Origin of the sequence: Pseudomonas sp. FR229a (assembly GCF_030209115.1) — a bacterium.
In the GTDB taxonomy this organism is placed as follows: Bacteria; Pseudomonadota; Gammaproteobacteria; order Pseudomonadales; family Pseudomonadaceae; genus Aquipseudomonas; species Aquipseudomonas moraviensis_A.
On the sequence record NZ_JARVSP010000006.1, the window covers coordinates 1 to 333151 of the forward strand.

301 protein-coding genes, 4 tRNA genes, 1 rRNA gene and 5 pseudogenes are annotated in these 333151 nt (G+C 60.2%); 144 read left to right on the plus strand and 167 right to left on the minus strand.

The annotated features are described in order from the left end of the window. Positions 1-363 precede the first annotated feature (363 nt). Entirely contained in the window at positions 364-1656 is a 1293-nt protein-coding gene (locus QRN33_RS04460) for an MFS transporter (protein ID WP_016775219.1), read from the plus strand. A 13-nt stretch (positions 1657-1669) separates the two neighbouring features. After that, entirely contained in the window at positions 1670-2440 is a 771-nt protein-coding gene (locus QRN33_RS04465) for a substrate-binding domain-containing protein (RefSeq protein WP_285407363.1), read from the plus strand. Here the strand turns inward: QRN33_RS04465 and QRN33_RS04470 are convergent. After that, entirely contained in the window at positions 2430-3344 is a 915-nt protein-coding gene (locus tag QRN33_RS04470; RefSeq protein ID WP_064363592.1) for a LysR family transcriptional regulator, read from the minus strand. The genes QRN33_RS04465 and QRN33_RS04470 overlap by 11 nt on opposite strands. A gap of 251 nt (positions 3345-3595) precedes the next feature. Here QRN33_RS04470 and QRN33_RS04475 point away from each other — a divergent pair, with 251 nt between their 5' ends. After that, positions 3596-5404: a monovalent cation:proton antiporter-2 (CPA2) family protein gene (locus QRN33_RS04475; RefSeq protein WP_064363593.1), complete on the plus strand. Its 1809-nt coding sequence runs from the start codon at positions 3596-3598 to the stop codon at positions 5402-5404. 115 nt (positions 5405-5519) lie between these two features. On the opposite strand, the gene hcnC is transcribed toward QRN33_RS04475, so the two are convergent. From hcnC to QRN33_RS04505, 6 genes are all read right to left on the minus strand, one after another. Then, a complete protein-coding gene (hcnC, locus tag QRN33_RS04480) occupies positions 5520-6779 on the minus strand; it encodes a cyanide-forming glycine dehydrogenase subunit HcnC (protein WP_285407364.1) in 1260 nt (419 codons plus the stop codon). Next, positions 6772-8181, minus strand: a complete 1410-nt coding sequence (gene hcnB, locus QRN33_RS04485; RefSeq protein WP_285407366.1) for a cyanide-forming glycine dehydrogenase subunit HcnB — start codon at positions 8179-8181, stop codon at positions 6772-6774. Before hcnB ends, hcnC begins: the two co-directional genes overlap by 8 nt. After that, entirely contained in the window at positions 8178-8492 is a 315-nt protein-coding gene (locus QRN33_RS04490; protein WP_042609268.1) for a (2Fe-2S)-binding protein, read from the minus strand. The genes hcnB and QRN33_RS04490 overlap by 4 nt, the downstream gene beginning before the upstream one ends. 238 nt (positions 8493-8730) lie before the next feature. Then, complete coding sequence (locus QRN33_RS04495; RefSeq protein ID WP_042609267.1) at positions 8731-9270, minus strand: hypothetical protein; 540 nt, start codon at positions 9268-9270, stop codon at positions 8731-8733. 220 nt (positions 9271-9490) lie between these two features. After that, positions 9491-10420 carry a hypothetical protein gene (locus tag QRN33_RS04500; protein ID WP_016775227.1) on the minus strand — a complete coding sequence of 310 codons (930 nt, stop codon included), beginning with the start codon at positions 10418-10420 and terminating at the stop codon, positions 9491-9493. 189 nt (positions 10421-10609) lie between these two features. Beyond that, positions 10610-10912 carry a YdcA family protein gene (locus QRN33_RS04505; protein ID WP_064363598.1) on the minus strand — a complete coding sequence of 101 codons (303 nt, stop codon included), beginning with the start codon at positions 10910-10912 and terminating at the stop codon, positions 10610-10612. Positions 10913-11110: 198 nt separating this feature from the next. Between QRN33_RS04505 and QRN33_RS04510 the strand changes: the two genes are divergently transcribed. Beyond that, positions 11111-11794, plus strand: coding sequence for a response regulator transcription factor (locus QRN33_RS04510; protein WP_083352472.1), 684 nt, complete (start codon positions 11111-11113; stop codon positions 11792-11794). Further along, positions 11772-13166 (plus strand): sensor histidine kinase, encoded by a 1395-nt coding sequence (locus QRN33_RS04515; RefSeq protein ID WP_285407373.1) that lies wholly within the window; start codon positions 11772-11774, stop codon positions 13164-13166. The genes QRN33_RS04510 and QRN33_RS04515 overlap by 23 nt, the downstream gene beginning before the upstream one ends. A 128-nt stretch (positions 13167-13294) precedes the next feature. Here the strand turns inward: QRN33_RS04515 and QRN33_RS04520 are convergent, their stop codons facing one another. The 4 genes from QRN33_RS04520 to QRN33_RS04535 all read right to left on the minus strand — a co-directional run bounded on the left by QRN33_RS04520 (position 13295) and on the right by QRN33_RS04535 (position 16025). Beyond that, positions 13295-13708 carry an SRPBCC family protein gene (locus QRN33_RS04520; RefSeq protein ID WP_285407374.1) on the minus strand — a complete coding sequence of 138 codons (414 nt, stop codon included), beginning with the start codon at positions 13706-13708 and terminating at the stop codon, positions 13295-13297. A 21-nt stretch (positions 13709-13729) separates the two neighbouring features. Continuing rightward, positions 13730-14527, minus strand: coding sequence for an SDR family NAD(P)-dependent oxidoreductase (locus QRN33_RS04525; RefSeq protein ID WP_285407376.1), 798 nt, complete (start codon positions 14525-14527; stop codon positions 13730-13732). 352 nt (positions 14528-14879) lie between these two features. Then, the gene (locus tag QRN33_RS04530; RefSeq protein ID WP_285407378.1) at positions 14880-15548 is read right to left on the minus strand and encodes an HAD-IA family hydrolase; all 669 of its coding nucleotides are present in this window, start codon (positions 15546-15548) and stop codon (positions 14880-14882) included. Positions 15549-15605: 57 nt separating this feature from the next. Next, the gene (locus QRN33_RS04535) at positions 15606-16025 is read right to left on the minus strand and encodes a response regulator (RefSeq protein ID WP_042609260.1); all 420 of its coding nucleotides are present in this window, start codon (positions 16023-16025) and stop codon (positions 15606-15608) included. 200 nt (positions 16026-16225) lie between these two features. On the opposite strand from QRN33_RS04535, the gene QRN33_RS04540 reads away from it, so the two are divergent. Beyond that, a complete protein-coding gene (locus QRN33_RS04540; protein WP_285407381.1) occupies positions 16226-17167 on the plus strand; it encodes a class I SAM-dependent methyltransferase in 942 nt (313 codons plus the stop codon). A 116-nt stretch (positions 17168-17283) separates the two neighbouring features. Here the strand turns inward: QRN33_RS04540 and QRN33_RS04545 are convergent, their stop codons facing one another. Then, positions 17284-17907 (minus strand): TetR/AcrR family transcriptional regulator, encoded by a 624-nt coding sequence (locus tag QRN33_RS04545; RefSeq protein WP_285407383.1) that lies wholly within the window; start codon positions 17905-17907, stop codon positions 17284-17286. Positions 17908-18067: 160 nt separating this feature from the next. Between QRN33_RS04545 and QRN33_RS04550 the strand changes: the two genes are divergently transcribed. Continuing rightward, on the plus strand, positions 18068-18508 hold the full coding sequence (locus QRN33_RS04550) for a hotdog fold domain-containing protein (RefSeq protein ID WP_042609257.1): 441 nt from the start codon (positions 18068-18070) through the stop codon (positions 18506-18508). Between the two features lie 63 nt (positions 18509-18571). Here QRN33_RS04550 and QRN33_RS04555 read toward each other — a convergent pair whose 3' ends face one another. Further along, positions 18572-19258, minus strand: a complete 687-nt coding sequence (locus QRN33_RS04555; protein ID WP_285407385.1) for a GNAT family N-acetyltransferase — start codon at positions 19256-19258, stop codon at positions 18572-18574. A gap of 152 nt (positions 19259-19410) precedes the next feature. Here QRN33_RS04555 and QRN33_RS04560 point away from each other — a divergent pair, with 152 nt between their 5' ends. Beyond that, complete coding sequence (locus QRN33_RS04560; RefSeq protein ID WP_083354302.1) at positions 19411-19896, plus strand: DUF3592 domain-containing protein; 486 nt, start codon at positions 19411-19413, stop codon at positions 19894-19896. 4 nt (positions 19897-19900) lie between these two features. Here QRN33_RS04560 and QRN33_RS04565 read toward each other — a convergent pair whose 3' ends face one another. Further along, entirely contained in the window at positions 19901-20458 is a 558-nt protein-coding gene (locus QRN33_RS04565; protein WP_285407388.1) for a YceI family protein, read from the minus strand. 74 nt (positions 20459-20532) lie between these two features. Continuing rightward, complete coding sequence (locus QRN33_RS04570) at positions 20533-21891, minus strand: MATE family efflux transporter (protein WP_064363607.1); 1359 nt, start codon at positions 21889-21891, stop codon at positions 20533-20535. Between the two features lie 198 nt (positions 21892-22089). On the opposite strand from QRN33_RS04570, the gene QRN33_RS04575 reads away from it, so the two are divergent. Further along, the gene (locus tag QRN33_RS04575; protein ID WP_285407390.1) at positions 22090-22659 is read left to right on the plus strand and encodes a chorismate mutase; all 570 of its coding nucleotides are present in this window, start codon (positions 22090-22092) and stop codon (positions 22657-22659) included. Between the two features lie 124 nt (positions 22660-22783). Continuing rightward, positions 22784-23263, plus strand: coding sequence for a phage infection protein (locus tag QRN33_RS04580; RefSeq protein WP_083352467.1), 480 nt, complete (start codon positions 22784-22786; stop codon positions 23261-23263). A 74-nt stretch (positions 23264-23337) separates the two neighbouring features. On the opposite strand, the gene QRN33_RS04585 is transcribed toward QRN33_RS04580, so the two are convergent. Beyond that, positions 23338-23673, minus strand: a complete 336-nt coding sequence (locus QRN33_RS04585; protein WP_042609250.1) for a hypothetical protein — start codon at positions 23671-23673, stop codon at positions 23338-23340. A gap of 176 nt (positions 23674-23849) precedes the next feature. On the opposite strand from QRN33_RS04585, the gene QRN33_RS04590 reads away from it, so the two are divergent. After that, on the plus strand, positions 23850-25505 hold the full coding sequence (locus QRN33_RS04590; protein ID WP_285407393.1) for a sensor domain-containing diguanylate cyclase: 1656 nt from the start codon (positions 23850-23852) through the stop codon (positions 25503-25505). Between the two features lie 533 nt (positions 25506-26038). Here QRN33_RS04590 and QRN33_RS04595 read toward each other — a convergent pair. Beyond that, on the minus strand, positions 26039-26416 hold the full coding sequence (locus tag QRN33_RS04595; RefSeq protein ID WP_285407395.1) for a c-type cytochrome: 378 nt from the start codon (positions 26414-26416) through the stop codon (positions 26039-26041). A 40-nt stretch (positions 26417-26456) separates the two neighbouring features. Continuing rightward, entirely contained in the window at positions 26457-27788 is a 1332-nt protein-coding gene (locus QRN33_RS04600; protein WP_285407397.1) for an aminotransferase-like domain-containing protein, read from the minus strand. An 89-nt stretch (positions 27789-27877) separates the two neighbouring features. Between QRN33_RS04600 and QRN33_RS04605 the strand changes: the two genes are divergently transcribed. Beyond that, entirely contained in the window at positions 27878-28771 is an 894-nt protein-coding gene (locus QRN33_RS04605) for a DMT family transporter (protein ID WP_285407398.1), read from the plus strand. A gap of 3 nt (positions 28772-28774) precedes the next feature. Here QRN33_RS04605 and QRN33_RS04610 read toward each other — a convergent pair whose 3' ends face one another. Further along, positions 28775-29590, minus strand: coding sequence for an AraC family transcriptional regulator (locus QRN33_RS04610; protein WP_042609245.1), 816 nt, complete (start codon positions 29588-29590; stop codon positions 28775-28777). 130 nt (positions 29591-29720) lie between these two features. Here QRN33_RS04610 and QRN33_RS04615 point away from each other — a divergent pair, with 130 nt between their 5' ends. Together QRN33_RS04615 and QRN33_RS04620 are read left to right on the plus strand one after the other, a co-directional pair. Further along, the gene (locus QRN33_RS04615; RefSeq protein ID WP_064363615.1) at positions 29721-30239 is read left to right on the plus strand and encodes a carboxymuconolactone decarboxylase family protein; all 519 of its coding nucleotides are present in this window, start codon (positions 29721-29723) and stop codon (positions 30237-30239) included. 185 nt (positions 30240-30424) lie between these two features. After that, positions 30425-32647, plus strand: a complete 2223-nt coding sequence (locus tag QRN33_RS04620) for a response regulator (protein ID WP_285407399.1) — start codon at positions 30425-30427, stop codon at positions 32645-32647. Here the strand turns inward: QRN33_RS04620 and QRN33_RS04625 are convergent. Continuing rightward, complete coding sequence (locus QRN33_RS04625) at positions 32615-34060, minus strand: SulP family inorganic anion transporter (protein ID WP_285407400.1); 1446 nt, start codon at positions 34058-34060, stop codon at positions 32615-32617. The two genes, QRN33_RS04620 and QRN33_RS04625, sit on opposite strands and share 33 nt — an antisense overlap. A gap of 159 nt (positions 34061-34219) precedes the next feature. Between QRN33_RS04625 and QRN33_RS04630 the strand changes: the two genes are divergently transcribed. Beyond that, positions 34220-34534, plus strand: a complete 315-nt coding sequence (locus tag QRN33_RS04630; RefSeq protein ID WP_285407401.1) for a DUF7693 family protein — start codon at positions 34220-34222, stop codon at positions 34532-34534. A gap of 154 nt (positions 34535-34688) precedes the next feature. Here QRN33_RS04630 and QRN33_RS04635 read toward each other — a convergent pair whose 3' ends face one another. Continuing rightward, the gene (locus QRN33_RS04635) at positions 34689-35222 is read right to left on the minus strand and encodes a cysteine hydrolase family protein (protein WP_042609240.1); all 534 of its coding nucleotides are present in this window, start codon (positions 35220-35222) and stop codon (positions 34689-34691) included. A 65-nt stretch (positions 35223-35287) separates the two neighbouring features. Next, positions 35288-37015: a gamma-glutamyltransferase gene (ggt, locus tag QRN33_RS04640; RefSeq protein ID WP_042609239.1), complete on the minus strand. Its 1728-nt coding sequence runs from the start codon at positions 37013-37015 to the stop codon at positions 35288-35290. Between the two features lie 150 nt (positions 37016-37165). Here ggt and QRN33_RS04645 point away from each other — a divergent pair, with 150 nt between their 5' ends. Further along, positions 37166-37681, plus strand: a complete 516-nt coding sequence (locus QRN33_RS04645) for a methylated-DNA--[protein]-cysteine S-methyltransferase (RefSeq protein ID WP_285407402.1) — start codon at positions 37166-37168, stop codon at positions 37679-37681. Between the two features lie 75 nt (positions 37682-37756). Here QRN33_RS04645 and QRN33_RS04650 read toward each other — a convergent pair whose 3' ends face one another. The 3 genes from QRN33_RS04650 to QRN33_RS04660 all read right to left on the minus strand — a co-directional run bounded on the left by QRN33_RS04650 (position 37757) and on the right by QRN33_RS04660 (position 39738). Further along, a complete protein-coding gene (locus QRN33_RS04650; protein WP_285407403.1) occupies positions 37757-38344 on the minus strand; it encodes an NUDIX domain-containing protein in 588 nt (195 codons plus the stop codon). 99 nt (positions 38345-38443) lie between these two features. Continuing rightward, positions 38444-39079, minus strand: coding sequence for a lytic polysaccharide monooxygenase auxiliary activity family 9 protein (locus QRN33_RS04655; protein WP_227972598.1), 636 nt, complete (start codon positions 39077-39079; stop codon positions 38444-38446). 221 nt (positions 39080-39300) lie between these two features. Further along, complete coding sequence (locus QRN33_RS04660) at positions 39301-39738, minus strand: hemerythrin domain-containing protein (RefSeq protein WP_285407404.1); 438 nt, start codon at positions 39736-39738, stop codon at positions 39301-39303. A gap of 151 nt (positions 39739-39889) precedes the next feature. On the opposite strand from QRN33_RS04660, the gene QRN33_RS04665 reads away from it, so the two are divergent. Further along, positions 39890-40315 (plus strand): GNAT family N-acetyltransferase, encoded by a 426-nt coding sequence (locus QRN33_RS04665; protein ID WP_064363626.1) that lies wholly within the window; start codon positions 39890-39892, stop codon positions 40313-40315. A gap of 103 nt (positions 40316-40418) precedes the next feature. Here the strand turns inward: QRN33_RS04665 and QRN33_RS04670 are convergent, their stop codons facing one another. After that, positions 40419-40769: a hypothetical protein gene (locus QRN33_RS04670; RefSeq protein ID WP_042609233.1), complete on the minus strand. Its 351-nt coding sequence runs from the start codon at positions 40767-40769 to the stop codon at positions 40419-40421. Positions 40770-40901: 132 nt separating this feature from the next. On the opposite strand from QRN33_RS04670, the gene QRN33_RS04675 reads away from it, so the two are divergent. The 7 genes from QRN33_RS04675 to QRN33_RS04705 all read left to right on the plus strand — a co-directional run bounded on the left by QRN33_RS04675 (position 40902) and on the right by QRN33_RS04705 (position 44863). Continuing rightward, on the plus strand, positions 40902-41231 hold the full coding sequence (locus tag QRN33_RS04675) for a DUF6388 family protein (protein ID WP_042609232.1): 330 nt from the start codon (positions 40902-40904) through the stop codon (positions 41229-41231). Positions 41232-41395: 164 nt separating this feature from the next. Next, on the plus strand, positions 41396-41788 hold the full coding sequence (tusD, locus tag QRN33_RS04680; RefSeq protein WP_083354301.1) for a sulfurtransferase complex subunit TusD: 393 nt from the start codon (positions 41396-41398) through the stop codon (positions 41786-41788). A gap of 2 nt (positions 41789-41790) precedes the next feature. Beyond that, the gene (gene tusC, locus QRN33_RS04685) at positions 41791-42147 is read left to right on the plus strand and encodes a sulfurtransferase complex subunit TusC (protein ID WP_042609231.1); all 357 of its coding nucleotides are present in this window, start codon (positions 41791-41793) and stop codon (positions 42145-42147) included. Further along, positions 42147-42440, plus strand: a complete 294-nt coding sequence (gene tusB / locus QRN33_RS04690; protein ID WP_227972601.1) for a sulfurtransferase complex subunit TusB — start codon at positions 42147-42149, stop codon at positions 42438-42440. The genes tusC and tusB overlap by 1 nt, the downstream gene beginning before the upstream one ends. Beyond that, positions 42437-42772: a TusE/DsrC/DsvC family sulfur relay protein gene (locus QRN33_RS04695; protein ID WP_285407411.1), complete on the plus strand. Its 336-nt coding sequence runs from the start codon at positions 42437-42439 to the stop codon at positions 42770-42772. The genes tusB and QRN33_RS04695 overlap by 4 nt, the downstream gene beginning before the upstream one ends. Beyond that, positions 42769-43770: a glycosyl transferase family protein gene (locus QRN33_RS04700; protein ID WP_285407413.1), complete on the plus strand. Its 1002-nt coding sequence runs from the start codon at positions 42769-42771 to the stop codon at positions 43768-43770. The genes QRN33_RS04695 and QRN33_RS04700 overlap by 4 nt, the downstream gene beginning before the upstream one ends. Before the next feature lie 91 nt (positions 43771-43861). Beyond that, positions 43862-44863: a glutathione S-transferase family protein gene (locus QRN33_RS04705; RefSeq protein WP_285407415.1), complete on the plus strand. Its 1002-nt coding sequence runs from the start codon at positions 43862-43864 to the stop codon at positions 44861-44863. A 94-nt stretch (positions 44864-44957) separates the two neighbouring features. Here the strand turns inward: QRN33_RS04705 and cysG are convergent, their stop codons facing one another. The 6 genes from cysG to ftsK form a co-directional block, all read right to left on the minus strand. Then, positions 44958-46352, minus strand: coding sequence for a siroheme synthase CysG (gene cysG / locus QRN33_RS04710; RefSeq protein WP_285407417.1), 1395 nt, complete (start codon positions 46350-46352; stop codon positions 44958-44960). After that, a complete protein-coding gene (serS, locus tag QRN33_RS04715; protein ID WP_065616030.1) occupies positions 46353-47633 on the minus strand; it encodes a serine--tRNA ligase in 1281 nt (426 codons plus the stop codon). It abuts the gene before it with no gap. Positions 47634-47648: 15 nt separating this feature from the next. After that, positions 47649-48023 (minus strand): fluoride efflux transporter CrcB, encoded by a 375-nt coding sequence (crcB, locus tag QRN33_RS04720; RefSeq protein ID WP_285407420.1) that lies wholly within the window; start codon positions 48021-48023, stop codon positions 47649-47651. After that, positions 48023-49345: a replication-associated recombination protein A gene (locus tag QRN33_RS04725; protein ID WP_042609225.1), complete on the minus strand. Its 1323-nt coding sequence runs from the start codon at positions 49343-49345 to the stop codon at positions 48023-48025. Before QRN33_RS04725 ends, crcB begins: the two co-directional genes overlap by 1 nt. Before the next feature lie 148 nt (positions 49346-49493). Next, positions 49494-50114, minus strand: coding sequence for an outer membrane lipoprotein periplasmic chaperone LolA (lolA, locus tag QRN33_RS04730; RefSeq protein ID WP_042609224.1), 621 nt, complete (start codon positions 50112-50114; stop codon positions 49494-49496). A gap of 65 nt (positions 50115-50179) precedes the next feature. Next, the gene (gene ftsK, locus QRN33_RS04735; RefSeq protein WP_065616029.1) at positions 50180-52588 is read right to left on the minus strand and encodes a DNA translocase FtsK; all 2409 of its coding nucleotides are present in this window, start codon (positions 52586-52588) and stop codon (positions 50180-50182) included. A gap of 522 nt (positions 52589-53110) precedes the next feature. Between ftsK and aat the strand changes: the two genes are divergently transcribed. From aat to infA, 3 genes are all read left to right on the plus strand, one after another. After that, on the plus strand, positions 53111-53791 hold the full coding sequence (aat, locus tag QRN33_RS04740) for a leucyl/phenylalanyl-tRNA--protein transferase (RefSeq protein WP_042609222.1): 681 nt from the start codon (positions 53111-53113) through the stop codon (positions 53789-53791). A 58-nt stretch (positions 53792-53849) separates the two neighbouring features. Next, the gene (locus QRN33_RS04745) at positions 53850-54557 is read left to right on the plus strand and encodes an arginyltransferase (RefSeq protein WP_042609221.1); all 708 of its coding nucleotides are present in this window, start codon (positions 53850-53852) and stop codon (positions 54555-54557) included. 112 nt (positions 54558-54669) lie between these two features. Then, the gene (infA, locus tag QRN33_RS04750) at positions 54670-54888 is read left to right on the plus strand and encodes a translation initiation factor IF-1 (RefSeq protein WP_002553999.1); all 219 of its coding nucleotides are present in this window, start codon (positions 54670-54672) and stop codon (positions 54886-54888) included. A 1040-nt stretch (positions 54889-55928) separates the two neighbouring features. On the opposite strand, the gene clpA is transcribed toward infA, so the two are convergent. Next, positions 55929-58199, minus strand: coding sequence for an ATP-dependent Clp protease ATP-binding subunit ClpA (gene clpA / locus QRN33_RS04755; RefSeq protein ID WP_016775266.1), 2271 nt, complete (start codon positions 58197-58199; stop codon positions 55929-55931). Between the two features lie 30 nt (positions 58200-58229). Further along, positions 58230-58613 carry an ATP-dependent Clp protease adapter ClpS gene (gene clpS / locus QRN33_RS04760; protein WP_011334948.1) on the minus strand — a complete coding sequence of 128 codons (384 nt, stop codon included), beginning with the start codon at positions 58611-58613 and terminating at the stop codon, positions 58230-58232. A 224-nt stretch (positions 58614-58837) separates the two neighbouring features. On the opposite strand from clpS, the gene QRN33_RS04765 reads away from it, so the two are divergent. Next, complete coding sequence (locus QRN33_RS04765) at positions 58838-59149, plus strand: cold shock domain-containing protein (protein WP_065616027.1); 312 nt, start codon at positions 58838-58840, stop codon at positions 59147-59149. An 82-nt stretch (positions 59150-59231) separates the two neighbouring features. Here the strand turns inward: QRN33_RS04765 and icd are convergent, their stop codons facing one another. Further along, positions 59232-60488, minus strand: a complete 1257-nt coding sequence (gene icd, locus QRN33_RS04770; RefSeq protein WP_285407426.1) for an NADP-dependent isocitrate dehydrogenase — start codon at positions 60486-60488, stop codon at positions 59232-59234. A 481-nt stretch (positions 60489-60969) separates the two neighbouring features. On the opposite strand from icd, the gene QRN33_RS04775 reads away from it, so the two are divergent. The 22 genes from QRN33_RS04775 (at position 60970) to nuoN (ending at position 87200) form a co-directional block, all read left to right on the plus strand. Continuing rightward, positions 60970-63195 (plus strand): NADP-dependent isocitrate dehydrogenase, encoded by a 2226-nt coding sequence (locus QRN33_RS04775; RefSeq protein WP_285407428.1) that lies wholly within the window; start codon positions 60970-60972, stop codon positions 63193-63195. 197 nt (positions 63196-63392) lie between these two features. Then, a complete protein-coding gene (locus QRN33_RS04780) occupies positions 63393-63839 on the plus strand; it encodes an NUDIX hydrolase (protein ID WP_064363635.1) in 447 nt (148 codons plus the stop codon). A gap of 59 nt (positions 63840-63898) precedes the next feature. Continuing rightward, a complete protein-coding gene (gene mnmA / locus QRN33_RS04785; RefSeq protein WP_285407431.1) occupies positions 63899-65023 on the plus strand; it encodes a tRNA 2-thiouridine(34) synthase MnmA in 1125 nt (374 codons plus the stop codon). Then, positions 65020-65643, plus strand: a complete 624-nt coding sequence (gene hflD, locus QRN33_RS04790; protein ID WP_280037299.1) for a high frequency lysogenization protein HflD — start codon at positions 65020-65022, stop codon at positions 65641-65643. The genes mnmA and hflD overlap by 4 nt, the downstream gene beginning before the upstream one ends. A gap of 126 nt (positions 65644-65769) precedes the next feature. Continuing rightward, positions 65770-67140: an adenylosuccinate lyase gene (purB, locus tag QRN33_RS04795; RefSeq protein WP_285407432.1), complete on the plus strand. Its 1371-nt coding sequence runs from the start codon at positions 65770-65772 to the stop codon at positions 67138-67140. An 86-nt stretch (positions 67141-67226) separates the two neighbouring features. Then, positions 67227-68396 (plus strand): ribosomal protein uL16 3-hydroxylase, encoded by a 1170-nt coding sequence (locus QRN33_RS04800; protein WP_016775274.1) that lies wholly within the window; start codon positions 67227-67229, stop codon positions 68394-68396. Further along, positions 68389-68814 carry a GNAT family N-acetyltransferase gene (locus QRN33_RS04805; protein ID WP_016775275.1) on the plus strand — a complete coding sequence of 142 codons (426 nt, stop codon included), beginning with the start codon at positions 68389-68391 and terminating at the stop codon, positions 68812-68814. Before QRN33_RS04800 ends, QRN33_RS04805 begins: the two co-directional genes overlap by 8 nt. A gap of 249 nt (positions 68815-69063) precedes the next feature. Then, on the plus strand, positions 69064-69825 hold the full coding sequence (locus QRN33_RS04810; protein WP_042609214.1) for a secretin N-terminal domain-containing protein: 762 nt from the start codon (positions 69064-69066) through the stop codon (positions 69823-69825). 474 nt (positions 69826-70299) lie between these two features. Continuing rightward, a complete protein-coding gene (gene aceA / locus QRN33_RS04815) occupies positions 70300-71625 on the plus strand; it encodes an isocitrate lyase (protein WP_003223815.1) in 1326 nt (441 codons plus the stop codon). A gap of 640 nt (positions 71626-72265) precedes the next feature. Next, positions 72266-72679, plus strand: coding sequence for an NADH-quinone oxidoreductase subunit A (locus QRN33_RS04820; protein WP_003223812.1), 414 nt, complete (start codon positions 72266-72268; stop codon positions 72677-72679). A 10-nt stretch (positions 72680-72689) separates the two neighbouring features. Further along, positions 72690-73364, plus strand: coding sequence for a NuoB/complex I 20 kDa subunit family protein (locus tag QRN33_RS04825; protein ID WP_016775278.1), 675 nt, complete (start codon positions 72690-72692; stop codon positions 73362-73364). Between the two features lie 69 nt (positions 73365-73433). Then, complete coding sequence (gene nuoC, locus QRN33_RS04830; protein ID WP_042609213.1) at positions 73434-75218, plus strand: NADH-quinone oxidoreductase subunit C/D; 1785 nt, start codon at positions 73434-73436, stop codon at positions 75216-75218. A gap of 2 nt (positions 75219-75220) precedes the next feature. Next, positions 75221-75718: an NADH-quinone oxidoreductase subunit NuoE gene (gene nuoE, locus QRN33_RS04835; protein ID WP_003223804.1), complete on the plus strand. Its 498-nt coding sequence runs from the start codon at positions 75221-75223 to the stop codon at positions 75716-75718. Then, entirely contained in the window at positions 75715-77070 is a 1356-nt protein-coding gene (gene nuoF, locus QRN33_RS04840) for an NADH-quinone oxidoreductase subunit NuoF (RefSeq protein ID WP_064363636.1), read from the plus strand. Before nuoE ends, nuoF begins: the two co-directional genes overlap by 4 nt. 136 nt (positions 77071-77206) lie before the next feature. Beyond that, positions 77207-79921 carry an NADH-quinone oxidoreductase subunit NuoG gene (nuoG, locus tag QRN33_RS04845; RefSeq protein ID WP_285407433.1) on the plus strand — a complete coding sequence of 905 codons (2715 nt, stop codon included), beginning with the start codon at positions 77207-77209 and terminating at the stop codon, positions 79919-79921. Continuing rightward, the gene (gene nuoH, locus QRN33_RS04850) at positions 79918-80925 is read left to right on the plus strand and encodes an NADH-quinone oxidoreductase subunit NuoH (protein ID WP_039763316.1); all 1008 of its coding nucleotides are present in this window, start codon (positions 79918-79920) and stop codon (positions 80923-80925) included. The genes nuoG and nuoH overlap by 4 nt, the downstream gene beginning before the upstream one ends. An 11-nt stretch (positions 80926-80936) precedes the next feature. After that, positions 80937-81485 carry an NADH-quinone oxidoreductase subunit NuoI gene (gene nuoI / locus QRN33_RS04855; RefSeq protein WP_016775283.1) on the plus strand — a complete coding sequence of 183 codons (549 nt, stop codon included), beginning with the start codon at positions 80937-80939 and terminating at the stop codon, positions 81483-81485. 9 nt (positions 81486-81494) lie between these two features. Next, positions 81495-81995: an NADH-quinone oxidoreductase subunit J gene (gene nuoJ, locus QRN33_RS04860; RefSeq protein ID WP_007951462.1), complete on the plus strand. Its 501-nt coding sequence runs from the start codon at positions 81495-81497 to the stop codon at positions 81993-81995. Positions 81996-81998: 3 nt separating this feature from the next. After that, on the plus strand, positions 81999-82307 hold the full coding sequence (gene nuoK / locus QRN33_RS04865; RefSeq protein ID WP_003180046.1) for an NADH-quinone oxidoreductase subunit NuoK: 309 nt from the start codon (positions 81999-82001) through the stop codon (positions 82305-82307). Continuing rightward, the gene (gene nuoL / locus QRN33_RS04870) at positions 82304-84157 is read left to right on the plus strand and encodes an NADH-quinone oxidoreductase subunit L (protein WP_285407434.1); all 1854 of its coding nucleotides are present in this window, start codon (positions 82304-82306) and stop codon (positions 84155-84157) included. The genes nuoK and nuoL overlap by 4 nt, the downstream gene beginning before the upstream one ends. A gap of 39 nt (positions 84158-84196) precedes the next feature. Then, complete coding sequence (gene nuoM / locus QRN33_RS04875) at positions 84197-85729, plus strand: NADH-quinone oxidoreductase subunit M (protein WP_042609209.1); 1533 nt, start codon at positions 84197-84199, stop codon at positions 85727-85729. A 7-nt stretch (positions 85730-85736) separates the two neighbouring features. Beyond that, positions 85737-87200, plus strand: a complete 1464-nt coding sequence (gene nuoN, locus QRN33_RS04880; protein WP_024013420.1) for an NADH-quinone oxidoreductase subunit NuoN — start codon at positions 85737-85739, stop codon at positions 87198-87200. Positions 87201-87500: 300 nt separating this feature from the next. Here the strand turns inward: nuoN and QRN33_RS04885 are convergent, their stop codons facing one another. Genes QRN33_RS04885 through QRN33_RS04910 form a run of 6 tightly spaced genes read right to left on the minus strand, consistent with a single transcriptional unit; the run spans position 87501 to position 93453 of the window. Beyond that, positions 87501-89243, minus strand: coding sequence for an ABC transporter substrate-binding protein (locus QRN33_RS04885; RefSeq protein ID WP_042609208.1), 1743 nt, complete (start codon positions 89241-89243; stop codon positions 87501-87503). Positions 89244-89290: 47 nt separating this feature from the next. Next, a complete protein-coding gene (locus QRN33_RS04890; RefSeq protein ID WP_038861868.1) occupies positions 89291-89563 on the minus strand; it encodes a DUF2160 domain-containing protein in 273 nt (90 codons plus the stop codon). 10 nt (positions 89564-89573) lie between these two features. Continuing rightward, positions 89574-90374, minus strand: a complete 801-nt coding sequence (locus QRN33_RS04895) for a carbohydrate ABC transporter permease (protein WP_024013421.1) — start codon at positions 90372-90374, stop codon at positions 89574-89576. A 9-nt stretch (positions 90375-90383) separates the two neighbouring features. Continuing rightward, complete coding sequence (locus QRN33_RS04900; RefSeq protein ID WP_007961995.1) at positions 90384-91250, minus strand: carbohydrate ABC transporter permease; 867 nt, start codon at positions 91248-91250, stop codon at positions 90384-90386. Continuing rightward, positions 91247-92359: an ABC transporter ATP-binding protein gene (locus QRN33_RS04905; protein ID WP_016775290.1), complete on the minus strand. Its 1113-nt coding sequence runs from the start codon at positions 92357-92359 to the stop codon at positions 91247-91249. The genes QRN33_RS04900 and QRN33_RS04905 overlap by 4 nt, the downstream gene beginning before the upstream one ends. After that, positions 92359-93453 (minus strand): ABC transporter ATP-binding protein, encoded by a 1095-nt coding sequence (locus QRN33_RS04910; protein ID WP_016775291.1) that lies wholly within the window; start codon positions 93451-93453, stop codon positions 92359-92361. The genes QRN33_RS04905 and QRN33_RS04910 overlap by 1 nt, the downstream gene beginning before the upstream one ends. Positions 93454-93817: 364 nt before the next feature. On the opposite strand from QRN33_RS04910, the gene QRN33_RS04915 reads away from it, so the two are divergent. Continuing rightward, positions 93818-95656 carry a sigma-54-dependent Fis family transcriptional regulator gene (locus QRN33_RS04915; protein WP_285407435.1) on the plus strand — a complete coding sequence of 613 codons (1839 nt, stop codon included), beginning with the start codon at positions 93818-93820 and terminating at the stop codon, positions 95654-95656. Positions 95657-95860: 204 nt separating this feature from the next. On the opposite strand, the gene cysS is transcribed toward QRN33_RS04915, so the two are convergent. Both cysS and QRN33_RS04925 read right to left on the minus strand, forming a co-directional pair. Then, positions 95861-97243 (minus strand): cysteine--tRNA ligase, encoded by a 1383-nt coding sequence (gene cysS, locus QRN33_RS04920; protein ID WP_285407436.1) that lies wholly within the window; start codon positions 97241-97243, stop codon positions 95861-95863. An 18-nt stretch (positions 97244-97261) separates the two neighbouring features. Continuing rightward, on the minus strand, positions 97262-98959 hold the full coding sequence (locus QRN33_RS04925) for a glutamine--tRNA ligase/YqeY domain fusion protein (RefSeq protein ID WP_252873049.1): 1698 nt from the start codon (positions 98957-98959) through the stop codon (positions 97262-97264). 251 nt (positions 98960-99210) lie between these two features. On the opposite strand from QRN33_RS04925, the gene QRN33_RS04930 reads away from it, so the two are divergent. Together QRN33_RS04930 and lpxH are read left to right on the plus strand one after the other, a co-directional pair. Beyond that, positions 99211-99717 (plus strand): peptidylprolyl isomerase, encoded by a 507-nt coding sequence (locus QRN33_RS04930; RefSeq protein WP_064363699.1) that lies wholly within the window; start codon positions 99211-99213, stop codon positions 99715-99717. Then, complete coding sequence (lpxH, locus tag QRN33_RS04935; protein WP_227972616.1) at positions 99714-100460, plus strand: UDP-2,3-diacylglucosamine diphosphatase; 747 nt, start codon at positions 99714-99716, stop codon at positions 100458-100460. Before QRN33_RS04930 ends, lpxH begins: the two co-directional genes overlap by 4 nt. A gap of 186 nt (positions 100461-100646) precedes the next feature. Here lpxH and QRN33_RS04940 read toward each other — a convergent pair whose 3' ends face one another. The 7 genes from QRN33_RS04940 to QRN33_RS04970 all read right to left on the minus strand — a co-directional run bounded on the left by QRN33_RS04940 (position 100647) and on the right by QRN33_RS04970 (position 111893). Further along, positions 100647-102176 (minus strand): DHA2 family efflux MFS transporter permease subunit, encoded by a 1530-nt coding sequence (locus QRN33_RS04940; RefSeq protein ID WP_042609202.1) that lies wholly within the window; start codon positions 102174-102176, stop codon positions 100647-100649. A gap of 139 nt (positions 102177-102315) precedes the next feature. Continuing rightward, on the minus strand, positions 102316-103518 hold the full coding sequence (locus tag QRN33_RS04945; protein WP_042609201.1) for an HlyD family secretion protein: 1203 nt from the start codon (positions 103516-103518) through the stop codon (positions 102316-102318). Between the two features lie 15 nt (positions 103519-103533). After that, positions 103534-105003 (minus strand): efflux transporter outer membrane subunit, encoded by a 1470-nt coding sequence (locus QRN33_RS04950; protein WP_285407437.1) that lies wholly within the window; start codon positions 105001-105003, stop codon positions 103534-103536. Then, positions 104993-105475, minus strand: coding sequence for a MarR family winged helix-turn-helix transcriptional regulator (locus QRN33_RS04955; RefSeq protein ID WP_042609199.1), 483 nt, complete (start codon positions 105473-105475; stop codon positions 104993-104995). The genes QRN33_RS04950 and QRN33_RS04955 overlap by 11 nt, the downstream gene beginning before the upstream one ends. A 302-nt stretch (positions 105476-105777) precedes the next feature. Next, on the minus strand, positions 105778-109452 hold the full coding sequence (locus tag QRN33_RS04960; RefSeq protein WP_285407438.1) for a translocation/assembly module TamB domain-containing protein: 3675 nt from the start codon (positions 109450-109452) through the stop codon (positions 105778-105780). Beyond that, entirely contained in the window at positions 109449-111176 is a 1728-nt protein-coding gene (locus QRN33_RS04965; protein ID WP_042609197.1) for an autotransporter assembly complex protein TamA, read from the minus strand. The genes QRN33_RS04960 and QRN33_RS04965 overlap by 4 nt, the downstream gene beginning before the upstream one ends. 66 nt (positions 111177-111242) lie before the next feature. Beyond that, entirely contained in the window at positions 111243-111893 is a 651-nt protein-coding gene (locus tag QRN33_RS04970) for a GNAT family N-acetyltransferase (RefSeq protein WP_042609196.1), read from the minus strand. A 297-nt stretch (positions 111894-112190) separates the two neighbouring features. Here QRN33_RS04970 and xthA point away from each other — a divergent pair, with 297 nt between their 5' ends. Then, positions 112191-113003 (plus strand): exodeoxyribonuclease III, encoded by an 813-nt coding sequence (gene xthA, locus QRN33_RS04975; RefSeq protein ID WP_252873054.1) that lies wholly within the window; start codon positions 112191-112193, stop codon positions 113001-113003. 190 nt (positions 113004-113193) lie between these two features. Beyond that, complete coding sequence (locus QRN33_RS04980) at positions 113194-114528, plus strand: substrate-binding domain-containing protein (RefSeq protein ID WP_285407439.1); 1335 nt, start codon at positions 113194-113196, stop codon at positions 114526-114528. A gap of 121 nt (positions 114529-114649) precedes the next feature. Here QRN33_RS04980 and QRN33_RS04985 read toward each other — a convergent pair whose 3' ends face one another. After that, the gene (locus tag QRN33_RS04985; RefSeq protein ID WP_042609193.1) at positions 114650-115879 is read right to left on the minus strand and encodes an acyl-CoA dehydrogenase; all 1230 of its coding nucleotides are present in this window, start codon (positions 115877-115879) and stop codon (positions 114650-114652) included. 171 nt (positions 115880-116050) lie between these two features. On the opposite strand from QRN33_RS04985, the gene QRN33_RS04990 reads away from it, so the two are divergent. The 3 genes from QRN33_RS04990 (at position 116051) to QRN33_RS05000 (ending at position 118576) form a co-directional block, all read left to right on the plus strand. Beyond that, complete coding sequence (locus QRN33_RS04990) at positions 116051-116986, plus strand: LysR family transcriptional regulator (RefSeq protein WP_064363647.1); 936 nt, start codon at positions 116051-116053, stop codon at positions 116984-116986. A gap of 150 nt (positions 116987-117136) precedes the next feature. Next, positions 117137-117532, plus strand: coding sequence for a MerR family transcriptional regulator (locus tag QRN33_RS04995; RefSeq protein ID WP_042609191.1), 396 nt, complete (start codon positions 117137-117139; stop codon positions 117530-117532). Positions 117533-117676: 144 nt separating this feature from the next. Next, complete coding sequence (locus tag QRN33_RS05000; protein ID WP_285407440.1) at positions 117677-118576, plus strand: hydroxymethylglutaryl-CoA lyase; 900 nt, start codon at positions 117677-117679, stop codon at positions 118574-118576. A gap of 653 nt (positions 118577-119229) precedes the next feature. Here QRN33_RS05000 and QRN33_RS05005 read toward each other — a convergent pair. Next, a complete protein-coding gene (locus QRN33_RS05005) occupies positions 119230-120927 on the minus strand; it encodes an AMP-binding protein (RefSeq protein ID WP_285407441.1) in 1698 nt (565 codons plus the stop codon). A gap of 291 nt (positions 120928-121218) precedes the next feature. Between QRN33_RS05005 and QRN33_RS05010 the strand changes: the two genes are divergently transcribed. The 4 genes from QRN33_RS05010 (at position 121219) to QRN33_RS05025 (ending at position 126868) form a co-directional block, all read left to right on the plus strand. Further along, a complete protein-coding gene (locus QRN33_RS05010; RefSeq protein WP_016775311.1) occupies positions 121219-122382 on the plus strand; it encodes an isovaleryl-CoA dehydrogenase in 1164 nt (387 codons plus the stop codon). Positions 122383-122488: 106 nt separating this feature from the next. Then, complete coding sequence (locus tag QRN33_RS05015; protein ID WP_064363650.1) at positions 122489-124093, plus strand: carboxyl transferase domain-containing protein; 1605 nt, start codon at positions 122489-122491, stop codon at positions 124091-124093. A 13-nt stretch (positions 124094-124106) separates the two neighbouring features. Next, complete coding sequence (locus QRN33_RS05020; protein ID WP_042609186.1) at positions 124107-124919, plus strand: gamma-carboxygeranoyl-CoA hydratase; 813 nt, start codon at positions 124107-124109, stop codon at positions 124917-124919. After that, positions 124919-126868, plus strand: coding sequence for an acetyl/propionyl/methylcrotonyl-CoA carboxylase subunit alpha (locus QRN33_RS05025; RefSeq protein ID WP_285407442.1), 1950 nt, complete (start codon positions 124919-124921; stop codon positions 126866-126868). The genes QRN33_RS05020 and QRN33_RS05025 overlap by 1 nt, the downstream gene beginning before the upstream one ends. A gap of 42 nt (positions 126869-126910) precedes the next feature. Here the strand turns inward: QRN33_RS05025 and QRN33_RS05030 are convergent, their stop codons facing one another. Continuing rightward, complete coding sequence (locus QRN33_RS05030) at positions 126911-127567, minus strand: LexA family protein (RefSeq protein ID WP_285407443.1); 657 nt, start codon at positions 127565-127567, stop codon at positions 126911-126913. A 130-nt stretch (positions 127568-127697) separates the two neighbouring features. On the opposite strand from QRN33_RS05030, the gene QRN33_RS05035 reads away from it, so the two are divergent. Beyond that, a complete protein-coding gene (locus QRN33_RS05035; RefSeq protein WP_065616958.1) occupies positions 127698-128096 on the plus strand; it encodes a DUF6124 family protein in 399 nt (132 codons plus the stop codon). 104 nt (positions 128097-128200) lie between these two features. Here QRN33_RS05035 and QRN33_RS05040 read toward each other — a convergent pair whose 3' ends face one another. Further along, positions 128201-128491 (minus strand): hypothetical protein, encoded by a 291-nt coding sequence (locus tag QRN33_RS05040; RefSeq protein WP_227972625.1) that lies wholly within the window; start codon positions 128489-128491, stop codon positions 128201-128203. A 24-nt stretch (positions 128492-128515) separates the two neighbouring features. On the opposite strand from QRN33_RS05040, the gene QRN33_RS05045 reads away from it, so the two are divergent. Further along, the gene (locus tag QRN33_RS05045; RefSeq protein WP_285407444.1) at positions 128516-129667 is read left to right on the plus strand and encodes a M14 family metallopeptidase; all 1152 of its coding nucleotides are present in this window, start codon (positions 128516-128518) and stop codon (positions 129665-129667) included. 57 nt (positions 129668-129724) lie between these two features. On the opposite strand, the gene QRN33_RS05050 is transcribed toward QRN33_RS05045, so the two are convergent. Both QRN33_RS05050 and QRN33_RS05055 read right to left on the minus strand, forming a co-directional pair. Continuing rightward, a complete protein-coding gene (locus tag QRN33_RS05050) occupies positions 129725-130270 on the minus strand; it encodes a cytochrome b (RefSeq protein WP_042609182.1) in 546 nt (181 codons plus the stop codon). Then, positions 130267-131373: a catalase family peroxidase gene (locus tag QRN33_RS05055; protein ID WP_285407445.1), complete on the minus strand. Its 1107-nt coding sequence runs from the start codon at positions 131371-131373 to the stop codon at positions 130267-130269. The genes QRN33_RS05050 and QRN33_RS05055 overlap by 4 nt, the downstream gene beginning before the upstream one ends. A gap of 156 nt (positions 131374-131529) precedes the next feature. Here QRN33_RS05055 and QRN33_RS05060 point away from each other — a divergent pair, with 156 nt between their 5' ends. The 4 genes from QRN33_RS05060 to QRN33_RS05075 all read left to right on the plus strand — a co-directional run bounded on the left by QRN33_RS05060 (position 131530) and on the right by QRN33_RS05075 (position 135655). Next, positions 131530-132036, plus strand: coding sequence for an RNA polymerase sigma factor (locus QRN33_RS05060; protein ID WP_016775320.1), 507 nt, complete (start codon positions 131530-131532; stop codon positions 132034-132036). Beyond that, the gene (locus QRN33_RS05065; RefSeq protein WP_042609180.1) at positions 132033-132788 is read left to right on the plus strand and encodes an anti-sigma factor family protein; all 756 of its coding nucleotides are present in this window, start codon (positions 132033-132035) and stop codon (positions 132786-132788) included. The genes QRN33_RS05060 and QRN33_RS05065 overlap by 4 nt, the downstream gene beginning before the upstream one ends. A gap of 208 nt (positions 132789-132996) precedes the next feature. Further along, on the plus strand, positions 132997-134127 hold the full coding sequence (gene zapE / locus QRN33_RS05070; RefSeq protein ID WP_285407446.1) for a cell division protein ZapE: 1131 nt from the start codon (positions 132997-132999) through the stop codon (positions 134125-134127). 214 nt (positions 134128-134341) lie between these two features. Then, positions 134342-135655: a leucine-rich repeat-containing protein kinase family protein gene (locus QRN33_RS05075; RefSeq protein WP_285407447.1), complete on the plus strand. Its 1314-nt coding sequence runs from the start codon at positions 134342-134344 to the stop codon at positions 135653-135655. 126 nt (positions 135656-135781) lie between these two features. Here the strand turns inward: QRN33_RS05075 and QRN33_RS05080 are convergent, their stop codons facing one another. Then, on the minus strand, positions 135782-136486 hold the full coding sequence (locus tag QRN33_RS05080; protein ID WP_064363658.1) for a YebC/PmpR family DNA-binding transcriptional regulator: 705 nt from the start codon (positions 136484-136486) through the stop codon (positions 135782-135784). A 221-nt stretch (positions 136487-136707) separates the two neighbouring features. On the opposite strand from QRN33_RS05080, the gene QRN33_RS05085 reads away from it, so the two are divergent. Next, complete coding sequence (locus QRN33_RS05085; protein WP_285407448.1) at positions 136708-138102, plus strand: type VI secretion system Vgr family protein; 1395 nt, start codon at positions 136708-136710, stop codon at positions 138100-138102. 102 nt (positions 138103-138204) lie between these two features. Here the strand turns inward: QRN33_RS05085 and QRN33_RS05090 are convergent, their stop codons facing one another. Next, the gene (locus tag QRN33_RS05090; RefSeq protein WP_285407449.1) at positions 138205-139065 is read right to left on the minus strand and encodes a LysR substrate-binding domain-containing protein; all 861 of its coding nucleotides are present in this window, start codon (positions 139063-139065) and stop codon (positions 138205-138207) included. Between the two features lie 111 nt (positions 139066-139176). On the opposite strand from QRN33_RS05090, the gene QRN33_RS05095 reads away from it, so the two are divergent. Both QRN33_RS05095 and phnX read left to right on the plus strand, forming a co-directional pair. Next, entirely contained in the window at positions 139177-140313 is a 1137-nt protein-coding gene (locus QRN33_RS05095; RefSeq protein WP_285407450.1) for a 2-aminoethylphosphonate--pyruvate transaminase, read from the plus strand. Between the two features lie 114 nt (positions 140314-140427). Continuing rightward, entirely contained in the window at positions 140428-141255 is an 828-nt protein-coding gene (phnX, locus tag QRN33_RS05100) for a phosphonoacetaldehyde hydrolase (protein ID WP_042609174.1), read from the plus strand. Positions 141256-141344: 89 nt separating this feature from the next. Here the strand turns inward: phnX and QRN33_RS05105 are convergent, their stop codons facing one another. The 3 genes from QRN33_RS05105 to QRN33_RS05115 form a co-directional block, all read right to left on the minus strand. Then, complete coding sequence (locus QRN33_RS05105) at positions 141345-141686, minus strand: hypothetical protein (protein WP_064363662.1); 342 nt, start codon at positions 141684-141686, stop codon at positions 141345-141347. A gap of 666 nt (positions 141687-142352) precedes the next feature. Then, positions 142353-143279, minus strand: coding sequence for a 1-aminocyclopropane-1-carboxylate deaminase/D-cysteine desulfhydrase (locus QRN33_RS05110; protein ID WP_285407451.1), 927 nt, complete (start codon positions 143277-143279; stop codon positions 142353-142355). A gap of 125 nt (positions 143280-143404) precedes the next feature. Continuing rightward, on the minus strand, positions 143405-145444 hold the full coding sequence (locus tag QRN33_RS05115; protein ID WP_285407452.1) for an NADPH-dependent 2,4-dienoyl-CoA reductase: 2040 nt from the start codon (positions 145442-145444) through the stop codon (positions 143405-143407). A 207-nt stretch (positions 145445-145651) separates the two neighbouring features. On the opposite strand from QRN33_RS05115, the gene QRN33_RS05120 reads away from it, so the two are divergent. Together QRN33_RS05120 and QRN33_RS05125 are read left to right on the plus strand one after the other, a co-directional pair. Further along, on the plus strand, positions 145652-146782 hold the full coding sequence (locus QRN33_RS05120; RefSeq protein ID WP_042609170.1) for a nitrilase-related carbon-nitrogen hydrolase: 1131 nt from the start codon (positions 145652-145654) through the stop codon (positions 146780-146782). A gap of 3 nt (positions 146783-146785) precedes the next feature. Beyond that, positions 146786-147826 (plus strand): AraC family transcriptional regulator, encoded by a 1041-nt coding sequence (locus QRN33_RS05125; protein ID WP_042609169.1) that lies wholly within the window; start codon positions 146786-146788, stop codon positions 147824-147826. A 383-nt stretch (positions 147827-148209) separates the two neighbouring features. Here the strand turns inward: QRN33_RS05125 and QRN33_RS05130 are convergent, their stop codons facing one another. The 11 genes from QRN33_RS05130 to QRN33_RS05180 all read right to left on the minus strand — a co-directional run bounded on the left by QRN33_RS05130 (position 148210) and on the right by QRN33_RS05180 (position 158853). Beyond that, positions 148210-149076, minus strand: a complete 867-nt coding sequence (locus tag QRN33_RS05130; protein WP_252873067.1) for a DUF2242 domain-containing protein — start codon at positions 149074-149076, stop codon at positions 148210-148212. A 383-nt stretch (positions 149077-149459) separates the two neighbouring features. Continuing rightward, a complete protein-coding gene (locus tag QRN33_RS05135; RefSeq protein WP_123419209.1) occupies positions 149460-151331 on the minus strand; it encodes a SurA N-terminal domain-containing protein in 1872 nt (623 codons plus the stop codon). A 227-nt stretch (positions 151332-151558) separates the two neighbouring features. Further along, entirely contained in the window at positions 151559-151831 is a 273-nt protein-coding gene (locus tag QRN33_RS05140; protein WP_003183171.1) for an HU family DNA-binding protein, read from the minus strand. A gap of 149 nt (positions 151832-151980) precedes the next feature. Continuing rightward, entirely contained in the window at positions 151981-154377 is a 2397-nt protein-coding gene (gene lon / locus QRN33_RS05145; protein ID WP_016775334.1) for an endopeptidase La, read from the minus strand. A 163-nt stretch (positions 154378-154540) separates the two neighbouring features. Further along, a complete protein-coding gene (gene clpX, locus QRN33_RS05150) occupies positions 154541-155824 on the minus strand; it encodes an ATP-dependent Clp protease ATP-binding subunit ClpX (protein WP_007951558.1) in 1284 nt (427 codons plus the stop codon). A gap of 112 nt (positions 155825-155936) precedes the next feature. Further along, positions 155937-156572 (minus strand): ATP-dependent Clp endopeptidase proteolytic subunit ClpP, encoded by a 636-nt coding sequence (gene clpP, locus QRN33_RS05155; protein WP_016775336.1) that lies wholly within the window; start codon positions 156570-156572, stop codon positions 155937-155939. Between the two features lie 92 nt (positions 156573-156664). Next, positions 156665-157975 carry a trigger factor gene (gene tig / locus QRN33_RS05160; RefSeq protein WP_042609166.1) on the minus strand — a complete coding sequence of 437 codons (1311 nt, stop codon included), beginning with the start codon at positions 157973-157975 and terminating at the stop codon, positions 156665-156667. Positions 157976-158373: 398 nt separating this feature from the next. Continuing rightward, positions 158374-158449, minus strand: a tRNA-His gene (locus QRN33_RS05165). A 77-nt stretch (positions 158450-158526) separates the two neighbouring features. Then, positions 158527-158611: transfer RNA gene (locus tag QRN33_RS05170), tRNA-Leu, on the minus strand. A 57-nt stretch (positions 158612-158668) separates the two neighbouring features. Further along, positions 158669-158744 (minus strand) — tRNA-His (locus QRN33_RS05175). A 32-nt stretch (positions 158745-158776) separates the two neighbouring features. After that, positions 158777-158853 (minus strand) — tRNA-Arg (locus tag QRN33_RS05180). Between the two features lie 275 nt (positions 158854-159128). Between QRN33_RS05180 and folD the strand changes: the two genes are divergently transcribed. Beyond that, positions 159129-159983, plus strand: coding sequence for a bifunctional methylenetetrahydrofolate dehydrogenase/methenyltetrahydrofolate cyclohydrolase FolD (folD, locus tag QRN33_RS05185; protein ID WP_016775338.1), 855 nt, complete (start codon positions 159129-159131; stop codon positions 159981-159983). Positions 159984-160213: 230 nt separating this feature from the next. Continuing rightward, positions 160214-161152: a D-alanyl-D-alanine endopeptidase gene (pbpG, locus tag QRN33_RS05190; RefSeq protein WP_042609165.1), complete on the plus strand. Its 939-nt coding sequence runs from the start codon at positions 160214-160216 to the stop codon at positions 161150-161152. Positions 161153-161209: 57 nt separating this feature from the next. On the opposite strand, the gene QRN33_RS05195 is transcribed toward pbpG, so the two are convergent. From QRN33_RS05195 to QRN33_RS05205, 3 genes are all read right to left on the minus strand, one after another. Continuing rightward, on the minus strand, positions 161210-161416 hold the full coding sequence (locus QRN33_RS05195; protein ID WP_042609164.1) for a hypothetical protein: 207 nt from the start codon (positions 161414-161416) through the stop codon (positions 161210-161212). Positions 161417-161428: 12 nt separating this feature from the next. Further along, entirely contained in the window at positions 161429-161635 is a 207-nt protein-coding gene (locus QRN33_RS05200) for a DUF6021 family protein (RefSeq protein ID WP_042609163.1), read from the minus strand. A 90-nt stretch (positions 161636-161725) separates the two neighbouring features. Next, positions 161726-162451 carry a C39 family peptidase gene (locus tag QRN33_RS05205; protein WP_281923914.1) on the minus strand — a complete coding sequence of 242 codons (726 nt, stop codon included), beginning with the start codon at positions 162449-162451 and terminating at the stop codon, positions 161726-161728. 181 nt (positions 162452-162632) lie between these two features. Here QRN33_RS05205 and QRN33_RS05210 point away from each other — a divergent pair, with 181 nt between their 5' ends. Continuing rightward, complete coding sequence (locus tag QRN33_RS05210) at positions 162633-162800, plus strand: hypothetical protein (RefSeq protein WP_165839200.1); 168 nt, start codon at positions 162633-162635, stop codon at positions 162798-162800. A 243-nt stretch (positions 162801-163043) separates the two neighbouring features. On the opposite strand, the gene QRN33_RS05215 is transcribed toward QRN33_RS05210, so the two are convergent. Both QRN33_RS05215 and QRN33_RS05220 read right to left on the minus strand, forming a co-directional pair. Continuing rightward, entirely contained in the window at positions 163044-163793 is a 750-nt protein-coding gene (locus QRN33_RS05215) for a TerC family protein (RefSeq protein ID WP_123419205.1), read from the minus strand. A 29-nt stretch (positions 163794-163822) separates the two neighbouring features. Continuing rightward, positions 163823-164065, minus strand: a complete 243-nt coding sequence (locus tag QRN33_RS05220; protein WP_065615992.1) for a hypothetical protein — start codon at positions 164063-164065, stop codon at positions 163823-163825. 133 nt (positions 164066-164198) lie between these two features. Here QRN33_RS05220 and nhaR point away from each other — a divergent pair, with 133 nt between their 5' ends. Further along, positions 164199-165098, plus strand: a complete 900-nt coding sequence (gene nhaR / locus QRN33_RS05225; RefSeq protein WP_042609159.1) for a transcriptional activator NhaR — start codon at positions 164199-164201, stop codon at positions 165096-165098. Here the strand turns inward: nhaR and QRN33_RS05230 are convergent. Continuing rightward, complete coding sequence (locus QRN33_RS05230) at positions 165093-166250, minus strand: MFS transporter (protein ID WP_285407453.1); 1158 nt, start codon at positions 166248-166250, stop codon at positions 165093-165095. The genes nhaR and QRN33_RS05230 overlap by 6 nt on opposite strands. Positions 166251-166556: 306 nt before the next feature. On the opposite strand from QRN33_RS05230, the gene sstT reads away from it, so the two are divergent. Next, positions 166557-167789 (plus strand): serine/threonine transporter SstT, encoded by a 1233-nt coding sequence (gene sstT / locus QRN33_RS05235; RefSeq protein WP_285407454.1) that lies wholly within the window; start codon positions 166557-166559, stop codon positions 167787-167789. 255 nt (positions 167790-168044) lie between these two features. Here the strand turns inward: sstT and QRN33_RS05240 are convergent, their stop codons facing one another. Next, positions 168045-168554, minus strand: coding sequence for a DUF1993 domain-containing protein (locus QRN33_RS05240; RefSeq protein WP_281923911.1), 510 nt, complete (start codon positions 168552-168554; stop codon positions 168045-168047). 125 nt (positions 168555-168679) lie between these two features. On the opposite strand from QRN33_RS05240, the gene QRN33_RS05245 reads away from it, so the two are divergent. After that, positions 168680-169324, plus strand: coding sequence for a YceH family protein (locus tag QRN33_RS05245; RefSeq protein WP_042609156.1), 645 nt, complete (start codon positions 168680-168682; stop codon positions 169322-169324). Positions 169325-169453: 129 nt separating this feature from the next. Here QRN33_RS05245 and QRN33_RS05250 read toward each other — a convergent pair whose 3' ends face one another. Continuing rightward, on the minus strand, positions 169454-169972 hold the full coding sequence (locus QRN33_RS05250; protein ID WP_285407455.1) for a cupin domain-containing protein: 519 nt from the start codon (positions 169970-169972) through the stop codon (positions 169454-169456). A 178-nt stretch (positions 169973-170150) separates the two neighbouring features. Further along, positions 170151-170969 (minus strand): shikimate 5-dehydrogenase, encoded by an 819-nt coding sequence (locus QRN33_RS05255; protein ID WP_285407456.1) that lies wholly within the window; start codon positions 170967-170969, stop codon positions 170151-170153. A gap of 243 nt (positions 170970-171212) precedes the next feature. Between QRN33_RS05255 and QRN33_RS05260 the strand changes: the two genes are divergently transcribed. From QRN33_RS05260 to QRN33_RS05270, 3 genes are all read left to right on the plus strand, one after another. Next, a complete protein-coding gene (locus QRN33_RS05260) occupies positions 171213-171593 on the plus strand; it encodes a hypothetical protein (RefSeq protein WP_024013471.1) in 381 nt (126 codons plus the stop codon). A gap of 231 nt (positions 171594-171824) precedes the next feature. Continuing rightward, on the plus strand, positions 171825-172019 hold the full coding sequence (locus tag QRN33_RS05265) for a hypothetical protein (RefSeq protein ID WP_285407457.1): 195 nt from the start codon (positions 171825-171827) through the stop codon (positions 172017-172019). A gap of 103 nt (positions 172020-172122) precedes the next feature. Further along, complete coding sequence (locus QRN33_RS05270) at positions 172123-172305, plus strand: hypothetical protein (protein WP_042609153.1); 183 nt, start codon at positions 172123-172125, stop codon at positions 172303-172305. On the opposite strand, the gene QRN33_RS05275 is transcribed toward QRN33_RS05270, so the two are convergent. Further along, positions 172302-173363: an AI-2E family transporter gene (locus QRN33_RS05275; RefSeq protein ID WP_039763392.1), complete on the minus strand. Its 1062-nt coding sequence runs from the start codon at positions 173361-173363 to the stop codon at positions 172302-172304. The genes QRN33_RS05270 and QRN33_RS05275 overlap by 4 nt on opposite strands. A gap of 156 nt (positions 173364-173519) precedes the next feature. On the opposite strand from QRN33_RS05275, the pseudogene QRN33_RS05280 reads away from it, so the two are divergent. Further along, positions 173520-173606, plus strand: a pseudogene (locus QRN33_RS05280) (hypothetical protein); the annotation flags it as partial. Further along, positions 173594-173824, plus strand: a pseudogene (locus QRN33_RS05285) (U32 family peptidase C-terminal domain-containing protein); the annotation flags it as partial. The pseudogenes QRN33_RS05280 and QRN33_RS05285, both read left to right, overlap by 13 nt. A gap of 127 nt (positions 173825-173951) precedes the next feature. Here QRN33_RS05285 and QRN33_RS05290 read toward each other — a convergent pair. Together QRN33_RS05290 and QRN33_RS05295 are read right to left on the minus strand one after the other, a co-directional pair. Further along, on the minus strand, positions 173952-174182 hold the full coding sequence (locus QRN33_RS05290) for a hypothetical protein (RefSeq protein ID WP_116659028.1): 231 nt from the start codon (positions 174180-174182) through the stop codon (positions 173952-173954). A 91-nt stretch (positions 174183-174273) separates the two neighbouring features. Beyond that, positions 174274-174987, minus strand: a complete 714-nt coding sequence (locus QRN33_RS05295; RefSeq protein WP_042609150.1) for a FadR/GntR family transcriptional regulator — start codon at positions 174985-174987, stop codon at positions 174274-174276. Between the two features lie 355 nt (positions 174988-175342). Here QRN33_RS05295 and QRN33_RS05300 point away from each other — a divergent pair, with 355 nt between their 5' ends. Both QRN33_RS05300 and gudD read left to right on the plus strand, forming a co-directional pair. Further along, a complete protein-coding gene (locus QRN33_RS05300) occupies positions 175343-176689 on the plus strand; it encodes an MFS transporter (RefSeq protein ID WP_042609149.1) in 1347 nt (448 codons plus the stop codon). A gap of 25 nt (positions 176690-176714) precedes the next feature. Further along, positions 176715-178058 (plus strand): glucarate dehydratase, encoded by a 1344-nt coding sequence (gene gudD, locus QRN33_RS05305; protein WP_042609148.1) that lies wholly within the window; start codon positions 176715-176717, stop codon positions 178056-178058. A gap of 128 nt (positions 178059-178186) precedes the next feature. Here the strand turns inward: gudD and QRN33_RS05310 are convergent, their stop codons facing one another. After that, positions 178187-179059 (minus strand): LysR family transcriptional regulator, encoded by an 873-nt coding sequence (locus QRN33_RS05310; RefSeq protein ID WP_285407458.1) that lies wholly within the window; start codon positions 179057-179059, stop codon positions 178187-178189. 160 nt (positions 179060-179219) lie between these two features. On the opposite strand from QRN33_RS05310, the gene ampC reads away from it, so the two are divergent. After that, entirely contained in the window at positions 179220-180386 is a 1167-nt protein-coding gene (gene ampC / locus QRN33_RS05315; RefSeq protein WP_285407459.1) for a class C beta-lactamase, read from the plus strand. Between the two features lie 248 nt (positions 180387-180634). On the opposite strand, the gene QRN33_RS05320 is transcribed toward ampC, so the two are convergent. Further along, positions 180635-181207 carry a DUF4174 domain-containing protein gene (locus QRN33_RS05320; protein ID WP_285407460.1) on the minus strand — a complete coding sequence of 191 codons (573 nt, stop codon included), beginning with the start codon at positions 181205-181207 and terminating at the stop codon, positions 180635-180637. Positions 181208-181415: 208 nt separating this feature from the next. Here QRN33_RS05320 and QRN33_RS05325 point away from each other — a divergent pair, with 208 nt between their 5' ends. Further along, a complete protein-coding gene (locus tag QRN33_RS05325; RefSeq protein ID WP_042609142.1) occupies positions 181416-181880 on the plus strand; it encodes a GNAT family N-acetyltransferase in 465 nt (154 codons plus the stop codon). A gap of 57 nt (positions 181881-181937) precedes the next feature. Here QRN33_RS05325 and QRN33_RS05330 read toward each other — a convergent pair whose 3' ends face one another. Continuing rightward, positions 181938-182723: a sulfite exporter TauE/SafE family protein gene (locus QRN33_RS05330; RefSeq protein WP_123419196.1), complete on the minus strand. Its 786-nt coding sequence runs from the start codon at positions 182721-182723 to the stop codon at positions 181938-181940. Positions 182724-182961: 238 nt separating this feature from the next. After that, positions 182962-183711, minus strand: a complete 750-nt coding sequence (locus tag QRN33_RS05335) for a hypothetical protein (protein WP_042609140.1) — start codon at positions 183709-183711, stop codon at positions 182962-182964. Positions 183712-184046: 335 nt separating this feature from the next. Between QRN33_RS05335 and QRN33_RS05340 the strand changes: the two genes are divergently transcribed. The 3 genes from QRN33_RS05340 to QRN33_RS05350 all read left to right on the plus strand — a co-directional run bounded on the left by QRN33_RS05340 (position 184047) and on the right by QRN33_RS05350 (position 186671). After that, a complete protein-coding gene (locus QRN33_RS05340; RefSeq protein ID WP_285407461.1) occupies positions 184047-185195 on the plus strand; it encodes an aldose epimerase family protein in 1149 nt (382 codons plus the stop codon). 159 nt (positions 185196-185354) lie between these two features. After that, positions 185355-186176, plus strand: a complete 822-nt coding sequence (locus tag QRN33_RS05345; protein WP_285407462.1) for an aldo/keto reductase — start codon at positions 185355-185357, stop codon at positions 186174-186176. A 24-nt stretch (positions 186177-186200) separates the two neighbouring features. Beyond that, positions 186201-186671 carry a DUF1810 domain-containing protein gene (locus QRN33_RS05350; protein WP_285407463.1) on the plus strand — a complete coding sequence of 157 codons (471 nt, stop codon included), beginning with the start codon at positions 186201-186203 and terminating at the stop codon, positions 186669-186671. Here QRN33_RS05350 and QRN33_RS05355 read toward each other — a convergent pair. Next, the gene (locus QRN33_RS05355; RefSeq protein ID WP_285407464.1) at positions 186636-188996 is read right to left on the minus strand and encodes a DNA polymerase II; all 2361 of its coding nucleotides are present in this window, start codon (positions 188994-188996) and stop codon (positions 186636-186638) included. The genes QRN33_RS05350 and QRN33_RS05355 overlap by 36 nt on opposite strands. Before the next feature lie 198 nt (positions 188997-189194). Here QRN33_RS05355 and QRN33_RS05360 point away from each other — a divergent pair, with 198 nt between their 5' ends. Continuing rightward, entirely contained in the window at positions 189195-189635 is a 441-nt protein-coding gene (locus QRN33_RS05360; protein ID WP_016775372.1) for a CBS domain-containing protein, read from the plus strand. A 118-nt stretch (positions 189636-189753) separates the two neighbouring features. Here the strand turns inward: QRN33_RS05360 and QRN33_RS05365 are convergent, their stop codons facing one another. Continuing rightward, positions 189754-190383, minus strand: a complete 630-nt coding sequence (locus tag QRN33_RS05365; protein ID WP_285407465.1) for a glutathione S-transferase N-terminal domain-containing protein — start codon at positions 190381-190383, stop codon at positions 189754-189756. A 289-nt stretch (positions 190384-190672) separates the two neighbouring features. Between QRN33_RS05365 and QRN33_RS05370 the strand changes: the two genes are divergently transcribed. From QRN33_RS05370 to QRN33_RS05385, 4 genes are all read left to right on the plus strand, one after another. Beyond that, positions 190673-191194: a DUF3455 domain-containing protein gene (locus QRN33_RS05370; protein ID WP_042609126.1), complete on the plus strand. Its 522-nt coding sequence runs from the start codon at positions 190673-190675 to the stop codon at positions 191192-191194. A gap of 158 nt (positions 191195-191352) precedes the next feature. Next, positions 191353-191880 carry a sigma-70 family RNA polymerase sigma factor gene (locus QRN33_RS05375; RefSeq protein ID WP_285407466.1) on the plus strand — a complete coding sequence of 176 codons (528 nt, stop codon included), beginning with the start codon at positions 191353-191355 and terminating at the stop codon, positions 191878-191880. Then, positions 191877-192569 carry an anti-sigma factor gene (locus QRN33_RS05380; protein ID WP_252873085.1) on the plus strand — a complete coding sequence of 231 codons (693 nt, stop codon included), beginning with the start codon at positions 191877-191879 and terminating at the stop codon, positions 192567-192569. Before QRN33_RS05375 ends, QRN33_RS05380 begins: the two co-directional genes overlap by 4 nt. A gap of 200 nt (positions 192570-192769) precedes the next feature. Continuing rightward, entirely contained in the window at positions 192770-193132 is a 363-nt protein-coding gene (locus QRN33_RS05385; RefSeq protein ID WP_285407467.1) for a hypothetical protein, read from the plus strand. Between the two features lie 70 nt (positions 193133-193202). Here the strand turns inward: QRN33_RS05385 and QRN33_RS05390 are convergent, their stop codons facing one another. Continuing rightward, positions 193203-194294, minus strand: a complete 1092-nt coding sequence (locus QRN33_RS05390; protein ID WP_227972654.1) for a DUF1615 domain-containing protein — start codon at positions 194292-194294, stop codon at positions 193203-193205. 332 nt (positions 194295-194626) lie between these two features. Here QRN33_RS05390 and QRN33_RS05395 point away from each other — a divergent pair, with 332 nt between their 5' ends. Together QRN33_RS05395 and QRN33_RS05400 are read left to right on the plus strand one after the other, a co-directional pair. Continuing rightward, entirely contained in the window at positions 194627-196831 is a 2205-nt protein-coding gene (locus QRN33_RS05395) for a TonB-dependent receptor (protein WP_285407468.1), read from the plus strand. Between the two features lie 289 nt (positions 196832-197120). After that, a complete protein-coding gene (locus QRN33_RS05400) occupies positions 197121-198650 on the plus strand; it encodes an FAD-dependent oxidoreductase (protein ID WP_285407469.1) in 1530 nt (509 codons plus the stop codon). A gap of 124 nt (positions 198651-198774) precedes the next feature. Here QRN33_RS05400 and hemB read toward each other — a convergent pair whose 3' ends face one another. Next, complete coding sequence (hemB, locus tag QRN33_RS05405) at positions 198775-199749, minus strand: porphobilinogen synthase (RefSeq protein ID WP_042609118.1); 975 nt, start codon at positions 199747-199749, stop codon at positions 198775-198777. A 248-nt stretch (positions 199750-199997) separates the two neighbouring features. Next, complete coding sequence (locus QRN33_RS05410; protein ID WP_042609117.1) at positions 199998-200696, minus strand: glutathione binding-like protein; 699 nt, start codon at positions 200694-200696, stop codon at positions 199998-200000. A gap of 283 nt (positions 200697-200979) precedes the next feature. Between QRN33_RS05410 and QRN33_RS05415 the strand changes: the two genes are divergently transcribed. Further along, positions 200980-201654 carry a hypothetical protein gene (locus QRN33_RS05415; protein WP_039763430.1) on the plus strand — a complete coding sequence of 225 codons (675 nt, stop codon included), beginning with the start codon at positions 200980-200982 and terminating at the stop codon, positions 201652-201654. A 110-nt stretch (positions 201655-201764) separates the two neighbouring features. On the opposite strand, the gene mnmH is transcribed toward QRN33_RS05415, so the two are convergent. The 5 genes from mnmH to QRN33_RS05440 all read right to left on the minus strand — a co-directional run bounded on the left by mnmH (position 201765) and on the right by QRN33_RS05440 (position 206243). Beyond that, positions 201765-202871: a tRNA 2-selenouridine(34) synthase MnmH gene (mnmH, locus tag QRN33_RS05420; protein ID WP_065615968.1), complete on the minus strand. Its 1107-nt coding sequence runs from the start codon at positions 202869-202871 to the stop codon at positions 201765-201767. Continuing rightward, a complete protein-coding gene (gene selD, locus QRN33_RS05425) occupies positions 202871-203905 on the minus strand; it encodes a selenide, water dikinase SelD (RefSeq protein ID WP_285407471.1) in 1035 nt (344 codons plus the stop codon). The genes mnmH and selD overlap by 1 nt, the downstream gene beginning before the upstream one ends. A 198-nt stretch (positions 203906-204103) precedes the next feature. Next, positions 204104-205060: a quinone oxidoreductase family protein gene (locus QRN33_RS05430; protein ID WP_285407473.1), complete on the minus strand. Its 957-nt coding sequence runs from the start codon at positions 205058-205060 to the stop codon at positions 204104-204106. A gap of 29 nt (positions 205061-205089) precedes the next feature. Continuing rightward, positions 205090-205263 carry a DUF1427 family protein gene (locus QRN33_RS05435; RefSeq protein ID WP_080902507.1) on the minus strand — a complete coding sequence of 58 codons (174 nt, stop codon included), beginning with the start codon at positions 205261-205263 and terminating at the stop codon, positions 205090-205092. 212 nt (positions 205264-205475) lie between these two features. Further along, entirely contained in the window at positions 205476-206243 is a 768-nt protein-coding gene (locus tag QRN33_RS05440) for an AraC family transcriptional regulator (protein ID WP_065615963.1), read from the minus strand. A 146-nt stretch (positions 206244-206389) separates the two neighbouring features. Here QRN33_RS05440 and QRN33_RS05445 point away from each other — a divergent pair, with 146 nt between their 5' ends. Together QRN33_RS05445 and QRN33_RS05450 are read left to right on the plus strand one after the other, a co-directional pair. After that, entirely contained in the window at positions 206390-206617 is a 228-nt protein-coding gene (locus tag QRN33_RS05445) for a DUF6555 family protein (RefSeq protein ID WP_016775403.1), read from the plus strand. Positions 206618-206665: 48 nt separating this feature from the next. Continuing rightward, complete coding sequence (locus QRN33_RS05450) at positions 206666-206938, plus strand: hypothetical protein (protein ID WP_227972662.1); 273 nt, start codon at positions 206666-206668, stop codon at positions 206936-206938. 22 nt (positions 206939-206960) lie between these two features. Here QRN33_RS05450 and QRN33_RS05455 read toward each other — a convergent pair whose 3' ends face one another. The 3 genes from QRN33_RS05455 to QRN33_RS05465 form a co-directional block, all read right to left on the minus strand. Continuing rightward, positions 206961-207128, minus strand: coding sequence for a metallothionein (locus QRN33_RS05455; RefSeq protein WP_080902506.1), 168 nt, complete (start codon positions 207126-207128; stop codon positions 206961-206963). Between the two features lie 717 nt (positions 207129-207845). Further along, a complete protein-coding gene (locus tag QRN33_RS05460) occupies positions 207846-208298 on the minus strand; it encodes a DMT family transporter (protein WP_285407479.1) in 453 nt (150 codons plus the stop codon). A 3-nt stretch (positions 208299-208301) separates the two neighbouring features. Beyond that, positions 208302-208787 carry a DMT family transporter gene (locus QRN33_RS05465; protein ID WP_065615962.1) on the minus strand — a complete coding sequence of 162 codons (486 nt, stop codon included), beginning with the start codon at positions 208785-208787 and terminating at the stop codon, positions 208302-208304. A gap of 113 nt (positions 208788-208900) precedes the next feature. On the opposite strand from QRN33_RS05465, the gene QRN33_RS05470 reads away from it, so the two are divergent. After that, a complete protein-coding gene (locus QRN33_RS05470) occupies positions 208901-209836 on the plus strand; it encodes a LysR family transcriptional regulator (protein ID WP_064361383.1) in 936 nt (311 codons plus the stop codon). Positions 209837-210081: 245 nt separating this feature from the next. Here QRN33_RS05470 and ctpM read toward each other — a convergent pair whose 3' ends face one another. Together ctpM and QRN33_RS05480 are read right to left on the minus strand one after the other, a co-directional pair. Beyond that, positions 210082-211764: a methyl-accepting chemotaxis protein CtpM gene (gene ctpM, locus QRN33_RS05475; RefSeq protein WP_042609108.1), complete on the minus strand. Its 1683-nt coding sequence runs from the start codon at positions 211762-211764 to the stop codon at positions 210082-210084. Positions 211765-211965: 201 nt separating this feature from the next. Beyond that, positions 211966-213282 carry a Na+/H+ antiporter family protein gene (locus QRN33_RS05480; RefSeq protein ID WP_064361384.1) on the minus strand — a complete coding sequence of 439 codons (1317 nt, stop codon included), beginning with the start codon at positions 213280-213282 and terminating at the stop codon, positions 211966-211968. A gap of 1481 nt (positions 213283-214763) precedes the next feature. Between QRN33_RS05480 and QRN33_RS26675 the strand changes: the two are divergent. Further along, positions 214764-214910 (plus strand): annotated as a pseudogene (locus QRN33_RS26675) (HAMP domain-containing protein); the annotation flags it as partial. A 102-nt stretch (positions 214911-215012) separates the two neighbouring features. Next, entirely contained in the window at positions 215013-215768 is a 756-nt protein-coding gene (locus QRN33_RS26680) for a methyl-accepting chemotaxis protein (RefSeq protein ID WP_371699990.1), read from the plus strand. Between the two features lie 248 nt (positions 215769-216016). Here QRN33_RS26680 and QRN33_RS05490 read toward each other — a convergent pair whose 3' ends face one another. Genes QRN33_RS05490 through QRN33_RS05505 form a run of 4 tightly spaced genes read right to left on the minus strand, consistent with a single transcriptional unit; the run spans position 216017 to position 218618 of the window. Beyond that, positions 216017-217330 (minus strand): sensor histidine kinase, encoded by a 1314-nt coding sequence (locus QRN33_RS05490; RefSeq protein WP_042609105.1) that lies wholly within the window; start codon positions 217328-217330, stop codon positions 216017-216019. After that, positions 217327-217995, minus strand: a complete 669-nt coding sequence (locus tag QRN33_RS05495; RefSeq protein WP_042609104.1) for a response regulator transcription factor — start codon at positions 217993-217995, stop codon at positions 217327-217329. The genes QRN33_RS05490 and QRN33_RS05495 overlap by 4 nt, the downstream gene beginning before the upstream one ends. A gap of 3 nt (positions 217996-217998) precedes the next feature. After that, complete coding sequence (locus QRN33_RS05500) at positions 217999-218310, minus strand: PepSY domain-containing protein (protein WP_016775413.1); 312 nt, start codon at positions 218308-218310, stop codon at positions 217999-218001. Next, entirely contained in the window at positions 218310-218618 is a 309-nt protein-coding gene (locus tag QRN33_RS05505) for a PepSY domain-containing protein (RefSeq protein WP_285407488.1), read from the minus strand. The genes QRN33_RS05500 and QRN33_RS05505 overlap by 1 nt, the downstream gene beginning before the upstream one ends. Before the next feature lie 263 nt (positions 218619-218881). Between QRN33_RS05505 and QRN33_RS05510 the strand changes: the two genes are divergently transcribed. The 3 genes and pseudogenes from QRN33_RS05510 to QRN33_RS05520 all read left to right on the plus strand — a co-directional run bounded on the left by QRN33_RS05510 (position 218882) and on the right by QRN33_RS05520 (position 221411). Next, positions 218882-219961, plus strand: coding sequence for a patatin-like phospholipase family protein (locus tag QRN33_RS05510; RefSeq protein ID WP_042609101.1), 1080 nt, complete (start codon positions 218882-218884; stop codon positions 219959-219961). Between the two features lie 85 nt (positions 219962-220046). After that, entirely contained in the window at positions 220047-220403 is a 357-nt protein-coding gene (gene queD, locus QRN33_RS05515; RefSeq protein ID WP_042609100.1) for a 6-carboxytetrahydropterin synthase QueD, read from the plus strand. A gap of 196 nt (positions 220404-220599) precedes the next feature. Further along, a pseudogene (locus QRN33_RS05520) lies at positions 220600-221411 on the plus strand (alpha/beta fold hydrolase). On the opposite strand, the gene QRN33_RS05525 reads toward QRN33_RS05520, so the two are convergent. After that, positions 221301-221600, minus strand: a complete 300-nt coding sequence (locus tag QRN33_RS05525; protein ID WP_285407583.1) for a molybdopterin-binding domain-containing protein — start codon at positions 221598-221600, stop codon at positions 221301-221303. The pseudogene QRN33_RS05520 and the gene QRN33_RS05525 overlap by 111 nt on opposite strands. 48 nt (positions 221601-221648) lie before the next feature. On the opposite strand from QRN33_RS05525, the gene codB reads away from it, so the two are divergent. Together codB and codA are read left to right on the plus strand one after the other, a co-directional pair. Further along, positions 221649-222920 (plus strand): cytosine permease, encoded by a 1272-nt coding sequence (gene codB / locus QRN33_RS05530; RefSeq protein WP_285407492.1) that lies wholly within the window; start codon positions 221649-221651, stop codon positions 222918-222920. A gap of 14 nt (positions 222921-222934) precedes the next feature. Next, positions 222935-224170 (plus strand): cytosine deaminase, encoded by a 1236-nt coding sequence (codA, locus tag QRN33_RS05535; RefSeq protein WP_071172997.1) that lies wholly within the window; start codon positions 222935-222937, stop codon positions 224168-224170. Between the two features lie 155 nt (positions 224171-224325). On the opposite strand, the gene QRN33_RS05540 is transcribed toward codA, so the two are convergent. Further along, positions 224326-225306, minus strand: coding sequence for a diaminopimelate epimerase (locus QRN33_RS05540; protein ID WP_285407496.1), 981 nt, complete (start codon positions 225304-225306; stop codon positions 224326-224328). A 242-nt stretch (positions 225307-225548) separates the two neighbouring features. On the opposite strand from QRN33_RS05540, the gene QRN33_RS05545 reads away from it, so the two are divergent. Continuing rightward, entirely contained in the window at positions 225549-226700 is a 1152-nt protein-coding gene (locus QRN33_RS05545) for an MFS transporter (RefSeq protein WP_042609095.1), read from the plus strand. Between the two features lie 86 nt (positions 226701-226786). Here QRN33_RS05545 and QRN33_RS05550 read toward each other — a convergent pair whose 3' ends face one another. From QRN33_RS05550 to QRN33_RS05565, 4 genes are all read right to left on the minus strand, one after another. Then, the gene (locus QRN33_RS05550) at positions 226787-229213 is read right to left on the minus strand and encodes a TonB-dependent siderophore receptor (RefSeq protein WP_285407499.1); all 2427 of its coding nucleotides are present in this window, start codon (positions 229211-229213) and stop codon (positions 226787-226789) included. Positions 229214-229311: 98 nt separating this feature from the next. Continuing rightward, a complete protein-coding gene (locus QRN33_RS05555) occupies positions 229312-230295 on the minus strand; it encodes a FecR family protein (RefSeq protein WP_285407501.1) in 984 nt (327 codons plus the stop codon). Positions 230296-230335: 40 nt separating this feature from the next. Further along, the gene (locus QRN33_RS05560; RefSeq protein ID WP_042609092.1) at positions 230336-230827 is read right to left on the minus strand and encodes a sigma-70 family RNA polymerase sigma factor; all 492 of its coding nucleotides are present in this window, start codon (positions 230825-230827) and stop codon (positions 230336-230338) included. A gap of 51 nt (positions 230828-230878) precedes the next feature. Next, positions 230879-232021, minus strand: a complete 1143-nt coding sequence (locus QRN33_RS05565; protein WP_285407504.1) for an MFS transporter — start codon at positions 232019-232021, stop codon at positions 230879-230881. Between the two features lie 97 nt (positions 232022-232118). Between QRN33_RS05565 and QRN33_RS05570 the strand changes: the two genes are divergently transcribed. From QRN33_RS05570 to QRN33_RS05580, 3 genes are all read left to right on the plus strand, one after another. Then, positions 232119-232883 carry an AraC family transcriptional regulator gene (locus tag QRN33_RS05570; protein WP_285407506.1) on the plus strand — a complete coding sequence of 255 codons (765 nt, stop codon included), beginning with the start codon at positions 232119-232121 and terminating at the stop codon, positions 232881-232883. A 97-nt stretch (positions 232884-232980) separates the two neighbouring features. After that, on the plus strand, positions 232981-234090 hold the full coding sequence (locus tag QRN33_RS05575; protein WP_227972676.1) for an HlyD family secretion protein: 1110 nt from the start codon (positions 232981-232983) through the stop codon (positions 234088-234090). Further along, entirely contained in the window at positions 234087-235679 is a 1593-nt protein-coding gene (locus tag QRN33_RS05580) for a DHA2 family efflux MFS transporter permease subunit (protein WP_064361397.1), read from the plus strand. The genes QRN33_RS05575 and QRN33_RS05580 overlap by 4 nt, the downstream gene beginning before the upstream one ends. Positions 235680-235795: 116 nt before the next feature. On the opposite strand, the gene QRN33_RS05585 is transcribed toward QRN33_RS05580, so the two are convergent. Then, complete coding sequence (locus QRN33_RS05585) at positions 235796-236236, minus strand: carboxymuconolactone decarboxylase family protein (RefSeq protein WP_042609087.1); 441 nt, start codon at positions 236234-236236, stop codon at positions 235796-235798. A gap of 189 nt (positions 236237-236425) precedes the next feature. On the opposite strand from QRN33_RS05585, the gene QRN33_RS05590 reads away from it, so the two are divergent. Further along, positions 236426-236758 carry a hypothetical protein gene (locus QRN33_RS05590; RefSeq protein ID WP_042609086.1) on the plus strand — a complete coding sequence of 111 codons (333 nt, stop codon included), beginning with the start codon at positions 236426-236428 and terminating at the stop codon, positions 236756-236758. A 159-nt stretch (positions 236759-236917) separates the two neighbouring features. On the opposite strand, the gene QRN33_RS05595 is transcribed toward QRN33_RS05590, so the two are convergent. The 3 genes from QRN33_RS05595 to QRN33_RS05605 all read right to left on the minus strand — a co-directional run bounded on the left by QRN33_RS05595 (position 236918) and on the right by QRN33_RS05605 (position 240153). Further along, the gene (locus tag QRN33_RS05595) at positions 236918-238486 is read right to left on the minus strand and encodes a sensor domain-containing diguanylate cyclase (protein ID WP_227972678.1); all 1569 of its coding nucleotides are present in this window, start codon (positions 238484-238486) and stop codon (positions 236918-236920) included. A gap of 174 nt (positions 238487-238660) precedes the next feature. Further along, complete coding sequence (locus QRN33_RS05600; RefSeq protein WP_285407511.1) at positions 238661-239434, minus strand: aldolase; 774 nt, start codon at positions 239432-239434, stop codon at positions 238661-238663. Between the two features lie 11 nt (positions 239435-239445). Further along, the gene (locus QRN33_RS05605) at positions 239446-240153 is read right to left on the minus strand and encodes a haloacid dehalogenase type II (RefSeq protein WP_285407513.1); all 708 of its coding nucleotides are present in this window, start codon (positions 240151-240153) and stop codon (positions 239446-239448) included. A gap of 109 nt (positions 240154-240262) precedes the next feature. On the opposite strand from QRN33_RS05605, the gene QRN33_RS05610 reads away from it, so the two are divergent. Then, positions 240263-241120 carry a LysR substrate-binding domain-containing protein gene (locus tag QRN33_RS05610; protein WP_285407515.1) on the plus strand — a complete coding sequence of 286 codons (858 nt, stop codon included), beginning with the start codon at positions 240263-240265 and terminating at the stop codon, positions 241118-241120. 13 nt (positions 241121-241133) lie between these two features. Here QRN33_RS05610 and QRN33_RS05615 read toward each other — a convergent pair whose 3' ends face one another. From QRN33_RS05615 to QRN33_RS05630, 4 genes and pseudogenes are all read right to left on the minus strand, one after another. Beyond that, positions 241134-241655, minus strand: coding sequence for a hypothetical protein (locus QRN33_RS05615; protein ID WP_285407517.1), 522 nt, complete (start codon positions 241653-241655; stop codon positions 241134-241136). Continuing rightward, positions 241655-242383, minus strand: coding sequence for an alpha/beta fold hydrolase (locus QRN33_RS05620; protein ID WP_285407519.1), 729 nt, complete (start codon positions 242381-242383; stop codon positions 241655-241657). The genes QRN33_RS05615 and QRN33_RS05620 overlap by 1 nt, the downstream gene beginning before the upstream one ends. Before the next feature lie 4 nt (positions 242384-242387). Then, positions 242388-242915, minus strand: a pseudogene (locus QRN33_RS05625) (PAAR domain-containing protein). Between the two features lie 104 nt (positions 242916-243019). Next, positions 243020-243688: a ribonuclease T2 family protein gene (locus tag QRN33_RS05630; protein ID WP_285407521.1), complete on the minus strand. Its 669-nt coding sequence runs from the start codon at positions 243686-243688 to the stop codon at positions 243020-243022. Positions 243689-243852: 164 nt separating this feature from the next. On the opposite strand from QRN33_RS05630, the gene QRN33_RS05635 reads away from it, so the two are divergent. Both QRN33_RS05635 and QRN33_RS05640 read left to right on the plus strand, forming a co-directional pair. Then, entirely contained in the window at positions 243853-244323 is a 471-nt protein-coding gene (locus QRN33_RS05635; protein WP_042609078.1) for a hypothetical protein, read from the plus strand. Positions 244324-244423: 100 nt separating this feature from the next. Beyond that, a complete protein-coding gene (locus QRN33_RS05640) occupies positions 244424-245212 on the plus strand; it encodes a transporter substrate-binding domain-containing protein (protein WP_285407524.1) in 789 nt (262 codons plus the stop codon). 93 nt (positions 245213-245305) lie between these two features. Here the strand turns inward: QRN33_RS05640 and QRN33_RS05645 are convergent, their stop codons facing one another. Continuing rightward, positions 245306-245668, minus strand: a complete 363-nt coding sequence (locus QRN33_RS05645) for a DUF6124 family protein (protein WP_064361403.1) — start codon at positions 245666-245668, stop codon at positions 245306-245308. Positions 245669-246199: 531 nt separating this feature from the next. On the opposite strand from QRN33_RS05645, the gene dusA reads away from it, so the two are divergent. Next, positions 246200-247186 (plus strand): tRNA dihydrouridine(20/20a) synthase DusA, encoded by a 987-nt coding sequence (gene dusA, locus QRN33_RS05650; protein WP_285407527.1) that lies wholly within the window; start codon positions 246200-246202, stop codon positions 247184-247186. A 48-nt stretch (positions 247187-247234) separates the two neighbouring features. Here dusA and QRN33_RS05655 read toward each other — a convergent pair whose 3' ends face one another. Then, a complete protein-coding gene (locus QRN33_RS05655) occupies positions 247235-248068 on the minus strand; it encodes an undecaprenyl-diphosphate phosphatase (protein ID WP_042609074.1) in 834 nt (277 codons plus the stop codon). A 572-nt stretch (positions 248069-248640) separates the two neighbouring features. Between QRN33_RS05655 and QRN33_RS05660 the strand changes: the two genes are divergently transcribed. The 3 genes from QRN33_RS05660 (at position 248641) to QRN33_RS05670 (ending at position 252104) form a co-directional block, all read left to right on the plus strand. Continuing rightward, a complete protein-coding gene (locus QRN33_RS05660) occupies positions 248641-249381 on the plus strand; it encodes a winged helix-turn-helix domain-containing protein (RefSeq protein WP_042609073.1) in 741 nt (246 codons plus the stop codon). 277 nt (positions 249382-249658) lie between these two features. Further along, complete coding sequence (locus tag QRN33_RS05665; protein WP_042609072.1) at positions 249659-250318, plus strand: winged helix-turn-helix domain-containing protein; 660 nt, start codon at positions 249659-249661, stop codon at positions 250316-250318. A gap of 391 nt (positions 250319-250709) precedes the next feature. Then, positions 250710-252104, plus strand: coding sequence for an undecaprenyl-phosphate glucose phosphotransferase (locus tag QRN33_RS05670; RefSeq protein WP_042609071.1), 1395 nt, complete (start codon positions 250710-250712; stop codon positions 252102-252104). Between the two features lie 532 nt (positions 252105-252636). Here QRN33_RS05670 and QRN33_RS05675 read toward each other — a convergent pair. The 6 genes from QRN33_RS05675 to galE all read right to left on the minus strand — a co-directional run bounded on the left by QRN33_RS05675 (position 252637) and on the right by galE (position 258840). After that, positions 252637-254715: a YjbH domain-containing protein gene (locus QRN33_RS05675; RefSeq protein ID WP_042609070.1), complete on the minus strand. Its 2079-nt coding sequence runs from the start codon at positions 254713-254715 to the stop codon at positions 252637-252639. Then, positions 254712-255473 carry a capsule biosynthesis GfcC family protein gene (locus tag QRN33_RS05680; RefSeq protein ID WP_285407533.1) on the minus strand — a complete coding sequence of 254 codons (762 nt, stop codon included), beginning with the start codon at positions 255471-255473 and terminating at the stop codon, positions 254712-254714. Before QRN33_RS05680 ends, QRN33_RS05675 begins: the two co-directional genes overlap by 4 nt. Beyond that, positions 255470-256135 carry a YjbF family lipoprotein gene (locus QRN33_RS05685; RefSeq protein ID WP_285407535.1) on the minus strand — a complete coding sequence of 222 codons (666 nt, stop codon included), beginning with the start codon at positions 256133-256135 and terminating at the stop codon, positions 255470-255472. Before QRN33_RS05685 ends, QRN33_RS05680 begins: the two co-directional genes overlap by 4 nt. A gap of 12 nt (positions 256136-256147) precedes the next feature. Next, the gene (locus tag QRN33_RS05690; protein ID WP_172667912.1) at positions 256148-257263 is read right to left on the minus strand and encodes a polysaccharide biosynthesis/export family protein; all 1116 of its coding nucleotides are present in this window, start codon (positions 257261-257263) and stop codon (positions 256148-256150) included. A 91-nt stretch (positions 257264-257354) separates the two neighbouring features. Then, entirely contained in the window at positions 257355-257591 is a 237-nt protein-coding gene (locus QRN33_RS05695) for a hypothetical protein (RefSeq protein WP_016775457.1), read from the minus strand. A gap of 232 nt (positions 257592-257823) precedes the next feature. Continuing rightward, positions 257824-258840 carry a UDP-glucose 4-epimerase GalE gene (gene galE, locus QRN33_RS05700; RefSeq protein ID WP_285407540.1) on the minus strand — a complete coding sequence of 339 codons (1017 nt, stop codon included), beginning with the start codon at positions 258838-258840 and terminating at the stop codon, positions 257824-257826. A gap of 386 nt (positions 258841-259226) precedes the next feature. Between galE and galU the strand changes: the two genes are divergently transcribed. Together galU and QRN33_RS05710 are read left to right on the plus strand one after the other, a co-directional pair. Next, the gene (gene galU / locus QRN33_RS05705) at positions 259227-260060 is read left to right on the plus strand and encodes a UTP--glucose-1-phosphate uridylyltransferase GalU (RefSeq protein WP_024013613.1); all 834 of its coding nucleotides are present in this window, start codon (positions 259227-259229) and stop codon (positions 260058-260060) included. 33 nt (positions 260061-260093) lie between these two features. Then, positions 260094-260507, plus strand: coding sequence for a mannose-1-phosphate guanylyltransferase (locus QRN33_RS05710; protein ID WP_285407543.1), 414 nt, complete (start codon positions 260094-260096; stop codon positions 260505-260507). Between the two features lie 115 nt (positions 260508-260622). Here the strand turns inward: QRN33_RS05710 and QRN33_RS05715 are convergent, their stop codons facing one another. From QRN33_RS05715 to QRN33_RS05750, 8 genes are all read right to left on the minus strand, one after another. Further along, on the minus strand, positions 260623-261756 hold the full coding sequence (locus QRN33_RS05715; RefSeq protein ID WP_285407545.1) for an SGNH/GDSL hydrolase family protein: 1134 nt from the start codon (positions 261754-261756) through the stop codon (positions 260623-260625). Positions 261757-261933: 177 nt separating this feature from the next. Then, entirely contained in the window at positions 261934-262983 is a 1050-nt protein-coding gene (locus QRN33_RS05720; protein WP_252874835.1) for an acyltransferase family protein, read from the minus strand. 12 nt (positions 262984-262995) lie between these two features. Continuing rightward, complete coding sequence (locus QRN33_RS05725; RefSeq protein ID WP_024013616.1) at positions 262996-264099, minus strand: hypothetical protein; 1104 nt, start codon at positions 264097-264099, stop codon at positions 262996-262998. Further along, the gene (locus QRN33_RS05730; protein WP_285407549.1) at positions 264090-265322 is read right to left on the minus strand and encodes an MATE family efflux transporter; all 1233 of its coding nucleotides are present in this window, start codon (positions 265320-265322) and stop codon (positions 264090-264092) included. Before QRN33_RS05730 ends, QRN33_RS05725 begins: the two co-directional genes overlap by 10 nt. After that, a complete protein-coding gene (locus QRN33_RS05735) occupies positions 265319-266431 on the minus strand; it encodes a polysaccharide pyruvyl transferase family protein (RefSeq protein ID WP_042609060.1) in 1113 nt (370 codons plus the stop codon). Before QRN33_RS05735 ends, QRN33_RS05730 begins: the two co-directional genes overlap by 4 nt. Positions 266432-266446: 15 nt before the next feature. Next, positions 266447-267529 (minus strand): glycosyltransferase, encoded by a 1083-nt coding sequence (locus tag QRN33_RS05740; protein ID WP_285407553.1) that lies wholly within the window; start codon positions 267527-267529, stop codon positions 266447-266449. Positions 267530-267569: 40 nt separating this feature from the next. Further along, positions 267570-269792: a polysaccharide biosynthesis tyrosine autokinase gene (locus tag QRN33_RS05745; RefSeq protein WP_064361420.1), complete on the minus strand. Its 2223-nt coding sequence runs from the start codon at positions 269790-269792 to the stop codon at positions 267570-267572. A gap of 39 nt (positions 269793-269831) precedes the next feature. Beyond that, a complete protein-coding gene (locus QRN33_RS05750) occupies positions 269832-270272 on the minus strand; it encodes a low molecular weight protein-tyrosine-phosphatase (protein WP_016775466.1) in 441 nt (146 codons plus the stop codon). Positions 270273-270561: 289 nt separating this feature from the next. Between QRN33_RS05750 and QRN33_RS05755 the strand changes: the two genes are divergently transcribed. Further along, positions 270562-271518 (plus strand): cellulase family glycosylhydrolase, encoded by a 957-nt coding sequence (locus QRN33_RS05755; RefSeq protein ID WP_042609057.1) that lies wholly within the window; start codon positions 270562-270564, stop codon positions 271516-271518. Positions 271519-271720: 202 nt separating this feature from the next. Beyond that, positions 271721-272647, plus strand: coding sequence for a transaldolase (gene tal, locus QRN33_RS05760; RefSeq protein ID WP_041477315.1), 927 nt, complete (start codon positions 271721-271723; stop codon positions 272645-272647). A 121-nt stretch (positions 272648-272768) separates the two neighbouring features. On the opposite strand, the gene rssC is transcribed toward tal, so the two are convergent. The 3 genes from rssC to QRN33_RS05775 all read right to left on the minus strand — a co-directional run bounded on the left by rssC (position 272769) and on the right by QRN33_RS05775 (position 275465). Next, complete coding sequence (gene rssC / locus QRN33_RS05765) at positions 272769-273251, minus strand: anti-sigma factor antagonist RssC (protein ID WP_003226553.1); 483 nt, start codon at positions 273249-273251, stop codon at positions 272769-272771. Continuing rightward, a complete protein-coding gene (rssB, locus tag QRN33_RS05770; RefSeq protein ID WP_064361422.1) occupies positions 273248-274432 on the minus strand; it encodes a two-component system response regulator RssB in 1185 nt (394 codons plus the stop codon). Before rssB ends, rssC begins: the two co-directional genes overlap by 4 nt. A gap of 343 nt (positions 274433-274775) precedes the next feature. Next, positions 274776-275465, minus strand: coding sequence for an MlaA family lipoprotein (locus QRN33_RS05775; protein ID WP_042609055.1), 690 nt, complete (start codon positions 275463-275465; stop codon positions 274776-274778). 198 nt (positions 275466-275663) lie between these two features. On the opposite strand from QRN33_RS05775, the gene pcrP reads away from it, so the two are divergent. Then, positions 275664-276284, plus strand: coding sequence for an HAD superfamily inactivated hydrolase PcrP (gene pcrP / locus QRN33_RS05780; RefSeq protein WP_285407557.1), 621 nt, complete (start codon positions 275664-275666; stop codon positions 276282-276284). A gap of 108 nt (positions 276285-276392) precedes the next feature. Next, positions 276393-276656 carry a DUF4404 family protein gene (locus QRN33_RS05785; protein ID WP_042609053.1) on the plus strand — a complete coding sequence of 88 codons (264 nt, stop codon included), beginning with the start codon at positions 276393-276395 and terminating at the stop codon, positions 276654-276656. A gap of 165 nt (positions 276657-276821) precedes the next feature. Here QRN33_RS05785 and queF read toward each other — a convergent pair whose 3' ends face one another. Then, positions 276822-277652 (minus strand): NADPH-dependent 7-cyano-7-deazaguanine reductase QueF, encoded by an 831-nt coding sequence (queF, locus tag QRN33_RS05790; protein ID WP_083352315.1) that lies wholly within the window; start codon positions 277650-277652, stop codon positions 276822-276824. Positions 277653-277713: 61 nt separating this feature from the next. Beyond that, positions 277714-278247 (minus strand): copper-resistant cuproprotein CopI, encoded by a 534-nt coding sequence (gene copI, locus QRN33_RS05795; protein ID WP_116657881.1) that lies wholly within the window; start codon positions 278245-278247, stop codon positions 277714-277716. Between the two features lie 165 nt (positions 278248-278412). Between copI and QRN33_RS05800 the strand changes: the two genes are divergently transcribed. Further along, positions 278413-279093, plus strand: coding sequence for a heavy metal response regulator transcription factor (locus QRN33_RS05800; RefSeq protein ID WP_042609050.1), 681 nt, complete (start codon positions 278413-278415; stop codon positions 279091-279093). Continuing rightward, positions 279093-280442 (plus strand): heavy metal sensor histidine kinase, encoded by a 1350-nt coding sequence (locus QRN33_RS05805; protein WP_285407560.1) that lies wholly within the window; start codon positions 279093-279095, stop codon positions 280440-280442. Before QRN33_RS05800 ends, QRN33_RS05805 begins: the two co-directional genes overlap by 1 nt. A gap of 98 nt (positions 280443-280540) precedes the next feature. Here the strand turns inward: QRN33_RS05805 and QRN33_RS05810 are convergent, their stop codons facing one another. From QRN33_RS05810 to QRN33_RS05820, 3 genes are all read right to left on the minus strand, one after another. Continuing rightward, positions 280541-281785 (minus strand): lipoprotein-releasing ABC transporter permease subunit, encoded by a 1245-nt coding sequence (locus QRN33_RS05810; RefSeq protein WP_064361429.1) that lies wholly within the window; start codon positions 281783-281785, stop codon positions 280541-280543. A 63-nt stretch (positions 281786-281848) separates the two neighbouring features. Continuing rightward, positions 281849-282547 carry a lipoprotein-releasing ABC transporter ATP-binding protein LolD gene (gene lolD / locus QRN33_RS05815; RefSeq protein ID WP_024013628.1) on the minus strand — a complete coding sequence of 233 codons (699 nt, stop codon included), beginning with the start codon at positions 282545-282547 and terminating at the stop codon, positions 281849-281851. Beyond that, the gene (locus QRN33_RS05820) at positions 282540-283790 is read right to left on the minus strand and encodes a lipoprotein-releasing ABC transporter permease subunit (RefSeq protein ID WP_024013629.1); all 1251 of its coding nucleotides are present in this window, start codon (positions 283788-283790) and stop codon (positions 282540-282542) included. Before QRN33_RS05820 ends, lolD begins: the two co-directional genes overlap by 8 nt. Before the next feature lie 94 nt (positions 283791-283884). Here QRN33_RS05820 and QRN33_RS05825 point away from each other — a divergent pair, with 94 nt between their 5' ends. Next, positions 283885-284466, plus strand: coding sequence for a PilZ domain-containing protein (locus tag QRN33_RS05825; RefSeq protein ID WP_042609045.1), 582 nt, complete (start codon positions 283885-283887; stop codon positions 284464-284466). A gap of 14 nt (positions 284467-284480) precedes the next feature. Beyond that, positions 284481-285203 carry a glycerophosphodiester phosphodiesterase gene (locus QRN33_RS05830; protein ID WP_007910500.1) on the plus strand — a complete coding sequence of 241 codons (723 nt, stop codon included), beginning with the start codon at positions 284481-284483 and terminating at the stop codon, positions 285201-285203. 42 nt (positions 285204-285245) lie between these two features. On the opposite strand, the gene sthA is transcribed toward QRN33_RS05830, so the two are convergent. Further along, positions 285246-286640, minus strand: coding sequence for a Si-specific NAD(P)(+) transhydrogenase (gene sthA, locus QRN33_RS05835; RefSeq protein ID WP_016775479.1), 1395 nt, complete (start codon positions 286638-286640; stop codon positions 285246-285248). A gap of 201 nt (positions 286641-286841) precedes the next feature. Next, the gene (locus QRN33_RS05840; RefSeq protein WP_285407581.1) at positions 286842-287888 is read right to left on the minus strand and encodes an FAD:protein FMN transferase; all 1047 of its coding nucleotides are present in this window, start codon (positions 287886-287888) and stop codon (positions 286842-286844) included. A 75-nt stretch (positions 287889-287963) separates the two neighbouring features. Between QRN33_RS05840 and QRN33_RS05845 the strand changes: the two genes are divergently transcribed. Next, positions 287964-289262, plus strand: coding sequence for an MFS transporter (locus QRN33_RS05845; RefSeq protein ID WP_285407565.1), 1299 nt, complete (start codon positions 287964-287966; stop codon positions 289260-289262). Positions 289263-289431: 169 nt separating this feature from the next. Here QRN33_RS05845 and QRN33_RS05850 read toward each other — a convergent pair whose 3' ends face one another. Next, complete coding sequence (locus QRN33_RS05850; protein ID WP_285407567.1) at positions 289432-290895, minus strand: glyceraldehyde-3-phosphate dehydrogenase; 1464 nt, start codon at positions 290893-290895, stop codon at positions 289432-289434. Between the two features lie 354 nt (positions 290896-291249). Here QRN33_RS05850 and mfd point away from each other — a divergent pair, with 354 nt between their 5' ends. The 3 genes from mfd to QRN33_RS05865 are packed head-to-tail and all read left to right on the plus strand — an operon-like array spanning position 291250 to position 297993. Beyond that, positions 291250-294699, plus strand: coding sequence for a transcription-repair coupling factor (mfd, locus tag QRN33_RS05855; RefSeq protein WP_024013632.1), 3450 nt, complete (start codon positions 291250-291252; stop codon positions 294697-294699). A 10-nt stretch (positions 294700-294709) separates the two neighbouring features. Next, positions 294710-295291, plus strand: coding sequence for a CsiV family protein (locus QRN33_RS05860; RefSeq protein WP_042609042.1), 582 nt, complete (start codon positions 294710-294712; stop codon positions 295289-295291). An 11-nt stretch (positions 295292-295302) separates the two neighbouring features. After that, positions 295303-297993, plus strand: a complete 2691-nt coding sequence (locus QRN33_RS05865) for a DEAD/DEAH box helicase (RefSeq protein WP_285407570.1) — start codon at positions 295303-295305, stop codon at positions 297991-297993. A gap of 126 nt (positions 297994-298119) precedes the next feature. On the opposite strand, the gene QRN33_RS05870 is transcribed toward QRN33_RS05865, so the two are convergent. The 4 genes from QRN33_RS05870 to QRN33_RS05885 all read right to left on the minus strand — a co-directional run bounded on the left by QRN33_RS05870 (position 298120) and on the right by QRN33_RS05885 (position 304049). After that, positions 298120-301413: a DEAD/DEAH box helicase gene (locus QRN33_RS05870; RefSeq protein WP_285407571.1), complete on the minus strand. Its 3294-nt coding sequence runs from the start codon at positions 301411-301413 to the stop codon at positions 298120-298122. Positions 301414-301422: 9 nt separating this feature from the next. Further along, entirely contained in the window at positions 301423-302160 is a 738-nt protein-coding gene (locus QRN33_RS05875) for an S-methyl-5'-thioinosine phosphorylase (protein WP_285407573.1), read from the minus strand. A gap of 12 nt (positions 302161-302172) precedes the next feature. Then, positions 302173-303183: a beta-N-acetylhexosaminidase gene (gene nagZ, locus QRN33_RS05880; protein ID WP_285407574.1), complete on the minus strand. Its 1011-nt coding sequence runs from the start codon at positions 303181-303183 to the stop codon at positions 302173-302175. A 158-nt stretch (positions 303184-303341) separates the two neighbouring features. Further along, complete coding sequence (locus QRN33_RS05885; protein ID WP_042609037.1) at positions 303342-304049, minus strand: TetR/AcrR family transcriptional regulator; 708 nt, start codon at positions 304047-304049, stop codon at positions 303342-303344. A 229-nt stretch (positions 304050-304278) separates the two neighbouring features. Between QRN33_RS05885 and lexA the strand changes: the two genes are divergently transcribed. Then, positions 304279-304887, plus strand: a complete 609-nt coding sequence (gene lexA, locus QRN33_RS05890; RefSeq protein ID WP_016775490.1) for a transcriptional repressor LexA — start codon at positions 304279-304281, stop codon at positions 304885-304887. Between the two features lie 10 nt (positions 304888-304897). Next, positions 304898-305371 (plus strand): SOS-induced cell division inhibitor SulA, encoded by a 474-nt coding sequence (gene sulA, locus QRN33_RS05895; RefSeq protein WP_064365362.1) that lies wholly within the window; start codon positions 304898-304900, stop codon positions 305369-305371. A 97-nt stretch (positions 305372-305468) separates the two neighbouring features. Here sulA and QRN33_RS05900 read toward each other — a convergent pair whose 3' ends face one another. The 7 genes from QRN33_RS05900 to QRN33_RS05930 all read right to left on the minus strand — a co-directional run bounded on the left by QRN33_RS05900 (position 305469) and on the right by QRN33_RS05930 (position 313871). Beyond that, positions 305469-305702 carry a hypothetical protein gene (locus QRN33_RS05900; protein ID WP_003226592.1) on the minus strand — a complete coding sequence of 78 codons (234 nt, stop codon included), beginning with the start codon at positions 305700-305702 and terminating at the stop codon, positions 305469-305471. Positions 305703-305808: 106 nt separating this feature from the next. Continuing rightward, positions 305809-306333: a DUF6586 family protein gene (locus QRN33_RS05905; RefSeq protein ID WP_123419114.1), complete on the minus strand. Its 525-nt coding sequence runs from the start codon at positions 306331-306333 to the stop codon at positions 305809-305811. Positions 306334-306477: 144 nt separating this feature from the next. After that, a complete protein-coding gene (gene topA, locus QRN33_RS05910; protein ID WP_285407576.1) occupies positions 306478-309111 on the minus strand; it encodes a type I DNA topoisomerase in 2634 nt (877 codons plus the stop codon). A gap of 114 nt (positions 309112-309225) precedes the next feature. Next, entirely contained in the window at positions 309226-309462 is a 237-nt protein-coding gene (locus tag QRN33_RS05915; protein WP_123419112.1) for a DUF1653 domain-containing protein, read from the minus strand. Positions 309463-309555: 93 nt separating this feature from the next. After that, positions 309556-310731: an acetyl-CoA C-acyltransferase FadA gene (gene fadA, locus QRN33_RS05920; RefSeq protein WP_016775495.1), complete on the minus strand. Its 1176-nt coding sequence runs from the start codon at positions 310729-310731 to the stop codon at positions 309556-309558. Positions 310732-310760: 29 nt separating this feature from the next. After that, positions 310761-312908, minus strand: coding sequence for a fatty acid oxidation complex subunit alpha FadB (fadB, locus tag QRN33_RS05925; RefSeq protein WP_090284755.1), 2148 nt, complete (start codon positions 312906-312908; stop codon positions 310761-310763). 525 nt (positions 312909-313433) lie between these two features. After that, entirely contained in the window at positions 313434-313871 is a 438-nt protein-coding gene (locus QRN33_RS05930) for a hypothetical protein (protein WP_227972736.1), read from the minus strand. A 103-nt stretch (positions 313872-313974) separates the two neighbouring features. Between QRN33_RS05930 and QRN33_RS05935 the strand changes: the two genes are divergently transcribed. Then, on the plus strand, positions 313975-314412 hold the full coding sequence (locus QRN33_RS05935; protein ID WP_042609030.1) for a universal stress protein: 438 nt from the start codon (positions 313975-313977) through the stop codon (positions 314410-314412). Between the two features lie 190 nt (positions 314413-314602). On the opposite strand, the gene QRN33_RS05940 is transcribed toward QRN33_RS05935, so the two are convergent. Continuing rightward, positions 314603-316525 carry an ATP-binding cassette domain-containing protein gene (locus QRN33_RS05940; protein WP_083352302.1) on the minus strand — a complete coding sequence of 641 codons (1923 nt, stop codon included), beginning with the start codon at positions 316523-316525 and terminating at the stop codon, positions 314603-314605. A gap of 214 nt (positions 316526-316739) precedes the next feature. Here QRN33_RS05940 and QRN33_RS05945 point away from each other — a divergent pair, with 214 nt between their 5' ends. Continuing rightward, entirely contained in the window at positions 316740-318668 is a 1929-nt protein-coding gene (locus QRN33_RS05945) for a transglycosylase SLT domain-containing protein (protein ID WP_064365368.1), read from the plus strand. A gap of 119 nt (positions 318669-318787) precedes the next feature. Here the strand turns inward: QRN33_RS05945 and QRN33_RS05950 are convergent, their stop codons facing one another. After that, positions 318788-320566: an ABC transporter transmembrane domain-containing protein gene (locus tag QRN33_RS05950; RefSeq protein ID WP_285407577.1), complete on the minus strand. Its 1779-nt coding sequence runs from the start codon at positions 320564-320566 to the stop codon at positions 318788-318790. A 258-nt stretch (positions 320567-320824) separates the two neighbouring features. Between QRN33_RS05950 and QRN33_RS05955 the strand changes: the two genes are divergently transcribed. Then, positions 320825-321004 carry a PA1571 family protein gene (locus QRN33_RS05955; RefSeq protein WP_042609025.1) on the plus strand — a complete coding sequence of 60 codons (180 nt, stop codon included), beginning with the start codon at positions 320825-320827 and terminating at the stop codon, positions 321002-321004. 168 nt (positions 321005-321172) lie between these two features. Here QRN33_RS05955 and pdxB read toward each other — a convergent pair whose 3' ends face one another. Beyond that, entirely contained in the window at positions 321173-322312 is a 1140-nt protein-coding gene (pdxB, locus tag QRN33_RS05960; RefSeq protein ID WP_285407578.1) for a 4-phosphoerythronate dehydrogenase PdxB, read from the minus strand. 160 nt (positions 322313-322472) lie between these two features. Here pdxB and QRN33_RS05965 point away from each other — a divergent pair, with 160 nt between their 5' ends. Further along, positions 322473-323882: an MATE family efflux transporter gene (locus tag QRN33_RS05965; protein WP_285407579.1), complete on the plus strand. Its 1410-nt coding sequence runs from the start codon at positions 322473-322475 to the stop codon at positions 323880-323882. A gap of 47 nt (positions 323883-323929) precedes the next feature. Here QRN33_RS05965 and tusA read toward each other — a convergent pair whose 3' ends face one another. Next, positions 323930-324178: a sulfurtransferase TusA gene (gene tusA, locus QRN33_RS05970; RefSeq protein WP_116658586.1), complete on the minus strand. Its 249-nt coding sequence runs from the start codon at positions 324176-324178 to the stop codon at positions 323930-323932. A 162-nt stretch (positions 324179-324340) separates the two neighbouring features. Further along, entirely contained in the window at positions 324341-325414 is a 1074-nt protein-coding gene (gene rlmM, locus QRN33_RS05975) for a 23S rRNA (cytidine(2498)-2'-O)-methyltransferase RlmM (protein ID WP_064365372.1), read from the minus strand. A 222-nt stretch (positions 325415-325636) separates the two neighbouring features. Here rlmM and acnA point away from each other — a divergent pair, with 222 nt between their 5' ends. Beyond that, positions 325637-328378, plus strand: coding sequence for an aconitate hydratase AcnA (gene acnA, locus QRN33_RS05980; RefSeq protein ID WP_252873129.1), 2742 nt, complete (start codon positions 325637-325639; stop codon positions 328376-328378). Between the two features lie 315 nt (positions 328379-328693). Here acnA and QRN33_RS05985 read toward each other — a convergent pair whose 3' ends face one another. Then, a complete protein-coding gene (locus QRN33_RS05985) occupies positions 328694-329182 on the minus strand; it encodes an SRPBCC family protein (protein ID WP_042609019.1) in 489 nt (162 codons plus the stop codon). Positions 329183-329357: 175 nt separating this feature from the next. Between QRN33_RS05985 and QRN33_RS05990 the strand changes: the two genes are divergently transcribed. Both QRN33_RS05990 and QRN33_RS05995 read left to right on the plus strand, forming a co-directional pair. Next, a complete protein-coding gene (locus QRN33_RS05990; protein WP_285407582.1) occupies positions 329358-330278 on the plus strand; it encodes an ADP-ribosylglycohydrolase family protein in 921 nt (306 codons plus the stop codon). 42 nt (positions 330279-330320) lie between these two features. Beyond that, positions 330321-330725, plus strand: a complete 405-nt coding sequence (locus tag QRN33_RS05995; protein ID WP_285407580.1) for a lysozyme inhibitor LprI family protein — start codon at positions 330321-330323, stop codon at positions 330723-330725. Between the two features lie 42 nt (positions 330726-330767). On the opposite strand, the gene mrdA is transcribed toward QRN33_RS05995, so the two are convergent. Both mrdA and rrf read right to left on the minus strand, forming a co-directional pair. Further along, on the minus strand, positions 330768-332660 hold the full coding sequence (gene mrdA / locus QRN33_RS06000) for a penicillin-binding protein 2 (RefSeq protein WP_065615868.1): 1893 nt from the start codon (positions 332658-332660) through the stop codon (positions 330768-330770). 192 nt (positions 332661-332852) lie between these two features. Beyond that, positions 332853-332968 (minus strand): 5S ribosomal RNA (rrf, locus tag QRN33_RS06005). Positions 332969-333151: the final 183 nt, after the last annotated feature.

Consider the following 333151-nt stretch of genomic DNA (forward strand, 5'->3'; position numbering starts at 1 on the left):
AACCCGAGCCTGCGAGGGCCGAACGCAGGAGCAAGCCTTTTGGGTTACCTTTTTGCTGGGCCGGCACTCCGGCGTTTGAAAAAGGTGACCCGCCGTAAGGGCGGAACCCTAAGCCGCCGTTACCGCAGCAACGGATATGTACCCGGTCGACCTGCAAAAATCACCGCCTGACCAGACGCCTTCGCGAGCAGGCTCGCTCCCACATTGACAGCGCTCCACGTAACGGATTGATCCGCAACACGCATCAATCCATGCCAACAATGCAATTAACAGATTGTTACATCTGCGCCACCATCCACCTCAATAAAAACCGTGCGCCGCTTCTCCGTAGCGCACGTCATAAAAGCGGTGGAGTACTTTTCTATGACAGCCTCAATCCCTACCAACGGCTCGCGGGCCGGTGCCATCTTCCGGGTGACCTCGGGCAACTTCCTCGAACAGTTCGATTTCTTTCTGTTCGGCTTCTACGCCACGCAGATCGCGGCGGTGTTCTTCCCGGCGAGCAGCGAGTTCGCCTCCCTGATGATGACTTTCGCGGTGTTTGGCGCAGGCTTCCTGATGCGCCCGCTGGGCGCCATCGTGCTCGGTGCGTACATCGATGATGTCGGTCGGCGCAAAGGTCTGATCGTCACCCTGTCGATCATGGCCAGCGGCACGATATTGATCGTGCTGGTGCCCGGATACGAAACCATAGGCTTGTTCGCACCGGCGCTGGTGCTGATCGGCCGGCTGCTCCAAGGCTTCTCCGCCGGTGCGGAACTGGGGGGTGTTTCGGTGTATCTGTCCGAGATCGCCACGCCGGGCCGCAAGGGCTTTTTCACCGCTTGGCAGTCGGCCAGTCAACAAGTGGCGATCATCGTGGCGGCTGCGCTGGGCTACGGTCTGAACCAGTGGATGGAGCCACAAGCAGTGGCTGCCTGGGGCTGGCGCATTCCGTTTTTCGTCGGTTGCATGATTGTTCCGTTCATCTTCTTCCTGCGCCGCAACCTGGCGGAAACCGAAGAGTTCGCCGCGCGCAAACATCGTCCGAGCATGCGCGAAGTATTCCGCACCCTGGGTCAGAACTGGGGCGTGGTGCTTGGCGGGATGTTGATGGTCGCGCTGACCACCACCGCGTTCTACCTGATCACCGTGTACGCGCCGACCTTCGGTAAAACCGTGCTGCACCTGAGCACTTCCGACGCGCTGCTGGTGACGTTGCTGGTGGGTGTGTCGAACTTCTTCTGGCTGCCGATTGGCGGCGCGTTGTCGGACCGCATCGGCCGTCGCCCGGTACTGATCGGCATGGCCCTGCTGGCCCTGGCCACGACTTATCCGGCGCTGTCGTTCCTGGTGCAGGCGCCGAGCTTCACCAACATGCTGCTGTCGTTGTTGTGGCTGTCGTTCATCTACGGTCTGTACAACGGCGCGATGATTCCGGCGCTGACCGAAATCATGCCGGTGGAAGTGCGCGTCGCCGGTTTCTCGTTGGCCTACAGCTTGGCCACGGCGATCTTCGGCGGCTTCACCCCGGCGATGTCGACCTTCCTGATCCAGTACACCGGCGACAAAGCCGCGCCGGGTTACTGGATGAGCATCGGTGCCCTGTGCGCACTGTGCGCCACGCTTTATCTGTACCGCCGTGCCGGTGGTCGTCTGCAACCTGTCGCGGCCTGAGGAAAAACTCGCCATGAAAAAACTCTTTACTGTCACCGCCCTGCTCGCCGGTCTCGCCTTCAACGTCGCGGCCCAGGCCGAAGAACTCAGCGTGATGACCTCCGGTGGTTTCACTGCCGCCTACAAGATCCTCGGGCCGAAATTCGCCGCTGCGACTGGCAACACCCTGACCACCAGCCTCGGCCCGTCGATGGGCAAGGCACCGGAAGCGATCCCCAATCGTCTGGCGCGCGGTGAGCACGCCGACGTGGTGATCATGGTCGGTTACGCCCTTGATGAACTGATCAAACAGGGCAAGGTCGACCCGGCGTCCCGCGTTGAACTGGCGGATTCGCGGATCGGTATGGTGGTGCGTGAAGGTGCAGCGAAACCGGACATCAGCAGCGTCGATGGCCTGAAGAAAACACTGCTCGAGGCGCAATCGGTGGCGTACTCCGACAGCGCCAGCGGCGTGTATATCGAGCAGCAGTTGTTCAAGAAACTCGGTATCGAAGATCAGCTGAAACCGAAAGCCAAGATGATCGCCAAGATCCCGGTCGGTTCGGTGGTTGCCACGGGCGACTATCAATTGGGCTTCCAGCAGGTCAGCGAATTGCTGCCGGTACCGGGCGTGAGCTTCGTCGCGAAGATTCCGGAATCGGTGCAGTCGGTGACGCGTTTTGCCGCGGGCATTCCGGTCAAGGCCGAGCATCCGGAAGAGGCCAAAGCCCTGCTCGCCTACCTCGCTGCACCGGCCGCTCAGGCTGACGTGCAGGCCACCGGACTGGATTCGGTCAAGCGCTGATCGTTGGCGGCTGGACGCGCATCTCGACGACCAGCCGCTCCAGTTCCAATGCCGCCGGGGTCAACGTGCGATCCCGGCGCTTGATGATGCCGACACTGCGCATCACTTGCGGCTCGGTCAGCGGCACCCGCGTCAGGATCGGATGGTCCGGCCCGGGCATCGCCATCAACGGCACCGCCGCCACGCCCAAACCCGCCTCCACCAGGCCGATCATCGTCGTCACGTGCCGCGTCTCGCAGATGCTCTGACGCTGCGGCACCACCCCGCCCAAGGCCTGATCAAGCAGAAAGCGATTGCCCGAGGTCTTGTCCAGCGCGATGTAATCCTGCTGATAGAACTCGTCCCAGCTGACGCTGCTGCGCCCGGCCAGCGGATGATCGCGGCGACAGGCGACGACATAGCACTCCTGCACAAGCGGTTCGAACTCGACTTTGGCATCCTGCGTGCCGAGAAAACTCAAACCGAAATCCGCCTCGCCATTGACCACCGCACTCAACACATCATGCGCGCTGGAATCGAGGACTTTGACTTTGATCCGTGGAAACTGCTGGTGATAGCGCGCGACCACGCGCGGCATGAAGTAGTACGCCGCCGATGGCACACAGGCGACGGTGACATGCCCCAAACGGGTCGAGGCGACTTCGCTGATGCCGAGCAAGGCGATGTCGAGATCATCCAGCAACCGCTCGACGCTAGGCATGAAACCGCGTCCGGCCTGGGTCAGGCTGACCTTGCGCGTGGTGCGCTCGAACAGTTTCACGCCGAGGGCGTCTTCGAGCTTTTCGATGCGCCGACTCAGCGCCGGCTGCGACAGGCGCACGGTGTCGGCAGCCTTGCGAAAACTGCCCTGCTCGACCACCGCGCGAAAGGCTTGCAGGTCGTTGAGGTCGAAGTTGATGGCCATGGCGTTTCCGGAAATTGATGCGCAGGGGTTATGAATGTAACCAGTTGATGCAAATTATTACAGCGACACCGGAAATCCAGTGTAGGAGTGAGCCTGCTCGCGATAGCGGTTTGTCAGTCACGGATGATGTCGACTGTTCCACCGCGATCGCGAGCAGGCTCACTCCTACAAGGGATCTTTGGTGGATCTGAAATCCGGTCAACCCTTATCCTTGCCACCCCCCGCCGTACCCGTAGTCAGGAGTCGTTCCAATGCCCCATGAAGGCAATCTGTTGCAAGCCGCTGTCGTGTTTCTGTTCGCGGCGGTGCTCACCGTGCCTTTGGCCAAACGTCTGCAACTGGGCGCTGTGCTCGGTTATCTGTTTGCCGGGGTGATCATCGGCCCGTCAGTGCTGGGCCTGATCGGTAATCCGCAAAGCGTGGCGCATATTTCCGAGCTGGGCGTGGTGTTGCTGCTGTTCATCATCGGCCTGGAGCTGTCGCCGCGACGCTTGTGGGTGATGCGCAAATCGGTGTTCGGCGTTGGCCTGGCGCAGGTGCTGCTGACCGCGTCGGTGATCGGCGGGCTGGCGCTGTCGGTGTTCGGTCAGCCGCTGAACAGCGCGATTGTGCTGGGCCTCGGTCTGGCGCTGTCTTCTACTGCTTTTGGCCTGCAAAGCCTCGCCGAACGCAAGGAACTGACCAGTCCCCACGGGCGTCTGGCGTTTGCCATTCTGCTGTTCCAGGACATCGCCGCGATTCCGTTGATTGCGCTGGTGCCGATGCTCGCTGGCGTCGATCACCACACCAGCACCGCCGACGATATCCGCCACAGCCTGCAGGTGCTCGGCGGCATTGCTGTGGTGGTGATCGGTGGGCGTTATCTGCTGCGTCCGGTGTTCCGCGTGGTGGCGAAAACCGGCCTGCCGGAAGTGTCCACCGCCACCGCGTTGCTGGTGGTGATCGGCACGGCGTGGCTGATGGATCTGGTCGGTGTGTCGATGGCGCTGGGGGCGTTTCTCGCCGGTCTTCTGCTGGCGGATTCGGAATATCGCCATGAGCTGGAAGCGCAGATCGAACCGTTCAAAGGCCTGCTGCTCGGGCTGTTCTTCATCAGCGTCGGCATGGGCGCCAATCTCAGCCTGTTGTTGAGCGCGCCGATCACCGTGTTGGGCCTTACCCTGCTGCTGATCGGGCTGAAATTGCCGCTGCTGTTTGTCGTCGGGCGTCTGGCCGGCGGGCTGAACAAGATCAGCGCAATTCGCCTCGGTATCGTTCTGGCTGCCGGCGGTGAGTTTGCGTTTGTGGTGTTCAAGATCGGTCGCGATCAGGGCCTGTTCGAGCCGCGTCTGTACGACCTGCTGGTGCTGACCATCACCCTGTCGATGGCGCTGACGCCATTGCTGCTGTTGATCTGCGCGCGGCTGGTCAGCCCGAAAGTGCAGCCGGTGGAAGTGCCGGAAAAATTCCGCGAGATCGACACCGAAGCGCCGCGCGTGGTGATTGCCGGCATGGGCCGGATGGGCCAGATCGTGGCGCGGATTCTGCGAGCGCAGAACATCAAGTTCGTCGCGCTGGACACCTCGGTAGAAACCATCGAACTGTCGCGCAGCTTCGGCGGTGTGCCGGTGTTCTACGGCGACCCGATGCGCCCGGAAATTCTCCACGCGGCGAAGGTTGGCGAGGCGGAATATTTTGTCATCGCCACGGATGATCCGGAGACCAACATCAAGACTGCCGAGGTGGTGCACAAGCTGTATCCGCACATGAAAATCATTGCCCGCGCGCGTAACCGCCAGCACGTGCATCGCTTGATCGATGTGGGCGCGGAGGCGATTCGTGAGACCTACTATTCGAGTCTGGAAATGAGCCGTCGCACATTGGTCGGCCTCGGTCTGACGCAAGCCCAGGCCGATGCGCGGATCAAGCGTTTCAAGCATCACGACGAACAGGTGCTGGAGGCGCAGCACGCCGTTTACGACGACGCCGCCAAAGTCCTGCAGACCGCCCAGGAAGCCCGGGCGGAACTGGCCAAACTGTTCGAATCGGATCAGCTCGAAGAAGAATCCCGCAACACCTGAGCCCTGCACAAAACCTGTAGGAGTGAGCCTGCTCGCGATGGCGATATGTCAGTCGACTTATTCATTACTGACACACTGCTATCGCGAGCAGGCTCGCTCCTACAGGGGATCGGTGTCAGGCCAGTTCTAATTCCAGTGTCGGTTTGACCGGTACCACTTCAAACCGATCCGCGAGAAACGGCGTGATATCCAGCGGCAGCGGCTCGTCATTCACCAGTTTGTCCAGCAACACCCCGGTGATCGCTGACGTCAGAATCCCCGTGCGGAAGTGTCCGCAGGCATTCAGATACCCCTCGACCCCACGCATCGGCCCGAGGATTGGCAGCTCATCCGGCGACCCCGGACGCAGTCCTGCCCAGGTGCGCTTGAGGTTGACGTCCGCCAGCTCCGGCAGGCAGCGCACCGCGCCCTGCACCAGCCCGGCAATCTCCGGGAAGGTGGTGGTGACGTCGAAGCCTTTGTCTTCGGTGGTGCTGCCGATGAGGATTTCGCCATTGTCCTTTTGCGCCACGTAGCAATCGCTGGTGGTCAGACAGCCGTTGAGGATTTTCGGCATTCGCTCGGTCAGTAGAATCTGGCCTTTCACCGGTTTCACCGGAATACGAATCCCCGTCGCCCACTCACTCAGATCCGCCGCCCAGGCGCCGGCGGCGTTGATCAGCGTCTTGCAATGAAACACCCCCGCCTCCGCCGTCTGCACACCCGTGACGCGAGTACCGTGATGCAGCACGCCGGTGACGTTGGTGTTGACGAAGAGGTCGACGCCATTCTGCCGCGCGCCTTCCATATAGGCATCGGCGAGGCGGAACGGGCTGACCTGATGGTCGCAGAGAAACTCCAGCGCCCCGCGCGCCTCATGGCTGACGCTCGGCTCCGCCGCGCGCAACGCCGCTTGATCGAGCCAGCGCACCTGATCGGCCAGATGCGGAATGCACCCGACGATGTGCTCGGCATAGAGCCGGTCTTCGTCGTCATAGATCACGAACTTCAACCCGGTCTTTTCGAACTTGCAATCCATGCCGTGGTTGTCTTTCAGCTCGCGATGCAGCGCCGGGTAAAGAGCGTTGGACTGCAAGGCAAAATCGAAAAAGGATTCCGGCAAGATATGCGGGGTACTGGCGTCTACCGCCACCGCTGCGCCCTGGGTTGCGCGCTTGCGATTGGCCGACATCATGCGAAAGAAGATCACCCCGCAACCGAGGCCGACCGACTCGCCAATCGCCCACAAACCGCCAGCCGAAGCGCGGGTCGCATTGCCGGGGCGCTTGGCGTCGATCAGCGCAACTTTCAGATCTTTGCGCTTGGACAATTGGTAGGCGCAGGACGCGCCGATCACGCCGCCACCGGCAATGACCACGTCGTAGAACTTACTCATGGCAAGCGCCCTCCTTGCCGAGGGACTGGAACGCGGAAAACGGTACCGGATCAATCGGGAAACGCGGCCGCAGCCAGCCGACATCCTGACGTCCGGTGGCCTGACGCAGGCGATCACTGCAATAGCCGACGCACATCCGCCCCTGACAATCGCCCATGCTCACGCGGGTGCGCATTTTCAGGCTGGCGATGTCTTGCACGCCCTGCTCCAGCGCCAGGTCGATGTCAGCGCGGGTCGCGTGTTCGCAGCGGCAAATCACCGTGTCGGCCGCAGGCAGAGCAATCTGACCGACGCCGCGCTCGGTGTAGCGATCCACCGCCGCACGAAAGCGCACGATGGCTCTGAGTTTGCTCGCGAAGCGATCGCGGCGCACGCGGGCCAGTTCGGCGTCGAGCACGCCGCGTTGCAGCAGGATGGAAGTGGCGGCGATCCTGCCGGCCAGCATCGCCGCTTCACCACCACGGATCCCGCCCATGTCGCCGGCCAGATGCACATGCGCCACGTTGCTTTGTTGCCAGTCATTCGCGTGGGCACGCAGGTAGCCGTCGTCGCTGAAACCATGATCGAGGCCCATCTGCTGGCTCAATTGCGTGCGCGGGATAAAACCGTAACCGACCGCCAGCGTCTGCGCTTCGAAGCGTTCGACCCGCGACAGATCCGCCTCCCAGGTCGCCGAATACGGCGCGACGCTGACGCTTTTCAACTCGCCTTCACCGTGGGCTTCCACCACACCCCAGCCGTAGTGCATCGCAATGCCGTGCAATTTCAGATAAGCGAGCATGCTCAAGCCGTCGAGGAACAGTTGCGGCTTGTTCAGCAGCGCCAGACTCTCCCGGGCGATCTTGCCGAACGCACAAGCCTCGTACACCCCGGCGACGCGCACGCCGGAGGCATGCAATTGCGTCGCGACCAAGGGCAGCAGCGGCCCGGTGCCAGCGATGATCACCGGCCCTTGCGGCTTGACCACGCCACTCTTGATCTGCAATTGCAGACCGCCAAGCAGGATCACTCCCGGCAACGTCCAGCCGGGAAACGGCACGCTGCGTTCGTGACAACCGGCAGCCAGCAGCAGCTGCGGATAAGCGATCTCGTGCAGCTGTTCATCGCCGTCAAGCACCACCATTGCGCGAGTGCCTTCGGCGCCTACCACACGATGGTTGAGGCGCACATCGATCAGCCCCGACTGCTGCTGAAATTCACCGTGCAGTTTGTCCAGCGCTTCCGAGTAACGCGGCCCGAGATAATCCAGTTGCACGCCATCGCGCAACGGCCCGCGATACACCACCCCACCGAGGCGCGAGGCCTCTTCGAGCAAGGTGCAGCGCACCCCATGACGCGCCAGCTCGATGGCCGCCGCCATCCCCGCCGGCCCGCCGCCAACAATCAACGGTTGCAGGCTCATACGACCTCCTGCGCGACGACGCGGTTGACCTGGGTTTCAACCAGCATGCCGTCACGCACCACGGTCTGACAGGCGCGGCGCTTGTGGCGACCGTTGATTTTCACCAGACAGCACTGGCACACGCCCATGCCGCAATAGGCGCCGCTGATCTGATCGTGATCGTTGCGTGCGATCTGACGCACGCCGAGGGACTGGATGACGCTGAGGACGGTTTCGCCGATAGCGGCGCTGACCGCTTGGCCATTGATGTGCACGGTCATGTCCGCCTGCACCAAGGGCTGGATATCGAAGGTTCTTTCTAGGCAGTTCATTACGGTGTTCGTCCGTGAAGATTCGGTTGAGGTTGTGTCAGCTCCTTGCTGCACTACGCCTCGTCGACGCTTTTATTGCTGTGTTTTCAACGTCGACGCGGCTACTTCGTCAGCGCAACAAGGTGCGCGACAAGCACTGTAGCTCATACCTCAGCAAAGGCCTGGGTCATTTACGGTAGGTGATATCGCCAGGCGAAATACTGATCCAGGCCAATGAAATTGGCGGGACGGGCAACGATCAATTGGAGAAGACGAACTGGCCTTTGATTTTCTTTGCGCCGAAGAAACCAAGGTCGGGGAACAGCAGGTTTTTCAGCCAGGCCACGTAGAAAATCATCGCCAGGGTGATTGCCACGCCGATCACCGTACCGGTCGGGTCATCCCCGTATTCCTTGAACATGCGCGGAACCTGGCTGATCGAGAGCACCACGTACACCGTGTAAGCATGAGCCGCGTTGCGATAAAAACCCCAGGCAAAGAGCAAAGGCACGCCACCGGCGAACAAACCAAGTCCGATGGCAAAACCGGTACTGATGGTCAGCCCGAGGAGATAGCCACCCACCAGACCGATCAGGGCCTGAACGTAAGTCAGTCCGAGGAGGATCTTGATCTTGCCGGCGTGGCGTTCGAGCAGATCCGGATCCGGGCGCGAACCGATCAGATAGGCCAGCGCCTTGTCTTTCAGCGCTCCACCGGAGAAGGCCTTGAAAGTTTCGGTTTTCGAGCGCCCGGCATCGAGCATTTCGGCGACCTGGCGTTTGATTTCCTTCTTGTCCAACTGACTCATCCTTAAAGTGAAAAAGCGGAACGCCCGCTTTGCGCGGGGATTTTCGCTTTTGGCCCCGCAGAAAGCAAAAAGCCGCTTTCACCCGAAGATGAAAGCGGCAGAGGCATCCTGCCTCAGAGGGATCAGTGTACGAACAGGGCGATCAGGATGATGATCGGGATCGGTACGCCGAGGAAGAACAGCAGTAATGAGCGCATGGTGACTCTCCTTTTTAACGAACCGGAGTGGTAGTGGTGTAGGTGTCGACTTCAACGTACTCGACCGCATCGCGACGACGACCGCCGAAAGTGGCTGCGAGGCTGGCGAAGAACGCACCGGCCAGCAGCGCTACGAACATCCACAGCGAGGTGTAGGCAGCGACTTTCGCGGCGGTGTCAGCTGCTTGCTGAGCTTTCAGTTTCGCGTCAGCGATGGCTTTCTGCGTGTTGGCGTAGATCTCGTCGACACGACGCTCGGCATCGGCCTGGCTCAGGTTGGTACGTTGCGACACCAGTTGTGCGAGGTAGGTGCGATCCTCGGCGCTGAGCTGACCGTTGGCCAGGCTCTGGGCGAAGATGCGGGTCACGGTGCCGCGGGCGGCGTCGTCGCTGACGGCAGCAGGACGATCATCGCGGAACAGACTGTCGACGAAGTAGCCGTACTGATCGCTGTCAGTGTTGGCAGCAGCCGAGCCGGCGGCCTGGCTCATCGCACCGGCAGCACCGCCGACTACATTGGCACCGGCCTGCACACCACCGCTGACGACGCTGCTCACCGAACCGACAACCAGCACAGCCGTGACCAGCGTAGCGACGCACCAGGCGAGGAAGCCGTGGGCGGTGTCGCGGAAGTAGACTTCGTCACCGTGCATGTTGGCCCACTTCACGCGCAGACGGCCGGCAATATAGCCGCCCATGCCGGAGGCAATGATCTGCGTTACCGCCAGCCAGACAATCGTCGAAATGCCCAGGCCTTTGGCGCTGACGCCCTCTCCGGCCCACGGTGATACAGCCGAAAAGCCCAGGCCGAAGCCGAGCAGTACCAGAATCATCGACAGTGCTGCGGCAGCCGCTGCACCCGCGAAGATCGCGCCCCAGGACACGCCTGAGACACTGCTCGACTCTTCCACGGCAGGATAATAGCCATCAGGGGATCTGTTCATTGTTGTGCTGCTCCAGGCATGAAAAATGGTGTTACAACTCGTCAAGTGAGGAATTGCAGTGACCGTGCCAGTTACAACATCTAAATAAACCCTTGTTTTTCAATGCTTTATAAAAGATGAACTTCTGAGGACGTTGCAAATTGCAACACCTGCCGAAATACAGCGGGTTTTATGCATTGGCTTGGTCGATCATTTTCGCTTGTAGCTCTTTTTCCCGCTGGGCGTCAGGCAATACACCCCACCACGGGGTCCTGTGCAAAATGAGCTGGTTCCGCAGGCGCAGCCATCGTCGCTTTGCAGGAAGTTTTGCGGTCGCGCCTCCTGGCGCTCGCCAAACATTGCCGCGCAGCTCTTCTTCGAACCGCTGATGGAGCCGTCATTGCACAGAAACAGATCGCCGTCGCAACGGTCAATCCCGCCTTTTTTGCCGGAACAAGGGGTATTGGCCGCCTGAACGAGAATGCTGGTAAACAGCAGCAAGAGCAGGACCATTGGTTTCCAGCCACGGCGAATCAATTTAGTCACAGCCCTACTCCTGTTAGATTTATGGCCAGATGATATCAATCTTCCGACAACCAAGGATCCCGACCCGGCGAATGGCAGCGACAACATGAAAGTTAATTTAAAGCGTCACGGTAATTTCTTGGCAAAATGCTGCCATTCCGTTTGAACCGATCAGCAGGCCTGCCTATGACTCGTATCTTGACCATCGAAGACGACGCCGTGACCGCGCGGGAAATCGTCGCCGAACTGAGCAGCCACGGGCTGGACGTCGACTGGGTCGACAATGGCCGCGAAGGCCTCGACCGCGCCGTCAGCGGCAACTATGACCTGATAACCCTCGATCGCATGTTGCCCGAGCTCGATGGCCTGGCGATTGTCACCACGTTGCGTACCATGGGCGTGGTGACGCCGATTCTGATGATCAGCGCCCTCTCCGATGTCGATGAGCGCGTGCGCGGCTTGCGCGCGGGTGGCGATGACTACCTGACCAAGCCGTTCGCCACCGATGAAATGGCCGCGCGGGTCGAAGTGTTGCTGCGCCGGCAGAACAGTGTTGCCACCCAGGCCACCACGCTAAAAGTCGCCGACCTCGAACTCGACCTGATCAGCCACGAAGCCCGCCGCGCCGAGCAAGTGCTGACGCTGCTGCCGACCGAATACAAACTGCTGGAGTTTCTGATGCGCAACAGCGGCCAGATTCTTTCGCGAATGATGATCTTCGAGGAGGTCTGGGGCTATCACTTCGATCCGGGCACCAACCTGATCGACGTGCACATCGGCCGTCTGCGCAAGAAGATCGACGCTGCGGGCCATGTTCCGCTGATCCGCACGGTACGGGGCTCGGGCTATGTCATTGCCGAACCCGTCTGACGGCTGGCGCTCCTCCAGCAGTCGCTTGCTGGCGCTGTACAGCACGCTGTTCGTGGCCTGGAGCGCGATCCTCATGGGGGTCATGTACTACGAGGTGTCCGGCTACCTCGACAAGCTCGCCAAACACTCGTTGATGCAACGTCAGCACCTGTTCTCGCACTTTCGCGGCGAGCAGCTGGAAGACGCCCTCGCCGCCAGCATGACCTTCGACATTCGCGGCATCGACGCCTACGGTCTGTTCGACGCCCAGGGCAATTACCTGGGCGGTGCGCTGCAACAAATCCCCGAAGGACTGCCGCTGGACGGCAAGATCCACATGCTCGCCGAGTGCGCCGATTCCGACGACCCGACCCTGCCAAGCGACAGCTGCGACGCGGTGGCCACACAAACCCGTGACGGGCGCTGGCTGGTGTTGCTGCGCGACAATGGCTCGTTGTTTGCGGTCACCCGGATCATTCTGCACGCGTTGTTCTGGGGCGTGTCACTGACGATCCTGCCGGGCATCGCTGGCTGGCATCTGCTGCGGCGCCGGCCGTTGCAGCGCATTCGGGCGATTCAGAACAGCGCCCAGGCGATCGTTGCCGGTGACCTGACGCACCGTTTGCCGCTGTCCAATCGCCGCGACGAACTGGACATGCTCGCCGCCATCGTCAACGCCATGCTCGAGCGCATCGAGCGCTTGATGAACGAGGTCAAAGGCGTCTGCGACAACATCGCCCACGATTTGCGCACCCCGCTGACCCGCTTGCGCGCGCAGTTGTATCGCATGCAGCAACAGGCCGGCGAAGGCTCGCAGGAAGCGGCGCAACTGGATCTGGTACTGGCTGAAGCGGATACGCTGATGGCGCGGTTTCGTGGTCTGTTGCGGATTTCCGAACTGGAAGATCGCCAGCGTCGTTCCGGCTTTGTCGAGCTTGATCCGGTGCAACTGCTGGAAGAGTTGCACGAGTTCTACCTGCCGCTGGCCGAGGAAGGCGATCTGCGTTTCCAGTTGAACATGCCGGAGACGCTGCCGCCGCTCAATGGCGACCGGGCGTTGTTGTTCGAAGCGCTGGCGAATCTGCTGAGCAACTCGATCAAATTCACCCCGCCCGGCGGCACGGTGATGCTGCGTGGGGTCAATGCGAACGGGCAGACGCGGATCGAGGTGCATGATTCAGGGCCGGGGATTCCCGAGGCTGAACGTGGGGCGGTGTTTCAGCGGTTCTATCGCACTGAAGGTGGCCAGCCGCAAAGTGGTTTTGGCCTCGGACTGTCGATCGTCGCGGCGATTGTCAGCCTGCACGGCTTCAGTCTTGAGGTCGGCGGCAGTGATCTGGGTGGGGCGAAACTGGTGCTGGATTGCCGGCAGAGTTTGATTGAAAACTCCTGATTCCGAACTTGAAACGCACCCCCCCTGTAGGAGTGAGCCTGCTCGCGATTGCGGTGTGTCAGTCAACATAGGTATCGACTGGGACGACGCTATCGCGAGCAGGCTCACTCCTACAGGGGGTTGCGGTGTCATCTGGTTGGGTAATTGGCCCGCAGGGCATCGAGCCCGCCCTGATAGATGCCGTTGAACAACGCCACCACTTCTTCATCGCTCACGCCGACCGCGTTGAAGCGCCCCGACCACGTCACCCGCGCCCCCTGCCCTTGGGCTTCAACCCTGATCGTCGCCAGGTAATCACTGGCCGGGAACGGCGCCTGTTCGATCGAATAGCTGTACGTTCGAGCGGCGTTATCGAAGGTCTGCAGACGTTCGACCACCACGCCGCCGTCAGCGGTCTTCAGGGTGCGTACGCGCCCGCCTTCGCTCAGTTCGCTGTTGGTGATCAATGGCAGCCAGTCCGGCAGCGTGTTGAAGCCGCCGATCAATTGCCAGACCTGATCGGCCGAGACCGGGATGTCGATGGTTGCGGATGCTGTTGGCATAAAACCTCTCTTTTGAAAAATTCAGATAGTCAGGCTGTCGACCACACCGCCATCGACGCGCAACGCGGCGCCAGTGGTGGCCGAGGACAGCGGCGAAGCGATGTAAGTCACCAGATGCGCCACCTCCGACACATCCGCCACGCGCTGGATGATCGAGGTCGGACGCGCCTTGCGCACAAAGGCGTCGGCTTCGTCACGCAGGTCGCGCCCGGACTCGGCGGCCGCGTCCTTGAGCATGTCCTGCAGGCCATCGGTAAAGGTCGGCCCCGGCAGGATCGCATTGACCGTGACTCCGGTGCCAGCCAGACGTTTGGCCAGGCCGTGGGACACTGCGAGGTTGGCACTTTTGGTCACGCCGTAATTGAGCATGTCCGCCGGCGTCGCCACGCCGGATTCCGATGACAGGAAGATCACCCGGCCCCAACCCTGCTCGACCATCGCCGGCACGTAATGCCGCGCCAGGCGCACGCCGGAAATCACGTTGACCTCGTAGAAGCGCGTCCACTCGCTGTCGGGCGTTTCGAAGAAATCGACGTCGTTGAAGATGCCGAGGTTGTTCACCAGAATGTCAGCGCGCGGCTCAGCGGCGAAGAGTTTTTCCGCGCCCTCGGCGGTGCCCAGATCAGCGGTCAAACTGCGCAGCTGCGCGCCCGGCACGGCTTGGCGAATACTCGCCAGCGCCTGCTCGACCTTGGCCGTGTCGCGACCGATCACCACCACCGTGGCCCCGGCTTCGGCCAGCGACTGGCTGATGCCCAGACCGATGCCGGCGGTACTGCCGCTGACGATGGCCAGTTTTCCACTCAGATCAATCTTCATGCGTTTACCTCATTGGCAAGGGGTTTCACCGCGCTCGACTTTGGCGACGATTTCAGAAGCATGGATCAGCGTAGTTGCGATATTGCCGGCATGATTGAGCTGCCGACCGGTGACGGGGATGTTGCCTGGTTCGAGAATTTTCTGCGCCTGGCAGAACGCAGCCCCTCACCCTAGCCCTCTCCCGGGGGAGAGGGAACCGACCGAGTTGTGCTGAATTTGCCGTCGACCTGAAAGACCATAGCGATTATGGATTCAGAGAAGACCTTTCACGTCGGCGTATTACCTGAATATCCCCCGGTCAGTCCCCTCTCCCTCCGGGAGAGGGTTAGGGTGAGGGGCTTTTCAGAAAAGATCAGATTTCGGTCAGGCGAAGCAAACCCTCGCTGTCGACCCTGACGCCGATCGCATCGTAACTGGCCAACGTAGCGTGAGCCGTTTCAATCGGATGCTGATGCGTAGTGGTGATGACCATCAACGCCGCGCCCGCTGCTTCCGCAGCCTGAATACCAACCGTCGCGTCTTCAAAAATCAGACAGTCAGCCGGCTCGACCCCCAGCTTTTTCGCCGCCAGCAGATACCCCGACGGATCAGGCTTGCCGGCCTTCACATCTTCAGCCGTGATCATCACTGCCGGCTCCGGAATCCCCGCCGCCGCCATCCGGCGCAGAGCCAGATCCCGCGGCGCCGACGTCACCATCGCCCAGCGATCTTTCGGCAGACCATTGAGAAACGCCGCTGCCGCAGGAATTTCGACAATGCCTTCAACATCTTCGATTTCCGCAGCGGTAATGAACGCCGCCTGTTGCTCGGCATCCACGCCCGGCAGATTGAGGCGGGTGATCGTGTCGATCGCCCGCGCGCCATGGATGGTCGGCAAAAACGTCTCGACCTCCACGCCATGGCGCACCGCCCACGCTGACCAGATGCGCTCGGCGGCGGCGATGGAGTTAAGGACGGTGCCGTCCATGTCGAACAGAAACGCAGCGAATGCGCGATCAAAAACCGATGCTTGTGCAGACAAAAGAGCAAATCCTCTGACAGATGGCCGGGGCAGACAGGCCCGGCAATGTAGCACTTGTCAATGCAGCTGCGGATGCGGAGCCTTGGATTTGAACGCACTTTCCACACAGTCGAGCAACTGACCGATCGCCCACGGTTTCTTGATGAACGCCACCGAATGCTTGACCCCGGAGGTCTCCGGCGTTTCATAGCCGGACATGACCATCACCGGCTTTTCCGGCCAGCGATCGCCGACCAGATTCGCCAGGTCGGCGCCGTTAAGCTTGCCGGGCATGGTGATGTCGGTCAGCAATAGTGCGACGTTCGCCGCGTGTTCTTCCAGATACAGTGAGGCGGCGTCGGCGCTGGTTTGCGGTTCGACCTTGAACCCTTCCTCCTGGAGAATTTCGCAGAGAAACTCCAGAATCAACGGATCGTCCTCGACAACCAGAATCAACCCGCCAGGAAGGTGCGCGCTCGACGTAGATGTAGGGCACATGAACAGCACTCCCCCGAATTACATTTTTTGAATAGCGGTTTTGAATCCGCTGCTTATCTGGTATGAGCAGCGCGTGTTGTAGAAATTCATTTTTGATACAGCAGATTTCTCCAAGGTGTTGTTTTTCGAAGTGCAGCGGCCGTCTGCAACCCTCATTTGTGGTTAAAATGCCGGCCCTTTGAAAGGCCGAACCGTAATCCATGAACCCTGAAGCCCTCGCCACCCTCCACGCCCATTTGCTGCCCGCGCTGGCAGCGGCACCCAGCGAAACCCGCCGTTTGTTTCATGGCCGCGGGCGCTGCTGGCCGGAGCTGGAACAGCTGACCGTGGACTGGTTGCATGGCGTGGTGCTGGTGTCGCTGTTCAAGGAGCCAGTGCCTGATCAATTGCAACATCTGAGGGATTCACTGTTGCAACTTGCCGCCTCACGCGAATGGCAGCAGTCCGGCGCGCGAACCCTGCTGATCCAGCATCGTTACCTGCCGCAAAGCACAGCGGAATGGCTGATCGGCGAGGAAATCGAGGAAATGACCATCGTCGAGGGTGGCTTGCAGTACCGCGTCGATCTGGGCCGCAAGCAAAACACCGGTCTGTTTCTCGACATGCGTTACGGCCGCAACTGGGTGCGCGAACAAGCGGCGGGCAAGCGGGTATTGAACCTGTTCGCTTACACCTGCGGCTTTTCCGTAGCAGCGATCGAGGGCGGCGCCAGTCATGTGGTCAATCTCGACATGTCCCGCGCGGCCCTGAGCCGTGGTCGCGACAATCATCGGCTGAACGGCCACGACCTGAGCAAAGTCAGCTTCCTCGGTCACGACCTGTTCAAGTCCTGGGGCAAGGTGATCAACAGCGGCCCGTACGATCTGGTGATCATCGACCCGCCGTCGTTCCAGAAAGGCAGTTTTCTGCTGACCAAGGACTATCAACGTGTGCTGCGCCGCTTGCCGGAACTGTTGACCGCGCAAGGCACGGTGCTGGCGTGCATGAACGATCCGTCGTTCGGTTCGGACTTTCTGATTGACGGCGTAACCCAGGAAGCGCCAAGCCTGCGCTTCGAACAACGACTGGAAAATCCGCCGGAGTTTCCCGATATCGACCCAGAAAGTGGCCTGAAAGCCCTGGTCTTCCAGCGCATCAGCTGACACAACAGCAATCCCCTGTAGGAGTGAGCCTGCTCGCGATAGCGGTGTGTCAGTCAGCAAATGGTTAACTGACACACCGCTATCGCGAGCAGGCTCACTCCTACAGGGGGAGGTGCTCAGCAGACCTCAGCGCGAATCGACCGCCATGCCGCCTGCGCAAGCATTTCGCGATAGTCCGTCGGGCTGCCTTTCACCCGCCCTGCCAGCCAGGCCCGGCAGTAACTGTCCGCCTGCCCGATGATCAGCGATGGCAGCAGTTCGGCAGGCAATTCCTGAAGCTCGGCAGCGCGACCCGGTTCGGCCAACCACTGGCGCAAGCGCAGATTGCGCGTCTTGTTGCGCTCGGCCAGTTCGTCCTTGAACGGGCCTTTGGTTACGGCGAAGCGTGCGTGGTACTGGAATCGTGCCCACTGCGGCTGTTGCTCGACCCAGTCGACATAGCTGAATACCAGCGCCTGCACGCCTTCTTCGGTGGTATTGGCCGCGTCCAGATACGCGTCCCGCAAACGCCCTTGATCCTCCAGCGCAGTGAAAAAAAGCGCCGCGACCAGCCCTTCCTTGTTGCCGAAATGGTGATAGATCGCGCCAACGCTGGTGTCGCATTCGGCGCGAATCATCTCGATGGTGGTCGCCTCGATCCCCTGTTCATTGAACAGGCTCAGGGCCTTGCGAAAGATATCGCGTTTGAGTTCGGCGCGGCGGCCGGGGTAGCTGCGTTCGAGTAGATCGGCGGTGTCCATGCTGCTTGTGGTCCGAGAACAAATTTTGAATAAGGCGTTGAGTGCCCGCGAATAAATCGCGCCTAGGTTGACAGATTTGCCGCGAACAGAATACCGTTCCGTTACAGAACATTATTCTGTAACGGAACATCATTCTGTAAAACCCTAAACGAGGCTTTCCATGAGTCAATCTCTCAGCATGTTCAACAGTGTCGGCCCTGATGCATTCAGCAAAATGGCCTGCCAATTCGCTCCGTACTTCAGCAGCATCAATCCGCTGATCTCCGAGCTGCGTCCGAATGCCGCCACGGTGCAGGTGCCGTTTCGCAAGGAAATCACCAATCACCTCGGCACGGTGCATGCGATCGCCATGTGCAATGCGGCGGAACTGGCCGGCGGAATGATGACCGACGTATCCATCCCGGCCGGCGCGCGCTGGATTCCCAAAGGCATGACCGTGGAATACCTGGCCAAGGCGAAAACCGACGTCACCGCCGTGGCCAGTGCTGAAGGCGTGGATTGGCAAAGCGATGGCGACAAGGTGGTCAACGTCGACATTCACGATACCGAAGGCAAGAAAGTCTTCACCGCGCGCATCACCATGAACGTCAAGCTCGGTTGAGATTGCAGCACAAAAAAGCCCTTGCTGCGGAGTGCGCGGCAAGGGCTGTTTATTGGCGGTGGATCAGTGCAGGGCCAGGCGCTGGCGGACAAATTCTTCTACGTGGCGACTGGTCTGATCCAGATGCCGGTCGCGTTGTTTTTCCGCATCGAGCATCGCGCGCTTGCCGTTCTTCTGCAGCAGGTAGGTGTGAATCTGCTGCACTTCCAGCGAACGGTAGATGGGCGTGGTGTCGATAAAGCCGCGCAAGCCATTGCTTCGATAATGCCGCGTGCTCATCAGCACCTGCGTCTCGCGCTGGCCGATCACTTCAAACCCCAGCGCCTCGAAGTACGGCACCTTGCCGATGCTGCAGGCCAGCTCCGCATGCGGATAGCGCCCGACCATGTGCGCGAGCATCGCCCGCGCCACCCCCTGACGCCGATGCCCCTCCCGCACCGCCATATAAGCGACGCTACACGCCTCCCAATCGCCCTGCACCGGCAGACAGATGAGAAACCCGATGACCTGCTCCGGATCCTCATCGTCAGTGGCCACCAGCAACTCCACCTCGGTACCCTTCTGGCCATTCAAGGCTTCGAGGTACAGATGCACCTCGTAACCGACCGCGTACTGATAAACGTTGTACAGCAGATTGCTCGGGCCGAGGCCCACCGCGCTGATGTCGGTGAGGTAGTCGACGACCATTTGCAGGATCTGGCTGTTGACGCTTTCGGGGCATGGGGAGGTGTAGTGGGTGATGCGTGGCATGAGCAAACTCCGGCGGTAAAAAACGTTGCCGATGATCAGAGCCGTCGACGAACCGCGACATCATACCGTGACAGGATCGGTCGCCGTTTAAAGATCCGGTGCCGAAGGCCGATGTAACGATCACCCTTCATTTCACCACCAAGGATCGGGCCATGTATTACCCGCGCGAAGCCGCAAAAGATCATCTTTACAACCGCATCGTCATGCTCACCGTCGCCTGCTGCGTGGTCTTGTTATTGGCCGGCATGGCGCGCCATCAGGGCATTCTGTATGCGCTGCTGAATTTCAACGGCGCGCAAACCGACGGCACTGTCACGCAGTTGGAAGCGATCATGATGAACAAGAACGGCAAGATCATTCACTATCGCTACGCCGACGAACACGGCCAGCTTCATGAAGGTGATTTCGTCGACGAACGCTACGCCGAACACACCCAGTACGAACTCAACGGCCCGATTGCCCTATTGGTCTCGCCATGGATGCCGGAAAAAAGCGCCATCGCCACCCAGCTGCAAAGCTACCGCGCAGGTTTTTACATCATGACCGGCGGTGTGATCCTCGCCCTGCTGTTCCTGCTGATTTCCGGTCGGACGTTCTGGCAGATTCAGGCGATGAAGGAACAAGACCGGTACTACTGAACGGTCACTGTTGCGGCGCCACTACTCTGAATCTGATGTTGATGTCCCTGGACACCACGCTGTCCGCCCACTCCCCCGCTCCGAGGCCGAACTCGTCGCGATTGAGCACCAGCTCGCCGTCGAAAATACCGATGGCGTTGTCCGGTTTCAGCTCAACCGGAACTTCGACCTCGCGAGTGATTCCCTTGAGCGTGAGCTGACCGGCGATCTGGTAACGGTGCTCGGCCACCTGAGTGAAACGGCTGGATTCGAACACCGCAAGCGGGAATTTCTCGGTGTCGAACCAGGCCGGTTTAACCAGCTCGGTATTGGCGTCTTCGCTTCCGGCGTCGATGCTGCTGAGGTCGATATGCAATATGGTGCGGGCGGTGGCGAGGTTGTCGGTGTCGAAATCCAGCATCGCCTCGAACCTGCCGAAGGTGCCGTACATCCGCGAGCCCATCTGCTGGTAGGTGAAGCTGATCTGGCTGGCGCTGGTGTTGACGCGCGTATATTGGGCAGCCTGCGCGCCGGCCGTGGCACCGAGCCAGAACGCGGCAACCAGCAGCAATCGCATCGACATGGAGTTCTCCGGGCGTCGCGCGCCGTCCAGGGCCTTGGTTGACTTAAGCAAACAACCGCCCGTTGTGCCAGCCCCTATATCAACCGCTCGATCTTCTGATGCTTCCAGACCAGTCGGTAATACAGCGTCTGTAAAACAAGCATCCCCAGGTAGGCAACCGGAAACGCCATCCAGACACCCTGCAAACCGAACTGCCCGTCCAGCCAGTACGCCGCCGGCAGTTGCACGCCGACCACGCAGATAATCGAAATGAACACTGGCACCAATACCGTGCCGCTGGCGCGCATGATGCCGCCGATGATCGCCTGGAAACCGAATACCAGAAGGCTCCAGAGCATGATGTGCAACAGGTGCTCGGCCATGGCCCGGGTCGAGTCTTCGGTGAGGAACAGGCCCAGCAACCAGTGCGAAAGCAGATAGCCCAGCACAATCAGGCCGCCGGTCAGGCACACGTTGATCAACAACCCGGTGCGCAGGATTGGGCTCATACGCTGCAGATGTCCCGCGCCGATCGCCTGGGCGCCGAGAATCGATGCGGTGATCGCAATCGACAGCGCCGGGAATTGCACGTAATTGACGATCTGCGTCACCGCGCCGTAGGCCGCTGTCGCTTGCGAGCCATGCTGATTGACCAATGCCAGGATTACCAGCTCCGACAACGACAGCACGATCATCTGCACTCCGGTCGGCAGGCCGATGCGCAAGACCTTGCCAAGGATCACCCGGTCCAGGCGCAGCGCTGCAAAGAATTCTCGGTCCGGCGCCAGCGGATGGCCGTTGCGGATCAGCCGCCATGCCAGCCAGGCCATCGCCGCCAGATTGCCAGCCAGCCCGGCATAGGCTGCGCTCTGGATGCCCAGTGGCGGCAAACCAAGCCAGCCGCGAATCAGCGCCGGCGTCAGCGCCAGCCCCACCGCGGTTGAGACGATCAGTGCGAGCAGTGGCGACAACGTATCGCTGACCCCGCGCAGCAATTGGGTGAACAGCACGAATACCAACAGTGACGGCAAAATCCACAGCATGACGTGGGCATAGTCCACCGCATCGTCGAGCACATCCGCCGGCGTGCCCAGCCCCGTCAGTGCCTGTCGCGCAAATACGCTGCCCAGCACTGCCGCGACCAGGCCGATCAACACTCCCAACAGCAACGTCGCTCCGGCAATCGCTTTGACCAGATGCGTTTCACGCGCGCCCCACGCCTGGCCGATCAGCACGCCCGCGCCAGCGCCGAGGCCGATGACCAGGGCAATGAAAAAGAACACAACGGGGAACATCCCGGACACTGCCGCCAGCGCTTGAGTGCCGAGCATCTGGCCAATGTAGATACTGTTGACCGTGCCGGACATCGACTGCAGAAAATTCGACAGCACCATCGGTGCGAGAAACAGCAGATAGGTTTGCCAGAGGGGCTTGGCGAAGGTGGCGCTTTGCATTGAATGGAGGTCCATCTCGACGGCGGCAGGCCTGATTGACGATAGCTTCGGTGAGTTGTGTGCAGCGTGCAATCAACATTTCCAATCGGTGTTGATCGCCTGTTTTGCATTTGTGTAAATGCCGGAGACCGCTTTGTGTCAGTGTGCGGCTGTGGTAAATCACGGTTCTTCCGACAGGTACTTATTGAGGCTCGGCTCATGCGTAAGGTTGCAAATTTTCTGGTCACTACCCTCCTCGCGTTGTTCGCCGCGTGTACTCAGGCCGCCGCACCTGCAGCGGCACCCGACTCGTTGAAACCTTTACTCGCCACCCTGAACGAACGCTTGAACATCGGTGATCTGGTTGCACTGACCAAGTGGGACAGCGGCAAACCGATTCAGGACAGCCCGCGTGAGGCGCAAGTCATCGCCAACGCCCGAACGCTGGCCGCCGAACACAAACTGGACCCGGACGATGTCGCGCAGCTGATCGCCGCACAGATGGAAGCGAACAAACTGGTGCAGTACGGTCTGCTCGCGCAATGGCAGGCGGCAGGTGCGGCACCGGACACTCCGCGCCCGGACCTGGCGAAACAGATACGCCCGCGCCTGGATGAACTGCAAAAGAGTCTGTTAAGGCAGTACGCCGGGTTCGCGCCCTATCGGCAGGATCCGAATTGCCCGTCATGGCTGGCCAATGCCCGCAGCGGTCTGGCCGCCGACGCGTTGCATGACCTGGCGCTGATCCGTGCCAGCGGCGAGTTGTGCATACGGACCAAAACGCTCTGAGTCGCGAGTCAGAGCAAACATCATCGGCGTCGATGTTCACCATCACGTCAATGAAGTTCTCATAAAAACTGCGCGGCGTAACATCGGCTCCAGACAAACAAACAACTTCCTGGAGCACACGATCATGAAACGCCAAATCCTTCTCGGCATCGCTTTCTCGGTTTTCGCAGTCAATACTTTTGCCGCAACGCCCGTGCACACTCTGGTCGCTGAAGGCGGCTCGGACAAGCTGATCGAAAGCCGCTTGGCTGAGGGTGGTTCCGATCGTCTGATCGAACGCCGCGTTGCCGAAGGTGGCTCTGATCGTCTGATCGAACGCCGCGTTGCCGAAGGTGGCTCGGATCGTCTGATCGAACGCCGCGTTGCCGAAGGTGGCTCGGATCGTCTGATCGAACGCCGCGTTGCCGAAGGTGGCTCGGATCGTCTGATCGAGCGCCGCGTGGCCGAAGGTGGCTCGGATCGTCTGATCGAGCGCCGCGTGGCCGAAGGTGGGTCTGATCGTCTGATCGAACGCCGCGTGGCCGAAGGTGGGTCTGATCGTCTGATCGAACGCCGCGTTGCCGAGGGTGGTTCTGATCGTCTGATCGAGCGCCGCGTGGCATGAATCAATTGCACTACTGCAGCATCCATGAAAAAGCCCGGCCTGATCAGCCGGGCTTTTTTGCACTCAGCCGTCGCTTATTGCGCGGTTTTCAGCTTGACCACGTCGCCGGAAATCGTGGTGGTGTAGCCGGTCAGAACCCAGGCCCAGAACCAGTTTTCCTGAACCTGCGTATTGATCATTGCATCGCCGCCCTTGGCTTTGATGGCCGCGTCTTGCGCGCGTACGAAGCGGCTGTTCTGGCGGATCGGGATGACGCCAAACAGCAGCAGACCGGTGGCCGACGCTTCGCTGTGGCCAACCACGGTGTACTGGTTGCTGTCGTAATGTGAGGTTTTCATCGGGGCGCCGGTGCAACCTGCCAGAACCACACCGAACAGTGCGGCGGCGACTACTTTGCTGAGGTATTTCACAGTAAAACTCCATGGGGGAACGCCCGGGATCCATCTCTCGGACGGCGCGCACTTTAACGCAAATGCTGGCTCATTAGCATCAGGCATCTTGCATTTCTATGAACCCGTTCGCTGGCCGGGCGTCGGGGATGTCGCATACCATGGCGCCACTTCAATAAAGACAGACACCCGCCTCCATGTTCAAAGCCAGTCTGCGTAGCCATCTCACTCTCTGGTTCGGCGGTTTGTCCCTGCTGACGCTGCTGAGTGTGGGTTTTTATGTCGGTCACATCGCCACTGAACAAATGAAACAGGCCAGCGGCAACGCCTTGCTGAACACGGCACGGTCGGCGGCGACGTTATTGGGAGAGCAACTGCGCGAACGGCAGTTGGAGGTTTACCTGCTCAGCCGCGCCCCGCATCTGGAGCGTGGCGATCTGGACAATCCAGCCATCCTCAAATCGATGCAACTGCGCACCCAGGCGCGCGCTGAATATGCGTGGATGGGCGTCACCGATGCCGAGGGCAATGTCCGTCAAGCGGTAAATGATCTGCTGGTCGGCCAATCGGTGCAAAAACGTCCGTGGTTCCAGATCGGCTTGCGCCGGCAATACACCGGTGATCCCCACGAAGCGGTGTTACTGGCGAAGTTGTTGCCGGGCCTGCCCAATGGCGAGCCGCTGCGCTTTATCGACTTCGCCGCGCCGATCCATAATGCCGAAGGTCAGGTGATTGGTGTACTGGGCGCGCATGCGCACTGGAGCTGGGTGACGCGCATCGTCGATTCGGCGGCGTTTTCCTATAAAAATTCGGCGCCGGATGTCGAGGCACTGATCGTCGACCACGATGGCAAGGTGCTTTACCCCGAAGCGCTGATGGGCCAGCAACTGGCGACCAGAGGTTCGGTAACGCCAGGCTGGACGGCGGCCAACGGTTACCTGACCAGTATGGTCACCGTGCCGACACCATCGGGTACGGCGCTGTCGTGGTCGATCGCCATCCGTCAGCCCTTGGAGACGGCCCTGCAACCGGCGCGAACGCTGCTATATGAATTGCTGATACTCGGCGTATTCGCCGCCATCGTTTTCGGGCTGGTGGCTTATTACCTCGCGCTGTACCTGAGCCGCCCGATCGAACAACTCGCACGCTCGGCGAAACAGGTGCAGAACAACCAGACCGGCGCACACTTCCAACTGCAGCATCCAGTGCTGGAAATCGCCCAGCTCGGCCAGTCCATCGATGCGATGACCCAATCGCTGCTCGGCAAGGAACGCGAGCTGCAGGAAGCCAACGCTTCTCTGGAAGCTACCGTGGCGCAACGCACCGCCGCGCTCACCGAAGCCAACGCCGAGCTGCTGAGCCTGGCAACACACGACGGCCTGACCGGCGTTTACAACCGCCGCCGGTTTGACGAAAAAATCACTGAGTACTCATTGCTGTCGCGACGCACCGGGCGTCCGTATGCCCTGCTGCTGATCGATGCCGACCACTTCAAACGCATCAATGACAGCCACGGCCACGCGGTGGGTGATGAGGTCCTGCAACAACTGGCGACATTGATTCAGAACAGCGTGCGCAGCACCGATTTCGTCGCGCGTTACGGTGGAGAAGAGTTCGCCGTACTGCTACCGGAAGTCGCGCAACCCGACACCCCGGAAGTCGTCGCCGAGAAAATTCGTACGGCAGTGGCCGAAGCGGACTTTCCCGGCGTCGGCAGCGTGACCGTGAGTATCGGTCTCGGCCTGGCAGATCCGGCAGACAACAACCACACGGCCCTGATCAAACGTGCCGATCAGCAGCTGTACCAGGCGAAGGCTGCGGGGCGTAATCAGGTGGCGTTTCACGTCCACTGACATTGGCGTATATCAACCAGAGACAGGCCTGCCCGCAGGCCTGTCTCTGGCAAGCCAGCTCCCACAGGGATGGTACAACCGGAGATAGTGGTCGACTGGAGAACCGCTTTCGCGAGCAGGCTCGCTCCCACAGAAAGCAAGGGCAAGATCAAAAGATCGCAGCCTTCGGCAGCTCCTACGGTGATCGCGCCCACCATGAGGTCGAGTGTCAGCTCGCCTGCTCTTGATCTTGATCCACGGGCGACGTCGGAAGGCTGAGTGGAGGGATTGATCCGGGCGTGGGAGCGCAGCGACCGTTCGACGCAGTCGAACACAGCGGAAGGAGGTGCAGCGAAGCAAACCGGAGCCGCTGCGCCCGGATCGATCCCGCAGCGAAGGAACCCCGAGCTTGCGAGGGGCCGAACGCAGGAGCAAGCCTTTTGGGTTACCTTTTCGGCGTCTGGAAAAGGTGACCCGCCGTAAGGGCGGAACCCTAAGCAGCCGTTACCGCAGCAATGGATATGTACCCAATCAGATGGTAAACCATCGCCCGACTAGGGCTCAGCACTGAACCTCTGCAAATAAGCCAGCAGATTCTCCAGCTTCTCCTCATCACTCAGCCCCCAGAAAATCATCCGCGTGCCCGGCACCACGCCTTTCGGGTCTTCGAGATACGCCTTCAGCGTCGCCCGATCCCAGGTAATCCCCGAATTTTTCATCGCATCGGAATAAACATAATTGGCCGAAGTCCCGGCCGCCCGGCCAATGATGCCGTTGAGCTGCGGGCCAAACCCCGGCCGTGCCGACTCGCCGACCTGATGACAACCGCCGCACAGGCGCGGGAAGATCTTCGCCCCGGCTTCAGGGTCGCTCTCAGCCTGGACGCTGGTACTGAAGATCAAAACGAGAAACAGTGTTGTGGTGAATTTCATTGAACAGTCCAAACCCGGCTTTTCATGGCGTGAGCGCAGTTTACAGATAAGCGCCGACGATCGTTCTGACGGTGGTCAACGCCTGACGCAACACGTCCATGTTGACCGAACCCAGCGCCAGACGAATCGCATGGGGCGTATTGGTCGACAGGGAAAACGGCTCGGCGGTGGTGACGGAAACCTGGTGTTGCATCAACTCGACCACGACCTGATCGGCGCGCACGTCTTCGGGCAACGGCAGCCACAGAAAATACGAAGCCGGATGAGCGATATAGCGCAGCCCTTTCAGCACCTCGGCCGCCAAGGCCTGACGCGCCATCGCATCGTGACGTTTTTGCTGTTCAAGCACCGTGACCGTCCCGTCATCGAGCCAGCCGCAGGCAATGGCGGTCATCACCCCGGGCGTGTTCCACGTCGTCGCGCGAATGATCCTCTCCAGCGCCGGCACTTGCGGCAAAGGCGCCGCAATAAAGCCGACCCGCAAACCAGTGGCGATGTTTTTCGACAGACCCGAGACGTAAAACGTCCGTTCCGGCGCCAGGTCGATCAAGGTTCGCGGCGGGCTCTCGACCAGAAACGCGTAGGCCGCGTCTTCTATCAGCGTCAGATCATGCCGACGGGCAATCGCGACCAATTGCTCGCGCTGTTCCAGCGGCATGACCCCGCCCAGCGGATTGTGCAGCGTCGGCATGCTGTACACGGCACGCACCGCCCGCTCGCGGCAGAGTTTGTCCAGCGCCTGAAGATCCGGGCCATGTTCCGTCATCGGGATCGCCAGCACTTCCAGATACAACGCGTCGGCCAGCGCCTTGAATCCCGAATAGGTCAGCGCATCGGCGGCGATCACATCGCCGGGTTTGAGCAGTGCCATCAGCGTCACCGCCAGGCCTTGCTGAGCGCCGTTGACGATCAGCACTTGCCCGGCATCGACCGTCACGCCGCGTGTCGATAAATGCCGCGCCACCGAGGCGCGTTCGTGGGCACGCCCGGCGTGGGGCTGATAACGCAGCAGTGCTTCGAGATCACCGGACAACGCCAGTTGGCGCAACGCCGTGCGCAACAGCTCGGCCTGACCGGGCAACGCTGGGTAGTTGAAATTCAGGTCGATCATGCCGATCGCCACGTCTTTCTGATCGATACCCTGCCCCGGCGCCAGCGAGGTTTCACGGACGAAAGTGCCGCGCCCGGCTTCGCCACTGACCAGCCCCATCGCCTCGAGCTCGGCGTACACCCGTGAGGCGGTGACCAGCGCCAGTCCTTCCTGCGCGGCCAGTTGCCGATGGGTCGGCAATCGCGTGCCCGGCGCCAATCGTCCACCACGAATGTCCGCCGCGTAACGGTCAACCAGCGCTTTGTAACGAGACTTGGGCATGTCGGCTGTATCCATGACAATTTTTTGATTGTTCTGATTCTCAGCCCTAGGATCGCAGCGACACAAGCCACTTCTCGAGCGCGACCGCCATGAGCACTACTTCGACCGCAACCAACCCGACGCTGGAAAAAACCGGTGGCTGGAGCAACGGTTTTATCGGCGTGCTGATCTTCAGCGGGTCGCTGCCGGCCACACGTCTGGCGGTGCTGGAGTTCGACCCGGTGTTCTTGACCGTGGTGCGAGCAGCGATTGCCGGTGTGTTGGCTGTGGGGCTTTTGTTGTTGTTCAAACAGCGGCGACCGGCGCGTCATCAGTGGCTGTCACTGTTGATTGTGGCGCTGGGCGTGGTGTTGGGTTTTCCGCTATTGACCGCGTTGGCGTTGCAGCACGTAACGTCAGCGCATTCGATCGTCTTTGTAGGATTGCTACCGCTGGCCACCGCGATGTTTGGCGTGTTGCGCGGCGGTGAGCGGCCACGACCGGTGTTCTGGATCTTCTCGATCCTGGGCAGTGCGCTGGTGGTAGGCTTCGCCGTGTCCCAAGGCTTGAGCGCGTCGCCGACTGGGGACCTGCTGATGCTTGCGGCGATTCTGGCCTGCGGGCTCGGTTACGCCGAAGGCGCGAAACTCTCACGCAGCCTTGGCGGCTGGCAGGTGATCTGCTGGGCGCTGGTGGTGTCGTTACCACCGATGGTGCTGCTGAGCCTGTGGCTGGCGCCCGCCTCTTTCGCCAACATCAGTGTGTCGGCGTGGATGTGTCTGGGTTACGTATCGCTGTTCAGCATGCTGATCGGCTTCGTGTTCTGGTATCGCGGTCTGGCCCAGGGTGGGATCGCAGCGGTCGGGCAGTTGCAATTGCTGCAGCCGTTTTTTGGTTTGGCACTGGCGGCGACGTTGCTGCATGAGCAAGTCAGCGTGGGCATGCTCGGCGTCACGCTTGGGGTGATTCTCTGTGTGGCCGGGGCAAAGAGATTTGCCAGATAGTGTTCAGTGTTCGGCTTTCCATTGCCGAGGACTGAGTCCGGTCTTGCGCCGAAACGCCCGGGCCAGCGCCGACGGACTTTCATATCCCACCTCCTCGGCTATCAGTGCAATCGGCCGGCCTTCGCGCAGGCGTTTTTGCGCAAGACTGACGCGCCAGCTCAACAGGTAATCGGCCGGCGTTTGCCCGACCACGCGGCGAAACTGCTCGGCAAAACCGGCGCGGGACTGGTTCGCGGCTGCGGCCAGATCGGCGACGCTCCACGGCTTGTGCGGTTGCTCATGGATCAGGTTCAGAGCGCGGGATAAACGCGGGTCAGCCAGCCCGGCCATCATGCCCGGCTGCTGATCACGACTGCCGATGAGATGGCGCAGCAGCAGAATCACCAGCAATTCGAACAGGCGATCCATCACCGCGACGCGCCCGCAATGCCCTTCGAAAGCTTCGTTGAACAGCCAGTCGAGGGTGCTGCGCAGTTCGGGAATATCGGTGAGCTTCAACACCAGATAGTCGGGTAATGCGGCGGCCAGGGCATTGCCCGAGCCACCGTCGAAGGTCAGCGAAGCACAGACAATCTGGCTGGCCATGGCCTCGTCGGCAAACATCCGGTGGGTGAACGGCCGGGGAAAGAAAATCAGCGACGGTTGGTCAAGACGGATTTCCCGCTCATTGCCCGGCTTGAGCAGCAACGCCCCCGCTTGCAGAACATGCACGTGGCCGACCGGTTCGCCTTCGTGAACGCTGACGCCGCAAAATGCGCCGCTGTGAAAGGTGCCGGCGTTCACGCCGAAGTGACTGAGTAACGTAGAAAGGCGATCCACGGCTGACTCCCGAAGGCATATCTGGACGATCTGCCGCATATCCTCGACGATTTGCCGCCAAAGCGCTATCGGCAATCCCTAAGATCTCTCCATCGCCGCTGCACTTCGCCGCGCAATCTGGAGAATCACCATGAGCCGCATCCCTGCAATCAGCCTCGACACCGCCACCGACGCCGTCCGTCCTGCACTGGAAGGCGTGAAGAAAAAAATCGGTTTCCTGCCCAACGTCTTCACCACCCTCGCCCAGGCACCGGTTGCACTCGACACCTACCTGCAAGCCTCGGCGATCCTCGGCAAGACCTCACTCAGCGCCCAAGAGAAAGAAGCGATTTATCTCGCCACTTCGCAGGTCAACGGCTGCGACTACTGCCTGTCCGCACACACCGTGTTCGCCGGCAAGGCCGGGCTGTCGACACAGGACATCGTCGCGGCACGTCACGGCGAACTGAATGCCTACGCCGCCCTCGCCCGCCAGTTGACTGAAACCCGTGGCCACTTGAGCGACGCACAATTGGCCGCTGCCCGCGCCGCCGGTATCGATGACCGCAAGATCATCGAAGTGATTGCTCTGGTAGCCGTGCAGACGCTGACCAATTACCTGAACAACACTGCGCTGACCGACATTGACTTCCCGGCCGTCGAGGCCTGAGCAGTCGCTCACGAACTGAAGAAAAATCCGCTGGCGAAAAGATGCTCTTTTCGCCAGCGCTGTTTTTTGCTGCCATGATGTATGTCAGAAAATTCGTAGCGCAAACAGTGTCTGGTGCGCTGAAACCAAACACCCTGCGCGCAGGTCTTTGTTCTCTGACAAATGCCCGGGAAGACACGAACCCCATGACAGACTGGTTGCAAGACAACGGCGAGATGGCGGGGCAGATCCGCCGTCACGACTGGGCAAAAACGCCCCTCGGCCCGTTGGAACACTGGCCCGATGTGCTCAAGACCACCGTCTCGCTCAGTCTTGCCTCACATTTTCCTCAGGCGATCGTCTGGGGCCCGCAGCTGATCACCCTGTATAACGACGCCTTCGTGCCGATTCTCGGCGACAAGCCACAGGCGTTGGCACGGCCTTTCAGCGACATCTGGAAAGAAGCCTGGCATGAGATCAGACCGATCGCCGAGGCGGCATTTGCCGGCCACGCCACCTATATCGAAAACTTTGCCCTCAACATCGAGCGCGGCAGCGGGCCGGAGCAGGCGTTCTTCACCTTCTGCTACAGCCCGATTCGTGACTCGCTGGGCAATGTCGTGGGCATGCTCGACACGGTCACCGAGACCACCCAAACCGTCTATCTCAATCAACGCCTGGCAGTACTCGACGCCATCGGCGACGCGGTGACCAATGCCACCGATGCGCAAGCAATCCTGGCGGCGAGCACGCGGCTGATGGTCGAGCAATTGCAATTGTCCAACTGCGCCTACGCCGACATGGATGCCGACGAGGATGGCTTCACCATTCGCGGCGACTATGCCGCGCCGGGCTCGCCGAGCATCGTAGGTCACTACCGCTTGCGCGATTTCGGTGAGAAGGCTGTCCGTCTGCTGCGCGCCGGAGAACCGCTGGTCATCCATGACAACCGCAGCGAATTGCCGCCCGAAGAATCGGCGACCTTTCAGGCCATCGGCATCACCGCAACGATTTGTGTACCACTGATCAAGCAGGGCCGCCTGACTGCGCTGATGGCCGTCCACGACAAGGTACCGCGCGTCTGGTCGCGCTTTGAGCAGGCCTTGATGAGCGAAGTGACCGAACGGTGTTGGGCGCACATCGAGCGGGTGCGCGCCGACGCCAATGTGCGCGAAGGTCTGTTGGCCCTGGCTGAACTCAATGCGACGCTGGAGCAACGGGTCGAAGAACGCAGCCTGCGCCTGGCCCAGGCGGAATCGGCGCTACGCCAGTCGCAAAAGCTCGAAGCCATCGGTCAATTGACCGGCGGCGTGGCCCATGACTTCAACAATCTGCTGACCATCATTCGTTCGTCAGTGGACTTTCTGCGTCAGCCCAACCTGCCGGAGGAGCGCCGTCAGCGCTATATGCGCGCGGTGTCCGACACGGTCGAGCGTGCCTCCAAACTGACCAGCCAGTTGCTCGCTTTCGCCCGGCGCCAGCCGCTCAACCCGCAAGTGGTCGATGCCGGGGAGCGTCTGGCCAACATCGGCGATATGCTCGAATCTGTAACCGGCGCGCAGATTCATGTGTGCGTCGAACGCCCCGCTCATCCCTGCTACATCCGCGTCGATCTCAGTCAGTTCGAAACCGCGTTGATCAATATTGCGCTTAACGCGCGCGACGCCATGAACGGCCAGGGCGAACTGAAACTGCGCCTGGAATGCCACAAACCACTGCCGTCGATTCGCGGCCATGCCGGTTCCAGCAGCCACTTCGTGTCGATCGCCCTCGCCGACACCGGTGCCGGTATCGACGCGCACACCCTCGAACACATCTTCGAACCGTTCTTCACCACCAAGCCTGTCGGCAAAGGCACGGGGCTGGGACTGTCGCAAGTATTCGGCTTCGCCAAGCAGTCAGGGGGCAACGTCGACGTCTCCAGCGTGCTCGGCCAAGGCACCGAGTTCACCTTGTATTTGCCGCAAGTGCCAGCGAACGAGGCTGAAGTGGACGACTCCGAGGACGATGGCGAGGTGCAGCCGGCCTGCGAAAAGCGCCGGGTGCTGGTGGTGGAGGACAACCTGGACGTCGGCCGTTTCGCCAATCAGATCCTCCAGGACCTGGGCTATGAAACTGCGTGGGCGACCAACGCCGAAGAAGCCCTGCAACTGGCGGGCAGCGATGCCATGGCGTTCGATGCAGTGTTTTCCGACGTGGTCATGCCGGGTATTACCGGCGTCGCATTGGCTAAAGAGCTGCGCCAGCGCCGTCCGGATCTGCCGGTGATTCTGACTTCCGGTTACAGCGAAGAACTGGCGCGCAGTGGTTATGAAGGTTTCGAATTTCTTGCCAAACCCTACTCCGCTGAACAGGTCTCGCGGATTCTCGGCAAGACCTGGGCAATGCCCGCGACGTCAGTCGTGAGCGACGCCAGCGCGCTTGAGTAATTTCTTGCAGCGTTCCGACAGATGAAACACCTGTAGCTGCTTGCCGGCCTTGGCGTAGCGTTCCCGCAGGGTTTTCAACGCGGCAATCGCCGAGTAATCGACAAAGCTCAAATGCCGGCAGTCGAGAGTGACTTTGGCCGGATCGTTGGCCGGATCGAACTGGTTGAGAAACGGCGTGGTCGAGGCAAAGAACAGCGTGCCGTGCAGGCGATAGAGTTTGCTGCCATCGGCCTCCAGATGTTCATCGGCGTACAGTTCGCGCGCCTGCTGCCAGGCAAAGTTGAGCGCGGCGATGATGATCCCGCAGAGCACCGCCGTCGCCAGGTCGGTAAACACAGTGATAGTGGTCACGGCGATGATCACCAGCACATCGTGCAGCGGCACCTTGTTGATCACCCGCAACGACGCCCAGGCAAAGGTCTGTTGCGACACCACGAACATCACCCCCACCAGTGCTGCCAGCGGAATGCGCTCGATCAGCGGCGACAGAAACAGAATGAACAACAGAATCAACACACCCGCGACCACGCCGGACAAGCGCCCGCGGCCGCCGGAGCTGAGGTTGATCACGGTCTGACCGATCATCGCGCAACCGCCCATGCCGCCGAACGCGCCGGACACCATGTTCGCCGCGCCAAGCGCCACGCACTCGCGATCCGGGTAGCCACGAGTCTCGGTGATTTCGTCGGTCAGGTTCAGCGTCAGCAAGGTTTCCAGCAGGCCGACCATCGCCATCAGGATCGCGTACGGGGCAATGATGCGCAGGGTTTCGAAATTCCATGCGATGTCCGGCAAAGCGAAGTTCGGCAGACCTCCGGCGATGTGCGCCATGTCACCGAGGGTGCGGGTCGGCAGGCCGAACAGGTAGACCAGCAGACCAACGCCAAGAATCGCCACCAGTGCTGGCGGCACCGCTTTGGTCAGGCGCGGCAGGATATAAACGATGGCTATGGTCAGCAGCACCAGCCCGGTCATCAGGTACAACGGCGTACCGCTGAGCCAGTGCTCGCCGCTTTTGAAATGCTCCAGTTGCGCCAGGGCAATGATGATCGCCAGGCCATTGACGAAACCGAGCATCACCGGATGCGGCACCATGCGCACCAGTTTGCCCAGGCGCAACAGCCCGAACGCCATCATGATCAGCCCGCCGAGCAGCACCGTCGCCAACAGATACTGCACGCCCTGTTGCACCACCAGCGCGACGATCACCACCGCCATCGACCCCGCCGCGCCGGAGACCATGCCCGGTCGGCCGCCGAACAACGCCGTCAGCGTGCAGATAATGAAGGCCCCGTACAGGCCCATCAGCGGGTTGAGGTGCGCCACCAGCGCGAAGGCAATGCATTCGGGCAACAGGGCAAACGAGGTGGTGAGTCCGGCCAGGACATCGGCGCGCAGACGAATCGGTTTCATGGCTTACCTGACTGAGCGGCCGTCGGGCACGGCCGCCGTTTTCGCGAAAAAAGAGGGAGGCGAATGTTACGGAATTGTTCGGCCGTGGGCCAGTGGAACGCTGACATGGGTTGGCTCGGGCTTTATCCTTGCAGCCTTGTTCAACGATTGAGTCGCGCCATGTCAGCGTTTTTGTCCGCCCGGGATGTGTATCAGCGTCTGCGCGATGCTGCGCTGGGTGTGCTTGCGTTCGAAGTCTGCGAGGTGATTTCCGAATCCGGGCTGATTGCCGTGGATATCGAGGGCTGGCGTTTGCTGCTGGATTTCACCGAGGGACACTTGCATCACTGTGAATCCGCTCGCACCTGCGCCGGGGACGAAGCGACGCTGAACACATGGCAGCGTTATGGCACTGACCCGGTGAGTCTGCTCAGCACGTGGGAACTGGCGCAAATCGAGCGTTTGCTGCGTGAGGCGAATCGCGTCCGGGCTTAGTGCATCATCTCCAACCGTGGGGTTCGCTGATGTGGAGACCGACCTAATCCCTGTAGGAGTGAGCCTGCTCGCGATAGCGCTTTGTCAGTCACTGCTGTTGCGACTGATACACCTCTATCGCGAGCAGGCTCACTCCTACAGGGGGGCGTGTGTATCAGAAGGTGATGTCGGCTGCGGGTTTGACGTCGATTCGCGCTACGGAGCTGGTGAGCTGGGCGAAGTCCTTGTTGTGTTGGGCAATGATGTCGTCGGCGCTCATGGTGCCGTTGTCGACTGTCGAATGCGCGTCTCCCGCAACCACGATGTCGTAGCCCAGCGTATGCGCGCTGCGCACCGTGGCGTTGACGCAGTAGTCGGTTTGCAGGCCGCAGATGATCAGCCGCTCGAAATCTTCGCTGGGCAGCAGCTTGCCGAGGTCGGTCTGATAGAAAGAATCCCCGGTGGTTTTGCGTACACGCAGGTCTTGCGGTGATGTCTCCAGCCCTTCGGCCAGTTGCCAACCTTCGGCTTGGTAAGCCAACGGGCTGTCCTTCTCCTCGTGTTGAATCAGCACTACCGGAACGCCGGCGTCCCGGGCGCGCTGGCTCAGATCATTGATCGTGGCGATCACGCGGTCGATCTCAAAACACTGATACTCACCAGCACACAGCGCCTGCTGGACGTCGATGATCAGTAATGCGGTGGTCATGTCGAGCCTTCCTTGATCAGTCCTTGAAAATGGGGCGGACTTGAGCCCGCCCCTTTTTACTCCGCTCAGTAACCCAATGACAAGCCGGTATTGCGCCGTGGATCATTGGCGCCGTAAAAGCGGTTCTTGCCAACCGGTTTGCCATCCAGCGACGGCGCGCCAACCAGAATCGCGGCGATATGGTTGGGATCCTGCGGGCCGGCAAACTTGTGGCCCCAGCTTTCAAGGATCTTTCGCGTATCCGGGCTGGCTGCGAAGTCTTCGAGGTTGGTTTCTTCCGGCATCCACTGCTGATGGAAGCGCGGCGCGTCGACTGCTTCCTGCAGGCCCATGCCGTAGTCGATGACGTTGAGCATGGTCAGCAAGGTCGCAGTAATGATCCGGCTGCCGCCCGGCGTGCCAACCACCATGACCACTTTGCCGTCCTTGGTGACGATGGTCGGACTCATCGACGACAGCGGCGCCTTGCCCGGGGCAATGGCATTGGCTTCGCCCTGGACCAGCCCGTACATGTTCGGCACGCCGACCTTGGAGGTGAAGTCGTCCATTTCGTCGTTGAGGATCACCCCGGTCTTGCTCGCCATCACGCCCGCACCGAACCAGTCATTGAGGGTGTAAGTGACCGAGACAGCATTGCCCCACTTGTCGACGATCGAATAGTGCGTGGTATTGCTGCCTTCATGGGGCGCTACACCGGGCTTGAGTTCAGCCGATACGCCGGCCTTTTGCGGCTGGATGGCGTTGCGCAGTTTGGTCGCATAGTTCTTGTCCAGCAGGTGCTCGATCGGATTCTTCACGAAATCCGGATCGCCGAGGTAGCTGTTGCGATCGACGTACGCGTGGCGCATAGCTTCGATCTGGTAGTGCATGCCCTGAGCCGAATGGAAGCCCAGATCCTTCATCGGATAGCCTTCGAGGATGTTCATGATCTGGCAGATCACCACCCCGCCGGAGCTTGGCGGCGGCGCCGAGACGACGTGGTAACCGCGATAATCACACTCCACCGGGGCCAGTTCGCGAGTCTTGTACTTGTCCAGATCAGCCTGGGTGATGATGCCCGTGTTGGCCTGGCTGGAGGTGACGATGGCATCGGCGACCCAGCCTTTGTAGAAGCCGTCGGCGCCCTTGTCGGAAATCGTCCGCAGGGTTTTCGCCAGATCCTTTTGCACCAGTTTCTGCCCGACCTGCATCGGCTCGCCGTTGCTGAGGAAAATCGAGCCGGAATCGCGCATGTCCTTCTTGAACACGTCCGTCGCGTATTCGAGCAGTTCGACATCGCCCTGCTGCAGTTCAAAACCGTCTTCGGCCAGCTTGATCGCCGGGGCGATCATCTCCTTGCGCTGTTTGGTCCCGTATTTGCTCAGGGCCAGCTCCATGCCCGACACCGTGCCCGGTACGCCCACCGCCAAGTGACCGCGAGTACTCAGGTCCGGAATGACGTTACCTTCCTTGTCCAGATACATGTTCGCTGTCGCTGCCAGCGGAGCTTTCTCACGGAAATCGAGAAAGGTCTTGCGCCCGTCCGCCAGTTGAATGGTCATGAACCCGCCACCGCCAAGGTTGCCCGCAGCCGGGTAGACCACCGCCAGTGCATAGCCCACGGCCACTGCCGCATCCACGGCATTGCCGCCGTTTTTCAACACATCGACGCCAACGTGGGTCGCCAGATGTTGCGCGGTGACGACCATGCCGTTTTCCGCCGCAACCGGCGCCACCGATGCCGCGTGAGCCATGAGACAGCTGAGCGCCAGGGAAGTCGCAATGAGCGATCTGGCCAAAGGTTCGTACTTCATGAGTCGATCTCTTTTTTGTTTTTGGGGACTGCGCGAAACGCAGGGCAACGCTTCAGGAGCAACAAGCAGTATGGTCGGCTTTGCGTATTGCGCCTCCCCGTTCAGCCAGTATGCTGACCGCGTTATCGCCCCCGCTCCGGAGTCGCCGTCATGCCTTATACGTTCATCACCCTGCCCTCGCCGGTCGGCGCATTGAAGCTGGTCGCGAACGGCAGTCGACTCGCGGCCATCCTCTGGGAAAACGACAAACCGAACCGGGTGCGGCTTGGGCCGCTGAGTGAAGCGCCGGACAATCCGATCCTCATGCTGACCGCTCGGCAACTCGATGAATACTTTGCCGGCATACGAAATTGCTTCGATCTGGAGCTGGAATTTGTCGGCAGTGAATTCCAGAAAAAAGTCTGGGCGGCACTGCTGACCATTCCCTTCGGCGAGACGCGCACCTACAGCCAGATTGCTGCACAGATTGGTCATCCGGCAGCGGTTCGAGCGGTCGGCGCCGCCAACGGGCGCAATCCGATTTCCATTGTTGCGCCGTGTCATCGGGTGATCGGCGCTTCGGGGAAACTGACTGGCTTCGCCGGTGGGCTTGACGCTAAAGAGCGCTTGCTGACGCTTGAGGGTGGCCAGTGGGCGCAGATCGGTAAAACCGGCGATCTGTTTTAGCCATTCAAGAAAGATCAGAAGATCGCAGCCTTCGGCGGCTCCTACATCAAAATGCGTTGAAGGCTGCGATGTTCATCAAGCGAACAGGTTGTTCATCGCTGCGTACTGCAACAACATGATGGTCTTGGCATCGCAGATGTCGCCGCGCTGGAATGCCGCCAGCGCCTCATCGAACCCCCACTCGAGCACTTCCAGTTCTTCGGTTTCTTCTTCCAGGCCGCCACCGTCGCTGACTTTGGACGCCGCGTCGTATTCGGCGATAAAGAAGTGCAGCTTCTCGGTCACCGAGCCGGGGCTCATATACGCTTCGAACACCTTCTTCACTTCATGCACGCGGTAACCGGTTTCCTCCTCGGCTTCGTCACGAATGCGTTGCTCGGGCGCGGCACCTTCGAGCAAACCCGCCGCCACCTCGATCAGCAAACCGTCATGGCCATTGACGAACACCGGCAAGCGGAACTGGCGGGTCAATATCACCGTGCGCTTTTCGCGGTTGAACAGCAGAATCGCCGCGCCGTTGCCCCGGTCGTAAACCTCGCGAGTCTGACGTTGCCACTCACCGTTGTTGCGGTGGTAATCGAAGGTGATTTTCTTCAGCAGATACCAGTCGTGGGACAACACTTGAGTGTCGACGATGTTGACCCGTTCGGCTGTGTTGGACATCGCGTCTGATCCTGTCTTCATGTGTGAGCTGCCATGGTCGGACAATTGCGCCAACAACAAAAGCCCGGCAGCGCTACCGGGCTCGCTCAGCGTCCGCTGTTACTGGAAGTCGACGTCGAAGGCCTGATAGAAGGCGTTGCCGGTGTTGGCGACGATCCACATCAGCACAATGACGTGATGGCCCCTCTTGTTCGCCGGCAGCTTCACTTCATGATCGACCTTCGCCTTCAACTCACCGGCATGACTGTAATAAGGCACCTGCGGGTAGAAGTCTTCGAAGAAAGGCTGTGCTTCCAGTTGTGCACGCGTGATCCGTTGCTGAGGATCCCAGCCTTCCCGGGTGATCAACCAGCGATAACCACGGGTGGTGTGCGGCGCGGTGTAGGTCCAACTGACCTTGAGGATCTGGCCCGGATCGACATTGAGCAGCGGCCAGTTGAAGGAACGACCGAGCTTCTTGCTCATTTCGTCACTGGTGTAGTTCACACAATCGCGGGCATCGGTCTTGCCGCCGCTGAGAATGTAGCCGTCGGCTGGCGGCGCGACGCTGGCAGAGTCGGTTTCGAAAGGCGAAGGAAACGGTCCGGCCTCAATTGCCGGGAAGTTCTTGCCGCCTTCCATTTCATTGACCTGCCAGCCGCCGAGCAAGCCAAGGTCAATGGCGACAGCACCGCGACTGGCGGGTGAGATGACGCGACCGTGCTTCAGTTCGGTTTGTGGGATTGCCTGATTCATGTTTTTCACTCCGTTGATTTGAGAACTCTCCTTCCCGAGGAGAGGCCTTCAAGCTAACGGAGACGGTTTTTTTGTCCATTGGCGCTTTTGTCGCAGCGTGATCATGCAAAACGCAAAAAACCCGTAAACACTGGATGGATAACCAGTTATCGACGAAGCATCGCACTCAACGTGTGGCTGAACGCCTACACGCTGAGTTGACGAAATCGCCCTTGGGCGATTCAAGACAGTTGCGCCTGGTACTCCTTTTCGTACTGTCCGGCGAGTTGCGTTTTCTGTTTATCGTCGAGCAGCTTGCCGGCCATCTGGAAGAATTTGTGCTCTTCTTCCTTGAGGTGGTGATGGACCTTGTCGGAAAGCTTCTTCGCCGTGGCCAGCCACGCTGGGCTGGACATCTCGGTCTCGTCGAGTTCTTCCATCATCTCGTCCATTTCATGGTGCTCGGAGATGGCGTGGCGGCTCAGATCAACGCCTTCGTCGATTGCCATCAGCGGGATGTAGAAGTGCCGTTCTTCGGCGGTTTCATGGGCTTGCAGTTCTGCTTTGAGCTGGTTGTAGGCCTCGACCCGCTCAGGGCTGTCGCCGCTTGTCGCGATCAGCGCCTTGGCGTAAGCGCGCTGGCGCTCGTGGCTTTCGCGCAGGGCTTCAAAAATATTCACGGGATTTCCTCATCAATCGCGCTCAGGGAAAGGCGCGATGAAGCCTAGACCGCAGCGCTGGTTTGACGGTTCCGCTGGTTTGATCGAAGGGCTTGGAGACGCCTGCACGGACGCGGTAGGCTGGACGCTCCATTACACAAGGAAGTCATGCATGAATTTGCGTATCGAGTTGACGCAGAATCCTACCGAGGAACAGCGCCAGGCCATTCTTCAACCGCTGATTGAATACAACGACGCGAAAACCGGCATATCGAAAACAGAGCCGTTCGCCTTGATGGTCAAAGATGAGCATGGCGCGATACTGGGCGGTTTATACGGGCGAGTGACTTTGCGCTGGATGTTCATCGATCTCCTGTCAGTACCGGAACAAGGGCGAGGACAGGGGATTGGCTCCCAATTGATGGCTCAGGCACAAGCATTGGCCGAAGAGAAGAATTGCTACGGAATCTGGCTCGACACCTTCGACTTTCAGGCGCCGGAGTTTTACCAGAAACTGGGCTTCAGCCAGTTCGGTGAGATCGTTGACTATCCACCGGGACACAAGCGGCATTTCTTTCAGAAGCGCCTGATTGACTGATTGCGCCGTCGTCTTCGCGAGCAAGCTCGCTCCCACATTGGCATACATTTCAACTTGTGGGAGCGAGCCTGCTCGCGAAAGCGCCAGCCGCCTCGATACCCAATCAGAGGCAGGTCGCCATCGCCGCCATCCGCCGCATCGCGACAAAATCATCCTGCTGCGCGTAGTAGTTGAGGGTCGTACCGGAGGCTTCGGTGATCACATCGACGAACGACTCCGCCGAGCGGGTGTAGACCGTCGTGCCGCCGGACTTGCGCGGTTCCAGATAGGCCGCCGCGTCGACGCCGAATACCGCTTCGTCCTGCCAGGCGAATTGCACGCACTGGGCGACGTCTTTCTCCGGCTTGTCCGAGGTCAGGACCTTGTCAGGGCTCTTGGTACGAGCGTCGTTCATCACCGAACCGGCGCACCCGGCCAACAGGGCCGCCGCCAGCGCTACCATCAGCATTCGCATTGCATTCGCTCATCGAGAAAAAAGCGGACTGTAGCACTGCGAGGCGGCAAATCGTTCTGCTTTACTGTTTTTATGCGCGACATGCGCGAGCAACTGCGCCACCCTACGTCTTCAGCCACACAAGGAAATTACATGGCGCCTAGCGACCAGCGACATGAACACGCTCTGAAATTGTTTCTCGAAGCACGACCCGAACTGCGTGAAACCCTCGACCATCTCAACCCGCTGCTGGCTCAGGCGAAGGGCGAAACCCAGGCGCAGTATCGCGAAGAACGCCTGCATGAGGCGTTTGAAGAAGAGGCGGAAAGACAGGGGTTGTTCGCCTGGGAACTGACGTTGCAGTTGACCGCTGCTTCCCCGGAGGACTATCAGGCACAACGGCTCGAGGTGCATCGCGAGGTGGCGGAAATGGCGGGGTTGGACTGGATCGAGTATTGCGATCTTTACGGCATTACCCCGTAATCGATGTAGGAGCTGCCGAAGGCTGCGATCTTTTGATCTTTAAGAGCAAAATCAAAAGATCGCAGCCTTCGGCAGCTCCTACGCAGACATCGCGGACAACCCAGATTTCGCGGCACGACTGATAAAGCTTTATCATGGCCGCAGTTTCGCTGATCGAGTCCATCATGAAGTTCGCCATTGCGCTGTTTTCCGCCGCCCATGCGCCCTCCTCGCGCCGTGCCCTGCTGTTTGCCCAGGCCGCGCTCGCCGGCGGGCACGAGATTGTCCGGCTGTTTTTCTATCAGGACGGCGTGTTCAACGCCTCCGATGCAGTAGTGACGCCACAGGATGAACTGGACTTGCCCAAGCAATGGCGCGCCTTCATCAACGATAAGCAACTCGATGGCGTGGTTTGCATCGCCGCCGCGCTACGCCGTGGTGTATTGAACGAAGAAGAAGCCAAGCGTTACCAGCGTGATGCGATTTCGCTCAGCGCGCCGTGGGAATTGTCCGGTCTTGGTCAGTTGCACGACGCCGTGCAGGACGCTGACCGTCTCGTCTGTTTCGGAGGCGCGTGAACATGGCCAAATCGCTGTTGATCATCAGTCGCCAATCGCCCTGGTCCGGCCCCGGCGCGCGGGAAGCGCTGGACATAGTGCTGGCCGGGGGCGCCTTCGATCTGCCGATCGGCCTGCTGTTTCTCGATGACGGCGTGCTGCAACTGGCCGCCGGGCAGAACGCCAAGGCCCTGCAGCAGAAAGACCTCAGCGCCAACCTGCAGGCGTTGCCGATGTTTGGTGTCGAGGAGCTGTTCTATTGCGCAGAAAGCGCCCACGCGCGCGGTCTTGGCCAACTGTCGCTGGACGAAGCGCAGCCGCTTGCCACCGATCAAATCACCGCCCTTATTGACCGTTACGACCAGGTGATCACCCTCTGATGTCGACTTTGCATGTGTTGTCTCATTCCCCGTTCGGCGACGACCGCCTGACCAGTTGCCTGCGCCTGCTCGGCAGCGCCGATGCGGTTTTGCTGTCCGGTGATGCGGTGTATGCCCTGCGACCGGATACTGTGCCGTTCTCTGCCCTGCAAGCACGGCCAGTCAATCTGTTTGTATTGGTTGAGGACGCTCAGGCCCGTGCGATCGAGGTTCCGGATTGGGCTGAAGCCATCGATTATCCGGCCTTCGTCGAGCTGTCGGTCCGTCACGCCAAGGTCAACAGCTGGCTATGAATTCGATGACCGTCGGCGCCCGCGCCATCGAACTGGACAAAGACGGCTTTCTCGTCGACCTCAGCGACTGGTCGGCCGAAGTCGCCAGCGCCCTTGCCGCCGCCGAGGACATCGAGTTGACCCCCGAACACTGGGAAGTCCTCGAACTGCTGCGCAGCTTCTACGCCGAATTCCAGCTGTCCCCGGCCACGCGGCCGCTGATCAAGTACACCGCGTTGAAGCTCGGCGCGGACAAAGGCAACAGTCTGCACTTGAATCGACTGTTCACAGGCACCCCTGCCAAACTCGCCGCGAAGCTGGCGGGCCTGCCCAAACCGACGAATTGCCTATGACCGACTTTCCAGCATTGACCCTCGAAACGCCTACCGAGCATCCGTTCGCGCAATTCGTACGGATTCTCGGCAAAGGCAAACGCGGCGCCCGCGACCTGACGCGTGAGGAAGCCCGCGAGGCGATGGGCATGGTGCTTGACGATCAGGTTGAAGATACGCAACTCGGCGCCTTCCTGATGTTGCTGCGGCACAAGGAAGAAAGCGCCGAGGAAATGGCCGGTTTCACCGAGGCGCTGCGCCAACGCTTGCAGGCGCCGGCAATGAATGTCGATCTGGACTGGCCGACCTACGCCGGCAAAAAACGCCATCTGCCGTGGTATCTGCTCGCGGCCAAATGCCTGGCGCAAAACGGAGTACGCATTTTCATGCATGGCGGCGGCGCGCACACGGCCGGGCGTCTGTACAGCGAACAACTGCTGGGCGAACTGAACATTCCCCTGTGCCGCAACTGGCAGCAGGTCGGAACGGCACTGGACAACGGCGGCCTGGCCTTTATGCCGCTGGTGGACTGGGCGCCTCAGTTGCAGAAGATGATCGACCTGCGCAACACCCTCGGCCTGCGTTCACCGATCCACTCGCTGGCGCGGATTCTCAATCCGCTGGGCGCGCGTTGTGGCCTGCAAAGCATTTTCCATCCGGGCTACCAGGCGGTGCATCGCGATGCCAGCGGTTTGCTTGGCGATACGGTGATCGTGGTCAAGGGCGACGGCGGTGAAATCGAGATCAACCCCGACGCGACCAGCCATCTCTACGGCACAACCAGCGGTCAGAGCTGGGACGAAGAATGGCCACAGTTGTCAGCGCAACGCCACGTCAAACCCGCCTCGCTGGACATCGAACACTTGAAAGCCGTGTGGCGTGGCGACGTGGTCGACAGTTACCCGCAAATGGCCTTGATTGCGACCATGGCCCTCGCCCTGCGCGGCCTTGGTCAAAATCGTGAACAGGCGTTCATCACCGCCGAGCAGTATTGGGCAGCACGCAACACATCGATCTAACCGATCATTAGCGCCCGATCTTTGCGCTTTTTGTTCGAACTCATCGGAATAGACTCGACTCCAACGCATATTGGTTTTGGGAGTCTTGATCATGGGTTTACTCGTCGACGGCCACTGGCAGGACAAGTGGTACGAAAGCAGCAAGGACGGCGCATTCCAGCGCGAGCAAGCGCAACGACGCAACTGGGTAACCAGCGACGGCCAGCCCGGCCCCAGCGGCGAAGGCGGTTTCGCGGCCGAAGCCGGGCGCTACCACCTCTACGTTTCCCTTGCCTGCCCTTGGGCGCATCGCACGCTGATCCTGCGCAAACTCAAAGGGCTGGAAAGCCTGATCGACGTTTCGGTCGTCAGCTGGCTGATGCTGGAAAACGGCTGGACCTTTGACAAGGCGCTCGGCTCGACCGGTGACAAGCTTGATGGCTTCGAATTCATGCATCAGCGCTATACCGCTGACACGCCTGACTACACCGGGCGTGTTACGGTGCCAGTGCTGTGGGACAAGAAACTCAAGCGCATCGTCAGCAATGAATCAGCGGAAATCATCCGCATGTTCAACAGCGCGTTCAACGATCTCACCGGCAACGGTCTGGACTTTTACCCAGAGCCGCTACGCAACGAGATCGATGCACTGAACGAACGGATCTATCCAGCGGTGAACAACGGTGTCTACCGCGCCGGTTTTGCCACGTCGCAGCAGGCCTACGAACAGGCATTCGATGAAGTATTTGCCGAGCTGGATCATCTTGAGCAACTGCTGGGTGCCAATCGCTACCTGAGCGGGGAATACCTGACCGAAGCCGATGTGCGTCTGTTCACCACGATGATTCGCTTTGACGCGGTGTATCACGGCCACTTCAAGTGCAACCTGCGGCGGATTGCCGATTACCCGAACCTGTCGAACTGGCTGCGTGAGATGTATCAGTGGCCGGGGATTGCCGAAACGGTAGATTTTCAGCACATCAAGCATCACTACTACGGCAGTCACAAGACGATTAACCCGACGGGCGTTGTACCGAAGGGGCCGGCGCAGGATTTCAGCATGGCGCATGATCGGGCGCGGTTGATTGGGAAAGGGGTTTGGCGCAGGGGCTAACCACAAAAGCAAAAGATCGCAGCCTTCGGCAGCTCCTACATGAGAATGCGTTCCCTGTAGGAGCTGCCGAAGGCTGCGATCTTTTTGCTTTGACTCAGATTTGCGCCTGCGCCCCTTCGAACCACGCCAGTTTCTCGCGCAGTTGCACCACTTCACCGACGATTACCAATGTCGGCGCATGCACTTCATGCTCCGCCACCAATCGCGGCAAGTCGGCCAGCGTGCCGGTAAAGACCCGCTGATTGATCGTGGTGCCCTGCTGAATCAACGCCGCCGGAGTTTCAGCTGCGCGGCCGTGTCTGATCAACTGCTCGCAGATGACCGGCAACCCCACCAGGCCCATGTAGAACACCAGCGTCTGCGCCGGGGCCACCAGGTCAGCCCATGGCAGATCGGTGGAACCATCCTTCAAGTGCCCAGTGACAAACCGCACGGACTGCGCGTGGTCGCGATGGGTCAGCGGAATCCCCGCGTAGGCCGCGCAACCGCTGGCCGCCGTGATCCCGGGTACCACCTGGAACGGGATGCCGTGAGCGGCGAGTTCTTCAATCTCCTCACCACCGCGGCCGAAGATAAACGGATCGCCGCCCTTCAACCGCACCACGCGCTTGCCGGCCTTGGCCAAATCGACCAGTTGCTGGTTGATCTGGTCCTGCGGCACCGCATGTTCGGAACGACGCTTGCCGACATACACCCGCTCGGCATCGCGACGGCACAATTCCAGAATCGCCGGTGCCACCAGACGATCGTAGAGCACCACGTCGGCTTGCTGCATCAGACGCAGTGCGCGAAAGGTCAACAGATCCGGATCACCCGGGCCGGCACCGACCAGATAAACCTCGCCAGTGGTGACCATTGGCTCGCCATCCACCTTCGCCTGCAACAGACGCTCGGCTTCAGCGCCCTGCCCGGCCAGTTGCCGATCGGCGATCGGGCCCTGGAACACGTCTTCCCAGAAGCCACGACGCTGCTGCACATCCGGAAACAGGTTTTTCACCTGATGGCGGAAACGTGCAGCCAGCCCAGCCAACTGACCGTAAGTGGAGGGAATCCAGGTTTCAATCTTGGCGCGGATCAGACGCGCCAGTACCGGCGCATCGCCGCCGCTGGAGACGGCGATGATCAACGGCGAGCGATCGACGATCGCCGGGAAGATCACGCTGCACAGGGCAGGCGCATCGACCACGTTGACCGGCACGCAACGCCGATGCGCATCGGTGGAGACTTGCGCATTCAGCGTTTCGTCGTCGGTGGCGGCAATGATCAGCCCGCAACCGTCCAGATCCGTCTCGACGTAGCCGCGCAACAGGCATTCACCGCCGCTGCCAGCGACCAGTTCGGCCAGTTGCGTTTCGATTTCAGGTGCGACCACCCGCAGCAGCGCACCGGCATCGGCCAGCAGGCGGGATTTGCGCAAGGCTATTTCCCCCCCACCGACAACCAACACACGCCTGCCGCGCAGGTTGTGAAACAGCGGCAGATATTTCATTTAGCCGATGACCTCAAGGCCACCCATGTACGGCTTGAGCACGTCCGGCACACGGATGGAACCGTCGGCCTGCTGATAGTTTTCCAGCACGGCAACCAGGGTACGACCGACCGCCAGCCCGGAACCGTTCAAGGTGTGCACCAGCTCAGGCTTGCCGGTTTCCGGGTTACGGAAACGCGCCTGCATGCGACGCGCCTGGAAGTCGCCGCAGTTGGAGCACGAAGAGATTTCGCGGTATTTGTCCTGGCTCGGAATCCACACTTCCAGATCGTAGGTCTTGACCGCGCTGAAACCCATGTCGCCGGTGCACAGTGCCAGGGTGCGGTAAGGCAGGCCGAGCAGTTGCAAGACTTTTTCGGCGTTGGCGGTCAGGCCTTCCAGCGCCTCCATCGATTGCGACGGCTCAACGATCTGGACCATCTCGACCTTGTCGAACTGGTGCTGGCGAATCATCCCGCGAGTGTCGCGACCCGACGCGCCGGCTTCGCTACGGAAGCAAGGGGTATGGGCGACGAACTTGATCGGCAGTGACTTCGAATCGACGATTTCGCCGGCAACGATGTTGGTCAGCGATACCTCGGCAGTCGGGATCAGGTACAGATCGGCTTCGCCTTCACGGGCGATCTTGAACAGGTCTTCTTCGAACTTCGGCAGTTGACCGGTGCCTTGCAGTGCCGGTGCCTGGACCAGATAAGGCGTGTAGGCCTCTTCGTAGCCATGCTCGTTGACGTGCAGGTTGATCATGAACTGTGCCAGCGCGCGATGCAGACGCGCGATCGGGCCACGCAACAAGGCGAAACGAGCGCCAGACAGCTTGGCAGCGGTTTCGAAGTCCAGCCAGCCGAACTTTTCGCCGAGAGCGACGTGATCTTTCACTTCGAAATCGAATTGGGTTGGCGTGCCCCAGCGGCGCACTTCGACGTTGTCGTCTTCGTCCTTGCCGACCGGCACCGACTCGTGCGGCAGGTTCGGGATACCGAGCAGGATCGAATCGAGTTCGGTCTGGATCGCGTCCAGCTCGACCTTGCCAGCGCTCAGTTCGCCCGCCATGCGCTCGACGTCCGCCATCAGCGGCGCGATGTCTTCGCCACGCTGCTTGGCCTGCCCGATGGATTTGGAACGCGCGTTACGCTCAGCCTGCAGTGCTTCGGTGCGGGTCTGGACGGTCTTGCGCTGTTCTTCCAGCGCTTCGATGCGCGCGGTGTCCAGGGCAAAGCCACGGGAAGCCAGGCGGTCCGCTACGTCCTGAAGGTTGCTACGTAACAGTTTGGAATCGAGCATGTCGGTTTCTCGTTATCAAAGTTTGGTCAGGGACAGGCCAGCCCATGTTGCGAGCAGCCCGCCGAATACGCTCAGTGCCGCATAGCCGAGGGCCAGCAACACTTGCCCGCTTTCCAGCAGGCGCACCGTATCCAGTGAAAAGGATGAAAAAGTCGTCAGCCCCCCGAGGAAGCCGACCATCAACCCGGCACGCACCTCGATCGGCACTTCCGGGCGTATCAAAAACAGGCCGTACAACACGCCAATCAACAGGCAGCCCACGATATTAACGGCCAGCGTCGCGGTATAGAAGTGCCGCGGCCAATTGGCGTTGACCCAAGTGCCGGTGGCGAAGCGCAACAATGTGCCAGCGATGCCGCCGACCGACACTGCGATGATCAATGGGACCACTACTTTCTCCGCTGCCGAGGGCTCAGACGATCGAGTTGAGCGAGGTGATTGAGCTTCTCGCCGATCTTCAACTCCAGGCCACGGGGCACTGGCTGATAGAACGGAATCGGCTCGAGTTCTTCCGGGAAATAGTCTTCGCCGGCGGCATAAGCGTCCGGCTCATCGTGGGCATAGCGGTACTCGTCGCCATAACCCAACTGCTTCATCAGCTTGGTTGGAGCATTGCGCAGGTGCAGCGGCACTTCCAGGGAGCCGTTTTCGGCCGCTGCGCGCAGGGCGGTCTTGAAACCCATGTACACCGCATTGCTTTTCGGTGCGCAGGCCAGATAGGTGATGGCCTGGGCCACTGCCAATTCGCCTTCCGGGCTGCCAAGACGCTCCTGCACCTCCCATGCCGCCAGGCACAGGCTCAGCGCACGCGGGTCGGCATTGCCAATGTCTTCGCTGGCCATGCGCACCACGCGCCGCGCCAGATACAGCGGATCGCAACCGCCGTCGATCATCCGCGCAAACCAGTACAGCGCGCCGTCGGGATTGGAGCCGCGCACCGATTTGTGCAGCGCCGATATCTGGTCGTAAAACGCTTCGCCACCCTTGTCGAAACGCCGACGGGTGTCGCCGAGCAGGCTTTGCAGCAACTCGGTGCCGATCTCGCTGTTGTCTTCGGCCAGATCGGAGGCGTTCTCCAGCAGATTGAGCAGACGCCGGCCATCGCCATCGGCGGCGGACAGCAGCATCTGAAAACCTTCATCGCTCAGCGTCAGGTTGCGCTTGCCCAACCCGCGCTCTTCGGTCAGTGCGCGGTGCACCAGCTTGCGCAACGCCGCTTCGTCGAGGCTTTTCAGCACATAGACCCGGGCACGCGACAACAATGCGTTGTTCAGTTCGAACGAAGGGTTTTCGGTGGTGGCGCCGATGAAGATCAGCGTGCCGTCTTCAACGTACGGCAGAAAGGCGTCCTGCTGCGACTTGTTGAAGCGGTGCACTTCGTCGACAAACAGGATCGTGCGCTTGCCGTACTGGCCGGCCTGCTGCTTGGCGATTTCAACCGCCTGACGGATCTCCTTGACCCCGGCGAGTACCGCCGAGACGGTTTCGAAGTGCGCATCGGAGACTTCTGCGAGCAACCGCGCCAGGGTGGTCTTACCCACGCCCGGTGGGCCCCAGAAGATCATCGAATGCAGCGCGCCCTGCTCCAGCGCCTCACGCAGAGGCTTGCCGCGAGCGAGCACGTGTTCCTGACCGACGTACTCATCCAGATTGGCCGCACGCAGACGCGCGGCCAAGGGTTGGGCAATCGGTGCACTGCGAAACAGATCCATCACGTAGCGTTGAAACCTCTATTAATCAATGGCCGGTCATTGCCCCTGTGGGAGCGAGCCTGCTCGCGAATGCGATGGCTCATTCAACATTGAAGGTGACTGATACACCGCTTTCGCGAGCAGGCTCGCTCCCACACAGGCTTCCCGTTTATTCCTGGATGACGTCAGCACCCTTGGGAATGTCGAATTTGAATTTGGATGCCGGCACCGCTTCGTTGGCCTTGACCCCGGTAAACAGGATATTGGTGCGCTGGCCGACGCTGTCGATCAGTTGCATGTCATTGAGCAGACCGTTGCGGAACGACAGGCGCAGATTGTCGAACAGGGTGTCCTTGGTCTTCGGCTTGAGGGTGAAGTCGATCACACCGCCCGCCTCTTTCGCGCTGATATCGAAGCTCTGGCTGATCTTCGAGACATCACCGGACAGCAGCAGCGCCGGGGTCTGGGTCAGACGCTCGTCGAGCTTCTTGATGGTTGCCTGTTCCAGGTCCGGGTCCCACAGGGTGACTTTCTTGCCATCGGAGACCATGGTCTGCTCGGCCGGCGCGTTGGTGTGCCAGTAGAACAGGCCCGGACGCTGCAGCGTCATGTTGCCGGTGGTTTCCTGCAACTGCGTACCGCCGCCGTCGAGGGTCAACTGGGAAAAATTTGCCGACAGGGTTTTCGATGTTTCCAGCAATTGAGTCAGGCGCGCCACGTCCTTTTCATCGGCGTGGGCCGTGAGCGTGGTCAGCGCCAGTACTGGCAACAGCATGCGGATAAGGCGCATTGGAGTCCTCTTGAATACGTGGGAAAGCGGGCGGCGCGTCATTGCGTCGCCCGAGTCATTGCGTTTCAGTCGCGTACCGGGCCCGGGGCCAGGACTTCACGCGAACCGTTGGTGTTCATTGACGTGACGACACCGGCCATTTCCATCGCCTCGATCATCCGCGCGGCGCGGTTGTAGCCGATCTTCAGCTTGCGCTGAACAGCGGAAATCGACGCGCGACGGCTTTCGAGGACGAACTGCACCGCTTCGTCATACAGCGCGTCGGCTTCCGGATCATCACCGTCGCCACCACCGCTACTGCCTTCAAAGCCGCTGCCCGCCTCTTCGACACCGTTGAGGATGTCGTCGTTGTATTCCGGCGCGCCGCGCAGTTTCCACGCCTCGACCACACGGTGAACCTCATCGTCGGAGACGAACGCGCCGTGCACCCGGATCGGCAAACTGGTACCCGGCGGCATGTAGAGCATGTCACCGTGACCCAGCAGTTGCTCGGCGCCACCCTGGTCGATGATGGTCCGCGAGTCGATCTTGCTCGACACCTGGAACGCCATGCGAGTCGGGATGTTGGCCTTGATCAGACCGGTGATCACGTCCACCGAAGGGCGCTGGGTTGCGAGGATCAAGTGGATGCCCGCCGCACGCGCCTTCTGCGCGATACGCGCGATCAGTTCTTCAACCTTCTTGCCGACGATCATCATCATGTCGGCAAATTCGTCGACCACCACGACAATGGTCGGCAGTTTCTGCAGCAGCGGCGCTTCGTCGTGAATGCTTTCACGCTTGTACAGCGGATCACTCAACGGCTCGCCGGCATCCTGGGCTTCCTTGACCTTGGCGTTGAAGCCGGACAGGTTACGCACGCCCATCTTCGCCATCAGCTTGTAGCGCCGCTCCATCTCGGCAACGCTCCAGCGCAAGGCGTTGGCGGCGTCCTTCATGTCGGTCACCACCGGGCACAACAAATGCGGAATGCCTTCGTAGATCGACAGCTCGAGCATTTTCGGGTCGATCATGATGAGCTTGGCGTCGTCCGGGCCGGACTTGAACAGGATCGACAGGATCATCGCGTTCACGCCCACGGACTTACCGGAACCGGTGGTACCCGCCACCAGCAGGTGGGGCATCTTCGCCAGGTCAGTGATGACCGGCTTGCCGCCGATATCGTGACCGAGCGCCAGGGTGACCGGCGATTTGAAATTGTCGTACTCGGGCGTCGACAGCACTTCGGAGAAGCGCACGATCTGACGGTCTTCGTTGGGAATTTCGATACCGACGGTGGTCTTGCCCGGAATCACCTCGACCACCCGCACACTGGTCACCGCCAGGGAGCGTGCAAGGTCTTTCGCCAGGTTGGCGATGCGGCTGACTTTTACCCCAGCGGCAGGCTGGATCTCGTAACGGGTAATCACCGGGCCCGGATGAATCGAATCCACCGTGACTTCGACACCGAATTCCTTGAGCTTGATTTCCAGCAAGTGGCCGACGGCTGCCAGCGACTCAGGCGAATAATTGAGTTGTTTCTTTTCCGCAGGATCAAGAATCGAGATCGGCGGCAAGGTGCCTTCCACCGCGCTGTCGACGAACAACGGCGCCTGTTTCTCTTTCTGCACGCGCTTGCTCGGCTCTGGCGCCTTGGCCGGTGCCGGCGAGATGACCGGAGGCACCTGCTTCTCGCGATCGGACATGTGCTTGCTCAGCGCTTGCTCGCGCTCGATCAGGCGCTCCTTGACCTTGGCCTGCTCACGCTTGTCGGTGACAGTGGGTGCGACCACATCATGTACGCGGTCATCGACCTCACGCAGTTGCGCCACCAGTTGCTTGCGCTCGGTGCGCGCCGACCACCAGCGGTTGAGCGCGCCCTGGAACAGTTCGAACAGATCAAGGGTGATCTTGCCGGTGACATCCATCACCTTGAACCACGACAGGTCGGTAAACACGGTCAGGCCGAAGAGGAACAGAGCGATGAACAGCAGCGTACTGCCCTGAATGTTCAGCGCATTCTTCGCCAGATCGCCAAGGCTTTCGCCCAAGGCCCCGCCAGCGCCAGCCGGCAGACCGGTCGCGGCATGGAAATGAATGTGCGCCAGCGCAGCACCGGAAAGCACCAGGAACACCAGACCGATCAGGCGCCAGGAGAACAGCCAGCCGCTCCACTGCCACGGTTCGTGGCGTTGACGGAAGATCTGGTACGCCTTGACCGCCAGCAGCAGCGGAAAGATATAGGCGAAGTAACCGAGCACCATGAACAGGATATCGGCGCTGTACGAGCCTGCCGGGCCGCCGAAGTTCTGCACGTCGTCGATCTTGCTGTTATGACTCCAGCCCGGATCGTCCTTGCCGTAAGTCAGCAAAGCCATCATCAGGAACAGGCACAAGGCGCCAATGGCGATCAATGCACCTTCCTTGAGCCGGTAGTGCAGCTGTTGGCGCCAGAGCGGAACGACTGTTTTGGGTGCTTCGGTGGTCTTCTTCAAAACGCTTCTTTTCCTGCGCCCGAGGCGCGTCCATCTATTGAATGACGATAAAAAACTGCCCGATCCAGGCAGGTAAAAAGGTGAAAAGCTCAACTGAGACTACTTTTAACACTGTGCCACTGGTTTTATAAACACAGCCATAAACACTCCGCACAGCGAAAAGCCCGTCACAACCCGGCATTGTACGGGTTTGTGCGCCCGACGCCATGCTTGAGCGCTCAGCCTTGAGCATAGCCAAACGCATGGGAATCGCGTTGCAATTGGAGCATGCATTGTCTTGCGTGACAAAGGCTTATGAGCTGTATTTGATGAACGTAGCGAGGCTGGTCAGATATGGCGGACAGAAATGCTAAGCAGGCATCGATACGGTGACGCTTACGACCACGGGCGACACATCAAGTTGCAGCTCGACAGTCATCGCACCCCACATCTGTGCAGGACATCGGCGCCGTTTCGCGGCAAACTCTTTCGCGGGGCTGCGCGCCCTCCTGATCGCCCTCCCCTTCTGCAAGCCTGGATGCCATGCTGACTTGGTTACAACGTAATTCCCTGACCTTTCCGCCCCTGGAAAAAGCCATGCGCGAGCCAAACGGACTGCTCGCCGCCGGTGGCGATCTCTCCGCTGACCGGCTGATCCAGGCCTATCGTCACGGCTGTTTTCCCTGGTTCTCCGAGGGCCAACCGATTCTCTGGTGGTCGCCGGATCCGCGCACCGTGCTGTTTCCCGACGAACTGCACATCTCGCGCAGTCTCGGCAAGTTGCTGCGCAAGCAACGCTATCAAGTGACCTTCGATCAGGATTTCGCCGCCGTCATCCAGGCCTGCGCTGCGCCCCGTGATTACGCCGATGGCACCTGGATCACTGAAGCCATGCAGGATGCCTACGTCGAACTGCATCGGCGCGGTTTCGCCCATTCGGTTGAAGTCCGGGACGATGGACAACTGGTTGGCGGCCTGTATGGCCTGGCGATGGGTCGATTGTTTTTTGGCGAGTCGATGTTCAGCCGCGCCGACAACGCTTCCAAGTACGGCTTCGCCACCCTGGTGCAGCATTTGAAAGCCGCCGGCTTTGTCCTGATCGACTGCCAGATGCCGACCGATCACCTTCACAGCCTCGGTGCACGGTCGATTCCGCGCAGGGAATTCGCCGACTATCTGCAGCGTCATCTCGATCAACCGAATTCGGCGACCTGGGTTTGCTGAGCGACTTTTGCGCAGGTGGCTTACACTTAATCCACCAGCTTATCCCGAGGGTTGATTCATGACCGAGTTGGCGCGTTTGAAGTTCTATGCCACTCAGCCCCACTCTTGCAGTTATCTGCCCGAGGAGCAGGCCACGACGCTGTTTCTCGACCCGAGTCAGCCCATGGATGTGCACGTCTACGCAGATCTGTCGGAAATGGGCTTTCGTCGCAGCGGCGATCACCTGTACCGGCCGCATTGCCAGAATTGCAATGCGTGCGTGCCTGCGCGCATTCCTTCGGCCCAGTTCATTGCCAACCGCCAGCAAAAGCGAATCTACAAACGCAACGCCGATTTGCAAGTGCAGCCAGTCAAACCGCAGTTCAGTGAAGAATACTTCGACCTGTACCAGCGCTACATCGAACAGCGTCATGCCGACGGCGACATGTACCCGCCGAGCCGTGATCAGTTCTCGACGTTCCTGGTACGTGATCTGCCCTTCTCGCGCTTCTACGAGTTCCGACTCGACGGACGGCTGCTCGCGGTGGCGGTCACCGACCTGCTGCCAAACGGTCTGTCGGCGGTGTACACCTTCTACGAACCGAACGAAGAACGGCGCAGCCTCGGTCGTTACGCGATCCTCTGGCAAATCGCCGAGAGCCAGCGCTTGGGCCTTGAGGCGGTGTACCTGGGTTACTGGATCAAGAACTGCAAAAAGATGAACTACAAGACGCAATATCGGCCCATTGAATTGCTGATCAATCAGCGCTGGGTCGTCCTGAACTAAACCCACGGCCTAAACCCCTTGGCGTAAACCCCATTTTTCGGGCACAATGCACGCCGCTTTTGCCTGGCGCAGTTGCACCGGGCCATTCATTGGATACCGAGGGCTTTACTGCATGTCGAAAGAAGACAGCTTCGAAATGGAAGGCACTGTCGTCGACACCCTGCCCAACACCATGTTTCGTGTGGAGTTGGAAAATGGGCACGTCGTAACCGCGCATATTTCCGGCAAGATGCGCAAGAACTACATTCGTATTCTTACCGGTGACAAAGTGCGCGTCGAGCTGACGCCCTATGATTTGAGCAAAGGGCGGATCACTTACCGCGCTCGTTAATCAAGTCAATACAGAACGCCCGGGTTATGCCGGGCGTTTTTGTATCTGCGCTTTATTGGTTTGTGTGTCTATCCATTTTTTCGGGTGCGGCCGCTGGCGGTTTCGCTCTTACAGCGAGTCACTTTTCCAAACGCCAAAAAGGTAACCCAAAAGGCTTTGCCCCAGCGTACGGCACTTCGCTGAGGCTCAGTGTTCCCTCGCTACGGTGTCCATCCCGGGGCATCGCCTACGGTTTGCTTCGCTGCACCTCCTTCCGCTGTGTACGACTGCGTCGTGTGGTCGCTGCGCTCCCACGCCCGGATCGATCCCGTAACGAAGCCTGCCAAAGGGGCAAAAGATCAAAAGCCGGATCAAGAGCCCCTCACCCTAGCCCTCTCCCAGAGGGAGAGGGGACTGACCGCGGTGGCTGGGCGGGCTACGCCACCTTGCGATACCGAGTCGAATGGAAATATGCAGAAGATCAAAAGCCCCTCACCCTAGCCCTCTCCCGGAGGGAGAGGGGACTGACCGCGGTGTTTAGGCGAGGTACGCCGACGTGAGATACCGAGTTGAATGCAGGTTTTGAACACCACACAAATCGGCCCCCTCTCCCTCGGGAGAGGGCTGGGGTGAGGGGCGAATCCAACGCAGATCCAAAGCAGACCACACGCTTTTCACCACTCAACAATGAGCGTTAGCTCGAGTGCTTTTGATCTTGATCCACGGGCGACGTCGGAAGGCTGAGTGGAGGGATTGATCCGGGAGTGGGAGCGCAGCGACCGTTTGGCGCAGCCAAACACAGCGAGAGGAGGTGCAGCGAAGCAAACCGTAGGCGCTGCGCCCGGATCGATCCCGCAGCGAAGGAACCCCGAGCCCCAGCGAGCGGGCCGCACGTAGGAGCAAGCCTTTTTGGTTACTTTTTCGGCGCCTGGAAAAAGTGACCCGCCGTAAGGGCGGAACCGTAATCAGCAACACCCGCAGCAACGGATATACACCCAAACCTCAAAAACACCAGACAACAAAAAGGCGCCCGAAGGCGCCTTTCAATTTACATCAAGCCGTCAGGCCATCTCAGCCGTGGTCTCGAAGTCAAACGTCAACTCCCCGTCCTTGATGTCGATGTGCACCACACCGCCATGCTCGGCCAGTTCGCCAAACAGAATCTCCTCCGCCAACGGACGCTTGATCTTGTCCTGAATCAGACGCGCCATCGGACGTGCGCCCATTGCCGAATCGTAACCACCGGCCGCCAGCCAGCTGCGCGCCGCATCGGTAACCTCGAGCAACACGCGCTTGTCTTCCAGCTGCGCCTGCAGTTCGGTGAGGAACTTGTCCACCACGCTTTTGATGACCTCATGGCTGAGGCGACCAAACTGGATAATGGTGTCCAGACGGTTACGGAATTCCGGTGTAAAGCTCTTCTTGATCACTTCCATCGCATCGGACGAGTGATCCTGATGGGTGAAACCGATCGAAGCCCGCGCGGCCGTTTCGGCACCGGCGTTGGTGGTCATGATCACGATCACGTTGCGGAAGTCCGCCTTGCGCCCGTTGTTATCGGTCAGCGTGCCGTGGTCCATGACCTGCAACAGCAGGTTGAAGACTTCCGGATGCGCCTTCTCGATTTCATCGAGCAGCAATACGCAGTGCGGCTGCTTGGTAATCGCCTCGGTCAACAGACCGCCCTGATCGAATCCGACATAGCCTGGAGGTGCACCGATCAGACGCGATACGGTGTGACGCTCCATGTACTCGGACATGTCGAAGCGAACCAGTTCGATCCCCAACGCCTTGGCCAGTTGCCGCGCAGCCTCGGTTTTACCGACACCGGTAGGTCCTGCGAACAGGAACGAACCGACTGGCTTGTCAGGCGACTTGAGCCCGGCGCGGGACAGCTTGATCGCGGTCGACAGCGAGTCGATCGCCGCGTCCTGGCCAAACACGGTCAGCTTCAGGTCACGCTCCAGATTACGCAGCAGCTCCTTGTCGGAACTGGTGACGTGCTTAGGCGGAATCCGCGCGATCTTCGCAACGATGTCTTCGACCTGCGGCACTTCGATTCGCTTGACGCGCATCTCCACCGGTTGCAGACGCTGATAGGCGCCCGCCTCGTCGATCACGTCGATGGCCTTGTCCGGCATGTGCCGGTCATTGATGTAGCGCGACGCCAGTTCGGCAGCGGCACGCAACGACTCGTCGCTGTACTCGATGTTGTGATGCTGCTCGAAACGCCCTTTCAGGCCACGCAGGATACCGATGGTGTCTTCCACCGACGGCTCGACGACATCGACCTTCTGGAAACGACGCGCCAAGGCACGGTCCTTCTCGAAGATGCCGCGAAATTCCTGAAACGTAGTCGAACCGATGCAGCGAATGTCGCCAGACGACAGCAGCGGCTTGAGCAGGTTGGACGCATCCATCACGCCACCGGAGGCAGCACCCGCACCAATGATGGTGTGGATCTCGTCGATGAACAGGATCGCCTGCGGACGTTTCTTCAGCTCATTGAGCAACGCCTTGAAGCGCTTCTCGAAATCACCGCGATACTTGGTGCCCGCGAGCAGAGCGCCAAGATCGAGGGAATAAACAACCGCATTGGCCAGCAAATCCGGCACCTGGTTGTCGACGATGCGCTTGGCCAGACCTTCGGCAATCGCGGTTTTACCCACGCCTGCTTCGCCGACCAGCAGCGGGTTGTTCTTGCGCCGGCGCGCGAGAATCTGCGCGACACGCTCGACTTCCGATTCGCGGCCGACCAACGGATCGATGCGACCCTGGCGCGCGAGTTCGTTGAGGTTGCTGGCATAAGCATCCAGAGGATTGCCTGAAGAAGAAGACTCACCGCCCTCGTCGTCCTGCATATCTTGTTCACCTTCAGAGTGATCGCCGTGCCCCGGTACTTTGGAAATGCCGTGGGCGATGTAGTTGACGACATCGATGCGCGCAACGCTCTGCTGTTTCAGCAGGAACACTGCCTGACTCTCTTGCTCACTGAAGATGGCGACCAGCACGTTGGCGCCGGTCACTTCGCGTTTGCCCGAGCTCTGTACGTGAAAAACAGCACGCTGCAGGACACGCTGGAAGCCCAGGGTTGGCTGGGTCTCACGATCCTCGTCATGCACGGGGATCAATGGCGTGGTGGAGTCGATGAACTCCTGCAGATCATGCTTGAGTTTGTCGAGGTTTGCGCCGCAGGCACGCAAAACGGTGGCGGCAGCCTCATTATCCAATAGGGCCAGCAGGAGATGTTCGACGGTCATGAACTCATGACGCTTCGAACGAGCCTCCTTGAAGGCTAGATTGAGGGTGACTTCGAGCTCGCGGTTTAACATAGCTTCACCTCATACCCAAGTGGTCGGCGATTAACCGTCCTTCTCGATTTCACAGAGTAGCGGATGCTGGCTTTCCCTGGCGTACTGGTTGACCTGCATGGCCTTTGTCTCGGCGATGTCGCGGGTAAACACTCCACATACTGCCCGGCCTTCTGTATGGACGGCCAGCATGACCTTGGTCGCCAGCTCGCGATTCAGGTTAAAAAACACCTCGAGCACTTCGACGACGAAATCCATCGGTGTGTAGTCATCGTTGAACAAAACCACCTTGTACATCGGCGGCGCCTGTAACGCGGGCTTTGCTTCCTGAACAGCAACGCCTGCCGAATCGTCGTCGTGCTCCTGTGGAAGATCCTTTTGGAGAAGCGGGCGATCCTGATTGAATGTTAGTCGAATCTGGCTGATTGCATGCATGGAAAAAAAGGTTCGTCAGTTGTGCGAATACAGTGGTGGGGGCGGTTGCACACGTTTTCAACTACGACTGCCCGGTCACCTTGACTATCGGGAAAACGGTGTTACAACCAATAGAGCCCACAGTGGGTAAAAAAGATCCGCGGAGTCAATTCTTTTATCGAATTCGATTGCGGATGTCGTGGATGATACTCCAGCGATGGAGTCTGTTGCAGAGGGATTTGAGCATGGCTGTCGGCAAGGTGAAATGGTTCAACAATGCCAAGGGATTCGGCTTTATCAATACCGACTCCCGGGAAGGCCGCGATGAGGATGGCAAGGACATTGATTTCTTCGCCCACTACTCGGCCATCCTGATGGACGGGTACAAGACGCTGAAAGCGGGCCAGACGGTGAAATTCGAGATCGTGCAAGGTCCGAAGGGACTGCATGCGGTAGCCATTGAGTCCGTAATCACCGAACCATCCACCGCTTCTGAAAGTGCCGCTGTCGGCGCAGCTGCCGCTGCCGCTGCCGCAACTGCCAAAGCGATGAGCTGACTGATTCCTGCCTGAATACGCTGAGAAAAAAACCGCCTGACTCAACCCATCGAGTCAGGCGGTTTTCATGTGCCTGTAACTTTTACATATGCGAAATCAACGCATCCCCGAACCCCGAAGACGAAACCAGCTTGGCGCCATCCATCAAACGCTCGAAATCATAAGTAACAGTCTTCGCGCCGATCGCACCGTTGGTGCCCTTGATGATCAGGTCCGCCGCTTCAGTCCAGCCCATGTGACGCAACATCATCTCGGCCGAGAGAATCAGCGAGCCCGGGTTGACCTGGTCCTTGCCGGCATATTTCGGCGCGGTACCGTGGGTCGCTTCGAACATCGCCACGGTGTCGGACAGGTTGGCGCCCGGCGCGATGCCGATACCGCCCACTTCCGCCGCCAGGGCATCTGACAGGTAATCACCGTTGAGGTTGAGAGTGGCGATCACATCGTACTCGGCCGGGCGCAGCAGGATCTGCTGGAGCATGGCGTCGGCGATGGCGTCCTTGACCAAAACGTTCTTGCCGGTTTTCGGGTTCTTGAACTGCATCCACGGGCCGCCATCGAGCAGGGTCGCGCCGAACTCTTCGGCCGCCACCTCGTAGGCCCATTCCTTGAAGGCACCTTCGGTGAACTTCATGATGTTGCCTTTGTGCACGATGGTCAGCGAGTCGCGGTCATTGTCGACCACGTATTGCAGGGCCTTGCGCGCCAGGCGCCTGGTGCCTTCGCGGGATACAGGCTTGACGCCGATGCCGCAGTTTTCGTCGAAACGGATCTTGGTAACGCCCATTTCTTCTTTAAGGAATTTGATTACCTTGGTGGCTTCCGGCGAACCGGCCTTCCACTCGATGCCGGCATAAATGTCTTCGGAGTTCTCGCGGAAGATGGTCATGTCGACATCGCCGGGCTTTTTCACCGGGCTTGGCACGCCTTCGAACCAGCGCACCGGGCGCAGGCAGACGTACAGGTCGAGTTGCTGACGCAGGGCCACGTTCAGTGAGCGGATGCCGCCACCGACCGGGGTGGTCAGCGGGCCTTTGATGGAGACTACGTAGTCCTTGACGGCGTCGAGGGTTTCCTGCGGCAGCCAGGTGTCCTGATCGTAAACCTGGGTGGCTTTTTCGCCAGCGTAGACTTCCATCCAGGAAATCTTGCGCTTGCCGCCATAGGCCTTTTCAACAGCAGCATCGACAACCTTGATCATCACCGGACTGATGTCGACACCAATACCGTCACCTTCGATGAAGGGGATGATCGGGTTATCAGGAACATTGAGAGAATGGTCTGCATTGACGGTGATTTTGTCGCCGACGGCTGGAACCTGAATCTTCTTGTAACCCATGCTGAACTCCATTGTTTGGATTGAACATCTGGCTTGCTTCGAGCGTAACCCAGTTGAATCAACACGCAAACCCTATGTTCCGCCACCCCGCACATCTCGTTTCGTACAAGCCTGAAAGCAAAGGGAAAAGCGCCAAACTCCAGCATTCGTAACGAGTCTTTGCCCGGTGCCGCCCTGCGACCTTTAGACCAATGGACGAGAATCGTTGCATATGAACCATCGGCAGATTGCCAGCTACCTATGTATAATGCCGCCCGCTGACCACAGGGTCACGACGGCTGGCCTCTCTAGCACGAGACTTTCCGCCTGATTGGTCGGGTTGTTACCGCAGCCTGACTGCTTGACGCTCTACTGATGCACCCAACATCACCGCGAAGAATCTCGACATTCGGTTCATGGATGACTTTGAACGAACGCGCTTACCCGGCGCCCCTCGAGTTTCTGCGCACGCTTTAGCAAAGAAGAGAGAGTTAATCCGAATATGCCCACCCGCTCGAAGATCATCTATACCTTCACCGACGAAGCTCCTGCCCTCGCCACCTATTCCCTGCTGCCGATCATCGAGGCTTACACCGCCTCGGCCGATATCGCCGTGGAAACCCGCGATATCTCTCTTGCAGCGCGCATCCTGGCAAGCTTCCCCGAGCAACTGGGCGACAAAGCCGTAGCCGACCACCTCGCCGAACTGGGCGACCTGGCCGTTACGCCTGAAGCCAACATCATCAAGCTGCCGAACATCAGTGCATCGGTGCCACAGCTGCAAGCCGCGATCAAAGAATTGCAGGCACAGGGCTACAACCTGCCGGATTACCCGGAAACCGTGATCAGCGACGCCGACAAAGACGCCAAGGCGCGCTACGACAAGGTCAAGGGCAGCGCCGTGAACCCGGTTCTGCGTGAAGGCAACTCCGACCGCCGCGCTCCGCTGTCGGTGAAGAACTACGCGCGCAAGCACCCGCACAAAATGGGCGCCTGGGCCAAGGACTCCAAGTCTCACGTCGCTCACATGAGCACCGGCGATTTCTACGGCAGCGAAAAAGCTGTCCTGATCGACGCCGCTGACGCAGTGAAGATCGAGCTGGTCGCCAAGGACGGTAGCGCTACCGTTCTGAAAGAAAAAACCACCGTTCAGGCTGGCGAGATCCTCGATTGCGCCGTGATGAGCAAAAGCGCTCTGCGCGCGTTCATCGCTGCCGAGATCGAAAGCGCCAAGGCTCAGGGCGTACTGCTCTCGGTGCACTTGAAAGCAACCATGATGAAGGTTTCCGACCCGATCATGTTCGGCCAGATCGTTGCCGAGTTCTATAAAGACGCACTGACCAAGCACGCTGACGTGCTGAACCAGATCGGCTTCAACCTGAACAACGGCATCGGCGATCTGTACGCGCGCATCAAGGCCCTGCCGGCCGAGCAGCAAGCGCAGATCGAAGCGGATATCGCCGCGGTCTACGCCGTTCGTCCATCGCTGGCGATGGTCAACTCCGACAAAGGCATCACCAACCTGCACGTGCCGAGCGACGTCATCGTCGACGCCTCGATGCCGGCGATGATCCGTGACTCCGGCAAGATGTGGGGCACCGACGGTCAGCTGCACGACACCAAGGCTGTGATCCCGGATCGTTGCTACGCGACCATCTACCAGGCCGTGATCGAAGACTGCAAAGCCAATGGCGCTTTCGATCCGACCACTATGGGCAGCGTGCCAAACGTTGGCCTGATGGCGAAGAAAGCCGAAGAGTACGGCTCCCACGACAAGACCTTCCAGATCAAGGCTGACGGCGTCGTTCGCGTCACCGACAGCAAAGGCAAGCTGCTGATGGAGCAGGCTGTCGAAGCCGGCGACATCTTCCGCATGTGCCAGACCAAGGACGCGCCGATCCAGGACTGGGTCAAACTGGCCGTCAACCGTGCTCGCGCGAGCAGCACGCCGGCGATCTTCTGGCTCGACCCAATGCGCGCTCACGACGGCGTAGTGATCGAGAAAGTTCAGGCTTACCTGAAGGATCACGACACCACTGGTCTGGACATCCAGATCATGGCGCCGGTCGACGCAATGAAGTACACCCTGCAGCGCACCCGCGAAGGCAAGGACACCATTTCGGTGACCGGCAACGTACTGCGCGACTACCTGACCGACCTGTTCCCGATCATGGAACTGGGCACCAGCGCCAAGATGCTGTCGATCGTGCCGCTGATGAACGGCGGTGGTCTGTTCGAAACCGGCGCTGGCGGCTCGGCTCCGAAGCACGTGCAGCAACTGGTTGAAGAAAACTTCCTGCGCTGGGATTCGCTGGGTGAGTTCCTCGCCCTCGCCGCTTCCCTTGAGCACTTGGGCGTGAACTACAACAACCCGAAAGCGCTGGTGCTGTCGAAAACCCTCGACCAGGCCACTGGCCAGTTCCTCGACAACAACAAGTCGCCATCGCGCAAAGTCGGCAACATCGACAACCGCGGCAGCCACTTCTACCTGGCGATGTACTGGGCTCAGGCCCTGGCCGCCCAGACTGAAGACGCTGCACTGCAAGCGCAGTTCGCGACTCTGGCCAAAACCCTGACCGAGAACGAAGCGACCATCGTTGCCGAGCTCAACGCCGTTCAGGGCAAGCCAGTCGACATCGGCGGTTACTACCACGCCGACGCAGAGCTGATCAGCAAGGCCATGCGCCCAAGCGAAACCTTCAACAAAGCGATCGCTGCGCTGGTTTAAGGTTGTAATGCGGTAAACAGACCCCGGCCTTGTGCCGGGGTTTGTGTTTCCGAACACAACACAAATCCCCTGTAGGAGTGAGCCTGCTCGCGATAGCGGTATACCATTCAACATTGATGGTGACTGACCCGACGCTATCGCGAGCAGGCTCACTCCTACAGGTGATTGGGTTTCAACCAATAGATTGAGGATGACTTATGGAATGGCTCCCCCACATCACCGTCGCCACCATCGTCGAGGACAATGGCCGCTTTCTGATGGTCGAAGAACACAAAGGCGGCCGTAACGTGCTCAACCAGCCCGCCGGCCATCTCGATCCGGATGAAACCCTGATCGACGCGGCCATTCGCGAAACCCTCGAAGAAACCGGCTGGGACGTCGAACCCACTGGGGTGATCGGCATTTATCTGTACACCGCACCGAGCAACGGCGTGACTTACCAGCGCGTGTGCTTCAGCGCCAAAGCCGTGCAGCACCACCCGGATTACCAGCTTGACGACGGGATCATCGGCGCCAAGTGGCTGACCCGCGACGAATTAATCGCCCAGCGCGACAACTGGCGCAGCGAGCTGATCATCCGTTGCATCGACGATTATCTGGCCGGCCATCACTTCAGCCTCGAGCTGATCCGCCCTTCTCTTTAGCCTTGCGGCCGCGAGCCTGATAGAATCGCGCCCTTTTCCAAGACACTCATTGAATCCCTATGCGTGATCCAGCCCCTTCTGACACATCCAAGAAGCGCGTCATTGTCGGCATGTCCGGCGGCGTGGACTCTTCCGTTTCCGCCCTTCTGCTGATCGAGCAGGGTTATGAAGTGGAAGGCCTGTTCATGAAGAACTGGGAAGAAGACGACGGAACGGAATACTGCACCGCCATGGACGACCTGGCGGATGCGCAGGCTGTCTGCGACAGGATCGGCATCAAGTTGCACACCGCCAACTTCGCTGCCGAGTACTGGGACAACGTGTTCGAGCACTTCCTCGCCGAATACAAGGCCGGGCGCACGCCGAACCCGGACATCCTGTGTAACCGCGAGATCAAGTTCAAAGCGTTCCTCGACTACGCAATGATGCTCGGCGCCGACCTGATCGCCACCGGCCACTACGTGCGCCGCCGCGACATCGACGGTCGCACCGAGCTGCTCAAGGGGCTCGATCCGAACAAGGATCAGAGCTACTTCCTGCACGCCGTCGGCGGCGAACAGATTGCCAAGACCCTGTTCCCGGTCGGCGAACTGGAAAAGCCTGAAGTCCGCGCGATTGCCGAGAAATACGAACTGGCCACCGCCAAGAAGAAGGATTCCACCGGGATCTGCTTCATCGGCGAGCGGCGCTTCAGCGATTTCCTCAAGCAATACCTGCCGGCGCAACCGGGCGAGATCAAAACCACCGAAGGCGATGTCATCGGCCGTCATCACGGCTTGATGTACCACACCATCGGCCAGCGTCAGGGTCTGGGCATCGGCGGCTTGAAAGATGCCGGCGACGAGCCGTGGTACGTGCTGCGCAAGGACCTGGAGACCAATGAGCTGATCGTCGGTCAGGGCAACAACCATCCGTGGCTGTTCTCCAGCGCCCTGCTCGCTTCGGAAATCTATTGGGTCAACCCGATCGACCTGAGCCAGCCGCTGCGCCTGACGGCGAAAGTGCGTTATCGCCAGAGCGATCAGGCCTGCACCCTGGAAAAAACCGCCAGCGGCTACCGCGCCGTGTTCGACGAGCCGCAGCGCGCGGTGACGCCGGGCCAATCGGTGGTGTTCTATGACGGTGAGATCTGCCTCGGCGGCGGCGTGATCGAAGTGGCCGAGCCGTGGAGCGGCCAGGCATGAACCCGACTCAGGAGCAACTGACGGCGCTGGGCGGCGTGTTTCTCGCCGCCGTGCTGGTGGACCGTATCGCCAAGACCGGCCAGACCAACGAGGCCGGCCTGAGCTGTATGCTCGGCAGCCTGTTGGTGCGGGATCCGAAAGATACGCTGGACGTGTACGGTGGCGATGACATCAATCTGCGCGAGGGTTACCGCGCGCTGATCGGCGCTTTGGAGCGCGATCCGAGCACCTTGCAGCGCGAGCCGCTGCGCTACGCCCTGTCGATGCTCGGTCTGGAGCGACAACTGGCCAAGCGTGACGACATGCTCGAGACGATCGCCAAGCGCCTGCCGCAGATTCAGTCGCAGGTCGAGCATTTTGGCCCGGCTCATGAAAACGTCGTCGCCGCTTGCGGTGCGTTGTATCAGGACACGTTGAGCACCCTGCGTCAGCGCATTCAGGTGCACGGCGACATGCGCAACCTGCAGCAGCCGAGCAACGCCTCGAAGATCCGCGCCCTGCTCCTCGCCGGTATCCGCTCGGCGCGCCTGTGGCGACAGCTCGGCGGTCATCGCTGGCAGTTGGTGATCAGCCGCCGCAAGTTGCTCAAAGAGCTTTATCCGTTGATGCGCAGCGAATAAACGCCGCGTCATGAAGGCTTTGTAGTCTGTAACGCGTAATACGCCGGTCAGTTGGCGACGGACCGGCGGATTTTTTCATGTATGATACGCGCCCCATTTCGTTGCCCGACTGTCCGAGAACACCCCATGCAGCTCTCTTCGCTCACTGCGGTTTCCCCTGTTGACGGCCGCTACGCCGGCAAAACCCAGGCCCTGCGCCCGATTTTCAGCGAGTACGGCCTGATCCGTGCCCGCGTTCTGGTTGAAGTGCGCTGGCTCCAGCGCCTGGCCGCCCACGCTGGCATCCCTGAAGTGCCGGCCTTCTCCGCCGAGGCCAACGCCGTTCTCAACGAACTGGCGGAAAACTTCTCGCTGGAGCACGCCGAGCGCGTCAAAGAGATCGAGCGCACCACCAACCACGACGTCAAAGCGATCGAATATCTGCTCAAGGAGCAGGCGGCCAAGCTGCCGGAGCTGGCCAAGGTCAGCGAGTTCATCCACTTTGCCTGCACCAGCGAAGACATCAACAACCTGTCCCACGCGCTGATGCTGCGCGAAGGCCGTGACGACGTGATGCTGCCGCTGATGCGCCAGACCGCCAACGCCATCCGCGAACTGGCGATCCGTTTCGCCGACGTGCCGATGCTGTCGCGCACCCACGGCCAGCCCGCTTCGCCGACCACTCTGGGCAAAGAACTGGCCAACGTGGTTTACCGTCTCGAGCGGCAGATCGCGCAGGTCGCTGCCGTGCCGCTGCTGGGCAAGATCAACGGCGCCGTCGGCAACTACAACGCACACCTTTCGGCCTACCCGCAGATCGACTGGGAAGCCAACGCCCGCGCCTTCATCGAAGACGAGCTGGGCCTGGGCTTCAACCCGTACACCACGCAGATCGAACCGCACGACTACATCGCCGAGCTGTTCGACGCGATCGCGCGCTTCAATACCATCCTGATCGACTTCGACCGTGACATCTGGGGCTACATCTCCCTGGGTTATTTCAAGCAGCGCACCATCGCTGGCGAAATCGGTTCGTCGACCATGCCGCACAAGGTCAACCCGATCGACTTCGAAAACTCCGAAGGCAATCTGGGTATCGCCAACGCACTGTTCCAGCATCTGGCGAGCAAACTGCCGATCTCCCGCTGGCAGCGCGACCTGACCGACTCCACCGTCCTGCGCAACCTCGGTGTCGGCTTCGCCCACAGCGTGATCGCTTACGAAGCCAGCCTCAAAGGCATCAGCAAGCTGGAGCTCAACGAGCAGAAGATTGCTGTTGATCTCGACGCTTGCTGGGAAGTATTGGCCGAGCCGATCCAGACCGTGATGCGTCGCTACAACATCGAAAACCCGTACGAAAAGCTGAAAGAACTGACCCGCGGCAAGGGCATCAGCCCTGAAGCGCTGCAGACTTTCATCGATGGCCTGGACATGCCAGCCGAAGCCAAAGCCGAGCTCAAGCAACTGACCCCGGCCAACTACATCGGCAACGCAGTGGCACAAGCCAAACGCATCTGATCGACCGTTTGCCCCGTTTGAGACGCCCGGCCGCGCCGGGCGTTTTTATTCCCGTCTGAAAAGTGCTTTTTTTCAATAGGTTACATATGAATTCCGATATTCCTCTTCAACTTCTGGGCGGCCTCACTGCACGCGAGTTCCTGCGTGACTACTGGCAGAAAAAACCGCTGCTGATCCGTCAGGCGATTCCTGATTTCGAAAGCCCGATCGACGCCGACGAATTGGCCGGTCTGGCCCTGGAAGAAGAAGTCGAATCGCGCCTGGTGATCGAACATGGCGAGCGCCCATGGGAACTGCGCCGCGGCCCGTTCGCTGAAGACGAATTCAGCAAACTGCCGGAAAAAGAGTGGACCCTGCTGGTGCAAGCAGTCGACCAATTCGTGCCGGAAGTCAGCGAGCTGCTCGAGAACTTTCGCTTCCTGCCGAGCTGGCGCGTCGACGATGTGATGATCAGCTTTGCCGCCCCGGGTGGCAGCGTCGGTCCGCACTTCGACAACTACGACGTATTCCTGCTGCAGGGCCACGGCAAGCGCAACTGGAAAATCGGCCAGATGTGCGATTCCGAGAGCCCGCTGCTGCAACACGCCGACCTGCGCATCCTCGCCGAATTCCACGAGACCGAAGAGTGGGTGCTGGAGCCGGGGGACATGCTGTACCTGCCGCCGCGTCTGGCCCATTGCGGTGTCGCAGTCGACAACTGCATGACCTACTCGGTCGGCTTCCGCGCCCCAAGCGCCGCTGAAGTGCTGACCCACTTCACCGACTTCCTCAGCCAGTTCCTGACCGACGAAGAGCGCTACACCGATGCCGACGCCAAGCCGGCGGTCGATCCGCACCAGATTCAACATGATGCGCTGGATCGCCTGAAAAGCCTGCTTGCCGAGCACATGAGCGACGAGCGTCTGCTGCTGACCTGGTTCGGCCAGTACATGACTGAGCCGCGCTACCCGGAGCTGGTTGTTGGCCCGGAGGACGTCGAAGAAGAAGACTTCCTCGCCGCCCTCCAGGACGGCGCCGTGCTGATCCGCAACCCGAGCGCGCGCCTGGCCTGGTCGGAAGTCGACGACGATCTGCTGCTGTTCGCCAGCGGCCAGAGCCGTTATCTGCCGGGCAAGCTGCGCGAGCTGCTGAAGCTGATCTGCGCCGCTGACGCCCTGCACGCCGATAACCTCGGCGAGTGGCTGAGCGATGAAGACGGTCGCAGCCTGCTCTGCGAACTGGTCAAGCAAGGGAGCCTGGGGTTCGCTGATGAATAAAATTCGCGTTCGTGTCGCAGACTGGCAGAAGGATATCGCCGAGATCCGGCGCATTCGTGAAACGGTGTTCATCGCCGAACAATCGGTGCCACCCGAGCTTGAGTGGGACGCGGATGACGCGACCGCTGTGCATTTTCTGGCATTTGAAGGCGACTTCCCCATCGGTACGGCCCGCTTGCTGCCTGACGGGCACATCGGCCGCGTCTCGGTGCTGAAAGACTGGCGCGGGATGAAGGTCGGTGACGCGCTGATGCAGGCGGTCATCGCCGAGGCCGAAGCGCGCGGCTTGAAGCAACAGAAGCTCAGCGCTCAGGTGCAAGCCACGGCGTTCTATGAACGCCTGGGCTTCAGCCTGGTCAGCGAGGAGTTTCTCGAGGCCGGGATACCGCATGTCGACATGGTTCGGCATTCGGCCTGAGCAGCACTGATCAAACCCTGTGGCGAGGGAGCTTGCTCCCGCCGGGCTGCGCAGCAGACCCTGCTTTGGATTTCAACAGCAGGGCCGCTTCGCGCCCCAGCGGGAGCAAGCTCCCTCGCCACAACATCATCTCCTGACGCCCCGCCATTCAACACTGCCGGGGCGTTTTGCTGTCTACGATTCAACTTGCCCCACCCCGGGCCGACAAACTGGCAATATCAAGCCTTTTCGAACGCGGAGATAACGGACATGTCCCTACGCACCCTGCTCACCACCCTGCTGCTCGGCTGCAGTTTTTCGGTGCTGGCAGCCACAGAAATCGTCCCTCTCAAATACCACACCAGCGCCGACATGCTGCCGGTGGCGCAGGACTTCATCGGCCAGGACGGTCAGGTCAGCGCTTACGGCAACCAACTGATCGTCAAGGCCGAGCCGGGCAAGATTCAAGAACTGAAGGATTTGCTCGCACAACTCGACACCGCGCCCAAGCGCTTGCTGATCACCGTCGACACCAACGAAAACAATGGCCGTGGCGACGAAGGTTATTCAGTCAACGGCGCCCAGCCGAACCAGACCCGGATCATCAGTCGCAGCACCACCAGCCGCAACGGCGGCGTCCAGCAAGTGCAGACCAGTGAAGGCACTCCGGCGCTGATCCAGGTCGGCCAGAGTGTGCCGATCACCAACACCCAGAGCGATTCCTACGGCGGTTACAGCAGCGAGACTCAATACCGCAACGTCACCCAGGGTTTCTACGTCACCGCCAGCGTCACCGGCGAGACCGTTCATCTGGCGATCAGTACCAACCGTGACCGCATGAGCCAGGAACGTCCCGATGTAGTGAACGTTCAGAGTACCGACACAACCGTCACCGGACGCCTCGGTGAGTGGATCACCCTCGCCGGCGTCAACAGCCAGACTCAGGCCGACAAACAGGGCCTGACCCGCAGCTACTCGACTCAAGGTCGCGATGACATGACCCTGCGGGTCAAAGTCGACGCACTGGACTAAAGCACCGAAAACTGACTGATTAGTCGTATCAGACTAAAGATGTAGTGCTTTAAAAAAAGCACTACAAAACGTTTGACGACGCGAAAAAGCGAGGGCATGATGGCCTCGCTCCCGCTAATCAGAGGCCCTGGCAAGGGCCTTCGAAGCGCCGTTCGCACCTACCCCGCGAACCGTTTCGTGTCTGTACCGCCCACAAGGTGTGTTTGACGAGGTTGCCGACTGGAACGAAGTTGTCCCGAGGGACGGAAGCGTATTTAGGTAACCCGGCTTCACGCTGTTGTCCGTATGAAGGCCCACGACGCCCGCATGCGCCCCGCAGTCCGCCACTACCTGCTCACTTCCCCTCGAGCCCATCGTTCATCCCGTCGCCTACCCCGCCGAATCCGACTTGACCACCAGGCTTCTGGTCAGCGAGCGCAGGAATTTTCCACCGCAGAACAACTTTTCATAAAAGACGCGACGAGGTTTATCTCCATGGCACTGACACGCGAACAGCAAATTGCAGCCCTCGAAAAAGACTGGGCCGAGAACCCGCGCTGGAAAGGCGTGACTCGCACTTACTCCGCTGCTGACGTGGTCCGTCTGCGTGGCTCGGTTCAGCCTGAGCACACCTTCGCGAAGATGGGCGCCGAGAAGCTGTGGAACCTGGTGACCCAAGGTGCCAAGCCGTCCTTCCGTCCAGAGAAAGATTTCGTCAACTGCATGGGCGCCTTGACCGGCGGCCAGGCTGTTCAGCAGGTTAAAGCCGGTATCCAGGCGATCTACTTGTCCGGCTGGCAGGTGGCTGCGGACAACAACTCCGCCGAATCGATGTACCCGGACCAGTCGCTGTACCCGGTTGACTCGGTGCCAACCGTGGTCAAGCGCATCAACAACTCGTTCCGTCGTGCCGACCAGATCCAGTGGAAAGCCGGCAAGAACCCGGGCGATGAAGGCTACATCGACTACTTCGCGCCAATCGTGGCAGACGCTGAAGCCGGTTTCGGCGGCGTACTCAACGCTTACGAACTGATGAAGAGCATGATCGAAGCGGGCGCCGCCGGCGTTCACTTCGAAGACCAACTGGCTTCGGTGAAGAAATGCGGGCACATGGGCGGCAAGGTTCTGGTGCCAACCCAGGAAGCCGTACAGAAGCTGACCGCTGCCCGTCTGGCCGCTGACGTTGCCGGTACGCCGACCATCATTCTGGCCCGCACCGACGCCAACGCGGCTGACCTGCTGACCTCCGACTGCGACCCGTACGATCAGCCATTCGTGACCGGCGAGCGTACTCAGGAAGGTTTCTATAAGGTACGTGCCGGTCTGGATCAAGCGATCGCCCGTGGCCTGGCTTACGCGCCGTACGCCGACCTGATCTGGTGCGAAACCGCCAAGCCGGACCTGGAAGAAGCCCGTCGCTTTGCTGAAGCGATCAAGAAGGAGTACCCGGATCAGTTGCTGTCGTACAACTGCTCGCCTTCCTTCAACTGGAAGAAGAACCTGGACGACGCCACCATCGCCAAATTCCAGCGCGAACTGTCCGCCATGGGCTACAAGCACCAGTTCATCACCCTGGCCGGCATTCACAACATGTGGCACAGCATGTTCAACCTGGCGCACGACTACGCCCGCAACGACATGACGGCCTACGTGAAGCTGCAAGAGCAGGAATTCGCTGACGCCGCCAAAGGCTACACCTTTGTGGCGCACCAGCAGGAAGTGGGCACCGGCTACTTCGACGACATGACCACCGTGATCCAGGGCGGCTCGTCCTCGGTGACCGCGCTGACCGGCTCGACCGAAGAAGAACAGTTCCACTGATAGCGCTTCGCTGAGCAAACGGCCTTTGCGGATCGAACAAAAGCTAACCGCAGAGCCGCAAGATTGACGCCCCGACTGGATCGGGGCGTTTTTTTTGCTTTCGATTTGATGGACACCACGACCCCCTGTGGGAGCGAGCTTGCTCGCGATAGCGGTTTATCAGTTAACTCATGTGCTGGCTGACAGACCGCCATCGCGAGCAGGCTCACTCCTACAGGGGATCTGTGGCGTGGGCGTGAAACATTGATCTGAAGCGGTACAAGCGTCAGAAATTTCCGCTAAAACCGTAGGCTTCGCTACTTGCAGTAACGCGCAAGTAAGACAACTTCCCAACCACTCACTCGTTAAACAGTTACAAAACCACTGCAAACGATATCAATTATCATTCAGCAGCAACTATGTTCGTTACAAACCCTACAAAACATAATTGATGGAAACCCGGCTAATGCCCGCAACGCATGGGCCGCAGGGCTGTGAGCAAGCGCTATGTCCTTAATCCGGTAAATAATTTCGCCTTTGGAATTTTACTTGCCGGGTGTTTAGCCATAAAATCAGCCCGATTGATTGCTGCGACATATCGTCACTGCCTTATTTCTTTATCAAGCTCAGAGACCTTTGCTCTCTGTTAAGGATTACCAGCATGCCCGAAGCGACAGGACTCATGGCCCACAACTGGGGCTTTGCCATTTTCCTTCTGGGTGTCGTCGGCCTGTGTGCCTTCATGCTTGGCGTCTCCAGCCTCCTCGGGTCAAAAGCCTGGGGTCGCAGCAAAAACGAACCGTTCGAGTCGGGCATGCTACCTACCGGTGGCGCCCGCTTGCGGCTCTCAGCCAAATTCTATCTGGTCGCGATGCTCTTCGTGATCTTCGATATCGAAGCCCTCTTTCTCTTTGCATGGTCTGTGTCCGTCCGCGAAAGCGGCTGGACCGGATTCGTCGAAGCTCTCGTTTTCATAGCAATTCTGTTGGCAGGTCTTGTCTACCTGTTCCGAGTGGGCGCCCTTGACTGGGCTCCGGAAGCTCGTCGCAAGCGGCAGGCGAAGCTGAAACAATGAGGCTTTGGCAATGCAATACAATCTCACCAGGATCGACCCCGATGCTCCTAACGAGCAGTATCCGATTGGCCAGCGGGAAACCGTTGCCGATCCGTTAGAAGATCAAGTCCACAAAAACATTTTCATGGGCAAGCTGGAAGACGTGCTGAGTGGCGCGGTCAACTGGGGACGTAAGAACTCCCTGTGGCCGTACAACTTCGGCCTGTCGTGCTGCTACGTGGAAATGACCACCGCCTTCACGGCGCCCCACGACATCGCGCGCTTTGGCGCCGAAGTGATCAGGGCCTCGCCGCGTCAGGCCGACTTCATGGTTATCGCCGGTACCTGCTTCATCAAGATGGCGCCGATCATTCAGCGTCTCTACGAGCAAATGCTCGAACCGAAATGGGTCATCTCCATGGGTTCGTGCGCCAACTCCGGCGGCATGTACGACATCTACTCCGTGGTTCAAGGCGTAGACAAGTTCCTGCCCGTGGACGTCTACGTACCTGGCTGCCCGCCCCGTCCGGAAGCATTTCTGCAAGGCTTGATGCTGTTGCAGGAATCGATTGGACAGGAGCGTCGTCCGCTTTCCTGGGTCGTTGGTGATCAAGGCGTGTATCGCGCCGACATGCCATCGCAGAAGGAACAGCGCCGCGAACAGCGAATCGCAGTCACCAATCTGCGCAGCCCTGACGAAGTCTGATCCAGTTCTGTTCCAAGTAACGAGAAGCTGGCTTCATTCTTTACGTTGACCGAAAGCGAAAAAATAACCATGACTACAGGCAGTGCTCTGTACATCCCGCCTTACAAGGCAGACGACCAGGATGTGGTCGTCGAACTGAACAACCGTTTTGGCGCCGAAGCGTTTACCGCGCAGGCAACCCGCACCGGCATGCCGGTGCTGTGGGTGGCCCGCGCCAGACTGGTTGAAGTCCTGACTTTCCTGCGCAACCTGCCCAAGCCGTACGTCATGCTCTATGACCTGCACGGCGTGGACGAGCGCCTGCGCACCAAGCGTCAAGGGCTGCCGACCGGCGCCGATTTCACCGTGTTCTATCACCTCATGTCGCTGGAGCGTAATAGTGACGTGATGATCAAGGTGGCCTTGTCCGAAGGCGACCTCAGCATGCCTTCCGTCACCAGCATCTGGCCGAACGCCAACTGGTACGAGCGCGAAGTCTGGGACATGTTCGGCATCGACTTCAAAGGCCACCCGCACCTGTCGCGCATCATGATGCCGCCGACCTGGGAAGGTCACCCGCTGCGCAAGGACTTCCCGGCGCGCGCCACCGAATTCGATCCGTACAGCCTCAACCTCGCCAAGCAGCAGCTTGAAGAGGAAGCCGCGCGTTTCCGTCCCGAAGACTGGGGCATGAAGCGTTCCGGTGCCAACGAGGACTACATGTTCCTCAACCTCGGCCCGAACCACCCTTCCGCGCACGGTGCGTTCCGCATCATTCTGCAGCTGGACGGCGAAGAGATCGTCGACTGCGTCCCGGACATCGGTTACCACCACCGTGGCGCCGAGAAGATGGGCGAACGTCAGTCCTGGCACAGCTACATTCCGTACACCGACCGCATCGACTACCTCGGCGGCGTGATGAACAACCTGCCGTACGTGCTCTCGGTCGAGAAACTCGCCGGCATCAAGGTGCCGCAGAAGGTCGACGTCATCCGCATCATGATGGCCGAATTCTTCCGTATCACCAGTCACCTGCTGTTCCTTGGCACCTACATCCAGGACGTCGGCGCCATGACGCCGGTGTTCTTCACTTTCACCGACCGCCAGAAGGCGTACACGGTGATCGAGGCGATCACCGGTTTCCGTCTGCACCCGGCCTGGTACCGCATCGGTGGCGTCGCACACGACCTGCCGCGCGGCTGGGAAAAACTGGTCAAGGATTTCGTCGAGTGGATGCCCAAGCGCCTGGACGAATACACCAAGGCCGCCCTGCAGAACAGCATCCTCAAGGGCCGTACCGTCGGCGTCGCTGCCTACAACACCAAAGAGGCCCTGGAATGGGGCGTCACCGGTGCCGGCCTGCGTTCGACCGGTTGCGATTTCGACCTGCGCAAGGCGCGTCCGTATTCGGGCTACGAGAACTTCGAATTCGAAGTGCCGCTGGCCGTCAACGGCGATGCCTACGACCGCTGCATGGTTCGCGTCGAAGAGATGCGCCAGAGCATCAAGATCATCGATCAATGCATGCGCAACATGCCGGAAGGCCCGTACAAGGCGGATCACCCGCTGACCACGCCGCCACCGAAAGAGCGCACGCTGCAGCACATCGAAACCCTGATCACGCACTTCCTCCAGGTTTCGTGGGGCCCGGTCATGCCGGCCAACGAATCCTTCCAGATGATCGAAGCGACCAAGGGCATCAACAGTTATTACCTGACGAGCGACGGCGGCACCATGAGCTACCGTACCCGGATCCGTACTCCGAGCTTCCCGCACCTGCAGCAGATCCCTTCGGTGATCAAAGGCAGCATGGTCGCGGACTTGATTGCGTACCTGGGTAGTATCGACTTCGTTATGGCCGACGTGGACCGCTAAGCATGAACAGCACGCTTATCCAGACAGACCGTTTCACCTTGAGTGAAACCGAGCGCTCGGCCATCGAGCACGAGCTGCATCACTACGAAGACCCGCGCGCGGCGTCGATCGAAGCCCTGAAGATCGTTCAGAAGGAACGCGGCTGGGTGCCGGACGGCGCCCTGTACGCGATTGGCGAGATCCTCGGCATCCCGGCCAGCGACGTTGAAGGCGTGGCGACGTTCTACAGCCAGATCTTCCGTCAGCCGGTCGGCCGCCACATCATTCGCGTCTGCGACAGCATGGTCTGCTACATCGGCGGCCACGAGTCGGTGGTCAGCGAAATCCAGAACAATCTGGGCATCGGCCTGGGTCAGACCACCGCCGACGGTCGTTTCACCCTGCTGCCTGTCTGCTGCCTCGGCAACTGCGACAAGGCACCGGCGCTGATGATCGACGACGACACCTTTGGCGACGTGCAGCCTGCTGGCGTGGCCAAACTGCTCGAGGGCTACGTATGACCCTGACATCTTTCGGTCCTGCCAACCGCATTCAGCGGTCGGCCGAGACGCATCCCCTGACCTGGCGTCTGCGCGATGACGGCGAAGCCGTGTGGCTCGACGAGTACCAGGCCAAGAACGGTTACGCTGCCGCGCGCAAAGCCTTCGCCGACATGGATCAGGACGCCATCGTCCAGACCGTGAAAGACGCCGGCCTCAAGGGTCGCGGCGGTGCCGGCTTCCCCACTGGCGTGAAGTGGGGCCTGATGCCCAAGGACGAATCCATCAACATCCGCTACCTGCTGTGCAACGCGGATGAAATGGAGCCGAACACCTGGAAAGACCGCATGCTGATGGAGCAACTGCCCCATCTGCTGATCGAAGGCATGCTGATCAGTGCCCGCGCACTGAAAACCTACCGTGGCTACATCTTCCTGCGCGGCGAATACACCACCGCCGCCAAGCACCTCAACCGTGCCGTGGAAGAAGCCAAGGCGGCCGGCCTGCTGGGCAAGAACATTCTGGGCAGCGGTTTCGATTTCGAACTGTTCGTCCACACTGGCGCCGGGCGTTACATCTGCGGTGAAGAAACCGCCTTGATCAACTCCCTCGAAGGCCGCCGTGCCAACCCGCGCTCCAAGCCGCCCTTCCCTGCCGCCGTCGGTGTGTGGGGCAAGCCGACCTGCGTGAACAACGTCGAAACCCTGTGCAACGTGCCGGCGATCATTGCCGACGGCGTTGACTGGTACAAATCGTTGGCCCGCGAAGGCTCCGAAGACATGGGCACCAAGCTCATGGGCTTCTCCGGCAAGGTCAAGAATCCGGGCCTGTGGGAACTGCCATTCGGCGTCACCGGTCGCGAGCTGTTCGAAGACTACGCCGGCGGCATGCGCGACGGCTTCAAGCTCAAGGCCTGGCAGCCGGGGGGCGCCGGTACCGGTTTCCTCCTGCCGGAGCACCTCGACGCACAAATGTACGCCGGCGGCATCGCCAAGGTTGGCACCCGGATGGGTACCGGCCTGGCGATGGCGGTGGACGACAGCGTCAACATGGTCTCGCTGCTGCGCAACATGGAGCAGTTCTTCGCCCGTGAATCCTGCGGTTTCTGCACCCCGTGCCGCGATGGTCTGCCATGGAGCGTCAAGCTGCTGATGGCCATCGAACAAGGCAAGGGCCAGCCAGGCGACATCGAGACCCTGCTGGGTCTGGTCGGTTTCCTTGGCCCGGGCAAAACCTTCTGTGCTCACGCACCGGGTGCCGTGGAGCCGCTGGGCAGCGCCATCAAATACTTCCGTCCAGAGTTCGAAGCCGGTATCGCGCCTGTCAGCGCCGCCGTCCCGCCTCTGGCAAGGCCGATCGTAGTCGGCGCGTAAACGCTTAAGAAGGCGAAGGGTCCGTGCCCTTCGCCTTTCGTCCGATGACGCCCTTCGGGGCTGTTTGGATTCGGACGCATAACAAGATTCCATTAGCCACGCCCGCTGACACCGGGCCAACGAAGACCTTTGAACCATGGCCACTATCCACGTAGACGGCAAAGCGCTCGAAGTCGACGGGGCAGACAACCTGTTACAGGCATGTCTGTCGCTGGGCCTCGACATTCCATATTTCTGCTGGCACCCCGCGCTTGGTAGCGTCGGGGCCTGCCGCCAGTGCGCGGTCAAGCAGTACACCGACGAGAACGACACCCGTGGTCGCATCGTCATGTCCTGCATGACCCCAGCCACCGACAACACCTGGATCTCCATCGACGATGAAGAATCCAAGGCGTTCCGCGCCAGCGTTGTCGAATGGCTGATGACCAACCACCCGCACGACTGCCCGGTGTGCGAGGAAGGCGGTCACTGCCACCTGCAAGACATGACAGTGATGACCGGCCACAACGAGCGCCGCTATCGCTTCAGCAAGCGCACCCACCAGAACCAGCAACTGGGCCCGTTCATTTCCCACGAAATGAACCGCTGCATCGCTTGCTACCGCTGCGTGCGTTTCTACAAGGACTATGCCGGCGGCACCGACCTCGGCGTGTTCGGCGCCCACGACAACGTGTACTTCGGTCGCGTTGAAGACGGCACCCTCGAGAGCGAATTCTCCGGCAACCTCACCGAGGTCTGCCCGACCGGTGTGTTCACCGACAAGACTCACTCCGAGCGCTACAACCGCAAGTGGGACATGCAGTTCGCGCCGAGCATCTGCCACGGCTGCTCGAGCGGTTGCAACATCTCCCCGGGCGAGCGTTACGGTGAACTGCGTCGTATCGAAAACCGCTTCAACGGTTCGGTGAACCAGTACTTCCTCTGCGACCGTGGCCGTTTCGGCTACGGCTACGTCAACCGTACCGACCGTCCACGTCAGCCGCTGCTGGCCGATGGCACCAAGCTCAGCCTCGACGCGGCGCTGGATAAAGCCGCCGACCTGCTGCGCGGGCGCAACATCGTCGGTATCGGTTCGCCGCGTGCCAGCCTCGAAAGCAACTACGCGTTGCGCGAACTGGTCGGCGCCGAGCACTTCTACTCGGGTATCGAAGCCTCCGAGCTGGAGCGCATCCGTCTGGTCCTGCAGGTGCTGAACGACAGCCCGCTGCCTGTGCCGAACATGCGCGACATCGAAGACCACGACGCGATCTTCGTCCTCGGCGAAGACCTGACCCAGACCGCTGCGCGCATGGCGCTGGCCCTGCGTCAGTCGGTCAAGGGCAAGGCTGAAGACATGGCCGAAGCCATGCGCGTCCAGCCTTGGCTCGACGCGGCGGTGAAGAACATCGGCCAGCACGCGCTGAACCCGCTGTTCATCGCCAGCCTGGCGGAAACCAAGCTCGATGACGTCGCTGAAGAATGCGTACACGCCGCTCCGGATGACCTGGCACGCATCGGTTTCGCCGTGGCTCACGCGCTGGATGCCAGTGCTCCGGCCGTCGAAGGCCTGGACGCTGAAGCCCTGGAACTGGCGCAGCGCATCGCCGACGCCCTGCTCGCCGCCAAGCGCCCGCTGATCATCGCCGGTACTTCGCTGGGTTCCAAAGCCTTGATCGAAGCCGCCGCGAACATCGCCAAGGCCCTGAAGCTGCGCGAGAAGAACGGTTCGATCAGCCTGATCGTGCCGGAAGCCAACAGCCTCGGTCTGGCCATGCTCGGTGGCGAATCGGTCGACGCCGCGCTGCAAGCGGTCATCGATGGCAAGGCGGACGCGATCGTCGTGCTGGAAAACGATCTGTACACCCGCACTGCCAACGCCAAGGTCGATGCTGCACTGAACGCCGCTAAAGTGGTGATCGTCGCTGACCATCAGAAAACCGCCACCACTGATCGCGCGCACCTGGTTCTGCCAGCGGCAAGCTTCGCCGAGGGCGACGGTACGCTGGTCAGCCAGGAAGGTCGCGCCCAGCGCTTCTTCCAGGTTTTCGATCCGCAGTACATGGACGCAAGCATTCTGGTTCACGAAGGCTGGCGCTGGCTGCACGCCCTGCGCTCGACCCTGCTGAACCAGTCGATCGACTGGACGCAACTCGACCACGTCACCGCGGCCGTGGCTTCGAGCACCGCACAGCTGGCGCGCATCGTAGATGCTGCACCGTCGGCTGCGTTCCGCATCAAGGGTCTGAAACTGGCGCGTGAGCCGCTGCGTTATTCCGGTCGCACCGCGATGCGCGCCGACATCAGCGTTCACGAACCGCGCACCCCGCAAGACCAGGACACCGCGTTCGCCTTCTCCATGGAAGGTTACTCGGGCTCTGCCGAACCGCGTCAGCAGGTGCCATTCGCATGGTCGCCGGGCTGGAACTCGCCACAAGCGTGGAACAAGTTCCAGGACGAAGTCGGTGGTCACCTGCGCGCTGGCGATCCGGGCACACGCCTGATCGAAAGCACTGGCGACTCGCTGAACTGGTTCGCCGCTGCGCCGCGTGCCTTCAACCCGGCGCCGGGTACCTGGCAAGCCGTGCCGTTCTTCCACCTGTTCGGCAGCGAAGAGAACTCGTCGAAAGCCGCCCCGGTGCAAGAACGCATTCCGGCGCCATATGTGGCTCTGGCGAAATCCGAAGCCGACCGCCTCGGTGTCAACGACGGTGCTCTGCTGAGCCTGAACGTGGCCGGCCAGACCCTGCGTCTGCCGCTGCGAATCAATGAAGAACTGGGCGCCGGTCTGGTGGCATTGCCTGCGGGCATCGCCGGCATTCCACCGGCATTCGCCGGCGTGTCCGTCGACGGTCTGCAGGAGGCAGCGCAATGACCTGGTTCACCCCTGAAGTGATCGATGTGATCCTGACGGTCATCAAAGCCATCGTGATCCTGCTGGCCGTGGTGGTCGCGGGCGCCTTGCTCAGCTTTGTCGAACGTCGCCTGCTGGGCTGGTGGCAGGACCGTTACGGTCCGAACCGCGTTGGCCCGTTCGGCATGTTCCAGATCGCCGCCGACATGCTGAAGATGTTCTTCAAGGAAGACTGGACCCCGCCGTTTGCCGATAAGGTGATTTTCACCCTGGCGCCGGTGGTGGCCATGTCCGCCCTGCTGATCGCCTTCGCGATCATCCCGATCACCCCGACCTGGGGCGTGGCGGATCTGAACATCGGCCTGCTGTTCTTCTTCGCCATGGCCGGTCTGTCGGTGTACGCCGTGCTGTTCGCCGGCTGGTCGAGCAACAACAAGTTCGCCCTGCTCGGCAGCTTGCGTGCCTCGGCGCAGACCGTGTCCTACGAAGTGTTCATGGGCCTGGCCCTGATGGGCATCGTGGTCCAGGTCGGCTCGTTCAACATGCGCGACATCGTCGAGTACCAGGCGCAGAACCTGTGGTTCATCATTCCGCAGTTCTTCGGCTTCTGTACCTTCTTCATCGCTGGCGTCGCCGTGACTCACCGTCACCCGTTCGACCAGCCGGAAGCAGAACAGGAACTGGCCGACGGTTACCACATTGAATACGCCGGTATGAAATGGGGCATGTTCTTCGTCGGTGAATACATCGGCATCATCCTGATCTCGGCGCTGCTGGTCACCCTGTTCTTCGGTGGCTGGCACGGTCCGTTCGGCATCCTGCCGCAACTGTCCTTCGTCTGGTTCGCACTGAAGACCGCGTTCTTCATCATGCTGTTCATCCTGCTGCGCGCTTCCATCCCGCGTCCGCGTTATGACCAGGTGATGGATTTCAGCTGGAAATTCTGCCTGCCACTGACCCTGATCAATTTGCTGGTGACCGCTGCGGTTGTGTTGTTGAACACGCCTGCGGTTGCGGTTCAGTGAGGATTTGACCCATGTTCAAATATATTGGCGACATCGTTAAGGGTACCGGTACCCAGTTGCGCAGCCTGGTCATGGTCTTCGGCCATGGCTTTCGCAAGCGCGACACCCTGCAATACCCCGAGGAGCAGGTCTACCTGCCGCCGCGTTACCGTGGCCGCATCGTCCTGACCCGCGACCCCGATGGCGAAGAACGCTGCGTAGCCTGCAACCTGTGCGCCGTGGCCTGCCCGGTGGGTTGCATCTCGCTGCAGAAAGCTGAAACCGAAGACGGTCGCTGGTACCCGGACTTCTTCCGGATCAACTTCTCGCGCTGCATTTTCTGCGGTCTCTGCGAGGAAGCCTGCCCGACCACCGCGATCCAGTTGACCCCGGATTTCGAGATGGCCGAGTTCAAACGTCAGGACCTGGTGTACGAGAAAGAAGATCTGCTGATCTCCGGCCCCGGCAAAAACCCTGATTACAACTTCTATCGTGTTGCAGGTATGGCAATCGCTGGCAAGCCGAAAGGCGCTGCGCAGAACGAAGCCGAACCGATCAACGTGAAGAGCTTGCTGCCTTAAGGAAGAACGATGGAATTCGCTTTCTATTTCGCATCGGGTATTGCTGTGGTGTCCACGCTGCGTGTGGTCACCAACACCAATCCCGTGCACGCCCTGCTCTACCTGATCATCTCGTTGATCGCCGTGGCCATGACCTTCTTCGCCCTCGGTGCGCCGTTCGCCGGTGTGCTGGAAGTGATCGCCTACGCCGGCGCCATCATGGTGCTGTTCGTGTTCGTGGTGATGATGCTCAACCTCGGCCCGGCCTCGGTGCAGCAGGAACGCACCTGGCTCAAGCCCGGCATCTGGGCAGGACCGGTGATTCTCGCCGCGCTGCTGCTGGCCGAACTGCTGTATGTGCTGTTCGCTCACCAGAGCGGCCAGGCCATCGGCCACACCACCGTAGACGCGAAAGCCGTGGGCATCAGCCTGTTCGGCCCGTACCTGCTGGTGGTCGAACTCGCCTCGATGCTGCTGCTCGCCGCAGCCGTCACGGCGTTCCATTTGGGCCGTAACGAGGCGAAGGAGTAAGACATGCCTGCTATCCCTCTCGAGCATGGACTGGCGGTTGCCGGCATCCTGTTCTGCCTTGGTCTGGTCGGCCTGATGGTCCGCCGCAACATTTTGTTCGTGTTGATGAGTCTGGAAGTGATGATGAACGCCTCTGCCCTGGCCTTCATCGTTGCGGGCGCCCGCTGGGCGCAGCCGGATGGACAGATCATGTTCATCCTGGTGATCAGCCTTGCAGCGGCGGAGGCCAGTATTGGCCTGGCGATCCTGCTGCAACTGTATCGCCGCTTCCACACGCTCGATATCGACGCTGCCAGTGAGATGCGCGGATGAACCTGATCTTTCTTACTTTCGTATTCCCTCTGATCGGTTTCCTGCTCCTGTCGTTCTCCCGTGGACGCTGGTCGGAAAACCTCTCGGCGCTGATCGGCGTGGGTTCCATTGGCTTGTCGGCGATTGTCGCTGCCTACGTCATCTGGCAGTTCAACGTCGCACCACCGGAAGGCGGTCACTACACCCTGGTGCTGTGGCAGTGGATGGTGGTGGAAGGCTTCAAGCCTGACTTCGCCCTCTACGTCGACGGCCTGTCGATCACCATGCTCGGCGTGGTGGTGGGCGTCGGTTTCCTGATCCACCTGTTCGCGTCCTGGTACATGCGCGGTGAAGCGGGCTACTCGCGCTTCTTCTCGTACACCAACCTGTTTATCGCCAGCATGCTGTTCCTGGTGCTCGGCGATAACCTGTTGTTCCTGTACTTCGGCTGGGAAGGCGTGGGCCTGTGCTCGTACCTGTTGATCGGTTTCTACTACAGCAATCGCAACAACGGTAACGCCGCACTCAAGGCTTTCATCGTCACCCGCATCGGCGACGTGTTCATGGCCATCGGCCTGTTCATCCTGTTCCAGCAAGTGGGCACGTTGAACATTCAGGAACTGCTGGTGCTGGCACCGCAGAAATTCCAGGTCGGCGACTTCTGGATCACCCTGGCAACGCTGATGCTGCTGGGTGGTGCGGTCGGTAAATCGGCGCAACTGCCGCTGCAAACCTGGCTGGCGGACGCGATGGCCGGTCCTACTCCGGTTTCGGCACTGATCCACGCCGCAACCATGGTGACCGCCGGTGTCTACCTGATCGCCCGTACTCACGGCCTGTTCACCCTGGCGCCGGAAATCCTGCACCTGGTGGGCATCGTCGGTGGCGTGACTCTGGTTCTCGCAGGCTTCGCCGCGCTGGTACAAACCGACATCAAACGTATCCTCGCCTACTCGACCATGAGCCAGATCGGCTACATGTTCCTGGCGCTGGGCGTGGGTGCATGGGATGGCGCGATTTTCCACCTGATGACCCACGCCTTCTTCAAGGCCCTGCTGTTCCTGGCTTCCGGTGCGGTGATCGTTGCCTGCCACCACGAGCAGAACATCTTCAAGATGGGCGGTCTGTGGAAGAAACTGCCACTGGCCTACGCCAGCTTCATCGTCGGTGGTGCTGCGCTGGCCGCTCTGCCACTGGTCACCGCGGGCTTCTACTCCAAGGACGAAATTCTTTGGGAAGCGTTTGCCAGCGGTAACCACGGTCTGCTCTACGCAGGTCTGGTCGGTGCGTTCATGACTTCGCTGTACACCTTCCGCCTGATCTTCATCACGTTCCACGGTGAAGCCAAGACCGAAGCCCACGCCGGTCACGGTATCGCTCACTGGCTGCCGCTGTCGGTGCTGATCGTGTTGTCGACTTTCGTCGGCGCCATGATCGTGCCACCGCTGCACGGCGTTCTGCCAGAAAGCGTTGGCCATGCCGGCGGCGAAGCCAAGCACAGTCTGGAAATCGCCTCGGGCGCCATCGCCTTGGCCGGTATCCTGCTGGCAGCGCTGCTGTTCCTCGGCAAGCGTCGCTTCGTCACGGCGATCGCCAACAGCGGCATCGGCCGTTTCCTTTCGGCCTGGTGGTTCGCTGCCTGGGGCTTCGACTGGATCTACGACAAACTGTTCGTCAAGCCGTACCTTGCGATCAGCCATGTACTGCGCAAAGACCCGCTCGACCAGACCATCGGTCTGATCCCGCGTATGGCCAAGGGTGGTCACACCGCCCTGAGCCGCACCGAGACCGGTCAACTGCGTTGGTACGCTGCTTCGATGGCTGCGGGTGCCGTGCTGGTGATCGGCGCCATCGTGCTGGTAGCGGTCTGATATGAACCTTGCGAATTTGCGAAAGGAAACGAGCCCGTCATGATTCTGCCTTGGCTAATCCTGATCCCCTTCATCGGCGGCCTGCTGTGCTGGATGGCTGAGCGCTTCGGCGCCACCCTCCCGCGCTGGATTGCGCTGTTGACCATGACCCTGGAACTCGCACTCGGCCTCTGGCTGTGGGCCCACGGTGACTATTCATTCGCACCGGCGCCGGGCGCCGATCCGACCTGGGCGCTTGAGTTCAAGCATGTCTGGATCCAGCGTTTCGGCATCAACGTGCACCTGGCCCTCGACGGCCTGTCGCTGTTGATGATCCTGCTGACCGGTCTGCTGGGTATCCTCTCGGTGCTCTGCTCGTGGAAAGAGATTCAACGTCACGTTGGCTTCTTCCACCTGAACCTGATGTGGATCCTGGGCGGTGTCGTCGGCGTGTTCCTCGCCCTCGACCTGTTCATGTTCTTCTTCTTCTGGGAAATGATGCTGGTGCCGATGTACTTCCTCATCGCGCTCTGGGGTCACAGTTCTTCGGACGGCAAGAAAACCCGGATCTACGCGGCGACCAAGTTCTTCATCTTCACTCAGGCTTCCGGCCTGATCATGCTGGTGGCGATCCTCGGTCTGGTGCTGGTCAACTTCAACAACACTGGCGTGATTACCTTCAACTACGCCGACCTGTTGAAAACCAAGATGTCGATGACCACCGAGTACATCCTTATGCTCGGCTTCTTCATCGCCTTCGCGGTCAAGCTGCCAGTGGTTCCGTTCCACTCCTGGCTGCCTGACGCTCACGCCCAGGCGCCGACTGCCGGTTCCGTCGACCTCGCCGGTATCCTGCTGAAAACCGCGGCCTACGGCCTGCTGCGTTTCGCCCTGCCGCTGTTCCCGAACGCTTCGGCCGAGTTTGCGCCGATCGCCATGACCCTGGGTCTGATCGGGATCTTCTACGGCGCGTTCCTCGCGTTCGCCCAAACCGACATCAAGCGTCTGATCGCCTTCTCTTCCGTTTCCCACATGGGCTTCGTGTTGATCGGCATCTACTCCGGCAGCCAACTGGCGCTGCAAGGTGCAGTGATCCAGATGCTCGCGCACGGTCTGTCGGCAGCGGCACTGTTTATCCTCAGCGGTCAGTTGTATGAGCGTCTGCACACTCGGGACATGCGTGAGATGGGTGGCCTGTGGTCGCGCATCGCCTACCTGCCGGCCATCAGCCTGTTCTTCGCTGCGGCGTCGCTGGGCTTGCCGGGTACCGGTAACTTTGTCGGCGAGTTCCTGATCCTGATCGGTTCCTTCGCCAGCGCTCCATGGGTCACGGCGATTGCCACGTCCGGTCTGGTGTTCGGTTCGGTCTACTCGCTGATCATGATCCACCGTGCCTACTTCGGCCCGTCGAAATCCGACGCGGTGCTGCATGGCATGGACGCGCGCGAACTGATCATGGTGCTCGGTCTGGCGGTGCTGCTGATTTACCTCGGCGTCTACCCGCAACCGTTCCTCGACACCTCTGCCGCCACCATGCATGGCGTGCAGCAGTGGCTCGGCACCGCCTTCTCTCAACTCGCTTCGGCCCGGTAAGAGCGCTATGGAATTCACGATTCAACACTTTATTGCGCTTGCGCCACTGTTGATCACCAGCCTCACCATTATCGTGGTGATGCTGGCAATCGCCTGGCGCCGCAACCACTCGCAGACCTTCCTGATTTCGGTGGCGGGTCTGAACCTGGCCCTGCTGTCGATCCTGCCGGCCCTGAAAGTCGCGCCTCTGGCCGTGACCCCATTGCTGCAGATCGATGCCTTCGCCTGCCTGTACATGGCGATGATCCTGGTTGCCACCCTCGCCTGCGTCACCCTCGCCCACGCCTACCTCGGTGATGGCGGTTCGGGTTACCCGGGCAATCGCGAAGAACTGTACCTGCTGATCCTGATGGCCGCCGCCGGTGGTCTGGTCCTGGTCAGCGCGCAACATCTGGCCGGTTTGTTCATCGGTCTGGAATTGCTCTCGGTACCGGTCTACGGTCTGGTGGCTTACGCCTTCTTCAACAAGCGTTCGCTGGAAGCCGGCATCAAGTACATGGTGCTGTCGGCCGCCGGTTCCGCGTTCCTGCTGTTCGGTATGGCGCTGCTGTACGCCGACGCCGGTTCGCTGAGCTTCGTCGGCATCGGTCAGGCCCTGGCCGCGACCGGTCTGCCTAGCCCGCTGGCGCAACTGGGCCTGGGCATGATGCTGATAGGTCTGGCGTTCAAGCTGTCGCTGGTTCCGTTCCACTTGTGGACGCCGGACGTTTACGAAGGTGCTCCGGCGCCGGTAGCCGCGTTCCTCGCGACCGCTTCGAAGGTTGCCGTGTTCGCGGTGATGGTGCGTCTGTTCCAGCTCTCCCCTGCCGCCAGCAGTGGCGTGCTGAGCGATGTGCTCAGCGTGATCGCAGTTGCCTCGATCCTGTTCGGTAACCTGCTGGCCCTGACCCAGAGCAACCTCAAGCGTCTGCTCGGTTATTCGTCCATCGCGCACTTCGGCTACCTGCTGATCGCACTGGTGGCGAGCAAGGGTCTGGCGGTGGAAGCCATCGGCGTGTACCTGGTCACCTATGTGATCACCAGCCTCGGCGCGTTCGGCGTGATCACTCTGATGTCCTCGCCGTACAACGGCCGCGACGCTGACGCGCTGTACGAGTACCGCGGCCTGTTCTGGCGCCGTCCGTACCTGACCGCCGTGCTGACTGTGATGATGCTGTCCCTGGCCGGTATTCCGCTGACCGCTGGCTTCATCGGCAAGTTCTACATCATCGCCAGCGGCGTCGAAACGCGTCAGTGGTGGCTGGTCGGCGCACTGGTGCTGGGCAGCGCCATCGGCGTCTTCTACTACCTGCGCGTGATGGTCACCCTGTACCTGATCGAGCCAAACCTGCGTCGCCACGACGCCCAGCTGCACTGGGAACAGAAGGCAGGTGGCGTGATGCTGCTGGCCATCGCCCTGGTCGCGTTCTTCCTGGGTGTGTATCCGCAGCCGTTGCTGGTGCTGGTACAACAGGCGGGTCTGGCGGGCTGATTGCCTGGCGGGTCTGGCTACACATGAAAACGGCACCTTCGGGTGCCGTTTTTTGTTTGTACCCGGGTGCATCGCAAACCCTTGTAGAAGTGGGCCTGCTCGCGATGGTGTCATGTCAGTTGAAAATCCGCCGTCTGACCCAGCGCTTTCGCGAGCAGGCTCGCTCCCACATTGGATCAGGCTACTCAAGATCGGTGGCACCAAAAATCCCTGTGGGAGCGAGCCTGCTCGCGAAAGCGGCAGATCAGGCAGCAAAAAAACGGCACCTTCCGGTGCCGTTCGCCTTTCACACTTCCACTATCACTTACGCGCATCCGCCCACGATTTCAGCAGTTCGCTATAGCTCACGGTTTCACCCTTCGGCTTCTCGTTCGCCAGTTTCGGTTTCGGTGCGCCCGGCTGGTCGAACCAGTATTGCGCGTCGCGCTCCGGGTTCATCTTCGGCGCGCAAGTGGCCTGGGCCTTGGAGCGTTCGAGACGGGTCATGATCGCGTCCTGATCCTTGGCCAAACCATCAAGCGCCTGTTGCGGGGTCTTCTCGCCGCTGGCGGCTTCGGCGATGTGGCTCCACCACAGTTGCGCCAGACGCGGATAGTCCGGCACGTTGGTGCCGGTCGGGGTCCATTGGACGCGGGCCGGGCTGCGGTAGAACTCGACCAGACCACCGAGTTTCGGCGCCAGATCGGTCATCGCTTGCGAATTGATGTCCGACTCGCGAATCGGCGTCAGGCCGACGATGGTTTTCTTCAGCGACACGGTTTTCGAGGTGACGAACTGCGCGTACAGCCAGGCCGCCAGTTTCTGTTTCTCAGGCGTGGACTTCATGAATGTCCACGAGCCCACGTCCTGATAGCCGAGCTTCATGCCCTCCTCCCAATACGGCCCGCGTGGCGATGGCGCCATGCGCCATTTCGGCGTGCCGTCGGCGTTGACCACCGGCAGGCCCGGTTTGGTCATGTCGGCGGTGAACGCGGTGTACCAGAAAATCTGCTGGGCGATGTTGCCCTGCGACGGCACCGGACCGGACTCGGAGAAAGTCATGCCGGCCGCTTCCGGTGGCGCGTATTTCTTCAGCCAGTCGACGTATTTGGTGGTGGCGAACACCGCCGCCGGGCCGTTGGTGTCGCCGCCACGGGTAACGCTGGAGCCGACCGGGTGGCAATCTTCGACGCGGATGCCCCACTCGTCCACCGGCAAGCCATTGGGGATGCCCTTGTCGCCGCCACCGGCCATGGAGAACCAGGCATCGGTGAAGCGCCAGCCCAGCGACGGGTCTTTCTTGCCGTAATCCATGTGGCCGTAGACGCGTTTGCCGTCGATTTCCTTGACGTCTTCGCTGAAGAATTTGGCGATGTCTTCATAGGCCGACCAGTTCACCGGCACACCCAGCTCGTAACCGTACTTTTCCTTGAACTTGGCTTTCAGGTCTGCACGTTCGAACCAGTCGGCACGGAACCAGTACAGGTTGGCGAATTGCTGGTCAGGCAATTGATAGATCTTGCCGTCCGGCGCGGTGGTGAACGAGATGCCGATGAAGTCCTTGATATCGAGGGTCGGCGAGGTGAAGTTCTTGCCCTCGTTGGCCATCAGGTCGGTGATCGATTCGGTCTTGCCGTAGCGAAAGTGCGTACCGATCAGGTCGGAGTCGTTGACCCAGCCGTCATAGATGTTCTTGTCCGACTGCATCACCGTCTGCATTTTCTCGACCACGTCGCCTTCCTGCAGCAGGTCGTGGGTGAGCTTGATCCCGGTGATTTCGCTGAAGGCCTTGGCCAGTACCTTGGACTCGTATTCGTGGGTGGTCAGGGTCTCGGAAACGACCTTGATGTCCATGCCGCGAAACGGCTCGGCCGCCTTGATGAACCACTTCAATTCTTCGAGCTGCTGTTCGGCCGTCAGGGTCGAGGGCTTGAACTCGCTGCCGATCCATTTTTTCGCCGCATCTTCATAGGCGTCGGCCCAGGCAGATGCGCTCAAACCGCTGAGTGCCAGCATGGCTGCCAATGAAATGCTATGTCGCAGCTTATTGTTTTTATCGAACATAGAGACCTCCTGTTTAAGTTGTGGAGCCGCGTTGCCGAACGATTCGACTAGCCCCAACGCATCACAGCCAACAGCCACACCAGGGACAACGCGGACGCCACCCAGATGCTCCAGTCGGTGACGCCGATTACCAGCAAGTGCAGGTAGGCGCTGCCGAGAAGACCGATAAACAAGCGATCGCCACGGGTGGTGGCAATCGGCAGAAACCCGCGCCGCAGAATGCTCGGCGAGCGCAATTCCCAGGTGGTCATGCCCACCAGAATCAGACCGATGCCGATGAAGAACGCGGCGGTCGGTGTCGTCCAGCTCATCCATTCCATCATCTGTTCCTCAGACTCGACCGAGGGCAAAGCCCTTGGCCACGTGGTTGCGCACAAACCAGATCACCAGCATGCCCGGGAGGATGGTCAACACCCCCGCCGCTGCCAGCACGCCCCAATCGATCCCCGACGCCGACACCGTGCGCGTCATCACCGCGGCAATCGGCTTGGCGTTGACCGAGGTCAGCGTGCGCGCCAGCAGCAGTTCGACCCAGGAAAACATGAAGCAAAAAAACGCCGTGACACCGATGCCGGAACCGATCAACGGGATGAAAATCTTCACGAAGAACTTCGGGAAACTGTAGCCGTCGATGTAGGCCGTTTCGTCGATCTCCTTGGGCACCCCGGACATGAAGCCTTCAAGAATCCACACCGCCAGCGGCACGTTGAACAAGCAGTGCGCCAAGGCCACAGCGATATGCGTGTCGAACAGGCCGATCGACGAATACAACTGGAAAAACGGCAGCAAGAACACCGCCGGCGGCGCCATGCGATTGGTCAGCAGCCAGAAGAACAGATGCTTGTCACCGAGGAAACGATAGCGTGAAAACGCGTAAGCCGCCGGTAGCGCCACACTCAGGGAAATCACCGTGTTGAGGCTGACGTAATACAGCGAGTTCAAATAGCCGGTGTACCAGCTCGGATCGGTGAAGATCACCTTGTAGTTCGCCAGCGTGAAATCCTGTGGGAAAAGCGTCAGGCCGCCGAGGATTTCGGTGTTGCTCTTGAACGACATGTTCAGCAACCAGTAGATCGGCACCAGCAGGAACAGGATGTACACCAGCAACGGAATAAGCTTTTTCTTGCTCATGGCCGGGCCTCAGCGGTTGGCGTCGGAGTGCGTCATGGCGGTGTAGAACAGCCAGGACACCAACAGGATGATCAGGAAGTACACCAGCGAAAACGCCGCTGCCGGACCGAGGTCGAATTGCCCTACGGCCATCTGCGTCAAGGTCTGACTCAAGAAAGTCGTGGCATTACCCGGCCCGCCGCCGGTGAGCACGAACGGCTCGGTGTAGATCATGAAACTGTCCATGAAGCGCAGCATCACCGCGATCAGCAGCACGCTTTTCAGCTTGGGCAACTGAATATGGCGGAACACCGCCCAGGCCGAGGCGCGATCGATGCGCGCGGCCTGGTAATACACGTCGGGAATCGCCCGCAACCCGGAGAAACACAGCAGCGCGACCAGCGAAGTCCAGTGCCAGACGTCCATCACCAGCACGGTCACCCAGGCGTCCATGGTGTTGGCCGCGTAGTTGTAGCTGATGCCCAGCGCATTGAGGCTGGAACCGAGCAGGCCAATGTCGGCGCGCCCGAAGATCTGCCAGATGGTGCCGACCACGTTCCACGGAATCAGTAGCGGAATCGCCAGAATGATCAGCACCACCGAGGACCAGCGGCCCTTGGTCGGCATGGTCAGGGCGACGGCGATGCCCAGCGGGATCTCGATCAACAGTACGCAGGCCGAATAGATGAACTGGCGCAGCAGCGAATCATGCAGACGCGGGTCGAGCAGCACTTGCTTGTACCAGTCGGCGCCGACGAAGTAGCGGCTGGACTGGTCGAAGATGTCCTGCACGGAGTAGTTGACCACGGTCATCATCGGGATCACCGCACTGAACGCCACCAGCAGGAACACCGGCAGCACCAGCCACCAGGCTTTATTGTTCTGCACCTTGTTCATGGCTGCGCCTCCTCGTCACTGACTTCCAGGAGAAATTCATCGGCATAGACCATCAGCCACTGCGCCGGGAAACTGATGTACGCCGTACCCTGCGGCACCGGTTTGTCTTCGGCCAGACGTACCTTCAACGGTGCGCCGTCGAGGTTGAGGGTCATGATCTTGTAGGTGCCGAGGTCTTCGACGTGTACGACTTTTGCCTGCATTGCGTCGTCAAACGGCTCATCCCACACATGAATGAACTCGGGACGGATGCCGACCTTGAGATTTTTCCACTGGCCGTGCTCGATATGGCGCTGCAAGGCGTCGGACAACGGCAGGTGCGTCGAGGCGAAACCGACGCCGCCGGGCTGCGGCTGCACCTCGATCAGATTCATCCCCGGGCTGCCGATGAAATAGCCGACAAAGGTGTGGCTCGGCCGCTCGAACAATTCCCGTGGCGTACCGAACTGGACGATCTGGCCGCCGTACATCACCGCGATCTTGTCGGCGAACGTCGAGGCTTCCAGTTGATCGTGGGTGACGTAGACCATGGTGATGTTGAACTGCTCGTGGATCTGCTTGAGCTTGCGCCGCAGTTTCCACTTCAGGTGCGGGTCGATCACCGTCAGCGGCTCGTCGAAGAGGATTGCCGAAACGTCGTCGCGCACCAGCCCACGGCCCATGGAGACTTTCTGCTTTTCGTCGGCGGTGAGGTTGCGCGCTTTCTTGCTCAGCAGATTCTGCAGGTCGAGCACCTCGGCAATTTCCTGCACCTTGCTGTGCACTTTCGCCTCGGCCATGCCCTGATTTCGCAGGGGGAAAGCAAGGTTATCGAACACGGTCATGGTGTCGTAGACCACCGGGAACTGGAAAACCTGAGCGATGTTGCGCTTCTCCGGGGTCAGGTCGTTGACCGCTTTGCCGTCAAACAACACATGGCCCTGGGAGGGGCTGAGCAGGCCGGAAATGATGTTGAGCAAAGTCGACTTGCCGCAACCGGACGGGCCGAGCAAAGCATAAGCGCCGCCCTGCTCCCAGACGTGATCCATCTCGCGGATCGCATAATCCTCCGCGCCGCTGGGGGTTTTGCTGTAGCTGTGAGCGAGGTGCTGCAAACGGATTTCGGCCATCAGGCAACCCTCGCGACACGCCGGCCCGGTGCTTGCACCAGACGGCCCTGCGCATCGAAAACGAACAGTTTGTGGGTCGGGATATAGATGCGGATCGGCGCATCGACGTCGTATTCATGAACGCCCGGCAAGTGCAGCACCAGCAGGAAATGCTCGTTGCGCACGTGCAGGAAGGTTTCCGAACCGCTGATCTCGGCGACCTCGACGGTCACCGCCAGTTCGAGATCGTCATCGTTGCTCGGCACCAGCGAGATATGGCTGGGGCGCACGCCAAAACGGAATTCGCCCTCGCCCACCGGCCGCAGATCGACGTTCAGCGGAAAGTGGACGAAGTTGGCAAAACTGACTTCGTTGCCGGCAATGCGCCCCGGCATCAGGTTGATCGGCGGCTCGGAGAACAATTCAGCGGCGAGCACCGATTGCGGCTGGTGATAGACCTCGGTCGACGGCCCGCTCTGGATCACCCGGCCTTCGTGCAGGATGGTGGTGGTGCCGCCGAGGGCCAGTGCTTCGTTGGGCTCAGTGGTAGCGTAGATGGCGATGGTGTGGCGGGCCTTGAACAGCTCGCGCATTTCCTGACGCAGCTCTTCGCGCAGCTTGTAGTCGAGGTTGACCAGTGGCTCGTCGAAGAGGATCAGTTCGGCATCCTTGACCAGTGCGCGGGCCATGGCCGTGCGCTGTTGCTGTCCGCCGGAGAGTTCCAGCGGGTAGCGCTGCAGGAACTTCTCGATGCGCAGCATGCGTGCGGTTTCCTGCACCTTGCTGTGGATGATTTCTTTGGAAATGCCGGCCTGACGCAGTGGCGAGGCGATGTTCTCGAACACCGTCATGGTCGGGTAATTGATGAACTGCTGATAGACCATCGACACGTTGCGCAAACGCACCGGACGCTGGGTGACGTCGACGCCGTTCATCAACACGCGGCCGCTGTCGGGCTTGTCGAGGCCGGCCATCAGGCGCATGAGACTGGTCTTGCCGGACAGGGTGCGCCCGAGCAGAACGTTGAAGGATCCGGGTTCGAATTTCAGGCACGCATCGTCGATCCAGATCTGGCCCTCGACGGTGCGGCTGACGTGCTCCAGGGTGAGTGACATGGCTCGGCCTTTGTTATTTTTGAAGTCAAGCGACCGGAGCAACAGAGCGACATTCGTGCCAGAAATGGCAAGTGTCTGATTTGCCGTGAAAATCGCTGATTACCCGAGGAAATGGCGTTCACAGCTGAACACTTTTGAACAGTCGGGGTGATTGACAATGAACAATAGTGAACAACACTCTATGCACTGTTCACACCCATGTAGGAGCTGCCGAAGGCTGCGATCTTTTGACTTTGATTTTCAAGATCAAGATCAAGATCAAGATCAAGATCAAGATCAAAAGATCGCAGCCTTCGGCAGCTCCTACGGGGGAAGGTGAACCCCATAACAATAATAAAATCGCTGCACTCAGAGGCTCGCCCCCATGGCCGCACCTGCTTCGCCGCTGTCCCACGACGCGATCGTCCAGACCTCCTGGCAACGTTGCCGCGCGTTCGGCCTCGACCACCAGAGCACCCCCGCCTTCGATCAATTGCCCGCCGCCGGCATTGCGCAGTTGCTCGACAGTCATCATTCGCTGGTGCAGACCACGCACCAGGAAGTCCTGCCCTACTACGAAAACATCCTCAGCAATTCCAACTGCCTGATCATGCTGGCCGACAACCAGGGCCAGGTGCTGACCTCGTGGGGCACGCAGCGCTTTATCGAACCGACTCTCGCCCGGGGTTTTCAGGCCGGGGCGAGCTGGATGGAGCGCAGCAGCGGCACCAATGCGATCGGCACCGCACTGGCCTGTGAGCAGGCAGTGCACATCGAACACGATGAACATTTTCTCAAGGCCAACCGTTTCATGACCGGTTCCGCTGCGCCGATTTTCGACGCCGAGCGCAAGGTCATCGCCGTGCTCGATGTGTCCAGCGACAGCTACCTGCCGCCCTCCCACACCCTGGGCATGGTCAAGATGATGAGCCAGACGGTGGAGAACCGGCTGATCCTCAACCTGTTCCATGGCCAGCACTTTCAGCTCACCTTCAACACCGGCTTGAACAACCTCGACAGCCAATGGGCCGGGTTGCTGATTTTCGATGAGAGCGGCCAGGTGCTCTCGGCCAATCGCCGCGCCGACAATCTGCTTGGTGTGCGTCTGTCACGGGTCAGCGTCGAGAGCCTGTTCAAGGTGTCGCTGCTGGAGTTGATCAATCAGCCCGAGGGGATGCCGTTTGCTTTGCAGACTTCCGGGCGCAACCGTTTTCAATGTTTGTTGAAACGGCCGAAACAAGCGCCGGTGCAAGCGCGGGTGTTTGTCGCCGAGGACCAGCCTGCGCCAGCCAGTGTAATCAGCCTCAATACTCTGCATTTCGGCGACAGCCGCGTGGAAAAAGCCGTGCGTCAGGCCGAGCGTTTGCTGGAAAAAGATATTCCGCTGCTGATCCATGGCGAAACTGGCGTCGGCAAGGAGGTCTTTGTCAATGCCCTGCATCAGGCCAGCTCGCGGAGTAGACAGGCGTTCATCGCGGTGAACTGCGCAGCCATCCCCGCCGAACTGGTGGAGTCGGAATTGTTCGGCTACGAGAAAGGCGCTTTCACCGGCGCCAATCAGAAAGGCAGCATCGGCCTGATCCGCAGGGCAGACAAAGGCACGCTGTTTCTCGACGAGATCGGCGATATGCCGCTGCCGACCCAAGCGCGCTTGTTGCGGGTGTTGCAGGAACGTTGCGTGCAACCGGTGGGCAGCAGCGAGTTGTTCGCGGTTGATCTGCGAATTATCTCCGCGACCAATCGATCGTTGCGCGAGCAGGTGCAACTGGGCCGCTTTCGCGAGGATTTGTACTACCGCATCGGCGGTCTGACCCTGGAGCTGCCGCCGTTACGCGAGCGCAGTGACAAGCAGGCGCTGTTCAAACGGCTGTGGGAGCAGCATCGCGAGCCTACGCAATGGGCGGGGTTGAGCCCGGAGGTGTTGGAGCTGTTCGAGAAGCATCCGTGGCCGGGAAATCTGCGTCAGGTCAGCAGCGTGATGCAGGTGGCGCTGGCCATGGCCGAGGAACAACCGGTGCGGCCGGAGCATTTGCCGGATGATTTTTTTGTCGATCTGGAGATGGAGCCGGTGGAGACGGCGCCGCCGCTGGGGCTGGATTTGAATGATGTCGAGGCGTTGAATCGCGAGTTGAAAGCGGCCGGGGGGAATATTTCGCACCTGGCGCGGCGGTTAGGGGTGAGTCGGAATACGCTTTACAAGCGGTTGCGGCAGATTGGCAACTGAGTACACCCCTTCCCCTCACCCCAGCCCTCTCCCCGAGGAGAGGGGGCCGATTGGGGGATATTCGAGAGATACGCCGACCTGATCTGGCTTCACCGAATCCATAATCGACCCGATCGTTCAGGTCGGCGTATAGCGAAAGACACGTCGGTCAGTCCCCTCTCCCTCCGGGAGAGGGTTAGGGTGAGGGGCTTTTTGGCCTCTTGCTCAGTCAGCCAGACGCCAGGACGTCCCGCCCTTGCCGTCTTCCAGCACCACACCCATCGCCGTGAGCTGATCACGGATACGATCGGACTCAGCCCAATCCTTCCCCGCACGTGCCGCCAGACGCGCGGCAATCAGTGCGTCCACTTCAGCCGCATCGACACGCCCCTCAGCGCCCGCCTGCAGGAAGTCATCGGACTCCAACTGCAACACACCCAAAACGCTGGCCAGCTCTTTCAGACGTGCCGCCAGACCCGCCGCCGCAGCGAGATCGCTCTCACGCAAACGGTTGATCTCGCGCACCATTTCGAACAGCACGGCGCAGGCCTCGGGGGTGCCGAAGTCGTCGTTCATCACCGTGGTGAAACGCTCGACGAACGCTTCGCCACCGGCCGGCGCCACGGACGGCAGACCTTTCAATGCGTGGTAGAAACGCTCGAGTGCGCCCTTGGCGTCCTTGAGGTTGTCTTCCGAGTAGTTGATCGCGCTGCGGTAGTGGCTCGACACCAGCAGGTAACGCACGACTTCCGGGTGGTACTTGTCGAGCACGTCGCGGATGGTGAAGAAGTTGTTCAGGGACTTGGACATCTTCTCGCCATTGATACGGATCATCCCGCAATGCATCCACGCGTTGGCGTAGGTCTTGCCGGTGGCCGCTTCGCTCTGGGCGATTTCGTTTTCGTGGTGCGGGAACTCCAGGTCGCTGCCGCCGCCATGAATGTCGAAAGTCTCACCGAGGCAGCAGGTCGACATCACCGAGCACTCGATGTGCCAGCCCGGACGTCCGGCGCCCCATGGCGATTCCCAGCTCGGCTCGCCCGGTTTGGCGGCTTTCCACAGGACGAAATCGAGCGGGTCTTCCTTCGACTCGTCGACTTCGATGCGTGCGCCGATGCGCAGGTCTTCGATCTTCTTGCGCGACAGCTTGCCGTAGCCCATGAATTTGGCGACGCGGTAGTACACGTCGCCGTTGCCCGGGGCGTAAGCGTAGCCCTTGTCGATCAGGGTCTGGATCATCGCGTGCATGCCGGCGATGTGATCGGTGGCGCGCGGTTCCATGTCCGGCTTCTGGATATTCAGGCGCGCTTCGTCTTCGTGCATCGCGGCGATCATGCGCTCGGTCAGCGCTTCGAACGATTCACCGTTCTCGCGGGCGCGATTGATGATCTTGTCGTCGATGTCGGTGATGTTGCGCACGTAGGTCAGGTCATAACCGCTGAAGCGCAACCAGCGCGTCACCAGGTCGAACGCGACCATGCTGCGGCCGTGGCCGAGGTGGCAGTAGTCGTACACGGTCATCCCGCAGACGTACATGCGCACCTTGTTGCCATCCAGCGGCTTGAAGACTTCTTTGCTCTTGGTGAGCGTGTTGTAGATCGTTAGCACGTTAGTTCCTTGACTCACTCACTGGCCCCACGAATCACGCAGGGTCACGGTACGGTTGAATACCGGCTGACCGGGTTTCGAGTCCTTGAGATCCGCGACGAAGTAGCCTTCGCGTTCGAACTGGAAACGGTCTTCCGGCTGTGCGTTGCCGAGCGATGGCTCGGCGCGACAACCGGTCAGCACTTGCAGCGAGTCAGGGTTGATGTTGTCGAGGAAGCTGGCGCTGTCTTCGGCCTTTTCCGGGTTCGGCGAACGGAACAGGCGATCGTACAGACGTACTTCGCACTCGACGCTGGCGGCGGCCGGCACCCAGTGGATCACGCCTTTGACCTTGCGCCCTTCCGGGTTCTTGCCGAGGGTGTCCGGGTCGTACGAGCAACGCAGTTCGACGATATTGCCGTCGGCGTCCTTGATCGCTTCGTCGGCACGGATCACGTAGCTGCCGCGCAGACGCACTTCACCGGCCGGTTCCAGGCGCTTGTAGCCCTTCGGCGGCTCTTCCATGAAGTCTTCGCGGTCGATGTAGATTTCCCGGGCGAACGGCAGCGCGCGCACGCCCATGTCTTCTTTCGGGTGGCGTGGCAGTTCGAGGTTTTCGACCTGGCCTTCCGGGTAGTTGGTGATGACCACTTTCAGCGGACGCAGCACGCACATCGCGCGCGGTGCGCTGTGGTCGAGGTCGTCGCGGATGCTGAATTCAAGCATGCCGAAGTCGACCACGCCGTCGGAACGGTTGGTGCCGATCATTTCGCAGAAGTTGCGGATCGATTTCGGCGTGTAGCCACGGCGGCGGAAGCCCGACAGCGTGGACATGCGCGGATCGTCCCAGCCATTGACGTGCTTCTCGTCAACCAGTTGCTTGAGCTTGCGCTTGCTGGTGATCGTGTAGTTGAGGTTCAGGCGGCTGAACTCGTACTGGCGCGGGTTCGCCGGCACCGGCAGGTTCTCCAGGAACCACTCGTACAGCGGACGATGGCTTTCGAACTCGAGGGTGCAGATCGAATGGGTGATGCCTTCGATGGCGTCCGACTGGCCGTGGGTGAAGTCGTAGTTCGGGTAGATGCACCACTTGTCACCGGTCTGGTGGTGATGAGCGTGGCGGATGCGATACATGATCGGGTCGCGCAGGTTCATGTTCGGCGAAGCCATGTCGATCTTCGCGCGCAGCACGCGGGCGCCGTCGGCGAACTCACCGGCCTTCATGCGCGCGAACAGGTCGAGGTTCTCTTCCACGGTGCGGTCGCGGAACGGGCTGTTCTTGCCCGGCTCGGTCAGGCTGCCACGGTATTCCTTGGCCTGCTCCGGGGTCAGGTCGTCGACGTAGGCCTTGCCCGCCTTGATCAGCTCGACGGCCCAGTCGTGCAACTGGTCAAAATACTGCGAGGCGTAGCGCACTTCACCGGACCATTCGAAGCCCAGCCATTTGACGTCGCTTTCGATCGCGTCGATGTATTCCTGATCTTCCTTGGCCGGGTTGGTGTCGTCGAAACGCAGGTGCGTGACGCCGCCGAACTCCTGGGCCAGACCGAAGTTGACGCAGATCGACTTGGCGTGGCCGATGTGCAGGTAGCCGTTGGGCTCCGGTGGGAAGCGAGTCACGATCTGGGTGTGCTTGCCCGAGTCCAGGTCTGCCTGGATGATCGGCCGCAGGAAGTTGACCGGCACGGCAGGGCCGGACTTGGCATTCGAGGTAGGGTCGACAGTGGGCTTGCTCATAGGATCCTTGACGTACAGGTGCGCGGCCGCAAAGAGGGGCCAGACAAAACAAAGCCGCTATCATAGCCGATGCTGTCAAGGGCCTGACAGAGCAGGCCCGATAAAGGCATGCATTTAATCGCCGGGAAATGAAAAACCGCCTCGAAATTCGCGCCTGTCACGCTAAACTGCGCACCTTGGCCGAAGCAGGCTGAAACGGTTGTGGGGCTGAAGGTCCCAGAACCACGAATTCCCTATGAAGAGTAATGACCATGACTCAAGTCAAACTGACCACCAACCATGGCGAGATCGTCATCGAACTGAACGCTGAAAAGGCGCCGATCACCGTTGCCAACTTCATCGAGTACGTGAAGGCCGGTCACTACGAAAACACTGTTTTCCACCGCGTCATCGGTAACTTCATGATCCAGGGCGGCGGTTTCGAGCCTGGCATGAAAGAAAAGAAAGACAAGCGCCCAAGCATCCAGAACGAAGCGGACAACGGTCTTTCCAACGACAAATACACCGTCGCCATGGCCCGCACCATGGAGCCGCATTCGGCTTCGGCACAGTTCTTCATCAACGTCGCCGACAACACATTCCTCAACCACAGCGGCAAGAACGTGCAGGGCTGGGGCTACGCGGTATTCGGTAAAGTCACCCAGGGCACCGACGTTGTCGACAAGATCAAAGGCGTGTCGACCACTTCCAAGGCCGGCCACCAGGACGTACCCGCAGAAGACGTGATCATCGAGAAAGCCGAGATCATCGCAGCGTGATACTGCTGATTTCAGACTTGCATCTGGAAGAGGAGCGCCCGGACATTACCCGGGCGTTTCTGGATTTGCTCGCCGGACGCGCCCGCACTGCGAGTGCGTTGTACATCCTCGGCGACTTCTTCGAGGCGTGGATTGGCGACGACGCCATGACGCCCTTTCAGCGTTCCATCTGCCAGGCCCTGCGCGATTTGAGCGACAGCGGTACGGCGATCTTTCTCATGCACGGCAATCGCGACTTCATGCTCGGCAAGGCCTTCTGCAAACAGGCCGGCTGCACATTGCTGAAGGATCCGAGTGTCGTGCAGTTCTACGGCGAGCCGGTGCTGCTGATGCACGGCGACAGCCTGTGCACCCGCGACGTCGGCTACATGAAGCTGCGCCGCTACCTGCGCAACCCGATCACCCTGTTCATCCTCCGTCACCTGCCGCTGCGCAGCCGCCACAAACTGGCGCGCAAGCTGCGCAGCGAGAGTAAGGCGCAGACGCGGATGAAGGCCAATGACATTGTCGATGTCACGCCTGAGGAAATTCCGCGGATCATGCAGGAATATGGCGTGAAAACCCTGATTCACGGCCACACCCACCGTCCGGCGATTCACAAGCTGCAGCTCGGTGAACAGGCGGCGAAGCGGATTGTGCTGGGGGATTGGGATCGTCAGGGTTGGGCGTTGCAGGTGGATGAGAGCGGGTACGCATTGGCCCCGTTCGACTTCGCCCCGCCACTGGCTTTGCCGCACGGCTGAAGATCGCTACCCCCTCACCCCAGCCCTCTCCCCCAGGGGGGCGAGGGGGAAAGGGAGCCGATCTTCATGCTATTCAAACCTGAGTTCGACTGAAGTCTGGCACGTCGATGTATATCGAACATCCACCGCGGCCAGTCCCCTCTCCCTCCGGGAGAGGGTTAGGGTGAGGGGCTTTTGATCCTGATCTTAGTGCCCCGAAGCGGCCGGCCCGGCTTTGGCGGCAAACGGCGGTTTCGCCAGCCAGACGATCAGAATCAACCCCATGAATCCCCACCCCAGCAGCGTGAAGTAATCCACGGTCGACAACATGTACGCCTGACTCGTGAGGATCTGGTCCATCTGCGCATACGCCGACTGACTCGCCCCGCCCAGCGCGTTCAACGTCTCGCGCGTCGCCGGCTCGAAGGTGCTGATGCTTTCGCTCATATAGGCATGATGCTGATCGGCCCGGCGAATCCAGATCCAGGTGGTCAGCGACGCCGCGAAGCTGCCGCCCAGTGTCCGCAAAAACGTCGCCAGGCCAGCGCCATCGGCAATCTGGCTCGGCGGCAAGTCCGACATCAGAATGCTCAGGGTCGGCATGAAGAACAGCGCCACGCCGATGCCCATGAACAACTGCACCAGCGCGATATGCTGGAAGTCCACCTCATTGGTGAATCCTGCGCGCATAAAGCAGCTCAAGCCAATCGCCAGAAATGCCAGCCCGGCCAGCAAACGCAGGTCGAACTTGTTCGCGTACTTGCCGACAAACGGCGACAGCAGCACCGGCAGAATACCGATCGGCGCAACGGCCAGACCGGCCCAGGTTGCGGTGTAGCCCATTTGCGTCTGCAGCCACTGCGGCAGGATCAGATTGATCCCGAAGAAACCGGCGTAACCCAAGACCAGCACCAGCGTGCCGATGCGGAAGTTGCGATAGGCAAACAGGCGCAGGTTGACCACCGGGTGGCGGTCGGTCATTTCCCAGATCACGAACACCGCCAGCGCCACTACGGAAATCGCCGCGCCGACAATGATGAAGTTCGACTCGAACCAGTCCAGATCATTGCCTTTGTCGAGGATCACCTGCAATGCGCCGACGCCAATGATCAAGGTGATCAGGCCGACGTAATCCATCGGTTGGCGACTGGTGACCACCGGCCGTTTCGCCAGTTGCGAACGCACCACCATCACCGCAAAGATGCCGATCGGCACGTTGATGAAGAAGATCCACGGCCAGCTGTAACTGTCGGTGATCCAGCCACCGAGAATCGGGCCGGCAATCGGCGCGACCACCGTGACCATCGCCAGCAAGGCCAGGGCCATCCCGCGTTTTGCCGGCGGATAGACCGCGATCAACAGCGTCTGCGTCATCGGATACAGCGGCCCGGCGACCAGGCCTTGCAGCACACGAAAGCCGATCAGCTCGGGCATCGAAGTCGAGATACCGCAGAGAAACGACGCCAGCACAAACAGCATCGTCGCCCACAGAAACAGCTTCACCTCGCCGAAGCGGCGGCTCAGCCAACCGGTCAGCGGCAACGCGATCGCGTTGCTCACGGCGAACGAAGTGATCACCCAGGTGCCCTGCTCCGAGCTCACCCCGAGGTTGCCGGAAATCGTCGGCAACGCCACGTTGGCGATGGTCGTGTCGAGCACTTGCATGAACGTCGCCAGCGACAGGCCGATGGTGCTGAGCAACAGGCTGGGCGGCGTGAAAGAAGCGTTATTGCTCATTGTGAATCCTATGGAACCTAATGGACACCACACCCCTGTAGGAGTGAGCCTGCTCGCGATGGCGGTATAACAGTCGACATCATCGGTGACTGACACACCGCTATCGCGAGCAGGCTCACTCCTACAAGGTCCGTGCAGATCAGCGCTGCGCGGTCTTGCCTGCTGCTGCGCTGTTGTCGTGAATCAACTGGGCAATCATCGCGTCCGCTTCAGCCAGTTGGCGCTCGTAGACATTAGTGCTGAACGAGGCTTTTTGCGGCGGTTGCTGGGCCAGCACCGGGCCGCTCTGGTCGTGCAGATTCACTTCGACATTGGTCGACAGACCGACACGCAGCGGGTGTTTGGCCAGCTCTTCGGCATTGATGTGAATCCGCACCGGCACGCGCTGGACGATCTTGATCCAGTTACCGGTGGCGTTCTGCGCCGGCAGCAAGGCAAACGCGCTGCCGGTACCAGCGCCGAGGCTGTCGACGGTGCCGCTGTATTTCACGTCGCTGCCGTAAATGTCAGCCTCGATATCCACTGGCTGGCCGATGCGCATGTCACGCAGTTGGGTTTCCTTGAAGTTGGCATCGATCCACAGCTGATCCAGCGGAATCACCGCCATCAACGCGGTGCCCGGCTGCACGCGCTGACCGAGTTGCACGGTGCGCTTGGCGACATAACCGGTGACCGGCGCGATCAGAGTGCTGCGCGCATTGGTCAGGTAGGCCTGACGCAGATCGGCAGCCGCCGACATCACGTCCGGGTGCGACGAAACCACGGTGTCGTCGACCAGTGCGCTAGTGGTTTTCAGTTGCTGTTTGGCGTTGGCCAGTGCGTTCTGCGCCGAGGTCAGGTCGTCGCGGGCGTGGGACAGTTCTTCCTGGGAAATCGCCCCGCCCTGGGCGAGATTTTTGCGGCGGTTGTAGTTGTCCTGGGCTTTCTGCACTTCGGCCTGCTGCGCGTTGACCTGGGCTTTCATGCCGTCGACGTTGCTGTACAAACCGCGCACCTGACGCACGGTGCGCGCCAGTTTGGCCTTGGCACTTTGCAGGCCGACTTCGGCATCGTTGGGGTCGAAGTTGACCAGCACCTGGCCTTCGTGGACCAGATCACCGTCGTCGGCGCCGATGCTGACCACGGTGCCGGTGACCAGCGGCGTGATCTCCACCACGTTGCCGTTGACGTAGGCATCGTCGGTGCTTTCGTTAAAGCGCCCAATGAATTCGTGATAGGCCCAGACGCCGGCAATGGCGAGCAGGACGACCACGGCGAGGGCCAGCAGCATCACCTTGCGTTTGCGCGGGTTGCCGGTGTCCGGGGTGTTGTCTGGAGCTTGGGTGTTTTCGGCAGTGGCCATGACAAATACCTTGAATTAGTAGTGCGACGAGGCTGGGCTGGCGTTGGCTGCGTTCAGGTTTTCACCCTGAAAGCCGCCGCCCAGCGCTTGCATCAGTTGAATCGACAGGTCGATCTGCTCGGCATTGAGGGTCGCCAGCTGACGCTGGGCCTGGAGCAATTGCTGCTCGATGCTGAGCACGTCCAGGTAGTTGCCGATGCCGGAACCGTAACGCTGGACGACCGTGTTGTAAGAATCCTGGGCAATGTCGGTAGCGTGCTGCTGCGCGCCGATCTGCCGGCCGATATCACGCAACTGGTTGATGGTGTCGCCGACATCGCCGAGCGCTTTGACCAGGCTCTTGTTGTATTGCGCCACCGCCAGATCGTAATCGGCGTCGCGCGCATCGAGGCTGGCGCGCAGGCGTCCGCCATCGAAAATGGGCAGCGATACGGTCGGCGCAATGCTGAAGAAGCGGCTGGCGGAACCGAACATCGCATCACCCAGCAATGACTCCGCCCCGGCCGAAGCCGACAGGTTGAGGTTGGGATAGAAGCGGGTTTTCGCCGCGTCGATATCTTTGCTCGCCGCTTCGACACGCCAGCGCGCCGCGACCAGATCCGGGCGGCGGCCGAGCAGTTCCGCCGGCAACACCGACGGCACCGCCACGGCACTGGCTTGCAGGACTTTCGGTCGGGCGATCTCGTTGCCGCGATCGGGGCCTTTGCCGAGCAATACCGCCAAGGCGATTTTCGCGCTGTTCAGGCGTTTTTCCGCGTCGATCAAGCTGGCCTGGGAACTGGCTTCCAGACTCTGGGTTTGCTGGAACTGGTACTGGCTGTCGATCCCCGAACTCAAGCGGCGCTGACTGAGGTCGAGCATTTGCCGGGTGCGCTTGAGGTCCTCGCTGGCGAGGTCGTAAACGATGTGCGCCTGACCGAGATCGCTATACGCACGGGCGACGTCAGCGGCGAGGGTCAGCTGGGCGGCCTGACGGTCGACTTCAGCAGCGCGCGCCTCACCGAGTGCGGCTTCCCAGGCATCGCGCTGACCGCCCCACAAATCGAAGTTGTAATTGAAGCCGGCGCTGACATTGCGCACCGTCGCATAGGCACCGCCCTGCCCTCGCGGATCCTGATCCCGGGCCAGACGCGAACGGCTGATGCCGGCGCTGGCGTCGAGGGTCGGATAGCGTTCGGCATCGGCGGCATACGCGGCGGCACTGGCCTGATGGGCGCGGGCTTCGGCGATCTGCATGTCCGGGCTGTCGCGCAGGGCTTCGCGGATCAGACCATCGAGCTGCGGATCGCCGAGGCTGCTCCACCAGTCGCTTTTCGGCCATGCCGCCGGTGACAGGGTCACGCCTTGCAGAGACTGCGCTGTCTTCAACTGTGCCGCGTCGAGGCGCTGGCCTTCGGTGTCGAGGCCGCTGTAGTTGGCGCAACCGGCGAGGATCATCGCCGACAGCAGCAGCGTCAGGCTGCTGCGCATGATGTTAGCGTTCATTGTGTTCACCCAAACGCTGGACGGTGATCGGGTCACCGGCGGCCAGGAGGATTTTCTTGAGGATGTATTCGAGGGTCTTCAGCTCGTCGCGGGAGATCGCGCCGGCCAGTTCATTCATCGCATCGGCACCGATGTGCGGCAGGCGATCGGCCAGTTGCTGGCCCTGCTCGGTCAGCTTCAGCTGCACCTGACGCCGGTCACCTTCGCTGCGCTGACGAAGCAGAAAAGCCTTCTGCTCGAGACGATCGAGCATGCGCGTCATCGAACCGCTATCGAGCGACAGATGCCGGCACAGCTCGGCCGGGGTGTCGACGCCGAACTGGGCCATGATGATCAACACCTTGAACTGCGCGGCGGTGATGCCGTGGGGTTCCATGTGGGTGTCGATGATCCGGTCCTTGAGCAACGCGGCCCGGCCGAGCAACAGGCCGAGGTGGCAGTGTTTGAATTCTTCCGGAGTGAAATGCTTCATATGTCGACCTGATGACTGCCTAGGCAGTGAATGTATGTCGAGATGTTACTGCTTAGGCAGCGAATGTCAACGCAATAGTTAGGGGGCTTGGTAATTAGTTACGTTTTAGCGATGCAGAGGCGCTGGAATGCATTCCCCTGTAGGAGCGAGCCTGCTCGCGATGGCGTCCTTTCATCCACCATCAATGGCGCGGCTGATGGCCTCATCGCGAGCAGGCTCACTCCTACAGGGGAACGCATTCCAACTGTGGGAGCGAGCCTGCTCGCGAAGGGTGCGACTCGGTTGAAATGAGCAGATGCGCTCTAGAAATCCCGCTTGTAGAAAATATCCAGCGAACTCGCCACGCCGCTCGCCGCTTCGACGTAGACCTTCTTGCTCAGCTTGTAGCGCAAGGCGATAGTGCTGGCCGGTTCGAAGACGCCGACGCCGTAGCGCAGGCTGAGTTTTTCGGAAATGTTGCCGCTGGCGACGACGCTGGTGTCGTTGCCGCTGCCCTGGGTGTCGAGCTGGAAATCCTCGATGCCCAGATCCTTGGCCAGCCCACTGGTGACCCCGGCGCTGCCCATCAGACCGAGGCCCAGTGCGGCTTGGGCGAGCATGTTGTTGTCTTCGCCGCTGGTGCTCAGCGGACGGCCCAGCACCAGATACGACAGCGCCTGTTCCTGACTCATCGCCGGTTCGGAAAAGATCTGCGTGGTCGGCTGTTCGGCGCTGCCGCTCAGGCGAATGCCGGCGATGACGTCGTCGGTCTGACGGATCGCTTCGATGTCCAGATACGGCTGGTCGATGGGGCCGGCGAACAACAGACGCGCACGCCGTACCGTGAGGCGCTGGCCATAGGCACGATAGCGGCCGTCGTTGAGCCAGAGTTCGCCACGGGTGTCCATGTTGTCGCCAATGTGCACCTGGCCTTGCAGATTGGCGGTCAGGCCGAAACCGGCGAAGCTCAGTTTGTCCTGGCCGACGATCACGTCGATGTCCATTTTCATCGCGATTGGCGGTTTGCCCTCCTCGGTCTGCGCGCCAACGATGATGGTGTCGTCGGAGACTTTCACCGTTGATGGTGGTAGCTCGCGCACGGTGATTTCGCCTTTGGGCACCAGCACCTTGCCCGCAACTTTCAGCTCATCGCCGGCCATGGAAATCTTCAGATCCGGGGCCATTTCGAGTTTGGCGTAGGGTTCGACGCTGACGGGCAATTGCGTGCCCTTGAGCGCCAGATCGACCACCAGCGCCTGACCCCAGGCGACGTTGCCGTTGAGGCTGCCCCGGCCGGTCTTGCCGCTGTTCCAGCCGCCGTCCAGACGCACCGATTCGCCGGCAATCGCCGCGGTCAGTTGCAGGTTCTGCAGCTCCATCGGCAGTTCAGCGCCGGACACTTCGCCGTCGCTGAGCTGCACGGTGCCATTGACCAGCGGCGCGAGCAGGCCACCGGAGAGCGTGCCGCTGCCGTTGAGCCGGCCGGTGAGTTTTTCCACCATCGGCACAAACGGCCGCGCCACCGACAAATCGAGCCCGGAGAGGCGGAACGAGCCACTCAGCGGTTTGTTTTTCGGCAGCGGATTGAGCTGCGCCTGCACCATCAACTCACCAAGTTTGCCGCCGACGAAGTTGAGCTCGGTGTCGACGCGCTTGGGCGTGAGTTTGCTGCTGAGCTTGAGCGTCTGGTAGGGAAAATCCAGCCACTGATCCTTGTCGCGCACGCGCAGGGTGCCGCCGCTGGCATCGATACTGACCACGCCGTTCGGGCCGCTGGCCGGCAGGTCCAGTTGCAGATCGGCATTGAGCCGGCCCTGCCAGGCGAAGTCCCTGGGCAGCCATTGCGCGAGGCTTTCGATCGGGAATTGCTTGAGGTGATAGCGCAGCTTCGGCTCGGGCATCAGGCGCTGGTCTTCACCACACAGGCTCGCATTGCCGGACAGCCAGCAATGCGCGCCGAAATTGATCTGGCCGTCCGCCAGGCGCTCCAGTCGCGCCGGGTTTTGCAGTTTCCAGTCCTGGCCACCGGCCTGAATATCGCCGCTGGCCAAGCGACCGCGCCAGTTGCCCTTGTCCAGATTGCCGTCCAGTCCCAGCGCCAGTTTCAGCTTGGGTCCGAGCAGATCGAGGCTGAGTTTCTGACTCTTGCTGTCGCCCTGAGCACTGGCGGTCAGGGTGCCCAGCGAGGTGTCGCCGGTCTGAATGCCGCTGCCTTTGAGATTGATTTTCGCTCGTTGCGCACTGTCGAGGGTGGCGTCGAGGTTGAGGCTTTGCAGGCGATTATCCTGAAAGGCCAGTTGCGAACCTTGCAGATCGAGCTTGCCCTGTGGCGCCTTCAGCGTGCCAGCGACGTTGACCTGACCGTTGACCTGCCCGCGCAATTGCGGCCATAGCTGCGCGAGACGCGGCAGCTTGATATCGATCTGCCCGCCGAGCTTGTCCTGCAGGCTGCCCTTGCCGCTGATGCTGTTATCGCCGAGGCGGATTTGCAGGGCATTGAGGTTCCACCGCTCGCCCGCGCCGTCAGCCTTGGCTTGCAGAATCGCCGGTTGGCCGCGCAGTTTGCCTTTGAGATCGAGGTCGGCGCTGAGGCTCAGTCGCTCATTTTTCATCTCGCCTTTGCTCTTCAACGGCCCGGCCAGGGTGCCCGGCAGTTCCGCGACCCAGTACGCCGGGTTGAGCGCCGACAGATCCAGCGCGGTATCCCAGGCGATGCCGTCGGCGAAGCGCACATTGACGTGCCCTTCGGCCCTGCCCTGCCCGGCCTGCATGACCAGTTGCGGCAAGGCGATCTGTTCGAGGCTGCCGCTGAACGGACTGCTCAGGGTGAACGCCCCGGCCGGGCCATCCAGCGCAGCGTCGAAGTTGCCGAGGTACTGACCGTCGGTGTAGGACACTTCGCCGGTGAAGGTACGCAAGGCGACTTGTGGCTCGTCGATTTCTGGATAGAGGCGATGCCACGGGAAGTCTTGCCAGTTGATGTTGGCCTGGGCGCTGAGGCCTTTGCTCCAGTCGACATTGCCGGTGAGCTTGAGGCTTTGCTTGTCGTTGGCGTTGAGATCGAGCCCGGCGATTTGCGCGCCGCTGGCGTCGACCTTGCCTTTGAGCAGCAACGCCACCGGCGATTTTTCCGCGGGCAGCGTGGCGTTGCCGAGCAGTTGATAACCGTTTTTCAGGTCGCCTTCGCCGGTCAATACCAACTGGTTGAATTGCAGGGTGTCCGGCAGATCGGCGCTCGGTTTGAACGCGTCGCTGGTGATGCGCAACCTGGCCGGGAGGTTTTCCGCCAGCGCTTGCAGCTCGCCGCTCAACTGGCCGTCGAGGTAGCCACGGCTGTCGGCGTGCAGGTTGAGGGTTTTCAGCAGATCGCCGTCGATTTTCAGCGCCAGGGTCCACGGTTCGCTGCCGGGCGCGGGCAAGGTCAGATCGCCCTGAATGTTCAACGGCCAGTTACCGCTCGGTTGCAGCAGGCCGGACAGGTTCAGGCTGAGTTCGTCACGCTGCAATTTCACACTGTCGATCTGCAGACCCTGAGCGGTCCAGTGCGCCGCCAGTTGCAAGCCCTTGAGCTGTTCGCTGCCGTTGAACAACAGACTGCCGACCTCGACGTCTCCCAGTTCAATGGCCAGCGGCAATTGCAGATCGGGCAGTTTGATCGGGCCGCTCTCGGTGGTTTCTTCGCTCGGCGGGAATTGCAGAATCACCTGATCGGCCTTGAGCTGATCGATGCACAAGGTCATGCGCGTCAGGCACAGCGGCGACCAGGCAAAGATCGCCCTGTTCAGCTCGACGCGGCTTGTGTCCTGCTGCCACACCAAATGATCGGCGCTCCATTGGCCACCGAGGCGACCCTGGAAATTCTCCACGCTCAAACCCGGTACCAGGCCCAGCGCCCAGCGGCTGCCCGCCTGCGTACCGAGCAGCGCGGCGAGGCTCAAGACGATCAACAAAACCAGCGCCAACAGCGTCAGCGCCGTAATTTTCACACCACGCTTCACAGCTCAGGCCCCATGGAAAAGTGCAGCCGGATGCCGCCGTCGTCGTCCAGCGCATGAGCGAGGTCGAGGCGGATCGGCCCGACCGGCGAGACCCAGCGCACACCTACGCCGACCCCGGTCTTGAGGTCGGGCAGTTCGAGTTTGTTGAAAGAGTTGCCTTGGTCGACGAAGGTCGCGACCCGCCATTTCTCAGCGATCGAATATTGATATTCGACGCTGCCGGCAATCATGTAGCGGCCACCGATGCGGTCGCCGTCGGAGTTTTTCGGCGACAGGCTCTGGTAGTCGTAACCGCGCACGCTCTGATCGCCACCGGCAAAGAAACGCAGCGACGGCGGGATCGAGTTGTAGCCATTGGTGGCGCTGCCGCCAACCTGCACGCGGCCGAGCAAGCGGTGCCTGTCGAACACCGTGGTCAGGCCTTTGACCTGCGCGGTGCCATATAAAAGGTTGTTGTCCGAACCAAGGCCTTCCTTCGCCACTTTGCTTTCGAAGCTCAGGCGGTAGCCGTTGCGCGGGTCGATGCGGTTGTCGCTTTTGAGGTAGGAATAACTGATGCCGGGCATGAGCAACGTGCTCAGGCCGGAGTCGTCGCCGAGTTCGTATTCTTCACGTTGCCATTTCAGCGAGATCACCCGCTGCCAGCCGCTTGGCAACTTGCTGTGCCATTCCGGGCCGAAGGTCAGCAGTTTGCTCAGGGTGTCGGAGCCTTCGATGTCTTCGAACTGATAGCCGCCGGCCCAGCGCAGTTTGTCGGTCAATGGCGGGTCGAGCGGGATGTCATAGAACAGCCCGACGTTCTGCCGGGGCGCCGAGAGTTCGGCCTCCCAGCCATAACTGTCGCCCTGGGGATTGACCCAGTGACGCGTCCAGTTGGCCTTGATGCGTGGCCCGACGTCGGTCGAGTAACCGAGACCCAGGCCCATGGTGCGCGGCTTGCGCGTGTCGAGTTTGACCTCGACCGGAATCACCTGATTCTTCGCCGCCGTCGGTGCGGCGTCGACGCGTACGCCTTCGAAATAGCCGCTCGATTGCAGATCGCGGTTGAGTTCGGCGATCAGTTCCGAATCGTAGGGCTCGCCTGCCTTGAACGGCACCATGCGTTGCAGCAGGTCTTCGTCGAACGGCGTATCGCCCTCGAAACTGACTTTGCCCAGCGCATAACGCGGGCCGCTGTCATAGATCAATTCGATATCGGCGACACCCGCGCGCGGATCGACCATGAGCTTCTGGCGGGTGAAATGGCCGCTGAAGTAACCGAAGCGCGAGGCCTGATTCTGGATGACCCGTTTGGCGTCTTCGTAGCGGCCATGGTTGAGTACCGCGCCGGACTTGAGCAGGTCGCTTTTCGGTACGCGAAAGGATTTCAGCGAGGCCGCCGGGCCGTCGACGCGCACGGTGACATTGCGCAGGCGAATCGGCTCGCCGGGATCGATGTTCAGCACCAGACGCGGTTTCTCCCCGCCCTTGACGTCGCTGTCGATCTGCGGCTGGTAGTAGCCCAGCGCCTGAGCGGCTTTGCGCGCCTGCTCTTCGGCACCGCGACTGAAGCGCAGCAAGGCTTCTTCGTCGCGATCGCCGAGGCTGCCGATATAGCCTTCTATATTGGCCTTGAGTTCATCGTTGGACGGCTTGATCCGTACATCCAATTCACTTTGCGCCAGCGCCGCGCAGCTGGATAACAGCATCAGCACGCCGCTGGTAAATCTTCGTGGAAACTTCATAGGCGCGGATGCTATCACGGGCTCGGGAGCCTGATAGAACAGGTAATTTGTGAAGAAGTTCGATCATTATCCCGTGGCTGTTTGTAACACCTGCGGATTGGCGTGGAAAAATACGTGTTCACGCACTGGTCCGACGGCAACCTCGCCGATCTCCTGATAACCCTGCCTTTTATAGAATTCCAGGTAGCGCGGGTTGCCGGTGTCGAGCACCACCCCTTGCGAGGTTTCATCGACCGCGCACCAGTTGTGCACGGCAGTGAGCAGCTGTTCGCCGTAGTGCTTGCCCTGAAACTGCGGATGCACGCCGAGCAGCGGCAGCATGTGCACGGAGTCGCCAGGCACGCACGCGGCGACGGCATCGTGATATTCCAGATAACGCCGGGTGCAGCGAAACCCGGTGCTGAGCACCATACGCAAGCGCCATGCCCAGCTTTCCGTCACCCCCAGACGCCTTTGCGGCGGCGCAATCAGGGCGATGCCGATCAGGCGATCATTGACCAACAGGCCGATCGCCGGCAGGTCCTGGAGAAAATGCTGTTTGACCAGCTCACGCACCGTGGCCCGCACCCGTTGTTCGTAGCCGGGACGCTCGGCTTCGAACAGGTAGCCGAAGGTCGGCTCGTGGCGATAGGCCTGATACAGCAGAGAGCGGGCCTCGCGCGAATAGCCGCGGTCGAGCATGTGGATGGCGGCGCTGGCGAACTGGGTTTCAGGCATGGCAATGATTCTCCCCGGGGCGCGCTCGGAGGCTGGCGCGCTTGTTGGTACGAACCTTTTGACGGTGGCGTGGTTCCCTCACAGGTTAGACCAGCCCTGGATCTTCATCGAATGTGAGGGCGCTATCGCGAGCAGGCTCACTCCTACAGGGGAACGCATTCCAAAATGCAGGAGTGAGCCTGCTCGCGATAGCGTCATCACTAACAACATAAATCCCACAGGCCAAAATGATTTCTCCCACACTGGCCCATCTCCCCCATGTCAGCTAGCATCGCCCTTTTGCCAGGACTGCCGACCATGAAGATCGTTTCCTTCAACATCAACGGACTGCGTGCCCGTCCGCATCAGCTGGCAGCGCTGATCGAAAAACATCAGCCCGACGTGATCGGCCTGCAGGAAACCAAGGTTCACGACGACCAGTTCCCCCTTGAAGAGATCCGCGCCCTCGGCTATCACGTGCATTTTCATGGCCAGAAAGGTCATTACGGTGTCGCCCTGCTTTCGCGCAACGAGCCGATCGCCATTCATAAAGGCTTCGCCACCGACGAAGAAGATGCGCAGCGGCGCTTTATCTGGGGCACTTTCGCCGATGCCAACGGCGTGCCGGTGACAATCATGAACGGCTATTTCCCACAGGGTGAAAGCCGCGACCACCCGACCAAATTCCCTGCCAAGCAGCGTTTCTACAGTGATTTGCAAGCACTGCTGGAGAGCCAGTTCCACAACGAGCAGCCACTGGTGGTGATGGGCGATGTGAACATTTCCCCGGAAGACTGCGACATCGGCATCGGCCCGGACAACATGAAGCGCTGGCTGAAAACCGGCAAATGCAGCTTCCTGCCGGAAGAGCGCGAGTGGATGGCGCGCCTGAAAAACTGGGGCCTGACTGACAGCTATCGTCACCTCAATCCCGACGTGAGCGACATGTTCAGCTGGTTCGATTACCGCAGCCGTGGCTTTGAAGACGAGCCCAAACGCGGCCTGCGCATTGACGTGATTCTGGCTTCCCATGGTTTGCTGCCACGGGTCAAGGATGCCGGTGTGGACTACGAACTGCGCGGTATGGAAAAGCCCTCGGACCATGCGCCGATCTGGCTTGAACTGGCCTGATTCCGGACTCAACACATTTCCCCTGTAGGAGTGAGCCTGCTCGCGATAGCGGTGGATCAGTCGACATAAATGTTGACCAGTAAATAGCTATCGCGAGCAGGCTCACTCCTACAGGGGATCAGTGTCATCTGAAAGTCATCTTTCTGACTTAATCTCCCCGGCAATCCCCTTGGCTTGATTCGGTGCCGGCATGACCCTGCGTGTTCTCTGCGTTTTCCTGTTGAGTGGCTGGCTGTCGATCTACGCCGCCGTCCTGCCGATCCCCGAAAACGGCCCGGCGCTGCGCATTCAGGGTTCCAACACTATCGGCGCCGAGCTCGGCCCGGCGTTGGTCGAAGGCCTGTTGCAGGAACAAGGCCTGCTGAAAATCCATCGTGAAACCCCGGATACCGCCAACGAACAGCGCATCGTCGGCCAGACTGCGCAGGGGCAACGCGTGGTCATCGAAGTCGCCGCCCACGGTTCCCGCACCGGCTTCACCGCGCTGAAAAACACCAGCGCCGATCTCGCCGCTTCTTCCCGGGAGATCAAGGACAGCGAGCTGCTCGCCCTGCAAACCCTCGGCGATCTGAAAAGCCCGGCGGCCGAGCAAGTCATTGCCATCGACGGCTTGGCCATCATCCTCAACCCGGCCAATCCGCTACAGCAGTTGGATACCGAACAACTGGCGCGGATTTTTGCCGGCGAAGTGAAAACCTGGGAAGACCTCGGTGGCCGTGGCGGCGCCATACATCTATATGCGCGGGATGATCAGTCGGGGACCTACGACACATTCAAGGAACTGGTCCTGAGTCGGCGTGGGAAAAGTCTCAGCAGCGCAGCGAAACGTTTCGAATCCAGCGAGCAGTTGTCTGATGCGGTCAGCGCCGATCCGCAGGGTATCGGCTTCATCGGCTTGCCTTACGTACGTCAGGCCAAAGCCGTGGCAATCACCGATGGTGCGTCGCAAGCGATGTTGCCGCTGAACAGTCTGATCGCCACCGAAGATTATCCGCTGTCGCGGCGCCTGTTCTTTTATCTGCCGCCGGACACCCGCAATCCTTGGGCGCAGGCCCTGGCCACGTTCGCGCAGAGCCCACAGGGTCAGGCAATCGTCGCCGCCAGCGGTTTTGTCAGCCAGACCGTGCAGGCCATGAGCGTGGCGCCGAATGCGCTGATGCCCGAGGGTTACCAATCCCTCAGCCGACATGCCCAGCGTCTGACAGTGAATTTCCGGTTTGCCGAGGGCAGCGCCGGCCTGGACAACAAGGCGCGGCAGGATCTGGCGCGAGTGCTCGACTATATAAAGCGCAATGGCAAGACCGAGCGCGCGGTGACCCTGGTGGGTTTTGGTGACCTCAAGGATGACCCGGCCCGGGCAGACCTGCTGTCGAAGCTGCGGGCGATGGCGGTGCGCCGCGAGCTGGTCAGGAACGGCGTGGTCATGCGCGAAGTGCGCGGCTTCGGCGCGCTGATGCCGGTGGCGACCAACAATGCGGATGAAGGAAGGATCAAGAATCGGCGGGTTGAGGTTTGGGTGTATTGACCCTGATGTTGATGTGCTGAATGTTCAGGCCCTTTCGCGAGCAGGCTCGCTCCCACATTGTATCTGTGGCGGTCACAAATCCTGTGGGAGCGAGCCTGCTCGCGAATTAGGCGACTCGGTATTACTGGCCGCTACGCAACATCTCCTTCGGCACATATTTGCCGATCTCGAACTTGCCGATCGCCGCGCGGTGCACTTCGTCGGGGCCGTCGGCCAGGCGCAAGGTGCGTTGCATGGCGTACATATAAGCCAGCGGGAAGTCGTTCGACACCCCGGCGCCGCCGTGCATCTGGATCGCCCGGTCGATCACCCGCAAGGCGACGTTCGGCGCCACAACCTTGATCTGCGCGATCTCGCTCTTCGCCACCTTGTTACCGACAGTGTCCATCATGTACGCCGCTTTCAACGTCAGCAGGCGGGCCATGTCGATTTCCATCCGCGAGTCGGCGATCTTGTCGATATTGCCGCCCAGGCGCGCCAGCGGTTTGCCGAACGCGGTGCGGCTCACCGAGCGTTTGCACATCAGTTCCAGTGCCCGCTCAGCCATGCCGATCGAGCGCATGCAGTGGTGAATGCGTCCTGGGCCAAGGCGGCCCTGGGCGATTTCGAAGCCGCGTCCTTCACCGAGCAGGACGTTTTCGTACGGCACCCGCACGTTATCGAACAGCACTTCGGCGTGGCCGTGCGGCGCATCGTCGTAACCGAACACCGGCAGCGGCCGGACGATCTTCACCCCAGGGGTGTCGACCGGCACGAGGATCATCGAGTGCTGGGCGTGACGCGGCGCGTCGGGGTTGCTCAGACCCATGAAGATCAGAATCTTGCAGCGTGGATCGCAGGCGCCGGAGGTCCACCATTTCTTGCCGTTGATTACCCACTGATCGCCATCGCGCACGGCGCTGGCGGCCATGTTGGTCGCATCGGAGGACGCCACGTCAGGTTCGGTCATGGCGAACGCCGAACGGATCTCGCCGCGCAGTAGCGGTTCGAGCCAGCGCTGTTTCTGTTCTTCATTGGCGTAACGCACCAGCACTTCCATGTTGCCGGTATCCGGCGCCGAGCAGTTGAACGGCTCCGGCCCCAGCAGGGAACGGCCCATGATTTCCGCCAGCGGCGCGTATTCGAGGTTGCTCAGGCCGGCACCCAGTTCGGACTCGGGCAGAAACAGATTCCACAGCCCTTCCGCCTTGGCCTTGGCCTTGAGCTCTTCCATGATCGCGGTCGGCTGCCAGCGATCGCCCTCGGCGACCTGGCGCTCGAACACCGCTTCGGCCGGGTAAACGTAAGTGTCCATGAACGCAGTCACGCGCTCACGCAGTTCTTGCACCTTGGGCGAATAAGCGAAATCCATGGGTAGTTACCTTCTCGGGCAGAGGTTGTTCAAGTCATGCAATCGATGCTAGAACAGCACTGATAATTTACCTAGCCTATTCTCGGCGTGTATAAACATTCATCACCGATATATGATCGGCTGATCCTGAGCCCCAAAACACTTGCACTTAATAACAAGAGAAGCCGCGTTATGAACCTGAGCAAGGTCGACCTCAACCTTTTCATCGTCTTCGACGCGATCTACACCGAAGCCAACCTGACCCGCGCCGGGCAGATTGTCGGCATCACCCAACCGGCGGTGTCCAACGCCCTGGCCCGGCTGCGCGAGACCTTCAACGACCCGCTCTTCGTGCGTACTGCCCAAGGCATGGTGCCAACGCCGATGGCGCAGAACATCATCGGCCCGGTGCGTAATGCCCTGTCGCTGCTGCGTGTGTCGGTGCAGGAAAGCCGCATCTTCAACCCGGCGCAGGCAGTCAAGACTTATCGCATCAGCATGACCGACCTCACGGAAGCAATCATTTTGCCGCCGTTGTTCCAGCGTCTGCGCCGCCTGGCGCCGACGGTGATCATCGAAAGCTTTCTGTCGAAACGCCGGGAAACCACCAAGGAACTGGCGGCCGGGCGCCTGGATTTCGCCGTGGATGCGCCGCTCAATACCGACCCGCAGGTGCGCCACGTCAAGCTGATGGACGACCGTTACGTCTGCGCCATGCGCAAGGGCCATCCGATGGCAGGGAAGGAAAAACTCAGCCTTGATGATTATCTGTCGCTGACCCACATCCATATCTCCAGCCGCCGCAGCGGTCTGGGTTATGTCGATCTGGCGCTGGGCAAAATGGGCATCCAGCGCAAGATCGCCCTGCGCTCGCAGCACTATTTGATGGCCTCGCAGGTGATGCAGCAGACCGACATGGTCATGACCGTGCCGGAACGCTTCGCCCGTCGTCATGACTTGCAGGCGTTCAATTTGCCGGTGAATGATGTGCCGTCGGTGGAAACGCATTTGTACTGGCACGAAAGCACCGACCAGGACCCGGCCAACCGATGGATGCGTGAGCAGATGATCGAGTTGTGCCAGCAGGTGACGGCGCAGGAGAAGAAGCTGGATAAGCAGGCGGTTTGAGGCAAATCAGAAGATCGCAGCCTTCGGCAGCTCCTACATTTGGAATGCATTCCCCTGTAGGAGCTGCCGAAGGCTGCGATCTTTTTCTTGCTTGACGTAAACGTAAACCACCGATTAGCTTAGCGCCATGCCCCTTTTCCGAGCGCTTTCATGAGCAGTCAGACCTACAGCATTTCCGACCTCGCCCGCGAGCTGGACATCACCACCCGGGCGATCCGCTTTTATGAAGAGCAAGGCCTGCTCAGCCCCGAGCGTCGTGGCCAGGAACGCATTTACTCACCACGGGACAAGGTCACGCTGAAGCTGATCCTGCGCGGCAAGCGCATCGGCTTTTCCCTCGCCGAATGCCGCGAGCTGATCGAGCTCTACGACCCGTCCAGCGGTAACACCCGACAGCTCAATAGCATGCTGGCGAAAATCAGCGAACGCCGCGAACAGCTCGAGCAGCAGTTGCTGGATATCGAACAGATGAAACTCGAGCTTGATACCGCCGAAGAACGCTGCGTGCAGGCGCTGGAGCAGACGCTCAAAAGCCAGGCGGTCTAGCAAACACTACATCCCCCCTGTAGGAGTGAGCCTGCTCGCGATAGCGGTGTATCAGAAAAAAATATGGCGACTGACACTCCGCTATCGCGAGCAGGCTCACTCCTACAAGGGATCTCCACGAATTCAAAAGAGCAGGTCCCGCCCATGTCCCTCCCCTCCCAAGTACGCCTGATCGAAGTCGGCCCGCGCGATGGCCTGCAGAACGAAGCCCAACCGATCAGCGTGGCTGACAAGGTGCAACTGGTCGATGCACTGAGCGCCGCCGGGCTCGGCTATATCGAAGTCGGCAGTTTCGTTTCGCCCAAGTGGGTGCCGCAGATGGCCGGTTCCGCCGAGGTGTTCGCGCAGATTCAACGCAAGCCCGGCGTGACCTATGGCGCGCTGGCGCCGAATCTGCGCGGTTTTGAAGACGCGATTGCCGCCGGAGTCAAGGAAGTTGCGGTGTTCGCTGCGGCCTCCGAGGCGTTCTCGCAGCGCAATATCAATTGTTCGATCAGCGAGAGCCTGGCGCGCTTTGCGCCGATCATGGAGGCGGCGAAACAACACGGCGTTACCGTGCGCGGTTACGTTTCCTGTGTGCTGGGTTGTCCGTATGAAGGCACGGTCGCGCCGGAGCAAGTGGCAATGGTCGCCCTTGAGCTGTACGCGATGGGCTGCTACGAAGTGTCGCTGGGCGACACCATCGGCACCGGTACGGCGGGCGCGACCCGGCGCCTGTTCGAGGTGGTCTCGGCGCAGGTGCCACGGGACAAACTGGCCGGACATTTCCATGACACCTATGGGCAGGCCATGGCCAATATCTACGCCAGCCTGCTCGAAGGCATTGCGGTGTTCGACAGCTCTATCGCCGGCCTCGGCGGCTGCCCGTACGCCAAAGGCGCAAGCGGTAACGTCGCCACCGAAGACGTGGTGTACCTGCTCAACGGCTTGGGCATCGAGACCGGTATCGACCTGGACGCCTTGATCGCCGCGGGCCAGCAGATCAGCGCAGTGCTCGGCCGTCCGACCGGTTCGCGGGTGGCGAAGGCACGCAGCGCCCAGTGAGGTGTTACCGCTGGGTCAGTGATGTGGGCAAAAGCGAGTAACACGGAAACAAATTGTCTGGCTTTGCCCAGGGCTGAAAACCTATGAAAATCGTAACCCGTTGATCTACAACTCTTTTAAAAAGTTGGCACGACACCTGCTATCTCTATCGCATAACAAGAATAAAAAGCCGCAAACCAATAAAAACAAGACGAAACGACTCTGACATAACAAGAACAACACGGCAGAGACGCAGCTAACAGATTTTTTTGGAGAAGGTGTGCTTTTCAGGGTGCTCTCAGGAGTGACCCGCAACCGGGCAGAGAACAATAAAACTACCTTCAGGTAGCTCCCGAATCGGTTGGATCGTTTGACGAGAAAGCAGATCAGCGCTCAAAAAAATACGTTTGCTCTTGACCCCGGATGGGGGTCGCCAAAAGCTGTACAGGGCCACGGTTGCCAAAAACAACAACAGACCGACCCTCAATAATAAAAAGAGCACGCAACGACAAATTAAAGGGGAGCCTCGGCTCCCCTTTGTGCTTTCTGCAATTCCTGAATTCACCCGATCCCCTGTAGGATTGAGCCTGCTCGCGATAGCGTCATATCAGCCGATGCAAATATTGACTGATACACCGCTATCGCGAGCAGGCTCACTCCTACAGGGATTTGTGTCAGGCGTTATTGATGCGCAGCTCTTCGATACTGATCTCACGCATCCTGAATTTCTGGATCTTCCCCGTCACTGTCATCGGAAACGCGTCGACGAACTTGAAGTAACGCGGTGTCTTGAAGTGCGCAATCCGCGCTTTGCACCAGGTTTGCAGCTCCAGTTCAGAGGCGCTGTGGCCGGGGTGGAATTTGATCCAGGCGACGATCTCTTCACCGTAGCGCGGGCACGGAATGCCGATCACCTGCACATCCGCTACCGCCGGATGGGTGAAGAAGAATTCTTCCAGCTCTCGGGGATAAACGTTCTCGCCGCCACGAATGATCATGTCTTTGTTACGCCCGGAGATGTTGACGTAACCCTCCTCGTTCATGCTCGCCAGGTCGCCCGTGTGCATCCACCCCGCCTCATCGATGGCCTCGGCCGTGGCCTGCGGGTTATTCCAATAGCCGAGCATCACGCTGTAACCGCGGGTGCACAATTCACCGATGGTGCCGCGTGGCACGACGTTGCCTGCGTCGTCGATAATCTTGCTTTCCAGCTGTGGCTGAGTGCGCCCGACCGTGGTGACGCGCAGCTCAAGCTCGTCGGCCGGCCCGGTCTGCAACGACACCGGGCTGGTTTCGGTCATGCCGTAGGCGATCTGCACTTCGCTCATGTGCATTTCGCTGATCACTCGACGCATGACCTCGATCGGACAGGTCGCTCCGGCCATGATCCCCGTGCGCAGGCTCGTCAGGTCGAAAGCCTGCCGCTGCGGCTGATCGAGCATGGCGATGAACATGGTCGGCACACCGTACAGCGCCGTGGCTTTTTCTTCGGCCACCGCTTGCAGAGTCACCGCCGGATCAAAAGCGTCGCTGGGGTAAATCATCGTACTGCCATGGGTGACGCAGCCGAGGTTGCCCATGACCATGCCGAAGCAGTGATACAGCGGCACCGGAATCACCAGACGATCGGCAGACGTCAGGCCGAGGCTTTCGCCGACCATGTAGCCGTTGTTGAGAATGTTGTAGTGACTGAGGGTTGCGCCCTTGGGAAAACCGGTGGTGCCAGAGGTGTACTGGATGTTCACCGGTTGATCGAAATGCAGGCTGGCGCTGCGCTCGGCCAGTTGATCAGGCGAGACGCTGGCAGCCAGCTCGCTGAGCTGCGACCACGGCAGAAAGCCAGCTGGCGGGTTTGCATCGAGGCTGATCACGCCGCGCAAATCCGGCAGACGTTCGCTGCGCAGTTGACCGATGGCGTGCTCGGCCAGCTCGGGCGCCAGGCCTTGGAGCATTTCATGGTAATTCGAGGTTTTGAACGCGCCCGCGCAGACCAGCCACTGACAGCCGGATTGCTTGAGCACGTATTCGAGTTCCGAGCTGCGATAGGCGGGATTGATGTTGACCAGGATCACTCCGATCTTCGCCGTGGCGAATTGGGTGACGCACCACTGCGCACAGTTCGGCGCCCAGATGCCGAGGCGATCACCGGTCTGCAAACCCAATGCGAGCAAAGCTCTGGCCTGCTCATCCACGGCGTCGGCCAGTTGTCGCCAGGAGTAACGCAACTGCTGATGGCACACCACCAGCGCCTCGCCATCCGGGTATTGCGCGACCGTCTGATCGAAGCGCTGACCGATGGTCAGCGCCAGCAGGGCCTGATCCTGAGAACCACGGGTGTAGCTGCGCGGCGGGTTTGCAGTGGGGTGATCCATGACGAGCCCTATTGTCTTTATTTATGGGTAACGACGACCCTGTAGGAGTGAGCCTGCTCGCGATAGAGTCGTGTCAGCAAACGCAAATATTGACTGACACACTGCCATCGCGAGCAGGCTCACTCCTACAGAAAGCTCTGCGTTTTCTATCCTGAACTGTCCTTACTCTCGCGCAAGTTGACGCTTACGTAAAGCTGATTGACAGCCGAACTCGGGAAGCTTTACGTTAACGTAAAGCTGAGCGCCGATCTGACGTGCACTCCACCCGATAAAAAAGCCAAAAGGTGACCCATGAGCTATCCATCCCTGAACTTCGCCCTCGGTGAAACCATCGACATGCTGCGCGATCAGGTGCAGTCCTTCGTCGCCGATCAGATCGCCCCGCGTGCCGCGCAGATCGATCACGACAACCTGTTCCCGGCCGATATGTGGCGCAAATTCGGTGACATGGGTCTGCTCGGCATCACCGTGCCGGAAGAGTACGGCGGCGCGGGCCTGGGTTATCTGGCGCACGTGGTGGCGATGGAAGAAATCAGCCGTGGCTCGGCGTCGGTGGCGTTGTCATACGGCGCGCACTCCAACCTCTGCGTCAACCAGATCAACCGCAACGGCAACCACGAACAGAAGAGCAAATACCTGCCGAAACTGATCAGCGGCGAGCACGTCGGCGCCCTCGCCATGAGCGAGCCCAATGCCGGTTCCGATGTGGTCTCGATGAAGCTGCGTGCCGACAAACGCGGCGACCGCTTCGTCCTCAACGGCAGCAAGACCTGGATCACCAACGGCCCTGACGCCAACACCTACGTGATCTACGCCAAGACCGATCTGGAAAAAGGCCCGCACGGCATTACTGCGTTCATCGTCGAGCGTGACTGGAAAGGCTTCAGCCGCAGCAACAAGTTCGACAAGCTGGGCATGCGCGGCTCCAATACCTGCGAGCTGTTCTTCGATGACGTCGAAGTGCCGGAAGAGAACATCCTCGGCGTGCTCAACGGTGGCGTGAAGGTGCTGATGAGCGGCCTCGATTACGAACGCGTGGTGCTCTCGGGCGGCCCGACCGGGATCATGCAGTCGTGCATGGACCTGATCGTGCCGTACATCCACGACCGCAAGCAGTTCGGCCAGAGCATCGGCGAATTCCAGCTGATCCAGGGCAAAGTCGCCGACATGTACACCCAACTCAACGCCAGCCGCGCCTATCTGTACGCGGTTGCGCAGGCCTGTGAGCGCGGCGAAACCACGCGCAAGGATGCCGCTGGAGTGATTCTCTACACCGCCGAACGCGCCACACAAATGGCCCTCGATGCCATCCAGATTCTTGGCGGCAACGGCTACATCAACGAATTCCCCGCCGGCCGCCTGCTGCGCGACGCCAAGCTCTACGAAATCGGCGCCGGCACCAGCGAAATCCGCCGCATGCTGATCGGTCGCGAACTGTTCAACGAGACGAAATGAATTTCGTCAGTTGCAAGCCGCAAGCCACAAGCTGCAAGAGATCCACGCTCTTGCCCAACCTGCAGCTTGCCGCTTGTAGCTAGAAGCTGCTTACGGAGTAAGCCCCATGATCCTGCACACTCAGCTCAACCCGCGCTCCGCGGAGTTCGCCGTCAACAGCGCGGCGATGCTCAAACAGGTCGACGCGCTGCACACCCTGCTCGCTCAAGTGGCCCAGGGTGGCGGTGCCAAAGCCCAGGAACGCCACACCTCGCGCGGTAAATTGCTGCCGCGTGAACGCATCAATCGCCTGCTCGATCCGGGCTCGCCGTTTCTGGAAATCAGCCAACTGGCCGCTCACGCCGTGTATGGCGAAGACGTCCCCGCCGCCGGGGTGATTGCCGGGATCGGTCGCGTCGAAGGCGTGGAATGCATGATCGTCGCCAACGATGCGACGGTGAAAGGCGGTTCGTATTACCCGCTCACGGTGAAGAAACACCTGCGTGCACAGACCATCGCCCAGCAGAATCGCCTGCCGTGCATTTATCTGGTGGACTCGGGTGGCGCCAACCTGCCGCGTCAGGACGAAGTGTTTCCGGATCGCGAGCACTTCGGACGGATCTTTTTCAATCAGGCCAACATGAGCGCCATGGGCATCCCGCAGATCGCCGTGGTCATGGGCTCGTGCACCGCTGGCGGCGCATATGTGCCAGCGATGGCGGACGAAGCGATCATGGTGCGCAACCAGGCGACGATCTTTCTCGCCGGCCCGCCGCTGGTGAAAGCTGCAACCGGTGAAGTGGTCAGCGCCGAGGATCTGGGCGGTGCCGATGTGCATTGCAAGACTTCCGGCGTGGCCGACCATTACGCCGAGAACGACGAACACGCCCTCGCCCTCGCCCGCCGCAGCGTCGCCAACCTCAACTGGCGCAAGCTCGGCGAGGTGCAGCAACGCACGCCGATTGCGCCGCTGTACGCCAGCGACGAGTTGTACGGCGTGGTCCCGGCTGACGCCAAGCAGCCATTCGATGTGCGCGAAGTAATCGCGCGACTGGTCGATGGCTCGGTGTTCGATGAATTCAAGGCGCTGTTCGGCACCACGCTGGTTTGCGGTTTCGCTCACTTGCACGGCTACCCGATCGCAATCCTGGCGAACAACGGCATTCTCTTCGCCGAAGCCGCGCAAAAAGGCGCGCACTTCATCGAACTGGCCTGCCAACGCGGTATTCCACTGCTGTTTCTGCAGAACATCACCGGCTTCATGGTCGGACAGAAATACGAAGCCGGCGGCATTGCCAAGCACGGCGCGAAGCTGGTTACCGCAGTGGCCTGCGCCAAGGTGCCGAAATTCACCGTGATCATCGGCGGCAGCTTCGGGGCCGGCAACTACGGCATGTGCGGTCGCGCTTACGACCCACGTTTTTTGTGGATGTGGCCGAACGCGCGGATCGGCGTGATGGGCGCCGAACAGGCCGCCGGCGTGCTGGTGCAGGTCAAACGCGAACAGGCCGAACGCAGCGGTCAGGCGTTCAGCGCCGAGCAGGAGGCCGAGATCAAGCAGCCGATTCTCGACCAGTACGAAGAGCAGGGTCACCCCTACTACTCCAGCGCGCGGTTGTGGGACGACGGCGTCATCGACCCGGCGCAGACCCGCGATGTGCTGGCCCTGGCCTTGTCCGCGTCGCTGAACGCGCCAATCGAACCGAGCCGCTTCGGCGTGTTCCGGATGTGATGGGGAGAACCTGATGAGCGACTTCAATACCCTCGAACTGCAAACCGACCCGCGCGGCTTCGCGACGCTGTGGCTCAACCGCGCCGAGAAAAACAACGCCTTCAACGCCGAGATGATCCGCGAACTGATCCTCGCCCTCGACAAGGTGGCCAGCGATTCGAGCCTGCGTTTTCTGCTGTTGCGCGGGCGCGGCAAGCACTTCAGTGCCGGCGCCGACCTGGCCTGGATGCAGCAGTCGGCGGAGCTCGATTACCACACCAACCTCGACGACGCCCGCGAACTGGCCGAGCTGATGTACAACCTCGCCAAATTGAAAATCCCCACCCTCGCCGTGGTTCAGGGCGCGGCGTTCGGTGGCGCGCTGGGCCTGATCAGTTGCTGCGACATGGCGATTGGCGCCGATGATGCGCAGTTCTGCCTGTCGGAAGTGCGCATCGGCCTGGCGCCGGCGGTGATCAGCCCGTTTGTAGTGCAGGCGATCGGTGAGCGAGCGGCGCGGCGTTACGCGCTGACCGCCGAGCGCTTCGGCGGACAGCGGGCGCGGGAGATCGGCTTGTTGTCGGAAAGCTGTCCTGCCGCTGAACTGGAGCAGCAGGTCGAGCAGTGGATCGACAATCTGTTGCTCAACAGCCCCGCCGCCATGCGTGCCAGCAAGGACTTGCTGCGTGAAGTCGGCAACGGCGCGCTGACCCCGGCCCTGCGCCGCTACACGGAAAATGCCATCGCGCGGATTCGCGTCAGCGCCGAAGGCCAGGAAGGCTTGCGCGCCTTTCTGCAAAAACGCCCGCCGAGCTGGCAAGCCGCATCCACCAAGGAGTCGCGTTGATGAGCGCACCTGTGATTACCACCCTATTGGTGGCCAACCGCGGCGAAATCGCCTGCCGGGTCATGCGCACCGCCAAGGCCTTGGGCCTGACTACCGTCGCTGTGCACAGCGCCACCGACCGCGATGCGCGGCACAGCCGTGAAGCCGATATCCGCGTCGATCTGGGCGGCAGCAAGGCCGCTGACAGTTATCTGCAAATCGACAAATTGATCGCTGCTGCCAAGGCCAGCGGCGCCGAGGCGATTCATCCCGGCTACGGCTTTCTCTCGGAAAACGCCGGATTCGCCCGCGCCATCGAAGCTGCCGGCCTGATCTTTCTCGGCCCGCCTGCCTCTGCCATCGATGCGATGGGCAGTAAATCCGCCGCCAAAGCGCTGATGGAAAAGGCCGGCGTGCCTTTGGTGCCGGGCTATCACGGCGAGGCGCAGGACCTCGACACCTTCCGTGAAGCCTGCGAACGCATCGGTTATCCGGTGCTGCTCAAGGCCACGGCCGGTGGCGGCGGTAAAGGCATGAAAGTCGTGGAGGACGTCAGCCAATTGGCCGAAGCCCTCGCCTCCGCTCAGCGGGAAGCGCAGTCCTCGTTCGGCGACTCGCGGATGCTGGTAGAGAAGTATCTACTGAAGCCGCGTCATGTGGAGATTCAGGTGTTCGCCGACCAGCACGGCAACTGCCTGTATCTCAATGAGCGCGATTGCTCGATCCAGCGGCGGCATCAGAAAGTCGTCGAAGAAGCCCCGGCGCCGGGCCTGACGCCGGAATTGCGCCGGGCCATGGGCGAAGCGGCGGTGCGTTCGGCACAGGCAATCGGTTATGTCGGCGCTGGCACCGTGGAGTTTCTGCTGGATGCGCGCGGCGAGTTTTTCTTCATGGAAATGAACACGCGCCTGCAGGTCGAGCACCCGGTGACCGAAGCGATCACCGGGCTCGATCTGGTCGCCTGGCAGATTCGCGTCGCCCGGGGTGAAGCGCTGCCGATGACCCAGGCGCAGATGCCGCTCAACGGTCATGCGATTGAAGTGCGCTTGTATGCCGAGGATCCGGCGAATGATTTTCTGCCGGCCACCGGGCGTCTGGATCTGTACCGCGAATCGGCACAGGGTCCGGGGCGGCGAGTGGACAGCGGGGTCGAGGAAGGTGACGAGATTTCGCCGTTCTACGACCCGATGCTCGGCAAACTGATTGCCTGGGGTGAAGATCGCGAACAGGCGCGCCTGCGTCTGCTGAGCATGCTCGATGAGTTTGCGATTGGCGGACTGAAGACCAACATCAACTTTCTGCGCCGGATCATCGCGCATCCGGCGTTTGCCGCGGCAGAACTGGATACCGGGTTCATTCCGCGTTATCAGGAGCAGTTGCTGCCAGCGCCAGGTACGTTGAGCGATGAGTTCTGGCAAGCGGCGGCGCAGGCTTTCGCGCAGAGTCTGCCAGCACGTAAGCGGACGGATGATCCCGCCTCGCCGTGGTCTTGCGGCAGTGGTTTGCGGGCAGGCTTGCCGGCGGAGATCACTTTGCATTTAAGTTGCGAGGGACAGGATCGTGCGCTGACATTGGCAGCTGCGGCCCACGCCAGACTGTTGGGCGAAGCGCTGGTTGTCGAGCATGACGGCGTGCGCCGCACGTTGCGGGCAATTCGTCAGGGCGATTCGTTGTATCTGCAGTGGGAGGGAGAGCTGCGACGCATCGAGGCCCATGATCCGATCAGTGCCGTTGAGGCCAGCCACAGCCACCAGGGCGGTCTGACCGCGCCCATGAACGGCAGCATCGTGCGCGTGCTGGTCGAGGTCGGGCAAGCGGTCGAGGCCGGGGCGCAACTGGTGGTGCTCGAAGCCATGAAGATGGAACACAGCATTCGTGCGCCACAGGCGGGCGTGGTCAAAGCGCTGTATTGCCAGGAAGGCGATATGGTCAGCGAAGGCAGCGCTTTGGTTGAACTGGAACAAGTGTGAAATTGCAGGATCGATCCGGGCCTTGAGCGAGGATCGATCCGGTCAGAAACGCGCCGTCGCCTGAACCACCACGCCGACAATCCGGCATTCATCGGTGAACAGCGCTTTCGGCCAGGTCGGATTGAGCGGCACCAGGTAACGCTGGCCGGCCTGTTCGTCGAGTTTGCGGAAAATCGCTTCTTCGCTGTCCGGCCACTGGGCAATCACCAGTTTTCCAGGCACCGCCTCCAACTCCGGGTCGACCAGAATCAGCATGCCCTCGGCAATGCTCTGACCGCTGGGCGCGGTCATCGAATCCCCCGTCACGGTCAGCCAGAACGCCGCACCGCGAGCGTGGTAATCGGTAAGTTCGAAGCGCTGCTTCGCCGATGCGCCGGCGTAGCTCGCCGAATCGTCGCGCACCTCACAGGGCGCGTGCCAGTCACGAACCGGGTAGCGGAAGTACGGGTTGTACTTCTGCGCCAGCGGCATTTCATCCTCCGGCGTCGGCTGCGGTTCGCGGATCACCAGAACGACTTCGAGGAAATCCAGTCCCAGCGCTTTGAGCACACGGTTCATTTCGGTAACACCGGGTTCGCGACGCTTGTTCAGCCAATGACCGATCCCGCCCTGGGACATGCCGACGCGCTCTCCGAGCTCTGTTTGAGTGACTTTGAGTTCACTCATCTTGGCCTTGACCAACTCAATCCATTTATCCATGTGCCGCACCTTACGCGGACGTCTTCGACCGGCAAAACACATATTGTAGTATTTAAATTCTGGTCACAAATACAGGCGGTACTATCCTAGGTAAACGGACTTTCAATCGAACATGGAGTGCCTTCTCATGATGAACATCAGCAGCAAAGACCTGCCCGATCTGCAAATCGACACCAGCTTCACTTCGCCCCAAGGCACCGCCGCCGCACAACGCGCGCTGGACTACTACTTGAAACCGGCAATTTCAGAACCTGAGACTGAAGAACGGTTCTTCGATGTCAAAGGCCATCTCAGCGGCGAGGAAGCGCTGGTGCATGCCTCGGACCTGTTGCGATGCGCAGCCGCCACGGCCTTCAAGGCCGCAGAAAACCTGCAGGGCACGAATCGCGACCTGGCCTTCTCGGTGGTGCACATGGTGGATATGGCGCGGGCGATGGTCGATCACTCGATCGACAACGATGAAGTCATAGCAAACAAGGTACGGACGGACAGGAAAGAATTTTCCCATCGCGCAGATAAAAACATTTGACTTGCAAATGATAATGATTATTATTGCAAGCAGCTGGTCGCGAGATCAGTCGATGGACCAGAGACCTTAGGTCGGTCTTCTGGACTATCTCCTCATCAGGCTAATCACGGTTTTTGACCCGGCTTTTTGCCGGGTCTTTTTTTGCCCGTTTTTCGGGCTTGTGTCTTCAGGCTAATGAAGTCTTTGGGTGTTGCAAATTCGATGGCGCGGATAATATCAAAAGAATATTGATTGGCAAGCCGAGCCCGGCCACATTGGCCGAAACTAACGGCAATCAGCACTTGAGAATCAATCGCATAGCCTCTAAGCTGCTGGCGCGTCACGGAGGACGCCCCCGCCAGCACCCTGCAATTCCCCTCGGTTTCACCCCAGCCTGCGTGTAAAGTACCGGTCATAAAAATCCTGCTCAGGAAGCGACTATGACCGTGGCCAAATCTTCGTTCGACATCAGCGCCAATTTTGACAGCGGCAACATCCAAGTCATCGACATCAGCAACCCTCTCAATCCGGTTCTGGCGATCCGCCCGGACACCCGCAGCCCTCATTTTCAGTGGTTCCACTTCAAGGCCAGCGGCCTGCACGTTCATCAGGAACACTGGTTTCGCCTGGTCAACGCCAGTCAATCGACCTACAGCAAAGGCTGGCCGGGCTATCAAGCGGTGGCGTCGTATGATCACGTCAACTGGTTCCGCATTCCCACCAGCTTCGAAGGCGACAGCCTGCGCTTCTGCCTCGAAGCCGAACAGACCCACGCCTGGTTCGCCTACTTCGAACCCTACAGCCGCGGCCGCCACGATTGGTTGATCGAGCAGGCGCTGAGCAAGGCTGGCACCGAATTGCTGGCGACCGGCAAAAGCGTCGAAGGCCGCGACATTCAGCTGCTGCGCAAGGGCAGCGGCGCCGAAGGCCAGCGCAATATCTGGATCATCGCCCAGCAGCATCCGGGCGAACACATGGCTGAATGGTTCATGGAAGGCGTGATCGAGCGTCTGGAACGACAGGACGATCCGGTACTGAACAAACTGCTGGCCGGCGCCGATCTGTATCTGGTGCCGAACATGAACCCGGACGGCGCCTTCCACGGGCACCTGCGCACCAACGCCATGGGCCAGGATTTGAACCGCGCCTGGCAGAACGCCAGTCCGGACATCAGCCCGGAAGTGCTATTCGTTCAGCAGCAGATGGAAAAGTACGGCGTCGATGCGTTTATCGACGTACACGGCGACGAAACCATCCCCCACGTCTTCACCGCCGGCTGCGAAGGCAACCCTGGCTTTACGCCGCGCATCGAAAAGCTGGAAGAGCATTTTCGCAGCCATTTGAAGCACACCACCAAAGACTTCCAGACCACCTACGGCTACACCCGCGACGAACCGGGCCAGGCCAACATGACATTGGCCTGCAACAGTGTCGGACAGAAATATGACTGCCTGTCGCAGACTCTGGAGATGCCGTTCAAGGACCACGACGACCACCCGGACAAGATCACCGGCTGGTCGGGCAAGCGTTCGAAGCAATTGGGCAAGGACGTGCTGACCACTCTCGCCGACATGGTCGATATCCTGCGCTGATCCCCGGCGTCAGAAACAAAAGATCGCAGCCCGCCTGCGATCTTTTGCTTTGCCGACTCAGCCGCGATCGCGCCCGTGCAACATGCTGTCGAGCACTTCGTCACGACGCACCCAGCCATGAAACAGCGCCGCCGCCAAGTGCAGCAGCACCGTCAGAAACAGCAGATACGCCAGATAGCCATGGGACTTGCGCAACAGCGCGAACAGTTGCGCATCCGCCGGCACAATCGACGGCAGATGCAGCGACGCCGTGAGCATCACTGGCTCGCCCGATGCACTGATCATCGCCCAGCCGAGCAGCGGCAGCACCAGCATCAACGCGTACAGCAAGACGTGGGAAGCCCTGGCTGCCAGCACCTGCCAGCCCGGCAGATCATCCGGCAACGGCGGTTGACGTGTGGTGAAGCGCACCACCAGGCGCACAATAACTAGCGCCAGAATCGCGATGCCCAGCGGCTTGTGCAGATGAATCAGCCATTCATGGCGAGACGACACCGAAGTGACCATGCCCGCGCCGATAAACAGCATGGCGATGATCATCAGCGCCATCAGCCAATGGAGCAAACGCGCCAGCAATACGAAATGAGTCGGGTGCTTGCTCATGGGCGAGCCTCCTGTCTGGCGGCGGGCAATTGGCTGACTTCGCTGGTGCGACGCAGGTAGGAATCGGCGTAACCGGCCGAGCGCGCGGCGAGCAATGGGTCTTCCGAACCTTGAATCCCGGCTGGCAGCACCAGCGGGTCGTAGTTGATATCGCGGCACTCGCCACTCAGCTGCGGCTGGGTTTTCTCCAGCACCAAAGTCCCGGCGTTCAGTACTTTGCGATCTGTGGGCCAGGACTTGCTGGCATCGTTGACCGGGTCGTCAGCGTTGGCCAGGGTGATGTTCAGCTGGAAGCGCAAGGGTGCGGCGGCCAGGCGCTGCACCAGATCCTTCTCAAGAAAATCCGCGCCTTCAGGGGCGATTGCCCCCGCCGCGTCCTGCGCCAGCGGCGTCATGCTCCAGCGCACCGCCTGTTTCTTGCCGTTGCCATCGACCAGATAGAACGCATTGATGCTGTTATAGGTTTCGGTGGCGTAGCTGGCCGAGGGCTTGGCGGTCTTCACCCAAGTCAAGAACGGCACGGCTTCCGGATGTGCGGCGAAGAACGCCGGTACCTTGGTCGGGTCAGGCTTGCCGGTGGCCGGATCCGGCGACTGCGCTTGCTGCAATTGATAGAACGCCTCGGGGGTGCCGATCGGGAACACCGGCATGCTGTTCATGCCGGTGCGCCACTGCTGGCCGTCCGCCTGAGTGAAACGCAGCGCCAGGCTGCGGATCGGCACGGCGCTGTCCGGCGCATAGGGATTGCCGGCGGGCAAGGCAAAGCGCCCCACCACCGGCGTCTGCGGCAGGTTGAACACCTGCGCAGTGGAGTACGCCCGCGCCTCACCGCTGCTCTCGAAATGGCCAATCACGCAGACACCTTTGGCGTGGTTGCGACGAAAACCGGGATGCACGCCGTTGTTCTTTTCCAGCACATCGACCAACGCCTTTGGCGTCAGGCGCTGTGGGTCAAGGTTGCCGTGCACGTAGGCAAACGCCCCGGCCACGGCGGCGACAATCACGGCAATGCCGCCCAGACGGAAAACCAGGCTCGCAGCGCTCAGTGGCTGGCGCGGCGGCCTGCCGGGCGGTGCAGCGTTGGGTGATGAGCGATCAACCATGAATATCTCCAGGCCATCGGCCACAAGTGGAAAGAGTCAGCAAGACGCACCCCGTCAGGGTTTATTCCACGGCGCCGTATTTATTTTTGCGCACGGGGAATAACCTGCGCTGACGGGCGTCTTCCTAGTCCACAGCGTAGCGACCAGCAGAAATTCATGAGCGAATTCGACGAACAGTTGAGAGAAATCATTCCCAGATTGCGCCGCTTCGCCGTGTCGTTGACGCGCAACAGCAGCAGCGCTGACGATCTGGTCCAGGCCAGCCTCGAGCGGGCGCTGTCGGCGTGGGGCGAAAAACGCGCCGAAGGCGACTTGCGCGCCTGGCTGTTTGCGATCCTCTATCGGCAATTTCTCGATGCCCACCGTCGCTCGCGGCGCTATGCGCGCATGCTCGAATTCTTCACCGGTCGCGACGATGCCGAGCCGTCGGTGGAACGCACGGTGATCGCCCAATCGACCCTGCAAGCCTTCGAACGCCTGCCCACCGAACAACGCGCCCTGCTGCTGATGGTGTCGGTGGAGGGCCTGTCCTATAAAGAGGTCGCCGAGATCCTCGGCGCCCCGATCGGCACCGTGATGTCGCGCCTGTCCCGCGCCCGCCAGGCCTTGCGCCAACTCAGCGACGGCGAAATCAGCAGCCCTTCCCTGCGGATACTCAAATGATCAGCCTCCCTCCCAATGAGCGTGACTTGCACGCCTACGTCGATCACCAGCTCAGCGACGCCGACCGGCGCATGCTGGAAACATGGCTGGCCAGCCACCCTGAAGAAGCGGCGCAGGTTCGTGCCTGGCAACGCGATGCCCAGCAGTTGCGCGCGGCGCTCAGTGGTGCGTTGCAGCAGCCGAGCAATCCGGCGCTGGATCCGACGATGATTCGCCAGCGTCGCCGCGAGCAGTCACGTGGTCATCTGGCCCGCGCAGCGGTGTTGCTGATTGCCGTGAGCATTGGCGGTTTCAGTGGCTGGCAGGCACGGGAAATGACCCTGGTGCGTCCTGCGCAATTGCCGATGACCGACGCGTTGCAAGCCTACCGCCTGATTGCCCAGCAAGGCGTGCTGCCCGCCGATTACAAGGTCGACAGCGGCGGCGACATGCAGCGTTGGCTCGACCGTTACTTCAGCGGCGCCGGGCGCTTGCCCGATCTCAGGGCGGCCGGGTTCGAGCCGGTCAGCGGGCGCTTGCTCAGCACCGATGAGGGCCCGGCGGCGATGGTGATGTATGAGGATGGCAGCGGCCACAAGGTGAGTTTCTACCTGCGTCCGCCGGGGCCGAAAAACACTCTGCTGCCGCGCGGTTCGCGCAGCGATGGCGATCTGCAGGCCGATTACTGGTCGGGGCCCGGCTACAACTATGCAGTGGTCAGCCCGACGGACTCGCCAGCGGCGCAATTGCTCAAGCAATCACCACCTTTCTGAAATCCGCCCCCTGTAGGAGCTGACGAGTGCAACGAGGCTGCGATCTGTTGGCGGCAACCCAAGATCAAAAGATCGCAGCCTCGTTGCACTCGTCAGCTCCTACATTCGGAACCGTGCATATTTCATGGAGCCAACGCTGGAGGTCTGGTTACACTTGGACCACCGCGCTCCCGCTGGAGCCGGCCAATCCATCAGGAGCCTGTGCCGCGTGCCCGCAAGAACGCCGAAACGATCACGACTGAGCCAACGCTGGCCGTTGCTGCGCCGCCTGTTCGGCAAAGGCCTGCCCGCCAGCGCCGGGCACGATGCCAATGCCGCGATCATCCGCGATTACTTTCGCGACAAGGCCCACAGTCAGGGCTACACCCTCAGCCGCAGTCAGCAGCACGTCATTGATTGCATGGCGCAACAGGCCAGCGTGCTGTTGGGCGACAGCGGACTCACCCCACCCAGTCTGTATCTGTACGGCGCGGTCGGGCGCGGCAAGAGCTGGCTGCTCGACGGCTTCTTCCAGGCACTGCCGATCACCCGTAAACGCCGCCTGCATTTCCATCAGTTCTTCGCCCGACTGCATGACGGCATGTTCCGTCATCGCCAGCAGGAGGACGCGCTGGAAATCACCCTGGACGAGCTGCTGGAAGATTGTCAGGCGCTGTGTTTCGACGAGTTTCACGTGCATGACATCGGCGATGCGATGCTCATCACGCGCCTGTTCAAGGCGCTGTTCAAACGGCGGATCATGCTGTTGGTCACGTCCAACTATGCGCCGGAGGGCCTGCTGCCCAATCCGCTGTATCACGCACGCTTCAAACCGGTGATCGAGCTGATCAACACGCGCATGCAGGTGATGGAAGTCGGCGGCGCCCACGATTACCGCACGCTCAACCGCCAGCACACGCATCAGGTGTTTACCCAGGGGCATTACGTGTGGTCGGCGACGTCAGAGCAGCGCCAGGCCTTGAGCCTGCCGCCAGCCGATGCGCCTGCCATAGCGCTCGAGGTCGGCAAGCGCCAGCTTCAGGCGCGATCGTGCGAGGGCCGGCGCGTCGCTTTCACCTTCAATGACCTGTGCGAACAACCGACGGCAGTCATGGATTATCTGCAGCTCTGCCAGCGTTTCGACCAGTGGATCATCGATGACCTGCCACTGCTCGGGGACTGTCCGATCGCCGTGCAACAGCGCTTCATCAATCTGATCGACGTGCTTTACGATCAGGACAAACACCTGACCCTGCTCGGCCAACTGCCGCTGGGCCAGAGCCTGGAAGGCCACGCCATCGACCTGGCGCGCACGCGCAGCCGATTGGGGCAATTACAGGAAATCCACGAATCTGACTGACACCCGGCCCCCTGTAGGAGTGAGCCTGCTCGCGATAGCGCTCTTTCAGATGCTGATGATGTGACTGACAACCCGTCTTCGCGAGCAGGCTCACTCCTACAATGACCGGGTGTGATTCCAGCATCCTGCCCCGTTCAACATCCGCTTTACCGCTATCATGTCGCCCATCCTCAGCGCCCCCGCGTCGCTCCACCGATCAATAGCGAAACCAAACATGCATACTCTTGCTCAACTGCGCGCCGGCGAGCTGTCTGGCATTACCCGCCTCGATCTGTCTTGCGGACTCACCGAATTCCCCCGGGAAATTTTCCAACTGGCCGACACGCTGGAAGTGCTCAACCTCAGCGGCAATGCCTTGAGCAACCTGCCCGACGACCTGCACCGCCTGACACGCCTGCGCGTACTGTTCTGCTCCGACAACCAGTTCGGCGAACTGCCGACCTGCCTCGGCCAGTGCGCGGCGCTGACGATGGTCGGCTTCAAGGCCAATCGCATCGTCGATGTCCCCGGTGCCGCCCTGCCGCCGCAGCTGCGCTGGCTGATCCTCACCGATAACCGCATCGCAAGCCTGCCGAGCGAACTCGGTGAACGGCCCGCCCTGCAGAAACTGATGCTCGCCGGCAATCGCCTGCAATCGCTGCCGGAATCCCTGCGTCACTGCCATCGGCTGGAATTGATCCGCATCGCCGCCAACCAACTCGACGAGCTGCCACAGTGGCTGCTGACCTTGCCGAGCCTGACCTGGCTGGCCTACGCCGGCAATCCGCTGGAAACCGAAGCCGATGCCGCTGCCCTTGAGGCCACGCCGCTGATCGACTGGTCGGCGCTGCGCCTTGAGCAACAATTGGGCGAAGGCGCTTCCGGGGTGATTTCCCGGGCGATCTGGCAGCGCGACGATGGCACGACGCAGGCGGTTGCGGTGAAGTTGTACAAAGGCGAGATGACCAGCGACGGCTCGCCGTTGCACGAGATGAATGCCTGCATCACCGCAGGCTTGCACCCCAACCTGATCCGCGTCGAGGGGCGCATCAGCGGCCATCCCGATCAGCAGCAGGGATTGGTGATGCAGTTGGTTGATCCGAGCTTCCGCAATCTGGCGGGTTTGCCGAGCCTGGCCTCATGCTCTCGGGACGTCTATGCCGAAGATTGCCGGTTCTCGGCCGACGTGGCCCTGCGCATCGCCAAGGGCATCGCTTCGGCGGCGGAGCATCTGCATCGACAAGGCATCACCCACGGCGACCTCTACGGTCACAACATTCTGTTGAACTCTCAGGGTGATTGTCTGCTGGGGGATTTTGGCGCGGCGTCGTTTCATGCCACCGCCGATGACGCACAGACACGCGCGTTGCAGCGGCTGGAAGTGCGTGCATTCGGTGTGTTGCTCGGGGAGCTGCTGGAGCGTGTCGACTCGGGGTTGAGTACAGAGCGGCGCTTGGCATTGGAAGCGCTGGAGCGGCGCTGCTGTCAGGCGGATGTCTTGGGACGCCCGGCATTCAGCGAAGTGATAGAACTTCTGCAAGATCACTGACGGAGACGAACACTGTGGCGAGGGAGCTTGCTCCCGCTGGATGGCGAAGCCGTCCCGAAAAAGCGACGACTGCTGCGCAGCCGAGCGGGAGCAAGCTCCCTCGCCACAGGTCAATACAGCAGCAGATCAGCCAGCCAGGCCGACAAACATGTCCTGCACATCATCATGGTTGTCGAGACCTTCAAGGAACGCTTCGACTTCAGCCATCTGCTCGTCGCTCAACCCGCCGACCGGGTTCTTCGGCTGGTAGCCGAGCTTGGCCGACAGCACAGTGAAGCCTTGTTCCGGCAGGGCTTTCTGCACGGCATCAAGATCAGTCGGGTCGGTGAGGAACAGCGTCGCGCCCTCTTCACCCGGCTCGAAATCCTGGGCGCCGGCTTCAATCGCAGCCATTTCCGGATCGGCGTCGGGGCTATCCGGTGCGGCTTCGATCATGCCGACGTGGTTGAACATCCATGCCACCGAACCGGAAGCGCCCAACTGGCCCTTGCGGAACGCCACGCGGATTTCCGCGACGGTGCGGTTGATGTTGTCGGTCACGCATTCAACGATCAGCGGCACCTGATGCGGGGCAAAGCCTTCGTAGGTGACGCGATGGTATTGCACGGTTTCACCCAGCAGACCGGCGCCTTTCTTGATCGCGCGATCGAGGGTTTCTTTTGGCATCGAGGCTTTCTTCGCCTGTTCGACCACCAGACGCAGGTGTGCGTTGGTGGCGGTATCGGCGCCGTTGCGCGCAGCAATGGTGATTTCCTTCACCAGTTTGCCGAAGATTTTTCCTTTGGCGTTGGCTGCCGCTTCTTTGTGTTTAACCTTCCACTGTGCGCCCATTACTCACTCTCTTGATCTGTGGCGCCGAGACATCTATTGGCCGACGCGTGGCGGCAAGTTTATACGGCCTAAAGTCGGCAATCGACCAAAAAAACCGCTGACGGAATCGACATCTTCACCAAAGCGTGTAGGGGAATTCTGAAAAGCGCCTTTGACATGACCATTCAGCCCGACGGTTTCGTACCCTTGATTCCCCGTATCGCCTGACAGGGCTTGCTCGAATGCTCAATGACAAGGAAAGTCCGTTCACCCTTACCCTGACCGACAGTGGATTGCGCCTGCCGGTGGTGCGTTTTCGCGGCGAGGAAGCGCTGAACCAGCCCTACCGTTTCGACATCGAACTGCTCGGCCTGGCCCCGGCCATCGCTCCGGGATCCTTCCTGCACAGGCCAGCCTTTTTGCGGCTGAGTGAACAGCAGGGCTTCCACGGCACAATCTCCAGTGCCAGTTGCGAGCATCGCGGCACGCATCGGGTCGGCTATCGGCTGATTCTGGTGCCGTATCTGCAACAACTGGCGCAAGCGCAGCAACGACGCGTGTTCACCCACCTCAGCGCGCCGCAGATCATTCAACAACTACTCGAAGAACACGCCCTGCCAGCGCACAGCTACCGCATGGAAATGACCGTGGGCCACTACCCGGCCCGGGCGTTTTGCATTCAGTACGAAGAAACTGATCTGGCGCTGCTGCAACGGCTCTGCGAAGAAGAAGGCATCCACTATCACTTCGAACACGGGCCGGACGGACACGTCGTGGTGTTCGCCGACGACAGCCTGGGCCTGCCGCAGGAACCGGTCGAAATCCCCTTCAATGCCGAAGACCAACCGCCATCGCCCTGCGTCAGCGTTCTCTACCAACAGCATCGTGCGGCACCGGTGCCAATGCTGCATGCGGTGCGCAATCGCGGCCAGCCAGCCTGCAACGGCGAAGCGGCGAACGAAGTTTCCCCGCCGCTGCCGGTGCCAGCGCGCTCACTGGAGCGCCTGCACGCCGAACAACGCAGTCGTCGTCATCTGCAGCGACAACGCTGCCAACTGCGCTCCATTCACGGGCGCAGTGATTGCTGCTCTCTGCTCAGTGGCCGTTTGCTGCTGGTCGCAGATCACCCGATCAGTCATTTCAATGAACAGTGGTTGATCAGTGCCGTACGCCACCATGGGCAACACCCATCGATCCTTGATCCGGCGCCAAACGCTCATCGCTATCACAACGACTTTACCGCTCAGCCCTGGTCGAACGATTTTCGTCCGCCACTCAAACAGCCGCGTCCGAATGTGGCCGGTTATCACGTGGCGCGGGTGGCGGGTGCACCGGGGCAGCCTGCGCAAGTGGACGAAAACGGCTGTCTCGCCGTGACCTTGTGGCCCGCAGACCATCAGCCCGGCAATGACAGTGCCGCCCTCTGGCTGCCGATCGCCATGAGCCGGCTGAACGGCCCCGTCGCCGTCGATGAACTGCCAGGTGCCGGCAGCGAAGTATGGGTCAGCTTTCTCGACAGCGATCCGGACCGACCGATCCTGTGCCTCGGTCACGCCCGCCAGCCACCGGCCCGGGAGTCGGAGCCCGCGCGTGACAGCCTGCTGCTCGACTGGCTGATCAACCGCGCCGAACACTAGAGCAAAGTCAAAGATCGCGGCCTTCGGCAGCTCCCACATTCATTGCGCCAAGCGCAGCACTCATGTGGGAGCAAGCCTGCTCGCGAAGGAGTCACCTCGGTTTCAGTCGGGCGCCAGATCAAAAAAGGCCTGGATCAAGCGCAACTCACGTCGTCGCTCCATGCAGCCAAGCAGGTGTCGATTGACCAGCCCTTCCCCGGCAATGGGGATCGCCACCACGCGCGGGTCGTGGCTGACCTCCACCGATGACACCACACCGACTCCCAACTGCGCCGCGACCGCTTCGGTCACCGCCTCGCGACTGTCCAATTCCAGCAACACTCGGGGATTGATCGACGCCTGCGCACACGCCTGATCGAACGTGCGGCGGGTGATCGAACTCGGCTCGCGCAAAACCATGATCACCTGATCCAGCTCCTTGAGTTTCACTTCCCCCGCGCGGGCTGCCCATTGATGCGCTGCCGGCACCAGCGCGCAGATCCGTGACTCGCTCAGTGCTTGCAGATGCAGGCCTTTGCGCGGCTCGACCTCGGTCAGCACTGCAACGTCGGCGTGCTCCGACAACAGCGCCGCCAGGGTTTCCTGGGCATTGCCCAGACGCAGGTTCACGGTGATCCCCGGGTAGCGCGCGCGCAGGCTCGCCAACATCGGCATGACCAGGTGCGGCCCGTCCGCCGCCACCTCCAGACGCCCCGTCAGCAGCTGCCGATTGGCTTCGAGCAGTGTCTGCGCTTCTTCTGCCAGGCCAAACATGGCCCGGGTAATGGCTGCCAGTCTGGTGCCCTCCTCGGTCAGCTCCACCCGTCGCGCGGTGCGCCGCAACAAGGTGATCTGGTAGTGCTCCTCCAGCGCCTTGATGTGCCCGGTGACTGCCGGCTGGCTGATGAACAACCGCGCAGCAGCGCGGGTGAAGCTGCCTTCGCGGGCCACTGCATCGAAGGCGCGCAGCTGGAACAGGTTCATGAATAACTCTCACTGATGACTGGCATAACAACAAACAATTTGATTGATGAAGCGGCGAATTGCAACGTACGCCCCATAACTTCATCCCAGCGTTTTCCCGAGGACACACGAATGAGCACCGCCGCACCGATTCTTCTCACTCCCGGGCCGTTGACCACTTCGGCCCGCACCCGTCAGGCCATGATGGTCGACTGGGGTTCGTGGGATGATCGCTTCAACCAGTTGACCGCCAGCCTCTGCGAGCAATTGCTGGGCATACTCAACGGCGCCGCCAGTCATCATTGCGTGCCGTTACAGGGCAGCGGCACGTTTGCCGTCGAAGCGGCGATCGGCACGCTGGTGCCGCGCGATGGACAAGTACTGGTGCTGATCAACGGCGCCTACGGCAAGCGTCTGGCGAAGATCTGCGAAGTGCTCGGCCGCTCGTTCAGCACCTTCGAAACCGCCGAAGACGAACCGACCACCGCTGCCGACGTCGACCGACTGCTGCGCGCCGACGCCAACATCACTCACGTAGCGCTGATTCACTGCGAAACCAGTACCGGCATTCTCAATCCGCTGGCGGAAATCGCTGAGGTCGTTGCGCGACACGGCAAACGTCTGATCATCGACGCCATGAGTTCCTTCGGCGCGTTGCCCGTGGATGCGCAGAAAGTGCCGTTCGATGCACTGATCGCCGCCTCTGGCAAATGCCTGGAAGGCGTACCGGGGATGGGCTTTGTCATTGCCCGCAAAGAATCTCTGGCCGCCGCCGCTGGCAACTCGCACTCGCTGGCGATGGACCTGTACGACCAGCACGTCTACATGATGAAAACCGGCCAATGGCGCTTCACCCCGCCGACCCACGTGGTCGCCGCGCTGCACGAAGCCTTGTTGCAATACAGCGAAGAAGGCGGCCTGCCGGCGCGGCATGCGCGCTATGCAGCCAACTGTCAGGCGCTGATGGCAGAGATGAACAAAATCGGTTTGCGCAGCTTTCTGCCAGCGGCAGTTCAGGCGCCGATCATCGTCACTTTCCATGCGCCGAAGGACCCGCGTTATCGCTTCAAGGACTTCTACGAACGGGTCAAGGCCAAGGGTTACATCCTCTACCCCGGCAAGCTGACCCAGGTCGACACCTTCCGCGTCGGCTGCATCGGCCACGTCACCCCGGACGACATGCGCCAAGCGGTGGCAGCCGTGGCTGAAGTGCTGCGGGAAATGGAAGTGCTCGACATAAATCCCACCACAAATCCCCTGCAGGAGTGAGCCTGCTCGCGATGAGGCCCTGTCAGTCGACGAAGATGTTGAATGATCAACCGCTATCGCGAGCAGGCTCCCTCCTGCATTTGAATCGTATTGCCAAATCAGGAATTGATTGCCATGAACTACACCAATCCAACCAGCCTGCAAGCCGCGATTCTCGACTGGGCCGGCACCGTGGTCGATTTCGGCTCGTTTGCGCCGACGCAGATTTTCGTCGAAGCCTTCGCCGAGTTCGACGTGCGGGTGTCGATCGAAGAAGCCCGCGGGCCAATGGGCATGGGCAAGTGGGACCACATCCGCACCCTGTGCGACCAGCCGCAGGTGGCCGAGCGTTATCGCAAGGTGTTCGGCCGCACGCCGACCGATGACGACGTCACCGCCATCTACAACCGCTTCATGCCGCTGCAGATCGAGAAGATCGCCGAGCACTCGGCACTGATTCCCGGCGCGCTGGACACCATCGCCCAACTGCGCGAGCAAGGGATCAGGATCGGTTCCTGCTCCGGCTACCCGAAAGCGGTCATGGATAAAGTCGTCGAACTGGCCGCCAGCAACGGCTATGTCGCCGACCACGTCGTCGCCACCGACGAAGTACCAAACGGTCGCCCATGGCCGGCGCAAGCGTTGGCCAACGTGATCGCCCTGGGCATCGACGATGTGGCAGCCTGCGTGAAGATCGACGACACCGTGCCGGGCATTCTCGAAGGTCGCCGGGCCGGCATGTGGACGGTTGCGCTGATTTGCTCGGGCAACGCGCTGGGTCTGGACTACGAGGCTTTCCGCGCGCTGGGTAGCGACGAACTGACCAGCGAACGCACGCGCATTCATGCACTGTTCGAAAGCTCGCGCCCGCATTACATGATCGACACCATCAGTGATTTGCCGCAAGTGATTGCCGACATCAACAAGCGTCTGGCCAATGGTGAGATGCCGCAAAACGCCTGACGCTGAAAAACCAGAACACCGCTGATCAATAACGATCAGCGGTGTTTTTTTTGCGCGGTCCTGGAATCAGGCCAGTGCCAGGTAATTACTTACGCCGACACCAGATTGCTCTCTGCGTCGTATGCAAGGCCATCGGGATGTTTAACACTACCGTCCGGCAGCTGTTCAGTTCCATCTTCCCAGACAATACGGCCATCAGGATATTCAACAGTGTTATCCGGCCAGACGATACGCCCGTCCGGATACTCTACACGGCCGTCCTCATATTGAATGATGCCGTCGGGACGTTTGATGGATGTGTTATCGACATCCACCACGCTACCATCCGATAGTGTGGTGGAACCATCAGCATTGACGGTCGCGCCGATAGTTTGAATCAGCGTTATCAGGGCCACCGGATCAACATTAACATTGATGGTCGGCCATGGCATTGGCGGCCGCTTGTTGTCGACGGGCGTGGTCGGCGCTACTGGCTTGGTTGCCACTGGCTTGGGTGGCGCTGCGGGCCTGGTCGGTGCAACCGGTTTAGTTGGCGCAGGTTTGGGTGGCGCTACAGGTTTGCTCGGTGCAACCGGTTTGGTTGGCACAGGCTTGCTCGGTGCAACTGGTTTGGTTGGTGCAGGTTTGCTCGGTGCTACCGGTTTGGTTGGCGCAGGTTTGCTCGGTGCCGGTGGTTTGGCTGGCACAACCGGCCTGGTCGGTACGACTGGTTTTGGCGCAGTGGTAGAGGGGCGAGGCTTCGGGGTCGGACTTTTCATATTCATACTCAAATTAAAAAATAGACATTAAATCTTTAACAATCAACTAAAGACTCGACCAGACAATAATCAACCAAAACCAACTATTCAAACCAAAACAAAACACAAGATATAAACAACATAAAGTTACGCCAGATATAAAAACATATAACAGGTTACTTCCAACTAACTGGCAAATTAAAACCGGGTAGCACGCAGTTATCCTGACTGCAAAACATCTCACCTTGCAGGCATAAATATTCCGGCGGATTCACAGTTAACTGAGTAGCGTAAGGACGGTGTTCGATGAGGTGGTGCGCAATAACACTTGCTGCAAAGAATGCCCAAGCGCGGCGAGCTTCACGGCGTCGCGGCAATCCCGCGCCGCCCTTGCAGGCCACCGGTGTGGACGAAAATCAGACGAGTACCGGCGGCGAATCCGCCCGACTCGACATGCCGCTTGAGCGCCAGCACGGCCTTGCCGGTGTACAGCGGTTCCAAGGGAATGCCGGTCGCCTGCTCGATCTGTTCGATGAAGTTCAGCAACGCCTCATCAACCTTGGCGAAGCCGCCACGGCTGGCATCGATCAGCCGATAGTCCGCCGCAGGCCCGTTGGCGTGCGCAAGAATCGATTCGATATTCGGCGCCACGCCGTGATCATCCGGCACCGCCAGCGCGCCATACACTGAGCGCTTGCCTTTCTCGGCGATTGCCAGCCCGGCCAGTGTCGTGCCCGTGCCACAGGCCAGCCACCAGGCGTCGAAATCATTCCATCCCAGCCTGGGCAATTGTTCATCGACCTGCTGCCTGATCGCCGCGCACCCCAACGCACCGGCCAGTCCGCCACCGCCCTCGGGCACCGCCTGCAACGTTGGATACCGAGTCTGCCAAGGCGTCCAGAATCCCGGCTCGTGCCGGGCGCGGTAGCCGGCGTAACCCAGCCAGTGCAACTGCATGCCGAACGCTTGCAGATCCTCCACCGTCGGCGTGTCCTGCGGGTGCCCACGCAGCAGCCCTACAGTTTTGAATCCCAGCCGCCTGCCCGCCGCCGCCAGCGCGTGCAAGTGATTGGAATGCGCACCGCCGAGGCTGATGATGCCGTCGGCACCGGCGCGCTCGGCGGCTTTGAGGTGTTCGGCGAGTTTGAACCACTTGTTGCCACTGATCAGCGGGTCGATCTGATCGAGGCGCAGGATCGCGACTTCGATGCCGGCGCTTGCCAGCCAGTTCAGATGGAGGGGTTCGAGGGGAGCTTGGGGTAGCCAATTGGCGGGAGGCAGAAGCATGGGCACAGCACAATCTGGAAAAGACGACATATTAGTAGGAGCTGCCGCAGGCTGCGATCTCTTGATCTTGCTTTCGAACACAAGATCAACAGATCGCAGCCTGCGGCAGCTCCTACAAAATGTGTTTACAGCTCAGCGGCCAGGCGCGAACCCTGATTGATCGCCCGCTTGGCATCCAGCTCCGCCGCCACATCCGCGCCACCGATCAAGTGCACATTCTGTCCGGCTTCGACCAGGCCATCGTGCAACTCACGCAACGGATCCTGCCCGGCGCAGATCACGATGTTGTCCACCGCCAGCAATTGCGGCTCGCCGGTTTCGCCGATGCGGATATGCAAGCCCTGGTCATCGATGCTCAGGTACTCAACGCTGTTGAGCATCTGTACCTGTTTGTTCTTCAGACCGGTGCGATGAATCCAGCCAGTGGTTTTGCCCAGACCGTCGCCGACCTTGGTTTTCTTGCGCTGCAACAGGAACACCTCACGGGCCGGCGCATGGGGTGCCGCTTTGATCCCCGCCACCCCACCACGGGCTTGCAGTTGCGTGTCGATGCCCCACTCTTTCCAGAATGCCGCGCGATCAAGACTGGTGGCCACGCCTTGATGGACGAGGAATTCCGACACGTCAAAACCGATCCCGCCCGCACCGATCACCGCGACCCGCTTGCCGACCGGCTTGCGCTCGAGGATTACGTCCAGATAACTCAGTACCTTGGCGTTCTCGACACCCGGAATCGCTGGCACGCGCGGGGCAATACCGGTGGCGAGAATGATTTCGTCGTAGCCACCTTCAACCAGTTTCGTCACGTCGACGCGGGTGTTCAGGCACACCTCGACATTCGTGGTCTGCAACTTGCGCTTGAAATAGCGCAGGGTCTCGAAAAACTCTTCCTTGCCCGGCACGCGCTTGGCGATGTTGAACTGGCCACCGATCTCACTGGCCGAATCGAACAGCGTTACCTGATGACCGCGCTCGGCGGCCACGGTGGCGGCGGACAACCCGGCAGGGCCGGCACCGACCACGGCGATTTTCTTGATCTGCTGCACCGGCAGGTAATTGAGTTCGGTCTCGTGGCAGGCGCGCGGGTTGACCAGGCAACTGGTGAGCTTGCCGCCAAAGGTGTGGTCCAGGCACGCCTGGTTGCAGCCGATGCAGGTGTTGATTTCGTCGGCGCGGCCTTCGGCAGCCTTGTTGACGAACTCCGGGTCGGCGAGGAACGGCCGCGCCATCGAGACCATATCGGCATCGCCTTCAGCAAGAATCTGCTCGGCGATTTCCGGGGTATTGATGCGGTTGGTGGTAATCAGCGGAATGCTCACAGAGCCGCGCAACTTGGCCGTGACTTTGCTGAATGCCGCGCGCGGGACTTTGGTGGCGATGGTCGGAATCCGCGCTTCGTGCCAGCCGATGCCAGTGTTGATGATGGTCGCACCGGCCTGCTCGATGGCCTTGGCCAAGGTGACGATCTCGTCCCAGGTGCTGCCGCCCTCGACCAGATCGAGCATCGACAGACGGAAAATAATGATGAAGTTCGGTCCCACCGCTTCGCGCACACGGCGGACGATTTCCACCGGCAGGCGCATGCGGTTTTCGTAGCTGCCACCCCAGCGGTCGGTGCGGTGGTTGGTGTGGGCGGCGAGGAACTGGTTAATGAAATAACCTTCCGACCCCATTATCTCGACGCCGTCGTATTCGGCGGACTGCGCCAGCACCGAACAGGTGACGAAATCGCTGATCTGCTTCTCGATGCCCGCCTCGTCCAGCTCCTTGGGCTTGAACGGGTTGATCGGCGCCTGGATTGCGCTCGGCGCTACCTGCTTCGGGCTGTAGGCATAACGGCCGGCGTGGAGAATCTGCATGCAGATCTTGCCGCCGGCCTCATGCACGGCGCGGGTGACGATGCGGTGCTTGAGCGCCTCTTCTTCGCTGGTCAGTTTCGCCGCGCCAGAGTACACGCCGCCTTCATCATTCGGGCCGATGCCGCCCGTGACCATCAGGCCGACGCCGCCCCGGGCACGTTCGGCGAAGTACGCCGCCATGCGTTCGAAGCCACCCGGTTTTTCTTCCAGGCCAGTGTGCATCGAGCCCATCAAGGTGCGGTTGCGCAGCGTGGTGAATCCCAGGTCCAGCGGGGCCAGCAGATGCGGGTAATGAGCGGCGGTCATCGGTAACTCCACAACGAGCGATCACGGAAAGTTGCGGGAGCTCTGCGTCCCCCGTCAGTCATGTTCGACAGACTAAGAGGCGCACCGCTGTCACTCAATGACCGTAACTGACAAGTTATTGATCCAAATGCGCAGCGCCCCTTGGCAATCCGGGCCATGGGCCCTAACCTAGGCGCCACACTCTGTACCCGGCTGTTGTTGGTTTTCATGCGCAAACTTCTGTATCTGTTTTTCTCCATGGCCCTCGTTGCCGCTTTGACCACCTACGCCATGTGGGCGGCGGACCGGCCGGCGGGGCATTACCTGTCGGATCTGCGCATCAAGCTTGCTGTCGATCAGGGCACACCCGCCGATCGTGGCAACCTCCTGGGCATTCAGCCCGAACTGTTTCCCACCGATTATCAAAGCTCCGCACGCCTGCACCGCAAGCTCGCGGCTTATCTTCAGCAAGCCCGCGATCAAGGCTTGCTCAATGAGAAAACCGTGGTGGTCTTGCCCGAGCATGTCGGCACCTGGCTGATGATCAGCGGCGAGAAAGACGAGCTGTACCAGGCACCGACCCTGGCTGAGGCGATGAACTGGCTGGCGGCGAGCAATCCGTTGCTGTTCGCCCGCGCCTGGCTGAGTGCAAAGGGCGAGCAACGTCTGGACGACGCGCACCTGCGGATGAAATCGAAGGCCATGGCCAAGGATTATCAGGCGCTGTTCGGGGGCCTGGCCAAGGAGTTTCAGGTCACACTGGTGGCCGGCTCCATCGTGCTGCCGGAGCCAAGCATTCGCGACGGTCAGCTCAAGCCCGGTAGCGGCGCCCTGTTCAACAGCAGCGTGGTCTTCGGCCGCGACGGCGTGCCGCTGGGCCAGCCGCAACGGCAGATGCACCCGATCTTCGATCAGCAAGGCGTGATCAAGGCCGAGGACAAACACGCCATCCAGGTCGTCGACACACCGGCCGGACGCTTGGGCATCCTGATCGGCAGTGACAGCTGGTATCCCGCCAACTACCGCACCCTCGATGAACAAGGCGCGCAACTGGTGGCCGTACCAGCGCAGGTCATTGGCCAGGGTGCCTGGGACAAACCGTGGCGGGGCTACAAAGGTTCGAGCACGCCAGGGTCGGTCAGCCTCAAGCCCGGCGACCTCAGTGAAGGCCAGGCCTGGCATCGACTGACCCTCACCGCACAACCGCCGAGCAGCCGCGCGATTGCCGGCGTCAGTGTGTTCATGCGCGGGCAGTTCTGGGACAAGCCGAGCACCGGCAGGAGCTTTCTCAGCAGCAACGGCCAGCAGTTCGCCGATAGCGAAACCCGTGGCGCGCGTTTGCTGAACGTCTGGCTGTAAATCATGAAGCCGCAGCCGATGCGTCTCGGGGATCTGTCGGTAGGCTTCGTGCACAGCCTGGCTGATGCCGTGCGCAGCCACGACGCCGACCCGCTGCCGTTATTGGAGCAATACGGCCTCGATGCTGCGCGACTGGCCGAGGCAGGAGCGCGTTTATCAATCCCGCGCTACATGCGCCTTGGCCATGCCGCCATCCAGCTGACGGGCGACCCGGCCCTGGGCCTGCGCATGGGCCGGATGATTCGCTTGAATCAGGCAGGTCTGGCCGGCATCACCGCCGCGCAGGCGCCCACCGTACGCGAAGCGGCCCGCTGCCTGACCCGCTTTGAACCGCTTTACGGTTCCAATTACCGCGGCCAATCCAGTTTCCATGAAGACGCCAATGGCGCCTGGCTGCGTTTCTACTCGATCAGCCCGTACAACGCCTATAACCGCTTCGTGGTCGATTCGATCCTCGCCGGCTGGCTGCACCAATTGTCGGGGCTTTGCGGCCAATCGTTGCGCGCCGAAAGGATCGAAATCGAGTTCGAAGCGCCGGACTACCGCGACGCGTACACCGTGCTCGGCGACTGCCCGATCCAGTTCAGCGCCGAACGCAATCAATTGCGCCTGAGCTTGAGCAGCCTCGCCCTGCGCAACCCCGAGCATTGTCCGAGCACCTGGCGACATCTACTGCAACTGTGTGAGCGGGAACTGGAGCAATTGACCCGCACCCGCAGCCTGCGCGAGCGCATCACCCAATTGCTCGGACCGCTGCTCAATGGCGGCCGCGAACCGGATCTTGAAGAAGTCGCCGCACGCCTGAAACTGCCCACCTGGACCCTGCGCCGCAAGCTTGCCGAAGAAGGCACGCAGTTCCGCGCAATCCTCAACGACACACGCCGCGACCTGGCGATGACCTATATCCGCGACACCGAACTGGCGTTCGGCGAAATCGCCTACCTACTGGGCTTCGCCTCAGCCGAAGCTTTCCAGCGCGCATTCAAACGCTGGAGCGGCCAGACGCCCGGCGAATCCCGACGCAATTATCGCTCGGGAGCCTGAAGCTCAGAGCTCCGTTGCATCGTCAGCCGGCTCTGGTTGATCCAGCTCAAAGGCCTGGTATTCGAGCAGTTCTTCCTGATACTCATCCATCGTATAAATCCCCCAAACCGCTCGCTGTGAAAATGGCTGATCAATCGACCTGTGCCCCGAGCATAAAGTGCCCGTGTGAAGGAAAAGTGAAACGCGACCTTCATGAATAAAACGTAGCAGGTGGTTGGAGATTTATCGCGGCGATGGTGTGGCAGCTATGTAACGAGATCTTAAGCCAACCCAAAACAATGTAGGAGTGAGCCTGCTCGCGATAGCGGTGTATCAGTCATTGATGAAGTGACTGATAAACCGTCATCGCGAGCAGGCTCACTCCTACAGTTTGAAACGCGGGGTTATTGGCCCGACGCAGGCATCGCCGGGATCGGCTCGGACGGCGGTGGAATATCCGGGTTGGTCGGTGGCGTGATGGTTTCGCTGGCCGGCGCAGGCTCTTGCGCGGGCGCCGGTGCAGGCGTGATCGGCGTCGACTCAGCTGGCGGCACCACTGGCTCGGAGCTCACTGGCGCGGTTTCAACCGGGGCCGGAGCCGGTTCCGCAGCTGGCGCAGGCGCAGGCGCCGGTTCCGCTGCAGGTGCTGGCACCAATGGCGCAGCAGCGGGTGCAGGCGTCACCTTGGGCTCTGGCACGCCGAGATCGGTTTTCGGTTTTTCTTCGATGTGCGCAGCCTTCTTCGCGTCGGCGGGGAGGAATTGCTCCACCAGGGTGAAGAAACGCTCGTAGAACTTCTGCGCAGTGACCGTCTCGCTGGCGACCTTGACCATCGAGTCGTCTGAAGAACCGATCGGCATCGATACCGAGCCCAACACGCCAACACCGAGGCTGGCCGAGTTGTTGGTCTTCTTCAGCGCGTAACGGTCCTGCAGGGCGTTGGCGAACACCGTAGCGTGATGCCCGGCGCTGCCGTCTTCGGCACAGACCACGTTGAAGCTGATCTCCAGGTGCGTCTCGCCGGTCTGCTGGAAACTCTTGTGACCGCTGACCAGCTTCGGATCACTGCTGGTAATGATGTAGCCCTGACTGAGCAACGCACGCCGCGCCGCTTCGCAACTGGCGGTATCGGTCACCGGGTAATTGCGCGAAAAGGTGCCGGAGTCATCGAAGTTCTCATGCTCATAGATCGGCTTGTCCTTCGAACAACCGGCCACCGCAGTCAACAAAAGCGCCAGCCCGACAACACGCATGGGAGTGGAAATCAACATTGAACATCCTGAGGGAAAACAGTCCGGGGCGTATTGTGCAACAGATCGCCGCCCCATGGCGCATGGAATAGTGTCAAGAATCGGTTACAACTCTACCGGTCATGGCCGCAAGGAAAAAGCCGCGCCGACAAATGATCTGCCAGCGCGCGCAATCCGCCGTGGCCCGGTGACTCGGCGGCCACAATATCCACAACTGCCGCGCATGCCGGGGACAGTGTACATCTGAAGAAACAGGTCGGCCGCCAAGCCGCCTTCGCGAGCAGGCTCGCTCCCACAGAACCAACCCCCCGAGCGCACGACCGGCCCAAAACCCGCCAGGCCCAAAAACGAAAAAGCCCCGACCAACCAGGCCGGGGCTTCCTCAATCCACCTCAGTCAAAAGATCAGAACCGCTCGATCTTCGCCTCAGCTTCCAACTGCTTGCGATAAGCCGCAAAGTCCTGCTGCCCCTCGCGGGAAGCGAGGAAGCGACGATATTGCGCCTTCTCCTCATCCGTCGGCGCAGCCGCTTCATTGACGCCATTCAGACGCACGATCATCAGACTACCGTCCGGCAACGTAACGCTGGTGAACGTCGGCTTGTCCTTGGCAGTCGGCTTCGGCATCCGGAACAACGCCTGCAGCACAGCCGGATCAACCCCTTCCTGACCACGGGTGGCCGCTTCAGTGGTTTTCCAGTTCTGACCGTCAACCGCCTTGTCCAGCGGCGCCTTGCCGTCACGCAGATCAGCAATCAGCTTCTCGGCACGGGTCTTGGCCTCGGCACTGGCGTGCTCCTTGGTCAACTGAGTGCGGATCGCCGCGCTCACGCTTTCCAGGGGCAGTTGCGCAGGCTTCAGATGTTCCTTCGCACGCAGCACGATCACCGTTTCCGGGTCCAGTTCGATGGCGGTGCTGTTGGCACCTTCATCAATCACTTCCGGGCTGAACGCGGCAGTTACCACGGCACGGTTGGCCGCAACACCTTCGCCACCTTCACGGCCAAACGGCTTGGAGGTGTGTACGGTCAGTTTCAGGTCCGCTGCTGGCTGGGCCAGGTCAGAGGCTTCGAACGCCGAGTCTTCCAGCTGCTTGGTCGCCTCAACGAAACGCTGCTCGACCTGAGCGGCTTTCAGCTCGCGGGTCAGCTTGTCTTTCAAGCTAGCGAGGGTCGGCACTTCAGGCGCTTCCACGCCCAGCAGCTTGATCAGGTGGAAACCGAAATCAGTACGGATCGGCTCCGACACCTGGTCTTTCGACAAGGAGTACAGGGCTTTTTCGAAAGCCGGGTCATAAACGCCAGGACCGGCATAACCGAGGTCACCACCATTGTTGGCAGAACCCGGATCCTGCGAGAACTCCTTGGCCAGCGCTTCGAACTTCTCGCCCTTGGCCAGACGCGCCTGGACTTCCTCGATCTTCGCTTTGGCCTGCGCTTCGGTAGTCTTGTCGTTCACTTCAATGAGGATGTGAGCGGCACGACGCTGTTCCGACAGGTTGGCGATTTCTTTCTGATACGCCGCCTCAAGGTCTTCATCCTTGACCGCGACCTGATCGAAGAACGACGACTTCTTCAGCTCGACGTAATCGATGATCACCTGATCCGGCGTCATGAATTCCTTGGCGTGCTCGTCGTAGTATGCCTTGACCTCGTCGTCGGTCAGCTTGACCGCAGCCGGGTCGGCCTTGACGTTCAGAGTAGCGAAATCGCGGGTCTGTTTTTCCAGACGGGCGAATGCCAGTACTTCGGCGTCGGTGACGAAACCGCTGCCGGCAACGCCTGCGCGCAACTGGCCGATCAGCATTTCCTGAGCCAGCATCTGGCGGAACTGCATGCGGCTGTAACCCAGTTGGCGGATTACCTGGTCGAAACGCTCGGAGCTGAACTTGCCATCGACCTGGAATTCAGGCGTCTGCAGGATCACCTGATCCAGCGCGGCTTCGGAGAAAGAGAACTTCGCCTGTTCGGCGCCTTGCAGCAGCAGCTTGCGGTCGATCAGGCCTTTGAGAGCCGATTCGCGCAGCATTTTTTCGTCGAGCAAGGAAGCATCGAAGTCCTTGCCCAGCTGTTGCATCAGCTGACGGCGTTGCATGTCAACGGCCTGGCTCAGCTCGTTCTGGCTGATTTCGTCACCGTTGACCTTGGCCGCCTCGTTCTTGTGAGTCGTGGCCTGGAAAATGGCGTCGAAACCGGTCAGGGCCATCAGTGCAACGATGACCCCGATAATGGTCTTGGCAATCCAGCCTTGTGAATTGTCCCTGATATTCTGCAGCATGCGTCCCCCAGAAACGGTTGAACTTCAATTTAGGCAACCGTGGAGCGTGGGTAGAATCCGGATAGAAGAAAGGCGCATCCGAGGATGCGCCTTCTCGTAACTGGCGGAGCGGACAGGGCTCGAACCCTCGATCCCGGCGTTACAGGTGCCTGTTCCAGCCACCTGCTCTACCGCTCCGCTGCCAAGTCAGGCTTGACCCCGACCCGGATGGGTAAAAACCTGAAAACTCAGTTAACAGCTTCTTTCAGTGCTTTACCGGCTTTGAAACCTGGCTTCTTGGCAGCCGGGATTTCCAGAGTCTTGCCGGTTTGCGGGTTGCGACCGGTACGAGCCGGACGGTCAGTCACGGAGAAAGTACCGAAACCAACCAGAACAACGGAGTCGCCAGCCTTCAGAGCGCCAGTGACGGATTCGATTACAGCGTCCAGCGCACGGCCAGCAGCAGCTTTCGGGATATCAGCGGATGCAGCGATAGCATCAATCAGTTCCGACTTGTTCACTCTAAGTCCCCTTATATCTATTTTGAGATGTTTCTAAGTTTTTTGGTGAAAGCAAAAACGAGTGCTGAATGGCCTACAGACACTTAAGAGCCGCTTTATAACAAGGGCTCTAAAAAGCTGTCAAGGAAAGCCCCCCAGGCTAAAACGTATTAATGCGTGCTAATTCTTTCCTTGGCATCAGACTCGCGTTTTTCGTCCTTGGCAACTATCTCTGGAGCCACATCCGGCAAGGGCTCCGGCGCGTATTGCAGCGCAATTTGCAGGACCTCGTCAATCCATTTAACCGGTTTGATCTGCAGATCCTGCTTGATATTGTCAGGAATCTCCTTCAGATCGCGGACGTTTTCTTCCGGAATAATCACAATCTTGATTCCGCCGCGATGCGCCGCCAGCAGTTTTTCTTTCAGGCCGCCAATCGCCAGCACCTGACCACGCAAGGTGATCTCACCGGTCATGGCGACGTCGGCGCGCACCGGAATACCGGTCAATGCCGAGACCAGCGCCGTGCACATACCGACGCCAGCGCTAGGACCGTCTTTCGGCGTCGCCCCTTCCGGCATGTGAATGTGGGTGTCGCGCTTCTCGTGGAAGTCCAGTGGAATGCCCAGGCTCTTGGCGCGGCTGCGGACCACGGTCTGCGCGGCAGTGATCGATTCGACCATTACATCACCGAGCGAACCGGTCTTGATCAGCTGGCCTTTGCCCGGAATCACAGCAGCTTCGATCGTCAGCAATTCGCCGCCAACCTGAGTCCATGCCAGGCCAGTCACCTGTCCCACCTGATCCTGTTGCTCGGCCAGACCGTAGCGGAATTTACGCACGCCCAGGAAATGCTCAAGCAGATCAGCTGTCACTTTTACCGAGAAACGTTTTTCCAGCGCATGCTCTTTGACCGCCTTGCGGCAGACCTTGGCAATCTGCCGCTCAAGGCCACGCACGCCCGCTTCACGAGTGTAATAACGGATGATGTCGCGGATCGCTTCCTCGTCGAACTCCAGCTCGCCCTTCTTCAGACCATTGGCGGCGATCTGTTTTGGCGACAGGTATTTCACGGCGATGTTGATCTTCTCGTCTTCGGTGTAACCCGGCAGACGGATGACTTCCATCCGGTCCAGCAACGCTGGCGGGATGTTCATCGAGTTCGAGGTGCACAGGAACATCACATCGGACAGGTCGTAGTCGACTTCCAGATAGTGATCGTTGAAGTTGTGGTTTTGCTCGGGATCAAGCACTTCCAGCAACGCAGACGCCGGGTCGCCACGCATGTCGCTGCCCATCTTGTCGATTTCATCGAGCAGGAACAGCGGGTTACGAACGCCCACTTTTGTCATTTTTTGAATCAATCTTCCCGGCATCGAACCGATGTAGGTCCGGCGATGGCCACGAATTTCCGCTTCATCGCGAACACCGCCCAGGGCCATGCGCACGAATTTGCGATTGGTGGCGTGGGCGATCGACTCCGCCAGCGAGGTTTTACCCACACCTGGAGGACCGACCAGGCACAACACCGGGCCACGGATTTTCTTCACGCGCTTTTGCACGGCGAGGTATTCAAGGATGCGTTCCTTGACCTCTTCAAGACCGTAGTGATCGGCGTCGAGAATGTCTTCAGCACGGGCCAGATCGAGGCGTACCTTGCTCTGCGCCTTCCACGGCACCTGCACCAGCCAGTCGATGTACGAGCGCACCACGGTGGCTTCAGCCGACATCGGCGACATTTGCTTGAGCTTGTTCAGCTCGGCGGTGGCTTTGGCCAGTGCGTCTTTCGGCAGGCCGGCAGCATCGATGCGCTTTTTCAGTTCTTCGATTTCGTTGTGGCCTTCGTCACCATCGCCGAGCTCTTTCTGAATGGCCTTCATCTGCTCATTCAGGTAGTACTCGCGCTGGCTGCGCTCCATTTGCTTTTTGACGCGACCGCGAATGCGTTTCTCAACCTGCAGCAGGTCGATTTCGGCGTCCAGCAGCGCCAGCACGTGCTCGACACGGGCCGACAGATCGATGATCTCGAGGATTTCCTGCTTCTGCTCGATTTTCAGCGCCATGTGCGCGGCCATGGTGTCGACCAGGCGACCCGGCTCATCGATGCTGTTGAGGGATGACAGGACTTCAGCCGGGACCTTCTTGCCCAGCTGCACATATTGTTCGAACTGCGACAGCAACGTGCGCACGAAGACTTCCGACTCGCGCTCGGCGGCATCGACTTCTTCGATCAAAGAGACTTCGGCGCGGCAGTGGCCATCGACTTCGCTGAAGCGTTCGACGGTACCACGCTGCTCGCCTTCGACCAGAACCTTGACCGTGCCATCAGGCAGCTTCAGCAGCTGCAGCACGGTAGCAATCGTACCTACGCGATAGAGAGCGTCTTCACCGGGATCATCGTCAGCCGGGTTTCGCTGGGCCAGCAGCAGAATCTGCTTGTCACCCGTCATCGCAGCCTCGAGGGCTTCGATGGATTTCTCGCGCCCCACGAACAGCGGGATAACCATGTGCGGATAAACCACGACATCACGCAATGGCAGGAGAGGCAATTCGATGGTTGTCTTCATGATTTCGCCTCTACGGCGGCCATATGGCCGTAATCAGATGGAATTGAGCTTGAAACCAAGATGGGGGCTGCCTCGAAAAAAAACAAGCGTAAAGCGGAGGTAAAAAACGACTTAAAAAAAAAGAGGCCCGAAGGCCCCTTCTTTGTTGCGGCGCGGTGGACGCTTACGCGTCCGGCGCTGCCTTGGCCGCCGGCTCACTGTTTTCGTAGATATACAGTGGCTTGGACTTGCCTTCGATCACGCTTTCATCGATCACGACTTTGCTCACCTCGGACTGCGAGGGGATCTCATACATCGTGTCGAGCAGCACACCTTCGAGAATCGAACGCAGGCCACGAGCACCGGTTTTACGTTCCAGGGCACGCTTGGCGACCGATTTCAGCGCGTCGGAACGGAATTCCAGGTCCACGCCTTCCATCTCGAACAGCTTGGCATACTGTTTGGTCAGAGCATTTTTCGGCTCGGTGAGGATCTGCATCAGCGCAGCCTCGTCGAGCTCGTCCAGTGTCGCCAGGACCGGCAGACGACCGACGAACTCCGGGATCAGACCGAACTTGACCAGATCGTCAGGCTCGACTTCACGCAGGGATTCACCGACTTTCTTGCCTTCTTCCTTGCTGCGCACTTCGGCGTTGAAGCCGATGCCGCCTTTGGTGGAACGGTTCTGAATGACCTTTTCCAGGCCTGAGAACGCACCACCGCAGATGAACAGGATGTTACGGGTGTCGACCTGCAGGAACTCCTGCTGCGGATGCTTGCGGCCACCTTGCGGCGGTACCGAGGCGACCGTGCCTTCGATCAACTTGAGCAAGGCTTGCTGCACGCCTTCACCGGAAACATCACGGGTGATCGACGGGTTGTCGGACTTGCGGGAAATCTTGTCGATTTCGTCGATGTAGACAATACCCATCTGGGCTTTCTCTACGTCGTAATCGCACTTCTGCAGCAGCTTCTGAATGATGTTCTCGACATCTTCACCCACGTAACCGGCCTCGGTGAGGGTGGTTGCGTCGGCGATGGTGAACGGAACGTTCAGCAAGCGCGCCAGCGTTTCGGCCAGCAGGGTTTTACCAGAGCCTGTCGGGCCGATCAGCAGGATGTTGCTCTTGCCGAGTTCGACGTCGTCAGCCTTTTTGTCACGCTGGTTCAGGCGCTTGTAGTGGTTGTACACCGCTACGGCCAAAACCTTTTTCGCACGCTCCTGACCAATGACGTACTGGTCAAGGATGCCGCTGATTTCTTTAGGCGAAGGCAATTTATGCGCGCTGCTTTCGGCCTGTGCTTCCTGCACCTCCTCGCGGATGATGTCATTGCACAGGTCGACGCACTCGTCGCAGATAAAGACCGAGGGGCCGGCAATCAATTTGCGCACTTCATGCTGGCTTTTGCCACAGAAGGAGCAATAGAGCAGCTTGCCGTTGTCCTCGCCGTTGCGGGTGTCAGTCATTCGTTCGATCCAAATCCGATAGGCTTGCAACACAAGATGAAGGCTATTGCGGGCTTTTTCAAGCCCGCCGCTGATCGGACATGCCGATCAGGCCTGTTTTGCGCTGCTTATATTAAGCTGGACGCTGGTTGATCACTTCATCGATCAGGCCGTATTCCTTCGCAGCTTCGGCACTCATGAAGTTGTCGCGATTGGTGTCGCGCTCGATTTCTTCCAGAGTACGGCCGCTGTGCTTGGCCATCAGCATGTTCAGACGCTCGCGGATGAAGAGGATTTCCTTGGCGTGGATTTCGATGTCCGACGCCTGGCCCTGGAAACCACCCAGTGGCTGGTGAATCATCACGCGCGAGTTCGGCAGGCAGAAACGCTTGCCCGGAGCACCTGCGGTGAGCAGGAATGCGCCCATGCTGCAGGCCTGACCGATGCAGGTGGTCGATACGTTCGGCTTGATGAACTGCATGGTGTCGTAGATCGACATGCCTGCAGTCACCGAACCGCCCGGCGAGTTGATGTACAGATGGATGTCCTTGTCCGGGTTTTCCGCTTCAAGGAACAGCAGTTGCGCACAGATCAGGTTGGCCATGTAGTCCTCTACCGGGCCCACCAGAAAGATCACTCGCTCCTTGAGCAGGCGCGAGTAGATGTCGTAGGCGCGTTCGCCACGAGCGGACTGCTCGACAACCATCGGGACCAGGCCGCCGGCGGCCTGGATATCAGAGTTCTGCTGAATATAAGAATTACGGAACATGCTCTGCAGTCGCTCCCAAATAGTTATGTCTTGAATACGCATAAGCCAGCTCGAGAGCTGGCTTATGGTGTGCACTTCTAACGCAAAATCAATCAGTCGGCTGCTGGAGCTTCTACCGGCTTGACTGCTTCTTCGTAGGAGACCGATTTGTCGGTCACACTAGCTTTCTGCAGAACAGTATCCACAACTTGTTCTTCCAGCACAACCGAACGCACTTCGTTCAGTTGCTGCTCGTTTTTGTAGTACCACGACACGACCTGCTCTGGCTCCTGGTAAGCGGAAGCCATTTCCTGAATCATTTCGCGAACGCGAGCTTCGTCAGGCTTCAGATCGAACTGCTTGACCACTTCAGCGACGATCAGGCCCAGCACGACGCGACGCTTGGCTTGCTCTTCGAACAGCTCGGCCGGCAGTTGGTCTGGCTTGATGTTGCCACCGAACTGCTGAACAGCCTGCACGCGCAGACGGTCAACTTCGTTGGACAGCAGGGCCTTTGGCACTTCGATCGGGTTGGTGGCCAGCAGACCGTCCATGACCTGATTCTTGACCTTGGACTTGATCGCCTGACGCAGTTCACGCTCCATGTTCTTGCGAACTTCGGTGCGGAAACCGTCGATGCCGCTTTCCTTGATGCCGAATTGAGCGAAGAACTCTTCGTTCAGCTCAGGCAGCTTAGGCTCGGACACAGTGTTGACGGTCACGGTGAACTCGGCCGCTTTGCCAGCGAGGTCGAGGTTCTGATAGTCCTCAGGGAAGGTCAGGTTCAGAACGCGCTCTTCACCAGCTTTAGCGCCGACCAGGCCTTCTTCGAAGCCCGGGATCATGCGGCCGGAACCCAGTACCAGCTGAGTGCCCTTGGCGGAACCGCCAGCGAACACTTCGCCGTCGACCTTGCCAACGAAATCGATGTTCAACTGATCTTCGTTCTGGGCGGCACGATCGGCCACTTCAAAACGGGTGTTCTGCTTGCGCAGGATGTCCAGCATCTTGTCCAGGTCAGCGTCAGCCACTTCAGCGCTCAGGCGCTCAACGGTGATGCCTTCGAAACCGGCAACGGTGAACTCAGGGAACACTTCGAATACGGCCACGTATTCCAGGTCCTTGCCCGCTTCGAGGGATTTTGGCTCGATCGAAGGCGAACCGGCTGGGTTCAGCTTCTGCTCGACCACAGCTTCGTAGAACGAAGACTGGATCACGTCGCCTACCGCTTCCTGGCGCGCGTCAGCACCGAAACGGCGCTTGATTTCGCTCATTGGCACTTTGCCTGGACGGAAGCCAGCAATTTTGGCCTTTTGGGCAGTCTGCTGCAGACGCTTGTTGACCTGAGTCTCGATGCGCTCTGCCGGCACGGTGACGCTCATGCGGCGCTCGAGAGCAGTAGTATTTTCAACAGAAACTTGCATGGATATTCCTCGTTGCACAGACGTTAGCCGGCCGTTTCCGACCCCAGAATCAAGGGCATGCATTCTAGTGGGTCAAACTCAAGAAGTCACCCTACTGGAAACGGGTAAAAAAACAGCAGGCAATTTATAGGGAGCGCCGCACGAATGCCGCGCACTCCACAGGCGAATACAAGCGATCACTTCAGGGCTCTGCATCAACCCTTCTATATAGAAGGACAATCAATTGGCCCTGACAGCTATACCGGCAATGACCGGAACAGCGAGCAGCTCAGCCCCATCGGAACCTGTAAATTCGATGAAGTGCCCTGCCCTGCGACCTGAATCCGGCCATAACCGGATTTCAGAACCACTAAAACAAAAAAGGCGCCAGACTGTTAAATCTGGCGCCTTTCGAAATATGGGGTGGACGATGGGGATCGAACCCACGACAACGGGAGTCACAATCCCGTGCTCTACCAACTGAGCTACGCCCACCATATTGCGTAACAAAAAAGCCAAACAACTTCTTTGTCGAAACCTCATCAGGCCCGAAGCACAAATGAAGCTTTATTTGGTGCGGATGAAGAGACTCGAACTCTTACGCCTCGCGGCGCTGGAACCTAAATCCAGTGTGTCTACCAATTCCACCACATCCGCGGATGAAGCTTTTAAAGCAAAGGCGCCAGACCGTTAAATCTGGCGCCTTTCGAAATATGGGGTGGACGATGGGGATCGAACCCACGACAACGGGAGTCACAATCCCGTGCTCTACCAACTGAGCTACGCCCACCATATCGCGTTACTTGTGCCAAAGCTGCCTAATGGCGCACCCGGCAGGACTCGAACCTGCGACCATCCGCTTAGAAGGCGGATGCTCTATCCAGCTGAGCTACGGGCGCCTTGTTAATCTGTACTCTTAAAGGACTACAAACTAAGTGCTTTCCAGTGTCGCAGAACCTTGATTCCGCTTCACCTTCTTAACCAGTGCTAGGCTGTGCCCGACAAGTGCGACGAATAGTATAGAGGGCTCCAAAGGTCGTCAAATCCTTTTTGAAAAAAATTCATTTAATTAAAGGAGTTAGCGGAATTTGCTGACCAAGCGCCTTTGCCCTCACCGCTCGACATGCGAGAATGCGTTCTCATTTTTTCCCCTCTCGATGGTTAATCACGCGCAATGACTGCACAACTAATCGACGGCAAATCGATCGCCGCCAGCCTGCGCCAGCAGATCGCCCAACGAGTTGCCGAGCGTCGCCAGCAAGGCCTGCGCACCCCCGGCCTCGCGGTGATCCTGGTCGGCAGCGATCCTGCCTCTCAGGTTTATGTCTCGCACAAGCGTAAAGACTGTGAAGAGGTTGGCTTCCTCTCTCAAGCCTACGACCTGCCCTCCGACACCACTCAGGACGCCCTGACCGACCTGATCGATCGTCTCAATGACGACCCGGCCATCGACGGCGTTCTCTTGCAACTGCCTCTGCCCGAGCACCTCGATGCGTCCAAATTGCTGGAGCGCATCCGCCCGGACAAAGACGTCGACGGTTTCCACCCATACAACGTCGGTCGTCTGGCTCAGCGCATTCCGCTGCTGCGCCCGTGCACCCCGAAAGGCATCATGACCCTGCTCGAAAGCACCGGTGCTGACCTTTACGGAATGGACGCCGTGGTCGTCGGCGCCTCCAATATTGTCGGTCGCCCGATGGCCATGGAACTGCTGCTGGCCGGCTGCACCGTCACCGTGACCCATCGCTTCACCAAGGATCTGGCCGGTCACGTCGGCCGAGCCGATCTGGTGGTCGTTGCCGCCGGCAAGCCGGGCCTGGTCAAGGGCGAGTGGATCAAGGAAGGCGCGATCGTGATCGACGTCGGCATCAACCGTCAGGACGACGGCAAGCTGGTCGGTGACGTCGTCTACGAAACTGCCCTGCCCCGCGCCGGCTGGATCACCCCGGTACCGGGCGGCGTCGGCCCGATGACCCGCGCCTGCCTGCTGGAAAACACCCTGTACGCGGCAGAAACCCTGCACGTCTGAGCGGTTTTTTCCACCGTACCGGAACCCCGCCTTGTGCGGGGTTTTTCATGCCTGAGAAAAAACTTCAACCGTTCGCCGGAAACCGCTCTTTTTACAGGCCTTTTCACGAGATTTTCAGGTCTCTCAAACAACCATCGACAGTTCTTCAGCCATACTCCTAAAATGCGCCGGTTTTAAGAAATAACCCGTTACAAACTAACGGAATATCCAACCCTTATGAGTTCGCCCGCGTGAAAATTCGTCTCTCGATTCTGAGCCTGTTTTTTGCTGTCACAGGCACATTCATCACGCCAACAATCAACGCTGCGGAAACCACCGCTGTCCCGCGCGACGCTTCGACCCTGAAGATCGCGTCCGGCAGCGCCCTGCTCATGGATATGCAGACCAATAAAGTCATTTATTCCAGCAACCCTGACGTGATCGTGCCGATCGCCTCTGTCAGCAAGCTGATGACCGGCCTGGTGGTGGTAGAAGCTCGACAGAACATGGACGAATGGATCGATGTCGATATCAGGAACACGCCGGAAATGAAGGGTGTGTTCTCCCGGGTCAAACTCAAAAGTGAGCTGCCGCGCCGCGAGATGCTGCTGATCGCGTTGATGTCTTCGGAAAACCGTGCTGCCGCCAGCCTTGCGCATCACTACCCGGGCGGCTATGCAGCTTTTATTGCGGCGATGAACGCCAAGGCCAAGGCGCTGGGCATGACCAGCACACACTTCGTCGAGCCGACCGGCCTGTCGGAACGCAACGTCTCCACCGCCCGCGACCTGAGCAAATTGCTGGTGGCTGCGCACAAGCAGCCGTTACTCGTGCAGTTGACCACCACCAAGGAAAAAACCGTGGCGTTCCGCAAGCCCAACTACACCCTGGGCTTTCGCAATACCGATCATCTGGTCAACAAGGCCGATTGGGACATCAAGATCACCAAGACCGGCTTCACCAATCCGGCCGGCCATTGCCTGGTGCTGGTGACGAAGATGGGCAATCGCCCGGTCGCCCTGGTAATTCTCGATGCATTTGGCAAGTACACGCATTTTGCCGATGCCAGCCGTATCCGCAGTTGGGTGGAAACCGGGCGCAGCGCGAATGTTCCTGCGGTAGCCCAGCAATACAAGGCCGACAAAAACCTCAAGAGTCGTCAGAGTGGCGTGGTCGAAGCGGCAAAGTAGATCCCGCGAACATGAAAAAGCCCCGAGTCTTCGGGGCTTTTTTTCGTTGCTGCTTTTTCAGTCGTTGGGCAGCGGCATCTTGTCGTCATCGGGGATGCCATCGCCCGAGCTCGGCTCTGGCGAAACGTCGGGCGTCAGCACATTGGGCCGCGCCAGTGGATCGCGCATCGGACTGCCCGGATCCAGCACCGGATCAACGTCTGGCTCTGGCGTGGTCGGGACGCTGTCAGGTTTGTGATCGTCGAAGCTTGAATCGGTACTCATACGCACCTCGCATCAAGGTTTCAGATCGGCCATCGGATCGTAGGGCTTGGCCGGTTTCTTCGGATCTTCACCAGGCTCGACATCCAGCGGCGCCTTGGCCGGACCGACCGGATCGACTTGCGGATCGTCAAGGTCCGGCGAATCCGGATCGAATCCCAGATCATCACCCGAGGAGTGATCGGACGAATGCGGGCCTTTCGGGGTTGAGGAATCTGCCATGTTGCCTCCTTGATTCACCCGCGAAGCACGGGTACTGATCTTCAGAGGCCTGCCGGGCGCAGTCGTGCCCGGCAGATGACGAACGGAGCCTTACTGCGCCGCCAGAGCTTTTCTCGCTTGCGCCGCGGCATTTTCTTCACCAGCCTGCGCCAGCTCATCGGCGGCTTTCAACCAACGGGCACGGTCTACAGCGGCGGGGATCTGCGACGGCTTCTGGATCAGAATCGCCCAGCCACCGGATTTGTCGAACGCCGACTCGAAGCTGTCAAAATCCATCAATTGCCGACGATTCATGCCAGCGCGCAACAGCACCTTCTGCTTATTGCGGTCGTAGCCGGAGAGGATCGCGTAACGCGGTTCAGCCCAAAAGGCCGAACCCTCGCTGAAGCGCACCATCACCGGATAACCTGCCGCAACCTGAGTCAACAAGGCTGGCAGCTTGCTGTCTAGCGGATAGACCACCAGGCCATATTCGCGGGCGAGGTTCTGCATGTTTTGCTGCAGCTTGTCTTCAGCGCCCGGCAAGCTCAGCGGTTTTTCCAGAAGTCCCGGAGTGATCACGATGCCTTGTTGCGACAGCAGACTGGCCAGCACCTGTGGCCCGCTCTGATTGGCTTCGCCGCGATAAAAAGTGCCGCTGAGCTCAACCCGCTCGGGCAAGCGCTTGACTTCCGGCACCACATTGCCTGCGCATCCGCTCAGCGCCGCCACGCAGGCGCCGATAAGCAACGCCCCACGCATTCGAGAAAATACCTGCACCATCTTCACTCTCTTCACAGACGCCGGACATCGTGTTCCCGCAACGCCAGCGATCATAGAGCCGCACCTGCTCGCGGTATAGCCTTAAACCGCAGACACCGCGATTACATAGAGCAAAGTGATTGGTCACTAACGACCTTTGGTCAATAGCTTGAAACACCCCATTGACTAGACTGTCACTGAAATAGAGCGAATTGCGAAAAGCGAGCGCCCGACGCAGGGCGAAGAGGAGGCACCAATGAGCCTGACCATGACCATCGTGATGTTGATAGCCGGCTGGCTGGCCGTGGCGACTGCCATGTTGTGGGGCGTGTTGCGGATTTCCCGGCGGCATCATCATCCGGTGCAGACGCCAACGGTTGAGAAGACAGAAAAGCATTCCGTACGGCACGTTGCTGCGCACTGAAGATTGAAAGCCCCTCACCCTAGCCCTCTCCCGGAGGGAGAGGGAACTGACCGGGTTGTTCTTTTGAATGACGCCGACCTGAATCATCTAGCCGAACTCAGGATTTGCAGAGCCCCTCACCCCAGCCCTCTCCCTCGGGAGAGGGCTGGGGTGAGGGGCTGGCTCTCAAACACACCGCCAATATCAAAGCGAAAAAAAACCGCCTGGACTCAACCAGCCCAAGCGGTTTTTTGTTGTCAGCCATTACGCCTGCTGAGCAACCTTCTTCTGCTTCGCCCGGCGCGACATCATGTTCAACACCTCGATACCGGCCGAGAACGCCATGGCCGCATACACATAACCTTTCGGTACATGGGCGCCGAAGCCTTCGGCGATCAGCGTCATGCCGATCATGATCAGGAAGCCCAGCGCCAGCATGACCACGGTCGGGTTGTCGTTGATGAACTTGGCCAGCGGATCAGCCGCGAGCAGCATCACCAGTACCGACACCACCACCGCGATGATCATGATCGGAAGGTGTTCGGTCATGCCGACAGCGGTAATGATGCTGTCGATCGAGAACACCATATCCAGCATGAGGATCTGGCCGATGGCCGCGGCGAAGCCCAGGGTCACGGTCGACGTCGCGCTCTTTGGATCTTCCGGCGCCGGGTCCATGCTGTGATGGATCTCGGTCGTGGCTTTCCAGACCAGGAACAGGCCACCGGCGATGAGGATCATGTCCTTCCAGGAGAACGCATGGCCGAGGATTTCGATCACCGGCTCGGTCAACTGAACGATGAAGGCGATGGTGCTCAACAGTGCCAGACGCAGGATCAGGGCCATGCCGATACCGATACGGCGCGCCTTTTGCCGGTGCTGCTCGGGCAATTTGTTGGTGAGGATCGAGATAAAGATCAGGTTATCGATGCCGAGCACGATTTCCATCACCACCAATGTGGCCAAAGCAACCCAGGCGGTCGGGCTGGCGGCGAGTTCTAACAGATATTCCATGGGTCAGTCCTGACTCTGTGTAAGACGGTTCAGATGGTCTTGGAGGAAGATTCGGATTCTTCCGCTTGTTTTTCCGGTGTTTCTTTTTTCTGGATCAAGCCACCGGTGGCATCGCTGAGCGCTTGCTCGGCGGCCTTGTGGGTGTCGTCGATCGCTTGCTTGGCGGTCTCGGCCGCAGCGCCCATCAATTGCTGCGCGCTTTTTTCCGCCTGATCACAACCGGCCAGAACCAGTAAAGACGCAAACATCACTGCGGGAAATGTGTATTTCATAAGGTTCCCTTCGAATGAACAGACAGGCGCACACACCGGCCGTCGATGGCTGGGCATTCTAGGGAGATGAACAGTTCAGGAAAATTCGTATTTTTAGCGGCTATACTTCGGTTTTCACGAAGTGGCGATCGATATGCTCAATTACCGACAACTGCATTACTTCTGGGTCGTGGCTAAAACCGGCAGCATTGTCCGCGCCTGCGAGCAGCTCAATCTGACGCCGCAGACCATCAGCGGGCAGATTTCCCTGCTCGAACAAACCTATAACGTGGAACTGTTTCGTCGCGTTGGCCGGCAGCTGGAGCTCACCGAAGCCGGACGCCAGGCCCTGCCCTACGCCGAGCAGATGTTTCAGTTGGGCGGCGAGCTGGAGCTGATGCTGCGCGCGCAACCCAACGAGCAGCAGATCCTGTTCCGGGTCGGCGTCGCCGATGTGGTGCCAAAATCCATTGTCTATCGCCTGATCGCACCGACCATGGAGCTGAGCGAGCCGCTGCGCATCACCTGTCGCGAGGACAAACTCGAACGCCTGCTCGCGGATCTGGCCATTCAACGTCTGGATCTGGTGATTTCCGACAGCCCGATGCCCTCGCATCTGGACATCAAGGGCTACAGCCAGAAGCTCGGTGAATGCGGTATCAGTTTTTTCGCCACCGCCGAACTCGCCGCACAGTATGGCCAGGACTTCCCGCGCAGCCTGCACGGCGCGCCGCTGTTGATTCCCGGGGCCGAAACCGTGGTGCGCAGCCGCTTGCAGCGCTGGTTCGCCGAACAGCAGATCCAGCCGCAGATTGTCGGCGAGTTCGATGACAGTGCTTTGATGCAGGCCTTCGGCCAATCCGGCAGCGGGATCTTTATCGGCCCGAGCGTGATTGCCGAGGAAGTGAAGCGTCAGTACGGCGTCGAACTGATTGGCCAGACCGACGCGGTGAGCGAGTCGTTCTACGCCATTTCGGTGGAGCGCAAGGTCAAGCACCCTGGCATCGTTGCGATTACCGAGGGTGCCCGACGCGAGCTGTTTACCGGATTATGAAGCGCAGGCTTCACGCGGCTTCAGCGTCATCAGCACCATGGCGAGGAACACCGACAGCAGGATGAAGCCGGCAGCGGCGAAGCCGAGAAAGCCCAGACCGGCGCTGTCGATCACGCGGCCGCCGACCATCGCGCCCAGGCCGATGCCGAGGTTGGCCCCGGCGATGTTCAGCGACGCGGCAAATGCAGGCGCTTGCGGCGCGGCTTTCATCAGGCGCACATGGCTGACCAGGAACAGCGCCGCCTGGGTTACGCCCCAGATGCCCATCGCCACTGCCAGGCCAACGGGCGAATGAATGTTCGGCACCAGCGAGACCATGCCAGCGATCATGAACGCGCAGAACAACACCGACGCTCCCAGCGGATGCCGATCCACCGCACGCCCACCGAGCGAGTTACCAACCAGCCCGACCGCGCCAAAGGCCATCAGGCACCAGCCGACTACGGTGCCGTTGAACCCGGCAAGGCGCTCGAGGATGTCGGCGAGGTAGGTGTAGGCGGTAAACATGCCGCTGAACACCAGAATCGACAACACGATATGGCCGATCATCAACGGACTGCGCAGGATCTTGAATTGCGAACGGAAGCTGACCTGATGCTGGTGCAGACTGGTTTTAGGCAGGTAGACAAACAGCAGCAAGGCTTTGGCAAACGCGATCAGCGCGAGAATGCCGAATGCGCTGCGCCAGCCGAACGCGTCGGAAATCAGCGTGCCGACCGGAATGCCGAACACCGTGGCGCAGACAATACCGAAGCCGATCTTGGCAATCGCCCGACCGGCGAAATCCGGGCCGACGATGTCCACCGCCGTCTCGCTGGCCAGCGCCCAGAACACCGGCAAGCCCAGCGCCGGAATCAAGCGCGCGATGGCCATCACCCAGATGTTCGGCGCCAAAGCTGCAACTGTGTTGGCCAGGCCGAACATGATCAGGATGCTGATGAACAGTTTGCGCCGTTCGAAACGGGCGAAATAAGCGGTCAGGAACGGGCCGAACAGCGCCACGGTAAAGGCGAACAACGTCACCAACAGCCCGGCTTGCGGGATGGTGACTTCGAGGTCTCGGGCTATCGCCGGCAGCAGGCCGACAATGACGAATTCCGTGGTCAGCACCGTGAACCCGGCGGCGGACAACAGAAGAATAGGCAACAGCATGCGCAACTCCAGCAAAACGACGACGCCAGCGATGACCCGGAGGCCCGCTGGCAGAACTAGAAAATGAGGATGGCGAATCTTAACAGACTGTGTCTGCACTGAGTTGCCCAAAACTGCCGATCTGCCCGGTTGATGCGGTGGCAGATCGTCACAGGCTGAAGGTTGGCGCCTGCGCTGTGATAAAGTCCGCGCCCTGAAAATCGTACAGCTGATCAACGTGCCGTTTGGCGGCGTTGATGTCACTTCGACAGGCGTTTCGTGACTGCCCACGACGCTTCGCACCCTATAAAAAACAGAGATGCCGTCATGACCGCTTCATCCCCTTCTCTTTTGCAACGCCTGAAAAACCTCAGTCTGGTCAGCCAGATTGTCATCGGCCTGATCGCCGGCATCGCCTTGGCTCTGTTCGCCCCGGAAGCGGCGAAGTCCACCGCGTTCATCGGCAAAGTGTTTGTCTCGGCGTTGAAAGCCGTGGCGCCGATTCTGGTGTTCGTACTGGTGATGGCGTCGATCGCCAACCACAAGCATGGCCAGGAAACCCACATCCGGCCGATCCTGTTCCTCTACCTGCTGGGCACGTTCGCCGCAGCGGTGGTGGCCGTGGTGGTCAGCATGAGCTTCCCGTCGAGCCTGGTACTGTCCACGGACAACGTTACGGTCACCGCGCCCGGCGGCATCACCGAGGTCCTGCAAAGCCTGTTGCTGAGTGTTGTCGACAACCCGGTCAGCGCGCTGATGAATGCCAACTTCATCGGCATTCTCGCCTGGGCGATCGGCATGGGCATCGCCATTCGCCACGCCGGCGATACCACCCGCGAAGTGCTCGATGATCTGTCCAACGGCGTGACCCTGATCGTGCGCGTAGTTATTCGCTTCGCGCCGCTGGGCATCTTTGGCCTGGTGGCGTCGACGCTGGCCACTTCCGGTTTCGGCGCGCTGCTCGGCTATGCGCACCTGCTGGCCGTGCTGCTGGGCTGCATGCTGTTCGTTGCGCTGGTGATGAACCCGCTGATCGTGTTCTGGAAGCTGCGCCGCAACCCGTACCCGCTGACCCTGATGTGCCTGCGCGAAAGCGGCATCACCGCATTTTTCACCCGCAGCTCGGCGGCGAACATTCCGGTCAATCTGGAGTTGAGCAAGCGCCTGGGCCTGCACGAAGACACCTACTCGGTATCGATCCCGCTCGGCGCCACCATCAACATGGCCGGCGCGGCAATCACCATCACCGTGCTGACCCTGGCGGCCGTGCACACCCTGGGCATCACCGTGGACATCCCGACCGCGATCCTGCTCAGCGTCGTCGCAGCGATCTGCGCCTGTGGCGCTTCGGGTGTGGCCGGTGGTTCGCTGCTGCTGATTCCGCTGGCGTGCAGCCTGTTCGGCATCCCGAGCGAGATCGCCATGCAGGTCGTGGCGGTAGGCTTCATTATTGGCGTGCTGCAGGATTCGGCGGAAACCGCGCTCAACTCGTCGACCGATGTGCTGTTTACCGCAGCGGCTTGCCTCGGTGAGGAAGAGAAGGCTAAGCGCACGGCGTAATTTCTCGCGCAACGAAAAGCCCGCCTTGGTGTGAACCTTGGCGGGCTTTTTTGTGGCTGGGAATCCCCCCTCACCCCAGCCCTCTCCCGGTGGGAGAGGGAGCCTACCGAGGGGTCTGGCGCTATACGTCGACCTGAACGATCCAGTCGATTATGGATTCACTGCAAATCTCTCAAGGCGGCGCAACTTTGCAATATCCCCCGGTCAGTCCCCTCTCCCTCCGGGAGAGGGTTAGGGTGAGGGGCTCTTGCAGGCTTAGAACGCGCCCATGTAGTCGCGCTTGCCCACTTCAACGCCGTTATGACGCAGCAGCGCATAAGTGGTGGTGACGTGGAAGAAGAACTGCGGCAAGCCGTAAGTCAGCAGATACGCCTGACCACTGAAGCGCTTCTCTTTCGGCGTGCCCGGACGGGTCACGATTTCGATGCCTTCCTTGCCGTCGATCTGCTCTGGCTTGATCTCGCCGATGAAGGCCAGAACCTTGGCAATCAGCGCTTGCAGGTCGGCGAAGGTGGTTTCGGTGTCGTCGTACTTCGGCAATTCGACCTCAGCCAGACGCGCCGACACGCCTTTGGCGAAATCCACAGCGATCTGCACCTGACGCACCAGCGGGAACATGTCCGGGTACAACCGCGCTTGCAGGAAGACGCTCTGGTCGATGTTTTTCGCGCTGGCGTGGGCTTCAGCCTTTTTCAGCACATCGCTCAGGGCGTTGAGCATTTGTTGAAAAACCGGGACGGATGCGGCGTACAGTGAAATGGTCATGGCAATCTCATGTGATGGCTGGGTAATACGTGGTGGCGATTATAGCCATGCTTGATGACCGCACGGCTTGCCTTTTGTTTGGCAAGGATTAGGCTAGGCGGCTTCGACTGCAGAGGGAACGCGCGATGAGCAACGAACAAGAATCCACCGCCGAACAGCCACGGCTCAATGCCACGGAAATCCGCATCCTCGGTGCGCTGATCGAAAAGCAGGCCACCAGCCCGGAAACCTATCCGCTGACCCTCAACGCGCTGGTGCTGGCCTGCAATCAGAAGACCAGCCGCGAACCGGTGATGAACCTCAATCAGGGTCAGGTTGGTCAGAGCCTGCGGGCGCTGGAAGGTCGCGGCTTCACCAGACTGGTCATGGGCAGCCGCGCCGACCGCTGGGAGCACAAGGTCGACAAGGCGCTGGAACTGGTGCCGGCACAGGTGATTCTGACGGGTTTGATGTTTCTGCGCGGTCCGCAGACCGTCAATGAACTGCTGACCCGCAGCGGGCGCATGCATGAGTTTGAAGATAGCGAACAGGTCGTGCATCAGCTTGAGCGATTGATCGCTCGTGGACTGGCGGTGTTGATTCCGCGTCAGTCCGGGCAGCGCGAGGATCGCTACACCCATGCGCTGGGCGATCCGGCGGATATCGAGGCGATATTAGCGGCGCGGCACAATCCCGGGGAGCGTTCGAGCGGTGGCGTTTCGCTGGAGCGCATCGAAGAACTGGAAGCGCGGATTGCAGCGCTGGAAGAACGCCTGGCCCGTCTCGAATAACCTTGGGATCCCCGTGTAGGAGTGAGCCCGCTCGCGATAGCGGTGTGTCAGTCACAGCGGATTTGACCGACACACCGCTATCGCGAGCAGGCTCACTCCTACAAGAGACATCAGCGCATGTCAGATTTTTTATTCCCCATCCCAATAATCCACCCCATCCGCCTGCCGCGCGACTGCGACAAATCCCGAGGCATTGCCCTCGGCATCCACCGCGAAGTTATCCATCACCGCGTACTTGTTCGAATCCGGATACTCGCAAATCTCAGGCTGCTGCTGAGTGCTCACCGCCAGATAACGCAGTTCGCCCGCGCCGGTATTGATGATCTGATGGGCGTTCTCCGGCCCGCCCGCTGGGCAGCCGATCACATCACCGGCGCGGATCGGAAAACGCTCGCCTCCCAACCGCACCTCGCCCTCCCCGGCCACCACGTAGAACATTTCTTCGTTGACACGATGGCTGTGGAACGGACTGCCGCGCATGCCCGGCGGCAGCGCATACAGGCGATAACCGAGTTTCTGCGCACCCAGTTGCTGACCGATGCGCGCGATGCGCTGCTGATAACGCCCGGCGGTTTCGCCTTCGGGGGCGAGGGCTTCGGGCAGGGGCTCGAGTTCGACCTCGTTGAGGTTGAGGATGGGCGGATGCATGGGTGGCCTCGGTTATGGTTTTTGTGGTGGGCGAGTGTTGTTTCTGAAGTGTAGGGGTCTCATGTGAATCCGTGGCGAGGCTATCGCGAGCAGGCTCACTCCTACAGATTGAACGCATTCCAACTGTAGGAGTGAGCCTGCTCGCGATGAGGCCAGACCAGCCCACTACAAAAATCACTCAGCTACGGGCAAATTCCACCGCCGCCGCAAACTGCGCCTCATTCGGCCGCACCCCGGTGTACAGCACGAACTGCTCCAGCGCCTGGATCGCAATCACTTCCAGCCCGGTGATCACCCGCTTGCCTTCGGCCCGCGCCCGCACGATCAGCGGCGTTTCCGAAGGGATCGCCACTACATCGAACACGGTCTCGGCCGCCTGGATCACCTCAGGCTCGAACGCCAGTAGCCCCGCCTCCGGTCCGCCATCCATGCCCACCGGCGTGACGTTGATCAGCATCTGCGGGCGCTCGTCACCCAACTCGGCCTGCCAGCGATAACCCAGCGAATCTGCCAAAGCACGTCCGGCCCGCTCGTTGCGGGCGACGATCAAACCGTTACTGTAGCCGCCATCGCGCAGGGCGCTGGCCACCGCTTTGGCCATGCCGCCGCTGCCGCGCAGGGCGAAGGTCGAATCTTTCGGCACCGCGTGGCTTTCCAGCAACTGCGCGACGGCGATGTAATCGGTGTTATAGGCCTTGAGGTGGCCGTCGGTGTTGACGATGGTATTGATCGACTGGATCGCCGCTGCCGAGGCATCCAGCTCATCGACCAGGGCAATGCAGGCTTCCTTGAACGGCATCGACACGCCGCAGCCGCGAATACCCAGTGCCCGGATGCCACCGACTGCGCCGGTCAGGTCCTGGCTGCTGAATGCCTTGTAGTAGAAATTCAGGCCCAACTGTTCATACAAATGGTTGTGAAAACGCAGACCGAAATTCCCCGGCCGCCCGGACAGGGACATGCACAATTGGGTGTCTTTGTTCGGGTTCATCTGCATGAAACTTCTCCTTCAAACGCACTTTCGGATGGACGGGATTGGCCAGCCCACCGGGTTCTGAATCATCATTGCGGCTTGTTCGAGGCGCCGCGCTGCCGAGTAAAAAAGCCGCTACAGACCTTACACAAAATTTACCCAGCGGCTGTGCTGAATTTCGCAAATTTGCTGTCTTAGCTGTATCCCCGCGACAACTGTGGGCCTGGTTCAGGCCCAGCCGCCGGGTCGAAGAACCGAGGACTTATCATGATTCGTAAACTTCCCATCATGGCTTTGTTGATTGGCGCACTCGCCGTCACCGGTCAGGCTGAAGCGGGTGGTGGCCATGGCTGGCAGGGCCCTGCAGTGTTTGGCGCGATCGTCGGCTCGGCCATCATCGGCTCGGCACTGATCAACCAGGATCGGCCGGTGTACGTGCAGCAACAGCCGGTTTATGTTCAGCCGCAACCGGTCTACGTGCAGCAACCGCCGCCACCGGTCTACTACCAACCGGCACCGGTGTATGTGCAGCAACCGGTTTACGTGCAGCCGGCCCCCGTTTACTACGGCCCGCCTCGCGGTTATTACGGTCGGCCGCATGGCTACTATGGCGGCCCGCATGGTTACTACGGCGGTCCACGCTGGTAAGCGCAACACAGAGCCCCGCTTTCGAGCGGGGCTTTTTTATGACCGCTGGTCGGCGAAGGTCCGAAAAAATCTCGCCGAGGTCGTTGTGAGGACAGTTCGAGCAGCTAAAGTCGGCATGATGGAATCGACCGCTGGCTGTTTTTTTCATCAAATGGTCACCGTTTTGTCATGACGGAACCGCAATCTGAATCCGTCCGTAAACAACTGATCGATAACAACAAGGACGACTGTATGCCCACACAAAATCCGCACCGCATCGTCGGTTTGTGCACCTCGAGCAAGGTCTACAGCGCGCTCACCGAGCTCAAGCATCTGGAAGGCCATCGGTGCGCCAAGCTGCTGTCCCTGCTCGCCGAAAACCTCGTGCACAAGGGCCTGCTCAATGAACGCGAAGTCATTCACATGCTCGATCAGGTGGTCGAATGACGCCAGACCTCACTGGCATCAATGACCACTATCGAAAGCGTTGATTGTCCGTCGCGCCGGCAAATCCCTAAGGTAGCCCCATCAGTTTGATGGAGGTTTTCCCATGGCTCAGGTTCAAATCATGTCGGTGATCGGCAGCGCAGTTCCCGCTTCGCTGCGCGCGTCGGGCTTGCTCGCCTGCTGGTATCTGGTGCGCGATGGCGAGCCAATCAGCGGCCCGCTCACTTCTTTGCCGGCGGCGCAGGCCTTGTCGCAACAGGTCACCAGCACCGCGTTGCATGCCTAAGGCAGTTGCACTTTGGGCTTGGTCTCGACGAACAGCGCCCAGCTCGACAGGAATAGCGCGGCGATCAGCGGGCCGATCACGAAGCCGTTGAGGCCGAACACCGCAAGCCCGCCAAGGGTGGAAACCAGAATCAGGTAGTCGGGCATTTTCGTGTCCTTGCCCACCAGAATCGGGCGCAGCACGTTGTCGACCAGGCCGATCACGAAGACGCCGAACAAGCCCAGCACCACGCCCTGCCAGATCATGCCGCTGAGCAGGAAGTACACCGCCACCGGCGCCCAGACAATCCCCGCGCCCACCGCAGGCAACAGCGATAGAAACGCCATCAGCACCGCCCAGAGCAACGCGCTGGGAATGTCGAGAAACCAGAAAATCAGCCCGCCCAGCGCACCCTGGGTCACGGCCACGACCACGTTGCCCTTGACTGTCGCACGCACCACGCGGTTGAACTTCAGTTGCAGGCGGCGCTTGTGGTTTTCCTCCAGCGGCACCGCCGTGCGCATCTTGCGCGCCAGCTCGGGGCCGTCACGCAGAAAGAAAAACAGCAGATACAGCATGATGAAAAAGCTCACCACGAATTCAAAGGTGCCCTGGCCGAAACTGAACGCCTGGGTCGCCAGCACCTGACTGCCCTGCATCGCCGTCTTGACGATCTTCTCCCGCAGGCTGTCGAGTTCGCCCATGCCAAAGCGATCGAGCAAATGCTGAAAGTACGGCGGCAGGCTGTGCTTGAACTGCGCCAGATACGCGGCGATGTCCAGCTCACCGCTTTCGATGTTCTTGTAGACCGTCGCCCCTTCCTGCACCAGCAAAATGCTGACGATGATCACTGGCAGAATCGCGATCACCAGACACAGGCTCAACGTGCACAGCGAGGTCACGTTGCGTGGCCAGCCGAATTTCAGCTGCACCTTGCGCTGCACTGGCGCAAACAGAATGCCGAGGATGACAGCCCAGAACACCGCGCCGTAAAACGGCAGCAGAATCCAGATAAAAGCTACCGTGACCAGCACCAGCAGCACCGTCAGGGATTTGAATTGCAGACTCTTTTCGTTCATATCCGGTCCATGTCAATCAGGCGTCACGCACGCCCGCCCCACTTAGTCAGCCGCCGCGCGCGCGAGTGCCATGTTTATTCATGGAGCATAGATCCAGATCAATAAACCCTCGCGACAGCTGCCCTACCCTGCGCGGCTTTTGCGACCGACACCCAAATGCCAACCCTCATTGCCCCCGAGCTGCTTGCCACCGCTGGCACCCTGAAAAACATGCGTTACGCCTTCGCCTACGGCGCCGATGCTTGGCCGAGATGAAGGTGAAGAATCGGTCTGTCATGGGCGATCATCTGGAACTGATGACGCGCAAGGGCAATTTTCATTTTGATCTGCATGAGTTGCGCAGCGTCAGCGGGGCAGCGATCGAGGGGGCGCCGGGGGATGGGCATACGGTGTATGTGCCGGTACCGGATGGAGCGGATTTGCGCTTTGGGTTGTTGATGCGGGATTTGATCCCGGTTTAATTGCGAGGCGCGCCTCGGCAGTAGCTGCCGAAGGCTGCGATCTTTTGATTGTGATCGCTCCCACTCTCCAGCGTGGGAGCGAGCCTGCTCGCGAAGCGGCCGACACATTCAACGAAAAATCCAGGCTTCAGCGCATATCATCCGACAACGGCGTCGGCTCATCCGCAGGCGGCACATCGTCGTCATCCGGCGGATCCTTCCAGTCATCCGGCCGGTCGCCATCGCTCAGTGGATCGCGCCCCGGATGCATGCCCGGCGGTGCGTCGTGATCGCTCAGGGTCGGCTCGTCGGTGCCGGATACGGGGCGGGTCTGGTCGGTGGGCGCCATGCCACCGGGAACAAGCGAGTCATCAGCCATGCTGCACCTCACAATACTGGCCCGGATTATCCGGGGCGTATAAGTTGGAAGCGCGGCCATCGACGGCGTGCGATAGATCAGACCAGCGGCATCAATCCTGGGCAATAAAGCGATCACGACTGTTGGTCAAGTGCAGCCACATGGCGGCACGGGCGGCATCGGCGTCCTGACGCTTGATCGCATTCAGAATCGCCTCGTGCTCCAGATTCGCCAAATGCCCGAGCTTGCTCAGATCCGCCGCGCCGCGTTCGGCGGCATTCAGACGATTGCGCGGGATCATCGCGCTGCCCAGGTGCTGCATGATCTCGCTGAAGCAGGCGTTGCCGGTGGCCTCGGCGATCAACAGATGAAAACGCCGATCGGCCTCCACGCAACTGTCGTTGTTGGCCAGCAGCCGCTGATAGTCATCCAGCGCCTGACGCATCTGCAGCAACTGCTGCTCACTGCGTCGCTGTGCCGCCAGCGCCGCGGCTTGCGTTTCAAGGCCCATGCGCAATTCGAGAATGCTGCGCACACCCAGCGCCGTGTCGACATTCAGGCGCAGGCCCTGCTCCGCCGCGCGCTCGATCACGAACGTGCCGATGCCGTGGCGCGTCTCGACCAGGCCCGAGGCCTGCAACTTGGAAATCGCCTCGCGCACCACCGTGCGGCTGACGCCGTGCTCCTGGACGATGGAATTCTCCGACGGCAGTTTGTCACCGGGCGACATCTGTCCGAGCAGGATGCTCTGGGTGAGTTTTTCCACCAGGTCATGAGCGAGGTTGTGCGTGCGTTTGCGCGCAGGCGCGTCGAGGTCTTCTTGCATGGTCGGTTCCGGTGATCGGGGCTTGCCGATCGTAGCACCGCGGGATGACGGTTGAGATGGATTCTAGCGCTGTATGCCACGACTACTTGTATGACAACATCAGAGACGTCGAAATTCGCTGTGTTAATCCTCCGGTGTTACCGATATGCCTGAAGCAAGCAAGCCACTACGCACATCTCGCTATAACCCCCGCAAATATTGGGATTAACCCGATTTTTTCATAAGAAACTCTATGTTCAGACGAATTTAATCACCCCTCCCCACTTGTAGGACAAAAAAACACAGTTGTATGATGTCTATCAACAACGCACCACCAGTCCTACCCGCATAAAAATAATCAGTGGGAGAAAAACAAGTGAAAACCTCCGTCTCGGGGATGCAGGAAAGCGTTGATCCAACGCTCGCCTCGGCCATCTCGAAAGTCAAACGCCACGTCCTGCCGCTCTTCGTGATCATGTTCATCGTCAATTACATTGACCGGGTGAACATCGGTTTCGTCCGCACCCACATGGAAACCGATCTGGGCATTGGCGCTGCCGCCTACGGCTTCGGCGCCGGGCTGTTCTTCATCGGCTACGCGCTGTTCGAAGTGCCGTCCAACATGCTCCTGCAAAAAGTCGGCGCGCGCATCTGGCTGACCCGCATCATGTTCACCTGGGGCATCGTCGCGGCCTGCATGGCCTTCATCCAGAACGAAACCCACTTCTATATCCTGCGTTTCCTGCTCGGTGTCGCCGAGGCCGGGTTCTTTCCCGGGGTGATTTATTACTTCACCCGTTGGCTGCCAGGCGTCGAGCGCGGCAAGGCGATCGCGATCTTCCTCAGCGGCTCGGCGGTGGCCTCGCTGATCTCCGGTCCGCTGTCCGGTCTGCTTCTGCAGATCAACGGGCTGGGCATGCACGGCTGGCAGTGGATGTACTTCATCGAGGGGATGTTCTCGGTGTGCCTGTGCGTTTTTGTCTGGTTCTGGCTGGATGCCAAACCCCACGATGCGAAATGGCTGAGCCGCGCCGAACAGGATGCGCTGGTCAGCGCCATCGACGACGAGCAAAAGGCCCGCGAAGCCGCGACGCCGATCCGGCCGTCGCTGGGCAAACTGCTCAAGGACCGGCAGATCATTCTGTTCTGCCTGATCTACTTCTTCATTCAGTTGACCATTTATGCGGCGACCTTCTGGCTGCCAAGCATCATCAAGAAGATGGGCGAACTCAGCGACGTGCAGGTCGGCCTGTTCAACTCGATTCCATGGTTGCTGTCGATCGTCGGCATGTACGCCTTTGCCTCGCTGTCGGCGAAGTGGAAACACCAGCAAGCGTGGGTGGCTACGGCGCTGTTGATCGCCGCAGCGGGGATGTTCATGTCCACCACTGGCGGGCCGATCTTTGCTTTCGTCGCGATCTGCTTTGCGGCGCTGGGCTTCAAATCCGCCTCGTCGCTGTTCTGGCCGATTCCCCAGGCCTACCTGGACGCACGCATCGCGGCGGCGGTGATCGCACTGATCAACTCGGTGGGCAACCTCGGCGGTTTCGTCGCGCCGACCACCTTCGGCCTGCTGGAACAACACACCGGCTCGATTCAGGGCGGCCTTTATGGTCTGGCCGCGACCTCGATCATCGCCGCAATCATCGTCTTCGCTGCGCGCACTACGCCGAAACCCGCCGCTGAAAAAGCGCTGGCCGACGCCGCGCCGAAACACGCCTGACTTCGTCTCGACAAGGAAAACAACAATGACTGTTCATGACACCGCCAAAGCTCCGATCATCACCGAGATGCAGGTCATTCCGGTGGCCGGTCACGACGGCATGCTGCTCAACCTGAGCGGCGCCCACGGGCCGTTTTTCACCCGCAACATCGTTATTCTCAAGGACAACGCCGGCCACACTGGCGTCGGCGAAGTGCCCGGTGGCGAGCGCATTCGCCAGACCTTGGAGGACGCGCGCAATCTGGTGGTCGGCAGCCCGATCGGCACCTACCAGAAAATCCTCAACCAGGTGCGCAAGACTTTCGCCGACCGCGATGCCGGCGGCCGTGGCCTGCAGACGTTCGACCTGCGCATCACCATTCACGCGGTCACCGGCCTGGAAGCCGCCCTCCTCGACCTGCTCGGCCAACATCTGGATGTGCCGGTGGCGGCGCTGCTCGGCGAAGGTCAGCAACGCGATGAAGTGAAGATGCTCGGTTATCTGTTCTACGTCGGCGATCAGCACGAAACCGATCTGGCCTATCGCAGCGAACCGGACGCCGACAACGACTGGTTCCGTGTGCGTCACGAAAAAGCCATGAGCGCCGAAGCGGTGGTGCGTCTGGCCGAGGCGGCGCACGCCAGGTACGGTTTCAAGGATTTCAAACTCAAGGGCGGTGTGCTCAGTGGCGATGCCGAGATCGAAGCGGTGACGGCACTGGCCGAGCGCTTCCCTGACGCGCGGATTACCCTCGACCCGAACGGCGCCTGGTCGCTGAAAGAAGCGATTCGTCTGTGCCGCGATCAGCATCACGTACTCGCCTACGCCGAAGACCCGTGCGGTGCGGAAAACGGTTATTCCGGTCGCGAAGTCATGGCCGAATTCCGCCGCGCCACCGGGCTGAAAACCGCGACCAACATGATCGCCACCGACTGGCGCGAAATGGGTCATGCAATTCAGTTGCAGTCGGTGGACATTCCGCTGGCCGACCCACACTTCTGGACCATGCAGGGTTCGGTTCGTGTGGCGCAGATGTGCCACGAGTGGGGCCTGACCTGGGGCTCGCATTCCAACAACCACTTCGATATTTCCCTGGCGATGTTCACCCACGTCGCCGCCGCTGCACCGGGCGACATCACCGCCATCGACACTCACTGGATCTGGCAGGACGGCCAACGCCTGACCAAGGCACCGCTGCAGATTGTCGATGGTCTCGTGCAGGTGCCGAAAAAACCGGGGCTGGGCGTGGAACTGGACATGGATCAAGTGGCCAAGGCCCACGAACTGTACAAAGGCATGGGCCTCGGCGCGCGCGATGACAGCGTCGCGATGCAGTTTCTGATTCCGGGGTGGAAATTCGATAACAAGCGGCCGTGTCTGGTGCGGTAAACCTGATCTCCCATCCACCACGGTCCCTGTAGGAGTGAGCCTGCTCGCGATAGCGGTGCGTCAGTCAAAATTGATATCAACTGACACACCGCTATCGCGAGCAGGCTCACTCCTACAAGGGATCTGCATTAACCAGAAATTTGCAGTAACCACTCCCTGAACGCTTTCATCGCCACCGTTTCCGCTCGCGACTGCAACCGCGTCAGCCAATAACTGCCGGTGGTGATCTCGATCGCAAACGGCTGGCAGATCGCATCCGCCGCCAGTTGCCGGGCGAACATGAGCGGAGGTGCCAACGCCACCCCGCCGCCCTGCAATGCCGCCTCCATCATGGCCAGCGACGAATCGAACACGATGCTTTGCGGTGGCGCGGCCTGGGTCGCCAGACCCGCCGCGTGAAACCATTCCGGCCATTCATCGGTGCGGTAGGAACGCAGCAAGGTCTGCTGCAACAGGTCCGCCGGCGAATGCAATTGACGGGCAATCTCCGGCACACACAGCACCGACAACGGCGCATCGAGCAAGCGTGTTGCCTCGATGCCATGCCACGCGCCGGCGCCGAAACGAATCGCGTAATCCAGCCCCTCCGCCGCAACATCCACCCGGTTGTTATGAGTCGAGAGGCGTAAGTCGATCAGCGGATATTTCGCCCGAAAGTCCGCCAGCCTCGGCAGCAGCCAGCCCACGGCAAACGTGCCCACCGCGCCGACCGTCAGCATGTCGCGATACTGGCCACCGGCCAAGCGCTCGAGCATCTGCGCAATATGATCGAATGAGGTAGTGAGCACCGGCAGCAAGGTCTCGCCTTCACTGGTCAGCATCAGTCCACGGGGCAGACGCTTGAACAGGGTCAGATTGAGTTGCGCTTCCAGGCTTTTGACTTGATGGCTTACGGCAGCTTGCGTCACGCAGAGCTCGACGGCAGCGCGGGTGAAACTCAAGTGGCGTGCCGAGGCTTCAAACGCGCGCAGAGCGTTGAGCGGCAGTTGTGGTCGAATCATGCGCTGTCCAGAATTTTTCTAATGGCTCGTGCGAGTTTTCATCGTTTGTCGAGGGCCGGCGAAGTGCCTAAATTAACCGCGCTGATCAGCCGCCCGATGAAAAAATCACCCGCAGTGTAGCGGGATACAACAAACGACACTCATGGAGAGTGATTCACTCATGTGTTCCTTCAAACCGAGCAAGGCCTTTTCCTACAGCGCTTTCGCCCTGTTCTTCGGCAGCGTTGCCTGCCATGCCGCCACGCCGAGCGATGCGCAATTGCAGGTACTGGTCGCCCAAGCCGTGACCCCGGTGATGCAACAAAACAACATCCCGGGGCTGACCGTGGCGATCACCCTGAACGGCCAAGCGCATTACTTTAACTACGGCATCGCCGACAAGGACGGAGGGCAAAAGGTCACTGAAAAGACTCTGTTCGAAGTCGGCTCGGTGAGTAAAACCTTCACCGCCACCCTCGCCGGTTACGCCCAGGCCACAGGCAAACTTGACCTGTCGAGCAAGGCCAGCCAACTCTGGCCGGAGCTCAAGGGCAGCGCCTTCGACAACATCAGCGTGCTGCAACTGGGCACCTACAGTGCTGGCGGTCTGCCGTTGCAATTTCCTGCTGAGGCGGATTCTTCCGACAAGATGCTCGGCTATTACCAACAGTGGAAACCGCAGTTTCCCGCCGGCAGCCATCGCCTGTATTCCAACCCGAGTCTCGGCCTGTTCGGCTACCTGACCGCGAAAAGCCTCGGCCAGCCGTTCGACCAGGCAATGACGCAAACCCTGCTGCCGAAACTCGGCCTGCGACACACCTTCCTCAGCGTGCCGCCAGCGCAGTCGAAGCTTTACGCCCAAGGCTACGACAACGCCGACCAACCGGTGCGCGTCAGCCCCGGCGCCCTCGACGCTGAAGCCTACGGCATCAAAACCAGCGCCGCCGACCTGCTGCGCTACGTCCAGGCACAGCTGAAACCGGCCAACCTCGCGCCCGATCTGCACACAGCCATCGCCAACACACACCTCGGTTATTACCGCGTCGGCGACATGACCCAAGGCCTCGGCTGGGAGCGCTACGCCTACCCGATCAGCCTGGAAAAACTGCAAAACGGCAACTCGACGCCCATGGCCATGGAGCCGCACACAGTCGAGTGGCTGAACCCGCCGCAAGCTGAACCGGCCAACGTGCTGTTCAACAAGACCGGTTCGACGCGGGGCTTTGGCGCGTACGTGGCGTTCGTGCCGTCGCGGGATATGGGTATCGTGATTCTGGCCAACAAGAATTACCCGAATGCCGAACGGGTGAAGATTGCGCATACGGTTTTCGCGGCGCTGGCGGATTAAGAGCAAAAGATCGTCCGATCGCGGCCCGAGCCTTCGGCAGCTCCTACGGGATCGGGTTTTCACCCGGTGAATGTTGGAGCTGTCGCAGGCTGCGATCTTTTGCGGTGGATCAGTCACCTCTCAGCGCTCGAAAAACCGCTATCGCGAGCAGGCTCGCTCCCACACTTGGTTTGCGCACCTCACAAAAATTTGTGGGAGCTGGTTTGCCAGCTCCCACAGGGATTCTGCTTCAGTCAGTCAACGCGCATTCAATCATCCGGCATCTGCGGCGGCTTGCTCGGTTTCGCCGATTTGCTCGGCTTGGCGCCCTTCGCGCCTTTGGCCGGTTCCGGCTCGGTGGCGGCGGGTGTTTGCGCAGCGGCGGCGGCAGCGGCGGCTTCTTTTTCGGCCATGGGCATGGCGTCGATGGTTTCGAAGATTTTCGCCAGGCTCAACGCCTTGGCTTCGTCACCCGAGGCGGAGAGCTTGGTTTCGCCGTCCTTGCCCACCAAGAACACTTTCGGATACGCCCCGGCACCCAGCTTCAGCGAGCGCAGCAGCGCCATGGTGTCCTGCTGGCCCATGTCCTTGCCGTCGAGCTGGCCGGACATGTTGAGGATGGTGTAGACCTTGATGTTGCGGTCGCTGACGCCCTTTTTGTTGGCGGGGTCTTCCAGTGACTTTTTCAGGCTCAGCCATACCGGGTCGACGGTGCTTTGCGCAATCACGATCAGCGGGCGGGCGCGGCCCACGTCCCCGGCCAGGGGTGAATCGCTGTCGGCGGCGAACAAGGGGCCGGCGATCGCCAGCAAGAATGTCAGGGTCAGGGGCCTGATGAGCATGCGCATCTCCTTTTGATATCCACGCACTACTGATTGCGCATCGTAGCGATTGTTCCGGCGGCGTCTGGCAAAAAGGCATTGCCCTGTCAGAAGCTTAGGTCAGGGCGCGCTTTGCGCAACATGGCAGACGTGATCACGCTGTCGATTTGCTTACCGGCCAACGGCGCACTACGGTGGCTGCTCTGCCAATGAAATGGAGTTCACCCGCATGCACATCGACTATCTGTGCAATCACCCCGAATTTATCGAAGAACTGGCCACACTCAACTTCAAGGAATGGGGTGATTTCGCGCCTGGCGACAGCCTGGAGGCCCGCATCGAGTTGATGCGCTCTGCGTGTGGCAAGGGCGAGATCCCCAGCGTGGTGGTGGCTTTGGAAGGCGCGGAGCTGCTCGGCGGTGCTTTGCTGATCGACAGCGATCTTGACCTGCGGCCGGAATTGACGCCGTGGCTGGCCGGGGTCTACGTCAAAGCCGGACACCGCGGCAAAGGCGTGGCTTCGCAACTGGTCAATCGAGTGGTTGCAGAAGCAGCGGCGCTGAGCGTACCTGAGCTATATCTCTACACCGACACTTCGCAGTCGCTGTATGCGCGACTGGGCTGGCAGGTAGTCGAGGAGCTGGTTTACGAAGAACTGCCGGTAACGGTGATGAAGTTCGTCATCCAACGCTGACCCCTGTGGCGAGGGAGCTTGCTCCCTCGCCACAGCTTTGTAGGGCGCTCAGCAGGATCAGAACGCCAACTTATACCCAATCAACACCAGCATCGTCGCCAGGCACGGGCGCAGGACTTCGTCGGAGATGCGGCCGGTCAGGTGGCTGCCGAGCCAGATGCCTGGCAGCGAGCCCACCAGCAAGAAACCCAGCACACCCCAATCCATATTGCCCATGCTCGCGTGGCCGAGGCCGGCGACGAGGGTCAGGGGTACGGCGTGGGCGATTTCGGTGCCGACCAGACGGCGGGTTGGCAGCAACGGGTAGAGGATGAAGAGCGCGACGGTGCCCAGTGCGCCGGCGCCGATCGAGGTCAGGGCAACCATCGTGCCGAGGATCAGCCCGGTGATCACGGTCATCACGTTGAGCCGCGAACCGCTAGGGTTGTAGTTGCCACCCGCGCGTTTGTGGGCGAATTCGAGCAAGCGTTTCTTGAAAAAGATTGCCAGCGCCGTGGCGAAGAGGACGAAGCCCAGCGCCTGTTTGATGATGGCGTTCATCGCTTCCGGCGCGGTGTGCAGAGTGCTGAGGAACCACAGCGTCATGGCCACGGCGGGCACACTGCCCAGGGTCAGCCAGCCGGTGATGGCCCAATCGATGTTGTTGTTTTTCCTGTGAACGAGGACGCCGCTGGATTTGGTGATCGCCGCATACAACAGGTCGGTGCCCACCGCGGTTGCCGGGTTGATGCCGAACCACAGGAGAATCGGCGTCATCAACGAACCGCCGCCGACACCGGTCATGCCGACGATAAACCCCACCACCAGCCCGGCAATCACCAGGCCGAAATTTGCCAATTCCATTCAAACGTCCAGAAAACGACAGGAAAAATCTGGCCCGCAGCATAGCGATTTTTCATATAACCACATATATCGATGCGGTCTATGGTTATGCCATATTGAATTTACCCGGGATTAAAATTGTAGGAGTGAGCCTGCTCGCGATAGCGGAGTGCCTGTCGACTCATCAAAATCTGAAAGACGGCTATCGCGAGCAGGCTCACTCCTACAGGGATCTCTGCACTAGCCGAAACCGTGGGGCTCACTGCACCGGCAGGAAATTCAGAAACAACAGACTCTGCGCGTAATTCAAACCAATCCTGCGATAGCGCTCATCGAGCATCTGCGTGAGCAGATCCAGGCGCGCGACGATTTTGCTGAATTCGGTGGCGAAGCTGAGGTTGCTGCCCTCCTCCGAAATTTCATTGGAGAACAGCAATGGCTGGCCTTCCTTGTTCTGCCGTTGCGAGAGGATCCACATGGCTTTTTCGATATTACGTGCAGCGTTGTGGACGAAGGTCGGGTTGATCGCGTCGGTCATGTAGAACTCGGTGCGATTGCCGTGGGCGGTGACCAGCATGCTGCCGATCGCATAGATGAACGCGCCGACGCGGTCGCCGAGGAATTCCGGGCTCATCGCATAGCTCAGCGCCGCCAAATCCTTGCGCCCGCCGAGCACGGGCAGCGGCTGCTGTTGCTCAACGGCGAGGCGCACCTGTTTCACGGCGGTGTTGATGTTGAGGAAGCCGGATTTGCGCAACTCTTCCGGGTTGCGCAGGTAGAGCTTGCCCATCAGCCGATAGAGGCTGTCGAGGTTGTCGCGCATCGCCAGGGTGGCCATACGGTCGACGCTGGTCTGCAGGAATTCCTGCGGCTGCCCTTCACGCATCTGGTTGAAGAACCCATTGCCGTTCTGGTGGCTGCAGCCGCTGAGCAACAGCGAGACCAGGCAGGCCAGCAGCAGGCACGGGCGGCGGTGAGCGGCGGTGATCAGGGCAAAAACACTCGGCATGAAATCTCGGACAGGCACATTCCTGTGCGGCGGGAGTCACCGCATCCTGGCCATGCATAGAGCCGCCGATTGCGAAAAAGTGCAGTGCCCGGGCAGTTAGCCGACCTTCGGCGCTTTGCGACCTATCAATTAGTCGGACTTTATATTTGCCAATAAGCGTAAATCCGCTATAAATCTCCTATCCCCACCCAAATAGCATGACTAGTCACATGTAGGAGCTGCCGAAGGCTGCGATCTTTTGATCTTGCTTCTAAAAAATCAAAATCAAAAAAGATCGCAGCCTTCGGCAGCTCCTACGGTCAATACGAAAACAACAACAAAAAGGAAGGTCAACCATGCTTCAATCCCGTCACCTGCTCTCCGGCCTCGGACTGTCCCTGATGATCGCTACCCTTTCCGCCAACGCGGCGGGCCTGACCGCCGAACACAAAGCCTTCGGCAAGACCAATGACGGCACGCCCGTCGAACAGTACATCCTGCGCAACAGCCACGGCATGCAAGCCACTGTCATCACTTACGGCGCGACCCTGCAAGCGCTGAAAGTTGCCGACAAGCACGGCAAGTTCGACGACGTGGTGCTGGGTTTCGATGATGTGCAGGGCTACCAGAAAGGCACCGCGTACTTCGGCGCGACCATTGGCCGCTTCGGCAATCGCCTCGCCGAGGGTGCTTTCGAACTCGACGGTAAACGCTACCAAGTGCCGCAGAACGACAAGTCCAATGCCTTGCATGGCGGCCCCGAAGGTTTCGACAAGAAAGTCTGGAAGGCCGAAGAGACCAAGGACAAGGATTCGGTTGGCGTGACCCTGACCTACCTGTCGGCCGACGGTGAAATGGGCTTCCCTGGCAACCTGACCACCGAAGTCACCTATCGCCTGACCGACAACAACGAGCTGCGCATCGACTACAAGGCCAGCACCGACAAGCCAACCGTGCTCAACCTGACCAACCACAGCTACTTCAACCTGGCCGGCGCAGGCAATGGCGACATTCTCAAGCAGGTCGCGACCATCCACTCCAGCCATTACACGCCGGTCACCGCGAAACTGATCCCCACCGGGGAACTGGCGCCAGTCGCCGGTACCCCGATGGACTTCAGCAAACCGACGGCGATCGGCACGCATATCAAGGCTGATCATCCGCAACTGAAATTTGCCGAGCCGAAACAGGGTGGTTTCGATTTCAACTGGGCGCTGGACACCAAGGGCGATGTCAGCAAAGTCGCCACCGAAGTCAGCGACCCACAATCCGGGCGTGTCCTGCAACTGTTCACCACCGAGCCGGGCGTGCAGTTCTACACCAGCAACTTCCTCGACGGCACGGTCAAGGGCAAGGGCGGCAAGGTCTATCCGCACTGGGGCGCGTTTACCCTCGAGACCCAGCACTACCCGGATTCGCCGAACCAGCCGGACTTCCCGAGCACGCGGCTTGATCCGGGGCAGACTTATGCCCACAGCGTGGTCCTGAAGTTCACCGCCAAGTAAAAGCTGGAAGATCAAAAGATCGCAGCGTTCCGCAGCTCCTACAGAAAAACACATCCCCCTGTAGGAGCTGCGGAACACTGCGATCTTTTTTGCTTGTGGAACCCCGACGCTATTCTGCTGCCCACTAAAGATATCGACTCTTTAAGCCAGGAGGTTTGAATGCGTACCCTTGAGTTGGCCGGCGTACAGGTTCCCGTGATTGGCCAGGGCACTTGGCGCATGGGCGAGGATCGCTCGGCGCACACCCGTGAAGTCGCGGCGCTGCGCACCGGCATCGAGCTGGGCATGACCCTGATCGACACTGCAGAGATGTACGCCGAGGGCGGTGCCGAAACCGTCGTCGGCGAGGCCATTGCCGGTCAGCGCGACAAGATTTTCCTGGTCAGCAAGGTCTATCCGCACAACGCCAGCCGCCAAGGCATCCCGCAAGCCTGCGAGCGCAGCCTGCGTCGGCTCGGCACCGACTACATCGATCTGTATCTGCTGCACTGGCGCGGTCAATACCCGCTCGAGGAAACCGTCGAAGCCTTCGAACGCCTGCGCGAGGAAGGCAAGATCGGCCGCTGGGGCGTGTCGAATTTCGATGTCGACGACCTCGAAGAACTGTCCAGTTCGGCCTGCGCCACCAATCAAGTGCTGTACAACCTCGAAGAACGCGGCATCGAATTCGATCTGCTGCCGTGGTGCCAGCATCAGCGCCTGCCGCTGATGGCTTACTGTCCGATCGGCCAGGGCGGCGCGATGCTCACCGAGCCGGTTCTGCAAGACATTGCCAGTCGTCACAACGCCACCCCGGCGCAGGTTTCGCTGGCGTGGATCCTGCGCCAGGATGGCGTGATTGCGATTCCCAAGGCTGTGCGCCCGGAACATGTGCAACTCAATGCCGAGGCGGCGCAGCTGCAATTGGACGCCGGGGATCTGGCGGCGCTGGACGAGGTATTCCCGGCGCCACAACGCAAGCAGCGGCTGGCCATGGTTTGAGCCGCCGACTGCGAGGGCTTCGCGATGAGAAGCACAGATCTGCACGACCCTTTTGATCTGCAACGTTTTGTCCAGGCACAGGACCCGGTGTTCGAACGCGTTCAACGCGAACTCGAAGAGGGCCGCAAGCGCAGCCACTGGATGTGGTTTGTCTTCCCGCAGTTCGCCGGGTTGGGCGGCAGCGAAATGGCCCGGCGTTTTGCCATTGGTTCAGCCGATGAGGCCCAGGCTTATCTGGCCCACGAACTGCTTGGCGCGCGATTGCGCACCTGCACGCAGTTGGTACTCAACGTGCCGCAGCGCTCGATTGCAGAGATTTTCGGTCATCCCGATGACTTGAAGTTTCATTCTTCGATGACCCTGTTCGCCCAGTTCAGCGCCGAGGAAAGCCTGTTCAATCAGGCGCTGGAGCGCTATTTCCACGGCATTCTCGATGAGTGGACACTGCAACTGCTCGACTCAAAAAAGGCCCAGTTGCCCACCGATCAGGGTTGAGAAGTCGTCGTCGACAAACGGCAGGATTGCATCCGCCACCGGTTGCAGCTGGCGGGTGATGTAGTGATCGTAATCGATGGCGGCGCGGCGTACCTCCAAAGGCTCCGGGCCGGCCAGCGTGATGACATAGCTGATCCAGCCGCCGTTCTGATACTGCCTTGGCCGACCCTGCTCGGCGTTGTACTCGTCGGCCAGCCGTGCCGCACGGACATGCGGCGGCACGTTGCGTTCGTAATCGTCGAGCGTGCGACGCAGACGCTTGCGATACACCAGCCGATCATCGAACTCTCCGGCGAGGGTCTTGCGCACGTAGTCGCGCACGTAATCCTGATACGGCTTGCGCTGGAAAATCCGCTCATACAGTTCCTGCTGAAATTGTCGGGCCAGCAGTGACCAGTCGGTACGCACGGTCTCCAGGCCCTTGTAGACCATTTCCTCGCTGCCATCGCTACGGGTGACCAGACCGGCATAGCGCTTCTTGCTGCCCTCCTCCGCACCGCGAATGGTCGGCATCAGGAAACGCTTGTAGTGAATCTCGAACTGCAACTCCAGCGCGCTTTCCAGCCCGTATTCGTCGCGCACATGGGCGCGCCACCAATCGTTGACGTGCTTGACCAGCGCATGACCGATCTGCGCGGCTTCTTCCTGGCCATGCAGCCGGCGCAGCCAGACGAAGGTTGAATCGGTGTCGCCGTATATCACCGCGTGGCCTTGTTCCTCGATCAACTGGCGAGTGCGCAGCATGATTTCGTGGCCGCGCAAGGTGATCGACGAGGCCAGTCGGGTATCGAAAAAACGGCAGCCGCTGGAGCCAAGCACGCCGTAGAAGGCGTTCATGATGATCTTCAACGCCTGGGACAGCGGCGCGTTGTGCTCGCGCTTGGCGGTCTCACGCCCTTCAGCCACCCGCGCCACGATAGCCGGCAGGCAATGCCGGGTACGTGAGAAACGGGCGCCACGGAAACCCGGCACCGAGTCAGCGTCGTCGGGATGTTGCAGTCCCTCGATCAATCCCACCGGGTCGATCAGAAACGTGCGAATGATCGACGGGTACAGGCTTTTGTAATCGAGCACCAGCACCGACTCGTACAACCCCGGCCGCGAATCCATGACAAACCCGCCGGGGCTGGCCTGCGGCGGGTTAGTGCCGAGGTTCGGCGCAACAAAGCCCTGGCGATGCATCAACGGCATGTACAAATGGGTGAACGCGGCGACCGAACCGCCGCTGCGGTCGGCCGGCAGTCCGGTAACGCTGGCGCGCTCGAGCAAAAACGTCAGCAGTTCGGTCTTGGCGAAGATCCGCGTGACCAGCTCGCAGTCCTTTAGGTTGTATTTGGCCAGCGCCGGTTTGTCTTCGGCGAACATGCGGTTGATCTCGTCCATGCGCTGGTACGGATTGTTGATCGCCTTGCCTTCGCCGAGCAGGGTCTGCGCAACATTTTCCAGGCTGAACGACGGAAAGCTCCAGGTCGCCGACCGCAACGACTCGATGCCATCGATGATCAGCCGCCCCGCTGCCGAGGCGAAGTAGTGATTGCGGCTGCCGTGCTCGCGCCACTGCATTTCTTCGCCGCCACGGCCGATTTTCAGCGGCACGCCGAGACGCCGGGCGTGTTCGTGAAGGATGCGCAGATCGAACTGCACAACGTTCCAGCCGATGATTGCGTCGGGGTCGTGGCGGGCGAACCAGTCGTTGAGTTTTTTCAGGATCACCGCGCGCGAGTCGCAGTACTCCAGATCGAAATCGACAATGCTGGCGTCGCCGTTCGGCGCGCCGAGCATGTACACCTGGCGCTCGCCGCAGCCTTCCAGGGCAATCGAATACAGCTCGCCATTTTCCGTGGTTTCGATGTCGAGTGAGACCAGGCGCAGTTTCGGCCGGTAGCCGGGGTCGGGTTTCAGCTGGGCGTTGAGCAGCACGCCCTCTGCATCCGGGGTGCCGCCGAACAGCACCGGCGCGGTGATGAAGCGCTCCATCAGATAGCGTTCCGGCGGGCGCACGTCGGCTTCAAAAACATCGACGCCGGCGCGGTTCAGCGCGGTTTCCAGGCGCATCAACTGGCCGTGTTGCTGGCAATACAGACCGAGTACCGGACGATGCTGAAAATCCTGCAGGGCGAGCGGGCGCAGTTCGACATTGTTTTCATCGTGCAGCAGACGCTCGGCCGCTTCACGCTGGGCGGCGGGAATGAACGCTATCGACGGCTGATGCGCCAGGCGCACACGGCGTGGCCCGGCGTCGGTCGCCAGCCAGAACTCGACTTCGGTGCCGGCCGGCGTATCGCGCCAATGCCGGGTCAGGACGAAGCCCTGCTGTAAATCCACCACTGCGACCTCGAAAAATCAGACTGACCGGCATTCTACGCGGCATTGCCACGCCTGGCCCTGGCAAAAAATACCGCGGATCTGCGGAAAAACCCGGCGAATGGCGTTTTTTGCACGCTAACTGCCGCATTGCCACCTTGCTCTGCGCGGCTGCGTCTACGATGCTTGATGAACAACGACAACACCTGAGTAACCGCCATGAAGACCGTCGCCCAACTGCTCAAGCTCAAAGATCAGAAAAATCAGGAAGTGCATCAGATCAAACCCGATCACATGGTGCTCGAAGCGCTGATGAAGATGGCCGAGAAAAACGTCGGCGCCTTGCTGGTGGTCGAAGACGACAAAGTGGTCGGCATCATCAGCGAGCGCGACTATGCCCGCAAACTGGTGCTGCACGGCCGCTCCTCGGTGGGCACGCCGGTGCGCGACATCATGGTCAAGGACGTGATCACCGTGGACACCCGGCAAACCGTCGACACCTGCCTGGGCATCATGTCGGACAAACGCCTGCGCCACCTGCCGGTGGTCGAGGACGGCCAGTTGATTGGTCTGCTGTCGATCGGCGACCTGGTCAAAGAAGCGATTGCCGAACAGGCTGAATTGATCAAACAGCTCGAGCAATACATTCGCGGCGAATGAGCCCACCGCCGTGCCGTTGTGGGAGCGAGCCTGCTCGCGAATGCGCTGGGTCGGTCGAAACATCTTTGGCTGACACACCGTTTTCGCGAGCAGGCTCGCTCCCACAAGGGGTTATTTGTCAGCCTTGAGAGGGCCAATGCCGCTCGAACACCGGTGCCAGCACCGGGTGTCGGTCAATCCTTTGCAACCACGCATAAAACCCCGGGCGGGTCTGGCGCAGATGTTCGCGGCTGCCAGCCCAGCGGCTCACCACTGCCGCCAGCACATCCAGTGCCCCGGGGGTTTCATCGTCCAGATACAGCTCGCCGGAAAACTGATCGGCAAATACCTCCCAACTGAAGTGCAGGCGCTGGCGCGTGCCAGCGATCAGGTTCTGCCGTGCGTTCTCGTCGGGCGTCATCAACCAGCGCTCGGGGTAATCGATGATGCCCACCGCCGCGTAGCAATTGCCGACGATATAGGCGAGGCCGCGAATCGCCTGATCGCGATCAGCCGCCTCGCTCGGCAGCAGGCCGGACTTGGGAAACGTCAGGCCCAGGTGGATCAGGATCGCCGCACTTTCAGTCATGGCGCTGCCGTCCGGCAGTTGCAGGGTCGGGATCTGCTTCAGCGGATTGAGTTTGCCCAGCGCTTCAGCGGCTTCGGCGCTGGCTTCGGTATCAATGAATCGATAGGCGATCTGGCACAACTCCAATGCCGCCTCGATGGCGGCCGCGCCGGAATTCTTGTGCCCGTAGAGCTGGTACATGTCCGTTTCCCCCGATTAGGCCTTTGCACAGGGTAGATGGCTGTGGCTCGGGTGTAAAAGTCTCCGACGTAACCCCCTGTAGGAGTGAGCCTGCTCGCGATGGCGTCGTGTCAGCAAAACTTATATAGCAGGCATACCGCTATCGCGAGCAGGCTCACTCCTACAGGGTTGTGGCGAGTCATCAAAAATATTCTCCCGGCACTGCATCCAATCGCCTCCGCCACGGGTAGTCCTTGTAACAGCGCACTTTTGTGCTGTCAGTGCTCTACCCTTTTCGGAGAATCATCGGATGAACATCACCCAGCTGATTGGCTTCACCGGTTTGCTCGCTTTCACCGCCAGCACGTTTGCCCAGAGCAGTTACCCCGACGCGATCAAAGTGCCGGACGGGCACAGGATTGCCCTGGAAACCACCGGGGTTGGCGAGATCACCTACGAATGCCGCGACAAGCCCAATATGGCCGGGCAGACCGAGTGGACTTTTGTCGGGCCGAAAGCGGTGCTCAATGATCGCAGCGGCAAACAGGTCGGCACCTACTTCGGCCCACCGGCGACCTGGCAAGCGAAAGACGGATCGAAAGTCACCGGCACGCAACTGGCCGTGGCACCGTCGAGCCCGGGCAACCTGCCCTATCAACTGGTCAAGGCCAACCCGGCCGAGGGCAAAGGCGCGATGACCGGGGTCAGCTACATCCAGCGTGTTGCGCTCAAGGGCGGCGTGGCGCCGGGCAGTGAGTGCACCATGGCGAACAAGGGCAAGCAGGAAATGGTGAAGTACCAGGCGGATTATATTTTCTGGGCGGCGAACTGATATCTCGATCCCAGCACAAATCCCTGTAGGAGTGAGCCTGCTCGCGATAGCGGTATGTCAGTGAACGATCTGCCGGCTGACACAGCGCTATCGCGAGCAGGCTCACTCCTACAAGTGGGACTGTGTGATTCTGGAGAATGTGAGCTAGATTGCACGCCATGCCTTTAGCCGAATCCGTTTTCGATTACGAAGCCCGCCTCGCTGCCTGTGCCCGGGGCGAGCGGGCGGCCTTGCGCGATTTGTATGTGCAGGAAGGCCCGCGTCTGCTCGGTGTGGCCAAGCGGCTGGTGCGCGATACGGCGCTGGCAGAGGACATCGTGCATGAGGCGTTCATCAAGATCTGGAATGGTGCTTCCGGGTTCGACCCGGCGCGCGGTTCGGCGCGGGGCTGGATGTTCAGCGTGACCCGGCATCTGGCCTTGAATCAGCTGCGCAGGCAAAGTCGGGAAACGCCCTTCAGCGAAGAACATGAGGCAACGGCGCCTGATGAGTTGGCCGATGTTCACTCGGCGCGCATCCATCGCTGCCTCGAGCAACTGGAACCGCAGCGGCGCAGCTGTATCCTCCACGCCTACGTCGACGGTTACAGCCATGCGCAGATTTCCGCACGCCTCGACACGCCGCTGGGCACGGTCAAAGCGTGGATCAAGCGCAGCCTCAATGCTTTGCGGGAGTGCATGGGATGATCGGCGAATCAGCGCAGGACCGGGATGAACTGGCCGGCGAATACGTGCTCGGCACGCTGTCGTTCGAGCAGCGCATCGAGGTGCAACGGCGTTTGCCCGACGAACCCGAATTGCGGGCCGCCGTGGATGCCTGGGAACGGCGGCTGCTGGAGCTGACCGATCTGGCCGAGCCACAGCAACCCTCGGCGCAGCTGTGGCCTCGCATCGAACGCAGTCTCGAACGACTGACGGTTAGCAAACCGCTGACTTCGTGGTGGAACCTGCTGCCGCTGTGGCGCGGTCTGAGCGCCGCCGGTCTGGCGGCGACATTGATTCTCGGCACGCTTCTGCTGACCCAGACTGCGCCGAAACCGAGTTATCTGGTGGTGCTGGTGGCGCCGCAGGACAAGGCGCCGGGTTGGGTGATTCAGGCGAGCGATTCCCGGGAGATCCAGTTGATTCCGCTGGGCGTGGTCGAGGTGCCGGCGGACAAGGCGCTGGAGTTCTGGACCAAGGCTGACGGCTGGTCGGGGCCGGTTTCCCTGGGGCTGGTCAAACCGGGGCAGGCTTTGTCGGTGCCGCTGGACAAATTGCCGCCACTGCAGCCCAACCAACTGTTCGAGCTTACGCTGGAAGGCGCGAGCGGCTCGCCGATCGGCAAACCGACGGGGCCGATTCAAGCGATCGGGCGTGCGGTCAAAGTCTTGTAGTGTGCCCTGTAGGAGCTGCCGAAGGCTGCGATCTTTTGATTTTTCTTAGAATCAAGATCAAAAGATCGCAGCCTTCGGCAGCTCCTACATCAATCATCATCGACGTCGATGTTCACCATCACGGCAATGAAGTTCTCATAAAAAATTCCGGGCGTAACATCGGCTCCATACCAACCAACAACACCCCGGAGCACACCATCATGAAACGCCAGACCCTTCTCAGCATCGCTTTCTCGGTTTTCGCAGTTAACGCTTTTGCCGCCACCCCGGCGCACACCATGATCGCCGAAGGCGGCTCGGACAAACTGATCGAAAGCCGTCTGGCCGAAGGCGGTTCGGATCGTCTGATCGAACGTCGCGTTGCTGAAGGTGGCGCTGATCGCCTGATCGAACGTCGTGTTGCCGAAGGTGGCTCGGATCGTCTGATCGAACGCCGTGTTGCCGAAGGTGGCTCGGATCGTCTGATCGAACGTCGCGTTGCTGAAGGTGGTTCGGATCGTCTGATCGAACGCCGTGTTGCCGAAGGTGGCTCGGATCGTCTGATCGAACGCCGTGTTGCCTGATGCATGACTGCAAGCGCAACACCGCAGAGAAACCCGGCTCCCGCAGCCGGGTTTTTTATGTCTGCGTGTTTTATCCGGCCTTGGCCATGCAGCGTTTGTAGCGCTCATCCACGCGTTTGGCGAACCAGGCTGTGGTGAGTTTGCGGGTGATCTTCGGGCTCTGCAGCACGATCCCCGGCAATAGCGCACGCGGTAATGCCTTGCCTTCGGCTCGCTCCGCCAGTTCGAACACGCGCTGATAGAGTTTGGTCTCTTCGAATTCCAGGGTTTTGCCCTTCTCCAGTTGATCGCGAATCGTCGGGTTGCGCATGCCCAGCGACTTGCCGAGGGTGCGTACCGCCAGTTCGGTGCTGCCGGGCATGATCGAATCGTAGCGGATCAGGTCGCCGTCCAGGGTCAGCGGAATGCCGGACGCGCGACTGACCGCGTTCTGAAACGCAGCATTGCGGCTGGCGTACCAGCCGGCGTTGAAATCGGCGAAGCGATACAGCGGCTCGCGATAATTCACCGGATAGCCGAGCAAATGGGCGATGCCGAAGTACATGCCACCGCGCCGGCTGAACACTTCACGGCGAATCGTGCCGTCCACCGGATACGGGTAATCCTTGGCGTGCTCTTCAGCGAATTCGATGCTGACCTGCATCGGCCCGCCGGTGTGCACCGGGTTGAAGCCGCCGAACAGGGTGCGCCCCATCGGTACCATGCCGATGAAGTCATCGAAAATCGCGCTCAGCTCCTTTTCACTGCGCGCCGCATTCAGGCGTTCGCTGTAGGTCTTGCCATTGGGCGAGCGCACTTGCAGAGCGCCGCTGACCAACAAGCTGGGGATATGCACCTTGGCGGCGCGGCGATCGATCTCGTCGCGGGCAATCTTGCCCAGACCGGGCACCGTCGGATCGGCCTGGAAAGTGGATTCCTGTTCCGCCACGGCCAGTACCGAACAGAGATTTTGCGTGGTGGTATTGATGCCCTGCGCGGCGAACGCGGCGTAGATGTCCGTGGCCCAGCCTTGGCGATCAGCGGTTTTCGCCGGCAGCAAGCGGACGATTTCCGCTTTCACTTCGGCCGGCGGGCGCGGTGCCGGTTCGTTGCTGCGCTGGCTGGCGCAACCGGCGAGCAGTAGCAAGGCGCTGAGTGTGGCGAGTAATCTTGAGGGGTGCATCGTTGCTCCTTCCAGTCCGGTGTGCCGCGTTCCCCCTGCAAGCCCACAAATCCTCTGGCGAGGGAGCTTGCTCCCGCTGGGCTGCGGAGCGGCCCCGAATCCTGCCATCCGCGTCAACCAGAAACAACCGGGAGTCCAGGATTGCGACGGCTGCGCCGCCGAGCGGGAGCAAGCTCCCTCGCCACAATGTGCAGCTCTTACGGGGCTGATGACAAACTGATTGCAAAACGTTACTGCGAAACCCTATCATTTGCGCCTGGAGTCGCATTAGCGCAAGGAGTTCCGCGCCGCCCTTATTTTATTCATTGGCCGCTCGCCTCCAGGTATCCGACATGCCCGCTTCAGCTCGACTCGGCGCTCCGTTCCGCCCGACTTTGCTTGCCCTGCTATGTTCCCTGACCGTTACCGCCCACGCCGCTGAAGACAACAGCAAAGAGCTCGTGCTCGACGACGTCAACATCAACGCCCAGGCCCCAACCCCCAACGCCCTGCCCCCGGTCTACGCTGGCGGTCAGGTTGCACGCGGCGGCCAGTTGGGCGTGCTGGGCAATCAGGACATGATGGACGTGCCGTTCAGCGCGGCGTCCTACACCGAGCAACTGATCCAGGACCAGCAGGCGGAAAACGTCGCCGATGTGCTGCTCAACGATTCCTCGGTGCGCCAGGCCTCGGGCTTCTCCAACCAGGCGCAGGTCTTCATGATTCGCGGCCTGCCGCTCAATGGCGATGATATTTCCTATAACGGCCTGTACGGCGTCTTGCCCCGGCAGATCATTTCCACCGATGCACTGGAACGCGTGGAAGTGTTCAAAGGCCCCAATGCCTTCATCAACGGCGTAACCCCGACCGGTTCCGGCATCGGCGGCGGCGTCAACCTGCAACCAAAACGCGCCGGCGATGTGCCGCTGCGCCGTTACACCACCGACATCAACAGCGAAGGCCGCATCGGTCATCACTTCGATATCGGCCAGCGCTTCGGTGAAGACAATCGCTTCGGCGCACGGGTCAACCTGTCCCAGCGCGAAGGCGACACCGGCATCGATCACGAGAACCAGCGCTCGAAACTGTTCGCCATCGGTCTGGATTATCGCGGCGATGCGCTGCGGCTTTCCGGCGACTTTGCCTATCAGAAAGAACGCGTCAACGGTGGCCGCAGCTCGGTCAACCTCGGCACCGCCACGCACCTGCCGGACGCGCCATCGGCCGATACCAACTACGCGCCGAAGTGGGGCTACACCGATATCGAAGACACCTTCGGCATGCTCCGCGCCGAGTACGACCTCAACGACAACTGGACCGCCTACGCCGCCGGTGGCGCCAAGCACACCCGTGAAGTCGGCCGCTACAACTCGACCACCCTGGTCGGCAACAGCGGCGCGTCGTTCACCACCGGCTCGTTCGTGCCCCATGACGAGGACAACACCAGCGTCATGGCCGGCCTCAACGGCAAATTCAACACCGGCCCGGTCAGCCACAAGCTGAATTTCGGCCTGACCGGGATCTGGGCTGAGCAGCGCAGTGCCTATGACTTCGACCTGACGCGCTACTCGAACAACATCTATCACCCGATCACGCCGCCGGCACCGGTCGGCAACTTCGCTGGCGGCGATCTCAACGATCCGGGCATCGTCGGCAAGACCTTCAACCGCAGCGTGGCGATTTCCGACACCCTCGGTTTCTTCGACGATCGCCTGCTGGTCACCGCTGGCCTGCGTCGCCAGCAACTGGTGGTGCAGGGTTACAGCTACGCCAGCTACGGCAGCGGCCCGCGCTCGTCGAGCTACGACGAATCGATCACCACGCCGGTGTACGGCATCGTGTTCAAGCTGTGGGAGCATGTGTCGATCTACGCCAACCACATCGAGGGCCTGGCGCAGGGTCCGACCTCGCCGACCAGCTCCGGCGGTTTCCGCGTGACCAACGGCAACGAAGTCTACGCGCCGAAACGCTCCAAGCAGACCGAGGTGGGCGTGAAAGTCGACATGGGCACCTACGGCGCAAGTCTGGGTGTTTACCGCATCGAACAGCCAAGCGATGGCTACTGCGAAATCAACGATCCGACCACTTGCACCTACGTCCGTGAAGGCGAACAGATCAACAAAGGCGTGGAAATGAACGTGTTCGGCGAGCCGATCGATGGCCTGCGCCTGATCAGCGGCCTGACCCTGATGGACACCGAACTGAAAAACACCCTCAACGGTGCCAACGACGGCAACCACGCCATCGGCGTGCCGACCTTCCAGTTCAACGCTGGCGTGGATTGGGACGTGCCGGGTCTGCAAGGCGTCGCGCTGAATGCGCGGATGCTGCGCACCGGCGGGCAATACGCCGACGCAGCGAACAACCTCAGCTTGCCAACGTGGAACCGCTTCGACGCAGGTGCGCGCTATGCGTTCAAGGTGTCGGAGAAAGACGTGACGCTGCGTTTCGGCGTTGAGAACGTGGCGAACAAGAAGTACTGGGAATCGGCTCAGGGCGGGTACCTGACCCAGGGTGAACCGCGGGTGGCGAAGCTGTCCGGGACGATTGATTTCTAAGCACTAAAAAGATCAAAAGCCCCTCACCCTAACCCTCTCCCAGAGGGAGAGGGGACTGACCGAGATGTTCTCTCGAACTACGCCGACCTGAAATATCCAGTCGAACTCAGGACTTGAAAAGCCCCCGATCGGCGCCCTCTCCCTCGGGAGAGGGCTGGGGTGAGGGGTTGCAGCCGTGCAGCCCATTCCCAGGTATGCACAAAACAGCCGCCCTCCCGTCCGGCCGACCACACTGGCCACCCTCTCCCGCTGATCCATACTTGCTGCACAGCCACAGGAGGACAGCCCCATGAACCGCAGCGACGTGCTGATCATCGGCGCCGGCCCGACCGGTCTGGTCCTGGCGCTGTGGTTGAGCAGACTCGGCGTGCGCGTGCGCATCATCGACAAGACTACAGCGCCCGGCACTACTTCCCGCGCCTTGGCCGTGCAAGCGAGAACCCTCGAGCTGTATCGCCAACTCGACCTGGCCGACACCATCGTGCGTCGTGGCCATCAGGTCGCGGCGGCGAACTTCTGGGTCAACGGCAAACCGGTCGCGCAGTTGCCACTCAAGCGCATCGGCGAAGGCCTCACTCCCTACGCCTTCGTCGAAATTTTCCCGCAGGACGAGCACGAACGGCTGCTGCTCGAGCGCCTTGAAGATTACGGCGTCAGCGTCGAGCGCAATACCGCGCTGGAGAGCTTCGAGGACACCGGCGACACCATCACCGCGCATCTGCGCCTGCCCGATGGCCAGCAGGAAGTCTGTCAGGCCTGTTATCTGGCCGGTTGCGACGGCGCCCGTTCGGTAGTGCGCAAAACCCTCGACACCGACTTCCCCGGCGGCACCTATCAGCAGATTTTCTACGTCGCCGATGTCACGGCCAGCGGCCCGGCGCTCAATGGCGAGCTGCATCTGGATCTGGACGAAGCGGACTTTCTCGCGGTGTTTCCACTGGCCGGCGAAGGCCGCGCGCGGCTGATCGGCACGGTGCGTGACGAACGCGCCGAGCGTGCCGAAACCCTGCAGTTTTCCGACGTCAGCAGCCGCGCCATCGAGCATCTGAAAGTGCATATCGAAGACGTGCACTGGTTCTCCACCTACCGCGTGCATCACCGGGTGGCCGAACACTTCCGTGATGGCCGGGCATTTCTGCTCGGCGATGCCGCCCATGTACACAGCCCCGCCGGCGGCCAAGGCATGAACACCGGCATCGGCGATGCGATCAATCTGGCGTGGAAACTCGCCGCCGTGCTCAGCGGTGGTGCCGAACCGAAACTGCTCGACACCTACGAAATCGAGCGCATCGCCTTCGCCCGCCGACTGGTCTCGACGACCGACAAGGTCTTCAGTTTCGTCACCGCCGAGGGGCGCATGGCCGACCTGCTACGCATGCGTGTGGCGCCGTTTCTGCTTCCGAAAATGGCCGCGTTCGAAGCAAGCCGCGAGTTCCTTTTTCGCACGGTCTCGCAAGTCACCCTCAACTATCGCGGCATGCCGCTGAGTCAGGGCGAAGCCGGCCATGTGCACGGCGGCGACCGCTTGCCGTGGGCGCATGATGGCGAAGGAGATAATTTCGGACCGCTCCGGCAACCGTGCTGGCAGGTGCATGTCTACGGCGACACCAGCGACGAGATGATCGCCTGGTGCGCCGAACATCACTTGCCGCTGCACGTCTTCGACTGGCGCCCGGCGTTTGAAACAGCCGGATTGGGCCGCAACGGCTTTTACCTGCTGCGGCCGGATACCTATGTGGCGATTGCGGATAACAGTGCCGATCCAAAAGTGATCGAGCGCTACTTCCGCGATCACGGCATCCGCCCGTTCTTCAACTGACACACCACAACCCCCTGTAGGAGTGAGCCTGCTCGCGATAGCGTTGTGTCAGTCGAGAAAATTCATGTCTGACACACCGCTATCGCGAGCAGGCTCACTCCTACAGTCTGGATTTGTGCTGGGCTTAGATCCCGGCCAGTGCCAGATCCATCGCAAAGTAAGTGAAGATCAGATCCGCGCCCGCACGCTTGATGGCGCCAAGGCTTTCGCGCACCACGCGATCTTCATCGATCGCCCCGGCCTGGGCGCCGAACTTGATCATCGCGTACTCGCCGCTGACCTGATACGCCGCCAATGGCAGGTTCGAGGCCTGACGAATGTCGCGGATGATATCGAGGTAAGCGCCAGCCGGTTTGACCATCAGCGCATCCGCGCCTTCCTGCTCATCGAGCAGCGATTCGCGCAGGGCTTCGCGACGATTCATCGGGTTCATCTGATAGCTCTTGCGATCACCCTTGAGCGCGCTGCCGCCGGCCTCGCGGAACGGACCGTACAGCGCAGAAGCGAATTTGGTCGAGTAGGCCATGATCGGAATCTGCGTGAAGCCGGCCGCGTCCAGTGCCTGGCGAATCGCGCGCACCTGGCCATCCATTGCTGCCGACGGTGCGATTACGTCAGCCCCGGCGCGAGCGGCGGCCACGGCTTGCTTGCCAAGATTGATCAGGGTCTGGTCGTTGTCGACTTCGTGATTGTGCATCACACCGCAATGGCCGTGGTCGGTGTACTCGCAGAAGCAGGTGTCGGACATCACGATCATTTCCGGCACGGCATCCTTGGCGATGCGCGACATGCGCGAGACCAGGCCGTCTTCGCGCCAGGTGTCGCTGCCGTTGGCGTCCAGATGATGGGACACGCCAAAGGTCATCACCGACTTGATCCCGGCACGGGCATAGCGCTCGATTTCACTGGCCAGTTTGCGCTCGGGGATGCGCTGCACGCCGGGCATGCTGGTGATCGGCACGAAGTCGTCGATCTCTTCCTCGACGAATATCGGCAGCACCAGATCGTTGAGGCTGAATTCGGTTTCCTGGAACAGACTGCGCAGGCTCGCATTGCGGCGCAGACGGCGGGGACGTGCTTCGGGGAACTGACTGGACATGGGGCCTTTCCTGAAAAACAACGGATGAGACGAAAGTCGTAGGGGGCGCAGCTTATGCCTTGCGGCGGGTGCGGGACAAACCTGGATCGGCCAAGAGAGCGTTACCGGGCTTGCAATAATCGATAAAACGCAACAAATCCCCTGTAGGAGTGAGCCTGCTCGCGATAGCAGTGTGTCAGACATAAATTTCTCCACTGATACACCGCTATCGCGAGCAGGCTCACTCCTACAAAAGGAAACACGGTGGGTCAGGAAGGAATGGTCAGGCCGCGGATGACTGCCGGGCGAGCGAGGAACCGCTCCAGCACCCGGGTGACGTTGGGGAAATTCTGAATCCCGACCAGATCCCCTGCCTCATAGAAGCCGAGCAGATTGCGCACCCACGGGAACGTGGCGATATCGGCGATGGTATAGCGCTCGCCCATGATCCAGTCGCGGCCTTCAAGGCGGGTGTTGAGCACGTTCAACAGGCGTTTGCTCTCCTCGACATAGCGGTCACGCGGGCGCTTGTCCTCGTAATCCTTGCCAGCGAATTTGTTGAAGAAACCGAGCTGGCCGAACATCGGGCCGATGCCGCCCATCTGCCACATCAGCCATTGAATAGTCTCGTAGCGCAGCGCGCCTTCCTGAGCGAGCAACTGGCCGCTCTTGTCGGCCAGATAAATCAGGATCGCGCCGGATTCGAACAGCGGCAGCGGCTGATCTTCCGGGCCATGCGGGTCGAGGATCGCCGGGATCTTGTTGTTCGGGTTCAGCGAGAGAAACTCCGCCGAGGTCTGGTCGTTGGTGTCGAAGCCGACGCGGTGCGGCTCGTACGGCAGGCCGATCTCTTCGAGCATGATCGACACTTTGACGCCGTTGGGGGTCGGCAGGGAGTAGAGCTGAATCCAGTCCGGGTACTGCGCCGGCCATTTCTGAGTAATCGGGAATGCAGACAGATCGGTCATTGGAAGCATCCAGTCACAAATTGAAAGCCGATCATAATGTAGGCCCGGGTTGACGCCTACACGAACCGTAACATCCTGTCGCTAACCTGCCTGTATGCCCGCAAAGGTTGCCGTTAGAGTGCTGCGCACTGGCCCGGATCGAACCAAACGGGCATTACAGGACTCTGAGCTATGCCTTTCTCGCAGAGGAAGCTGTTCACGACAGGGAAACACCCGGTGCTGGGAGCCCGCGGTGCCAAGGTTTGTCAGCCTTAACCGATTTTGCTGAAGAATCTTCGAATTGATGACGAACCTGATGAGTTTCGCCAAACGTTTCAAACATCGCGCGTACGTGGCCCTGCCCTCCCTGCTGGCAGTCAGTGCGCTCTTTCTGTCCCTCGAATCCAGTGAAAGCCGCGCGCAACCGGCGGACGGCACGCAGACCCTGGTGTTCCTGCGTCATGCGGAAAAACCCGAAGGCGGCTTAGGCCAGCTCAACTGCCAGGGCCTGAACCGCGCCATCGATCTGTCGACACTGCTGCCGGAAAAATTCGGCAAGGCCGACTACGTGTTCGCCGCCAACCCGACACGCAACGTTGAAGAAGGCGAGCTGGATAACTCCTACAGCTACATTCGTCCGCTGATGACCATCAGCCCGGCCGCGATCAAGCTTGGCCTGCCGGTGAACATCGAGTTCTCCGCCAACGACACCAGCGATCTGGCCCGCGAACTGCTGGACGAGAAATACCACAACTCGACGATCTACACCGCCTGGTCACACGGCTATCTGCCGGAGTTGATCAACAAGGTCGCCGGCAATGCGGTGGGCGAGCGGCAGAAGATCACCGATGACTGGGCTGGAGACGACTTCGACTCACTGTACGTGCTGACCCTGAAGTGGCACAACGGCAAGGCCAGTCTGCAGAGCCATAGCTACAAGCAGGGGCTGGATAACGGCAAGGACACCTGCCCGACCTGAGTTTTTTATCGCCTGACCTGGCCCTATCGCGAGCAGGCTCACTCCTACATTTGGAACGCGTTCCACCTGTAGGAGTGAGCCTGCTCGCGATGAGGCCGGTACAACCGACGCTAAATCCTCTGATTCACCCGCTCGCGCAAATACTCGATCACCGCCTGACGCTCCCCGGCAAACTCGATCCGCCCGCCCTTCTTCTCGCGCTGGAACACATACATCGGGTCGTAGTACTCACGCAGCAACACGCTTGTCCAATCGCGAAACAGCTCGACCGAACCGCTCCGGGCCTGTTCGGCCAGTGCCGCCTCCATCTGCCCGTACAGTCGTTGATAGCGCTCGCCACCCAGGCGACGCTGAATATTGTTCAGGCTGGCAATCAATCGCTCGGCATATAGGGCGAAACCCACCTGCTCGCCATGCAACGCGACGAACTCGGCGTGCAGGTCAATCACGTAATCCTGGAGGATTCGCTCGACCCGATTCTCAAGGCTGTCTTCAAGCCAGACCAGCGGTGCCGCTTGCATGCCCCGGTACAGCGGCAACGGCAAGGCACAGCTGCCGACCACCCGACTCTCGTCTTCCAGGACAAATTGCCCGATCCCGCGGGCGCGCTTTTTCAGCACATCGACAGCCAGGCGATTCTCGAAATCGATGTTGCCCGGTTGCCCGGTGGCGCGCTTGCCAAAACTCGAACCGCGGTGATTGGCGTGGCCTTCCAGATCCAGACCATTGCTCAACTGCACCAGCACTTCGGTCTTGCCAGTACCGGTCATGCCACCGAGCAGAACCAGATCGCATTCGGCCACAGCCTGATCGACCGTTTCCAGGAGGAACGTGCGCATGGCCTTGTAGCCACCGCCCACACGCGGGTAATCGATGCCACCTTCGTCCTTGATCCATTGCTGGACGATCTGTGAACGCAGACCACCGCGGAAACAATAGAGATAGCCGTCGGGGTGGTTACGGGCGAATTCGACCCAGCCCTGGATGCGTGCCTCCCGAACCTCGGCCGACACCAGCCGCTCACCCAGAGCAATCGCGGCTTGCTGCCCGTGCTGTTTGTAACAGGTGCCGACCTGTTCGCGCTCACGGTCGTTCATCAGCGGCTGATTGATCACCCCCGGGAACGCGCCGTGGGAAAATTCAACCGGCGCACGGACATCCATCATTGGCCGGTCGTTGAGGAAAATATCGCGGTAGTCAGTGCAGTCGCGGAGCATCAGATCACCTCGACTGCGTTCGTCTGTCGCTCAACCAGCTCGCCGATCGGCTCAAGGTTCAGCCCGAGTTCGGCAGCAACGCCGAGGAACTCTTCATTGCCCTCGGGCGTGACCGCAATCAGCAGACCGCCACTGGTTTGCGGATCGCACAGCACGCGCTTGTGCAGTTCCTGCACGCGGCCGACCTTGCTCGAATAGCTGTCGAAATTGCGCAGCGTACCGCCCGGCACACAGCCTTGATCGAGGTAGTACTCGACACTGTCCAGACGCGGCACGCGGTCGTAGGCGATGCGCGCGGTCAACTGGCTGCCGTCGGCCATTTCCACCAGATGCCCGAGCAGGCCGAAACCGGTAACGTCGGTCATCGCCGTAACGCCGGCGAGCTTGCCGAAACGGCTGCCGGGCTTGTTCAGGGTACACATCCAGTCACGGGCGACACCGACGTCGGCAACGCGCAATTTGCCCTTCTTTTCGGCGGTGGTGAGGATGCCGATGCCCAGCGGTTTGGTCAGGTACAACAGGCAACCGGCGGTGGCGGTGTCGTTGCGTTTCATGTGGCGTTTCTCCACCAGACCGGTGACGGCAAGACCGAAAATCGGCTCCGGCGCATCGATCGAATGCCCCCCTGCCAACGGTATGCCTGCGGCGTCACACACCGAGCGACCGCCACGAATCACTTCCCGCGCCACTTCCGGCGCCAGCACGTTCACCGGCCAGCCGAGGATCGCAATCGCCATCAACGGATCGCCACCCATCGCGTAGATGTCGCTGATCGCGTTGGTCGCGGCGATGCGGCCGAAGTCGAACGGATCATCGACAATCGGCATGAAGAAATCGGTGGTCGACACCACACCGCGCTCGGCATCGATCTCATACACCGCCGCGTCATCGCGCGACGCGTTGCCGACCCAGAGCTTGGGATCGAGGTTCTGTGCGCCGCTGCCGGCGAGGATCACTTCCAGCACCTGTGGGGAAATCTTGCAGCCACAACCGGCGCCATGGCTGTATTGGGTCAGACGAATCGGCTCGCTCATGGGAGAGTCTCTGGCAATGAATGGGGCGGATTCTAGCAGAGCCGGTGCAGGTGGAGACTTTCACCCTGGAACCCATTGTGGGAGCGAGCCTGCTCGCGAACAGGCCGTTTCAGTCGACGAATATTGCGACTGACACAGCGTCTTCGCGAGCAGGCATGCTCCCACAGGTTATCCGGGTGGCTGAGGGAATGGCGTCCTTCAAGGAATCAAAATGATCTTGTCGCCGCCACCCTGATTGACCTCTGCATAACGCCCCAACCCTTCAGCCAGCGGCACTTCCACCAGGCCCTGCGGCAGCGGCAAGCGATCCTCGTCGAAGAACCGCCCGAACTGCTCAAGCATCGCCGCGCATTCTTCGACGCCGTACAGCAACGAGTTGATGCCGACCACCGAGCCGCCCTTGCGATACAGCGCCAGCGCCGGCAGGTGCACGTGGCCGTCGACCGGGGCGCCGATGATGGCGATGCGGCCGAAGGTGGCCAGTGCGGCGACCGAGGCCGGCAGCCAGAAACCGGTGGTGTCGAAGATCACATCGGCGCCGCCGCGGTACACCGCGTTGACCTGCGCACCCAGCTCGTCAGGCTTGTCCAGTTGAATCGTCTGATAGCCCTGCTTCTGCAAATCCGCCACCTGCCCGGGCCGGCGCGCGGCGGCCAGCAACTGCGCGCCGCGCACTTTCGCCAAGGCCAATGCCGCCGTCGCCACCGCCCCGCCGCCGATCACCAGCAAGCGCGTGTCGGCGCTGACCAGGCTGCGCTCCAGCGCATCCCACGCCGTGGTGTACGGCACGCCGAGGCTGGCCGCCTGGGCGAAACTCAGATGCGCCGGTTTGTGCGCCACGCCATTGGCCGGCAGTTTGACGAATTGCGCATGGGCGCCGTCGGCGAAGAAACCCAGCTCGCGCCCGGTGCCCCAGACTTCCTGACCGATCAACGCTTGCGCCCCCTCGACCACCACCCCGGCAAAATCCCGTCCCGGTACCCGCGGCAAAGTGGTGTAAGGGAAACGACCGAGGACGTTTTTCACATCGCTGGGATTGAGGCCCGCAGCCTTGATCTGCACCAGCACTTCATCGACGCCGGGCACCGGGGTCGGCACGTCGACGAAACGCAGGGAAGACAGGTCGCCGGTCTGATCGAATTGCAACGCTTGCATGGGCACATCCACCGTGAAAAAAGGGAAATTCAGGACAACCAGCCAGCGACCAGTTGCCGGCCCATCGGCCACAACTGCTCACCGGCCAACATGCCGAGCAGACCGACCAGCGCGATGGCCGGCGGTGCGGGAGAACGGAAATCGAGCGCGCCGTAGAGCAGGCCGACGCCCAGGCCAATGGTCAGAGAAATGAGGTAGTTCATGGGGGGAACTCCGCCGCGATAAGTGATGGGCAGAGTCTAGGGAAAGGGACGGAGCGGTATCGGCCAAGGACTTCTGAATTTCGGACAAAACCAAAAGGTCACCACAACGCCCTGTAGGAGTGAGCCTGCTCGCGATAGCGGAGTGTCAGTCAACTCATCAACCTCTGAAAGACCGCTATCGCGAGCAGGCTCGCTCCTACAGGGGGTTGTGTTCAGCCAGTGGAAAATTGCGAAGGCGCGACGCCCAGCTCTCGGCGAAACATGTCGCTGAAGCTGCTCGGTGAATAACCCAGTTCGCGAGCGATGACGCTCACCGCCACGCCCTGAATCAACGCCGCCACCGCCGTCGCCAGTTGCACTTGGCGCCGCCATTCGGCGAAGCCCATGCCGAGGCTGTCCTTGAACAACCGCGCCAGAGTGCGCACGCTGGCGCCGGCGTTTTCCGCATGCTGCTCGAACGGGATCTCCAGTGACGGCGCGGCCATCACTGCCTGACACAGGTTCATCAGACGCCGGTCGGACTCATCCGGCAGTGGGATCTTCAGTTGCGAACGCCTTGCCCGCCGCAACTCCAGCAACGCCAGCCCGACCAGCGCCTCGTAATACTCAGCCTCGCCATCATCGCCCTGCGCCACCAGCCCGACGATCAACTCGCGCAGCAAACCGCCGACTTCGATCACCTGCACCGTCGCATCCAGCGTCGCCGCCAACGCCGGACGCAGGTAGATATTGCGCATCTGCAAGTCCGACACCACGCGAATCCCGTGGGGCACCCCCGGCGGCAACCACACCGCCCGCTGCGGCGGCACCACCAGTGCTTCGTGCGGGGTTTCCACCCACATCACCCCGCTCATCGCATACAGCAACTGCCCCCAGACATGCTCGTGCGGCTCGATGAACAAACCACGCGGGTACGTCCGCGCCAGCGGTTGCACGGGCACATCGGTGTCGGTCAGATCAGGGGGCGCGGCGAGGGCCATGGCGAGCGTTCACAGGGGGTTGGCGAAGCCGCCATGGTAACCAGCACGCCCCGCCCTCGCCAACGATAGATACCGTCGGACAATCCAACTGAATTTTCTCGGCACAGCGCGATCCGTTTATTACCACAGGGAGGAATACGGGCTTTATGAACAACGCAAAACTTTACGTCATCGACTACACACTGCATGGCACCCCCAAGTCGTTCATTATCCGCTCGGACAAAATGGACAACGCCGAAGCCTGGCACTGGGCAAGCTGCGACGCGGGCGTGGGTCGCATCCCGCGCTTCGGCCGCGAGAAAGTGCAAAAGACCAGCAAACCGATGGCAGAAAAATTCGGCCTGGAAAACGTCACCTGGCGCCAGACCAACTGACCCCATCGCCTTCACCGCAGGCTTGGCAATCGCAAGGGGGAATCGACGATGACCGACACTTATCACCCGGCCCGACTGGATTACGGCCTGACCACCTTCTTCGGCCAGATCAGCAAAACGGTGGATTGCGAGGTGGCCCTGGAAACGGTGGCGGATGACCCCTACCGCTTCACCTTGTGCGTCCAGGCACCGGTGCCGGAGGATCTGGACCAGGCCAAGATCGTGGTGGTCAAGGTCAAGGGGCGAACGTTGCAAGGCACGGTGAGACACTTTGAACGACAGGAAGACGACAGTCTGAAAATGGAAGTGGAGCCTGATTAGGCTCCACTTTTTTTTGCCCTGATTATTTCGGATGGGCGCAACCGCAGCCCTTCATCGCACATTCTTCACCGTGCTTGTGGTGATGAGCGCAGGCCTCGCAGCAATAGTGTTTACCGTGCACAGCATAGGAATGTTCGCCCTCTTTGAGGGTGCAGTTGCAGCCGGGGCAGTCGCATTTTTTATCGGACATGGGACAGACTCCTTGCGTGGTGGTTGTCTGGGGCTTGAGTGGTAAGCCGTAAGAGACAGTGTAGGAGGTGATTTTGCAGGCTGGCCAGGTATTGAGAGATCGGGCGACGCAGAGATGGCTTTCGCGAGCAGGCTCGCTCCCACAAGAACGACTTCGCGCAGCACAGACCTGCGCATGACATCAAAAGCCCCTCACCCTAGCCCTCTCCCGGAGGGAGAGGGGACTGACCGAGGTGATTGCGAGAAACCCGCCGACGTGGAATACAGAGTCGAACGCAGATTTGAAAAGCCCAAAAATCGGCCCCCTCTCCCTCGGGAGAGGGCTGGGGTGAGGGGCGAACCCACCAGAAAAACCAAGGCAGGCACCACCCGCTCTTCACCACTCAAAACAATGAGCGCAAGCTCGAGTAGCTTTTGATCTTGATCTCAGAGCCCGTCGGCAGGCTGAGCGGAGGGATCGATCCAGGCGTGGGAGCGCAGCGACCGTACGACGCAGTCGTACACAGCGAGTGTAGGTGCAGCGAAGCAAACCGGAGCCGCTGCGCCAGGATCGGTCCCGCAGCGAAGGAACCCCGAGCCCCAGCGAGCGGGCCGAACGTCAGGGCGAAGACCTTTTGGTTCCTTTTGGGGCGTTTGCCAAAAGGGACTCGCCGTAAGGGCGAAACCGCCAGTCGCAACACCCGCAGCAACGGATATGTACACAATCAAACAAATAAAATCACTGCGCCTGCCGCGAACTCCGATACATAAACACCAAAGCCACCGCCAAACAAACCATCGCCAGCATCCGGCTCGAAGACAAGCCGATCGCCGGATTCCCCAACCAGCCAAAATTGTCGATCAACATCCCCATCCCCAACTGCCCGACAATCACCGCCACGGTCGCCACAGCCGTCCCGACCACTGGCACCGCGCCGACCATCACCATCATGTACACCACGCCAAACAGCGCCCCGGTCAACTGCCACTTCGGCACCTCCAGCAGACTCACCGCCTGCGCCGGCTCGAAAAACAGGATCAACAACCCGGTCACCACCGCACCCACGGCAAAGGTCAGCAGACTGCTACGCAGCACACCCACCGTCTCACCCAAGCGACCATTGATCGCCGCCTGAACACTCAACACCGCACCGGCCAACACCACCACCAACAACAAAATCACCAGACCCATCATTCACCCCCGCGCAATCAGAATCAAAGCCACCACAATCAAACCCAACGCCAGCCAGCGCTCGCCGTTGACCTTCTTGCGCGTCGCGCCGAACCAGCCGAAATGGTCGATCAGCACACTCTTGCCGACCTGCCCGGACAAAATCGCAATCATCGTCATGGCAATGCCGATGTGCGGCGTCGCCAGCGTCAGCACCACCACGTAGATCGGCCCCAGAAAACCGCCGATCAACTGCCAGCGCGGCAGTTCGGTCAGCGCCGGACCTTTTCGCGGGCCGGCGAACAGCAGCAGCAAAAACAGAATCGCCGAGCCCACGCCGAAGATGCTCAAAGTTGCCCACAAATGCCCGACCTGCTCGCCCAGCGGCCCGAGCAACCCCGCCTCCACCGACAAGCCCATGCCGGCGAGAATCACCAGCGGCAGCAACAACAGACGTAACACCGACCGCTTCACCGGTGCCGCGACCAACCCCTCATCCAACGTCTGCATACACAACCTTCCACGCTCATAAACAAGGGCGCGGATTATCGGCTGGCGCCGCTGTGCGATAAATGGGAGCATCCGGACAACACTTTTGCGCAAAACGCACAGCGAGACACACCATGCACGGGCTCAATGAACTCGGATTCAAGGCGTTACGGCTGTTTGTAGCGGTCCTCGACCACGGCAGCTTTTCCGAAGTGGCCCGGCGCGAAGGCGTCGCCCCCTCCTCCATTTCGCGGCAGATCCAGTTGATGGAGCAGGCGCTGAATCAGCAATTGCTCTACCGCCACACCCGTGCCGTCACCCCGACCGAAGCCGGGCGCACGCTCGGCCATCATGCGCGGTTGTTGCTGGTGCAATTGGAAGAAGCCGAGCAAGCGTTGCAGGAGCAGCAAAGCGAACCCACCGGACTGGTGCGGATCAACGCGCCAGTGGTGTTCGGCCAACGCCACCTGACGCCATGGCTGGGCGAGCTCTGCGCGCGCTATCCGAAGCTGCAACTGGACATCCAGCAAACCGACCATTACGTCGATCCGTTGCAGGAAGGCGCCGATCTGCTGTTTCGCATCGGTGCGCTGCACGACTCGAGCATGCAGGCTCGGATCCTCGCTCCGCACCGCTTTCAGGTCGCCGCCAGCCCTGCCTATCTGCAGCGCCACGGCACCCCACAGCATCCCGACGAACTCGCACAGCATCAGTGCCTGGCCTACAAAGGCGCGGCCGGTCAGCAGCGCTGGTTTTTCCGCCGTGAGGGCGAGGACTGGACGCCGTACACGGTCAGAGGCCCGATCACCGGCAACCACGCCGACACCCTCACCCAGGCTGCTCGGCAAGGGCTGGGGCTGGTGATGTTTCCGTCGTGGCTGATTGGCGAAGCGGTGCGCGAAGGCACACTGGTGCCGGTGCTCGGGGAGTATCAGGTGTCGAACAGTCTGGAGCCGCAGCAAATCGCGGTGCTGTGGCCGGGGAGCCGACGGTTGTCGGTGAAGGTGAGGACGGTGATTGATTTTTTTGTCGAATGCTTTGGCGAGATTCCCTATTGGGACAGAGCCTAAAGATCAAGAGCCCCTCACCCTAGCCCTCTCCCGGAGGGAGAGGGAACTGATTGGGGGATGCTCGAGAATTTCGCCAACCTGAATGTCCCGCTTTGAATCCACCATCGACCGGATTCAGCTGGACGCAGAACCAGATCGTTTTTGGATTCACCCGAGAGCGTTCAAGTCGGTGCAGCTCCCGAGGATCGCGCGGTCGGTCCCCTCTCCCTCTGGGAGAGGGCTAGGGTGAGGGGCTTTTCAGGCGATCAGATACGGAACTGACCGACCAGCTTGCCCAGCCGCTGCCCCAGCTCCGCCAGACTGCGCGAGGTCTGCGCACCCAACTGCGTTTCATCGGCGACGCTGTCCACCGCCACGGCAATCTGATGCACGCTGCGGTTGATCTCTTCGGCCACCGCTGTCTGCTCTTCCGCTGCGCTGGCGATCTGCGCGTTCATCGAGTTGATCGTCGCGATCAACTGCGCCATGGCATCCAGCGACGCGCCGGCCTGATTGGCCTGTTGGGAAGTGCCGTCGCCGGCCTCGCTGGAGCGGCGCATCGCCTCGACCGCCTGCTGCGTGCCCGCTTGCAAGCGGTCGATCATGCCCTGGATTTCCTGGGTGCTGATCTGCGTTCGGCTGGCCAGCGCGCGCACTTCGTCGGCGACCACGGCGAAACCACGCCCGGCCTCGCCAGCACGGGCCGCTTCGATGGCTGCGTTCAAGGCCAACAGATTGGTCTGCTCGGCAATCGAACGGATCACCCCGAGCACGCCGACAATTGAACTGACGTCCTGCTGCAGGCTGTCCAGCGACACGCCGCTGTTGCGGATGTCATCGACCAGCGCATGAATCTGTTTGATGCTGCCCGCGACCACGCGCTTGGCGCTCTGGCCTTCTTCGTCAGTCTGCTGGGCGGCGACGGCGGCGTTCTGCGCGCTCTTGGCGACTTCCTGGGCGGCAGCGGACATTTCGTTGATCGCCGTAGCGACCTGATCGGTTTCGTGGCGCTGACGCTCCATGGCCTGATCGGAACGCTGCGCCTGTTCCGAGACCTGGGTGACCAGTCCGGTGAGTTGCGTGGTCATCTCGGTGATCTGCCGCACCAGGCCGTGGATCTTGTCGACGAAACGGTTGAACGAGCCGGCCAGTTCGCCGAGTTCGTCCTGGCTGGTGATGTTCAGGCGCCGGGTCAGGTCGCCCTCGCCCGCCGCGATATCGTCGAGGCTGGCTTTCATTTGCGTCAGCGGGCGCAGAATGGTGTTGGCCAGCAGCATGCCCGCCGCCGCGATCACCAGCAGCACCAACACGGCAACGCCGACGATGCTCAGCACCACGCCTTGCACGCGCTCCTGCACTTGCGCTTCGACCTGCGCGACTTGTGCTTCGATGCCGTCGAGGTTGACCGAGGTACCGACCGCCATGTCCCACTTCGGCAGGTATTCGGTGTAGCCGAGTTTCGGCACCAGCACCTTGGCGTTGCCCGGCAGTGGCGAGCTGTATTGCAGATAGTGGGTGCCGTCCTTGGCCACTTTGACCAGGCCGAGGTTGACGTAGACGCCGTTCGGATCGCGGTTGTCCTTGAAGCTTTTGCCGACGCCGTCGGGGTCGTTGGCCTTGAACAGGCGCACGGTCTCGGAATCGTAGCCGAAGAAGTAACCGTCCTTGCCGTAGCGGATGCCCGAGAGCAATTTGATCGCCTGCGCCCGCGCCGCGTCGTCGCCCGGTGCGGCGGCGTCGTAAAGGGGTTTGATCGTGGTCATGGCCACGGCGACGTAACTTTGCAGGGTCGCCTTGGCGTCGCTGAGCAGCCGCTCGCGGGTCTGCTCGACTTCCTTGCGCGCCTGTTCCTGGAGGATGAACAGCGTGGTCACACTGATGACCAGCGCAAAGAGCAGCACCGGCAGAACGGCAAGGGACAGGACTTTAGCCTTCAGGCTCAGGCGCATCGGGGGACTCACTCTTTTGATTTTGTTGGCGTGGTTAAAGGCTTTAACGGCACGCCGGGGCAAAAGTTGAGTCCGGGAAATAACCCGATCCCCTGTAGGAGTGAGCCTGCTCGCGATAGCGGTGTATCAGTCAGCGGATGAGGCGACGGATACACCGCCATCGCGAGCAGGCTCACTCCTACAAGAGGGTTGGTGGGCCGTTTAGAGAACCATCGCCGCCACCCAGCCAAACGCCAACAGCGGCAAATTGTAGTGCAGGAAGGTCGGTACGACGGTGTCCCAGATGTGGTGATGCTGGCCGTCGATGTTCAGGCCGGAGGTCGGGCCGAGGGTCGAGTCCGAGGCCGGCGATCCGGCGTCACCCAACGCACCGGCAGTGCCGACGATGCAGACGATGGCGATCGGACTGAAGCCCAGTTGCACGCACAGCGGCACGAAAATCACCGCGAGAATCGGCACGGTGGAAAACGACGAGCCGATGCCCATGGTCACCAGCAGCCCGACCAGCAACATCATCAGGGCACCGACGCCCTTGCTGTGATCGATCCACGCCGCCGAGGCTTCTACCAGGGTCTGCACTTCGCCGGTAGCCTTGATCACTTCGCCGAAACCGGACGAGGCGATCATGATGAAGCCGATCATCGCCATCATCTTCATGCCTTCGGTGAACAGATCATCGGTCTCGCGCCACTTGACGATGCCCGATGCCGAGAAGATCAGAAACCCGGCCAGCGCACCGATAATCATCGAGTCCAACAACAGCTGAATGACGAACGCGGCGGCGATCGCCACACCGGCAATCATCAGGCTCAGCGGGTTGTACTGCACCGCGGTCTGCTCGACTTGTTCGATCTTCGCCAGGTCATAGACGCGCTTCTTGCGATAGCTGATAAACGCGATGCCGAGGCCGACCAGCATGCCCAGCGCCGGAATACCCATGGCATGGGTGACATTGATACCGCTGATGTCGACGCCGCTGCGCGCGACGTTGGCCAGCAGGATTTCATTGAGGAAGATGTTGCCGAAGCCCACCGGCAGGAACATGTACGGAGTGATCAGGCCGAACGTCATGACGCAGGCGATCAAACGGCGATCGAGTTGCAGCTTGGTCAGTACATAGAGAAGCGGCGGCACCAGCAGCGGAATGAACGCGATGTGGATCGGCAGGATGTTCTGCGAAGCAATCGCCACCACCCAGAGCAGGCCGATCAACAGCCATTTGACGTTACCGCCGCCCGTCGCGTGTTGCCGGTCCACCATGGCCAGGGCCTTGTCGGCCAACGCATGGGCCAGGCCGGATTTGGCGATCGCCACGGCAAAAGCACCGAGCAAGGCGTAGGACAACGCCACCGTCGCGCCGCCGCCCAGGCCGCTGTTGAACGCCTTGAGCGTCGCTTCGATGCCCAGACCACCAGTCAGGCCACCGACCAGCGCCCCGACGATCAGCGCGATCACCACATGCACGCGCGACAGGCTGAGGATCAGCATGACGCCGACGGCTGCTATGACTGCATTCATTTCACTACCTCAAAAAACACTGCGGGTGAAAACACACCGCCAGACAGGATGAGTCCGCCCGGAATTGGCCGGCGGATTTGTACGGAGGGTCTTATTAGAGGGCGCGCACTGTGCCGCAGCGAACAGTCCTTGTCAAAGTCACACGGCCCTGTAGGAGCTGCCGAAGGCTGCGATCTTTTGACCTTGTTCCAGAGCAAAAACGCAAGATCGCAGCCTTCGGCAGCTCCTACATGGATCGCATGCGCAATTGGTCATATTGCGCTGGAGGGATAAAGAAAGCGCAAACGCAGCCGCTACAGTGCAAAGTCTCAGATATTTATCGGATAAGGATGTTTTCCATGTCGCTCAGACAACTTTCCATCCAATGGAAAATCACCCTGCTCGCCGGCCTCTGCCTGGCCGGTATCGTGACCCTGTTGGTCGGTCTTTCGCTGTATCGCATGGAACACAGCTCGGCGCTGGTCAAGGCCTCGAGCATGGAGATGCTCACCGAATCGGCGCAGGCGCGGATCGAATCGCAAGGTGAAGTGCAGGCTGCGGGCATTCGCCAGCAGTTCATGGACGCCTATCAGTACGGCCACGGTTTCTCGCGGCAGGTGCTGTTCTTGCGTGAACAGGCCGAGAAGCGTTTTCTCGATGCTTTCGACCTGCGCGAGGACATGACCCGTCAGGTCAAGTCCGCGCTGCAGGCCAACCCCGACCTGCTCGGCCTGTCACTGGTGTTTGAAGCCAACGCGCTGGACGGCAAGGATGAACTGTTCGCCGATCAGGCTGAGCTGGGCAGCAACGACAAGGGCCGTTTCGCCCTGTACTGGTCGCAACCGACCCCGGGCAAAGTCACTTCGATGGCGCTGCCGGAAAGCGACATGAGCGACACCAGCACCGGCCCCAGCGGTCAAGCCGCCAACGCCTGGTTCACCTGCCCGCGCACCACCCTCAAACCCTGCGTGATCGAGCCGTACTTCTATGTCATCGACGGGCAGAAAGTGCTGATGACCAGCATCGTCTTCCCGCTGCAGGTCAACGGCAAAGTCATTGCGTCGTTGTCGGTCGACATCAACCTCAACAGCCTGCAAGCGATCAGCCAGAATGCCAGTCGCAAACTTTATGACGGTCAGACCGCGGTAAGCATCGTCAGCCCTGCCGGCCTGCTCGCCGGCTACAGCCCGGATGCCGGCAAGCTCAGCCAGCGCCTGGATGCGGTGGATCAGGCCAGCGGCAGCGAGTTGCTGCGCCTGCTCGCCTCGAGCACTGGCGTGAGCAGTCTGCACAGCAACGGCCATTTGAAAGTGCTGTCGCCGTTCCAGCCGATTCCCGGCGGGCCGGCGTGGGGCGTGTTGTTGGACGTGCCGGAAAAAGTCCTCGTCAGCCGCGCCGAAGCGCTCAAGCAGCAACTGGATGCGAGCAATAATTCGGGCACGCTGATCGAACTGAGCCTCGGCCTGCTCGCCGCGCTGATCGGTTTGCTACTGGTGTGGTTGATGGCGCGCAGCGTGACCAAGCCGATCCTCGGCGTCGCGCACATGCTTGAAGACATCGCCAGCGGCGAAGGCGATCTGACCCGGCGCCTGGCCTATGACAAGCAGGACGAACTCGGGCAACTGGCCGGCTGGTTCAACCGTTTCCTCGACAAGCTGCAGCCGATCATCGCCGAGGTGAAACGCTCGGTGCAGGACGCCCGCAATACCGCCGACCAGTCCTCGGCCATCGCCACCCAGACCAGCGCCGGCATGGAGCAGCAATACCGTCAGGTCGATCAGGTCGCCACCGCCTCCCATGAAATGAGCGCCACTGCGCAGGACGTCGCACGCAGCGCCGCGCAGGCCGCCGAAGCCGCCAAGGACGCCGACCGCGCTACCCGCCAAGGCCTGACGGTGATCGATCGCACCACCGCGAGCATCGACACCCTCGCCGCCGACATGAGCGCAGCGATGGTGCAGGTCGAGGGCCTGGCCGCCAACAGCGAGAAGATCGGCACGGTGCTGGAAACCATTCGCGCCATCGCCGAGCAGACCAACCTTCTAGCGCTTAACGCTGCCATCGAAGCGGCCCGCGCCGGTGAAGCCGGACGCGGTTTCGCGGTGGTCGCCGACGAAGTGCGCAACCTCGCGCGCCGCACCCAGGAGTCGGTGGAGGAAACCCGCCAGGTCATCGAGCAATTGCAGAACGGTACGCAGGAAGTGGTCGGCTCGATGGGCAACAGCCATCGTCAGGCCCAGGGCAGTGTCGAGCAGGTGGGCCAGGCTGTAACGGCGCTGCGGCAGATCGGCGATGCGGTGACGGTGATCAGCGACATGAACCTGCAGATCGCCAGCGCCGCCGAAGAGCAAAGCGCGGTGGCCGAGGAGATCAACAATAATGTGGCGACGATTCGCGATGTGACCGAATCGTTGTCAGGACAGGCGAATGAATCGGCGCGGGTGAGCCAGTCGCTCAATAGCCTGGCGAACCAGCAGCAGCGCTTGATGGATCAGTTTCGCGTTTGATCTGAGATTGCGGGGTGTCAGTCAGATTCCCCCCTCACCCCAGCCCTCTCCCCCCAAGGGGGGCGAGGGGGAAAGGGAGCCGATCTTCACGCCATTCAAACCTGAGTTCGGCTCGGTACTCAGATCACGGTGATGCTTTCAAAACCTGAGTTCGGCTCGGTATCTCACGTCGGTGTACCTCGACTAAACACCTCGGTCAGTCCCCTCTCCCTCAGGGAGAGGGTTAGGGTGAGGGGCTTCTAAAAGGCTCACCGCCGAGGCAGTTCGATCACCACTTTCAACCCGCCCCACTCGCTCTCGCCCAACACCAGCAAGCCGCCCCAGGTATCGACGATGTCCCGCACGATGCCAAGGCCCAGCCCATGCCCGTGGGTCTGCTCATCCAGCCGCGTGCCACGGCTGAACACCTGAGCGCGTTGTTCCTCGGGGATTCCCGGCCCGTCATCTTCCACGCTCAGGGCAAAGCCGTCAGCGCGCTCGATGACGCTCAAGCGCACCTCGGCATCGGCCCATTTGCAGGCGTTGTCGAGCAGGTTGCCGAGCAGTTCCAGCAAGTCCTCGCGATCCCACGGCAGTTGCAGGCCCGGCGGTGCGACGTAACTCAAGGCCAGGTGTTCGCCATGAATCATGTTCAGCGTCGCCAGCAACCCCGGCAGCTCGGCATCGCAATCGAACAACGCGCCGGGCAGCGCATCACCGGATAACCGCGCCCGATTGAGTTCACGATTGAGGCGCTGCTGCACCTGTTCCAGTTGTTCCTTGAGAATCCTGCGCAGCTCGGGATGGTCGTCGAGCTTGTCGCTGGAGGCCAGGCTCAGCAGCACCGCCAATGGTGTTTTCAACGCGTGGCCGAGGTTGCCCAAGGCATTGCGCGAGCGCTTTAGGCTGTCTTCGGTGTGAGCGAGCAAATGGTTGATCTGCGCCACCAGCGGTTCCAGTTCCACCGGCACCTGATCGTCGAGTTGCGAGCGCTGGCCTTGCTGCAACTGAGCGATCTGCTCGCGCGCGCGCTCCAGTGGTTTGAGGGCGCGGCGCACGGTCAGGCGCTGCAGGAACAGGATCAGCAACAACGCCGCCAGCCCCAGGCCGAGGCCGATCTGGCGCATGCGCTGGAAGCTGTCGCTGACCGGCGTGTAATCCTGGGCGACGCTGATCGAGATCGACTGGCCCAGGCGCCGATAGTCCGACCGCAATATCAGCAGGCGTTGCCCGCCGGGGCCCAGTTGCAGGTTACTGTGCAGCCCCGGGTGGTCGAGCAAGGGCAGATCCTGATCCCATAACGAGCGCGAGCGCCAGTGACTGTCAGAGAAGTCGATGCGAAAGTAATGCCCGGAAAATGGCCGCTGATAGGCCGGCGACAGATGCCGCTCATCCAGCTGCAACCCTTGCGGGCCGCGCACCAGCGCCACCAGCAGGCTTTCGCTGTCATTGCGCAGGCCGGCTTCGAGGTAGCGCTGCAAGCCGACTTCGAATAACCACAGGCTGGTTTGCGCCAGCACCAGACCGACGATCACCATCACGCTGATCAAACCCAGGCTCAACCGGCGCTGGATTGATCTCATGAAGCTTGCCCGCCGAACAGGTATCCCTGACCGCGACGGGTTTCGATGACGCTTTTGCCGAGCTTGCGCCGCAGGTGATTGACGTGGACTTCGAGGACGTTGGAATCGCGCTCGGTCTCACCGTCATAGAGGTGTTCGGCGAGGTGGCTTTTCGAGAGGATTTGTTCGGGGTGCAGCATGAAATAGCGCAGCAAGCGGAATTCGGCGGCGGTCAGCTGGATGTCGGCGCCGTCGCGAACCACGCACTGGCGGCCCTCGTCCAGATGCAGGCCCGCGGCTTGCAGGGTGGGCTGGTTGGACTGGCCCTTGGAGCGGCGCAACAGCGACTGAATGCGCAGGAACAGTTCTTCCGGGTGAAACGGTTTGGTCAGGTAATCATCCGCGCCGGCCTTCAGGCCTTCGATGCGCTCGGCCCAGGAATCGCGCGCGGTGAGGATCAGCACCGGTATCGCCAGACCGGCCGCGCGCCACTGCGCAAGCACGTCCAGCCCCGGTACGCCGGGCAGGCCGAGGTCGAGGATGATCAGGTCATAGGGCTCGCTGCTGCCCTGATACACCGCGTCACGGCCATCGGCCAGCCAGTCCACCGCGTAGCCCTGGCGCTGAAGGCCAGCGAGCAATTCGTCGGCCAGCGGTACGTGGTCTTCCACCAGAAGCAAACGCATCGATCAATCTTCCTTGTCTTTGACTAACTCGCCGGTATCGGCCTTCAAGTGCAGCTCGCGCGCCACGCCTTCGACCGTCAGCAATTCGACTTCGTAAATGTACACGTCGTGTTTTTCTTCCAGCTCGACTTCCAGCAGTTTGGCACCGGGGTAGCGATCCATGGCCTGCTGCAGCACTTGCTCCAGCGGCAGGATCACGCCATCGCGACGCAGGGCCAGCGCCTCGTCCTGATCGAGATCGCGAGCCATGGCCGTACTGCACAACAACACCAGCGCCAGCGCCGTCAGGCGGGTGGCGCGACTATTCAGCTTCATTACGTATCCTGATGATCCCTGAGCACTTCACCATCTACCGCGTTCAACTCCAGATCCCACTTCACACCTTTCGGGTCGCGCAGTTCGATCTGGTAAATGAACTTGCCGTACTCTTCTTCCAGCTCGGTTTCGGTGATTTCCGAACCGGGGTGTTTTTCCAGCGCGATGGCGTTGAGCTTCTCGAAGGAGACGATAGTACCAGCGTCGCGCAAACGAAGCGCTTCGTCAGGCCCGAGATCGCGCGCGTGAGCGGTGCTGGCAGTGAGGCCGATGATCGAGGCAGTGGTCAGGGCAGTCAGGGTTTTCATGGTGTCTCCGAATTCTTATATGTTGCATACGGTGGGCACCTTAGCGGGGTCAACTTAACTGAAACTGAATGGCCATCATTGTGCCCTTTTCATTACCAATCCACCGCTTGGAACAAGACTCTGTAGGAGTGAGCCTGCTCGCGATAGCGGTGTGTCAGCCAACACATCTGCCACTGATGCACCGCTATCGCGAGCAGGCTCACTCCTACAAGGGTTCGCAACATCGGCTTATAATTCGCAGCTTGCCAACGATCGAGACCGGTATGACCGCCATCCACATCAAGTTCCCCGCCCTCACCCTCAAGGCCGGCCCGCGGGCCATGGCGCGGATTCGTGCGCAGGGCTTGCACGCCGCTGACGTCGGCACCCTGCCCGGTGCGGCCGGTGGGCCGAAGGCGCTGGGGATTCAGGGGCTCGATCTGGCGTTGTTCGGCGAGTGGCTGCCGAGTGCGCCGCGCGAGCGTTCGCTGATCGGCGCCTCGGTCGGCTCCTGGCGCTTCGCCAGTGCGTGCCTGCCGGACGCCGCCGAAGGCATTCGCCGCCTCGGTCAGCTGTACGCCGAGCAGAATTTCAACAAAGGCGTGACCATGGCCGAGATCAGTCAGAGCTCGCAACGCATGCTCAACGACCTGCTCGACGGCCGCGACGCAAGCATCCTCGAAAACCGCGATTACCGCCTCAACATCATGGTGGTGAAAAGTCAGGGCCGCCTCGCCGAAGACCATCGCGGGCGCCTCGGTCTGGCGCTCGGTTCGGTGATTGCCGACAACCTGCGCGGGCGCGCCCGGCTGTCGCGGCACTTCGAACGGCTGATCATCCACGATCCGCGCCTCGCCCCGCCGCTCGATGCCTTGACCGATTTCCCCTCGCGCTTCGTTGCCCTCAATGCCGGCAACCTGCGTCAGGCCCTGCTCGCGTCCGGGTCCATTCCGATGGTCATGGAAGGCGTGCGCGACCTGCCCGGCGCCGGCGCAGGTACGTTCCGTGACGGCGGCCTGCTGGACTATCACCTCGACCTTCCCTACAGCGGCGACGGCATCGTGCTTTATCCGCACTTCACCGATCGGGTGATTCCCGGCTGGTTCGACAAGACCCTGCCGTGGCGCCGCGCCTCGGTGCAGCGTTTGCAGGACGTGGTGCTGGTCGCGCCGTCGAAGGAATATCTGGCGCGCCTGCCCTACGGCAAGCTGCCCGATCGTAACGACTTCAAACGCTTCATGGGCGATGCGCCGAGCCGGCAGAAATACTGGCACGCGGCGATGGACGAGAGTCGCCGACTGGGCGATGAATTCCTCGAACTGACGGCCAGCGGTCGCCTCGCCGACCGCTTGCTGACCCTTTAGTCAGCACGGCCAAAGACAAGCTGATAAACTCGCCGCCTGCCCGAATCGCTGCGGCGAACGCCATCTGAACAGAGCCGAAAATACCGTGGAAATCTTCAAAGAGTTTACCTTCGAATCCGCCCACCGCCTGCCCCACGTCCCGGACGGCCACAAGTGCGGACGCCTGCACGGTCACTCGTTCAAGGTCGCGCTGCACCTGAGCGGCGACCTCGATCCGCACACTGGCTGGATTCGCGATTTCTCCGAGATCAAAGCGTTCTTCAAGCCCCTGTACGAACGCCTCGATCACAACTACCTGAACGACATTCCCGGTCTGGAAAACCCGACCAGCGAAGTGCTGGCCAAATTCATCTGGAACGAGATGAAGCCGTTGCTGCCGGAACTCAGCGCGATCCGAATTCATGAGACGTGCACCAGCGGGTGCATTTATCGCGGGGAATAAGCACCACACATCTCCTGTGTAGGAGCTGCCGCAGGCTGCGATCTTTTGATCTTGGTTTTTACAATCAAAATCAAAAGATCGCAGCCTTCGGCAGCTCCTACAGGGGCATCGCGTTCCCTCAGGGAAATGGAGAACAGCCTTTACGGCTGTTTTTTTATGCCTATGCTTTTCGTTCTCCCGCCAAGAGGACAGACCCATGACGGAATGGCTGCTGGATCAGGTCTTTGACTTCAACGGGCATCAGGTGCGCTATACCGTGCGCGGTGACGGTCCGCCGCTGGTGTTCGTGCATGGCACACCGTTTTCGTCTTACGTATGGCACCGCATCGCCCCGCACTTTTTCGCCACGCACCGTGTGCACTACTTCGATCTGCTTGGTTACGGACAGTCCGCGCAGCCAGACGCCGACGTCTCCCTCGGCGTGCAGAACGAACTTCTGGCGCAACTGCTTGATCACTGGAATCTGCAAACTCCAGACGTGGTCGCCCATGATTTCGGCGGTGCCACGGTGTTGCGCGCGCACCTGCTCGACGGCAAGGATTACCGCAGTCTGACCCTGATCGACCCGGTCGCCTTGACGCCGTGGGGCTCGCCGTTTGTGCAGCATGTGCGTCAACACGAAGCAGCGTTCAGCGGCCTGCCCGATTACATCCAGCGCGCCATCGTGCCGACCTATATTAGGGCCCGATTCACCGCCAGATTGCCGATGAGCAACTGGCGCCGTATGTGCAGTCGTGGCTGGGCGATCCGGGCCAAGCGGCGTTCTACCGGCAGATTGCGCAGATGGACGAACGCTATACTCGCGAAGCCGAAAGTCTGTACCCGACGATACGCTGCCCGGTGCAGATTCTCTGGGGCGAAGAGGATCAGTGGATTCCCATCGAACGTGGCCGGGCCTTACAGCAGATGATTCCCGGGGCGCAATTTCACGCCATCGCCAATGCCGGCCACCTCGTCCAGGAAGATGCGCCCGAAGCCATCGTCGCCGCCCTGCTGCGCTTTCTCTGAATCACACACCTGCACCTGTAGGAGCTGCCGCAGGCTGCGATCTTTTGATCTTTGTTTTTTACAATCAAAATCAAAAGATCGCAGCCTTCGGCAGCTCCTACATTGGGCTTCGGTGTGGTCAGGTGCACCGTTTTCGCGCCTGACTTCGCCGTGTCGTCTATACATACCCAGCCCGACCGTGTTTGGCACGACCGCTGCAACCCTCCTGCGTCTTCCCCTTCCAGCAAGGACTGCCCCATGACGCAGAACGCCTCCGGCAACGATTACCCGCTCAGTGAAGTGCCGATGCACGCGCGCAAAGGCCTGGCCTCTACGGCGATGGTGTTACTGGGTTTCACGTTTTTCACCGCGACCATGTTTGCCGGCGGCAAGCTGGGGGTCGCGTTCGGTTTTGCCGAGATGATGGCGGTGATCATTGTCGGCAACCTGTTGCTCGGTCTGTACGCCGCGGGCCTGGGTTACATCGCCTTCAAGAGCGGCCTCAATTCGGTGCTGATGGGGCGGTTCTGTTTTGGCGAAGTCGGCAGCAAGCTCAGCGACCTGATCCTCGGTTTCACTCAGATCGGCTGGTACGCCTGGGGCACGGCGACGGCGGCGGTGGTGATCGGCAAATACTTCGATCTGAATGAGGCCACGGTGCTCGGCCTGATGGTGTTGTTCGGTCTGGGCTTCTGCGCCACGGCGTACATCGGTTATCGCGGACTGGAAATTCTCTCGTACATCGCGGTGCCGGCGATGATGTTGCTGCTGATGCTGTCGATGTGGGTAGCGACGGTGAAGGTCGGCGGTTTCGAGGGATTGCTCAGCGTAATGCCGACGGGCTCGCTGGACTGGTCGACAGCGATCACTCTGGTGTTCGGCACCTTCGTCAGCGGCGCAACCCAAGCCACCAACTGGACGCGATTTTCGCGCTCGGCAAAAGTGGCGGTGCTCGCCAGTCTGATCGGCTTTTTCATCGGCAACGGCCTGATGGTGCTGATCGGCGCATACGGCGCGATCGTCTATCAGCAGCCGGACGTGGTTGAAGTGCTGCTGTTGCAGGGCTTCGCCATGGCCGCGATGGCCATGCTCCTGCTGAACATCTGGAGCACGCAGGACAACACCATCTACAACTTCGCCGTGGCCGGCTGCAACCTGCTGCGTACCGGGCGGCGCAAAACCGTAACCCTCGGTGGTGCGGTGATTGGCACGCTGCTCGCCCTCCTCGGCATGTACGACATGCTGGTGCCGTACCTGATCCTGCTCGGCACGGTGATTCCGCCGATTGGCGGGGTGATCATGGCTGACTTCTTCTACCGCTGGCGCGGGCACTATCCGCGTCTGGCCGACGCACGGTTGCCGGCGTTCAACTGGCCGGGGCTCGGGGCCTATGGGGTGGGCACCGTCGCTGCGTTCAGCTCGCCATGGGTCGCGCCGCTGGTAGGGATCGCCGCTGCCGCGCTAACGTATGTCATCGTCACCGGTGTGCTCGGCGCCCGTCGCCTAAGCGCACCACTACAAGACCTATAAAAAGGATTCGCCTGATGCACATCATCAACGCCCGCCTGCGCAACCAGGAAGGCCTGCACGAATTGCACCTCGAAGACGGCCTGATCCACAGCATCGCTCGCCAGACCGAAGCGCCGACCCTCGGCCCGGATGACCTCGATGCCGGCGGCAATCTGGTGGTGCCGCCCTTCGTCGAGCCGCACATTCACCTCGACGCCACCCTTACCGCCGGCGAGCCGCGCTGGAACATGAGCGGCACGCTGTTCGAAGGCATCGAGTGCTGGGGCGAGCGCAAAGTCACGATCACCGAAGAAGACACCAAGACCCGCGCCAAGAAGACCATTCAGGCGCTGGCCGCCCACGGCATCCAGCATGTGCGCACCCACGTCGACGTCACTGACCCGCAACTCACTGCGCTCAAAGCCATGCTCGAAGTGCGCGAGGAAAGCCGCCACCTGATCGACCTGCAAATCGTCGCGTTCCCGCAGGAAGGCATCGAGTCGTTCCGCAACGGTCGCGAGCTGATGGAGGAAGCGATCCGCATGGGTGCCGATGTGGTCGGGGGCATTCCGCATTTCGAATACACCCGCGATCAGGGCGTCAGCTCGGTGAAGTTTCTGATGGACCTGGCCGAGCGCACCGGTTGCCTGGTCGACGTGCATTGCGACGAGACCGACGACCCGCATTCGCGCTTCCTTGAAGTGCTCGCCGAAGAAGCGCGCAGCCGCGACATGGGCGCCCGCGTCACCGCCAGTCACACCACGGCGATGGGCTCTTACGACAACGCCTACTGCGCCAAACTGTTCCGCCTGCTCGGCCATTCCGGGATCAGTTTTGTTTCCTGCCCGACTGAAAGCATCCACCTGCAGGGACGTTTCGACAATTTCCCGAAACGCCGCGGCGTCACCCGCGTCAACGAACTGCTCGAAGCCGGGATGAACGTGTGTTTCGGCCAGGATTCCATCGTCGATCCGTGGTACCCGCTGGGCAACGGCAACATCCTGCGCGTGCTTGAAGCGGGTCTGCACATCTGCCACATGCTCGGCTATCGCAACCTGCAAAGCGCGCTGGACCTGGTCACCGACAACAGCGCCAAAGCCATGCACCTGGGCGAGCGTTACGGCCTGGAACAGGGCCGCCCGGCGAACCTGCTGATTCTGTCGGCGGACAGCGATTACGAGGTGATCCGCAGCCAGGGCCTGCCGCTGTATTCGATTCGTGGCGGCAAGGTGTTGATGAAGCGGCAGATGCCGGTGGTGGAGTTCAGCTGAGAATTGCGCTGAGTCGAATGCAAATATTCCATTTGCCACAAACCCTGTAGGAGTGAGCCTGCTCGCGATAGCGTTCTTTCAGTCGATGGAAATGTGGCTGACACACCGCCATCGCGAGCAGGCTCACTCCTACAAGAGCATCGCTAGTGGCCGAATCAATCCATCAATCGCGCCGTGCCAAACAATCTCACCCGCCGCAATACGCCCTCCGAAACCTCAAGCAAAACCGGTGCAGTGCCGCCAGGCATGATCACTTGCACTTCCCCCGCCTCAACCCAACCCACCCGCCACGCCGCACACGCCACTGCGCTGGCACTGGTGCCGGATGACGCGGTCGGCCCCTCGCCGCGCTCGAACACCCGGGCAAGAATTTGCTGCGGTGACGCCAGCGCAGCCCATTGCAGATTGACGCCCGCCGGGCAGGGATTGCCGGCACCGGTGGGCATGGCATAGGCAATTGCGGTCAGCCGTTCGTTCAGGGGCGATTCACGCATCTGTTGGTTGCCCGGCAACGCGGCCGCATCGCTGAGCAGCGTTACGCAGTGCGGATTGCCGATGCGCACGAACTGGCTGTGGGTCCAGTCGGGATCGAGTTGTGCCAGGGGCCGGACATGACTGACGTCACGGTGATTGAAGTGAACGCTCTCAACTGACTGCGCCCCCACGGCTTGCGCGCCGAATCCGGGCTGACCGAGATCAAGCCAGAAGCCGCGCACGCCTTCGACCGCGGCCGGTTTCACCGAGGTTTCCAGCGCCTCACCCTTGTCATGATGAACGCGCAACACTGCACCCTGCGCCGGCATCGAGCCTTGCTCGGTCAGCGCCTGAGAAAAAATCGTCAGGCCGTTGCCACTGCGTTCGGCGAGGCTGCCGTCGGTGTTCACGATCAGCACATCGAACGGTGCACACGTCTGAAACGGGCCGATCAGCAGACCATCACTGCGGTGCGGTTTGCTGTTGGCCGGGCGCAGGCCTTCGGGCCAATGGCAGCACAGGGCGATGGCGGCTTTGCTCCATTGCTGCCGAGACGTGGCGCATTCGGCGGCGCTGACCGGCAAAGCAATCCCGGCCTCGCGCAAGGCTTGGGGCGAAACCACGGCGTAGATATTGCCGCGTGCGTCGTAGAAGCTGGTCATGCCTTGGTCCCGTATTCCATGCTGGCGAAAATCCAACTGTAAACCGCAATCCCCTGTAGGCGTGAGCCTGCTCGCGATAGCGGTGTGTCCGTTAAAAAATTGTCGACTGACACACCGCTATCGCGAGCAGGCTCACTCCACAGGGTAGGATGTTCACCGTTATGCCCCGAAGGCCTGAGATCGAACCTCAACGCCGTCAGAATGTCACTCGGGATGCAGTTGTTTTTTTGCCAAGGATCGATATGACCAGCCTCAACCCCCAAGACACGTTCGTCCCCGGACGCCTGGAACAGATGTCCACGCGCGTCGCTTTTTTCATCGCCGGCCTCGGCATCGCCGCGTGGGCGCCGCTGGTGCCGTACGCCAAGGCGCGGGCCGGGCTGGATGAGGGCACGCTGGGGTTATTGCTGTTGTGCCTGGGCGTCGGTTCGATTCTGGCGATGCCGCTGGCGGGAATTCTTGCCACGCGTTTTGGTTGCCGACGTGTGGCCACCGGCGGCACGTTGCTGATCTGCGCGGCACTGCCTTTGCTGGCGACGGTATCGTCGATCCCGGCGCTGATCGCCACGCTGTTCATGTTCGGTGCCGGCCTCGGCACGGTGGATTCGACGGTGAACCTGCAAGCCGTGATCGTCGAGCGCGCCAGCGGCAAGCACATGATGTCGGGCTTCCACGGCTTGTTCAGCCTCGGCGGCATTGTCGGTGCTGCGGGCGTCAGCGCATTGCTCGGCCTCGGCCTGACGCCGCTGGCGGCGATGCTGGTGGTGGTGGTTTTGCTGATCGGCGCCTTGCTCAAGTGCGTGCCGCACATGTTGCCCTACGGCAGTGAAAGCTCCGGCCCGGCCTTCGCCATTCCCCACGGCATCGTGCTGTTTATCGGCGGCATGTGCTTCATCGTGTTCCTCACCGAAGGCGCGGCGCTGGACTGGAGCGCCGTGTTCCTCGCCCAGGAACGCGGAATCGACACGGCGTACGCGGGAATGGGTTACGCAGCGTTCGCCCTGACCATGACCGTCGGACGTCTGCTGGGTGACCGCATCGTGCGTAAGCTGGGTGCCACGCGGATCATTCTGTTCGGCGGGCTGCTGGCGGCGGCGGGGTTGTTTCTCGCCACCTTCGCGCCGAGCTGGCAAGCGGCGCTGGTCGGTTACGCGCTGGTCGGCGCCGGTTGCTCGAACATCGTTCCAGTGCTGTATACGGCAGTGGGCAAGCAGACGGTGATGCCGGAAAGCATCGCGGTGCCGGCGATTACCACGCTCGGTTACGCAGGGATTCTCGCCGGGCCGGCGGTGATCGGTTTTGTCGCCCATGCCAGCAGCCTGAGTTTTGCCTTTGGGCTGATGGCGGTGTTGCTGGTCGCTGTGGCGATCGGCGGGAAAGTCCTGAAGGTCTAAAGCAAAAGATCGCAGCCTTCGGCAGCTCCTACAGGGCGAACATCCTGTAGGAGCTGCCGAAGGCTGCGATCTTTTGATCTTGTGTTTTAAAAACCGACGCTGGCCTGCACGAAGAACGTGCGCGGTGCGCCGACATACATCCCCGAGTTGTTGTCGCTGGAGCGGGTGAAGTACTGCTTGTCGAAGACGTTTTTCACCCCGGCGCCGAGCTTGAGGTTCGACACCTGCGGGCCGAAGTCATAGCCGCCGCGCACATTCCAGGTCACGTAACCCGGAATGTCGCCGTACTGCCCGTCCGCTGTGCCTTCGGTGATGTAGTTGCCATTGAAGCTGCCATCGGCATTCACTCCGGTGCCCGGCGAACGTTGTTTCGATTGGGCGAAGCCGTCGATGTTCCAGGTCCAGCGATTGATGTCGTAACGCAACCCGACAGTGGCCACCTGCCGCGAATAGAACGGCAGATCGCGGCCCTTGAAGCCGGGAATCTCGCCTTCATAGGTGGCGCGGGTGTAGGTGAAGCCGGCATTGGCGGTCAGGCCATCGAGGCGCGGGTCGAGTGCCGCCATGTCGTAGTGCACGGACGCTTCGATGCCCTGGTGCTTGGTGGCGCCGAGGTTGGTCCAGCCGACGTCGTTGCTGATGTATTGCAGCTCGTCGTCGAAGTCGATGTAGAAAAGCGTCACTTCGCCGCCCCAGACATCATCGTTGTAGCGCGTGCCGATCTCGTAGGTCTTGGCCTTTTCCGGCTCCAGACCGTTGGCGGTGCTGTCACCCGAACCGCCCTGGCCGAGCTGGAAATACTGCAGGCTGCCGAACGAGGTCTCGTAATTGGCGAACAGCTTCCAGGCGTCCGACAGGTGATACATCACGCTCAGCGCCGGCAGCGGTTCGTTGCTTTCGATGCTGCGGTTTTTTTCCGGGACCGGCCGGCCAGCGGTGTCGAGCACGGCGCGGTCATGCCAGTCGGTACTGATGTGTTCGAAGCGGATGCCCGGGGTGATGGTCCAGTTGCCGACGTCGATCTTGTTGTCGACGTACACCGAGTTGGCCTCGGTGCCACCGGTGCGATCCTGGAACACATGGCCGTCGGAGGTCGGTGTGACCACTGGCTGGTTGTTGACCAGCGCCAGACGGCTCGATTCTTCGTGCATTGCTTCTTTCAGATAGCGATAACCAACGCTGACTTCCTGGGTGGTCGGGCCGACATCGAACACCCGCGACACGCGCGGCTCGATGCCGAGGGTGTAATAGGAACGCGGGTACGAGCTGAGGGTGCGCTGATCGCGCGCGGCGATGGTACTGCCGCGAAAGCTGTCGGTGTAATAGGTGAGGATCTCCGCCTGAGTGCGCTCATCGATCTGGCGAATCCACTTGAACGACACGTCTTTGCGCCGGCCACTGAACTGATCGTAGTCACGCACCGATTGGTACGGCTTGTCGTCGTACTGACGCTGGGTCAGGCCACCGGGCATGTCGGCGCTGGCGTCGTAGTAGTGAAAATTGAGACTGAAATCATCCTGATCGGTCGGCGCCCAATGCGTCTTGAGCAGCACGTCGTCGATGTCATTGCCGTTGTTGCGTTCGCGATAGCCGTGGCCGTTGACGCCGGAGTACAACAGTGCGACGCCCATGCCGTTGTCGGCGGTGCCGCCGAGGAACGCCGTGTCGATGTGTTTCCAGCCGCCGTACTGCGTGGTCTCGAGGATGGTGCCGATTTCACCGGTGGTTTTTTCCGGAATCGCACGAGTCACGAAGTTGATTACGCCGCCGACGTTCTGCGGCCCGTAACGCACGGAACCGGCGCCCCGCACCACGTCGATGCTGTCGAGATTGCCCGAGGAGATCGGCGCCATCGACAGTTGCGGCTGGCCGTACGGGGCAAACGCCGCCGGCACGCCGTCGATCAGCACGGTCGAGCGTGGCGACAGACGCGAAGTCAGACCGCGCACGCCAACGTTGAGGGAAATATCGCTGCCGCCGGTGCCGTTGGAATCCTGTACCTGCACGCCGGGCACGCGCTTGAGCACGTCGCTGACGTTCATCGCACCCTGCTCGACCATCGCTTCGCGGCGAATCACCGTACGTGCGCCGGGATGGTTCTGCACCACCGCCGCATCGGCGTCACCGAGCCAGTCGCCGACCACTTTGATGTCGGTCACGCCGAGCTCCAGCGGGCCACTGCTGGCAGCCGAAGTGGCGGCCGGCGCGAGCGTCACCGAGCCATCGTTGATCTGATAATCGAGGCCGCTGCCCTGCAACAACTGGCGCAGCGCCTGCTCCGGCGAGAGGTCGCCGTCGACCGCTGGCGCCTGTTTGCCAGCCACCAGCTCAGGGCTGAAAAACACCTGCAGCGAGGTCTGCTGGCCCAGCTCGCTCAAGGCCTGGCCCAGCGGCTGCGCGCGGATATGAATGGCTTCGGCGGCAAACGCCAACGGCGTCGCCGTGTTGACCGCGAGCGCCAGCGCGAGTGGCAACCAAGGGGATTTTTTATTGTGGGTTATGGTGATGTTCACGTCGTACGGAGTCCTGTGGATCGCAAGAGTGTGCGGCTGTTAATGCAAACCAGTTGCAGTTGAACAGGAAGACGATGAACGGGAAAAAAACCTGAATGCTATCGGGAAATTATTTCCTGACTGCCATCGGCGAGGGTGCGCACGGTCACCGGCAGGATGCTCGGCAAGGCTTTGAGCAAGGCCTCGGTGTCGTCGGATTTGAACACGCTGGTCAGGCGCAGGCTGGCCACGTTCGGCTGAGTGACGGTGAGCGGCTTGTCGCGATAGCGTGATACTTCTGCCGCCACTTCGCTGAGGCTGGCGTTGTTGAACACCAGTTTGCCGTGGCGCCATGCAGTCAGTTCCGCCGGGTTGACCGGGTATGCCGGCAGGACTTTGCCTTGCGCATCGACCGAAGTGCCGAGGCCTGAGCTCAGGTTGATGAACTCGTTGTCCCGCGCATGACTTCCCTGCACTTTCACCGTGCCCTGCTCCACCGCCACACGGGTTTGCGTGGCCTCGCGGCGCACATCGAAACGTGTACCGGTGACCGTGACCTTGCCGCTACCGGCCTCGACGACAAACGGCCGCGAGGGGTCATGTGCAACGCTGAACATCGCCTCGCCTGCGCTCAACTCGATCACCCGTCGATCCTGCTCGTAGCGCACCTGCAGGCGGCTGCGACTGTTCAGATCAATCACCGAGCCATCCGGCAACGCCACATGTTTGCGCTCGCCCTGCGCCGTGGCGACCTCGGCGCGGTAACCGCCCGGATGGTTCAGTCCACTGAACAGGCCAAGTCCCAGCGCAACGGCCAGGACACTCGCGGCCACGGCATAACGCAACAACGGACGTCGTTCGCGGCGAGCTGGCGCAGTTTCAACAAGCGCTTGCAGACGCGACGTCGGCAGCCGATCAGCCGCCGCCCACAATCCTTGCAGCAGTTGGAATTCTTCGCGGTGTTGCGGATGCTCGTTCAGCCAGGCGTCGAAGCGCTGCTGTTGTTCGACGCTGACATCCGGCTCCTGCAAGCGCACGAACCAGCCTGCCGCCTCGTCACGCATCGCGGTTTGCCCACAGGCGCAATCACGAATCTCCATCATGGAATGTCCTGTCCGGGCGAAAATGAAAAGGTGCGAGCGCTCATGACTGCAACCCATCCAGCCGCTCGCGCAGATGGCGCAGGGTGCGGATCATATACTTTTCGACCATGTTCTTGGACAGCCCGAGGCGCTCGGCAATTTCTGCCTGCGTCAGGCCTTCGATCTTCTGCCAGACAAAGATCTTGCGACAGTTGAGCGGCAGCTCGGTGAGCGCGCGTTCGATGGAATCGGCCAACTGGATCGCGTGCATGTAGTGCTCCGGGTCGCCCGCTGATGACGCACTGTCATCGACCGCCTCCGACTCCATGGCGCCCCGCCGGTCCTCACGCCGGTAACCATCGACCGCGATATTGCGCGCGGTCTGGTGCAGATACGCGCGAGGCTGCTGCACCGCCGCCGAATCCGCCTCGAGCACCCGCACAAAGGTGTCGTGCGCCAGATCCTCGGCCTGCGCGCGATTGCGCAGGCGCCGAGTCCAGGTGCCGATCAACTCTTCGTAATGCTCGAAAAAGCCGGATCTGCGGGAGCGCATGGGGGATGGACGGCGTGGTGAGGAAAGGGGTGTGAATAGTAATGCTTCCTATTAAGCCCGGCAATTCATTCCTTTGCATGCAAACGCGCTCAGCAACAACGCTACACCATTGCACACGATCAGCGTTGCGCCCAACGCCTGAAGCCAACCGACAAGCATTAGTCCCGCGCCTATCAGCAAGTAATACATCAACCCCAGCAACGCCCCGGCAGTACCCAGCCGATCGGCGTAATCGACCAGCGCCAGGCCCAGAACGTTGGGAATGGCCATGCCGAATGCCAGCACGATCAACAGCATTGGCAGCAGGAACGCGGCGCTGTCTTGCAGTAACCAGACGCCAATGCCACCGGCCAGTCCGCACACCGCTGCGAGCCGGATCAATTGCAGCGCCGCGTACCCGGCCAGCAACAGACGCTTGTTGAACCACGCGCCAAGACCCGAACCCAGCGCGAGCAACACGCCGCTGTAGCCGAACCACTCCTCGCTCAAGCCCAAGCGCTGGAACATGAATGGCGCGAGGCTGTAGTAACTGAACAGCGCGACGTTGAATGACGCAACCCACAACGCTGAGCGCCAGATCCCGAGGTCGCGCAGCATGAGCCAGAGGGTTTCGGAAAGACGGATGTCCGGCGTCTGTTCCGGCCGCGACTCCGCCAGGCCGTACCAACTCCACAGCCACAAACAGGCCGCGAGCAGCACCAACGCGCCGAGCACACCGCGATACCCGAACACCTGCACCAGACTGGCACCGCTGAACAATCCAATCGCCGGGCTTGCGGCCAGTGCGATGCCCACCAGCGAGAAGACCTGCGCCAGTTCGGCACCCTTGAAGCGATCACGCAATACGGTTTGCGTGACCACCGAAGCCACCGCCGCGCCAAACGCTGCCAGCCCTTGAACCAACAGCAAAGCGTTGAAACTGCTGACCCCCAGGCCGACCAGCATGGCTACGGCATAAAGCGCCAGTCCCGCCAGCATCACCGGACGCCGTCCGAAGCGATCACACGCGCGGCCCCACGCAACTACGCCGAACGCAAATGCCAGAAAAAATACCGACAAGGATTGCGCGGCCGCTTGCGGACCGACAGCAAACGCTTGCCCCATGTCAGCCAAGGCCGGGCTGTACAGTGTTTGCGCGATTTGCGGGAACATCAGCAACCCGATCGCCAGCGCCAGAAAATTTCGGTTATTCATCCCTCACGACTCCTCTACGAAAGCAGAGAAGTTTAAGAACCAACCGTTGGCGTATTATCCAGACCCCGCCAATTTATCGCTGAAATCGGACAACCCCATGGCCTGGCTCGATGCCCATTCGACGTTTGATGCAGACAGTTTTGCCGCCCCGGTCATCGGCCTCGCCTCGACCCTGGGTGAACACGATTCCGGTATGCATCAGCATCGACGCGGGCAATTGCTGTACACCCGGCATGGCTGCATCCGGATTACCCTGGCGCAGCAGTTGTGCCTGTTGCCGCCGTCGCGGGCAGCATGGATTCCGGCTGGCGTCAGCCATCGCGCGGTGATGCAGCAGAGCGTCGATTATCGTTCGATCTACCTGGTCGATGATTTATGCGATGAGTTGCCGCATGAGGTCTGCGTCATTGAAGTCAGCCCCTTGCTGCGCGCGGTGCTCGAACCCATGGCGACGGCGGCGTTCGACACTGACTGGCGAACAGGCAAATTCGCCCACTTGCTCGGGCTGTGTCTGAGTGAAATCAATGACGCGGCGCAGCAACCGATGCTGTTGCCATTGCCTTGGGACAAACGAATTGCACCGCTGCTGGCGATGCCCGAACGCCTGCCACCCGCGCTGCATGTGCTGGAACAGCAGATCGGCGCCAGCAGCCGCACGATCGGGCGGATCTTCCAGCGCGAGACCGGCATGAGTTATCAGCAATGGCGTCAGCAGTGGCGCTTGATGCGCGCGATCGAACTGCTTGCCACTGGGCGAAGCCTGAGTTACTGCGCTTTTCAGTTGGGGTTTGCCAGCGACAGCGCGTTCATCGCCTTTTTCAAATCTATGACCGGCAGCACACCGGGCCAGTGGCTCAAGTAAGCAACTGACGATCAACCGCAGAAATAATTTGCCACGTAATATTACTCGCGTCATATTACAGCCGTAATAACGAACCGTTTCCTCAGGTACCGACGCCATGACCAGCATGCCCTCCCCCGACTCTGTTCCGGTCAAGACCCGGCCTCCCCTGTTCAAACGCCTGTTGATCGCCGGCAGCGTTTTGCTGGTGTTGATCCTGGCGGGCATGTACGCCTTGCACTGGTGGGGCGCCGGACGCTTTCTGGAGGAGACCGACGATGCCTACATCGGTGGCAACGTCACAGTGATCGGGCCGAAAGTGGCCGGTTATATCGAAGAGGTGCTGGTGGGCGACAACCAGTCGGTGAAGGCCGGCGATGTGTTGATCCGCCTCGATGCCCGGGACTATCGCGCCAATCTGGCCAAGGCCGAAGGCGCTGTGGCGGCGGAACAAGCGCTGCTGGCCAACCTCGACGCCACCGAGCAATTGCAGCACGCGGTGATCGGTCAGGCCCGCGCCGGTATCGACGCAGCAAGCGCGGAAACGGCGCGGTCACGGGATGACAACACACGCTACAAACGTCTGGTGAGCAGCAACGCAGTGTCGGTGGAAAGTGCGCAGCGCGCTGACGCCACGTTCAAGACCGCGCAAGCCCTGAGCGCCCGAGCGCAGGCCGAACTGCTCGCCGCGCAACGGCAACTGGCGGTGATCGAAACCCAAAAACAACAAGCCCGCGCCGCCCTGCAGCAGGCCCGCGCTGAACGTGATCTGGCCGAGTTGAACCTCGGTTACACCGAACTGCGCGCGCCGGTCGATGGGGTGATCGGCAATCGCCGCGCCAGGGTCGGCGCCTATGCCCAGGCCGGTTCGCAACAACTGTCGGTGGTGCCGGCCAGCGGTCTGTGGGTCGATGCCAATTTCAAGGAAGATCAACTGGCGCGGATGAAACCCGGGCAACGCGTGAGCATCCGCGCCGACGTGTTGTCCGGGCAGGAATTCCACGGCCATCTCGACAGCCTCGCCCCGGCGACCGGCTCACTGTTCAGCGTGTTGCCGCCGGAAAACGCCACCGGCAACTTCACTAAAATCGTTCAGCGCGTGCCGGTCAGAATCGTCCTTGATCCGGCCGATGGTGTGCTCGGTCACCTGCGCCCGGGTCTGTCGGTGACCGCTGAAGTCGACACCCGTGCCGAGCCGCAAACCTCCGCCGTGGCTGTTGCGCCATGAGCACCCGCCTCGCCGCTCCTGCGCAACCGTTCAACGCGGCAGACATGAGCACTGCGACCAAGGTGTTTGCCTTCGCCACCATGTGCATCGGCATGTTCATCGCCCTGCTGGATATCCAGATCGTCTCGGCGTCGCTGCGCGATATCGGCGGTGGCCTGTCCGCCGGCACCGACGAAACCGCATGGGTGCAGACCAGCTACCTGATCGCCGAAATCATCGTGATTCCGTTGTCGGGCTGGTTGTCGCGGGTGTTTTCCACGCGCTGGCTGTTCTGCGCCTCGGCAGTCGGTTTCACCCTCGCCAGTCTGCTCTGCGGCCTGGCCTGGAACATCCAGAGCATGATCGCCTTCCGCGCATTGCAAGGCTTTCTCGGCGGCTCGATGATTCCGCTGGTGTTCACCACCGCGTTCTTTTTCTTCACTGGCAAGCAACGGGTGATTGCCGCCGCGACCATCGGCGCGGTGGCTTCGCTGGCACCGACGCTGGGGCCGGTGATCGGTGGCTGGATTACTGACATTTCTTCCTGGCACTGGCTGTTCTATATCAATCTGGTGCCGGGGATTTTCGTCGCCGTGGCGGTGCCGATGCTGGTCAGGATCGATCAGCCGGAACTGTCGCTGCTCAAGGGGGCGGACTACCTGAGCATGGTCTTTCTCGCGCTGTTCCTCGGTTGCCTGGAATACACCCTCGAAGAAGGCCCGCGCTGGAACTGGTTCAGCGACCAGACGATCCTCACCACCGCGTGGATCAGCGGCCTGGCCGGGCTGGCCTTCATCGGCCGCACTCTGCATGTAGCCAATCCGATCGTCGATCTGCGCGCCTTGAAAGACCGCAATTTCGCCCTCGGCTGCTTCTTTTCCTTCGTCACCGGCATCGGCCTGTTCGCGACGATCTACCTGACGCCGCTGTTTCTCGGCCGCGTGCGCGGCTACAGCGCGCTGGACATTGGTATGGCGGTTTTCTCCACCGGGGTGTTCCAGATTCTGGCGATTCCGCTGTATGCCTTTCTGGCCAATCGCATAGATCTGCGCTGGATCATGATGCTCGGCCTGGGCCTGTTTGCCTTGTCGATGTGGGAGTTCAGCCCGATCACCCACGACTGGGGCGCCGGGGAATTGATGCTTCCGCAAGCACTGCGCGGGATTGCCCAGCAACTGGCGGTGCCGCCCGCGGTGACGTTGACGTTGGGTGGACTGGCACCGGCGCGACTCAAGCACGCGTCAGGGTTGTTCAACCTGATGCGCAACCTCGGCGGTGCGATTGGCATCGCGGCCTGCGCGACGATTCTCAATGACCGCACCAACCTGCATTTCACCCGGTTGGCCGAGCATTTGAACAGCAGCAATGAGGCGATGAATCAGTGGCTGTCGCAGGTCGGCGGCAACTTCGCCCATCTCGGCCAGAGCGGCGATGTCGGCGTCACTGCCAGCCTGCGCCAGTTGTGGCTGGTGACGTATCGCGAGGCGCAGACGCAGACCTATGGCGATACGTTTCTGATGATCATGGTCTGCTTCATCATCGCCACGGCGATGGTGCCCTTGATGCGCAAGGTGCAACCACCGGCCGCGCCGACTTCACAAGCACATTGAAGATTCCCTTGTAGGAGTGAGCCTGCTCGCGATAGCGGTGTGGCAGGTAGCAAACATGGTGACTGACATACTGCTATCGCGAGCAGGCTCACTCCTACAGGGGATGTGCGTTGGAGTTAAGCCTGCGGCAGTTTGCGGAAGCCCACCGCCAGGCGATTCCAGCCGTTGATGGTGTTGATTGCCACGGTCAGGTCAACCAGTTCCTTCGGCGAGAATTGCGCAGCCACCACGTCATAGTCTTCGTCGGGTGCGTGGGTCAGGCTCAGTTGGGTCAGGGATTCGGTCCACAGCAGCGCGGCACGTTCGCGCTCGCTGAAGAACGGCGCTTCGCGCCATGCCGTCACGGCGAACAGGCGGCGCGGGGTTTCGCCATCCTTGATGGCGTCGGCGGTGTGCATGTCGATGCAGAAGGCGCAGCCGTTGATCTGTGAGGCACGCAGCTTGACCAGTTCGATCAGGCTCTTTTCCAGCGGCAGCTTCGAGACGGCATTTTCCAGCGCCATCATCGCTTTCAGGGCATCGGGGGAAGCGGTGTAGAAATCGGCACGAGGTTGCATGGTAGGCTCCGGGGTAGCGATTGAATGTGTGGCTACGTTAGTCCCCGGGGGTGGTTCGGCAAATAGCCAATATTGCAGAAGAACGGTAGGCCACTCGGCGCGGCAACTGACCGCTCGTCACTCGACCGGCACCAAGGCTTGGGCGCGCGAGACCAATATCAGGTAATCCCCTTTATCAGGAGACGTACCATGATGACGCGCAAATTCACTTCGTTGTTGTTGGCCGGCCTGCTCGCCACGGCATCTGCCGCCAGCTTCGCCGCCAATGACAGCACCGACGCGACGGGCACCAAGTCCGGCGGCCCCACCAGCTCGACCATGCCGCCAGACAACACCCCGGGCTCACCATCGGGCAGCACCGGCTCCGGCACCAATAACGGCACCGGCACGGGCACTGGTTCGAGCATGGGCACCGGCACGGGCACCAATGGCGGCGCCAGCGGCTCCGGTTCCGGCGCGGGTGGCGGCACCGGTTCGGCCGGCGGCGGCACAGGTGGCGCGGGCGGTGGCACGGGCGGCTGAACGAACAAGAGCCATCCCAGATAGTCCTGAATACATCAGGACCATTGTGGGAGCGAGGCTGCTCGCGAAAGTGGTGTATCAGTCAACAAATAGGGTGACTGACATGCCCTCTTCGCGAGCAGGCTCGCTCCCACTTTCTGTTTATGTGAATTTAAAAAATCAGCGATCCGAACGCATCAGCTCGGCAAAACCTTCTTCCGGCGCAAACACCGCCGCCCGATTTCTTCCGGCATTTTTCGCCTGATACAACGCCGCGTCCGCACGCTGGATAAACACCTGCGGGCTGTCATTGCCATGGGGAATAAATGAATAACAGCCCAGGCTCACAGTGAGATAACCGGTCGGTGAACCACTGTGAATGATGTGCTTGTCGATCACGCTGCGGCGTATCTGCCCGGCGATTGCCAGTGCCCCATTGATATCGGTGTCCGGCAACAGCACCGCGAACTCTTCACCACCGTAACGCACCGCCAGATCCGACTTGCGCTGGCAGCAGGTCTTCACCACTTGCGCCACTTGCGCCAGGCATTGATCGCCGGCGACATGGCCGTAAGCGTCGTTGTAGCGCTTGAAGAAATCGATATCCAGCATGATCAGGCTGACCGGACTCACCTGGCGCGCGCCACGGGCAAATTCGATGTCCAGCGAACGCTCGAACAAGCGTCGATTAGCCAGTCCGGTGAGGCTGTCGTGGGTGGCGATCTGCTCCAGCGCCAGTTGCGCCTTGCGCAGGTTTTTCTCGATGCGCTCACCATCGCGCACCTGATGAATGAACACCCAGCCGAACAGGCCAACCCCGAGAATCACCAGCGCGACAATCACGCTGGACTGGAATGCGCGGTCGTGCCAGCCCTGCAGAATGGTGTCTTGCGAAGTCGCGGCGGAGACCACCAGCGGATACGAGGCGAGCTGTCGATAGCCATACAAGCGGGTCACGCCATCGACCACTGAATTGAGCATCGCCGTGCCCGCGTTAGCGTTGGGCAACAGGGTTTGATAGATCTCGCCGTGGGCTACCGAGGTATTGATCAGCGACTCATCGAAAGGCCGTCGCGCCAGCAAGGTGCCGTCGGTCAACGCCATGAACATGATGCCGCTGTCATCAAGGCTGAAACTTTTGAAGAACTGATCGAAGTACGACATGCGGATGCCGGCCATCAGCACGCCCTGAAAATTGCCAACTTGGTCGTTGACGCGTCTGGAGATCGGGATGATCCACTCGCCATTTTCACGGCTGCGAATCGCCGGGCCGATGTGCGCCACGGTCGAGGCATTCTGCTGATGGAACTTGAAATATTCGCGATCGGCCACGCCGTTGCCACGGGGCAGATTGGCGAACGAAGTGATGACCCACTGCCCCTCGCGATCAAACAGAAAGATGCCGTGCAACTGATCCAGCTGCTGCGCGCGGCGGGCGAAGATCCTTTGTAATCGAGGACGCTGCACCGCTCCGTAACCGTCATCCTGAATCCAGTCGACCAGGCTGGTCATCACCAGATCCGCTGCCCGCACGGTGTCTTCAGCCTGCTGGGCCATGGCCCGGGTCAGGTTGCCCGACGCCATCTTCGCCACCGCCAGATCCTGCCGCCGCGACTGCTCCAGTTGCAGATACAACAAGCCGCACAGGCACAGGCTCACCGCAACGATGAACAGCACCGCCGCTTTGCGTAGCGGCAGGCGCTTGAGCGTGCCGGGGGCTTGATGCGGATCGTGAATGGGGATTGGCAAAAGCATGTCCTGGGCAGGTACGACAGGGGCGCGAGCCCGAAACCCTTGTGTTCGTGAGCGTAGCCCACCGGGATGCACGGAGCAAACGCCCGCCTCCCGCCCAGTTATCGGCGCCTCGCGAGTTTGGATGATCGCTTTTCGTCGATTTATTTGCGATTGCTTCTTTCCGGTTAATCAGTTGTGCAGGGCCAGCCGCCGCATCGCGCTGCTCAGGTGCGCGCGAGCACTTTGCGCATCGCCTTCACGCATTTGCTCGCTGGCGCGCTGCGCTATGGCATGCGGCACCGGTTTCAATTCGCGCTGAGTCGCCATGGCCAGCAGTTGCACCTGCGCGGCGCGTTCCAGGTAATACAGATCATCCCAGGCTTCGGCGATAGTCGGCGCGGCAACGATCACACCGTGGTTTTTCAGAAAAAGAATATCGGCGTCGCCCATGACGCTGGCGATGCGGTTGCCTTCGGATGCGTCCAGCGCGAGGCCGTGGTAATCCTCGTCCACCGCCGTGCGTCCGTAGAACTTCAGCGCGGTCTGCCCCAACCACAGCAGCGGCGGGCCTTGCAGCAGGCATAACGCCGTGGCGTATGGCATGTGCGTGTGGAACGCGACTTTTACCCGTGGCAACTGTTTGTGCAGGCGCGCGTGGATGTAGAACGCCGTGGCTTCGGGCTCGCCCTCGCCAGCGACCACGTTGCCGGCGAAGTCGCAGACCAGCAGATTCTGCGCGGTCACTTCCGAGAAAGCGTAGCCATAGGGATTGACCAGAAACAGATCATCATGCCCCGGCAGCATCGCCGAAAAGTGATTGCAGATGCCCTCCTCCAGGCCATGCAAAGCCGCCAGTTGAAAGCATGCGGCGAGTTCGTTGCGAGCCGTGCTGATCGCCTCGGTTTCGAGGTTCGGTGTCGATGCTGGTCTGGTTTTGGCTGTGCCGCTCAAGGTGTGCGCCATGGCAGTTCTCCTTAGGTCCAGCCGAGAGATTTGAACAGCGGCAGCACTTGATCGAGGCTCGGCAAAATCGCGTCGGGGCGATAGTCCGGCAACAGCTGGCGGCCCGTGCCGCGATCAATCCACACGCAACGAAAACCCATGTCCCGCGCCGCTGTGTGATCGAGCATGGGGCTGGCGCAGATGTGCACCACTTCATCCCTTGTCACGCCCAATTGCTGATGAGCGTAGTCGAACAGCCGCGGCGCCGGTTTGTAGGCACCGGCCTGTTGCGCGGTGATCACCCGGTCGATATGAACACCGAGTTGCGCGACGTTGCCAGCGATGATGTCGTCGTCGGTGTTGGACACAATGCACAGCTTGAAACCCATCGCCTTGAGTTGCGCGAGGGTGTCGAGCACTTCGGCAAAGGGCGGCATGTTCGGAATCGCCGCCGCCAGACGCTGACTGTCTTCCGGCAAGCTCGGCAAGCCAAGTTCTTCCAGAGCCAGTTGCAGACCGAGGGTGCTCAATTCGCGGAAGGAACGGTGCGGCGGGGTTTGTTCGAGGCGGTGCTCGTGACGGTCGTAGACTTCAATCAGCTTATCGGCATCGATTGCGTGCTCGCCCTTCTCGCCGAGGATTTTTTCGACAACGGCTTTCAGTCCTTCGTCCCACTGAATCAGCGTGCCGTAGCAATCGAAGGTCAGCCATTGCGGGCGTGGCGTGTTGTTCAAGGTCATCGGTCAATTCCTCCAGAGTCAGGACTTCAGCTTATGAGCGCACGGTGATAGTGTGAAATTAAATAAACACGCGATCATCATTCGCAAAACCACTATCAGGACCGTTGCCATGCTGGATCTGGAACTGCTGAAAACCTTCGTCTGTGTGGTCGACGAAGGCAGCTTCACCCGCGCCGCCGAGCGTGTGCACCGCACGCAATCAACGGTCAGCCAGCAGGTGCGCAAACTCGAAGATCTGGTCGGCCACCCGCTGCTGTTGCGTGACCGAAGCGGATTGAACGTTGCCGTCACCGAGCACGGCGAATTGCTGATCCACTACGCGCGTCGATTGCTGGCGCTGTCCGCCGAAGCCAGTCAAGCACTGGCCAGCGATGTCGACCTCGAAGTGCTGCGCATCGGCATGCCGGAAGACTTCGATGCGCGGCGCATGGCACTGATCCTCGCCGGCTTCACCCGCAGCCACCCGCAAGCGCGCCTGGAAACCATCAGTGGCATGAGCCTCGACCTGCGCCAACGCCTCGATGCCGGCGACATCGACATCGCCCTGATCAAACGCAAACCCGATAGCGGCCCGGCATGGGCGACCTGGCCGGAGCGACTGGTGTGGGTCAAAAGCCCCGGGTTCGATACCTCCAGGGGCGTGCTGCCGCTGGCGCTGTTTCCCCAAGGTTGCCTGTATCGACAACGGGCGATTCGTTTACTCGATGTGGCGCAACGACCGTGGCGGGTGGCGTTCGGCAGTCATAGCCTGACCGGGATTCAAGCGGCGGTGGCGTCCGGGCTGGGAGTTTCGGTGCTGCCGGTTTCGGCGGTTTTGCCGGAGCATGAGGTGTGTATGGACTTGCCGAAATTGGCGCCGACGGAACTGGCGCTGGTTAGTCGTGAAGGGGTTTTGAGCGGGTTGCAGCGGGGGTTGGTGGAGTTTTTGCGTGGGGAATTGGGGGTGGATGCGGGGGGATTTGCGTGAGTCCCCCCGAGGGTTATTGGGGTTTGTTGATTTCCCGGAGCAGGTCGGCGGTGGGGATGTTCATGGTGTTTGAAAAGTAGGTTTTGTAGCCAAAGGCAGTGACAAATAGTTTGCAGGGAATCTGGCTTTTGTTGGAGAGAAGGTTGTTTAGCTCCGTTGTAGATAGGTGACGTTCTGAACTACGGCTGCTGGAGGTTTCAACGAGAAACGCGCTGGTGAGATAAGAAAATTTCCCTCCGTTTAGCGGTTCCCCGTCAGACTCAATCAAACCTACCGCGGAAAACTGCATCGCTTTCTCAATGGAGAAATCATGATCGTCCCCCAACGCACACGTCAGAAAACCTGCAATCATCCCTTTTCCCTGTCCTTTATCAAACAGGTTCAGGACATCCACATCCGATTGGTATCGGATGTCATATAAAAGCGTCCTCTCTCGTTTCACGGACACGAAACTCAAGTTCGCTGAAGGCTTTGAATGGTCTTTAGCACATCCGGAGCAAACAATGAGCAATACACAGATGATCAATCTGGACATCAAGAAAACTCCTTCATGATCGAAGCCAACAACAAATCGCTCGCCGAATTGCCACCGGAAATAGGCGCGTCAAACAGCTCTAGCGCATTTGCATGACTGGTATCGACGTTTACGTTCAAAGAAGGCCCACAAGAAACAATCCACTTCTCACCAAAGTCAGCTACACCATCTGATGAATTTCTATTGGTAGGTGTCGCTTTGATGTTGATCCATTCGACAGCGACTGGGTCAGGTCGCTGGCGATATATGTCTGAGCCGATCCAGACAAGAGCACCTTCGCCAACCGGATCCAAAGTAATCAGCATCTGCATTCTGTATCCCCAATCCGACATGAGTTTCGTCAGATGCGCACCGTTCCATCCACCCAGGCTATGTCCGACGATGTATATAGGGCAACTCTTGTACGGAATCAGGCTAAGAACATATCGCTGGATGTCTTGCTTCCCTCTGACTTCGTTATAACCCAGCCACTCTGAGCGATATCTACCTTTGGCGCTCAGCGACTCATTGCGTTTATCAAATGCAGCCCGGGCGGCCAAAATGTTTCCATAAGGCCCAGAAAAGTAATAACTCTCCTTATCCCCAGCCCCACCAATAAAAAGCACAATCGCCTTGGTACTTTCCACCGGCACAGGCTTGGCACTCACATCCTTCTTGTCGGTCAGCAAATGTTCCTTATGCAGCTTGTAAGTGTTGCCCTTCGCGCACGTTACCGTCTCAGCCGTCATTGACTCACTCCTCCAGAAACAGCTTGATTGTTTCAGGCAGGTGCGAACTGACCTCATGGGTAAATCCGGCGGCATCAGACACGCCGTGCTACATGCTCCCGTCGGCGCGCTGGATCATGTAGGGGTGATCGGGCATCGGTTCACCGGTCACATCGTTGACCAGTTTCAACTTGTCGGTGAAGTGCACCGGCATCGGCAGCAGACCACTGAACGGCGCCGCGACCACAGTGTCGCCAATGATCACCGTGCCTGAACCGCCGATGACGACATTACCGTGGCCACCGGTGCTGTCCAGCGTCGCCGCGTTCAGGCTATTGATGAACACGGTGCCGGATACAGCGCCGCTGATCGCGCTGCCGCAAGCGGACTTGTCGGTCATGCGTGCAGCCGCCAGACCGTCGAAATTCACGTTCGGCGAGCCGCTGACGATCGGGTTGGTGCCGTGTCCTGGCAATGGACAGGCGGTGGGGTCGGTGACGCGGGCAGCGGGTTTTCCGCTCATGAACAGCTCCTTGCAATGTGTCGTGCAGATCCTTTGAGGCGCGCAGCATGCGCGAATTTGCCAGGAGCTACAAATCTTCAGGCAAAAAAAAGGCGCTCATGCGAGCGCCTTTTTTCCTGGGCCGTTACGGATGCTCAGCGTGCCGGCGGCACCCGAATGTCCCCCGCGCGACACTGAGTCTTCACCCCGTTGCCACACGCGCCGAACTGCAAATCCTTGTCCAAGCACACCCGCACTTCCGACAGCTGTGGGCCGCTGCAAACCACCGCAATTCCATCCTTGGGAATACCCGGATTGGCCTTGCGAAACAGATCGACAATCTCCTGCGCTTCGAAGTAGTACGACGTCGAGCCGAACGGCTGCAGCTCCTGCGGAATCTTCACCGCGCCGAGAGCCTGATCTGACTTGTCCAGATAACCCATCGCACCAAGACCACTGCAGGTGCCGTGCTTGGACCATTCGTGATCGAGGAGTTTTTTCGTGGGGTACATCGTCAGGCCTTTGCTGGTTTCTGCCGCCGACAGCGTCGTCAGCGGCGGGCAGGATTCTGGCCAGCCACCCTTGGCATATTGCGGCCACAAACCGTGCAGGACAAACCCATAACCCTTGCCGGTGCACTGCGCGTCGTCCTTGTGCGTCAGACAAAAGGTCGGTGACCAGGACAACGCCAGCAGGTAGTAGTCGAACACCCCTGCCACCGACTCCGCCTGCGCTTTGTTCGATGACGGCTGACGCGCCGAGCTTATGCCGATGCTACCGGCCGTCAGCGCAATCAGCGCCAGAATTGTAAACAGCTTTTTCATTAACCCATTCCTTGGGACGCCTGCGTCCGTGGTTTTCGTTGATGGCCACGCTTGGCCAGCGCTGATTTCGACACGTTTGTATTGCAAGCGCATGACGCAAGGCAAGGCCCTGCGCCGTGCAAAGGTCTACGCTGAACAGGCAGACATCCAACAAGGGAACCGACATGAGTAAAGCAGACGAACTCGCCGCCAGACTCAAGCAGACCCGACATACCCAGGCTGATGCGGCGCTGGAAATCGATTGCTGGCCTGCTCAGGTGTACGACTTGTACCACCGCATCGAGGGCTGGCTGCAGCCAGTCACCGAAGTAGGACTGAAGATTCGCCGCAATCCTACGCACGTTTGCGAAACTTCGCCGGATGGCGAAGCCCGTGACTACGCCATCGACCAACTGGTGATCGAGGCCAACCATCACAGCCTGACGTTCGATCCGATTGCGCGGTTTACCGAGGATGGTTGCGGGCGTGTCGAAATCAAGGTGCCAGGGCGCGATCAGTCGTTGCTGCGCACGGTTGACGAGCATGGCGAAAGTCACTGGTGGTTGCAGACTATCGAGACCGGCCAGGAGCTGGATGCGATTGCATTGACGGAAAACAATCTGCTGCAAGTAGTGCAGCAAGGGCTGGGCCTGTAACGGATCAACACTGACGGGTAACGTCGGACTGGATCAACGGTGAGAACGTGGTTAACTTCGAACACGTTCTTCCCGCCCACTCCAGAGAAAAGTCCGACAGATGCCAACGACAAAAACCACATTCCTGCTCGGTGCATTGCTCGCGTTGCCTTTCACCGCTCAGGCAGCCGAACCGTCAACCCACCTCGACAGCATCCAGCAACAAGGCCAGTTGCGCGTCTGCACCACCGGCGACTACAAGCCCTACACCTTCAAGCGCAGCGATGGCGACTTCGAAGGCATCGACATCAGCATGGCCCGCTCCCTGGCCGACAGCCTCGGCGTCAAAGTGCAATGGGTGCAAACCACCTGGAAAACCCTGATGCCCGACATGCAGGCGGGCAAATGCGACATCGGCATGGGCGGCATCTCGGTCACCCTCGAGCGACAGAAAAAGGCCTACTTCAGCAACACCCTCGACACCGACGGCAAGATCCCGCTGGTGCGCTGCGCCGACCAGTCCAAATACCAGACCATCGAACAGATCAACCAGCCCACCGTGCGCCTGGTCGAACCGGCCGGCGGCACCAACGAAGCCTTCGTCCACGCCTTCCTGCCCAAAGCGCAATTGGCGCTGCACGACAACGTGACGATCTTCCAGCAACTGCTCGACAACAAGGCCGACGTGATGATCACCGACGCCTCGGAAGCACTGTATCAGCAGAAGCTCAAACCCGGTTTGTGCGCGGTGAATCCGCATCAATACATGCAATATGGCGAGAAGGCGTACTTGCTGCCGCGCGATGACATCAGCTGGAAACTGTATGTCGATCAGTGGCTGCATTTGAGCAAGGTTACTGGCAAGTATCAGCAGACGTTGAGTGAGTGGATTGCGGTGCCGGCGCAGTAACCGTTAATCGTCGTGCAGCGGTGAAAGCGAATGTTCAACTAGCCATTTAGTCTCGCGGTGACGGATAACCGCTCCGTCACCGCGAGGGTCGCTTCAAGCCTTCACTTCGACTTTGTCCAACGCCTGATTCACTGCGATCTCTCCCAGCATCACTACCTGGGCGATGCCCAATAACGTCTTGCGCTGCGAGTTTTCCAGTAACGCGGCGAAGTCGTTGAGCATGATGCTGGCCGAACCCAGCGATTCGCTGGCATTGGCCAACAGGGATTCGCTGTCGTACGCAGGGTTGGCGAGGAACATGCGTTCGGGCTGGTTGGTGGAGGCTTTGATGTGACTGGCGGGAGGCAAGTAGTAATCCAGCGCACGCTCGGCGGCGTCGTGGAGTTTTTTTGAGTCTGGGGATTTGTAGGGGGATGCGGGATCGGTGTCCGGCGGATTTGGTGTGGGTTTGAACATGGATGAATCCTCTAGCGCGATTACCAAAAGGAGCCATCACCCTCGCTACCAAACGAAGGGTGGCGGCCATACGCGGGTTGGTAGACCGGTCGCACTAGAACCCGGCGCCCACGAATGGACCCCACGCATGACCACCATGATATTCGAGCGCTGAGAAGCGACCTGAATCAGGTGACGCAATGCATCTAGACACGAAGCGGGCTACCAAACCCGATCACTGATTTCAGTGACCCAGGGACGATAGAGCCCGTAGGCTAGACGCACAAGCCGGCGGATTCTGTCTTAGGTGTAGGGGGAGGCGCAAGACAACGTAGGCTTCGGATGACTTTCACTAGTCAGATTTAAACAAGCGCCCGCGTAACCGTTTAAACGGATATTGAAGGACAGAAAACAGGCAGAAATACACTTCCTCCCATCAGGCCGAGCGCGTCGGAGACCAGTTCAAACCACAAACAGCGCCTCGCAAGCCTTTGCCTGTTCGTAGACCTGATAAACTCTTGCGCCCTCGCCTCCTTGATTCAGATTCTTCACATGCCCCTACAACCCGCCCCACTCTCCCGCCGTTTTTCCGTCGCCCCCATGATGGATTGGACGGACCGCCACTGCCGGTACTTCCTGCGCCTGCTGTCCAAGCACGCCCTGCTCTACACCGAAATGGTCACCACTGGCGCGTTGCTCAACGGCGATCACGAACGTTTTCTCCGTCACCACGAAGCCGAACACCCGCTCGCGTTGCAGCTGGGCGGTAGCGTTCCGCTTGATCTCGCGGCCTGCGCGCGTATGGCGCAAGAGCACGGCTACGACGAAGTGAACTTGAACGTTGGCTGCCCGAGCGATCGTGTGCAGAACAACATGATCGGCGCGTGCCTGATGGGGCATCCGCAGCTTGTGGCGGATTGTGTGAAGGCGATGCGCGATGCGGTGTCGATTCCGGTGACGGTAAAGCACCGCATCGGCATCAACGGACGCGACAGTTATGCCGAGCTGTGCGATTTCGTCGGTACGGTGCGCGATGCCGGGTGCACGAGTTTTACCGTGCATGCGCGGATTGCGATTCTCGAAGGGCTGTCGCCGAAGGAGAATCGCGACATTCCGCCGTTGCGTTATGACGTCGCGGCGCAGTTGAAGGCGGATTTTCCGGAGCTGGAGATTGTGCTGAATGGCGGGATCAAGACCATGGAGGCCTGCCATGAGCATCTGCAGACGTTCGATGGCGTGATGTTGGGGCGTGAGGCTTATCACAATCCGTATTTGCTGGCAGAGGTCGATCAGCAGTTGTTCGGCAGTAACGCGCCGGTGATCAGCCGGGCTGAAGCGTTGGCGCAGTTGCGGCCTTATATTGCCGAACATCTGCTGGCCGGTGGTGCGATGCATCACATCACGCGGCATGTGCTGGGTTTGGGCACTGGTTTCCCCGGGGCGCGCAAGTTTCGGCAGCTGTTGTCGGTGGATATTCACAAGGCCACGGATCCGTTAGCGTTGCTTGACCACGCGGCGCAGTTGCTTGAAGGGCGTTGATGCCCTGCCCTCAATAGCCGGGCGGTTTGATCCGCCTGGCTTGACGCCTCAAGCGGCCGCAGCCGCCGTCCAGTTCACCCAGCCAAACACCCACGTCGCCAGAATCAACAAACCAAAACCGATCCGGTACCACGCGAACGCCGCGTAGCTGTGGTTGGCAATAAACTTCAGCAAACCACGCACGGCGATCATCGCAAAGATGAATGCGGTGACGAAGCCGAGGGCGAAGACTGGCAGGTCGTTGGGCTGAAACAGGTCGCGGTATTTATAGCCGGAGTACACCGCGGCGCCGACCATGGTCGGCATGGCGAGGAAGAACGAGAACTCGGTCGCGGCTTTGCGTGAGAGGCCGAAGAGCAGACCGCCGATGATGGTCGAACCGGAGCGCGAGGTGCCGGGAATCATCGCCAGGCATTGTACGAAACCGACTTTTAGCGCGTGAGACCAGCGCATGTCGTCGACATGTTCGACGCTGACCACATGGCTACGCTGTTCCGCCCATAACATGACAATGCCGCCGACAACCAGGGCAACCGCAACGGTGATCGGGTTGAAGAGATATTCATGGATCGCGTCGGCGAATAACACGCCGAGGATAACGGCGGGGAGAAACGCGATCAGCAGATTAAGGGTAAAACGCTGTGCATTGCGCTCGGTGGGCAGGCCTTTGACGATTTCGAAGATCTTCGGACGGAATTCCCACACCACCGCAAGAATAGCCCCCAGTTGAATAATGATGTTGAACGCCATCGCGCGTTCGCCGCCGAATTCGAGCAGGTCGGCGACAATAATCTGGTGACCGGTACTCGAGATCGGCAAGAACTCGGTCAAGCCTTCTACCGCGCCCAATATCAACACCTGGAAAAGGGTCCAGAAATCCATTAATCCTCCGTCAGAGCACTCGAGACGAGCGACCGGTCAATAACACTCAGGGGTTGAGTATCTGAAGTTACACAATTGGCTTTTATGAATATCAGAAGATCGCAGGCTTCGGCAGCTCCTGTAGGGGAACGCATTTCAAGCGTAGGAGCTGTCGAAGGCTGCGATCTTTTGGTCTTGAAGAATAGGTCTAACGGATTACCACACTCAAGTCATGTTAGTAATCGTCGGTCGACGAACTTAACTGGAAAAATTTACATCTATTACAACAATTATTTCAGTTCAGATATGAAATGTGATCAACTTCACACAATCAGGACATGGCCAACCCATGGCAAAAGGACATAGACAAAGCCATCGCTATAAGCTCAAAATAGTGGCACCATTGCATATAGCCATCATCCACGCATTAGTTCACAACCCCCGAAAAATCAACTAAAAGCTTGAAAAGCTTACTTATTGTTAGAAAACTCGGGAGACACGTCTAAAATCCGCGTAAATGTTACCAATTGTCAGTCACAGATGAGAACCGGTGCTTTAACATCCCGATGTCAGCACCTAATTCGAGTCAACGCATGATGCTCTCAGGGAACTTGGCGACTAGAAGTCCGCGCCCGACAAATGATGAATCCGGTGTTCTTGCTCTGGGTCGTACCTTGGGTGTGGCCGATCATTTTACGACGCTGATCGCAAAGCACGTGCAGCCCGATATGATCCTGGAAACAGGTGCTTTCACTAGTTCATATAAACAGCAGCGTTACATCGATTCCTATCGCGCCATCTTCCTCATCATCGATAGCCCACAGGCCCTCGAAGACAATTTGGCGCTTATACAGAATCTGCGTGATGCGAACTTGAAACCGCTTATTTGCGCAGTCATCACCGGCCGCGGGGCGGTCAACAAGATCAAGTATTATCTCGCCGGCGCCGATGCCTGTATCAAGCTCAACACACTGAGCGATGACAGCGACGACCTGCTCACGGAGTTCTTCAACAGCGAAGACTGGCAGCGGGATATCACTCTGACGCTTGATCCGACGCGGATCTGCCTGCTGGACAGTCGGCGCAAACTCGATATTTCTTTCGCCGAGATGAAGATCCTCGAGGCCTTTGCGCAGACCGCCAATCACATTCTGAGCCATGATGAAATCGCCAGCATCATGGGCCTCAACGCCAATTTCTACGATCCTCGGGCACTGGAGAAATCAATCAGCCGCTTGCGTGGAAAAATCAAGGACATGTATGGTACAAACGCGATTCAGAGCATCCGCGGCTACGGCTATCGCCTGATGCGGGGCCTGATATCGACTGCCTGAGTCTCGGGCAGTCTTCCCTTTTGCATACGTACGAAGGATCGTCTGATGCAGCCATATCGTTTCAGTTCCGCTTCATATTTATTAAAACTCAAGCACTTGAATGAGCGCGGCAACACGCCACATAACAATAAAACTCCATAACATAGCAGCAGATCGAGTGGAATTTATCGACGGCCATTTTCGGCCCGAACCCTGCCTACGATTACTTCCGAGGAAGTCATTGCTCGCCTGCCGATTTATCTTTTAGCCAATTTTGGTGTGTATTTAGGAGAGAGACATGGAAACGAGTACAACCCTCCCCAGAAAATATTTTGTAGTTGTGACGCACAGCACAACGTCGCAGCGTGAACTGGAAAGCATTTTGTCCAGTGAGCGTTTCAATTCGTTTGGCACGTCGCAGGCGCAAATGTTTGTTGAAGGTGTTGCTTCGCCCTCTTCCGCCCCGATGGTCATGGAGTTCAGTTACCCAAGTCTTAGCCGAAAGAACGTTGCGCGCAGTATCGAACATGATACTCAACGCATACTGGCCACCCTTGAAAATGAATGGCGAGCCGCGCAGACAGACAATCCGTTCCAGAGCTTTCCGGCAGTTAGTGCAGAACGAGCACATATCTCGAATGTCAGCGAGAGTCCTGAGGCCTGCAGCGACACCTGGCATCTTGACGATGATCAAGGCGTACTGCTCAAGGACAACATCGCAATCAGCCTGACTGGCCTGGAAACCGCCCTGGTCCGGAAAATGCTGACCCATGAAGAACGGGTGGTCAGTCGCGATGACTTGATCATCAGTATTGGCCGGGAGCCCGAGCAATACCGTGGTCTGGAGATGTGCCTGAGCCGCTTGCAGGATAAATTCAAGAGCGCGAGTAATGGCGAGCGATTGTTTCGAGCCGTAAGAAATCGCGGATATTGCTTGATCCAGGAAGTCGTCGCGTAATCACAGGCGACATTCTAACCGAGACAAACAGATATAAAGTGCGACTACAACAACAAGAAGAGCACTCTGTTTGGTTTTTCCTCCCTGATTCAATAAAAGCTTCCCTGCCTCCACCCCGCCAACAGTAACAAATACATCCCCGCCTTTTCATCCCCCTCTCTACGACCTTTTCTAACAGCCTGCTATTTAAATATTAGAAAGTTGGCATTGTGCCATCTTGTTAGAACTCGTCAGACACCATTCCCGGCAATAACTTAGTCTATCGGCTGACGACAGTTCTGCTCTCGATGTTGTTACCTCAAGACACTCGCTAAAACAAAAACAATAAGTCTGCATAACAACTCGGCTTTCAACTGTTGAAACCTGAATGGACGTCTTTTGGGGATATCGTATGGATCTTTCTCTCAGTATTAATCGAAGCACGGGCCTCAAGGGACTGACCTTTTGGGGCCAATGGGCGCTGGCACAGGCTTTCGTTGTGACGCTGTTGTTCATCCTCGCTGAACAGCACACCGGCACCGTCGCGTTCTACTACCGAATGTGCGCCACCCTCGCCGTCCTGGCCTCGGTGCCGGCTTACACATTCAGCGGCGTTTATCGCAAACGCGACAACTACCTGACTGGCCTCGGCCGTCTGTTCATGGGTTGGTCGATGACCATGGCCGCGCTGGCGTGCATCGCGTTTGTCTGCCAGGCCGATGAGCTGTTTTCCCGTCAGGTGATCCTGAGCTGGGCGGTGTACGGCTTCCTCGGTCAGGCCTTCCTATACGCGCCGCTGCATGCGTTTTCCAAGTACTACCAGCGTTCGCGTAAAAGCGAGCACCGGACGCTGATCGTCGGTACCGGCGAACTGGCACTGGGCCTGGCGAAGAAACTCAGCCAACTGGAAAACCTGCCGCTGATCGGTCTGGTCAGCAACGGCGACAAACCAGTCCTCGCTGCGGACGCACCACGCGTCGTCGGCGCTCAGGATGAGTTGCTCGAGCTGATTGAGGCTCACGACATCCGCCGCTTGTACATCACCCTGCCGCTGTGCGAAGCCGCCAAAATCGAAGCGATGTATGTCGATCTGCTCGGGGCCAACGTCGATGTGGTGTGGGTACCGGATCTCAACAGCCTGACCCTGCTCAACCACTCGGTGAAAGTCGTGGACGGCCTGCCGGCGATCTACCTGAACGAAAGCCCCCTGACCAGCCGCCCGACCGCTGCCCTGAGCAAAAGTCTGGTTGAGAAGACCGTGGCGTTCCTGGCGATCATTGCCCTCAGTCCGCTGCTGTTGATCATCGCGCTGGCGGTTAAACTCAACTCGCCTGGCCCGGTGTTTTTCAAGCAGGATCGTCATGGCTGGAACGGCAAGGTGATCAAGGTCTGGAAATTCCGCTCGATGCGTGTCCACGATGATCGCGAAGTGAAACAGGCCAGTCGTAATGACTCGCGTATCACCGCCGTGGGTCGCTTTATCCGCCGCACGTCGCTGGATGAGTTGCCGCAACTGTTCAACGTCTTGCAGGGGCATATGGCTCTGGTAGGTCCGCGTCCACATGCTGTTGCGCACAACAACTACTACTCGGGCAAAATCCTCGCCTACATGGCGCGTCACCGAATCAAACCGGGGATCACCGGGCTTGCACAGATCAGTGGCTGCCGCGGCGAGACCGACACCATCGACAAGATGCAGAAGCGTGTCGAGATCGACCTGCAGTACATCAACAGCTGGTCGTTGTGGCTGGACCTGAAGATCCTGGTAAAAACGCCGTTTACGTTGTTATCGAAAGACATTTACTGAGGTTCACAACTTCAGATCGCAAGGGGACGAAAGTCCCCTTTTTTGTGGGCGGGATTTGGCACAACGGTATCGAACACAGGTGCGCCCCCACAGGGGGTTGGGTTATGGCCGGGTTCTGTAATTGGATGACGATCAAATGTAGGAGTGAGCCTGCTCGCGATGGCGCTGTGTCAGTCAATGATGATGTCGGCTGACATGACGCTATCGCGAGCAGGCTCACTCCTACAAGGGGCTTTGAGACATGGCCGGGATGTGTGGCGCGACGCAGATCAACTGTAGGAGTGAGCCTGCTCGCGATGGCGCTGTGTCAGTCAATGATGATGTCGGCTGACATGACGCTATCGCGAGCAAGCTCACTCCTACAAGGGGCTTTGAGACATGGCCGGGATGTGTGGCGCGACGCAGATCAACTGTAGGAGTGAGCCTGCTCGCGATGGCGGTAGGTCAGTCAACAACGATGTCGGCTGATCGGACGCTATCGCGAGCAGGCTCACTCCTACGAGGTTTTGTGTCGGGCTTGGGAGGTCGGCGCTTACTCGGTAATCTTCTCGAAGTTGCGATAGAACATGTCCCCTTCCCGGCTATCCGTCATCGAGTGCAGTTGATAGCTGCGGCTCAGTCGGGCGCCACCATCTCGGGTCAGCGGCGCCCAGACCAGGTTTGCGCGGCGCATGGTCGACATGCTCATCATTTCGTCGAACGGGATCGACAGGTAGAGGCCCTTGTCGAAACTACCTTCGCCGTATTCGGCGCTGCTGGCCGTGGTAATGGTCGCCCAGGCACCGACGCGCACGCCGTTGAAGAACTCGCGGGAGATGTCCACGGTCGTGCCCCAGTCCCCGGCCAGATAACGACCGACACTGACCGCGGCCAGCGTGTCGAAAGGCAGATCGGTATAGCCAGTGATATGCCCGGTCACCACGGAGTAATCGCGCAACGCGAAGCCTTGATCGAAATCGCGCTGGCGCACCCAGTTCAAATCCGCTCCTACCGACCAGCGTTCGCCTGTCGGGCGGAACAGCACTTCGGCACCGACGCCGGCAAACATCGATTCCAGATAACCGCCATAAACCATGCCGTAGAGATCCTTGTCCAACTGCTCGGCATGGCTGAGCTGGAACAACGGCATGGTCGTGTTGGAGGTGGTCAGGTACTGGCGCAAATCCGTGCGCACGCGCGGCAATCCGCTCGGCGCGTCGTAGACGAATTTGTCGAAGTTGTTGACCAGATTGGCACTGAGCAAACCGCTCCACCAGGTGTTGCGGTTGAAGCGATATTCCGCGTCCGCGTCGGCACTGAATTGATAGAGCAAACCGTCCGGGCCGCCGACGTTTTGCTTGAAGCCCAGACCGACGCCATAGCTGAAATGCTGCGGCGCTTCGGTGTAGAGGGTTTTCTCGTTGCGCGGCATCGCCGGGTTGATTTCGGTGGTGCGGTGCAGCGACTGCAACGGCTCCTCGTTGTTGATCACCTCGCGAAAGGTCTGGCGCGGCAGGCTGGTTTCTTCCAGCGGCAAGTCGTAGCGCTTGTTGACCACGGTGAACCAGTCGATGTCGTCGTTGACGCTGTTGTCGAGAATCCGGCTCGCGCGGCCGACAGCCTTGGACGAATGAAAATATCGCTGCTGCTCGCCATACACGATCAGCTCGGAATCGCGCTGGCTGATGCGCTCTACCTTGTACCCGGCATTCTGCTGCAGACGCCGCGACACATCGGCCCAGTTGACCTGCTCCATCGAGGTCGTCGGGGCCTTCGCCGGCAGGGGTTCGGGCGTCGGGTCGTAGGTCTTGGCCGGGGCCTTGCGGCTGACGAAATTGGTGTGAAAGGTCACGCCGAACATTGCCGTATTGCCCCGTTCCCACGCAGCGCTCAGATCGATTGAATCGGTGACCTTGAACACCGCGCCGAGGTTGATCGGCGAGTCCTGTTTGATTTCGTTGTCCTTCGGCTCGTTCTTGTAATCGTTGCCTTCGAACTCCAGTTTCAGGCTGAGACGATCCCAAGGCGTCTGATAGCTCACGCCACCGAACAGCGACGGTTTGCCACGAAAGTACGAGCCGGAGTTGACGTCGCCGGTGCCTTCAAGGGCCGGGCGGGTATCGAAGCGATTGCTGACGTAGCCCAATGGGTTGTCGAAGTCGCCGCGATTACCGATGTAGCCCCAGGCGATGCCCGCGCTGAAATCGAAATTGTCGAAACGCTTGTTGGCGACGAAGAATTCGCTGGAGAACAAACCGGTACCACCGATATCTCGAAAGCCCAGCGCCACTTCCGGCGCCCAGTGGCTTTCCTGCCACAGGCGCACTTTGGCGTCGACCGCCTTGTCCTTGTAGCTTTGACTGCCGCTGAGGGCCTCCGAGCCGTACGGCCGGTTGGTGATCGCGGTGTAGCGAAACGAACCTTCGAGCCAGTCCAGCGGCTGCAACGACACGCTGTAGCGGCTGTAAGGGTCGGTGCGATTGGCGTTGACGCTCAGCTCGCCGGCCGGGGCCATGCGCGCCGTCGGCGTCTGCAACAGGCCGGTGCCACCGAAGTCATTCTGGGTGATGCGCGGCTCGGCGTGGGCCAGACCGCAGGGCAATAACAACACAGCTGCAAAACGTAACTTCAACGAACCACCTCGGCCAGCTGCGTGGCAATGAATTCGGCCAACTGCTGATTCAGTTCAGGAAGAGGCGGATCCAGATCATCATTTTTTATCGGCACCAGAATCCTGCTGCCGGCCACCGGTAACTGTCCGGACTCGCGATTCCAGTGCGCGATACCGACACGCCGCGACACGCCGTTGGGCTGGATCAGCCACAGGTAATCGGCCTCGGCGTCGTCGAGAATCGAGCAACCTTCCAGGTATTCGCGAGCCTCCTGCAACGGCTGATACGGCAGGTGGCACGGCTCGGCGACTGCGCCCAATACCTGCACTTCGTCGACCCGTTTCGGGTAGATCAGCCGATCGCCGTCATCCAGACGAATGTTGCGCGCGAAGCCGACTTCCACGGCGACCGGGTCGAGGTCAGCGATCTGCCGCCCGGTCACCGGCATTTGCCGGACTTCTTCGGCAATGCGCTGCGCCAGTGCTGCGCGGCCTGGCCGGTCGAACAACGTCGCCATGCGCTGCAGCACATCGAGGTCGAACAGCACGCCGACCTTGAGCCGTGTCTGTTCCTCGAGCAGCGACTGACGCAACAAGCCGCCCGCCAGCCAATAGCCTTCGGCATTGGGCACGGCTTCGCCGATCACATCGAGCAAGCGCCCGCCCGGCGGCAACTCTATCGCCCCGGGATTAGCGACATCGCCGGACACCGTGACGGCGGCCTGACTCGCCCCGGCGATCAGCAGAAAGCCCACCGCGATAAGGCTGAAGCGCTTCACGGCAGGTGCCTGCGATCAGGGGTCAGCTGCACCAGCTTGACGCGCAGTTGCGAGGTCAGCTGTTGCTCGCTCTGCAGAATGAAACCGTCACGTGGGTCGACCCAGTAACGGTTGGTCGCACTGAGGCCGATGGCTGGCGCGTCAATCTGCTCATCGACGCGCAGTACCGAGTAAGTTTTGTCGAGAATTTCCAGGGTCTCGGTGGAGCGGCGCGAAAAGCGGCTGTTGACCACCACACCGACTTCCTGGCCCTTGTACAGGTCGATCCAGCGCCGCGTGGTGTAACCATCCGCGACGTGGTGCAGGCCTTGCTTGAACGGCGAGTCATCGGCCAGCCGCGTGCCATCCAGATCGCCCTCCAGTCCCAGGCCAATGCTGCGCACGGCAAGGCCATCGCGCAGCAGCAATACCTGCTTGCCGGAGGCGACCCAGAACTGCAGGTCTTCACGCTCGCGCACCAGCGCCAGCACGCCGGAGCCGGAGGGCGTGGTCAGTTTCAGTTGCGGATAGTTGACCCCGGCAACTTCGGCCGCCGAAACGTCAACTTCATCGGGGCCGACGACGGCTGCCTTGAGGTTGTTCAGCGACGCGCTCATCAGCGGGTTACAGCCGCACAGCAACGACGCCGCCATCAGGCAGACGCCCACTTTCAATAGGTTCACAGTCGGGCGGCCTTATTTGCTGTTGTTGCTGTATTCGCTCCAGTTCTTCGCTGCCGAAGCCCCAGTGCCGACAATCGACGCCGACGGCACCAACTGGCTGATGAAACGGTTCCAGCGAGTGACGTTGGCCGGGCCGACGTAGACGACATCCTGCGGCCGCACCTGGAAGTGCGATGCAAGCGCCATGGCGGTCGGTGATTCGGCTTCGAGCTGATAGATCTTCGCTGGCTCGACGTCGAGATTTTCTACCCCGCGAATGACGTAGACCGCGTTGCCGTTGGAGCTGGTCTGACTCAGGCCGCCGACCGAACCGAGCACGTCGGAAAGGTTCATCGTCGCAGTCTTGAAGCTCAGCGCGCGTGGCTGGTTGACCTCGCCCATGACGTAGATGCGCTTGTTGTCGTTGTACGGCAGGTACAGCTGATCGCCGCCCTTGAGGTAGACGTTCTGCAGTTCGGAATCCTGCTGATTGAGCGAGTCGAGATTGAGCGGATAGACCCGCCCGTTGCGCGTCAGCAACAGTCCGGACAAGTCGGCGTTATTGGTGTCGATGCCGGCGGAACCGAGGGCCTCGACCACGCTCAGCGGATTGGTCGAAATCGCTTGCGGGCCGGCCTTCGTTACGGCACCGGTGACCACGACTTTCTGGCTGGCGAAGCGCAACACCGCTACATCGACCTGGGGCTCGGCGATGAATGCCGACAAGCGTTGTTCGATGTCCGCGCGCAGTTGCTGGATGGTCCGGCCAGCGGCCTGGACTTCCTTGATGAACGGGTAATACAGCGTGCCGTCGGAGCGCACCAGGCGGCCGTTGGCATCGATCTGTTGTTGCGCGCCGGAGGGGGCGGTCAGCTCCGGGTGATCCCAGACGGTGATGTACAGAACATCATTGTTGCCGATGCGATATTCCGCCGGCGTTACCAGCAGCTCCGCCGGCAGCGACTCACGCTTTTGCGTGGCGCGGTTCATGGCGATCAGCTTCGGGGTGATCGGAATCAGCTCGACCCGACTGCTTTCGCTGGCGCCCTGGCGGGTGATATCGCTGGTGCTCAGGTATTGACCGGGGGAAAACATGCAACCTTGCAAAGCGAGACTTGCCAACATTAAAAGATAAACACTACGAGTCATAATGGCACTACGCTATTCAAGGGCGAATCCAAAAAACAAAGTCACCCGACTTGCGTCGGGCGACTCTGTACTGCACTAACAAATGTTCCTGTTAGTTATGCGTGCCGGTTGTACCGGTGGTACCTGTCGTACCGGTGGTACCGCCATTGGCACTGCCACCGCTGTTGGACGCCGCTACAGCACTGGCAACCATTGCAGTACTGGCGGCGGGCGCTTGCGAAGCCGCCACACTGCCACCTACATTGGTTACCGCTGTCAACGGCGCTTCAGCTGCGGCAGCCCAGTTGCTCAACATCGTCAACAGGGCAACTGCCATCACTTTTTTCATAACAACTCCTTTCTAACATTCGACCTGTTAAAAAAACCGGTCTGTGTCAGAGCTGGTAGCGTTCGAGTCCGCAAAGAGCGCGAACACGATCCGTTGTTCTTTCACAGTCTTACCCAACTGATAAAAGTCGAACGGCAGGTTTATATCTACGGACTTGCAAAAGGCATTGCCAGTGTAATTTCCCGACGTTATCTAACAACCTGACTGAAACTAACATCGAACTAAAAGGCCATCATCGCGAATAACCGTTGGGGTGATTCGATTGCCAGCGCCAAGTGTCGGCGACCATGTCCTGCAAGTTGCGCGTGGCCTTCCAGCCGAGTTCTTTTGCGGCTTTCGAAGCGTCGGCGAAACTTTCGGCAATGTCACCAGCCCGACGCGGCATCATCCGGTACGGCACCGGCCGCCCGCAGGCCTGTTCGAACGCATGCAGCACTTGCAGCACGCTGTAGCCATCGCCGGTGCCGAGGTTCCAGGTGTGGATGCCGGTGCGTTCACTGATCGACTGCAACGCCTTCAAGTGGCCGTCCGCCAGATCGACGACATGGATGTAATCGCGCACGCCGGTGCCATCGGCTGTCGGGTAATCGTTACCGAAGATCGACAACTCACGCAGGCTGCCGACCGCGACCTGGCTGATATACGGCACCAGATTGTTCGGAATGCCGTTCGGGTCTTCGCCCATGTGCCCGCTGGCATGGGCGCCGATCGGATTGAAGTAGCGCAGCAGTGCGATGCTCCAGCGTGGCTCGGCGAGGCTCAGGTCGCGCAGCACATTCTCGACGATCAGCTTGGACTGGCCGTAGGGATTGGTCGGATTGCCCGTCGGAAAATCCTCGCGGATCGGCATCTCCTCAGGTTCGCCGTACACCGTCGCCGAGGAGCTGAACACCAGTCTGAACACCCCCGCCGCCGCCATCGCCTGACACAGGGTGATGCTGCCGCCGACGTTGGTTTCGTAGTATTCGAGCGGCTTGCGCACGCTCTCGCCCACGGCTTTCAGCCCGGCGAAATGCAGCACGGCATCGATCTGATGTTCGCGGAAAATACGATCCAGCAATGGGCGATCGCAAACATCGCCGCGAATCATCCACGGACTTTTGCCGCAAATGGCTTCAACGGCGTGAAGTGCTGCGTCGCTGCTGTTACAAAGATTATCCAGAACGACAACTTCATAACCTGCCTCAAGGAATGCAAGTGTGGTATGCGAGCCGATATAGCCGGCGCCACCCGTTACCAGAATCTTCATAGCGCGATCCGTCATTGAATAAATACCCGGTAGCGTGTCAAGCCTTGCCTGGTGGATATGCGGGGCAATTCACACAAACAAGGCGACAACAACCTCAAACAAATTTAGTTCAACCACTGGCAATAAATATTTTTGCCAGCCAAACTATCTGCGGATACTTATTAGCACTCCCCGTGCACTTATCACTATCAACGGATACCGACTAAAAATAACTTAGAACGCAGTACTCGACATCTCATAACATTAACGCCTTTTAACGGCGCAACTAATTGCCACCCACAGCCTGACTCGGGTATTAAAGTAAGCCTTCAATAATCATTGAAACTTGCCGCCATTCTCTGGTGCGCAACCGTCGCCTGTGTTCCATGACTGTCCAGGATACTTTTATGATTCGTAAATGTTTGTTCCCCGCTGCCGGCTATGGCACGCGTTTCTTGCCGGCAACCAAAGCCATGCCGAAAGAGATGCTGCCGATCGTCAACAAGCCGTTGATCGAATACGCCGTTGAAGAAGCACGGGACGCCGGTCTGCAACACATGGCCATCGTCACCGGCCGGGGCAAACGCGCGCTGGAAGACCACTTCGACATCAGCTACGAACTCGAGCACCAGATTCGCGGCACGGAGAAAGAGAAATTCCTGGCCGGCACCCGTGAGCTGATCGACACCTGCACCTTCTCTTACACCCGTCAGGTGGAAATGAAAGGTCTGGGTCACGCGATTCTCAGCGGCCGTCCGTTGATCGGCGACGAGCCGTTTGCCGTGGTACTGGCCGACGACCTGTGCCTGAACCTCGAAGGCGACGGCGTGCTGTCGCAAATGATCCAGCTGTACAAGAAATTCCGCTGCTCGATCGTTGCCATCCAGGAAGTCCCGGCCGATCAGACTCACAAGTACGGGGTGATCGCCGGCGAGCTGATTTCCGAAGGCATCTACCGGGTCAACAACATGGTGGAAAAACCGGCACCGCAGGATGCGCCGTCGAACCTGGCGATCATCGGGCGCTACATCCTTACGCCGGATATCTTCGACCTGATCGCCGACACCGAACCGGGCAAGGGCGGCGAAATCCAGATCACCGACGCCTTGATGAAACAGGCGCAGAACGGCTGCGTGCTGGCGTACAAATTCAAAGGCCTGCGCTTCGATTGCGGCGACGCCGAGGGTTATCTGCAGGCGACCAACTTCTGCTACGACAACGTGTACCTCAAGGGCCGCTGAGACGGCTTTCCACTTCCCCACAGGCAGGCAACCATGAACATTGCACAACATTCGACAGAGATTGAACGTGAGGTGGGCAACCTCGGGGTGATGACCTGGTTGTCGCGCCATCAACCGCTGCCCAGCGCCAACGAAACCTGGCTGGGCACGATTCTGCTGGTGGAGCGGATCGGTGTGTTTCCTGCGTCCGGCGATATTCGCCGGCCGATCCGCGATCCCTACCCGCTACTCGCGCACCTGAAGGCGCTATACGGTGGACAAGCGCTGGAGATGGACGACCGCGATGGCCTGAAAGTGATTTTCAGCGACTGGCGCTTTCGTGTGCGCATCTGCTGCAATGACCCGGCGATCATCATCAACGTTGAAACCCGTTGTGATGCACGGTTGATGCCGCAGAAGCTTGACGAACTGCTGGGGCTCATCGACGCCTTCAAGCACGACGCCTGATCACCCGGGCTTCACGCCAATCCATTGTGGGAGCGAGCCTGCTCGCGAAAGCGGTGGCACAGTCAGCACTTGGGTATCTGACACGGCGCCTTCGCGAGCAGGCTCGCTCCCACATTCAAATTTTTGCAGCGCTGCCGCACCCAGTCTCGTGCCCCATGATCCAGCCATAAAAATAATCGGCAATCACCTTCCCGCCCGTGGCCGGCAATGGATGAATCCTGTCCGGGCCGATCATCGCGCTGGCGTAGCGTTTGACGTCGGAGCCGAATGCGCATTGCAGGTTGGCGAATCCGAGATGCTGTTCACGCGCCCAAGGCTCGAGCACCTGCGCATAGGCCGACATCGGGTAAGCGCTGGAACGCGTGGTGTCCTGGCGCATGATCAGGTTGATGCTCGCCGCCGGCTGGATCTCGCGCAGCATGCTCACCAAGCCCTGAACGTTCTGCAGATACTGCGCAGGCTTGACACCAAAGCCCTGATCGTTGCCGCCGAGCATGATCAGGTAAACGTCGGCCGGAATCTTCGACACCACGGCTTTCCATTGCGTCTGCCACTGCGGATCGGCGTGATAGAAATCGGCCGATGCCGCACCTGACGCCGCCAGTTTCGACACCCGCACACCCTTGTGCTCGTTGCCCAGCCACAGGCCGAACAGCGTCGGCGCGCCTTTCACCACTTCCAGTTTGAATGACCAGTCTGCGGCTGAAGGAGCGCCGGGTAGCGCGACTTCCTGAACGCCCGAGCCTGCGAGCTGCAACGGGCGCCAGTCTTGCGTGGGCGACCAGCGATAGCGCAGTTCGTCGGATCCGCCGTTACCCAGATACAACAGTTTCGCCTGAGTCACCGCGGTATCGATGCGCGGCGAAGGGTTGGCATCCACCTGCAACCAGGCGCCAGGTTTGCCGCTGATCGTGCGACTGTCCGGGCTGGCCTGGCCCAGCTCGGAAACCTTCCAGTCGCCACCGAAGTATTTGTCGCTGCTGCGGGTGTATTTGAAATGCGTGCCGCCCAGCGCCGCGCCGTGATTGAACCCGACGTAACCGGGGCCGGCGAAACCCACCTCGGCAGCCACTCGTTGCACCAGTTTGTTCAGGTAAAAATCCTGCCCGGCGGTGTAGCTGTCGCCGATCACCGAAACGGACAACACCTTGCCGGCCTTGCCCTCGCGCCATTGCGCAAAACGTTCGCTGGCATCCTCTACCGTGATGGCCGAGGTGGCGACTGGTTGAGGGGCGTCTACTGGCATCATTCAATATTTCCTTTGTCCGGGATGGCCCTTTCGCGAGCAGGCTCGCTCCCACAAGGATGTGTGACTTGCACGGATCCACTGTAGGAGCTGACGAGTGCAACGAGGCTGCGATCTTTTGATCTTCGCAAGCCACGGCAAAAGATCAAAAGATCGCAGCCTCGTTTCACTCGTCAGCTCCTACAGGGATGATTGCGTGTGTACCACGGGGGTGACGGGCGCCAACGGTTTCTTACTCGCCGCGCGCTCGCCAAGGAACAACACCGAGGTGAAGTTGAACCGACTGAACACCATCGCCAACACCACCGGCCCGAGCAAACCGCTGCTCAAACCACCGAGCACCAGCAAGCTTTCATCTTTCACGCCCATGCGTCCCAGCACAAACCGCGAGGTCGCCGCGAACAGCACATGAAACAGGAAAATCGCATAGGAATATCCGCCCAGCCAGGTCAGCGCTTTCGAGCGCATGTCACTGGACAGCAACGCGATGCAAGACACACACCCCACCGTCAGACCGATCACACTGCGACGATCGACAATCAGCTCACGATCGATCGCCGCGACATACAGCAACGTCAGCGAAATCAGCACAAACAGCAGCGGCCCGAGCACCTTGAAACGCTGCTTCAAAACATCGACATTTTCCTGGCCAATCATCCCCGCGACGAAAAACGGTAGCAGGTATATCGCACCGTTGATGCCGAACGCATCCAGCGGCAACGGCGGCAGCAGGAACAACACCGCGGCAAACGCAAACAACCCATACAACCGCGTCGCTGAACGCAGCAGGCCGCGCCATTCCAGCAAGCCGACGAAGATGAAAATGATGAACACCGCCTGCAGGAACCAGAAGTGGTTGATCGGCACCCAGAACGACAACAGCGCATCGATCACGCCGACGTCCTTGTTCACCCCCGGCCCCACCGCTTGCAGCACCGAGAACGGCACGCCGACGCACAGCAGCGGCACGATCAACCGGCGCACCTTGCCGCTAAAGAACGCGGAAAAGTCATTGCCGCGAATCTTGTAGATCGAATAGATGTAGCCGGAGATAAAGGTGAACAGCGGCATGCGCACGTACACCATCGAGTCGGCGATGACCCGGAACGGCGAGCCGATGTCGATCTTCAAGCCGCCGCCCAACGGACCGATGACGTGATAGAGCACCAGCAGCAGGCACGCCAGGCCGCGCAGGGTTTCGATCTCCAGGGATTTTTTCTTGCTCGACATAGAGCACCTGCCTTAAGTGAGAATGCGTGATTCGACCTGCGCCGGCTTGTTCGCGCGCAGCATCAAGCCCAGGCCGACGAACAACACCGGCACGACCATCGAGAAGTGGCGGGCGAAGGAGCCGAAGTCCGGCTCGAACAAGCCTTGCACCAACAGGAATGCCAGCGGAATCGCGATCAGCTCCTTGGGTTTGGTCTGGATCGGCGCGCCCTTGTAGTCGGTCGACGTGATGACCTTGAACAGCAGCAGCGCGGTCATGATCATCAGCGCAACGAAGATCACCTGCCCCGGCCCGGACAGCAGAATCAGCTCCACAGGGAACGACAGGCGGAAGAAAATGATCATCGAGTCCAGCGCCTGGGAGACGAAGTCGCTGCCGCTGAGCCACGAGACGATCAGCGACTTCGAACCCTCTTCGCCTGCCGTGCGCAGTTCGTTGTTGCTCGCGCGAATCGACGACACGGGAAAGCCCAGCGCCAGCTGAATGGCCATGGCCACCGCCAGATAAAACAGGAACAGCATCAGAAAGAAGGTGAAGCGCGACACGTACTTTTTCATCACACAGACGCCGACCCACGACAGCGAAAACAGGATCCAGTACGGCCGGATCAGCACACCGTAAATCACCGCCGAGAGGAAAAAACCGCCGCGATATTTGCGCGTCAATGCGCTGAGCAGAATGCTCAACACCGCCACCGAGACGATGATTTCCTTGGTCAGGTTCTCGAGGAAAAACGAACGCACGATGCCCCACAGACACAGGGTGCCGAAGATGGTCAGCGGCATGCGCCGGAACACCACCACCGGAATCGCCGTGAGGAAGAAATTGCAGAACATGCCGTAGGCCCAGGCATTGGTCAGGTTGATCCCGGTGGGTCGCAGCAGGAACGCCGAACACTCGTAGGACGAACGATCCGGCGAGAACGGGTTCCAGAAATTGCAGTTGTCCGCGCGCGCATAGGACGACCACAGGGTCATCGCATCCGGCCCCGGATCGCGTGGCACCAGCAGCGGCATCGCCACTGACAGGAACAGCCCGGTGAACAGGATCAGAAAGGAAATCGACGAATCGAATTTGCGCCCGCGAAATTCGATGCGCGGCAGTTTCAGGCCCATGACAGCGCAGCCTTTTTCGCGCCGGTGACGCGGGTCAATAACGCGATCACGCCAAGCTGCACGACGATGGCAAAGACGTTGCCCCACGCCGCGCCATAAATTGAGTAATGCTTGATCAGCACATAACTGACCGGCACCGAAATCAGCAGACAGAGGGCCGCGCTGGCAAGCGACACCCGACTGTTCTTCGAGGCAATCAAACCGCCCCAGACGATGTCGCCGATTGCACGCAAGGCGAAAGAAAAAATCAGCACCGCGAGGAGAGCATTATCCGGACGCGGCACGCTGCTGGCGACGTAATCGAGCACCAGGTTGAAAAACACATAGATCGCCACGGCCACTACGGCGGAGATCAACAGCGAGCGCATCACCCATTTGTTGACGAACAGTTGCCTGACCGTGAACGCCTGCTGATCCGCCTGAAAACGCTTCGCCAGCACCGGGATGCCGACCACCGCCACTACTGCGTACGACAACGCCTGCAAAGTGTTGGCCGCCGACCACGCGTAGACATATTTTCCGAGGCTGGCGTAGGGTTCCAGATCGATGATCAGAAAGCGTTCGGCGTACTGACTCAGGGCGATCAGACCGGTGCCGAGATAGAACGGCAACCCGGCCTTCCACACCGTCGCGGTGTCCAGCACCGCTGCCTCGCGACCCTTGTGCACGTTCACCACGATCAGGTATCCGGCGATGATCACCAGCACGTTGGCGGCGACCCACAGCCACAAGACGCTGGCGATGCCCGCGACCCTGCCAAGCATCATGCCGCCGACCGCCAACATGGCCCAAAGGCCGGTCTTGATGAAGAACAGCAAGGCACCGGCGGTGGCTTTCTGTGCGGAGAACACAAAGGAATTGATTTCGAACGACAGGTGCTCGGTGAGCAGCACCAGGGTCACGCAAAGGACCAACGTGGCGGTTGCTTCCACCGACTGAAACAGCGAATAGATCAGCACGGTCAGCACCGACAACAACAGCCCCACTGCCAGGTACAGCAGCAGGACTTTATCGACCACCCGCCGCGAACTGCCGCCGACGCTGATCAGCCGATTGATCTCGGAACTGAAGCCGACGCTGTAGAACTTCGAAGCGATCAGCGACGCCGCGACCACCACGCCGTAAAAACCCAGCGCCTCGTACCCGAGGTAATGGGTGATGGCCAACACCAGCAAGAACTTCGCGCCCAACGCTCCGCCGCGAAGCAACAGCCGAAATATCATCGAACGACACCCTTGATGATCTCGTCCATGGCCACGGTTTTCGCCTCGATCTCGCGGCAGGTGTCGGTCAGACGCTTGCCGAAATCCGCCAGCGCATTCGGTGCGTAAACGGTGTTGATGATGGTATCGACGTCGATGTCGCCGCCATTGATCACCCAGTCCTCGACGCCCATGTCCTGATAGGCGCCAAAGCCTTTGCGCTCGTAGCTGATGTGGTACGCCGGCACGCCGGAGAGCAGCGATTCGATGGCGCCGTGCAGACGCACCGAGATCACTAGGTCCGGCTGATATTTGGCGATGGTTGCCTTCAGCGAGAGCAGGTCTTCGTTGATGCCCAGCTCGCGGTAGAACGCGCCGTCATCGTTGCCACGCACCGCGCTTTGCACGGCGCAGACCACTTTGCTTTTGTTCTTCAGACGCTGCAGCAGCAGTTTCAGGTTGGCCACGTAGGCGACCTTCTTTTCTTTGCTCCACTCCGGCGGCTTGCGCAGCACCACGCACACTGTCGTCGGCGAGGCGGCGCAGCGGGTGAATTTCGGTTGCTGAAGAATCTTGCCTGCCAGCGATTGCACGGCCAGATCCGGCGCGCGATAGACGTTTTCGCAAGCGTCGAAAATCGCCGAGGAGCGGTTGTCGCGCACGAACACCGCATCGGCGCTGGCGTAATGCTCAACGATCTTGTTGCTCTCGCCATGGAACGGGCCAATGCTCTGCGGCAGGTACACCGACGGCACCTTGCTGAGGATCGCCGTTTCCAGTTGCTTGGCGTGGCCGAGCTTCAGCTTGATGTGCTCGAACGCGCTCTTCGAACGCATGTAGCCACCGCCGACACCGACGATCAGATCGGTCTTCTTCAGCAGCTCGGCGAGCCCGGCGTAGGACTGATTGAGAAACACCGCTTGCTTGACCCGGCCCAGGCCTTTGGCCGCCATCACCGGCGCATCGAAACGCGGGTGCGGCAGATAGCTGAACGAGTCGGGATCGGACGCCACGACATTGATCGCGGTGTCTTCACCGAAGTTACGCTGCACCAGAGCAATGGCCAGATCGACAAGCAGACCGTCACCGGAGTTGGACGCACTGTAGCCATGCAAAATCGTTACGTTCATAAGCTTGAGTTCTACTTAATAAGTGGGAGCGTGATACAGGTCGTAGGTCTGGCGGATCATCAATGCGGCGCTGAAGCGTTCACGGACGATGCTCCGGCCTTCATTGCCGAGGTCGAGCAGGCGCGGCTTCTGGATGATCGTCAACACGTCGGCCAGCGCCTGGTGGTCGCCGGACGGAAAGACGTAGCCGGACACTTCATTGGTGACCAGTTCCGGCAGCGAGGTGCAGTTGCTGGCAATCACCGGCAGCCCCATGGCCATGCCTTCCAGCGGCACCATGGCGAAGCCTTCCCAGCGACTCGGCACGATCAGCGCATCGGCCTTCTGATACAGCGCCTGCACTTCGCTCGGGGTCACCCAGGGCAGGTACTCGACGGAATCCATCGGCGGGCACTCCACCGAATCCTCGTTGACCGCACTGCCGACCACGGTGAGTTTCAGGTCGTTGCGATTGACCTTGGCGTAGGCCTTGAGCAGCACGTCGAAGCCTTTCTGATAGTCCAGGCGTCCGACAAACAGCAGATGAATCGGCTCGGCGCCAGCACGCTTCGGCGCCTCGTCCTTGTGGTGAATGCCGTTGTAGATCAGCTTCATGCGCTTGCGCTCGATGCCGAAGCGCGCAGCTTTGTCGAGTTCGTACTGGCTGACGCAGATGATCACGTCGGTGACTTTCTGCAGCACCCGTTCGATCCACGCGTAGACCTTCTGCTTGGTCGGCGAGCTTTCCATCAGGAACGAAAATGCGTGCGGGCAATAGACGATTTTCGGCTTGCGCCACGGCCGCAACAGCACGCAGACACAACGGCCGATCACTCCGGAAAAAGTGCTGTGCAGATGCACGATGTCGGGTTTTTCCTTGAGCAGCACCTGGCTCAGGCGCCAGGCGAAACGCAGCAGCGACGTCACGTTACGGCCACTGCGCGGGAAGGTGCGCACCTGCTGCGGGGCGATGCCGTGCAGTTCTTTGGCCTGATCCTCCGGGACCAGATAGACCAGTTGATAATTCGCCGCGTCGTCGTCGGGCGATGCCGAAATCGTGCGGATCACCGTCGCCACGCCACCTTTGATCGTCTCTGCCACGTGCAGTATTTTTTTCACAGCTCACCCACTTCAAACAGGAAAGAACAATCGGCAATCATCAGGATTTGTCGGACGCGTATTCGTAGTTGTAATAGCCAGTGCCGCCGTAATAGCTCGCTGCACGCTTCTCGACGCCGTTGAACACCGCGCCTTTCAACTCGATGCCGTTCTGGGCGAAGCGGCGAATGGTCAGTTCGATTTCTTTGGCCGGGTTCACGCCGAAGCGGGTGACGATCAGGCTGATGCCGGCCTCACGACCGACGATGGCGGCATCGGTCACCGCCAGCAGTGGCGGCGTGTCGATGATCACCAGGTCATAGCGCTCGCTGAGTTGCGCCAGCAGCTCACGGAAGTTGGCGTGCATCAGCAACTCGGAAGGATTGGGCGGCACCTGTCCCCGGCTGATGAAATGCAGGTTGTCGATCTCGACAGTGTTGATCGCCTGCTCGAGGGTGCAGCGCTTGACCAGCAGGTCGGACAGACCGTTGCTGATCGGAGTGTTGAGGGTTTTGTGCAGGTGCCCTTTGCGCATGTCGGCGTCGATCAGCACCACGCGCTGGCCGCTCAGGGCCATGACCGCCGCGAGGTTGGACGAGACAAAAGTCTTGCCGACCTGCGGGCTCGGCCCGGAAATCATGATGCGGTTGTTGGTCGAGTCGAGCCCGGCAAAGTGCAGGCACGTGCGCAGGCTGCGGATCGATTCGATCGACAGATCGGTCGGATTGCGCAGCGCCAGCAAGTAGGCCGGTTTATCAACGCCATCCCGGGCGCGGCCTTTTTTACTGTCCTCTTCCTCCTGCAAGGCACTGTAGGGAATCGACGCATAAACCGGCAGGCCCAACTGCTCGATGCCCTCCGGGCCTTCGAGGCCTCGACTGAGGGATTTGCGCAGCAACACCAGGGCCACGCCGACGAACGCACCGAGCAACGTCGCGATCAGCACGATCAGCGGTTTCTTCGGTTTGATCGGGCTGGTCAGGTCGACGTCAGCGGTGTCGATCAAACGCACATTGCCAACGGCCCCGGCGCGGACGATGTCCAGTTCCTGGGATTTGTTCAGCAACTGCGTGTAGATCTGCGAAGCCACTTCAACGTCGCGGGTCAGGTTGAGCAATTCCTGCTGGGTGGCGGGCAGGTCCTGAACCTTGCCTTCGAGGGATTTCTGCTGTTGGGTCAGCTCGCCGATCTGCGTCATCAGGGCGCGATAAGCCGGGTGCTGTTTGGTGAACTTGCGATCAAGCTCGGCCTGCTGCATTTTCAGTTCGGAAATGCGCGTTTCCAGCGCCACCGACTGGCCCAGCACCGACTGGGTTTCCAGCGAGATATTCACGGTCTTGCCATGGGTCTGGTAGGCATTCAAGGCGTCGCTGGCCTTGGCCAGATCGCGTTTGACCTGCGGCAACTGACTCTGCAGGAACGCCAGGCTTTGCGCGGCCTCCGCCGAGGTGCGGCGCACGTTTTGCTCGACGTAGAGCGAGGCGATCTTGTTGAGAATCTTCACCGCTTCGCCAGCGTCGGAGCTGGCCAGCGCCAGACGAATGATCCCCGACTCCTTGCCTTGCTCGGAAATATCCAGTGCGTCCTGATAGCCCTGAATGGTCACGATCCGTGGATTGCGCACCACTTGAAAACGCGTACCGGGGTTGGCCGCCAGTTGCGCGATCTGCCCTTCTACACCGTCGTTGGCAAACGCTTCACCGGCCACACCTTCGGCGAGCAGATTGTCGTTCTCATCGAACAGCTGGAAGCGCTGTTGCTCGCCCGCGATCAGGGTGAGTTTCTTGCCGAGCAGGTCTTTCGGCAATTCCAGCCGTGTGAACTCCAGACGCTCACCGCCCCAGGCATAACTGCTCAGACCGAAGCGCGGCGGCGCGACGCTGGTCTCGCTTTCGCCGCGATAGCGCCGCGAAAGAAAGCCGCCGATCAACGGAAACGTGTTGGGAGTGACGTCGATATCCAGGCGCAGGTCATCAACGGTTTTGCCGATCACCGCGCGGGATTTGATGATGCCGATTTCGGTCACCGATGGCGATTGCCCACCGAGCATGCTGTTGAGGTCGGAGAAACCGAGCATGTCGTTCTTTTTCGGTTCGACCTGCACCAGCGCGTTCGCCAGATACACCGGCGTCGCCAGCACCGCATAGGCGACGCCAGTGACCATGAAGGCACCGGTCAGCGCGCCGATCAGCCACTTCTGGTCGATCAGGCTGCCAAAGATGCCGAGCAGATCAATACTGTCTTGATCATTGTCGCGGGAGCCGATTACGGACGGTAACTGCATAAGTCTGTTCTTACCATTCACTGTTCTGAAGAATATTCATCAATGCCCGAGACGCTTTGCCCATGAACTAACAGCATCTTCAATCAATGCGTGGGCATGAATAAAAGCGGCCTTGCCTTGACGATACGGGTCATGTATTTCGCGCTCGCTCTGCCATTTGCCGAGCAGAAACACTTTGCCTCTGGCGTGCGAGGCAATCTTCAGCACTTGATTGACGTGGGCCTTTTCCATGACCAGGATCAGATCCGAGTCATTGACGATGTCCGAAGTCAGTTGCCGCGCCTTGAAAGCCTCGGCGCAGTGCCCGTGTTCTTCGAGAACCTGCCGCGCCGAGGCTTCGACGCCCTCGCCCACGCGGGCGGACAGGCCGGCGGAGGACACCGTGATGGCGGACGGGCCCAGCGCGTTGCGCAGCAGCAGTTCAGCCGTCGGACTTCGGCATATATTGCCCACGCAGACAACGAGGATCTTTTTGAACAAGTCTTGCTTTCCTGTGTAATATCAAACAGCCAACATGCGGTGAAAGTTAATGAACCCCCACGACTTTCCTGCACTCAGAAATAGCTTCGCCCTGTTAGTACAGGAACATTAAGTACCACAGCGTTTTAAGCCGCCCCAACCACAATTAGCGGACTAAAAATAACTGTGATTTTCAGTTGCTGTTTTCCTGACAAAAAATAACATTCACGCACTTAGTGCCATCATCGTTATCGGAAATTGAGTAACGGGATAAATATTCGTAGTTGTCATTCTCTTCAGGAGAGCAGACATGAAATCAGCACAGCGCAATAAACTCGCCGCCCTCGTCCTGATGGCAATCGGTGCCACGAGTCAGGTTCATGCCAGTGAGCTGTTCCCCAACCTTCCAGCGAAAACCATCGGCGTTCAGGTGAAGATCCAGAGCTTTACCGCTGCCGATGCCGCGCAGATCAAAGCAGCAGGTTTCAGCTTTGTGCGCTTCGGCGTGTGGAGCGACAGCCTCACCGCCAAGGCTTATCAGAAACAGGTCAGCGACGCCTTCGCCGCCGCTGCTTCCGCCGGGCTGCCGGTGTTGCTGACCGTGCGCGCTATCAAGGCTTTGCCCGCCACTTCGCCCGCTGAACTGAACGCAGCCGGTGCTACGTTTGCCAACGCCGTGACCGGGCTGGAAAAATCCTGGAGTTCGCAATTAGTCGCGATCGAAATCTGGAACGAGCCGGATCTGGAAACCTACTGGCCAACCCGCAATTTCGACACCACGTTCGTGCCGTTCATGGCAGGTATGTGCAAGGCCTTCGAAGGCCAGCCGCAGACGACACCGCGCGTCGGTTTCGGCTTCGCCCGGCCGCCAAGCGCCGGCTCGGCTTCGACGGTGGCGCTGAAAAGCATCGTCAGCGATTACCCCAAATGCCTCAACGCGGTGTCCTATCACCCTTACGGCATGACCGCTACGCAGATCAGCAACGCGCAGACGTTTATCCAGCAGAACTTCAATCTGCCGGGGGTCATCAGTGAGTGGGGAGTTTCCGCCCTCGCCTCCAACGGCGGGCCTGAGGGACAGGCGACCAGGATCAACGCGTTTATCGCTGACGTTAAACGTCTGAATATCCCGCTGACATCTATCTATGAATGGCGCAACAGTGATTCAGGCAGCAATGATCGCGAGAAGAACTTCGGCTTTCTCACTTCCGACGGTCAGCCAAAACCGGCACGCTTGTCCGTGGAAGGTTTGTTGAACGCTGAGTAGGGCTTGGGCAACCGGTCTGTTCACAGGTCGGTTGCTTTGAACCTGTGGGCTGTTTTGGCATCGTATTCATCGACACCGCGCCCCGCCTTTCAAACAATCGTTTTCAGGTTGTTGCCGCAGGGGCCATCGATCCACGAATGCACCCTTGAGTGCCCGTCAGCGCTCGGGTAATGTCTTCAGACCCATAGGATAGAGCACGCCCATGACTTCCAAGCTGGAACAACTCAAACAGTTCACCACCGTGGTTGCCGACACCGGCGACTTCGAAGCGATCGCCCGGGTCAAACCGGTCGACGCCACCACCAACCCTTCCCTGCTGCTCAAGGCCTCGGCGATTCACGGTTACGCCGAACTGCTGAACGATTGCGTCCGCGACTGCAAGGGCGATGTCGGCCTGGCCAGCGACCGTTTCGGCGTCGCAGTGGGCAAGGAAATCCTCAACGTGGTTCCGGGCCGCATTTCCACTGAAGTGGATGCGCGCCTGTCCTTCGACCAGGACGCGATCCTCAAGCGTGCACACCGCCTGATCGAGCTGTACGACAAGGCTGGCGTCGGCCGCGACCGCGTGCTGATCAAGATCGCCTCGACCTGGGAAGGTATCCGCGCCGCCGAGATCCTCGAGAAAGAAGGCATCCAGACCAACCTGACCCTGCTGTTCTCCTTCGCCCAGGCCGCCGCCTGCGCCGACGCCGGTGTCTTCCTGATTTCGCCGTTCGTGGGCCGCATCTACGACTGGTACAAGAAGGCCAACGGTAACGACTACACCGGTGCCGATGATCCGGGCGTGCAGTCGGTGACGCGCATCTACAACTACTACAAGGCCAATGATTACAAGACCGTGGTCATGGGCGCGAGCTTCCGCAACATCAACCAGATCGAGCAACTGGCCGGCTGCGATCGCCTGACCATCAGCCCGGAACTGCTGGAAAAACTCGCCGCCGACACCGGCAAGCTGGAACGCAAACTGGCACCGGGCAACGCCGGGGAAGCGCGTCTGAGCCTCAACGAAGCGCAATTCCGCTGGTTGTCCAATGAAGACGCGATGGCCACCGAGAAACTGGCTGAAGGCATCCGTCAGTTCGCACGCGACCAGGAGAAGCTGGAAGCGTTGCTGCAGGCCAAGCTGTGATTTGAGTTTGTAGAATGCAAAAAGGGCGAACCTGAGAGGGTTCGCCCTTTTTTGTGTACACGCAATTCGCTGTCAGCCCGTCACCTGTGGCGAGGGAGCTTGCTCCCTCGCCACAGGGCCATCAGTGTCTTTCGAGGGCATTCACCAGATCATGAAACGCCTCACGATTGGAATCGTTCAGGCCCATGAGAATCTTGTGCGCTTCCAGCACTTTGATGCGCACCACCTCTTCCGACTGATCCTGATCCGGCAGGTCGTCCAGGCACTCCGGGCACGGCACCGGGTGGTTGACGATGTTGAATACCTGCTCGAAGCCCATCGACTGCAACAGCCGGGTGATGTCTTCGTGGGTGGTGACAACCGTCGGCAACAGACCGACCTTCTGCCGCGACAGGATCGACAGTTTGGCCAGCAGGCCGAGGGTGGTGCTGTCGATGCTGCGGGTTTCGGTCAAATCGATCACGATCGCGTTGAAGTTCAGCGCGGTGAAGATTTTCTCAATAGTCGCATCCAACGCCGAACACAGGGTCAGGCGAACTTCACCGACGAACTTCAGGACGAAGGTGCCGTCCTGCTCGGCGAACTGGATTCTACCGGTACTCATTGAAGATTCCTGCTCAACACCAACAGGGCGATATCATCCGGCATCTCCCCTAGCGTGGCCAAACCAAACACTTGCCGCAGACCATCCAGGCTGCCGCCCGCTGACTTCACCCGTTCGGGCAAAGCAGCCTCTTTTTCTTTGAGCGTTGCTTCCGGCAAAAGGTCCAGAATGCCATCAGACATCAGCGTCAGGCTGAACGTCGGCGGCAGCTCAAGCACGTGGTCTTCGTAGGTGGCTTCATTGAACAGCCCCACCGGCAGACCACGACCTTCGAGATAACGAACACTGTCAGGCGTGTACAACACAGGCAACGGCAGATGGCCGCCGATGCTATAGGTCAACAAACCGGTCTCCTCGTCGATGACTCCACCGACCATTGTGACGTGTTTACCCAGCTTACAACTGATCAGCCCCCGGTTGATATGACCGAGCACTTCCGAAGGCTTGAACTCCGGCAAGGTACCGCTGCGTTTCGATTCGAAGAGCAGGCGCGTGGTCATGAACTTCAACAGCACAGTGACGAAGGCGGATGACGCGCCATGCCCGGAAACATCCGCCAGGTAGAACGCGACCCGACGCTCGTCGACGCGGAAATAGTCGACAAAATCACCCGACAGGTACAACGACGGGATGATCTGGTGGGCAAAGTTGAATTCGTCGATGCTCCACGGGCTGTCCGGCAGCATGTTCATCTGCACCTGGCGACCGGCGTTCTGGTCTTCCTGGAGCAGGTTCAGGCTGGCTTCGAGCTCGCGGTTGGCCTTTTCCAGCTTCTCGCGATAACGCTGGTTTTCCAGTAGCAGCCGCGCACGATCCAGGGCCCGGCGCACAGAGTGCTCGAGCACAGCCAGATCTTCGAGAGGCTTGATCAGGTAATCCGCCGCGCCGAGGCGCAGGGCCTCGACCGCGTCGTTCATCACCCCGGCACCCGAGACCACGATCACCGGCGTTTGCGGCGAGCGCTCGGTGACCTGACGGATCAGTTCGAGACCGCCCATCTGCGGCATGCGCAGATCGCAGATCACCAGATCGGGCTCGTCTTGCTCGAATACCTGAAGACCCTGTTGACCGTTGCCGGCCTGCAGGACGCTGAAACCACTGTCTTCCAGATAGGCCGCGAGGCTCGCGCGCACTACCTCGTCATCATCGATTATCAGCAGCGTGGCACTGGTTTTTGGCATGTGGGCAAACGGCGCCAGAATTAGGTTGGCGTAGTGAGCGGGGCAACGGCCCTGCGCAGACTACTGGATTCGCTTTCTAGCCTCTCTGCTGCAGCGCTTTCAAGCATTCGCCTGGCGCGCGGTTTTAAACAGAGGTGCCCTTCTAAGGCGCAGACGGTACTCCCATCCGCAGAGCGTTTCAAGCATGCGCCGATTGTCGCTTGACGACTTTGTTTGTCAAATCACCGGGAGTTATAAGAACCGCTGTAAACGTAACCCGATGGAAGGTAGCGGCAGTCGATGGCGATGCTCTTGCGCAGACAAAAAAGGCGACCCGAGGGTCGCCTTTTTGGCATCGGTCGAATCAGAAATCGTCTTCGACTTGTCCGTCCTTCACCTTGAACTCGCGGTTCTGCAGGTAAGCGTTGCGGATGAAGGTGTACTTGTCGCCGCTGATCAGCTTCTCACTCGACAGCAGGCTGGCGCGGGTGTCGACGATGTTGAGGCCGAAGATCGAGTTACGCGTCGGCACGTGATCGATGTAGCGGTACATCCCGGTGTAGCTGTCGACGTATTTCGACGGTGCGTCACGCAGGGTGCTCGGGCCCATCAGCGGCAGCATCACGTACGGGCCGCTGCCCACGCCCCAGTAACCGAGGGTCTGACCGAAGTCTTCGTCGCTGCGGTTCAGGCCCATCTGGGTGCCGACGTCGAAGAAGCCGAGCAGACCGAAGGTGGTGTTGAAAATCAGTCGGGCGGTATCAACGCCCGCTGCAGCCGGTTTGGCCTGGAGAATATTGTTCGCCAGGTTGGTGACGTCACCGACGTTGCGGAACATGTTGTGAATGCCATCTTCAACGAACTGCGGGGTGACGAACTCATAACCCTGCGCCAATGGCTTCAGCGCGTAGGTGTCAACGAAGTCGTTGAACCGGAATATCGGCCGGTTGACGCTTTCCCAAGGGTCTTCTTCCGTGGCCGCCTGAGTGGCGAACGGCGCCAGCAACAGGCTGGCACATACACTTAGCTGAGCGAGCGAAGGGCTCCAGCGCATAGAAAAACTCCTTGGATTTGATACTGGCGCGGACCTCGGGGCCCAGGCATTAAGGCCGCTAGTATAAGCGTAAACGGCGATTTGGGCAGTCTGCCAGGCAAGGATATGCAGGAAGTTTCCTACGTCGTCTTTCACAGGGCTGTCATGCAACTGTCACCCGCGCGCCATAGCCTTGAGCGTTATTTCAGGGACGTTGCCATGACTCACGCCGAAACCTTGCCCGTCGCCGCGCCCAGTTTGACTGCCGTGCTGTTCGGCCTGAGCGGTTGCCTGGTGGATTTCGGTTCCTGCGCCGCGCAACAGCTCACCGCCGGGCCGGAACACGCCGAAGCCACCCCGGGCGCGCTCGATAGCCTGAAAAGCTTGCAGCGCCAGCGGATACCCTGTGCCTGGCTCGACGAATTGCCCCCCGCCCTCGCTCATTCACTGGCCGCTTCGCTGCCAACCTGGATCAAGCCGACGCAACATTCAGCAACAATGAATCCATGGCCGGCACCCAATGCGTGTTGGCAAGCATTGATGGATCTGAACATCGACCGCCTCGATGGCTGCGTGCTGGTCAGCGGTGAGCCGCGTCTGTTGCAGGCCGGCCTGAATGCCGGACTGTGGACAATTGGCCTGGCGTCCTGCGGCTCGTTGTGCGGCCTGAGCCCGAGCGAATGGCAGGCGCTCTCGCAAGCGGAACGCGAACAGTTGCGCGGCAAGGCGACCGTGCAGTTGTTCAGCCTTGGCGTGCACTCAGTGATCGATCATCTCGGCGAACTGGATGCCTGTCTTGCCGACATCTGCTCGCGCCGCGCCAAAGGCGAAAAGCCCTGACCAACGTCATGCAGGTTCACCGAGAGTGGATTAATCTAAAGGTCAGGCATAGACCTTTGGCGCGCGGCTGCGGTCAATGCCAGTGCCTATTGATAAAAGGAAACCACCATGCCCGCCCAAGAACTGCAAAAACAGCTCGATACCCTGCGCGAGCAGCTGGAACAGAATCCACCGCTGTCGGAAGTCGAGCGTGAAGATCTGCGTGCGTTGATGGCGCAGATCGAATCGGAAATCCAGCTGGAAACTGCCACCCAGGACGCGAGCATTGCCGATGGTGTGAACCTGGCAGTGGATCGCTTTGAGCTTGAACATCCAGCTATCGCCGGCACCCTGCGCAACATCGTCAACGCGCTGGGCAGCATGGGCATCTGACGCCCCGCCGCGCAAAAAAGCCCTGCCAGCGATGGCAGGGCTTTTTCATTTCCACAATTTGAAACGCAATCTCCTGCAGGAGTGAGCCTGCTCGCGATAGCGGTGGACCATTCGACATCAACGTTGAATGTCAGTCAGCTATCGCGAGCAGGCTCACTCCTACAGTTACTGACGCACCAGACGATGGTTCGGCAGTTGCACCTCTTCAGTGCTGCGATACGGGTTGATATCCAACCCGCCGCGCCGAACGTATCGCGCAAATACAGTGAGCTTCTGCGGCTTCAGCAACCGCTGCAGATCAAGAAAAATCCGCTCCACACACTGTTCATGGAAATCCGAGTGCTGGCGGAAGCTGACGATGTATTCCAGCAGGCTGGCGTGATCCAGCGCCGCGCCGCGATATTCCACCACCACGCTGCCCCAGTCCGGCTGGCTGGTCACCGGGCAGTTGGATTTGAGCAGATGGCTGTGCACGCTCTCTTCAACGATTCGCGAATCGTCGCAACGCAGCAATTCCGGGCGCGGATGTTCGTAGTTGCTGACACTGATATCCAGATCGTCGATGCACACGCCCGGCAGTGCCACGACGCCTTCAGCCTCAACGTCCTTCAAACTGCGAACCCGCACGCCCACCGGTTTGCCGGCGGCGGCGGACAGATCCTTGACCAGCGTCGCCTCCAGCGTGGCGACGTCGGCGAACGGCGTCTGGTTCAGCGAGTTGAGGTACAGCTTGAACGACTTCGATTCGATGATGTTCGGCGAGTCCGCCGGGATGCTGAATTCGGCGATCGCCACCACCGGTTTGCCCGACGGCAGCAGCCACGACAGCTCGAAGCAGTTCCAGAAATCTACGCCTTTATACGGCAGGGTTTCGGCGCTCAGGCCCAGCTCTGCCCATTTCGCGGTGCGCGGAATCGGGAACAGCAGGGACGGCGTGTAGGTGGCGATGTATTCGCTGGATTTGCCCAGCGGCGAATGTTCGGCTGCGGGATGCATGGCGGAAACCTGACTGAAGAATCAGCGGATTCTACCAGCCTTTGCCCGCGCCTTTGAGTGCTTACTGACTGACTGTCAGGTTGCCGACCATGCCCGCCTGGTAATGCCCCGGAATATTGCAGGCGAACTCAAGCGCCGTGGCCTTGCTGAAGGTCCAGGTCAACTCCGCGGATTTACCCGGTTCGACCAATACACTGTTGGGGTCGTCGTGTTTCATTCCGTGGCCCATCGCCGCGTGATCCATGCCCGCCATGTCGTGGGACATTTCTTTTATCCCCGTCGGCGTGAGCATGCCGCTCTGCTGCATCTGTAACATTTCCTGCTGGTGACTGGCATGCATCGCCGCGTCACCCAAGTTGAATTCGTGCAGCAACTGGCCTTTATTCACCAGCACAAAGCGAACCGTCTCACCCGCCTTGACCTGTATGGTTTTCGGATCGAAGTTCATGTCGCCCATGACGATTTCGATACTGCGCGTGGCCTGGCTGACCGCTGCCGGCTGGCCGAAAGCGTAGGTGTGCGCCGGTGTCGCCCAGGCTGGCGAACTCAATGCCAGCAGACAAGCCACTACTGTAAGAGATGTGCGAAAAAACATGGTCACGCTCCAGCAAGAGAAGGTTCAGCCTGTGGGAAACTCTAACCACCCTGGGCTGGCACCGACCTGACAGACAGATTACAACTTTGTCAGCTTGGCGCTTATCGCCGGATCTCACGGTATAACGCCCTCGTCCTTCTAAATACCCCCCCGTCCGAGTCGCCCATGAAACTGTTGATCGTTGAAGACCAAGCCAAAACCGGGCAATACCTGCGTCAGGGCCTGACCGAGGCCGGGTTCAATACCGAGCTGGTGGCAGACGGCATCAGCGGCCAGCAATTGGCCTTGAGCGGCGAGTACGCGCTGCTGATCCTCGATGTGATGCTGCCCGGACGCAATGGCTGGCAGATTCTGCAAGCGGTGCGCAGCGCCGGCCTCGACACGCCGGTACTTTTTCTGACGGCCAAGGACGCCGTGGAGGACAGGGTTCACGGCCTCGAACTGGGTGCTGACGATTATCTGGTCAAGCCATTCGCCTTCTCCGAACTGCTCGCCCGGGTGCGCAGCCTGTTGCGGCGCGGCAGCGCGATCGCCCAGGAAACCAGCCTGCAACTGGCCGATCTGCGCCTGGATCTGATCCGCCGCCGGGTCGAACGCAGCGGCCAACGCATCGACCTGACCGCCAAGGAGTTCGCCCTGCTGGAAATGCTCCTGCGCCGCCAGGGTGAGGTCCTGCCGAAATCGCTGATCGCTTCGCAGGTCTGGGACATGAATTTCGACAGCGACACCAACGTCATCGAAGTGGCGATCCGCCGCTTGCGCCTGAAGATCGACGACGACTTCCCCAACAAACTGATCCACACCGTGCGCGGCATGGGTTACGTGCTCGAAGAGCGTGCGCTGTGATGCGTCACTTGTCCCTGAGCACGCGCCTGGCCCTGTTGTTTGCCGCCTGCACCGCGGTGGTCTCGCTGTTCGCCGGGGTACTGTTCGACCGCGCCAGCGAGGCGCACTTCATCGAGCTCGATCAGCAACAACTGGAGGCTAAGCTGATCGGCCTGCGCCGCGCCTTGCAGGATCTCCAGCCTGCCCAGCGCGAAGCGCGGCTGGCCGATGAGCTGAGCCGCCAGGCCGACTTGTCGTTGCGCATCACCAGCGGCGACGGTCAGCACTGGTACGACAGCTCGGTGCAGATCCCCAAGAGTCTGCCGCTGCAAACTGGCCTGTCGACCATCAGCCATGACGGCACCGACTACCGTGTACTCCGCGCCCCGCTCTACCCGGACACAGCCGATTCGCCGCAACTGACGCTGCTGCTGGATATCACCCATCACCAGCATTTCCTTGCGCGCATGCAGCATCTGATCTGGCTGACCGTCGGCCTGTCAGCGCTAGCCACGGCGTTGCTCGGTGCCTGGGCCGCGCGCAGCGGACTGCGCCCGTTGCGGCGGATAAGCGCGGTGGCCCGTGGGATTTCTGCGCAATCGCTGAATGCCCGACTGCCTGAAGAGAAAATGCCGCCAGAGCTTGCGGAAATGGCCCACAGTTTCAACACCATGCTCGCTCGCCTCGACGACTCGTTTCAGCGCCTCTCGGCGTTCTCCGCGGACATCGCCCATGAACTGCGCACGCCACTGTCGAACCTGCTCACCCACACCCAGGTCACCCTCACCCGTCCGCGGGCACTGGAGGATTACCGCGAAGCGCTGCACAGCAACCTCGAAGAGCTGCAATGGATGGCGCAACTGGTCAACGACATGCTCTACCTCGCGAAGGCCGATCACGGCCTGCTGATGCCCAAGCGCGAACCGCTGGAACTGGCGGACGAGGCTGACATGTTGCTGGAGTTTTTTGCGCCATTGGCCGAAGACGCTCGCGTTAACCTGAGTCGTGAGGGGGCGGCGCGTATCGAGGGTGATCGCGGCATGTTGCGCCGGGCCTTGTCGAATCTGCTGGATAACGCGCTGCGCTTTACCCCGGCTGAAGGTGATGTTCGGCTGAGCATTGTCGAGCAGCCGCAGGCTGTACGCGTTTGCGTCGAGAACAGTGGTGAGGGGATTTCAGGGCAATTACTGCAACGTCTGTTTGACCGGTTCTATAGAGCGGATCCGGCGCGGCAGGAAGGCAGCAGTGAGCATGCGGGCTTGGGGCTGGCAATTACCCAGTCGATCGTCCGTGCGCATGGCGGGACGATTCATTGCGAATCTGAAGCGGGCTGGACGCGGTTTGTGATCGAATTGCCAACGGAAGAATGAGGCCAGCAGTACCGGCCCTATCGCGAGCAGGCTCACTCCTACAGAGGGAACGCATTCCAATTGTAGGAGTGAGCCTGCTCGCGAAAGCGGTCTAAAGGCTACGAATATCTCAAGGCATGCGCCGGTTCGATCTTCGCCGCCCGCCACGCCGGATACACCGTCGCCAGAAAGCTCAGAACGAAGCCCGCCGAGCAGATCAACAGCACGTCGCCGCCCTGCAGTTCCGAGGGCAGGTTGCTGACGAAATACACGTCCGAACTGAAGATGTGCTGCCCGGTCACGCGCTCGACCCAGCCGACCAGTTCGCTGACATTGAGCGCGGCGATAACGCCCAGCACGCCACCGATGATGGTGCCGACAATGCCGATCACCGTGCCCTGCACCATGAAGATCGCCATGATCTGCCGCGGTGTGGCGCCGATGGTGCGCAGGATCGCGATGTCGGCGCCCTTGTCGTTCACCACCATGATCAGCGTCGCGATGATGTTGAACGCTGCCACCGCGACGATCATCAGCAACAGCAGGCCGATCATGGTTTTTTCCATTTTCATCGCGCTGAACAGGCTGCCCTGGGTGTGGGTCCAGTCGTCAGCCTTGAAGTCGGCGCCAAGGCCACCGGCAATGTCCGCAGACACCTTCGGCGCGGCGTACAGATCCTTGACTGCAAGGCGCACGCTCTGCACCTGATTCGGCTGCCAATGCTGCATGGTCGCGGCATCGGCGACATGGATCAGGCCCATCGAACCGTCCAGCTCGGCACCGACCTTGAACACGCCAACCACATTCAGGCGCTGCATGCGCGGAGTAATGCCTCCCGGCGCGGTGCTGACTTCCGGAACGATCAGGGTGATCTTGTCGCCGACGTTCAGGCGGAAACGCCGCGCGGTGATTTCACCGATCACCACGCCAAATTCGCCCGGTTTCAGAGCATCAAGACGCCCTTGGACGATGTGCTGAGCAACGATCGACACCTTGCCTTCTTGGGCCGGGTCGACGCCGCTGATCTGGATCGGCTGCATCGAACCCTTGTACGAAAGCATGCCTTCCATTTCGGTGAATGGCACGGCGGCGGTCACTTCGGGATTTTTCATCGCGGCGGCGGCCACCGGTTGCCAGTCGTCGATCGGCTTGACGCCGACGATGGTCGCGTGGGGCACCATGCCGAGGATGCGCGAGCTCATTTCGCGCTGAAAACCGTTCATCACCGACAGCACCACGATCATCGCCAGCACGCCAAGGGCGAGGCCGATCATCGAGGTCATCGAAATGAATGAAACAAAGCGATTGCGGCGCTTGGCGCGGGTATAGCGCGTGCCGATAAAGATCGATAACGGTCTGAACATTCGCTGGGGCACCGTGTAGAAATAAAAGACCCGGCGCCGTTACGAGCGCCGGGTTTCAGCCAGTCAGATGGGGGTGAGGCAGCCTTCCTGCAGCTGCAGAACGCGATCCATCTGGCGAGCCAGGTTCATGTCGTGCGTCACCACCAGGAACGCCGTGCGCATCGACGTGCTCAGCTCGAGCATCAGATCCTGAATGCCTTCGGCGGTGTGCAGGTCGAGGTTGCCGGTTGGCTCATCGAGCATCACCAGCCCCGGGTTGTTGACCAGGGCACGAGCGATGGCTACGCGCTGACGTTCGCCGCCGGACAGTTCCGCCGGCTTGTGCTCGAGGCGATGACCCAGACCGACCCGCTCCAGCAACGCCGTGGCACGCTGGCGCGCCTCCGGGATGGCGGTCTTGCCGATCAACAGCGGCATGCAGACGTTTTCCAGCGCAGTGAATTCCGGCAGCAGGTGGTGAAACTGATAAACGAAGCCGAGCGCGCGGTTGCGCAGCAGGCCGCGCTTCTTCTCGCTCAACGCCGACAGCTCTTCGCCATCGAGCCAGACGCTGCCCTTGCTCGGCGTATCGAGACCGCCGAGCAGGTTGAGCAAGGTACTTTTGCCGGAACCGGATTTACCCACGATCGCCACGCGCTCGCCCGGATGCAACTCCAGTTGCAGGCCGGCCAGCACTTGTACCGACTCAGGGCCTTCCTCGTAGGATTTGCCCAGGTTACGGCAGCTCAGAATTGCTTGTTCACTCATGCCCGACTCACTCATAACGTAACGCCTCCGCCGGCTGGGTGCGCGCGGCACGCCAGGCGGGATACAGGGTGGCGAGGAAACTCAGGACCAACGCAGCGGCGCAGACCATGACGACGTCCTGGCTCTGTACCTGCGAAGGAAGATAATCAATGAAATACACGTCAGCATTAAGGAACTTGTGGCCGATCAGCCCTTCAAGCGCCGAAATCGCCGCACTGACATTCAGCGCCGCGAGAATCCCGACCACCGCGCCGATGGCCGTGCCAACCACTCCGATCACCGTGCCCTGAACCATGAACGTGCGCATGATCGTGCCCGGTGTGGCGCCGAGAGTGCGCAGAATGGCGATGTCGCCCTTCTTGTCGTTCACCACCATCACCAGCGTGGAAATGATGTTGAACGCGGCGACGGCGACAATCAGCAGCAACAGCAGACCGATCATGGCTTTTTCCATGCGAATTGCCTGATACAGGTTGCCGTGGGTGCGGGTCCAGTCGCGGGCGTAGTAACGGTCCTCGCCGAGCTGCTGGGCGATGTTCCACGCCTCGCGCGGGGCCTGGAACAGGTCGTCGAACTTCAGACGCAGGCCCTGCACCTGATCGGCTTTCCAGCGGTGCATTTTCGCCAGATCCTGCAGATTGGTCACGCCGAGGTAGCCATCGAGCTCACCGGCGCCGACATGGAAAATGCCGACCACGGTGAAGCGCTTCATGCGCGGGAACATCCCGGCCGGGGTGACGCTGACCTCCGGCGCGACAAAAGTAACCTTGTCGCCGATGCCGACGCCAAGCTTGGTCGCGGCCTTGTCGCCAATGACGATGCCGAAGCTGCCGGGCGTCAGGTCGTCGAGTTTGCCCTGCTTCATGAAGTTGTCGATGATCGACACATTGCGCTCGAGCGCAGGATCAATGGCATTGAGCAACACTTTGGAGACCTGACCGTTATTGGTCAGCAGGCCCTGCATTTGGGTGAACGGCGCTACTGCCGTGACCTGCCGGTTCTGCTTGACCTTATCGGCCAGGCTCTGCCAGTCATTGATCGGCTCGCCGGTCTCGAGAGTAGCGTGGGGCACCATGCCCAGCACGCGGGTGCGCATCTCATGGTCGAAGCCGTTCATCACCGACAGTACGACGATCATCACGACCACGCCAAGGGCGAGCCCGATCATCGAAGTCAGGGAAATGAATGACACAAAATGATTGCGACGCTTTGCACGGGTATAACGCGTGCCGATAAATACGAAGAGAGGTCTGAACATGTCGGGGCTTGTTCGGAGGGAAAAGGAACGTCCTTGTGGCGGGGGTCGAAAACCAGCTTTACACTCAGACCACCGCCGCTACCATGGGTTCGCCATGTCGACATTAGATGAAGAAGATCGCCGCGAATACTACCGTATCGAGGACACGATCGCACTGGAAATTCGGCCCCTGTCCGCTCCCGAAGCCGCAGGCCAGGAAGTGTTGCAGGATGCTTCCCCACTGTTCAACCTGCTCAGCGAATTGCACCTGAGCGAATTCGAGTCGCAGCACCTGCTGCGGCAGATCAGCGAGCGCGACCGCGCCATCGCTGCATTTCTCAAATCGCAGAACAAACGCATCGACCTGCTCAGCCAGGTGATCGCCCTGACCGCGCTCGGCCACATCGGCGAGCCGCAGCCGGTGATCATCTCCGAAGGCGGGATCGACTTTCAGTACCCGACCCCGATCGCCACCGGCGCGCACCTGTCGGTGAAACTGGTGCTGATGCCGCAGGCGCTGGGCCTGCTGCTGCGCGCCCGGGTCACGCATTGCGATCCCAAGGGCGATGGCTATGACGTCGGCACCGAGTTCGAACGCCCGACCGATGCGCAGCGCCAGTTGCTTGCGCGCTACATCTTGCAAAAGCAGGCTCAGGAACGCCGTCTGGCCCGCGAACAGAACGAATCTGGCATTTAACTTAAGGAAGCACCGTGACCCTCATCTACGGCCACCGCGGCGCCAAGGGCGAAGCACCGGAAAACACCCTGAGCAGCTTTCAGGAATGCCTCAAGCACGGCGTGCGCCGCTGCGAACTGGATCTGCACCTGTCCAAGGACGGCGAGCTGATGGTCATCCATGACCCGACGCTCAAGCGCACCACCGAACGCCGCGGCAAAGTCGTCGAGCACACCGCTGCCGAACTGGTGACCTATGACGCGCGCAAGGGTGGCCCGGGCTGGATCAAGCCGTGCCCGATTCCGACGCTGGAAGAGTTGTTCGAGAAGTGTGATTTCGAGCACTGGCAGCTGGAAGTCAAAAGCGCTTCGCGCACCCGCGCGGCGACTACCGTGCTGGCGATTCGGGAAATGGCTCAGCGCCACGGACTGCTCGACAAGGTGACGATCACCTCGAGTTCGCGGGAAGTCTTGAAGGCAGCGCTGGATCTGGTACCGGACGTGTCGCGTGGCCTGGTGGCCGAATACGCCTGGCTCGATCCGTTGAAGGTTGCCGCCAGCTACGGCTGCGAGATTCTCGCCTTGAACTGGACGCTGTGTACGCCGGAACGCCTGCAGAAGGCGCAGCGTCAGGGCCTGCATGTGTCGGTGTGGACCGTCAACGAGCCTGCACTGATGCGCAGACTCGCCGACTTCGGCGTTGACAGCCTGATTACAGACTTTCCCGGTTTGGCCACTGCCACCCTTGAGAATTGCTGAAATCGGTCTCCCCGGCCGGCTCAGGCCACCGGCCGGAGCCCGTCAAAAAAGCCGGTTGAGGCCGTCGTACGCTGCTACCCGATAGGCTTCGGCCATGGTCGGGTAGTTGAACGTAGTGTTGACGAAATACTTCAGGGTGTTCAGCTCGCCCGGCTGGTTCATGATCGCCTGACCGATGTGAACGATCTCCGACGCCTGATAACCGAAGCAGTGCACACCGAGCACTTCCAGCGTCTCGCGGTGGAAGAGGATTTTCAGCATGCCTTGCGGCTCGCCGGCAATCTGCGCCCGCGCCATGCTCTTGAAGAAGGCCTTGCCGACTTCGTAGGGCACTTTGGCCTGGGTCAGCTCCTGCTCGTTCTTGCCGATCGAGCTGATCTCCGGAATCGTGTAGATGCCGGTCGGTACGTCATTGACGAAGCGCCAGCTGCCATTGTCGACGATGCTGCCAGCGGCCGAACGACCCTGGTCGTGGGCGGCACTCGCCAGGCTTGGCCAGCCGATCACGTCACCGGCGCCGTAGATGTTCTCCACGCAGGTGCGGTAGTTCTGGTCGACTTCGATCTGGCCACGGCTGTTGACCTTGACCCCGATGTTTTCCAGACCCAGCGTGTCGGTGTTGCCGGTACGGCCGTTGCACCAGAGCAAGGCATCGGCCTTGATCTTCTTGCCGGACTTGAGGTGCAGGATCACACCGTTGTCCACGCCTTCGACGCGGTCGTACTCTTCGTTGTGGCGCACGGTGATGTTGTTGTTGCTGAAGTGGTAGCTCAGCGCCTGGGAAATTTCCGAGTCGAGGAAGCTCAGTAACTGGCCCCGGTTGTCGACCAGTTCGACCAGCACACCCAGACCACTGAAGATCGACGCGTATTCGCAACCGATCACACCAGCGCCGTAAACGATCAGTTTGCGCGGGGTGTGGCCGAGGCTGAGGATGGTGTCGCTATCGTAGATACGCGGGTGGTGGAAATCGATGTCCGCCGGGCGATACGGACGCGAACCGGTGGCGATGATGATGTGCTTGGCGACCAGTTTTTCGACCACGCCGTTGCCGCAGACCACTTCGATGGTTTGCTCGTCGGCAAAGCTGCCGGTGCCGAAGAACACGTCAACGCGGTTACGGGCGTAGTAGCCGGTGCGCGAAGCGACTTGCTTGGAAATGACTTTCTCGGCGCTTTTCAACACGTCCGGGAAGGAGAACCAGCGTGGCTCGCCGATCGCGCGGAACATCGGGTTGGTGTTGAACTGCATGATCTGCCGCACCGAGTGACGCAGTGCCTTGGACGGGATGGTGCCGAGGTGGGTGCAGTTGCCGCCGACCTGGCGACGGCTGTCGACCATCGCGACCTTGCGCCCCGCTTTGGCGGCGTTCATTGCCGCGCCTTCTCCCGCCGGGCCGGAACCCAGTACCACCACGTCGTAGTTGTAGACAGCCATGCGTACTCCTCAGAACAGGCCGCGATGCCAGCAGCACCGGCGGCTAAATCACGCCGAACGGCGGCGCGAAGGAACAATTGGGGGCCAGTGAAGAACCCGGACACAGTCTATAGAAGCGTCAACGCCGCGCACATTAACCCTTGGTCGCGTCGTAGGCTACTTTTGCCTGCACTACAACGCCAGCTTTCGTCTTGTCTTCAGTCAGTTTTTTTCGTCGACAAGCTGCGCAAATGCCTGACTGCTGCGGGTGACGAAACCTGTATCGGCACGCAGGACAAAGAATGCAGCAATGTCATGCTTTTCGGCATAGTCCTGCGCCCTTTCCGGCCCGAGAATCAGCAACAGCGTCGATAGTCCATCGGCCATCAACGCTGAAGGATGAATCACCGTGACTGACGCCAGCTCATGTAGGACCGGTCGCCCATTGCGTGCATCGAAGGTGTGGGAATAACGCCGGCCGTCCTGCAGAAAATAGTTGCGGTAGTCGCCGGAGGTGGATACGCCGTAACCATCGACATCGATAATCCGCTCGGCCACTTGCTGGTCATCCCGGGGCTCTTCGACGGCGATGCGCCACGCTGAGCCATCTGGCTTGCTGCCCTTGGCTTTGAGTTCGCCCGTGGCTTCGACCAGGTAATTGGCGATGCCCATGCCCTGCAATCTGGCGGCGATGGCATCCACAGCATAACCGGCGGCGATGCTGTTGAAGTCGACTTCGACAGCGGCGTCCTTGCACAAACGGTTGCCGTCGATACGCAGATGCTGATGGCCGACCCGCTGCATGACCTCGGCCAGAGCAATCTCATCGGGGATGATCTCTTCGCGTCCTTGCGGGCCAAATCCCCAAAGATTCATCAGTGGTTCCACGGTCAGATCGTAGGAACCTTCGCTTTGCGTCGAAAGCTGCTCACCGACGCGGATCAACTCAAGCACCGCTGCCGGCATCGATTGGCAACTGTCGGCAGGCAACGAGTTGAAACGCTCGATGGCTGAGTCACTTCGGTAAGTCGACATCTGTTGATCGACTTCACCGAGGATGGCCTCCACTTCGCCGCGCACCTGTGCAGGATCGGCAACCCCGGCGTGGCGCACATACTTGACCGACCAGGTGCTGCCCATGGTCGAGCCGCCGACCTGTTCCAGGGAATCGCCGTTGCCGCAGCCGCCGATTGCCCCCGCCAAGACCACAAGCCCCAACCAGCGTCCAGTTAACAATTCTTCATCTCCCCGCAAAACCACGGCGGCCATTATGAACCACAAGCGCCTGCTCGCTTCCCCATGGCAGCAACGCCTTTATACAAAATTGAACAGTGAGTACCTCCCATGTCCTCCACCACGGGCAAAGGCAAAGCGATCTTTCGCGTTGTCAGCGGCAACTTCCTCGAAATGTTCGACTTCATGGTCTACGGCTTCTATGCCACGGCCATCGCCAAAACTTTCTTCCCCACCGACAGCGCGTTCGCTTCGCTGATGCTGTCGCTGGCGACCTTCGGTGCCGGCTTCCTGATGCGCCCGCTCGGGGCGATTTTTCTCGGCGCCTATATCGACCGTCACGGACGGCGCAAAGGGCTGATCATCACTCTGGCGATGATGGCCGCCGGTACAGTGCTGATTGCCTGCGTGCCCGGCTACGCGACGCTCGGCGTCGCCGCGCCGCTGCTGGTGTTGTTCGGCCGTCTGTTGCAAGGCTTCTCGGCGGGGGTGGAACTGGGCGGTGTGTCGGTGTATCTGGCGGAAATCTCCACGCCGGGGCGTAAAGGCTTTTTCGTCAGTTGGCAGTCCGCCAGCCAACAAGCTGCGGTGGTGTTCGCCGGCCTGCTCGGGGTGGGTCTGAATCACTGGCTGAGTCCGGAGCAAATGGGCGAATGGGGCTGGCGCGTACCGTTTCTGATTGGCTGCATGATCGTGCCGGTGATTTTCTTCATCCGTCGCTCGCTGGAGGAAACCCCGGAATTCCAGGCGCGCACCCACCGCCCTACCCTCGGCGAAATCGTCCGCTCGATCGGCCAGAACTTCGGCATCGTCATTGCCGGCATGGCACTGGTGGTGATGACCACGGTGTCGTTCTACCTGATCACCGCCTACACCCCGACGTTCGGCAAAGCCGAACTGCACCTGTCGGACCTCGATGCCTTGCTGGTGACCGTGTGCATTGGTTTGTCGAACTTCTTCTGGCTGCCGGTGATGGGCGCTGTTTCCGACAAGATCGGGCGAAAGCCCTTACTGCTGGCGGCGACGATTCTGGCGATCCTGACTGCGTATCCGGCGCTGTCGTGGCTGGTGGCGAATCCGAGCTTCAGCCATTTGCTGATTGTCGAACTGTGGCTGTCGTTCCTCTATGGCTCCTACAACGGCGCGATGGTGGTGGCGCTGACTGAGATCATGCCGGTGGAAGTGCGCACGACCGGGTTTTCACTGGCCTACAGCCTGGCGACGGCGACGTTCGGCGGGTTCACTCCGGCGGCGTGCACCTACCTGATTCATGTGCTGGACAACAAGGCAGCACCGGGCATCTGGCTCAGCGGCGCGGCGGTATTGGGCCTGGTTGCCACGCTGGTGTTGTTCCGTGGCAATCGGCATGAGTTGCGCACGGCGCAGGCTTCGGTTGCCAGCGGCGCCTGACGGAATGCTTTCGCGAGCAGGCTCGCTCCTACAGGGAATTGTGAACGCCCCCCCCCTGTAGGAGTGAGCCTGCTCGCGATGAGGCCTACGCAGGCAACACAACTCTATAAAGCAGACAAACAAAAACGCCCCGACAAAATGCCGGGGCGTTTTCATTCAAGCCTGAGGCTTAGCGCGGGAACGCTGGCGGATTCACATCAGCCATGTCTTCCATCACGCGAACCACCTGGCAGCTGTAGCCGAACTCGTTGTCGTACCACACGTACAGAACAACGCGGTTGTCCTGCACGATGGTCGCTTCAGCATCGACCACACCGGCGTGACGCGAGCCGACGAAGTCAGTCGACACAACTTCCTGCGAATTGACGAAGTCGATCTGCTTGTGCAGCTCGGAGTGCAGCGCCATGTAGCGCAGGTACTCGTTCATCTCTTCACGGGTGGCGGCTTTCTCAAGGTTGAGGTTGAGAATGGCCATCGACACGTTCGGCGTCGGCACACGAATCGCGTTGCCGGTCAGCTTGCCGGCCAGCTCTGGCAGCGCCTTGGCCGCAGCGGTGGCGGCGCCGGTTTCGGTGATCACCATGTTCAGCGCGGCGCTGCGACCACGGCGATCGCCCTTGTGGAAGTTGTCGATCAGGTTCTGGTCGTTGGTGTACGAGTGAACGGTTTCGACGTGACCGTTGATGATGCCGAACTTGTCATTCACAGCTTTCAGCACCGGCACGATGGCGTTGGTGGTGCAGGAAGCGGCGGACACGATCTTGTCGTCAGCGGTGATTTCACCGTGGTTGATGCCGTGAACGATGTTCTTCAGCTTGTCCTTGCCAGGCGCGGTCAGAACAACGCGGTCGATACCCGGGCAGGCCAGGTGCTGACCCAGGCCGTCGGCGTCACGCCATACACCGGTGTTGTCCACCAGCAGCGCGTCTTTGATGCCGTACTGGGTGTAATCCACCTCGGTCGGGTTCTTCGCGTAGATCACCTGGATCAGGTTACCGTTGGCGGTGATGGTGTTGTTTTCTTCGTCGATGGTAATGGTGCCGTTGAACGAACCGTGTACCGAATCGCGGCGCAGCAGGCTGGCGCGTTTGGTCAGGTCGTTCTCGGCGCCTTTGCGCACGACGATGGCACGCAGACGCAGACCGTCGCCACCACCGGTTTTCTCGATCAGGATGCGCGCCAGCAGACGGCCGATACGACCGAAGCCGTAAAGAACAACGTCAGTGCCTTTGCGGGCCGAGGCGTTTTGCTGACCAACCACGTCAGCCATCTCTTCACGCACGAACTGCTCGGCGCTGCGGCCGTTGCCTTCATTGCGGAATTTGAACGCCAGCTTGCCCAGATCCACCGACGCCGCGCCGAGCTTGAGCTCGCTCATGGCCTTGAGCAGTGGGAATGTTTCGTGGACGGAGAGTTCGCTGTCGTCGGAAGAACGGTGGCGAGCAAAGCGGTGAGCTTTGAGAATCGCGATGACAGACTGGTTGATCAGGCTGCGGCCATAGATCGAGCTAACCACGTTGTTATTGCGGTAGAGCTGACCGATAAGCGGGATCATCGCTTCTGCGAGTGCTTCACGGTCGATCCATTCACCAAGACACTGGTCGGGCTTCTGAGTCACGGTAACCTTCCACATGTAGGGGCAGAAAAAAGGGGCTACATTATGCCGCCGACAAGCCCTTTCAGCAATGCGCGCTTGTCGCGCAATCGGTAACAAAATCCCGTTCAAAAAATTTACGCCTTTCTCCAGCCCAGTAAAACCGGGGCTTTCAGCGCAGTCAATTTTTCGACGACTGTTAGACGATGTCTGTAACCCTCCGTAACACCGCGCGGTTTCGGCACTACATAACCACGAAAAAAGTGCCCGTTTTTATGGTTACCACTACATTTCGTCCAAACCGTGAAGATAGACGCAGTCTGCAACTGACAGGCGGCACCGGAGGCCGCTACAATTACCGACTTTGTCGCAACGCCTGGAGCTCAACCTTCCGTGCCTGTTCTGCGTCTACCGCTACTCCCTGCCGAAGCAGGTAAACAGCATTGGGGCAATCTGCCCGGTGCCGCCCTCAGCCTGGCGATTGCCGAGGCTGCCAGCGCTGCCAAGCGCTTTACCCTGCTGCTGACCGCCGACAGCCAAAGTGCCGAACGGCTGGAACAGGAGCTGAGTTTCTTCGCCCCGGATTTGCCCGTGCTGCATTTCCCCGACTGGGAAACCCTGCCCTACGACCTGTTCTCGCCGCACCAGGACATCATTTCCCAGCGCATCGCCAGCCTCTATCGCCTGCCGGAACTGGCCCACGGTGTGCTGGTGGTACCGATCACCACCGCCCTGCACCGTTTGGCGCCGACCAAATTCCTGCTCGGCAGCAGTCTGGTGCTGGATATCGGCCAGAAGCTCGACGTCGAACAGATGCGCGCGCGGCTCGAAGCCAGCGGCTATCGCTATGTCGACACGGTGTATGAGCACGGCGAGTTCACCGTACGCGGCGCGCTGATCGACCTGTTCCCGATGGGCAGCAAGCTGCCCTATCGCATCGACCTGTTCGACGACGAAATCGAAACCCTGCGCACCTTCGATCCGGAAACCCAGCGTTCGATCGACAAGGTCGAGTCGGTCAAGCTGCTGCCGGCTCGTGAGTTCCCACTGCAGAAAGACGCAGTCACCCGCTTCAAGGCACGCTTTCGCGAGCGCTTCGACGTCGACTTCCGCCGCTGCCCGATCTTTCAGGACCTGAGCAGCGGCATCACCCCGGCCGGTATCGAGTATTACCTGCCGCTGTTCTTCGACGAAACCTCGACCTTGTTCGATTACCTGCCCCAGGACACTCAGGTGTTCTCGCTGCCGGGCATCGAGCAAGCGGCGGAAAATTTCTGGAACGACGTACGCAACCGTTATGAAGAACGCCGCGTCGATCCTTCGCGTCCTTTATTGCCACCGGCCGAACTGTTCCTGCCGGTGGAAGACTGCTTTGCGCGCCTGAAGAACTGGCCGCGGGTCGTCGCCAGTCAGCAGGACGTTGAAAGCGGCGTGGGCCGTGAACGCTTCCCGGCGCACGCGCTGCCGGATCTGGCCATCGAAGCCAAGGCCACGCAACCGCTGGCGGCGCTGGCAGGTTTCCTCGAAGAATTCCCCGGTCGCGTGCTGTTCACCGCTGAGTCGGCGGGGCGTCGCGAAGTCCTGCTGGAACTGCTGGAACGTCTGAAGCTGCGGCCGAAAACCGTCGACAGCTGGCCGGACTTCGTCGCCAGCAAGGATCGTCTGGCGATCACTATCGCTCCGCTCGACGAAGGTCTGCTGCTCGACGACCCAGCACTGGCGCTGGTCGCGGAAAGTCCGCTGTTCGGTCAGCGCGTCATGCAACGTCGTCGCCGTGAGAAGCGCAGCGACGTCAGCAACGATGCGGTGATCAAGAACCTCACGGAGCTGCGCGAAGGCGCGCCGGTGGTGCATATCGATCACGGCGTCGGCCGCTACCTGGGCCTGACGATTCTGGAAATCGACAATCAGGCCGCCGAATTCCTCACCCTCGAATACGCCGAGAACGCCAAGCTCTACGTGCCGGTCGCCAACCTCCACCTGATCGCACGCTACACCGGCAGCGACGATTCGCTCGCGCCGCTGCATCGCCTCGGCTCGGAAACCTGGCAGAAAGCCAAGCGCAAAGCCGCCGAACAGGTGCGCGACGTCGCCGCTGAACTGCTCGACATTTATGCCCGTCGCGCCGCCCGTGAAGGTTATGCCTTCGCCGACCCGAAGGCCGATTACGCTACGTTCAGCGCCGGTTTCCCGTTCGAAGAAACTCCCGACCAGCAAGCCACCATCGAGGCCGTGCGCGAGGATATGCTCGCGCCGAAACCGATGGATCGCCTGGTCTGTGGCGACGTCGGCTTCGGCAAAACCGAAGTGGCCATGCGCGCCGCGTTCATTGCTGTGCACGGCGGTCGTCAGGTGGCAATTCTTGTGCCGACCACCCTCCTCGCCCAGCAGCACTACAACAGCTTCCGCGACCGCTTCGCCGACTGGCCGGTGACGGTGGAAGTGATGAGTCGCTTCAAGTCGGCCAAGGAAGTCAACGCGGCAATCGCCGATCTGGCGGAAGGCAAGATCGACATCGTTATCGGCACGCACAAGCTGCTGTCCGACGACGTGAAGATCAAAAACCTCGGGCTGGTGATCATCGACGAAGAACACCGTTTCGGCGTGCGCCAGAAGGAACAGCTCAAGGCCCTGCGCAGCGAAGTCGACATCCTGACCCTGACCGCCACGCCGATCCCGCGCACGCTGAACATGGCAGTGTCGGGCATGCGCGACCTGTCGATCATCGCCACTCCACCGGCGCGACGCCTGTCGGTGCGCACTTTCGTCATGGAGCAGAACAAGAGCACGGTCAAAGAGGCGTTGCTGCGTGAACTGCTGCGTGGCGGTCAGGTTTACTACCTGCACAACGATGTGAAGACCATCGAGAAATGCGCCGCCGACCTCGCCGAACTGGTGCCGGAAGCGCGTATCGGTATCGGCCACGGGCAGATGCGCGAGCGTGAACTCGAACAGGTGATGAGCGATTTCTACCACAAGCGCTTCAACGTGCTGATCGCCTCGACCATCATCGAGACCGGCATCGACGTGCCGAGCGCCAACACCATCATCATCGAGCGCGCCGACAAGTTCGGTCTGGCGCAACTGCACCAGTTGCGTGGTCGTGTCGGTCGCAGTCACCACCAGGCTTACGCCTACCTGCTGACGCCCCCGCGCCAGCAGATCACTTCGGATGCGGAAAAGCGTCTGGAGGCGATCGCCAATACCCAGGACCTCGGCGCCGGTTTCGTCCTGGCCACCAACGACCTGGAAATCCGTGGCGCCGGCGAACTGCTCGGCGATGGTCAGAGCGGGCAGATTCAAGCCGTGGGCTTCACCCTGTACATGGAGATGCTCGAGCGCGCGGTGAAGTCGATCCGCAAAGGCGAGCAACCCAACCTCGATCAACCGCTTGGCGGCGGCCCGGAAGTCAATCTGCGGGTGCCGGCGCTGATTCCGGAAGATTATCTGCCGGATGTGCATGCGCGACTGATTCTGTATAAACGCATCGCCTCGGCCACCGATGAGGAAGGGCTCAAGGATCTGCAGGTCGAGATGATCGACCGCTTCGGCCTGCTGCCGGAGCCGACCAAGAACCTGGTGCGGATCACCGCGTTGAAACTGCAGGCGGAAAAGCTCGGCATCAAGAAGGTCGATGGCGGGCCGCAAGGCGGACGCATCGAGTTCGAAGCGCAGACGCCGGTTGACCCGATGACCCTGATCAAGCTGATCCAGACGCAGCCCAAACGCTACAAGTTCGAAGGCGCAACGATGTTCAAATTCCAGGTGCCGATGGAGCGCCCGGAAGAACGTTTCAATACTGTCGAGGCGCTGTTTGAGCGCCTCATCCCGAAATCCGCTTGAAGGACGCCCGATGCGCCTGTTCCGCTCTCTGACTTTGTTGCTTGCCTCGCTCTTGATGACAGTGGCAGCACCAGCGGCGTTTGCCGATGACACGTATCAGGTCGAAATGATTCTGGTGCGCCAGAATGCCGTACCCGCAATCGTCAGCCGCGCCGCCCCGGAAGACTGGGCCGCTGGCGCCCAGCGTTTGGGCAACGACAGCCAGCGCACGCCCGCGCTCAATGATGTGGTAACCAAACTCACGGCCAGTGGCGAGTACACGGTGCTGATGCACAAAGCCTGGCAGCAGAGCCTCGGCGAAGCGCCAGCGAAAGTCGCGGTCAGTGAAGGTCAGGAGCAGTTCGGCCAGTTCCCCATCGAGGGCACGCTGGAAATGAAACTCGGCCGCTTCACCGACGTGACCGCCGATTTCTGGGTCAATCAGATCGACGCCAATGGCCTGGTCACCGCCAGTGAGCGTCTGCGCCAGGACAGCCACACCAAGAACGGCCAGCTCAACTACCTCGACAACGGTCATCTGGCCTTGCTGATCAAGATCACTTCCCTCACCGCGCCAGCGCCGCGGGAAGCGCCTGAAGTCGTGCCGGACTGATCGAAGTCCTTATGCCGCCGCCCCTGAGCAAACCGCTGGCCCCATCGTGGGTCAGCCGATTCAAAGAACAGAGTCTGGAGCGCGGCCGTCGCTACGCTTTGGAGAATCGGGTGCGCATCGCCCAGGTCGGCGATGCGACCATCACCGCCAGTTGCGAAGGTTCTGGCGGCAGTGTCTACCGGCAGACTATCCATCTGCGCGAGTCAGCCAAAGCCACCCTGCTGCTGGTCGACGCCACCTGCACCTGTCCGGTGCGCAGCAACTGCAAACACTGCGCTGCGGTGCTGCTGAAAATCCAGGAAACCCTCGACTACCCCGCCGCCGCGAAAGATGCCGAACTGCTGGAGAAACTCCAGGCGGTGCTGGAAAACCGCAGCCCGAAAGCGCCACCGCAGGTTCTGGTGGACAACGTGCAGCCGGTGCCGCGCCTGTGGCTGGCCAGTGTCGAGTTCAGCGCTTTCGAGCCGCGTAATGGCAAGATGCAGCGTTACATTCAACACCGCGCGGCGCTGTCGTTCAGCTATCTGGACGAATATGTCAGCGGGCAAAAGCACAGCGATATCCTGATCCGTCAGGAAGCCCAGACCTTGCGGATAAAACGCCACCCGGATGTTGAACAGTCCTACCGCGAGCAGTTAAGAATCCTCGGTTTCCGCATCGCCACAAGGCAGAGCAAAGCCCTGCCGGAAAGCGCCGGCGAACTCTACGAAATGGTCAACGACAGCGCCTGGCTGACCTTCACCCTCAACGATCTGCCGAAGTTGCGCAGCCAGGGCTGGGAGTTGCAGATCGATGAAGAATTCGGCTTCGACCTGACCGCCGTCGACGACTGGTACGCCACCGTCGAACAGGCGCCGGAGCGCGACTGGTTCGATCTGGAACTGGGCATCATCGTCAACGGCGAACGCCTGAGCCTGCTGCCGATCCTGCTCAATCTGATGCGCTCGCACACCGAGATCCTCAACCCGGAACGCCTCGCCCGTCGTCGCGATGACGAATTGATTCTGGTAAACATTCCGCAACGCACCAGCGAGCACGGCCCGTTGCAGGTGGCGCTGCCGCTCGGCCGCTTGAAGCCGGTATTGATGACGCTGGGCGAGTTCTATTTGCAGGAGCCGGGCGAAACCACCCTGCGCCTGAGCAAGGCTGATGCCACCCGGCTCAATTCGCTGGAAGGCCTGCCGCTGCTGTGGGAAGGCGGCGAGCAGATCCGCACCTTCGCTCAGCGCCTGCGCGACATCCGCGATTTCAGCGCCGAAGCGCCGCAAGGCTTGAACGCAACGCTGCGCCCCTACCAGCTCGAAGGCTTGAGCTGGATGCAATCGCTGCGGCAGCTGGAAGTCGGCGGGATTCTTGCGGATGACATGGGTCTGGGCAAAACCCTACAGACCCTGGCGCATATTCTCACCGAGAAGAACGCCGGACGCCTCGATCGCCCGTGCATGGTGGTGATGCCGACCAGCCTGATCCCCAACTGGCTCGACGAGGCCGCGCACTTTACTCCGCAACTGAAAGTACTCGCGCTGTATGGCGCCACGCGCAAGAAACACTTCGACAATCTCGCCGACTTCGATCTGATCCTGACCACCTACGCCCTGCTGCCCAAGGACGTCGAGCGTCTGGCCAAACAGCCGCTGCACGTACTGGTGCTGGATGAAGCGCAGTACATCAAGAACCCCAACAGCAAAGCCGCCCAGGCCGCGCGCGACCTGAATGCGCGCCAGCGCCTGTGCCTCAGCGGTACGCCGCTGGAAAACCACTTGGGTGAACTGTGGTCGCTGTTTCACTTCCTGCTGCCGGGCTGGCTCGGCGACGTGAAGAGCTTCAATGCCGACTACCGCGTGCCGATCGAAAAGCGCGGCAGTGAAGTCAGGCTGCAGCACCTCAACGGTCGGATAAAACCGTTTCTGCTACGCAGGACCAAAGAGCAGGTCGCCACTGAGCTGCCGCCGAAAACCGAAATCATCCATTGGGTCGAACTCAACGAAGCGCAGCGCGATGTGTACGAAACCATGCGTCTGGCGATGGACAAGAAAGTCCGCGACGAGATCACCCGCAAAGGTGTGGCGCGCAGCCAGATCATCATTCTCGAAGCACTGCTCAAGCTGCGTCAGGTCTGCTGCGACCTGCGTCTGGTCAACGACGCCACCCTGCCCGCACGCGGCAGCACCTCGGGCAAACTCGACAGCCTGATGGAAATGCTTGAGGAACTGTTCGAAGAAGGTCGGCGGATTCTGCTGTTCTCGCAATTCACTTCGATGCTGTCGTTGATCGAGGACGAACTGAAAAAACGCAAGGTCGCCTATGCCCTGCTCACCGGCCAGACCCGTGACCGGCGCACCCCGGTAAAGGAATTCCAGAGCGGCAAGCGTCAGATCTTTCTGATCAGCCTGAAGGCTGGCGGTGTCGGTCTGAACCTGACCGAAGCCGATACGGTGATTCACTACGACCCGTGGTGGAACCCGGCAACCGAGAACCAGGCCACCGATCGGGCCTATCGCATTGGCCAGGAAAAGCCGGTGTTCGTGTACAAGATGATTGCCCGGGGCACGGTGGAAGAGAAGATTCAGCACCTGCAGAAGGAAAAGTCCGACCTCGCCGCGGGCGTGCTCGATGGGCGCAAGGCCGGAGACTGGAAGTTGCAGAGCGATGATATTGAAGCGCTGTTTGCGCCGTTGCCGGACAAGATCGACAAGCGTTGAAATTGTCGTCGCTGGTTGGATAGTTATCGCGAGCAGGCTCACTCCTACAGTTCGAAATGCGTTCCCCTGTAGGAGTGAGCCTGCTCGCGAAAGGCATCACCTCGGTCAAACGATTGAAACCGAAGCTCAATCCCTGGAAACAGGCAACGGCGCAAACAACGCTTCGATATCACTCTGTTCGAGTTTGAATCCCCCCGTCGTGCCACCCTCAAGCACCGCTCCGGCCAGCGCAGCCTTCTCCTGCTGCAACGCCTGGATCTTCTCCTCGACGGTGCCTTTGGCAATCAATTTGTAGACGAACACCGGATTGTTCTGGCCGATACGATACGCCCGATCAGTCGCCTGATTTTCCACCGCCGGATTCCACCACGGGTCGAAGTGAATCACCGTGTCCGCCGCCGTCAGGTTCAGACCAGTACCGCCGGCCTTGAGACTGATGAGGAACAACGGCACCTTGCCGCCCTGAAAATTCTTGACTGGCGTGCGCCGGTCGGTGGTGTCGCCGGTCAGCAACGAATAACCGAGCCCACGCTGCTGCAACTCCTCCTCGATCAGCGCCAGCATCGAGGTGAACTGGGAGAACAGCAGAATTCTGCGACCTTCACCGAGCAATTCTTCAAGCATCTCCATCAGGCTGGTCAGCTTGCCGCTGCCCGAGCGCAACGCCTTCGCCGTGAGCGGCATGTTGATCAAGCGCAGATCGCAGCAGACCTGACGCAGCTTGAGCAGCGCATCGAGAATGATGATCTGACTGCGCGCCACGCCGCTGCGGGCGATTTCGTCGCGGACTTTCTTGTCCATTGCCACGCGCACCGTTTCATAGACGTCGCGCTGACCATCGCTGAGTTCGACCCAGTGAATGATCTCGGTTTTCGGCGGCAACTCGGTAGCGACCTGATCCTTTTTGCGCCGCAGCAAAAACGGCTTGATCCGCGCCGTCAGGTGCTGCATGCGCTGCACGTTGCCGTGCTTCTCGATCGGTGTGCGGTAATCGCGGTTGAACGACTTGCTGTCGCCGAGCCAGCCGGGCATGAGGAAATGGAACTGCGACCACAGCTCGCCGAGGTGGTTTTCCAGAGGCGTACCGCTCAGACACAAGCGCTGACGGGCCTGCAAGTCACGCGCGGCCTGTGCGGCTTTGCTCAGCGGGTTCTTGATGTTCTGCGCTTCATCGAGAATCAGCACGCTCCACGACTGCGGCTGCAACGTCTCCAGGTCCCTGGGCAGCAATGCGTAAGTGGTCAGCACCAGGTCGTATTCGGCAAGATTGGCGAAGTCCTTTTGCCGCCCGGTGCCGTGCAGCGCCAGCACTTTCAACTGCGGCGTGAAGCGCTCGGCTTCATCGAGCCAGTTGGGAATCAGGCTGGTCGGCATTACCGCCAGTGCCGGGCAATCGAGACGCCCGGCGTGCTTTTCCGTGAGCAGGTGCGCCAGGGTCTGCAGGGTTTTGCCCAGGCCCATGTCATCGCCAAGAATGCCGCCGACCTCCAGCTCGCGCAGGGTTTGCATCCAGTTCAAGCCTTCGAGCTGATACGGGCGCAGTTGCGCATTGAGACCGGCCGGCGCAGCAACGTGGGCGTGACTGGAATTCTGCAGGCGCCTGGCAAAAGTCCGCAGGCGTTCGCCGCCCTGCCAATCCAGCGGTACGCCATCGAGCATGCTCAGGCGCGCGGCGTCTGGAGCGGTCAAGCGCAGCGCATCGCCCTGATGTCCGCCCAGGTACAGCTCACCCAGCGTCGCCATCAGCGGTTTGACCCGACTCAGCGGCAACGCGACCTTGGCACCCGCCGGATCGCCAAAACCGTTGGGCTTGAGTTCGATCAGGAGTTTTTCGTCATCGCTGCGTTGCGCCAGATTGACCGGGTCGAGCAAGCGCGGCTGGATGCGCAACAGATGCAGAAGGATCGGCAGCAAGCTGTAGCGCTCGCCATTGACGACGATGCCCAACTGCAAATCAAACCACTGATGCCCGGCCTCTTCTTCGACCTCGGCGTACCACTGTTCAACCGGTTGCACATTGAAATGGAAGCCGGGACTGATCTCGATTTTCCAGTCTGCGGAGCGCAGTGTGGCAAGCCCTTCGTGCATGAATCCGAGCCAGGCGGAATCATCCGGCAAGGTAAACATCTCGCCGGGACGATCCATAGCGCTCTTGCGCGTGGCTTTTTTGAAGCCGTGCTTTTGCAGGCTCTGGCGCAGCTTCTTTTCCAGCGCAGGCTGACGTTGAATGCGCTGGGTTTCGCTGCCGTTGAGGATCATCACTTCCGGATTACGATCCACCGCCGGCTGGCCGTTGTAGGTAAACACCAGAGCGGCGCGGTGCTCCAGAACGTATTCCCAGCGCGAACGCTCCCGGCCGCTGACCAGGGTCAGTTGCGGCTGCGGGAGCACGTCATCGATGATTCGTTCGGTGAGCTTGTGCGGCGGCGGGATTCTGCTCGTCGCGCTCATGCGATGGCTGAACTGCATGGCCTGACGCGCCGGAATGTCAGGAGCCAGGGTCAAGTGGCAGGCTAGTTTTTCTTCCAGCTCAGTGAACAGCGGGCCAACCTGGCGCTGCTCACGATCGAGGTAATAAAGCGGCTCCAGCGCCAGCACGGTTTCCTGCGCGGCTTCGGCACTGCTCCACTGGGCGCGGAACCCGCCGTCGGCCTGCCCGGCCCAAGAGAACTGGCCCACGCGTTTCGCGCCCGGCGTCAGTGGCTGCAAGTCTTCGAAGTCGAGGAACAGGCGCGAGGTGCGCAGGAGCATTTCCAGCAGTTCGGCGCCACTGCTGCCTTCCAGCGGATAGCCGCTGTAATAGGCGTGATGGGAATGCATGGCGACCAACAACCTGGCGACGCGCAGATCCAGTTCGGACAGGTAACCGGGCTGGCGCATGAGCATGTCCGAGAGCGAATACATCGGTTTTACTTCGCGCAACTCGCCGCTCTTGAGCTGATAGACCTTGAAAATATCGAGCAGCCACTTGCCGTTCGCAGGCGTCGGTTTGAGCTTGTAAAACAGACGCGTGCCTGCGGTTTGCGCACTCTCTTCAGCAGGCTTGGCCGGCACGGGAATTGTCGACAGCCAATGCTCCAGGGCCCGGCCCAAGGGGACCGCTGCGTCACTTTCAGACGTATCGTCGCCAGTGCCCTGCAGGTGATAGAGCACCGCTGCACAATGCTTGCAATCGATCGCAACGGGACAGGTACACAAGCACCGCAAATTAACCGATCCCAGGCGATCTTCGGACAGGTAGATGCTTTGCTCATACGCCTGAAGTTCCGAACCGACGCAGAACGCCTCGATTTTTTTGTCATCGATTTCGATGATCTCGACCCGGTCATCCGCAGCATAAGCGCGGGCCTTGGCCAACGCCTTGCTAGTGAATGCGTGGGTCCATATCAGCCCTTTAAGCCGCTCGATGAAAATGCTCATGGACAGTCCTTAGCTGGCCAGCACCCGTGCCAACGTAGATTTCACCTTGCCCATGCCATCGTGCAGTGCCTGCTCGATTTCGGCCATGGTGATCACTTCTGTGGTCTTGCCCGCGGCTGGATTCACCACCAGCGCCAGACAGGCGTAATCCAGATCCAGCTCACGGGCCAGCGCGGCTTCCGGCATGCCGGTCATGCCGACGATGTCGCAGCCGTCACGTTCCAGTCGGACGATCTCCGCGACCGTTTCCAGACGTGGGCCCTGGGTGCAGGCGTACACGCCCTGATCGCTGTATTCGCAGCCTTCAGCGGCGAGCGCGGCAATCAGTTGCTGACGCAACGGCTCGCTGTAGGGAAAGCTGAAATCGATATGAGTGACGTGTTCCAGATCGTCGGCGAAATAGGTGTGCTCGCGCCCGCTGGTGTAGTCGACGATCTGATGCGGCACGCAGAAATGCCCAGTGCCCATGGCCGGATGAATCCCGCCGACCGCATTCACTGCGATGATCGCTTCGGCACCGGCCTGCTTCAATGCCCAGAGGTTGGCGCGGTAGTTGACCTTGTGTGGCGGAAAGCGGTGCGGGTGACCGTGACGGGCGAGGAACAGCACTTCCTTGCCCGCGTACTCACCAATCTGCACTTCGGCCGAAGGTGCGCCGTAAGGAGTGTCGACTGCCAGCGACTGGCGGATGCTCAAACCTTCGAGCTGAGTCAGGCCGGTGCCACCGATGATTGCGTAAACGGTCATAACGAAAAATCCTTAATCGATCAGTTGGGCGTCTTTGAGCGCGCCGAGGGCGGTGAGCCAACGCGGGTCCTGACGATAATCGGTGCTGGCGAAAGCCTGACCGCGCATCTTCGCGATACGCGCGGACGGCTTGACCTTCATGCGCTGGGCGGCGCTGAGGGCCAGTTCGGCAGCGGCGCGGTCGTTGCACACCAGGCCCATGTCGCAGCCAGCAGTGAGCGCAGCTTCGATGCGACTGGCGGCGTCCCCGACCACATGGGCGCCGGCCATCGACAGATCATCACTGAAGATAACGCCATCGAACTGCAACTCGCCGCGCAGGATCTGCTGTAGCCAGCGCCGGGAGAAACCGGCGGGCTGTGAGTCGACTTGCGGATAGATGACGTGGGCCGGCATGACGGCGGCCAAGTGTTTGCTGAGTTTGGCAAACGGCACGAGATCGTTGGCGCGGATCTCGTCGAGGCTGCGCTCGTCGTTCGGAATCGCCACGTGGGAGTCGGCTTCGGCCCAACCGTGGCCGGGGAAATGTTTGCCGGTGGCGGCCATGCCGGCGCTGTTCATGCCGCGAATGAATGCGCCTGCGAGCAAGGCAGCACGCTCGGGATCGCCTTCGAAAGAACGGGTTCCGACCACGGCGCTGCGCTGATAGTCCAGATCCAGCACCGGGGCGAAACTCAGGTCGAGCCCGACCGCCAGCACTTCTGTGGCCATGATCCAGCCGCATTGCTCGGCGAGGTATTCGGCGTTCGGGTTGTCGGCGATGGCGCGCATGGCCGGCAGACGGACGAAACCCTGACGCAGGCGCTGCACGCGCCCGCCCTCCTGATCCACCGCCAGCAACAGATCCGGACGAATCGCGCGGATTGACGCGCTGAGTTCACGCACCTGGCGCGGATGCTCGATGTTACGGGCGAAAATGATCAGGCCGCCCACTTCGGGCTGACGCAACAATTGGCGATCTTCGGCCGTCAGCCAGGTACCGGCGACGTCCACCATCAACGAGCCTTGCAGGCCAGCAGTCATAGAGATTCCTTGAAAACGAAAAACCCGACCTGCCTGTGTTCGCTACCGTGGGCAGCGCCCGGACGGTCAGCAGAACTCATGCAGATCGGGTTCAGTACGAGAGTCGGCATGGCCGGCTAGCTTAGCGGATCCCCGCTGCCGCGCCCACCCGTGCGCGGTCAAACCTTGGCGGCGACCGGCGTGGATTTGCTGCGCGGCCGCAATTGCGCACTGGCCATGGCTGTATCGGTAACGCCGGTTTCGGCGCGCATGCCGGCGGCGAGGAACGGCACCATCAGGCGCATCACTTGCTCAATGGACGTGTTGACGCCGAAATCGGTTTCGGCAATCGCGCGCAAGGCCTTGATCCCGGACATGCTGAACGCGGCGGCGCCAAGCATGAAGTGCACGCGCCAGAACAGCTCGATCGGCGGAATGCGGGGCGCCGCTTCGTTGACCAGGAGCATGTAGCGGCGGAACACCTTGCCGTACATGTCTTCCAGATAACGCCGCAAGTGGCCCTGGCTCTGGCTGAATGCGAGGCCGAGCAAGCGCATGAAGATGGACAGGTCGTTGCCGCTGCGAGGCTGCACGACGAGCGCTTGCTCGACGAGGATTTCCAGCAACTCTTCGAGCGTCGGCTTGTTTTCCGGCTTGGCCTGACGGCGCTCGAGCTCTTTGTCGAGACTGACGCAGAATGGTCCGAGAAAACGCGAAAACACCGCCTGGATCAGCGCCTTCTTCGAGCCGAAGTGATAATTCACCGCAGCCAGATTGACGCCAGCCTTGCTGGTGATCAAACGCAATGAGGTTTCAGCGAATCCTTTCTCCGCGAACAACTGCTCGGCAGCATCAAGAATACGTTCAACGGTTTCCGACTGGGCCATGGCTACTCCGCCTGACAAACACTTGTTTGAAACATACGTTTCAGGCTGTGCGTTGTCAAGCCTGCCGGTTCGTTTTGGGAATGGTCGGTCAGCTATTTAACCACACGAGGCCACAGCATTAATAAGCGCCCTTGGCGACCGCTCGGCGGGCGGCAAAAAAACGCCCATTGCCAAGAGCGCTTCACTGTATATAATCCCAGTCACTGTATAAAAAGACAGAGCGATCAATATGCTAAAGCTGACGCCACGCCAAGCCGAGATTCTGGCCTTTATCAAACGTTGCCTAGAAGACAACGGCTATCCGCCCACCCGTGCGGAAATCGCTCAGGAACTGGGTTTCAAATCGCCCAATGCGGCGGAAGAACATCTCAAGGCCCTGGCCCGCAAGGGCGCGATCGAGATGACGCCCGGCGCTTCCCGCGGCATCCGTATTCCCGGCTTCGAAGCCAAGGCCGACGACTCCACCCTGCCGATCATTGGCCGAGTGGCTGCCGGCGCGCCGATCCTCGCCCAGCAGCACATCGAAGAATCCTGCAACATCAACCCGACCTTTTTCCATCCCCGCGCCGACTACCTGTTGCGTGTGCACGGCATGAGCATGAAGGACATCGGCATTTTCGACGGTGATCTATTGGCCGTACATACCACCCGTGAAGCACGTAACGGTCAGGTCGTGGTTGCCCGTATCGGCGACGAAGTCACGGTCAAGCGCTTCAAGCGGGAAGGCAGCAAAGTCTGGCTGATCGCCGAAAACCCCGAGTTTGCCCCTATCGAAGTCGACCTGAAAGATCAGGAACTGGTGATTGAAGGCTTGAGCGTCGGCGTCATTCGCCGCTAAAGGAGGCTCCATGCAGTTCCCACACACACCTCAGCAAACACAACTGCCTTTATTCGAAGCGTTTCTGGCCCAGCCTATGGCGCCGATTCTGAAAGACGTGGTCGAGCGTGATTGGAATGCCAAACCCGATGCCTTCAGTGAACTGTCACTGCGTGGTGCTGCCGGGAACTGCCTGAACCTGCTCGCGCCGATCCTGCGCGAGCTCAGCGAGGATCAGGATGCTCGCTGGCTGACGCTGATCGCCCCACCCGCCAGCCTGACGCAAACCTGGCTGCGCGATGCCGGACTGAATCGCGAACGCATTCTGCTGCTGCAACCGCGGGGCACTCAAAGCGCTCAGCAACTGGCGTGCGAAGCTTTGCGCCTGGGTCGCAGCCATACAGTGGTGACCTGGCTCAACCCGTTGAACGCCAACTCGCGGCAACAACTGATCAGCGCCGCGCGTACGGGCGAAGCTCAGAGTCTGAACATTCGTTTGGGGTAATTGCCTGGTGATGCGGGCTGTGTGAAGCGCAGGGCTTCTCCATGGATAGAGAAGCCGATCTGAAGCGCAAGCGATCGAGAAAAGGTCAAGGCGTGGATCAATGAAGAACCCGCGGCCCCTCTTCCTTATCAAACTCGCCTTCAACCATACGCCCTGCCATCTGCACGCCGACGCTCAGCATCGCTTTGGCAATTTCGACGTGCTGGCCTTGCAGGAACGCCTTGGCATCCTCGGAGAAATCCAGCGTCACCAGGGAGCCTTCGTCCTCAGCCCTGCGCAGTTCGATTCGGCCGTCTGGTAACTCGACAATTTCTAGAAAGGACGTTGGCATATAAGTCTGTTCTCCACGAAAGGCAGCGATTATATAGACATCATTCGAGCTTCGCTCGGGATCTTGACCAGCAGCATGTTTCTGATTGCCACTGCATCAAACCCCGTCAGCACTCGTTCAAGCCTTCACGGAATCTAATGGCCAAGCCTTTGAGGCTCTGTCGCCAGCTCTCCAGCTCCTCTCGAGTCAGCTCTTCTGACGCCTCTTCTTCATCCAGGTTGATGGCCTGAATCAGCGGCTGTGTCACGTCGCCTTTCGGTTTGCGTGGCACCCTGGGAGGTTGAAACAGTGCCGCGTGCGCCGCCAGCAGTTTGGCCAGCCAGGTTTCCGGATTCCCGGCCAGCTCGACCATTTCTGCCAGCTCCGGGATAGCGATCGATTCCAGGACTTCCTGCTTCAGCAACTCCTCCGCCCTCGGCGAATTGGCCTGCGGTAGCCGGTAAAAACCGGCAATCTCATGACACAGACCCAGCAGTGCGCCGTAGAGGTGGAACAGCGCCGACTCACGCCCGGCCTGAATCAGCGCCAGAGAATTCATCGCCCGCCCTTCTTCTGCACGAGCCAGAGCTTCCAGTGACAGGCCGGCGAAATAGATCTTCTGGTTGGTGCGGGTATAGAGTTCGTGGGCCATGACGGCAGCCTCCACAACGAAATAATTGCTTCACACAGGCCGAACAGTGTCGTGGATCAGCCAATGCCACCGCAAGCACAAAACAAAAAGGCCGCATGAAATCCTTAAGGTTTCATGCGGCCTTTTCGCTGTTCAGACTAACGCTTACTCAGCCTTGGCCTTCGCGCTGCGCTTGTCTTCAACTGTCCACTTGCCACCGTCGTAATACGCTTTCCAGCCTGTAGGCTTGCCGTCGACTTCGGTCTGCACGTATTGCTCCTTGGTCTTGCGGCTGTAGCGGATGACCGCCGGCAGACCGTCAGGATCCTTCTGCGGAGCTTCGCACAGGAAGTGGTACTTCGGATCGATCTCGTCCTTGTGCGGCAGAATCTCGATTACCAGCGGAGCACGGGTCTCGCGGTTTTTCGGGAACTGACTGGCGGCCAGGAACAGACCGGATGCGCCGTCGCGCAGGATGTAGGTGTCGTTGACCTTTTCGCATTTCAGCTCAGGCATCTTCACCGGATCCATCTTCGGTGGCGCTGCGTCACCGCTCTTCAGCAGTTTGCGGGTGTTTTTGCACTCCGGGTTGGTGCAACCGAAGAATTTGCCGAAACGACCGGTCTTGAGCTGCATCTCGCTGCCGCACTTGTCGCATTCCAGACTAGGACCTTCATAGCCCTTGATGCGATAACTGCCTTCTTCGATTTCATAACCGGCGCAATCCGGGTTGTTGCCGCAGATGTGCAACTTGCGCTTTTCGTCCAGCAGGTAGGCGTCCATCGCCGTGCTGCAGATCGGGCAACGATGCTTGCCACGCAGTACCAGCGATTCCGATTCACCCTCGTCGTCCGCTGCGATTTCATCGCCCGGCACCAGGTTGACCGTGGCCTTGCAGCGCTCTTTCGGCGGCAGGCTGTAGCCCGAGCAGCCGAGGAACACGCCAGTCGAGGCAGTACGAATCTGCATCGGGCGGCCGCAGGTGGTGCACGGAATGTCGGTCATGACCGGCTGGTTGGCGCGCATCCCGCTGTCCGGGTTTTCCGCTACTTCGAGTTTCTTCTTGAAGTCGCCGTAGAACTCGTCCAGTACGTTTTTCCAGTCGCGCTCGCCTTGCGCCACGTCATCAAGGTTCTCTTCCATGCCGGCGGTGAAGCCGTAGTCCATGAGATTGGAGAAACTTTCGGAAAGACGCTCGGTGACGATGTCGCCCATCTTCTCCGAATAGAAACGGCGGTTGTGCAGCGTCACGTAACCGCGATCCTGAATGGTCGAAATGATCGCAGCGTAGGTCGAAGGACGACCGATGCCGCGCTTTTCCATTTCCTTGACCAGACTGGCTTCGGAGTAACGCGCCGGTGGCTTGGTGAAATGCTGCGACGGATCGAGCTTGATCAGCTTCATCACATCGCCCTGCGCCATATCCGGCAGCACGTCGTCATCGCCGGGCTTGGCAATTTGCGGCATCACGCGGGTGTAACCGTCGAACTTGAGGATCCGGCCCTTGGCGCGCAGTTCGAAGTCGCCAGCGCCAACGCTGACGGTGGTCGACAGGTACTGCGCGGGCAGCATCTGGCAGGCGAGGAACTGACGCCAGATCAGCTCATACAGACGCTCGGCATCACGTTCCATACCCGCCAGCTTGCTCGGTGTGGTGTTGGCGTCGGAGGGACGAATCGCTTCGTGAGCCTCTTGCGCACCTTCCTTGCTGCTGTAGACGTTCGGCGATTCCGGGAGGTATTTCTTGCCGAACTCGTCTTCGATGTAAGTGCGCGCCATCGCTACGGCGTCGGCCGAGAGATTGGTCGAGTCGGTACGCATGTAAGTGATGTAGCCGGCTTCGTACAGACGCTGGGCCATCATCATGGTTTTCTTCACGCCGAAACCGAGGCGGTTGCTCGCGGCCTGCTGCAAGGTCGAGGTGATGAAAGGCGCCGACGGCTTGCTGCTGGTCGGCTTGTCTTCGCGCTTGACGATGCTGTAGCTGGAGGATTTGAGCTTCTCCAGCGCAGTCATGGCCTGGGCTTCGTTGAGCGGCTTGAAGGCTTCGCCTTTTTCGCGAGCCACTTCGAAACGCACGGTCGAGCCTTTGGCAGTGCCGAGATCGGCATGCACTTCCCAGTATTCTTCCGGGATGAACGCACGAATCTCGCGCTCACGCTCGACCACCAGTTTCACCGCTACCGATTGCACACGACCGGCGGACAGACCACGGGCGATCTTGGCCCACAGCAGCGGCGACACCATGTAGCCGACAACGCGGTCGAGGAAGCGACGCGCCTGCTGGGCGTTGACACGATCGATGTCCAGCTCGCCCGGCTCGGAGAAGGCTTCCTGAATCGCCTTCTTGGTGATTTCGTTGAACACCACGCGCTTGTAGCGGCTGTCATCACCACCGATGGCTTCGCGCAGGTGCCAGGCAATGGCTTCCCCCTCGCGATCCAAGTCGGTTGCGAGATAGATGGTGTCAGCATCCTTGGCGAGCCGGCGCAGCTCTTCGATGACCTTCTCTTTACCCGGAAGGATCTCGTACTTGGCTTTCCAGCCGTGCTCGGGATCGACGCCCATACGCGAGACCAGCTGCTTGCGAGCTTTGTCTTTCGGCGAGAGCACCGGACCTTCGCCCGCAGCCGCCTTGCCACGCTTGGCGGCTGGCTCTTTGCTGGCGCTAGCCGAACCGCTGGTGGGCAGGTCTCGGATATGGCCGATACTCGACTTCACCACGTATTGGTTACCCAGATACTTGTTGATGGTCTTGGCCTTAGCCGGGGATTCCACAATGACCAGCGATTTGCCCATGGATCAGAAAATTCCTGAATTCTAGAAGTGAAAGGCGGTTGGCGCCTGACGCGGCACCGCTATATATAGTTGATACAAGGTGAGGTCAAGCGCAGGGTTCTCTGCGCAGTCGCCTCAAACCTCGTCAAAAAGGCTCGGTTCGGCTTGCACCAAAGCAAAGCGCGGCACCTGCTCGCCGTCAACCTCGACCGACTCGACAAACATGCTCAGCGGGCGCACCCAAAAGCCGTAATCGCCATACAGGGCTTGGTAAAAGACCACTTCTTCTTCGGTTTCGGAATGCCGCGCAATACTGAATACACGGTATTGCGGACCTTTGTAATGTTGATAGAGCCCAGGTTGTATCGGCATGCTTCGGCCCTCACTGAAATCTTTTCAAAAATAAATAAAAAACCCAAAAACAAAAACCGGGGCACTGGGCCCCGGCTTCCATCGACGAGACGCTTAAACGCGTTCGAAGACGGTGGAGATACCTTGGCCGAGACCAATGCACATAGTGGCCACCCCGAAGGTACCGCTATTCTGCTTCATCACGTTCAGCAGGGTGCCGGAAATACGCGCACCGGAGCAACCGAACGGGTGACCCAGGGCGATCGCGCCGCCGTGCAGGTTAACCTTCTCGTTCATCTTGTCGAGCACTTTCAGATCTTTCAGCACTGGCAGGGCCTGTGCAGCGAAAGCTTCGTTGAGCTCGAAGAAGTCGATATCGTTGATGCCAAGGCCCGCACGCTTCAGGGCTTTTTGGGTCGCTGGCACTGGACCATAGCCCATGATCGCCGGATCCACACCCGCCACTGCCATCGAACGGATCACCGCCATCGGCTGGATACCCAGGTCCTGCGCGCGCTGCGCCGACATCACGATCATGCACGAGGCGCCGTCCGTGATCTGCGACGAAGTGCCCGCCGTCACGGTACCGCCCTTCGGATTGAATGCCGGCTTGAGCGCCGCCAGACTTTCCAGGGTAGTTTCCGGACGAATGGTTTCGTCGTAGTCGTACAGTTTCAGGAAACCGTTCTCGTCGTAACCCTGCATCGGGATGATTTCGTCCTTGAACTTGCCTTCCACAGTTGCCTTGTGGGCCAACTGGTGAGAACGCACGCCAAAGGCATCCTGCTGTTCGCGGGTGATGCCGTGCATCTTGCCGAGCATTTCAGCGGTCAGGCCCATCATGCCCGAGGCTTTCGCCGCGTACAGCGACATATGCGGGTTCGGATCGACACCATGCATCATGCTCACGTGGCCCATGTGCTCGACGCCGCCGACCACGAACACGTCACCGTTGCCGGTCATGATCGCTTGCGCAGCAGTGTGCAGTGCACTCATCGACGAGCCACACAGACGGCTGACGGTCTGGCCGGCCGAGGTGTGCGGAATCTGGGTCATCAGCGACGCCATGCGCGCGATGTTCCAGCCCTGTTCCAGGGTCTGGTTGACGCAGCCCCAGATCACGTCCTCGACTTCCGCCGGGTCGACCTTGCTGTTACGTTCCAGCAGTTTGCTGATCAGGTGCGCCGACATGTCTTCAGCGCGGGTGTTGCGGTGCATGCCGCCCTTGGAGCGGCCCATCGGAGTACGACCGAAGTCGACAATCACGACGTCTCTAGGATTCAAGCTCATAAGTTCACTCTCACTCTAGTTGGGGGCGCTTAACCGAAGAAGCTCTGGCCGTTTTTGGCCATTTCGCGCAGCTTCGCGGTCGGGTGATACAGCGCGCCCAAATCAGCGTACTGGTCAGCCAGGGCAACGAACTCGGCGACACCGATCGAATCGATGTAGCGCAGCGCGCCGCCACGGAATGGAGGGAAACCGATACCGTAAACCAGACCCATGTCGGCTTCGGCGGCGGTTTCGACGATGCCGTCTTCCAGGCAGCGCACGGTTTCCAGGCACAGCGGGATCATCATCCAGTTGATGATGTCTTCGTCAGTGACTTCGCGCTGCTCGTAAACGATCGGCTTGAGCACTTCCAGCACCGACGGATCGGCGACTTTCTTCTGCTTGCCTTTCTTGTCGGCCTCGTAGGCGTAGAAACCCTTGCCGTTCTTCTGGCCCAGGCGCTTGGCTTCGTACAGCACGTCGATGGCCGAACGACGGTCATCCTTCATGCGATCCGGGAAACCTTCAGCCATGACGTCACGACCGTGGTGACCGGTGTCGATGCCGACCACGTCCATCAGGTATGCCGGGCCCATTGGCCAGCCGAACTTCTCCATGACCTTGTCGATACGCACGAAGTCGACACCGGCGCTGACCAGCTTGGCGAAACCGCCGAAGTACGGGAACAGCACGCGGTTGACCAGAAAGCCCGGGCAGTCATTGACGACGATCGGGTTCTTGCCCATTTTCTTCGCGTAGGCAACGGTGGTGGCAACAGCCAGTTCACTCGACTTTTCGCCACGGATCACTTCCACCAGCGGCATCATGTGCACCGGGTTGAAGAAGTGCATGCCGACGAAGTTTTCCGGACGCTTGAGGGCCTTGGCCAGCAGGCTGATGGAAATGGTCGAAGTGTTGGAGGCGAGGATGGTGTCCTCTTTGACCTGACCTTCGACTTCAGCCAGTACCGCTTGCTTGACCTTCGGGTTCTCGACCACAGCTTCGACGACCAGATCGACGTGACCGAAGTCACCGTAGGACAAGGTCGGACGAATGCCGTTGAGCACTTCAGCCATCTTCGCGGCGGTCATGCGACCTTTGTCAACGCGACCAACCAGCAGCTTGGCCGCTTCGGCCAGACCCTGCTCGATACCGTGCTCGTTGATGTCCTTCATCAGGATCGGCGTGCCTTTGGAGGCCGACTGATAGGCGATACCGCCACCCATGATGCCAGCGCCGAGTACGGCGGCCTGCTTCACGTCTTTGGCGATTTCGTCGTAGGCCTTGGCCTTTTTCTTCAGTTCCTGATCGTTCAGGAACAGACCGATCAGGCTCTGCGCAGCAGAGGTCTTGGCCAGTTTGACGAAGCCTGCGGCTTCCACTTCCAGAGCTTTGTCGCGCCCGAAGTTCGCGGCTTTCTGGATGGTCTTGATTGCTTCGACCGGCGCCGGGTAGTTCGGACCCGCTTGACCGGCGACGAAACCTTTGGCGGTTTCGAAAGCCATCATCTGCTCAATGGCGTTCAACTTGAGTTTTTCAAGTTTCGGCTGACGCTTGGCCTTGTAGTCGAACTCACCGGAAATGGCGCGCTTGATCAGCTCGAGGGCAGCTTCCTGCAGCTTCTCGGGAGCAACCACGGCGTCGACGGCGCTGACTTTCAGGGCGTCTTCAGGGCGGTTTTCCTTGCCGGCGGCAATCCATTCGATGGCGTTATCGACGCCGATCAGGCGTGGCAGACGTACGGTACCGCCGAAGCCCGGGTAGATGCCCAGTTTGACTTCCGGCAGGCCGATCTTGGCCTTGGTGGACATGACGCGATAGTCGGCCGCCAGGCACATTTCCAGACCGCCACCGAGGGCGATGCCGTTGATGGCCGCGACGGTTGGCACGTTGAGGTCTTCGAAATCGCTGAAGATCTTGTTGGCTTCGAGATTGCCAGCAACCAGCTCGGCATCCGGCAGCTTGAAGTTGTCGACAAATTCGGTGATGTCGGCGCCGACGATGAACACGTCCTTGCCACTGCTGACGATCACGCCCTTGATCGAAGCATCTGCCTTGATGGTGTCTACGGCCTGACGCAGTTCGTTCAGGGTTAGACGGTTGAACTTGTTGACGGACTCACCCTTGAGGTCGAATTTCAATTCGACGATGCCACTTTCAAGAGCTTTAACCGTGATGGCTTTACCTTCGTAAATCATCAACTGATCTCCACGATATGGAAGCTGAACAGTACACGTCGGACGCAGGCATATGGCTCAGAAGGACGCTTTGTTCGTCAATGCTGATACCTGTCCGCCTGGCACACCCGCCAACGCGATAGTCGGGATTCTGTAGGAGCAGTCTGTAAGACAAACGCTCAATTCATACGCCCGTTTGATTCGGGTACGTCACATTCACGGAATTTCTGACAATTGTCAATCGCCCTAAATTCGGGCTGAAACGCGACTTTGCAGTCATTTCTGCACCATGATGAGCAGCAACACGCGCCCGCATGGTCAGCTATTCATAGAATCAATAGTTAGAAAAGTCGCCCTAATTCCCGACGTGCCCTGTTCAGAAGGCTACGCTAGGTGGACTTCAGAGAATTTATCGAGGCGAACCAAGCGTCTGCCGCGAAAAAGTTTACCGGCCTGCCTGGCCAACCCGCCCGACGAATCATGTCGGGCTTTTTAATGCGCGTCTGCCGGACGCATCACACCGTTGCAGTGAGAAAAATCGCCACGTCACGCGAGCGCTTTCAGCGTCGCGTCAATATCCTGCAAAACCGTCGCTTCGCCCTTCTCGCCCCAGTACAAGGCGATCATCTGCCTGTCCGCTTCGATCTTGAAAACATTGCCCGGCAATTTTTCGAAATAATCCAGCAGCGTCCGGTCCTCGCAGACTTCCTGCCACTGATTGACCCAGACTCCGGGAGTCTTCTGCCAGTAGGTCCAGCACGCCGGCTGACTGCCACGCCGCGGCCGGTGGTACTGGGCGCAGGGATTCGGCGGCTCAGGCAACAGCCAGTGCGGCCACTCCTGCGGCGCCAGCTGCATGGCCAGGCCGATGCGCCGCGCTTCCATGCGCAGGGCCATGCGCCCGCTCTGTGTACGCGATGGGCGCAACCATGCCAGCGGACTTAAAACTACCAGCAGGATTGACACCACCAGCCAGACCGTCATATCTGTACTCCCGATTTTTGATGAGCCCATTGTGTCACTAGCGAACCAATGCGCTTGAAACCAGCCATACTTACCAATATCGAACCCTCAGGAGGAGCACCTCATGCCCTACCACCACATACTGGTCGCTGTAGATCTGACCGAAGAGTGCGACCCTGTGATCCACCGCGCCCGCGAGCTGTCGGTGAGCAACGGTGCCAAGTTGTCGCTGGTGCACATCGTTGAACCGATGGCCATGGCCTTCGGTGGCGACGTGCCGATGGACCTGTCACAACTGCAACAACAGCAGTTCGATCAGGCCAAGGAGCGCCTGGAAAAACTGAAATCAAAATATCCCGAGCTCGAAGGCGCCAATTGCCACCTGACCTACGGCCAGCCACGCCAGGAAATCCACCACTTCGCCAAAGACCAGGCGTGCGATCTGATTGTGGTTGGCAGCCACGGCCGTCATGGTTTGGCGCTATTGCTCGGCTCGACTGCGAATGACGTGCTGCACGGTGCGCCTTGCGATGTACTGGCGGTGCACCTGGTCAAACGCTGACTTGTCTTGCTCATTGTGGGAGCGAGCCTGCTCGCGAATACGTCGGCGCATTCAAAATGAGTGCTGCCTGACACACCGCTTTCGCGAGCAGGCTCGCTCCCACAGGTAATTTGATTCATCCTTTATCGCATTACATATGAAAAGCCCGGCGCTCATTACTAAGCGCCGGGCTTTTTCATATCAGGATCAATCAGGCATCCAGCTCGGCCCAACGCTCCACCAACGCATCCAGCTCAGCCTGCAGTTGCTCCAGCGAAGCTATCACCTTGGCCGTTTCCGCCGGCGGACGCTGATAGAAACCGGCTTCAGCCATTTCCGCCTCAACCGCAGCAATCTGCTGTTCCTTGGCGTCGATGTCGCCCGGCAAGGCTTCCAGCTCACGCTGGAGCTTGTAGCTCAGCTTCTTCTTGGCAGCCGGTGCAGCTGCGCCTGGCGCAGCAACCACAGCAGGTTCAGCGGTAACCACTGCCGAGTTGAGATCCGCCTTGCCCGACTTGCTTTCAGTCACGCCCAGCAGGCGCGGCGAACCGCCCTGACGGATCCAGTCCTGATAGCCGCCGACATATTCACGAACCTTGCCTTCACCTTCGAAAACCAGAGTGCTGGTCACCACGTTGTCGAGGAATGCCCGGTCGTGGCTGACCATCAGCACGGTGCCGTTGAAGGTCAGCAGCACTTCTTCGAGCAGTTCAAGGGTTTCCACATCGAGGTCGTTGGTTGGTTCGTCGAGTACCAGCAGGTTGGCCGGTTTGCTGAACAGCTTCGCCAGCAACAGACGCGCGCGCTCACCACCCGACAACGCCTTGACCGGCGTGCGCGCACGCTGCGGGCTGAACAGGAAGTCGCCGAGGTAACTCAGCACGTGGCGGCTCTGCCCGTCAATGTCGATGAAGTCGCGACCTTCGGCGACGTTGTCGATCACGGTTTTTTCCAGATCCAGCTGATGGCGCAACTGGTCGAAGTAGGCCACGTCGATGCGCGTGCCCTCTTCGACTTTGCCGCTGGTGGGTTGCAGACCGCTGAGCATCAGCTTCAGCAGTGTGGTCTTGCCGGTACCGTTGGCGCCGAGCAGACCGATACGGTCGCCGCGCTGCAGGACCATGGAGAAATCCTTGATCAGGAACGGCCCGCCCGGATGCGCGAAGCTCACGTTCTCGAGCACCATCACCTGCTTGCCGGACTTGTCGGCGGTTTCCAGCTGAATGTTGGCTTTGCCGGTACGCTCGCGACGCTCACTGCGCTCGACGCGCAGGGCTTTCAGCGCACGCACGCGGCCTTCGTTACGGGTACGCCGGGCCTTGATGCCCTGACGGATCCACACTTCTTCCTGAGCCAGACGCTTGTCGAACAGCGCGTTGGCGGTTTCTTCAGCGGCCAGCGCCGCCTCTTTGTGCACGAGGAAACTGGCGTAGTCGCCGTTCCAGTCGATCAGGCCGCCGCGATCCAGTTCGAGAATGCGCGTGGCGAGGTTTTGCAGGAAGGAACGGTCGTGCGTGATGAACAGCACGGCGCCCTGGAAATCCTTCAGTGCCTCTTCGAGCCAGGCGATCGCACCGATGTCCAGGTGGTTGGTCGGTTCGTCGAGCAGCAGCAGATCCGGCTCGGACACCAGGGCCTGCGCAAGCAGCACTCGACGACGCCAGCCGCCGGACAACTCGGCGAGGGTCTTGTCGGCCGGCAGTTGCAGGCGGCTCAGGGTGCTGTCGACCAGGGTCTGCAAGCGCCAGCCGTCACGGGCTTCGAGGTCGTGCTGGACGTGCATCAGCTTGTCCAGGTCGGCGTCGGTGACGATGTTCTGGCTCAAGTGATGATATTCGGCGAGCAACGCGCCGACGCCGTCGAGGCCTTCAGCCACCACATCGAATACCGTCCGGTCGTCGGCCACCGGCAATTCTTGCGGCAATTCGCCGATTTTCAGACCGGGGGCACGCCAAACCGAGCCGTCATCGGGCTTCTGATCGCCCTTGACCAGTTTCATCATGCTGGATTTGCCAGTGCCGTTGCGGCCGATGATGCACACCCGCTCTCCACGGGCGATCTGCCAGGATACCTTGTCCAACAACGGCATAGCGCCGAACGCAAGGGACACATCGCTGAATTTGAGCAGGGTCATGAGCTTCTCCAAAAACCGGGGGCGCATTCTACCCGACTTGGGGCTTCAGCAGGCCGGCAATTTGTCGGTCGAAGCACTCTGCACAACATTTGTTGCGAACTTGTGCAGCGAGGCTCGCAAAGCTTTCGCCGCTTGCTGGCAAAAGGCTAAGCTACAGGCAATTCAGTGCGGATTTCGGTCAGCACTTGTCATGATTTCTCTGCCCGGATGTCTCATGCGCAGTCGCCTTTTCAGTGTTTTGTCCTGCTTGTTACTCACCGCCGCTGCCGCTCAATCCGTCCAGGCGGTGGACCTTTCCACCCAACGCCAGTATTACGATGAAGCCAAACGCGCCCTTGCCAAGGGTGATACCGGCCCGTATTTCCGCTACAGCCAGGCGCTAGCCGATTATCCGTTGGAACCGTACCTGGCCTACGACGAACTGACAGCGCGCCTGAAGACGGCGAGCAATGCGGAGATCGAGAAATTCCTTGCCGAACACGGCGACCTGCCGCAAGCCAACTGGATGAAACTGCGCTGGTTGCGCTGGCTCGCGGACCGCGGCGACTGGGCGACCTTCGTCAAGTACTACGATCCGAAGCTGAATTTCACCGAGCTCGATTGCCTCAACGCGCAGTACCAGATCAGCCACGACAAGAAAGCCGAAGGCTATGCCAGCGCGGAAAAGCTCTGGCTGACCGGCAAATCGCAACCGGCCGCCTGTGATGCCTTGTTCGGCATCTGGGCTGCCGACGGCCAGCTCACCGAGCAGAAACGCTGGGAGCGCACCAAGCTCGCCGCGCAAGCACGCAATTATCCGCTGGCCAACAGTCTGATCAACGGTCTGACCACCCTCGCCCCGCGCGGTCGTTTGCTGGTCGACGTGGCGCAGAAACCCGAACTGCTCAATCAGCCGTCGCGCTTTACACCGGCCGACGAGCCGATGTCCGACGTGGTCAGCCTCGGCCTGCGTCGCCTCGCCAGGCAGGACCCGGACAAGGCCATGGCCTTGCTCGACGGTTACGCCAGCAGCATGCATTTTTCTCGTGATGAAAAAGTCGCGATCGCCCGTGAGATCGGCCTGACCCTGGCCCGCCGTTTCGACAGCCGCGCATTGGACGTAATGACCAAATACGATCCAGAGCTGCGCGACAACACCGTCTCGGAATGGCGCCTGCGCCTGCTGCTGCGTCTGGCACGCTGGAACGATGCCTACGAACTGACCAAACGCCTGCCGCAAGATCTGGCCACCACCAACCGTTGGCGCTACTGGCAGGCGCGCAGCCTGGAACTGGCCCAGCCGCAGAACCCGCAAGCGCTGACCCTGTACAAGAATCTGGCGCGGGAACGGGACTTCTATGGCTTCCTCGCCGCAGACCGCTCGCAGTCGCCTTACTCGCTGAACAACAAGCCACTGGTGCTCAGCCAGGCGCTGATCAATAAAGTGCGTAACACCCCGGGCGTACGCCGCGCGCTGGAGTTTCATGCACGCGGCCAGATCGTCGACGGGCGTCGCGAGTGGTATCACGTCAGCCGTCATTTCAACCGCGATGAAATGGTCGCCCAGGCCAAACTGGCCTACGACCTGAAGTGGTACTTCCCGGCGATTCGCACCATCAGTCAGGCGCAGTACTGGGACGATCTGGACATCCGCTTCCCGATGGCTCACCGCGATACCCTCGTGCGCGAAGCCAAGGTGCGTGGGCTGCATTCGAGCTGGGTGTTCGCTATCACCCGGCAGGAAAGCGCCTTCATGGACGACGCACGCTCCGGCGTCGGCGCCAGCGGTCTGATGCAATTGATGCCCGGCACCGCCAAGGAGACCGCACGCAAGTTCAGCATTCCACTGGCCTCGCCCCAGCAAGTCCTCGATCCAGACAAGAACATCCAGCTCGGCGCGGCCTACCTCAGCCAGGTACACAGCCAGTTCAACGGCAACCGCGTGCTCGCCTCCGCCGCTTACAACGCCGGCCCCGGCCGCGTGCGTCAGTGGCTGCGCGGCGCCGATCACCTGAGCTTCGACGTCTGGGTGGAAAGCATCCCGTTCGACGAAACCCGGCAATACGTGCAGAACGTGCTGTCGTACTCGGTGATCTACGGTCAAAAGCTCAACTCGCCGCAACCGCTGGTGGATTGGCATGAGCGGTACTTTGATGATCAATAACCGGTAATCCCGGTCAGGCGGGAGCTGCCGAGGCTGCGATCTTTGATGTAAAAATGCCCGCATTCAATGCGGGCATTTTTTGTAAAGCAAGATCAAAAGATCGCAGCCTTCGGCAGCTCCTACAAGTCCACTGCGTGGCCATCATTGAATTGCAACGCCGCCAGTCGCGCGTACAGCGGGTTGCTGGCGATCAATTCCTGGTGCGTCCCCACCGCGACCAGCTTGCCTTGGTCCATCACTGCAATTCGATCAGCGTTCTTCACGGTGGCCAGCCGATGGGCGATGACCAGGGTCGTGCGGTTTTCCATCAGCGTTGGCAAGGCTTGCTGGATCAGATGCTCGCTCTGTGCGTCGAGGGCGCTGGTGGCTTCGTCCAGCAGCAGGATCGGCGCGTCCACCAGCAGGGCGCGAGCAATGGCCAGGCGCTGGCGCTGACCGCCTGACAGCCCGAGCCCGCCATCGCCCAGATGAGTCTGATAACCATCAGGCATTTGCTCGATGAAATCGTGGGCGTGGGCGATTCGCGCAGCTTCCTTGACCTGCTCCAGCGTGGCGGTTGGGCAGCCGTAGCGAATGTTCTCCTCCACACTGCCGAAGAACAGCGCAGGGGTTTGCGAGACCAGTGCGAAACAGCGGCGCAGATCCAGCGGATCGAGGCTGGTGAGCGGCACGCCATCCAGCAGAATCTGGCCTTCGCGCGGATCGTAGAAGCGCAGCAACAGGTCGTAGACCGTGGACTTGCCCGCGCCAGACGGTCCCACCAACGCCAGGGTTTCGCCCGCCCTGACCGTCAGATTCAAGCCATCGACTGCGTAGCTTTGCGGACGCGACGGGTAGGAAAAGCGCACATCGCGCAGTTCAAGCTCACCTTTGACTCGCGCTGGCAAAGCGACCAGTCCGGTCACCGGTGGCTGGATGATGTTTTCCGAGCGCAGCAATTCGGCGATGCGTTCGGCGGCCCCCGCAGCGCGTTGTAGCTCACCGATCACTTCGCTCAAGGTGCCGAACGCACTGCCGACGATCAGGCTGTAAAAAACGAATGCCGCCAGTTCTCCGGCGGAAATCCGCCCGGCCATCACGTCCATGCCGCCGACCCACAACATCACTGCCACCGCGCCCAACACCAGCACGATCACCAAGGTGATCAACCACGCCCGCTGAAAAATCCGTTTGCGCGCGGTGTCGAACGCCTGCTCGACGGTCGAGGCGAAGCGCTGTTGATCCTGCACCTGGTGGTTGTAGGCCTGCACGGTTTTGATCTGGCCCAGGGTTTCCGACACGTAGCTGCCAATATCGGCGATGCGGTCCTGGCTCTGGCGCGACAGATTGCGCACGCGGCGGCCGAAAATCAGGATCGGCGCGATCACCAGCGGCAGCGCAATCACGACAATGCTGGTGAGTTTGGGGTTGGTAATGAACAGCAACACCACACCGCCGATCACCATCAGCAAATTGCGCAGGAACAGCGAGAGCGACGAGCCGATTACTGATTGCAGCAGCGTGGTGTCGGCAGTCAGGCGCGACTGGATTTCCGAGCTGCGGTTGTCCTCATAAAAGCCCGGATGCAGATACACCAGATGGTTGAAAACCTGGCGACGAATGTCGGCGACCACCCGCTCGCCGATCCACGAAACCAGATAGAAACGGGCGAAAGTGCCCAGCGCCAGCCCGAGCACCAGCAGCATGAAAATGCCGATGGACTGATTGAGCAGATGCGGCGATCGGGTCATGAAGCCCTGATCCACCAACAACTTGATGCCCTGCCCCATCGACAAGGTGATGCCGGCCGTGACGATCAGCGCGAGTAACGCGCCGAAGGCATGCCAGCGATACGGAAGGAGAAAATGACTGGTCAGGCGCAGGGCGCGCCGGTGTCGGGAAGAAAGCATGGAGATCATGGAGTTCACGTCTGCGCAAATGGATCGGGCCAGCCTACAGACTCAGATGGGGTGGAACTCTGTAAATCACAATGAGTCAGGTTAAATATGCCCGGGATGTCCGGATGCTAGAAACGATTGGTCTAAGGTTGCGGTTGAGACGAGCGGTCATTTCTGTTTGAGTAGAGATGCCGCCCGCCGACAGACCGCAGGGAGTTGTCACAGCCTGGTCACGTGGCGGTTTTAACTTAGGCACACAACCTGATGAGGAGACAGGCCATGTCCTTGCAACACAGCAGCGAAGACAAGATTGAAGTGATCCGCACCCAACCCGACCAGTCTCTGGGTTGCTCGATTATCGATGAACAGGGCCGCGAAGTACCGATCACTGAAAACATGATCCAGGACGCTTGCCGCGAACTGGAGAAGCGATTGGTCAAGCCTGCCGAACAAGAGTGATATAGCCACCGTCTTCCTGACCCGGCCCTGATTGGCCGGGTTTTTTCTGTCTGCAATTCAGGATCGGGGGTGCCGCTTTCGCGAGCAGGCTCGCTCCCACACAAATCGTATGTTCAGTGAAGATCCCCTGTGGGAGCGAGCCTGCTCGCGAATGAGCCGCTTCGGTTTCTAGACAGCCACAGCCCCCAGCGCCTCGACAATCTGCCGCAACGCCGGCGCATCCCCTTCAATCCGCACCTTCAGCCCTTCGATCTCGCGCCGCACCGGGTATTGCTTGCGCAACACATCAAACGCCGCACGCTGTTCAGCGACATTTCCCACCAGACTGCGGCGGAAATCCGCATCATCGCGGCGCGGGTCGTACACGCCCCGGCACAACATCGCCAGCGCCCACGCCGGGTCACTGCCGCCGTGCAGGGAAACTTCCGACAGCCACGCTGCCGGCAAAAGATCACTGAGCTGGATATCTGCGGGCTGCCCGATGAACGCGCAGTAAGCCTGATAGATTTGCGCAGTCCCGCGTTGCTTGCCATCGAGGCTGTAACCGGCAATATGTGGCGTGGCCAATACACAGAGTTCGGCCAGCGCAACATCGACTTCAGGCTCCTTTTCCCAGACATCGAGCACTGCCTGCAAGTCTTCGCGCTCGAGCAGCACCTCACGCAGCGCTGCGTTGTCCACCACAGGGCCGCGCGCCGCGTTGATCAGCCACGCACCCTGCTTGAGTTGCCGCAGACGCTGTTGATCGAACAGATGCCACGTTGCATCGTCGCCGCTACGGGTCAGTGGAGTATGCAGACTGATCACGTCGCACAGCTGGATGATCTGCTCAAGGCTGACGTAATCGCCGCCTTCAATCTGACGCGGCGGATCGCACACCATGACGTTCCAGCCCAAGCCCTTCAGGACCTTGATCAAGCGACCACCGACTTCACCGGCGCCAACGACGCCGTAGGTACGCTGGGTCAGATCCACCCCTTCGATTTCGGCCAGTGTCATCAGACTGCCCAGTACGTAATCGACCACCCCCCGAGCGTTGCATCCCGGCGCGCTCGACCAGGTAATCCCGGCCTCGTTGAAGTAATCGAGATCCAAATGGTCGGTGCCGATGGTGCAGGTGCCGACAAAGCGCACCTTGCTGCCCTCAAGCAGCGCGCGGTTGACGTTGGTCACCGAACGCACCAGCAACACATCGGCCTGCTCGACCGTCGCCCGGTCAATGGAGCGGCCCGGGACCCGGCGGATTTCACCGAAACCGGCAAAAAAGGCGTCGAGCAGCGGGATATTTTCATCGGCAACAATCAGCATGGCGGGCTCCTTGGGCGGATCGGCAGTTTAGGTGCAGACGCGTCGATCAGCCAGCAGGCTTTGCGTTTACAAATGCGCAACAGAGGATTTTTCCTGACCGGGGCGTCAGCGGCGTAGAATGCCCCGCCTCGCGCATCACTACTTTCTGGACGCTTTGCCTGTGAACCCTGTAACTGACCAACCTGTCGCCGTCTCCCTGACCCGCCCTGCGCGGATTCGCCTGGAGTTGAAAAACCTGCTCGCCCTGGCCCTGCCGATCATCATCGCGCAACTGGCGACCACGGCCATGGGCTTCGTCGATGCGGTGATGGCCGGGCGCGTCGGGCCTAAGGATCTGGCGGCGGTGGCGTTGGGCAACTCGATCTGGGTGCCGGTGTTTCTGTTGATGACCGGCACTCTGCTCGCCACCACGCCGAAAGTGGCGCAACGTTTCGGCGCCGGCAAGCACAGCGAGATCGGCCCGATCGTGCGTCAGGCGCTGTGGCTGGCATTGGTGGTGGGACTGATCGCCACCTCGATGCTGGTCGCCGCTGAACCGGTGTTGCACCTGATGAAGGTCGACCCAGAGCTGATCGGCCCGTGCATGCAATACCTGCACGGCATCGCCAGCGGCTTGCCGGCGGTGGCCTTCTATCACGTGTTGCGTTGCACCAGTGACGGCATTGGCCGCACCCGCCCGGCCATGGTGTTGGGCTTGTGCGGTCTGGCGCTGAACATCCCGCTGAACTACATCTTCATCTATGGCCACTTCGGCGTGCCGGCCATGGGCGGCGTTGGCTGCGGCTGGGCCACGGCAATCGTGATGTGGGTGATGGCGCTGGGTCTGGCCGGTTACGAACGCTGGGCGCCGGCCTATCGTTCGAGCGAGCTGTTCAGCCGCTTCGACTGGCCGCAGTGGGCGGTGATCAAGCGTCTGCTGTCGATCGGTTTGCCGATCGGCATCGCGGTGTTTGCCGAATCGAGCATCTTCGCGGTGATCGCCCTGCTCATCGGCAGCCTCGGCGCGACGGTGGTGGCCGGGCATCAGATTGCATTGAACGTCAGCTCGCTGGTGTTCATGATTCCGTATTCGCTGGGCATGGCGGTCACCGTGCGTGTCGGGCAGGCATTGGGCCGCGAAGAACCGCGGGAGGCGCGTTTTGCCGCCGGAGTCGGCATGGCCACCGCCCTCGCCTACGCCTGCCTGTCGGCGAGTCTGATGCTGTTGCTGCGCGAGCCAATTGCAGCGATCTATACCGCCGATCCGACGGTGATTCACATCGCGGCGATGCTGATCGTGTATTCGGCGCTGTTCCAGTTTTCCGATGCGATCCAGGTGACTGCTGCCGGCGCGTTGCGTGGTTATCAGGACACTCGCGTGACGATGATCCTGACCCTGTTCGCTTACTGGGGGATTGGTTTGCCGGTCGGTTACGCGTTGGGCCTGACTGACTGGCTCGGCGCGCCACGTGGCCCGAGCGGCCTGTGGCAGGGGTTGATCGTCGGTCTGAGCTGCGCGGCGCTGATGCTCTCGATCCGTCTGACGCGCAGTGCGCGCAAGCGGATTCGGATCAGTCGTTCGGCAGGTTGATCACCCATAAAAAAGACCTGCATTTGCAGGTCTTTTTTTGCCCAGAGTCAGGACTTCTTGCGAATCCAGTACAGATAAGTACCGGCCTCTTCGTGCTGGCTGACCAGCTCATGGTCAAGAAACACGCAGAACTTGGGGATATCGCGCTTGGTCGAGGGATCGGTGGCGATCACCTTGAGCAAGCCGCCGGGCAGCAGATCGCGGATGTGCTGATGCAACATCATTACCGGTTCCGGGCAATTCAGACCGGTGGCGTCGAGGGTGCCGTCGACTGGGGTGTTGATCATTTCGCTCATGGTTTACTCCAGAAACTGGCCGGCATTGTCGCGCATTGCCGGATATCGTCCAACCCATGTGGGAGCGAGCCTGCTTGCGAATACGCTGTTTCATCCAACATTGGTGTCGGCTGACAAGACGCTTTCGCGAGCAGGCTCGCTCGCACAAGGGTTTGCGCTGCTTCAGCGGGACTTGGCTTTTTTGCTGTCGTGCCGACGCAAGTGGCAGGTCACTTCTTCGCGGTCGTGATACAGCTGCTTGCAGCCGATATCAACCTTGATCCCGCGCGCCTTGAAACCATCGGCAATACGCTCCAGCAGACGCTTCACTTCGGCATAACGCTGTTTCATCGGCAGCTTCAGGTTGACCACCGCCTCGCGGCAATGTCCCTCGCCGATCCATTCTTCCAGCATCGCGGCGTTGCGCGCCGGTTTCTCAACGATATCGCAGACCATCCAGTCAACTGGCTGTTTCGGCTTGAAGGTAAAACCATCCGCCATCAGATGCTGCACGAGCCCGGTTTCCATCAGGCTTTCAGCCATCGGGCCGTTGTCGATGGCGGTGACCAGCATGCCACGGTTGACCAGTTGCCAGGTCCAGCCGCCCGGCGCGGCACCGAGGTCGACGCCGGTCATGTCACTGTGCAGGCGATCTTCCCACTGATCACGCGGAATGAAGTGGTGCCACGCCTCTTCCAGCTTCAAGGTCGAGCGACTGGGCGCTTCGCGGGGAAACTTCAGGCGCGGAATGCCCATCGGCCACATTGCCGAGTTACCGGCGTCGGCCATGCCAAGAAACACCTCGCGACCGCTTTTGAAGGTGAGCAACAGACGCGGCTTGCTGGCGTCTTCCACCAGTTTTCCGGCGGCGGTCAGTGCCTTGCGCAGCGGGCCTTCGAACTTCTTGCAGAAGTTCGACAGCTCCTTGCCATCATTGGTATCGACTACTTCCAGCCACAGACTGCCAAACACCGGAAAATCGGCCATGTGCGCGAGGATCACGCTGATCCGGTCGTTTTCCGGCAGATCGATGAAAAAGCCCCGTGCCCACTGCCGCGGGAAGATCAGTTCGGCGAAACGCTGACCGCGCATCAGGCGTTCGGCGCCGTCGGCTTCGGTGCAGACAAACTCGGCGCAGGCCGCGGCCGTTTTGGCTTTGGCGTAGCCGGCGACGTTGAGACGGGCGGCGAGGTCGGAAATTTCCGAACAGACTTCGCCTTCGAAGCCGGGCCGGCAATGCATGAATAGGGTGTTCATTCTTACTCCTGGGCAGCGCTCGATGATTCGGCCGCTGCGCGATGCTCAAGCCTTGCGTTGCCGCAATGCCTGTCACGAAAACCGGCGCATGATAGCCGAAGTCGGAACCTTGGTTCCGCCCATAGAGTCCAGTTATTAGCCAGCTACTCAAAACAGAGCTAGGTTTAATGCTCTGCCCGTCCCCTCAGTCCGTAGCCGTGCGGACTCAAAGGAGTGATCGTAATGCCGTCCCTCGATAGTCTGAAATCACTGAAAACCCTGCAAATCGACGCCACGACCTACCATTATTTCAGCCTGCCGGAAGCCGCCAAAAGCCTGGGCGACCTCGACAAGCTGCCGATGTCGTTAAAGGTACTGCTGGAAAACCTGCTGCGCTGGGAAGACGAAAAAACCGTGACCGGTGCCGACCTCAAGGCCCTTGCTGCCTGGCTCAAGGAGCGCCGCTCCGATCGGGAAATCCAGTACCGCCCGGCGCGCGTATTGATGCAGGATTTTACCGGTGTCCCCGCCGTGGTCGACCTCGCCGCCATGCGTGCGGCGATGGCCAAGGCTGGCGGTGATCCTCAACGGATCAATCCGTTATCACCGGTGGATCTGGTAATCGACCACTCGGTGATGGTCGACAAGTTTGGCAGCGCCAGTGCGTTTGAACAGAACGTCGACATCGAAATGCAACGCAACGGCGAACGCTATGCGTTTCTGCGCTGGGGCCAGAGTGCGTTCGATAACTTCAGCGTGGTACCGCCGGGCACCGGCATCTGCCACCAGGTCAACCTCGAGTACCTCGGTCGCACCGTGTGGACCAAAGAAGAGGACGGCCGCACCTACGCTTTCCCCGACACGCTGGTCGGGACCGACTCCCACACCACCATGATCAACGGCCTCGGCGTACTCGGCTGGGGCGTCGGCGGGATCGAAGCGGAAGCGGCGATGCTTGGGCAACCGGTGTCAATGCTGATTCCGGAAGTGATCGGCTTCAAACTCACCGGCAAGCTCAAGGAAGGCATCACCGCGACCGACCTGGTGCTGACCGTGACGCAGATGCTGCGCAAGAAAGGCGTGGTCGGCAAATTCGTCGAGTTCTATGGCGACGGCCTCGCCGACCTGCCACTGGCCGACCGCGCGACCATCGCCAACATGGCTCCCGAGTACGGGGCGACATGCGGCTTCTTCCCGGTCGACGATGTCACCCTGGAATACCTGCGCCTGTCCGGCCGGCCAGCGGAAGTGGTGAAACTGGTCGAGGCGTACACCAAGGCTCAAGGTCTGTGGCGTCTTCCGGGTCAGGAGCCGGTGTTCACTGACAGTCTGGCGCTGGACATGGGCAGCGTCGAAGCCAGTCTGGCCGGACCGAAGCGCCCGCAGGATCGCGTCTCGCTGCCGAACGTTGCGCAGGCCTTCAGTGACTTTGTCGACCTGCAATTCAAACCCACCAGCAAAGAAGAAGGACGCCTGGAAAGCGAGGGCGGTGGCGGCGTCGCCGTGGGCAATGCCGATCTGGTGGGCGAAGCGGATTACGAATACGAGGGCAAAACCTATCGCCTGAAAAACGGCGCCGTGGTCATCGCCGCGATCACCTCCTGCACCAACACTTCCAACCCGAGCGTGATGATGGCGGCCGGGTTGCTGGCGAAAAAAGCAGTGGAAAAAGGCCTGACGCGCAAGCCGTGGGTCAAAAGCTCACTGGCCCCCGGGTCGAAAGTCGTCACCGACTACTACAAGGCTGCCGGGCTGACCCAATACCTTGATCAACTGGGGTTTTCTCTGGTCGGCTATGGCTGCACCACCTGCATCGGCAACTCCGGGCCACTGCCGGAGCCGATCGAAAAAGCCATTCAGAAAGCCGATCTTACGGTCGCGTCGGTCCTGTCCGGCAACCGCAACTTCGAAGGGCGCGTGCATCCGCTGGTGAAAACCAATTGGCTCGCCTCGCCACCGCTGGTCGTCGCCTATGCATTGGCGGGTAGCGTGCGCACCGATATCAGCAGCGAACCACTGGGTGAGGATCAGCAGGGTAATCCGGTGTATCTGCGCGATATCTGGCCGAGCAGCCGAGAGATCGCCGAGGCGGTGAATCAGGTCAATACGGCGATGTTCCACAAGGAATACGCCGAAGTGTTTGCCGGTGATGAGCAATGGCAAGCCATCGAGGTGCCGCAAGCGGCCACTTACGTGTGGCAGGACGATTCGACCTACATTCAGCATCCACCTTTCTTCGACGACATTTCTGGCCCCCTGCCGGAGGTCAAAGATGTCAAAGGCGCACGGGTATTGGCCCTGCTCGGTGATTCGGTAACCACAGACCACATCTCCCCCGCCGGCAATATCAAGATCGACAGCCCGGCCGGGCGTTATCTGCAGGAAAAAGGCGTCGAGCCTCGCGACTTCAACTCCTACGGTTCACGTCGCGGCAATCATGAAGTGATGATGCGCGGCACGTTTGCCAACATCCGTATTCGCAACGAGATGCTCGGGGGCGAGGAAGGTGGCAACACCCTCTACATTCCCACCGGGGAAAAAATGGCCATCTATGATGCAGCCATGAAGTATCAGGCTTCGGGCACTCCGCTGGTGGTGATTGCCGGACAGGAATATGGCACAGGGTCAAGCCGTGACTGGGCGGCAAAAGGTACCAATCTGCTGGGGGTCAAAGCGGTCATTGCGGAAAGCTTCGAGCGCATTCACCGCTCCAATCTGGTGGGCATGGGTGTGCTGCCGTTGCAGTTCAAGCTTGACCAGAATCGCAAGAGTCTCAATCTGACTGGCAAGGAAACATTCGAGATTCAGGGGCTGAGCGGTGTCGAGTTGACGCCCCGGATGAATCTGCCTCTGGTGATTACTCGCGAGGACGGGCGTCAGGAGAAGGTCGAGGTCCTGTGCCGGATTGATACGTTGAACGAGGTTGAGTACTTCAAATCCGGGGGGATTCTGCATTATGTGTTGCGGCAGTTGATTGCTTCGTAACGGGTGACATTTGCAGCAGGCTGCGGTTTTTTTGACTTTGGCTTTAAAAGCAAGATCAAAAGATCGCAGCCTTCGGCAGCTCCTACGTGCAGACGAAAAAAAACCCGCCGAAGCGGGTTTTTCCCAAGACCATTATCGACTCCCTGTCGGTAGCGATCCTTGCAAATGGTCGATCATCCATGATCCTGAAACACTCCCTGTGTCTCAGTTGATGTGTGTAGATTACCCAGTGGATCCAATCAGCAATAGTCGTAAAAGCTACCAACGCGTGTAAGACATTCGCCATACAAACACTTCCGAAAACCCTTAGACCTGTCAGGCACTACCGCTCTCACGGGCCTTGGCGCTTTCGGCGAGGAACTGTTCAAGCCGGCTCAATTGTTCCTCCCAACCGCGACTGTCCATGTAATACGCCTCTTTCTGGCGAACATCGGGTATGTGGGCGAAGCCGGATTCCGAAACCTTGAGCAATGTGCCGTCCTCGAAATCCTGCAGCTCGAATTTGACCAGGGTGGTGGGCTCTTGCGAGTAGTCGATCTTCGGGTTGACCGCATACGGATGCCAACGGAAAGAAAACAACTGCTGCGGCTCGACCCGCTCGATCAGCACGTTCCACAATACGTGTTCATAACCGGGGTATGTGACCTGGCCCTGCGTCCATTCGCCAGCGATGAATCGCCGCCCCTCGAGCGCCACGCCAAACCATTGTCCAAACGCCTCGGCATCGACTAATGCACGCCAGACGTGGGAACGCGACGCCTTGAGCTTGATTTTGCGTTCGAAACTGTTAGGTACTGGTTTCATACGTCACCTCCTGTTCTGAACACTAGGCTTGTATGACCACATGTCCAATGGGAAGTTGTATCGAAGCGCTGCAGCTTTGACTCGTGCAGACACATTCTGCCGTAGTTTGCGCTCTGTAATCAGCGCCGATTGACCTGCTATCTTGCCAGCGAATTCGCAGAAACAAGGACGAACCATGCAGCCCTCTCTAGCCGATCGTTATCGCGGTGCCCTTCTAGGCCTGGCTTGCGGCGACGCGGTTGGCACCACGGTCGAGTTCCAACCGCGAGGATCATTCCGGCCGCTGAGTGATATGGTCGGCGGTGGCCCGTTTCAGCTAAAACCGGGGCAGTGGACCGATGACACCTCAATGGCGTTGTGTCTGGCCGAGAGCCTGCTGAGCAAAAACGGCTTCGATGCGGCTGATCAGATGGGCCGCTATCTCAATTGGTGGAAATGGGGATACCTGAGTTCTACCGGTGAATGTTTCGACATCGGCATGACCGTGAGCCAGGCGCTGCAACAGTACCAGCGCACCGGGGAGCCTTTTGCCGGCTCGACTGATCCGTTGACTGCTGGCAACGGGTCGCTGATGCGACTGGCCCCCGTCGTGCTGTTTTATTTTCCCGATGTTCGACAGATACAGACGTTCGCTGCCGACAGCTCACGCACAACCCATGCCGCGCCGGAGGCAATCGAGTGCTGCCAATTGCTGGCTGATCTGATCGCAAGAGCCCTTGAGGGTGCGGAGAAAACCCAGCTCCGCCGGGCGCCACTGCTAGCGCTTTCCCAGCCCGGGGTGGCTGCGATCGCACGGGGTGAATACCTCGACAAAGGGGAAACTGAAATCAAGGGCAGCGGCTATAGCGTCCAATCGCTGGAAGCCGCGTTGTGGTGCTTCCACCACACGCAGACCTACGCCGACGCGGTGTTGCAAGCAGCCAATCTCGGTGATGATGCGGATACAACCGCTGCTATCGTGGGTCAGTTGGCAGGTGCTTATTACGGCACTCGGGCGATTCCCGAGCACTGGCTGGAGCGGCTGCATGAACGCGAGGAAATCGCCGCCACTGCGGATCGCCTGCTGGAAGCTTCCAGGTTACGCACTCAACCCTAGCTACACTGTTTGCACTTTTCCATTCGGTACAGCTAGAACCTTATGTCAGTACGACTGCTTCTGGCCTTTGCGCCCTTTGTTTTTTCCCCATTCGTCCACGCCGCCGTTGACTGCGCCAATACCAGTGATCAAGCGACAATGAATCAATGCGCGGGGCAAGCCTTTAAAGCGGCAGACAAGGAATTGAATGCGGTTTACCAGCAGATCACCGGCCGCTTGAAAGACAACCCGGACGGCAAGAAGCTACTGGTGGGCGCGCAGCGGGCATGGATTGGATTCCGCGACTCTGAATGCAAGTTTTCGGCATCAGGAGTGGCGGGCGGGAGTGTTTATCCATTGATTTACAGCGATTGCCTGACGGGCATGACCAAGACGCGTGTCGAGGCGCTCAAGCAATATTTGAAATGTGAGGAAGGCGACATGAGTTGCCCGGTACCCGGTGCGTAATCACAGGCTCCGCTGGAGCCTGTGCCATGAAGCTATTACGCTTTAGACGTGGGGGTCGCCCGGGGCTTTGCTCGGCGCGGCGTATTGCGGCTTGAGATGACCATCCTGATCGAGTAACCAGGCATCCATGATCTGCCGGACTACCGGCCCTGCGACCCGCCCCCCGGCCTCGCCGTTCTCGATCATTACCGAGATGGCGATTTTCGGATGCTCTGCCGGCGCGAATCCTACGAACAGGGCGTTGTCACGGTGGCGCTCAAGGGTTTTCTCACGGTTGTAGCGCTCCCCCTGCTTGATCGCCACGACTTGCGCCGTACCACTTTTGCCGGCAATGCGGTATTGCGCGCCCGCAGCGGCCGCTCGGGCAATGCCTCGAGCATCGTGCATGACCATCTGCATGCCGTGGTTGACCTGCTCCCAATCACGCGGATCCTTGAGCAGGATGTTCGGCATCGGGTGCTCGTCAACCGGCGCTACGCCGTCGACCGATTTGGCCAGATGCGGCCGATTCCATATCCCTTTATTGGCGATCAGTGCGGTAGCTTGGGCCAATTGCAGGGGTGTGACCTGCATGTAGCCCTGGCCGATGCCCAGGATAACGGTTTCACCGGGATACCATGCCTGCCGCCGCGTTGCGCGTTTCCAAGCCTGCGACGGCATCAGACCGGGGGACTCTTCAAACATGTCGAGCGAGACCTTTTCACCGAGACCGAACATCGCCATGTAGTCGTGCAGGCGATCGATGCCAAGCTTGTGCGCCAAATCGTAAAAGTAGGTGTCGTTGGATCGCATGATCGCCGCGTCCATATCCACCCAGCCGTCACCACTGTGGTTCCAGTTGCGGTACTTGTGATCGAAGTCCGGTAGTTGGTAATAGCCGGGATCGAATACGCGTGTTTGCGGGGTCACGACGCCTGCGTCCAGACCAGCGATGGCGACTTCCGGCTTGATCGTCGAACCGGGGGCGTACAGGCCGCGCAATACGCGGTTGAACAGCGGCCGGTCGATGGAATCGCGCAGGGCGGAATATTCCTTTGAGCTGATGCCAGTGACGAACAGATTCGGATCGAAGCTGGGGTTGCTGACCATCGCCAGTACTTCTCCCGTGGACGGATCAAGAGCAACCACGGATCCACGACGATCGCCCAAAGCGGCTTCGGCGGCTTCCTGCAGTTTCACATCGAGGCTGAGGACGATGTTTTTACCTGGCACCGGGTCGGTGTGCTTGAGCACCCGAAGCACTCTTCCTTGAGCGTTGGTTTCGACTTCTTCATAGCCGACATGGCCATGCAGCTGCGCTTCATAGAAGCGCTCGATACCGGTTTTACCGATGGATTGCGTACCACGGTATTCAACGGAGTCGAGAGCCTTCGATTCTTTCTCGTTGATCCGACCGACATAACCGATTGAATGGGCGAAATGCGCGCCAAGGGGATAGTGCCGGACAAACTGCGGTTCGACATCGAGGCCCGGCAGGCGGAACTCATTGACCGCCAGGACGGCAATCTGCTCTTCCGTCAGCTCATAAAACAGGGTAACCGGTGTGAACGGATGCCGGGATTGCTTCATCGCCTTGTCGAATACCATGCGGTCCTCAGCAGGCAAGTGCAGCAGGTTGATGACTTCGTCCAATTCCTGATTGACGTCAGTTGCACGCTCACGAGTGATGGTCAGGTTGTAGCTGGGACGGTTGTCGGCGAGAAGTACACCGTTGCGGTCATAGATCAATCCGCGCGTCGGCGGAATCGGCAGGACATGCACACGATTATTTTCGGAGATGGTCGAGTGGTAGTCGAATTCCACCACCTGAAGGATATACAGACGCACCACTAGAGCACAGCTGATGGCAAAGACGAACAGAGCACAGGCAATCAAGCGTTTGTTGACCAGCCGCGTCTCTTTTTCATGGTCCTTGATCGGGATTGGTTCAGGCATTTCTACAGCAACTCTTCGACATAAATGAGTGCCGATCCATGGGCAGGACATCAGTCCGTTAAAAAACGAGCTGCACCATACCAAAACTGGCCGTCCACTTCAGGATGTATTTCCCCGGTGGCGCTGTGAAAAACTTTCTTGCAGGCAAAACAAAACCCCAACTGCTTTCGCAATTGGGGTTTCGGAATTTAATCTTGACGATGACCTACTCTCACATGGGGAAACCCCACACTACCATCGGCGATGCATCGTTTCACTGCTGAGTTCGGGATGGGATCAGGTGGTTCCAACGCTCTATGGTCGTCAAGAAATTCGGGTACTGACTCGTGACCAGATGGCCTCGCTTCAGCAAATTGGGTATGTGACAGCTGTCGGTGTTTGTGCGCTTCGAACTTTCGGTTCGTTTCGTCTTCACACACCGCAATCTGGTGCCTTCTCAGGTCAGCAAATTGCTTGGGTGTTATATGGTCAAGCCTCACGGGCAATTAGTA

Excerpts from the sequence above, each read along its gene's own strand:
- QRN33_RS04460 (WP_016775219.1), top strand. The coding sequence starts at position 364 with ATGACAGCCTCAATCCCTACCAACGGCTCGCGGGCCGGTGCCATCTTC.
- QRN33_RS04465 (WP_285407363.1), top strand. The coding sequence starts at position 1,670 with ATGAAAAAACTCTTTACTGTCACCGCCCTGCTCGCCGGTCTCGCCTTC.
- QRN33_RS04470 (WP_064363592.1), bottom strand. The coding sequence starts at position 3,344 with ATGGCCATCAACTTCGACCTCAACGACCTGCAAGCCTTTCGCGCGGTG.
- QRN33_RS04475 (WP_064363593.1), top strand. The coding sequence starts at position 3,596 with ATGCCCCATGAAGGCAATCTGTTGCAAGCCGCTGTCGTGTTTCTGTTC.
- hcnC (WP_285407364.1), bottom strand. The coding sequence starts at position 6,779 with ATGAGTAAGTTCTACGACGTGGTCATTGCCGGTGGCGGCGTGATCGGC.
- hcnB (WP_285407366.1), bottom strand. The coding sequence starts at position 8,181 with ATGAGCCTGCAACCGTTGATTGTTGGCGGCGGGCCGGCGGGGATGGCG.
- QRN33_RS04490 (WP_042609268.1), bottom strand. The coding sequence starts at position 8,492 with ATGAACTGCCTAGAAAGAACCTTCGATATCCAGCCCTTGGTGCAGGCG.
- QRN33_RS04500 (WP_016775227.1), bottom strand. The coding sequence starts at position 10,420 with ATGAACAGATCCCCTGATGGCTATTATCCTGCCGTGGAAGAGTCGAGC.
- QRN33_RS04505 (WP_064363598.1), bottom strand. The coding sequence starts at position 10,912 with ATGGTCCTGCTCTTGCTGCTGTTTACCAGCATTCTCGTTCAGGCGGCC.
- QRN33_RS04510 (WP_083352472.1), top strand. The coding sequence starts at position 11,111 with ATGACTCGTATCTTGACCATCGAAGACGACGCCGTGACCGCGCGGGAA.
- QRN33_RS04515 (WP_285407373.1), top strand. The coding sequence starts at position 11,772 with ATGTCATTGCCGAACCCGTCTGACGGCTGGCGCTCCTCCAGCAGTCGC.
- QRN33_RS04520 (WP_285407374.1), bottom strand. The coding sequence starts at position 13,708 with ATGCCAACAGCATCCGCAACCATCGACATCCCGGTCTCGGCCGATCAG.
- QRN33_RS04525 (WP_285407376.1), bottom strand. The coding sequence starts at position 14,527 with ATGAAGATTGATCTGAGTGGAAAACTGGCCATCGTCAGCGGCAGTACC.
- QRN33_RS04535 (WP_042609260.1), bottom strand. The coding sequence starts at position 16,025 with ATGTGCCCTACATCTACGTCGAGCGCGCACCTTCCTGGCGGGTTGATT.
- QRN33_RS04540 (WP_285407381.1), top strand. The coding sequence starts at position 16,226 with ATGAACCCTGAAGCCCTCGCCACCCTCCACGCCCATTTGCTGCCCGCG.
- QRN33_RS04545 (WP_285407383.1), bottom strand. The coding sequence starts at position 17,907 with ATGGACACCGCCGATCTACTCGAACGCAGCTACCCCGGCCGCCGCGCC.
- QRN33_RS04550 (WP_042609257.1), top strand. The coding sequence starts at position 18,068 with ATGAGTCAATCTCTCAGCATGTTCAACAGTGTCGGCCCTGATGCATTC.
- QRN33_RS04555 (WP_285407385.1), bottom strand. The coding sequence starts at position 19,258 with ATGCCACGCATCACCCACTACACCTCCCCATGCCCCGAAAGCGTCAAC.
- QRN33_RS04560 (WP_083354302.1), top strand. The coding sequence starts at position 19,411 with ATGTATTACCCGCGCGAAGCCGCAAAAGATCATCTTTACAACCGCATC.
- QRN33_RS04565 (WP_285407388.1), bottom strand. The coding sequence starts at position 20,458 with ATGTCGATGCGATTGCTGCTGGTTGCCGCGTTCTGGCTCGGTGCCACG.
- QRN33_RS04570 (WP_064363607.1), bottom strand. The coding sequence starts at position 21,891 with ATGCAAAGCGCCACCTTCGCCAAGCCCCTCTGGCAAACCTATCTGCTG.
- QRN33_RS04575 (WP_285407390.1), top strand. The coding sequence starts at position 22,090 with ATGCGTAAGGTTGCAAATTTTCTGGTCACTACCCTCCTCGCGTTGTTC.
- QRN33_RS04580 (WP_083352467.1), top strand. The coding sequence starts at position 22,784 with ATGAAACGCCAAATCCTTCTCGGCATCGCTTTCTCGGTTTTCGCAGTC.
- QRN33_RS04590 (WP_285407393.1), top strand. The coding sequence starts at position 23,850 with ATGTTCAAAGCCAGTCTGCGTAGCCATCTCACTCTCTGGTTCGGCGGT.
- QRN33_RS04595 (WP_285407395.1), bottom strand. The coding sequence starts at position 26,416 with ATGAAATTCACCACAACACTGTTTCTCGTTTTGATCTTCAGTACCAGC.
- QRN33_RS04600 (WP_285407397.1), bottom strand. The coding sequence starts at position 27,788 with ATGCCCAAGTCTCGTTACAAAGCGCTGGTTGACCGTTACGCGGCGGAC.
- QRN33_RS04605 (WP_285407398.1), top strand. The coding sequence starts at position 27,878 with ATGAGCACTACTTCGACCGCAACCAACCCGACGCTGGAAAAAACCGGT.
- QRN33_RS04615 (WP_064363615.1), top strand. The coding sequence starts at position 29,721 with ATGAGCCGCATCCCTGCAATCAGCCTCGACACCGCCACCGACGCCGTC.
- QRN33_RS04620 (WP_285407399.1), top strand. The coding sequence starts at position 30,425 with ATGACAGACTGGTTGCAAGACAACGGCGAGATGGCGGGGCAGATCCGC.
- QRN33_RS04625 (WP_285407400.1), bottom strand. The coding sequence starts at position 34,060 with ATGAAACCGATTCGTCTGCGCGCCGATGTCCTGGCCGGACTCACCACC.
- QRN33_RS04630 (WP_285407401.1), top strand. The coding sequence starts at position 34,220 with ATGTCAGCGTTTTTGTCCGCCCGGGATGTGTATCAGCGTCTGCGCGAT.
- QRN33_RS04635 (WP_042609240.1), bottom strand. The coding sequence starts at position 35,222 with ATGACCACCGCATTACTGATCATCGACGTCCAGCAGGCGCTGTGTGCT.
- ggt (WP_042609239.1), bottom strand. The coding sequence starts at position 37,015 with ATGAAGTACGAACCTTTGGCCAGATCGCTCATTGCGACTTCCCTGGCG.
- QRN33_RS04645 (WP_285407402.1), top strand. The coding sequence starts at position 37,166 with ATGCCTTATACGTTCATCACCCTGCCCTCGCCGGTCGGCGCATTGAAG.
- QRN33_RS04650 (WP_285407403.1), bottom strand. The coding sequence starts at position 38,344 with ATGTCCAACACAGCCGAACGGGTCAACATCGTCGACACTCAAGTGTTG.
- QRN33_RS04655 (WP_227972598.1), bottom strand. The coding sequence starts at position 39,079 with ATGAATCAGGCAATCCCACAAACCGAACTGAAGCACGGTCGCGTCATC.
- QRN33_RS04665 (WP_064363626.1), top strand. The coding sequence starts at position 39,890 with ATGAATTTGCGTATCGAGTTGACGCAGAATCCTACCGAGGAACAGCGC.
- QRN33_RS04670 (WP_042609233.1), bottom strand. The coding sequence starts at position 40,769 with ATGCGAATGCTGATGGTAGCGCTGGCGGCGGCCCTGTTGGCCGGGTGC.
- QRN33_RS04675 (WP_042609232.1), top strand. The coding sequence starts at position 40,902 with ATGGCGCCTAGCGACCAGCGACATGAACACGCTCTGAAATTGTTTCTC.
- tusD (WP_083354301.1), top strand. The coding sequence starts at position 41,396 with ATGAAGTTCGCCATTGCGCTGTTTTCCGCCGCCCATGCGCCCTCCTCG.
- tusC (WP_042609231.1), top strand. The coding sequence starts at position 41,791 with ATGGCCAAATCGCTGTTGATCATCAGTCGCCAATCGCCCTGGTCCGGC.
- tusB (WP_227972601.1), top strand. The coding sequence starts at position 42,147 with ATGTCGACTTTGCATGTGTTGTCTCATTCCCCGTTCGGCGACGACCGC.
- QRN33_RS04695 (WP_285407411.1), top strand. The coding sequence starts at position 42,437 with ATGAATTCGATGACCGTCGGCGCCCGCGCCATCGAACTGGACAAAGAC.
- QRN33_RS04700 (WP_285407413.1), top strand. The coding sequence starts at position 42,769 with ATGACCGACTTTCCAGCATTGACCCTCGAAACGCCTACCGAGCATCCG.
- QRN33_RS04705 (WP_285407415.1), top strand. The coding sequence starts at position 43,862 with ATGGGTTTACTCGTCGACGGCCACTGGCAGGACAAGTGGTACGAAAGC.
- cysG (WP_285407417.1), bottom strand. The coding sequence starts at position 46,352 with ATGAAATATCTGCCGCTGTTTCACAACCTGCGCGGCAGGCGTGTGTTG.
- serS (WP_065616030.1), bottom strand. The coding sequence starts at position 47,633 with ATGCTCGATTCCAAACTGTTACGTAGCAACCTTCAGGACGTAGCGGAC.
- QRN33_RS04725 (WP_042609225.1), bottom strand. The coding sequence starts at position 49,345 with ATGGATCTGTTTCGCAGTGCACCGATTGCCCAACCCTTGGCCGCGCGT.
- lolA (WP_042609224.1), bottom strand. The coding sequence starts at position 50,114 with ATGCGCCTTATCCGCATGCTGTTGCCAGTACTGGCGCTGACCACGCTC.
- aat (WP_042609222.1), top strand. The coding sequence starts at position 53,111 with ATGCTGACTTGGTTACAACGTAATTCCCTGACCTTTCCGCCCCTGGAA.
- QRN33_RS04745 (WP_042609221.1), top strand. The coding sequence starts at position 53,850 with ATGACCGAGTTGGCGCGTTTGAAGTTCTATGCCACTCAGCCCCACTCT.
- infA (WP_002553999.1), top strand. The coding sequence starts at position 54,670 with ATGTCGAAAGAAGACAGCTTCGAAATGGAAGGCACTGTCGTCGACACC.
- clpA (WP_016775266.1), bottom strand. The coding sequence starts at position 58,199 with ATGTTAAACCGCGAGCTCGAAGTCACCCTCAATCTAGCCTTCAAGGAG.
- clpS (WP_011334948.1), bottom strand. The coding sequence starts at position 58,613 with ATGCATGCAATCAGCCAGATTCGACTAACATTCAATCAGGATCGCCCG.
- QRN33_RS04765 (WP_065616027.1), top strand. The coding sequence starts at position 58,838 with ATGGCTGTCGGCAAGGTGAAATGGTTCAACAATGCCAAGGGATTCGGC.
- icd (WP_285407426.1), bottom strand. The coding sequence starts at position 60,488 with ATGGGTTACAAGAAGATTCAGGTTCCAGCCGTCGGCGACAAAATCACC.
- QRN33_RS04775 (WP_285407428.1), top strand. The coding sequence starts at position 60,970 with ATGCCCACCCGCTCGAAGATCATCTATACCTTCACCGACGAAGCTCCT.
- QRN33_RS04780 (WP_064363635.1), top strand. The coding sequence starts at position 63,393 with ATGGAATGGCTCCCCCACATCACCGTCGCCACCATCGTCGAGGACAAT.
- mnmA (WP_285407431.1), top strand. The coding sequence starts at position 63,899 with ATGCGTGATCCAGCCCCTTCTGACACATCCAAGAAGCGCGTCATTGTC.
- hflD (WP_280037299.1), top strand. The coding sequence starts at position 65,020 with ATGAACCCGACTCAGGAGCAACTGACGGCGCTGGGCGGCGTGTTTCTC.
- purB (WP_285407432.1), top strand. The coding sequence starts at position 65,770 with ATGCAGCTCTCTTCGCTCACTGCGGTTTCCCCTGTTGACGGCCGCTAC.
- QRN33_RS04800 (WP_016775274.1), top strand. The coding sequence starts at position 67,227 with ATGAATTCCGATATTCCTCTTCAACTTCTGGGCGGCCTCACTGCACGC.
- QRN33_RS04805 (WP_016775275.1), top strand. The coding sequence starts at position 68,389 with ATGAATAAAATTCGCGTTCGTGTCGCAGACTGGCAGAAGGATATCGCC.
- QRN33_RS04810 (WP_042609214.1), top strand. The coding sequence starts at position 69,064 with ATGTCCCTACGCACCCTGCTCACCACCCTGCTGCTCGGCTGCAGTTTT.
- aceA (WP_003223815.1), top strand. The coding sequence starts at position 70,300 with ATGGCACTGACACGCGAACAGCAAATTGCAGCCCTCGAAAAAGACTGG.
- QRN33_RS04820 (WP_003223812.1), top strand. The coding sequence starts at position 72,266 with ATGCCCGAAGCGACAGGACTCATGGCCCACAACTGGGGCTTTGCCATT.
- QRN33_RS04825 (WP_016775278.1), top strand. The coding sequence starts at position 72,690 with ATGCAATACAATCTCACCAGGATCGACCCCGATGCTCCTAACGAGCAG.
- nuoC (WP_042609213.1), top strand. The coding sequence starts at position 73,434 with ATGACTACAGGCAGTGCTCTGTACATCCCGCCTTACAAGGCAGACGAC.
- nuoE (WP_003223804.1), top strand. The coding sequence starts at position 75,221 with ATGAACAGCACGCTTATCCAGACAGACCGTTTCACCTTGAGTGAAACC.
- nuoF (WP_064363636.1), top strand. The coding sequence starts at position 75,715 with ATGACCCTGACATCTTTCGGTCCTGCCAACCGCATTCAGCGGTCGGCC.
- nuoG (WP_285407433.1), top strand. The coding sequence starts at position 77,207 with ATGGCCACTATCCACGTAGACGGCAAAGCGCTCGAAGTCGACGGGGCA.
- nuoH (WP_039763316.1), top strand. The coding sequence starts at position 79,918 with ATGACCTGGTTCACCCCTGAAGTGATCGATGTGATCCTGACGGTCATC.
- nuoI (WP_016775283.1), top strand. The coding sequence starts at position 80,937 with ATGTTCAAATATATTGGCGACATCGTTAAGGGTACCGGTACCCAGTTG.
- nuoJ (WP_007951462.1), top strand. The coding sequence starts at position 81,495 with ATGGAATTCGCTTTCTATTTCGCATCGGGTATTGCTGTGGTGTCCACG.
- nuoK (WP_003180046.1), top strand. The coding sequence starts at position 81,999 with ATGCCTGCTATCCCTCTCGAGCATGGACTGGCGGTTGCCGGCATCCTG.
- nuoL (WP_285407434.1), top strand. The coding sequence starts at position 82,304 with ATGAACCTGATCTTTCTTACTTTCGTATTCCCTCTGATCGGTTTCCTG.
- nuoM (WP_042609209.1), top strand. The coding sequence starts at position 84,197 with ATGATTCTGCCTTGGCTAATCCTGATCCCCTTCATCGGCGGCCTGCTG.
- nuoN (WP_024013420.1), top strand. The coding sequence starts at position 85,737 with ATGGAATTCACGATTCAACACTTTATTGCGCTTGCGCCACTGTTGATC.
- QRN33_RS04885 (WP_042609208.1), bottom strand. The coding sequence starts at position 89,243 with ATGTTCGATAAAAACAATAAGCTGCGACATAGCATTTCATTGGCAGCC.
- QRN33_RS04890 (WP_038861868.1), bottom strand. The coding sequence starts at position 89,563 with ATGGAATGGATGAGCTGGACGACACCGACCGCCGCGTTCTTCATCGGC.
- QRN33_RS04895 (WP_024013421.1), bottom strand. The coding sequence starts at position 90,374 with ATGAGCAAGAAAAAGCTTATTCCGTTGCTGGTGTACATCCTGTTCCTG.
- QRN33_RS04900 (WP_007961995.1), bottom strand. The coding sequence starts at position 91,250 with ATGAACAAGGTGCAGAACAATAAAGCCTGGTGGCTGGTGCTGCCGGTG.
- QRN33_RS04905 (WP_016775290.1), bottom strand. The coding sequence starts at position 92,359 with ATGGCCGAAATCCGTTTGCAGCACCTCGCTCACAGCTACAGCAAAACC.
- QRN33_RS04910 (WP_016775291.1), bottom strand. The coding sequence starts at position 93,453 with ATGTCACTCACCCTGGAGCACGTCAGCCGCACCGTCGAGGGCCAGATC.
- QRN33_RS04915 (WP_285407435.1), top strand. The coding sequence starts at position 93,818 with ATGGCCGCACCTGCTTCGCCGCTGTCCCACGACGCGATCGTCCAGACC.
- QRN33_RS04925 (WP_252873049.1), bottom strand. The coding sequence starts at position 98,959 with ATGAGCAAGCCCACTGTCGACCCTACCTCGAATGCCAAGTCCGGCCCT.
- QRN33_RS04930 (WP_064363699.1), top strand. The coding sequence starts at position 99,211 with ATGACTCAAGTCAAACTGACCACCAACCATGGCGAGATCGTCATCGAA.
- QRN33_RS04940 (WP_042609202.1), bottom strand. The coding sequence starts at position 102,176 with ATGAGCAATAACGCTTCTTTCACGCCGCCCAGCCTGTTGCTCAGCACC.
- QRN33_RS04945 (WP_042609201.1), bottom strand. The coding sequence starts at position 103,518 with ATGGCCACTGCCGAAAACACCCAAGCTCCAGACAACACCCCGGACACC.
- QRN33_RS04950 (WP_285407437.1), bottom strand. The coding sequence starts at position 105,003 with ATGAACGCTAACATCATGCGCAGCAGCCTGACGCTGCTGCTGTCGGCG.
- QRN33_RS04955 (WP_042609199.1), bottom strand. The coding sequence starts at position 105,475 with ATGAAGCATTTCACTCCGGAAGAATTCAAACACTGCCACCTCGGCCTG.
- QRN33_RS04965 (WP_042609197.1), bottom strand. The coding sequence starts at position 111,176 with ATGAAGTTTCCACGAAGATTTACCAGCGGCGTGCTGATGCTGTTATCC.
- QRN33_RS04970 (WP_042609196.1), bottom strand. The coding sequence starts at position 111,893 with ATGCCTGAAACCCAGTTCGCCAGCGCCGCCATCCACATGCTCGACCGC.
- xthA (WP_252873054.1), top strand. The coding sequence starts at position 112,191 with ATGAAGATCGTTTCCTTCAACATCAACGGACTGCGTGCCCGTCCGCAT.
- QRN33_RS04980 (WP_285407439.1), top strand. The coding sequence starts at position 113,194 with ATGACCCTGCGTGTTCTCTGCGTTTTCCTGTTGAGTGGCTGGCTGTCG.
- QRN33_RS04985 (WP_042609193.1), bottom strand. The coding sequence starts at position 115,879 with ATGGATTTCGCTTATTCGCCCAAGGTGCAAGAACTGCGTGAGCGCGTG.
- QRN33_RS04990 (WP_064363647.1), top strand. The coding sequence starts at position 116,051 with ATGAACCTGAGCAAGGTCGACCTCAACCTTTTCATCGTCTTCGACGCG.
- QRN33_RS04995 (WP_042609191.1), top strand. The coding sequence starts at position 117,137 with ATGAGCAGTCAGACCTACAGCATTTCCGACCTCGCCCGCGAGCTGGAC.
- QRN33_RS05000 (WP_285407440.1), top strand. The coding sequence starts at position 117,677 with ATGTCCCTCCCCTCCCAAGTACGCCTGATCGAAGTCGGCCCGCGCGAT.
- QRN33_RS05005 (WP_285407441.1), bottom strand. The coding sequence starts at position 120,927 with ATGGATCACCCCACTGCAAACCCGCCGCGCAGCTACACCCGTGGTTCT.
- QRN33_RS05010 (WP_016775311.1), top strand. The coding sequence starts at position 121,219 with ATGAGCTATCCATCCCTGAACTTCGCCCTCGGTGAAACCATCGACATG.
- QRN33_RS05015 (WP_064363650.1), top strand. The coding sequence starts at position 122,489 with ATGATCCTGCACACTCAGCTCAACCCGCGCTCCGCGGAGTTCGCCGTC.
- QRN33_RS05020 (WP_042609186.1), top strand. The coding sequence starts at position 124,107 with ATGAGCGACTTCAATACCCTCGAACTGCAAACCGACCCGCGCGGCTTC.
- QRN33_RS05025 (WP_285407442.1), top strand. The coding sequence starts at position 124,919 with ATGAGCGCACCTGTGATTACCACCCTATTGGTGGCCAACCGCGGCGAA.
- QRN33_RS05030 (WP_285407443.1), bottom strand. The coding sequence starts at position 127,567 with ATGGATAAATGGATTGAGTTGGTCAAGGCCAAGATGAGTGAACTCAAA.
- QRN33_RS05035 (WP_065616958.1), top strand. The coding sequence starts at position 127,698 with ATGAACATCAGCAGCAAAGACCTGCCCGATCTGCAAATCGACACCAGC.
- QRN33_RS05040 (WP_227972625.1), bottom strand. The coding sequence starts at position 128,491 with ATGACCGGTACTTTACACGCAGGCTGGGGTGAAACCGAGGGGAATTGC.
- QRN33_RS05045 (WP_285407444.1), top strand. The coding sequence starts at position 128,516 with ATGACCGTGGCCAAATCTTCGTTCGACATCAGCGCCAATTTTGACAGC.
- QRN33_RS05050 (WP_042609182.1), bottom strand. The coding sequence starts at position 130,270 with ATGAGCAAGCACCCGACTCATTTCGTATTGCTGGCGCGTTTGCTCCAT.
- QRN33_RS05055 (WP_285407445.1), bottom strand. The coding sequence starts at position 131,373 with ATGGTTGATCGCTCATCACCCAACGCTGCACCGCCCGGCAGGCCGCCG.
- QRN33_RS05060 (WP_016775320.1), top strand. The coding sequence starts at position 131,530 with ATGAGCGAATTCGACGAACAGTTGAGAGAAATCATTCCCAGATTGCGC.
- QRN33_RS05065 (WP_042609180.1), top strand. The coding sequence starts at position 132,033 with ATGATCAGCCTCCCTCCCAATGAGCGTGACTTGCACGCCTACGTCGAT.
- QRN33_RS05075 (WP_285407447.1), top strand. The coding sequence starts at position 134,342 with ATGCATACTCTTGCTCAACTGCGCGCCGGCGAGCTGTCTGGCATTACC.
- QRN33_RS05080 (WP_064363658.1), bottom strand. The coding sequence starts at position 136,486 with ATGGGCGCACAGTGGAAGGTTAAACACAAAGAAGCGGCAGCCAACGCC.
- QRN33_RS05085 (WP_285407448.1), top strand. The coding sequence starts at position 136,708 with ATGCTCAATGACAAGGAAAGTCCGTTCACCCTTACCCTGACCGACAGT.
- QRN33_RS05090 (WP_285407449.1), bottom strand. The coding sequence starts at position 139,065 with ATGAACCTGTTCCAGCTGCGCGCCTTCGATGCAGTGGCCCGCGAAGGC.
- QRN33_RS05095 (WP_285407450.1), top strand. The coding sequence starts at position 139,177 with ATGAGCACCGCCGCACCGATTCTTCTCACTCCCGGGCCGTTGACCACT.
- phnX (WP_042609174.1), top strand. The coding sequence starts at position 140,428 with ATGAACTACACCAATCCAACCAGCCTGCAAGCCGCGATTCTCGACTGG.
- QRN33_RS05105 (WP_064363662.1), bottom strand. The coding sequence starts at position 141,686 with ATGCCATGGCCGACCATCAATGTTAATGTTGATCCGGTGGCCCTGATA.
- QRN33_RS05110 (WP_285407451.1), bottom strand. The coding sequence starts at position 143,279 with ATGCTTCTGCCTCCCGCCAATTGGCTACCCCAAGCTCCCCTCGAACCC.
- QRN33_RS05115 (WP_285407452.1), bottom strand. The coding sequence starts at position 145,444 with ATGACCGCCGCTCATTACCCGCATCTGCTGGCCCCGCTGGACCTGGGA.
- QRN33_RS05120 (WP_042609170.1), top strand. The coding sequence starts at position 145,652 with ATGCGCAAACTTCTGTATCTGTTTTTCTCCATGGCCCTCGTTGCCGCT.
- QRN33_RS05125 (WP_042609169.1), top strand. The coding sequence starts at position 146,786 with ATGAAGCCGCAGCCGATGCGTCTCGGGGATCTGTCGGTAGGCTTCGTG.
- QRN33_RS05130 (WP_252873067.1), bottom strand. The coding sequence starts at position 149,076 with ATGTTGATTTCCACTCCCATGCGTGTTGTCGGGCTGGCGCTTTTGTTG.
- QRN33_RS05135 (WP_123419209.1), bottom strand. The coding sequence starts at position 151,331 with ATGCTGCAGAATATCAGGGACAATTCACAAGGCTGGATTGCCAAGACC.
- lon (WP_016775334.1), bottom strand. The coding sequence starts at position 154,377 with ATGAAGACAACCATCGAATTGCCTCTCCTGCCATTGCGTGATGTCGTG.
- clpX (WP_007951558.1), bottom strand. The coding sequence starts at position 155,824 with ATGACTGACACCCGCAACGGCGAGGACAACGGCAAGCTGCTCTATTGC.
- clpP (WP_016775336.1), bottom strand. The coding sequence starts at position 156,572 with ATGTTCCGTAATTCTTATATTCAGCAGAACTCTGATATCCAGGCCGCC.
- tig (WP_042609166.1), bottom strand. The coding sequence starts at position 157,975 with ATGCAAGTTTCTGTTGAAAATACTACTGCTCTCGAGCGCCGCATGAGC.
- folD (WP_016775338.1), top strand. The coding sequence starts at position 159,129 with ATGACTGCACAACTAATCGACGGCAAATCGATCGCCGCCAGCCTGCGC.
- QRN33_RS05195 (WP_042609164.1), bottom strand. The coding sequence starts at position 161,416 with ATGAGTACCGATTCAAGCTTCGACGATCACAAACCTGACAGCGTCCCG.
- QRN33_RS05200 (WP_042609163.1), bottom strand. The coding sequence starts at position 161,635 with ATGGCAGATTCCTCAACCCCGAAAGGCCCGCATTCGTCCGATCACTCC.
- QRN33_RS05205 (WP_281923914.1), bottom strand. The coding sequence starts at position 162,451 with ATGATCGCTGGCGTTGCGGGAACACGATGTCCGGCGTCTGTGAAGAGA.
- QRN33_RS05210 (WP_165839200.1), top strand. The coding sequence starts at position 162,633 with ATGAGCCTGACCATGACCATCGTGATGTTGATAGCCGGCTGGCTGGCC.
- QRN33_RS05215 (WP_123419205.1), bottom strand. The coding sequence starts at position 163,793 with ATGGAATATCTGTTAGAACTCGCCGCCAGCCCGACCGCCTGGGTTGCT.
- QRN33_RS05220 (WP_065615992.1), bottom strand. The coding sequence starts at position 164,065 with ATGAAATACACATTTCCCGCAGTGATGTTTGCGTCTTTACTGGTTCTG.
- nhaR (WP_042609159.1), top strand. The coding sequence starts at position 164,199 with ATGCTCAATTACCGACAACTGCATTACTTCTGGGTCGTGGCTAAAACC.
- QRN33_RS05230 (WP_285407453.1), bottom strand. The coding sequence starts at position 166,250 with ATGCTGTTGCCTATTCTTCTGTTGTCCGCCGCCGGGTTCACGGTGCTG.
- sstT (WP_285407454.1), top strand. The coding sequence starts at position 166,557 with ATGACCGCTTCATCCCCTTCTCTTTTGCAACGCCTGAAAAACCTCAGT.
- QRN33_RS05240 (WP_281923911.1), bottom strand. The coding sequence starts at position 168,554 with ATGACCATTTCACTGTACGCCGCATCCGTCCCGGTTTTTCAACAAATG.
- QRN33_RS05245 (WP_042609156.1), top strand. The coding sequence starts at position 168,680 with ATGAGCAACGAACAAGAATCCACCGCCGAACAGCCACGGCTCAATGCC.
- QRN33_RS05250 (WP_285407455.1), bottom strand. The coding sequence starts at position 169,972 with ATGCATCCGCCCATCCTCAACCTCAACGAGGTCGAACTCGAGCCCCTG.
- QRN33_RS05255 (WP_285407456.1), bottom strand. The coding sequence starts at position 170,969 with ATGCAGATGAACCCGAACAAAGACACCCAATTGTGCATGTCCCTGTCC.
- QRN33_RS05260 (WP_024013471.1), top strand. The coding sequence starts at position 171,213 with ATGATTCGTAAACTTCCCATCATGGCTTTGTTGATTGGCGCACTCGCC.
- QRN33_RS05265 (WP_285407457.1), top strand. The coding sequence starts at position 171,825 with ATGCCCACACAAAATCCGCACCGCATCGTCGGTTTGTGCACCTCGAGC.
- QRN33_RS05270 (WP_042609153.1), top strand. The coding sequence starts at position 172,123 with ATGGCTCAGGTTCAAATCATGTCGGTGATCGGCAGCGCAGTTCCCGCT.
- QRN33_RS05275 (WP_039763392.1), bottom strand. The coding sequence starts at position 173,363 with ATGAACGAAAAGAGTCTGCAATTCAAATCCCTGACGGTGCTGCTGGTG.
- QRN33_RS05290 (WP_116659028.1), bottom strand. The coding sequence starts at position 174,182 with ATGGCTGATGACTCGCTTGTTCCCGGTGGCATGGCGCCCACCGACCAG.
- QRN33_RS05295 (WP_042609150.1), bottom strand. The coding sequence starts at position 174,987 with ATGCAAGAAGACCTCGACGCGCCTGCGCGCAAACGCACGCACAACCTC.
- gudD (WP_042609148.1), top strand. The coding sequence starts at position 176,715 with ATGACTGTTCATGACACCGCCAAAGCTCCGATCATCACCGAGATGCAG.
- QRN33_RS05310 (WP_285407458.1), bottom strand. The coding sequence starts at position 179,059 with ATGATTCGACCACAACTGCCGCTCAACGCTCTGCGCGCGTTTGAAGCC.
- ampC (WP_285407459.1), top strand. The coding sequence starts at position 179,220 with ATGTGTTCCTTCAAACCGAGCAAGGCCTTTTCCTACAGCGCTTTCGCC.
- QRN33_RS05320 (WP_285407460.1), bottom strand. The coding sequence starts at position 181,207 with ATGCTCATCAGGCCCCTGACCCTGACATTCTTGCTGGCGATCGCCGGC.
- QRN33_RS05325 (WP_042609142.1), top strand. The coding sequence starts at position 181,416 with ATGCACATCGACTATCTGTGCAATCACCCCGAATTTATCGAAGAACTG.
- QRN33_RS05330 (WP_123419196.1), bottom strand. The coding sequence starts at position 182,723 with ATGGAATTGGCAAATTTCGGCCTGGTGATTGCCGGGCTGGTGGTGGGG.
- QRN33_RS05335 (WP_042609140.1), bottom strand. The coding sequence starts at position 183,711 with ATGCCGAGTGTTTTTGCCCTGATCACCGCCGCTCACCGCCGCCCGTGC.
- QRN33_RS05340 (WP_285407461.1), top strand. The coding sequence starts at position 184,047 with ATGCTTCAATCCCGTCACCTGCTCTCCGGCCTCGGACTGTCCCTGATG.
- QRN33_RS05345 (WP_285407462.1), top strand. The coding sequence starts at position 185,355 with ATGCGTACCCTTGAGTTGGCCGGCGTACAGGTTCCCGTGATTGGCCAG.
- QRN33_RS05350 (WP_285407463.1), top strand. The coding sequence starts at position 186,201 with ATGAGAAGCACAGATCTGCACGACCCTTTTGATCTGCAACGTTTTGTC.
- QRN33_RS05360 (WP_016775372.1), top strand. The coding sequence starts at position 189,195 with ATGAAGACCGTCGCCCAACTGCTCAAGCTCAAAGATCAGAAAAATCAG.
- QRN33_RS05365 (WP_285407465.1), bottom strand. The coding sequence starts at position 190,383 with ATGTACCAGCTCTACGGGCACAAGAATTCCGGCGCGGCCGCCATCGAG.
- QRN33_RS05370 (WP_042609126.1), top strand. The coding sequence starts at position 190,673 with ATGAACATCACCCAGCTGATTGGCTTCACCGGTTTGCTCGCTTTCACC.
- QRN33_RS05375 (WP_285407466.1), top strand. The coding sequence starts at position 191,353 with ATGCCTTTAGCCGAATCCGTTTTCGATTACGAAGCCCGCCTCGCTGCC.
- QRN33_RS05380 (WP_252873085.1), top strand. The coding sequence starts at position 191,877 with ATGATCGGCGAATCAGCGCAGGACCGGGATGAACTGGCCGGCGAATAC.
- QRN33_RS05385 (WP_285407467.1), top strand. The coding sequence starts at position 192,770 with ATGAAACGCCAGACCCTTCTCAGCATCGCTTTCTCGGTTTTCGCAGTT.
- QRN33_RS05390 (WP_227972654.1), bottom strand. The coding sequence starts at position 194,294 with ATGCACCCCTCAAGATTACTCGCCACACTCAGCGCCTTGCTACTGCTC.
- QRN33_RS05395 (WP_285407468.1), top strand. The coding sequence starts at position 194,627 with ATGCCCGCTTCAGCTCGACTCGGCGCTCCGTTCCGCCCGACTTTGCTT.
- QRN33_RS05400 (WP_285407469.1), top strand. The coding sequence starts at position 197,121 with ATGAACCGCAGCGACGTGCTGATCATCGGCGCCGGCCCGACCGGTCTG.
- hemB (WP_042609118.1), bottom strand. The coding sequence starts at position 199,749 with ATGTCCAGTCAGTTCCCCGAAGCACGTCCCCGCCGTCTGCGCCGCAAT.
- QRN33_RS05410 (WP_042609117.1), bottom strand. The coding sequence starts at position 200,696 with ATGACCGATCTGTCTGCATTCCCGATTACTCAGAAATGGCCGGCGCAG.
- QRN33_RS05415 (WP_039763430.1), top strand. The coding sequence starts at position 200,980 with ATGACGAACCTGATGAGTTTCGCCAAACGTTTCAAACATCGCGCGTAC.
- mnmH (WP_065615968.1), bottom strand. The coding sequence starts at position 202,871 with ATGCTCCGCGACTGCACTGACTACCGCGATATTTTCCTCAACGACCGG.
- selD (WP_285407471.1), bottom strand. The coding sequence starts at position 203,905 with ATGAGCGAGCCGATTCGTCTGACCCAATACAGCCATGGCGCCGGTTGT.
- QRN33_RS05430 (WP_285407473.1), bottom strand. The coding sequence starts at position 205,060 with ATGCAAGCGTTGCAATTCGATCAGACCGGCGACCTGTCTTCCCTGCGT.
- QRN33_RS05435 (WP_080902507.1), bottom strand. The coding sequence starts at position 205,263 with ATGAACTACCTCATTTCTCTGACCATTGGCCTGGGCGTCGGCCTGCTC.
- QRN33_RS05440 (WP_065615963.1), bottom strand. The coding sequence starts at position 206,243 with ATGGCCCTCGCCGCGCCCCCTGATCTGACCGACACCGATGTGCCCGTG.
- QRN33_RS05445 (WP_016775403.1), top strand. The coding sequence starts at position 206,390 with ATGAACAACGCAAAACTTTACGTCATCGACTACACACTGCATGGCACC.
- QRN33_RS05450 (WP_227972662.1), top strand. The coding sequence starts at position 206,666 with ATGACCGACACTTATCACCCGGCCCGACTGGATTACGGCCTGACCACC.
- QRN33_RS05455 (WP_080902506.1), bottom strand. The coding sequence starts at position 207,128 with ATGTCCGATAAAAAATGCGACTGCCCCGGCTGCAACTGCACCCTCAAA.
- QRN33_RS05460 (WP_285407479.1), bottom strand. The coding sequence starts at position 208,298 with ATGGGTCTGGTGATTTTGTTGTTGGTGGTGGTGTTGGCCGGTGCGGTG.
- QRN33_RS05465 (WP_065615962.1), bottom strand. The coding sequence starts at position 208,787 with ATGCAGACGTTGGATGAGGGGTTGGTCGCGGCACCGGTGAAGCGGTCG.
- QRN33_RS05470 (WP_064361383.1), top strand. The coding sequence starts at position 208,901 with ATGCACGGGCTCAATGAACTCGGATTCAAGGCGTTACGGCTGTTTGTA.
- ctpM (WP_042609108.1), bottom strand. The coding sequence starts at position 211,764 with ATGCGCCTGAGCCTGAAGGCTAAAGTCCTGTCCCTTGCCGTTCTGCCG.
- QRN33_RS05480 (WP_064361384.1), bottom strand. The coding sequence starts at position 213,282 with ATGAATGCAGTCATAGCAGCCGTCGGCGTCATGCTGATCCTCAGCCTG.
- QRN33_RS26680 (WP_371699990.1), top strand. The coding sequence starts at position 215,013 with ATGGAGCAGCAATACCGTCAGGTCGATCAGGTCGCCACCGCCTCCCAT.
- QRN33_RS05490 (WP_042609105.1), bottom strand. The coding sequence starts at position 217,330 with ATGAGATCAATCCAGCGCCGGTTGAGCCTGGGTTTGATCAGCGTGATG.
- QRN33_RS05495 (WP_042609104.1), bottom strand. The coding sequence starts at position 217,995 with ATGCGTTTGCTTCTGGTGGAAGACCACGTACCGCTGGCCGACGAATTG.
- QRN33_RS05500 (WP_016775413.1), bottom strand. The coding sequence starts at position 218,310 with ATGAAGCTGAATAGTCGCGCCACCCGCCTGACGGCGCTGGCGCTGGTG.
- QRN33_RS05505 (WP_285407488.1), bottom strand. The coding sequence starts at position 218,618 with ATGAAAACCCTGACTGCCCTGACCACTGCCTCGATCATCGGCCTCACT.
- QRN33_RS05510 (WP_042609101.1), top strand. The coding sequence starts at position 218,882 with ATGACCGCCATCCACATCAAGTTCCCCGCCCTCACCCTCAAGGCCGGC.
- codB (WP_285407492.1), top strand. The coding sequence starts at position 221,649 with ATGACGCAGAACGCCTCCGGCAACGATTACCCGCTCAGTGAAGTGCCG.
- codA (WP_071172997.1), top strand. The coding sequence starts at position 222,935 with ATGCACATCATCAACGCCCGCCTGCGCAACCAGGAAGGCCTGCACGAA.
- QRN33_RS05540 (WP_285407496.1), bottom strand. The coding sequence starts at position 225,306 with ATGACCAGCTTCTACGACGCACGCGGCAATATCTACGCCGTGGTTTCG.
- QRN33_RS05545 (WP_042609095.1), top strand. The coding sequence starts at position 225,549 with ATGACCAGCCTCAACCCCCAAGACACGTTCGTCCCCGGACGCCTGGAA.
- QRN33_RS05555 (WP_285407501.1), bottom strand. The coding sequence starts at position 230,295 with ATGATGGAGATTCGTGATTGCGCCTGTGGGCAAACCGCGATGCGTGAC.
- QRN33_RS05560 (WP_042609092.1), bottom strand. The coding sequence starts at position 230,827 with ATGCGCTCCCGCAGATCCGGCTTTTTCGAGCATTACGAAGAGTTGATC.
- QRN33_RS05565 (WP_285407504.1), bottom strand. The coding sequence starts at position 232,021 with ATGAATAACCGAAATTTTCTGGCGCTGGCGATCGGGTTGCTGATGTTC.
- QRN33_RS05570 (WP_285407506.1), top strand. The coding sequence starts at position 232,119 with ATGGCCTGGCTCGATGCCCATTCGACGTTTGATGCAGACAGTTTTGCC.
- QRN33_RS05575 (WP_227972676.1), top strand. The coding sequence starts at position 232,981 with ATGACCAGCATGCCCTCCCCCGACTCTGTTCCGGTCAAGACCCGGCCT.
- QRN33_RS05580 (WP_064361397.1), top strand. The coding sequence starts at position 234,087 with ATGAGCACCCGCCTCGCCGCTCCTGCGCAACCGTTCAACGCGGCAGAC.
- QRN33_RS05585 (WP_042609087.1), bottom strand. The coding sequence starts at position 236,236 with ATGCAACCTCGTGCCGATTTCTACACCGCTTCCCCCGATGCCCTGAAA.
- QRN33_RS05590 (WP_042609086.1), top strand. The coding sequence starts at position 236,426 with ATGATGACGCGCAAATTCACTTCGTTGTTGTTGGCCGGCCTGCTCGCC.
- QRN33_RS05600 (WP_285407511.1), bottom strand. The coding sequence starts at position 239,434 with ATGGCGCACACCTTGAGCGGCACAGCCAAAACCAGACCAGCATCGACA.
- QRN33_RS05605 (WP_285407513.1), bottom strand. The coding sequence starts at position 240,153 with ATGACCTTGAACAACACGCCACGCCCGCAATGGCTGACCTTCGATTGC.
- QRN33_RS05610 (WP_285407515.1), top strand. The coding sequence starts at position 240,263 with ATGCTGGATCTGGAACTGCTGAAAACCTTCGTCTGTGTGGTCGACGAA.
- QRN33_RS05615 (WP_285407517.1), bottom strand. The coding sequence starts at position 241,655 with ATGTCCAGATTGATCATCTGTGTATTGCTCATTGTTTGCTCCGGATGT.
- QRN33_RS05620 (WP_285407519.1), bottom strand. The coding sequence starts at position 242,383 with ATGACGGCTGAGACGGTAACGTGCGCGAAGGGCAACACTTACAAGCTG.
- QRN33_RS05630 (WP_285407521.1), bottom strand. The coding sequence starts at position 243,688 with ATGAAAAAGCTGTTTACAATTCTGGCGCTGATTGCGCTGACGGCCGGT.
- QRN33_RS05635 (WP_042609078.1), top strand. The coding sequence starts at position 243,853 with ATGAGTAAAGCAGACGAACTCGCCGCCAGACTCAAGCAGACCCGACAT.
- QRN33_RS05640 (WP_285407524.1), top strand. The coding sequence starts at position 244,424 with ATGCCAACGACAAAAACCACATTCCTGCTCGGTGCATTGCTCGCGTTG.
- QRN33_RS05645 (WP_064361403.1), bottom strand. The coding sequence starts at position 245,668 with ATGTTCAAACCCACACCAAATCCGCCGGACACCGATCCCGCATCCCCC.
- dusA (WP_285407527.1), top strand. The coding sequence starts at position 246,200 with ATGCCCCTACAACCCGCCCCACTCTCCCGCCGTTTTTCCGTCGCCCCC.
- QRN33_RS05655 (WP_042609074.1), bottom strand. The coding sequence starts at position 248,068 with ATGGATTTCTGGACCCTTTTCCAGGTGTTGATATTGGGCGCGGTAGAA.
- QRN33_RS05660 (WP_042609073.1), top strand. The coding sequence starts at position 248,641 with ATGATGCTCTCAGGGAACTTGGCGACTAGAAGTCCGCGCCCGACAAAT.
- QRN33_RS05665 (WP_042609072.1), top strand. The coding sequence starts at position 249,659 with ATGGAAACGAGTACAACCCTCCCCAGAAAATATTTTGTAGTTGTGACG.
- QRN33_RS05670 (WP_042609071.1), top strand. The coding sequence starts at position 250,710 with ATGGATCTTTCTCTCAGTATTAATCGAAGCACGGGCCTCAAGGGACTG.
- QRN33_RS05690 (WP_172667912.1), bottom strand. The coding sequence starts at position 257,263 with ATGACTCGTAGTGTTTATCTTTTAATGTTGGCAAGTCTCGCTTTGCAA.
- QRN33_RS05695 (WP_016775457.1), bottom strand. The coding sequence starts at position 257,591 with ATGAAAAAAGTGATGGCAGTTGCCCTGTTGACGATGTTGAGCAACTGG.
- galE (WP_285407540.1), bottom strand. The coding sequence starts at position 258,840 with ATGAAGATTCTGGTAACGGGTGGCGCCGGCTATATCGGCTCGCATACC.
- galU (WP_024013613.1), top strand. The coding sequence starts at position 259,227 with ATGATTCGTAAATGTTTGTTCCCCGCTGCCGGCTATGGCACGCGTTTC.
- QRN33_RS05710 (WP_285407543.1), top strand. The coding sequence starts at position 260,094 with ATGAACATTGCACAACATTCGACAGAGATTGAACGTGAGGTGGGCAAC.
- QRN33_RS05715 (WP_285407545.1), bottom strand. The coding sequence starts at position 261,756 with ATGATGCCAGTAGACGCCCCTCAACCAGTCGCCACCTCGGCCATCACG.
- QRN33_RS05720 (WP_252874835.1), bottom strand. The coding sequence starts at position 262,983 with ATGTCGAGCAAGAAAAAATCCCTGGAGATCGAAACCCTGCGCGGCCTG.
- QRN33_RS05725 (WP_024013616.1), bottom strand. The coding sequence starts at position 264,099 with ATGGGCCTGAAACTGCCGCGCATCGAATTTCGCGGGCGCAAATTCGAT.
- QRN33_RS05730 (WP_285407549.1), bottom strand. The coding sequence starts at position 265,322 with ATGATATTTCGGCTGTTGCTTCGCGGCGGAGCGTTGGGCGCGAAGTTC.
- QRN33_RS05735 (WP_042609060.1), bottom strand. The coding sequence starts at position 266,431 with ATGAACGTAACGATTTTGCATGGCTACAGTGCGTCCAACTCCGGTGAC.
- QRN33_RS05745 (WP_064361420.1), bottom strand. The coding sequence starts at position 269,792 with ATGCAGTTACCGTCCGTAATCGGCTCCCGCGACAATGATCAAGACAGT.
- QRN33_RS05755 (WP_042609057.1), top strand. The coding sequence starts at position 270,562 with ATGAAATCAGCACAGCGCAATAAACTCGCCGCCCTCGTCCTGATGGCA.
- tal (WP_041477315.1), top strand. The coding sequence starts at position 271,721 with ATGACTTCCAAGCTGGAACAACTCAAACAGTTCACCACCGTGGTTGCC.
- rssC (WP_003226553.1), bottom strand. The coding sequence starts at position 273,251 with ATGAGTACCGGTAGAATCCAGTTCGCCGAGCAGGACGGCACCTTCGTC.
- rssB (WP_064361422.1), bottom strand. The coding sequence starts at position 274,432 with ATGCCAAAAACCAGTGCCACGCTGCTGATAATCGATGATGACGAGGTA.
- QRN33_RS05775 (WP_042609055.1), bottom strand. The coding sequence starts at position 275,465 with ATGCGCTGGAGCCCTTCGCTCGCTCAGCTAAGTGTATGTGCCAGCCTG.
- pcrP (WP_285407557.1), top strand. The coding sequence starts at position 275,664 with ATGACTCACGCCGAAACCTTGCCCGTCGCCGCGCCCAGTTTGACTGCC.
- QRN33_RS05785 (WP_042609053.1), top strand. The coding sequence starts at position 276,393 with ATGCCCGCCCAAGAACTGCAAAAACAGCTCGATACCCTGCGCGAGCAG.
- queF (WP_083352315.1), bottom strand. The coding sequence starts at position 277,652 with ATGCATCCCGCAGCCGAACATTCGCCGCTGGGCAAATCCAGCGAATAC.
- copI (WP_116657881.1), bottom strand. The coding sequence starts at position 278,247 with ATGTTTTTTCGCACATCTCTTACAGTAGTGGCTTGTCTGCTGGCATTG.
- QRN33_RS05800 (WP_042609050.1), top strand. The coding sequence starts at position 278,413 with ATGAAACTGTTGATCGTTGAAGACCAAGCCAAAACCGGGCAATACCTG.
- QRN33_RS05805 (WP_285407560.1), top strand. The coding sequence starts at position 279,093 with ATGCGTCACTTGTCCCTGAGCACGCGCCTGGCCCTGTTGTTTGCCGCC.
- QRN33_RS05810 (WP_064361429.1), bottom strand. The coding sequence starts at position 281,785 with ATGTTCAGACCGTTATCGATCTTTATCGGCACGCGCTATACCCGCGCC.
- lolD (WP_024013628.1), bottom strand. The coding sequence starts at position 282,547 with ATGAGTGAGTCGGGCATGAGTGAACAAGCAATTCTGAGCTGCCGTAAC.
- QRN33_RS05820 (WP_024013629.1), bottom strand. The coding sequence starts at position 283,790 with ATGTTCAGACCTCTCTTCGTATTTATCGGCACGCGTTATACCCGTGCA.
- QRN33_RS05825 (WP_042609045.1), top strand. The coding sequence starts at position 283,885 with ATGTCGACATTAGATGAAGAAGATCGCCGCGAATACTACCGTATCGAG.
- sthA (WP_016775479.1), bottom strand. The coding sequence starts at position 286,640 with ATGGCTGTCTACAACTACGACGTGGTGGTACTGGGTTCCGGCCCGGCG.
- QRN33_RS05840 (WP_285407581.1), bottom strand. The coding sequence starts at position 287,888 with ATGGCCGCCGTGGTTTTGCGGGGAGATGAAGAATTGTTAACTGGACGC.
- QRN33_RS05845 (WP_285407565.1), top strand. The coding sequence starts at position 287,964 with ATGTCCTCCACCACGGGCAAAGGCAAAGCGATCTTTCGCGTTGTCAGC.
- QRN33_RS05850 (WP_285407567.1), bottom strand. The coding sequence starts at position 290,895 with ATGTGGAAGGTTACCGTGACTCAGAAGCCCGACCAGTGTCTTGGTGAA.
- QRN33_RS05860 (WP_042609042.1), top strand. The coding sequence starts at position 294,710 with ATGCGCCTGTTCCGCTCTCTGACTTTGTTGCTTGCCTCGCTCTTGATG.
- QRN33_RS05865 (WP_285407570.1), top strand. The coding sequence starts at position 295,303 with ATGCCGCCGCCCCTGAGCAAACCGCTGGCCCCATCGTGGGTCAGCCGA.
- QRN33_RS05870 (WP_285407571.1), bottom strand. The coding sequence starts at position 301,413 with ATGAGCATTTTCATCGAGCGGCTTAAAGGGCTGATATGGACCCACGCA.
- QRN33_RS05875 (WP_285407573.1), bottom strand. The coding sequence starts at position 302,160 with ATGACCGTTTACGCAATCATCGGTGGCACCGGCCTGACTCAGCTCGAA.
- nagZ (WP_285407574.1), bottom strand. The coding sequence starts at position 303,183 with ATGACTGCTGGCCTGCAAGGCTCGTTGATGGTGGACGTCGCCGGTACC.
- QRN33_RS05885 (WP_042609037.1), bottom strand. The coding sequence starts at position 304,049 with ATGGCCCAGTCGGAAACCGTTGAACGTATTCTTGATGCTGCCGAGCAG.
- lexA (WP_016775490.1), top strand. The coding sequence starts at position 304,279 with ATGCTAAAGCTGACGCCACGCCAAGCCGAGATTCTGGCCTTTATCAAA.
- sulA (WP_064365362.1), top strand. The coding sequence starts at position 304,898 with ATGCAGTTCCCACACACACCTCAGCAAACACAACTGCCTTTATTCGAA.
- QRN33_RS05900 (WP_003226592.1), bottom strand. The coding sequence starts at position 305,702 with ATGCCAACGTCCTTTCTAGAAATTGTCGAGTTACCAGACGGCCGAATC.
- QRN33_RS05905 (WP_123419114.1), bottom strand. The coding sequence starts at position 306,333 with ATGGCCCACGAACTCTATACCCGCACCAACCAGAAGATCTATTTCGCC.
- topA (WP_285407576.1), bottom strand. The coding sequence starts at position 309,111 with ATGGGCAAATCGCTGGTCATTGTGGAATCCCCGGCTAAGGCCAAGACC.
- QRN33_RS05915 (WP_123419112.1), bottom strand. The coding sequence starts at position 309,462 with ATGCCGATACAACCTGGGCTCTATCAACATTACAAAGGTCCGCAATAC.
- fadA (WP_016775495.1), bottom strand. The coding sequence starts at position 310,731 with ATGAGCTTGAATCCTAGAGACGTCGTGATTGTCGACTTCGGTCGTACT.
- fadB (WP_090284755.1), bottom strand. The coding sequence starts at position 312,908 with ATGATTTACGAAGGTAAAGCCATCACGGTTAAAGCTCTTGAAAGTGGC.
- QRN33_RS05930 (WP_227972736.1), bottom strand. The coding sequence starts at position 313,871 with ATGACGGTCTGGCTGGTGGTGTCAATCCTGCTGGTAGTTTTAAGTCCG.
- QRN33_RS05935 (WP_042609030.1), top strand. The coding sequence starts at position 313,975 with ATGCCCTACCACCACATACTGGTCGCTGTAGATCTGACCGAAGAGTGC.
- QRN33_RS05940 (WP_083352302.1), bottom strand. The coding sequence starts at position 316,525 with ATGACCCTGCTCAAATTCAGCGATGTGTCCCTTGCGTTCGGCGCTATG.
- QRN33_RS05945 (WP_064365368.1), top strand. The coding sequence starts at position 316,740 with ATGCGCAGTCGCCTTTTCAGTGTTTTGTCCTGCTTGTTACTCACCGCC.
- QRN33_RS05950 (WP_285407577.1), bottom strand. The coding sequence starts at position 320,566 with ATGATCTCCATGCTTTCTTCCCGACACCGGCGCGCCCTGCGCCTGACC.
- QRN33_RS05955 (WP_042609025.1), top strand. The coding sequence starts at position 320,825 with ATGTCCTTGCAACACAGCAGCGAAGACAAGATTGAAGTGATCCGCACC.
- pdxB (WP_285407578.1), bottom strand. The coding sequence starts at position 322,312 with ATGCTGATTGTTGCCGATGAAAATATCCCGCTGCTCGACGCCTTTTTT.
- tusA (WP_116658586.1), bottom strand. The coding sequence starts at position 324,178 with ATGAGCGAAATGATCAACACCCCAGTCGACGGCACCCTCGACGCCACC.
- rlmM (WP_064365372.1), bottom strand. The coding sequence starts at position 325,414 with ATGAACACCCTATTCATGCATTGCCGGCCCGGCTTCGAAGGCGAAGTC.
- acnA (WP_252873129.1), top strand. The coding sequence starts at position 325,637 with ATGCCGTCCCTCGATAGTCTGAAATCACTGAAAACCCTGCAAATCGAC.
- QRN33_RS05985 (WP_042609019.1), bottom strand. The coding sequence starts at position 329,182 with ATGAAACCAGTACCTAACAGTTTCGAACGCAAAATCAAGCTCAAGGCG.
- QRN33_RS05990 (WP_285407582.1), top strand. The coding sequence starts at position 329,358 with ATGCAGCCCTCTCTAGCCGATCGTTATCGCGGTGCCCTTCTAGGCCTG.
- QRN33_RS05995 (WP_285407580.1), top strand. The coding sequence starts at position 330,321 with ATGTCAGTACGACTGCTTCTGGCCTTTGCGCCCTTTGTTTTTTCCCCA.
- mrdA (WP_065615868.1), bottom strand. The coding sequence starts at position 332,660 with ATGCCTGAACCAATCCCGATCAAGGACCATGAAAAAGAGACGCGGCTG.